At 71.3% G+C, this 461373-nt stretch carries 441 protein-coding genes, 12 tRNA genes, 1 other RNA gene, 1 pseudogene and 2 riboswitches (2 of these 457 cut by a window edge); of the genes and pseudogenes, 147 read left to right on the top strand and 308 right to left on the bottom strand.

What is annotated here, in order from left to right:
* The 5 genes from dnaG to recO all read right to left on the bottom strand — a co-directional run.
* Positions 1-926, bottom strand: partial view of a DNA primase gene (gene dnaG, locus P0L94_04640; GenBank protein WES65362.1) — the beginning only. Its footprint begins 928 nt before the window's first position; 926 of the gene's 1854 nt are visible here — the first part of the coding sequence; the start codon lies at positions 924-926; the stop codon falls past the left edge of the window.
* Positions 926-2278, bottom strand: a complete 1353-nt coding sequence (locus P0L94_04635) for a deoxyguanosinetriphosphate triphosphohydrolase (protein ID WES65361.1) — start codon at positions 2276-2278, stop codon at positions 926-928. Before P0L94_04635 ends, dnaG begins: the two co-directional genes overlap by 1 nt.
* Positions 2268-3434, bottom strand: a complete 1167-nt coding sequence (gene dusB, locus P0L94_04630) for a tRNA dihydrouridine synthase DusB (protein ID WES65360.1) — start codon at positions 3432-3434, stop codon at positions 2268-2270. The genes P0L94_04635 and dusB overlap by 11 nt, the downstream gene beginning before the upstream one ends.
* Before the next feature lie 229 nt (positions 3435-3663).
* Complete coding sequence (locus tag P0L94_04625) at positions 3664-4479, bottom strand: isoprenyl transferase (protein WES65359.1); 816 nt, start codon at positions 4477-4479, stop codon at positions 3664-3666.
* The gene (recO, locus tag P0L94_04620; protein ID WES65358.1) at positions 4476-5210 is read right to left on the bottom strand and encodes a DNA repair protein RecO; all 735 of its coding nucleotides are present in this window, start codon (positions 5208-5210) and stop codon (positions 4476-4478) included. Before recO ends, P0L94_04625 begins: the two co-directional genes overlap by 4 nt.
* Before the next feature lie 96 nt (positions 5211-5306).
* On the opposite strand from recO, the gene P0L94_04615 reads away from it, so the two are divergent.
* Positions 5307-6542, top strand: coding sequence for a molybdopterin-dependent oxidoreductase (locus tag P0L94_04615; protein WES65357.1), 1236 nt, complete (start codon positions 5307-5309; stop codon positions 6540-6542).
* On the top strand, positions 6539-7000 hold the full coding sequence (locus tag P0L94_04610; GenBank protein WES65356.1) for a hypothetical protein: 462 nt from the start codon (positions 6539-6541) through the stop codon (positions 6998-7000). The genes P0L94_04615 and P0L94_04610 overlap by 4 nt, the downstream gene beginning before the upstream one ends.
* Here P0L94_04610 and P0L94_04605 read toward each other — a convergent pair.
* Genes P0L94_04605 through P0L94_04595 form a run of 3 tightly spaced genes read right to left on the bottom strand, consistent with a single transcriptional unit; the run spans position 6898 to position 8944 of the window.
* A complete protein-coding gene (locus P0L94_04605) occupies positions 6898-7647 on the bottom strand; it encodes a methyltransferase domain-containing protein (protein ID WES65355.1) in 750 nt (249 codons plus the stop codon). The genes P0L94_04610 and P0L94_04605 overlap by 103 nt on opposite strands.
* Entirely contained in the window at positions 7644-8285 is a 642-nt protein-coding gene (locus tag P0L94_04600; GenBank protein ID WES65354.1) for a DUF2064 domain-containing protein, read from the bottom strand. Before P0L94_04600 ends, P0L94_04605 begins: the two co-directional genes overlap by 4 nt.
* Positions 8282-8944 (bottom strand): glycosyltransferase family 2 protein, encoded by a 663-nt coding sequence (locus tag P0L94_04595; protein WES65353.1) that lies wholly within the window; start codon positions 8942-8944, stop codon positions 8282-8284. The genes P0L94_04600 and P0L94_04595 overlap by 4 nt, the downstream gene beginning before the upstream one ends.
* A 123-nt stretch (positions 8945-9067) precedes the next feature.
* Between P0L94_04595 and P0L94_04590 the strand changes: the two genes are divergently transcribed.
* Positions 9068-9823, top strand: coding sequence for a response regulator transcription factor (locus P0L94_04590; GenBank protein WES65352.1), 756 nt, complete (start codon positions 9068-9070; stop codon positions 9821-9823).
* Positions 9820-10965 (top strand): HAMP domain-containing sensor histidine kinase, encoded by a 1146-nt coding sequence (locus P0L94_04585; GenBank protein WES65351.1) that lies wholly within the window; start codon positions 9820-9822, stop codon positions 10963-10965. The genes P0L94_04590 and P0L94_04585 overlap by 4 nt, the downstream gene beginning before the upstream one ends.
* A gap of 5 nt (positions 10966-10970) precedes the next feature.
* On the opposite strand, the gene P0L94_04580 is transcribed toward P0L94_04585, so the two are convergent.
* The 3 genes from P0L94_04580 to leuA form a co-directional block, all read right to left on the bottom strand.
* Positions 10971-12020: an NAD-dependent epimerase/dehydratase family protein gene (locus P0L94_04580; protein ID WES65350.1), complete on the bottom strand. Its 1050-nt coding sequence runs from the start codon at positions 12018-12020 to the stop codon at positions 10971-10973.
* Positions 12017-12874 (bottom strand): MTAP family purine nucleoside phosphorylase, encoded by an 858-nt coding sequence (locus tag P0L94_04575; protein WES65349.1) that lies wholly within the window; start codon positions 12872-12874, stop codon positions 12017-12019. The genes P0L94_04580 and P0L94_04575 overlap by 4 nt, the downstream gene beginning before the upstream one ends.
* A 165-nt stretch (positions 12875-13039) precedes the next feature.
* Positions 13040-14800, bottom strand: a complete 1761-nt coding sequence (gene leuA / locus P0L94_04570; GenBank protein WES65348.1) for a 2-isopropylmalate synthase — start codon at positions 14798-14800, stop codon at positions 13040-13042.
* 214 nt (positions 14801-15014) lie between these two features.
* Here leuA and P0L94_04565 point away from each other — a divergent pair, with 214 nt between their 5' ends.
* Positions 15015-15650, top strand: a complete 636-nt coding sequence (locus tag P0L94_04565) for a hypothetical protein (protein WES65347.1) — start codon at positions 15015-15017, stop codon at positions 15648-15650.
* A 7-nt stretch (positions 15651-15657) separates the two neighbouring features.
* Here the strand turns inward: P0L94_04565 and era are convergent, their stop codons facing one another.
* From era to lepA, 11 genes are all read right to left on the bottom strand, one after another.
* The gene (era, locus tag P0L94_04560; GenBank protein WES65346.1) at positions 15658-16578 is read right to left on the bottom strand and encodes a GTPase Era; all 921 of its coding nucleotides are present in this window, start codon (positions 16576-16578) and stop codon (positions 15658-15660) included.
* Entirely contained in the window at positions 16575-17957 is a 1383-nt protein-coding gene (locus P0L94_04555) for a hemolysin family protein (GenBank protein ID WES65345.1), read from the bottom strand. The genes era and P0L94_04555 overlap by 4 nt, the downstream gene beginning before the upstream one ends.
* Positions 17954-18424: an rRNA maturation RNase YbeY gene (gene ybeY / locus P0L94_04550; GenBank protein ID WES65344.1), complete on the bottom strand. Its 471-nt coding sequence runs from the start codon at positions 18422-18424 to the stop codon at positions 17954-17956. Before ybeY ends, P0L94_04555 begins: the two co-directional genes overlap by 4 nt.
* Positions 18421-19500, bottom strand: a complete 1080-nt coding sequence (locus tag P0L94_04545) for a PhoH family protein (GenBank protein ID WES65343.1) — start codon at positions 19498-19500, stop codon at positions 18421-18423. The genes ybeY and P0L94_04545 overlap by 4 nt, the downstream gene beginning before the upstream one ends.
* On the bottom strand, positions 19493-19840 hold the full coding sequence (locus P0L94_04540; GenBank protein WES65342.1) for an HIT domain-containing protein: 348 nt from the start codon (positions 19838-19840) through the stop codon (positions 19493-19495). The genes P0L94_04545 and P0L94_04540 overlap by 8 nt, the downstream gene beginning before the upstream one ends.
* Before the next feature lie 23 nt (positions 19841-19863).
* Entirely contained in the window at positions 19864-20595 is a 732-nt protein-coding gene (locus tag P0L94_04535; protein ID WES65341.1) for a 16S rRNA (uracil(1498)-N(3))-methyltransferase, read from the bottom strand.
* 1 nt (position 20596) lies between these two features.
* Complete coding sequence (dnaJ, locus tag P0L94_04530; GenBank protein ID WES65340.1) at positions 20597-21712, bottom strand: molecular chaperone DnaJ; 1116 nt, start codon at positions 21710-21712, stop codon at positions 20597-20599.
* Between the two features lie 51 nt (positions 21713-21763).
* Entirely contained in the window at positions 21764-22804 is a 1041-nt protein-coding gene (gene hrcA / locus P0L94_04525) for a heat-inducible transcriptional repressor HrcA (protein ID WES65339.1), read from the bottom strand.
* A gap of 94 nt (positions 22805-22898) precedes the next feature.
* A complete protein-coding gene (hemW, locus tag P0L94_04520; GenBank protein ID WES65338.1) occupies positions 22899-24116 on the bottom strand; it encodes a radical SAM family heme chaperone HemW in 1218 nt (405 codons plus the stop codon).
* Positions 24117-24118: 2 nt separating this feature from the next.
* Positions 24119-24769: a DUF1990 family protein gene (locus P0L94_04515; GenBank protein ID WES65337.1), complete on the bottom strand. Its 651-nt coding sequence runs from the start codon at positions 24767-24769 to the stop codon at positions 24119-24121.
* A 58-nt stretch (positions 24770-24827) separates the two neighbouring features.
* Complete coding sequence (gene lepA, locus P0L94_04510; GenBank protein ID WES65336.1) at positions 24828-26678, bottom strand: translation elongation factor 4; 1851 nt, start codon at positions 26676-26678, stop codon at positions 24828-24830.
* A gap of 107 nt (positions 26679-26785) precedes the next feature.
* Between lepA and P0L94_04505 the strand changes: the two genes are divergently transcribed.
* Positions 26786-27505 carry an alpha/beta hydrolase gene (locus tag P0L94_04505; GenBank protein ID WES65335.1) on the top strand — a complete coding sequence of 240 codons (720 nt, stop codon included), beginning with the start codon at positions 26786-26788 and terminating at the stop codon, positions 27503-27505.
* A gap of 114 nt (positions 27506-27619) precedes the next feature.
* A complete protein-coding gene (gene rpsT / locus P0L94_04500) occupies positions 27620-27880 on the top strand; it encodes a 30S ribosomal protein S20 (GenBank protein WES65334.1) in 261 nt (86 codons plus the stop codon).
* Positions 27881-27953: 73 nt separating this feature from the next.
* Here rpsT and P0L94_04495 read toward each other — a convergent pair whose 3' ends face one another.
* The 5 genes from P0L94_04495 to P0L94_04475 all read right to left on the bottom strand — a co-directional run bounded on the left by P0L94_04495 (position 27954) and on the right by P0L94_04475 (position 36016).
* Positions 27954-28994: a hypothetical protein gene (locus P0L94_04495; protein WES65333.1), complete on the bottom strand. Its 1041-nt coding sequence runs from the start codon at positions 28992-28994 to the stop codon at positions 27954-27956.
* Between the two features lie 9 nt (positions 28995-29003).
* Positions 29004-31337: a ComEC/Rec2 family competence protein gene (locus P0L94_04490; protein ID WES65332.1), complete on the bottom strand. Its 2334-nt coding sequence runs from the start codon at positions 31335-31337 to the stop codon at positions 29004-29006.
* 7 nt (positions 31338-31344) lie between these two features.
* Entirely contained in the window at positions 31345-31947 is a 603-nt protein-coding gene (locus P0L94_04485; protein ID WES65331.1) for a ComEA family DNA-binding protein, read from the bottom strand.
* A gap of 91 nt (positions 31948-32038) precedes the next feature.
* Complete coding sequence (leuS, locus tag P0L94_04480) at positions 32039-34612, bottom strand: leucine--tRNA ligase (GenBank protein ID WES65330.1); 2574 nt, start codon at positions 34610-34612, stop codon at positions 32039-32041.
* 66 nt (positions 34613-34678) lie between these two features.
* On the bottom strand, positions 34679-36016 hold the full coding sequence (locus P0L94_04475) for an anthranilate synthase component I family protein (GenBank protein ID WES65329.1): 1338 nt from the start codon (positions 36014-36016) through the stop codon (positions 34679-34681).
* 42 nt (positions 36017-36058) lie between these two features.
* Between P0L94_04475 and P0L94_04470 the strand changes: the two genes are divergently transcribed.
* From P0L94_04470 to P0L94_04455, 4 genes are read left to right on the top strand one after another with little or no spacing between them, the layout of a single operon-like run.
* Positions 36059-36739 (top strand): DedA family protein, encoded by a 681-nt coding sequence (locus tag P0L94_04470; GenBank protein WES65328.1) that lies wholly within the window; start codon positions 36059-36061, stop codon positions 36737-36739.
* A gap of 5 nt (positions 36740-36744) precedes the next feature.
* On the top strand, positions 36745-37779 hold the full coding sequence (locus P0L94_04465) for a DUF2183 domain-containing protein (GenBank protein ID WES65327.1): 1035 nt from the start codon (positions 36745-36747) through the stop codon (positions 37777-37779).
* Positions 37780-37825: 46 nt separating this feature from the next.
* Positions 37826-38524 (top strand): SOS response-associated peptidase, encoded by a 699-nt coding sequence (locus tag P0L94_04460; GenBank protein ID WES65326.1) that lies wholly within the window; start codon positions 37826-37828, stop codon positions 38522-38524.
* Between the two features lie 34 nt (positions 38525-38558).
* Positions 38559-39434 (top strand): hypothetical protein, encoded by an 876-nt coding sequence (locus tag P0L94_04455; GenBank protein WES65325.1) that lies wholly within the window; start codon positions 38559-38561, stop codon positions 39432-39434.
* Here the strand turns inward: P0L94_04455 and P0L94_04450 are convergent, their stop codons facing one another.
* Positions 39435-40643, bottom strand: a complete 1209-nt coding sequence (locus P0L94_04450) for a glycoside hydrolase family 3 N-terminal domain-containing protein (protein WES65324.1) — start codon at positions 40641-40643, stop codon at positions 39435-39437.
* A 90-nt stretch (positions 40644-40733) separates the two neighbouring features.
* Here P0L94_04450 and P0L94_04445 point away from each other — a divergent pair, with 90 nt between their 5' ends.
* Positions 40734-41192, top strand: a complete 459-nt coding sequence (locus P0L94_04445; GenBank protein ID WES65323.1) for a hypothetical protein — start codon at positions 40734-40736, stop codon at positions 41190-41192.
* Positions 41193-41259: 67 nt separating this feature from the next.
* On the opposite strand, the gene P0L94_04440 is transcribed toward P0L94_04445, so the two are convergent.
* From P0L94_04440 to rplU, 10 genes are all read right to left on the bottom strand, one after another.
* A tRNA-Ala gene (locus P0L94_04440) sits at positions 41260-41332 on the bottom strand.
* Positions 41333-41420: 88 nt separating this feature from the next.
* Positions 41421-41798 carry a ribosome silencing factor gene (rsfS, locus tag P0L94_04435; protein ID WES65322.1) on the bottom strand — a complete coding sequence of 126 codons (378 nt, stop codon included), beginning with the start codon at positions 41796-41798 and terminating at the stop codon, positions 41421-41423.
* Positions 41795-42886 carry a hypothetical protein gene (locus P0L94_04430; GenBank protein ID WES65321.1) on the bottom strand — a complete coding sequence of 364 codons (1092 nt, stop codon included), beginning with the start codon at positions 42884-42886 and terminating at the stop codon, positions 41795-41797. The genes rsfS and P0L94_04430 overlap by 4 nt, the downstream gene beginning before the upstream one ends.
* On the bottom strand, positions 42883-43479 hold the full coding sequence (nadD, locus tag P0L94_04425) for a nicotinate-nucleotide adenylyltransferase (GenBank protein WES65320.1): 597 nt from the start codon (positions 43477-43479) through the stop codon (positions 42883-42885). The genes P0L94_04430 and nadD overlap by 4 nt, the downstream gene beginning before the upstream one ends.
* Positions 43480-43487: 8 nt before the next feature.
* Entirely contained in the window at positions 43488-43712 is a 225-nt protein-coding gene (locus P0L94_04420) for a hypothetical protein (protein ID WES65319.1), read from the bottom strand.
* A gap of 54 nt (positions 43713-43766) precedes the next feature.
* Entirely contained in the window at positions 43767-45026 is a 1260-nt protein-coding gene (locus P0L94_04415) for a glutamate-5-semialdehyde dehydrogenase (protein ID WES65318.1), read from the bottom strand.
* Positions 45023-45865 carry a glutamate 5-kinase gene (gene proB, locus P0L94_04410; protein WES65317.1) on the bottom strand — a complete coding sequence of 281 codons (843 nt, stop codon included), beginning with the start codon at positions 45863-45865 and terminating at the stop codon, positions 45023-45025. The genes P0L94_04415 and proB overlap by 4 nt, the downstream gene beginning before the upstream one ends.
* Positions 45862-47367: a GTPase ObgE gene (obgE, locus tag P0L94_04405; protein WES65316.1), complete on the bottom strand. Its 1506-nt coding sequence runs from the start codon at positions 47365-47367 to the stop codon at positions 45862-45864. The genes proB and obgE overlap by 4 nt, the downstream gene beginning before the upstream one ends.
* A 93-nt stretch (positions 47368-47460) precedes the next feature.
* Positions 47461-47718: a 50S ribosomal protein L27 gene (gene rpmA, locus P0L94_04400; protein ID WES65315.1), complete on the bottom strand. Its 258-nt coding sequence runs from the start codon at positions 47716-47718 to the stop codon at positions 47461-47463.
* Between the two features lie 18 nt (positions 47719-47736).
* Positions 47737-48045: a 50S ribosomal protein L21 gene (gene rplU, locus P0L94_04395; GenBank protein ID WES65314.1), complete on the bottom strand. Its 309-nt coding sequence runs from the start codon at positions 48043-48045 to the stop codon at positions 47737-47739.
* A gap of 234 nt (positions 48046-48279) precedes the next feature.
* Between rplU and P0L94_04390 the strand changes: the two genes are divergently transcribed.
* Positions 48280-48564, top strand: a complete 285-nt coding sequence (locus P0L94_04390; GenBank protein ID WES65313.1) for a DUF4031 domain-containing protein — start codon at positions 48280-48282, stop codon at positions 48562-48564.
* A gap of 5 nt (positions 48565-48569) precedes the next feature.
* Here P0L94_04390 and P0L94_04385 read toward each other — a convergent pair whose 3' ends face one another.
* A complete protein-coding gene (locus P0L94_04385) occupies positions 48570-51107 on the bottom strand; it encodes an Rne/Rng family ribonuclease (protein ID WES65312.1) in 2538 nt (845 codons plus the stop codon).
* A gap of 302 nt (positions 51108-51409) precedes the next feature.
* On the opposite strand from P0L94_04385, the gene P0L94_04380 reads away from it, so the two are divergent.
* Positions 51410-52027, top strand: a complete 618-nt coding sequence (locus P0L94_04380; protein WES65311.1) for a vitamin K epoxide reductase family protein — start codon at positions 51410-51412, stop codon at positions 52025-52027.
* Between the two features lie 63 nt (positions 52028-52090).
* Here the strand turns inward: P0L94_04380 and ndk are convergent, their stop codons facing one another.
* Genes ndk through ileS form a run of 4 tightly spaced genes read right to left on the bottom strand, consistent with a single transcriptional unit; the run spans position 52091 to position 57645 of the window.
* The gene (ndk, locus tag P0L94_04375) at positions 52091-52507 is read right to left on the bottom strand and encodes a nucleoside-diphosphate kinase (GenBank protein ID WES65310.1); all 417 of its coding nucleotides are present in this window, start codon (positions 52505-52507) and stop codon (positions 52091-52093) included.
* Position 52508: 1 nt separating this feature from the next.
* Positions 52509-52907 (bottom strand): DUF4233 domain-containing protein, encoded by a 399-nt coding sequence (locus P0L94_04370; GenBank protein WES65309.1) that lies wholly within the window; start codon positions 52905-52907, stop codon positions 52509-52511.
* Positions 52904-54262: a bifunctional folylpolyglutamate synthase/dihydrofolate synthase gene (locus P0L94_04365; GenBank protein WES65308.1), complete on the bottom strand. Its 1359-nt coding sequence runs from the start codon at positions 54260-54262 to the stop codon at positions 52904-52906. The genes P0L94_04370 and P0L94_04365 overlap by 4 nt, the downstream gene beginning before the upstream one ends.
* Positions 54259-57645 carry an isoleucine--tRNA ligase gene (gene ileS, locus P0L94_04360; protein ID WES65307.1) on the bottom strand — a complete coding sequence of 1129 codons (3387 nt, stop codon included), beginning with the start codon at positions 57643-57645 and terminating at the stop codon, positions 54259-54261. Before ileS ends, P0L94_04365 begins: the two co-directional genes overlap by 4 nt.
* Before the next feature lie 286 nt (positions 57646-57931).
* Between ileS and P0L94_04355 the strand changes: the two genes are divergently transcribed.
* The 4 genes from P0L94_04355 (at position 57932) to P0L94_04340 (ending at position 62873) form a co-directional block, all read left to right on the top strand.
* On the top strand, positions 57932-59257 hold the full coding sequence (locus P0L94_04355) for an MFS transporter (protein ID WES65306.1): 1326 nt from the start codon (positions 57932-57934) through the stop codon (positions 59255-59257).
* A 10-nt stretch (positions 59258-59267) separates the two neighbouring features.
* Entirely contained in the window at positions 59268-59927 is a 660-nt protein-coding gene (locus P0L94_04350) for a hypothetical protein (GenBank protein ID WES65305.1), read from the top strand.
* 119 nt (positions 59928-60046) lie between these two features.
* The gene (valS, locus tag P0L94_04345) at positions 60047-62623 is read left to right on the top strand and encodes a valine--tRNA ligase (protein ID WES65304.1); all 2577 of its coding nucleotides are present in this window, start codon (positions 60047-60049) and stop codon (positions 62621-62623) included.
* A 1-nt stretch (position 62624) separates the two neighbouring features.
* Entirely contained in the window at positions 62625-62873 is a 249-nt protein-coding gene (locus tag P0L94_04340; protein ID WES65303.1) for a hypothetical protein, read from the top strand.
* 3 nt (positions 62874-62876) lie between these two features.
* Here P0L94_04340 and P0L94_04335 read toward each other — a convergent pair whose 3' ends face one another.
* Genes P0L94_04335 through P0L94_04325 form a run of 3 tightly spaced genes read right to left on the bottom strand, consistent with a single transcriptional unit; the run spans position 62877 to position 65046 of the window.
* Positions 62877-64208, bottom strand: a complete 1332-nt coding sequence (locus tag P0L94_04335; protein WES65302.1) for an MFS transporter — start codon at positions 64206-64208, stop codon at positions 62877-62879.
* On the bottom strand, positions 64205-64414 hold the full coding sequence (locus tag P0L94_04330; protein WES65301.1) for a hypothetical protein: 210 nt from the start codon (positions 64412-64414) through the stop codon (positions 64205-64207). Before P0L94_04330 ends, P0L94_04335 begins: the two co-directional genes overlap by 4 nt.
* The gene (locus P0L94_04325; GenBank protein ID WES65300.1) at positions 64411-65046 is read right to left on the bottom strand and encodes a helix-turn-helix domain-containing protein; all 636 of its coding nucleotides are present in this window, start codon (positions 65044-65046) and stop codon (positions 64411-64413) included. The genes P0L94_04330 and P0L94_04325 overlap by 4 nt, the downstream gene beginning before the upstream one ends.
* Positions 65047-65153: 107 nt before the next feature.
* Between P0L94_04325 and P0L94_04320 the strand changes: the two genes are divergently transcribed.
* Both P0L94_04320 and P0L94_04315 read left to right on the top strand, forming a co-directional pair.
* Entirely contained in the window at positions 65154-67205 is a 2052-nt protein-coding gene (locus P0L94_04320; GenBank protein WES65299.1) for a M3 family metallopeptidase, read from the top strand.
* Positions 67206-67261: 56 nt separating this feature from the next.
* Positions 67262-67744 carry a GyrI-like domain-containing protein gene (locus P0L94_04315; protein WES65298.1) on the top strand — a complete coding sequence of 161 codons (483 nt, stop codon included), beginning with the start codon at positions 67262-67264 and terminating at the stop codon, positions 67742-67744.
* 7 nt (positions 67745-67751) lie between these two features.
* Here the strand turns inward: P0L94_04315 and clpX are convergent, their stop codons facing one another.
* The 5 genes from clpX to P0L94_04290 form a co-directional block, all read right to left on the bottom strand.
* Complete coding sequence (gene clpX / locus P0L94_04310; GenBank protein WES65297.1) at positions 67752-69020, bottom strand: ATP-dependent Clp protease ATP-binding subunit ClpX; 1269 nt, start codon at positions 69018-69020, stop codon at positions 67752-67754.
* A 176-nt stretch (positions 69021-69196) separates the two neighbouring features.
* Positions 69197-69868: an ATP-dependent Clp protease proteolytic subunit gene (locus P0L94_04305; protein ID WES65296.1), complete on the bottom strand. Its 672-nt coding sequence runs from the start codon at positions 69866-69868 to the stop codon at positions 69197-69199.
* 31 nt (positions 69869-69899) lie between these two features.
* On the bottom strand, positions 69900-70487 hold the full coding sequence (locus tag P0L94_04300) for an ATP-dependent Clp protease proteolytic subunit (GenBank protein ID WES65295.1): 588 nt from the start codon (positions 70485-70487) through the stop codon (positions 69900-69902).
* Positions 70488-70643: 156 nt separating this feature from the next.
* Positions 70644-72182: a trigger factor gene (gene tig, locus P0L94_04295; protein WES65294.1), complete on the bottom strand. Its 1539-nt coding sequence runs from the start codon at positions 72180-72182 to the stop codon at positions 70644-70646.
* Between the two features lie 80 nt (positions 72183-72262).
* A tRNA-Pro gene (locus tag P0L94_04290) sits at positions 72263-72336 on the bottom strand.
* 136 nt (positions 72337-72472) lie between these two features.
* Between P0L94_04290 and P0L94_04285 the strand changes: the two genes are divergently transcribed.
* A tRNA-Gly gene (locus P0L94_04285) sits at positions 72473-72546 on the top strand.
* Between the two features lie 47 nt (positions 72547-72593).
* Here the strand turns inward: P0L94_04285 and P0L94_04280 are convergent.
* The 10 genes from P0L94_04280 to P0L94_04235 are packed head-to-tail and all read right to left on the bottom strand — an operon-like array spanning position 72594 to position 80640.
* Positions 72594-73016, bottom strand: a complete 423-nt coding sequence (locus tag P0L94_04280) for a universal stress protein (GenBank protein ID WES65293.1) — start codon at positions 73014-73016, stop codon at positions 72594-72596.
* Complete coding sequence (locus P0L94_04275; protein ID WES65292.1) at positions 73013-73624, bottom strand: V-type ATP synthase subunit D; 612 nt, start codon at positions 73622-73624, stop codon at positions 73013-73015. The genes P0L94_04280 and P0L94_04275 overlap by 4 nt, the downstream gene beginning before the upstream one ends.
* Positions 73621-75051 (bottom strand): V-type ATP synthase subunit B, encoded by a 1431-nt coding sequence (locus P0L94_04270; GenBank protein WES65291.1) that lies wholly within the window; start codon positions 75049-75051, stop codon positions 73621-73623. The genes P0L94_04275 and P0L94_04270 overlap by 4 nt, the downstream gene beginning before the upstream one ends.
* A complete protein-coding gene (locus P0L94_04265; GenBank protein ID WES65290.1) occupies positions 75048-76781 on the bottom strand; it encodes a V-type ATP synthase subunit A in 1734 nt (577 codons plus the stop codon). The genes P0L94_04270 and P0L94_04265 overlap by 4 nt, the downstream gene beginning before the upstream one ends.
* Entirely contained in the window at positions 76769-77305 is a 537-nt protein-coding gene (locus P0L94_04260) for a hypothetical protein (protein WES65289.1), read from the bottom strand. The genes P0L94_04265 and P0L94_04260 overlap by 13 nt, the downstream gene beginning before the upstream one ends.
* On the bottom strand, positions 77302-77529 hold the full coding sequence (locus P0L94_04255; protein ID WES65288.1) for a V-type ATP synthase subunit F: 228 nt from the start codon (positions 77527-77529) through the stop codon (positions 77302-77304). The genes P0L94_04260 and P0L94_04255 overlap by 4 nt, the downstream gene beginning before the upstream one ends.
* A gap of 1 nt (position 77530) precedes the next feature.
* Positions 77531-77971, bottom strand: coding sequence for an ATP synthase subunit C (locus P0L94_04250; protein WES65287.1), 441 nt, complete (start codon positions 77969-77971; stop codon positions 77531-77533).
* Positions 77968-79293, bottom strand: coding sequence for a V-type ATPase 116kDa subunit family protein (locus P0L94_04245; protein ID WES65286.1), 1326 nt, complete (start codon positions 79291-79293; stop codon positions 77968-77970). The genes P0L94_04250 and P0L94_04245 overlap by 4 nt, the downstream gene beginning before the upstream one ends.
* Complete coding sequence (locus P0L94_04240) at positions 79280-80197, bottom strand: hypothetical protein (protein ID WES65285.1); 918 nt, start codon at positions 80195-80197, stop codon at positions 79280-79282. Before P0L94_04240 ends, P0L94_04245 begins: the two co-directional genes overlap by 14 nt.
* Positions 80194-80640: a hypothetical protein gene (locus P0L94_04235; GenBank protein ID WES65284.1), complete on the bottom strand. Its 447-nt coding sequence runs from the start codon at positions 80638-80640 to the stop codon at positions 80194-80196. The genes P0L94_04240 and P0L94_04235 overlap by 4 nt, the downstream gene beginning before the upstream one ends.
* Positions 80641-80832: 192 nt before the next feature.
* On the opposite strand from P0L94_04235, the gene P0L94_04230 reads away from it, so the two are divergent.
* The gene (locus tag P0L94_04230) at positions 80833-81561 is read left to right on the top strand and encodes a hypothetical protein (protein WES65283.1); all 729 of its coding nucleotides are present in this window, start codon (positions 80833-80835) and stop codon (positions 81559-81561) included.
* A gap of 19 nt (positions 81562-81580) precedes the next feature.
* Here P0L94_04230 and P0L94_04225 read toward each other — a convergent pair whose 3' ends face one another.
* The 7 genes from P0L94_04225 to P0L94_04195 all read right to left on the bottom strand — a co-directional run bounded on the left by P0L94_04225 (position 81581) and on the right by P0L94_04195 (position 89223).
* Positions 81581-82123: a gamma carbonic anhydrase family protein gene (locus P0L94_04225; GenBank protein WES65282.1), complete on the bottom strand. Its 543-nt coding sequence runs from the start codon at positions 82121-82123 to the stop codon at positions 81581-81583.
* Between the two features lie 10 nt (positions 82124-82133).
* A complete protein-coding gene (locus P0L94_04220) occupies positions 82134-84275 on the bottom strand; it encodes an acyltransferase family protein (protein WES65281.1) in 2142 nt (713 codons plus the stop codon).
* Between the two features lie 68 nt (positions 84276-84343).
* On the bottom strand, positions 84344-85849 hold the full coding sequence (locus tag P0L94_04215) for an amidohydrolase family protein (protein WES65280.1): 1506 nt from the start codon (positions 85847-85849) through the stop codon (positions 84344-84346).
* A complete protein-coding gene (locus P0L94_04210) occupies positions 85846-86487 on the bottom strand; it encodes an FMN-binding negative transcriptional regulator (GenBank protein WES65279.1) in 642 nt (213 codons plus the stop codon). Before P0L94_04210 ends, P0L94_04215 begins: the two co-directional genes overlap by 4 nt.
* Before the next feature lie 3 nt (positions 86488-86490).
* The gene (locus tag P0L94_04205) at positions 86491-87495 is read right to left on the bottom strand and encodes a DNA-formamidopyrimidine glycosylase family protein (protein ID WES65278.1); all 1005 of its coding nucleotides are present in this window, start codon (positions 87493-87495) and stop codon (positions 86491-86493) included.
* Positions 87495-88040 carry a ribose-5-phosphate isomerase gene (locus tag P0L94_04200; GenBank protein WES65277.1) on the bottom strand — a complete coding sequence of 182 codons (546 nt, stop codon included), beginning with the start codon at positions 88038-88040 and terminating at the stop codon, positions 87495-87497. Before P0L94_04200 ends, P0L94_04205 begins: the two co-directional genes overlap by 1 nt.
* Before the next feature lie 10 nt (positions 88041-88050).
* Positions 88051-89223: a ferrochelatase gene (locus tag P0L94_04195; GenBank protein ID WES65276.1), complete on the bottom strand. Its 1173-nt coding sequence runs from the start codon at positions 89221-89223 to the stop codon at positions 88051-88053.
* 122 nt (positions 89224-89345) lie between these two features.
* Here P0L94_04195 and pepN point away from each other — a divergent pair, with 122 nt between their 5' ends.
* The 4 genes from pepN to P0L94_04175 all read left to right on the top strand — a co-directional run bounded on the left by pepN (position 89346) and on the right by P0L94_04175 (position 95231).
* A complete protein-coding gene (gene pepN, locus P0L94_04190; GenBank protein ID WES65275.1) occupies positions 89346-91889 on the top strand; it encodes an aminopeptidase N in 2544 nt (847 codons plus the stop codon).
* A gap of 72 nt (positions 91890-91961) precedes the next feature.
* Positions 91962-93050, top strand: coding sequence for a mechanosensitive ion channel (locus P0L94_04185; GenBank protein WES65274.1), 1089 nt, complete (start codon positions 91962-91964; stop codon positions 93048-93050).
* Positions 93047-93526, top strand: a complete 480-nt coding sequence (locus tag P0L94_04180; protein WES65273.1) for a globin — start codon at positions 93047-93049, stop codon at positions 93524-93526. The genes P0L94_04185 and P0L94_04180 overlap by 4 nt, the downstream gene beginning before the upstream one ends.
* 34 nt (positions 93527-93560) lie before the next feature.
* Complete coding sequence (locus P0L94_04175) at positions 93561-95231, top strand: FAD-binding dehydrogenase (GenBank protein WES65272.1); 1671 nt, start codon at positions 93561-93563, stop codon at positions 95229-95231.
* 34 nt (positions 95232-95265) lie between these two features.
* On the opposite strand, the gene P0L94_04170 is transcribed toward P0L94_04175, so the two are convergent.
* A complete protein-coding gene (locus P0L94_04170; GenBank protein ID WES65271.1) occupies positions 95266-95943 on the bottom strand; it encodes a hypothetical protein in 678 nt (225 codons plus the stop codon).
* A gap of 65 nt (positions 95944-96008) precedes the next feature.
* On the opposite strand from P0L94_04170, the gene P0L94_04165 reads away from it, so the two are divergent.
* Positions 96009-96929, top strand: a complete 921-nt coding sequence (locus P0L94_04165) for an acyl-CoA thioesterase II (GenBank protein ID WES65270.1) — start codon at positions 96009-96011, stop codon at positions 96927-96929.
* A gap of 15 nt (positions 96930-96944) precedes the next feature.
* Here the strand turns inward: P0L94_04165 and P0L94_04160 are convergent, their stop codons facing one another.
* From P0L94_04160 to P0L94_04135, 6 genes are all read right to left on the bottom strand, one after another.
* A complete protein-coding gene (locus tag P0L94_04160; GenBank protein WES65269.1) occupies positions 96945-97154 on the bottom strand; it encodes a hypothetical protein in 210 nt (69 codons plus the stop codon).
* Positions 97155-97257: 103 nt separating this feature from the next.
* A complete protein-coding gene (locus P0L94_04155) occupies positions 97258-97749 on the bottom strand; it encodes a thioesterase family protein (GenBank protein WES65268.1) in 492 nt (163 codons plus the stop codon).
* Positions 97742-99421, bottom strand: coding sequence for an energy-dependent translational throttle protein EttA (gene ettA, locus P0L94_04150; GenBank protein WES65267.1), 1680 nt, complete (start codon positions 99419-99421; stop codon positions 97742-97744). Before ettA ends, P0L94_04155 begins: the two co-directional genes overlap by 8 nt.
* A 148-nt stretch (positions 99422-99569) precedes the next feature.
* The gene (locus P0L94_04145) at positions 99570-100772 is read right to left on the bottom strand and encodes a Fic family protein (protein ID WES65266.1); all 1203 of its coding nucleotides are present in this window, start codon (positions 100770-100772) and stop codon (positions 99570-99572) included.
* A gap of 136 nt (positions 100773-100908) precedes the next feature.
* Complete coding sequence (locus P0L94_04140; GenBank protein ID WES65265.1) at positions 100909-101466, bottom strand: hypothetical protein; 558 nt, start codon at positions 101464-101466, stop codon at positions 100909-100911.
* A gap of 37 nt (positions 101467-101503) precedes the next feature.
* On the bottom strand, positions 101504-102046 hold the full coding sequence (locus P0L94_04135; protein WES65264.1) for a single-stranded DNA-binding protein: 543 nt from the start codon (positions 102044-102046) through the stop codon (positions 101504-101506).
* Between the two features lie 240 nt (positions 102047-102286).
* On the opposite strand from P0L94_04135, the gene P0L94_04130 reads away from it, so the two are divergent.
* On the top strand, positions 102287-102550 hold the full coding sequence (locus P0L94_04130; GenBank protein ID WES65263.1) for a hypothetical protein: 264 nt from the start codon (positions 102287-102289) through the stop codon (positions 102548-102550).
* A 6-nt stretch (positions 102551-102556) separates the two neighbouring features.
* On the opposite strand, the gene P0L94_04125 is transcribed toward P0L94_04130, so the two are convergent.
* Complete coding sequence (locus P0L94_04125) at positions 102557-103978, bottom strand: PLP-dependent aminotransferase family protein (protein ID WES65262.1); 1422 nt, start codon at positions 103976-103978, stop codon at positions 102557-102559.
* Between the two features lie 130 nt (positions 103979-104108).
* Positions 104109-104321 (bottom strand): hypothetical protein, encoded by a 213-nt coding sequence (locus P0L94_04120; protein WES65261.1) that lies wholly within the window; start codon positions 104319-104321, stop codon positions 104109-104111.
* A gap of 102 nt (positions 104322-104423) precedes the next feature.
* Between P0L94_04120 and P0L94_04115 the strand changes: the two genes are divergently transcribed.
* The 6 genes from P0L94_04115 to P0L94_04090 all read left to right on the top strand — a co-directional run bounded on the left by P0L94_04115 (position 104424) and on the right by P0L94_04090 (position 106425).
* Positions 104424-104496: transfer RNA gene (locus P0L94_04115), tRNA-Arg, on the top strand.
* A 48-nt stretch (positions 104497-104544) separates the two neighbouring features.
* On the top strand, positions 104545-105171 hold the full coding sequence (gene orn / locus P0L94_04110; GenBank protein ID WES65260.1) for an oligoribonuclease: 627 nt from the start codon (positions 104545-104547) through the stop codon (positions 105169-105171).
* A gap of 37 nt (positions 105172-105208) precedes the next feature.
* A tRNA-His gene (locus P0L94_04105) sits at positions 105209-105284 on the top strand.
* Positions 105285-105638: a metallopeptidase family protein gene (locus P0L94_04100; GenBank protein ID WES65259.1), complete on the top strand. Its 354-nt coding sequence runs from the start codon at positions 105285-105287 to the stop codon at positions 105636-105638.
* A complete protein-coding gene (clpS, locus tag P0L94_04095; protein ID WES65258.1) occupies positions 105635-105931 on the top strand; it encodes an ATP-dependent Clp protease adapter ClpS in 297 nt (98 codons plus the stop codon). Before P0L94_04100 ends, clpS begins: the two co-directional genes overlap by 4 nt.
* On the top strand, positions 105928-106425 hold the full coding sequence (locus P0L94_04090) for a DUF2017 family protein (GenBank protein ID WES65257.1): 498 nt from the start codon (positions 105928-105930) through the stop codon (positions 106423-106425). The genes clpS and P0L94_04090 overlap by 4 nt, the downstream gene beginning before the upstream one ends.
* Positions 106426-106440: 15 nt before the next feature.
* On the opposite strand, the gene P0L94_04085 is transcribed toward P0L94_04090, so the two are convergent.
* From P0L94_04085 to gatC, 6 genes are all read right to left on the bottom strand, one after another.
* Complete coding sequence (locus tag P0L94_04085) at positions 106441-107034, bottom strand: hypothetical protein (GenBank protein WES65256.1); 594 nt, start codon at positions 107032-107034, stop codon at positions 106441-106443.
* On the bottom strand, positions 107009-107329 hold the full coding sequence (locus tag P0L94_04080; GenBank protein WES65255.1) for a hypothetical protein: 321 nt from the start codon (positions 107327-107329) through the stop codon (positions 107009-107011). Before P0L94_04080 ends, P0L94_04085 begins: the two co-directional genes overlap by 26 nt.
* Positions 107330-107372: 43 nt before the next feature.
* Entirely contained in the window at positions 107373-108632 is a 1260-nt protein-coding gene (gene dinB, locus P0L94_04075; GenBank protein ID WES65254.1) for a DNA polymerase IV, read from the bottom strand.
* Positions 108633-108694: 62 nt separating this feature from the next.
* Positions 108695-110224: an Asp-tRNA(Asn)/Glu-tRNA(Gln) amidotransferase subunit GatB gene (gene gatB, locus P0L94_04070; GenBank protein ID WES65253.1), complete on the bottom strand. Its 1530-nt coding sequence runs from the start codon at positions 110222-110224 to the stop codon at positions 108695-108697.
* Positions 110224-111735: an Asp-tRNA(Asn)/Glu-tRNA(Gln) amidotransferase subunit GatA gene (gene gatA, locus P0L94_04065; protein ID WES65252.1), complete on the bottom strand. Its 1512-nt coding sequence runs from the start codon at positions 111733-111735 to the stop codon at positions 110224-110226. The genes gatB and gatA overlap by 1 nt, the downstream gene beginning before the upstream one ends.
* 10 nt (positions 111736-111745) lie before the next feature.
* Positions 111746-112045 (bottom strand): Asp-tRNA(Asn)/Glu-tRNA(Gln) amidotransferase subunit GatC, encoded by a 300-nt coding sequence (gatC, locus tag P0L94_04060; protein ID WES65251.1) that lies wholly within the window; start codon positions 112043-112045, stop codon positions 111746-111748.
* Between the two features lie 81 nt (positions 112046-112126).
* On the opposite strand from gatC, the gene P0L94_04055 reads away from it, so the two are divergent.
* On the top strand, positions 112127-113827 hold the full coding sequence (locus P0L94_04055) for a long-chain-fatty-acid--CoA ligase (GenBank protein WES65250.1): 1701 nt from the start codon (positions 112127-112129) through the stop codon (positions 113825-113827).
* Here the strand turns inward: P0L94_04055 and P0L94_04050 are convergent, their stop codons facing one another.
* From P0L94_04050 to P0L94_04035, 4 genes are read right to left on the bottom strand one after another with little or no spacing between them, the layout of a single operon-like run.
* Positions 113828-114160 (bottom strand): YciI family protein, encoded by a 333-nt coding sequence (locus tag P0L94_04050; GenBank protein WES65249.1) that lies wholly within the window; start codon positions 114158-114160, stop codon positions 113828-113830.
* Between the two features lie 25 nt (positions 114161-114185).
* Positions 114186-116546, bottom strand: a complete 2361-nt coding sequence (ligA, locus tag P0L94_04045; GenBank protein WES65248.1) for an NAD-dependent DNA ligase LigA — start codon at positions 116544-116546, stop codon at positions 114186-114188.
* Between the two features lie 37 nt (positions 116547-116583).
* Positions 116584-117684, bottom strand: coding sequence for a tRNA 2-thiouridine(34) synthase MnmA (gene mnmA / locus P0L94_04040; protein WES65247.1), 1101 nt, complete (start codon positions 117682-117684; stop codon positions 116584-116586).
* 9 nt (positions 117685-117693) lie between these two features.
* Positions 117694-118878 (bottom strand): cysteine desulfurase family protein, encoded by a 1185-nt coding sequence (locus P0L94_04035; protein WES65246.1) that lies wholly within the window; start codon positions 118876-118878, stop codon positions 117694-117696.
* A gap of 58 nt (positions 118879-118936) precedes the next feature.
* Between P0L94_04035 and glgX (P0L94_04030) the strand changes: the two genes are divergently transcribed.
* The 3 genes from glgX (P0L94_04030) (at position 118937) to glgB (ending at position 125327) form a co-directional block, all read left to right on the top strand.
* A complete protein-coding gene (gene glgX / locus P0L94_04030) occupies positions 118937-121018 on the top strand; it encodes a glycogen debranching protein GlgX (GenBank protein WES65245.1) in 2082 nt (693 codons plus the stop codon).
* Between the two features lie 170 nt (positions 121019-121188).
* Positions 121189-123159 carry a DUF3416 domain-containing protein gene (locus tag P0L94_04025; GenBank protein WES65244.1) on the top strand — a complete coding sequence of 657 codons (1971 nt, stop codon included), beginning with the start codon at positions 121189-121191 and terminating at the stop codon, positions 123157-123159.
* On the top strand, positions 123159-125327 hold the full coding sequence (glgB, locus tag P0L94_04020) for a 1,4-alpha-glucan branching protein GlgB (protein ID WES65243.1): 2169 nt from the start codon (positions 123159-123161) through the stop codon (positions 125325-125327). The genes P0L94_04025 and glgB overlap by 1 nt, the downstream gene beginning before the upstream one ends.
* Before the next feature lie 72 nt (positions 125328-125399).
* Here the strand turns inward: glgB and P0L94_04015 are convergent, their stop codons facing one another.
* Complete coding sequence (locus P0L94_04015) at positions 125400-126332, bottom strand: tetratricopeptide repeat protein (GenBank protein ID WES65242.1); 933 nt, start codon at positions 126330-126332, stop codon at positions 125400-125402.
* The gene (locus P0L94_04010) at positions 126329-128158 is read right to left on the bottom strand and encodes a hypothetical protein (protein WES65241.1); all 1830 of its coding nucleotides are present in this window, start codon (positions 128156-128158) and stop codon (positions 126329-126331) included. Before P0L94_04010 ends, P0L94_04015 begins: the two co-directional genes overlap by 4 nt.
* A gap of 178 nt (positions 128159-128336) precedes the next feature.
* Between P0L94_04010 and P0L94_04005 the strand changes: the two genes are divergently transcribed.
* A complete protein-coding gene (locus P0L94_04005; GenBank protein ID WES65240.1) occupies positions 128337-129407 on the top strand; it encodes an AI-2E family transporter in 1071 nt (356 codons plus the stop codon).
* A gap of 1 nt (position 129408) precedes the next feature.
* Here P0L94_04005 and P0L94_04000 read toward each other — a convergent pair whose 3' ends face one another.
* From P0L94_04000 to rpsB, 9 genes are all read right to left on the bottom strand, one after another.
* Positions 129409-130137, bottom strand: a complete 729-nt coding sequence (locus tag P0L94_04000) for an alpha/beta fold hydrolase (protein WES65239.1) — start codon at positions 130135-130137, stop codon at positions 129409-129411.
* Between the two features lies 1 nt (position 130138).
* The gene (locus P0L94_03995; GenBank protein WES65238.1) at positions 130139-130423 is read right to left on the bottom strand and encodes a hypothetical protein; all 285 of its coding nucleotides are present in this window, start codon (positions 130421-130423) and stop codon (positions 130139-130141) included.
* Between the two features lie 4 nt (positions 130424-130427).
* The gene (locus tag P0L94_03990) at positions 130428-131204 is read right to left on the bottom strand and encodes a hypothetical protein (GenBank protein WES65237.1); all 777 of its coding nucleotides are present in this window, start codon (positions 131202-131204) and stop codon (positions 130428-130430) included.
* 49 nt (positions 131205-131253) lie between these two features.
* Positions 131254-131820: a DivIVA domain-containing protein gene (locus tag P0L94_03985; GenBank protein ID WES65236.1), complete on the bottom strand. Its 567-nt coding sequence runs from the start codon at positions 131818-131820 to the stop codon at positions 131254-131256.
* A complete protein-coding gene (locus tag P0L94_03980; protein WES65235.1) occupies positions 131817-132857 on the bottom strand; it encodes a phosphatidate cytidylyltransferase in 1041 nt (346 codons plus the stop codon). The genes P0L94_03985 and P0L94_03980 overlap by 4 nt, the downstream gene beginning before the upstream one ends.
* Positions 132858-132867: 10 nt before the next feature.
* On the bottom strand, positions 132868-133422 hold the full coding sequence (gene frr, locus P0L94_03975; GenBank protein ID WES65234.1) for a ribosome recycling factor: 555 nt from the start codon (positions 133420-133422) through the stop codon (positions 132868-132870).
* Between the two features lie 51 nt (positions 133423-133473).
* Positions 133474-134193: a UMP kinase gene (gene pyrH / locus P0L94_03970; protein ID WES65233.1), complete on the bottom strand. Its 720-nt coding sequence runs from the start codon at positions 134191-134193 to the stop codon at positions 133474-133476.
* Positions 134194-134276: 83 nt separating this feature from the next.
* Positions 134277-135104, bottom strand: coding sequence for a translation elongation factor Ts (gene tsf / locus P0L94_03965; GenBank protein WES65232.1), 828 nt, complete (start codon positions 135102-135104; stop codon positions 134277-134279).
* A 100-nt stretch (positions 135105-135204) separates the two neighbouring features.
* Positions 135205-136122: a 30S ribosomal protein S2 gene (gene rpsB / locus P0L94_03960; GenBank protein WES65231.1), complete on the bottom strand. Its 918-nt coding sequence runs from the start codon at positions 136120-136122 to the stop codon at positions 135205-135207.
* Positions 136123-136432: 310 nt separating this feature from the next.
* Between rpsB and P0L94_03955 the strand changes: the two genes are divergently transcribed.
* Complete coding sequence (locus P0L94_03955; GenBank protein ID WES65230.1) at positions 136433-136990, top strand: M23 family metallopeptidase; 558 nt, start codon at positions 136433-136435, stop codon at positions 136988-136990.
* A 22-nt stretch (positions 136991-137012) separates the two neighbouring features.
* Here the strand turns inward: P0L94_03955 and P0L94_03950 are convergent, their stop codons facing one another.
* The 9 genes from P0L94_03950 to P0L94_03910 all read right to left on the bottom strand — a co-directional run bounded on the left by P0L94_03950 (position 137013) and on the right by P0L94_03910 (position 144136).
* Complete coding sequence (locus P0L94_03950) at positions 137013-137915, bottom strand: tyrosine recombinase XerC (protein ID WES65229.1); 903 nt, start codon at positions 137913-137915, stop codon at positions 137013-137015.
* Positions 137916-137973: 58 nt separating this feature from the next.
* Entirely contained in the window at positions 137974-139173 is a 1200-nt protein-coding gene (gene dprA / locus P0L94_03945; GenBank protein ID WES65228.1) for a DNA-processing protein DprA, read from the bottom strand.
* Complete coding sequence (locus P0L94_03940; protein ID WES65227.1) at positions 139170-140696, bottom strand: YifB family Mg chelatase-like AAA ATPase; 1527 nt, start codon at positions 140694-140696, stop codon at positions 139170-139172. The genes dprA and P0L94_03940 overlap by 4 nt, the downstream gene beginning before the upstream one ends.
* Positions 140693-141061 (bottom strand): YraN family protein, encoded by a 369-nt coding sequence (locus P0L94_03935; protein WES65226.1) that lies wholly within the window; start codon positions 141059-141061, stop codon positions 140693-140695. The genes P0L94_03940 and P0L94_03935 overlap by 4 nt, the downstream gene beginning before the upstream one ends.
* A gap of 126 nt (positions 141062-141187) precedes the next feature.
* On the bottom strand, positions 141188-141511 hold the full coding sequence (locus P0L94_03930) for a DUF2469 family protein (protein ID WES65225.1): 324 nt from the start codon (positions 141509-141511) through the stop codon (positions 141188-141190).
* A 23-nt stretch (positions 141512-141534) separates the two neighbouring features.
* Entirely contained in the window at positions 141535-142194 is a 660-nt protein-coding gene (locus P0L94_03925; protein WES65224.1) for a ribonuclease HII, read from the bottom strand.
* Positions 142191-142982, bottom strand: coding sequence for a signal peptidase I (lepB, locus tag P0L94_03920; GenBank protein ID WES65223.1), 792 nt, complete (start codon positions 142980-142982; stop codon positions 142191-142193). Before lepB ends, P0L94_03925 begins: the two co-directional genes overlap by 4 nt.
* 142 nt (positions 142983-143124) lie before the next feature.
* Positions 143125-143472 (bottom strand): 50S ribosomal protein L19, encoded by a 348-nt coding sequence (gene rplS, locus P0L94_03915; protein WES65222.1) that lies wholly within the window; start codon positions 143470-143472, stop codon positions 143125-143127.
* A gap of 166 nt (positions 143473-143638) precedes the next feature.
* A complete protein-coding gene (locus P0L94_03910) occupies positions 143639-144136 on the bottom strand; it encodes a hypothetical protein (protein WES65221.1) in 498 nt (165 codons plus the stop codon).
* A gap of 120 nt (positions 144137-144256) precedes the next feature.
* On the opposite strand from P0L94_03910, the gene map reads away from it, so the two are divergent.
* Positions 144257-145039: a type I methionyl aminopeptidase gene (gene map, locus P0L94_03905; GenBank protein ID WES65220.1), complete on the top strand. Its 783-nt coding sequence runs from the start codon at positions 144257-144259 to the stop codon at positions 145037-145039.
* Here the strand turns inward: map and treZ are convergent.
* The 8 genes from treZ to rpsP form a co-directional block, all read right to left on the bottom strand.
* The gene (treZ, locus tag P0L94_03900; protein WES65219.1) at positions 145036-146772 is read right to left on the bottom strand and encodes a malto-oligosyltrehalose trehalohydrolase; all 1737 of its coding nucleotides are present in this window, start codon (positions 146770-146772) and stop codon (positions 145036-145038) included. The two genes, map and treZ, sit on opposite strands and share 4 nt — an antisense overlap.
* Before the next feature lie 10 nt (positions 146773-146782).
* The gene (treY, locus tag P0L94_03895; GenBank protein WES65218.1) at positions 146783-149113 is read right to left on the bottom strand and encodes a malto-oligosyltrehalose synthase; all 2331 of its coding nucleotides are present in this window, start codon (positions 149111-149113) and stop codon (positions 146783-146785) included.
* Positions 149110-151332 (bottom strand): glycogen debranching protein GlgX, encoded by a 2223-nt coding sequence (gene glgX, locus P0L94_03890; GenBank protein WES65217.1) that lies wholly within the window; start codon positions 151330-151332, stop codon positions 149110-149112. The genes treY and glgX (P0L94_03890) overlap by 4 nt, the downstream gene beginning before the upstream one ends.
* Positions 151333-151421: 89 nt before the next feature.
* On the bottom strand, positions 151422-152852 hold the full coding sequence (gene pyk / locus P0L94_03885) for a pyruvate kinase (GenBank protein ID WES65216.1): 1431 nt from the start codon (positions 152850-152852) through the stop codon (positions 151422-151424).
* 133 nt (positions 152853-152985) lie between these two features.
* Positions 152986-153663, bottom strand: a complete 678-nt coding sequence (gene trmD, locus P0L94_03880) for a tRNA (guanosine(37)-N1)-methyltransferase TrmD (GenBank protein ID WES65215.1) — start codon at positions 153661-153663, stop codon at positions 152986-152988.
* A gap of 32 nt (positions 153664-153695) precedes the next feature.
* On the bottom strand, positions 153696-154364 hold the full coding sequence (rimM, locus tag P0L94_03875; protein WES65214.1) for a ribosome maturation factor RimM: 669 nt from the start codon (positions 154362-154364) through the stop codon (positions 153696-153698).
* Position 154365: 1 nt separating this feature from the next.
* Complete coding sequence (locus tag P0L94_03870) at positions 154366-154596, bottom strand: RNA-binding protein (protein WES65213.1); 231 nt, start codon at positions 154594-154596, stop codon at positions 154366-154368.
* Positions 154596-155009: a 30S ribosomal protein S16 gene (gene rpsP / locus P0L94_03865; GenBank protein WES65212.1), complete on the bottom strand. Its 414-nt coding sequence runs from the start codon at positions 155007-155009 to the stop codon at positions 154596-154598. Before rpsP ends, P0L94_03870 begins: the two co-directional genes overlap by 1 nt.
* Before the next feature lie 205 nt (positions 155010-155214).
* On the opposite strand from rpsP, the gene P0L94_03860 reads away from it, so the two are divergent.
* Together P0L94_03860 and P0L94_03855 are read left to right on the top strand one after the other, a co-directional pair.
* Positions 155215-156378 carry a glutamate--cysteine ligase gene (locus tag P0L94_03860; GenBank protein WES65211.1) on the top strand — a complete coding sequence of 388 codons (1164 nt, stop codon included), beginning with the start codon at positions 155215-155217 and terminating at the stop codon, positions 156376-156378.
* Entirely contained in the window at positions 156375-156845 is a 471-nt protein-coding gene (locus P0L94_03855) for a methyltransferase (protein ID WES65210.1), read from the top strand. Before P0L94_03860 ends, P0L94_03855 begins: the two co-directional genes overlap by 4 nt.
* A 264-nt stretch (positions 156846-157109) precedes the next feature.
* On the opposite strand, the pseudogene ffh reads toward P0L94_03855, so the two are convergent.
* Positions 157110-158420, bottom strand: a pseudogene (ffh, locus tag P0L94_03850) (signal recognition particle protein).
* Between the two features lie 61 nt (positions 158421-158481).
* Positions 158482-159477 carry a TetR family transcriptional regulator gene (locus P0L94_03845; protein ID WES65209.1) on the bottom strand — a complete coding sequence of 332 codons (996 nt, stop codon included), beginning with the start codon at positions 159475-159477 and terminating at the stop codon, positions 158482-158484.
* 115 nt (positions 159478-159592) lie between these two features.
* Between P0L94_03845 and lipB the strand changes: the two genes are divergently transcribed.
* Together lipB and lipA are read left to right on the top strand one after the other, a co-directional pair.
* Positions 159593-160231: a lipoyl(octanoyl) transferase LipB gene (lipB, locus tag P0L94_03840; GenBank protein WES65208.1), complete on the top strand. Its 639-nt coding sequence runs from the start codon at positions 159593-159595 to the stop codon at positions 160229-160231.
* Positions 160228-161253 (top strand): lipoyl synthase, encoded by a 1026-nt coding sequence (gene lipA / locus P0L94_03835; protein ID WES65207.1) that lies wholly within the window; start codon positions 160228-160230, stop codon positions 161251-161253. The genes lipB and lipA overlap by 4 nt, the downstream gene beginning before the upstream one ends.
* A 19-nt stretch (positions 161254-161272) precedes the next feature.
* On the opposite strand, the gene P0L94_03830 is transcribed toward lipA, so the two are convergent.
* Genes P0L94_03830 through smc form a run of 3 tightly spaced genes read right to left on the bottom strand, consistent with a single transcriptional unit; the run spans position 161273 to position 166250 of the window.
* The gene (locus P0L94_03830) at positions 161273-161773 is read right to left on the bottom strand and encodes a DUF2004 domain-containing protein (GenBank protein WES65206.1); all 501 of its coding nucleotides are present in this window, start codon (positions 161771-161773) and stop codon (positions 161273-161275) included.
* 52 nt (positions 161774-161825) lie between these two features.
* The gene (gene ftsY / locus P0L94_03825; protein WES65205.1) at positions 161826-162698 is read right to left on the bottom strand and encodes a signal recognition particle-docking protein FtsY; all 873 of its coding nucleotides are present in this window, start codon (positions 162696-162698) and stop codon (positions 161826-161828) included.
* A gap of 15 nt (positions 162699-162713) precedes the next feature.
* Entirely contained in the window at positions 162714-166250 is a 3537-nt protein-coding gene (smc, locus tag P0L94_03820; GenBank protein ID WES65204.1) for a chromosome segregation protein SMC, read from the bottom strand.
* Between the two features lie 471 nt (positions 166251-166721).
* Here smc and P0L94_03815 point away from each other — a divergent pair, with 471 nt between their 5' ends.
* From P0L94_03815 to P0L94_03805, 3 genes are all read left to right on the top strand, one after another.
* The gene (locus P0L94_03815; GenBank protein WES65203.1) at positions 166722-166973 is read left to right on the top strand and encodes a hypothetical protein; all 252 of its coding nucleotides are present in this window, start codon (positions 166722-166724) and stop codon (positions 166971-166973) included.
* 81 nt (positions 166974-167054) lie between these two features.
* Complete coding sequence (locus P0L94_03810) at positions 167055-168137, top strand: GNAT family N-acetyltransferase (GenBank protein WES65202.1); 1083 nt, start codon at positions 167055-167057, stop codon at positions 168135-168137.
* Positions 168137-169234, top strand: coding sequence for a GNAT family N-acetyltransferase (locus P0L94_03805; GenBank protein ID WES66292.1), 1098 nt, complete (start codon positions 168137-168139; stop codon positions 169232-169234). Before P0L94_03810 ends, P0L94_03805 begins: the two co-directional genes overlap by 1 nt.
* A 1-nt stretch (position 169235) precedes the next feature.
* Here the strand turns inward: P0L94_03805 and P0L94_03800 are convergent, their stop codons facing one another.
* Genes P0L94_03800 through P0L94_03770 form a run of 7 tightly spaced genes read right to left on the bottom strand, consistent with a single transcriptional unit; the run spans position 169236 to position 174964 of the window.
* Positions 169236-169766 carry a hypothetical protein gene (locus P0L94_03800; protein ID WES65201.1) on the bottom strand — a complete coding sequence of 177 codons (531 nt, stop codon included), beginning with the start codon at positions 169764-169766 and terminating at the stop codon, positions 169236-169238.
* A gap of 53 nt (positions 169767-169819) precedes the next feature.
* The gene (mutM, locus tag P0L94_03795; protein ID WES65200.1) at positions 169820-170728 is read right to left on the bottom strand and encodes a bifunctional DNA-formamidopyrimidine glycosylase/DNA-(apurinic or apyrimidinic site) lyase; all 909 of its coding nucleotides are present in this window, start codon (positions 170726-170728) and stop codon (positions 169820-169822) included.
* Positions 170721-171440 carry a ribonuclease III gene (rnc, locus tag P0L94_03790; protein ID WES65199.1) on the bottom strand — a complete coding sequence of 240 codons (720 nt, stop codon included), beginning with the start codon at positions 171438-171440 and terminating at the stop codon, positions 170721-170723. Before rnc ends, mutM begins: the two co-directional genes overlap by 8 nt.
* Before the next feature lie 19 nt (positions 171441-171459).
* Positions 171460-171669: a 50S ribosomal protein L32 gene (gene rpmF, locus P0L94_03785; GenBank protein ID WES65198.1), complete on the bottom strand. Its 210-nt coding sequence runs from the start codon at positions 171667-171669 to the stop codon at positions 171460-171462.
* 2 nt (positions 171670-171671) lie between these two features.
* Positions 171672-172241 carry a YceD family protein gene (locus P0L94_03780; GenBank protein WES65197.1) on the bottom strand — a complete coding sequence of 190 codons (570 nt, stop codon included), beginning with the start codon at positions 172239-172241 and terminating at the stop codon, positions 171672-171674.
* Positions 172242-172276: 35 nt separating this feature from the next.
* On the bottom strand, positions 172277-172774 hold the full coding sequence (gene coaD / locus P0L94_03775; GenBank protein WES65196.1) for a pantetheine-phosphate adenylyltransferase: 498 nt from the start codon (positions 172772-172774) through the stop codon (positions 172277-172279).
* Between the two features lie 33 nt (positions 172775-172807).
* A complete protein-coding gene (locus tag P0L94_03770) occupies positions 172808-174964 on the bottom strand; it encodes an ATP-dependent DNA helicase RecG (protein WES65195.1) in 2157 nt (718 codons plus the stop codon).
* Between the two features lie 74 nt (positions 174965-175038).
* Between P0L94_03770 and P0L94_03765 the strand changes: the two genes are divergently transcribed.
* Both P0L94_03765 and rsmD read left to right on the top strand, forming a co-directional pair.
* Positions 175039-175632 (top strand): 1-acyl-sn-glycerol-3-phosphate acyltransferase, encoded by a 594-nt coding sequence (locus tag P0L94_03765; GenBank protein WES65194.1) that lies wholly within the window; start codon positions 175039-175041, stop codon positions 175630-175632.
* Positions 175633-175636: 4 nt separating this feature from the next.
* Positions 175637-176191, top strand: coding sequence for a 16S rRNA (guanine(966)-N(2))-methyltransferase RsmD (gene rsmD / locus P0L94_03760; protein WES65193.1), 555 nt, complete (start codon positions 175637-175639; stop codon positions 176189-176191).
* Between the two features lie 3 nt (positions 176192-176194).
* Here rsmD and thiL read toward each other — a convergent pair whose 3' ends face one another.
* Entirely contained in the window at positions 176195-177190 is a 996-nt protein-coding gene (gene thiL, locus P0L94_03755; protein ID WES65192.1) for a thiamine-phosphate kinase, read from the bottom strand.
* 54 nt (positions 177191-177244) lie between these two features.
* Here thiL and P0L94_03750 point away from each other — a divergent pair, with 54 nt between their 5' ends.
* Positions 177245-177736, top strand: a complete 492-nt coding sequence (locus P0L94_03750; protein ID WES65191.1) for a DUF3515 family protein — start codon at positions 177245-177247, stop codon at positions 177734-177736.
* Here the strand turns inward: P0L94_03750 and P0L94_03745 are convergent.
* The 7 genes from P0L94_03745 to P0L94_03715 all read right to left on the bottom strand — a co-directional run bounded on the left by P0L94_03745 (position 177733) and on the right by P0L94_03715 (position 185415).
* Positions 177733-178824 (bottom strand): D-alanine--D-alanine ligase, encoded by a 1092-nt coding sequence (locus P0L94_03745; GenBank protein WES65190.1) that lies wholly within the window; start codon positions 178822-178824, stop codon positions 177733-177735. The two genes, P0L94_03750 and P0L94_03745, sit on opposite strands and share 4 nt — an antisense overlap.
* Positions 178724-179854: an NAD(P)-dependent glycerol-3-phosphate dehydrogenase gene (locus P0L94_03740; GenBank protein WES65189.1), complete on the bottom strand. Its 1131-nt coding sequence runs from the start codon at positions 179852-179854 to the stop codon at positions 178724-178726. The genes P0L94_03745 and P0L94_03740 overlap by 101 nt, the downstream gene beginning before the upstream one ends.
* Positions 179838-180608, bottom strand: coding sequence for a lysophospholipid acyltransferase family protein (locus P0L94_03735; protein ID WES65188.1), 771 nt, complete (start codon positions 180606-180608; stop codon positions 179838-179840). Before P0L94_03735 ends, P0L94_03740 begins: the two co-directional genes overlap by 17 nt.
* Positions 180609-180613: 5 nt before the next feature.
* The gene (gene murA, locus P0L94_03730; GenBank protein WES65187.1) at positions 180614-182083 is read right to left on the bottom strand and encodes a UDP-N-acetylglucosamine 1-carboxyvinyltransferase; all 1470 of its coding nucleotides are present in this window, start codon (positions 182081-182083) and stop codon (positions 180614-180616) included.
* Positions 182053-182649 carry a 3-isopropylmalate dehydratase small subunit gene (gene leuD, locus P0L94_03725; GenBank protein WES65186.1) on the bottom strand — a complete coding sequence of 199 codons (597 nt, stop codon included), beginning with the start codon at positions 182647-182649 and terminating at the stop codon, positions 182053-182055. Before leuD ends, murA begins: the two co-directional genes overlap by 31 nt.
* Before the next feature lies 1 nt (position 182650).
* Complete coding sequence (leuC, locus tag P0L94_03720; GenBank protein ID WES65185.1) at positions 182651-184132, bottom strand: 3-isopropylmalate dehydratase large subunit; 1482 nt, start codon at positions 184130-184132, stop codon at positions 182651-182653.
* A gap of 167 nt (positions 184133-184299) precedes the next feature.
* Positions 184300-185415: a TerC family protein gene (locus tag P0L94_03715; GenBank protein WES65184.1), complete on the bottom strand. Its 1116-nt coding sequence runs from the start codon at positions 185413-185415 to the stop codon at positions 184300-184302.
* Positions 185416-185684: 269 nt separating this feature from the next.
* Here P0L94_03715 and P0L94_03710 point away from each other — a divergent pair, with 269 nt between their 5' ends.
* From P0L94_03710 to P0L94_03700, 3 genes are read left to right on the top strand one after another with little or no spacing between them, the layout of a single operon-like run.
* Complete coding sequence (locus P0L94_03710; protein WES65183.1) at positions 185685-186239, top strand: sigma-70 family RNA polymerase sigma factor; 555 nt, start codon at positions 185685-185687, stop codon at positions 186237-186239.
* Entirely contained in the window at positions 186236-187351 is a 1116-nt protein-coding gene (locus P0L94_03705) for a DUF4349 domain-containing protein (GenBank protein ID WES65182.1), read from the top strand. Before P0L94_03710 ends, P0L94_03705 begins: the two co-directional genes overlap by 4 nt.
* A gap of 37 nt (positions 187352-187388) precedes the next feature.
* Complete coding sequence (locus P0L94_03700) at positions 187389-188123, top strand: hypothetical protein (GenBank protein ID WES65181.1); 735 nt, start codon at positions 187389-187391, stop codon at positions 188121-188123.
* Between the two features lie 57 nt (positions 188124-188180).
* On the opposite strand, the gene P0L94_03695 is transcribed toward P0L94_03700, so the two are convergent.
* Both P0L94_03695 and P0L94_03690 read right to left on the bottom strand, forming a co-directional pair.
* Positions 188181-188256, bottom strand: a tRNA-Glu gene (locus P0L94_03695).
* Positions 188257-188303: 47 nt separating this feature from the next.
* Positions 188304-188379 (bottom strand) — tRNA-Glu (locus tag P0L94_03690).
* A 107-nt stretch (positions 188380-188486) separates the two neighbouring features.
* Here P0L94_03690 and P0L94_03685 point away from each other — a divergent pair.
* On the top strand, positions 188487-189125 hold the full coding sequence (locus tag P0L94_03685; GenBank protein WES65180.1) for an MBL fold metallo-hydrolase: 639 nt from the start codon (positions 188487-188489) through the stop codon (positions 189123-189125).
* Between the two features lie 66 nt (positions 189126-189191).
* Here P0L94_03685 and P0L94_03680 read toward each other — a convergent pair whose 3' ends face one another.
* Genes P0L94_03680 through P0L94_03665 form a run of 4 tightly spaced genes read right to left on the bottom strand, consistent with a single transcriptional unit; the run spans position 189192 to position 193276 of the window.
* Entirely contained in the window at positions 189192-189461 is a 270-nt protein-coding gene (locus tag P0L94_03680) for an HPr family phosphocarrier protein (protein ID WES65179.1), read from the bottom strand.
* Between the two features lie 41 nt (positions 189462-189502).
* Positions 189503-191527 (bottom strand): fructose-specific PTS transporter subunit EIIC, encoded by a 2025-nt coding sequence (locus P0L94_03675; protein WES65178.1) that lies wholly within the window; start codon positions 191525-191527, stop codon positions 189503-189505.
* Between the two features lie 25 nt (positions 191528-191552).
* Complete coding sequence (locus tag P0L94_03670) at positions 191553-192500, bottom strand: 1-phosphofructokinase family hexose kinase (GenBank protein WES65177.1); 948 nt, start codon at positions 192498-192500, stop codon at positions 191553-191555.
* Complete coding sequence (locus P0L94_03665; GenBank protein WES65176.1) at positions 192497-193276, bottom strand: DeoR/GlpR family DNA-binding transcription regulator; 780 nt, start codon at positions 193274-193276, stop codon at positions 192497-192499. Before P0L94_03665 ends, P0L94_03670 begins: the two co-directional genes overlap by 4 nt.
* A 111-nt stretch (positions 193277-193387) precedes the next feature.
* On the opposite strand from P0L94_03665, the gene P0L94_03660 reads away from it, so the two are divergent.
* Entirely contained in the window at positions 193388-194293 is a 906-nt protein-coding gene (locus P0L94_03660; GenBank protein WES65175.1) for an aminoglycoside phosphotransferase family protein, read from the top strand.
* Between the two features lie 75 nt (positions 194294-194368).
* On the opposite strand, the gene P0L94_03655 is transcribed toward P0L94_03660, so the two are convergent.
* The 8 genes from P0L94_03655 to P0L94_03620 all read right to left on the bottom strand — a co-directional run bounded on the left by P0L94_03655 (position 194369) and on the right by P0L94_03620 (position 203017).
* Positions 194369-195235 (bottom strand): hypothetical protein, encoded by an 867-nt coding sequence (locus tag P0L94_03655; GenBank protein ID WES65174.1) that lies wholly within the window; start codon positions 195233-195235, stop codon positions 194369-194371.
* A 166-nt stretch (positions 195236-195401) separates the two neighbouring features.
* Positions 195402-195473 (bottom strand) — tRNA-Gln (locus tag P0L94_03650).
* A 70-nt stretch (positions 195474-195543) separates the two neighbouring features.
* The gene (gltX, locus tag P0L94_03645; protein ID WES65173.1) at positions 195544-197058 is read right to left on the bottom strand and encodes a glutamate--tRNA ligase; all 1515 of its coding nucleotides are present in this window, start codon (positions 197056-197058) and stop codon (positions 195544-195546) included.
* Positions 197059-197069: 11 nt separating this feature from the next.
* Positions 197070-198359 carry an MFS transporter gene (locus P0L94_03640; protein ID WES65172.1) on the bottom strand — a complete coding sequence of 430 codons (1290 nt, stop codon included), beginning with the start codon at positions 198357-198359 and terminating at the stop codon, positions 197070-197072.
* Positions 198352-199119, bottom strand: coding sequence for a fumarylacetoacetate hydrolase family protein (locus P0L94_03635; protein ID WES65171.1), 768 nt, complete (start codon positions 199117-199119; stop codon positions 198352-198354). The genes P0L94_03640 and P0L94_03635 overlap by 8 nt, the downstream gene beginning before the upstream one ends.
* Positions 199120-199216: 97 nt before the next feature.
* The gene (locus P0L94_03630; protein ID WES65170.1) at positions 199217-200317 is read right to left on the bottom strand and encodes a branched-chain amino acid aminotransferase; all 1101 of its coding nucleotides are present in this window, start codon (positions 200315-200317) and stop codon (positions 199217-199219) included.
* Between the two features lie 49 nt (positions 200318-200366).
* Positions 200367-201419 carry a 3-isopropylmalate dehydrogenase gene (locus tag P0L94_03625; protein ID WES65169.1) on the bottom strand — a complete coding sequence of 351 codons (1053 nt, stop codon included), beginning with the start codon at positions 201417-201419 and terminating at the stop codon, positions 200367-200369.
* Between the two features lie 44 nt (positions 201420-201463).
* Positions 201464-203017, bottom strand: coding sequence for an MFS transporter (locus tag P0L94_03620; protein WES65168.1), 1554 nt, complete (start codon positions 203015-203017; stop codon positions 201464-201466).
* A 53-nt stretch (positions 203018-203070) separates the two neighbouring features.
* Between P0L94_03620 and P0L94_03615 the strand changes: the two genes are divergently transcribed.
* The gene (locus tag P0L94_03615) at positions 203071-203634 is read left to right on the top strand and encodes a TetR/AcrR family transcriptional regulator (protein ID WES65167.1); all 564 of its coding nucleotides are present in this window, start codon (positions 203071-203073) and stop codon (positions 203632-203634) included.
* Positions 203635-203702: 68 nt separating this feature from the next.
* Here P0L94_03615 and serA read toward each other — a convergent pair whose 3' ends face one another.
* The 6 genes from serA to P0L94_03585 all read right to left on the bottom strand — a co-directional run bounded on the left by serA (position 203703) and on the right by P0L94_03585 (position 208684).
* On the bottom strand, positions 203703-205307 hold the full coding sequence (gene serA / locus P0L94_03610) for a phosphoglycerate dehydrogenase (protein WES65166.1): 1605 nt from the start codon (positions 205305-205307) through the stop codon (positions 203703-203705).
* Positions 205308-205438: 131 nt separating this feature from the next.
* Positions 205439-205783 (bottom strand): hypothetical protein, encoded by a 345-nt coding sequence (locus P0L94_03605; GenBank protein WES65165.1) that lies wholly within the window; start codon positions 205781-205783, stop codon positions 205439-205441.
* Positions 205780-206349: a hypothetical protein gene (locus tag P0L94_03600; protein WES65164.1), complete on the bottom strand. Its 570-nt coding sequence runs from the start codon at positions 206347-206349 to the stop codon at positions 205780-205782. The genes P0L94_03605 and P0L94_03600 overlap by 4 nt, the downstream gene beginning before the upstream one ends.
* 106 nt (positions 206350-206455) lie before the next feature.
* Positions 206456-207313, bottom strand: a complete 858-nt coding sequence (locus P0L94_03595) for a peptidoglycan-binding protein (protein WES65163.1) — start codon at positions 207311-207313, stop codon at positions 206456-206458.
* A gap of 88 nt (positions 207314-207401) precedes the next feature.
* A complete protein-coding gene (locus tag P0L94_03590) occupies positions 207402-208241 on the bottom strand; it encodes a peptidoglycan-binding protein (protein ID WES65162.1) in 840 nt (279 codons plus the stop codon).
* A 104-nt stretch (positions 208242-208345) separates the two neighbouring features.
* Positions 208346-208684 carry a hypothetical protein gene (locus P0L94_03585; protein WES65161.1) on the bottom strand — a complete coding sequence of 113 codons (339 nt, stop codon included), beginning with the start codon at positions 208682-208684 and terminating at the stop codon, positions 208346-208348.
* A gap of 145 nt (positions 208685-208829) precedes the next feature.
* Here P0L94_03585 and P0L94_03580 point away from each other — a divergent pair, with 145 nt between their 5' ends.
* The 5 genes from P0L94_03580 (at position 208830) to P0L94_03560 (ending at position 222080) form a co-directional block, all read left to right on the top strand.
* Complete coding sequence (locus P0L94_03580; GenBank protein ID WES65160.1) at positions 208830-213080, top strand: BTAD domain-containing putative transcriptional regulator; 4251 nt, start codon at positions 208830-208832, stop codon at positions 213078-213080.
* A gap of 64 nt (positions 213081-213144) precedes the next feature.
* On the top strand, positions 213145-214527 hold the full coding sequence (locus P0L94_03575) for an NAD(P)-binding protein (GenBank protein WES65159.1): 1383 nt from the start codon (positions 213145-213147) through the stop codon (positions 214525-214527).
* Positions 214528-214677: 150 nt separating this feature from the next.
* Positions 214678-215163, top strand: a complete 486-nt coding sequence (locus P0L94_03570) for a hypothetical protein (GenBank protein WES65158.1) — start codon at positions 214678-214680, stop codon at positions 215161-215163.
* Between the two features lie 42 nt (positions 215164-215205).
* Positions 215206-218598, top strand: coding sequence for a BTAD domain-containing putative transcriptional regulator (locus tag P0L94_03565; protein ID WES65157.1), 3393 nt, complete (start codon positions 215206-215208; stop codon positions 218596-218598).
* A 146-nt stretch (positions 218599-218744) separates the two neighbouring features.
* Positions 218745-222080: an AfsR/SARP family transcriptional regulator gene (locus P0L94_03560; GenBank protein WES65156.1), complete on the top strand. Its 3336-nt coding sequence runs from the start codon at positions 218745-218747 to the stop codon at positions 222078-222080.
* A gap of 79 nt (positions 222081-222159) precedes the next feature.
* Here P0L94_03560 and P0L94_03555 read toward each other — a convergent pair whose 3' ends face one another.
* From P0L94_03555 to otsA, 9 genes are all read right to left on the bottom strand, one after another.
* The gene (locus P0L94_03555; protein WES65155.1) at positions 222160-222315 is read right to left on the bottom strand and encodes a hypothetical protein; all 156 of its coding nucleotides are present in this window, start codon (positions 222313-222315) and stop codon (positions 222160-222162) included.
* A 128-nt stretch (positions 222316-222443) separates the two neighbouring features.
* Entirely contained in the window at positions 222444-222770 is a 327-nt protein-coding gene (locus P0L94_03550) for a hypothetical protein (GenBank protein ID WES65154.1), read from the bottom strand.
* A gap of 105 nt (positions 222771-222875) precedes the next feature.
* On the bottom strand, positions 222876-223232 hold the full coding sequence (locus tag P0L94_03545; protein ID WES65153.1) for a hypothetical protein: 357 nt from the start codon (positions 223230-223232) through the stop codon (positions 222876-222878).
* A gap of 242 nt (positions 223233-223474) precedes the next feature.
* Positions 223475-224500 (bottom strand): ketol-acid reductoisomerase, encoded by a 1026-nt coding sequence (gene ilvC / locus P0L94_03540; protein ID WES65152.1) that lies wholly within the window; start codon positions 224498-224500, stop codon positions 223475-223477.
* 71 nt (positions 224501-224571) lie between these two features.
* Positions 224572-225081, bottom strand: a complete 510-nt coding sequence (gene ilvN, locus P0L94_03535; protein ID WES65151.1) for an acetolactate synthase small subunit — start codon at positions 225079-225081, stop codon at positions 224572-224574.
* 3 nt (positions 225082-225084) lie between these two features.
* Complete coding sequence (locus P0L94_03530; GenBank protein ID WES65150.1) at positions 225085-226890, bottom strand: acetolactate synthase large subunit; 1806 nt, start codon at positions 226888-226890, stop codon at positions 225085-225087.
* Between the two features lie 47 nt (positions 226891-226937).
* Positions 226938-228644: a dihydroxy-acid dehydratase gene (gene ilvD, locus P0L94_03525; protein WES65149.1), complete on the bottom strand. Its 1707-nt coding sequence runs from the start codon at positions 228642-228644 to the stop codon at positions 226938-226940.
* Positions 228645-228662: 18 nt separating this feature from the next.
* Positions 228663-229460, bottom strand: a complete 798-nt coding sequence (gene otsB / locus P0L94_03520) for a trehalose-phosphatase (protein WES65148.1) — start codon at positions 229458-229460, stop codon at positions 228663-228665.
* Complete coding sequence (gene otsA, locus P0L94_03515) at positions 229457-230887, bottom strand: alpha,alpha-trehalose-phosphate synthase (UDP-forming) (GenBank protein WES65147.1); 1431 nt, start codon at positions 230885-230887, stop codon at positions 229457-229459. The genes otsB and otsA overlap by 4 nt, the downstream gene beginning before the upstream one ends.
* An 83-nt stretch (positions 230888-230970) precedes the next feature.
* Here otsA and P0L94_03510 point away from each other — a divergent pair, with 83 nt between their 5' ends.
* The gene (locus tag P0L94_03510; protein ID WES65146.1) at positions 230971-231222 is read left to right on the top strand and encodes a hypothetical protein; all 252 of its coding nucleotides are present in this window, start codon (positions 230971-230973) and stop codon (positions 231220-231222) included.
* On the opposite strand, the gene P0L94_03505 is transcribed toward P0L94_03510, so the two are convergent.
* From P0L94_03505 to P0L94_03495, 3 genes are read right to left on the bottom strand one after another with little or no spacing between them, the layout of a single operon-like run.
* Positions 231223-232410, bottom strand: coding sequence for an acetyl-CoA C-acetyltransferase (locus P0L94_03505; GenBank protein WES65145.1), 1188 nt, complete (start codon positions 232408-232410; stop codon positions 231223-231225).
* Positions 232407-233063, bottom strand: a complete 657-nt coding sequence (locus P0L94_03500; GenBank protein ID WES65144.1) for a 3-oxoacid CoA-transferase subunit B — start codon at positions 233061-233063, stop codon at positions 232407-232409. Before P0L94_03500 ends, P0L94_03505 begins: the two co-directional genes overlap by 4 nt.
* A gap of 1 nt (position 233064) precedes the next feature.
* Positions 233065-233847 carry a CoA transferase subunit A gene (locus P0L94_03495; GenBank protein WES65143.1) on the bottom strand — a complete coding sequence of 261 codons (783 nt, stop codon included), beginning with the start codon at positions 233845-233847 and terminating at the stop codon, positions 233065-233067.
* A gap of 115 nt (positions 233848-233962) precedes the next feature.
* Between P0L94_03495 and P0L94_03490 the strand changes: the two genes are divergently transcribed.
* Positions 233963-234754 carry an IclR family transcriptional regulator gene (locus P0L94_03490; protein ID WES65142.1) on the top strand — a complete coding sequence of 264 codons (792 nt, stop codon included), beginning with the start codon at positions 233963-233965 and terminating at the stop codon, positions 234752-234754.
* 30 nt (positions 234755-234784) lie between these two features.
* Here P0L94_03490 and P0L94_03485 read toward each other — a convergent pair whose 3' ends face one another.
* The 10 genes from P0L94_03485 to P0L94_03440 all read right to left on the bottom strand — a co-directional run bounded on the left by P0L94_03485 (position 234785) and on the right by P0L94_03440 (position 243661).
* Positions 234785-235708: an alpha/beta hydrolase gene (locus P0L94_03485; protein WES65141.1), complete on the bottom strand. Its 924-nt coding sequence runs from the start codon at positions 235706-235708 to the stop codon at positions 234785-234787.
* Positions 235705-236457: a 3-hydroxybutyrate dehydrogenase gene (locus P0L94_03480; GenBank protein WES65140.1), complete on the bottom strand. Its 753-nt coding sequence runs from the start codon at positions 236455-236457 to the stop codon at positions 235705-235707. The genes P0L94_03485 and P0L94_03480 overlap by 4 nt, the downstream gene beginning before the upstream one ends.
* Positions 236457-237137, bottom strand: a complete 681-nt coding sequence (locus tag P0L94_03475) for a TetR/AcrR family transcriptional regulator (protein WES65139.1) — start codon at positions 237135-237137, stop codon at positions 236457-236459. Before P0L94_03475 ends, P0L94_03480 begins: the two co-directional genes overlap by 1 nt.
* Positions 237121-238686: an AMP-binding protein gene (locus P0L94_03470; GenBank protein ID WES65138.1), complete on the bottom strand. Its 1566-nt coding sequence runs from the start codon at positions 238684-238686 to the stop codon at positions 237121-237123. Before P0L94_03470 ends, P0L94_03475 begins: the two co-directional genes overlap by 17 nt.
* Positions 238683-239825, bottom strand: a complete 1143-nt coding sequence (locus P0L94_03465) for a branched-chain amino acid ABC transporter permease (protein ID WES65137.1) — start codon at positions 239823-239825, stop codon at positions 238683-238685. The genes P0L94_03470 and P0L94_03465 overlap by 4 nt, the downstream gene beginning before the upstream one ends.
* Entirely contained in the window at positions 239822-240697 is an 876-nt protein-coding gene (locus P0L94_03460; protein WES65136.1) for a branched-chain amino acid ABC transporter permease, read from the bottom strand. The genes P0L94_03465 and P0L94_03460 overlap by 4 nt, the downstream gene beginning before the upstream one ends.
* Positions 240694-241407 (bottom strand): ABC transporter ATP-binding protein, encoded by a 714-nt coding sequence (locus P0L94_03455; GenBank protein WES65135.1) that lies wholly within the window; start codon positions 241405-241407, stop codon positions 240694-240696. The genes P0L94_03460 and P0L94_03455 overlap by 4 nt, the downstream gene beginning before the upstream one ends.
* Positions 241404-242168 (bottom strand): ABC transporter ATP-binding protein, encoded by a 765-nt coding sequence (locus tag P0L94_03450; protein WES65134.1) that lies wholly within the window; start codon positions 242166-242168, stop codon positions 241404-241406. Before P0L94_03450 ends, P0L94_03455 begins: the two co-directional genes overlap by 4 nt.
* Before the next feature lie 20 nt (positions 242169-242188).
* Positions 242189-243385 carry a substrate-binding domain-containing protein gene (locus P0L94_03445; protein WES65133.1) on the bottom strand — a complete coding sequence of 399 codons (1197 nt, stop codon included), beginning with the start codon at positions 243383-243385 and terminating at the stop codon, positions 242189-242191.
* Positions 243386-243585: 200 nt separating this feature from the next.
* Positions 243586-243661: transfer RNA gene (locus tag P0L94_03440), tRNA-Lys, on the bottom strand.
* 94 nt (positions 243662-243755) lie between these two features.
* Between P0L94_03440 and P0L94_03435 the strand changes: the two genes are divergently transcribed.
* Both P0L94_03435 and P0L94_03430 read left to right on the top strand, forming a co-directional pair.
* The gene (locus P0L94_03435) at positions 243756-244586 is read left to right on the top strand and encodes an inositol monophosphatase family protein (GenBank protein ID WES65132.1); all 831 of its coding nucleotides are present in this window, start codon (positions 243756-243758) and stop codon (positions 244584-244586) included.
* A 36-nt stretch (positions 244587-244622) separates the two neighbouring features.
* Complete coding sequence (locus tag P0L94_03430; GenBank protein ID WES65131.1) at positions 244623-245198, top strand: hypothetical protein; 576 nt, start codon at positions 244623-244625, stop codon at positions 245196-245198.
* Between the two features lie 14 nt (positions 245199-245212).
* Here the strand turns inward: P0L94_03430 and P0L94_03425 are convergent, their stop codons facing one another.
* Both P0L94_03425 and P0L94_03420 read right to left on the bottom strand, forming a co-directional pair.
* Positions 245213-245767 (bottom strand): NUDIX domain-containing protein, encoded by a 555-nt coding sequence (locus P0L94_03425; GenBank protein WES65130.1) that lies wholly within the window; start codon positions 245765-245767, stop codon positions 245213-245215.
* A gap of 4 nt (positions 245768-245771) precedes the next feature.
* Entirely contained in the window at positions 245772-246125 is a 354-nt protein-coding gene (locus P0L94_03420) for a DUF2200 domain-containing protein (protein ID WES65129.1), read from the bottom strand.
* A 185-nt stretch (positions 246126-246310) separates the two neighbouring features.
* On the opposite strand from P0L94_03420, the gene P0L94_03415 reads away from it, so the two are divergent.
* Genes P0L94_03415 through P0L94_03405 form a run of 3 tightly spaced genes read left to right on the top strand, consistent with a single transcriptional unit; the run spans position 246311 to position 248662 of the window.
* Entirely contained in the window at positions 246311-246718 is a 408-nt protein-coding gene (locus P0L94_03415; GenBank protein ID WES65128.1) for a hypothetical protein, read from the top strand.
* A gap of 53 nt (positions 246719-246771) precedes the next feature.
* Positions 246772-247311: a YaeQ family protein gene (locus P0L94_03410; protein WES65127.1), complete on the top strand. Its 540-nt coding sequence runs from the start codon at positions 246772-246774 to the stop codon at positions 247309-247311.
* A 22-nt stretch (positions 247312-247333) separates the two neighbouring features.
* Positions 247334-248662 carry an NAD(P)/FAD-dependent oxidoreductase gene (locus P0L94_03405; protein WES65126.1) on the top strand — a complete coding sequence of 443 codons (1329 nt, stop codon included), beginning with the start codon at positions 247334-247336 and terminating at the stop codon, positions 248660-248662.
* Between the two features lie 4 nt (positions 248663-248666).
* Here the strand turns inward: P0L94_03405 and P0L94_03400 are convergent, their stop codons facing one another.
* The 3 genes from P0L94_03400 to ssrA form a co-directional block, all read right to left on the bottom strand.
* On the bottom strand, positions 248667-249524 hold the full coding sequence (locus P0L94_03400; protein ID WES65125.1) for an aldo/keto reductase: 858 nt from the start codon (positions 249522-249524) through the stop codon (positions 248667-248669).
* A gap of 109 nt (positions 249525-249633) precedes the next feature.
* Positions 249634-249864, bottom strand: coding sequence for a phage baseplate assembly protein V (locus tag P0L94_03395; protein WES65124.1), 231 nt, complete (start codon positions 249862-249864; stop codon positions 249634-249636).
* A gap of 133 nt (positions 249865-249997) precedes the next feature.
* Positions 249998-250367: a transfer-messenger RNA gene (gene ssrA / locus P0L94_03390) on the bottom strand.
* 136 nt (positions 250368-250503) lie between these two features.
* Here ssrA and P0L94_03385 point away from each other — a divergent pair.
* Positions 250504-251145 carry a hypothetical protein gene (locus tag P0L94_03385; protein ID WES65123.1) on the top strand — a complete coding sequence of 214 codons (642 nt, stop codon included), beginning with the start codon at positions 250504-250506 and terminating at the stop codon, positions 251143-251145.
* A gap of 16 nt (positions 251146-251161) precedes the next feature.
* Here P0L94_03385 and P0L94_03380 read toward each other — a convergent pair whose 3' ends face one another.
* Genes P0L94_03380 through P0L94_03365 form a run of 4 tightly spaced genes read right to left on the bottom strand, consistent with a single transcriptional unit; the run spans position 251162 to position 253989 of the window.
* Positions 251162-251944, bottom strand: a complete 783-nt coding sequence (locus P0L94_03380) for an anti-sigma factor (protein ID WES65122.1) — start codon at positions 251942-251944, stop codon at positions 251162-251164.
* The gene (locus tag P0L94_03375) at positions 251931-252482 is read right to left on the bottom strand and encodes a sigma-70 family RNA polymerase sigma factor (GenBank protein ID WES65121.1); all 552 of its coding nucleotides are present in this window, start codon (positions 252480-252482) and stop codon (positions 251931-251933) included. Before P0L94_03375 ends, P0L94_03380 begins: the two co-directional genes overlap by 14 nt.
* 35 nt (positions 252483-252517) lie before the next feature.
* Entirely contained in the window at positions 252518-253165 is a 648-nt protein-coding gene (locus P0L94_03370) for a sortase (GenBank protein WES65120.1), read from the bottom strand.
* A 5-nt stretch (positions 253166-253170) separates the two neighbouring features.
* Positions 253171-253989, bottom strand: coding sequence for a DUF4397 domain-containing protein (locus P0L94_03365; GenBank protein WES65119.1), 819 nt, complete (start codon positions 253987-253989; stop codon positions 253171-253173).
* 130 nt (positions 253990-254119) lie between these two features.
* On the opposite strand from P0L94_03365, the gene P0L94_03360 reads away from it, so the two are divergent.
* On the top strand, positions 254120-254785 hold the full coding sequence (locus tag P0L94_03360) for an SIMPL domain-containing protein (GenBank protein ID WES65118.1): 666 nt from the start codon (positions 254120-254122) through the stop codon (positions 254783-254785).
* A 62-nt stretch (positions 254786-254847) separates the two neighbouring features.
* Here P0L94_03360 and smpB read toward each other — a convergent pair whose 3' ends face one another.
* From smpB to prfB, 4 genes are all read right to left on the bottom strand, one after another.
* Positions 254848-255324: an SsrA-binding protein SmpB gene (smpB, locus tag P0L94_03355; GenBank protein WES65117.1), complete on the bottom strand. Its 477-nt coding sequence runs from the start codon at positions 255322-255324 to the stop codon at positions 254848-254850.
* Between the two features lie 92 nt (positions 255325-255416).
* Entirely contained in the window at positions 255417-256331 is a 915-nt protein-coding gene (gene ftsX, locus P0L94_03350) for a permease-like cell division protein FtsX (GenBank protein ID WES65116.1), read from the bottom strand.
* A complete protein-coding gene (gene ftsE / locus P0L94_03345; protein ID WES65115.1) occupies positions 256328-257365 on the bottom strand; it encodes a cell division ATP-binding protein FtsE in 1038 nt (345 codons plus the stop codon). Before ftsE ends, ftsX begins: the two co-directional genes overlap by 4 nt.
* A 69-nt stretch (positions 257366-257434) precedes the next feature.
* The gene (prfB, locus tag P0L94_03340) at positions 257435-258547 is read right to left on the bottom strand and encodes a peptide chain release factor 2 (GenBank protein WES65114.1); all 1113 of its coding nucleotides are present in this window, start codon (positions 258545-258547) and stop codon (positions 257435-257437) included.
* Positions 258548-258573: 26 nt separating this feature from the next.
* On the opposite strand from prfB, the gene P0L94_03335 reads away from it, so the two are divergent.
* Entirely contained in the window at positions 258574-259872 is a 1299-nt protein-coding gene (locus tag P0L94_03335) for an MFS transporter (protein WES65113.1), read from the top strand.
* Positions 259869-260204, top strand: coding sequence for a hypothetical protein (locus P0L94_03330; GenBank protein WES65112.1), 336 nt, complete (start codon positions 259869-259871; stop codon positions 260202-260204). Before P0L94_03335 ends, P0L94_03330 begins: the two co-directional genes overlap by 4 nt.
* A 79-nt stretch (positions 260205-260283) precedes the next feature.
* Here P0L94_03330 and P0L94_03325 read toward each other — a convergent pair whose 3' ends face one another.
* Positions 260284-262113 (bottom strand): hypothetical protein, encoded by a 1830-nt coding sequence (locus tag P0L94_03325; GenBank protein WES65111.1) that lies wholly within the window; start codon positions 262111-262113, stop codon positions 260284-260286.
* Between the two features lie 226 nt (positions 262114-262339).
* On the opposite strand from P0L94_03325, the gene P0L94_03320 reads away from it, so the two are divergent.
* Positions 262340-263071 carry a response regulator transcription factor gene (locus tag P0L94_03320; GenBank protein WES65110.1) on the top strand — a complete coding sequence of 244 codons (732 nt, stop codon included), beginning with the start codon at positions 262340-262342 and terminating at the stop codon, positions 263069-263071.
* Here P0L94_03320 and P0L94_03315 read toward each other — a convergent pair.
* Positions 263061-263429, bottom strand: a complete 369-nt coding sequence (locus P0L94_03315; GenBank protein WES65109.1) for a rhodanese-like domain-containing protein — start codon at positions 263427-263429, stop codon at positions 263061-263063. The two genes, P0L94_03320 and P0L94_03315, sit on opposite strands and share 11 nt — an antisense overlap.
* Positions 263430-263496: 67 nt before the next feature.
* On the opposite strand from P0L94_03315, the gene trxA reads away from it, so the two are divergent.
* Both trxA and P0L94_03305 read left to right on the top strand, forming a co-directional pair.
* Positions 263497-263889 (top strand): thioredoxin, encoded by a 393-nt coding sequence (gene trxA, locus P0L94_03310; GenBank protein ID WES65108.1) that lies wholly within the window; start codon positions 263497-263499, stop codon positions 263887-263889.
* On the top strand, positions 263886-264164 hold the full coding sequence (locus P0L94_03305; protein ID WES65107.1) for a DUF2892 domain-containing protein: 279 nt from the start codon (positions 263886-263888) through the stop codon (positions 264162-264164). The genes trxA and P0L94_03305 overlap by 4 nt, the downstream gene beginning before the upstream one ends.
* Here P0L94_03305 and P0L94_03300 read toward each other — a convergent pair.
* The 8 genes from P0L94_03300 to P0L94_03265 all read right to left on the bottom strand — a co-directional run bounded on the left by P0L94_03300 (position 264146) and on the right by P0L94_03265 (position 269050).
* Entirely contained in the window at positions 264146-264487 is a 342-nt protein-coding gene (locus tag P0L94_03300) for a hypothetical protein (GenBank protein WES65106.1), read from the bottom strand. The two genes, P0L94_03305 and P0L94_03300, sit on opposite strands and share 19 nt — an antisense overlap.
* A gap of 106 nt (positions 264488-264593) precedes the next feature.
* Positions 264594-264974, bottom strand: coding sequence for a pilus assembly protein TadG-related protein (locus P0L94_03295; GenBank protein ID WES65105.1), 381 nt, complete (start codon positions 264972-264974; stop codon positions 264594-264596).
* Between the two features lie 47 nt (positions 264975-265021).
* Positions 265022-265483: a hypothetical protein gene (locus tag P0L94_03290; GenBank protein ID WES65104.1), complete on the bottom strand. Its 462-nt coding sequence runs from the start codon at positions 265481-265483 to the stop codon at positions 265022-265024.
* Positions 265458-265868 carry a TadE/TadG family type IV pilus assembly protein gene (locus tag P0L94_03285; protein WES65103.1) on the bottom strand — a complete coding sequence of 137 codons (411 nt, stop codon included), beginning with the start codon at positions 265866-265868 and terminating at the stop codon, positions 265458-265460. Before P0L94_03285 ends, P0L94_03290 begins: the two co-directional genes overlap by 26 nt.
* Positions 265869-265871: 3 nt before the next feature.
* Entirely contained in the window at positions 265872-266081 is a 210-nt protein-coding gene (locus P0L94_03280) for a hypothetical protein (GenBank protein ID WES65102.1), read from the bottom strand.
* A gap of 22 nt (positions 266082-266103) precedes the next feature.
* A complete protein-coding gene (locus P0L94_03275) occupies positions 266104-267039 on the bottom strand; it encodes a type II secretion system F family protein (GenBank protein WES65101.1) in 936 nt (311 codons plus the stop codon).
* Complete coding sequence (locus P0L94_03270) at positions 267036-267893, bottom strand: type II secretion system F family protein (protein ID WES65100.1); 858 nt, start codon at positions 267891-267893, stop codon at positions 267036-267038. The genes P0L94_03275 and P0L94_03270 overlap by 4 nt, the downstream gene beginning before the upstream one ends.
* Positions 267890-269050: an ATPase, T2SS/T4P/T4SS family gene (locus tag P0L94_03265; GenBank protein ID WES65099.1), complete on the bottom strand. Its 1161-nt coding sequence runs from the start codon at positions 269048-269050 to the stop codon at positions 267890-267892. Before P0L94_03265 ends, P0L94_03270 begins: the two co-directional genes overlap by 4 nt.
* 101 nt (positions 269051-269151) lie before the next feature.
* Here P0L94_03265 and P0L94_03260 point away from each other — a divergent pair, with 101 nt between their 5' ends.
* Together P0L94_03260 and P0L94_03255 are read left to right on the top strand one after the other, a co-directional pair.
* The gene (locus P0L94_03260; GenBank protein ID WES65098.1) at positions 269152-269412 is read left to right on the top strand and encodes a PLDc N-terminal domain-containing protein; all 261 of its coding nucleotides are present in this window, start codon (positions 269152-269154) and stop codon (positions 269410-269412) included.
* Between the two features lie 274 nt (positions 269413-269686).
* Positions 269687-270517 (top strand): hypothetical protein, encoded by an 831-nt coding sequence (locus P0L94_03255; protein ID WES65097.1) that lies wholly within the window; start codon positions 269687-269689, stop codon positions 270515-270517.
* A gap of 102 nt (positions 270518-270619) precedes the next feature.
* On the opposite strand, the gene P0L94_03250 is transcribed toward P0L94_03255, so the two are convergent.
* Positions 270620-272146: a M28 family peptidase gene (locus P0L94_03250; GenBank protein WES65096.1), complete on the bottom strand. Its 1527-nt coding sequence runs from the start codon at positions 272144-272146 to the stop codon at positions 270620-270622.
* A gap of 252 nt (positions 272147-272398) precedes the next feature.
* Between P0L94_03250 and P0L94_03245 the strand changes: the two genes are divergently transcribed.
* Together P0L94_03245 and P0L94_03240 are read left to right on the top strand one after the other, a co-directional pair.
* Positions 272399-272480 (top strand) — tRNA-Leu (locus tag P0L94_03245).
* Between the two features lie 60 nt (positions 272481-272540).
* Positions 272541-273311 (top strand): VTT domain-containing protein, encoded by a 771-nt coding sequence (locus P0L94_03240; protein WES65095.1) that lies wholly within the window; start codon positions 272541-272543, stop codon positions 273309-273311.
* A 114-nt stretch (positions 273312-273425) separates the two neighbouring features.
* On the opposite strand, the gene P0L94_03235 is transcribed toward P0L94_03240, so the two are convergent.
* The 3 genes from P0L94_03235 to P0L94_03225 form a co-directional block, all read right to left on the bottom strand.
* Positions 273426-273800 carry a VOC family protein gene (locus P0L94_03235; protein ID WES65094.1) on the bottom strand — a complete coding sequence of 125 codons (375 nt, stop codon included), beginning with the start codon at positions 273798-273800 and terminating at the stop codon, positions 273426-273428.
* A gap of 10 nt (positions 273801-273810) precedes the next feature.
* Positions 273811-274701: a Ku protein gene (locus tag P0L94_03230; GenBank protein ID WES65093.1), complete on the bottom strand. Its 891-nt coding sequence runs from the start codon at positions 274699-274701 to the stop codon at positions 273811-273813.
* Between the two features lie 70 nt (positions 274702-274771).
* Entirely contained in the window at positions 274772-276157 is a 1386-nt protein-coding gene (locus P0L94_03225; GenBank protein ID WES65092.1) for a TIR domain-containing protein, read from the bottom strand.
* 143 nt (positions 276158-276300) lie between these two features.
* Between P0L94_03225 and P0L94_03220 the strand changes: the two genes are divergently transcribed.
* A complete protein-coding gene (locus tag P0L94_03220; protein WES65091.1) occupies positions 276301-278916 on the top strand; it encodes an ATP-dependent DNA ligase in 2616 nt (871 codons plus the stop codon).
* Between the two features lie 7 nt (positions 278917-278923).
* Here the strand turns inward: P0L94_03220 and P0L94_03215 are convergent, their stop codons facing one another.
* The 5 genes from P0L94_03215 to murI all read right to left on the bottom strand — a co-directional run bounded on the left by P0L94_03215 (position 278924) and on the right by murI (position 282899).
* Positions 278924-279220 (bottom strand): DUF4287 domain-containing protein, encoded by a 297-nt coding sequence (locus tag P0L94_03215; protein WES65090.1) that lies wholly within the window; start codon positions 279218-279220, stop codon positions 278924-278926.
* A gap of 21 nt (positions 279221-279241) precedes the next feature.
* Positions 279242-280153 (bottom strand): cation diffusion facilitator family transporter, encoded by a 912-nt coding sequence (locus tag P0L94_03210; protein WES65089.1) that lies wholly within the window; start codon positions 280151-280153, stop codon positions 279242-279244.
* Positions 280154-280235: 82 nt separating this feature from the next.
* The gene (gene rdgB / locus P0L94_03205; protein WES65088.1) at positions 280236-280841 is read right to left on the bottom strand and encodes an RdgB/HAM1 family non-canonical purine NTP pyrophosphatase; all 606 of its coding nucleotides are present in this window, start codon (positions 280839-280841) and stop codon (positions 280236-280238) included.
* Between the two features lie 5 nt (positions 280842-280846).
* Positions 280847-281593: a ribonuclease PH gene (gene rph, locus P0L94_03200; protein WES65087.1), complete on the bottom strand. Its 747-nt coding sequence runs from the start codon at positions 281591-281593 to the stop codon at positions 280847-280849.
* 436 nt (positions 281594-282029) lie between these two features.
* A complete protein-coding gene (gene murI / locus P0L94_03195; GenBank protein WES65086.1) occupies positions 282030-282899 on the bottom strand; it encodes a glutamate racemase in 870 nt (289 codons plus the stop codon).
* 40 nt (positions 282900-282939) lie between these two features.
* On the opposite strand from murI, the gene P0L94_03190 reads away from it, so the two are divergent.
* Positions 282940-284298: a nicotinate phosphoribosyltransferase gene (locus P0L94_03190; GenBank protein ID WES65085.1), complete on the top strand. Its 1359-nt coding sequence runs from the start codon at positions 282940-282942 to the stop codon at positions 284296-284298.
* Between the two features lie 15 nt (positions 284299-284313).
* Here the strand turns inward: P0L94_03190 and P0L94_03185 are convergent, their stop codons facing one another.
* The 3 genes from P0L94_03185 to P0L94_03175 are packed head-to-tail and all read right to left on the bottom strand — an operon-like array spanning position 284314 to position 287559.
* Positions 284314-284580: a DUF3039 domain-containing protein gene (locus P0L94_03185; protein WES65084.1), complete on the bottom strand. Its 267-nt coding sequence runs from the start codon at positions 284578-284580 to the stop codon at positions 284314-284316.
* 37 nt (positions 284581-284617) lie between these two features.
* Complete coding sequence (locus tag P0L94_03180; GenBank protein WES65083.1) at positions 284618-286153, bottom strand: hypothetical protein; 1536 nt, start codon at positions 286151-286153, stop codon at positions 284618-284620.
* Positions 286154-286161: 8 nt separating this feature from the next.
* The gene (locus P0L94_03175) at positions 286162-287559 is read right to left on the bottom strand and encodes an ATP-binding cassette domain-containing protein (protein WES65082.1); all 1398 of its coding nucleotides are present in this window, start codon (positions 287557-287559) and stop codon (positions 286162-286164) included.
* 200 nt (positions 287560-287759) lie between these two features.
* Here P0L94_03175 and P0L94_03170 point away from each other — a divergent pair, with 200 nt between their 5' ends.
* Both P0L94_03170 and P0L94_03165 read left to right on the top strand, forming a co-directional pair.
* Positions 287760-288452, top strand: coding sequence for an NTP transferase domain-containing protein (locus P0L94_03170; GenBank protein ID WES65081.1), 693 nt, complete (start codon positions 287760-287762; stop codon positions 288450-288452).
* Positions 288453-288503: 51 nt separating this feature from the next.
* Positions 288504-289427, top strand: a complete 924-nt coding sequence (locus P0L94_03165) for a hypothetical protein (protein WES65080.1) — start codon at positions 288504-288506, stop codon at positions 289425-289427.
* On the opposite strand, the gene P0L94_03160 is transcribed toward P0L94_03165, so the two are convergent.
* On the bottom strand, positions 289428-290708 hold the full coding sequence (locus tag P0L94_03160; protein WES65079.1) for a CDP-glycerol glycerophosphotransferase family protein: 1281 nt from the start codon (positions 290706-290708) through the stop codon (positions 289428-289430).
* A 44-nt stretch (positions 290709-290752) separates the two neighbouring features.
* On the opposite strand from P0L94_03160, the gene P0L94_03155 reads away from it, so the two are divergent.
* On the top strand, positions 290753-291847 hold the full coding sequence (locus P0L94_03155; GenBank protein WES65078.1) for a glycosyltransferase family 2 protein: 1095 nt from the start codon (positions 290753-290755) through the stop codon (positions 291845-291847).
* Positions 291848-291859: 12 nt separating this feature from the next.
* Here the strand turns inward: P0L94_03155 and P0L94_03150 are convergent, their stop codons facing one another.
* Genes P0L94_03150 through P0L94_03140 form a run of 3 tightly spaced genes read right to left on the bottom strand, consistent with a single transcriptional unit; the run spans position 291860 to position 296213 of the window.
* Positions 291860-293311, bottom strand: coding sequence for a CDP-glycerol glycerophosphotransferase family protein (locus tag P0L94_03150; GenBank protein WES65077.1), 1452 nt, complete (start codon positions 293309-293311; stop codon positions 291860-291862).
* The gene (locus P0L94_03145) at positions 293308-294576 is read right to left on the bottom strand and encodes a CDP-glycerol glycerophosphotransferase family protein (protein WES65076.1); all 1269 of its coding nucleotides are present in this window, start codon (positions 294574-294576) and stop codon (positions 293308-293310) included. The genes P0L94_03150 and P0L94_03145 overlap by 4 nt, the downstream gene beginning before the upstream one ends.
* A gap of 41 nt (positions 294577-294617) precedes the next feature.
* Complete coding sequence (locus P0L94_03140) at positions 294618-296213, bottom strand: trypsin-like peptidase domain-containing protein (GenBank protein ID WES65075.1); 1596 nt, start codon at positions 296211-296213, stop codon at positions 294618-294620.
* 127 nt (positions 296214-296340) lie between these two features.
* On the opposite strand from P0L94_03140, the gene P0L94_03135 reads away from it, so the two are divergent.
* Positions 296341-297540, top strand: coding sequence for an aminotransferase class I/II-fold pyridoxal phosphate-dependent enzyme (locus P0L94_03135; protein WES65074.1), 1200 nt, complete (start codon positions 296341-296343; stop codon positions 297538-297540).
* Position 297541: 1 nt separating this feature from the next.
* Here P0L94_03135 and P0L94_03130 read toward each other — a convergent pair whose 3' ends face one another.
* A complete protein-coding gene (locus P0L94_03130; GenBank protein ID WES65073.1) occupies positions 297542-298354 on the bottom strand; it encodes a carbon-nitrogen hydrolase family protein in 813 nt (270 codons plus the stop codon).
* A gap of 102 nt (positions 298355-298456) precedes the next feature.
* Here P0L94_03130 and P0L94_03125 point away from each other — a divergent pair.
* A tRNA-Met gene (locus P0L94_03125) sits at positions 298457-298530 on the top strand.
* 108 nt (positions 298531-298638) lie between these two features.
* Here the strand turns inward: P0L94_03125 and P0L94_03120 are convergent.
* Complete coding sequence (locus P0L94_03120) at positions 298639-299118, bottom strand: MarR family transcriptional regulator (protein ID WES66291.1); 480 nt, start codon at positions 299116-299118, stop codon at positions 298639-298641.
* Positions 299119-299196: 78 nt separating this feature from the next.
* Between P0L94_03120 and idi the strand changes: the two genes are divergently transcribed.
* The 7 genes from idi to P0L94_03085 are packed head-to-tail and all read left to right on the top strand — an operon-like array spanning position 299197 to position 304810.
* A complete protein-coding gene (gene idi, locus P0L94_03115; protein WES65072.1) occupies positions 299197-299748 on the top strand; it encodes an isopentenyl-diphosphate Delta-isomerase in 552 nt (183 codons plus the stop codon).
* Positions 299745-300797 (top strand): polyprenyl synthetase family protein, encoded by a 1053-nt coding sequence (locus tag P0L94_03110; GenBank protein WES65071.1) that lies wholly within the window; start codon positions 299745-299747, stop codon positions 300795-300797. The genes idi and P0L94_03110 overlap by 4 nt, the downstream gene beginning before the upstream one ends.
* Complete coding sequence (locus P0L94_03105; protein ID WES65070.1) at positions 300794-301681, top strand: squalene/phytoene synthase family protein; 888 nt, start codon at positions 300794-300796, stop codon at positions 301679-301681. The genes P0L94_03110 and P0L94_03105 overlap by 4 nt, the downstream gene beginning before the upstream one ends.
* Positions 301678-303252, top strand: a complete 1575-nt coding sequence (gene crtI, locus P0L94_03100; GenBank protein WES65069.1) for a phytoene desaturase family protein — start codon at positions 301678-301680, stop codon at positions 303250-303252. The genes P0L94_03105 and crtI overlap by 4 nt, the downstream gene beginning before the upstream one ends.
* 3 nt (positions 303253-303255) lie before the next feature.
* On the top strand, positions 303256-303609 hold the full coding sequence (locus P0L94_03095) for a lycopene cyclase domain-containing protein (protein ID WES65068.1): 354 nt from the start codon (positions 303256-303258) through the stop codon (positions 303607-303609).
* Positions 303606-303923 (top strand): lycopene cyclase domain-containing protein, encoded by a 318-nt coding sequence (locus P0L94_03090; GenBank protein WES65067.1) that lies wholly within the window; start codon positions 303606-303608, stop codon positions 303921-303923. Before P0L94_03095 ends, P0L94_03090 begins: the two co-directional genes overlap by 4 nt.
* Positions 303920-304810 (top strand): prenyltransferase, encoded by an 891-nt coding sequence (locus P0L94_03085; protein ID WES65066.1) that lies wholly within the window; start codon positions 303920-303922, stop codon positions 304808-304810. The genes P0L94_03090 and P0L94_03085 overlap by 4 nt, the downstream gene beginning before the upstream one ends.
* A 93-nt stretch (positions 304811-304903) precedes the next feature.
* Here the strand turns inward: P0L94_03085 and P0L94_03080 are convergent, their stop codons facing one another.
* Together P0L94_03080 and P0L94_03075 are read right to left on the bottom strand one after the other, a co-directional pair.
* On the bottom strand, positions 304904-307831 hold the full coding sequence (locus tag P0L94_03080) for a UPF0182 family protein (GenBank protein WES65065.1): 2928 nt from the start codon (positions 307829-307831) through the stop codon (positions 304904-304906).
* 62 nt (positions 307832-307893) lie between these two features.
* A complete protein-coding gene (locus tag P0L94_03075) occupies positions 307894-309018 on the bottom strand; it encodes a hypothetical protein (protein WES65064.1) in 1125 nt (374 codons plus the stop codon).
* Between the two features lie 125 nt (positions 309019-309143).
* Here P0L94_03075 and P0L94_03070 point away from each other — a divergent pair, with 125 nt between their 5' ends.
* Positions 309144-310565 carry a zinc-dependent metalloprotease gene (locus tag P0L94_03070; protein ID WES65063.1) on the top strand — a complete coding sequence of 474 codons (1422 nt, stop codon included), beginning with the start codon at positions 309144-309146 and terminating at the stop codon, positions 310563-310565.
* A gap of 782 nt (positions 310566-311347) precedes the next feature.
* On the opposite strand, the gene P0L94_03065 is transcribed toward P0L94_03070, so the two are convergent.
* Positions 311348-313090 carry an ATP-dependent helicase gene (locus P0L94_03065; protein WES65062.1) on the bottom strand — a complete coding sequence of 581 codons (1743 nt, stop codon included), beginning with the start codon at positions 313088-313090 and terminating at the stop codon, positions 311348-311350.
* Positions 313087-313992: an NAD(+) diphosphatase gene (nudC, locus tag P0L94_03060; protein ID WES65061.1), complete on the bottom strand. Its 906-nt coding sequence runs from the start codon at positions 313990-313992 to the stop codon at positions 313087-313089. Before nudC ends, P0L94_03065 begins: the two co-directional genes overlap by 4 nt.
* Before the next feature lie 96 nt (positions 313993-314088).
* On the opposite strand from nudC, the gene P0L94_03055 reads away from it, so the two are divergent.
* On the top strand, positions 314089-315399 hold the full coding sequence (locus tag P0L94_03055) for a hypothetical protein (protein WES65060.1): 1311 nt from the start codon (positions 314089-314091) through the stop codon (positions 315397-315399).
* On the opposite strand, the gene P0L94_03050 is transcribed toward P0L94_03055, so the two are convergent.
* Complete coding sequence (locus P0L94_03050) at positions 315321-318731, bottom strand: ATP-dependent DNA helicase (protein ID WES66290.1); 3411 nt, start codon at positions 318729-318731, stop codon at positions 315321-315323. The two genes, P0L94_03055 and P0L94_03050, sit on opposite strands and share 79 nt — an antisense overlap.
* Positions 318732-318736: 5 nt before the next feature.
* Positions 318737-321955 carry an ATP-dependent DNA helicase gene (locus P0L94_03045; GenBank protein ID WES65059.1) on the bottom strand — a complete coding sequence of 1073 codons (3219 nt, stop codon included), beginning with the start codon at positions 321953-321955 and terminating at the stop codon, positions 318737-318739.
* Between the two features lie 141 nt (positions 321956-322096).
* On the opposite strand from P0L94_03045, the gene P0L94_03040 reads away from it, so the two are divergent.
* Complete coding sequence (locus tag P0L94_03040) at positions 322097-322321, top strand: DUF3107 domain-containing protein (GenBank protein WES65058.1); 225 nt, start codon at positions 322097-322099, stop codon at positions 322319-322321.
* 10 nt (positions 322322-322331) lie between these two features.
* Positions 322332-322622 carry a hypothetical protein gene (locus P0L94_03035; GenBank protein ID WES65057.1) on the top strand — a complete coding sequence of 97 codons (291 nt, stop codon included), beginning with the start codon at positions 322332-322334 and terminating at the stop codon, positions 322620-322622.
* Between the two features lie 15 nt (positions 322623-322637).
* Here the strand turns inward: P0L94_03035 and P0L94_03030 are convergent, their stop codons facing one another.
* Positions 322638-323354, bottom strand: coding sequence for a ferritin-like fold-containing protein (locus P0L94_03030; protein WES65056.1), 717 nt, complete (start codon positions 323352-323354; stop codon positions 322638-322640).
* A 133-nt stretch (positions 323355-323487) separates the two neighbouring features.
* Here P0L94_03030 and P0L94_03025 point away from each other — a divergent pair, with 133 nt between their 5' ends.
* Positions 323488-324978 carry a DEAD/DEAH box helicase gene (locus tag P0L94_03025; protein WES65055.1) on the top strand — a complete coding sequence of 497 codons (1491 nt, stop codon included), beginning with the start codon at positions 323488-323490 and terminating at the stop codon, positions 324976-324978.
* 68 nt (positions 324979-325046) lie between these two features.
* Entirely contained in the window at positions 325047-325466 is a 420-nt protein-coding gene (locus tag P0L94_03020) for an SHOCT domain-containing protein (protein ID WES65054.1), read from the top strand.
* 28 nt (positions 325467-325494) lie between these two features.
* On the opposite strand, the gene P0L94_03015 is transcribed toward P0L94_03020, so the two are convergent.
* Entirely contained in the window at positions 325495-326358 is an 864-nt protein-coding gene (locus tag P0L94_03015; GenBank protein ID WES65053.1) for a PHP domain-containing protein, read from the bottom strand.
* Positions 326359-326467: 109 nt separating this feature from the next.
* Here P0L94_03015 and P0L94_03010 point away from each other — a divergent pair, with 109 nt between their 5' ends.
* The 4 genes from P0L94_03010 (at position 326468) to P0L94_02995 (ending at position 332127) form a co-directional block, all read left to right on the top strand.
* Positions 326468-327478, top strand: coding sequence for an endonuclease/exonuclease/phosphatase family protein (locus tag P0L94_03010; protein ID WES65052.1), 1011 nt, complete (start codon positions 326468-326470; stop codon positions 327476-327478).
* Between the two features lie 45 nt (positions 327479-327523).
* Positions 327524-328945: an aminopeptidase P family protein gene (locus P0L94_03005; protein ID WES65051.1), complete on the top strand. Its 1422-nt coding sequence runs from the start codon at positions 327524-327526 to the stop codon at positions 328943-328945.
* Positions 328942-330732, top strand: coding sequence for a gamma-glutamyltransferase (locus P0L94_03000; protein WES65050.1), 1791 nt, complete (start codon positions 328942-328944; stop codon positions 330730-330732). Before P0L94_03005 ends, P0L94_03000 begins: the two co-directional genes overlap by 4 nt.
* Positions 330733-331017: 285 nt before the next feature.
* Positions 331018-332127 (top strand): hypothetical protein, encoded by a 1110-nt coding sequence (locus P0L94_02995; GenBank protein ID WES65049.1) that lies wholly within the window; start codon positions 331018-331020, stop codon positions 332125-332127.
* A gap of 25 nt (positions 332128-332152) precedes the next feature.
* Here the strand turns inward: P0L94_02995 and P0L94_02990 are convergent, their stop codons facing one another.
* Positions 332153-332797, bottom strand: a complete 645-nt coding sequence (locus P0L94_02990; protein WES65048.1) for a hypothetical protein — start codon at positions 332795-332797, stop codon at positions 332153-332155.
* Between the two features lie 231 nt (positions 332798-333028).
* Between P0L94_02990 and P0L94_02985 the strand changes: the two genes are divergently transcribed.
* Together P0L94_02985 and P0L94_02980 are read left to right on the top strand one after the other, a co-directional pair.
* Positions 333029-333391 carry a YciI family protein gene (locus P0L94_02985; GenBank protein ID WES65047.1) on the top strand — a complete coding sequence of 121 codons (363 nt, stop codon included), beginning with the start codon at positions 333029-333031 and terminating at the stop codon, positions 333389-333391.
* A gap of 2 nt (positions 333392-333393) precedes the next feature.
* Entirely contained in the window at positions 333394-334614 is a 1221-nt protein-coding gene (locus P0L94_02980; protein ID WES65046.1) for a sigma factor-like helix-turn-helix DNA-binding protein, read from the top strand.
* Here P0L94_02980 and P0L94_02975 read toward each other — a convergent pair.
* From P0L94_02975 to P0L94_02965, 3 genes are all read right to left on the bottom strand, one after another.
* Complete coding sequence (locus tag P0L94_02975) at positions 334611-335216, bottom strand: hypothetical protein (protein ID WES65045.1); 606 nt, start codon at positions 335214-335216, stop codon at positions 334611-334613. The two genes, P0L94_02980 and P0L94_02975, sit on opposite strands and share 4 nt — an antisense overlap.
* A 118-nt stretch (positions 335217-335334) precedes the next feature.
* Entirely contained in the window at positions 335335-336006 is a 672-nt protein-coding gene (locus P0L94_02970; protein WES65044.1) for a hypothetical protein, read from the bottom strand.
* Entirely contained in the window at positions 336003-336680 is a 678-nt protein-coding gene (locus P0L94_02965) for a hypothetical protein (GenBank protein ID WES65043.1), read from the bottom strand. Before P0L94_02965 ends, P0L94_02970 begins: the two co-directional genes overlap by 4 nt.
* Before the next feature lie 40 nt (positions 336681-336720).
* Between P0L94_02965 and P0L94_02960 the strand changes: the two genes are divergently transcribed.
* The 3 genes from P0L94_02960 to P0L94_02950 are packed head-to-tail and all read left to right on the top strand — an operon-like array spanning position 336721 to position 339682.
* Entirely contained in the window at positions 336721-338001 is a 1281-nt protein-coding gene (locus P0L94_02960; protein ID WES65042.1) for a CBS domain-containing protein, read from the top strand.
* Positions 338001-338537, top strand: a complete 537-nt coding sequence (locus P0L94_02955) for a DUF1003 domain-containing protein (protein ID WES65041.1) — start codon at positions 338001-338003, stop codon at positions 338535-338537. The genes P0L94_02960 and P0L94_02955 overlap by 1 nt, the downstream gene beginning before the upstream one ends.
* Positions 338534-339682 (top strand): Mrp/NBP35 family ATP-binding protein, encoded by a 1149-nt coding sequence (locus P0L94_02950; GenBank protein ID WES65040.1) that lies wholly within the window; start codon positions 338534-338536, stop codon positions 339680-339682. Before P0L94_02955 ends, P0L94_02950 begins: the two co-directional genes overlap by 4 nt.
* Positions 339683-339701: 19 nt before the next feature.
* On the opposite strand, the gene P0L94_02945 is transcribed toward P0L94_02950, so the two are convergent.
* Positions 339702-340106, bottom strand: a complete 405-nt coding sequence (locus tag P0L94_02945) for a hypothetical protein (protein WES65039.1) — start codon at positions 340104-340106, stop codon at positions 339702-339704.
* Positions 340107-340175: 69 nt separating this feature from the next.
* On the opposite strand from P0L94_02945, the gene P0L94_02940 reads away from it, so the two are divergent.
* Positions 340176-340811 carry a class I SAM-dependent methyltransferase gene (locus tag P0L94_02940; protein WES65038.1) on the top strand — a complete coding sequence of 212 codons (636 nt, stop codon included), beginning with the start codon at positions 340176-340178 and terminating at the stop codon, positions 340809-340811.
* Between the two features lie 73 nt (positions 340812-340884).
* Here the strand turns inward: P0L94_02940 and P0L94_02935 are convergent, their stop codons facing one another.
* The 3 genes from P0L94_02935 to dapE all read right to left on the bottom strand — a co-directional run bounded on the left by P0L94_02935 (position 340885) and on the right by dapE (position 343436).
* The gene (locus tag P0L94_02935) at positions 340885-341058 is read right to left on the bottom strand and encodes a DUF3117 domain-containing protein (protein ID WES65037.1); all 174 of its coding nucleotides are present in this window, start codon (positions 341056-341058) and stop codon (positions 340885-340887) included.
* 99 nt (positions 341059-341157) lie between these two features.
* On the bottom strand, positions 341158-342378 hold the full coding sequence (locus tag P0L94_02930) for a hypothetical protein (protein WES65036.1): 1221 nt from the start codon (positions 342376-342378) through the stop codon (positions 341158-341160).
* Positions 342366-343436 carry a succinyl-diaminopimelate desuccinylase gene (gene dapE, locus P0L94_02925; protein ID WES65035.1) on the bottom strand — a complete coding sequence of 357 codons (1071 nt, stop codon included), beginning with the start codon at positions 343434-343436 and terminating at the stop codon, positions 342366-342368. Before dapE ends, P0L94_02930 begins: the two co-directional genes overlap by 13 nt.
* 66 nt (positions 343437-343502) lie before the next feature.
* Here dapE and dapD point away from each other — a divergent pair, with 66 nt between their 5' ends.
* Together dapD and ppk2 are read left to right on the top strand one after the other, a co-directional pair.
* The gene (gene dapD / locus P0L94_02920; protein ID WES65034.1) at positions 343503-344459 is read left to right on the top strand and encodes a 2,3,4,5-tetrahydropyridine-2,6-dicarboxylate N-succinyltransferase; all 957 of its coding nucleotides are present in this window, start codon (positions 343503-343505) and stop codon (positions 344457-344459) included.
* Between the two features lie 30 nt (positions 344460-344489).
* Positions 344490-345317: a polyphosphate kinase 2 gene (gene ppk2, locus P0L94_02915; GenBank protein ID WES65033.1), complete on the top strand. Its 828-nt coding sequence runs from the start codon at positions 344490-344492 to the stop codon at positions 345315-345317.
* Between the two features lie 30 nt (positions 345318-345347).
* Here the strand turns inward: ppk2 and P0L94_02910 are convergent, their stop codons facing one another.
* From P0L94_02910 to P0L94_02855, 12 genes are all read right to left on the bottom strand, one after another.
* On the bottom strand, positions 345348-346646 hold the full coding sequence (locus tag P0L94_02910) for a citrate synthase (GenBank protein ID WES65032.1): 1299 nt from the start codon (positions 346644-346646) through the stop codon (positions 345348-345350).
* A gap of 183 nt (positions 346647-346829) precedes the next feature.
* Positions 346830-347936, bottom strand: a complete 1107-nt coding sequence (gene dapC / locus P0L94_02905) for a succinyldiaminopimelate transaminase (protein ID WES65031.1) — start codon at positions 347934-347936, stop codon at positions 346830-346832.
* Positions 347937-347961: 25 nt separating this feature from the next.
* Positions 347962-348282 (bottom strand): ferredoxin family protein, encoded by a 321-nt coding sequence (locus P0L94_02900; GenBank protein ID WES65030.1) that lies wholly within the window; start codon positions 348280-348282, stop codon positions 347962-347964.
* Positions 348283-348292: 10 nt separating this feature from the next.
* The gene (locus P0L94_02895) at positions 348293-348661 is read right to left on the bottom strand and encodes a DUF6113 family protein (GenBank protein WES65029.1); all 369 of its coding nucleotides are present in this window, start codon (positions 348659-348661) and stop codon (positions 348293-348295) included.
* Between the two features lie 36 nt (positions 348662-348697).
* Positions 348698-349012: a hypothetical protein gene (locus P0L94_02890; GenBank protein ID WES65028.1), complete on the bottom strand. Its 315-nt coding sequence runs from the start codon at positions 349010-349012 to the stop codon at positions 348698-348700.
* Entirely contained in the window at positions 349009-349767 is a 759-nt protein-coding gene (locus P0L94_02885) for an AzlC family ABC transporter permease (GenBank protein WES65027.1), read from the bottom strand. Before P0L94_02885 ends, P0L94_02890 begins: the two co-directional genes overlap by 4 nt.
* Positions 349768-349976: 209 nt before the next feature.
* Entirely contained in the window at positions 349977-351890 is a 1914-nt protein-coding gene (gene typA, locus P0L94_02880; protein ID WES65026.1) for a translational GTPase TypA, read from the bottom strand.
* A gap of 105 nt (positions 351891-351995) precedes the next feature.
* Positions 351996-352682: an ABC transporter ATP-binding protein gene (locus tag P0L94_02875; GenBank protein WES65025.1), complete on the bottom strand. Its 687-nt coding sequence runs from the start codon at positions 352680-352682 to the stop codon at positions 351996-351998.
* Positions 352672-353616 (bottom strand): ABC transporter ATP-binding protein, encoded by a 945-nt coding sequence (locus tag P0L94_02870; protein ID WES65024.1) that lies wholly within the window; start codon positions 353614-353616, stop codon positions 352672-352674. Before P0L94_02870 ends, P0L94_02875 begins: the two co-directional genes overlap by 11 nt.
* On the bottom strand, positions 353616-356336 hold the full coding sequence (locus P0L94_02865; GenBank protein WES65023.1) for a hypothetical protein: 2721 nt from the start codon (positions 356334-356336) through the stop codon (positions 353616-353618). Before P0L94_02865 ends, P0L94_02870 begins: the two co-directional genes overlap by 1 nt.
* Positions 356333-359029, bottom strand: coding sequence for a hypothetical protein (locus tag P0L94_02860; protein ID WES65022.1), 2697 nt, complete (start codon positions 359027-359029; stop codon positions 356333-356335). The genes P0L94_02865 and P0L94_02860 overlap by 4 nt, the downstream gene beginning before the upstream one ends.
* Before the next feature lie 58 nt (positions 359030-359087).
* Complete coding sequence (locus P0L94_02855; GenBank protein ID WES65021.1) at positions 359088-360761, bottom strand: ABC transporter ATP-binding protein; 1674 nt, start codon at positions 360759-360761, stop codon at positions 359088-359090.
* Between the two features lie 51 nt (positions 360762-360812).
* Between P0L94_02855 and P0L94_02850 the strand changes: the two genes are divergently transcribed.
* Positions 360813-361409 carry a PH domain-containing protein gene (locus P0L94_02850; GenBank protein WES65020.1) on the top strand — a complete coding sequence of 199 codons (597 nt, stop codon included), beginning with the start codon at positions 360813-360815 and terminating at the stop codon, positions 361407-361409.
* Between the two features lie 11 nt (positions 361410-361420).
* Here P0L94_02850 and P0L94_02845 read toward each other — a convergent pair whose 3' ends face one another.
* From P0L94_02845 to P0L94_02835, 3 genes are all read right to left on the bottom strand, one after another.
* A complete protein-coding gene (locus P0L94_02845; GenBank protein ID WES65019.1) occupies positions 361421-362635 on the bottom strand; it encodes an ABC transporter permease in 1215 nt (404 codons plus the stop codon).
* Position 362636: 1 nt separating this feature from the next.
* Positions 362637-364184 carry an ABC transporter permease gene (locus P0L94_02840; protein ID WES65018.1) on the bottom strand — a complete coding sequence of 516 codons (1548 nt, stop codon included), beginning with the start codon at positions 364182-364184 and terminating at the stop codon, positions 362637-362639.
* An 88-nt stretch (positions 364185-364272) separates the two neighbouring features.
* Entirely contained in the window at positions 364273-366054 is a 1782-nt protein-coding gene (locus tag P0L94_02835; GenBank protein ID WES65017.1) for an ABC transporter family substrate-binding protein, read from the bottom strand.
* A 210-nt stretch (positions 366055-366264) separates the two neighbouring features.
* Here P0L94_02835 and P0L94_02830 point away from each other — a divergent pair, with 210 nt between their 5' ends.
* Complete coding sequence (locus P0L94_02830) at positions 366265-367110, top strand: CPBP family intramembrane metalloprotease (protein WES65016.1); 846 nt, start codon at positions 366265-366267, stop codon at positions 367108-367110.
* 18 nt (positions 367111-367128) lie between these two features.
* Here P0L94_02830 and P0L94_02825 read toward each other — a convergent pair whose 3' ends face one another.
* The 9 genes from P0L94_02825 to P0L94_02785 form a co-directional block, all read right to left on the bottom strand.
* Positions 367129-368787, bottom strand: a complete 1659-nt coding sequence (locus P0L94_02825) for an ABC transporter ATP-binding protein (GenBank protein WES65015.1) — start codon at positions 368785-368787, stop codon at positions 367129-367131.
* Positions 368784-369731 (bottom strand): ABC transporter permease, encoded by a 948-nt coding sequence (locus P0L94_02820; protein WES65014.1) that lies wholly within the window; start codon positions 369729-369731, stop codon positions 368784-368786. The genes P0L94_02825 and P0L94_02820 overlap by 4 nt, the downstream gene beginning before the upstream one ends.
* On the bottom strand, positions 369721-370650 hold the full coding sequence (locus tag P0L94_02815; protein ID WES65013.1) for an ABC transporter permease: 930 nt from the start codon (positions 370648-370650) through the stop codon (positions 369721-369723). Before P0L94_02815 ends, P0L94_02820 begins: the two co-directional genes overlap by 11 nt.
* A gap of 33 nt (positions 370651-370683) precedes the next feature.
* Positions 370684-372303: an ABC transporter substrate-binding protein gene (locus P0L94_02810; protein WES66289.1), complete on the bottom strand. Its 1620-nt coding sequence runs from the start codon at positions 372301-372303 to the stop codon at positions 370684-370686.
* 261 nt (positions 372304-372564) lie between these two features.
* Positions 372565-375459: an aminomethyl-transferring glycine dehydrogenase gene (gene gcvP, locus P0L94_02805; GenBank protein ID WES65012.1), complete on the bottom strand. Its 2895-nt coding sequence runs from the start codon at positions 375457-375459 to the stop codon at positions 372565-372567.
* The gene (gene gcvH, locus P0L94_02800; protein ID WES65011.1) at positions 375456-375839 is read right to left on the bottom strand and encodes a glycine cleavage system protein GcvH; all 384 of its coding nucleotides are present in this window, start codon (positions 375837-375839) and stop codon (positions 375456-375458) included. Before gcvH ends, gcvP begins: the two co-directional genes overlap by 4 nt.
* Entirely contained in the window at positions 375836-377056 is a 1221-nt protein-coding gene (locus P0L94_02795) for a glycine cleavage system protein T (protein ID WES65010.1), read from the bottom strand. The genes gcvH and P0L94_02795 overlap by 4 nt, the downstream gene beginning before the upstream one ends.
* A gap of 10 nt (positions 377057-377066) precedes the next feature.
* A complete protein-coding gene (locus P0L94_02790) occupies positions 377067-378449 on the bottom strand; it encodes an L-serine ammonia-lyase (GenBank protein ID WES65009.1) in 1383 nt (460 codons plus the stop codon).
* A 100-nt stretch (positions 378450-378549) separates the two neighbouring features.
* A riboswitch (glycine riboswitch) is annotated at positions 378550-378642 on the bottom strand.
* Positions 378643-378730, bottom strand: a riboswitch (glycine riboswitch).
* Positions 378731-378826: 96 nt separating this feature from the next.
* On the bottom strand, positions 378827-380002 hold the full coding sequence (locus P0L94_02785) for a MarP family serine protease (GenBank protein WES65008.1): 1176 nt from the start codon (positions 380000-380002) through the stop codon (positions 378827-378829).
* Positions 380003-380123: 121 nt separating this feature from the next.
* Here P0L94_02785 and P0L94_02780 point away from each other — a divergent pair, with 121 nt between their 5' ends.
* Genes P0L94_02780 through P0L94_02755 form a run of 6 tightly spaced genes read left to right on the top strand, consistent with a single transcriptional unit; the run spans position 380124 to position 386873 of the window.
* Positions 380124-380843 carry an NUDIX domain-containing protein gene (locus tag P0L94_02780; protein ID WES65007.1) on the top strand — a complete coding sequence of 240 codons (720 nt, stop codon included), beginning with the start codon at positions 380124-380126 and terminating at the stop codon, positions 380841-380843.
* A gap of 13 nt (positions 380844-380856) precedes the next feature.
* A complete protein-coding gene (gene nadA, locus P0L94_02775) occupies positions 380857-382209 on the top strand; it encodes a quinolinate synthase NadA (GenBank protein WES65006.1) in 1353 nt (450 codons plus the stop codon).
* On the top strand, positions 382206-383915 hold the full coding sequence (gene nadB, locus P0L94_02770; GenBank protein ID WES65005.1) for an L-aspartate oxidase: 1710 nt from the start codon (positions 382206-382208) through the stop codon (positions 383913-383915). The genes nadA and nadB overlap by 4 nt, the downstream gene beginning before the upstream one ends.
* Positions 383909-384766 carry a carboxylating nicotinate-nucleotide diphosphorylase gene (nadC, locus tag P0L94_02765; GenBank protein ID WES65004.1) on the top strand — a complete coding sequence of 286 codons (858 nt, stop codon included), beginning with the start codon at positions 383909-383911 and terminating at the stop codon, positions 384764-384766. Before nadB ends, nadC begins: the two co-directional genes overlap by 7 nt.
* A 5-nt stretch (positions 384767-384771) precedes the next feature.
* Positions 384772-385917 carry a cysteine desulfurase family protein gene (locus tag P0L94_02760; protein WES65003.1) on the top strand — a complete coding sequence of 382 codons (1146 nt, stop codon included), beginning with the start codon at positions 384772-384774 and terminating at the stop codon, positions 385915-385917.
* Entirely contained in the window at positions 385914-386873 is a 960-nt protein-coding gene (locus P0L94_02755) for a glycosyltransferase family 2 protein (GenBank protein WES65002.1), read from the top strand. Before P0L94_02760 ends, P0L94_02755 begins: the two co-directional genes overlap by 4 nt.
* 16 nt (positions 386874-386889) lie before the next feature.
* On the opposite strand, the gene P0L94_02750 is transcribed toward P0L94_02755, so the two are convergent.
* Complete coding sequence (locus tag P0L94_02750; protein WES65001.1) at positions 386890-388818, bottom strand: ABC transporter ATP-binding protein; 1929 nt, start codon at positions 388816-388818, stop codon at positions 386890-386892.
* Between the two features lie 44 nt (positions 388819-388862).
* Between P0L94_02750 and P0L94_02745 the strand changes: the two genes are divergently transcribed.
* Both P0L94_02745 and P0L94_02740 read left to right on the top strand, forming a co-directional pair.
* Positions 388863-389054 (top strand): hypothetical protein, encoded by a 192-nt coding sequence (locus tag P0L94_02745; protein WES65000.1) that lies wholly within the window; start codon positions 388863-388865, stop codon positions 389052-389054.
* A 90-nt stretch (positions 389055-389144) separates the two neighbouring features.
* The gene (locus P0L94_02740) at positions 389145-390719 is read left to right on the top strand and encodes an MDR family MFS transporter (GenBank protein ID WES64999.1); all 1575 of its coding nucleotides are present in this window, start codon (positions 389145-389147) and stop codon (positions 390717-390719) included.
* Positions 390720-390911: 192 nt separating this feature from the next.
* On the opposite strand, the gene P0L94_02735 is transcribed toward P0L94_02740, so the two are convergent.
* The 5 genes from P0L94_02735 to P0L94_02715 form a co-directional block, all read right to left on the bottom strand.
* Positions 390912-391748 carry a DNA-formamidopyrimidine glycosylase family protein gene (locus tag P0L94_02735; protein ID WES64998.1) on the bottom strand — a complete coding sequence of 279 codons (837 nt, stop codon included), beginning with the start codon at positions 391746-391748 and terminating at the stop codon, positions 390912-390914.
* Between the two features lie 44 nt (positions 391749-391792).
* On the bottom strand, positions 391793-393025 hold the full coding sequence (locus P0L94_02730) for a Dyp-type peroxidase (protein ID WES64997.1): 1233 nt from the start codon (positions 393023-393025) through the stop codon (positions 391793-391795).
* Positions 393022-393552, bottom strand: coding sequence for a copper chaperone PCu(A)C (locus P0L94_02725; GenBank protein WES64996.1), 531 nt, complete (start codon positions 393550-393552; stop codon positions 393022-393024). Before P0L94_02725 ends, P0L94_02730 begins: the two co-directional genes overlap by 4 nt.
* Positions 393549-394190, bottom strand: coding sequence for a copper resistance protein CopC (locus tag P0L94_02720; GenBank protein WES64995.1), 642 nt, complete (start codon positions 394188-394190; stop codon positions 393549-393551). Before P0L94_02720 ends, P0L94_02725 begins: the two co-directional genes overlap by 4 nt.
* Before the next feature lie 91 nt (positions 394191-394281).
* Complete coding sequence (locus P0L94_02715; protein ID WES64994.1) at positions 394282-394890, bottom strand: hypothetical protein; 609 nt, start codon at positions 394888-394890, stop codon at positions 394282-394284.
* A gap of 207 nt (positions 394891-395097) precedes the next feature.
* Between P0L94_02715 and P0L94_02710 the strand changes: the two genes are divergently transcribed.
* The 5 genes from P0L94_02710 to P0L94_02690 all read left to right on the top strand — a co-directional run bounded on the left by P0L94_02710 (position 395098) and on the right by P0L94_02690 (position 402104).
* On the top strand, positions 395098-395742 hold the full coding sequence (locus P0L94_02710) for a hypothetical protein (protein WES64993.1): 645 nt from the start codon (positions 395098-395100) through the stop codon (positions 395740-395742).
* A gap of 71 nt (positions 395743-395813) precedes the next feature.
* Positions 395814-397868, top strand: a complete 2055-nt coding sequence (locus P0L94_02705) for a hypothetical protein (GenBank protein WES64992.1) — start codon at positions 395814-395816, stop codon at positions 397866-397868.
* Positions 397865-399163, top strand: a complete 1299-nt coding sequence (locus tag P0L94_02700; protein ID WES64991.1) for an MBL fold metallo-hydrolase — start codon at positions 397865-397867, stop codon at positions 399161-399163. The genes P0L94_02705 and P0L94_02700 overlap by 4 nt, the downstream gene beginning before the upstream one ends.
* Positions 399164-399349: 186 nt before the next feature.
* Positions 399350-399712: a TraR/DksA family transcriptional regulator gene (locus P0L94_02695; GenBank protein ID WES64990.1), complete on the top strand. Its 363-nt coding sequence runs from the start codon at positions 399350-399352 to the stop codon at positions 399710-399712.
* Positions 399713-399812: 100 nt separating this feature from the next.
* The gene (locus P0L94_02690) at positions 399813-402104 is read left to right on the top strand and encodes a copper chaperone PCu(A)C (protein WES64989.1); all 2292 of its coding nucleotides are present in this window, start codon (positions 399813-399815) and stop codon (positions 402102-402104) included.
* Positions 402105-402244: 140 nt separating this feature from the next.
* On the opposite strand, the gene P0L94_02685 is transcribed toward P0L94_02690, so the two are convergent.
* The 5 genes from P0L94_02685 to P0L94_02665 all read right to left on the bottom strand — a co-directional run bounded on the left by P0L94_02685 (position 402245) and on the right by P0L94_02665 (position 406045).
* Positions 402245-402916: an alpha/beta hydrolase gene (locus tag P0L94_02685; protein ID WES64988.1), complete on the bottom strand. Its 672-nt coding sequence runs from the start codon at positions 402914-402916 to the stop codon at positions 402245-402247.
* Positions 402917-403044: 128 nt separating this feature from the next.
* Positions 403045-403299 (bottom strand): hypothetical protein, encoded by a 255-nt coding sequence (locus tag P0L94_02680; protein ID WES64987.1) that lies wholly within the window; start codon positions 403297-403299, stop codon positions 403045-403047.
* A 96-nt stretch (positions 403300-403395) separates the two neighbouring features.
* Positions 403396-404469 carry a redox-regulated ATPase YchF gene (gene ychF / locus P0L94_02675; GenBank protein WES64986.1) on the bottom strand — a complete coding sequence of 358 codons (1074 nt, stop codon included), beginning with the start codon at positions 404467-404469 and terminating at the stop codon, positions 403396-403398.
* A gap of 72 nt (positions 404470-404541) precedes the next feature.
* On the bottom strand, positions 404542-405258 hold the full coding sequence (locus P0L94_02670) for an HAD family hydrolase (protein WES64985.1): 717 nt from the start codon (positions 405256-405258) through the stop codon (positions 404542-404544).
* Positions 405259-405295: 37 nt separating this feature from the next.
* Positions 405296-406045, bottom strand: coding sequence for a class I SAM-dependent methyltransferase (locus P0L94_02665; GenBank protein WES64984.1), 750 nt, complete (start codon positions 406043-406045; stop codon positions 405296-405298).
* A gap of 109 nt (positions 406046-406154) precedes the next feature.
* Between P0L94_02665 and P0L94_02660 the strand changes: the two genes are divergently transcribed.
* Positions 406155-406766, top strand: a complete 612-nt coding sequence (locus P0L94_02660; GenBank protein WES64983.1) for an exonuclease domain-containing protein — start codon at positions 406155-406157, stop codon at positions 406764-406766.
* A gap of 70 nt (positions 406767-406836) precedes the next feature.
* Positions 406837-408204 (top strand): DNA recombination protein RmuC, encoded by a 1368-nt coding sequence (gene rmuC / locus P0L94_02655; protein ID WES64982.1) that lies wholly within the window; start codon positions 406837-406839, stop codon positions 408202-408204.
* Between the two features lie 16 nt (positions 408205-408220).
* Here rmuC and P0L94_02650 read toward each other — a convergent pair whose 3' ends face one another.
* Both P0L94_02650 and glpX read right to left on the bottom strand, forming a co-directional pair.
* Entirely contained in the window at positions 408221-408427 is a 207-nt protein-coding gene (locus P0L94_02650) for a hypothetical protein (protein WES64981.1), read from the bottom strand.
* Positions 408428-408616: 189 nt separating this feature from the next.
* Positions 408617-409606: a class II fructose-bisphosphatase gene (glpX, locus tag P0L94_02645; GenBank protein WES64980.1), complete on the bottom strand. Its 990-nt coding sequence runs from the start codon at positions 409604-409606 to the stop codon at positions 408617-408619.
* Between the two features lie 190 nt (positions 409607-409796).
* Here glpX and fbaA point away from each other — a divergent pair, with 190 nt between their 5' ends.
* Positions 409797-410828, top strand: coding sequence for a class II fructose-bisphosphate aldolase (gene fbaA, locus P0L94_02640; protein ID WES64979.1), 1032 nt, complete (start codon positions 409797-409799; stop codon positions 410826-410828).
* Between the two features lie 61 nt (positions 410829-410889).
* On the opposite strand, the gene P0L94_02635 is transcribed toward fbaA, so the two are convergent.
* The 3 genes from P0L94_02635 to P0L94_02625 form a co-directional block, all read right to left on the bottom strand.
* Entirely contained in the window at positions 410890-411384 is a 495-nt protein-coding gene (locus P0L94_02635) for a hypothetical protein (protein WES64978.1), read from the bottom strand.
* Between the two features lie 73 nt (positions 411385-411457).
* Positions 411458-412150: a zf-HC2 domain-containing protein gene (locus tag P0L94_02630; GenBank protein WES64977.1), complete on the bottom strand. Its 693-nt coding sequence runs from the start codon at positions 412148-412150 to the stop codon at positions 411458-411460.
* Positions 412147-412653, bottom strand: coding sequence for a sigma-70 family RNA polymerase sigma factor (locus tag P0L94_02625; protein ID WES64976.1), 507 nt, complete (start codon positions 412651-412653; stop codon positions 412147-412149). Before P0L94_02625 ends, P0L94_02630 begins: the two co-directional genes overlap by 4 nt.
* A gap of 84 nt (positions 412654-412737) precedes the next feature.
* Between P0L94_02625 and P0L94_02620 the strand changes: the two genes are divergently transcribed.
* The gene (locus P0L94_02620) at positions 412738-413238 is read left to right on the top strand and encodes a hypothetical protein (GenBank protein WES64975.1); all 501 of its coding nucleotides are present in this window, start codon (positions 412738-412740) and stop codon (positions 413236-413238) included.
* Between the two features lie 34 nt (positions 413239-413272).
* Here P0L94_02620 and P0L94_02615 read toward each other — a convergent pair whose 3' ends face one another.
* Genes P0L94_02615 through P0L94_02605 form a run of 3 tightly spaced genes read right to left on the bottom strand, consistent with a single transcriptional unit; the run spans position 413273 to position 415386 of the window.
* Positions 413273-413833 (bottom strand): MOSC domain-containing protein, encoded by a 561-nt coding sequence (locus P0L94_02615; protein WES64974.1) that lies wholly within the window; start codon positions 413831-413833, stop codon positions 413273-413275.
* Positions 413834-413845: 12 nt separating this feature from the next.
* Positions 413846-414403 carry a DUF6264 family protein gene (locus P0L94_02610; GenBank protein ID WES64973.1) on the bottom strand — a complete coding sequence of 186 codons (558 nt, stop codon included), beginning with the start codon at positions 414401-414403 and terminating at the stop codon, positions 413846-413848.
* Positions 414400-415386 (bottom strand): 4-hydroxy-3-methylbut-2-enyl diphosphate reductase, encoded by a 987-nt coding sequence (locus P0L94_02605; GenBank protein WES64972.1) that lies wholly within the window; start codon positions 415384-415386, stop codon positions 414400-414402. Before P0L94_02605 ends, P0L94_02610 begins: the two co-directional genes overlap by 4 nt.
* Positions 415387-415538: 152 nt before the next feature.
* Between P0L94_02605 and xseA the strand changes: the two genes are divergently transcribed.
* The 7 genes from xseA to P0L94_02570 are packed head-to-tail and all read left to right on the top strand — an operon-like array spanning position 415539 to position 422005.
* Positions 415539-416855 carry an exodeoxyribonuclease VII large subunit gene (gene xseA, locus P0L94_02600; protein ID WES64971.1) on the top strand — a complete coding sequence of 439 codons (1317 nt, stop codon included), beginning with the start codon at positions 415539-415541 and terminating at the stop codon, positions 416853-416855.
* A gap of 9 nt (positions 416856-416864) precedes the next feature.
* On the top strand, positions 416865-417098 hold the full coding sequence (locus P0L94_02595) for an exodeoxyribonuclease VII small subunit (GenBank protein ID WES64970.1): 234 nt from the start codon (positions 416865-416867) through the stop codon (positions 417096-417098).
* A complete protein-coding gene (locus P0L94_02590; GenBank protein WES64969.1) occupies positions 417098-417733 on the top strand; it encodes a DUF4245 family protein in 636 nt (211 codons plus the stop codon). The genes P0L94_02595 and P0L94_02590 overlap by 1 nt, the downstream gene beginning before the upstream one ends.
* Positions 417730-418374, top strand: coding sequence for a carbonic anhydrase (locus P0L94_02585; GenBank protein ID WES64968.1), 645 nt, complete (start codon positions 417730-417732; stop codon positions 418372-418374). Before P0L94_02590 ends, P0L94_02585 begins: the two co-directional genes overlap by 4 nt.
* A gap of 28 nt (positions 418375-418402) precedes the next feature.
* Positions 418403-419797 carry a class II fumarate hydratase gene (locus P0L94_02580; protein ID WES64967.1) on the top strand — a complete coding sequence of 465 codons (1395 nt, stop codon included), beginning with the start codon at positions 418403-418405 and terminating at the stop codon, positions 419795-419797.
* A 13-nt stretch (positions 419798-419810) separates the two neighbouring features.
* Positions 419811-421358: a HAMP domain-containing sensor histidine kinase gene (locus P0L94_02575; GenBank protein WES64966.1), complete on the top strand. Its 1548-nt coding sequence runs from the start codon at positions 419811-419813 to the stop codon at positions 421356-421358.
* Positions 421355-422005: a response regulator transcription factor gene (locus P0L94_02570; protein WES64965.1), complete on the top strand. Its 651-nt coding sequence runs from the start codon at positions 421355-421357 to the stop codon at positions 422003-422005. The genes P0L94_02575 and P0L94_02570 overlap by 4 nt, the downstream gene beginning before the upstream one ends.
* 67 nt (positions 422006-422072) lie before the next feature.
* Here P0L94_02570 and P0L94_02565 read toward each other — a convergent pair whose 3' ends face one another.
* The 4 genes from P0L94_02565 to P0L94_02550 form a co-directional block, all read right to left on the bottom strand.
* Positions 422073-422699: a hypothetical protein gene (locus tag P0L94_02565; GenBank protein ID WES64964.1), complete on the bottom strand. Its 627-nt coding sequence runs from the start codon at positions 422697-422699 to the stop codon at positions 422073-422075.
* Between the two features lie 97 nt (positions 422700-422796).
* Positions 422797-424104: a PhoH family protein gene (locus P0L94_02560; GenBank protein ID WES64963.1), complete on the bottom strand. Its 1308-nt coding sequence runs from the start codon at positions 424102-424104 to the stop codon at positions 422797-422799.
* Between the two features lie 249 nt (positions 424105-424353).
* Positions 424354-425466, bottom strand: coding sequence for an aminotransferase class V-fold PLP-dependent enzyme (locus tag P0L94_02555; GenBank protein WES66288.1), 1113 nt, complete (start codon positions 425464-425466; stop codon positions 424354-424356).
* A gap of 77 nt (positions 425467-425543) precedes the next feature.
* Positions 425544-426329: an isoprenyl transferase gene (locus P0L94_02550; protein ID WES64962.1), complete on the bottom strand. Its 786-nt coding sequence runs from the start codon at positions 426327-426329 to the stop codon at positions 425544-425546.
* Between the two features lie 113 nt (positions 426330-426442).
* Here P0L94_02550 and P0L94_02545 point away from each other — a divergent pair, with 113 nt between their 5' ends.
* The gene (locus P0L94_02545) at positions 426443-427171 is read left to right on the top strand and encodes a hemolysin III family protein (GenBank protein ID WES64961.1); all 729 of its coding nucleotides are present in this window, start codon (positions 426443-426445) and stop codon (positions 427169-427171) included.
* Positions 427172-427207: 36 nt separating this feature from the next.
* Here P0L94_02545 and P0L94_02540 read toward each other — a convergent pair whose 3' ends face one another.
* Positions 427208-427492, bottom strand: coding sequence for a hypothetical protein (locus tag P0L94_02540; GenBank protein WES64960.1), 285 nt, complete (start codon positions 427490-427492; stop codon positions 427208-427210).
* A 92-nt stretch (positions 427493-427584) separates the two neighbouring features.
* On the opposite strand from P0L94_02540, the gene P0L94_02535 reads away from it, so the two are divergent.
* Both P0L94_02535 and greA read left to right on the top strand, forming a co-directional pair.
* The gene (locus tag P0L94_02535) at positions 427585-427977 is read left to right on the top strand and encodes a DUF4307 domain-containing protein (protein WES64959.1); all 393 of its coding nucleotides are present in this window, start codon (positions 427585-427587) and stop codon (positions 427975-427977) included.
* 105 nt (positions 427978-428082) lie between these two features.
* On the top strand, positions 428083-428574 hold the full coding sequence (gene greA / locus P0L94_02530; GenBank protein ID WES64958.1) for a transcription elongation factor GreA: 492 nt from the start codon (positions 428083-428085) through the stop codon (positions 428572-428574).
* Positions 428575-428609: 35 nt separating this feature from the next.
* Here greA and ilvA read toward each other — a convergent pair whose 3' ends face one another.
* Both ilvA and P0L94_02520 read right to left on the bottom strand, forming a co-directional pair.
* Positions 428610-429866, bottom strand: a complete 1257-nt coding sequence (gene ilvA / locus P0L94_02525; protein ID WES64957.1) for a threonine ammonia-lyase — start codon at positions 429864-429866, stop codon at positions 428610-428612.
* Positions 429856-431055, bottom strand: a complete 1200-nt coding sequence (locus P0L94_02520; protein ID WES64956.1) for an AI-2E family transporter — start codon at positions 431053-431055, stop codon at positions 429856-429858. The genes ilvA and P0L94_02520 overlap by 11 nt, the downstream gene beginning before the upstream one ends.
* An 80-nt stretch (positions 431056-431135) precedes the next feature.
* On the opposite strand from P0L94_02520, the gene P0L94_02515 reads away from it, so the two are divergent.
* Together P0L94_02515 and P0L94_02510 are read left to right on the top strand one after the other, a co-directional pair.
* Positions 431136-432413, top strand: a complete 1278-nt coding sequence (locus P0L94_02515) for a crosslink repair DNA glycosylase YcaQ family protein (GenBank protein WES64955.1) — start codon at positions 431136-431138, stop codon at positions 432411-432413.
* A 9-nt stretch (positions 432414-432422) separates the two neighbouring features.
* Positions 432423-433334 (top strand): hypothetical protein, encoded by a 912-nt coding sequence (locus P0L94_02510; protein ID WES64954.1) that lies wholly within the window; start codon positions 432423-432425, stop codon positions 433332-433334.
* Between the two features lie 24 nt (positions 433335-433358).
* Here the strand turns inward: P0L94_02510 and P0L94_02505 are convergent, their stop codons facing one another.
* The 16 genes from P0L94_02505 to P0L94_02430 form a co-directional block, all read right to left on the bottom strand.
* Positions 433359-434447: a crosslink repair DNA glycosylase YcaQ family protein gene (locus P0L94_02505; GenBank protein ID WES64953.1), complete on the bottom strand. Its 1089-nt coding sequence runs from the start codon at positions 434445-434447 to the stop codon at positions 433359-433361.
* A gap of 31 nt (positions 434448-434478) precedes the next feature.
* A complete protein-coding gene (locus tag P0L94_02500; GenBank protein WES64952.1) occupies positions 434479-435360 on the bottom strand; it encodes a M48 family metalloprotease in 882 nt (293 codons plus the stop codon).
* Positions 435361-435377: 17 nt separating this feature from the next.
* Entirely contained in the window at positions 435378-435944 is a 567-nt protein-coding gene (locus P0L94_02495; GenBank protein WES64951.1) for a LemA family protein, read from the bottom strand.
* 84 nt (positions 435945-436028) lie between these two features.
* Positions 436029-437342, bottom strand: a complete 1314-nt coding sequence (locus tag P0L94_02490; protein WES64950.1) for a D-arabinono-1,4-lactone oxidase — start codon at positions 437340-437342, stop codon at positions 436029-436031.
* Positions 437339-438565: an alanine racemase gene (locus P0L94_02485; protein ID WES64949.1), complete on the bottom strand. Its 1227-nt coding sequence runs from the start codon at positions 438563-438565 to the stop codon at positions 437339-437341. Before P0L94_02485 ends, P0L94_02490 begins: the two co-directional genes overlap by 4 nt.
* Positions 438566-438673: 108 nt before the next feature.
* Positions 438674-438747, bottom strand: a tRNA-Leu gene (locus P0L94_02480).
* Positions 438748-438777: 30 nt separating this feature from the next.
* Positions 438778-440178: an FAD-dependent oxidoreductase gene (locus P0L94_02475; GenBank protein ID WES64948.1), complete on the bottom strand. Its 1401-nt coding sequence runs from the start codon at positions 440176-440178 to the stop codon at positions 438778-438780.
* Positions 440175-441482 carry a S8 family serine peptidase gene (locus P0L94_02470; protein WES64947.1) on the bottom strand — a complete coding sequence of 436 codons (1308 nt, stop codon included), beginning with the start codon at positions 441480-441482 and terminating at the stop codon, positions 440175-440177. Before P0L94_02470 ends, P0L94_02475 begins: the two co-directional genes overlap by 4 nt.
* Positions 441479-441997: a DUF501 domain-containing protein gene (locus P0L94_02465; GenBank protein WES64946.1), complete on the bottom strand. Its 519-nt coding sequence runs from the start codon at positions 441995-441997 to the stop codon at positions 441479-441481. The genes P0L94_02470 and P0L94_02465 overlap by 4 nt, the downstream gene beginning before the upstream one ends.
* Positions 441998-442047: 50 nt before the next feature.
* Positions 442048-442599 carry a septum formation initiator family protein gene (locus tag P0L94_02460; protein WES64945.1) on the bottom strand — a complete coding sequence of 184 codons (552 nt, stop codon included), beginning with the start codon at positions 442597-442599 and terminating at the stop codon, positions 442048-442050.
* Between the two features lie 62 nt (positions 442600-442661).
* Positions 442662-443942: a phosphopyruvate hydratase gene (gene eno / locus P0L94_02455; GenBank protein WES64944.1), complete on the bottom strand. Its 1281-nt coding sequence runs from the start codon at positions 443940-443942 to the stop codon at positions 442662-442664.
* 94 nt (positions 443943-444036) lie between these two features.
* Positions 444037-444711, bottom strand: a complete 675-nt coding sequence (locus P0L94_02450; GenBank protein WES64943.1) for an O-methyltransferase — start codon at positions 444709-444711, stop codon at positions 444037-444039.
* A gap of 31 nt (positions 444712-444742) precedes the next feature.
* Complete coding sequence (locus P0L94_02445) at positions 444743-445117, bottom strand: hypothetical protein (GenBank protein ID WES64942.1); 375 nt, start codon at positions 445115-445117, stop codon at positions 444743-444745.
* Between the two features lie 20 nt (positions 445118-445137).
* The gene (locus P0L94_02440) at positions 445138-445749 is read right to left on the bottom strand and encodes a DUF1648 domain-containing protein (GenBank protein ID WES64941.1); all 612 of its coding nucleotides are present in this window, start codon (positions 445747-445749) and stop codon (positions 445138-445140) included.
* Positions 445746-446732, bottom strand: a complete 987-nt coding sequence (locus P0L94_02435; GenBank protein WES64940.1) for a type II CAAX endopeptidase family protein — start codon at positions 446730-446732, stop codon at positions 445746-445748. The genes P0L94_02440 and P0L94_02435 overlap by 4 nt, the downstream gene beginning before the upstream one ends.
* Positions 446722-447078, bottom strand: coding sequence for a GntR family transcriptional regulator (locus tag P0L94_02430; protein ID WES64939.1), 357 nt, complete (start codon positions 447076-447078; stop codon positions 446722-446724). The genes P0L94_02435 and P0L94_02430 overlap by 11 nt, the downstream gene beginning before the upstream one ends.
* 81 nt (positions 447079-447159) lie before the next feature.
* On the opposite strand from P0L94_02430, the gene P0L94_02425 reads away from it, so the two are divergent.
* The gene (locus tag P0L94_02425; GenBank protein ID WES64938.1) at positions 447160-447729 is read left to right on the top strand and encodes a DUF4442 domain-containing protein; all 570 of its coding nucleotides are present in this window, start codon (positions 447160-447162) and stop codon (positions 447727-447729) included.
* Here the strand turns inward: P0L94_02425 and P0L94_02420 are convergent.
* Positions 447611-448450, bottom strand: a complete 840-nt coding sequence (locus P0L94_02420; GenBank protein WES64937.1) for an SGNH/GDSL hydrolase family protein — start codon at positions 448448-448450, stop codon at positions 447611-447613. The two genes, P0L94_02425 and P0L94_02420, sit on opposite strands and share 119 nt — an antisense overlap.
* A gap of 88 nt (positions 448451-448538) precedes the next feature.
* Between P0L94_02420 and P0L94_02415 the strand changes: the two genes are divergently transcribed.
* Positions 448539-449792: an APC family permease gene (locus P0L94_02415; protein ID WES64936.1), complete on the top strand. Its 1254-nt coding sequence runs from the start codon at positions 448539-448541 to the stop codon at positions 449790-449792.
* Here the strand turns inward: P0L94_02415 and hisS are convergent.
* The 3 genes from hisS to nhaA are packed head-to-tail and all read right to left on the bottom strand — an operon-like array spanning position 449776 to position 452928.
* Complete coding sequence (hisS, locus tag P0L94_02410) at positions 449776-451065, bottom strand: histidine--tRNA ligase (protein ID WES64935.1); 1290 nt, start codon at positions 451063-451065, stop codon at positions 449776-449778. The genes P0L94_02415 and hisS overlap by 17 nt on opposite strands.
* A 4-nt stretch (positions 451066-451069) precedes the next feature.
* Positions 451070-451810: a MazG family protein gene (locus tag P0L94_02405; GenBank protein WES64934.1), complete on the bottom strand. Its 741-nt coding sequence runs from the start codon at positions 451808-451810 to the stop codon at positions 451070-451072.
* Positions 451774-452928, bottom strand: coding sequence for a Na+/H+ antiporter NhaA (gene nhaA / locus P0L94_02400; protein ID WES64933.1), 1155 nt, complete (start codon positions 452926-452928; stop codon positions 451774-451776). Before nhaA ends, P0L94_02405 begins: the two co-directional genes overlap by 37 nt.
* A gap of 153 nt (positions 452929-453081) precedes the next feature.
* On the opposite strand from nhaA, the gene P0L94_02395 reads away from it, so the two are divergent.
* The gene (locus tag P0L94_02395; protein ID WES64932.1) at positions 453082-455757 is read left to right on the top strand and encodes a phosphoenolpyruvate carboxylase; all 2676 of its coding nucleotides are present in this window, start codon (positions 453082-453084) and stop codon (positions 455755-455757) included.
* 6 nt (positions 455758-455763) lie between these two features.
* On the opposite strand, the gene P0L94_02390 is transcribed toward P0L94_02395, so the two are convergent.
* From P0L94_02390 to P0L94_02380, 3 genes are all read right to left on the bottom strand, one after another.
* Positions 455764-456381, bottom strand: coding sequence for a YitT family protein (locus P0L94_02390; GenBank protein ID WES64931.1), 618 nt, complete (start codon positions 456379-456381; stop codon positions 455764-455766).
* Positions 456382-456423: 42 nt separating this feature from the next.
* Positions 456424-457023, bottom strand: coding sequence for a gamma carbonic anhydrase family protein (locus P0L94_02385; GenBank protein ID WES64930.1), 600 nt, complete (start codon positions 457021-457023; stop codon positions 456424-456426).
* 68 nt (positions 457024-457091) lie between these two features.
* Entirely contained in the window at positions 457092-458081 is a 990-nt protein-coding gene (locus tag P0L94_02380; GenBank protein ID WES64929.1) for a zinc-dependent alcohol dehydrogenase family protein, read from the bottom strand.
* Positions 458082-458450: 369 nt separating this feature from the next.
* On the opposite strand from P0L94_02380, the gene P0L94_02375 reads away from it, so the two are divergent.
* Positions 458451-459815: a DUF222 domain-containing protein gene (locus tag P0L94_02375; protein ID WES64928.1), complete on the top strand. Its 1365-nt coding sequence runs from the start codon at positions 458451-458453 to the stop codon at positions 459813-459815.
* Between the two features lie 7 nt (positions 459816-459822).
* On the opposite strand, the gene mfd is transcribed toward P0L94_02375, so the two are convergent.
* Positions 459823-461373: the 3' portion of a transcription-repair coupling factor gene (mfd, locus tag P0L94_02370; protein ID WES64927.1), read on the bottom strand. Its footprint extends 2088 nt past the window's final position; 1551 of the gene's 3639 nt are visible here — the last part of the coding sequence; its start codon lies off the right edge, out of view — the gene reads right to left on this strand; it ends in the stop codon at positions 459823-459825.

Here is a 461373-nt window from a genome sequence, read left to right as displayed (position 1 = left end):
TCGCCCGCGGCGGAATCGTCCCCCATGACGCGGCGCAGCACAGTGATGTGGTCGGACCCGAACGCCGTGCCGCACGTCGCGATGGCGGTGGTCACGCCGGCCAGGTGGCAGGCCATGACATCGGTGTAGCCTTCGACGACCACGACGCGGTGCTCCCGTGAGACCGCGCGCTTGGCGAGATCGAGCCCGTACAGCACCTGGGCCTTGCGGTAGATCGTGGTCTCGGGGGTGTTGAGGTACTTCGGACCCTTGTCGTCGTCGTACAGACGCCGAGCGCCGAAGCCGATCACCTGACCCGTCACGTCGCGGATCGGCCAGATCACACGACCGCGGAAGCGGTCGTACACGCCGCGCTGACCCTGCGACACGAGCCCGGCCGCGCTGAGCTCCTCGTCGGAGAACCCCTGGCCGCGCAGCGCCGTGTGGAGGGCCGACCAGCCCTTGGGCGCGTAGCCGACGCCGAAATGCGCGGCCGCGCCGGCGTCGAAGCCGCGTTCGCCCAGGAACCGGCGCGCGGTCTCGGCCTCGGGCGACGACAGCTGACCGCGGTAGAACTCCGCCGCGGCGGAGTTCGCCGCGTACAGACGGGCGCGACCGGTGCCGTCCGGGGCCGCTCCCCCGTCCTCGTAGTTGAGCGTGTAGCCGATGCGCCCGGCGAGCCTCTCGACGGCCTCGGTGAAGGTCACGTGGTCCATCGCCCGCAGGAACGAGTAGACGTCGCCGGATTCACCGCAGCCGAAGCAGTGGTAGAAGCCGGCCTGCGGACGGACGTTGAAGCTCGGGCTGCGCTCGTCGTGGAACGGGCACAGTCCCTTCATCGACCCGACGCCGGCGGGCTTGAGCGCGACACGCTCGCCGATGATGTCGGCGATGTCGGTGCGGGCCTTGACCTCTTCGACATCGGCCTGGCGTATCCGGCCCGGCATCAGCCGACCTCGGCGCGCACGGAGGGGCCGGGTCTGGCTCCCGGCGCCCAGATGCCGAGGGAGGCCGCATCGACATCGCCCACGAGACGACCGTGCCATGAGATGGCGAGCTGATCGGTCAGGCTCGCCACCTGGTCGACGACGACACGCCGCCGGTCACGATCGGACTCGGCCGCCCGGAAGTCCGCGCCGTGGATGGCATCGAGCTCTCCGGGCCGCTCCCACAGGGCCGTCGCCAGCCGCTTGAGGACGCGCCGCTGCTCCTTGTAGAGCTCCTTGCGGCCGTCGATCGAGACGACCACCGCGCCGATGATCCCCTTGAGCACGGCCATCTCGGCCTCGATGACGCGCGGGACGACCACATGGGCACGGTAGCGCGTGAGCGACGGAGTCGCGTACGACTCACGGGTCGCGTGTGTCGCGGCCCGCGCGAAGCGCCCGATGAGGTCGCTGGTGAGGTTCTTGAGGCCGGCCAGCGCCGGCCGAGAGCCGTCGAACCGGTCGATCCACACTGGCATCCGCATCAGACGGTAGAGCGAGTCGGCGAGCTCGTCGCGGGCGAAGTCGAATCCGACCCAGGACTGGATGGCGTCGAGCAGCGCCTCGTGCTCGGCGGGGTCGGCCAGAAGCGCCGGATCGAGATAGCCGTTCATGATGGCGTCCTCGAAGTCGTGCACCGAGTACGCGATGTCGTCCGAGAGGTCCATGACCTCGGCTTCGATGCAGCGCACACGACCGGGTGCGTCCTGGCGCATCCACCGGAAGACAGCCTCGTCGTCGGGGTACACGCCGTACTTGAGCCGGCCGCCGGGATCGGGGAGCGGATGCTCGCTCGTCCACGGATACTTGCACGTGGCGTCGAGGCTGGCGCGGGTGAGGTTGAGTCCCAGGCTCGTGCCGTCCTCGCCGATCACTTTCGGCTCGAGCCGCGACACGATCCGCAAGGTCTGCGCATTCCCCTCGAAGCCGCCGATGTCCTCGGCCCAGTCGTTGAGAGCGCGCTCGCCGTTGTGGCCGAAGGGCGGATGCCCGAGGTCATGGCTGAGGCACGCGGTGTCGACGACGTCCGCCGCGAGATCGAGCGCGGTGGCCAGTTCACGGCCGACCTGCGCGACCTCGAGCGAGTGCGTGAGGCGGTTGCGTGCGAAGTCCGCCGGGGAGGCGGGGCTGAGCACCTGCGTCTTGGCGGCGAGCCGCCGCAGCGCCGCGGAGTGCAGCACCCGAGCGCGATCGCGCGCGAAGTCGTCCCGCTGTGAGCGATGCCGCTCGGCGCCGAAGCGCTCGGCATCCCGGTCGTCGTAGCCGTCGGGTCGCCACGTCGCCGCCCCCGACGAGCGGGACTCACCCGCCACTGTGGTCGAGCTCCGCCTCGCACATGGCCGTCGACGCCTCCGCGCCCAGGTCGCGCGACTCCAGCCACCCGTGCGGGAGCGCCGGGCGCTTGGGCGTGCCGGCGCGTCCGCGCTGGCCTTCGGCCGCAGCACCGGGGTACGGCGCGTCGAGGTCGAGCGTGGCCAGGATCTCGTCGATCTCGGCCAGGCTCGATGCGGTCGCCAGACGCGCTCGCGTGTCGCCGCCGACGGGGTAGCCCTTGAAGTACCACGCGACGTGCTTGCGGATGTCGCGGCAGCCGCGGCCCTCGTCGTCGAAGAACTCCACCAGCAGCTCGGCGTGGCGCCGGAACGCGCGGGCGACGAAGCCCAGCGTCGCGTCGACGGGCTCGCCCGGGGCGGCACCGAGGGCACCGAGGGTGCGGGCGAGGTCGCCGAACAGCCACGGGCGGCCGAGGCACCCGCGCCCGACGACGACGCCGTCGCAGCCGGTCTCGGCCATCATCCGCTCGGCGTCGGCCGCGGACCAGATGTCGCCGTTGCCGAGCACCGGGATGCTCGTGACGGCCTGCTTGAGGGTCGCGATCGCCGACCAGTCCGCCTGGCCCGAGTAGAACTCCGCCGCCGTCCGCGCATGCAGCGCGACGGCGGCGACCCCGGCGTCCTCGGCGATGCGCCCGGCATCGAGGTACGTCAGGTGGTCGGCGTCGATGCCCTTGCGCATCTTGACCGTCAGCGGGATGTCGCCGGCCGCGCGCGCGGCGCGGGTCACGATGTCGCGGAACAGCTCGAGCTTCCACGGCAGGGCAGCACCGCCGCCCTTGCGGGTGACCTTGGGCACGGGGCAGCCGAAGTTCAGGTCGATGTGATCGGCACGGTCCTCCTCGACCAGCACGCGCACCGCGGACTCGACGGTCGCAGGGTCGACGCCGTACAGCTGGATCGAGCGGGGCGTCTCGGACTCGTGATGCGTGATCAGCCGCATCGTCGTGGCGTTGCGCTCGACGAGCGCACGCGACGTGATCATCTCGCTGACGTACAGCCCGGCCCCGTACTCGCGGCACAGGCGCCGGAAGGCGGTGTTCGTGATGCCCGCCATCGGCGCGAGCACGACGGGCGCATCGAGCTCGATCGGGCCGATGCGCAGGGTGCGGGCGGGTGCGAGGGCAGTGGACATCGCCCCATTGTCCCAGAACCCGCCTGGGCGGGAGCCCGATGTGGAGAGAGGTCGGGGCAGAAGGGTGCGTCGCCGGCGTCCGAGGGCCGGAACACCGGGGCGCGTCGTTCGGATGCGACCACGCACGGTCTGCCGGAGGGGAGGTCTGTTCGATCGTCCCGCCGCCGCCCGGACCTGTCGTATCCGTCGCCCGCCGTGGTGCCCGATCGTCGGGACACGGCCGCCGGGGTCAGCTGCCGGCGGGGCTGTCCGGGGTGTCGACGGCGCCGCCGAAGCGCCGGTCCCGATCGAGGTAGAGCGCTATCGCCTGCCACAGGTCGGTGCGCGAGAAGTCGGGCCACAGCGTGTCGAGGAAGACGAACTCGGCGTACGCCGACTCCCACAGCAGGAAGTTCGAGGTCCGCTGCTCGCCGCTGGAGCGGATGAACAGATCGACGTCGGGCATGTCCGGCTGATAGAGGTTCCGACGGATCAGCTTCTCGGTCACCGCCGAGGGCTTGAGGCTCCCGGCGGCGATCTGCTGTCCGATCGAGCGCATCGCGTCGACGAGCTCGACGCGACCGCCGTAGTTGATGCACATCGTGAGGGTCATCACGTCGTTGTCGCGCGTGAGCTGCTCGGCGAACTGCAGCTCCTTGATCACCGAGCCCCACAGCCGGGGCTTGCGGCCGGCCCAGCGCACGCGGACCCCCCACTCGTTCAGCTGATCGCGTCGCCGGTGCAGGACGTCCCGGTTGTAGCCCATCAGGAACCGGACCTCGTCGGGGGAACGGGCCCAGTTCTCCGTCGAGAAGGCGTAGACGCTCAGGTGCTTGACGCCGGCCTGGATCGCTCCGGCGACGACGTCCAGCAGCACCTCCTCGCCGGCCTTATGCCCCTCGACCCGCGTGAGGCCGCGCCGGTTCGCCCAGCGGCCGTTGCCGTCCATGACGATCGCGATGTGATTCGGAACGCCTCCGCGCGGAAAGGCGGGCGGATGCACGCCGGTCCAGTCGATGGGCCGGTACGGCACGGCGTCGCGGTGGGTGTAGGGCTTGGGGGTCATCGCGATGGCTCCGATGAGACGTGGGAGAGCGAGCGGATGCCGCGCTCGAGGTGCCACTGCGCGTACGCGGCGATGAGGCCCGACGCGGCGGCGGTCGCGCGCGGCGACGCGCCGTCGACGATATCCCACTCCCCCGCCATGAGCGCGGTGAGCAGGCCCGCCGTGGCATCGTCGACGCGTGCCGATCCGGCCGGTGCGCAGTCCGCGCACACCATGCCGCCCAGCTGGGCGACGAACGAGGTGTGGGCTCCCGTCGCGCCGCACCGCGCACAGCCGGTCAGCGCGGGAGCCCAGCCCGACAGCGCCATGGCGCGCAGCAGGTAGGAGTCCAGGATGCTGCGGGCGCCGTGCTCGCCCCGCGAAAGCGATCTCAGTCCGCCCACGAGCAGCAGGTACTGCTGGGGAGTCGCCTCGGCCTCGTTGAGCCGATCGGCGGTCTCGACCATGGCGCTCGCCGCGGTGTACCGGTCGTAGTCCACGACGATGTCCGCGCCGTACGCGCCCAGCGAGTCGGCCTGCTGGACGATGTCGAGGCTGCGGCCCTCGTACAGCAGCACGTCCGCGACCATGAACGGCTCGAGGCGGGAGCCGAACCGCGAGCCGGTGCGCCGAACGCCCTTGGCGACCGCGCGGACCTTGCCGTGGCGGCGCGAGAGCATGGTGACGATGCGGTCCGCCTCGCCCAGCTTGTGGGTGCGCAGGACCACGGCTTCGTCACGGTAGGTGGGCACCCCTCGATTATCGCCGCCCCGGTCGCGAACGGGCGGACGCCACGGCATCCGCGGACTGTAAGGATCTGCGGCCCCGATCGGGTGTTGCCTGGAGTCATGGCCAGTCTCACCGCACGTGCCTCCGATCGGCTGGAGCGCGCGTTCGGCGCCGCCCGGGCACGCACCCGCACACCGGGGCGCCGAACCCGCACGACGGTCGTGCTCGGCCGGGTGCTGGGTGTGATGCTGATCGTGTGCTTCGCCACCGGCCTCTACAGCCACGTGCTGCAGAACCCGCTGGACTGGCTGCCGCTTCTCCCGCGCCCGGTCCACCTGTATCGCGTGACCCAGGGACTGCACGTCATCACGGGCCTCGCGCTCATCCCCGTGCTGCTGGGAAAGCTCTGGAGCGTGTATCCGCGCCTGTTCGCGTGGCCGCCCGTCTCGGGGCCGGTCACGCTGCTCGAGCGGGGCTCGATCGCCCTGCTCGTCGGTGCCGCCGTGCTCGAGGTGGCGCTCGGGGTGATGAACATCGCCCAGTGGTATCCGTTCCCCTTCTCGTTCCGCGCTGTGCACTTCGTGCTCGCGTGGGTGCTGGTGGGGGCGATGATCCTCCACATCGGAATCAAGCTCCCGCTCATTCAGGCGTACTGGCGTCGTCGCCCGGACGGATCCTCCGAGGACGAACCGACCGAGCCGCGGACGTGGCCCGACGCGCCCGATCCCGACACCGAGCGGCAGCCGACCGTCGCCGAGGGCGTGTCGCGGCGCGGCGCGCTCATCGCCGTCGGCTCCGCGGCGGGCGTCGTCGCGCTCGCCACGGCCGGGCAGACCGTCGCCCCGCTCGCCCCGCTCGCCGTGCTCGCTCCGCGCCGTCCGGGCATCGGCCCGCAGGGGCTTCCGGTCAACCGGACCGCCGCGGAGGCCGGCGTCATCGCCTCCGCCCGCTCGCCGGAATGGCGTCTGACGGTCGTGGGCCCCGACGGTTCCGCCGACCTGTCGCTGATGGATCTGCGGTCGATGCCGCAGCACACCGTGGAGCTTCCGATCGCGTGTGTGGAGGGGTGGAGTCAGAACGCCGTATGGACCGGCGTCCGCGTGCAGGACGTCATCGCGCTCGTCGGAGCAGGCCCGGACAGCGATGTGCGCTTCACGAGCCTGCAGACGCGCGGCGCGTTCGCGACGTCGCGCATGCGCCACGAGTACGTCTCCGATCCCCTGTCACTGATCGCGCTGCGGCTGGGCGGCGAGACGCTCGACATCGAGCACGGCTATCCCGCACGCGTCATCGCGCCGGGCAGACCGGGCGTTCGCCAGACCAAATGGCTGAGCGCCGTCGAGGTGACGACATGATCATCGTCGACCCTCCGCTGCGGCGCACCGACATCGCGCGCATCGTCCTCGGCGCGTGCGGTGTCGCCCTCATCATCGCCGCGATCGTCATGGCGCTCGTCTCCATTCCTCCGGCCGACTACGTCGGCGTGCTCACGTGGGCGCTCGCCGCCATCGTCCTCCACGACGGCCTCCTGGCGCCGCTCGTGGTCGCGATCGCGCTCACCGGCCGTCGGGTCACCTCACGCATCGGACCCGCAGCGTCAGCCGTCGCGCGAAGTGCGCTCGTGACGGCCGCATGCTGCTCCCTCATCGCCGTGCCCGGGATCGTCGTGCGGTTCCTCGGACCCCGCAACGACACGGTCCACACCGTCGACTACGTGATGGTGCTGGCCGTCGGCTGGCTGGTCGCCATCGGCGTCGCCGTCGTGGCCGTGGTCGTCGGGTCCGTGCGCGGGCGGCAGGCGCGCACGATGTGACGCTCGGCCACGACCGAGTGCTCGCACCGGTCGAACCCGGCCGCGGCCAGGCACCGCTCCGCGGTCGCCCAGCCGATCCGCGCCCACGCGAACGGCGCGCTGACGCGACCGTGGTCGTCGTGCACCGTGAACACCGCCCGGTCGTCCAGGTCCGCCGACCCAGCGGTCTCGATCACCACGAACCCGTCGGGGGCGAGCAGGTCGCGACAGCGGCGCAGCAGCGCGTCGGGGTCTCCGCCGATCCCGATGTTCCCGTCCAGCAGCAGCACCGTGCGCCACCGCCCCTCCAGGGGCAGGCGCTCGAAGATCGAGCGGACGAGCGCCGGCGTTCCGGCCGCGCGCGCCCGCCACACCGCATCGGCCGACACGTCGATCCCGAGCGCCGCCGAGGACTTCGCAGCCGCGGCGCGCACCATGCGACCGGGACCGCAGCCGACGTCCAGCAGCGGCCCCTCGGCGGCGCCGAGGATGGACAGATCCGCCGCGTCGGCCGGCCCGCACAGCGCGTCGACCCACCACACCTCCTCGACGGCGTCGCCCGCCACGCGTCGCAGATGCAGCCGCCCGCCGCCCTCGCCCTGGAGCGCGAAGCCCCACGGTTCGCCGCCCCCGGCGGCGAACGTGGTCTCTCCGGGCCGCCCGGTCACTGCTCACCCTCCGGCATCGCCGACCGCCATGCCCGCGCGAAGCGCGAATGCGGCGCCTGATCCGCGACGCGGGCCGCCGCCCGCGCGTCGTCGACATCGGTGAGCTCGGCCAGGAACCGCACCCGGAGCCCCGCCGACAGCAGGCGCGACAGCTGCGCTGCCCCCGTGTCGGGCCGCGACATCGTCACGCCTCGCACGACGGTCCCGTCGGGCTCCCGCATGGCCAGCGCCCAGAAGCCGCCGTCGGCGGCGGGGCCGAGCCACGCGTCCACCTCCTCGGGCCAGACGCTGAGCGGTCCGTCGAGCAGCGGGGACGCGATCTGCGGGGTGTCCATGCCCACGAGGAGGGTCGGCCCGGCCATGTGGTCGAACAGGAAACCGAGTCGCTCGTCGAGCGTGCCGTCCGGCTGGCGGATCATCTCCCACCCGGCGACGTCGGCGTTCCTCCGAGGCGCTCCGTCCCAGAACAGGACGCGGCGCGCGGCGGGCATGGCCCCGAGAGCCGTCAGCGTGTCCTCCAGCGCCGCCTCGGCGACCGTCGCTGCCTGCTCGGGAGACAGCGGCGGCGTCAGTCGCGTCTTCACACGGCCCGGACGGCACTCCTTGGCGACGACGACGATCGTGGGAGGCTCACTCATCGCGACGCCTCCGACAGGATGCGGGACATGTCGCCGACCGCCGTCAGGGTTCCCCGCACCGTGCCGGTCACCTTCGACGCCCCCACGCGGGGACGGTAGGACACGTCCCGCTCGGCGATGCGCCATCCGGCCGCTGCGGCCCGCAGCACCATCTCGAGCGGATAGCCGCTCCGCCGGTCCCGCAGCTGCAGGGCGACGAGCGCCTCGCGGCGTGCCACCCGCATCGGCCCCAGGTCGTGGAGCCGGATGCCGGCGACCTTTCCGATGCGAGCACCCAGAACGCGATTCGCCGCGCGGGCATGCCACGGCCAGGCACCACGCGACGTGGGGCGCCGACGACCGAGCACCAGGTCCGCCTCGCCGGCCTCCACGACGGCGGCAAGGCGTGCGATCTCGGCCGGGTCGAGCGACGCGTCGGCGTCGCAGAACGCCACGAGCGGCGCGGTCGCCGCCAGCAGTCCGGCGTGGGCGGCCGCTCCGAACCCGCGACGAGGCTCGGTCACGACGATCGCGCCGTGGGCGCGCGCGATGTCGGCCGATCCGTCGGTGGAGCCGTTGTCGACCACGATCGCCCGGCACCCCTCCGGGACGCGCTGCAGCACCCAGGGCAGCGCCGCGGCCTCGTCCAGGCACGGAAGCACGATGTCCAGGGACTCCATGATCCGACCGTAGAGCGCGCGAGGCCCGCCGTCAGCAGGGCAACCATTACGGAACACGGAAGCGTCGCGTCGCCGGCGGGCGTTCACCCGACCGACTCGCCGCCGCGGTCGTAGGGTGAGAGCGTGAGCATCGCCGATTCGGTCGCACCCGCGGGAGACCTTGCGGGTCGCTGCGTGCTCGTGGTCGAGGACGACGACACGGTCGCCGAGGTGGCCACGACCTACCTTCGTGCGGCGGGCTTCATCGTCGACCGAGCCGCGGACGGCCGCGAAGCGCTCGAGAAGGTGGCGGCGCTGTCGCCCGACCTGGTGGTGCTCGACCTGATGCTGCCCGACGTCGATGGCATCGAGACCTGCCGCCGCATCCGCGAGCAGCGGGACACGCCCGTGCTCATGCTGACGGCGCGAACCTCGGCCGACGACCGCATCACCGGTCTCGAGGCCGGCGCGGACGACTACGTCACCAAGCCGTTCTCGCCGCGGGAGCTCGTGCTGCGGGTGCAGTCCGTGATGCGCCGCGCGCTCGCGGAGCCGGCATCCGAGGAGCCGGTCTCGGTCGGGCGCTTCTTCGTCGACCCGGCCGCGCGCATCGCACGCATGGACGGACAGGATCTCGCGCTCACGGTCCGCGAGTTCGATCTGCTGGCCTTCCTCGCGCGCCGACCGCATCAGGCGTTCGACCGCGAGACCCTGCTGCAGTCGGTCTGGGGGTGGACGTACGGGGATCTGTCGACCGTCACGGTCCACGTGAGGCGCCTGCGCGAGAAGATCGAGCCCGACACGGCGAACCCGCGGCATCTCGTGACCGTGTGGGGCGTCGGCTACCGGTTCCAGCCGGCGGGCGAACCCCCGCGCGAACAGGATCGTCCGGACTCGTGAACCTGCCCGACCTGCTCTCGGTCACCGCCGTCACCTCCATCGTGAGCCTGGCGGTCGGAGGCGCGTGCGTCCTCGTGCTGCTGATGCTGCGGCACGTTCGTCTGTTCGTCCAGCTGATCGTCGCGCTGCTGGCCGGGGTAGCCTCCGTCGTGATCAGCATGATCACCGTCGCGAACCTGATGTACCTGTCGGGTCACGACCTGGTCGTCGCGATCGCCGTCTCGATCACCGCAGGCCTGAGCTCTGCACTGGTCGGCGCGGCGGTGTGCTGGTGGATCGTCCGCAACTCCCGCGCGCTGTCGCGCGCCGTCGAGCGCATCGCGCAGGGCGAGGTCGTCACCGCGTCGCCGCTCACCGTCGGGACCGAGCTCTCGCGCCTCGAGGCGGCACTGGCCCAGACGAGCGCCCAGCTGAAGGACTCCCGCGAGCGGGAGGCGCGTCTGGAGGCGGCGCGGCGCGAGCTGGTGGCCTGGATCTCGCACGATCTGCGCACGCCGCTCGGCGGGATCCGCGCCATGGCCGAGGCACTCGAGGACGGCATGGCCGACGACCCCGACCGCTACCTGCGCCAGATGCGGGCGCAGGTGGATCTGCTGGCGGGGATGGTCGACGACCTCTTCGAGCTGTCGCGGCTCGAGTCGGGCTCCCGGCCGCTGACGCTCATGGACGTCTCCCTGCTCGACGTCGTCAGCGACGCCGTCGCCGCTGTACGTCCGGCGATCCGCGACCGTCAGGTCGTGGTGGACAGCACCCTCGACCATGACCTCGTCGTCTCGGTCGACCCGGCGGAGATGTCGCGGGCGATCGGGAACCTCGTCATGAACGCCGCCCAGCACACGCCGCGAGACAGCGTCGTCACCGTCCGGACCGAGGTCGTCGACGGGCGACCGACCGTCTCGGTCATCGACGAGGGCGACGGCATTCCCGACGCCGACCTCCCGCGGGTGTTCGACGCGGGCTGGCGAGGCTCCGCCGCCCGCACCCCGCACGCCGGTGACGGCGCACCGCCCGGTGCGGGTCTGGGGCTCGCGATCGTGCGGGGAATCGTGCAGGCGCACCGCGGCGATGTCGCCGTGCGGAATCTGGCGGCAGGCTGCCGCTTCGACATCCGTCTGCCCGCAGCGGGCGCGCCCGCCGTCTGACGCGCTCAGGCGCCCGGCATCGCGGCGAAGGACCTCAGGCCCTCCTCCAGCCCGATGGCGGCGGACCAGTCCAGTTCGCGCCGCGCCCGCGCCGCCGAGGCGGTGATGTGGCGAACGTCGCCGGCCCGGTACTCGCCGGTGACGACGGGGGCAGGGCCGCCCATGACCTGTGCGAGCGCGCGAGCGAGATCGTGCACGGTCGTGACCTGCCCGGTGGCGATGTTGAAGGGCCGCGCCGCACCACCGGCGCCCGCCGTCCAGTCCGCGGCCGCCAGGCCGGCGGCGGCGACGTCGTCGACGTGGATGAAGTCCCGGCGCTGCCCCCCGTCCTCGAACACCCTCGGCGCCTCGCCGCGCGCGAGCGCGGATCGGAAGATGGCCGCGACACCCGCGTAGGGGGTGTCACGCGGCATGCCCGCCCCGTAGACGTTGTGATAGCGCAGCATCGCCGCGCTGCCGCCCGTCTCGCGCGCCCAGCTGGCGGCGAGGTGCTCCTGAGCGAGCTTCGTCAGCGCGTAGACGTTCCGCGGATCGGTCGCGCCGGTCTCGTCGATCGACGCCGGCTCCAGCACCGCGCCGGTGCCGGGATCGCGCGGGTCGAAGACGCCCGCCTCGAGGTCGGCGATCAGGCGCGGCGCGGGACGGACGAAAGCCGTGCCGCCCGGCAGGCGGTACGCACCTTCGCCGTAGACGACCATCGAGGATGCGAGCACCAGGCGCCCGACGCCGCAGGCCCGCATCGCCGCCAGCACGACCGCGGTGCCGACGACGTTGACGGCGGCGTAGTCCGGCGCATCGTCGAAGTCCACCCCGAGACCCACCTTCGCGGCCTGATGGCTGACGACGTCGATCCCCTCGAGGGCCCGCTCGACCGCATCGCGGTCGCGCACGTCGGCGCGGATCAGCTGCACGTCGTCGCCGAGGTCAGGAGGGGCGGCGTGGACATCGGCGCGCAGCGCATCCAGCACGCGCACGCGCCACCCGCGCGCCCGCGCGGCCCGCACGACACGGGATCCGATGAACCCCGCGCCGCCGGTGACCAGCAGCGCCGTCATCGGCCGAGTCGCGGGTCGGCGTCCCGCGCGGGGCGGTCGAGCACATCCGGACGCGCGCGATCATCCAGCAGCATCCGGCCCGCGTAGTCGTGCGGGATCGCATCGACGGCGCGCTCGATCCCGGCGACGACGCGCGGCAGCGCCTCGGCGAAGCGCGCGTAGACGATGTCGGCGCTCACGCGTTCGGCGTCGTCGGCATCGACGCCCGCATCCATGTCCGTCACCACGCACACGGTGGCCACGCCGATGCCGAGCTCGCAGGCCAGGGCCACCTCGGGGAGCAGCGTCATGTTGACCAGATCGGCGCCCGCCGCCCGCAGGGCACGGGACTCCGCCCTCGTCGAGAAGCGGGGACCGGGGATCACCGCCACCGTCGCGCCGTCGGCGGCATCGGGCAGACCCGCCCGCACCGCCTCGCGGACGACCGGGCAGAACGGGTCAGCGAACGGCAGATGCCGAACCGGTCCGACGTCCATTCCGGGCTCGCCGTCGAAGTACGAGTCCGCCCGTCCGTGGGTGCGGTCCAGCAGCTGGTCGGGCACCGCGAGCGACCCGGGGGCGAAGGACGCGTCCAGCGACCCGACCGCCGCGGACGACACGATCGCCCGCACACCCAACCGTGCCAGCGCCCACAGATTCGCGCGTGCCGGCACCGCACCGGGCGGCAGCGCGTGCCCGGCGCCGTGGCGCGGCAGAAAGGCCACCGAGCGGCCCGCGAGCGTCCCGAGCGCGACCGGCGCCGACGTCGGCCCGTAGGGCGTCGGGATCGTCTCGTGCCGGTCGAGGGAGGCGAACGCCTCCTCGAGACCGGTGCCGCCGATGACGGCCATGGATGCATCGTGGGTCTCGGGCATGCGCTGGTCCTCCGATCGTCGGGAGTCGTCGCCTCACGATAGAACGGAGAAGCCGACGACCACGGTCGCGGAGCCGACGTTTCCTCGGTTCGTCACCACCCGACCCCGAACGCGCCGCTCCGCTCGCGGCGGCTCGAGAGCCTGCGCGAGCGGAGCGGCGATGGATCAGACGGCGGCGAGCTCGGCCGAGCGCTCCCGAGTGCGGATCGCCCGGTTGACACCCGAGACGATCGCCTTGAGCGACGCCGTCGAGATGTCGCCGTCGATGCCCACGCCCCACAGGCGCTCGCCGTCGACCTGGAGCTCGACGTAGGCGGCCGCCTGGGCGTCGCCGCCGGCGCTGAGAGCGTGCTCGACGTAGTCGTACACGGTCACGTCGAAGCCGTGGGCACGCAGCACCTCGAGGAACGCCGCGACCGGCCCGTTCCCGTGCCCGGACGCCGAGACGCGGTCGTCGCCGTCGCGCATGGTGACGTCGAGGCCGACATCGCCCGACATGTCGCTCTGTGTGCGCGTCGACAGCAGCTCGAAGCGACCCCAGCGGTCGTCGGCGACCGCCGAGGGCAGGTACTCGTCGGTGAAGACCGACCAGATCTGGTCGCTCGTGACCTCGCCGCCGTCGGCATCCGTCTTGGCCTGCACGACACCCGAGAACTCGATCTGGAGCTTCCGAGGCAGATCCAGCGCGTGATCGGTCTTGAGCAGGTAGGCGACCCCGCCCTTGCCCGACTGCGAGTTGACGCGGATGACCGCCTCGTACGAGCGCCCCAGGTCCTTGGGATCGATCGGCAGGTACGGCACGGCCCACTCCAGCTCGTCCACCGACACGCCCTCGACGACGGCGCGGGCCTCCATCGCCTCGAAGCCCTTCTTGATCGCGTCCTGGTGCGATCCGCTGAAGGCCGTGAAGACCAGGTCGCCCGCCCACGGGCTGCGCTCGTGCACGGGCAGCTGGTTGCAGTATTCGACGGTTCGCTTGACCTGGTCGATGTCGCTGAAGTCGATCTGCGGGTCGATCCCCTGCGTCAGCAGGTTGATGCCCAACGCCACCAGGTCGACGTTGCCGGTGCGCTCGCCGTTGCCGAACAGGCAGCCCTCGATGCGGTCGGCGCCGGCCATGTAGCCCAATTCGGCGGCCGCGATGGCGGTGCCGCGGTCGTTGTGGGGGTGCAGCGACAGGATGACGTTCTCGCGGTGGTTCAGATGCCGGTTCATCCACTCGATGGAGTCGGCGTACACATTGGGCGTGGCCATCTCGACCGTCGCGGGCAGGTTGATGATCACCTTGCGCTCGGGCGTGGGTTCGAGCACGTCCAGGACCTGGTTGCACACGTCCACCGCGAACTCCAGCTCGGTGCCGGTGTAGCTCTCGGGCGAGTACTCGTAGAAGACCTTCGTCTCGGGCACGCGCTTCTCGAACTCGCGGCACAGGCGCGCGCCTTCCAGCGCGATGTCGATGATGCCCTGGCGGTCGGTGCGGAACACCACGTCGCGCTGCAGGATGCTCGTGGAGTTGTAGAGGTGGACGATCGCGCGCTTGGCGCCGCGGATCGACTCGTACGTCCGCTCGATCAGGTGCGCACGGGACTGCGTCAGCACCTGGATCGTGACGTCGTCGGGGATCAGGCCGTCCTCGATCAGCTGGCGCACGAAGTCGAAGTCGGTCTGGCTCGCCGACGGGAACCCGACCTCGATCTCCTTGTAGCCCATGCGCACGAGCAGGTCGAACATGACCCGCTTGCGCTCTGGGCTCATCGGGTCGATGAGCGCCTGGTTGCCGTCGCGCAGGTCGACGGCGCACCACCGCGGCGCCTGCGTGATGCGGCGTGCCGGCCAGGTGCGGTCGGGCAGCTCGACCGAGATCTGCTCGTGATACGGCCGATACTTGTGGATCGGCATGCCCGAAGGCTGCTGGAAGTTCTCCATGATGTCGCTTCTACTCTCGTCTTCGAAGATGGGGGCCGACGACAAGCTCCGCGACGAGGAAGGCCCTAGATCGAGGCCCCGTCGCGGCGGCTAAGGAGAAGCAGCGAGTCGACACGCATAGCGCAAGAGTACACCCGGCAGCGACCCCGTGGCGAACGCGCTGCCGTTGCCGGTCCGCGCGAGACGATCGTCGCGCGCCCGACACTGTCGGAGTATGAGCCCTCTGAGTCGCCGCCGTCATGCCGCACCCCTCGCCGTCGCGTCGGCCATCGCCGTCCTCGCCCTGACCGGGTGCGCCACGCCCGGAACCGGGACATCGGGCGGCGCACCCACCGGGGGCTCCGCGCCGCCGCCGCCCGCGGGCGAGGTCATCGCGCAGGGAACGGTCATGGACGTCGGCGGGGATGTCGAACTGTGCCTCGGGGCGATCGCCGAGTCGTACCCTCCCCAGTGCTCGGGCATCCCGCTCGCCGGCTGGAGCTGGCAGGGCGTCGACGGCTTCGAGTCCGCGGGAGACGTGACGTGGGGCGCGTACGCGGTGCAGGGGACCTACGACGGAGAGCGGTTCACGTCGACCGCGCCCCCGATGCTGCTGGCGCTCTACGACCCGATGGCCCCCGAGGACCCCACCGGCGGCGAGCCGGGCGCCGGGACCGAGGACGAGCTGCTGACGATCCAGGAAGAACTGCCGGAACTGCTCGGCGACGCCTACCTGTCGTCGTTCCCCGACGACGGGCGGCTCCGGGTCCAGGTCGTCTGGGACGACGGGACGTGGCAGCGCGCGGCCGACGAGCGCTGGGGGCCCGACCGCGTCGCGGTGTTCTCGGCCCTGCGTCCCGTGGCCGGGTGAGCCGGGCCTAGAACCCCAGGCGCCCGAGCTGCTTGGGATCGCGCTGCCATTCCTTGGCCACGCGCACGTGCAGCGACAGGTAGATCCTCCCGCCCACGAGCGGCTCGATCTGGGCCCGCGCCCGCGCGCCCACGTCCTTGAGCCGGCTGCCTTTGCGGCCGATGATGATGGCCTTCTGGCTGTCCCGCTCGACGACGATGTCTGCGTAGACGTCGGTGAGGTCGGAGTCCTCGCGAGGCGCGATCTCCTGCACGACGACCGCGATCGAATGGGGAAGCTCGTCGCGCACGCCTTCGAGCGCAGCCTCGCGGATGATCTCGGCGATGCGGTCGTCCTCGGACTCGTCGGTCACGACCCCTTCGGGGTACAGCGCCGGCCCCGGGGGCATCAGTGCCAGCACCTCGTCGGTGAGCACGTCGAGCTGGTCGCGCGTGAGCGATGAGATCGGGATGACGGCCGCCCAGTCCTCGCGCAGCGCGTCGACCTCCATGAGCCGCTCGGTGACCTGATCGCGCGTGGCCGAATCCGTCTTGGTCACGATCGCGACCTTCTTCGCGCGGGCGTACCCGTCGAGCGACTCCGCGATGCGCCTGTCCCCCGGCCCGACCTTCTCGGTCGCCGGGACGCAGAACCCGATGACGTCCACGTCGCCGAGCACCTGCTCGACGAGGTCGTTCAATCGCTGGCCGAGCAGCGTGCGCGGCCGGTGCAGGCCCGGCGTGTCGACCACGACGAGCTGTCCCGCCGGACGGTTCAGGATTCCGCGGATCGCCCTGCGCGTCGTCTGCGGCTTGTCGCTGGTGATGGCGATCTTCTCGCCCACCAGAGCGTTGGTGAGCGTGGACTTGCCGACGTTCGGCCGTCCCACGAACGTCACGAAGCCCGAGTGGAAGTCTCCGGCCTCCGCCGGTGCATCCTGGTCGCTCACGCTGCGCCGCCCTTCTGCTTGGCCTTGCCACGGTCCTTCGCCGCCTTGACGACGCGGATCTCGGCCGTCCGGGGACGCACGGGTTCGGCGTCGCCGGCGCGGGGATCGGCATCCTGGTCGTCCTCGGCATCCGGTGCGCGCTCCACGATCACCGTGGCCAGGCGCCCCCGCCCGCGCGACGCGCCGCCGGTCATGATCAGTCCGGACAGCTCACCGGTCGCGCCCGGCTGCGGGATCCGGCCGAGCGCCTTGCCCAGCAGGCCGCCGACCGAGTCGACGTCCTCGTCCTCGAGCTCCAGGCCGAAGAGGTCTCCGACCTCGTCGAGACTCATGCGCGCGCTCACGCGGTAGCGGCCGGCGGCCAGTTCGACCACCTCGTCGCCGCGCGGGTCGTACTCGTCGACGATCTCGCCGACGATCTCCTCGATCAGATCCTCGAGCGTGACCAGGCCCGACACGGCGCCGTATTCGTCGATCACCATGCACACGTGCACGGCGTCGCGCTTCATCTGCTGCAGGAGCGTCTCGGCCTTCATCGATTCGGGCACGAACACCGCCGACCGCGCGATCCGCAGGATCGGCTCGTCGCGCCACCCCGCTTCGCCCTGGAACCCGAACTGAACGAGGTCCTTCAGATACAGCAGCCCCACGATGTCGTCGGCGTCGGCGTCCACGATCGGCATGCGCGACACGCCCTTCTCGAGGAAGATCGCCATCGCGTCGCGGGTGGTGGCCGTCGCGTCGACGGTCACCATGTCCGTGCGCGGCACCATGAGCTCGCGCACGAACGCGTCGGTGAAGTCGAACACCGAGTGGATCAGCTCCCGGTCGTCCTCCTCGATCAGCTCGTTCTCCGCGGCGTCGTCGATGATGCTGAGCAGCTGCTCCTCGGACGCGAACGCGCCGCTGCGGGAGACCCCGGGCGTCAGCGTCGTGCCGACCGCGGCCAGACCGTGCGCGAGGGGACCGAGCAGCACGCGCGTGCCCCGCACGATCGGGGCCCCCGCGCGCAGCAGACCGCGCGCGTGCTGCCGCCCGACGTTGCGCGGGCTCACGCCCACGACGACGTACGACACCGCGGTCATGATGAGCGCCGCGGCGAGCATCGCCCACCAGATGTTGTCGAAGATGAGCGTGAACGCGACGGTGACCAGCACCGCCGCCGTCGTCTCGGCGAGCACGCGGATGAAGGCGACGGCGTTGGTGTGCGCGTCGGGATCGTGCGCGATCCGCCGCAGGCTGACGGCGTTGCGACCCGACGCGCCGAGGTCGGCGAGGTCGGCGCGGGACGTCACCGACAGTGCGGCGTCGAGCGCGACCATGAGGGCGCCGAAGGCGAGCAGGACAGCTGCGACGATGAGCAGGAGTGCTGCGGTCATGAACGGCCGCGCCGCCTTTCCGAAAGGGTGAACGAGGCGATCAGGTCGCGCTGCAGGGCGAACATCTCGCGCTCCTCGTCAGGCTCGGCGTGGTCGAAGCCGAGCAGGTGCAGCAGGCCGTGCGTGGTCAGCATGATCAGCTCGTCCAGGGTCGAGTGCTTCGCGGCGACCGCCTGGGTCTCGGCCACCTGCGGGCACAGCACGATGTCTCCCAGGAGGCCGGGCGGAGCAGGCTGGTCCTCGGTGCCCGGACGCAGCTCGTCCATGGGGAAGCTCAGCACATCGGTGGGGCCGGGCTCGTCCATCCACTGGACGTGGAGCGCCTCCATCGCACCCTCGTCGACGGCGAGGATCGCGACGTCCGCGTCGGGGCTGACGTGCAGCTCAGCGAGGTTGTGCTCCATGAGGCGCAGCAGCACGGCCTCGTCGACCGGCGCGCCGGACTCGTTGCTGATCTCGATCGTCATGAGCGTCCTCGCTTCGGAAGATGATCGCGCGGCCCGCTCGGCCGCATGTGGCCGCGACGCTCCGCCCGGTTCGCCAGCTCCGACGCCTCGTCGCGCTCGCGCCGGGCGGCCAGTCGCCGCTCGTCGTACTCGCTGTACGCGTCGACGATGCGTCCCACGAGCGTGTGGCGGACGACGTCGTCGCTGGTCAGGTAGGAGAAGTGGATGTCGTCGATGTCGCTCAGCACGCGCGTCACCAGCCGCAGTCCGGATGCCCCCTGAGGCAGGTCGACCTGGGTGATGTCGCCGGTGACGACCATGCGGGTGCCGAAGCCGAGGCGCGTCAGGAACATCTTCATCTGCTCGGGCGTGGTGTTCTGAGCCTCGTCGAGGACGACGAACGAGTCGTTGAGGGTCCGGCCGCGCATGTACGCCAGCGGAGCGACCTCGATCGTTCCGGTCGCGATCAGCTTGGGGACGAGCTCGGGATCCATCATCTCGTTCAGCGCGTCGTACAGCGGCCGCAGGTACGGGTCGATCTTGTCGGTCAGCGTGCCCGGGAGGAACCCGAGCCGCTCCCCCGCCTCGACGGCGGGACGCGTCAGGATGATGCGGCTGACCTCCTTGCGCTGGAGGGCCTGCACGGCCTTCGCCATCGCCAGGTACGTCTTGCCGGTGCCGGCGGGGCCGATGCCGAACACGATGGTGCTCTCGTCGATGGCGTCGACGTAGCCCTTCTGGCCGAGCGTCTTGGGGCGGATCACCTTGCCGCGCGAGGACAGGATCGCCTCGCCGAGGACCTCGGACGGCCGCGGACCGCCCTCGGCGCGCAGGATGCGGCTGGAGCTGGCGACGTCGGTCGGCTCGAGTCCGTGGCCCGAGCGCGTCATCGCGAGCAGTTCGTCGACGAGCTCGCGGGCGGCGCTGACGGCGCGGTGCTCACCGGTCAGCGTGATCTCGTTGCCGCGCACGTGGACGTCGACATCGGGATGCTCGCGCTCGATGACGCGCAGCAGGCGGTCCTGGGGCCCGAGCAGCTGGACCATGGCGACCCCGTCCGCGTAGATGCGTTCGACGGCAGGCGTGTCGTCAGCCACCGAGGGTCTTCTCCTCGAGCGAGCCCGCGAGCACATGGGCGTGCACGTGGTACACGGTCTGCCCGGCATTCGGTCCGGTGTTGAACACGAGGCGGAAGTCCCCGTCGGAGTGCTCCGCCGCCAGCGTGTCCGCCAGCGAGATCATCTCGGTCAGCAGCCCGGGATCGCCGGCGGCGAGCTCGACGACGTCGCGATACTGCCCGGACTTCGGGATCACCAGAAGGTGGACCGGCGCCTTCGGCGCGATGTCGCGGATCGCGAACACGTTGTCGGTCTGCGCGATGATCTCGGACGGGACCTCGCCCGTGAGGATGCGCGTGAAGATCGAAGGTTCGCTCATGCCCATCAGTCTACCGACGGGGGTCACCAGCGTCCGAGGCGGGCGCTCATCACGGCGATCGCGGCGGGCCCCGCCGTCGACGTGCGCAGGACCGTGTCGCCCAGGCGCACCGAGCGGGCGCCCGCAGCGGCGAGGGCGGCGAGCTCTTCGGGGGCGATGCCGCCCTCGGGACCGACGACGAGCAGCGTCTCGGCCCGATCGCCCGCGTCGATTCGCGTGAGCGGCTCGTCGGCGGTCGGCTCCAGCACCAGCACACGGGACTGCGCGGCCCGCTTCACGATGTCGGCGGTGCCCGCGATCGGCTCCACCTCCGGCAGCCAGGCGCGGTGCGCCTGCTTGCCGGCCTCGCGTGCGATCGTGCGCCAGCGCGCCAGACCCTTCTCCCGCTTGGGGCCCTCCCACCGCGAGATGCTGCGCGCCGCCTGCCACGGCACGATGCCGTCGACGCCCAGCTCCGTCGCCGCCTGGATCGCGAGTTCGTCGCGGTCGCCCTTCGCCAGTGCCTGCACGAGCACGAGCCGCGACGTCGGCGCCGGCACGTCGCGCCGCTGCCGGACGGCCACGACCACTTCGCGCGCGGCGGCGGCCTCGCAGACCCCCTCGAGCCACGCGCCGCGGCCGTCGCCGACCGTCACGTGCTCCCCCGCCCGGAGTCGGCGGACCGTGGCGGCATGATGCGCCTCCGAGCCCGCGAGCACGAGCGTGTCACCGGGCTGCGCGGAGGCGGCCTCCTCGGCGACGAAGTGCAGGACCATGTCAGCTGTGGCGGAACCGGTCGCGGAGCTTGGCGAACAGACCCTGCTGGAACTCGCCCAGTCGCGGCGCCGGTGCCTTGGTGCGCCGGGCGAAGTCCTCGATGAGGGCGCGCTCCTTGGCGTCCAGCCGCGTCGGAGTCACCACGTGGACGCCCACGCGCAGATCACCGCGCTGCGTCGAGCGCAGGGGCGTGATCCCCCGTCCCTTGATCGTGAGCACGTCGCCGGACTGGACGCCGGGACGCACCTCGAGGTCGACGGGGCCGTCGAGCGATTCGATCGTGGTCGAGGTGCCCAGGATCGCGTCGGGCATCGAGACCTCGAGCGTCGCGAGCAGGTCGTCGCCGTCGCGGCTGAAGACGTCGTGGGGCGAGACGGTGACCTCGACGTACAGGTCGCCGTTGGGGCCGCCCGCCGGGCCGACCTCACCCGACCCCGGCAGCTGCAGGCGGAGTCCGCTCTCGACGCCGGCCGGGATGTCGAGGGACACGGTGCGGCGCGCGCGCACGCGCCCCTGACCCTGGCACGTCGCGCAGGGGTACGGGATCGTCGTTCCGTAGCCCTGGCAGACGCCGCAGGGCTGCGACGTGACCACGTTCCCCAGGAGACTGCGTACCTGCCGCTGGACGTGACCGGAGCCGTGGCAGATGTCGCACGTGACGGGCGACGTGCCCGGCTGGCAGCACGAGCCCTCGCAGGTCTCGCACAGCACGGCCGTGTCGACCTCGATGTCGCGGTGGACTCCGAACACGACGTCGCCGAGGTCGAGCGTGACGCGCACGAGGGCATCCTGGCCACGCTCGCGCCGCGATCGCGGGCGACCCGCGCGACCGCCGCCGGCGGCGGCGCCGAAGAAGGTCTCGAAGATGTCGCTGAATCCGCCGAATCCCGCGGCACCGCCGCCGAACGCGGTGTCGCCGCCCATGTCGTAGCGGGCGCGCTGGTCGGGGTCGCTCAGGACGTCGTACGCGTGCGTGACCAGCTTGAACCGCTCGGCGGCCTCCTCACCCGGATTGACGTCCGGGTGGAGCTGGCGTGCGAGCCGTCGGTACGCCTTCTTGATCTCGTCCGGGCTCGCATCGCGCGAGACCCCGAGCACTTCGTAGTGGTCAGCCACTGTCGCCTTCCCGGCCGCCCGCAGGCGGCATCCGTGTCGTCGGCCCGCCCGTCACCGGGCGGCCTCGTCCTCGTCGAGCAGACGGCTCAGGTAGCGCGCCACCGCGCGCACCGAAGCCAGATTGCTCGGATAGTCCATGCGTGTGGGCCCCAGCACGCCGATGCGGGCACGGGCCACCGTCGAGTCGTAGTCGCTGGCGAGGACCGACGCCTCGGTGAGCCCGAACGCCTGGTTCTCACGCCCGATGCTCGCCGCGAGGCCCTGCTCGTCGGCGACCATCTCGCCCATGAGCCGCAGCAGCGTGACCTGCTCCTCGATGGCTTCCAGCAGCGGCGAGATGCTGCCGCGGAAGTCGGCCTCGCGCCGGGCCAGGTTCGCGCTGCCCGCCATCACCAGCCGATCCTGGCGGAACTCCTCGAGCTCTTCGCCGACCACGCGCAACACGGCCGCCGTCGCCTCCTCGAGCGGCGCCGGAAGGCTGGCCGTCGACGAGAGGTGGTCCCCGATACGCTGCAGTCCGTCGCGCACCGATCGACCCACGAGCATCGTCCCGAGCTCGGCGCGGATGCGCCCGAGCTCGGCCTCGTCGAACTCGTCGCGCACGAACGCCAGCCGCTGCGAGACGCGGCCGGTGTCGGTGACGACGATCACCAGCATCCGCCCGCCCCCGAGCTGCACGAGTTCGACGTGGGTTACCGTCGCGCGCGCGAACGACGGGTACTGCACGAGAGCGACCTGCCCGGTCAGCTGCGACAGCACGCGCACCGTGCGGGCGAGCGTGTCGTCGAGATCCCCCGGCGCTTCGAGGAACGAGGCGATCGCCTGCCGCTGCGCGGTGGTCAGCGGCCGGATCTCGGCCAGGTGGTCGACGAAGACGCGGTAGCCCTTGTCGGTGGGCACGCGCCCCGACGAGGTGTGCGGAGCCTCGATGAGCTCCTCCTCCTCGAGCAGGGCCATGTCGTTGCGGATCGTCGCGGCGGACACGCCGAAGGCGTGCCGGTCGACGATCGACTTGCTGCCCACCGGCTCGCGGGTGTCCACGTAGTCCTGGACGATCGCCCGCAGCACCTGGAGTCCCCGTTCGCTGACCATCATCCCCCTCGCTGGCACTCGTTGGTCGTGAGTGCCAATCTTACCGGTACCGTGCCGGGCGGGTCCTCCCGGGCCCGCGGCGATTCGGCAGGCCTCACGACGTGAGGGTGCGCGCGATCACATCGGCCAGGAGTCTTCCGCGCAGGGTCGGGACGATGCGCCCCCGCATCGCCGCCGGGCCCTCGACGAGGCCGTCGGCGATCAGACCCGCCACGCCCCGGCGCGCCGTCGCGCTCAGCGCCGCGATCGGATACCCCTCGCGGATGCGCGTTCCCAGCAGCACGCGCTCGAGCGCACGCGCGTCGTCGTCCGGGCGCTCCCTGCCGGCGGCCGGGGTCTCTCCGGCCGCGAGGCGCTGGGCGTAGGCGGCGGGATGCTTGACGTTCCAGAAGCGGACGCCGCCGATGTGGCTGTGCGCGCCGGGTCCGAAGCCCCACCAGTCCGTTCCCCGCCAGTACGCGAGATTGTGACGCGACCGCGCGTCGTCGGACCGCGCCCAGTTCGAGATCTCGTACCAGGAGTACCCGGCGTCAGCGAGCATCCCGTCCGCCAGCTCGTACATGTCGGCCTGCAGATCGTCGTCCGGCGCGGGCACCTCGCCCCGGCGGATCCGCCGGGCGAGACCCGTACCGTCCTCGATGATGAGGGCATAGGCCGACACGTGATCGGGGTCGTGCGCGAGCGCCGCCGTGAGCGAGGTCCGCCAGTCGTCGAGGGACTCGCCCGGCGCGCCGTAGATCAGGTCGAGGCTCACGTGGAGCCCCGCCGCCCGCGCAGCCGCCACCGCCGTCCCGATGGACTCGGGGCGATGCGTGCGATCCAGGGTCCGCAGGACGTGCGGCACGGCGGACTGCATGCCGATGGACAGGCGCGTCACGCCGGCGTCGGCGAGGACCTGCGCCACCTCATCGGTCACGGTGTCGGGGTTGGCCTCGACGGTCACCTCGGCGCCCGGGTCGATGCCGAAGGCGTCGCGGACGCCGTCCAGCATGCGCGCGAGATCGCCCGGCGCCAGCAGCGTCGGGGTGCCGCCGCCGAAGAAGACCGTCGACGCGGGGCGGATGTCCCCCGCGTGCTCGAGCACCCCGCGCGCCAGCGCGATCTCGCGGAGCACCTCGTGGGCGTAGTCCTCCTGCCGAGCGCCCCGCAGCTCCTGCGACGTGTACGTGTTGAAGTCGCAGTACCCGCAGCGCACGCGGCAGAACGGGACATGGAGGTACACGCCGAAGGGCGAGGCCGGGTCGACGCGCGTGCCCGCCGGCAGCGAGCCGTCGGGCGGGACCGGCTCGCCGAGCGGAAGTGCCGAGCCCACGGTCAGGACGGAGTCGCGTACAGCGGCGAGATCGCGCGCAGGTACCCGGTGAACAGCTCGCGGCGACGTCGCCGGACGAGCGCGGGCAGCATCCGGTACAGCAGACCGGTGGGCGCGTCGAAGGCGCGCACGGTGAACCAGACCTCGTCGTTGTCGCGCCAGTCGAGCATGAACGACTCCTCGCCGCTGACGACCGAACCCGAGACCGTGCCGAGGGCGAAGCCGACCCGACGCGGCTCCTCGACGGCGAGGATCACGCGCAGGTCGGCGTCTGCGCGGTAACCGCGCACGCGTCCTGCGAGCGAGACCGTCGCGCCGGCGGCGACGTAGGGGGTGCCGTTCTCGTCGTAGCGGAGATCCGCCTCGCTGCGGCTCGGGGCGATCGGGGTGCCGTCGTCGGCGAAGCTCACGCCGGAGTACATGGGTCCGGATGCGGGACGGACGTCGAGGACCGTCAGGCCCGCGCCGCGCTGGGCGCCCCACGACAGCAGAGACTCCGATGCCGTGTGGAAGCGTGCCTCGCCGCTGCCGATCCGCCAGGATTCCTGCGCGGGGATGCTTCGCTCGGGCGGGTAGTGCATGAGGTCGGGCGCCTGAGTGGCGCCGACCGCTGCATAGTCGACCGTCTCGTCCTTGAAGGTCCCGCGACGCATGATGTCCACCCTAGTGGCGGCCCCTGCACGCTCGGTGTGAGGCGCCGGCCGCCGCCTGCTACTTCTTGTCCTTGCCCTCGACGTCCCCCGACAGCGCCGCGATGAACGCCTCCTGGGGGACCTCGACGCGACCCACCATCTTCATGCGCTTCTTGCCCTCCTTCTGCTTCTCGAGGAGCTTGCGCTTGCGGGTGATGTCACCGCCGTAGCACTTGGCCAGCACGTCCTTGCGGATGGCGCGGATGTTCTCGCGGGCGATGATGCGCGCGCCGATCGCCGCCTGGATGGGGACTTCGAACTGCTGACGGGGAATGAGCTTGCGCAGCCGCTCGGTCATCAGCGTGCCGTACGCGTAGGCCTTCTCGCGGTGCACGATCGAGCTGAAGGCGTCCACCTTCTCGCCCTGGAGCAGGATGTCGACCTTGACCAGGTCGGCCGTCTGCGAACCGGACGGCTCGTAGTCGAGGCTGGCGTAGCCCTGCGTCTTGGACTTCAGCTGGTCGAAGAAGTCGAAGACGATCTCGCCGAGGGGCATGCTGTAGCGCAGCTCGACCCGGTCCTCGCTGAGGTAGTCCATGCCCTGGAGCGACCCGCGCCGCGACTGGCACAGCTCCATCACGGTGCCGACGTAGTCCTTGGGGAGCAGGATCCCCACCTTGACGACGGGCTCGGACACCTCGGCGACCCGGCCGTCGGGGTACTCGCTCGGGTTGGTGACCGTGACTGTCTCGCCCGTGTCGGTCGTGACCTCGTACGTCACAGACGGGGCCGTGGTGATGAGGTCGAGGCCGAACTCCCGCGACAGGCGCTCGGTGATGATCTCGAGGTGCAGCAGTCCCAGGAAGCCGCAGCGGAAGCCGAACCCCAGCGCGACCGAGGTCTCGGGCTCGTACTGGAGCGAGGCGTCCGAGAGCTTCAGCTTGTCGAGGGCCTCGCGCAGGTCGGCGTAGTCGCTCCCGTCGATCGGGTAGATGCCCGAGAAGACCATCGGCTTGGGGTCGGTGTAGCCCGGAAGCGGGTCCTGGGCGGGCTTGCGGTGGGTCGTGATGGTGTCGCCGACCTTGGACTGGCGCACGTCCTTCACACCGGTGATGAGATAGCCGACCTCGCCGACGCCCAGTCCCCTGGTGGGGATCGGCTCGGGGCTGGAGACGCCGATCTCGAGGAGGTCGTGCGTGGCCTTCGTCGACATCATCTGGATGCGCTCGCGCGGCTCGAGCTTGCCGTCGACCATGCGCACGTACGTCACCACGCCGCGGTACGAGTCGTAGACGGAGTCGAAGATCATCGCGCGGGCGGGGGCGGTCGCATCGCCGACGGGCGCCGGGATGCGGTCGACGATGCGATCGAGCAGGTCCTCGACACCGAGTCCCGTCTTGCCGCTGACGCGGAGGACGTCCTCGGGCTCGCCTCCGATGAGGTTCGCCAGCTCGGCGGCGTACTTCTCGGGGTCGGCCGCGGGCAGGTCGATCTTGTTCAGCACCGGGATGATCTGCAGATCGTTCTCGAGCGCGAGATAGAGGTTCGCGAGCGTCTGCGCTTCGATGCCCTGTGCGGCGTCGACGAGGAGGATCGCTCCCTCGCACGCGGCGAGCGACCTGCTGACCTCGTAGGTGAAGTCGACGTGGCCGGGCGTGTCGATCATGTTCAGTGCGAAGGTGCCCTCAACGGTGGCCCAGGGCATGCGCACGGCCTGCGACTTGATCGTGATGCCGCGCTCGCGCTCGATGTCCATGCGGTCGAGGTACTGCGCGCGCATGTCACGATCGGAGACCACGCCGGTGATCTGCAGCATGCGGTCGGCCAGGGTCGACTTCCCGTGGTCGATGTGGGCGATGATGCAGAAATTGCGGATGCGCTCGGCGGGCGTGGCAGCGGGCTCGAGCGAAGTGAGGGCGCGCGGTGACATGTCCGCAGAAGTCTACCGGTGCCCGCCTGTGACCCCGCCGTCCCGCCCGGCTCACCGAGGCGGGGCCGTCCGCGCCGCCCGCGGCGCCTCGGACGTACGGTGGAGGTGTGAGCGTGCAGGTGGTCCTCGTCCACGGCATCCGCACGTCCGCCACGATGTGGCGCTCGCAGGTCGCCCACCTGCACGAGCAGGGAACGGCGGTCGCGGCGGTCGATCTGCCCGGCCACGGCCGGCGGCGCGACGAGCTCTTCACGCTCGAGGGCGCGTTCGCGACGATCGACGCGGCGGTGCGCGATGCCGCTCGTCGCGGACCGGTCCTGCTGGCGGGCCATTCGATGGGCGGCCTGCTCTCGATCGAGTACGTCGGCGCCTCCGATCCGCCGCCGGTCGCCGCCTTCATCGCCGCGTCGTGCACGGCGATCCCCCGCGGCGCGGGCCTGGCCGCCTACCGGCTGCTGGCGCGCGGATTCGACGCGCTCCCCGGACGCGGGCAGTGGATGACCGATCGGGTGCTCGATCGGACCCTCCCGGCGGAGACGCGCAGTGACTTCGGCGCGGGCGGCTACGCGTACGACGCCCAGGACGACGCCCTGCGCAGCCTGTCGGTGCTCGACCTCCTGACGGCGCTGCGCCGGATCGATGTTCCGCTGTGGTTCATCAACGGCCAATACGATCAGCTGCGCGTGAACGAGCGGCTCTTCGCCCGCGAGGCGCCGCAGGCCGAGCTCATCGTCGTCCCGCGCACGACGCACCTCGTCACGGCGATGCGACCACGCGTGTTCAACGCGCTCCTCGACCTCGCGATCGCAACGGTTCGACAGACCTGATAGAATCCTTGTTTGGCTTGCGTGTGGGTTCTCCCTCACGACCGCCGTGCGGCATCCCTCTCCTGCCACCCGGCACCTTCCATCGATCACCTCAGAACGAAAGAACGTCGACACGTGGCGAACATCAAGTCGCAGATCAAGCGCAACAAGACCAACGAGAAGGCCCACGAGCGCAACAAGGCCGTCAAGAGCGAGCTGAAGACCGCGGTGCGTCGCACCCGCGCGGCCGTGGCAGCCGGCGACAAGGCCGCCGCCGAGAAGGCCCTCACCTCGGCCGCCAAGAAGCTCGACAAGGCCGTGAGCAAGGGCGTCATCCACAAGAACCAGGCCGCGAACCGCAAGTCGGCGATCGCGAAGCAGGTCTCGGGCCTCTGAGCCCCACTTCTCTGACGAAGGCCCGTCCCGCAGGGGGCGGGCCTTCGTCGTCTCTGTGCGCCGAAGCGGCCCGTCAGCCCGCTGCGTAGGCGGATCTGGTCGCGACGACGGTGACGAGGCGCTCGAGCGAGAAGACCGCATCGCGGGAGCCGCCCTTCACCTCGGCATCGGCCCGTGCCGCCGCCTGGATCGCCATCCCGAGCGTCGCATCCGACCAGCCGGCGAGATCGCGCCGCGCGCGGTCGACCTGCCAGTCCTTGAGCCCGAGGCGGGCCGCGAGGGCGCGCGACGGCTCGCGGCTGCCGGCGACGCGCGCCATGGTGCGCAGCTTGGACGCGATCGCCGCCACCATCGGAACGGGATCCGCGCCCGACGCGAGGGCGTGGCGCAGGGCCACCAGCGCGTCGCCGTAGCGACCGGCGATGGCGGTGTCGGCGACGGTGAACGCCGAGATCTCGACGCGGCCGCCGTAGTAGCGCTGGACGATCTGCTCGCCGATGTCGCCCGGGACGTCTGCGATCAGCTGCTGGCAGGCTGCGGCGAGCTCGGTGAGGTCGTCCGAGAACGCCGAGACCAGCGCCCGCAGGGCGGCCGGGGCGATGCGTCGTCCGACCGAGGTGAACTCCTCGGCGGCGAAGTCGTACCGATCGCTGTCGCGCTTGAGCGCCGGGCACGGCACCTCGACGCCGCCGCCGGTGCCGGCGCGCACCGCCTCGAGGAGCTTCTTGCCGCGCACGCTCGCACCCGTGTGGCGGAGCACGACCGTCGCGCCCTCCTGCGGCGTATCGAGGTAGGCGATCGCCTCGGTCAGGAACGCGTCCGAGCACTTCTCGACGCCCGTGATCCGCACGAGCCGTGGCTCGCCGAACAGGCTCGGCGACGTCAGTGCGAGCAGCGACCCCGGCTCGTAGTCGTCGGCTCGCAGATCCGACACCTCGAGACTCGCGTCCTCGGCGCGCAGGTAGTCGCGGATGCCGGTCATGGCGCGCTCAGCGCACACCTCTTCTGGTCCGGACACCAGCACGACGGGAGCCGGCTGCGGCGACCGCCACGACAGCTGCGGGATCGCGGAGCGGGACGCGGCCGGCGTGCGTCGACGCGGGGAGGGTGCCATATGACCAGCCTAGCCAGGGGCACCGACCTCGCCGCGCTCGCTCCAGACGCGAACGCGTCCGCCCTCCTCCCACAGGGCGAGGGCGCCGAGCCGGTCGGTGCGGAGCACGCGCACCCCGAGCTCCTCGAGCAGGTCGAGCGCAGCGGCCCGCGGGTGACCGTGGGGGTTGCCCGCACCGACCGACACGACGCCGACCGGTGCGCCGATCAGCTCGTAGAGGGCGGCATCCTGATCGGCGCTGCCGTGGTGCGCCACCTTCACGACCACGGCGGGGCCGCCGAGCGCGCCCGAGCGGGCGAGCGCGCCCTGCGGTGCGGCGGACAGATCGCCCAGGAGCACGGCCGGCGGCAGCCCGCCGCCCCGGACGTCGAGGACGACGCTCGCGTCGTTGCCCGCGCCGAACACCCGCGAACCGGCCCGTGGCCACAGCACGCGCCAATGCGCGGCTCCCAGGCGACCGCTCATGCCGGCGGCGGCCTCGCTGTGCCGCGCTCCCCCGGCGGCCAGGGCCGCGAGTGTCCTGCGGCCGCGGTCGTCGACCGGGCCGTGCAGCACGAACCCGACCCGCCCTGCCAGCGACTCCGCCGCCCCGGCGTGGTCGGCGTCGAAGTGCGTCAGGACGAGCATGTCGATCGCTGTGACACCGGCCAGCCGCAGACAGGTCCCGAGAGCCCGGGGATCCTCTCCGGTGTCGACGAGGGCGACGGCACCCTCCGAACGCAGCAGCAGGGCGTCCCCCTGGCCGACATCGCACACGAACATGCGCCACGCGGCCGGCACACCCGCTCGAGCGCCCCAGGCCGCCAGCGCCGAGGCCCCGGCCACGGCCCCCAGGCCGCCCAGCACGGCGACGACCGCCGCCGCCCGGATCGCACGCGCCGCACGCGCGCGCCCGAGGGGAACGGCGGCCACGACCACGATCGCCCCCGCCAGGGCGAGCCCCAGTGCGCCGGGTATCCCGCTCAACCACGCCAAGGTGCTCCCCGGAAGGCCCGCGAAGGTCTGAGCCGTCACGGCGACCCACGTCGCCGGCACCCACGCCAGCGCCGCCAGACCGTCGGCCAGAAGCGGCAGCGGGGCGGCCAGGCAGGCCAGGAGCCCCAGCACGGTGGCAGCGGGCGCGGCGGGGGCGGCCAGCAGATTCGCCACGATCCCGTAGGCCGAGACGTTGGGGTCGATCAGCACGATGAGCGGGCCGCACGCGATCTGCGCCGCCGCCGGCACCGCCAGCAGCCACGCGAGGACTCGCGGGAGACTCCGCTCGAGCGAGTGCCCCAGCGGTCGCGCGAGGACGAGGAGCGCCGCCGTCGCGGCGACCGAGAGGGCGAACCCGAGCGACGCGGCCAGCCAGGGATCGACCGCCAGCACGAGCGCGACCGCGAGCGACAGGATCGATACCCCCGCCGCGCCGCGGCCGGTGAGCGCGGACAGCATCGCGATGGCCGCCATCGTCGCGGCCCGCACGACGCTCGGCTCCGGGGTGACCAGGCACACGAACCCCGCGAGGGCCAGCGCCCCGCCGGCGACCCGGCCCCAGCGCGGCGCGGAGACGGCGGACAGCAGCGCGTACGCGAGCCCCACCACGAGTGCGCAGTTGGCGCCCGACACGGCGGTCAGGTGCGACAGCGACGACGTCTTCATCGCGCGGTCCAGGTCCGCGCTCACCGCCCCGGTGTCGCCGACCGCAAGCCCGGGGATGAGCTCCGCCCCCGCCCCCGGCAGCGCCGCCGCGCGTGCCGTCAGTCCGCTGCGCAGGCCCGACAGGACGGCGAGGAAACCCCGCGGCGCGCGCACGACGGTGATCGTCTCGTCGCCGGCGACCTCCAGCACGGCCCGGTCGGGCCCCGAGAGCGGCCTCAGGGTGCCCGGGACGCGCACCACGGCGCCGACGTCCAGCGAGGTCGCGGCATCCGCGGCGCCCCGGCTCACCGTCACGACCGCGCGGGCGCCCACGGCGAACGACCGCTCGCCGGAGTCGACGCGGGAGACGACGGCGTCGAAGGCACGGGAGTCCTCGCCCCACGGCTCGACCTTGCCCGCGACCGTCGCCGTGACCACGACCGGGCGCCCGCCGTAGACCGGCAGGTCGCCGATGGCGTCGCGCCCGGGAGCGACGGCGGCGACCTGCGTCGCCGCGGCCGCCGCCAGCGCAAGCGAAAGCGCGGCGATCGCCCACGCGCGACGAGGGCCCGCGCGCGCCGCGAGCACCGCGGCGCCCGCGGCGCCCCCTGCGGCGCACCACCCGCCGATCGCCACGGGGAGCGCCCACGCCGTCCAGGCGGTGCAGATCGCGGCGGCGACCCACGCCAGCGCGGCCGCCGGGATCAGACGATGGACGCGCACGCGCGGATCACACCGTGACGAGGTCACGCAGCGACGCGACCATCTTCTCCCCGAACCCCGAGACCGCCAGCAGGTCGTCGACGCTCGTGAAGCCGCCGTTGGCCTCGCGCCACTCGATGATCCGCTGGGCGAGCGCGGGCCCGACACGCGGCAGGGTCTCGAGCGCGGCGACGTCCGCCGTGTTCAGGTCGACCCGGCCGTCGGGGTCCACCCCGGCGTGCCCCGACCCCGTGTCGGCTTCGCCCTCGCGCGGCACGCGCAGCTGCTCGCCGTCGGAGACCGATCGCGCCAGATTCACACCGTCGGGGTCGGCGTCGGCGGCGAGCCCGCCCGCTGCGGCGACGGCGTCGACGACGCGGGATCCGGAGTCCAGGACGTACAGTCCCGGCTGGGCGACGGCGCCGGAGACATGCACGTAGACGCCCACGGGAGCGACCGCGTCCCCCGGCGTCGCCTCGGGGGCGTCGAACTCGGCCACCGGGACGAACGCCGAGCGGACGACGCCGACGACCACCGTCACGGTCAGCGCCGCGAGCACCAGCGCCACGGCGGCGCCGACGCCCAGGCGACGACGTGCGTGCGGAGGCGCGGCCCCGGAATCGTTGTCCACGCCCGCACGCTACGGCGGGCGCCTACCCCCGCCGGTCCCGCCGCAGGCGATCGGTGGATCGCCCTCGGCGAGATGCGGTTGGGGAGGAGACTCAGCGGGTGCTGAAGCTGACGACCTTCGGGGCCCGGACGATCGCACGCACGATCGGCCGATCGCCGAGCGAGCGGAGCACGCGCTCATCGGCGCGCGCGAGGCGCTCCAGCTCGTCGGAGTCGATGCGCGCCGGAACCTGCATCGTCGCGCGGACCTTGCCGTCGATCTGGACCACCGCAGTCACCGACTCCTCGACCAGGAGGGTCGGGTCGGGGTTGCGCCACGGCACGAGTCCCACGAAGGGCGGGTAGCCGAGCATCTCCCACATCTCCTCCGCCGTGTGCGGCGCGACGAGATCCAGGATCATGGCGGTCGCCTCGGCGGCCTCGCGCACGGCGGGGTCCGCGGCGCCGGCGCCGGAGTCGATCGCCTTGCGCGTCGCGTTGACCAGCTCCATGAGGCGTGCGACGACGACGTTGAACTTCGTCTGGTCGATGAGTCCTGCGACGTCGGCCAGCAGACGGTGCGTGACGCGCCGAAGCGACGCGTCGCCCTCGGCCCACACCGCGTCGGGACCGCTCGTGACATCCGCCGCGACGCGCAGCGCACGCGCCAGGAACTTCTGCGCGCCGGTCGTCGAGACGTCGTTCCAGTCCTTGTCGTCCTCGACGGGGCCCGCGAACGCGAGGGCGACGCGCAGCGCGTCGGCGCCGTGAGCGTCCAGCTCCTCCTGGAACAGCACCAGGTTGCCCTTGCTCTTGGACATCTTGGCGCCGCCGAGGATCACCATGCCCTGGTTGATGAGGTTCGTGAAGGGCTCGGTGAAGTCCACCAGGCCCATGTCGCACAGGACCTTCGTGACGAATCGGGCGTACAGCAGGTGCAGGATCGCGTGCTCGACGCCGCCGATGTAGAAGTCCACGGGAGCCCACTTGGCAGCCTCGCGGACCGGGAACGGCTCGGTGGCGCTGCCCGGCGCCAGGAAGCGCAGGAAGTACCACGAGCTGTCGACGAACGTGTCCATCGTGTCGGGGTCGCGCAGCGCCGGCTCGCCGGTCTCGGGGTCGACGGTGGCCATCCACTCCCCCGCGCCCCCGAGGGGCGACGTGCCCTTGGGCGTGAGGTCCAGGCCCTTGGCGTCGGGCAGGACCAGCGGCAGCTGCTCGTCCGGGACGGGCACGATGCGCCCGTCCTCGGTGTGCACCATGGGAATGGGCGTTCCCCAGAAGCGCTGGCGCGAGATCAGCCAGTCGCGCAGCCGGTACGTCTTGGCCGCACGCCCGGCCCCGGCCGTCTCGAGGATGTCGATCATGCGAGCGATCGCGTTGCGCTTGGACAGGCCGTCCAGGGCGCCCGAGTTGACCATGCGCCCTTCACCCGTCAGGGCGACGCCGGTGCGCGACGGGTCGATGTCGTCCAGACCGTCGCCGCCGAGTGCCGGATCGATGGGGTCGCCGTTGTCGTCGAGCTCGATGACCGGGATCGCACCGGTGATCGGCGCGGTCGTGTCCACGACGACCTTCACCGGCAGGTCGAACGCGCGCGCGAAGTCAAGATCGCGCTGATCGTGAGCGGGCACCGCCATGACGGCGCCGTGACCGTACTCGGCGAGGACGTAGTCGGCCGCCCAGATCGGCAGGCGCTCGCCGTTGACGGGGTTCACGGCCCAGCGCTCCAGGAACACGCCGGTCTTGGGGCGATCGGTGCTCTGGCGCTCGATGTCGGTCTCGCGCTGCACGGAGTCCAGGTAGGTGCGGAACCGCTCCTGCACCTCGGCGGAGCCGCCGGCCACCAGCTCGGCGGCCAGGTCGCTGTCGGGCGCGACGACGAAGAACGTCGCACCGTGCAGCGTGTCGGGGCGCGTGGAGAAGACCGTGACCTTCTCGTCGCGTCCCTCGATCTCGAAGTCGATGTCGGCGCCGACCGAGCGGCCGATCCAGTTGCGCTGCATCTGGATGACCTTCTGCGGCCAGAACCCCTCGAGCTGGTTCAGGTCGTCGAGCAGACGGTCGGCGTAGTCGGTGATCTTGAAGTACCACTGCGTGAGCTTCTTCTTCACGACCTCGGCGCCGCAGCGCTCGCAGTGCCCATCGACGACCTGCTCATTGGCGAGCACGGTCTGGTCGTTGGTGCACCAGTTGACCGGGCTCTCCTTGCGGTAGGCCAGTCCGCGCTCGGCCATCCGCTGGAACAGCCACTGATTCCACCGGTAGTACTCGGGGTCGCTCGTGCGCAGCACGCGGCTCCAGTCGAACGACACGCCGTAGGCGCGGAAGCCCTCGGCCTGCTGTGCGATGTTGGCGTAGGTCCACTCGCGGGGGTCCGCGCCGCGCTTGATCGCCGCGTTCTCGGCGGGCAGGCCGAACGAGTCCCAACCGATCGGGTTCAGGACGTTGTAGCCGCGGTGACGCCACGCACGCGCGACGATGTCGGAGTAGAGATAGTTCTCGGCGTGCCCCATGTGGAGGTCACCCGACGGGTAGGGGAACATCGCGAGGACGTACTTGCGCGGGCGCGCATCGTCATCCCCTCCGGCGCGGAAGGGATCGGCCTGTTCCCAGCGCTCCTGCCACTTCGCCTGCAGGGCGTGGGGATCGAAGGCGGCGTCGGCGGGCGCAGAGGTGTCGGGCATGGTCTGGCTCACGGGTGGGGTACCAATCGTGGGGTGCGGGGAACACGCGAAGGCGCACCTTCCAGGTTACCCGACACCCACCTCCAGCCAGGCGTCCGGAAGCCGCGCTCCGAGGGCGGCGAGCGGCCCCCGGGCCTTCAGCGCGACCTCGGCGACCTCGGCGCGGGCCACCGACCGCCACGTGATCCCGCCGCCCGCCCCCACCGAGGCCCCGTCCGCGCCGAAGACGATCGAGCGGATCACCATCCCGAGATCGACCGAGCCGTCGCGGCCCACCCAGCCGAAGCAGCCCGAGTACACGCCGCGCGGGGCCTGTTCGAGGCCGCGGAGCAGGTTCATCGCCGCCAGCTTCGGCGTGCCGGTCATGCTGCCCGCAGGGAACGCCGCGTCCAGCAGTCCGCCGACCGTGGTCCCCGGCTCCAGCGCGCCCGCGACGACGCTGACGAGCTGGTGGACGGCGGGATGCGTCTCGACCTCGAACAGCCTCTCGACGGCGACGGTGCCGGCGAGGCAGACGCGCGACAGGTCGTTGCGCATGAGATCGACGATCATGACGTTCTCGGCCCGCTCCTTCGGGTCCGACACGAGCTCCTCGACGAGGCGCGCATCCTCGGCGTCGGTCGCCCCGCGGCGCCGGGTGCCCTTGATCGGCGACGTCGAGACCCTGCCGCTGCGCACGCGCAGGAAGCTCTCGGGGCTGGCACTGACCAGCGCGTCCCCGTCGGAGCGGATGAGCGCGCCGAAGGGCGCGGGGTGCGCCGTCCTCAGGCGTGCGAAGACCTCGTCCGGGTCGTGCGCGCCGGGCACCGAGAACCGCGTGGTCAGGCACAGCTGATACGCGTCGCCCTCGCGGATGGCGTCTCGGCACGCCTCGATGAGCGCGGCGTACTCGTCCGGCCGGTGACGGGCCGACGTCGCCGGCTGCGGCGCGACGCCGTGCCGCGGTGCCGCGGCGCCGTCGCGGGCGGGCAGTCCCGCCGCCTCTTCTGCCAGCCCGCGCGCCCGGCCCGCGGATGCGACGGCCCACACGCGCCCGCCCGCATGATCGAACGCGAGCCACTCCTCGGCGCGGATCCACCGCTCGCCCACGCCGCCGGCGGGGGCCGCGAGGACCTGCGCCCCCGCCGCGGCGGCACCCTCCTCGTAGGGGATCCAGCCGACCCATCCGCCGCGGAAGGGACCGGCCGGCCACGGCGCGGCACCGGCGGCGTCGGCGAGCACGACCGAGCGCACAGCCTCGTTGTCCGACTCCGCCGTCCCCGTGCCCAGGTAGCTCCATCCGCGTGCCGCCGAGGGCCCGGCGTCGAGCCAGAAGACGTCCGTCCGCCGTGCGAACAGGCGTCCGTGCGCGACCGCGGGCTCGACCCATGCCGGCAGCGCCACTGCCACCACTGCGTCCGCCATCTTCCCAGGCTACGATCTGGCGGCTCGATCTAGGCTCGTGACGTGAACGAGTTCCTCACCTGGCTGCTCGACGGGGTGCAGAGCGTCGACCCCGTGCTGCGGACGGTTCTCGCGGGGATCGCGATGATGCTGGAGACCAGCGTCCTGATCGGGCTCATCGTGCCGGGCGACACGATCGTCATCGTGGCGGGTACCGCGGTGGCATCCCCCCTCGAGGGCGTCGTCCTCGGCGTGGTCGTGGTGCTGGGTGCGCTCGCGGGCGAATCGATCGGCTTCTGGCTCGGGCGCCTCCTCGGCCCGACCATCAAGCGCTCCGCGCTCGGCCGGCGCATCGGCGAGCCGATGTGGCAGCGCGCCGAGCGGTATCTGGAGCGGCGAGGCGGCATCGCGATCTTCCTCTCGCGGTTCCTGCCGGTGCTGCACTCGCTCGTGCCGCTCACGGTCGGCATGAGCCGCTACGGCTACCGCCGATTCCTGGCCTGGACGCTTCCCGCATGCGTGCTGTGGGCGGTCGTCTACGTCTCGGTCGCCGCTGCCGCCGCCGAGACCTATCGCGAGCTCTCCGACCGCCTCCACTTCGCCGGCTACATCTTCGTCGGCATCATCGTCCTGTTCCTGGTCCTGGTCTGGCTCGCCAAGAAGGCGATCGAGCGCGTCGAGCGCAAGCACTTCGAGGCGCACGAGCTTCCGATCCAGGAGCGCCCGGACGACGTGAAAGACTGAAGGGGATGCCCGAAACCGACATCTCCGAGCCCCCGAAGGTACTGTGGCTGGCGCGCCTGGAGCGCCAGTTCCACGCGTGGCGAGAGCGCGGCGCGCGCACCCGCGGACTCGTCCCCACGATCACGCCCTTCGCCGGATACGCCGGCGCCGACTGGGTCCGCGTCCTGGGACGCGTGCTCATCGTGCCGCCGCGCCGGCGCAACGGCTCCGGCGAGTACGCGGGCGTCCGCGGCTGGCGGAGCTTCGCCGCGATCCCGATCGGCTATGCGCAGGTCTCGGTGACGATCGCCGGGGTCACGCACGAAGTGGTGGCCGATCGCGGCGGCGTGATCGACGCGGTGCTGCCCGCGAAGCTCGAGCCGGGCTGGCAGACGTTCACGATGTCGGTCGAGGACGGCGACGAGGTCGAGTCGCGCACCTTCGTCGTGCCACCGGGCAAGCGTCTGGGGGTCGTGTCGGATGTCGACGACACGGTGATGGTCACCGCGCTGCCGCGCCCGCTCCTGGCGGCGTGGAACTCGTTCGTGGTCAACGAGCACGCCAGGCAGCCGGTACCCGGCATGGCGGTTCTGCTCGAGCGGATCGTCCGCGAGAACCCGGGGTGCCCCGTCGTCTATCTGTCGACCGGCGCGTGGAACGTCGCCCCGACCCTGGTGCGCTTCCTGCGGCGGCATCTGTTCCCGCCGGGGGCGATGCTCCTGACCGACTGGGGGCCCACGCACGAGCGCTGGTTCCGGAGCGGACGCATCCACAAGGCGACGAACCTGCGGCGCCTCGCACGCGAGTTCCCCGACGTGACGTGGCTGCTCATCGGCGACGACGGCCAGCACGACGACGACCTGTACACGACTTTCGCCAGGGAGCACCCCGCCAACGTCGCCGGCGTCGCCATCCGCCGCCTCTCCCCCGCCGAAGCGGTGCTCGCAGGAGGCCGCACCGCCGTCGACGACCACACGGCGGCGACGGTGCCGTGGGTGACCGAGTCGGACGGTGCGGGTCTGGTGGACCGGCTCGAGGACGTCGGCATCCTGACGTCCTGACGCTGTCGGAGCCACCGCCTATGCTGGCGGCGTGTGCGGACGATTCGTGGTTGCCGAAGTCGGAAACGAACTCGTGGGCGTCCTGCGGGTCGACGTCGAGGGCGACGATCTGCCCGCCCCGTCGTTCAACATCGCCCCCACCGATCGCGCGGCGATCGTCCTGGACTCCGCCAAGTCCGAGCCCCCCACGCGGCGTCTCGAGGCCGCCCGCTGGGGCCTCGTCCCGCCGTGGGCGAAGGACGTCAAGATCGGCGCGCGCGCCTTCAACGCCCGTTCCGAGGAGCTCGAGGACAAGCCCATGTTCCGCTCGGCACTCCACAAGCGGCGTGCCATCGTGCCCGCGTCGGGCTACTACGAATGGTCCGCGGTCGCCGGGCAGAAGATCCCCCACTACATCCACCCCGCCGACGGGTCCCCGCTGCTGTTCGGCGGCCTGTACGAGTGGTGGCGCGATCCGGAGCGCGGCGACGACGATCCGGAACGCTGGCTGCTGAGTTTCACGATCCTCACGCGGGACGCGATCGGCCCCCTGGGATCCATCCACGATCGCATGCCGCTGTTCATGGATCCCGACCACGCCGATGCGTGGCTGGACCCGACGACGGACAACGTCCGCGACGTCCTCGACGCGGCGATCGACGCGGCGCCGGCCGTGGCCGAGACCCTCGCGCACCACGAGGTATCGCGTGCGGTCGGCAACGTGCGCAACAACGATCCGTCGCTCATCGAGCCGGTCGCCGGCTGAACCGGCTCCCAGCCCCCCGTCGTATCCTCGACCGGTGCACGCAGCATCCGGATCCCCCGTCGCCCTCGACGAGGATCAGTGGCGCGACGCCGAGGCGGTCCATCGCGGAAGGGCGGATGTGCTGACGGCCGGTCACCGCAAGCGCGCGGCGCGCGGGGAGAAGCATCCGGTCGAGGACTTCCTGTTCACGTACTACTCGTACAAGCCTGCGCTGCTTCGGCGCTGGCACCCGGGCGCCGACGTGGTGCTCCGCGGTGCCGCGAACTCGGAGCGTGCCGGCTGGAGGTGGTACCGGCCCGGGCCCGGCGACGGCACCCTCGTCGTCGACGCGGCCGGGTTCGTTCGCGAGAGGCCGATGCTGGTCGACGCCGTCGCGCGACTGCTGGGTGCGACCGCGTCGCGGCCGGCCGGATTCGGCTGCTTCGGGCTGCACGAATGGGCGATGGTGTATCGCGAGGGCGTGCCTCGACACGACGTGCCGCTGCGCCTCGGCCGCGACGGGACGGATGCCGTCGTGCGAGCGAACGAGCTGCGGTGCACGCACTTCGACGCCTTCCGGTTCTTCACTCCCGCCGCCGTGCCGCTCAATCGCACTCCTCTCACACGCGCGGACCAGCCCCGCACGGAGCAGCCCGGGTGCCTGCACGCCGGCATGGACCTGTACAAGTGGGCGGTCAAGCTCGGCCCGCTCGTGCCGGGGGCGCTTCTGCTGGATGCCTTCGAGCTCGCGCGCGACATCCGCGAGCTCGACATGCGCGCCTCGCCGTACGATCTCCGCGGCTGGGGGTACGAGCCGATCCGGATCGAGACCCCCGAGGGGAAGGCCGAGTACGTGCGGCGCCAGCGAGCCTTCAGCGTGCGGGCCCAGCCCGTGCGCGCCGCGCTGCTGGCCGCTGCGGCGCCGGCGTGATCATCCGACCGCGGCGCAGTCCGTGCAGGGCAGGAGCGCCTCGCCGGCAGCCGCCAGCGCGAGCCTCAGGGTGGTGACGCGTCGGGCAGCCTCGTCGAGACGCTCGACGGGGAGCGAACCGTCGTCGACCGCGGCCACGATCCCGTCGACGATCCGCGGCGCCGTCGAGGCGTCGGAGTAGAGCACGGTGAGCACCATGTCGCTGCCCGCCGCGAGGGCCTCGACGGCGTTGGCGACCGGGTCGCGGTACTCCGGGATCCCCGATGCCTCGAGCATCCCGAGATCGTCGGTGATCGCGACGCCGTCGAACCCGAGATCCTCGCGGACGATGCGATGCCACGTTTCCGACAGCGATGCCGGTGCCGCGTCCACCTCCGTGTAGGCGAGATGGCCGAACATCACCAGCGGTGCCCCCGCCTCGATGCCGGCCCGGAACGGCGCCGCCTCTGCGCCGGCCCATGCGGACTCCGGCATCGACGTCGAGGGGATGCCGACGTGCGAGTCGCCCGGCGCCGCACCGTGTCCCGGGAAGTGCTTGAGTGTGGACAGCGCCGAGCCGGATTCGGCGTCGACCGCCGCCGAGACGCGCTCGGCACCGGTTTCCGGGCTCGTTCCGAGGGCGCGACGGTAGATGAACGATCCCGGATCCGCGGTGACGTCGGCGACGATGCCGAAGTTCACGCCGATCCCAGCCCGCAGGACGAGCGCCGCGCGACCCGCGAATGCCGAGCGCGTCGCAGAGGCCGGCTCGGACTTCAGCGTCGTCGCGGCTTCGAAGTCGTCCCACGGCAGCCGTGAGACGTCGCCGCCCTCCTGGTCGATCGCGAGGAGCGGTGGCAGTGCGTCATCCGGCGTCAGGGCGCGCGTCACGGCGCGCAGCGCTGATTCGTCGCGCGGGACGTTCGCACCCATCAGGATGAAGCCGCCGATCCCCGTGTCGCTCATGTACGCGCGCAGCGCGCCGGGATCCGTCGTGGGGAGGTGCCCCATGACCACGGCCGCCGCCTTCTGGCGCGTGCTGAGCGACGCCACGAGATCGGACGCCGAGGCCGCCGGAGCGTCCGGCGGCGCGGCCACCACGCCGACGGAGGGCATCGCGGGCGTCGCCGCCTCAGCGGTCGTCGCCCACGCGGCGCCGTCGCCCACGGCGACCGCCGCGACCGCGGTCAGGACACCGCAGACGACGATCTCTCTCAGGCGACGCTTCACGCTCCCACCCTAGGCGGCGTCGGCGGACGCGGCTCCGGCGGGCGACGACCGCGGTGGGATCGGCGCGCCCCGCGGTGCCATACTGGCGGCGTGTCGTTGGCGATGATCATCTTCCTGTCCGGCTTCTTCTTCGGTGCGTTCGTGATCCCTTTCGGCATCCAGGCCGGAATGGCCTCCTGGCTGATCTTCCTCGTCGTCACCGTCGCGCAGCTCGTGCGGACGTACATCATGTACGGGGTGGGCGTGGCGGCTTCGGGCACGCTCCAGCGCAGAGCGGCCCGCCGAGGCCGGCAGTATCCGCCCGCCGCCGTCAACCGGGTGGCCGACATCGCCAAGGACCGCGGCCTGCGAACGGCCGGTCTGGTCGCCCCCTGGATCCTCGCCTCGACCGCGGGACTCCTCATCGCGGTGGCGGCCCCGGCGGACCGCAGCAGGTACATCGGATGGATCATGATCGGCACGGCCGCGAAGTTCGCGGTGTTCACCGCGGCCTGGGTCGTCGCGATCGTGGTGGGCGGTGCCCTCGCCGAGCAGTACGTGTCGCGGTGACCAGGGCCGCACGGACCCTCCAGAGCACGAAGAAGCGCCCCGACGGATCGGGGCGCTTCTCGATGAGTGGACCTGAGGGGACTCGAACCCCTGACCCCCTGCATGCCATGCAGGTGCGCTACCAGCTGCGCCACAGGCCCTTGTTCTGTTCTCTCCCCTCGCGGGGCAACCCCATCAGCTTACTACATTCCGGGGCGCGCTCCGAATCGACGGCGCCCTCCGCGCGTGTCAGTCCGCCGACGAGTGGGCGGGCAGTTCGAAGGGCACGAGCGGGCAGTCCTTCCAGAGCCGTTCGAGCCCGTAGTACATGCGCTCCTGCTCGTGGAAGACGTGCACCACGAGGTCGCCGAAGTCCAGCAGGATCCAGCGCGACTCCTCGCGGCCCTCTCGGCGCAGCCGACGGTGTCCGGCCGCCAGCAGCCGGTCCTCGACCTCGTCGGCGATCGCCGCGACGTTCCGCTCGCTGCGCCCCGTGACGACCAGGAAGACATCGACGAGCGGAAGCGGCTCGGACACGTCGAGGGCGACGAGGTCCTCGCCGCCCTTCGCGTCCGCGGCGGCGACGGCGATCTGCAGCATCTCGAGTCCCAGCGGGCTCGCGGTCACGAGAAGACCCCCGTGACGAACGCGAGGATCAGCACGCCGACCAGCGCCAGCGCCAGCACGCCGGCGGTGATGGCCAGCACCATCATCAGGCGGCTGCCCTGTTCCGGAGTCGGCGGGCTGATGACCTCGCCGGCCGACTTGGACGTGCTCACCGCGGCGCTGGCCGCGATCGGCGTCGGAGACGAGTGCGCGGGAAGCTCACCGTCGACGAGCACCGCGTCGACCTCCTTGCCGTCGGCGGTGCCGGTGGCGTGGCCCGTGGAGCCCAGTCCGTCGGGCAGGTTGAACGTGCCCGTGAGGATGACGTCTCCGGCCGCCGTCACCGGTGCCACCAGCGGGGCCGCGCTGGGGGTCTGCGACAGGATCAGCGCGTTCGGCGTGCTCGACGAGCCCGAGGAGGACGGCGACAGCAGCTGATCGAACGACGGTGGGACGTCGGCGCCGCCGCCGGTCGCCAGCGCCGCTCCGAGGCGCGGGTTCACGACGCGCTCCTCGGCGGGCGCGGCAGGCTGCGCGTCGGCGACGGCGTCCGGCTGCTCGTCCTCGGTCGCCGGATACGCGAACGCCGGCGTGTGGGACTCGTATGCAGGCGCCTGCTCCTCGTGCGCGGGAGCCTGCTCCTCGTGGGCGGGAGCCTGCTCCTCGTGGGCGGGAGCCTGCTCCTCGTCCGCGGGAGCCTGCTCCCCGACCCCGGCCTCCGCCTCGGCCACGGGCGGCGCGGCGTTGGCGGCCGTGTGGGCCGCCGCGACCTCGGGCGTGATCACGGGCACCGACGCAGTGCGGATCCGCTCCTGCTGGCGCGCCTGACGGCGGGTGAGGGGTGCGACGCCCAGATCCACCGAGGAGTCCGGTGCCGGCGGCTCCGAGACCGGGGCGGGCGCGGCGGCACGCGGAAGCGGCGCCGGGTTCGCGGGTGGTGCCACGGGCGGCCCGGACGGCGGCGCGGGCTGAGAGGCGTTGGGGTCTTCTTCTTCGGCGGGTTCCTCGGTGGCGACCGCCGGCACGATGGGGGTCGCCCCCGTGTTGCGCAGCTCACGAAGTTGTTTGCGCGTGAGCGGAGGGCTCGCCGGCTGCTCGGGTGTGTTCATTCCTTGCTCCGGTAGAGGTGATGCTTCGCAATGTATTGCACGACCCCATCGGGAACCAGGTACCACACCGGGTGGCCACGTTCCACACGGTCACGACAGTCCGTCGAAGAGATCGCGAGTGCGGGAATCTCGAGCTGGCTCACATCCTCCGTCGGAAGACCTTCGGTGGTGAGCACGTGACCCGGGCGTGAGACGGCCACGAAGTGGGCGAGACCCCATAGTTCATCATGGTCTCTCCAACTGAGAATTTGCGCTATGGCGTCTGCGCCGGTGATGAAGAAGAGCTCCGCGTCGGGCCGCTGGCGCTTCAGGTCACGCAGCGTGTCGATCGTGTAGGTGTCGCCGGCGCGGTCGATGTCCACGCGGCTCACGGTGAATCGAGGGTTCGACGCCGTCGCGATCACCGTCATGAGGTAGCGGTCCTCACTCGGCGAGACATCCGTCTTCTGCCACGGGATCCCGGTGGGGACGAAGACCACCTCGTCGAGATCGAAGGACTGGGCCACTTCGCTGGCCGCGACGAGGTGCCCGTGATGGATCGGATCGAACGTCCCACCCATCACCCCGACTCTCGGGGCGCGTGCCGCGGCCATGCACCGGCCTAGTGGCCGTGCCCCGCCTTCTCGATGTCGCCCGCGTGCGCACGGGCGTAGGCCTCGGCCTTGTGCGCGTGACGATTGGCCACGTTCCGGTAGGACAGCGTCACGAGCGCGAGGGCCGCGAACGCGACGATCGCCACGATGCCGTACCCGACGGTCTCGAGGGCGACGTTGCCGTGGTGCTCGGACTCAGCCGCTGCGACGGTGATGATCGTGGCGAGGGTCATTCCAACTCCGTTTCGGTTCTCCCCCGGATGGAGGCGCGCGTCCAGTCTATGGGGTCAGGTGCGGACCTGCCCCGCGCCGCGGGCGAGCCACTTCGCACTGGTGAGCTCGGCGAGGCCCATGGGTCCGCGCGCGTGCAGTTTCTGCGTGGAGATCCCGACCTCCGCACCGAAGCCGAACTCGCCGCCGTCGGTGAAGCGCGTGGACGCGTTCGCCATCACCACTGCCGAATCGACCTCGGCGAGGAAGCGCTCGGCCTCGGCGTCGTCCTCGGTGATGATCGACTCGGTGTGGTGCGTGGAGTAGCGGCGGATGTGATCGAGCGCCTCGTCGAGGTCGTCCACCACGTGCATCGCGATGTCGAGGCTGAGGTACTCCTTCGCCCAGTCGTCCTCGGTGGCCGGGACGATCTCGTCGGCCAGCGACGCGACCTCGGCATCGCCGTGCACGGTGACGCCTTCCGCCTGCAACGCAGCCACGACGGGGCTCACGAGTCGCTCGGCCGCCGACCGCACGACCAGCACGGTCTCGACGGCGTTGCAGACGCTGGGCCTCTGGGCCTTCGCGTTGGCGACGATCGCCGTCGCCCGATCGACCGGAGCGGTGTCCGCCAGGACGATGTGCACGACGCCGGCGCCCGTCTCGATCACGGGGACGAGGGATTCGGTCACGACCGTCTCGATCAGCTGTGCGCTGCCGCGCGGAACGAGGACGTCGACGAGACCGCGGGCCTGCATCAGCTCCCGCGCACCGTCGCGGCCGAAGTCGTCGACGGTCTGGATCGCCTCGGGGTCGAGGCCGCACGAGCGCAGCGCGGCGCGCATGGCGGCGATGAGCGCCGCGTTGGTGCGCTCCGCGGCCGAGCCGCCCCGCAGCACCACGGCGTTGCCCGAACGCAGCGCGAGCGCCGCGATGTCCACCGTCACGTTGGGCCGGGCCTCGTAGATCGAGCCCACGACGCCGAACGGGACGGCGACCTTCGTCAGCCGCAGCCCGTTGTCGAGAGTCCGCTCGTCCAGGACCCGTCCGACCGGGTCGGGCAGATCGGCGACGTCGCGCACGGCGGCGGCCAGGCCCGACACGCGCGGCCCGTCCAGGCGCAGTCGATCCAGCAGTGCGTCCGAGAGGCCGGATCCGCGGCCGCGCTCGAGATCCTCGGCGTTGGCGGAGACGATGTCGGGCGCGGCCTCGGCGATCGCGTCGGCGATCGCCAGCAGTGCGCTGCGCTTGTCGTCGTCGCCGAGCAGGCCGATGCTGCGGGAGGCGTCCTTCGCGAGCTGCATGCGCTCGCGCGCGGTCGTCGCCGTCGTGATCATCCGCCCAGTGTACCGGCGGCCGTGCGCACGGGACCGGTCGCCGGCGGAGCTGCCGGCTCGGGGTTCGGCGCGAACCACGTGCCGACATCAGCGCCCGCGAGCGCCCGGTGGACGAGGTCGGCGCTGGTGACCAGCACGCCCGTTCCGGCGGCGGCGGCCAGGCGCGCCGCCGACACCTTGGTCGCGGCGCCGCCCGTGCCGACAGAGTTGACCACGACGGACCCGAACTCGAAGCCGTGCAGATCGTCGCCATAGGCGACGTGCGGGATCGGCACGGCGCCCGGCTCGTCGGGCGGGCGGGTGTAGAGGCACTCGATGTCGCTCAGCAGGACGAGGGCGTCGGCGCCGATGAGCGTCGCCACCAGCGCGGCGAGCCGGTCGTTGTCCCCGAACCGGATCTCGTGCGTCGCCACGGTGTCGTTCTCATTGACGATCGGCAGGATGCGCAGGCCGAGCAGCCGCTCCATCGCCCGGCGGGCGTTGGAGCGGTGCGTGGCGTTCTCGAGGTCGCCGGCGGTCAGCAGCACCTGGCCGGCGACGATCTCGAAGGCGCGCAGCGCCTGCTGATAGCGGTAGACCAGGACGTTCTGCCCCACGGCCGCAGCCGCCTGCTGCGTGGCCAGATCACTCGGGCGCTCGTCGAGCGACAGGAACGGCATCCCCGTGGCGATCGCCCCGGAGGACACGAGCACGATCTCGGTGCCGCGCGCGTGCGCGGCCGCGAGCGCCTCCACCAGCGTCTGGATCCGCGAGGCGTTCCCGCCGCTGATCGACGAGGATCCGATCTTGACCACGACGCGGCGCGCGATCGGGATGTCGGCGCGCGCGTTCGCCGTCATTCGGCACCCTCGGCGTCGTCGTGCTCGGCGATGCGCTCGGCCTCGAGCTCGGCGCGCACCTGCGCCTTGGCATCCATGCGCTCGTGATAGCGCTCGCGTCGCTCCGCGGTGGTGCGACGCCCACTCTGGTCCAGCCGCGCGTCCGTCCCGCGCGGAGCGGTGATCAGCTCGGCGGCGGACGTGAGCGCCGGCTGCCAGTCGAACACGATGCCGTCGCCCTCGCCGATGACCACCGTCGCCCCCGGAGTGGCACCGGCACGGAACAGCTCGTCCTCGACTCCCAGTCGCTCCAGCCGATCCGCGAGGAACCCGACGGCCTCGTCGTTCTGGAAGTCGGTCTGCTGAACCCAGCGCAGCGGCTTGTCGCCGATGATCCGGTAGATGTTCCCGTAGGTGCCGCCTTCGACGCGCACGTGGAACTCCCGGTCCGCGCCCTTGGGCCGGATCACGATGCGCTCGGGCTCTGCGGCCTCGACCGTCGCCGTCCGATGGGTCTGGACGATGTCGCCGAGGGCGAAGGTCAATTCGCGCAGACCCTCATGGCTGACCGTCGAGATCTCGAGCACGCGGAACCCGCGCGCCTCGAGGTCGGGACGCACCAGCTCGGCAAGATCGCGCGCCTCGGGGACGTCGATCTTGTTCAGCACCACCAGCTGCGGGCGCTCGGTGAGCGGGATCTGGCCCTCGGGCACCGGATACGCCGCGAGCTCGGCGAGGATCACGTCCAGATCAGACAGCGGGTCGCGACCCGGCTCCAGCGTCGCGCAGTCCAGAACGTGCACGAGGGCCGTGCAGCGCTCGACGTGCCGCAGGAACTGGAGCCCGAGGCCCTTGCCCTCGCTCGCGCCTTCGATGAGGCCGGGCACGTCCGCGATCGTGAAGCGCACGTCGCCGGCCTGCACGACACCGAGATTCGGATGCAGCGTCGTGAACGGGTAGTCGGCGATCTTCGGGCGCGCCGCCGAGACCGCGGCGATGAGGCTGGACTTGCCGGCCGAGGGGTACCCGACCAGCGCGACATCCGCCACCGTCTTGAGTTCGAGCTGGACGTCGCCTTCCCAGCCGGGTGTGCCCAGCAGGGCGAAGCCCGGCGCCTTGCGCTTGGGCGAGGCCAGAGCTGCGTTGCCCAGTCCCCCCTGTCCGCCCGGGGCCGCGACGAATCGCATGCCGGGTCGGATCATGTCGACGAGCACGTCGCCCGAGCCGTCCTTCACGACGGTGCCGACGGGCACGGGCAGCTCCACGGGCTCACCCGCGGCCCCCGACCGGTTGTCGCCCATCCCGAACCCGCCGTTGCCGGCGTTCCGGTGCGGCGAGTGGTGGTAGGACAGCAGCGTCGTGACCTGGGGGTCGGCGACGAGCACGATGTCGCCGCCGTTGCCGCCGTTGCCGCCGTCGGGGCCGGCGAGCGGCTTGAACTTCTCGCGACGAACCGACACGCAGCCGTTGCCGCCCTTGCCGGCGCGCAGGTGAAGCGTCACGCGATCGACGAACGTGACCATCCGGTCCCCCTCAGGTCTGGGTGCTCCCCAGGGTAAAGGGAGGGGGCGGGCCGAAGCCCGCCCCCTCCTGAAGACTCATGTGCGTGCGGTGGATTACTCCGCGGCCGCCACGATGTTGACGACCTTGCGGCCGCCCTTGCTGCCGAACTCCACCGAGCCCGCCGCGAGGGCGAACAGGGTGTCGTCGCCACCGCGGCCGACGTTGGCGCCGGGGTGGAAGTGCGTGCCGCGCTGGCGGACGATGATCTCGCCGGCGTTCACGACCTCGCCACCGAAGCGCTTGACGCCGAGGCGCTGCGCGTTGGAGTCACGACCGTTGCGGGTGGAGCTTGCGCCCTTCTTGTGTGCCATCTCTGCGTCTCTCCTGGCTTACTTGATGCCGGTGACCTTGACGCGCGTGAGGTCCTGACGGTGGCCCTGGCGCTTCTTGTAGCCGGTCTTGTTCTTGAACTTCTGGATCACGATCTTCGGGCCGCGCTCCTCGCCGAGCACCTCGGCGGTCACGGTGACCTTGGCGAGCTTGTCCGCGTCGGTCGTCACCTTGTCGCCGTCGACGAACAGCACCGCGGGAAGCTCGATCTTGTCGCCGATCTTCGCCTGCTGACGATCGAGGACGACGATCGTGCCGACCTGGACCTTCTCCTGACGGCCGCCGGCGCGCACAACTGCGTAAACCACTTCACACCTGTTTCTACTGGGGAGGAGCGCACGGCTCCGTTTGTCTTTGCGAGACTCTGCTCTTGCGAGACGAGGAAGTCTGTGGTGCGGAAGCGCCCGCCGGCTGCGGGGCTTGCCGGTTCGCAGTTCACGTCTGCGACACTGACGCACCAAAGGTCGAGTTTACCGGATGCCGGCACCAGAGGCAAAAGCATCGAGGCCGCGTGTCGCTCGGCGCGCTCTAGGATCGTCGTCGTGACGATCCTGATCGACGAACCGCGCTGGCCGGCGCACGGCAGGCTGTGGTCCCATCTCGTCAGCGACTCCGACCTCGCCGAGCTCCACGCCTTCGCCGAAGCCAACGGGATCCCCCGCCGCGGGTTCGACCTCGACCACTACGACGTGCCGGACTCGGCGCACGACCGGCTCATCGCCGCCGGCGCCCAGCCCGTGTCCGGACACGAGCTGGTGCGCCGCCTGCTGGCCTCGGGCCTGCGGGTCACCGCGCGCGAGCGACGCGAGCGCCGCGCGGACGGCTGATCCGCTCAGTCCCCGTCGGTCGTCGGCGGCACGGGGGTGCCGGTGAGCGCGGCCGTGGTCACGCGACGGCGCGACCGACCCTGGCCGGGCGCCTTCGGCTCCGGGAGGGAGCTCAGCACGGAGTCCAGCAGCATGTCCGTCTCGGTCTTGGGCGCCTTCTGCGCGCTGTCCTGACGCTTCTTGCGCTTCTTGGGACGATCGGACTTGCGCGGCTCCGCGGCCGGCTCCTCCACGACGGGTTCGGACGCAGGCTCGCCCTCCGCCGCCTCGTCGTGGTGATGGATCGTCGAGGCCGCGATCTGAGCCAGCGCCGACTTCACGCCCTCGGTGATCACGTGCGTGCCGCCGCCGTTGCCCGTCGCCGGAGCAGGTGCCGGATTCGACGATGCGCGGCTGCGGCGCGAGGACTGCCCGCCGGCGGGCCGGTGCTTGACCACGGGGTCGTGGTGGACGATGATGCCGCGCCCGGCGCACACCTCGCACGGCTCGCTGAAGGTCTCGAGCAGGCCGAGGCCGAGCTTCTTGCGCGTCATCTGGACCAGGCCCAGCGACGTCACCTCGGCGACCTGGTGCTTGGTGCGATCCCTGCTCAGGCATTCCACGAGGCGTCGCAGCACCAGGTCGCGGTTGGATTCGAGCACCATGTCGATGAAGTCCACGACGATGATGCCCCCGATGTCGCGCAGGCGCAGCTGGCGGACGATCTCCTCGGCTGCCTCGAGGTTGTTCTTGGTGACGGTCTCCTCGAGGTTGCCGCCGGACCCGACGAACTTGCCGGTGTTGACGTCGATCACGGTCATCGCCTCGGTCCGGTCGATGACGAGCGATCCGCCCGACGGGAGCCAGACCTTGCGATCGAGGGCCTTCTCGATCTGCTCCGTGATGCGGAACTCGTCGAAGGGATCGTGATCGCCCTCGTAGGCCTCGACGCGGTCCAGCAGGTCGGGAGCGACCGACTCGACGTACTTCGTGATCGTGTGGTGCGCGTCCTCACCCTGGATGAGCATCTTGGTGAAGTCCTCGTTGAAGACGTCGCGGACGATCTTCACCAGGAGGTCGGGCTCGGCGTGCAGCAGCGCCGGCGCCTGCACCGACTGGACCTGCTTGCCGATGTGCTCCCACTGGGTCGTGAGGCGCTGCACGTCGCGCGTGAGCTGCTCCTCGGTGGCGCCCTCGGCCGCCGTGCGCACGATCACACCGCTGGATTCCGGGAGGACTTCCTTCAGGATCTTCTTCAGGCGCGCGCGCTCGGTATCGGGGAGCTTGCGCGAGATGCCGTTCATCGAACCGCCGGGAACGTACACGAGGTAGCGCCCCGGCAGCGAGATCTGACTCGTCAGACGCGCACCCTTGTGCCCTACGGGGTCCTTGGTGACCTGCACGAGCACCTTGTCGCCGCTCTTGAGGGCGAGTTCGATCCGTCGCGGCTGGTTGCCGGTCTCGACGGCATCCCAGTCCACCTCGCCCGAGTACAGCACGGCGTTGCGTCCGCGTCCGATGTCGACGAAGGCCGCCTCCATGCTCGGGAGAACATTCTGCACGCGCCCGAGGTAGACGTTGCCGATGAGCGAGGCCTCCTGGCTGCGGGCGACGTAGTGCTCGACCAGCACGTTGTCCTCGAGGACGGCGATCTGGATGCGGCCGTTCTTCGAGCGCACGACCATGACACGGTCGACGGCCTCACGACGGGCCAGGAACTCGGCCTCGGTCACGACGGTGCGTCGCCTGCCTGCCTCGCGGCCGTCGCGGCGACGCTGCTTCTTGGCCTCCAGACGCGTGGAGCCCTTGATGCGCTGCGGCTCGTTGACGACCTCGACCGCTCGCTGGCGCGGCTGGCTCTCGCCCTGGTCGCCCTGGTCGCCGCCGTTCGAGCCGCCCCGGCGACGTCCGCGCCGACGCGATCCGGACCCGGGCCCGGACGCGTTGGCGCTCGCGCTCGAGGACTGCTCGGAGTCGCCGCGCTCGGCACCCGGGCGGGGCGGGAGCAGCGTGATCTCGGGGGCGTAGAAGTGCAGACTCGTCGTCACCTGCGAGACGAAGACCTCGGGGATCAGCCCCAGGCCGGCGGCCGTGAGCGGCTCGGGCTCCTGCTCGGGGGCGACGTCGCCTGACGCGGCCTCGTCGCCTGCGGTGGGTTCCGCGCCGCCGTCCGCCGACGGTGCCTGCTCGTCCGGAGCGGGCTCCGCGTCGGCCTGCGAAGCGGATGCCGCCTCCGGGGCGGGAGCGCCGGGCTCCGGCACAGCGTCGGCCTCGGGAGCGCGCGAAGAGTCGCTCGCCGCTTCGGGCTCCGGCACAGCGTCGGAGGCGGGCGCGGCCTCGGGATCGGTCGCCTCGGTCTCCGAAGGAGCCGCATCGGCGACGTCGGAGACCGGCGTCTCGTCCCCCGACGCGACCGCGTCTCCGGCCGATGCCTCCGGGGCGGTGTCCGCCGCTTCCGGGTTCTCCGGCGCGATCTCGTCGGCGGAGGCCTGCTCCGCTACTGCGGGAGCCTCGTGCGCAGTCGCGTTGTCGGGGTGGTCGTGTTCATTGTGCTCATCGGCCATCACTGGCTTACTCCCTGCGGGCGCACCGCGCGTCGCCCGGCGAAATCTCGTGCGGCGCCGCACCTGCGGTGCCGCGAACTCACTCGGTTTGCAGGCGGTCCCGGCTCATGCGGCGGGGTCCCGACCTGCGCGGGCGCTCGTCGCCCGAAAGTCTTGGGTGGTCGGCGACGGCGCGGCCGTCATCGATCAGCGACCATTATCGCACTTTCGCGAGGCGTTTGCCCGTGGCGCTCCGATCGGCCCCCGCGCGGGCCTGATGGAGGGCACTCGGATTCGCCGCCGGCGGTGGAAGAATCGGACGCATGCCCCCCACCCGGTCACACACCCGACCCATCGCGCTCGCCGTCTGGCTCATCGTCGCGGGGGTGATCGGCTGGATCGCCGCATTCGAGCTCACCGTCGAGAAGTTCGTGCTGCTCGCCGACCCCACCGCGACAGCCTCCTGCGACTTCAGCGTTCTGGTCCAGTGCGGCAAGAACCTGGAGTCGTGGCAGGGCAGCGTGTTCGGGTTCCCGAACCCGGTGATCGGCCTCGCCGCATGGATCGCACCGATCGTCGTCGGCTTCGCGATTCTCGCGCGAGCACGGTTCGCGCCGTGGTTCTGGTGGTTCTTCTGGGGCGGGTTCCTCTTCGCGTTCGGCTTCGTGTGCTGGCTGATCTACCAGAGCATCTTCAACCTCGGCACCCTCTGCCCGTGGTGCATGGTCACGTGGGCGGTCACGATCCCGTCGTTCTACGCCGTGACCCTGCACGTGCTGCGCAGCGGTCAGGTCCCCGTCCCGAACGCCGTGCGCTCGGCGGCCGATCGGCTCATGGCCTGGGTGCCCCTCATGGCCATCCTGAGCTACGCCGTGATCATCCTGATCGCCCAGGTCAAGCTCGACGCCATCGTCAACATCTGGAACAGCATCGCGGGCTGACCGTCCCGTCATGCCAGAGGGCCCGGGACGCGATCGCATCCCGGGCCCTGAAGACGTCGTCGTTCAGCCGAACCAGATCTCGAGTTCGCGGCCGGCGGACTCCACGCTGTCGGAGCCGTGGACGAGGTTCTGCTGCACCTTCAGGCCCCAGTCCCGGCCGAGGTCGCCGCGGATGGTCCCGGGGGCAGCGGTGGTCGGGTCGGTGGTCCCGGCGAGCGAGCGGAAGCCCTCGATCACGCGGTTGCCGGCGAGGCGGATCGCCACCGACGGGCCCGACATCATGAACTCCAGCAGGGGCTCGTAGAAGGGCTTGCCCTCGTGCTCGGCGTAGTGACGCTCGAGCCGCTCGCGGTCGGGCTCGACCAGCCGCAGGTCCACGAGCGAATACCCCTTCGCCTCGATGCGGGCCAGGATCGCGCCGGTCAGTCCGCGCGCGACGCCGTCCGGCTTCACCAGGACGAGGGTCTCTTCGATGGCCATGTCATTCTCCATTCGGGTTGTCCGGCGCGAGCTGCGCGTTCCGTCGGTCGAGCGAAGCCCCCTTGATCGTCGCATACGCGTACATGCCGCCGAACACGGCGGCGACCAGGAAGAGGGCGGGCACGAAGAAGCCGCCGACGGCGACCACGCCCTGCAGCACCCATCCCAGCGCGATGCCCCAGGTGTGGCGCACGAGGCCGCTGACGACGATCATGGCGGCGCCCACGACGGCGCCGCCGACGATGCCCCACCACGGCTCGATCGGCTCGGGAAGCGCGCGCAGCCCGTACACCGTGAGACCGCCGAGGAACGCGATGACCGATTCGAAGGCGAGGACGATCGACGCCAGCGACTCGCGCGCGCCGCGCCGCCGCCGGGGCCGGGGCGCTTCGGCGCTCACTGCTCCCACCCCGCCTTCCAGTCCTCCGCCTCGGCGAGCACGACCGCTTCGCCGGCGAGCACGACGGAGCCGGCCACGACCACCGCTCGGCGATCGGATGCGGCAGCCCATTCGCGAGCGGCTTCGGCGGCGGAGGGGAGGTCGTCGTGGACGGTCACGCGCCCGCCGCGATGTTCGACGAGATCCGCGATCGCCTCGGCGTCGGCGGCGCGGTCCGAATCGGGGGACGTCGCGAACACGTGCGCCGCGAAGGGTACGAGTTCGTCGACGATGCCCGCGGCGTCCTTGTCGCCGAGGATCCCGAGCACCACTCCCCACTCGTCGAAGTCGAAGGACGCCCGCAGCGCGGCCACGAGCGCGTGGGCGCCGTGCGGATTGTGCGCCGCGTCGACGATGACCGTCGGCGATGCGCCGATCAGCTGCATGCGCCCGGGCGAGGTGACCTGCCCGAAGCCCTCGGTGAGGATCTCGCCCGTGATCGGCTGCGACGCGCCGCCGAGCAGCGACTCCACCGCCGCGATCGCGAGAGCGGCGTTGAAGCCCTGATGCTCGCCGTAGAGCGGCAGATACTCGTCCGAGTACGTGCCCGCCAGGCCTGCGATCGACACCAGCTGGCCTCCCACGGCCAGGCGCTGCTCGGCCAGGCGGAACGCATCGCCCTCGAAGGCGACCGTCGCGCCCCGGCGCTGCGCCGCCGCACGCAGCACCGCCTCTGCGGCGGGATCCTGCCGTGCGGAGACGACCGCGGCGCCGTCTTTGATGATGCCCGCCTTCACCGAAGCGATCTCGGCCAGGGTGTTCCCCAGACGGTCGCGGTGGTCGAGGGCGATCGGGGCGAAGACCGCGACGTCGCCGTCCGCGGTGTTGGTCGAGTCCCACGATCCGCCCATGCCCACCTCGAGCACGAGGACGTCGATCGGCGCGTCCGCGAACGCCACGAACGCGAGCACGGTGAGCAGCTCGAAGAACGTCAGGGCGGCATCGCCCGCCGCCGCCAGTTCGGCGTCGACGATCTCGACGAAGGGCGCGATCTCGTCCCACGCGTCGGCCACGGCCGCATCCGACACCGGCTCGCCGTCGATCATGATCCGCTCGGTGAACCGCTCGAGATGCGGGCTCGTGAACAGACCCGTCCGCAGTCCGTGCGCCCGCACGAGGCTCTCGATGATGCGGCTGGTCGAGGTCTTTCCGTTCGTGCCCGTGACATGGATCACCCGGTACGTGCGCTGTGGGTCGTCGAGGAACTCCAGCACGCGCGCGGTGCGCTCCACGCGCGGCTGCACCCACTGCTCGCCCTGGCGCTGCAGCAGCGCGTCGTAGACGGCGTCGGCCCGCGCGCGGTCGCGATCGCTCATGCCTCCACCTCGATCCTGGCCACGGCGACGGTGAAGTCGCCGGCGTTCGCATAGGTCTTCTCCGCCACCATCGCAGTGTGCTCCGCCCCGTCGACGTCGGCGCCGAGCAGGACGCCCCGCGGCCCGGCGACGCAGAACTCGCGCGCGAGGGTCTCGCCGGCGACGTCGGCGACCCCGAACGCCGCAGCGACCGCCGCCGCGTCGTCGGCGTCCGCGAACGTCAGCGAGAGGCGGATGCGGTCGCTGACGTCGAATCCGGCGGCCTTGCGGGTGTCCTGCACGGCACGGATGACGTCGCGGGCCAGTCCCTCGGCCTCGAGCTCGGCCGTGGTCGCGGTGTCGAGCAGGACGAATCCGCCCGCGGGCAGGAGCGCGAGCGCCTCGCCCTCAGGGCGTCCCGAGGTCTCGAGCACGAGCTCGTACTCGCCCGGCTCGAGAGCGACGCCTCCCGCCGTCACCCGTCCCGCCTGCTCGGCCCAGTCGCCCTCCTTGGCGGCGCGGATCACCTGCTGCACCTGCTTGCCCAGGCGCGGGCCCGCGGCGCGGGCGTTGACCGACAGGCGATGCGTGATGCCGTACTCGGCGGCCGTGGTCTCGCCGAGCTCCACGAGTTCGACCGCCTTGACATTGAGCTCGTCGCGGACGATGTCGTCGAACTGCGCCAGCGACGTCGCCTCGGGCAGCACGACGGTGAGCCGTGCGAGCGGCAGTCGCACCCGCTTGCCCTCCTTCTTGCGGAGGGCGTTCGCGACCGACGACACCTCGCGCACCGCGTCCATCGCGACGCGGATGTCCGCGGCCGCCGGGAAGGCGGCGGCGTCCGGCCAGTCGGTCAGGTGCACGCTCCGGCCGCCCGTCAGGCCCTGCCACACGCGCTCCGAGATCAGCGGGATGAGGGGCGCGGCGACACGGCACAGCGTCTCGAGCACCGTGTACAGGGTGTCGAACGCCTCGGTCGACGACGGATCGGCCGGATCGACCCCGAGCCAGAACCGGTCTCGCGAGCGGCGGATGTACCAGTTGGTCAGCGCTTCCGCGAAGTCGCGGAGCTTCTCGGCGGCCGACGTCGAGTCCAGCCCCTCGAGGTCGGCGGCGACGCCCTGGACCAGGTCGCCGGTGAGGGCGAGGATGTAGCGATCGAGCACGTCGGACGAGTCCGTCCGCCACGTCGCCTCGTACCCCCCGCTCTCGGGGCCGCCGGCCGCGTTGGCGTACGTGGCGAAGAAGTACCACGCGTTCCACAGCGGCAGCAGGAACTCGCGCACCCCCGCGCGGATGCCCTCCTCGGTCACGACGAGGTTGCCGCCGCGCAGCACCGGGCTCGACATGAGGAACCAGCGCATCGCGTCCGAGCCGTCGCGGTCGAACACCTCACTGACGTCGGGGTAGTTCCGCAGCGACTTCGACATCTTCTGGCCGTCGCTGCCGAGCACGATGCCGTGGCAGGACACGCCCGTGAACGCCGGGCGGTCGAACAGCGCGGTCGACAGCACGTGCATGACGTAGAACCAGCCGCGCGTCTGCCCGATGTACTCGACGATGAAGTCGGCGGGCGCGTGCTCGTCGAACCACTCCTGGTTCTCGAACGGGTAGTGCACCTGCGCGTAGGGCATCGAACCCGAGTCGAACCAGACGTCGAAGACGTCCTCGATGCGGCGCATCGTGCTTCTGCCGCTCGGGTCGTCGGGGTTGGGCCGCGTCAGCTCGTCGATGTAGGGGCGGTGCAGATCGACCTCGCCCTGCTCGTTGCGCGGCAGAGTGCCGAAGTCCCGCTCGAGGTCTTCGAGCGAGCCGTACACGTCGACGCGCGGGTGCTCGGGGTCATCGCTCTTCCACACCGGGATCGGCGAGCCCCAGTAGCGGTTGCGGCTGATCGACCAGTCGCGGGCGCCTTCGAGCCACTTGCCGAACTGGCCGTGCTTGACGTTGTCGGGCACCCACGTGATCTGATCGTTGTTCGCCAGCATCCGGTCCTTGATGTCGGTCACGCGGATGAACCAGCTCGAGACGGCCTTGTAGATCAGGGGGTTCCGGCACCGCCAGCAATGCGGGTACGAGTGCTCGTAGCTGGCAAGTCGCAGCAGGCGCCCGTTCTGGCGCAGCAGGCGCACCAGCGGGGTGTTCGCGTCCATCCACAGCTGGCCCGCGACATCCGCCACCTGCGGCAGGAAGCGGCCGCCCTCGTCCAGCGAGAGGATCGTCGGGATGCCGGCGGCGTCGCTGAGGCGCTTGTCGTCCTCGCCGTAGGCGGGCGCCTGGTGGACGATGCCGGTGCCGTCGCCGGTCGAGACGTAGTCGTCCACCAGGATGCGCCACGCCTCCTGCGTGCCCCACGTCTCGGCATCCGCGTAGTAGTCGAAGAGCCGGTCGTAGGCGACGTCGGCGAGCTCGGCGCCGACCACCGTGCGCTCGACGGCTTCGCGCGCCTCCTCTGCGGAGGCGTATCCGAGGTCCTTGGCGTACCCGGCGAGCAGATCCTCGGCCAGGAGGTAGCGGTGCGACGCCGCCTCGACCGGGTCGTCGGATGTGCCGTCGGGGGCGTGGTGGACGTCGGCGGCGCCCGCGGGCCCGCCGGGCAGCACGACGTACCGGATGTCGGGCCCGACCGCGAGGGCCAGGTTCGTCGGGAGCGTCCACGGCGTCGTCGTCCACGCCAGCGCCCGAACGCCGGTGAGGCCGAGCGCCTCGGCCTTGACGCCGACCAGCGGGAAGGTGACGGTCACCGACGGGTCCTGCCGCATCTTGTAGACGTCGTCGTCCATGCGCAGCTCGTGGCTGGACAGCGGCGTCTCGTCCCGCCAGCAGTAGGGCAGCACGCGGTGGCCCTCGTAGGCGAGGTCCTTGTCCCACAGGGTCTTGAAGGCCCACAGCACCGACTCCATGTAGCCCAGGTCCAGGGTCTTGTAGCCGTTGTCGAAGTCGACCCATCGGGCCTGCCGCGTGACGTAGTCGACCCACTCGCGCGTGTACGCGAGCACGGACTCGCGGGCCTTCGCGTTGAACGCCGACAGCCCCATCTGCTCGATCTCGCCCTTCTCGGTGATCCCGAGCTGCTTCATCGCCTCGAGCTCGGCCGGGAGCCCGTGGGTGTCCCACCCGAAGACGCGGTCGACCTTCTTCCCGAGCATCGTCTGGAAGCGGGGGAAGACGTCCTTGGCGTAGCCGGTGAGCAGGTGCCCGTAGTGCGGCAGGCCGTTGGCGAAGGGGGGACCGTCGTAGAAGACCCACTCGTCGGCGCCGTCGCGGTTCGCGATCGACGCGCGGAAGGTGTCGTCGTCGGCCCAGAACGCGAGCGTGTCCTGCTCGATCTCGGGGAAGCGCGGGCTCGGAACGACGGCGGCCGCGCCGAAGGACGCTCCGGCGGAGGGGCGGGGATAGGTCATGTCGTCTCGCAGATGCTCGATTGTGCTGTTCTGCCGGGACGACCCTCGCGGATCGCGGTACCACCCTGCTTGCGGCGCCCGGTCCGGGCGTCGCCTCTCTCACTGCGGCTGTGACGGGCCTGACCCGCTCGGTTCTAGTGACCGTACGGCGGGCCGCGCGGCGTTCTTCCGAGTGCTCCCCGGTGATGGCCGGATCGATGCGTGTCCGTCGATTCTACCGGGCGTCGCGCACCTTCAGCCGTCCGGATTCGCCGGACTTTCTGGACTCGTGCCAGGATTGTCCCTCGTGTCTGCTGCGATCCCCACCACACGACCGAAGTCCCTCGCCCCGCGCGTCGCGTGGGCGTCCATGGTCGGAACGTCCCTGGAGTCCTTCGACTTCTACGTCTTCGCCTACTTCTCGGCGTACTTCGTCGGACCGCTGTTCTTCGAGCCCCTCGGCGCGGTCGGCGGCACGCTGCTGGCCTTCTCGACCATCGCGGTGGCGTTCGTGGTGCGGCCCATCGGCGCCGTGCTGTTCGGACACATGGGCGACCGGCTCGGCCGGCGCGCGACGCTGCTGTGGACGATCGCGATCATGGGCATCGCCACGGGTCTCATCGGCCTGCTGCCCACGTACGCACAGGCGGGCTGGCTCGGCGCCGTGCTGCTGGTGACCCTGCGCATCGTGCAGGGCCTGTCTTTGGGCGGCGAGTGGGGAGGCTCGATCCTCATCGCGACCGAGCACGCCGGTCCCGTCAAGCGCGCGTTCTACGCCGCGATCCCCCAGCTGGGCTCGCCGGTCGGCTCGATCCTGTCGGCGACGCTGTTCATCGTGATGACGCTCACGCTCCCCGCCGCGGAACTGGCGGCTTGGGGCTGGCGCATTCCCTTCCTCCTGGCGCTGCCGCTGCTCGCCGTCTCGCTGTACCTGCGGTGGTCGATCACCGAGACCCCGGTGTTCGAGAACGTCGTCGCGCAGCGTCGCCGGGACCGCATCCCCTTCGTGGCGCTCTTCCGGCAGCGTCCGGTCGCGGTGGCGGTCGCCATCGGTGCGGCACTGCTGGGCATCGGCTCGTACTCGCTCATGAACACCTACACCGTCAACTACGGCGTGGCGCAGCTGGGCTTCAGCTTCCAGGACCTGCTGGTGGCGACCACCATCGGCGGCCTGCTGCAGCTGATCACCGTGCCGCTGTTCGGCGCGTGGGCGACGCGCATCGGATCGGCGCGGGTCGTGCTGTGGGGTGCCGCCGGCACCCTCGCGATCGCGTTCCCGATGTACTACCTGCTGCAGTTCGCGACGTTCCCGATCCTCGTGGGCACGATGATCGTCGGCGGCATCCTGCCGACGATGTCGTGGGCGGCCCTCGGCGGCCTCATGAACGATCTGTTCCCCGATCACGTGCGCTACTCGGCGCTGTCGATCTCGTACGCGGTCGCCGCCACCGTCAGCGGCTTCGTGCCCCTGGCGACCGCTCTGCTGGGAACGGCCACCGACTTCGCGTGGTGGCATCCGGGCATCGTCCTCGCGATGCTGTCGGGGATCACCCTGGTCGCGTCGTGGGCCGCTGTGCGCCTCGCCGCGGCGACGGCGTCCCCGGAGGCCGAACCGGAACGCGCCACCGCGTAGGCTCGGCCGCATGGCCCGCGCGCGCACGTCTCCGGCACCGCCCCGCGTGTCGGCTCCCGATCTGCCGTCGGTGCTCGGCGAAGGAGAGGTTCCCACCGCGGGAGCCGATGCCCACGAAGTGCGCTGGACCGGATCGGCCGGCGTGATCGACGCACCGCGCGCGACGATCGAGGCGTGCGCGTTCGACGAGATCGCCGCCGACGAACTGGTGCTGACGGATGCGACGCTGCTCGACGTGGCCGTGCGGGGCGCGCGGGTGCCCGCCGTCCGCGCCCGCGGCACGAGGTGGCGACGCGTGCTCGTCGAGGGGGGCCGGATCGGGACCCTCGACCTCTCGGATGCCGAGCTGGACGAGGTCGAGCTGCGCGGGATCCGCATCGACTATCTCTCCCTCGCGGGTGCACGGGTCGACGACCTCGTGATCGCGGACTGCACGATCGGCGCGCTCGATCTGCCCGCCGCGCGTCTGGCGCGGGTCGCCTTCGCATCGTCGCGCGCCGACGAGGTCGACACCCGCGGTCTGCGCAGTACGGATCTGGACCTGCGCGGCCTCGACGCGCTCGCGTACCTGGACGTGACGAGCCTGCGCGACGCGACGATGTCGGGCGACCAGGTCGAGCGGATCGCGCCCACCCTGGCCGCGGGGCTCGGCATCCGCATCCAGGACTGAGCCGGCGGGCGGTCACCGTCCGTTCACCGGGCTCCGAGGTCTCGGCCGGTACAATCGATCGGCATCCCACACTCAGGCACGCTCACACGGTGCCGCACATATCGACGGAGGAGACCCCCATGTCAGACGCGCACATTCCCGACAAGCCCGCCCTCGAGGGTCTCGAAGACAAGTGGGATGCGCGCTGGAGCGAGCAGGGGACGTACCTGTTCGACCGCGCCCGGGCAGCCGAGGTCGGTCGCGCCGGCGTCTACTCCGTCGACACTCCCCCGCCGACGGCCTCGGGGAGCCTCCACATCGGCCATGTGTTCAGCTACACCCACACCGATGTGAAGGTGCGCTTCGAGCGCATGCGCGGCAAGACGGTCTTCTACCCGATGGGCTGGGACGACAACGGTCTGCCCACCGAGCGCCGCGTCCAGAACTACTACGGCGTGCGGTGCGACCCGTCGCTGCCGTACGACGCCGACTTCACGCCGCCGTTCGAAGGCACGACGAAGAACCTCAAGCCCGCGGACCAGGTGCCGATCAGCCGCCGCAACTTCATCGAGCTGTGCGAGAGCCTCACGGAGGAGGACGAGAAGCACTTCGAGGCGCTGTTCCGCCAGCTGGGTCTCAGCGTCGACTGGACGCAGACCTACCGCACGATCTCGGATGACACGATCCGCACGTCGCAGCTGGCGTTCCTGCGCAACATCGAGCGCGGCGAGGCGTTCCAGGACCTCGCGCCCACCCTGTGGGACATCGACTTCCGCACCGCGGTCGCGCAGGCCGAGCTCGAGGACCGCGATCAGCCGGCGTCCTATCACCGCATCGCCTTCCACAAGAGCGACGGCTCGGGCGACATCCACATCGAGACGACCCGGCCGGAGCTCCTCCCCGCCTGCGTGGCGCTGGTCGCCCACCCCGACGACGAGCGGTACCAGCCCCTGTTCGGCTCGACCGTGCGCACGCCGCTGTTCGACGTCGAGGTGCCCGTGCTCGCCCACCCGCTCGCGCAGCAGGACAAGGGCTCGGGCATCGCCATGATCTGCACCTTCGGCGACGTGACCGACGTGGTGTGGTGGCGCGAGCTGCAGCTGCCCAACCGCACGATCCTCGGGATGGACGGCCGCGTGATGGCCGAGGCGCCCGACGTGATCGTGACGGACGCCGCGAGGGCCGCGTACGCGGAGCTGGCGGGCAAGACCGTGTTCAGCGCCAAGAAGGCCGTGGTGGAGCTGCTGCGCGCCTCGGGCGAGATGGAGGGCGACCCCAGGCCCTTCACGCACCCGGTGAAGTTCTACGAGAAGGGCGACCGGCCCCTCGAGATCGTCTCGACCCGCCAGTGGTACATCCGCAACGGCGCGCGCGACGAGCAGCTGCGCGACCGGCTCGTCTCGCTCGGTGCCGGCATGGACTGGCACCCCGACTTCATGCGCGTCCGCTACGAGAACTGGGTCGGCGGCCTCACCGGCGACTGGCTGGTGTCGCGTCAGCGCTTCTTCGGCGTGCCGATCCCGGTCTGGTACGGGCTCGACGAGAACGGTGAGCGCGACTACGACCGCGTCATCACCCCGGACCTCGCGGCGCTTCCGATCGACCCGACGATCGACGTGCCCCCGGGGTACACCGAGGATCAGCGCGGCGCGCCGAGCGGCTTCGACGCCGAGAAGGACATCTTCGACACGTGGGCGACGTCGTCGCTGACGCCGCAGCTCGCGGGCGGCTGGGAGCGCGATCCCGAGCTGTGGCAGACCGTCGCCCCGTTCGACCTGCGGCCGCAGGGGCAGGACATCATCCGCACGTGGCTGTTCTCGACGATGCTGCGCAGTGCGCTCGAGGACGGACGCGCGCCGTGGACGGATGCCGCCATCTCGGGCTTCATCGTCGACCCCGACCGCAAGAAGATGTCCAAGTCCAAGGGCAATGTGGTCACCCCGGCGGACATCCTGTCCCAGCACGGCACGGATGCCGTGCGCTACTGGTCGGCCTCGAGCCGCCTGGGCGCCGACGCCGCCTTCGACCCGCAGAACCCGACGCAGGTCAAGATCGGCCGACGCCTGGCCATCAAGGTCCTCAACGCCGCCAAGTTCGTGCTGTCCTTCCCCGTGCCCGAGGGCGCCGAGGTCACCCACGCGCTCGACGCGTCCATGCTGGCCACACTCGACGGTGTCGTCCGCGACGCCACGAAGGCGTTCGAGGCCTACGACCACGCGCGCGCCCTCGAGCTGACGGAGTCGTTCTTCTGGACGTTCTGCGATGACTACCTCGAGCTGGTGAAGGAGCGCGCCTACGACCGCACCGATGTCGGCCAGGCATCCGCGGCGCTCGCGCTTCGCATCGCCCTGTCGACGCAGCTGCGTCTGCTCGCGCCCGTGCTCGCGTTCGCGGCGGAGGAGGCGTGGTCGTGGTTCAACGACGGCTCGATCCACGCCGCGTCGTGGCCCGACCCGCTCGGCATCGAGGGCGACCCCGCGGTGCTGTCGGCCGTCGGGCAGGCGCTCGTGGGCATCCGCCGCTCCAAGACCGAGGCGAAGGCCTCGCAGAAGACGCCGGTGGCGCACGCCACGATCGCCGCTCCGGCCGCGGCCATCACCGCGTTGCGTCTCGCCGAGGGCGATCTGAAGGCCGTGGGCCGGATCGCCGAGATCGTGTTCGTCGAGGGCGACGCCATCGGCGTCGCCCAGATCGATCTGGCCGCACAGGAGGTCTGACATGCAGCTCGGAACACGCTGGACGTCCGGAGACGAGCCGCCGCGCTCGGTGCCCGCGGCGCTCGCCGACGGCATCCGCGATGTGGACGCCGCGATCCCCGGCGATCTGCTCGGTCAGCCCCGGCCCCGCTGGACGCTCACGTGGCTCGAGGGGCGTCCGATCGCGGAGCTCGACAACGGCGTCATCGTGTCGTTGAGCGACGAGGGCTCGGCCGTCGTGTCGCACGACGGCGAGCCCGGCCTCGCCTGACGATCAGTCCCCGTCGCCCTCGGGCGCGGTGTGCTGCGTCGCCGACAGCAGGAGCGGCGCTGCCACCAGCGCTGCCGCGGCGGTGATCCCGGCGGCGATCAGATACGGCAGCCGCAGATCGATGCGCGCGACCAGTCCGCCGATCATCGTGGCGAAGGGGAAGATCCCCCACGTGAGCGTGCGCATGATGCCCAGCACGCGACCGAACAGGTCGTTCGGGACGATCGCCTGGCGCAGCGCTCCCCACGGGACGTTCCAGCAGGAGACCGCCGCGGCCAGGAGCGCGTAGGCGACGATGCCCGAGATCAGCTCGGGCGCAGCCCACACGCCGACGAGTCCCGCAGCGGCGACGAGGTTCGCGCCGAGCATCACGGCCCCGCGCCCGAACCGCTCCACCAAGGCGGGAGCCACGATCGATCCGACGAGGGCTCCCAGCCCGATGCCCGCCGTCACGACGCCGATCGCGGCGGGCACGACGTCGAGCTCGTCGAGGAAGTAGAGGATCGTGGGCGCTTGCGCGAAGGCGAACGCCGAGCCCACGATCGACGTGAACACGAGCATCGCCCGCAGGAACCGGTGCCGCCACAGATAGCGAGCGGCCTCACCCGCCGATGTCCGCGGCGCGGCGACCGGTGCGGGGGCGTCGATGTTGCCCGCAGGCTCGCCCACCGCGCCGGCGGCCGACGGGGACGACGCGGCATCCAGCGCACGATCGCGCAGCGGACGCGCAGCGGCCAGCGGCAGAAGCACCGCGAGGCCGATCGGGATGAGGTAGCCGGCCGCCCCCACCCACAGCGGCAGCGCGAGCGCGACGGCGAAGAGCACGCCGCCGATCGGCGTGGCGACGAAGTTGTCGATCGTCACCTGAGCGGCCTGCAGGCGTCCGTTCGCGCGGTCGAGCGCGCGCCGGTCGACGATCGCCGGCACGATCGCATTCGTGGCGTTGTCGAACAGCGTCTCGCCGATGCCGAACACCACGACGGCGGCGAACAGCCACCAGATCGTCAGGGCGTCGAGGACCGTGAGCGTCGCCAGCACCAGGGCGACCCCCGCCCGGAGCGCGTTGGCCACGGCCATGAGCTTGCGTCGATCGAGGCGGTCGACGAGCATGCCGGCGGGAAGGCCGAACACGAGCCACGGCACGAACGCCAGCGCCCCGATCGCCGCGATCGCCAGCGGGTCGCGCGTGAGCGTCGCCGCGATCAGCGGGACGGCGGTCCGCCCGACGCCGTCGGCGAGATTGCTGAAGGCCGCGGCGGTCCACAGCCGGCCGAAGTCGCGGCCGAGCACCGGCCGCTTCGCCGTCGCCTCCGGCTGCTTCACGGTGTCGGTCATCGCGGCAGAACCCCGAACGCGCCGAGCGCCTCCGCGGACCGCCGTGCGTCCGCGGCGTGCTCGCGCGCGCGTGTGCGCCGCGCGAGAGCGTCGTGCCGTGCGAGGCGCAGCGCGACATGGCGATCGGCCGCCGCCGCTGCGCGCAGCAGCATGCGTTCGAACGATGTCGGGCGCGGACGCGCCTCGAAGAGGGGCAGCGTGGTCATCGCTTGTCTCCGATTTCGGGCAGTGGGAAGACGTCGGCGCGGATTGTCACGGGCCGCACGTCGTCGCCGGACTGGTTGCGGTAGCGGTCGACCGTCTCGTCGATGACCGCCATGATGCGGGCCGAGAGCTCGCGGCTCTGCTCCGGGGTGAGGCGAGCGGTCGCCGTGGAGACGACCGAGCCTTCCTGCCACGCGTCGGACTCCCGTCCCGCGGCGGTCTCGATGAACGTCATGAGCTGCGCCTGGCGGTTGCGGAAGAACTCGCTCATCACGAGCTGGGTGGCAGCACGTCCCGCGGGCGTCTTCATCGCCGCGGGGCTGGCGAAGCTCACGCCGCCGACCGGCCGCTCCCACCACCGCTCGCGGGCGGTGCCCCGCCCCTCGACCTCGCGGATGAGGTCGTGCTTGGCGAGCGCCCGCAAGTGATAGCTGGTGGAGCCCGACGACTCCCCCAGCCGCTCGGCGAGAGAGCTGGCGGTCTGCGGGCCGTACTGGCTGAGGATGTCGTAGATGCGGATGCGCAGCGGATGCGCGAGAGCACGCAATGCACCGGTGTCGAGGACGCGGTCACCGCTGTGGCGCTTCTCGACCTGGGCGATCGTCTCGCTGAGGTCGTCCTTCTGCTCGTCCATGGTGCCGAAGCTACTACCGCAAAGATCTCTTTGCAAGTACTTCTTTGCAAGAAGTGCTTTGCAAATGATGTTCGGCATCTCTCCCGCCCGCGGATAGGCTGGAGCGCATGTCGAGCGACAACCCTCTCCTCGGTCCGCGCACGCTCCCCTACGGACTCCCCGACTACACGCGGATCCGGCCCGAGCACTACCTCCCCGCTTTCGAGCAGGCCTTCAGCGAGCACCGCCGCGAGATCGCCGACATCACGGCGGCGGACTCCGCGCCCACGTTCGAGAACACGCTCCTCCCCCTCGAGCGCAGCGGCGAGCTGCTCGGCCACGTCACGCGGACGTTCTACACCGTGTCCTCGGCCGATGCGACGCCGGTGATCCAGCAGATCGACGAGGAGCTCGCACCGCTGATGTCGGCGCACCACGACGCCATCCAGCTCGACCCGGCTCTCTACGCCCGCGTGTCGGCGGTGCACGACGCGCTGCCCGACCTCGATCTGGCTCCCGAACAGCGGTACCTCGTGCAGCGCCACCATCTCGAGATGACCCACGCGGGAGCGGCGCTCGGCGCCGAGGCCAAGCGCCGGCTCACGGCGATCAACCAGCGCCTGTCGACCCTGACGACCACGTTCGAGAAGAACCTGCTGGCAGACACCAACGACCTGGCGGTCGTGTTCGACGATGCCGCCGACCTCGACGGTCTGAGCGAGGGCGAGCTGTCGGCGGCCGCCCAGGCGGCATCCGATCGCGGCCTCGAGGGCGCGTGGGTCGTGACGCTGACCCTCTTCACCGGTCACCCCTATCTCGCCTCGCTGACGCGGAGCGAGAGCCGCAAGCGCATCCTCGACGCCTCGCGTGCCCGCGGTTCGCGTGGCAACGCGAACGACAACAGCGCCGTCATCGGCGAGATCGTCCGGCTGCGCGCCGAGCGCGCAGCACTGCTCGGATACGCATCCCACGCGGCCTATGTCACGTCGGACCAGACGGCGGGCTCGCCCCAGGCGGTCGAGGACATGCTCCGCCGCCTCGCGGCCCCTGCCGCGCGCAACGCCCGACGCGAGCAGGAGGAGCTGCAGCTCGTCGCCGACGATGACGGCCTGACCCGTCCGCTCGAGGCGCACGACTGGGCGTTCTACACCGAGAAGGTGCGTGCGAAGCAGTACGACCTCGACCGCGGCGCGCTGCGGCCCTGGTTCGAGGCCGAGCGGGTCCTCCGCGACGGCGTGTTCCGCGCCGCCACCGAGCTGTACGGCATCACGTTCACGGAACGCCCCGACATCCCCGCGTACCACCCCGACGCGCGCGTGTTCGAGCTCCACAACGCCGACGGCGGCGCCCTGGGCCTGTTCATCCTCGACCTGTACACGCGCGACACAAAGCGCGGCGGCGCGTGGATGAACTCGATCGTCCTGCAGTCCGAGCTGCGCGGGACGCAGCCGGTCGTGGTCAACAATCTCAACGTCCCGAAGCCGGCTGCGGGAAGCCCCACGCTGCTGAGCCTGGATGAGGTCACGACGCTGTTCCACGAGTTCGGTCACGCGCTGCACGGACTGTTCGCGACCGTGACATATCCGCACTTCGCCGGCACGAACGTGTTCCGCGACTTCGTGGAGTTCCCCAGCCAGGTCAACGAGATGTGGATCTTCTGGCCCGAGATCCTCGCCTCATACGCACGTCACATCGCGACCGACGAGCCCCTCCCCGCCGCAGTCGTCGAGCGACTGCACGCGTCGGAGTCCTTCGATCAGGGGTTCGCGACCAGCGAGTACCTCGCCGCAGCGTGGCTGGATCAGGCGTGGCATTCGCTGTCGCCCGAGCAGGCCGCCGGGGACATCGACGTCGCGTCGTTCGAGGCGGCCGCCCTGGCCGACATCGGGCTGGACAACCCGCTCGTGCCGACCCGGTACTCGTCGACCTACTTCGCCCATGTCTTCTCGGGCGGGTACAGCGCGGGCTACTACTCGTACATCTGGAGCGAGGTGCTCGACGCCGACACCGTCGAGTGGTTCCGCGAGAACGGCGGCCTGACACGGCAGAACGGCGACCGGTTCCGCGACAGGCTGCTCGGCGTCGGCGGCTCGAAGGATCCGCTCGCGGCCTACCGCGACTTCCGCGGACGGGACGCCGAGATCGCGCCGCTGCTGGCTCGCCGCGGGCTCGCCGACTGAGCACCGCCGCCCTGGCGCGGCGAGCCGGATCGCGGCATGCTCGTCACGGAGGTGCGATGATGCTCGATCCCGAGAACCCCTACTCCGACCTCACGTTCGTGGATCTCCCGCAGCTGACCCTCGCCGTGGTCCGCTACCGCCAGGTCACGCTCGACGAGCTGCGTCCGCTCTTCCACCGCGCCATGGGGCCGCTCGGGGCGGCGATGGAGGACGGCGGATTCATCCCAGCCGGCCCGTTCCTGGCCGTGTACTCCGGCGACATCGAGACCGCCTTCGACGTCGCGATCGGATTCCCCGCCGAGCAGGTCGATGTGGCGGATGGCCCGGTCGAGGCGATGACTTTCCCGCCCTCGCAGGCCGCCGCGCTGTCCCACATCGGGTCCTACGAGGACCTCGGCGCGTCATGGGGCCGCGTCCTGGCCGGTGTCACCGAAGCGGGCCGAACGGCCAAGGACAGCCTCATCGAGGTCTACGTGTCCGACCCGCAGTCGACACCGCCGGACCGGGTGCGCACCGACCTCGTCGCGATCCTGGAGTGATCAGGCGTCAGGCGCTCTTGCGCTTCTGACGGAACACGAGCGTCGGCGGCGCCGACTCTTCGACCGCAGCGCGGGTGATGACGACCTTGTCGACGTCGTCGGTCGAGGGGATCTCGAACATGATCGGACCGAGGACCTCTTCGAGGATCGCCCGCAGTCCGCGCGCGCCCGTCTTGCGCGAAACCGCGAGGTCGGCGATCGCCTCGAGCGCCTCGACATCGAACTCGAGTCCGACGTCGTCGAGCTCGAACATGCGCCGGTACTGCTTGACGAGGGCGTTCTTGGGCTCGGTCAGGATCTCCATCAGCGCCGAACGATCCAGCGGAGTCACCGAGGCGACCACGGGCAGGCGCCCGATGAACTCGGGGATCAGGCCGAACTTGTGCAGGTCTTCGGGACGCACTTCGCTGAACAGGTTCAGATCGTCGCCCCGGGTGTGCAGCGGAGCCCCGAAGCCGATCCCGTGCTTGCCGACGCGGGCGGAGATGATGTCCTCGAGCCCGGCGAAGGCTCCGGCCACGATGAACAGCACGTTCGTCGTGTCGATCTGGATGAACTCCTGATGCGGATGCTTGCGTCCGCCCTGGGGCGGCACCGAGGCCACCGTGCCCTCGAGAATCTTCAGCAGCGCCTGCTGCACACCCTCGCCGGAGACATCGCGTGTGATCGAGGGGTTCTCGGCCTTGCGGGCGATCTTGTCGACCTCGTCGATGTAGATGATCCCCGTCTCGGCGCGCTTGGTGTCGAAGTCCGCCGCCTGCAGCAGCTTCAGGAGGATGTTCTCGACGTCCTCGCCGACGTAGCCCGCTTCGGTCAGTGCGGTCGCGTCCGCGACGGCGAAGGGCACATTGAGGCGCTTCGCGAGCGTCTGCGCCAGGTACGTCTTGCCGCAGCCGGTCGGACCCAGCAGCAGGATGTTGCTCTTGGCGACTTCCACGTCGTCGGCGCGCTGATCGGCGGACTGCAGCGTGCCGTGCGCGCGGATGCGCTTGTAGTGGTTGTAGACCGCCACGGACAGGGCTCGCTTGGCGTCGTCCTGTCCGACGACGTACTCCTCGAGGAAGGCGAAGATCTCGCGGGGCTTGGGCAGATCGAAGTCCGCGACCTCGCCCGAGGCGGACTCGGCCATCCGCTCCTCGATGATCTCGTTGCACAGCTCGACGCACTCGTCGCAGATGTAGACCCCGGGACCCGCGATGAGCTGCTGGACCTGCTTCTGGCTCTTGCCGCAGAAAGAGCACTTGAACAGATCGGCGCTCTCACCGATGCGTGCCATCGGATCCCCTCCTTCTCGCACCCCGGGGAGCTGCTCCCCAGCCGTTCTCCGAGCCTAACCCGTGCAGGCGACATGCGGTGGATTGCGACCCCGCATGTGACGATGCGCACGATCCGCATCGCGCGGGCACGGCGAGACCCCGGGGCCCGATCCGGCACCCGGGGTCTCGATCGTCGTCAGGAGGTCAGCGCGGCTGGCGTCCGCTTGCGGGTCGTGAGGACCTGGTCGACGAGTCCGTACTCGACGGCCTCGGCGGCCGAGAGGATCTTGTCGCGGTCGATGTCCTTGTTGACCTCTGCCTGGGTCTTGTGGGAGTGCTTGCCCAGCGTCTCCTCGAGCCACGTGCGCATGCGCAGGATCTCCGCCGCCTGGATCTCGATGTCCGAGGCCTGGCCGTGACCGGCCTCGCCCATCGCCGGCTGGTGGATGAGGATGCGCGCGTTCGGCAGCGCCAGCCGCTTGCCGGGCGCGCCCGCCGCCAGCAGCACCGCGGCGGCCGAAGCGGCCTGACCGAGCACCACGGTCTGGATCTGCGGCGAGATGTACTGCATCGTGTCGTAGATCGCCGTCATCGCCGTGAACGATCCGCCCGGCGAGTTGATGTACATGATGATGTCGCGGTCGGGATCCTGGCTCTCGAGCACGAGGAGCTGGGCCATGACGTCGTCCGCCGACGCGTCGTCGACCTGGACGCCCAGGAAGATGACGCGGTCCTCGAACAGCTTGTTGTAGGGGTCCTGCCGCTTGTAGCCGTAGGCCGTGCGCTCCTCGAACTGCGGGAGGACGTAGCGGCTGCCCGGCATCTGCAGGCCCTGGGGCGCCGCGGCGCCGAAGGTGGGGGTGTGCATCGCGATTCTCTCTCTTTCGCCCTGGGTGCCGTCAGTCTGCGGTTCCGCCGCCGCCGGACACGTCCACGGCGTGCTCGCGGATGTGGTCGACGAAGCCGTACTCGAGTGCCTCCTCGGCCCCGAACCAGCGGTCGCGGTCGCCGTCGGCGTTGATCTGCTCGACCGTCTTGCCGGTCTGCGCCGCGGTGATCTCGGCGAGGCGCTTCTTCATGTCGAGGATGAGCTGCGCCTGCGTCTGGATGTCGCTCGCCGTGCCGCCGAAGCCGCCGTGCGGCTGGTGCAGCAGCACACGGGCGTTCGGGGTGATGTAGCGCTTGCCCTTCGTGCCGCTGGTCAGCAGCAGCTGGCCCATCGACGCGGCCATGCCGATGCCGACGGTCACGATGTCGTTCGGGACGAACTGCATCGTGTCGTAGATCGCCATGCCCGCCGTGATCGAGCCGCCGGGCGAGTTGATGTAGAGGTAGATGTCCTTCTGCGAGTCCTCGGCGGCGAGGAGGAGGATCTTCGCGCAGATCTCGTTCGCGTTCTCGTCGCGCACCTCCGAGCCGAGCCAGATGATGCGGTCTCTCAGCAGCTTGTCGAAGACGCTCGTCGCGACAAGGGGTTCAGCGGCCATGTGTGCTCCTGATTCCTCGGGTCTCGCCATCGAATCTACCGGCGCGTCGCGCCGCATCCGGCCGTGTTCGCCCTGGGCAGATCGCGCGTCGCGCAGAGACGACGAAGGGGACGGATGCACGGGCATCCGTCCCCTTCGCTCAGGGTCGCGGGGAGATCACTCGGCCGCGGGGGTCTCCTCGGCCGGCGCGTCGGTCTTCTTCTTGGCGGGCGCACGCTTCTTGGCCGGGGCCTTCTTCGGGGCCTCCTCGGCGGCGGCCTCGTCCTTCTTCGCGGGGGCGCGCTTCTTGGCCGGGGCCTTCTTCGGGGCCTCCTCGGCGGCGGCCTCCTCGGCGGCGATGATCGTGTCGGCCTCGGCGGCGGCGTCCGCGATCTCCTCGGCCTCCTCGACGACCTCCTCGGCGGCCTCCTCCTCGTCCTCGACGGCGACGAAGCCGGTCAGGTCGACCGCCTTGCCGTCGGTGTCGACGACCGTCACCTTGCCGAGCGCGACGGCCAGGGCCTTGTTGCGCGCGACCTCGCCGACCATCGCGGGCAGCTGGTTGTTCTGCTGCAGCGCGTTGACGAAGTCCTGCGGCGGCATGCCGTACTGGGCCGACGCCTGGATCAGGTACTGGGTGAGCTCGTCCTGCGAGACCTGGACGTTGGTCTGCTCGGCGATCGCGTCGAGCAGCATCTGGGTCTTGAACTGCTTCTCGCTGGCCTCGGTCACCTCGGCGCGGTGCACGTCGTCCTCGAGACGACCCTCGCCCTCGAGGTGGCTGTGGACTTCGTCCTCGATCAGCTGCGGCGGGACGGGGATCTCGACCTGCTCCAGGAGCGTCTCGATGAGCTTGTCGCGCGCGGCCGAGCCCTGCGTGGCGACCGACTGCTGTCCGACGCGCTCGACGAGGCTCTCGCGCAGTTCGCCGATCGTGTCGAACTCGCTCGCCATCTGGGCGAAGTCGTCGTCGGCCTCGGGAAGCTCGCGCTCCTTGACGGCCTTGACCGTGACCGACACCTCGGCCTCGGCGCCGGCGTTGTCGCCGCCGACCAGCTTGGAGCGGAAGGTGGTGTCCTCACCGGCGGTGAGCGAGTCGATGGCCTCGTCGATGCCCTCGAGCAGCTCGCCCGAGCCGACCTCGTACGACACGCCCTCGGCACGGTCCACCTCGGCGCCCTCGATGACGGCGACCAGGTCGAGCTCCACGAAGTCGCCGGTCGCGGCGGGACGGTCCACGGTCACGAGCGTGCCGAAGCGACCGCGCAGGCGGTCGAGCTCGGCGTCGACGGCGGCGTCGTCGGTCTCGGCGGCGTCGACCTCGATGGTGATGCCGTCGAAGGCGGGCAGCTCGAACTCGGGGCGGACGTCGACCTCGACGGCGACGGCGAGGTCACCGGTGAAGTCCTTCTCGTCGGGCCACTCGAGGACCTCGGCGCTGGGGCGGCCGAGCACGCGCAGCTCGTTGGCCTCGACGGCCTCGCGGTAGAAGCCGTCCAGGCCGTCGCTGACCGCGTGCTCGAGGACGGCGCCGCGACCGATGCGCTGGTCGATGATCGGGGCGGGCACCTTGCCCTTGCGGAAGCCGGGGATCTGGACGTCCTTGGCGATGTGCTCGTAGGCGTGCGCGATGCTCGGCTTGAGCTCGTCGGGGGTGACCGTGATGTGCAGCTTCACCCGGGTCGGGGTCAGCTTCTCGACGGTGCTCGTGACCATGACTTGTACATCTCCTCGTCTGGACCGCGCGCATGCGCGGCGGGTCTAAGGTCTGGGGTGGAATTCTCCGGGCCGTGATGTCGGGGCGACAGGATTTGAACCTGCGACTTCCCGCTCCCAAAGCGGGCGCTCTACCAAGCTGAGCTACGCCCCGGGCGGGGTGCGCACGCGGACATGCGCCGAACGGCCCCAGCAAGTCTAGCCGACGGGCCGGGAATTGCTCTCAGCGGCGAACCGCGGTCCGGAGCGGTGCCGGGATGCGGCTAGACTGTCGGAGGTCCCGCGCCAGCGGGGGCGTAGCTCAATGGTAGAGTCCCAGTCTTCCAAACTGGTTGTGCGGGTTCGATTCCCGTCGCCCCCTCCACGCCACGAAGCCCTCGAGAGATCGGGGGCTTCGCGCTTTCCGATCGATCAGATCCGCGGCGGCACGACGACCACCGGCACCTCCGCATGCTCGAGCACGCGGAGCGTATGGCTGCCGACGCGCGGGATCGCGTGGCCCGGGCGGTCGACGACGGCCATGACGACGAGGTCCGCCGAGCATTCGCGCGCCTCGGCGAGGATCTCGCGCGCGATGCGCCCGTGCCGCCGCGTGGTCGTCGCCGGCACGCTCGCCTCGTCGGCCACGCGCACCACATGGCGCAGCGCCGCGTCCGCGCCGTCTTCGAGATGCACGAGAGCCGTCGTGGGATGCGGCCCGCCCGTCACCGGCTCGGGGTCGACCACGGCGACCGCGCGCAGGCGCGCACCCAGGCGCGCCGCCAGTGCGATGGCGGCATCGGCCGCCTCGAACGCGGCGGTGGAGTCGTGCACCGCGACCAGGATCACGGTCATGATGGGCTCCTCTCTTCGGCGCTGAGATCGGCCGCCCAGCGCAGACGAAGCGTCTCTTCGAGGTCCTGCTGCTCGAGCTGGTCGCGCATGCGGCGCAGATCCTGCTCGAGACGCGGCACCCACCGGCGCTCGATCGCCCGACGGCGGACCTGCGTCGCCTGCAGCTCCGCGGCCAGACGCGCCCGGGCGTGGTCGATGACGGCGTGTCGGACGCCGGCGACGAGCGCGTCGCGATGGGCGGCCGCGGCCAGGGCCAGCGCCGAGCTCCCGCCGACCGCCCGCTTCGGCGGCAGCTCGCACGCGATCTCGTCCGGGCGCAGCGCCCCCATCGCGGAGCTCCACGTCACCGTCGCGGCAGCCTCCTCGAGCGGCGCGGCCTCGTGAATGCGCTCGCGGCCATCGAGTGCGGTCGCACGCCGGAGCCATACGGCCGCGTCGCGGGCCAGGCGCTCCCACTCGGCACGGCTGCGATCGGCCTGCAACTCGAGCCGCTCGACCTCGTCGGCCATGATGCGCTGTCGGCGCTCGAGCAGCTCCGCGGCGTGCCGGGCGACCGCGAGGCGCCGCTCCAGCCGCGCCCGTGCCGGTCGGCTCGCCGGGGTGTTCACTGCTCCTCCTCGTGACGCGCGCGGTGACGTTCGATCATCGCCGTCGGGATCATCGTCAGCTCACGCTCGGGAAGTGCTCCCAGCGCGTCCCAGATCCGGTCGAGCGTCTGATCGAACGACCGGTCCTCGTTCTCTCGCTGCGTGAGCACGCTGCGTTCGAAGCGGTCCCGGTAGCGCAGGTAGGCTTGATCGGTCTCCCCCAGCGAATCGGATCCCATCAGCTCCGCCAGCTCGGCAGCGCGCATCGAGCGCGACAGCGACGCGAGGGCCTGCGCCGACACCGGCAGGTGATCCTCGCGCGTACGGCCTTCGCCTGCTCCCGCCCGCATGAGCCGCGACAGCGACGAACCCGTGTCGACCGGCGGGTGGACCCCTCGCGCCGCGACGTCGGCGGCGAGCACGACCTGGCCCTCGGTGATGTAGCCGGTGAGGTCGGGCACGGGATGCGTGATGTCGCCGCCGGGCATCGTGAGCACCGGGACGATCGTCACCGACCCGTCGTGACCGCGCACGCGTCCGCACCGTTCGTAGATCGAGGCGAGATCGCTGTACAGGTAGCCCGGATAGCCGCGGCGGGCGGGGATCTCGCGCCGCGCCGCCGACACCTCGCGCACGGCCTCGGCGTAGCTGGTCATGTCCGACATGATCACGAGCACGTCGTCCCCTTCCTCGTACGCCAGGTGCTCCGCGATCGTGAGCCCCACACGAGGGGCGAGGATGCGCTCGATGACGGGATCGTCGGCGGCGTTCAGCAGCAGCACGAGTTCGCCCGAGGCGGCGCGCTCCTCGAGACGGTCGCGCACCATGTCGATGTCGGCGTGCGTGAGGCCCATCGCCACGAAGACGACGCGGAAGCCCGCGCCCGCGGAGCGGGCCTGCGCGGCGATCTGGGTCGCCAGTGCCAGGTGGGACAGACCCGGGACGGAGAAGATCGGGAGCTTCTGCCCGCGGACCAGCGTGGTCAGGCCGTCGATCGCCGAGATGCCCGTGCGGATGGGGTCGGCCGGAGGCTCGCGGTGGACCGGGTTCAGCGGCATCCCGTTCACCGGCACCGTCGCCTCGCCGACCACCGGGGGCCCGCCGTCGAGCGGATCGCCCCGGCCGTTGCACACCCGCCCGAGCCAGCCCGGGCCGACCGGGATCGCGAACGGGTCGCCGGTGAACCGGACGCCGACCGATCCCGGTTCGATGCCCGCCGTCCCCTCGAGCACCTGCAGCGTCACCAGATCACGCTCGACCTCGAGCACGACGCCGTGACGAACCGACCCGTCGTCCAGTTCGACGACGGCGGATTCGTCCCAGCCGACGTCGGAGGTTTCGCCGAGCACGAGGAGCGGACCCCGCAGCGCGTGGACATCGCGGAACTCGATGCGCTGCGCCTCGGCCGTGCGCCGGCGGGGCTCGTGCGATCCGGTCGAGGTCGTCACCGCAGCGCCTCCAGCCGCCGGAGCATCGGCTCACGGCGGGCCTCGACGCCGGCGGCGTCGTCGGGACCGGTCTCGTCCCGCGCTCGCAGCACATCGCCGAAGTCGATGCGTTCGATCGCGGCCGCCGGCACGCCCTCGGAGGCCAGCAGTGCGCAGCGGTCGGCGACATCCAGCACGAGGTCGAGGATCGCGGCCGCCTTCTCCGCGGAGCAGTAGACGTCGTTCGGGCTCAGAGCGCTCTGCATGAGCACGCCGTCGCGCACCAGTCGACCGCCGAGCAGGATCATGCGCTCATGACCGGGCAGCGAGGCCTGGCCGAGGAGCTCTGCGAGAGAGGCCAGCCGGTCGGACTCGGCCAGCATCGTGATCGCGCGAGCGCGGCGGGCGGCCCACGCCGCATCGCCGTTCTCGGCGTACCACCTGCCGATCGCATCGTCGTCGCGCGCGAAGGAGGCCGTCCAGCTGACCGCGGGGTAATGGCGGGCGTAGGCGAGGTCGCGATCGAGCTGCCACAGCGTGCGCGCGAACCGCTGCGTGGCCGTCGTCACCGGTTCGGTCATGTCACCGCCTGGAGGCGACACGGCGCCGATCACGGTGACCGAGGCGACCGTGCCGCCGATCGTGTCGACACGCCCCGCCCGCTCGTAGAACGCCGCGAGCTCGCTGGCGAGGCTCGCCGGATACCCCTCCTCGGCGGGCAGCTGCCCGTTGCGGTTCGCGAACTCGCGCAGCGCCTCGGCCCAGCGCGACGTCGAGTCCGCGATGACCACGACGTCGTAGCCCATGTCGCGGTAGTACTCCGCGACGGTGACGCCGGTGTGGATCCCCGCCTCGCGCGCCATCATGGGCATGTTCGACGTGTTGGCGATGATCACCGTGCGGTCGATGAGCCGCCCGCCGGTCCGCTCGTCCGAGAGCTCGGTGAGGGTCCCGAGCACGTCGGCCATCTCGTTCCCGCGCTCGCCGCACCCCACGTAGACGATGACGTCGGCATCGCTCCACTTCGCGATCTGCTGCAGCAGCAGGGTCTTGCCCGCCCCGAAGCCGCCGGGGACCGCCGCGGTCGCGCCCTGAGCCACGGGGAACAGCAGGTCCAGCACGCGCTGTCCCGTCCGCAGCGGCACGGCCTCGGAGCGCCGCTGCCGGAACGGGCGCGGCCGCCGGATCGGCCACGGCACGGTCAGTCCCACGTCGCGGTCCCCGACCCGGGCGATGACGGCGTCGGCGGCGACCGGTTCGGCACCGGCGACCCACGTGAGGGTCCCGTCCGAACCGGCGGGCACGAGCACGCGATGCTCGACCGATCCGGCATCCGCCACCGTTCCGATCACCTCTCCCGCGGCGACGTGGTCGCCGACGCGAGCGGACGCGGTGAACCGCCACGACCTGGCCTGCCCGGGGGCCTCCGCCGTGCGCGCCGCGCCGAGCCACAGTCCGGCGCCGGTGAGCGGACGCAGGAGTCCGTCGAACGCCTGGCCCAGCAGCCCCGGACCGAGCGGGACCGACAGCTGGGCTCCGGTCGACTCGGCGAGGTCGCCGCTGCGCAGACCGCCGGTGTACTCGTACGCCTGCAGGACGGCTCGGTCGCCCTCGCGCTCGACGGTCTCGGCGCTCATCCGATCCGGTCCGAGCGCCACCACATCGGCCATCGCCAGGTCGCCGACGCCCTCGACCTCGACGAGCGGCCCGCTCACGCGGACGACGGAGCCCCGCGTGCTCACCCGCTCCATACGTCCCGCATCTCCTTCGGCATCCGCTCCGACGCCGCATCGGCGAGAGCCGGAAGCGACAGGTCCAGCCGCCGCGACCCCGCGTCCACGATCACACCGCCGTCGGGATGCTCGGTCACGACGGCGTGGGGTCCGAGAAGCGCCCTCCCCCGCGCTTCGAGACCGCGTCGCATGTCCGGATACCGCTCGTCGCTCACGAGATCGCGCACGCGGGCCCTGACCTCGTCGCGCAGACGTCCTCTCGCGGCTTCGCGGTGTGCGAGCACGTGCTCGGAGGCCGTGCGGCGTGCGCGCGCCGAGCCGTCGCGGGCCACGATCTCGCCCGCCGCCCGGCCGTCGGCGACCGCCGCGGCGATGATGCGGGCCGCCTCGTCCTCCGCTTTGTGCACGATCGCGGCGCGCTCGTCATCGGCCTCCCGCCGCATCCGGTCGGCCTGCCGCTCGGCAGCCGCGGCGATCGCGCGCCGCACCGGCTCCAGCGCCTCCTCCGCCCCGTCGGGGAGCCCCGCCCGGCGGGCGCTCATACGGGCATCACCGCCACCATGCGGCGCCCCTCCCCGACGTCCTCGCCGAGCGACGCCGCCGCCTGCGCGGTGAGCACGACGACGCCGGCGTCCTCGGGGAGCGCCTGCCACGCGCGCCTGACCGCCTCGGCGTCGGCGGCGACCAGCACCGTCGCACCCGCGAGCCGGTACCCGTCGACCAGGTGCTCCTCGCCGATGACCGCGATGCGGAGGAGATCCGGCATGTCAGGCGTTCCCGATGATGATGATGGCGATGATCAGGCCGTAGATCGCGATGCCCTCGGCCAGTCCGACGATGACCATGGCGCGCCCGAACATCTCGGGGCGCTCGCTCATGGCGGCAAGCGCCGCCGCGCCGGTGTAGGCGACCGCGATGGCCGCACCGATGGACGAGCCCGCGACGGCGATCGCCGCGGCGATCAGCGCGGTTCCTCCGGCGCCGGTGGCCGTCGTGGGATCGGTCGTGGCCGCCTCGACCGCACCGGCCGCGACCGCGGGGGGCGAGGCGGTGAGCGCCTGGACGAAGACGACGCCGGCGGCGATCGCCACTCCGGCGTTGACCACCACCAGAGCCTTCATACCGGCGCTGCGGGTGCGTCGGAGCAGCACGAGGGCGGCGGCGAAGGCCACAGCGAAGACGGGAAGGGCCATGACCCAGACGGTCATGCGGGTCTCCTCTCAGGAACGGGCCGGTCGCCGGCGGCGACCTCGCCCTCGTCGGTGGACGGGATCGAAGCGGGGGTCCAGGGGCGGAACGGACGCCCCTCGGACTCGAAGACGCGGGAGAACAGCTCGTAGTACGACAGACGCAGGGCCTGGATGGCCGCGACGAGGGCCTCCAGTCCGAACGTCAGCACGTTTCCCACGACGAACAGGACGACGGCGGCGATCATGCCGAGGGGGCCGAGCGCCCACAGCGCGGTCGTGCCCTGCCAGACCACCAGGAGCAGTGCCGCGTGGGTCAATCCGAATGCCGCGAGGCGTGCGAACGACACCACGTTGGACCCGAGGCGGATGACGGTGTCGCCCACCTCGATGACGGTCTGCAGGACCCCCGCGAACTTCCCGCCCGATGCCACGTAGAGGCCGATGGAAAGGAACACGACGGCCAGGACGGCCAGTGCGGCGGCGACCATGACGAGCCAGGTCAGGCTCCACACGAGGCCCCCGGCCAGCGCCGCGGCGGCGAGGAAGAGCAGTGATCCGGCGACGCCGCTGCGGGCGTACAGCGCGTATCCCCATCCGCCCTCGCGCACGCGGTTGACCGTGCCGATCGCGTAGGCGGCGGCCAGCAGCACCGACCCGAGCACGATGGCCGCGATGAGGAACGGCACGGGCTCCTCGAGGGGCGCCAGCCACAGCACCGGCACGAGACCGGTGGGGCCGAACGCCTCGCCGTAGAGGAACCCGAATGCCATCGCCGCGGCGCCCGCCGCCGACACGAATGCCCACGCGCGCCGCAGGCCGGCGAAGCGGCGCGGGCGTCCCGTGCGCAGCAGCAGTCCGATGGCGAGCAGGATGGCGCCGTGACCGACATCGCCGAACATCATGCCGAACATGACGATGTACGCGAACGCCGCCGCACGCGCCGGGTCGACATCGCGGTAGGGCACCGTGCCGTAGGTGTCGACGAGCGTGCGGGACATGCCCGCGCCTCCGCTCTCGCCCGACAGCATCGTCGGCGGCTCGACGCCGCGCGGGCGGCGGATCGGGACGGCGGCGGCACCGGCCGGCGCCAGCCGCTCGGCCAGCCGCGGCAGCGCCCTCGCCGGCGTCCACCCGACGTAGCCGGCCAGACCGTCGCGCACGACCGCCGCGTCGCACACGCGGTCGAACTCGTCCGGGCCGGCGTCGGCGTGGCGCGGGAGGTCGAGTTCGACGCTCCCGCTCGCGGCGATCTCGGCGAGCATCGGACGGACCCCCGACGCGGGTGCCACGAAGGCGACCCGCTCCATGCGCACCGGCGTCAGCGCCTCACGCCACGACATCGAGGAGCTCCCCTCCCCCGGCATCGGCCGCCGCGAGGGCCTCGGCCACGCGCAGCGCATCGCTCCACAGCACGGCGAACGCGCCGACCGCCGTCTCGGGGCCGAGACCGCGGTCGCGCAGCAGACGGAACCCGTCGCTCTCGGCGCGAGACCGCCACCCCTGCTCGGCACGCCACAGCTGCGCAGGGTCGTCGACACCGGTCAGCGGCGCGGCGCCCGACGGCGGGAGCGCCGCCCGGAGACCTGCCAGCTCGCGGCGCGCGACCCACGCCTCGCCGAGCACCGCCCGGGAGAGCGCGACGAATCGATCCGGCGGCTGCCGACCCTCCACGACGCGGATGCGGGCGGCCCGCAGCGCGAGCGCACCCGTCGCCCAGGACGCGGTCGCGGGAGCCGCGGATGCGATCCTGCGCAGGAGGCTCGCCGCGAGCACATCGGCCATCGCCGACGGCTCGGCTCCCGGATCGCCCCACACGCCGTGCCGCAGGTCCGCGCGGATGGCCGCGGGAGACGCGGCCTCCCACACCCCCGCGGACACCGTCGCCAGCGCGCCGAGATCGTAGCGCGGCGGAGCCTGGACGCCGCGCTCGAGCGCATCCACGACGGCCACGAGGTCCTCGTACTCGAACACGGCCGCGAGTGCCCGAGCGAGCCGTGTGCCCGCGGGCGGCATCCATCCCGCGAGCACCCGCAGCTCCCACAGGACCGCGCGCTTCACGTCGCGCTGGGCGGCCGCGAGGTCGTCGGACGTCGCCACGCGCGAGGCGTAGAGGCTCGTTCCGAGCGCCTCGATCGCCGAAGCGAGATCCGACCGGCGGGCGACGGCGTCGGCACCGCCCGTCCCCAGCCGCCGCGCGCTCGTCGAACGCGCACGCACCGCCGCCGCGGTCCAGTCGCCGATCACGAGACGGTCTCCGCCTTCTCTGGTCGCTCCAGGAGCTCCTCGCGCAGGCGTCCCACCACGCGGTCGACGGCGGCGGGAAGCGCCCGCCGCGCCGCATCGTCGATGCGGTCGGCCTCGGCGCGGGCCGCGTCGACGATGTCCCGATCGGCCGCCGCGGCGGCGCTCTCGACCTGCAGCGCGGCTTCCGCGCGCGCCGCCGCGGCATCCGCGTGGGCCCGTTCGACGATCGACGCCGCGGACGCCCGCGCCTCCTCGCGCGCGTCCGCCGCGGACCTCTGCGCTGCCGCGACCGCTTCCTCGGCGGCACGCACGTCCGGAGCGAGCGCTGCGAAGACGGGCGCGAGCTCTTCCTCGGGTCCGCGCCGGTCCGCGGCCGGAACGGCCGTCGCGGCCGCACCCGGGGCTCCGACCGGACGGAAGCGATCGAGGAAGCTCAAGCGCACCGCGCACGCACCTCCCTGTCGATGTGATGCGGCACCGAGCCCGTCGCGCCCGTCATGGCGACGGGCGTGGCGGCTCCGATGCCGACGGTCCGATTCTGCCTCCGGCGCGCGGGGCCGCACCAGGGCCCCGGGCACCGTCGCGGGACCTTGGGCCCATGACGATCGGGGCTCGACCGCCGGACACTGGGCGGCATGAGCACGGGCGCGCGCGCATCGGATGCCACGACCGCGGCCATCCGGACGGCCGCGCGCCGTCGCGTGCTCGCGACCTGGGTCCCGGCCGCGACGATCGCCGAGGCGATCGGCTTCGTCGTCCCGGCGGGCGCGGGCGTCGCCACGGCCGCGTCGTCCCCCGGCGTGCAGCTGGCCGTCGTGCTCGCGGCCGGAGCGGTCGAGGGCGCGCTGCTGGGCGCCGGGCAGGCGTGGGCGCTGCGGCGGCTCGAGGTCCCCGTCCGGGCCGCGCGGTGGGTGCTGCTGACCGCCGCCGGCGCGGTGCTCGCGTATCTGTGCGGCATGGCGCCGTCGACATGGGCGGCGAGCGTCTTCGCGGGACCACCGTGGGCGCAGGTCGTGTTCGGCCTGGTGGCGGGCGCCGTGCTGCTGGTCTCGATCGGCGGCGCGCAGTGGTTCGAGCTGCGCCGGCGCGTCGCGCGGGCCGGTCATTGGGTGTGGATCACCGCCGTGGCCTGGATCGCGGCCCTCGGGGTGTTCCTCGCCGTGGCGATGCCCCTGTGGACGGACGGCCAGCCGTTCTGGCTCACGCTGGCCATCGGGATCGGCGCCGGGCTGATCATGGCCGCCGTCGCGGCGGCCGTGACCGGGGCCGGACTGGCGCGCCTGCTGCGCCCGCGCCGGGGGTCCGGCCGAAGCGCCCCGCGCGCGGCCTCGGGCCCTGCGCTCGGCGCTGCGCGCCACGTCTGACCGACGGGCGCCGGCGTCCTCAGCCGCGCATCGGCTCCGCCGCCACGTGGGTCGCGGTGTGCGCACGGTACGTCTCGGCGTTGTGCAGGAGCTTCTCCCGCTCCTGGGGGGTGAGCTCACGCCGCACCTTCGCGGGGACGCCGGCGACGAGCGAGCCGTCGGGGATCTCCGTGCCCTCGAGCACGACCGCTCCTCCGGCGATGAGGCATCCTGCGCCGATGACCGCGCCGCTGAGGATCACCGACCCCATGCCGATCAGCGAGCCGTCCCCGATGGTGCAGCCGTGCACGACGGCGTTGTGGCCGACCGATACGTTCTCGCCGATGACGACCGGGCTGCCCGAATCGACGTGGACCGAGACGTTGTCCTGGATGTTGCTGCCGGCGCCGAGCGTGATGCTGTCGCCGTCACCGCGCAGCACCGCGTTGTACCAGACGCTCGCGCCCTCGCCGAGGCGCACGTCGCCGATGACGCGTGCGCCGGCGGCCACGAACGACCCCTCGGCCAGCTGCGGGATCGAGCCCGCGACGGACAGGACGGAGGCACCCTCGGCGATCGTCATGGCTCCGACCTTACGGGGCGCGCGCGGCGAGTGCGTCCTCGAGGGCGGCGGCGTACCACGGGCCCAGGCTGTCGGCGAACGTCACCGTGATGTGGTCCTGGTCGCGGTAGACGTTCGCGCCGCCCACGACCGGGGAGCAGACCTCGGCGCCGCAGAACACGTCGGTGAAGTCGAGGAGCGTGACGCCCTCGACGCCGGCTGCCGCGTCCCGCAGGGGATCGTCGGCGACGAGGACGTCGCCGCGCGCGCCGTCGCACTCCGCGGCATCGCGCGTGCGCAGGCACTTGTTCGGGTCGGTCGCCCACACCGGGTTGTCGACGACGGTCACCACCGGGATGCCGCGGTCGAGGACCTCGCCCCACGCCTGGCGATAGCCGGCGACGGCGGCGTCGTGCGCCGAGTCGAATCCGTCCGCGGAGTAGGGCGTCGTCGCCAGCGCCGAGGTGAACACGACGTCGACGTCGGATTCGGCCAGCGCCTCTCGCACGCTGTCGCGCCACTGCGCGCATGCCTGCCCGAACGCGCCCGGCGTCGACAGGGGCGTGGTGTTCCACGGGCACGCGCCCTTGAACCACGTCACCAGGCGCCAGCCTTCCTTCTGCGCGAGACGATCGAAGGTCGACAGCAGCTGGTACGCGTGGCTGTCGCCGATGAGCGCAACGGTCGGCGCGTCCGGATCGTCGACGCCGAACGCGCACGTGACCGGCCGCGCATCGTTGAGCTGGACGAAGCACTCGGGGTGCTCGGGCCGGTCGATGCCCGCGAATCCGGGATCGGGCCGGATGTCGGCGAACTCGACTCCCTCGCAGGAAGGATCGAGCACGGATGCCGCACCGAAGCACTCCGGCGGATCGGCGCGCAGCTGCTCGATCTCGGTCACTCCGGCGCGATACGCGGGCGCGTTTACCGCCCACGCCCCGCCCGCGACGCCCGCGACGAGCGCCATCGCGGCGAGCGAAGACCACAGCGTCACTCGCGCCCGGCGGGTCGTCAGGACCTTCCAGCCGCGCACGGGGTCCTCGACGAAGCGCTTGGTGAGCCACGCGAGCACGAAGCAGATGACCAGCAGCGACAGCCGATGCCAGATGGTGAGGCCCCAGAACGGCACCGAGGGCGCGATGATGATCAGCGGCCAGTGCCACAGGTACAGCGAGTAGGAGATGTCGCCGGTGAACTGCGCCGGACGGATCGCGAGCACGCGCGTCGGGTACCACCAGCGGTCGGTGTTCGACGCGGCGATCACCGCCGCGGCCCCGAGCGTCGGCACGAGCGCCATGTAGCCGGGGAACGGCGTCTGGCCGTCGAACCGGAGCGCCGCGAACAGCAGCGCCGCGATGCCCGTCCAGCCGAGCACGAAGCTGCCCACCGCGTGGCGCACGCGCAGCATCGGCACCAGTGCGATCATGGCGCCCACCCCGAACTGCCACATTCGCCCGAAGGTGACGAAGTAGGCAGGCGCCGGATCGGTGATCGTGAAGGCGACGCAGAAGACGAAGGACGCGACCGTCACGATCCCCAGAGCGACCAGGACGGCGCGGCGGCGTGCTCCCCGGGCGTAGCGGACCCCGATCCAGGCCGCCAGCAGCATGATGAGCGGCCACATGACGTAGAACTGCTCTTCGAGCGAGAGCGACCAGTAGTGCTGCACCGTCGTGGGATCGCCGGCGTGGTTGAGGTAGTCCGCCGAGTTCAGCGCGAGGTACCAGTTCTCGACGTAGAAAGTGGACGCGATGATCTCGCGGACCTCGTTCTGCAGCGCCGAGATCGGCATGAGGTAGGGGCTCCCGGCGACGATGGCGCTGAACAGCAGGACCAGGAGCGACGCCGGCAGCAGTCGCCGCGCGCGCCGGGCCCAGAACTGCGACAGCCGCACGGTGCCGGTCGCGGTCAGCTCGCGCATCAGGTGCGACGTGATCAGGAAGCCCGAGATCACGAAGAAGACGTCGACGCCGACGTAGCCGCCCGTGAGCCGGCCGGGCCAGAAGTGGTAGAGCACGACGAACAGCACCGCGATCGCGCGCAGGCCCTGCACGTGCGGCAGGAACCGCGACGGCTCGGCGTGCTCGGGCGAGCGGTCGCGCGGCTGGCGGGTCACCGTCTGGGTCGGGTGCCCCAGATTCTGCGGCCCGAAGTCGTGGTCAGCGGATGGCACCTCTCGACGTTAGTCGGTGACGGGGCCCGCTCCGCGCATCAGCGGCCCGTTTCGCCGCGGGGACCCGGTCAGGCCGCATGCGTGACGCGGCCGGCCACCAGTGTCGCCGCGACCCTCATTCCGCGCAGCTGCGCCTCCGTGACGGCCAGCGGATCGTGCTCGCACAGTGCCAGGTCCGCGACGAGCCCGGGCTCGAGGATCGCGGCATCCCGGGAGCCGCCGTGCGTCGACGCCGCCAGTGCGGTCGCGGCGTCGACGCCCTCGTGGGGCTGCCACGGCTCGCGGTCGTCCCGCGTCCGGTGCACGGCCGCCGCGATGGCCGCCCAGGGGTCCAGCGCCGACACCGGCGCGTCGGAGCCGAACAGCAGGTTCGCTCCCCCGTCGGCGAGAGCGCGGAGCGGATACGGCTGCGCGGTCTGCGCGGCCCAGATCGAGTCGGTGAGATCGCGGTCGTCGAGCGCGTGCTCCGGCTGGACGCTCGCGCCGACGCCGAGGCGTCCGAACCGCGGGATGTCGGCGTGGGCGACGAGCTGAGCGTGCTCGATCGTGCCCCATGCCCCGGTCGCCGCGAAGGCGTCCAGCGCGTTGCTGTTCGCGACGTCGCCGATGGCGTGCACCGCCGCCGAGAGCCCGCCCGCCGCGGCGCGGCTCAGCAGCTCGTGCAGTGTCGAGGGGTCGACGGTGAGCATCCCGAGGTCATGCGGATCGTCCGGGTAGGGGTGCGAGCACGCGGCCGTGCGCGTGCCCAGCGACCCGTCCGTGATCACCTTGAGCGGGCCGACGCGGAAGAGATCGGATGCCGTCCCGCGCGCGGTGTCGCCGGAGCGCAGTCCCTCGCCGATCGCGCGGTCGAGATGCTCGGGGTAGAGACCGAACTCCACCCGCAGCGTGTCGAAGCCGGCGGCGGCCCGACGCGTCCACGCCTCCTCGTTCCAGGCCATGTCGAGGTCGACGATCCCGACGATCCCGCGCGCCGCCGCATCCCGCGCCATGCGCGCGACCAGCCGATCGGACGTGGCCGGGTCGACGTCGTTGAGTCGGCGCGAGATCTCGAACGCCGGGCCTTCGCGAAGGACGCCGACCCCGTCGGGCGCGTGGCCCTCGCGCCGCAGCGCCGCCGAGTTCAGCCATACGCTGTGCACATCGGCGTTGACGAGGTACGTGGGCACGTCGCCGGTCGCGGCGTCCAGCACCGCGAGGCTGGGAGGATCGGCCCAGAAGGCGTCGCGGAAGCCCGACCCGATGCGGCGCCCGCCCGGCAGGATCGGCGCATCCCGCATGAGCGCGGCCGCGTGCGTCGCGCTCGTCGCGCCGCCGAGTTCGACGCGCTGGGCGGCGAGGGCCCACTGCACGACGTGGACGTGGTGGTCCCACAGTCCGGGGATCAGCCACGCGCCGTCCCCGGCGAGCACGCGACCGCGACGGGGCAGGGCCCGGGCCGGGGCGATGTCGGCGATGCGGCCGGCCGCGATGTGGACGTCGACGAGCTCGTCCTCGAACGGGTCCAGGCGCTCGCCGCCGGTGAGCCGGACATCGGCGATGACGGCGATCCGCTCGCCGACGCCGACGCTCATCGAGCGGCCCTCCGCGTCCGAAGATCGCGAATCATCTCGTCCGCCAGCCGCGGGTCGGCGTACGCCGCGCCGCCGGCGCGCAGCTCGCCGATGATCGTCTCGACGACCTCATCCGGCTTGTTCTGGCTGAGCTTGCGCTTGGCCACGACCTTCGTCGGGGTCAGCCGGAACCCGGTCGTGCCGCGCGCCAGCCGGTCGACGTACGCTTCGTCGTTCGGCGGCGCCCACATCCCGCGCGGCTGCGGCATCCCGCTCTCGAAGTTCTCCACGAGCCGCTCGAGCACGCGCACGTTCTCGTCGGCGTCGAGGACCTCGGGAACCCCCGTGAGGTGCGCCGAGACGAAGTTCCACGTCGGAACCGCGGCGACCTCGCCGTACCAGCCCGGCGAGATGTAGCCGTGGGGTCCCTGCACGACGATCATGAGCTCGCGCTCGCCGAGACCGTGGATCAGATCGTCGGGCCGGTCGACGTGGCCGACGACGGTGAGGTCATCGTGGGCGTCGTCCAGCAGCACGGCGTAGTGCGACGCGACCAGGCCGTCGTCGGTCGCGCTGACGAGCGTCACCCACGGGTTCAGCTCGATCAGGCGCCGCAGCTCCCGCACGTCGGTCATCGCGAAACTCGGGTTCTGACGCATCCGTCACCCCTTCTGACAGCTCGGGCACCAGTAGAGCTTCCGACCGGCCGCCTCCTCGACGACGATCGACGTCCCGCACACGCGGCACGGCAGGCCCGCGCGGTGGTACACCCAGTGGCGGTCATCGCGGCTGGCCATCGCCTTGCGATAGTCCTCGTCGGACAGGTCGTCCATGGTCATCATCTGGCCGGTCTCGACGCCGATCCGAAGCAACTCGACCCAGTCGCGCCACAGCGCGCGCACGACCTCCTCGGGAACGTCGCGGCCCGGCGTGTGCGGGTTCTGGCGGGCACGGAAGAGCATCTCGGCGCGGTACACGTTGCCGATTCCGCTGACCACCGCCTGATCCATCAGCAGCAGGCCGATCGCCGTCGGCTTGCGGCGCACGACCCGCGTGAAGCGCTCCTCGCCCTCGGCGGCGTCGTCCACCAGCGGATCGGGCCCGAGCTTGTCGATCGTCGCCTGCACCTGCTCGGGATCCTGCAGCTCGCACGCGGTCGGCCCCCGCAGATCTGCGCACGTCACGTCGGTCATGAGACGCAGGCGCACCTGGCCCACGACCGGCGGAGGCCACTGGTCGCCCTCGTCGGCGAGCCCGGTGGTCTGCTCCGACATGCGCACGTGCACGCGCGCGCGACGCGGAGCGCCGATCGAGGTCAGCGAGTTCTCGCCCGCGTCGTCCAGGATCGGCGCGCCCTCGAGATCCGTGCCGCGCTGATTGGTCTGGCCCATGCGCCCGTTGGCCGACGCGATCGTGGGGTCGACGAGGATCTCGCCGGCGAAGTCCCACGCGCCGTACATGCCCAGATGCACGCGCAGCCACAGGTCGCCGTCGAACTCCAGGAACATCTGCTTGCCGACGGCGCGAACCGACACGACGGTCCGCCCGTCGATCACCGACGCCCCTTCGGCGAACCGTCCCTGCGGGCTCGAGGCGCGCACGGCGCTCCCGACGTAGTTCCGGTCGAACTGGCGGGCGATGCGATGGACGGAATGCCCCTCCGGCATCAGCCGGCTTCGGGATCGAACGAGCTGTCGTCGGCGGCGAGGACGTCCGGGTCGCCGATGCGGGCCCGGGGATCGGGCTCGAGGGTGCCGTCGGCCTCGTAGGCGGCGAGCTGGCCGATGCGCCGAGCATGGCGCTCTTCGCCGCTGAACGGCGTCGCGACGAAGCGGTCGATGAAGGTCACCGCCTCCTCGAAGGTGTGCTGTCGCGCGCCGATCGCGATCACGTTGGCGTCGTTGTGCTCGCGCGCGAGCTCGGCCGTGGCGACGCTCCACACCAGGGCGGCGCGGATGCCGCGCACCTTGTTCGCCGCGATCTGCTCGCCGTTGCCCGAGCCCCCGAACACGATCCCGAGCGCTTCGACGCCGCTCTCCTGGTCGCGCACGACCGCCTGTGCGGCGCGGATGCAGAACGCCGGGTAGTCGTCGAGCGGGTCGTACTCGATCGGCCCGTGGTCGACGACCTCGTGACCGGCCTCGGCGAGGTGGTGCTGCAGCTGGGTGGAGAACTCGAGGCCGGCGTGATCGGTCGCGATGTGGATGCGCATGAGGTCAATCCTAGGGAGCGAAACCGGCGGCGGCGGGCTTGAATCCAGCCCGCACGTTCTCGCAGCAGGCGGGGCGGCAGACGTCGAACCAGGGGCCCAGGTCCGTCAGGTGCGGACGCTGCGCCGCCGAGGTGCCGGCGAGCCGCTCCTCGACGAGATCGACGAGGCCGGCGACGTACGCCGGGTCGACGCCGGGCGTGGGTGTGCGCACCGCGCGGACGCCCGCTTCGGCCGCGGCCTCCATCGCCTCGGTGTCGAGATCCCACATGACCTCCATGTGGTCGCTGACGAAGCCGAGCGGCACGATCGCGACCGCGTGGATCCCGGCTGCCGGCAGCTCGGCGATCGCGTCGTTGATGTCGGGCTCGAGCCACGGCTGGGTCGGGGGCCCCGAACGCGACTGATAGACCAGATCCCAGCCGATCCCGCCCGCGTCCGCGATCTCACCGGCGACGGCCGCCATGACGACCTCGGCGACCGCGCGGTGCTGCGCAGCGTAGGCGCCGCCCTCGCCGAAGTCGACGTCGCGGGGGCCCGAGCGATCGGCATCCGCGGTGGGCACCGAGTGGGTCGAGAACAGCACGTGGATCGCATCCGGGGCCACGCCCTCGGCGATGAAGCCCGCCACGGCGTCGCGCACGCCGTCGATGAAGGGCTGGACGAAGCCGGGGTGGTCGAAGAACTGCCGCACCTTGTCGATCGTGACGGTGCCGGCCAGCCCGGTCTCCTCGAGGGCGCGCGCGAAGTCCTCGCGGTACTGACGGCAGCTCGAGAACGACGAGTAGGCGCTCGTCGCGAGCCCCAGAAGGGTGGTGTGCCCGGCGTCGGCCGCCTCCCGGACGGCGTCCTGCAGGTAGGGGCCCCAGTTGCGGTTGCCCCAGTACACCGGCAGATCCAGACCCCGGCGTGCGAGCTCGGCCTCGAGTGCGACCTTGAGGGCGCGGTTCTGAGCGTTGATCGGGCTCACGCCGCCGAAGTGGCGGTAATGATGCGCGACCTCCTCGAGACGTTCGTCCGGGATGCCGCGTCCGCGCGTGACATTGCGCAGGAACGGGATGACGTCGTCCTGGCCCTCGGGTCCGCCGAAGCCGGCGAGCAGGATGGCGTCGTAGGGAACGGGCGTCTCGACGTGCGCCGAACCGGAGGCGGCCGCACCGGAGGCGTAGGGAACGGATGTGCTCACGCCTCCATCCTCGCATCCGGCGATCCATGGGTTCCCGCGGGTCCTGACGTAGGGTGGAGAGGTTGCCGTCCGCGCCAGGAGCGCCGCGCAGCCCACGACCCTGAACCAACGGGAGCATTGCAGTGCCTGGAGAGAACCTCACCCGCATCGAAGCGCAGGAACGCCGCGCCGTCGTCGACTCGCAGTCCTACGAGGTGCAGCTCGATCTGACGAAGGGGGCCGAGGTCTTCGGGTCGCGCACCACCGCGCGGTTCGCGGCGACCCCGGGAGCGGACGCCTTCATCGACCTCATCGCCCGCGACGTGCGCTCGATCATCCTCAACGGCCGCGAGATCGACCCGGCGGTCGCCTTCGCCGACTCGCGCATCGCGCTGACCGACCTCGCCGCCGAGAACGAGCTGGTCATCGACGCCGACTGCCTCTACACCAACACCGGTGAGGGCCTGCACCGCTTCGTCGACCCGGTCGACGGCGAGGTCTACCTGTACTCGCAGTTCGAGGTGCCCGACTCGCGCCGCATGTACGCGGTGTTCGAGCAGCCCGACCTCAAGGCGACCTTCCAGTTCACGGTGACCGCCCCGTCCGCGTGGAAGGTCGTGTCCAACTCCGCCACGCCCGAGCCCACCGACCACGGCGACGGAACCGCCACGTGGACGTTCGCGCCCACCCCGCGCATCTCGTCGTACATCACGGCGCTCATCGCCGGCCCGTATGAGGCGACCTTCTCGGAGCTGACCAGCGCGTCGGGCCGTGTCGTCCCGCTGGGCGTCTACGGCCGCAAGAGCCTGTGGCAGTTCCTCGACGCCGACTACATCTTCGACAAGACACGCGAAGGCTTCGCGTACTTCGAGTCTAAGTTCGACGTGCCCTACCCGTTCGAGAAGTACGACCAGCTCTTCGTGCCGGAGTTCAACGCCGGCGCCATGGAGAACGCCGGCGCGGTGACGTTCACCGAGACCTATGTCTTCCGCTCGAAGGTGACCGACGCCGTCAAGGAGCGTCGCGTCGTGACGATCCTCCACGAGCTCGCCCACATGTGGTTCGGCGACCTCGTGACGATGAAGTGGTGGAACGACCTGTGGCTCAACGAGTCGTTCGCCGAGTGGGCGTCGACGATCGCGACCGCCGAGGCGACCGAGTGGACCGCCGCATGGACGACCTTCAACGCGATGGAGAAGACCTGGGCGTACCGACAGGACCAGCTGCCCTCGACGCATCCGATCGTCGCCGAGATCAGCGACCTCCACGACGTCGAGGTCAACTTCGACGGGATCACGTACGCCAAGGGCGGCTCCGTCCTCAAGCAGCTGTCGAGCTGGGTCGGAATCGACGCGTTCTTCGCGGGCGTCTCTGCGTATTTCAAGAAGAACGCATGGGGCAACACCGAGCTGTCGGACTTCCTCGCCGAGCTCGAGGCGACCAGTGGCCGCGACCTGTCGGCCTGGTCGAAGAAGTGGCTCGAGACAGCGGGCGTGAACACGCTCACGCCCGCCGTCGACGAGCGTGACGGCAGGATCACGAAGTTCTCGATCCTTCAGACCGCTCCGGCCGACTATCCGACGATCCGCCCGCACCGCCTGGGCGTCGGCTTCTACTCGCTGCAGGACGGCGCCCTCGTGCGCGTGCACCACATCGAGCTCGACGTCGACGGCGACCGCACCGACGTCCCCGAGCTCGTCGGCCTGGAGCGCCCCGACCTCGTGCTGCTCAACGACGACGACCTCGCGTACGCCAAGATCCGGCTGGACGAGCGCTCGTTGGCGACCGCGATCGAGCACCTCGGCGACATCGCCGACCCGCTCGCGCGCTCGCTCGTGTGGGGCGCCGCGTGGGACATGACGCGCGACGCCGAGGCCTCGCCCAGCGACTACGTCGACCTCGTGCTGCGCAACATCGCACGCGAGACCGAGTCGACGACCGTGCGGACGACGCTCGCGCAGCTTCAGCTCACCGCGAACGCGTACGTCGCCCCCGCCGAGCGCGCGTCCGCGCGCATCAAGGTCGCGGACGGCCTCTGGGCGCTCGCCCGGGCGGCCGAGGCCGGCACCGACAGCCAGCTGCAGTTCGTGACCGCGTTCGCCTCGGCGGCCGCGACCGCGCCTCAGTGGCAGACGGTCCGCGAGCTGCGCGACGGCGACATCGCGCTGGACGGGCTCACGATCGACACCGACCTGTCGTGGGCGCTGCTGGTCTCCCTCGCCGCGGGCGGACTCGTCACGGCCGAGGAGATCGACCAGGCCCGCGCGGCCGACAACACGGCCAAGGGCGGCGAGTTCGCCGCGCAGGCGAAGGCGGCGCTCCCGAGCCCCGCGGCCAAGCAGGCGGCGTGGGACGGCCTCGTCTCGCGCGCCGAGCTGCCCAACACCATCGTGCGCTCGACCGCTCTGGGCTTCACGCACCCGGCGGGTCGCGACCTCCTGGCCGAGTTCATCCCGGCGTACTTCGACATGCTCGTCCCGGTGTGGGAGTCGCGCACGTACCACATCGCCGAGTACCTGATCTTCGGCCTGTACCCCGCGCCGCTCGCCTCCGCCGAGCTGCGCGATGCGACGCGCGCGTGGCTGACCGAGCACACCGAGGTCTCGCCCGCCCTGCGTCGCCTCGTGTCAGAGAACCTCGCCGGCGTCGAGCGGGCCCTGGCCGCTCAGGAGCGGGACGCGCAGTAGCAGCGCGACACCTTCGGATGCCTCGGCCCGCACACAGGTGCGGCCGAGGCATCCGTCATTAGGATTCAAGCGATGCCGACCATGCCCGCAGACACCGGCGAGGCGCCCGCCGCGCCCGAATGGTGGTCGAGCGTGCTCGCGTGGCTGCCGACCGCGGGGACCACACTGCTGGTGATCGCCTCGATCGTCGTGGGCGCGATCCTCCTGAGCTGGCTGCTCCGGCTGGTCATCCGTCACGTCGTCAACCGGGTCGTCCACGGAGCGAAGTCGAAGGCGAACGTCCTCGACACGCAGGCCCTCGAACGCTCGCCCCTCGCCTCGGTGCGCCTCGTCCAGCGCACGCGCACGCTCGGGTCGATCCTGCAGAACATCGTCAACGTGGCGATCGTCCTCGTCGCGACGCTGCTGATCGTGTCGATCCTCATGCCCGACGCCCTGACGAGCCTGACGCTGCTGACCGCGGCGATCGGCGCCGGTCTGGGCTTCGGCGCCCAGAACATCGTCAAGGACGTCCTGAACGGGATCTTCATCGTCGCCGAGGACCAGATCGGGATCGGCGACGTGGTGGACCTGGGGCTCGCCGCGGGCATCGTCGAGTACGTCAGCGTGCGCGTCACCCATGTGCGCGACGTCAACGGCACCCTCTGGTACGTGCGCAACGGCGAGATCACCCGCATCGGGAACATGTCCCAGGGCTGGTCGCGCGTCATCATCGACCTCGGGGTGCCGGTGGAGTCCGAGCTCGAGGAGATCGAGGCTGCGCTGCTGCGCACCGCCGAGGATCTCGCGCAGGACCCCAAGTGGCGCACGCGCGTGCTCGAGCATCCCGAGGTGTGGGGGCTGGAGTCCGTCAGCGGCGAGCATCTGATGATCCGGGTCGTCATCAAGACCCGCCCGGCGGCACGCGACGACGTCGCCCGCGAGCTGCGTGTGCGGATCCGCCGCACGATGGCGGACGCCGGCGTCGAGCTTCCGCAGCTGTCCGCCGTGACCCTCACCGGCACCGACGCCGCCCGCCGTGTGCGCGGCGCCAACCCGCCCAAGACCAAGCCCACGCCGCTGACACCCGCCACCGACGAGGTCGAGGTGCGCCCGCTGTGGCGCCCCAAGCGACCGCGGCGACGTCCGGCCGGCGAAGACACCCCCGAGGAGACCCCATGACCGAGGCAGCCGAGCCGCTGTCGTTCTACGACGAGGTCGGCGGGCACGCCACCTTCGAGCGTCTTGTCGCGTCGTTCTACCGCGGCGTCGCCGGCGACGAGGTGCTGCGTCCCATGTACCCCGAGGAGGACCTCGGCCCCGCCGAGGAGCGCCTGCTGATGTTCCTCGAGCAGTACTGGGGCGGCCCGACGACGTACAGTCAGCAGCGCGGCCATCCGCGTCTGCGCATGCGTCACGCGCCGTTCCACGTCAACCCCGAGGCTCGCGACCGGTGGCTCGCGCACATGCGCGCCGCCGTCGACGAGCTCAAGCTCCCCCCGCTGCACGAGCAGACCCTGTGGGACTATCTGCAGCGCGCCGCCCATGCCATGGTCAACACCTTCGAGCCGACCGGTATCGGTCCCAGCGCCGCCGGGCGCACCGCCCCGGGGCCGGGCCTGTCGATCCGGGCCGACCCCGGAGCACCTCGAGCCTGAACCGTCCGCGCAGCATCCCGACGAAGGAGTCCTCATGCCCGCACCCGGCACACCCCACCGGACCGACATCCTCATCATCGGGTGGGGGCTGGCGGGTCTCGTCGCCGCCGCCGAGGCGGCGGAGGCGGGCCGCAGCGTCACCCTCATCGACCAGGAGCCCCGCACGAACCTCGGCGGGCAGGCCTTCTGGTCGTTCGGGGGGCTGTTCTTCGTGGACTCCCCCGAACAGCGGCGCATGGGCATTTCGGACTCCCTCGAACTCGCGCGTCAGGACTGGCTGGGAACGGCAGGCTTCGATCGCGATGAGGACGCGTGGCCGCGCAGATGGGCCGAGGCCTACCTGGACTTCGCGGCGGGCGAGAAGCGCGCCTGGCTGCGCGCGAAGGGCGTGGGCTTCTTCCCCGTCGTGGGCTGGGCCGAGCGCGGCGGCTACAACGCCCTCGGACCCGGGAACTCGGTCCCCCGCTTCCACATCACGTGGGGAACCGGGCCCGGCCTCGTCGAACCGTTCCGCGCGGCGCTCGAACGCGCCGAGGCCACAGGGCTCGTCACGATCCTGCCCCGGCACCGCGTCACCGCCCTGACCACCCGCGACGGCCGCGTCGTCGGCGCCACCGGCGATGTGCTGGCGCCGTCCGCGGCGGACCGCGGTGTCGCGACGTCACGCGAGGTCGTCGGCGACTTCGACATCGCGGCATCCGCCACGATCGTCGCCTCAGGCGGCATCGGGGGCAACCACGACCTCGTCCGACGCAACTGGCCGGCTCGGCTGGGGACGCCGCCGGAGCACATGGTCACCGGTGTCCCGGCCTATGTCGACGGCTCGATGCTCGAGGTCGCAGGCGCCGCGGGAGCGCGTCTGATCAACGGCGACCGCATGTGGCACTACGTGGAGGGTCTGCACAATTGGGATCCGATCTGGCCTGAACACGGCATCCGCATCCTGCCGGGTCCGTCGTCGCTGTGGCTCGACGCCACCGGTGTGCGCCTGCCACCGCCGCTGTACCCGGGGTTCGACACCCTCGGCACGCTGGAGCACCTGCGCGGCACGGGCCACGACCACTCCTGGTTCGTGCTGTCGCAGCGCATCGTCGAGAAGGAGTTCACGCTCTCGGGCTCCGAGCAGAACCCCGACCTCACGGGGCGAGACGTCGCCCTGCTCATGCGGTCCCGCCTCGGCAAGGGAGCCGCGGCGCCCGTGCAGGCCTTCCTCGACCGCGGCGAGGACTTCGTCGTGCGCGACACGCTCGACGACCTGATCGCCGGAATGCGCGCGGTCCCCGGCGGCGAGACCCTCGACCCCGAGCAGGTCCGCCGCGAGATCGAGGCGCGGGATCGCGAGATCGACAACGACTTCACCAAGGACGCCCAGATCGCCATGCTGCGCTCCGCGCGCGCCTACCGCGGAGACCGTCTGATCCGGACGGCGGCGCCGCACCGTCTGCTCGATCCCGACGCCGGTCCGCTCATCGCGGTCAAGCTGCACGTGCTCACCCGCAAGTCGCTCGGCGGGATCGAGACCGACCTGCAGTCCCGCGCGCTCGGCGCCGACGGCGCCCCGGTCCCCGGCCTCTACGCGGCGGGCGAGGCGAGCGGCTTCGGCGGTGGCGGCGTGCACGGCTACCGGGCGCTCGAGGGAACGTTCCTGGGGGGATGTCTGTTCTCCGGCCGCAATGCCGGCCGGGCGGCGGCCGCGGCCGTGTGATGCACGCCGGCCCCGCGTGCGCCGGCAGCGTCGGTCAGACCGCGCCGCGCCCGGTCTCGCGCACGGCGGTCAGGCCGGATGCCGCGGGGCGGCGCACGAGCACATGCCCTCGCTGCAGCGTGATTCGGGTCCACGACGCGGCGGTCAGCACGCGCGCGGATTCGTCTCCCGCGAGGAATCCGAGGGCGTACGCGGCGAAGGCCGCGCCGAGCGGCAGATCGTCCAGCGCCGCGTCGGGCGCGCCCCAGATCGAGGCGCGCACCTGTCGCACGACGTCTTCGCCGGGACTGTCGGGCATGGCCTCGGCGACCGCCGAGACTCCGTGCTGCGCCCGCTCGGCCAGCAGCGACGAGGCGACCATGCCCGCGGGCTCCCAGCCCGCCTTCGGCGGCGCCACGCCGGCCCAGCCAGCCGACACCGACGCCTCGGGCAGCACCACCGCGGCCGGATCGTCGTCCGCGCGCACGAGGGTCGAGGCATCCACCACGAGGTCGCACTCGAGCTCAGGGTCCACCGCGAGCACCCGCATGCCGATCACCGTCGGCGTCTGGTCCAGCAGCCCGCGCGGTGCCAGCGGTGCCGATGTCATGACCATGACGCCCCCGCTCGCGCGCAGCCGGACCGCGCCGTCCCCGAGAGGGGCCGTCCGCGAGCTGTAGGTGAGGGCGTCGGCGGCGGCGGCCGAATCGGAGAAGAGAAGGCGCTGGGACATCCGCCCTAGACTACCGAGTGAGGACCCGGCGCCCGATTCCGGGCGCCCCGACCGACGGGAGCTCCGTGACCGACGCCCTCAACACCGACGCGGCAGACGAGCAGACCGAGATCGATCCGGTCGCGTCGATGCTGGCGGTTCTCGACATCGTCGGCCACAACGCCCGCACGAGCGAGGACATCTTCACCGGACACTCGCAGTCCATGCCGCTCGGGCGCGTCTTCGGCGGCCAGGTCCTCGCCCAGTCGCTCGTCGCCGCCACGCGGACGATCCCCGACGACCGCGCGATCCACTCGATGCACGGCTACTTCCTCCGCCCGGGCGACTCGGCCCAGGACATCACGTTCGCCGTCGATCGCATCCACGACGGCCGCTCGTTCTCGACACGCCGCACCCAGGCGTTCCAGGACGGCGTGCCCATCTTCTCGATGATCGCCTCGTTCCAGGACGAGGACCCGGGACTCGACCACCAGGTGCCGATGCCCGCGGACATCCCCGCCCCGGAGGATCTGCCCGACCTCGAATCGCATCTTCACGGACTGCATCCGATGTCCAAGCGCCTCTTCACCGACCGGCCCGCCGATCTCCTGCACGTTCCCTCGCCCATCTACACCACGGTCGACGGGGAGCGCCGCGCGAATCAGGCGGTGTGGATGCGGCTGCGGCACCGCATCACCGACGACCGCGCCGTCCACCGCGCCGCTCTGGCGTACCTGAGCGACCTGACGATCCAGGAGCCGGTGCTGCGCGTGCACGGCGTGCCGTGGGCCACGCGCGGGCTCAAGGTCGCGAGCCTCGACCATGCGATGTGGTTCCACCGCTTCGGCCGTGTGGACGACTGGATCCTCTACGTGCAGGAATCGCCGAGTTCCCGGGGCGGTCGCGGGCTGTCGACGGGACGCGTCTACACCCGCGAGGGGGCGCTGCTGGCCACCGTCGCGCAGGAGATCATGGTCCGGGTGCCGGAGGGCGTCGAGGGCGACTGATCGCCGGCGGCGGCCTCACGCCCGGGTGGTCCGAATCTCGCCGGGAGCGCGGCCGCCCGCCCGCGGCTCGGCCGACAGCCCGCGCCGTCCGACGGCGTCCAGGACGACCCCGAGCACAAGCATGACGGCGACGGCGACGAGCGAGGCCCACAGCGCGTCGCCGGTCCAGGTGGCCGACACCGCCGCGACGAGCAGGCACACCGCGGCCCACGCGAGCCCGGCCACCGCCGAGAGCGGGAGGAACCGCCGGTACGGCAGGCCGGTCGCGCCGGCCGTCGGTGCGAGCCGCCGGATCCGCGGGGGTTATCCCCCGCATCCCTGCGGCCGGTCAGCGCCGGTGCGCGTACGCGATCGGCGCACCCAGATACGGGCTCCACGCCTCGCGCATCTCGGCGCTCAGGCGCGAGGGCCGGCCGGATTCGGCGCTCACCACGACGACGGCGCTGGTCGCGCGCGCGTAGAGGGTCTGAGGATCGTCGCCCACGGGGCTGAAGACCTCGTAGCACACGTCGATGCTCGATCCGCCCATGTGCCCGATCCACAGTTGCACGTCGAGCGGACGCTGCCCGTAGGGCACCGGCGCGAGGTACTCGATCTCCTGGCGGGCGATGAGCATCACCGCGTCGGAGGACGTGTGCAGTCCGTTCTCGAGAATGGCCGTCGGCGGCCCCTGCTCGCCGCCCTCCGGCCGCCAGAACGCGCGCAGCCGCGCCTCCTCGAGGAGCTTGAGCATCGAGGTGTTGTTGACGTGGTTGAGCGCGTCCAGGTCCCCCCACCGCAGGTGGATGGGGACGTGGACGCGCGGGGCCGCGTCAGTCACGCGTGAGCTTGCGGTAGGTCGTGCGATGCGGGCGGGCAGCTTCCGCACCCAGGCGATCGATCTTGTTCGCCTCGTACGCCTCGAAGTTGCCCTCGAACCAGTACCACCGGTCGGGGTTCTCGTCGGTGCCCTCGTACGCGAGGATGTGCGTGGCGATGCGGTCGAGGAACCACCGGTCGTGCGTGATGACCACGGCGCAGCCGGGGAACTCCAGCAGCGCGTTCTCGAGCGACTGCAGGGTCTCGACGTCGAGGTCGTTCGTCGGCTCGTCGAGGAGCAGCAGGTTGCCGCCCTCCTTGAGCGTCAGCGCCAGGTTCAGGCGGTTGCGCTCGCCGCCGGAGAGCACCCCGGCCTTCTTCTGCTGGTCGGGGCCCTTGAAGCCGAACTTCGACACGTATGCGCGCGAGGGGATCTCGGTCTTGCCGACCGTGATGATGTCCAGGCCGTCCGACACCACCTCCCACAGCGTCTTGTTGGGGTCGATGTTCCCGCGCGTCTGGTCGACGTAGCTGATCTGGACGGTCTCGCCGATCTTGAGGTCGCCGCCGTCGAGGGACTCCAGGCCGACGATCGTCTTGAACAGCGTCGTCTTGCCGACGCCGTTGGGGCCGATGACGCCGACGATGCCGTTCGGCGGCAGCGAGAAGCTCAGGCCGTCGATGAGCGAGCGTCCGTCGAAGCCCTTCTGCAGCTTCTTCGCCTCGATCACGACGCTGCCCAGGCGCGGCCCCGGCGGGATCTGGATCTCCTCGAAGTCGAGCTTGCGGGTGCGCTCGGCCTCGGCCGCCATCTCCTCGTAGCGGGCCAGGCGCGCCTTGGACTTGGCCTGGCGTCCCTTCGCGTTGGAGCGGACCCACTCCAGCTCGTCGGCGAGGCGCTTGGCGAGCTTGGCGTCCTTCTTGCCCTGGACCTCGAGGCGCTCGCGCTTCTTCTCGAGGTACGTCGAGTAGTTGCCCTCGTAGCCGATGAGGCGACCGCGATCGACTTCGGCGATCCACTCCGCGACGTTGTCGAGGAAGTACCGGTCGTGCGTGATGGCGATGACGGCCCCGGGGTACTTCTGCAGGTGCTGCTCGAGCCACAGCACGCTCTCGGCGTCGAGGTGGTTCGTGGGCTCGTCCAGCAGCAGCAGGTCGGGCTTCTGCAGCAGCAGCTTGGCGAGGGCCACGCGCCGCTTCTCACCACCGGAGAGGTGCTTGACCGAGGCGTCGCCCGGGGGCGTGCGCAGAGCGTCCATCGCCTGCTCGAGCTGCGAGTCGAGGTCCCACGCGTCGGCGGCGTCGATCTCCTCCTGCAGCGTGCCCATCTCGGCGAGCAGGGTGTCGAAGTCGGCGTCCGGGTCGCTCATGAGCGCCGAGATCTCGTTGAAGCGGTCGAGCTTGGCCTTGATGGCCACGCCGGACTGGATGTTCTCCAGGACGGTCCTGTCCTCGTCGAGCTCGGGCTCCTGCATGAGGATGCCGACGGTGAAGCCCGGACTGAGCTTGGCCTCGCCGTTGGAGGGCTGGTCGAGCCCGGCCATGATCTTGAGGATCGTCGACTTTCCGGCACCGTTGGGGCCGACCATGCCGATCTTCGCCCCCGGCAGGAACGCCATCGTGACGTCGTCGAGGATCAGCTTCTCGCCGACCGCCTTGCGGGCGCGGACCATCGAATAGATGTACTCAGCCACCGGGGGTCTCCCTTATCTCGCAGTGGTCGCACCGAGAACCAGCCCGGGTGCGTCGTCGTGATCGCGGCCGGGGTCTCCGACACGCGCAGGTCTGCCCTCAAGCCTAGTTGGACCGGCGGCGTGCCTCTCACGTTCGACAGACCACGTCTCATCGGTGCGCCTCTCGGCGTCCCGCGCGTTCGGCGAACCGGTCGATGGCGCCGAGGACCTCGTCCGAGCGCCAGAACGGGCCGAGTCGATGCTCGGCCTTGGACTTCAGGATGCCGGCGTCGACGAGCGCGGTCAGGGGCGGGTAGACGTTCGGCTGCTTGACCCCGAGTTCGGCTGCCGCCGCCGACGACGTGAGGACGGGGCGACGCAGGAGGACGTCCAGCAGCTTCCACGCGTTGCTCGAGCGGCGCACGGTCAGTCGCTCGTTCCACGCGGCGCGTATGCCGTCGAGTTCGGCGATGAGCTCGCGGGTGTTCCCGACCGCCCGCATCGCGGCATCCGCGAACGCCCGCACGATCGGCGACACGTCGCCGGCGCGATAGGCCGTGAGCGCGCCGTGGTAGCCGTCGACGTCCGCGAGAAGACCCGCCGACACCGGCACGGCGACGTTCACCGTGACGCCGCGATGCCGCAGGAGGGACTGCCCGAGGGCGCGGCCCGTGCGCCCGTTGCCGTCGGTGAAGGGGTGGATCGTCTCGAACTGGGCATGCGCCACGGCGACCTGGATCAGCGGGGCGATGTCCGCGCGCCTGGCGAAGGCGGTCACGTCCTCGACGAGCGCTTCGATGCGGGAATGGTGGGGTGCGACGAACTCGGCGCCGATCGGGCTGTCGCTGCGCGTGCCGATCCAGACCGCTTCGTCCCTCCAGCGGCCCGGGGCGTGGCGTGACTGGCCGGCCATCAGGACTTCGTGCATCCGCGCGATCGCGTCCGGCGTGACGTCGTCGGCGAGCTCGATCGCGGCCGCCATCGCCCGCGTGTTCGCGGTCACCGCCTCGGCATTGCGACTCGTCTTCGCGCCGAGCTCCGCGCTGAAGATCGCGCGCGCGGATGCCGTGATGTTCTCGATCTGCGACGACGACGCGGCCTCGGAGCGCAGGAGCACCGGGGCGAATGCCGCGACGCGCACGCCGAGCTCGGCATCGAGCCGACTCAGCTGGCGGGCGGCGTCGTCGGCCGCCGACGCGGCATCGGCCGACGGGACCGGAGTCCGCAGCGCGATCTCGGCAGGCACGGCCGACCGGTAGCGCACCCCGCTCGCCACTCGTTCGGCATCCGCTCCCCAGACGGTGCTCGGGACCCACGTCTGATCCTCCCAGCCGAGAGCAGGCCAGGAATCCTCACGCCGTGTCGTCGTCATAGCCTCTCCCGCCGCTATTATGAGAAACCAACTTACTCATAATCCTATCCCCTGTCGTTATGGGCGGCCTCGACGTCGATGCCGCCTGACCGACCGTCGGCGACGACAGGCATCCGCCCGCACGGCCCCCTCGAGGTCACCAGTCGATGGGTCGCGTGTCCCCCACGAGGCACCGGCCTTCGGCCAGCGCGGGCACCGAGACGGCGACCGGCTCGCCCGTCGCCGGACCGACCTGGCCGATCAGGCACTGCTCCCGCCACAGCACCGCCACCTGGATCGTCTCGGCGGCGTTGCCGATCGTCGTGGTGTCGGCTGTGACCTCCATGGCCGCCTTCGAGAAGCCTGCGGCGACGAGCGCGTCGACGTACGCGCGGCCCTGGGTCCGTCCGTCGCCCGCCCACACGTCCTCGACGACGGACCGGAACACCGCGAGGTTGTGCTCGACGTCGGCATCGGCGTCGAAGGCGGTCGGATCGGCTGTGGGCGTGGGCGTGGGCGACGGCGTCGCGTCGGTCGCCGCCGTCGGCGCGATCACCGACGCCGACGGGGTGGCGTCGGTCGCCGCCCCGCCCGCGGCCGCGCACCCGCTCACGGCGACGGCCAGCGCCAGCACGGCGCCGAGGCGTCCCCGGCGGGACGTCACGGCACTCCCCCGCGTGGGCGCGCTCAGCGGTCGCGGATGCAGTGGGGGCACGCGGCGAGTCTACGGGCGTCACGCCGACGCCCCGCCCTCAGAACGGCGCCTCGGTCATCGACGCGGCCCCTCCCGAGCGCTCCCCGTCCGGGGTCGGGATGCCGGCCGTCGCCCATGTGTCCGCCGGCGGCGTGTCCTCGCCGGGACGGGCCCACTGCTGATCGTCGGGCGCGGGCGGCGGCTGCCGCTCAGACTCCCGTGCCCCGGTCGACGCGTCGGCTCGGTCGGGCTTGACGAACGCGCTCGTCCCCCAGTTCAGGTCGTGGCCGATGGCATCCGCGTCGACATCGACCGCGATCCCCTTCGCGCTCGCGTTCTCCCATTGCCTGATCTTCAGCCGCCCCGTCACCAGGACCGGTTCGCCCGTGCGCAGCGACGCGGCCGCGAACTCGCCGAGCCGCCGGTATGCCGACACCGTGTACCAGCTGGTCCCGTCGTCGCTCCACTGGCCGGTCTGCGCATCGCGCTTGCCCCGGGAGCAGCCGACACGGAATGTCGTCACGGTGATTCCGCCGGCGATCACCCGCTGCGTCGGCGTCGTGCCGATGCGGCCGGTGAACGTGATCATCTCTGTTGTCATCGTGCGTCCTCTCTCGACGTGGCGGAGGCGCCCCCCGCCGCGTCGGTGCCCGCGTGCCCGGCGGACACCGACGCACGCCCAGGCTGGCCGGACGGCGGCGCGCGCAGCCTCCCCGCAACCTCAACTGTGAACGGATCGTCCGGGTCTGCCGCTGGGGAGGAGACCACGCACTCCTCGCGGAGCGGGCGGGGCGCGGCGATGTCGGAGGGGGTGCGTAGCTTCGAGTGCGAGGAGGATCCCGTGGTCGCAACGCTTGACGCAACGCCCGAGGCCGAGCCGCAGCTCACGCGTGCGCACGGTGTGCAGCTGACGCCGGCCGGCCGACGTCAGTGGCGCGTGACCGACCGCGCCGGTCTCGTCGTCGGTCATCTGATGCGGGTGGACGGCGACGCCGACCGGCCGTTCCGAGCGCGCCGATTCCGCCCGTCGACGCGAGCCTTCGTCGAGGTCGGCGCGTTCTGGTCGGCCGACGACGCCGTCGACGCGCTGCGGTTCAGCCGCTGAACGCCGTCAGATCACCGGCTCGAGCATCTGGAGCGACGAGGTCGGCACTCCCTCACGGACCCGGGTCCAGGACTCGGCCAGGATGTCCACCGCGCGCACGAGGTCCGGCACGGGCGCCGTGAAGGGCACCCGCAGGTGGCGCTCGTGACCTCCGTCGACCGCGAAGCGGGGGCCGGCCGACAGCAGAAGCCCGTGGCCGCGCGCATCCATCACGAGTGCGGGGCTGAGGGCCGCACCGAGCTCGATCCACAGCGAGAGACCGCCGTCCACGGTCGGCACGTGCCAGGACGGCAGCCGATCGCGAACCGCGGCGACCAGCGCGTCGCGCCCGGCGCCGAGCAGCGAAGCGCGCTGCGCGAGGACGTCCTCGAAGCGGTCGAGCACACGGACGGCGACCTCCTGCTCGAACTCCGGCGTCCCGAGGTCGTGAGCGGGGCGCGCCGCCGCGAGGCGTCGGACGACGTCTTCTCGGGCCCGCACCCAGCCGACCCGCAACCCGCCCCACACCGTCTTGCCGAGGGAGCCGATGCGGATCACCGACGCCTCGCCGCGACCGCGCAACGGTGGCGCGGACGTCCCGTCGATGTCGAGATCGGCGGTCGTCTCGTCGAGGACGGTCAGCGCACCCACCCGCTCCGCCGATGACGCGAGCACATCGCGCTCGTGGGGGGTCATCGTGCGACCGGTCGGGTTCTGGAAGCCGGGCATGAGGTACGCGAGGGCCGGCAGCGTGCGAGCGAACGCCTGCTGCGCGCGGTCGAGGTCCCACCCGTCATCGGTCGTCACGGGGACCCCGACCAGACGTCCGCCGGCCCGGCGCAGCGCCTCGGCCGCGTGGGGGTAGGTGGGCGTCTCGATGAGGACACGATCGCCCCGGGCCAGCAATGCGGCGGCGACCAGATGGATCGCGCTCTGCGCCCCGGTGGTCACCAGCACCTCGTCTGGCCTCGTCGGCACGCCGCGCCGGTTGTAGCGCTGCGCGATCGCCTCCCGCAGACGCCGACTCCCGTGCGTGTCGTATCCGCTGCGGGCCACGATGGCGGCCGCGTCCTGAGCGGTCTCGGCGACGATGCCCGCGAGCCCCGGCCAGGCCGGCGGACTCGCCTGCTGCAGATCGATCGCATCGGCACCCGTCACGATGTCGGCGGCGGAATGCCGCCGCAGTGCCAGGGTCACCGTGCCCGAGCCGCGAAGGCTCGACACGTGGCCGCTCGTGCGCAGGCTCGCGTAGGCCGATGAGACGGTGCTGCGGCTCACCCGCAGCGCAGCGGCGAGCTCACGCTCCGCCGGCAGCGTCGTCTTGGGGGCGAGACGGTTGTCCAGGCACAGCAGTCGGATGCCGTCCGCTAGCGCCTCGTACGCGGGCTGCCGCGTGCGCCAACCGCCGAGCGCGCTCGCGAGCGCTCGCGCCGAGACCCGGGAATCCATGCGGTCACTGTAGCGACCTTTGGCCCGGTCCGACCGGTCCAATTCACGTCACGTGGCTCGCGCACCGGTCCCCGTGCGCGCGACAGACGGCGGACCGGAGGGGGGCCCGGCCCGCCGCGGCTGTCGCGGCTCAGTGCTCGCGGAACTGCGGCCAGTCGCTGCCCGGCGCCATGTGGGCGTGCAGGGAGCTCTTGGCGATGTCCATCGTGGGGTAGGTGCCGGTCGGCGCATCGGCCCCGGCCATCGTGACCGTGTAGCCGTCGGCATCCTTGCGGATCGACCCGACGACGCCGCCGGCGCCGTAGGCGACCCAGAGTGCATGGTGCGTTTCGGTCGTGCTCATGAGCGATCCTCCTTCGAATGCCCGTGCAACTCCCACGCTACGCCGCCCGGACCATGGCGGGAAGAGCGTCCGCGGCGGGTCGACCCGGTAGCCTGGAAGCGACCCCCAGTAGCTCAGTGGATAGAGCAGCGGCCTTCTAATCCGCCGGTCACACGTTCGAATCGTGTCTGGGGGACGGGAAGGGTGCCGTCGGTTCCGGACCGGCGCGACTAGGATGGATTCCATGGTGGGGTCCTCCGACAATGATCGTCTGGTGTGGATCGACTGCGAGATGACGGGTCTCGATCTGGAGATCGATGAACTCGTCGAGATCGCGGTCGTGGTGACGGATTTCGAGCTGCGACCGCTCGACCCCGGATTCCACATCGTGATCAAGCCCGACGCGTCGGCGCTGGCGAACATGAACGACTTCGTCACGAAGATGCACGAGTCCTCGGGACTCCTCGACGAGATCCCGCACGGCGTGACGGTTGCGGATGCCGAGTTCCAGGCGCTCGAGTACATCCAGCGCTTCGTGCCCCTCGAGGGCAAGGCGCCGCTGGCCGGGAACACCATCGGGACCGACCGCATGTTCCTGGCGAAGTACATGCCCCGCGTGGACCGGTGGCTCCATTACCGCAACGTCGACGTGTCGAGCATCAAGGAGCTCTCGCGCCGCTGGTACCCCCGCGCCTACATCCACGCGCCGGCCAAGGACGGCGGCCACCGCGCACTCGCCGACATCCTGGAATCCATCCGCGAGCTGTCGTACTACCGACAGGCGGTCTTCGTCCCCGAGCCCGGCCCGACCAGTGACGGCGCGCGCACCCTCGCTGCGTCCGTCGTGTCGTCATTCGCCTCGGAGATGTGAGAGAATCTTCTGGTTGCCCGCGCGAGCGAGGCGCATGGTGGGTATAGCTCAGTCGGTAGAGCACCTGGTTGTGGTCCAGGGGGCCGCGGGTTCAAGTCCCGTTACTCACCCCAATGCTTGAGATGGATGCCGACGCGTTCGAACAGCTCGTCGTCGACGAGCTCGACGCTCTGCCCGACGACATGATCGACGGTCTCGAGAACGTCGTCTTCGTCGTCGAGGACCGCTCCGAGGACGGCAGCACGGATCTGCTCGGCCTCTACGACGGCTGGGCGCTGACCGAGCGCGATCGGTACGGCGCCGCGGCCGAGCTGCCCGATCGGATCATCGTGTATCGCGAGGCCCACCTCGAGCGGTGCGGCGACATCGACGAACTCCGCGACGAGGTGCACACGACCCTCGTCCACGAGATCGCCCACTTCTACGGCATCGACGACGACCGCCTTCACGAGCTGGGCTGGGCATGAGCACCGCCGCACCGCGCACCGGCGAACGGACGGACGAGGCCGCGCTCCAGCAGCGCGAGCGTCCGTGGCAGACGGTGGTGTGGGACGATCCGGTCAACCTCATGAGCTACGTCACGCACGTCTTCCAGACCTACTTCGGGTTTCCGCGCACCGTTGCTGAACGCCTCATGCTCGCCGTGCACCACGACGGCCACGCGGTTGTGGCCGAGGGCGCGCGCGAGCAGATGGAATTGCACACCCAGGCCATGCACGACTACGGTCTGTGGGCGACCGTGAGGCAGGCACCCGAATGACCGCACCCGAAACCGTCGTCGTCGAGATCACGCGGCTCGAGGCCGCGCACCTGACAGGTCTCATCGGCCAGTTCCAGGACATCCTGAACGCGTCTGACGCCACCGCCGATCCCGCCGTGCGCCGCCTCACCCCCGACGCCTACCGCGACGACGACGAAGCGTCGCGCGAGTTCCGCTCGCTCACGCAGGACGATCTGCTGGAGCGGCGGCGCGACGACGCGACGATCGTCCTGGCGGGTCTCGCGCCCGCGGCCGAGATCTCCGACGACCCCGCAGACCCCGCTCTGCGTGAGTCCGTGCCGCTCGCGCTGACCATCGAGCAGGCCCACGCATGGCTTCGGACACTGGCCGCGGTGCGTCTCGTGCTCGCCACCCGGCTGGGGATCACGGATGCCGACAGCCACGTCGACGGGGATCCGCGCTTCGGCATCTACGACTGGCTCGGCTACCGCCTCGACGGGCTCGTCACCGCCGTCACCGGCGACCGGGACTGAGGCGGGCGCGGAGCCTCACGGCACCGGCAGCACGTGGTCGGCCAGCGACGCGGGCGAATGGCGCTCGACGTGCTCGTCCTCCTGCGCCGCCCACCGCTCCCAGTGCGGCCGGTAGGCGTCGCCGTCGCGATCCAGCGCCCGGCGCCGACGCGACGTCGGCGGGGAGTCCAGCCACACCCGCACGTCCGCCAGCCCCGAGGTGGACGGCTGGAGCGCGCCGGCGCCCTCGACGATGAGCGGAAGCGAGGGGTCGACCGCGTGCGCTTCGCTGTACCGGTCCGCTTCCCAGTCCCATCGCTGCCACACGCCGACCTCGCCGCGCGCGTGCGGCACGAGGATGAGGTCGCGCGCGGTCTCGGCACCGGCCTGCAGTCCGTCCCAGCCGGGGTACAGCGAATCCAGCGCGACGGTCTGGACCCGCCCGCCGCCGGGCCAGCGGGCGACGAGCGCGCGCACGAGCGAGGTCTTGCCGGCGCCGCTGCGCCCGTCGATGATGACGACCGGGTTCGCGGCGGCGAGGGCCGAGACGGATGCCGTCACGACATCGGCGGCACGGCCGAGCGCCGCAGCGACGGCATCCGGCCTACTTCTTGAGGTACTTGATGACACGGGAGAGCGCGCGACCGGCCACCCACACGAACGGGATCGCCACGGCGACCAGCGACACCAGGTTCGGCTCGAAGCGGAGGTCGTCGCCGCGACGGATGTAGGCGCCGACGGGGATGGTCACGCCGCCGCCGCCACCGCCGCCGTTGCCGGCCTCGTCCTCGCCGCCGCCGAACCCCGACCAGGTCAGCGCGACGGGGACGATGCGGACGCCGTCGACGTCCTGCTGCTCTCCGTAGGCGCTCGTGACGCCGAGAGTCGCGGACTGCTTGCCGAGTTCGAGTGCGATGTTGGGCATGAGCCCACGCTACCGGTGCGCTCATCGCCTGCACAGTCCCGCGTCACTCGGTTCGCGGCGGGCGCGGGTTCGACGGCAGCGATCCGCCGCCGCGCTCCGACCCGAGCAGTGCGGCGCGCGTCACGGCGGCGCCGCCGAAGCGCGCGCGGGCGTCGTCGAGCGCGCCCTCCACACGCCGCCAGTCCTCGTCGTCGTCCCACAGGGAGACCGGGGTCGAGCCGGCGGGTGCGAGCTTCTCCGCGCGAACGCCCACCAGACGCACGGGCAGGGGCCGTTCGAGCGCGTCGAACAGCTCGCGCGCCGCATCGCCGATCCGCTGGCCGACGTCGGTCGCCTCTCCGAGCGTCTGCGACCGGCTGACGGTCGTGAAGTCCGCGTAGCGGACCTTGATCGCGACGGTGCGGGCCTCCCATCCGCCTTCGCGCAGCCGGGTGCCGACCCGGTCGGCCAGACGACGCAGCTCGGCGCGCAGCACCGATGCGTCCGCGATGTCGGTGTGGAAGGTCTCCTCGTGCCCGACGCTCTTCTCGACATGCGTCGGCGTCACGCGCCGTGCGTCGACCCCGCGCACGAGCTGCTGGATGCGCTCGCTCATCGCCGGCCCGAGCATGCGGTCCAGGGTCGCCGCCGGAGTCTCCAGCACGTCCGAGACGGTGCGCACGCCCCGGCTCTCGAGCGCCTCGGCGGCCTTCGGCCCGATCCCCCACAGCGCCCGCACCGACAGCGGGGCGAGGAAGCCCGCGGTGGCCGCCTCGGGTACGATCAGCAGCCCATCCGGCTTGCTCATGGTCGAGGCGATCTTGGCGACGTGCTTGGTCGCCGCGGCACCCACGCTGCACGTGAGCCCGGTCTCGCGTCGGACGCGCTCGCGCAGTGCCCGGGCGATGGCTCCCGGGCTCCCCCACAGCCGGCGCGCGCCGCGGACGTCCAGGAAGGCCTCGTCGATCGACAGCGGCTCCACCAGCGGCGTGACATCGCGGAAGATGTCCATCACCTGCCGCGAGACCTCGACATAGCGCGGGAAGTTCGGGGGCACCACGATCGCGTGGGGGCACAGCCGCAGCGCCTGGCCGACGGGCATGGCCGAGCGGACCCCGTATCGCCGCGCCGGGTAGGAGGCGCTGGAGACGACGGAGCGTCCGTCCTCGCCTCCGACGATGATCGCGCGTCCGCGCAGCGACGGGTCGTCGAGCTCCTCGACCGCCGCGTAGAAGGCATCCATGTCGACGTGCAGGATGCCGGCGCCGGTGTCGTCCGCCCCCTCGGGCGAGACGACCCGGCCCGATCCGTCACCGCGCCCCATGTTCCGATTCTCCCCGACCACGCCGACATCCCGCAGGCACGATCGACCCGGCCGGACGGCGGCTACTGCGAAGCCCGCTCCAGGATGAGCTCGCGCACACGGGCGGCGTCGGCTTGTCCGCGCATCGCCTTCATGACGGCGCCGATGACCGCGCCGGCGGCCTGCACCTTGCCATCGCGGATCTTCGCGAGCACGTCGGGCTGGGCCGCCAGGGCCTCGTCGATCGCCGCGAGCAGCGCGCCGTCGTCCGACACGACCGCGAGCCCCCGCGCGTCGACGACCTCCTGCGGCGATCCCTCACCGGCGACGACACCCTCGAGCACCTGCCGCGCCAGCTTGTCGGTGAGCGTGCCGGCGTCGACGAGCGCCTGCAGCGCCGCCACGTCCGCCGGCGAGACCAGTTCCACGGGCTCGCGCTCGGACGCGTTGGCGATGCGGGTGATCTCACCGGTCCACCACTTGCGCGCCGCGGCGGGTGTCGCTCCGGCCGCGATCGTCGCCTCGACCTCGGCCAGCACGCCGCCGTTCACGACGCCCTGGAAATCGATGTCGCCGAACCCCCAGTCCGCCTTGAGGCGGCGCCGGTGCGCGGCGGGCGGCTCGGGCAGCGCCGCCCGCAGCTCCTCGATCAGCTCGGCCGCCGGCTCCACCGGGAGAAGATCCGGCTCCGGGAAGTACCGGTAGTCGTCGGCATCCGACTTCGGACGCCCCGGGCTCGTCGTGCCCGTGTCCTCGTGCCAGTGGCGCGTCTCCTGCGTGATCGTGCCACCGGCGGCGAGGATCGCCGCCTGGCGCTGGATCTCGTAGCGCACCGCCCGCTCGACCGAGCGCATCGAGTTCACGTTCTTCGTCTCGGTGCGGATGCCCAGCGGCGCCGGCGTCTCACCCGGCGCGACCCGCGGGCGCAGCGACACGTTCGCGTCGCAGCGGAGGTTGCCGCGCTCCATGCGCGCCTCGGAGATGCCGAGGGAGATCACCATGTCGCGGATGGTCTGCACGTATGCCTTCGCGAGCTCGGGTGCGCGCCCCTCCGCCCCGAAGATGGTCTTCGTGACGATCTCGACGAGAGGGACGCCGGCGCGGTTGTAGTCCACGAGGGAGTACTCGGCGCCCTGGATGCGGCCGGCGGCGCCGCCCATGTGCGTGAGCTTGCCGGCGTCCTCCTCCATGTGGGCTCGCTCGATCGGCACCGTCACGATCTCGCCATCGGGCATCTCGACCTCCACGGAGCCCTCGAACGCGATCGGCTCGTCGTACTGCGAGATCTGGTAGTTCTTCCCGAGGTCGGGGTAGAAGTAGTTCTTCCGCGCGAAGCGGCTCGACGGAGCGATCGAGCATCCCAGGGCCAGGCCCAGGCTGATCGAGGAGCGCACCGCCTCGCCGTTGACGACGGGCAGCGAACCGGGCAGGCCCATGTCGACGGGCGCGACGAGCGTGTTCGGCTCGGCGCCGTGGTGGCCGGCGTGTGCCGGATTCGGCGCCGCCGAGAACATCTTCGTCACGGTGTTCAGCTCGACGTGGATCTCGAAGCCGAGCACCGGCTCGAACAGCTCGAGGGCCTTGTCGTAGTCCATCAGGTCGGCCTTGGCCATCAGCGGGCACCTCCCAGCGCCGGAGCGCGGTCGAGCAGACCGCCGCCCCATGAATCCACGAGCAGAGCCTCCAGCGCCGCTCCGACGCGGTAGAGGCGGGCGTCCGCGCGCGCCGGCGCGAGGAACTGGATGCCGACCGGCAGACCGTCCTCGTCGGCGAGCCCGGACGGGATCGAGATCCCCGGGACGCCCGCGAGGTTGGCGGGGATGGTCGTGACGTCGTTCAGGTACATCTGCATCGGGTCGTCCAGCTGCTCGCCGAGGCGGAACGCCGTCGTCGGGGCGCTGGGCGTGGCGATGACGTCGACCGAGGCGAACGCCTGGTCGAAGTCGCGCTGGATGAGCGTGCGCACCTTCTGCGCGGAGCCGTAGTACGCGTCGTAGTACCCGGCGCTGAGCGCATAGGTCCCGAGGATGATGCGGCGCTTGACCTCGTCGCCGAACCCGGCGTCGCGGGTCACCGACATGACGTCCTCGACCGTGCCGCCGGGCACGTCGATCCGCATGCCGAAGCGCACCGAGTCGAATTTCGCGAGGTTGCTCGAGGCCTCCGCCGGAAGGATGAGGTAGTACGCCGCGACGCCGTACTCGAAGTGGGGGGCGCTGATCTCGACGATCTCGGCGCCCTGGGCCTCCATCGCCGCCAGGGCGGCACGGAACGACGACGACACTCCGGGTTGGAAGCCCGCGTCGGGCAGCTCCTTGATGACGCCGATCCTGAGGCCCTTCAGGACGTCGCCCCGCGCGCCCTCGCGGGCCGCCTGGGCGAACGACGGCCATTCGTCAGCGAGCGACGTCGAGTCGTGCGGGTCGTACCCGCCGATGACATCGTGCAGCAGGCCGGAGTCCAGGACGGTGCGCGTCACGGGTCCGACCTGATCCAGGCTCGAGGCCAGCGCGATCGCGCCGTAGCGGCTCACGCCGCCGTACGTGGGCTTGAGGCCGACGGTGCCGGTGACGTGCGCGGGCTGGCGGATCGAACCGCCGGTGTCGGATCCGAGGGCGAGGGGCGCCTGGAAGGCCGCCACCGCGGCCGCCGAGCCGCCGCCGGAGCCGCCGGGGATGCGGTCGAGGTCCCACGGGTTGCGCGTCGGTCCGTACGCGGAGTGCTCCGTCGAGGATCCCATCGCGAACTCGTCCATGTTGGTCTTGCCCAGCGGCACCAGGCCGGCCGCGCGGGATCGCGCCACGACCGTCGCGTCGAACGGCGACATGTAGCCCTCGAGGATCTTCGACCCGCTGGTGGACGGCATGTCGGTGGTGACCAGGACGTCCTTGATCGCCAGTGGCACGCCCGCGACCGGACCGAGCTCCTCGCCCGCGGCGCGTCGGCGGTCGATGTCCGCCGCGACGTCCAGAGCGTGGTCGCTGACGTGGAGGAACGCCCCGACGGCGCCGTCCACATCGGCGATCCGGTCGAGGTGCGCCCGCGTCGCCTCGACGCTGGAGACCTCGCCGGCGGCGAGCTTGTCGGCGAGCTCCGCCGCACTGAGCTTCGTCAGATCCGTCATGTCGTCGCCCCTACTGCTCTTCGCCGAGGATCGCGGTCACCCGGAACCGCCCGTCGGCGGCATCGGGGGCGTTCTGCAGCACCTCGGCGGGCGTCAGCTGGACGCCGACCTCGTCGGACCGGAAGACGTTGCTCATCGCGATCGGGTGGCTGGTCGCCTCGACGTCGGGCGTGGCGACCTCCGAGACCTTCGCGATGTTGTCGACGATCACGTCGAGCTGACCGGTGAGGCGCTCGACCTCCTCGTCGCTCAGCTGAATCCGGGCGAGCACGCCGAGATGGCGCACGAGTTCAGGGGTGATTTCAGACACCCCCCCATCCTACGAGCGCTGTGCCCCGAGCCCGCACACGCGGGGTGGGAACCGGTGCACCGCATCAGTACGCTATGGGCCATGACGGCCTACGACCCGCCCCGCCCCTGGATCGCCAGCTACGCCCCCGGGGTGCCGGAGGACCTCGAACCGGTGACCGGATCGCTGGTCGACATCGTCGACGACTCGGCCCGGCAGTACCCCGAGCTCACCGCGCTGCAGTTCTTCGGCCGCGAGACGTCGTACCGGGACATGCGCGAGCAGATCGCGCGCGCGGCGGCGGGGCTCCACGCCCTGGGCGTCCGCGCCGGCGATCGCGTCGCGATCGTCCTGCCGAACTGCCCGCAGCACATCATCGCGTTCTACGCGGTCCTGCGCCTGGGAGCCGTGGTCGTCGAGCACAACCCGCTGTACACGCCGCGCGAGCTGCGCAAGCAGTACGAGGACCACGGCGCGACGGTCTCCATCGTGTGGTCGAAGGTCGTCGACGCGGTGCAGACGTTCCCGGGCGATCTGCGGCAGTCCGCGATCGTGTCGGTCGATCTGATCAAGGCGATGCCGTTCGCGACGCGGCTCGCCCTCAAGCTCCCCATCAAGAAGGCGCGCGAGGCGCGCGAGGCGCTGTACTCCCCGGTGCACGGCACCGTCACGTGGGAGAAGCTGCTCTCGCACGAACCGCTGCCCACGACGCATCCGCGGCCCGACGTCGACGACCTCGCCCTCATCCAGTACACCAGCGGCACCACGGGCACGCCCAAGGGGGCCTCGCTGAGCCACCGGAACATCAAATCCAACGCCGCCCAGGCACGCGCGTGGATTCCCCAGATCGAGCGGGGCGAGGGGTGCGTCGTGTACGCGGTCCTGCCGATGTTCCACGCCTACGGGCTGACGCTGTGCCTGACCTTCGCGATGTCGATGGGCGCACGCCTGGTGCTGTTCCCGCGGTTCGACGCCGATATGACGCTGGACGCGATCAAGAAGCATCCGCCGACCTTCCTCCCCGCGGTGCCGCCGATCGCGGAGCGGCTGCTCAAGCGCGCCCGGGAGAAGGGCGTTTCGCTGCAGGGCATCCAGGTCGCGATCTCGGGTGCGATGGCGCTCCCCCACGAGCTCGTGGTCCCCTTCGAGGAAGCGTCCGGCGGCTATCTCGTCGAAGGCTACGGCCTGAGCGAGTGCTCGCCCGTGCTGATGGCGAACCCTGTCAGCGACAACCGCGTCCCCGGAACGGTCGGGCTTCCGCTGCCGGGAACCGAGTGCCGCGTCGTCGACCCCGACGATCCCACGCATGACGTCCCGCCCGGTGAGCCGGGCGAGCTCATCGTCCGCGGCCCGCAGGTCTTCTCGGGCTACTACGGCAGGCCCGAGGCGACGGCCGCCGTCTTCGTCGACGACTGGTTCCGCACCGGCGACATCGTCGCGATCGACGACAAGGGCTTCGTGCGGATCGTCGACCGCATCAAGGAGCTGATCATCACGGGCGGGTTCAATGTCGCGCCCACCGAGGTCGAGAACGCGCTGCGCCAGCATCCCGCGGTCGACGATGCGGCCGTCGTGGGGCTTCCCAGCGCCAAGTCCGGCGAGGAGGTCGTGGCCGCCGTCGTGCTCGACGAGTCCGTCGACGACGTCGACGTGGACGCGATCCGCGAGTTCGTCCGCGGAATCCTCACCCCGTACAAGGTCCCGCGACGCGTGTTCGTCGTCGACGAGCTGCCCAAGTCGCTCATCGGCAAGGTGCTGCGACGGCAGGTGCGCGAGAAGCTGCTGGATCTGACGAAGAGCTGATCACCCCGGCGTCCGCGCCGCGGTCATATCGAGCCCGTCACGGGCGACGGCGACGGCGTAGCGATGGAGCGTGGCGGCGAACACGCCCGCCGCCACGGCCGGGTCGGCGTCCATGACCGCGCGGGCCGCCGCTTCGTCATCGGCCTCGAAGACGGTCAGGCCGAGCGTCTCGGCACCCTCGCCCTGCGTGCGTCCGGCGAGGATCAGGATGCCGCGATCGCGCAGCTGCACGAGGTAGCGGAAGTGATCGCCGACGACCGCCGCCTCATCGTCGGTCGCCGCGTCGACCATGTCGGGCCGCGTGGGGACGATCCGGTAGAGCCATTGCACCATGGGTGAGATCCTCGCGTTCGGTCGGTCAGCTGTCCAGCGCCCCCGGGCCCTGCTCGACCAGAACGCGGAACTGGGCGGCGTCGAGGATGCGGATGCCCAGCTGCTCGGCCTTGGCGAGCTTCGAGCCGGCTCCCGGACCCGCCGCGACGAAGTCGGTCTTCTTCGACACGCTCGATGCGGCCTTGCCGCCGGCACGGATGATCGCCTCCTGCGCGCCCTCGCGCGTGTAGCCCTCGAGCGATCCGGTCGCGACAACCGTCAACCCCTCGAGCACTCCTCCGTCCGCAGAAGCGGCGCCGGGCCCCGGGTGACCGGGCGTCGCCAGCTGCGCGCCGGCGGCCTGCCACCGCTCGACGATCTCGCGGTGCCAGTCGACCTCGAACCAGTCGATCAGCGAGTCGGCGATGATGCCTCCGACGCCGTCGACGGCGGCGAGCTCGTCGCGGGTGGCCTCGCGGATGGCGGCGACCGAGCCGAACCACTGCGCGAGTGCGCGGGCTGCCACCGGGCCGACGTGCCGGATGTTCAGCGCCACCAGGAAGCGCCACAGATCCTTCGTCTTGGCCTTCTCGATCTCGTCCAGGAGAGTGAGGGCCTGTGCCGAGGGGTGGAGCACCACGTGGTCCTTGCGGATGCCGGCGGCACGGCGCTCGGCGGGCGTGGCGTCCTCCCATCCGGGAGGGTAGGTCTTCTCGGAGCGCTGGAACGGTGAGCGGCGCACGATGGCGCCGGTCTGCTCGTCGATGCGCGGTTCGCCGGTCTCGGCGTCGCGCACGACGACCTCGATCGGGACGAGCTGGTCCAGACGCAGGTCGAACAGGCCCGCTTCGGTCTCGAGGGGCGGCGTGCGCGGCTCAGAGGGCTGAGTCAGGGCGGCGGCTGTCACTTCGCCCAGCGCCTCGATGTCGAGAGCGCCGCGCGAGCCGATGTGCTCGACGCGGCCGCGCACCTGCGCCGGGCAGGCGCGGGTGTTCGGGCAGCGCAGGTCGATGTCGCCCTCCTTGGCGGGGGCGAGCGGCGATCCGCATTCGGGGCAGTTCTCGGGCATCACGAAGGTCCGCTCGGTGCCGTCGCGCAGCTCGACGACGGGCCCGAGCACTTCGGGGATCACGTCGCCGGCCTTGCGCAGCACCACGGTGTCGCCGATCAGCACGCCCTTGGCCTTCACGACGTCCTGGTTGTGCAGGGTCGCCTGCCGCACGACGCTGCCCGACACGCGAGCGGGCGCCATGACGGCGTACGGCGTCGCGCGGCCGGTGCGCCCCACCGACACCACGATGTCGAGGAGCCGGGTGTTCACCTGCTCGGGCGGGTACTTGTACGCGATCGCCCATCGCGGCGCGCGGCTGGTCGCCCCCAGCTCATCGTGCAGCGCGAGCTCGTCGACCTTGACGACGACACCGTCGATCTCGTGCTCGACGTCGTGGCGGTGCTCGCCGTAGTGCGCGACGAAGTCCATGACGCCCTCGACGTCGTCACACGTTCGGAAGTACGGGCTGGCGGGCAGCCCCCACGACGCGAGCAGGTCGTACACCTCGCTCTGCGCGGCCACGGGCGGCTCGCTCCACGCCCCGATGCCGTGGACGAAAAGGCGCAGCGACGCCAGGCGCGCGCGCCTGGCCTCGAGCTCGAGGCCGTCCTTCTTGTCGAGCTGCTGCCGCAGGCCGCCGCTGGCGGCGTTGCGCGGGTTGGCGAAGGCGGGGAAGCGCCGCTCGGCGCTGAGCCGCGCGCGCTCCTCGTCGAACGACCGCGCTCGCGAGCGCGCTTCGTCCACCGCGCGATCGCGCATCGTCGCCTGCAGCGCGTTGAGCCGCTCGAACTCGGCGACCGGGATGAAGACCTCGCCGCGCACCTCCACGATCGGCGGGTGCCCGTCGCCCGACAGCCGCTGAGGGATGCCGGCCACGCGCAGCGCGTTGACGGTGACGTCCTCGCCCACGCGGCCGTCGCCGCGCGTGGCCGCCGACGTGAGCATGCCGTCCTCGTAGCGCAGGCTGATGGCGAGGCCGTCGATCTTGAGCTCGGTCAGCCAGCGCACGGCCCGGCCGGCCGCCGCCGCGGTCTTCGCGCACCATTCGCGCAGCTCGTCGGCCGAGAAGACGTTGTCGAGGCTCAGCATGCGCTCGGCGTGCTCGACGGGTGCCAGCATCGTCGTCTCGGCCGCGCCCACGGTCTGGGTCGGCGAGTCCTGGCCCTGCAGCTCGGGGTGCATGCGCTCGAGCTCTTCGAGCCGCCGCATCCACGCGTCGTAGGTCGCGTCGTCGACGAGCTCGGCATCGGCGCCGTAGTACGCCTCGCGAGCCGAGAGGATGCGGTCGGTCAGCGCCCGGGCCTCATCGCGGGCGTCGGCGAGGCTCAGATCGTCGGAGAATGCGGCATCCGTCACTCCGTCAGTCTAGGAGCGGGGTGCGACACCGCCGGGGTCAGGCTGCGTCGACGGGCACGGCCGACTCGGTGCGGTCGATCGTGAACTGTCCGATCACGCGCGTGCCGTCGTAGAGGACCGCCGTCTGGCCCGGGGCGACGCCGTCCAGCGGGGTCTCGGGCCGCACCGCGAGCTCGCCGTCCACGAGTCGCGCGTGCGCCGGCACGGGGTCGGCGTGCGCCCGGATCTGCACATGGCAGTCGAACTCCTCCGCCTGCACGGGACGGCCCGCCCACGTGTAGCGGGAGCCTGCGATCCCGGCGGTCGCGAGCGCCTCCTTGGGACCGACGACCACCGTGTTCGAAACCGGTCGCACCTCGAGGACGAACCGCGGCTTGCCGTCCGGCGCCGGTACGCCCAGCCGGAGCCCGCGACGCTGGCCCACGGTGAACGCGTGCGCACCCTCGTGGGTTCCGACCACGGCGCCCGACCGGTCGACGACGTCGCCGGTGGCGGTGCCGACCTTCTCGGCCAGCCAGCCCTTCGTGTCGCCGTCGGGGATGAAGCAGATGTCGTGGGAGTCCGGCTTCTGCGCGACCGACAGTCCGCGCTCCGCGGCCTCGGCGCGGACGACGGCCTTGGAGGGCGTGGAGCCCAGGGGGAAGAGCGTGTGGGCGAGCTGCTCGGCCGTGAGCACGCCGAGGACGTACGACTGGTCCTTCGCCGCGTCGGACGCGCGATGAAGCTCGAGCCCGTCGGGGCCGTCCACGAGCGTCGCGTAGTGACCCGTGCAGACGGCGTCGAAGCCCAGTTCCAGGCCCCGCTCGAGGAGCGCGGCGAACTTGATCTTCTCGTTGCAGCGCATGCAGGGATTGGGCGTGCGGCCGGCCCGGTACTCGGCGACGAAGTCGTCGATGACGTCGTCGCGGAACCGCTCCGAGAAGTCCCACACGTAGAACGGGATGCCGAGGCGGTCGGCCGCGCGCCGCGCGTCCATCGCGTCCTCGATCGTGCAGCAGCCGCGGCTGCCGGTGCGGAGCGTCCCGCCGGCGCGCGAGAGCGCGAGGTGCACGCCGACCACGTCATGACCCGCCTCGACGGCCCGAGCGGCCGCCACGGCGGAGTCGACGCCGCCGCTCATCGCCGCCAGGATCCTCATGCGCCCAGTCTACGAGCGGGCGCCTGGGCGGCGGCCGGATGCCGCCCGCGCGCGGTCGACGGCCCCCGGGAGGGCGGCCAGCACCGCGTCGACGTCCGCGTCGGTGCTGGTCCGGCCCAGCGTCAGCCGCAGCACCTGGCGAGCCTCGGCATCCGTGCGGCCCAGCGCCAGCACGACGTGCGAGGGCTCGGGCACGCCCGCCTGGCATGCCGATCCCGTCGACACGCAGATCCCCGCCTGATCCAGCAGGAACAGCAGGGACTCGCCGATCGCGCCGCGGAACAGCAGATGCGCATTGCCGGGCACCCGCTGCTCGGGATCCCCCAGCAGCTCGACGCCGTCGATGTTCGCCACAGCGCCCGCGACGAGGCGTCGCCGCAGCGCCGTCAGGCGGACCCGCTCGCTCTCGCGCTCCGCCTCGGCCAGCTCGGCCGCGACCGCGAAGGCGACCGCTCCCGCCACGTCCTGCGTGCCGGCCCGCAGGCCGCGCTGCTGGCCCCCGCCGCGCAGCATCGGCACGAGGTCGGCGGTGCGCGCCGCCACGAGCGCACCCACACCCACCGGTCCCCCGATCTTGTGCGCAGCCACGCTCATCGCGATCAGTCCCGTGCCGCCCGCGGCATCTCCCCGCCACGAGCGCCAGTCCACCGGGACATGTCCGAACGCGGCCACCGCGTCGACGTGCAGCGGCACTGCGGCGCCGGTGGCCGCGCGGGCGAGCGCCGCGACGTCGTTGACGGTCCCGACCTCGTTGTTCGCCGCGATCGCGGTCGCCGCGGCGGCGCCGGCGAGCGCGTCGGCGAAGCGCGCGACGTCGATGCGCCCGAGGGCGTCCAGCGGCACCGCCCGGATCGTCGCGCCCTCGCGGGCCTCGAGGGCCGCCACGGCGTCGAGGGCGGCGTGGTGCTCGCCGTCCGGCAGCACGAAGCCGACCGCCTCGCCGGACCGTGCCCGCCACATGCCGGTGACGGCGAGATTGACCGCCTCGGTGCCGCCGGAGGTGAACACGACCTCGATCGGCTCGCACCCGAGCACGCTCGCGAGGCGCTCGCGCGCGTCTTCGAGAGTGCGCCGCGCAGCCTGGCCGGCGGCGTGGATCGACGACGCGTTCCCGGTGAGGGCGGTGGTCCGCGCCCAGGCCTCCGCGGCCTCGGGACGCACCGGGGTGGTCGCCGCATGATCGAGATAGACCATGTCCCACCCCCGTTCGCGCGTTACATCCGCGACTCACGCGGTCACTACTCTAGATCCCATGTCCATGCAGCAGTCCCCGGTCGCGACTCCTCCGGGGCTGCTCAGCACCGAGCTGGACGACCTCGGGGTCACGTTCGGGCCCGAAGGGGGCACGCTCCGCGTGTGGTCGGGGGCGGCCGACAGTGTCGAGCTGGTGATCTTCGACCGCCACGACCTGGACTGGGCGACCGACACGATCCCGATGCGGCCCCAGCCCGGCGGCGTGTGGAGCGCCACGTCCCACCTTCTCGAGGCGGGGACGGCATACGCCATCCGCGTCGACGGGCCGCACTCAGCGGGGTCCACGTTCAATGCCGGAACCCTGCTCGTCGAGCCGTATGCGCGAGGGCTCGTCAGCGGCGGCTACGGAGACTGGCGCTCGGTCGCCGTGGACGGCGCGTTCGACTGGGCGGGCGTCGCCAAGCCCGCCACGCCGATGGACCGCACGGTGATCTACGAGGGTCACCTCAAGGGCATGTCGAAGCGGCATCCGCTCGTCCCGCCGGCCCTCCACGGCACGTATGCGGGCCTGGCGCACCCCGCCATGATCGACCACTTCCTGTCGCTCGGTGTCACCGCGATCGAGCTGCTGCCGGTGCACGCGTTCATCACCGAACCGCGTCTTCTGGAGCACGGCCTGTCCAACTACTGGGGCTACAACACCCTGAACTTCTTCACGCCCCACGCGCCGTACGCGACCGACGAGGCGCGGCGGCAGGGCCCGGAAGCGGTGCTCCGCGAGTTCAAGGGCATGGTCAAGCTGCTGCACGAGGCCGGGCTCGAGGTGATCCTCGACGTCGTGTACAACCACACCTCCGAAGCCGGCATCGGCGGCCCCCGCTCGAGCCTGCGCGGCATCGACAACGGCGCGTACTACCGCCAGCACGACGACGGCGCCTACATCGACGTGACGGGCTGCGGCAATGCCGTCGACACGTCCACGGACGCCGCCTCGAGGCTCGTGCTGGATTCGCTGCGCTACTGGGCGAACGACGTGCAGGTCGACGGCTTCCGCTTCGACCTGGCCGTCACGCTCGGCCGCGATGAGATCCACCACTTCACACCGGACCATCCGCTGCTCACGGCGATCGCGGACGATCCCGCGCTCGAGGGCGTCAAGAAGATCGCCGAGCCGTGGGACGTCGGCATGGGCGGCTGGCAGACGGGCAACTTCGGCCCCGGCTGGCACGAGTGGAACGACCGGTATCGCGATCGCGTGCGCAACTTCTGGCTCAGCGACGTCGACTACGCGCGACGCGCCTCGACCGCGCCGGTGGGCATCGGCGGGTTCGCGACGCGCCTCGCGGGGTCGTCGAACACCTTCAGCGCAGAGCGTGGGCCGGTCGCGAGCATCAACTTCGTGACGGCCCACGACGGGTTCACCCTCAATGACCTGGTGTCGTACGACGTCAAGCACAACCTCGGCAACGGCGAGCAGAACCGCGACGGCGCCGACACCAACCGTTCGTTCAACCACGGCGCCGAGGGACGCACGGACGACGAGCGGATCCTCGCCACCCGGCGCAAGGCCATGCGCAACCTCATGGGAACGCTGCTGCTCTCGGCGGGCGTCCCCATGATCACCGCCGGCGACGAATTCGGCCGCACGCAGCGCGGCAACAACAACGCCTACTGCCACGACTCCCCGCTGACGTGGCTGTCGTGGGACCACGCGCCGTGGCAGCGCGACCTCCTCGAGCACGTGCAGCGGCTCATCGCCATCCGGCACGACAATCCCGCGCTCAGACCGGTGCGATTCGCCCGCCTCGACGAGCACACGCCGTCGGCATCGGTGATGGACTGGTACGACCGTCACGGCGAGATGATGTCGAGCGAGCGGTGGACCAATCCCGACCATCGCACGCTGCAGTACGTCGCGACGTCGACCCCCGAGGACGAGACGCACAACCGCGTGCTGCTGATGATCCACGGCAACGAGTCGCCGGTCGAGGTCACCCTCCCCGGGATCGAGGGCGTCACCCGCTTCGTGTCGCTGTGGTCCAGCGCGCACGAGCGCCCGACCGATAGGCACGACGCGTACGCCCCGGGCGATTCGGTGGAGCTGCCGGGAACCTCGATGCACCTGTTCCGCGTGGAGTGATCCTCCACAGTCCGCGCGAGAAGGTGTCGACAGGGCGACGAGCGCGATAGGTTCGGAACGTGGTCAGCTCGTCCCGTAGCCCCAAGTCCCGCCCCTGGAGGAGCGCAGACTCCATCCCTGTCCGCGAAGCCCGCGAGTGGCAGTCCGAACGGACGACCGTCTCGCGTCGCGTGCCGCTGGTCAAACCCCGGCCCGCAGTCCCCTGGGGGAGCTTCACGCCGACGGCGTTCGACGGCGAGTTGGTGCCGTTCCAGGTGACCGCGTTCCGCGAGGGACACGATCGCATCGGCGTGCAGGTCCGGCTCACGTCGCCGTCCGGCGACGTGTCGCTGCACCGCCTGACGGCGCTCGAAGACGGCTTCGACACGTGGCGGACCCAGGTCGCGCTCCTCGAGCAGGGCCTGTGGAGCTTCCGGTTCGAAGGCTTCACCGACGACTTCGCCACGTGGCACCACGCCGCGTCGGTGAAGATCGCCGCCGGTGTCGACACCGCCCTCATGCGCGAGATGGGCGCCGGTCTGTTCGAGCGCGCCGCCCGCGAGCGCAACCGACCCGTCGGCCAGCGTTCCGCGCTGCGCGAGGCCGCCGGGCGGCTGCGCAGCGGCGCCGTCAGCGACGGCCAGTCCCTCGAGGTCGTCGAGGACGAGCGCATCGCGGCATACTTCCACGACCGGCCGCTCATGTCGCTGTCGACCCTCGGCGACGACCTGAAGCTGCTGGTCGAGCGCGAGCGCGCCGGGGTCGGAGCGTGGTACGAGTTCTTCCCACGGTCCGAGGGCGCCAAACGGCTCAAGGACGGCACCATCCGGTCGGGGACGTTCCGCACCGCCGCGCGCCGGCTGCCCGCCGTCGCCAAGATGGGCTTCCAGGTGCTCTACCTGCCGCCGATCCACCCGATCGGGGAGATCAACCGCAAGGGCCGCAACAACACCCTCGAGACCGAGCCGGGCGACCCCGGCTCGCCGTGGGCGATCGGCTCCGAGGCCGGCGGCCACGACGCCGTCCACCCCGATCTGGGCCGGCTCGCGGACTTCCGCGCCTTCGTGCGGGCGGCGCGCGCCGAGGGCATCGAGGTGGCGCTCGATCTCGCTCTTCAGGCCGCCCCCGACCACCCGTGGGTCCAGGAGCACCCCGAATGGTTCACGACGCTGCCGGACGGATCGATCGCGTACGCCGAGAACCCGCCCAAGAAGTACCAGGACATCTATCCCGTCAACTTCGACAACGACCCCGACGGCATCCGCGCCGAGGTGCTGCGCGTGGTGCGCCACTGGATCGCCCAGGGGGTGCGCATATTCCGCGTCGACAATCCCCACACCAAGCCGCTGCAGTTCTGGGAGTGGCTGATCGGCACGGTGTGCGCCGATTTCCCGGACGTGGTGTTCCTGGCCGAGGCGTTCACGCGCCCCGCGCCGATGCAGAGTCTGGCCGCGGCCGGCTTCCAGCAGAGCTACACGTACTTCACGTGGCGCAACGGCAAGGCCGAGCTCGAGGAGTTCCTCAGCGGGCTCGCCCACGAGACCGACGACTTCCTGCGGCCGAACCTGTTCGTCAACACGCCCGACATCCTCACCGAGTACCTGCAGTACGGCGGCCGCCCCGCGTACCGCATCCGCGCCGCCATCGCGGCCACCGCGGCACCGACCTACGGTGTGTACGCCGGCTATGAGCTGTACGAGAACGTCGCGCGGCCCGGTTCCGAGGAGAACATCGACAACGAGAAGTACGAGTACAAGCTGCGCGACTGGGCGGGCGCCGAAGCGCGCGGTGACTCGCTGGCCCCCTACCTGACGCGGCTGAACGAGATCCGCGCCGAGCACCCCGCCCTGCAGCAGCTGCGCAACCTGACCATCCACTGGAGCGACGACGACGCGATCCTCGTGTACGTCAAGCACCTCGACGCCGCACTGTCCCCGACCGGCAGGGCCGACACGATCATCGTGGTCGTCAACGTCGACCCGCACTCGGTGCGTCAGACGCTCGTGCACCTCGACACGCGCGTCTGGGGCGTCACCCCCGGTGAGCCCTTCGAGGTCGAGGACCTCGTCACCGGCGAAGCGTGGACCTGGACGGACCACAACTTCGTGCGGCTCGACGCGTTCCGCGAGCCCGTCCACATCCTGCACGTGAAGGAGTCCTGATGCACATCTCCCCCGAACTTCTCGACGAGGTCGCCGGAGGTGCGCATCACGACCCGCACTCCGTTCTCGGCATCCACGCCGGCGATGCGCCGGGCACGTGGGTGATCCGCACGCGACGTCCGCTGGCCGAGAGCGTCACGGCCGTCTTCGACGACGGCCGGCGGGTCCCGCTCGAGCACATCCGGTCAGGTATCTGGCAGGGTGCGGTCGACGGCCGTGCGGGACGCTACGAGATCGTGGCGACGTACAGCGACGCCCCCGACTACACCGCCGACGATCCCTACCGGCACGCGCCGCTCCTCGGCGAGGTGGATCTGCACCTGATCGCCGAGGGCCGCCATGAGCAGCTGTGGACCGTCCTGGGCGCGCACGTCGTCGAGCACGACGGTTCTCTGGGCACGGCCTTCGCGGTCTGGGCGCCGAACGCCCGCTCGGTGCGCGTCGTCGGGGACTTCAACAGCTGGGACGGCACCGGGCACGCGATGCGCTCGATGGGCGCCAGCGGCGTGTGGGAGCTGTTCGTCCCCGGGCTCGGACCGGGCACCAACTACAAGTTCGAGCTGCGCACGCGCTGGAGCACGTGGGTCACCAAGGCCGACCCCATGGCGCGCTTCGCCGAGGTGCCGCCCGCGACCGCGTCCGTCGTCACGGAGTCGTCGTACTCGTGGGCCGACGACGACTGGATGCACACGCGCTCGCAGACGACCCCGCTGTCCAAGCCGATGTCGGTCTACGAGCTGCACCTCGGGTCGTGGCGTGCCGGCCTGTCGTACCGCGACGCCGCCGACGCGCTGGTCGACTACGTCACGTCGCTCGGATTCACCCACGTGGAGTTCCTTCCGCTGGCGGAGCACCCGTTCGGCGGATCCTGGGGCTATCAGGTCACCGGCTACTACGCCCCCACGAGCCGGTTCGGCCACCCCGACGACCTGCGCTACCTCATCGACCGGCTGCATCAGGCCGGCATCGGCGTCATCATGGACTGGGTCCCCGGCCACTTCCCCAAGGACGACTTCGCCCTGGCGCGCTTCGACGGCGAGACCCTCTACGAGCACGGCGACCCGACCCGCGGTGAGCACAAGGACTGGGGAACGCTCATCTTCGACTACGGCAGGCGCGAGGTGCGCAACTTCCTCGTCGCCAACGCGCTGTACTGGCTCGAGGAGTTCCACGTCGACGGCCTGCGCGTCGACGCCGTCGCGTCGATGCTGTACCTCGACTACTCCCGCGAGGACGGCGAGTGGACGCCCAACATCCACGGCGGGCGTGAGAACCTCGAGGCGATCTCCTTCCTGCAGGAGGTCACCGCGACCGCCTACAAGCGCTACCCCGGCATCGCCATGATCGCCGAGGAGTCCACGAGCTTCCCCGGCGTCACCAAGCCCACGGAGCACGCCGGTCTCGGGTTCGGCTTCAAGTGGAACATGGGCTGGATGAACGACAGCCTCACGTACATCTCGCGTGACCCGATCTATCGCTCCCACCACGAGGGCGAGCTGTCGTTCTCGTACGTCTACGCCTTCAGCGAGAACTTCATCCTTCCGATCAGCCACGACGAGGTCGTGCACGGCAAGGGCAGCCTCATCGGACGGATGCCGGGCGACCACTGGCAGCAGCTGGCCAACATGCGCGCGTTCCTGGCGTACATGTGGGGGCACCCGGGCAAGCAGCTGCTGTTCATGGGCCAGGAGTTCGGCCAGTTCTCCGAGTGGTCCGAGGCGCGCGAGCTCGACTGGTGGCTGCTCGACCAGCCTGCGCACGCGCAGCTGCAGAGCTTCGTGCGCAGTCTCAACAACGCCTATCGCCACGAATCGGCGCTGTGGTCGCGGGATGCCGACGGCTCGGCGTTCACGCGGCTGGGAGGGCCGTCCTGGAACCCGAACGTGCAGGCGTTCGCCCGGCGCGACTGGCACGGGAACACGATCGCCGTCATCTGCAACTTCGCCGGCAACCCCGTGTACGACTACGAGCTCGAGCTTCCCGAGAAGGGCGTGTGGCAGGAGATCCTGAACTCCGACGCCGAGGCGTTCGGCGGATCGGGCGTGGGCAACCTCGGCATGGTCACCGCCGGGGAGGACCACCGCGCGCGCATGATCCTCCCGCCGCTGGGCGTGCTGTGGCTCAAGCACGCGCCGCAGGCGCACATCCCCTCGCCCACGCAGGGCTGAGCGCGAGACGACGAGGGCGCGGCTCCGGCTCAGGCCGGGGCCGCGCCCTCGTCATGCGGGTCCGCGCAGACCTCAGAACAGCAGCGACGCCAGGCGCGCGCGAGCCCGCCCGACGCGAGGGTCGGCGTCGCCGACGACGCCGAACAGCTCCAGCAGCCGCTCGCGGACCGGGGCGCGCTCATCCGCCGGGAGCTCCTGGAAGAGGTCGAGCAGACGGCCGAAGCCGTCGTCGATGTGGCCACCGGCGACGTCGAGATCGGCGACCGCCAGCTGCGCGGCGACATCGCGCGCGTCCGCGGCGGCGGCGGCACGCGCCGCCTCGAGATCGGCGCCCTGCACACGGTCGAGCAGGCGGACCTGTCCGAGTCCCGCCCGCGCATCGGCGTCACGCGGGTTCTCGGCGATCGCCCTCTCGTACGCGGTGATCGCACGCGCGTAGTCCCCCGCCTCGATCGCATCGTGCGCCTCGGCGTGCAGCGGCGGCAGCGGCGGCTCCGCGGGCTCCGCGCCCTCTTCCGCCGGCTCGCCGACCGATCCGGTCACGCCGTGCTGGGCCGCCAGCTGCAGCAGCTGGGCGAACACCTCGCGCACCTGCTGCTCGGGGACCGCGCCCGTGAACAGCGGCACCGGCTGGCCGGCGACGAGCGCGACGACCATGGGGATGGACTGCGCGCGGAACGCCTGCGAGATCTGGGGGTTGGCGTCGACGTCCACCTTGGCGAGGACGAGACGGCCGCTGTGCTCCGTGACGACCTTCTCGAGCACAGGGCTCAGCTGCTTGCACGGCCCGCACCATTCCGCCCACAGATCCACCACGACCGGGACGGTCCGCGAGAGCTCCATGGCCTGACCGAACGTGGCATCGGTGACGTCCATCACGAGCGGGACGTCACCGCCCCCCGCCGCGGGCGTCGCCGGCGCCGCGGCACCTGGTGCCGGCTTGTTGCGCAGGGAGGAGAGGTCGACGGCGCCGCGCACAGCGGCACCCAGAGAAGCATCGGTCACTGGATCACCTTCGCGTTGAGAATGTCCGAAGCGTATCCCAGGAGCTGGATCTTCTCGCTCGATCCCTGTCCTGGCACGTAGAAGAAGAGCTGGTCGAGGAAGGTCGTCGTGAAGCCGCTCGCCGACTGCTCCACACCCGCGAGGGTCTCGACCGTGGGGTTGTTCTCGAGCTTGATCACCGCGTCGTCGTTCGTGGGTCGCACCCGGTCGGATTCCTCGACCGTGACGGCGACGATCGCCCCGCTCTCGAGGGTGGCGATCGCGAAGGGCTCCTGGCTGCCCGCCTCGGACGAGAACGTGAGCTGTCCGGTCTGCGACGCGGTCTCGTTGAACTCCTCGAGCCGGCGGTCGCGGTCACTGGCGACCTTCACGCGGAACTGATCGGTCTCCGCGTCGAACAGCCCGGCGTATTCGCTTTCGTCGCCGTTGTTGATGATGTCGGCGTAGGCGGTGGCGACCTGGTCGGGCGGCAGGATCAGGAACGGCGAGTCCGGCGCGACCTGCGTCGCCCCGATGTACGACGGCGCGAGGTCCGGCATCGGAGTGTCGGCCTCCAGGCTCGCCTGGTAGCTCAGCTGGTACGGCGACCACGGGTCCTGCTGCGTGATGACCATGATGCTGGACGTCTTCGTCTCCTCGTCGTCGACCACGGCGAGCACGGAGCGCGGCCACCCGTCGTACGCCTGCGGGAGCACGATCGACAGCGGCTTGGCGAGGATCGCCGAGGGCGTGCGGTAGTCGCTGATCGCGTCGCGGAGCGTGTAGTTCGTCTTGCGCGTCTCGAGCATCGCGCCCTCGAGGCGCGTGTCGGCGTCGCCCACCGAGCGATCCTCGTCGGCCTGCGCGACGGTCTCGGCGATGCGCGTGAGGATCCTCTCGGCCTGGGCCTTCGTGACCGCGGGCGACTGCTGTCCCTCCGGCACGATCACGGTCGCGCTGGGACTCGGCGTCGGCGTCGCGGCCAGCTGGGGCCACGCATCGGCGTCACAGCCGGCGAACAGGAGCGCCGACACGGCCAGCGCGGGGATCACCACGAGCGTGCGCCGGCTGCTGCCGAGCGACCGCCGTGTCGGGCCGGACGCACTGATGACGCCCTTCTCCTCGCCCGCGGTGGCGACGTCGATCGGCTCGGTCGGCGGCAGGGGCAGACCCTTGCGCCGCGGTCCGCGCGCGCGCCGCGCATGACGGAAGCCGAGGATGTACAGCAGCACTCCGACGGCCATCAGGATCGCGCCCCCGACGATGAGAGGACCGGCCCAGGGCGTCGCGTTGGGGATCGGCCACGAGACCGTGACGGTGCTCGGCGCGGGCGCGGTTCCGTCGGTGGCGATCAGCACGCTCATGTCGGCCGGAAGCTGCAGCGGGGCGATCATGAGATCGGTCTGGGTGAACTCGTCGAGCCACAGGTCCGACCCGGCGGGATTGCGGCCGGCGGGCTCCTCGGCATCCGACTCCTCGGAATCGGCGGCGCCCTCGGCATCCGCCTCGGACTCGGGCTCGGGCTCGGGCTCGACTGTCGCGGCGACCATCTCGCCCTCGTCGCCGAGCGTGACCGAGGTGTAGGTCGCGTCCGAGAGCCACGCGGTCATGTCGGACGTGCGCCCGTAGGCGGCGAAGATCTCGCCGTCGGCCTGCGCCCGCAGCGTCTGCGCGCCCGGCAGCGCGTTCAGCACGGCTCCGTCGATCACGAGATACGCGGTCGCGTCGTGCGCGGGCACCGCCACCGTCTCGGTGTCGGGTCCCTCGAAGACGGTGCGCTGAGCGATTCCGGCACCGATCATCACTGCCGCGAGGACGAAGGCCGCCACGGCCCATACGAATCGCACTCAGAACACCTCTCACGGGCATCTCCATACCGGATGAGCCCTGGACTCGACTGATCAGCGTAGCGAAAGAGACCTGAAAGCGCCGTGGGAGCACGGCGCAGCCGGGAATCCGAGGGCGTCGTGCGTATTCTGATCACGTGGCGGCGCGGTTTCGCCGGGAGAGGGCGTGAAGGCCGGGATGAAGTTCCACAATCCGTTCCGGGTGGCGTTCGTCGCGACCCTCGGGGTCGGCCTCGGACTGCTGCTGATCGGCAGCGTCCAGACGCTCTCGACGATCCTGCTTTACGTCGGAACGGCGCTCTTCCTCTCTCTCGGCCTGGATCCCGTCGTCGCGTGGCTGGAGCGACGCCGACTCCCCCGGTGGGCTGCGGTGCTCGCCACCGTCCTGGCGGTGCTGGCGATGTTCGCGGGCATCGTGCTGATGGTCGTCCCGATCATCGTGGGGCAGATCACCCAGCTGATCTCGACGGTGCAGCGCCTCATCGAGCAGGGCACGTGGGATCCCGTGAGCGAACTGCGCGACTGGATGACGACGACCTTCCCGCTCCTCGAAGTCGACCAGGTCTTCCTGTACATCCAGGAATGGGTCGACTCACTGGACCTGAACGCCCTCGGGAGCCAGGTCGGCGGCGGCCTGATCGCGTTCGCCGGCAGCATCCTCGCGGGTCTCGCGGGTGCGTTCATCGTGCTGATCCTCACGATCTACTTCACCGCTTCGACGCCGAGCCTGAAGCGCTCGGTGTATCAGCTGGTCCCCGCCTCCAAGCGCGCGCGCTTCATCGACCTCGGCGAGCAGATCACCGACTCGGTCGGCTTCTACGTCATCGGGCAGCTGAGCCTCGGCGTGATCAACGGCGTCCTGAGCGCGATCTTCCTGTCGATCATCGGGGCGCCGTTCCCCGCCGTCCTCGCCGTGGTCGCGTTCTTCTTCTCGCTGATCCCCCTGGTGGGGACCCTCACCGGGTCGACGATCATCGTGCTGACCTGCCTCATTCCCGGTCTCGGGTCGCCGACGACCGCGCTGATCGCCGCGATCTACTACCTCGTGTACATGCAGATCGAGGCGTACGTGATCTCGCCGCGCATCATGAGCCGCGCGGTGTCGGTGCCAGGAGCGGTCGTGGTGATCGCCGCCCTCGCGGGCGGCTCGCTGCTCGGTCTGCTCGGCGCGCTGATCGCGATCCCGGTCGCGGCGAGCATCCTCATCCTCTACCGGCAGGTCGTCATCCCGCGCCAGAACGAGCGCTGACTCAGGCCCCGTCGACGACGGCGCCGTGCCACTCGGTGGGCAGGGGCAGTGCGTCGGGATTCACCGCAGCGACGATCTCGGTGAGCACACGGCGCGTCTGCGTCTCGCCGACCCACAGGTGCTTCGCGCCGTCGACGCCGATCACGTTGGCATGGGGAACGGACGCGAACCGGTCTGCGGCGGCGTCCGGGCGGAGGAAGTCGTCGTGCTCCGGCACGAGCACGACCATGGGTCGCGGGTCCGATGCCCACGCCGCGACCTCCTCGGCGGACGTGCGATGAAGCGGCGGCGAGAGCAGGATCATGCCCTCCACGGCATGATCGCGGCCGTACTTCAGCGCGAGCTCGGTGCCGAACGACCAGCCGACGATCCACAGATTCGGCAGCCCCCGCTCGCGTGCGAAGTCGACGGCGGCGGCCACGTCGAACGCCTCGGCCCGTCCCCCGTCGAAGTGTCCGCCGCTCGTTCCCCGCGGCGACGACGTCCCCCGCGTGTTGAACCGGAGGACCGCGAGGTCCGCAAGCGCCGGCAGCCGTGCCGCGGCCTTGCGGATGATGTGGGAGTCCATGAACCCGCCGGCGGTGGGCAGCGGATGCAGCGTGACGAGCGTCGCGACCGGGTCGCGCTCGAGCGGAAGCGCCAGCTCGCCCACGAGCTCCACGCCGTCGAGCGTCTCGAGCGTGATGTCCTCTCGCCGCCCGGGCAGCATCATCGGTCCGCGAATCTCCATGTCAGCCGATCCTCCAGCAGTGCGTGTGCCAATGCCTCCGCGCGGCCAGGTCCGCGCTGTCGCCGAGCACGCCGTCCGCGCGCCACACGACCACGTGCGCGGCGCCGACGCCGATCATGCGTCCGCAGCCGGGGCAGCTGTACTCCTTCTGCGACCGTCCCTCGCCGACGGGCTGAACCGTCCATTCCGCGCCGCGCCGCGTCTCTGTCCGCTTCCATCCCGCCAGCAGGCGGTCGAAGGAGTCGTCGCCCGCCCCGTCGGGGCGGCGGCGGTTCGATCGGGGCATGGGCTCAATACCAGCCGTACGCCTCGGAGTGGCCCCAGGCGCCGCACGGCGATCCGTACCGGCCGCCGATGTAGCCGAGTCCCCACGTGATCTGCGTGGCGGGGTTGGTCTCCCAGTCCGCGCCCGCGGTGGCCATCTTCGACCCCGGGAGCGACTGCGGGATGCCGTACGCGCCGCTGTACGGGTTGTAGGCGTTCACGCGCCAGCCCGACTCGCGGTTCCACAGCGCCACGAGGCACGCGAACTGGTCATCGCCCCAGCCGCGGGCCTTGACCATGTCGTAGGCGATGGCCTGCGCCGTTCCCGGGTCGGGCACGACGAACGGCGGGCTCCATACGCCGGACGAATCGGAGGCGGCCTCGGCGACCGGCTCGGGTTCGGGCTTCGGCGTGACATAGACGGTGTAGCCGCCGCGGTCCAGATCGGGCGCCTCCGGCACCTCGGCGTCGGGGTCGATCGGACGCGTCTGCACGTCGCCCACGGCGCTCGCGTAGAGCGTGACCGGAACGGTGATGTCGGCGTGGGCCGGGGGCAGCGTGCTCGCGAGCGGGCCGACATAGGCGACGGCGAAGCCGAGCACGGCGAAGACCGAGAACGCCGCGAGGACGCCGCGCCGTCGGGACCACCGCTGCGGCGGCGCAGGCGGCACGACGCGCGCGGGACGAACCGCGACCGGCGCCGCGGCCGGGGCCGAGGCGGGCGCCAGATGGGACGCTTCCGCCGCGGCGCGGCGCGCTCGCGCCTCGCGTCGCGTCGGGTGGTTCACGTCGCCGGTTGTCACAGTCCCCCGAGTTTAGTCATTCGCGTCCGCACGTGCCATCCGCACGCGGTCAGCGGATGGCGAGCATCACCTCGACGACGGCGTCGAGCACCGCGTCGACCTGGAGCTCCCGGTAGCCGCCCCGCTGCATCCGGAACGCGACGGAGCGCACCTGCTCGACGGTGACCGCGTCGCCCCGTTCGAGGTAGCGCGCGATCTTCTCGGCCACGACGTCCACCTCGTCGACGCGGTAGCCGTAGTGGAGGAATCCGACGCGGTCGAACCTCTGCCCGGCGGGACGCGCCAGCCGGTCCAGGATCTCCTGCGCCGCCTGCTTGGTGCGTCCGACCCATTCGCGCGTCCCGACGTGCGACACCGCGCTCTCGCGCTCGCGCGCGGCGAAGGCGTCCTCGATGCGGCCGAGGGCGTGATCGACCGAGGCGACGTCGTAGCCGCGGCGGACCAGCGGGAAGGCGGCGCTGCGCACATCCGCCGCCGTCACCGCCTCGCCCGATCCCTCGAACGCGCGCCGGGCGCGCTGGAGGAAGTCGTCGACGGCCTCCTTGTCGTAGCCCTTGGTCCGGCCGGAGGTGCGGGGGAAGGATGCGGCCGCGGCCGCGGTCTCAGAGGTCGTCATACTGCCTGGAGGGGTGAGAGGAGGATGTACAGGGCGAGCGCCGCCGTCGCCGACGGCAGGATCGAGTCGAGGCGGTCGAGGACTCCCCCGTGACCGGGGAGCCACGAGCTCATGTCCTTGATGCCCAGATCGCGCTTGATCATCGATTCTCCCAGGTCGCCGATGGTCGCGGTGCCGAGCACCACGAGACCGAAGACGACGCCGGCCCACCACGGCAGGAAGAGCATGAAGTTCGCCAGGAGCAGGCCGGCGATCACGACCGCGACGACCGCTCCGCTGAAGCCCTCCCACGTCTTGTTGGGGCTGATGCGCGGCGCCATCTTGTGGCGGCCCAGCGTGATGCCGGCGATGTATGCACCGGTGTCCGCGGCGACGGCGATGATGATGAACGACAGCACCCACCATTCGCCGCGGTCCTGCTCGAGCAGCACGACGCACGTCGCGCCCATGAACGCCACGTAGAGCTGGACGAAGCCCGCGATCACGACGTCGCCCAGGACGTCGCCGTAGCGGCGCCCGTCTCGCGCCACCATCTGCGCGAACATGCGCCACACCAGCACGAAGGCCACGACCACGAACAGCGCGACCCACAGCATCCGGATGTCGAGGAGGTAGGCGCCGGTCATCAGCGCGGCCGCGCCGATGAGCTGCGGCACGAGGTCGACGCGGTGCCCCGCGCCGACGAGGGCCCGCGAGAATTCGAAGACGCCCAGCAGGACGGCGGCGAGGGCGAACAGGGCGAAGAGGTCCTTCACCCACAGCAGAGACCCCAGCACGAGGGCACCGATCCCCAGCCCGATGAGGATGGCGACGATCAGGTCACGGCCGGTGCGCGCCTTGATCCGCTCGTTGCGCTCTTCGAACTCCGCACGCGCATGGGCGACGTGCTGCTCGAACTCCTCGCGAGCGGACCGCACGTGAGCCTGGAACGCCGCCCCCGGGTCCTCGGTCCCGGCGTGCGCGCCGGCACCGCCCGCGGGCGGTGTCTGCTGTTCGGCAGCCCGATCGTCGGGCGATGCCCCGGACGCGTCGGACATGACCAGGGCCTCAGACCTCGAGCAGTTCTGCTTCTTTGCGCTTGAGCGCCTCGTCGATCGCGTCGACGTGCGCACGCGTGAGCGCGTCCAGCTCCTTCTCGGCGCGGACGAGTTCGTCCTCGCCGACTTCGCCCTTGAGGGCGTCGAGCTCGTCCTTGGACTTGCGGCGGATGCCCCGGATGTGGACCTTGGCGTCCTCGCCCTTGGTGCGCACGAGCTTGACGAACTCCTTGCGGCGCTCCTCGGTCAGCTCGGGCATCGTGACGCGCACGATGTTGCCGTCGTTCGTCGGGTTCGCCCCCAGGTTCGGCATGTCGCGGATCGCCTGCTCGATCGCCTTGAGCGCCGTCTTGTCGTACGGGGTGATGACGAGCGAGCGCGCCTCGGGCGCGTTGAGCGACGCGAGCTGGGCGAGCGGGGTCGGTGAGCCGTAGTAGTCCACCAGCACCTTCTGGAACAGCTGCGGGTTCGCCCGTCCGGTGCGCACGGTCGCGAAGTCGTCCTTCGCGCCCTCCACGGCGCGGTCCATGCGCGTTCCGGCTTCGTCCAAGACGTCCGCGATCACTGTGTCTCCTTCGCTTTGTTGAGCCTGTTCAGTCTACTCAGAGGCGATGCGTCACGCCGTGACCAGCGTGCCGATGGCCTCGCCCAGAAGCGCCCGCGTGACGTTCCCCTCCGGCTCCATGCCGAACACGCGCATGTCCATGCTGTTGTCCATGCACAGGCTGAAGGCGGTCGAATCCACGACCTTCAGCCCCCGCTGGAGCGCGTCGGTGTATGTCAGGCGGTCGATCCGGGTCGCCGAGGCGTCCTTCTTGGGATCGGCCGTGTAGACGCCGTCGACGCCGTTCTTGGCCACGAGGACCTCGTGCGCGCCGATCTCGAGCGCTCTCTGCGCGGCGACGGTGTCCGTCGAGAAGTACGGCAGACCCGACCCGGCGCCGAAGATCACGACGCGGCCTTTCTCCATATGCCGCGTGGCGCGTCGGGGGATGTACGGCTCGGCGACCTGGGTCATGGAGATCGCGGACTGGACCCGCGTGGCGGCGCCCGCCTGCTCCAGGAAGTCCTGGAGAGCGAGCGCGTTCATGACCGTCCCCAGCATCCCCATGTAGTCCGCGCGTCCGCGGTCCATGCCGCGCTGGCTCAGCTCGGCGCCTCGGAAGAAGTTGCCGCCGCCGACGACGACGCCGATCTCCACCCGATCCACGGCCGCGGCGATCTCGCGTGCGATCTGGCTGACGACGTCGGGGTTGACTCCGAGCTGCCCCCCGCCGAACGCCTCACCCGACAGCTTCAGAAGGACGCGACGGCGCCCGGTCGACTCACTGCTCACGGTTTTCCTCTCGTCGTGACGAATGTATCCAAAAGGGCATGAGAAAGGCCCGCATCGCGGGCGATGCGGGCCTTTCGAGCGTGTTACGCGCCGACCTTGAAGCGGGCGAAGCCGGTCAGGGTGAGTCCGGCATCCTGCGCGACCTTGGCCACGGACTGCTTGTTGTCCTTGGCGTAGTCCTGGTCGAGCAGCGAGACCTGCTTGAAGAAGGCGTTGACGCGTCCCTCGACGATCTTCGGCAGCGCGGCCTCGGGCTTGCCCTCGGCACGCGAGATCTCGGTGACGATCTCGCGCTCCTTCTCGACGTCGGCCTCGGGGACCTCGTCGCGGCTGAGGAAGGAGGGGTTGGCGAACGAGATGTGCTGAGCGATGCTGCGCGCGGTCTCGGCGTCGTCGCCCGAGTAGGCCAGCACGACGCCGACCTGCGGGGGAAGGTCCTTGCTGGTCTTGTGGAGGTAGACCTCGAACTTGTCGCCCGTGAGCGTGCGCGCGCGACGGAGTTCGACCTTCTCGCCGATGATGGCCGCCTCGTCCTGGATGAGCTGGTCGACGGTCTTGCCGCCGGCGTCGGCGGCGAGGGCGGTCTCGACCGAGTCGGCCGAAGCGGCGGCGACGGCGTCGGCCACCTTGTCGGCCAGGGCGATGAAGCGGTCGTTCTTCGCGACGAAGTCGGTCTCGCAGGCGAGCTCGACCAGCGTGACCTGGCCGGCGACCTCGCGAGCGGCCACGAGGCCCTCGCTCGTCGAGCGGTCGGCGCGCTTGGCGTTGCCCTTCGCGCCCTTCAGGCGCAGGATCTCGACGGCCTTCTCGACGTCGCCGTCGGCCTCCTCGAGCGCCTTCTTGGTGTCGACCATGCCCGTGCCCAGCTGCTCGCGCAGCGCCTTGATGTCCGCGATCGTGAAGTTTGCCATGGGTGGCGGCTCCTTGTTGTTCTCAGTTCTCTTGGGTGCCTCGGCGGGGCGCGCCGGCTGACGCGCCCCGCCGAGACGGAAACGGTGTCGTTTCCCCTGGTTACTTCGCGGCGGCCGCGGCGCCGGCGGCGTCGTCGTCCGACTCGGTCGCGGCCTGCTCCTCGGCGGCCTGCGCCTCGGCCACGATCTCCTCGGCCTCGGCCTTGGCCTCGGCCTCGTCGGCGACCTTCTCGGTCTCGGCCGACGACTGCTCCGGCGCAGGCTGCTCGAGGAGCTCGCGCTCCCACTCGGCGAGCGGCTCGGCGGCCTCGGCCTCGTCGGCGGGCTGGTGACGCTGGATGAGGCCCTCGGCCGCGGCGTCCGCGACGATGCGCGTGAGCAGCGAGACCGAGCGGATCGCGTCGTCGTTGCCGGGGATCGGGTACTGGAACTCGTCGGGGTCGGCGTTGGTGTCGAGGATGCCGATCACGGGGATGCCGAGCTTCTTGGCCTCGTCGATGGCGAGGTGCTCGCGCTTGGCGTCGACGACCCAGATCGCCGACGGCGTCTTCGACATGTTGCGGATGCCGCCGAGCGACTTGTGCAGCTTGTCGAGCTCGCGCTTCTTGATCAGAAGCTCCTTCTTGGTGAAGCCGCTCGCCGCCGGGTCGTCGTAGTCGAGCTCCTCGAGCTCCTTCATGCGCGCCAGGCGCTTGCTCACCGTGGCGAAGTTGGTGAGGAGGCCACCGAGCCAGCGCTCGTTGACGAAGGGCTGGCCGACGCGGGTCGCCTGCTCGGCGATGATCTCCTGGGCCTGCTTCTTCGTGCCGACGAAGAGGATGGTGCCGCCGTGGGCGACGGTCTCCTTGACGTACTCGTACGCCTTGTCGATGTAGGACAGCGACTGCTGCAGGTCGATGATGTGGATGCCGCTGCGCTCCGTGAGGATGAAGCGCTTGACCTTCGGGTTCCACCGGCGGGTCTGGTGTCCGAAGTGGACGCCGCTGTCGAGCAGCTGGCGAATGGTGACGACGGCCATGGCCGTTCTCCTGTTCCGGCGCGATGCGCCTTTTTGCGGTTGCGTTCGTATCGCACGCGAGTGCGACGTTCCTGGTGCCCGGCACACGCCCGCCCCGAGATCGCTCGGGGACCGGTGGGAGTGGATGCCGCGCGGCGGGATCCTCACGGATCACTGCCGCGCTCTGGGCACGCGTAGTCATCCCGACGAGCGGGATGCGACCTCAAGTGTACCAGCCGGCGTCCCCTCCCCCGTCGCCGGATCGGGCGGGCTGTCCACCGACCGCGCGACCGCCGGCCCGCGCGGCGGCGGGCCCGCGCAGGATGGCCCCATGCGACCCCGGACCATCAGCGCACGACGCGTTCCCGCGCACCTTCGGCGAGCCGCGGCCCTGGCCCTGATCCTGGCCGGCGCCGCTTCCACCGGCGTCCCCGCCGCGGCCGCCTCCGCGCGTGCAGCGCCGGACGCCGGCACGTTCGCCGCCGTCGCGTGGTCATGGCCGGTCGAGGCGTTCCGTCTCGAACGCGGCTACGTCGCGCCCGCCCATCGCTACGGCGCCGGCCATCGCGGCGTGGACGTCCGGCCTGCGCCCGGCTCCGTCGTCCGCGCGCCCGCCGACGGCATCATCGCGTTCTCGGGCCGCGTCGGGGATCGGCCGCTCGTGACGATCCGGCATGGCGGCGGCCTGGTCACCACTCTCGAGCCGGTCGATGCCGCCGTCGCTCCCGGTGAGCGCGTGCGAGCGGGCACTCCGGTGGGTGCGGTCGCCGTGGGCGGGCACGCCGATCCGGGCACACTGCACGTCGGCATCCGCCTGGACGACGAGTATCTCAATCCGCTGAGTCTCCTCGGCGGCGTGCCCCGCGCCGTCCTGCTGCCGTGCTGCTGAACCGCTCGGGGCCCGCGGGGCGTCAGGCGCGCGGATGCGCGAGCCGGTAGGTCGCGGCAAGACGCTCCCCCGAGACATGGGTGTAGATCTGCGTCGTGCCCAGACTCGCGTGTCCGAGCAGCTCCTGCACGCTGCGCAGATCCGCGCCGCCGTCGAGCAGATGCGTCGCCGCCGAGTGCCGGAGCGAGTGGGGTCCGGCGGCGCCCCCGACGATCGGCCCGAGCGCCCGCGAGACCGTGTCGTACACCGCGCGCGGTCCGAGCCGGCCCCCGCGCACGCCCACGAAGAGCGCGCGTCCGGCCTCGCCGTCCCGCCGCGCGACGAGTGCGGGTCGGCCGCGTACGAGATACGCGTCGACGGCCTCGAGGGCGGGCAGGCCGAAGGGCACGACGCGCTCCTTCGCGCCCTTTCCCATGACGCGCACGGTGCGGCGGGAACGGTCGAGGTCGTCGACGTCGAGTCCGCACAGCTCGCTCACGCGGATGCCTGCTCCGTACAGCAGCTCGAGGGCCGCGTGGTCGCGCAAGGCGGAGGGATCGCCGTCGGCCGCGCGCGCGGCGAGGGCATCGAGGAGCGCGCCGATCTGCTCGGCCGGCGCGACCTTGGGAAGGGTGCGTCCTCGCTTCGGCGCGACGAGCCGCAGGCTGGGGTCGGCGTCCAGGCGCCCCTGCTCGACCGCCCACGCGAAGAATCCCCGGGCAGAGGCGGTCCGCCGCGCGAGCGTCGAGCGGGCGTCGCCGCGCTGCGTCGCGACCCACAGCCACTCGCGCAGATCCTCCAGGCCCATCCGGTCCAGCTCCGGGTCGCCCGTGGACCGGGCGAGATCGGCGAGATCGGACCGGTAGGCGCGGACCGTCGCCGCGGACAGCCGTCGCACCCGGGTCACGTACTCGGCGTAGTCCTCTGCCGCGGCGGAGATGCGCATGCCCCCAGCATGCCTGCCCGTCCCGTCGTCGCCGCGAGCGACGCACCGGCCGCGGCGGTCACCGGTGCCGCCGCACGGCAGAACGCCATCCGTGGACCGTGCGCACTGCGGCACCGTCGAGCTCGAGCACCCCGAGTGCCGACTCGACGTCCGCCGGCGACATCCCGCTGCGCGCCGCGATGTCCTCGGTCGAGCGCGGAGACCTCGTCGCCAGCGCATCGAGGACGCGCGTCGCCTCGGGCGAGCGCTGCCCGCCGGCCCCGGAACGATCCATCGACGATCTCCAGCCCAGCAGCTCCCGCACGTCGTCGGCCCCGGTGATGCATTCGGCACCGTACTCGCGCAGCAGGCGATGCGTGCCGACGGACGCCGCGCTCGTGACGGGCCCCGGCACCGCGCCCAGCGGCCGTCCCAGGGCTGCGGCGTGGCCGGCCGTGTTCAGCGAGCCGCTGCGCGACCCGGCCTCGACGACCACGGTCGCGCTCGCCAGGGCGGCGATCGTTCGGTTCCGCTGCAGGAATCGCCATTTGGTCGGGGCGGCGCCGCACGGGACCTCCGCGACGACCGCGCCGTTCGCCGCGATGCGGTCGAAGAGGGCGGCGTGACCCGCCGGGTAGGGCCGGTCCACGCCGCCCGCCGACAGGGCGATGGTCGTTCCGCGCGCGCTCAGCGCGGCTCGATGCGCGGCGCCGTCGATGCCGTAGGCGCCGCCCGAGACCACCCCGATGCCGCCTGCCGCCAGGTCGGCGGCGAGCTCCATCGCGACGTGCTCGCCGTACGAGGTGGCGGCGCGTGCTCCGACCAGCGCGACACCGGGGTCCGCGAGCAGCGCACGCGGGTCGCCGCGCACCCACAGGCACAGGGGCGCGTGCGCGCCCAGATCGAGCACGCGCCGCGGCCACACCGGATCCGAACGGGTCACCAGCGCGACACCCGCCAGCGCGGCGGCCCGCAGCGCCGCCCGCACGGCGTCCGCCGACAGCCGGGGCGTCCACCGCCCGAGCGCGCGGGACAGTTCGCTCGCATCGATCTCGGCCGACGACGGCGCAGCCCGATCGCCCCGCACGACCACCCCGAGCGCCGCTTCGGCTCCGACCGCGCCGATCAGGCGGCCGGCGACGCCGTCCCCGGGCTCGGCGAGCACCGACCAGACGGCCCATGCGTACGCATCCGTGACCTCGTCATCGCCGAGTGCGCCCATCCGCACGCCCTGCACGGCCGCGCGCACCTCGCTCGGCGACAGCAGCAGCCCGCTCACGACGCGATGCCCTTCTTGAGGAACAGAGCACGGCCGACGTGGTGCGGGCCCAGCTGCGACGCTCCGTCGAGGTCGGCCACCGACCACGCGATGCGCAGCACCCTGTCATAGCCGCGCAGTGTCAGGGCCCCGCGCTGAAGCGCCGCATCCAGCGGCCGCCGGACCACGGGCGAAGGCGCATACGGGCCGTCGCGCAGCCACGCGCCCGGCACGTCGGCGTTCCTGCGGAAGGGCGTCGCGGCCAGCCGCTCCGCCGCACGCTCCCGCGCGCCCAGGACCCGCGCTCGCGCCCGCGCCGTGCTGATCGGTGGCGTGCCACCGCCGGCGTGGGCGGATGTGACGCGGGTCAGCGTCAGCTCCACGTCCATGCGGTCACGCATGGGCCCCGACAGTCTGCCGAGGTACCGACGGATGGCCGCGGGCGGGCACACGCATTCGGATCCGCGGATGCCGTGGTTGCCGCACGGGCACGGGTTCGTCGCGAGCAGCAGCTGCACGCGGGCGGGGAACGTGGCCGTGACGCCCGCGCGATCGATGCGGATCTCCCCCGTCTCGAGCGGCTGGCGCAGCGCGTCGAGAGCCGGGGCCGCGAACTCACCCGCCTCGTCGAGGAACAGCACGCCCTCTGACGCGCGCGCGATCGCGCCCGGGCGGATCACCCGCGATCCGCCGCCCACGAGCGCAGCGACGCTCGCGCTGTGGTGGGGCGCCTCGAAGGGCGGCACGCGCGAGATCTCGGTGACCGTCGCCCCGGCCAGGGACCGGACGGAGGCCACCGCCAGCGCGGCGTCGTCGTCGAGATCGGGCAGCAGCCCGGGCAGGCGCCGGGCGAGCATCGTCTTCCCCGCCCCGGGCGGACCGCACATGAGCATGTTGTGCCCACCCGCCGCCGCAACCACGAGGGCGTCCACCGCCTCCCGCTGCCCGATGACGTCGGCGAGGTCCGGAGGCGGCGCCGGTGCGTCGTCCGCCCGCGCCGCGGGGATCGGTTCGGCGGCCGGGACCTCGACATCGGCGCCGTGCCACGCCGCGACCTCGGCCAGCGTCGTCGCACCGAGAACGTCCACGCCGTCCACGAGCGCCGCTTCATGTCGATTGCCGCTCGGCACCACGGCACGGCGGATACCGGCGCGCGCGGCCGCGTGGACAGCGGGAAGCACGCCGGCGACCGGCCGCAGCCGGCCGTCGAGTCCGAGCTCCCCCAGGTGCAGCGTCGAGCCGATCGACGCGCGATCCACCGGCGTCTCGGTCGCGAGCGCCGCCACCGCGACCGCGACGTCGAAGCCCGCACCGTGTTTGGGCAGACTGGCGGGAGACAGGTTGACCGTGACGCGGCGTCGCGGCAGGCTCAGGCCGCTGTTCGCGCACGCGCTGCGCACCCGCTGCGCCGCCTCTCCGATCGCCCGGTCGGCGAGGCCGATGATGTGGAAGCCGGGGGTCTGGTTCGACAGATCGGCTTCGACCGCCACGATGCCGACATCGAGGCCGGACAGCGCCGCCGCCCACGTGCGCGCGACGGTCACAGCGGGTCGATCCCGGCCAGATGCTCCACGGGAGCCGTGCGCGGGTCCCGCCCGACGATGCCGATCGCGTCCAGTCGCAGCCGACGCCCTCGCGCTCGCTCCGGGTGCGCCGCCGCCCATGCCGCGGCCAGGCGCCACAGGCGTGCCTGCTTGCGCGCGTCGACGGCGGACCACGGATGTCCGAACGCCTGCCCGCGCCGCGTCTTGACCTCGACGACCACGAGGTCGGCGCCGACCGCGGCCACGAGGTCGATCTCACCGTGCCGGCATCGCCAGTTCCGATCGAGGATCGTGTACCCGCGTTCGATCAGGTACTGCGCCGCGCGCTCTTCGCCCGCCCGCCCGAGGTGGTCCTTGTCTGCCATGCCGAGAGCATCGCGCGTCCACAGGCACGCGAACGGGCGGACGGGCGCGCCTGTGGACGGACGGGTGCCTGGTCCGGGATGGGGAGGAGATGCGGGCGAACCGGCGGCGGGACGGACGGTCGCCGCTCAGCTGTCGAGCGACAGCTCCTCGGGCAGCTGGAAGTCCCGTCGCTGCAGCTCTTCGATGTTGACGTCCTTGAACGTCAGCACCCGCACCGACTTCACGAAGCGGTCCGCGCGGTAGATGTCCCACACCCACACGTCGTTCATCGCGATCTCGAAATAGAAGTCGTGCTCGGTGTCCTTGCGGACGACGTTCACCTCGTTGGCGAGGTAGAACCGGCGCTCTGTCTCGATCACGTACTGGAACTGCGAGACGACGTCGCGGTACTCCTTGTACAGGGCCAGCTCGAGCTCGCGATCGTAGTCTTCGAAGACGTCGTCATCCATGGTCTCTCCATCCTAGGACTCCGTCAGAAGAGCGTCGGTGCGTCGGCGATCGCCCACGACGAACGATGATGCGGACTCAGCCCGTGCTCCCGGATGGCCGCGCGGTGGTCGGCGCTCGCGTAGCCCTTGTTCCGCGCCCAGCCGTACACCGGCAGCTCCTGGTCGAGCTCGACCATGACGCGGTCGCGCGCGACCTTCGCCAGGACGGATGCCGCGGCGGCGCTCGCGCAGTCTCGGTCGGCCTTGATGACCGGATGCACCTGCAGAGCGCGCCCTCCGGCCGGGCTGATGTAGTCGTAGTTCCCGTCGAGGAGGACGATGCCGTCCTCGGCGACGATCCCCTGGCCGCGCAGCTCCTCGATCGCGCGCAGGCATGCGATCCCGAGCGCCCGCATGATCCCGACCTCGTCGATCTCGCTCGAACTGGCCCAGCCCACGGCGCTGGCCGCAACCCACCTGCCTGCCCGCTCGGCGACATCGGCTCGCCGGGCCTCGGGGACGAGCTTGGAGTCCCGCAGCCCCTGCGGGACGCGCTTGCGCGCCCGTGGCGCGTCGAGCGCGACCGCGCCGACCGCGACCGGACCCGCCAGCGCCCCGCGCCCGACCTCGTCGCAGGCGATCACGACGGCGTTGTCGGCCAGCAGCCGGCGTTCCAGCGTGAGGCGGGGCTGCGCGACCGTCACGGCGCCGCTTCGGTGTCCGGCTGGGCAGCGGCGTCGGGGACGCCCGAGAAGTCCTCGTGGTGGAAGTCGACGAGCCCGAAGCGATCGAACGGCCACGTGATCAGGAAGACGCGGCCCACGACGTTCTCGATCGGGACGAACCCCTTGCCCGGCTGGTCGGTGTTGTAGCGCGAGTCCTTCGACCGGTAGCGGTTGTCGCCGAGCACCCACAGGCTGTCGGCCGGAACCACGACGTCGAAGTCGTCGGCGGATGCCGCGGACTCGGCGGTCGGGAGCTTGAGATAGTCGGTCTCGTCGATCGGAGTGCCGTTGACCGTGATCTGCCCCAGGGCGTTGCAGCACACGACGTGGTCGCCGGGCAGGCCGATGACGCGCTTGACCAGGTGATCGTCGCTGTCGGGCGCCGACAGCCCCACGAGCGACAGCACCCAGTCGATCGCCTCCACGGCCGGGGGCCGCGGCGGCTCCACGCTGACCGGGAGCCAGCCCCCGGGATCGCGGAAGACCACGACGTCGCCGCGGTCGTAGGCCCCGAAGCGGGGCGTCACCTCGTCGACGAGGATCCGGTCGCGGATCTCGAGGGTGTCCTCCATCGATCCCGACGGGATGTAGAAGGACCGCACGACGAACGTCTTCACCAGGAACGACACGAGCAGCGCGATGAGGACGATCACCAGGACGTCGCGCGCGAATCCCAGCCATCCCCGTCGTCGCGATGTGCGGGCGCCGCTCCCGGCGGCATCCGTCCCGGTCTGCGCCGACGACACCGCGGCCTTCTCGCTGGTCATCCCGTTCCTTCCGCGAGCCGGCCGCGCACACGACCGCCTCTCAAGGGTGCCACACGCGATCGCGGAACCGACCGCGCCGGCCCTGTCGCCCGACGAGGAAGAGCCCCGGTCCGAGGGGACCGGGGCTCTTCGAGGACGAGATTCAGTTCTCGCGCTTCTCCTTGATCTTGGCCTTCTTGCCACGGAGGTTGCGCAGGTAGTACAGCTTGGCGCGGCGGACGTCGCCACGGGTCACGATCTCGATGTGGTCGATCGACGGGCTGTGCACCGGGAAGGTGCGCTCGACGCCCACCTGGAAGCTGATCTTGCGGACCGTGAAGGTCTCGCGAATGCCGTCGCCCGAACGGCCGATGACGACACCCTGGAAGACCTGGATGCGCGAGCGGTTGCCCTCGGTGATGTTCACGTGCACCTTGACGGTGTCACCGGGAGCGAACGCGGGGATGTCCGAACGCAGCGATGCTGCGTCGACGGAGTCGAGGATCTGCATGATCGTGTCTCTCTGCGACCGCCACAGGTCGATCGCGGAACGTGTTGGAAAGGAAGTGGTGTACCCGAGGCCGGCGGACGGACCGCTCGACGGCTCCCCTGAGGCAGAGCCTGGTCAGGGCACAAGAGTCCATTCTGCCACGGACACGCGCCGCCGCCAAACCGGATCAGGCCGCGGGATCGTGCTTCTCGTTGACGATGATCACCTGCGGCTCGCGCTGCGGCTCGGCCCGGGTCCGATCGTCGGCCGAGAGGTAGGTCATCCCCTCGGACACGCGGACGAACGCGCCGGTCGGTCGCGCCTCGCGCCAGAGCTGCCACAGCGACAGCCAGAACAGCCCGACGCCGACCACGATCGCGACGACGAAGGCCGCACCCCACCACGCGGGGTCGAAGAAGCCGAGCGCGATGACGAGGGCATGCCACACGGCGAATCCGAGCACGTCCCACCACGAGACGGCCCGGTGGGCGCGCACCGTGCCGCGGGCGCGCACCAGAAGCGTCAGGAGGAGCTGCCACACGAACACCCCCGGAATGGCGAGGAACAGCACCCACAGGAAGGCCCACGCTCCGGCTCCCGTGACGGCCCACCCGATGAGCAGCCACAGCGGCAGCACGAACGCGGCCGGGATCATCCAGACGAAGAACGCGCGACGCAGCCACATGCCTCCGATCGTACGCTCGTCGCGGCGGCCTGTCGCCGGGTCCTGCGACGACACCGGGCAACCTCACAGTTCCGGACGGGCGCGTCCGACAGAATGAAGAGGACGAGAGGACACCACCCCATGATCGAATTGCGCACCCCGGCGGAGATCGATGCGATGCGCCCGGCCGGACGCTTCGTCGCCGAGACCCTGGCCACCCTGCGCGATGAGACGAAGGTGGGCACCAACCTCCTCGCGATCGACCGCCGCGCCCACGACCTGATCCGCCGCGCGGGCGCCACGTCGTGCTACATCGACTACCACCCGTCGTTCGGCGCGAGCCCCTTCGGGAAGGTCATCTGCACGTCGGTCAACGATGCCGTGCTGCACGGGCTGCCGCACGACTACGACCTCGAGGACGGCGATCTGGTGTCGCTCGACTTCGCCGTCTCCATCGACGGCTGGGTCGCCGATTCGGCCATCTCGTTCGTCGTCGGCACCGCCCGCGACGAGGATCTCGCCCTCATCGACACCACCGAGCGCGCCCTGGGCGCCGCCATCGACGCCGCCGTGGTCGGCAACCGCATCGGCGACATCTCGCATGCCATCGCGCAGATCGCGCACGCCGACGGCTACTCGATCAACACCGACTTCGGCGGCCACGGCGTCGGGCGCGTCATGCACGGCGACCCGCACGTCCCCAACGACGGCAAGCCGGCACGCGGCTATCCGCTGCGTGCGGGACTCGTGGTCGCCCTCGAGCCGTGGTTCCTGGCGACCACCGACGAACTGATCACGGATGCCGACGGCTGGACGCTGCGCAGCGCCGACGGCTCCCGCGGCGCCCACTCCGAGCACACCGTCGCGATCACCGACGACGGGCCGATCGTGCTGACGGACCGTTCGTTCCTCGGCGTCGACTAGCGCACCGACTCGACCACCGCCGCCGAATCGGGCGGGAGCGACAGCGACGCGCCCTCCCTCGGCGTCGTCGTCCGGGTCTGCAGGAGCACCGCGCCGACGCCGTCGAAGGTCACGACGTCGTCGGTGAGGTTGACCAGCACCGCCAGGCCGCCGCGCGCCAGGCGCACGGCCCGGTGGGACGCATCCGTCCACGCCACGTCCTCGGCGCCGAGCGATGACGTCGACGGGTCGGTGAGCTCGGGCCGCTCGCGGCGCAGCCGCGCCAGGTCCCGGTAGAGCCCCAGCAGCCGCGCGTGGTCGCCGCCGCCCGCCTCGCCCCACCGCAGGACGGACCGCCGGAACGTCTCCGGGTCCTGCGGATCGGGCACCTGCGATTCATCCCACCCCATGCGCGCGAACTCGGCGATGCGCCCGCGCGCGGTCGCCTCGCCGAGTTCGGGTTCGGGGTGGGAGGTGAAGAACTGCCACGGGGTGGACGCACCCCATTCCTCGCCCATGAACAGCATGGGGGTGCCCGGCGCCGTGAGAGTGAGCACCGCCGCCACGGCGAGTCGGTCGGGCGGCAGTGACTGCGAGAGCCGGTCGCCGGTCGCGCGGTTGCCGATCTGGTCGTGGTCCTGCGCGAAGGTCACCAGACGCCAGGCCGGGACGTCAGGGGGGACGGGACGTCCGTGGCCGCGGCCGCGGAACGATGAGAACGTGCCGTCGTGGAAGAACCCCCGCGTCCAGACCTTCGCCAGGGCACCGGGATCGGCGAAGTCCTCGTAGTAGCCGGCGGTCTCGCCGGTCAGCAGCACGTGCACCGCGTGGTGCCAGTCGTCGCTCCACTGCGCGGTCAGGCCGTACCCCCCGGCCTCGCGCGGAAGGATCAGCGTCGGATCGTTCATGTCGGATTCGGCGATGAGCGTGAGGGGCCGCTGCAGGTGGGCGGAGAGGGCGTCGGCGGTCTCGGCCATCTCCCGGAGGATGTGGACCGGTCCGGTGTCCGCGAGCGCGTGGACGGCGTCCAGGCGCAGCGCATCGACGTGGTACTCCTCGAACCACATCCGGACGTTGTCGAGGATGTACGACCGGACTTCGGGTTCGTCGAGGTCGATGCTCTCGCCCCAGCTCGTCATGCCCTGCCGGCGCAGGTACGGTCCGAACTCGGGCAGGTAGTTCCCGCTGGGGCCCAGGTGGTTGTACACGACGTCCTGCACCACGGCGATGCCCGCCGCGTGTGCGGCGTCCACGAACCGCCGGTAGCCGTCGGGGCCGCCGTACGGCTCGTGGACGGCGTACCAGAGCACGCCGTCGTAGCCCCAGTTCCACACGCCGTTGACGGCGTTCACCGGCAGCAGCTCCACGTGCGTCACCCCGAGCGCGAGCAGGTGGTCGAGCCGGCCTGCGGCGGCATCGAGCGTCCCCTCGGGCGTGAACGTCCCGACGTGCATCTCGTAGACGACACCGCCCGCGAGCGGGCGCCCCGTCCACGCGGCATCCGTCCACGCGAAGCGGTCCGGCCGGACATGGGCGGACAGGTCGTGCACGCCGCGCGGCTGGCGCCGCGAGCGCGGATCCGGCCGCGCCGCGTCGGATCCGTCGAGCACGAAGCCGTACTCGTCGCCGTCCGCGAGCAGGACGTCGCACCGCCATGCTCCGGGCCGTGACGGATGCCGCGCCATGTCGACGTCGGCGTGCCCCGGCCGTCGCAAGCGGACGCTCGCCGTGCGCGGTGCCCAGACCTCGATCATCGTCATCTCCTCACGCCGGAAGCAGCAGCGCCACCGGATACGTCGCGAGCACGTCCGCGACCGCCACCGCCGAGCCCTCGAAGCGGCGTCCGGTGAAGGCGTCGACCGTCGGACCGGAGTGCCGGAGGAGCGTCGTGTCGCCCCAGCCGCCGCGCGCCGCCAGCCCCGCCGGCAGGCGCGTGGCCAGCGCCAGGGCGCCACCGCGGTCGAAAGCCACGGCGTGTCCGGCGGCGTCGCCCACGACCTCCATCGGCGTGTACCGCCGGAAGAGGTCGGGCCGGTCTCGGCGCGCCCGGAGCACGCGGGACGTGACGAGCAGCTTCGCGGCGCCGCCGTCGTCCACGGGCGGCAGCCATCCGGCGTCGAGTCCGGCCAGCAGCTCGCGCCGGCGCGCGAAGTCCACGGGACGACGGTTGTCCGGATCCACGAGCGACAGGTCCCACAGCTCCGTGCCCTGGTAGACGTCCGGGACCCCGGGGCCGGCCAGCTGGATCGTCTTGGCGGCGAGCGAGTTCGACCAGCCGTGATCCCGGATCGCGAGCACGAACTCCTCGACGACGCTCCGAGCGGGGCCGAACGCGGCATCCACGACGGCGTGCACGCGCTCCTCGAACGCCGGGTCGGGCGACAGCCAGTCGGTGTGGGCGCCCGACTCGCGCGCCGCTTTCTCGACGTAGGCGTGCAGCCGCTCCGGCGTGGCCGGCCACGTGCCGATGACGGCCTGCCACACCAACGCGTCGAAGGCGCCGTCGCCGCAGGACGCGATCGAGCGCAGGCGATCGAGCGCCAGGGCCCACTGCTGCGGGAGCTCGGCGATCACCGACAGCCGCGCGCGGACGTCTTCACTGCGCTTGGTGTCGTGCGTCGTCAGCGCCGTCAGCGCGTTCGGCCACGCGGACTGGCGGCGGGCGAGCGCCCGGTGCAGGCCGTCGACGGACAGCGAGAACACCGACGGGTCTCCCCCGACCTCGGTCAGCGTCCCGAGGCGGGTCCAGCGGTAGAACGCCGTGTCCTCCACACCCTTGGCCATCACCGGGCCGGTCGTCTGCTGGAAGCGACGGGCGATCTCGCGGTCCGGGTCCGCCAGCAGCGGGACGAGTCGCGCGATCACGTCCGTGAGATCCGGGCGCCGCCGCGCCGCCTCCGCTGCCGCCGTCGCGAGACGCTCTCGGCCCGCCGGAAGGTACGAGCGGTACACCGGATAGCACGCGAGGAGCTCGGCGAGCGCGTCCTGGGCTCCCGCGATCGGATCGTCGAGGCAGCGCACGAGTCGCAGCACCTCGGCATGCTGCTCGGTGTCGGCGATCGTGCGCTTGGTGCCGTGGATGAGGTCGTCCCACGTCTGCGCTGCGCCCCCCGAAAGGCGTGCGTCGAGGTCGGCGAGAGCCCCTTCTCCCGCGGGATCGACGAGCACGCGGTCGACCTCGGCCATCGCGTCGTAGCCGGTCGTGCCATCGGTCTCCCACCACGGCGGAAGCGGCTCGGGGTGCTCGGTCGCGGCGTGCTCGAGGATCTTCTCGACCACCACGTACGCGCCGCCGGTCGCCGAGGCGAGCCTTTCGAGATACCCGCCCGGGTCGGCCAGCCCGTCCGGGTGGTCGATGCGCAGTCCATCGACGAGGCCCTCGCGCATCCACCGCAGGATCTCGCCGTGCGCCTCATCGAACACCCACGGCACCTCGACCCGCAGGCCCGCCAGACCCGTCACGGTGAAGAACCGACGGTAGTTCAGCGCGGTCTCGGCGTCGCGCCAGTACACGAGCTCCCAATGCTGGCGGGAGAGCACCGCCCGCACGCGCCCGGGCTCCGCCGTCGCGTCCGACGGGACGTCGTCGAACGTGCCGGCAGCCAGCGGGAACTCCTGGTCGAAGTAGCGGGCCACGCCGGCGCCGACGTCGATGCGGATGTCCTCGAGCACCTCGTCCAGGGGCGCGCCGAGGATCGGGAGCCGGATCCTCCCGTCGCCGTGGTCCCAGTCGATGTCGAAGGCCTCGGCGAACCGGGACGCCCGGCCGCGTGCGAGGACATCCCACCACCACCGGTTCTCGCTCGGTCGCGCGATGCCCATGTGGTTGGGGACGATGTCGACGAGGATGCCCAGTCCCGCCGCGCGCGCCGCGGCCGAGAACCGGCCGAGACCTTCCGGTCCGCCGCGCGCGGCGTCCACCCGGGTGGGGTCGACGACGTCGTATCCGTGGTCGCTGCCCGACGCGGAGGAGAGCAGCGGCGAGGTGTAGGCCCATCCCGCGCCCAGGTCGCGGAGGTACCCGGCGACGTCGGCCGCCGCATCCAGATCGAATCCCGACCGGATCTGCAGACGATACGTCGACGAGGGTGTCACGACGAGCGATCGACCTCCATCTTCGGGGCGTGACCGGGAACGACCTCGATCGCACCCGTGAGCGCGTGGGCCAGAGATGCGGCCACCGAGTGGTCGGTCTCGACGTCGCCCTGCTCATCATGCTCGCACAGAACCACCAGCGCCTTGGCGTGGAGTTTCACGGTGCCGCCCTGCTCGATCGGGCCGACGCCGGCCAGCTCGCCGGCCGTGTCGACGAGCACGTCCCACCGCGGGCTGAACTCGACCTCGGGGACGTGGAACGAGACGTCCTCCTCGCCGGCGTTGAACAGGACCACGAAGTGCTCGTCCTCGATCTCATCGCCCCGGCGGTCGCGCTCGCGGATGCCGTCGCCGTTGAGGAAGACGCCGATCGCGCGTCCGAAGCCGGAGTCCCAGTCCTCGGGCTGCATGATGGTGCCGTCGGGCCGGAGCCAGACGATGTCGGGCACCGGCTCGCCCTCCTCGCGCCGCACGGGGCGGCCGTTGAAGAAGCGCCGCCGGCGGAAGGTCGGATGCTCCCGCCGCAGTCGCGCGAGGGCGGCGGTGAACTCGATGAGCGGCTGATCGGCGCTGTCCCAGTCGATCCACGTCAGCTCGTTGTCCTGCGCGTAGCCGTTGTTGTTGCCCTGCTGCGTGCGCCCCAGCTCGTCGCCGTGGAGCAGCATCGGAACCCCCTGGCTCAGCAGCAGCGTCGCGATGAAGTTGCGCTGCTGCCGCGCGCGCAGCGTGAGGATCCGGGGATCGTCGGTGGGGCCCTCGACGCCGTGGTTCCACGACCGGTTGTGGTCTTCGCCGTCCCGGCCGTCCTCGCCGTTGGCCTTGTTGTGCTTGCGGTTGTACGAGACCAGGTCGCGCAGCGTGAAGCCGTCGTGGGCCGTGACGAAGTTGATGGACGCCACCGGCCAGCGCCCCGAATGCGCGTACAGGTCGGCGGAGCCGGTCAGCCGCGAGGCGAACTCGCCGAGCGCCTGGGGCTCGCCTCGCCAGAAGTCGCGGACGGTGTCACGGTACTTGCCGTTCCACTCCGTCCACTGCGGCGGGAAGTTGCCGACCTGGTACCCGCCGGGCCCGACGTCCCACGGCTCGGCGATGAGCTTGACCTGCGAGACCACCGGGTCCTGCTGCACGAGCTCGAAGAAGGTCGCCAGCCGGTCGACGTCGTAGAACTCGCGGGCGAGGGCCGAGGCCAGGTCGAATCGGAAGCCGTCGACGTGCATCTCGAGCACCCAGTACCGCAGCGAGTCCATGATCAGCTGCAGCGCGTGCGGGTTGCCGACGTTGAGGCTGTTCCCCGTCCCGGTGTAGTCGGTGTAGTACCGCTTGTCGTTCTGCTCGAGGCGGTAGTACGCCTCGTTGTCGATCCCGCGCATCGACAGCATGGGGCCGAGATGGTTCCCCTCGGCGGTGTGGTTGTAGACGACGTCGAGGATGACCTCGATGCCCGCGCTGTGCAGCGCGCGGACCATGCCCTTGAACTCCTGGACCTGATTGCCGCGCTGGCCGGTGGCGGCGTACGTGTTCTGCGGCGCGAAGAAGGCGACGGTGTTGTAGCCCCAGTAGTTCGACAGGCCCTTCTCCTGCAGCGTCGAGTCGTTGACGAACTGGTGCACCGGCATGAGCTCGATCGCCGTCACGCCCAGTCGCAGCAGGTGGTCGATGATCGCCGGGTGGGCGATGGCGCTGTACGTCCCGCGGATCTCGTGGGGGATGTCGGGATGCAGCTGCGTGAGCCCCCTGACGTGCGCCTCGTAGATGAACGACTCGGCGTACGGCGTCTTCGGGTGGCGGTCGCCCGCCCAGTCGAAGAACGGGTTGACGACCACGCCCTTCATCATCGACGTCGCCGAGTCGGAGTCGTTGCGCGAGTCGGGCGCACCGAAGTCGTAGCCGAACACCGGCTGGCCCCATGCCACCTGACCGTCGACCGCCTTGGCGTACGGGTCGAGCAGCAGCTTGTTGGGGTTGAAGCGCTGGCCGTTCGGCGGGTCGTACGGCCCGTGCACGCGATAGCCGTATCGCTGCCCCGGTCCGACGTTGGGCAGGTAGGCATGCCACACGAACGCGTCCACCTCGACCAGCGGAACGCGGGTCTCCTTGCCGCGGTCGCCGAACAGGCACAGTTCGACGCGCTCGGCGCCCTCGCTGAACAGGGCGAAGTTCGTTCCGTTGCCGTCGAACGTCGCACCCAGCGGATAAGCCGATCCTGGCCAGGTCTCCACACAGTCTCCTCTCGGCACTCCACACTACCCATGCGCGCGCGTCGCCTTCACGCACCGCCCTCGCGGGGCGGCGCGGACGGGCGGCGGCGTCAGCGGAGGACTTCGGCGGATCCCGCTCCGACCGTGTGCACACGGACGTCGTTGGTCGAACCCGCGATCCCGGGAGGGGCGCCGGCGGTCATGATGACGCGGTCGCCGACCTGTGCGCGGCCGCTCGACAGCAGCGTCTCGTCCAGGATGCCGAGCAGCTCGTCCGTGGTCTTGCCGCGCCGGACCAGGTACGTCTCGACCCCCCAGATCACGGCGCTGCGGGAACGGGTCCCGGGCAGGTCCGTGAAGGCCAGGATCGGCACCTCGTGCCGCAGCCGCGACATGCGGCGCGCCGAGTCGCCCGACTGGCTGAAGACGCACACGTAGCGCGCGCCGACGAAATCGGCGATGCTGATCGCCGCGAGCGTGATCGCACCCCCCTGCGTGCGCGGCTTGGTGCCGAGCTCGGGAATGCGCGAGAGTCCCTCGCGCTCGGTGGAGGACACGATCCGCGCCATCGTCTCCACGACGGTGACCGGGTGCGCTCCCACACTCGTCTCGCCCGACAGCATGACCGCGTCGGCGCCGTCGAGCACCGCGTTGGCGACGTCCGAGGTCTCGGCGCGCGTGGGGACGGGGTTGTCGATCATGGACTCGAGCATCTGGGTCGCCACGATGACGGGCTTGGCCCAGCGGCGGGCGAGATCGATCGCCCGCTTCTGCACGAGCGGGACCATCTCCAGGGGGAGCTCCACGCCCAGGTCGCCGCGGGCGACCATGACGCCGTCGAAGGCGTCGATGATCTCCTGCAGGTGGTCGACGGCCTCGGGCTTCTCGATCTTGGCGAAGAGCGGGACGTCCCGTCCCTCCTCCGCCATGATCACCCGCGCGCGGATCGCATCCTTGGCGCTGCGCACGAACGACAGGGCGACGATGTCGGCGCCGAGGCGAAGCGCCCAGCGCAGGTCCGCCTCGTCCTTCTCGCTCAGCGCGGGCGCGCTCACGGCCACACCGGGCAGGTTGATCCCCTTGTTGTTCGACACCGGGCCGCCGACGACGACTTCCGTGCGCACGCGCACGCCGTCCGTGTCGAGGACGCGCAGGCGGACCTTGCCGTCGTCGATGAGCAGCGTGTCACCGGGCTCGACGTCCTTCGCGAGATCCGGGTACGTGGTGCCGCAGATCTCCTTGGTGCCCGGAACGTCCTCCGCGGTGATCGTGAACTCGTCGCCGGGCGCCAGCTGATGCGGGCCGTCGACGAATCGTGCGAGACGGATCTTGGGGCCCTGCAGGTCGACGAGGATGCCCACCGCCCTGCCGGTGGTGTCGCTGGCGCGCCGGACGTAGGCGTAGGCCTGCTCGTGGTCGGCGTAGTCGCCGTGGCTCCGGTTGATGCGGGCGACGTCGAGGCCCGCCCTCACCAGCTGTTCGACGGTGTCGTAGCTGGCTGTCGCAGGCCCCAGCGTGGCGACGATCTTGGCACGGCGCATAGCCATCGTCCTTTCGCAGATGATCAGGACCACTCTTGCGCGAACGGACATCGCGCGGGTTTCCCCCCGGTAACGAGCACGTGTCGCACGGGACGGGTCCTCAATGGAGTATGTCGGGACGCGACCGTCGGCGCTACTCGAGCAGGTCCGGGCGGTGACGCCGCGTGCGCTCGAGACTCTGCTCTCGGCGCCAGCGCTCGATGGCGCCGTGGTTGCCGCTCAGGAGCACGGAGGGGACCTCGAGTCCGCGCCAGACGGCCGGCTTGGTGTAGCTGGGGTATTCCAGCAGTCCGTCCTCATGGGATTCCTCGACGAGACTGTCGGGATTGCCGACGACGCCGGGCACGAGGCGCGAGGTCGCCTCGATGACGGCCATCGCGGCGACTTCGCCGCCGTTGAGCACGTAGTCGCCGAGACTGATCAGCCGCACGCGGCCGCGCGCGGCGTAGTGATCGACGACACGCTGGTCGATGCCCTCGTAGCGTCCGCACGCGAAGACCAGCTGCTGCTCCCCCGCGAGCTCGCGCGCCATGGCCTGCGTGAACCGCTCGCCGGCGGGCGACGGGACCAGCAGGAGGGCGTCGGGCGAGAGGACGGCGTCCAGCGCCTCGCCCCACGGCTCGGGCTTCATGACCATGCCGGCACCGCCCCCGTAGGGCGTGTCGTCGACGGTCCGGTGGCGATCGTGCGTCCATGCCCGCAGGTCGTGGATGTGCAGGTCCAGGATGCCGCGGTCGCGCGCCTTGCCGATCAGCGAGACGTCCAGCACATCGAAGAACGCCGGGAAGATCGTGACGATGTCGATGCGCATGGGGGAAGTCTAGGGATGCCTTGCGCGCCGGATCAGCGCGAAGGATCGGCGCTGGGCGCGTCGTTCCCGGTCGCGGCCTCGTCCGGCCGATCGGGTCCGGTGTCCTCGTCGGCGACGTCCTCGAACAGTCCCGTCGGAGGCGTCACGATCACGCGCCCGGCGGCGATGTCGACGTCGGGGACGATGGCCTTCACGAAGGGGACCAGCACTTCGCGATCGGCGTCGACGCGCACGACCAGCAGATCCTGTGCGGGCATGTGGTCCACGCGCATCACGCGCCCCACGGTCGCACCGTCGCGGATGACGTCCAGTCCCACGAGCTGGTGGTCGTACCAGGCGTCGTCCTCGGCCGGCGAGGCTGCGGCGTCCTCGTCGATCCAGAGGATGGCGCGCACGAGCTCCTCGGCGGCATTGCGGTCGTCGACGCCGTCGAAGAAGGCCACGGGATGGGAGTTCATCCACTTGAACTCTCGCACCGTCAGCGGCTTGCCGTGCCACGGCGACGACTCCGGGACCTGCAGCGTGAAGACGGCGCCGGGGACGAAGCGCCCTTCGGGGTCGTCGGTGTACAGCTCCAGCTTGAGGGCGCCCTTGAGGCCATGGGCCTTGACGAGCCGCCCGACGCGCAGCTGGGTCTTGCCGGCCGGCGGGGTCGCGCGGGCGCGACCGCTCGCGGCCTTTCCGGCCTCGTTGTCCGTCACGTCAGTCGTCCGCGACGTCGACGCGCACGCGGCGGCCATCGGCCAGAGCGGAGATGAGCGTGCGCAGCGCCTTGGCCGTGCGGCCGCCGCGCCCGATGACCCGTCCACGGTCGTCGGCGTGGACGTGCACCTCGAGCACGTCCCCGCGCGGCGACGAGGAGGACTGGATGCTGACGTCGTCCGGGTGATCCACGATCCCCTTGACGACGTGCTCGAGCGCGGCGGCGAGCACTACTCTGCGGTCTCGTCGGCGGCGGGCGCCTCGGCCTCGGCGGCCGGCTCGTCGGCCTTCTTCTCGGCCTTCGGCTTGATGACCGACTTCTTGTCGGCGTCGACCTCGAAGGCGGCCTTGGCCTCGGCGGTCTTGAGGGTGGACTTCGCGTCCTTGTCACCCGTGAAGGTGCCCCAGTCGCCGGTGATCTTGAGGATGGCGCGGACCTGCTCGGTCGGCTGCGCGCCGACGCTCAGCCAGTACTGCGCACGGTCGGAGTCGACCTCGATGAACGAGGGTTCCTCGGTGGGGTGGTACTTGCCGATCTCCTCGATCACGCGACCGTCGCGCTTGGTGCGCGAGTCGGCGACGACGATGCGGTAGTACGGGGCACGGATCTTGCCGAGCCGCTTGAGACGAATCTTGACAGCCACGATTCTCCTGAAAAGTGTGGAAAGCGGATTGAACCGGACGTCCGGGAGCGTGGGGTGCACACCCGGCGGAAGCTCTGGGATGGACATCGGCGCTGGATAGAGGGTCGAGCGCCACGTCCGACCCTCTATTCTGCCAGATCCCGAGGGATGCCGCGAACCGGCGTGCACGCGGACGATGCGATGCCCGCCGTGCGAGACTGACCCCGTGATCGTGCCGTTCGCTGCGTCCGAACGTTCGTCGGTCGGACTCGAGTGGGAGTTGATGCTCGCGGACGAGAAGACCGGCGACCTGGTCCCTCGCGCGCCCGAGGTGCTGGAGTCCGTGGCCGCGGGGACGCAGAGCGCGCGCTACACCGTCACCGGTGAACTGCTGACCAACACCGTCGAGGTCACCAGCGGTGTCGGCGCGTCGGTGGCCGCGGCCGTCGACGACATCGCCGAGGCGATCACCGCGGTGCGCGCGAGCACCGATCCGCGCGGGATCGCGCTCTTGTGCGCCGGGAGCCATCCGTTCGCGCAGTGGTACGACCAGAGCGTCAGCGACAAGACGCGCTATCACACGCTGATCGAGCGGACCCAGTGGTGGGGCCGCAACATGATGATCTGGGGCATCCACGTCCACGTCGGCGTCGAGGACGTCACCAAGGTCCTCCCTCTGATCGGAGCGCTGTCGACCTACCTGCCCCACCTGCAGGCGCTGTCGGCATCGAGTCCCTTCTGGGCGGGCGAGCGCACCGGCTACGCCTCGAACCGCTCCCTGGTCTTCCAGCAGCTCCCCACCGCGGGGCTGCCCTGGCCGCTCGCCGACTGGGCGCAGTTCGAGTCCTACCTCGACGACATGGTGCGCACGGGGGTCATGGAGGACGCCACCGAGGTGCGATGGGACATCCGCCCCGCGCCCCGCTGGGGCACCATCGAGGTGCGCGCGTGCGACGGGATGTCGACGCTCGCCGAGCTCGCCGCGGTCGCCGCCCTCGTGCAGTCGCTCGTCGAGCACTTCTCCCGCGAGATGGACGCCGGCCGCGATCTGCCGTCGCTGCCGCCGTGGTTCGTGCGCGAGAACAAGTGGCGCGCCGCGCGCTATGGGCTCGATGCGCGCGTCATCGTCGACCGCGCCGGCCGGCAGGTGCCGGTGCGCGAGCATCTGGCCGGCACGCTCGATCGGCTGGCGGGCGTCGCGGACGACCTCGCGTGCGGCGCGGAGTTCGCCGACGTGGAATCGATTCTGCGCGACGGCGCGAGCTACGAGCGGCAGCTCGCCGTCGCCGACGCCTCCGGCGGCGACCTGCGCACGGTCGTGCACCACCTCATCCGCGAGTTCCGCGACGGGCCCTCGCCCCGCCCGGACACCGGGCGGAGTGCGCGATGAGCGCGGCGAACGGCGGTCTCACGCGCGGCGACTGGCTGGTCGCGGCGCAGTTCCTGCTGCTGGCCGCGCTCCTCGTGCCGGGCGAACCCGTGTGGCGCTCGGCGTGGCTGACGGTCCTGGCGGCGATGCTGGCGGCGGTCGGGGCCGCCCTCGCGGTCGCCGGGCTGCTGGCCATCGGCCGCGACATCGTGCCGTGGGTGGCGCCGCGCCCCGGTGCCCCGCTGCGAACGGGCGGGGTGTATCGCCTCACCCGCAATCCGATCTACCTCGGGATCCTCGTCGGCACCGCCGGCTGGGTACTGTGGCGGGCCCGCATCGAGCTCATCGTCGTGTGGGTGCTGCTCGTCGTCGTCCTCGCGACGAAGGCGCACATCGAGCAGCGGCACCTGGTGGCCGCCTACGGCGACGCGTACCGCGCGTACGCGGATCGGACGCCTCTCATCCTGTGGGGCCGCGGCATCCGCTGAACCCGGACGGGATCAGCCCTTGCCGAGCAGCTTCTGCAGTTCGGCGAGATCCGCTTCGCTCGGGGAGCCCTGACCCCCGCCCAGGCCGAAGCCCGAGCCGGTCGGGGTGGTCGGCGCCTGCGATGCCAGCTGCGCGTTCTCGGCGGCGCGCTTGGCGGGATTGCCCGAACGCGAACCGCCGCCGCTCTTCTTCTTGTTTCCGCGCTTCGACGAGCCGCCGGGCTTGCCCGCGCCGGGAACGGGACCCATGCCGGGGATGTTCGGCACGCCGCCCCTGGCGACGGTCTTCATCATCTTCGCCGCCTGGTCGAAGCGCTGGACGAGCTGGTTGACGTCGGTGACGGTCATGCCCGATCCGCGCGCGATGCGCAGGCGCCGCGAGCCGTTGAGGACTTTGGGATTGCGGCGCTCCCCCGGCGTCATCGAGCGGATGATGGCCTCGGTGCGGTCGATCTCGCGCTCGTCGAAGTCGTCGATCTGCTGCTTCATCGACCCCATGCCCGGGAGCATCCCGAGCATCTTCTTCATCGAGCCCATCTTCTTGATCTGCTGCATCTGCTCGAGGAAGTCCTCGAGCGTGAAGGTCTCGGTCGCGAGCTTCTCGGCGACCTTCATTGCCTCGGCCTCGTCGAACGCCTGCTGGGCCTGCTCGATGAGGGTCAGGATGTCGCCGAGATCGAGGATGCGGCTCGCCATGCGGTCGGGGTGGAACGCCTCGAGCTCGTCGAGGCCCTCACCGGTTGACGCGTAGATGATGGGGCGCCCGGTCACGCTCGCGACGGACAGCGCGGCACCGCCGCGCGCGTCTCCGTCGAGCTTCGTGAGCACGACACCCGAGAAGTCGACGCCGTCCTGGAACGCCTTGGCCGTGTTGACGGCATCCTGACCGATCATCGCGTCGATGACGAAGAGGACTTCGTCCGGGTTCGTCGCCGTGCGGATGTCGGAGGCCTGCTTCATCAGCTCTTCGTCGATGCCGAGGCGACCGGCGGTGTCGATGATGACGGTGTCGTGCTGCTGGCGGCGCGCGACCTCGACGCCGTCGCGCGCGACCTTCACGGGGTCGCCCACGCCGTTGCCGGGTTCGGGAGCATAGATCGCCGCTCCGGCGCGCTCCGCGACGACCTGCAGCTGGTTCACGGCATTGGGGCGCTGGAGGTCGCACGCGACCAGCAGCGGCGTGTGGCCGTCCTTCTCCAGCTGCTTGGCGAGCTTGCCGGCGAAGGTCGTCTTGCCCGACCCCTGGAGGCCCGCGAGCATGATGACCGTCGGCGGGTTCTTCGCGAACCGCAGCCGGCGCTGCTCACCGCCGAGGATCGCGACGAGCTCCTCGTTGACGATCTGCACGACCTGCTGCGCCGGGTTCAGCGCGCGGTTGACCTCGTCACCCAGGGCGCGCTCGCGGACCTTCGCGGTGAAGTCCTTGACGACCGGGAGCGCGACGTCCGCATCGAGCAGGGCGCGCCGGATCTCGCGCACCGTGCCGTCGACGTCCGCGGGCGTGAGCTTGCCCTTGGTGCGGAGGTTGCGGAAGGTCTCGGTGAGCCGGTCGGAGAGGGTGCCGAAAGTCGCCATGATCCACCGATTCTACGCGAGGCGGCGAGGCCGCCCTCGCCCGCGTCGCGAGCGGCGCCCGTCAGCCGTCGCCGAGCTCCTCGAACAGTGTGAGCTGCAGATCGGCGGGGCCGCGCAGGCGGGCGTTGAGCGACCGCCACGGCGTCACGCGCGCCTCGGCCTCGACGCGGGCGCCGGCCTGCTCGAGCCGTCGTGCGGCCCCAGCGGCGTCGTCGACCTCGAGCGCGACGCGGAGCCGGTCGCTGGGCGCACCGCCGTCGGTCTCGACGCTGTCGATGTAGGACACCTGGGCCGGATTGGACAGCTCGAGCGTGGCGCGGCCGGCGTCCAGGATCACCACGCGCGCACCGCCCTCGGCCTCGTACGCCTCGGCCTGGGGCATCCCGGCCGCGTCGCGGTAGAAGCTCACGGCGTCGTCCAGCTCGGGGGCGGTCACGACGAGCCGCAGCTGACGGACGGACCCCGTGGGCGCGGTCGCCACGGTCCCGGCCGAACGAGCGGCGCGCTCGAGGAAGCGGCCGAGCTCGGTGCGCCCGGCGCCGTCGCGCGCCCATGCATCGATGGCGGCGAGCACCGCGCCGCCCCACGCGGCGCCGGCGACATCGGCGCCCAGCCGGTCGGCGCCGGCGCGCGTGAAGCGGTCGGCGACGGCTCGCGCGATGCGGTTGCGCCGCAGCGATGCCTCGCGTTCGAGCTCGTCCTCGAGTCCCATCGCCGCGGCGTTGACGATCCCGAGCGCCAGGGAGTCCGGAACGAAGCGGTCGGCGATCGCCACGACCGCCGCGCGGACCGCCGCCGCCGCGTCGCCCGCGCCACTCCCCGTGGCCGCGAGGCGCCGGGCCATGACCTCGACGCGCTCGTCGAAGCCCGCCCAGAGGATGTCGGACTTCGACGCGAAGTAGTTGAAGAAGCTCGACCGGCTCACGCCGGCCCGCGACGTGATGTCGGCGATCGACGTCGCTTCGAAGCCCCGCTCGAGGAACAGCTCGCACGCCGCCTCCGCCAGGGTCTCGCGCGACGACGCCTTCGGTCTTCCCACACGGCCGGCGCTGCTCACCCCTCCACGGTATCGGCACACGGCCCAGACCGCGGGACGCCGGGGCGGCGTCCGACACCGCGCTCCGGTGGCGTATTGTTGGACGCGTTCCAGAAATCCACCCGGAGGAGATCGGATGCTCGCGATCGAGACCGTCGGCCTGTCCCCCGCCTACGTCCCCTACCGGGACGGGTGGGAGCTCCAGCGCCGCGTCCACGCCGAGGTCGTCGCGGGCGATCGCCCCGACACGCTCCTGCTGCTCGAGCATGAGGCGGTGTACACGGCGGGCAAGCGCACCGAGCCGCACGAACGCCCGACCGACGGCACGCCCGTGATCGATGTGGACCGCGGCGGCAAGATCACGTGGCACGGCCCGGGCCAGCTCGTCGGCTACCCGATCGTCCGCCTGGCGGAGCCCGTCGATGTCGTCGCGCACGTGCGCCGCATCGAGCGTCTCCTCATCGCCGCCCTGCGCGAGCACGGGGTCGAGGGCTACCAGGTCGAGGGCCGCAGCGGCGTGTGGGTGCGCCGACCTCTCTCGGAGGACAAGGTTGCCGCGATCGGTGTCCGGGTCGAGAAGGGCGTGACCATGCACGGGTTCGCGGTCAACTGCGACAACACGCTGGCCGGCTTCCGCGGCATCGTGCCGTGCGGCATCACCGACGCCGGCGTCACCACCATCAGCGAGATCATCGGCGCCGACATCGCGCCGCGCGACATCGTCGCGACGATCTCCCGCGTGTTCGACACGGAGTACGCGGGGGTCGCGGCATGACCGGCTGCGCCACGCCCGGACAGTCGCCGGCCACCGGACCCGACGGGCGGCGGCTGCTGCGCCTCGAGGTCCGCAACGCCCAGACGCCCATCGAGCGCAAGCCCGAGTGGATCAAGACGCGCGCGAAGATGGGCCCCGAGTATCAGGCGCTCCACTCGCTGGTGAAGACCGAAGAGCTCCACACGGTCTGCCAGGAGGCCGGCTGTCCGAACATCTACGAGTGCTGGGAGGACCGCGAGGCGACGTTCCTCATCGGCGGCTCGCAGTGCACGCGCCGCTGCGACTTCTGCCAGATCGACACCGGCAAACCCGCCGACTACGACACCGACGAGCCGCGCCGCGTCGCCGAGAGCGTGCAGCGGATGCAGCTGCGCTACGCGACCATCACGTGCGTGGCCCGAGACGACCTCCCCGACGGCGGCGCATGGCTCAACGGCGAGACCGTGCGTCGCGTTCACGCGCTCAATCCCGGCACCGGGGTCGAGCTGCTGGCCACCGACTTCAACGGCGATCCGGCGCTGCTGGACGTCGTGTTCGAGAGCCGGCCCGAAGTGTTCGCGCACAACGTCGAGACCGTGCCGCGGATCTTCAAGCGGATCCGCCCCGCGTTCCGCTACGACCGTTCGCTCGGCGTGCTCACCCGCGCCCGCGACGCGGGACTCATCACGAAGTCGAACCTCATCCTCGGCATGGGCGAGGAGCCCGAAGAGGTCGTCCAGGCGCTGCACGATCTGCATGATGCCGGCACCGACATCATCACCATCACGCAGTACCTGCGCCCGACGCCTCGCCACCTGCCCGTCGCCCGCTGGGTGAAGCCGGACGAGTTCGTGGCCTTCAAAGAAGAGGCGGAGCGTATCGGCTTCCTCGGCGTGCTGGCGGGACCGCTCGTGCGGTCGTCCTACCGCGCGGGGCGCCTGTGGGCGCAGTCGATGCTCGCCAAGGGCCGCGAGATCCCGCCGCACCTCGCGCACATCGCCGAGGACGTGCACGTCGAGCGGGGGTTCGCGCAGGCTGTGTGACCGGGCTCCTCCGAGGGGCTCAGTCGGCGCTCGTGACCGAGAGCACCGCACCGTCGGAGTCGAGGTTCACCAGCAGCACGTCGTCCGTGGCATCCGGATCCAGCGCGTACTCGAGGACCGCGAACGGATCGGCCCCGCCGTGCTCGTCGGCGAGGATCGTCATGCTCATGAGCTGAAGCGAGCGGATGACGTCGATGTGCACGTCGCCGGAGATGTCGACGAGCAGATCCTCGAGCTCCTCGCCGAGCTGCTCCTGCTGCTGCAGGATGTACTCGGTCACCTCACTGGTGCGGTCGCTCAGCTCGGAGACCATGGCGTTGCGGGCGCTGCGGTCGATCGCCTCGAGCGCCGAGATGAGACCTGCGGCGACGTCGAGCGCGGCCTCGGACACGTCGTCCTGGTCGGGCGCGGTGAGGTCCACCGTCACGGTCTGGTCTCCCAGCTCCACGTTCTCGGACCAGAAGATCGATCCGTCGGGCCCCGACTCGAGGAGTCCGAAGAAGTCGTGCTCGATCGCCATGCCCCCATGAAACCAGGAGCGGCCGCGCGAGCATAACCCCGACTCGCCGTCGTCAGTCGACGAGGGACGCGGCGAAGACGTGCGGAGTGAAGCCGGTGAGATCGCCGATGCCTTCGCCCTGCCCGAGGAGCTTGACGGGGATCCCCGTCTTCTCCTGCACCGCGAGGACGAATCCGCCCTTCGCCGACCCGTCGAGCTTGGTGATGACCAGTCCGGTCACGCCCGCGTGCTCGAGGAACGCCTGGGCCTGCATGACGCCGTTCTGCCCGGTGGTCGCATCGAGCACGAGCAGCACCTCGCTGATCGGCGCCTGCTTCTCGATGACGCGCCTGATCTTGGTCAGCTCGTCCATCAGCCCGCCCTTGGTGTGCAGGCGTCCCGCCGTGTCCACGAGCACGATCTCGGTGCCGGTGCGCTTGGCGTGGTCGATGGTCTGGAACGCGACCGACGCCGGATCCTGACCCTCCTGCTGGGGGCGGACGATGTCGGCTCCCCCGCGCTGGGCCCACGTCGCGAGCTGATCGACGGCGGCGGCGCGGAACGTGTCCGCCGCGCCGACGACGACCGAGCGACCGTACCGCTGCAGGAACTTCGCGAACTTGCCGATCGTGGTCGTCTTGCCGACGCCGTTGACGCCGACGACCAGCACCACCGCCGGGCGCTCGGTGAGCTTGAGCGTCGTGTCGAACTTCGCGAAGTGCTCCTCGAGGGTCTCCTTGAGCATGCGCTGCAGATCCCGGGGATCGGTCGTACGGAAGCGGTCGACCTTCTCGCGGAGCTCGTCGACGATGCGCTCGGCGATGTCGGGGCCGAAGTCTGCGGTCAGCAGAGCGGTCTCGAGGTCGTCCCACGTGGTCTCGTCGATCGTGGGCTTGACGAACATGCCGCGCAGCGCGCGCCCCAGGGACCAGGAGTTCTCGGCCATGTCTCCAGCCTACGGTCACGCGCTCGCGTGCTCGCGCACGCGCTGCCCGACGACGGCCGAGACGCCGTCCTGCCGCATCGACACGCCGTAGAGCGCGTCGGCGATCTCCATCGTCCGCTTCTGGTGGGTGATGACGATGAGCTGACTGCTCTCCCGAAGCTGCTCGAACACGCCGAGCAGCCGCCCGAGGTTCGCATCGTCGAGTGCGGCCTCGACCTCGTCGAGGATGTAGAACGGGCTCGGGCGGGCCTTGAAGATCGCCGTCAGCAGGGCGACGGCGGCCAGTGACCGCTCGCCGCCCGACAGCAGCGACAGCCGCTCGATCTTCTTGCCCACCGGGCGCACCGCCACCTCGATGCCGGTCGTCAGCGGGTTCTCGGGATCGGTCAGCGAGATGCTGCCCGAGCCGCCCGGGAACAGGATCGGGAACACTTCGCCGAACGCCACGCGGGTGTCTTCGAACGCCGCCAGGAAGATCGACTGCATGCGCTCGTCGAGCTCGCCGATGATCGTCAGGAGATCCTTGCGCGTCTGCGTGAGGTCGGACAGCTGCTCGGTGAGGAAGCTGTGCCGCTGCTCGAGCGCTGCGAACTCCTCGAGCGCGAGCGGGTTCACGCGCCCGAGCCGGCCGAGCTTGCGTTCGGCCTCCTGCAGTCGCCTGCGCTGTTCGGCGCGGTCGTACGGCACCGTCGCCGGCTCGTCCGCGAGCGCCCCGTCCTCGCGGGCCGGCGCATCATCGCGGGGAACCGGCTGGTCAGGTCCATATTCCGAAATGAGAATGTCCTCGTCGAGCCCGAGCTCCGACCGCGACCGCTCGAGGAGCCCGTTCACATGCAGACGCTTCTCGTGGATCTGCAGCTCGAGCCCGTGGACGCTCTCGGTGAGCGCGGCGAGGCGCTCTCGGACTCCGCTCTCCTGCCCACGCAGTGCGGCGAGTTCGGCCGTCACCGCGGTGCGCGTCGATTCGGCCTCGGCGAGCTCCAGCCGCGCCTGAGAGACGGAGCGGTCGGCCGAATCGAGCACCGCCGGCAGCTGGGCCACGACGCCCTCGGCGATCTCGCGCTGGGCCCTCCGGATCACGGCGCGGCGTGCGGCCTCCGCGGCCGCCTCGCGCTCGCGGTCGCGCTGCCGCTCGAGCTGCGCCACGCGGGCCTCCTCGGCGCGGATGCGCTCGCGCAGCGTCTCGACGTCCAGGCGCGTGCGCATCTCACCGTCGCGGGCCGCTTCGAGTGATTCGAGCAGACCGTCGCGCGCGGAGGCATCGAGGATCGGCCGCGGCGCCTCGAGCGCCGAGGCCAGCTGATCCTCCGCCGACCGCGCCGCCGCTTCCGCTTCCTCGACCGCGGTCTGCGCCTGCGCGAGACCGGCCGCCAGTCGCTCGCACTCCGCGACGGCGGCTTCGTGGCGCACGGTGGCGCGATTGACCTTCTCGGCATGCGCCGCCAGGGCCGCGTCGTGCTCGCGCAGCGTCGCCAAGGTCGCCGCGGTCCTCTGCCGCGCCTCCTTCAGCGCCGCGGTGCGCTCCTCGAGGGCCGCCCGCAGACTGTCGGCCACGACCGCGATCTCGTCACGCCGCTCGGCCGCCGCGTCGCGCTCCGCGACGAGTTCGAGTCGGGAGCGCGACGATCCGGTCCCTGCCCGCAGGCCGTAGGGCGTCCACAGCTCGCCGCCGCGAGTGACGATCGTGATGCCCGCGTCGGCCAGTCCGTCGTCCGCGGCCCGTGCCCCCTCGAGGTCCTCGGCGACGAAGACGTCGCGCAGGACCCGCAGGACGCCCTCGGGGCCCGTCACGACGTCGACGGCCGGGACCAGACCGCGCGGCGTCTCCGTGCGCCGGCCCTCCCCGCCCGCGTGCGCGACCACGACGTCCACGACGCCGAGGTCGCCGTCCCGCGCAGCATCCGCCAGGGCGACCGCATCGTCCCACTCGTCGACGAGAACGCCCTCGGCCAGCGACCCCAGGACGGCCGCGACGGCCGGCTCGTACCCGGCCCTGATCTGAACGGCATCCGACACGATGCCGCGCACTCCCGGCGCGCCGTCGGCGATGAGCGCGGAAGCCGCGCTCTTGACGTCGAGGGCGCGCCCGAGCGCCGCAGTCTGGGCCGTGAGCGCTTCGACCTCGCGCTCTGCGGCGTGCAGACGCTCGCGCAGGTCGCCCACCGCCGTCTCGGCATCGGTCGCGTCGCGCTGGGCGCGCTCGTAGGCTGCGGCGTGCTCGGCCGACGAGTTCTCGGGAACGAGGTCGGGGTCCACGCCCGCGAGCGTCTCCTCCGCTTCGGCTCGGCGCGCCAGAGCCGCGTCGAGGGCGCGCTGCTGCCGCTCGACGGCCGAGTGCACGGCGGCCTTCGCGGAGGCCGCCGCCTCGGCGCTGCCGCGGAGCGCGGTGATCTTCATGTCGTGCTCGGACACGAGCGCGCTCTGCTCGGCGATGTCCACATCGAGCGCGTCGAGCTCGGCGCGCGCGCGGATCACTTCGCGCGCCGCGGCCGCGGCCGCGTCCTGCGCGCTGCCCAGACCCTCGGAGAGCGTGTCGATCTCACCGCGCGCGTCGTCGATCATGGCCTGCGAAACCGTGACCCGCCGCGACTCGTCCTCATCGGCCGCCGACTCGCCCAGCAGCGCCAGCCGCTGGCCGGCCAGCGTGTACAGCGCACGCAGCCGCTCCTGCACCCGCTCGAGGCCGAAGGCGACGCGACGTGCCTCGTCCACCGCCTCGGATCGCTGCTCGGCCTCGAGGCGCTGGACGTTCGCGCGAACCTGCTCGAGCTGATCCTCGAGCACGATGCGCTCGGCGTGGCGCTCATGTTCGGTGCGGGTGAAGTCGGCGAGCTGAGCGCGCATCGCGACGAGCTCGTCGGCGAACAGGCGCGCCTTCGCGTCGCGCACGACGGCGGCGATCGTGGCGGCCTCGCGTGCGATCTCGGCCTGCCGACCCAGCGGCTTGAGCTGTCGCCGGATCTCGCCGGCGAGATCGCTGAGGCGGGTCAGGTTGGCCTCCATCGCCTCGAGCTTGCGGAGGGTCTTCTCCTTGCGCCGTCGGTGCTTGAGGATCCCGGCGGCCTCCTCGATGAAGCCCCGCCGGTCCTCGGGGGTGGCCTGCAGCACCGCGTCGAGGCGACCCTGGCCGACGATCACGTGCATCTCGCGCCCCAGCCCGGAATCGCTCAGCAGCTCCTGGACGTCGAGCAGGCGGCACCCCTCGCCGTTGATCGCGTACTCGCTGGCCCCGTTGCGGAACAGAGTGCGGCTGATCGTGACCTCGGTGTACTCGATCGGCAGCGCGCCGTCGGAGTTGTCGATCGTGAGCTGCACCTCGGCGCGGCCGAGCGGCCCGCGCGTCGCGGTGCCCGCGAAGATGACGTCCTCCATCTTGCCGCCGCGCAGGGTCTTGGCCCCCTGCTCGCCCATCACCCATGCGAGCGCGTCGACGACGTTGGACTTGCCCGATCCGTTCGGTCCGACGATGCAGGTCACGCCCGGCTCCAGCGCGAACGTGGTCGGCTGGGCGAACGATTTGAACCCTTTGAGCGTCACGCTCTTCAGGTGCATATCCGCGCCCCCCGCCCGATCGATTACCGCACTACGCTACCCGAGTGTTCCGCGGTCGCCGTCACGGCGGGCCGACACTCGGGCGCATCGGGCGACACGCCCGTCCGCTGCCGAATCTGAGAAAAGGCTTGACGCCCGGTCATCCGCGCGGATATTGTTCATTCCCGCAACCGAAGTCGAGAAAGGAGGCCTCCGAATGTTCATTCACACTGCGCACAAGCTCGTTCCCACGATGCTCGAGTTCGTCACGTCGACGGGGGCCGTCTCCTTCGGAGTGCGTCAGAACGGCCGCGTTCACACCGCCATCTGACCTGCGCACAGGAGGACTCTGCCCGCACCCGGGCGTGACGTCCCCGTGCCCCCGCTGAGAAGCGCCCCTCGGGCTGCTCTCGCACCTCTCTCCGTGCTGCGGCACGGTCTCACCGCCCGGCATGTGCTCCGGGCACCCACCTCCCACAAGGAAGCGACATCATGAACATCCTGATCGCGCCGCAGCGCAGCCCGGCACTGCCGAGCGAGCTGCCCGACCGACCGTCCCGCCGCCGTCCGTCCGCGCTGGACCGCTTCGCCTTCGCGATCGGTCTGCGCCTGCTGCTGTGGAGCGCCCGGTCGCGGCCCGAGCCCGACCGCGCACGCCATCGGCTCAGCCGCGAGCAGCACGACGCCCGAGCAGCACGCGAGCAGCACTGGCAGTCGCTCGCACTGCGCGCACCGCTGCACTGAGACGGGGCCCGCCGCCGGCGGGCCCCGATCCCAGGCCTGACCCTCCCCCATCGACCACACGAACGAATCGGACTTCAGGACATGCCTGACACCCTCACCGACGTGGAGCTTCGTCCCCTCGTCCTCCCCGCAACCGTCGATGCCGCCGACGCGGGCGACTACCTCGAGATGGTGCGCGTGCGCAACGCCGTGTACCGCGAGATCTCCGGCCACGACGATCACGCCATCGCGGCCGACGAGCTGCTTCCGTACCTGCCGTCGACGCCCGACACCGAGCGCCGCATGTGGATCGTGCTCGATCGCGGAGACGTCGTCGGCCGCATCGGCCTCGACTTTCCGCTCGAGCACGACTCGACCGTCGCCTTCTGGCTCATCGAGCTGCTCAGCGCGGCCGGAGGGCGCGGCATCGGCTCGGCGGCCTACGACCTGGTCGAGCGCACCGCGCGCGATCGCGGGCGGACCGTTCTGCAGTCGTGGGCCGAGCACCCGGCCGCGCCCGGTCCGCAGCTGAGCGCGCCCACGGGCTTCGGCCACATCCCGCACGACCACGCGGCGCGGTTCTACCTTCGGCACGGCTACGCCCTCGAACAGATCGAGCGCAACAGCGCGTTCGATCTGCAGGGCTCCTTCGACACCGTCGAGCGGCTGCTCGACGACGCGCAGACGCTGGCATCCGGCTACCGCATCGTGCAGTGGTCGCCCCCGACCCCGGCCGAGCACGTGCGCTCGTACGGGTGGATGAAGTCGCGCATGGTCACCGATGCGCCCGCCGCCGGTCTGGACTTCGACGAGGAGGACTGGGACGCTGCGCGCGTCGCACGGCACGACGCCGTCTACCTCGACGGCGGACGTCTGCTGCAGGTCACCGCGGCTCAGCACATCGCGACGGGCGAGCTCGTCGCCTTCAACGAACTGGTCATCGGAAAGGACCGCGCGCGCGCCTCGCACCAGGAGGACACGCTCGTGCTGAAGGAGCACCGCGGACACCGCCTGGGGATGCTCGTGAAGTGCGCGGGCCTGATCAGCTGGCGTGACATCGCGCCGGAGTCGCCCCGTGTGCTCACCTGGAACGCCGAGGAGAACCGCCCGATGCTCGCCATCAACGAGGCGATCGGATTCGCTCCCATCGCGTACAACGGAGCCTGGAAGAAGGTGCTGTCGTGATGCTCGACACCGCGACCGGCATCACGATCGCCCCGATCCCGGTCCCCGCCGCGTTCGAGACGGCGGACCTGCAGGCCTTCGGAGAGCTGGCCCGCCTCTGGAACGCCGCATGCCGGCACGATTCGGGGCACTCCCACTTCGACACGACGGCGCACGAGATCGTCCCCGCCTGGACCGACCGGACGAACCGCCTCACCGTCGGCTTCCTGGCTCTCGACGGCCCGCAGGCCATCGGCGCGGCCACGGCCACGGTGCCGCTCGAGGAGGGCGCGGACACGGTGGAGTTCGATCTGTTCGTCGACCCCGCCCGATGGGACGAGAACGTCGCGGGCCGCCTGCTGGCGGCAGTCGAGCGGGTCGCCGCGGAACACGGCCGCACGACGCTCCAGATCTACACGCTGCATCGCCCGGACACCGCCGGCGCCCGGCTGCCGGCGCCCACCGGCAGCGGATCGATCCCCGCCGGGGACCGGCAGACCCGGCTGATGCTCGACCACGGCTACGGCCTGCAGCAGGTCGAGCGCAACAGCACCCTCGATCTCGCCGCGGATGCCGGACGACTCTCCGTGCTGCGGGATCGCGCGGCGGCAGCCTCGGCCCCGTCCTACCGCACCGTGAGCTGGACGGGCCCGACCCCGGCCGAGCTCAAGGGCGGATTCGCGTACGCCCTGTCGAGGATGTCGACCGATGTGCCGATGGGCGGGCTCGACATCACCGAGGAGGTCTGGGACGCCGCGCGCGTGGATCGCCGGGAAGCCCGGCTCGCGGCCGCGCGTCTCACCGTGGGCGTCACGTGCGCGATCCACGTCCCCACCGGGGACGTCGCCGCGTACACCGAGCTCGCCATCGGGGAGGACCCGGGCGCGGCGACGCAGCAACTCGGGACCCTCGTCCTGCGCGAGCACCGCGGACACCGCCTCGGCATGCTCGTCAAGTGCGAGAACCTGCTGCGCTGGCGCTCGGTCGCGCCCCGATCGCCGCGCGTGTCGACGTTCAACGCCGAGGAGAACCGCTACATGCTCGACGTCAACGAAGCGATCGGGTTCGTGCCGGCCTCCTACGCCGGGGCGTGGCAGAAGCGGATCGACGAGGGGTGAATCAGCCGGCCGAGCACTGGTTGTAGTTGCTGCTGTTGCCGTCGCGGCGCTTCGTGATGTACCCCGTCAGGTCGCCGACGACGGAATACGGCGCCACCGCGGCCACGGTGGCGTTCACGGTGCCCTGCTGGTTCGTGCCGAGGGTGAAGTGGACCGAGATCACGCCCACGAACGGACCACCGGGGGCGGCGACGATGTACGGGTCGGCCACGGTGCCGCTGCCGCTCTCGACCGGGAAGCCCGGGGTCGCGGTGAACGAGCCGCCGCCGGAGTGGGTGAGCGTGATCGCCACCTTGGCTGTGAGAGGGAAGGGGCCGATGCTGACGGTGATTGTGCCGGTGACGCCCGAGCCGTTGCACGAGCCCTGAACCGAGACGTTGCCGGTCGCGCCCGCTCCGCCCTCGGGCGGGACGCTCGCCGCCGCCTCGGGCACGGCCGCGGCCACGGCGATGACGGGAACCGCCCACGCTGCTGCCTTCGCCACCGTGCGTCGGCCGACGACGCGGTCGGCACCGTGCTTCTCGGAATCCATGGAGCCCCCTCAAGACGACGGCGACGACGGTCGCGCCGTCGCCTCCGGACAATTTACCGGATCCTCTGGCACCGCGCGCAGAAGTGACTCGAACGGTTGGTGAACGACACGCGCACGATCGGCCGGCCGCAGCGGGGGCAGGGACTGCCCGTGCGACCGTACGCGTTGAGCGAGTGCGCGAAGTACCCCGCCTGCCCGTTGACGTTGACGTACTGGGCGTCGAAACTCGTGCCGCCCTCGGCGAGGGCCTTCTCGAGCACGGCGCGCACCTCCGCGAGCAGACGGTTCGCCGCGCGGGTCGAGAGCGAACGCGAGACGGTCTCGGGATGGATGCGCGCCGCCCACAGCGCCTCGTCGGCGTAGATGTTGCCGACGCCGCTGACGACCGTCTGGTCGAGCAGCACGCGCTTGATCGCCGACTCCTTGCGGGCGAGCGTCGCGCGGAACGCGCGTTCCGAGAAGGCGGGGTCGAGCGGATCGCGGGCGATGTGGGCGACCTGCGTGGGCACGCGCGGCTCGGGGGATCCGAATCCCCCCGCCGCGTCATCGGGCGTCGGCACGAGCGCGTCCAGCGCCAGCGAGCCGAAGGTCCGCTGGTCGGCGAACACGACCGCGAGCTCGCCGTGAACGGGATGTTCGATGCCGATCCGCACCCGCTCGTGACGCTCACGATCCGCACCGGGCTCGCGCAGCAGCAGCTGACCGCTCATCCCGAGGTGCGCCACGACCGCCGCCTCATCCCACCGATCGTCCTGCGCGACGAGGGGGAGCCACAGGAACTTGCCGCGGCGCACCGCGGCCGAGATCGACCGTCCGCGAAGTGCCGCCTCGAAGTCGGCGCCTGACCCGGTGTGCCGGGTCAGCGCGCGCTCGTCGAGGACCTCGACATCGGACACCCGTGCACCCGCGACCGCCGGTTCGAGGCCGACGCGGACGACCTCGACCTCGGGAAGCTCAGGCACGCCCGCTGAGCTCGCGCCAGGCGGCCAATGCCGCGGCCATCTCGGCCTGCTTCTTGCTCGTCCCCGTACCCGTGGTCCTCACATCCGCCGCCGCGACGGTGGCCGTGAACACGCGGTCGTGGTCGGGCCCGGCCGCCGTCACCTCGTAGTGGGGCGGCGGCGCGCCCAGATGCGCGACGAGCTCCTGGAGCGTGGTCTTGGGGTCCACCGCGGCGCCGACGCGCTCGGGGTCGTCCAGCAGCGGCTGGACCAGGCGCAGCACGAGCGCCGTGGCGGCATCCGGTCCGGCGGACAGGAACGTCGCGCCGAAGACGGCCTCCATCGTGTCGGCGAGGATCGAGTCCTTGCCCCGGCCGCCCGTGAGCTCTTCGCCACGACCGAGGCGGACATAGTCGCCCAGGCCGATGCCGCGGGCGATCTCGGCGAGAGCCACCGTCGACACGACGCCTGCTCGGCGCTTGGCCAGCACGCCCTCATCGAGGTCGGGATACTCCCGGTAGAGCCGCACGGTGACGGCCTGACCGAGCACGGAGTCGCCGAGGAACTCGAGGCGCTCGTTGTGGGGCGCCTGACCGTGCTCGTACGCCCAGGACCGGTGCGTGAGCGCGAGCTGCAGAAGCTCGGGGTCGATGTCGACCCCGAGCTTCTGTGAAAGGTGAAGCACGGTCGCGGGCGTGACGCCGGCGCGATCCGCTGATGTGACCTCGGTCACGATCCGCCGTTTCCGGGGATCAGACGTCGGCGACCTTGCGGCCCTTGTACTCGAGGAACAGCTCGGTGCCCTGCGAGTCGGTGACGACCTTCGCCTGGTGCGGACGGCTGTAGACGGTCTTGCCGTTCTCGACGGTCTTGACGAGCGCGGGGGCCTCGGCCTTCCACTGCGCACGGCGCGAACGCGTGTTGGAACGGGAGACCTTGCGCTTCGGGGGGTTACCTGCCATGGCTAGCTCTCTTCTGTGTTCTCGACGTCGGTGCGCGGCGCATCGTCGTCGTGGTCTGGGGTGTAGTCCTGGAGCGCGGCCCAGCGCGGATCGATGGGCGAGCCCTTCTGCGTGTCGGTGCTCTCGGTCAGTCTTTCGCCCGTGGCCGGATCGAGGCCGAGGCAATCCGGCTGACACACCGGCTGAAACGGAAGCGACAGGACGATCGCATCCCTGACGGGAGTTTCAAGATCCACGTGGTCGTCTTGAACCTCGAAGTCAGTTGCTTCCGAACCAGGATACGCGAAAAGCTCCTGAAACTCGACTTCGACGGGCCGGGCGATGTCCGTCAGGCACCGCCCGCACACGCCGCGGTAGGTCGTGTCGATCTCGGCCGTGACGAGGATCCCCTCGTGGACGTACTCGAGCCGGGCGTCCACCGACACCGGCTCGCCCTCTTCCACGACGACGAGACCCTCACCCCATTTCGCGGGCGCCGGGACCTCGAGGGTCACCTCGCGGGAGTCGCCGGGGCGGCCTTCGATGTCTCGGACGGAGAGGACGAACGGACCCGTCATGTGCTTCCTGACCACGGTCCCCCATCGTACCGGCGTAGCGCCGCGACGGCTCAGCCGGCAGTGGAACCGGAGTCGAGGAAGCGCGCGACGGCGGGCGGCACGAACGCCGACACGTCACCGCCGAGCGCGGCGACCTGGCGCACGAGCGAGCTCGAGACCATCGCGTGGGCCGGATCGGGCAGCAGGAACACCGTCTCGATCCCGGCGAGGTGCCGGTTCACGATCGCCATCGGCGTCTCGTACGCGACATCGACCTGGGATCGGATGCCCTTGACGAGCACCCCGGCGTCGACGTCCACCGCGTAGTCGACCAGCAGCCCCATGCTCCACGACGCGACCACGACGTTGCCGTCGATGCCGGCGTCGGCGACCGACTGCTCGAGCAGCGACAGACGCTGGGCGATCGGCAGCATCGCCTCCTTGTCGGGATTGTGCACGACCAGCACGTGCAGCTCGTCGTAGAGCGATGCAGCGCGCTGGATGACGTCCAGGTGCCCGAGGGTCGGCGGGTCGAAGGATCCGGGGACGACGGCGATCCGTGGGTTCACCCGGCCAGCCTATCGGTACTCCCGCGGACCGATTCAGGTCTTGGCCAGGGCCGCGCGCTCCTGCATGCCGACGCGCCTCTCGAGCGCGGCGGCGAGCGCGGTGTGTCGCATCAGCGCGGGATCTTCCCCGAGCACCGACTCGGCCGCGACGCGGGCCCGGGCGATGATGTCGGCGTCCGTGACGACCCGCAGCAGACGCAGCGAGGAGCGCGCGCCCGACTGCGCGTCGCCGAGGACGTCGCCTTCGCCGCGCAGCTCGAGGTCGCGCTCGGCCAGCGCGAAGCCGTCGGCGGTCTCGGCCACGGCGTCCACGCGCGCTCGGGCGAGCGAGCCGGCTTCGGCCTCGGTGACGAGCAGGCACAGTCCGGCGAAGGATCCCCGCCCGACGCGCCCGCGCAGCTGATGCAGCTGGGACACTCCGAACCGGTCGGCCTCGAGGATCACCATCGTGGACGCGTTCGGCACATCGACGCCGACCTCGATCACCGTCGTCGCCACCAGCACATCCACATCGCCGCGCGAGAAGGCCTGCATCACGGCGTCCTTCTGCTCGCCCGGCATCTTGCCGTGCAGGATCTCGACGCGGATGCCGTCGAACGCCGGATGGCGCGACAGCAGGTCGGCCACCTGCACGACACCCCAGCGCGTGCGCCGGCCGTCGCCGGGCTCGACGAGATCGTCGTCGGTGTCGTCGCGGCTGAGCGCCTCGGAGTCGATGGCGGGACAGACCACGAAGGCCTGTCGGCCGTCGGCGATCTCTTCGGCGATGCGATCCCACACGCGCGCGAACCAGGCCGGCTTCTCGGCGAGAGGCGCCACATGCGTCTGGATCCCCGCTCGGCCGGCGGGGAGGGTGCGGATCGTCGAGACGTCGAGATCGCCGAAGACGGTCATCGCCACCGTGCGCGGGATGGGCGTCGCGGTCAGCACGAGCGCGTGCGGCGACGCCCCCTTGGACCGCAGCTGTTCGCGCTGCTCGACCCCGAACCGGTGCTGCTCGTCGACGACGACGAGACCGAGGTCTGCGAACGTCGTCGACTCGCTGAGGAGGGCATGGGTTCCGATCACGATGCGCGATTGCCCGGACGCCGCACGCAGGGCCGATCGACGTCTCTCGGCCGCAGGGAGCTGCCCGGTCAGCAGCGTCGGCATGAGCTCGGGTGCCAGCTCGGGCCCGAGCATGCGCACGATGGAGCGCAGATGCTGCGCCGCGAGCACCTCGGTCGGCGCGATGAGTGCGGACTGGCCACCGCTCTGCGCGACCTGGAGCATCGCCCGCAGCGCGACGAGGGTCTTCCCCGAGCCGACCTCGCCCTGCACGAGGCGGTTCATCGGCCAATCGCCCTGCAGGTCGCGTTCGATCTGGTCGCCCACCGATCGCTGATCGGGGGTGCGCGAGAACGGCAGCGCGGCGTCGAAGCGCTCGAGAAGCCCGCCGGGCGGACGCGAGGTCGCCGAGAGCGCACGCACGAATGCGCGCTGCTGCAGAAGCGCCGTCTGGAGGAGGAACGCCTCGTGCATGCGGAGCGTCGCCCGCGCCGGCTCGACCTGATCGAGCCCCTCGGGCCGATGGATGCGCTCGATCGCGGTGCGTGCGTCGAGCAGTCCCTCTCGTGCCCGCAGGTCGTCGGGAAGCGGGTCGGGCACCTCCCCCAGGCCGTCGAGCACGAGATCGACGATCTTGGCGATCTGCCAGCTCGCGATCGTCGACGTCGCCGGGTAGATCGGGATGGGCACCGTCGCGTAGCTCGCCGCGTTCACCTGCGCCTCGAGCTCGTCGTCGAACAGCTCGTAGTCGGGGTGCGCGAGCTGCTTCGCACCGCGGTACTCCCCCACCTTGCCGGCGAAGATCCCCCGACGCCCCGGGCGCAGATCCTTGGCGCGCCACGACTGGTTGAAGAAGGTGAGCGACAGCTCTCCGTGACCGTCGCCGATGAGCACCTCGAGGAGGGTCCCCTTGCGGTTCTGCATCCGGCGCTCGTTGACGCGTCGCACATCGGCGACGATGGTGACAGCCTCCCCTACCGGCAGCGACACGATGGAGGTCAGTTCACCGCGGCGCGCATAGCGACGCGGGTAGTGGGAGAGCAGCTCCCCCACCGTCCGCAGGCCGAACGCACGCTCGAGAGCGGCCGCCGTCTTGCCGCCGACCGCGCCGTCGAGGCGGGAATCGAGGGTGAACGACGCCATGACACGAGTCTAGGCATCGCCGCGGACGCGGGGCCGTGGGGCGGACGCACAGCGGGCCCGCCTACGGTGGAGGGGTGATCCGATCCCTCCTCGCCCGCGTCTACTGGATGTTCAGCCGCTGGACCCTGACGACCGAGCCCGCCCCCACGCGCCCGACCGTCCTCATCGGCGCGCCGCACACCTCGAACTGGGACTTCGTGCTCATGCTCGCCATCGCGTGGCGGCTGGGGATCGACGTTCGCTGGCTGGGCAAGGATTCTCTGTTCCGCGGCTGGCGGGGCCCCGTGATGCGCGCTCTGGGCGGCATCCCGGTCGACCGACGCGACCCGCGCGGGGTCGTGGCGGACGTCGTCGGGCGCGTCCACGACGGCGAGGTCTTCGGGCTGGTGGTCACGCCCGAGGGCACGCGCGGCAGCGGCAGCCACTGGAAGTCGGGGTTCTACCGGATCGCGCGGGACACCGGGATGCCGGTCACGCTGGGCTACGTCGACCGCACCACCATGACCACCGGCCTCGGCCCCACGATCGAGCTGACGGGCGACGTCGCGGCGGACATGGATCGCATCCGCGCGTTCTACGCCGACAAGTCCGGCCTGCGCCCGCACCTGCGCACCGAGCCGCGCCTGCGCGACGAGGCGCCGGATGCGACGTCGGCCGGACTATCGTGAGCGTGTGACGCGCATCATCGGCGGCTCCGCAGGCTCGCTCACCCTCGACGTTCCCGGCAGCGGCACGCGTCCCACGAGCGACCGGGTCCGCGAATCCCTGTTCGGTTCGCTCGAGTCGGCCGATGCCATCGCGGACGCCGCCGTCCTCGACCTCTACGCGGGCTCGGGCGCCCTGGGGCTCGAGGCGCTCAGCCGCGGCGCGGCCAGTGCGGACCTCGTCGAGAAAGCCCCGCGAGCGGCCTCGGTCGCCGAGCGCAACGCCCGCAAGGTCGGTGCCGCCGCGGGTCGACCCGCACGCGTGCACCGCACGGCGGCCGACGCCTTCCTGCGCACCGCTGCGGGTCCGTTCGACCTGGTGTTCCTCGATCCTCCCTACGACGTCGGCGAGACCGAGCTCGCCGCGACGCTGTCGCTGCTCGCTCCGCACCTGGCCGCCGCCGCCCTCGTCGTCATCGAGCGCGGCGCGCGGTCGCCGGAGCCGGCCCTCCCGGCGGGCCTGACGCCGCTCCGCTCCAAGCGCTACGGCGACACGACGCTGTGGTGGGCCGAGGCCGACTGAGGGTCAGCCGCGTCCGGCGTCCCAGTCCCGGTACGGGTCCCAGCCGGCCCGGCCCAGGACCGGCTCGCCGTCCACCGTGACCGGCGCCTGCGCGCGAGGGCGGACGCGCCCGATCTCGCGGAAGCCGTGGGGCAGCGCGCGCGAGGCCGGGAACGTCGCCAGCAGCCCGTGGTCCTCACCGCCGCCGAGCGCGAGCGCGGTGTCGTCGCCCAGGGCATCCCGGTCGATGTCGATCGTGACCTCCGAGGCGTCGGCCATCCTGGTGGCGTCCAGCGCGAGCCCGTCCGAGACGTCCATCATGGCGGTCGCTCCCGCCTCGGCCGCCGCGGGCCCCAGGGCCAGGGGCGGATGCGGGCGCAGCTGTGTCGCGACGGCTGCCGCATCCGTCTCCGAGAGCTGCCCGTGCGCGATCGCGACGGGACGGCCGGCGTCATCCGTGAAGCGGTCGAAGAGCACGGCGAGCCCCCGGGCCGCCCGCCCGAGATCGCCGGCGAGCGCGACGACGTCCCCGGTCCGCGCCCCGGAGCGCAGCACGGGTGCGCGCCCGTCCAGAGACCCCAGCGCGGTCACCGCGATGGTGAGGGTGTCCGAGACCGTGAGGTCGCCGCCCTCGACGGTGCATCCCGGAGCGAGCGCCGTGCACGCGTCGCGCAGCCCGTCGGCGAGGCCCTCCACGAAGGACAGCCGTGTGTCGTCGGGCATCGCCAGTGCCACCAGCAGTGCCACCGGCCGGGCCCCCATCGCGGCGATGTCGGCGAGGTTCACCGCGGCGGACTTCCAGCCCAGGTCGTAGGCGCTGGACCATGACAGCCGGAAGTCCGGCCCGTGCACGAGCGTGTCGGTGGTGGCGACGACGCGCCCGTCCGCGACCGAGAGCACGGCGGCGTCGTCACCCGGGCCCACCGGTGCCGACGACGGCCCGAGCACCTCGAGGATCCTGCGCAGGATCGTCCCCTCCGAGAGGGAGCCGACGGTGGGATCTGGATCGGAACCGGTCACGCTCTCCACGGTAGTGCGACCGAGTCGTCCCGCCGCGCGGGTTAGCCTGGAGGAGTGCCCCGTCTGCTCCGCCGCCTGATCGCGATCGCATCCGCCGGAGCGCTGACCGCCGGCCTCGCCGCATGCTCGTCGACGGTTCCCATGGAGCCTGCCTCGAACGCGAACGACCCGGCGTGCGCCGACGTGATCGTCCGCCTGCCGGATGCCGTGGACGGCCAACCGCGTCGCTGGACCGATGCCCAGGCGACGGGAGCGTGGGGCGACCCCGCCTCGGTGCTGCTGACGTGCGGACTCGAACCGCCCGCGCCGTCGACGCTGCGCTGCATCACGCTCGGCGGCGTCGACTGGCTCGTCGACGAATCCGAGTCCCCCCGCTTCCGGCTCACGACCTACGGGCGATCGCCCGCGGTCGAGGTGTACCTCGACAACGAGGTCGTGTCGCCGAACGTGGTCCTGGACACCCTGAGCGTCTCTGTCGGGACGCTGCCCGAGATCGGCGCGTGCACCGATCCGGAGGGACTGCCCGAGGACGGCGGAGAGGGCTAGGCCCCGGCGCGCTCCAGCGCCATGTCGATCAGCTCGGTCACCAGCTCCGGGTACGTCATGCCGCTCGCGATCCAGCACGTCGGAAACATCGAGATCGGTGTGAATCCGGGCATCGTGTTGACCTCGTTGACGAAGAACTCCGTGCCGGTGAAGAAGAAGTCCACTCGTGCCAGCCCCTCACCGCCGACCGCCTCGAAGGCGCGTGCCGCGATCCGCTGCATCTCACCGAGCTCGCCGTCGCCGAGCTCGGCGGGGCACACCAGATCGATGCCGTCCGCGCCGAGGTACTTCGCCTCGAAGTCGTAGAAGTCGCGTCCCGAGACCACGATCTCGCCGGCGAGGCTGACCCGCGGGAGCCCGCCGTCCCGTGACTGCAGCACGCCGCACTCGAGCTCCCGGCCGACGACCGACTGCTCGACCAGAACCGCGGAGTCCTCCGCGAACGCGACTTCGAGCGCGACATCCAGCTCGCTCCAGTCGGCGACCTTCGACACGCCGACGCTCGACCCGGCGCGCGCGGGCTTGACGAACACGGGCAGGCCCAGGGCGCGGATGCGCTGCTCCCACAGAGCGCGATTGCGCTCGAGACCGGCGCGCGTGACCGTGACCCAGGGGACGACCGGCACGTCCGCCGCCTTCAGCACGCTCTTGGTGGTGTGCTTGTCCATGCCGATCGCCGACATGAGCACGCCGGCCCCCGCGTAGGGGATGCCGAGCAGTTCGAGGAAGCCCTGGATCGTGCCGTCCTCGCCGAACCGCCCGTGCAGGATCGGCAGCACCACGTCGACATCGCCCAGCGAGCGCTCGCCCGACGCGTCGACGACCTTCAGCTCACGCGTGAGCGTCGACTCGGGCCAGACCACTCGCGTGCCGTTGTCGACGACCTCGGGCAGCCGGTCGGGGTTCAGCGCGAACTTCTCGGGATCGTCGTCCTCGAGGACGTAGGCGCCGTCGCGGGTGATGCCGACGGGGATGACGCGGAACCGGTCACGGTCGATCGCCCGCAGCACCCCGCCCGCGGTTGCGGAGCTGATCGAATGCTCGCTCGAGCGACCGCCAAAGAGCACCGCCACCGCCGGCTTGTTCATTCTGCGTCCTCTCCCCCTTCGGGGTGTCGTCGTCGGTTGTCAGGTGGGGCGCGATGTCCCGCGGGTCCATCGTGCCGTCGAGCACCATCTTCACCTGCTCGACGATCGGCATCTCGACGCCGACCTCTCGGGCCAGCTGGAGCACGGGCGCGACGGACGCGAGCCCCTCGGCGGTCTGCTGCATCTGCTTCACGACGTCCTGGAAGCCGTAGCCCTGCCCCAGCAGGCGCCCGGCCGTGTTGTTGCGGCTCAGCGGCGACTGGCACGTCGCGATGAGGTCGCCGAGGCCCGCCAGCCCCTGGAGCGTCTCGGACTGCGCACCCTGCGCGACGGCGAAGTCGGTCATCTCCACCAGGCCGCGCGTGATGATCGAAGCCTTCGTGTTCTCGCCGTAGCCGACGCCGTCGACGATGCCGATGGCCACGGCGATCAGGTTCTTCAGCACGCCGCCGAACTCGGTGCCGATGACGTCGGTGTTCACGAAGGTGCGGAAGTAGCGGTTGCGGGCTCGGCGTGCGACGGCATCCGCCGTCTCCTCGCTCGTCGATGAGATGACCGCGGCCGTCGGCTGCTCGCGCGCGATCTCGAGGGCGAGGTTGGGGCCGGACGCCACGGCGATGCGCGCGGGGTCGCAGTGCAGCTCCTGCTCGATCACCTGACTCATGCGCAGCCCCGTGCGTCGCTCGACGCCCTTCATGAGCGACACGATCGGAACGTCCGTCGTGGCCACGAGCGCGCGCACGGCCTTGAGGTTCTGGCGCACGGCCTGGCTCGGAATCGACAGGTAGACCTGCTCGGCGCCCTCGACGGCCTCGGCGAGGTGATGCGTGGCCGTGATCGCCCGCGGCAGGTTGATGCCCGGCAGGTACTGGCTGTTGCGCTTGGCCTCGCCGATCTCGTGCGCGAGTTCGGGACGTCGCGCCCACATCACGACGTTGGCGCCCCCGTCGGCGAGGATCTTGCCGAACGTGGTTCCCCAGCTCCCGGCGCCGAGCACGGCGACGCGCGGACGGTCACTTCTCCGACTCAAGGCGCCCCGTCTCCTTCTGCCCGTGCTCGGACGGGTTCCAGCGCGTCCGGGGCGCGGGTTCGCCGCGCAGCTTCTCGAGCTCGCTCGTGATCGCCGTCATGACGCGCTCGGTCGCTTCCGCGAGGGCCGCGGGCTGCGTCCTGCGGTCGGCGAACTCGCTCAGGTCGACCGGTTCGCCCACGCTGATGCGCACCCGCTTGCGCGGCGGCCACAGGCTGAGCTTGCCGTAGCGCGGCAGGATCTGCTGGACTCCCCAGTGCGCGAGAGGCACCACCGGGATGTCGCCGGCCAGAGCCAGTCGGACGGCTCCCGTCTTGCCGCGCATGGGCCACAGCTCCGGGTCGCGCGTGAGCGAGCCCTCCGGGTAGACGATGACGCCCCGCCCGTGCTCGGTGAGCTCGGTGGCCGCGGCCATGGTCTGCTTCGCCGCGCTCGCCGAACTCGCGCGGGCCACGGGGATCATGCCGGACGCCCGCAGCACCCATCCCAGGACCGGGATGCGGAACAGGCTCTCCTTCGCCATGAATCGCGGAGCGCGGCCCATGCGCCACACCGCCCACGCGACGAGGACAGGGTCCAGCTCGCTGGCGTGGTTGGGAGCGAGGACGAACGCACCCTCGCGGGGGAGCTTCTCCGCGCCGCTGATCTCGAGCTTGGCCACGATGCTCATCAGCGGGATGACGATGACCGCGAGCGGCCAGAAGATGCTGGGGCGCGTCTTCTCGCGAGACGCGCGCAGGCGGGGTGTCGCCACAGGACTCACCCGATGACGTCGAAGTCGGCGCCGAGCGCGTCGAGCTTCGTGAAGAACTTCTCGTACCCGCGGCGGATGATCCCGACGTTGCTGACGATCGACTCGCCCTCGGCCGCGAGGGCCGCGATGACGTAGCTGTATCCGCCGCGCAGGTCGGGCACCTCGACGTCGGCCCCGTGGAGCGGGGTCGGACCGTTGATGACCGCGGCCTGCTCGAGCGCGCGCCGGGGCACTCGACGATCCGGACTGTCGATGCCGTCGGGGTGCACGACGATGTCGGCGCCCATCTGCACCAGCGCCCGGGTGAAGCCCAGCCGGTTCTCGTACACCGTCTCGTGCACGACGGACGTGCCCTCGGCCTGCGTGAGCGCGACGATGAGCGGCTGCTGCCAGTCGGTCATGAAGCCGGGGTGCACATCGGTCTCGACCACGACCGGCTTCAGCGGCCCGCCGCGGCGGAACTGGATGCCGTCCTCACGGACGTCGAACCAGCCGCCGGCCTTGCGGAAGACGTTGAGGAAGGTCAGCATCTCCTGCTGGCGGGCGCCGCCGACGAAGATGTCGCCGTCGGTGGCCAGCGCCGCGCACGCCCACGACGCGGCCTCGTTGCGGTCGAAGATGCAGCGGTGGTCGTAGCCGCGCAGCTCGTCGACGCCCTCGATGAGGATGACGCGATTCGGCTCGTAGGAGATGATCGCGCCCATCTTCTGCAGGAGGGCGATCAGGTCCATGATCTCGGGCTCGATCGCGGCGTTGCGCAGCTCGGTGACGCCCTTGGCCTTGACCGCCGTGAGCAGGACCTGCTCGGTGGCCCCGACGCTCGGGTAGGGAAGCTCGATGTCCGCACCGGTCAGCCCATCGGGTGCCGTGATGCGGATGCCCTCGTAGCTCTTGTCGACGATCGCGCCGAAGGCGCGCAGCGCATCCATGTGGAAGTTGATGGGACGGTCCCCGATGCGGCATCCGCCGAGATCCGGGATCAGCGCCTCGCCGAGCAGGTGCAGCAGCGGACCGCAGAACAGGATCGGGATGCGCGAGGCGCCCGCGTGCGCGTCGATCTCCTCGAAGTGGGCGGTGACGGCGCCGCTGGGATCCAGCCGCAGCGAGCCGGGCTCGTCGCCGTCCTCGACCGTCACGCCGTGGACGTCCAGCAGCGAGCGGACGACGTTGACGTCGCTGATGCCGGGGACATCGCGCAGGATGCTGGGCGTCTCGCCCAGGAGGGCGGCGACCATCGCCTTGGTGGCGAGGTTCTTCGCGCCCTTGACCTCGACGCGGCCGGTCAGCGGCCGTCCGCCGCGGATGCGGAGCGTCTCAGCGGACATGTCCGGCTCTGCCTTGTCGTCGGTGCTGGCGCTGAGAAGCGACTTCATCCGGTGGACCTCACTTGTGTCATCGAGGGTGGCGAACACCGCCCGGCCGGGGTTGTGGCCGGACTGCTGGCTTAGCGGACGGGTGTCGTCCGCGGCCGCCATGCCTCGCGGCGAGCCTCGAACTGCGCGATCTTGTCTTCGTTGCGCAGCGTGAGCCCGATGTCGTCGAGCCCTTCGAGAAGCCGCCACCTAGTGTAATCGTCGATCTCGAAACCCACCCGGATATCGCCGACGGCGGCGGTGCGCGACTCGAGGTCGACCGTCATCAGGGTGCCGGGCTCGGCGTCCAGCGCCGCCCAGATCTTCTCGAGGTCGGCCTGACCGATCACGCCCGTGACGAGGCCCTGCTTGCCGGCGTTCCCGCGGAAGATGTCGGCGAACCGCGTGCTCAGCACGACCTTGAAGCCGTAGTCGCGCAGCGCCCACACGGCGTGCTCGCGGCTGGAGCCCGTGCCGAAGTCCGGGCCCGCGACGAGGATGCTCGCCTTCTCGTAGGCCGGCTGGTTGAGGACGAAGTCGGGATCCTGGCGCCAGTTGTCGAACAGGGCGTCGTGGAATCCCGTCTTCGTGACGCGCTTGAGGTGCACGGCGGGGATGATCTGGTCGGTGTCGACCGCCGAGCGCTTCAGCGGCGCCGCGATTCCGGTGTGCGTGGTGAACTTCTCCATGTCAGGCCTCCGCCCCGGTCGTCGCGGCCGGCTCGGGCGCCGGCTCCAGGTCGCTCGGGCTCGACAGCGTGCCGCGGACCGCCGTGGCCGCCGCCACCAGCGGCGACACCAGGTGCGTGCGCCCGCCCTTGCCCTGACGCCCCTCGAAGTTGCGGTTCGACGTCGAGGCGCACCGCTCGCCCGGTGCGAGCTGATCGGGGTTCATGCCCAGGCACATCGAGCATCCCGCGAAGCGCCACTCGGCGCCGAAGGCCTCGATGATCTTGTCGAGGCCCTCGGCCTCGGCCTCCAGCCGAACGCGCGCGGACCCCGGGACCACCATGACGCGCACGCCGTCGGCCTTCGTCCGGCCGCGGATGACCGACGCGAATGCGCGCAGGTCCTCGATGCGGCTGTTCGTGCACGAGCCCATGAACACGGCGTCGACGGGGACCTCCTTCAGCGGCGTTCCCGCCTCGAGGTCCATGTACTCCAGAGCCCGCTCGGCGGCGGCACGCTCGTTGGGGTCGGCGAAGTCCTCCGGCGAGGGCACGACGTCGCTCAGCGACACGCCCTGGCCGGGGTTCGTGCCCCACGTCACGAAAGGCTCCAGGTCGCCGGCGTCGATGAACACCTCGGCGTCGTAGACGGCACCCTCGTCGCTGGGCAGCGTCCGCCAGTAGGCGACGGCCTCGTCCCAGTCGTCGCCCTTCGGCGCGTGATCGCGGCCCTCGAGATAGGCGAAGGTCGTCTCGTCGGGCGCCACCATCCCGGCACGGGCGCCCGCCTCGATCGACATGTTGCACATCGTCATGCGCCCCTCCATCGAGAGGGCGCGGATGGCGCTGCCGCGGTATTCGAGCACGTAGCCCTGCCCGCCGTTCGTGCCGATCTCGGCGATGACGGCCAGGATGACGTCCTTCGCCGTCACGCCCGGCTTCAGCTCGCCCTCGACCGTGATGGCCATGGTCTTGAAGGGCTTCAGCGGCAGCGTCTGGGTCGCCAGCACGTGCTCGACCTCGCTCGTTCCGATGCCGAAGGCCATCGCGCCGAAGGCTCCGTGGGTCGAGGTGTGCGAGTCGCCGCACACGACGGTGATCCCGGGCATCGTGAGGCCCAGCTGCGGGCCCACGACGTGGACGATCCCCTGCTCCTTGTCCCCGAGCGAGTGCAGCCGGACGCCGAACTCCTCGGCGTTGCGCCGCAGCGTGTCGATCTGGGTCCGGCTGGTCGGATCCGCGATCGGCAGGTGGATGTCCAGCGTCGGGGTGTTGTGGTCCTCGGTGGCGATGGTGTGCTCGAGGCGCCGCACCTGACGACCGTCCGCCCGCAGCCCGTCGAACGCCTGGGGGCTGGTGACCTCGTGCACGAGGTGCAGGTCGATGTAGATCAGGTCGGGCTGGCCGTCCTCGCCCTTGACCACCAGGTGGTCGTCCCACACCTTCTCGGCGAGGGTGCGCGGGCGGTCGGGGATGACGGATGCGTCGTTGGACGTGCTGTTCATACTCGGTCGTTTCTCCTGGGAAGGGGGATCAAGCCCGCGACGATCTCCGCGACGAGTGAGGCCTGGGAACTAGGACTCGTCGCGGCCGCTAAGGAGAAGGCGAGCGATCCGCACGTCGTTAGGGTATCACCCGCCCGGCGGCCCCCATCCGGGCATGACGTCGCGCGTCAGCGCTCGTCGCCGCCCGCGCCGGGGTCGACCGTGGGCGGAGTGCCCTTGCGGTCGGCGACCTCCGCCGCTGCGCGCTCGGCCTCGGTGCCCCCCGACCCGTCGGGCAGCGAGCCCGCGTCGGGGCCCGCCGACAGGTGCGGGCGCCGGGTCGAGGCGAGGCTGGCGACGGTCGCCACGAGCATCGCCGCCACGATCACGCCGAGCGACACCCACGTGCTGATCTCGGGCGCCCAGTCGACGTGCTCGCCGCCGTTGATGAAGGGAAGCTCGTTGACATGCAGGGCATGGAGGAACAGCTTCACGCCGATGAAGGCGAGGATGAACGCGATGCCGTAGTGCAGGTACTTGAGCTTGTCGAGGAGCCCCCCGAGCAGGAAGTACAGCTGGCGCAGGCCCATGAGGGCGAACAGGTTCGCGGTGAAGACGATGAACGGGCTCTGCGTGATGCCGAAGATGGCCGGGATCGAGTCGATCGCGAAGATGAGATCGGTGAATCCGATGGCGATGAACACCAGGATCATCGGGGTGAAGATCCTCTTGCCGTTCACGACGGTGCGCAGCTTCGCCCCGTCGTACTCGTCGCTGATGTCGATGAAGCGGCGGAGGAACCGGACGATGCCGGTCTCCTTCTGCGCGTCGTCCTCGTGCGAGCCGGGGAACGCCTGGCGCCACGCGGTGTAGACCAGGAACAGCCCGAAGATGTAGAAGATCCAGCTGAAGTTCTCGATGAGCGCGGCACCCAGCAGGATGAAGATGGCGCGCAGGATGAGCGCGATGATGATGCCCACCATCAGCACCTCCTGCTGGTAGCGCCGAGGCACGGCGAACTGGCTCATGAGCAGGACGAAGACGAAGAGGTTGTCCACCGAGAGGCTGTACTCGGTGAGCCAGCCGGCGATGAACTGCCCCATCGCGTCGTGGCTTCCCGTCACCATCAGCATGACGACCGCGAACACCAGCGCGAGCCCGACGTAGAAGACGACCCACAGGCTCGCCTCCTTCATCGACGGGATGTGCGGGCGCTTCAGGATCAGGAGCAGATCGGCGATGAGGACGAGGCTCAGCACGACCAGCGCGCTGATCTCGAACCAGACGGGGATCTCGAAGCCCATGTGAGCCTTTCGAAGGGAGGACGGACGCCGAAAGTCTCTCCCCCGCTCGGATGCGGCGCGCGCCCGGAGCCGCTTCGACGCTGCTCGTGGTGACGGACGCGCGAGGTCGGGATACTCCCTCTCGCGGTGATCAGGATACCCCGCCGACGTGTGCCGGCCGATTCGCCGGCGATGTGAGACGATCCGCCGCGCGGCGACACTGGCAGGGTGAGAGACAATGGGCCGGACGGCGACCCGCCGACGGGCGCGCACGTGAGCCGGGGACGAGGATGACCGACGAACCGATCGACGACAGGGAGCTCGCGGCCCTCGCCGCCGGCGGGAGCGAGCACGCCTTCCGCTCGCTGTACCGGGCCTACGCCCGGCCGGTGTACTGGCTGGCGCACGGCCTGGTGGGCACCCCCGCCGATGCCGAGGACGTGACCCAGGAGACGTTCCTGGCCGCGTGGCGCAAGCTGCCGGACCTGACGCTGGAGGGGGATTCGCTGCTGCCGTGGCTGGTCACGATCTGCCGGTTCCAGGCGGCGAACCGCATCCGCCGGCAACGGCGCGATCGCGAGAACACCGCCGGCGAGGCCGACGAGTCGGTCCCGGCGACGGTCGACGTCGAGAGCCAGGTCGTGGACCGTCTGCTCGTGGAGCGCATCCTCGAGGAGGTCGGACGGATGACGCCGCTGGATCGCGACATCTTCCGTCTGTGCGCGGCAGAGGGCTACGCCTACGGCGCGGCGGCCGAGCAGCTCGGCGTCCCGCACGGGACCGTCCGCAACCGTCTCTCGCGCATCCGCACGCGTCTGCGGACCACCGCCAAGGAGACGACATGAGCACCGACCCGCACACCGGCGCCGAACGGGACCTGCCCGAGCTGGGTGAGGACCGCATCGAGGCGATGGAGGGCGAGATCTTCGCCGGGATCGCCCGCGAGCGGGCGACCGGCCGCGCACGCACCGCGCGCCGTCGCACGTACTGGATCGCCGGCGGCGCTGCCGCGGCGGTCATCGCGGTCGCCGCGATCATCGCACCGGGCGTGGGCACGATCGTCGGGTCGTCCGGGTCGAGCATCGACGCGGCGACGGCTCCCGACAGCGCCGTGGTCGAGGACGCCGACATGGGCGGCATGAGCCAGGAGTCCGCGATCGCCGCGGACGAGGCCGCTCCCGAGACGATCGCAGGGGATGGCGCGACAGCCGACCGGGCGATCATCACGTCCGCCGCGGCGACGGTCGTCGTCGACGACATCGCCGTCGCGGCGCGCGAGATCGGAGACTCCGCGACGGCCCACGGCGGCTACGTCGAGTCGATGAACGTCGACACCGCGCAGCAGCGCTCGTCGGGCGCGATCGACGAGGGCATCGCCGAGGACGCGTACACGTCGTACGAGTACATGCCCTACGGCGCATGGGTGACCGTTCGCGTCCCCTCGGACGAGCTCTCGGCCGTGATCGACGAGCTCGGCGACGTCGGCGAGGTGACGGCGTCGAGCATCAGCCGTCAGGACGTCACCGACCAGACGATCGATCTGCAGGCCCGCATCGAGGCCGCCCAGGCCTCGGTGGATCGGCTCACCGAGCTGATGAGCCAGGCCGGCGACCTCAGCGACCTCATCGCCGCCGAGAGCGCGCTGTCGGAGCGCCAGGCGACGCTGGAGTCCTACCAGCAGCAGCTGGAGATGATCGAGAGCCGAGTGTCGATGTCGAGCCTGAGCGTCTCGCTCACGCAGGCGTTCGAGCCCGTCGAAGCCGACCCGGCCGGATTCACCGACGGCATCGCCGCCGGGTGGAACGGACTGGTCGCGACCCTCAACGGCATCGTCATCGCAGTCGGCTTCCTGCTGCCGTGGCTGGCCGTGGCGGTGGTCGTCGGCGGGCTCGTGTGGGCGGTCGTGCTGCTCGTTCGACGCCGCCGCGACCGCCGGACGGGACCGATCGAGGACTGACGCTCCCATCCGATCCGTCCCCGGCTCCGAAGAACCGATGGCGCACATCGCATCGACGACCGTCGTCGACGCGGCGCCGAGAGAATCGGAGCAGATCATGATGAAGACCTCCACCCGGCTCGCAGCCACCGGCGCGGCGACGCTCGCGCTGGTCCTCGGCTCGGCAGGTGCGGCCTCGGCTGCGCACGACGACAACCCCTCGCCGCGGGTCGCGAGCTACAGCTACAGCCTCGACGCGGTGCAGCCGGGCAGCGTGCCGATGAGCGATGCGACGGGCACCACGAGAGTCAAGGCGCTCCCCAACGGGAAGCTGCAGGTCACCGTGGAGGCCTGGGGCCTGTCCCCCGACCTGCCGCACGCGATGCACCTGCACGGTGTCCCCGGCGACGCGCTCGACGCCGGCTGCCCCGGTCCCGCCCAGGCCGGTGACGACGGCGTCGTGACCGTCGTGGACGGCATCCCGTTCTACGGGGGCATCCTCACGTCGCTCACGACCACCGGAGACGTGTCCGCCGCGAGCGCACTGGCTCTGGACCGCTTCGCGATGGCGGACGGCGACGGCCACCTCTTCTATCAGCGCACGTTCGACAGCGCCGCCGGGTACGCCGACGCCGGCACGGTGCAGGTCGTCGTCCACGGCATCGACGTCGACGGGAACGGCGCCTACGCCTTCAACGCGGCGGACCCGTTCGCGGCCCGCGCGTCGTCGCTGGGCGCCGGGATCCCGCTGGAGGCCACCGTCCCGGTGCTGTGCGGAGGGGTCGCGAACTGACGCTGCGCGCCCGCGAAGACGGCGAGAGCCGGTCCGTTCGGACCGGCTCTCGCTCTGTGGTGACCCCAGCGGGATTCGAACCCGCGTTACCGCCGTGAGAGGGCGGCGTACTAGGCCGCTATACGATGGGGCCGTCGTCAGCCGTCGGATCCGCGGAACTGCTTCCGCAGAATCTTCCGGTGGTGACCCCAGCGGGATTCGAACCCGCGTTACCGCCGTGAGAGGGCGGCGTACTAGGCCGCTATACGATGGGGCCGGAAGACAACCGTTCGATTATGCCACGGCGCACGCGCGCCGGCCAAATCGACCCCGGAGATGCCCTGGCGCTTGCCGCGGCGAAGGCCGAGCCGGTTGACTCATCCCATGCGAGTCACGAAGTTCGAGCACGCCACGTTGACCCTCGTCGAAGCCGGGAAGACCCTCGTCATCGACCCCGGGAACTTCACCGCGCCTCTGGGCGACCTCGAGAACGTCGTGGGGATCGTGCTGACCCACGAGCATCCCGATCATTGGACGCCCGAGCATCTCGACCGCATCCTCCGGGCATTCCCCCGCGCTCCGATCTTCGGACCGCACGGTGTCGTCGTCGCTGCCGACCGCTTCGCGGTCACGGAGGTCGGCGCCGGCGACACGGTGCAGGTCGGCCCCTTCCGGCTGTCGTTCCACGGCGGCCGCCACAACGAGATCCACTCGTCCGTGCCGATCGTCGACAACGTCGGGGTGCTCGTCAACGACGAGTTCTACTATCCCGGCGACTCCTACGCCGTTCCCGAGGACGCGTCGGTCCGCCTCCTCGCGGCACCCCTGGGGGCGCCGTGGCTCAAGATCGGCGAGGCCATGGACTTCGTCCTCGCCGTCGCGCCGCAGCAGGCGTTCGGCACGCACGACATGACGCTCTCGGTGGCCGGCCGCGGCATGCACCGCTCCCGGCTGAAGTGGGCGGTCGAGCAGGGCGGCGGAGAGTTCCTCGAGCTCGACCCGGGCGATTCCACCGACCTGTGAACACGACCGGGAAAGACGGATGCCGCGACCCTCAGGCCGCGGCATCCGTCTGGTGACCTCAATCGGTCATTCGGCGTCGAGATCCGTCTCGAGCAGGACCACGAGTTCGTCGAGTGCCTGCTCGGCACCGTCGCCCTCGGCCTTCAGCGTGACCACGGACCCCTGCGAGGCACCCAGACCCATGAGCGAGAGGATGCTCCCGGCGTTGAGGTCTGCGCCGCCCTCGACGGCGATCGTCACGGGCACCGGCTTGGATTGCACGGCCTGCACGAAGAGCTTCGCGGGACGGGCGTGCAGCCCCGAGCTGCTCGCGATGGTGGCCTTGCGTTCTGCCATGTTCTCTCCTTGATCGTCGTCGGTTGTTCACGCGCCGCCGGTCAGGCGGCGACGGCCGCCTGCATCGGCGCCTCGGCCTGCTCGAGCTCCTTGCGACCGACGAAGCGCTTGAGAGCCACCACGACCAGGGCGGTCACGACGGTACCTGCTGCGAGGGCCACGAGGAAGCCCCAGATCGGCTCGATCGCGAAGAAGACGAAGATACCGCCGTGGGGTGCGAGCGAACCGACGCCGAACGCCATGCTCAGGGCGCCGGTCACGGCGCCGCCCGCCATCGTGGCGGGGATGACGCGGAGCGGGTCGGCCGCCGCGAACGGGATCGCACCCTCCGAGATGAACGCCGCACCCAGCAGCCAGGCCGCTTTGCCGTTCTCGCGCTCGACCGGAGTGAAGACGTTGCGGGCGAGCACCGTCGAGGCGAGCGCCATTCCCAGCGGCGGCACCATGCCGGCGGCCATCACCGTCGCCATGATCTGCGTGTTGATGTCGCCCTGCACGGCGCCGCCGAGGCCGGCGACCGCGAAGGCGTACGCGACCTTGTTGACCGGACCACCCAGGTCGAAGCACATCATGAGGCCGAGCACGATGCCCAGCAGCACGGCGTACGTGCCCGAGAGACCGTTCAGCCAGTCGGTGAGCCACTGCATGAGCGTTGCGATCGGGCGGCCCAGGATCAGGATCATCAGACCGGACGCGACGATGGACCCGACCAGCGGGATGATCACCACCGGCATGAGGCCGCGCAGCCAGCGCGGTGCCGAGAGGTTTCCGAGCCACCAGGCCACGAACCCGGCGAGCAGACCACCGATGATGCCGCCGATGAAGCCGGCGTTCATGAGCACCGCCACGGCGCCGGCGACGAAGCCGGGGGCGATGCCCGGGCGGTCGGCGATCGCGAAGGCGATGTAGCCGGCGAGCGCCGAGACGAGGAAGCCCATCGACGTCGCACCGATCATGAACGCGACGGAGCCGAGGTACTGGCCGATGCCCCCTGCGGGCAGATCCCACAGCGAGTTCTGGACGATGACGCTGCCGGCCTCGTCGGTGACGTTGTAGCCGCCGAGCAGGAACCCGAGGGCGATGAGCAGACCGCCGCCGGCGACGAACGGGATCATGTAGCTCACACCGGTGAGCAGGATGCGCTGGATGCGCGCACCCCATCCGATCTTCTCGTTCGAGGTCGCGGCCGCCGCGGCGGCCGCCGCGGTGACGCGCGTGGCCGACGGGTTGTTCGCCGCGGCGACCGCCTCGTCGATGAGCTCTCCGGGCTGCTCGATGCCGCGCTTGACACCCGAGCGCACGACGGGCTTGCCGGCGAAGCGGCCGACCTCGCGCACGTCGACGTCGGTGGCGAAGATGACGGCGTCGGCGGCCTCGATGACGTCGCCGGGCAGCGCCTTGTAGCCGCTGGATCCCTGCGGCTCGACGGCGAAGTCGATGCCCGCCTTCTTGCCTGCGGCGGTGAGCGCGTCGGCGGCCATGAACGTGTGGGCGATGCCGGTGGCGCACGAGGTGACGGCGACGATGCGCGCGGGGCGACCGTCGACGGTGAGCGAGCCGCCCGCGGCGTCCGCGGCCGCCGACGCGGCCGGAGTAGCAGCGGCGGGCGCGGCCTCCTCCTCGCCGATGGCCTGGCGGACGATCGAGACCACGTCGTCGTCGCTCGTCGCGGCACGCAGGCCGCCGGTGAAGTCCTCCTGCATGAGGCTGCGCGCGAGCTTGGACAGCACGGCCAGGTGCTCCTCCGCCGCGCCCTCCGGAGCGGCGATGAGGAATACGAGGTCCGCCGGCCCGTCGGCCGCGCCGAAGTCGACTCCCGGCTTCAGTCGGGCGAACGCGAGCGACGCCTCGGTGACGGCCGCGCTCTTCGCGTGCGGGATCGCGATGCCGCCGGGCAGACCGGTCTCATCCTTCTCCTCGCGCGCCCAGGCGTCGGCGAACAGGCCGTCGGCGTCGGTCGCGCGGCCTTCGGCGACGACGCGCTGGGCGAGCGCCTTGATGACAGCGGCTTTGTCGCCGCCGAGCGGTGTGTCGAGGCTGACGAGCCCCGGCGTGATGGTGGACATTGGATACCTCCGTTGGTGTTGCGGTTCAGACGAGACGGGTGAGGGGAACGGGACCGGTGGGCAGATCCTCCGGATGCGGGGGCTGGGTCCCCGGCAGCGAGGCGGCGGCGGCTCCGTAGCGGATGCTGCGCTCCAGGCGCTGCGGTGCGGCGAGGCGCTCGGCGTCCCCGATGAGGAATCCTGCGAGCGAGCTGTCGCCGGCGCCCACGGTGCTCGCGACGCTGATCGGCGGCGGCGTGCCGAGCCAGGCGCCCTCGGCGTCGACGTAGACGGCGCCGTGCGCTCCCAGGGTGATCAGCGCCGACGCGGAACGCTGCGGGACGATGTGGCCGGCGATCCGCAGGACGTCCTCGGCGAGTCCGGCCTCGGGGTCGAGCGCGATGCCCGCCAGCTCGCTGAGCTCGTCCTCGTTCGGCTTGATGAGATCGGGACGCGCACGCTCGACGACCGCTCGCAGGGCCTCGCCCGAGGTGTCCACGGCGATGCGGGGCGCCGACGACCCGTGCGCGGACCGCACGGCCTCCACGACGGCGACGTAGAAGTCGTCCGGGGCGCCGGGCGGCAGGGATCCCGCGAGCACGAGCCAGTCGGCTCCGTCACCGGCCGCGACGGTCGCCGAGATGAGCGCGTCCTGCTCGGCCGCCGAGAGGGCTGCACCCGGAAGGTTCAGCTTCGTGGTCGTCCCCTGCGCATCCGCGAGCGTCAGATTCGCCCGCACGTGCCCGCGGACCGGAACCGTGACGGCGTCGAGGCCGGTCGCAGCCAGCACGGCGCCGAACGGATCGTCGGCGGCGAGCGGGAGCACGGCGCGGACCGGGATGCCGGCGGCGCGGATGACGCCTGCGACGTTGATCCCCTTGCCGCCGGCATCCTCGCGCGACGCCGTCGCGGACTGCACCTCGCCGGGTCGCAGCGCGTCCGGCAGGCTCACCGTCCGATCCAGGGACGGGTTCGCGGTCAGTGTCACGATCATGCGCGCCATACCTCCACACCTGCGTCGTCGAGGGCCGCCGCCAGGTCGGCGTCCGGCTCGGTGTCCGTCACGAGCACATCGATGTCCGAGAGCGCGGCGAAGCCGACCAGCAGCTCCTCGCCGAGCTTGTCCGCCGCGGCGACCACGACCACGCGCCGGGCCGAGCGCACGATCGCGTGCTTGACGGCCGCTTCATCGGGATCGGGCGTGCTCAGCCCGAAGGCGGCCGACACGCCGTTCGTGCCCACGAAGGCGATGTCGGGCCGCAGGCTCTCGATGGTCCGGACGGTGCGGGCGCCGACCGCAGCGCCGGTGACGCCGCGCACCCTCCCGCCGATGACGGTGAGGGCGGCGCCGGGAGCCGAGGCGATGTCGGCGGCGATCGAGATCGAGTGGGTCACGACCTCGATCGATCCGTCGCGCAGCCGGGGGGCGAGCAGCTGTGCGACCGCCGCGGTCGTGGTTCCGGCGTCGAAGAACACCGAGCCGTGGAATCCCTCGATCACGGCTTCGGCCGCGCGGCCGGCGATCGACTCCTTGGCCGCACCGTGGGCGACGCGCCTCTCCGCGAGGGTCGGCTCGGCGGTGCTGGCCCGCTCGGCGGTCACGGCGCCGCCGTGAACGCGCCGCAGGACGCCACTGGTCTCGAGGACGCCGAGATCGCGACGGATCGTCTCGGTTGTGACATCGAGCCGCTGCGCCAGATCGATGACGCTCACCCGGCCCGAATCGCGCAGCAGTGCCTCGATGTGCTGCTGGCGCTCCGTCGCGTACATGGCATCCCTCCTCGGATTTCCCACACAGTACAACAGATAGCAACACACAACAAGACCCGAATCCACATTCCTGAATAAATGCCGAAAGTACGGGCGAGTATGGTCGCTGTCGTGCCCGACGCGCCCGCCGCCGAGATCCCCGCAGACCGCTCGCTCGTGCGCCGGCTGCTCGCCCACCAGGCGTCGGCGATCCCCGGCGCCGCCCGTCTGCCGCTGCGCCTGGTGGACGAAGGCTGGGACAACCGGATCTGGCGGCTCGGAACCGCGTGGACGGTGCGGCTCCCCCGGCGCGCGATCGCGGCGCCTCTCATCGAGGGCGAGCAGAGGTGGCTGCCGACGCTCGGCCCGCGGATCGCGGCGGCCTCGGGCCTCGCCGTCCCGGTTCCCGTCGTCGCGGGCCGCCCCTCGGCCGACTTCCCGTGGCCGTGGTCGGTCGCGGCGTGGACCGCGGGGGCGTCGGGGCTCGCGGTGCCGCGGACCGGCCGCCGGACCTGGGCCGTCCCCCTCGCCCGCGCTCTGGGCGCGCTTCACCGGATCGCGCCCGCAGACCACCCCGTCAACCCCTTCCGCGGCGTGCCTCTGGCGATGCGGGATGCCGGCGTTCGCGAGAACCTCGATCGTCTCGCCGGCGGACGCCTGGACCCGGCGCTCGTCCGCGCCGCCGGCGAGGCGTGGACCGCTGCGCTCGCCCAGCCCGAGTGGAGCGGAGCGCCGGTCTGGATCCATGGCGACCTGCATCCCGGGAACGTGATCGCACGCGATGAGGGGCTCGCCGCGATCATCGACTTCGGCGATCTCACGGCGGGCGACCCCGCCTACGACCTCGCCGCCGCATGGCTCGCGTTCGACCGTGGCGGTCGCGCAGACTTCGTCTCCGCGACGGGGATCACCGACGACGCGCTGTGGGCGCGCGCACGCGGCTGGGCCGCCGCCGTCGCGTCGATGCTCGCGGTGCGCAGCGACGACCGCGCGGACTACGCCGCGCTCGCCGAGGGAACGCTCCGCCAGCTCGGATAGCCGCCGGCGGCGGCCGACGGTGCGCACTCGCCGGACTCGGCGGAGGCGTCGATCCGCGCTAGCCGGCCGTCGGCCTCACGCGCCCGCGACGCGCTCCTGGGCCCCCGGCGGAAGCACCCGGACGTCCACCGCGTCCTCGCGCGCTTCCAGGCGCAGCGTCGTGCCCACGGCGTACGCGCCGTCGAGCACGCCGCGCAGCTGTGCCGTGACGATGAGATCGAAGGTCGGGTAGCGGTCGCGCGCTGTGCACGTCTCGACGGTGATGCGCAGTGTGGGCTCGTGCCCGACGAGCAGACAGCGGTCGCCGTAGACGCCGTCGGCGGTCCACACCATGAGCACCTCGAAGAGCCGGTCGTACCCCTGCATCGTCTCGGGGACGATCTCGTAGTTCGTGAGGTAGCTCTCCCACTGCGGAGCCCACTCCTCGTCGGTCGTCGCCAGGGAGATGTCGGGGCTCGACCAGGTCGGCGACGGCAGCACCATGCCCAGCACGACGCCGACGACGATGCCGACCGCAACCCCGAGCGCGAGCTGCGCCGTCGTACGGGGGCGCTTGAGCCACGCGAACGGGACATCGCCCGTCGAGTGCGGCGTCGATGCGGAATGGGACTCCGACTCCGCGGGCGGGGCCGAGAGCACGGCGGAACCCGCCCGGCCGTCGGTCGCCACGTCCGTCGACACGGCAGGATCGTTCCGCACGGATGCCGCAGCCACCGCGGCGGGTTCGCTGGGGACGTCCACCCGGTCGTCGTCCACCCGGTCGTCGTCCACCCGGTCGTCGTCCCCGCGTGACGAGGCGTGTGCGCGCACGAGGTCTTCGAGTTCCACGAGCCGGCTGCTCTCGCGTGCATCGAGACCGGACTCGGATGCGCCGCCGTACGCACGGCGGCGCAATTCGTCCAGTTCTCGCGACTGCTCCGCCGTCAGCTTCGGCGCATCCATGGGCCCGATCCTCGAGGGTTCCGGAGCGGTCACGGCGCTCGACGTCACCCTGCCCGCGCCTTCGCTCCGACGTGCCAGAAGCTACCACCCGCCCACACGGCGGACAACCGTCCGACAACGCGCGCCAAAAGAGAAAACCCCCGCTGAGCGGGGGTTTCTTCTCTTGCTGGGGTACCTGGACTCGAACCAAGAACAACTGAACCAGAATCAGCCGTGTTGCCAATTACACCATACCCCATGGTGTTCGACCGAAGTCGTGCCGAGGATCAAGCTTAGACGACGTCGGCCGATCGGCCAAACCGAGACGCTCAGGCGTGTCGCGCCACGAGCGCGCCCAGCCGGCGGAGGGTCTCGGGCTTGCCGAGCAGCTCCATCGACTCGAACAGCGGCGGCGACACGCGGCGACCGCTCACAGCAACCCGCAGCGGACCGTAGGCCACGCGCGGCTTGAGCCCCAGCCCGTCGATGAGGGCGCCGGTGAGCGCCTCCTGCACCGCCGCCGCGGTGAACTCGGACTCGGGGACGAGCTCCAGGGCGGCGACGGATGCGACCAGAACCTCGTCGGCATTCGCAGGGAGCGACTTCAGCGCGTCCTCGGCGTAGTCGATCTCGTTGGTGAACAGGAAGCCGAGCAGCCCCGGCACATCGCCCAGCATCTGGACGCGCTCCTGCACGAGCGGCGCCGCGGCGGCGATGATCGCCGTCTGCTCCGGAGTCGGGTCGCCGTCGATGACGCCTGCGGCGGTCAGGTACGGGACGATGCGCGCCTCGAAGTCGGCGGGAGTCAGCATCCGGATGTGGTCGCCGTTGATCGACTCGGCCTTCTTCTGGTCGAACCGCGCCGGATTCGGGTTGACGTCGGCGATGTCGAACGCCGACACGAGCTCGTCGAGCGAGAAGACGTCGCGGTCGGGGGCGATCGACCAGCCGAGCAGGGCGAGGTAGTTCAGCAGGCCCTCGTGGATGAATCCCTTCTCGCGCTGCAGGAAGAGGTCGGCCTTGGGGTCGCGCTTGGAGAGCTTCTTGTTGCCCGTCTCACCGAGCACGAGCGGCATGTGCGCGAAGCGCGGGATGAAATCGGTGACGCCGGCGTCCACGAGTGCGCGGTAGAGCGTGAGCTGGCGCGCGGTGGAGGGCATGAGGTCCTCGCCCCGGATGACGTGCGTGATGCCCATGAGTGCGTCGTCCACCGGGTTGGTGAACGGGTAGAGCGGCACGCCCCCGGCCCGCACGAGCACGAAGTCCGGGAACGACCCCGCCGGGAATGTGACCTCGCCGCGGATCATGTCGACGTAGGTGATGTCCTCGTCGGGGACCTTCAGGCGCCACGCGGGCTCGCGGCCCTCGGCGCGGAAGGCGGCCTTCTGCTCCTCGGTGAGCGTGCGGTCGAAGTTGTCGTAGCCGAGCTGCTTGGCGCGGCCCGCCGCCTCGTTGCGCGCGTCGATCTCCTCGGCGGTCGAGTAGCTCTCGTAGACGGCCCCGGACTCCACGAGCTTCGCGAGGACGTCGCGGTAGACGTCGTGCCGCTGCGACTGGCGGTACGGGCCGTGCGGGCCGCCGACCTCGACGCCCTCGTCCCAGTCGATCTCGAGCCAGCGCAGGGCGTCGAGCAGCTGGTGGTAGCTCTCCTCGCTGTCGCGAGCGGCGTCGGTGTCCTCGATGCGGAACACCAGCTTGCCGCCGTGGTGCCGTGCATACGCCCAGTTGAACAGCGCGGTGCGGATCAGGCCGACGTGCGGAAGTCCCGTCGGAGACGGGCAGAAGCGGACGCGGACGTCGGCTCCGGTGGCGGTGGTGGTGCGAGGGTCAGGCGTGGAAGACATCGCCTTCCAGTCTACGGGCGGGCCGCCGGCTCCTCGGGCCCGGCGACGGCCTCCGCCGGCACCTCGGTGCGCCGATCGCGGCCCCACGGGGCGAACGCGACGACGGCGACGACGAGGATGCCGACCACGAGGGCGAGACCCCCGTACCCGATCCATCCGAGCACGACTCCGGCGAGGATCGCCCCGGCGGCGCCCACCATGCTCATGGTGAAGTCGCTCAGTCCCTGCCGGCGCGTGCGGAGCCGCTCGCTCGAGGCCTCGGTCAGCAGCGTGGATCCCGCGACCGTCGAAGCGCTCCAGCCCAGCCCCAGGAGGACGAGGCCGACCGTGACGGCGACCGTGGAGTCGGCTCCGAACGAAGCGGTCAGCAGCGACAGCGCGAGGATCGCCTGGCCGACGAGGATCGTGCGCAGCCTCCCGATGCGGTCGGCGAGGATGCCGAACACGGGGGCGAGCGCGAACATGCCCGCGATGTGCAGGCTGATCGTCACGCCGATGATGGTCAGGGTCGCACCGTGGTGGAGCAGGTGCACGGGCGTCATCGCCATGACCGCGACCATGGTCCCGTGCGCCGCCGCGATCGCGAAGATCGCAAAGCGTGCGACGCTCGGGCGATCGGGCTTGGCGATCGTCGCCGCCTGATGGTGTTCGGCAGCCCGCGCGACCTCCTGCTGGGCCAGGAGCAGTGGGTCGGGCCGGAGTGCGACGAGGTACAGCGTCACGCCGAACAGCTGCGCGACGATCGTGAACACATAGGGCCCGGTGAGCGGCGGCATCCCGATGGCCTGCCCGATCGCCTCGCCGGGGCCGGTGAGATTCGGACCGAGCACCGCCCCGATCGTCGTCGCCCACACGACGATGGACAGATCGCGGCCGCGTGAGCGGTCCGTCGCCAGGTCGGCGGCTGCGAAGCGCGACTGAAGATTCGCCGCCTGGCCGCCGCCGATCAGACCGAAGCCGAGCAGCAGCAGCACGAAGGACCCGAGTGCCACGGCGACGACGACCAGCCCCACGCCCAGCAGCGCGATCAGCATTCCCGCGGTCAGCGCGAGGCGCCTGCCGCGCCCGCGGGCGAGGGCCGCGAGCGGAATCGCGATGAGCGCGGTGCCGAGGGTCACCCCGGCCGCCGCAAGGCCCGACAGCGCCTCGTCACCGGAGATGTCGGCCGCGAGCACCGCCCCCAGCGAGACGGTCGCGCCGAACGCGAGCCCGCCCAGCACCTGGCCTGCCGCGAGCACCGCCACGGTGCGCCGCTGGATGCGGGCGAGGTCGACGGTGGAGCCGGTGTCCTCGTCAGGCATGACGTGCCGGATTGCGCAGGATGCCGAGCCCCGTGATCTCGACCTCGACGACGTCGCCGGCGACGAAGGGGCCGACGCCCGCGGGCGTCCCCGTGAGGATGACGTCGCCTGGCAGCAGCGTGAACGCCGCCGACGCATAGGCGATGATGTCGGCCAGCGAGAAGATCATGTCGCTGATCGGACCCTGCTGACGGACCTCGCCGTTCACGCGCGTGGTGACGACGGCATCCCCCGCCGGGTCGAAGTCCGTCTCGATGGCGGGGCCCAGCGGGCAGAACGTGTCGAACCCCTTGGCGCGCGCCCACTGCCCGTCGGTCTTCTGGAGGTCGCGCGCGGTGACGTCGTTGCCGATCGTGTACCCGAACACGTAGTCGAGCGCGCGCTCGGCCGGCACGTTCTTCGCGATCTTGCCGATGACGGCCGCCAGTTCGCCCTCGAAGTCCACGCGCTGGGACTGCGGCGGGAGCGAGATGGCATCGCCGGGGCCGATCACGGATGTGTTCGGCTTGAGGAAGAGCATCGGCTCGGCGGGCACGTCGTTTCCGAGCTCGGCGGCGTGGTCACGGTAGTTCCGGCCCACGCACACCACCTTCGACCGCGGGATCACCGGGGCCAGCAGCGCGACGTCGCTGATCGGCACACGCTCGCCCGTCGTCTCGAAACCCGCGAACATCGGGTCGCCCGAGAGGACGACCAGATCGCCTTCGTCGACGATTCCGTAGGTGATGGCTCCGTTGTGGCTGAAACGCGCGATCCTCACCCGCACAGCCTACCCACGCGAACCGTGTCCCACTTTTCGCCGCCTCGCGCGAGGGCGGGCGGCGAAAAGTGGGACACGGTCTGCGGGCGTGTGGCGGCTACGCGTCGAGGCGCACGAGCCAGCCGTGCTTGTCCTCGCGGCGGCCGTACTGGATGTCGGTGAGCTCCTCGCGCAGCGACAGAGCCAGCTGGCCGAGAGGCTGCTCGTCGGAGAAGTCGCGCCCCTTGAGCGTGCCGATCGGGGCGACGACAGCCGCCGTGCCGCATGCGAACACCTCGACGATGTCGCCGGATGCCACGCCCTCGCGCCACTCCTCGAGCGAGACGCTCCGCCGCTCGATCGTGTGGCCGCGGTCGGCGGCCAGCTGAAGGAGCGAATCGCGCGTGATGCCCGGCAGGATCGAGTCGGACTGGGGCGTGACGAGCGTGCCGTCCTTGTGCACGAACACGACGTTCATACCGCCGAGCTCCTCGACGTTGCGGTCCTGGTCGAGGAAGACGACCTGGTCGCAGCCGTTCTCGTTCGCCTCCGCCTGCGGCAGCAGGCTCGCGGCGTAGTTGCCGCCGGTCTTGGCCGCGCCCGTGCCGCCCTTGCCCGCGCGGGCGTAGTCCTCGCTGAGCCAGATCGTGACCGGCTTCGCGCCGCCCTTGAAGTAGGCGCCGACGGGGCTGGCGATCACGTAGTAGGCGACCTTGTGCGCGGGGCGCACCCCGAGGAACGCCTCCTTGGCGAACATGAACGGCCGCAGGTACAGGCTCTGGTCCTCGCCCGACGGCACCCAGTCGGCGTCGACGGCGATCAACTCGCGCAGGGACTGGATGAAGTACTCCACCGGCAGCTCCGGCAGCGCGAGGCGACGCGCGCTGCGCTGCAGGCGCAGGCCGTTCTGGTCGGGGCGGAAGGTGTGGATCGATCCGTCGGCGTGGCGGTAGGCCTTGATCCCCTCGAAGATCTCCTGTCCGTAGTGCAGGACCGCAGCGGCCGGGTCGAGCGAGATGGGCCCGTACGGCTGCACGCGCGGGCGGTGCCAGCCGCCGCGCGCCGACCAGCAGATGTCGACCATGTGGTCCGTGAAGACGGTTCCGAAGGCCGGGGACGCGAGGATCTCCTCGCGCTGGGCGGGGCTCTTGGCCGCGAGGTTCTTCGTGACGGCGAACTCGAGCGGGGCGAGGCCGGGGTCTGCGTCGGTGAGGGTCATGTGTTCACGTCCTGGCTGGTGAGGTGTGGCGGCGACGGCCGGATCCAGGTTACGCCCGGAGACGGGCGAGGATCGCGTCGCCGACCTGTGCGGTGGAGCGAGGCTCGCTCCCGCGCTCCGCGACGTCCGCCTCGACGGCGCGCGTGATGCGCTGCGCCTCGCCCGTGAGCCCGAGGTGATCGAGCATGAGGGCGACCGAGAGGATCGCGGCCGTGGGATCGGCCTTCTGCTGGCCCGCGATGTCGGGCGCCGAACCGTGCACGGGCTCGAACATCGACGGGAACGCGCCGTCGGGGTTGATGTTGCCCGAAGCAGCGAGGCCGATGCCACCGGTGACGGCGCCGGCCAGGTCGGTGAGGATGTCTCCGAAGAGGTTGTCGGTGACGATCACGTCGAATCGGCCCGGGTTCGTGACCAGGAAGATGGTTGCCGCGTCGACGTGCAGATAGTCTACGGCCACGGCGGGGTGCTCCATCGCCACCTCGTCGACGATGCGCTTCCACATTCCGCCCGCGTGCACGAGGACATTCGTCTTGTGGACCAGCGTGAGCTTCTTGCGGCGACGCTCCGCTGCGGCGAAGGCGTAGCGCACGACGCGCTCGATGCCGAACGCCGTGTTGACGCTCGTCTCGTTGGCGACCTCGTGCGCGGTCCCGGTGCGGATCGATCCGCCGTTGCCGACGTAGGGGCCTTCGGTCCCCTCGCGGACGACGACGAAGTCGATGTCGCCCGGGTCGGCGAGCGGCCCCGGAGCACCCGCGTAGAGCTTCGACGGCCGCAGGTTGACGTAGTGGTCCAGCGAGAACCGCAGCTTCAGCAGAAGGCCGCGCTCGATGTTCGCGTCCTTCAGACGCGGGTCGCCCGGCACGCCGCCGACCGCGCCGAGAAGGATCGCGTCGTGCCGGGCGATCGCCTCGAGGTCGGCGTCCGTCAGCGTGTCGCCGGTCTCGAGGAACCGCGCCGCGCCGAGCGAGAAGCGCGACTTCTCGAACGACACGCCGCTGTCGGCGGTGACGACGTCGAGCACCTTCTCCGCCTCAGCGACGACCTCCGGTCCGATGCCGTCACCGGGGATGACGGCGAGCTTCACGACGCGCGACATTGCTCTCCTTGCTCACAGGGTGCCGGCGCGCTCCCCGCCCGCGCTCAGCGCGGGCTGTCCGCGCGGCCGGCGCGGTATGTTCCCAGCGTAGTGGCCGCGATCGCACCGGCGACGACGACCAGAGCCGCGCCGATCAGCGCCGTGACGGCGACGCCGCCGTCGAACGCGGCGCCGGCGGCCTCCCGCAGCGCCTGAGCCGCAGCGTCGGGCAGGGTCTCGGCCGCCGCCATGGCACCGGCCAGCGTCTCGCGCGCCGCATCGGCGGCGTAGGCGGGGATGTCCGCCGGAGGCTGCATGCCCGCGCGGTACAGGGCGGTCAGGATGCCGCCGAGGACCGCTGTGCCCAGCACCGCGCCCAGTTCGTACGCGGTCTCGGACACCGCGCTGGCCGCACCGGCCTTCGCCGGCGGAGCACTCGAGAGGATGAGGTCGTTGGACATGGTCTCGGCCGCGCCGATCCCGATCCCCAGCAGCACGAACGCGCCGACGATGACGGCCGGCGATCCGCTCTGAGCCCCGAGCGCGACGATCCCGTACCCGGCGGCCGAGAACGCCAGGCCCGCGGGCACCACCACGACGGCAGGGAAGCGCCGCGAGACGGGCACGACGGTCAGGCCCGCCAGGACCATCGCCGCCAGGCCCGGCACCAGCGCGAGTCCGGCGTCAAGCGGACTCATGCCCGCCACGAGCTGCAGGTGCTGCGTGACGAAGAACAGGAAGCCCACGAGGGCGATGACACTGAGGAAGTTGACCAGGAGCGCCCCGCTGAACGTCGCGTTCGCGAACAGCCGCATGTCGAGCATCGGGACAGGAGCGCGCAGCTGGCGCCGGACGAAGATCGCACCGAAGGCGATGCCGACCGCCATGACCGCCAGCGCCGTCGCGCCCACCCCGTGCACGGCCAGGTCCTTGATCGCCCACACCACCGCCAGCATCGCCGCGAGCGACAGCACGATGCTCACCGGGTCCGTTCGGCCGGCCGCGGGGTTGCGGCTCTCGGGGACCAGCAGCGGCGCCGCCACCAGCAGCGGCAGAAGCATGGGCACCGCCAGCAGGAAGACCGAACCCCACGCGAAGTGCTCCAGCAGCAGGCCGCCCGCGACGGGGCCGAGGGCGGCTCCGGCCGAGAACGCGGCCGCCCAGACGGCGACGGCGAGACGGCGCTGGCCGCGATCGGTGAAGATGCTGCGCAGCAGTGCGAGGGTCGCGGGCATCAGCATGGCGCCGAAGACGCCCATCGCCGCGCGCGCGCCGATGAGCATGCCCGCGCTCGGCGCGAACGCGGCGACGACGGAGATCGCCGCGAAGCCGGTGGCGCCGATCATCAGCATCCGTCGCCGCCCGAAGCGATCGCCCAGGGCGCCCATCGTCACCAGCAGCCCCGCGAGCACGAGGGGGTACGCGTCGATGATCCACAGCTGCTGCGCACTCGTCGGTCGGAGGTCGCGCGCGATCTCGGGCAGGGCGAAGCCGAGCACGGTGTTGTCCACCGAGACCAGGAGCACGGGGAGCATCAGCACGACCAGCGCGGCCCATGCGCGCGGTCCGGCGCGCCGGGCTCCCCGGTCCGCCAGTGCGATCTCCTGTGTGAGTGTCATCATCATTACTATACCGTCCAGCCGGTATAGTAACACGCGGATTAGAGACACCGATGAGTACGATCGAGAACATGGCCCGTCCCCCGCGTGCACGAGAGAGCGTGCTCGACGCATTCGAGTCGCTGCTCGTCGCCGACGGCGAGCGCGCCGCCACCATGGACGCCACCGCGCGCGTCGCGGGCGTCTCCAAGGGCGGGCTCCTCTACCACTTCGCCACCAAGGACGCCCTCGAAGCGGCGATCGTGGAGCGGCTCGACGCTCTCGTGGACGAGGACGTCGCGGCGCTGGAGGCCGCCGAGGAAGGACCCGTCGCCTTCTATCTGCGCACGTCCGTCATGGCCGACGACCCGCTCGACCGGGCGATCATCGCGACCTCACGGCTCGCTCAGGGCGGCAGCCACCGCGCCGCCGACGCCCTGCGCCGCATGCGGAGCAGGTGGGCCGAGGCCCTGCGCCCTCACGTCCTCGACGAAGCGGCACTGGATCTCGTCCTGCTGCTGAGCGATGGCCTCTACTACAACAACGCCCTCGCCTCGGAAGGCGTGGCGGGGCCCGTGCCCGGCGGCGATGCGCTCACGGCGCTGATCGCGCGCGTCGAGGCATCCGTCCGGCGCTGAAGCGATGCCCGGGCCCGGTCACGGCCGGGCCGCGCCGCGGTCATGACGGGACCGCGACGCCGACCGGGTCAGGGCTCGGTGATCTCGATCTGCTGGAACAGATCCGCGTTGGTCGCGGCCTGCATCGCGTCGAGGATCTCGTCGGGCACGGCGGAGTCCACCGTCAGCACCGACAGCGCACGCCCGCTCGCGTCCGGCTGTGCGACCTGCAGCGCCTCGATGTTGATGTTCGCGTCACCGAGGTACTTGCCGTAGATCGCGACGATGCCCGGACGGTCGGCGTACCGCATCACGACGTGGTGACGCGCGATCGCGACCTCGATCTCGTAGCCGTTGATGCTCACGACCTTCGGCACCATGCGGGTGCCGGCGAGCGTGCCCGCGATCGTGAGCACGGTCCCGTCGGCGAGCGTGCCCCGCAGCACCGTGAGGTTGCGGTACTCGGGGCTGTCGGCCTCGACGATCATGCGCGTCTCGATGCCGCGCTGCTCGGCGAAGACCGGCGCGTTCACGTACGAGACGTTCTCGCTGACGATGTTCGTGAAGATGCCCTTGAGCGCCGCCAGCCGGTAAACGCTGACGTCGTACGCCGCCAGCTCGCCGCGCACCTCGATGTCGAGGCTCGTCAGCGCACCGTGTGCGATGCCGGCGAAGAACTGCCCGAGCATCTCGACCAGCGCGATGCCCGGACGCACGAACGGGTCGATGACGCCGCCGGCGACGTTCACGGCGTCGGGGACCAGGTCGCCCTCGAGGGCGAGCTTGACCGACTTCGCCACCGAGATGCCGGCCTTCTCCTGCGCCTCGTCGGTCGAGGCGCCCAGGTGCGGCGTGACGACGACGTTGGGAAGGCTCAGCAGCTCGACCGCCGTACCGCCCTCCTTGGGGGGCTCGCTGGTGAAGACGTCGAGTCCCGCGCCCGCGATCTCGCCCGTCTCGAGCGCGACCTTCAGGGCGGCTTCGTCGATGAGGCCGCCGCGCGCGACGTTGACGACGTAGGCCGTCGACTTCATCGCGCGGAACTGCTCGGCGCCGATCATGCCGGTCGTCTCGGCGGTCTTGGGCATGTGCACGGAGACGAAGTCGCTCTGGGCCAGCACCTCGTCGAGTGAGAGCAGCTCGACGCCCAGCTGCTGCGCACGGGCGGGCGTGACATACGGGTCGTACCCGACGACGCGCACGCCGAAGGCGCGCAGGCGCTCGGCGATGAGACCTCCGATGCGTCCGACGCCGACGATGCCGACCGTCTTCTCGAACAGCTCGGTCCCGGTGAACGAGCTGCGCTTCCACTCGCCCTTCGCCAGCGACGCGTGGGCGGCGGGGATGTGCCGGGCGAGGTTGAGGATGTGACCGACGGTCAGCTCGGCGGCCGAGATGATGTTCGACGTCGGCGCGTTCACGACCATGACGCCGGCGGTGGTGGCGGCCTTGATGTCGACGTTGTCGAGGCCGACACCGGCGCGGGCGATGACCTTCAGGACGGGCGCCGCGGCGATCGCCTCGGTGTCCATCTTGGTGGCCGAGCGGATGAGCACCGCGTTGGCCTCGGCCAGGGCGGCCAGCAGCGCCGGCCGATCTGCGCCGTCGACGTGGCGGACGTCGAAGTCGGGTCCGAGTGCATCGATCGTGGCGGGAGAGAGCTGTTCGGCGATCAGAACGACGGGCTTCGTCACGGGAGTTCCTTCGAGGCGTGGCGCGACGGCGCGGTGCAGTGCGGGATGCCGCGCCCGCACGTGTTCGGGGGCGCGGCCTCAGCCAGCCTATCGCGGCGCGCGCGACCCGCCGGACCGTGTGACGACGCGCGTCAGCCGAGCATGCCGGCGCCGAACACGGCCGCGTAGGCGACGATGTCCAGCCAGAACACGGCCGTGAGGGCGAGGCCGGCCAGCAGCGAGACGCCGAGCTCCCAGGCCCGACGACGCAGGCCGATCGCGAAGGCCCCTGCGAAGGCGAGGACCGGGAACACGACGGCCGCCAGCAGGACGAACCAGCCGTAGCCGTTGATGCCCAGGGCCCCGGTCGCCTGGCTGATGAGGAACGCCAGCGCGTTCCAGACGAAGTAGGCGTAGAGCAGCCCGAATCCGCCGGCGACCGTGGCGACCAGCCACGTCGGGGTGCGGGACACCGATCCGGTCGTCGTCTCGCTCATGAGCCCACCGTCCCCGTCATCACGAAGGGCCACGGGATGAGCAGCACGACTCCGGCGACCAGCCACGACACGCGCACCCAGGCCTTCGACCGGCGCGTCAGCGCCCACACGGCGCCGAACCAGAGCGCGGGTGCCAGCGCCGCCAGCCACAGACTCGGGATGTAGGCGGCAGGCGAGACGAGGAACTCGGCCGTTCCCTGAAGACGCAGGCCGCCGATGACCCATCCGATCGTCCACATCGCCGCGATGCCGGCCAGGACGCCGACCGTGACGAGCATGGCGCTGCCGGTGTGTTCCGGCTGCGCATCGGCACCCTCCGCGGATTCGCCCTCGACGTCCGGCGCCTCGGCGTCCGGCGCCTCGGCGTCCGATTCCCCGTCCGCGCGCTCGGTCCCGGGCTCGTCGCCCGCGGGCGCTGCCGCATCGTCGTCCTCGTCGACCTCGGCCGCACCCTTGCCCACCGGCGTGAATCCCCGGGGCAGCTTCGCGCGCGGGGCGGGGGCGTCGAGAGTGGGGTCCGTGTCGCCGTCCCACCGGAAGGCGTCGTCATCCCTGTCGCTGGTCACGTCGCCAGCGTAGCGGGAGACGCACCGCGAACGCCGGGCGCACGCCGGCCCGCCCGCCCGCGGGTGCGTGGGCGGGCGGATGGCTGGCTGCACAACCGGCCGGTCGTCAGTCGAACGGCTGGAGGGTGAGACTGTGCCACGTGTTCGGGCCGACCACACCGTCCACGGCGAGCCCGAAGCTCGCCTGATACGCGCGCACCGCGGCATCCGTGGCGGGTCCGAAAGCGCCGTCGGCGGTGATCGCCTGACCGTTCGCGATCAACAGGTGCTGCACCGCCGCCACGGCGTCTCCCGAGACGCCCAGGTGCACGGTCGTGATCAGTGCGGGCCAGTCGAGCTGGCCGACGGTGGTGCTGATGTAGAGGGCGCGCAGCGTCTGCTGGAAGGTCCTGATCGCCTCGCCGCTGAGCGGGCCGAAGATCCCGTCTGCGGCGATGGCGGCGCCGTGCTCGCGCAGCAGGTGCTGGGCGGCGACCACCCGCCAGTTGTGCGCCTGCGTCGCGCCGACCTTCACCAGCGGCCATGGGCGCTGCGGACTCGGGAACAGCGTGCTCAGGAACGACCATGTCTCGGGCCCTGCGATGCCGTCCACGGTCAGGCCCCACGCCCGCTGGAACATGCGCACGCACTCGGCGGTGATCGGCCCGTAGATGCCGTCGACGACCAGCGGATCCGCTCCCGGAATCCCGCGCAGCCCGAACTGCTGGACCGCCCTGACCGCGTCTCCGCTGCTCCCCTGACGGGTCGTGACCACCAGTTGCGACCAGGTGGCCGGGCCGCACACGCCGTCCGGCGCGACGCCGACCGATGACTGGAAGGCCGTGAGAGCCGCGACGGCCGCCGGATCCAGCATGATCGGATTCACCGACAGCGCGTGGCCGCGGGCCTTCAGCAGGTACTGGATGCCGGCGCCGACGGTCCACGCGTGGCCGCCGTGCACCGTGCTCCAAGGCATGACGTTCATGGGTGCGTTCCTCTTCTCTCGCCTTTCTCAGGTCCCTCGGCACGAGGGACCGGGACCCGGCGGGCGCCGGGAGGATGGGATCCGTCGCTCACTCGTACAGGCGCAGCGTGAGCACGTGCCACGTGACCGGGCCCACGATGCCGTCGACGGTCAGCCCGAGCATCTGCTGGTAGTCGCGAACGGCCGCGTCCGTCTGGGGCCCGAAGACGCCGTCGACGGCGAGCGACCCGAACATGGTCTGCACCGCACGCACCGCCTCGCCGTTGTCGCCGGCCTTGACGGTGACGATCAGATGCGGCCAGTCGAGCTGGCCGATCGTGGTGCTGATCTCATCGGTGCGCAGCGTCTGCTGGAAGGCCGAGACCGCTGCACCGCTGAGCGGGCCGAAGATGCCGTCGGCGACGATGCCCGAGCCGTGTTCGCGCAGCAGGTGCTGGGCGGCGAGCACGCGCCAGTTGGTGGCCTGCGTGGCACCCACCTTGACGAGCGGCCACGTCGTGCTGCCGGGGGTCGCGGCGCTGAGGAACGACCACGTCTCCTGCCCGGCGATGCCGTCCTGCGTGAGCCCCCACGACTCCTGATAGAAGCGCACGTGCCCGGCGGTGGTCGGCCCGTAGATGCCGTCGACCACGAGCGGCGGAACGCCCGGCGAAGGCGACAGACCGAACGCCTGGACGGCGCGGACGGCATCGCCCGTGCTTCCCTGCTTGGTCGTGACGACCAGCTTGGACCAGGTCTGCGGCCCGACGATCCCGTCGACGGCGATCCCGGCCGACGACTGGAAGGCCTTGACGGCGGCCTCCGTCGCGGGTCCGAAGAGCCCGTCGACGAGCACCGGGTGCCCGTGCTCCTTCAGCAGGTACTGGAATCCCGTGACCGGGAACCAGTCGTGGCCCGGTGAGATCGTGCTCCATGGCTTTACGTTCATCGCATGCTCCTCAGCATCGTGTTCCTGTCAGTGTGAGAGCACCCTGACAGACCGCTGATACATCCGCACGCGATCGCGGATGCGGAGATCCGCGACGAACCGTCTCACTCCCCCGGTGCGCCGATCTCGCGCTCGAGGCGGTCGGCGGTCATCCCCCGCAGATCCGCCGCGACCTGACGGCGCCGCTCCAGCTCGGTGCGGATGATCCGCTCCGCGCGGTCCGCCGGCGCCTGCGGGTCGACGTAGACGGGCCGCTGGAGGATCGTCACCGATTCCGACTCGTCCACCTGCAGCCACCGCGATCCGCTGACCGATGCCGCGCCGCCCGCCTGGCCGATCGCCGCGGCGGCCGCGGGGGCGGCGAATCCCACGACCGTCGCGAGCGCCAGGACGAGGAGGGTCCCACCCCGTCGGCCCGACGGTGTCGTGCTCTGCGTGTCCATGATCTGCTCCTTCTCGGCGACGCTCTGCCGCCCTGTTCACAGCGTCACGACCGGCGATATCCAGACGGGATCGGGGCATATCCGTCCGATATCCGTCGTCGCCCGCACGGTTGACCCGCCGCGTGGGGTCGATGAGACTGCCACCATGACCGTGCGGATCCTGGGGCCGCTGGACATCGGCGGGCCCGAGCTGAGCCCTCGCGAGCGCACCGTGCTCGCGACCCTCATCGTGCGGCGCGGAAGCGTGGTCACCAGCGCCGAACTCGCCGATGCCCTGTGGCACGACGAGTTCCCCGCGACATGGCCTCAGCAGGTGCGCAACGCCGTCGCGCGCATCCGCTCGCGCTTGGGTGCCGAGGCGATCACGACCGTCGGCGACGGCTATGTGCTCGGCATCGACGCGGACGCGATCGACGCGGTGGTCTTCGAGCGGCTGGTGGCGGAGGGCCGCCGCTTCGGTCTCGAGGGATCGCACGAGCGCGCGGTCGCGTCATTCCGGCGGGCTCTGGCGCTGTGGCGGGGCACACCCCTCCCCGACGTCGCATCGTGGCCACCGGGCGAGATCGAGGCCCTTCGCCTGAGCGAGGTGCGCGCGAGCGTCGAGGACGAGCTGCTCGATGCGCGGCTGCGCAGTGGCGAGCAGGCGAGCGTCATCGCGGACGCGGAGCGGCTCGTGCGCGAGGACCCCCTGCGTGAACGGCGGTGGGGGCTGCTGGCGCTGGCGAACTACCGCGCCGACCGTCAGGCGGAGGCCATGGCCGTCCTCCGCGCCGCGAGGACACGTCTCGCCGAGGACCTCGGCGTCGACCCGAGCCGCGGACTCGTCGAGCTGGAGACCGCGATCCTGCGCCACGACGCCTCGCTCGACGCCCCCGCCCACGATCTGACCTCGCAGACGGATGCCGCGGCTGCAGCGTGTCCGTGGCGCGGACTCGCCGCCTACGACGAGACGGACGACTCCCTGTTCTTCGGGCGGGATGAGGACGTCCGGGCCGTTCTCGCGCGGTGCCGTCCGCGCTCGATCGTCACGATCGTGGGCCCCAGCGGCTCGGGGAAGTCGTCACTGATGCGCGCCGGCGTGGTTCCCCGGCTTCGTGAGCAGGGTCGCGGTGTGAAGATGGTCGCTCCCGACGGCGCGTCCTCCGCTGTCTTCGACGATCGGGCATCGGTCATCGGGATCGACCAGGCGGAGGAGCTGCTCGCCCTCCCGCCGGAGAACATGCGCGAGCTCAGCGCGCGCGCCGCGACGTGGGTGGAGCGGGGCGGATGCCTCATCCTGACGCTGCGGTCCGACGTGCTCGACCGAGCGACCGCGCTCCCCGACGTCGGCGCCGAGCTGGGACGGGGCGTGTACGCCCTCTCGCCCCTCGACACCGCGATGCTCCACGAAGCGGTCACCGGGCCGGCCGCGGCGACCGGCCTGCGGCTGGAGCCCGGACTGCTCGAGGTCGTCCTTCGCGACGCCGGCGAGCGTGCCGGGATCCTGCCCGCCCTGTCGCATGCGCTCACCGCGACGTGGGCGCGGCGCGAGGGTTCCACGCTGACGCTGGACGGCTACGAGGCCGCCGGCGGCATCGCCGGCGCGATCGCCCAGTCGGCTGAGCACGTTTACGCCAGCTTTTCCGCTCAGGGGCGCGACGTCTGCCGCTCTCTCATGATGCGCCTGATAGAGCGAACGCCCGAGGGCGTGACGGTCCGGCGGCGGGTGCCGCTGTCGACGCTGACGGCGGATCCGCTGCGCAGGTCTGTGGTCGAGCGCCTCGTGACGGCGCGCCTGGTCACGGTCGACGGCGACGCGGCCATGATCGCGCACGAGGCGGTCGGTCGCACGTGGCCTCGGCTGGACGGCTGGCTCACCGAGGACGCCGCCAATGCGCGGATCCTGCGGGGCATCGAACAAGCCGCGGCCGCCTGGAACGCGGCGGGAGGACCCGAGGAGGATCTGCTGCGAGGCGGTCGCCTGCATGCCGCCCTGGAGTGGCGGGAGGACTCGTCGCCCGATCTGACCGAGGTCGAGGCGGCGTTCCTCGACGCCGCCGCCGAGCGGCAGCAGAACGAAGTGCGGGAGCTCGCCGCCCGCGCGACACGCGAGCGCGCGAACAACCGGCGCCTTCGACTGTCGCTGGCGGCCGCTGCTGTGCTCCTGGTCGCCGCCCTCGTGGCGACCGGGATCGCTGCGCTCCGGGGCGCGGAGGCACAGGCCTCGGCGTCGGATGCGCGTATCGAGGCGCTCGCGGCGACGTCCCTGAGCATCCGCGACAGCGACCGCGATGTCGCGGCGCTCCTGGCCGCAGAGCTGTATCGCCGCCACCCCGACGACCCCCGCGCGCGCTCGGCGCTGCTGGGGAGCCTCACCGGCGGCGGTGGGCTGATGCGGACGATCCGGTTCGACGCGGGATCCCTCGCGAGCGCACGTCTGATACCGGGCACCGACACGGCACTCGTGGTGACCGACGCGCCCCCAGGATCGCGGGACGGCGGCGACACAATGACCGCGGTCGTCGACCTCGACACCGGCGCCGTGATCGAGGAGCTGGATGTTCCCCTTCCCGCGGCGGACTTCCAGATCTGGCGAGACATCGTCATCAGCGAGGACGCCTCCACGGCCTTCATCCAGACGGGCGCCCTCCGGCCGGAGGGAACCTGCTGCGCGAACCACATGACGGCGATCGACCTGGCCTCCGGCACGCTCAACTTCGACACGGTCCTCGTCGACGCCCGCACAGGACAGAAGCCGGCGATCTCGCCGGACGGGTCGCGCGCGTACGTCGCGCACTGGATCACGGGCGCTCCTTCTCTGATCGATCTGACCACCGGAGAGGTCTTCGCGTCGCGAGAGCACGATCCGGAGGAGTTCGAGAACATCCCGGGCCGCTACAACGGACTCGCGCTGATCGACGGGCGGCTCTACGTCGGCATGGACGACCACATCGCCGTCTACGACCCGGACTCGCTGCGGCCGGTCGACACGATCGAGCTGCCGGGCGAATCGCTGACCGAGATCCTGATCATGGACGACGCTTCGGGGGGGCTCATCGCCGTCGGGGACTCGGGTGCCGTGCGCGTGGACCTCGCGACGTCAGAGGTGCTGTGGCGTCAGGGGGCCGCGCTCCGCTGCGTCAGCGGCGTCGCCGTTCCTCCCTCGAGCTTCCTCTGCGCCACCGGCATCGGACTCGTCAAGGAGCACGACCTGGAGACCGGACAGGAGACGGGCCGCAACTTCGACACACTGTCAGAGGACAACTACACCGTCGACGTCCTTCCGGGCGGCGATGAGTTCGTCACGGTGGTCCCCTTCAACCCTCCATCGCTGCAGCGGTGGCGGATCGACGGCGCCCCCGCGATCACGCGGCCGGTGGCTGAGGGATTCGACCTCACGGATGGCTTCGGGGCGTCCGGTTCGATGGCCATCATCCGTCCCCGCGCCGACGTCGTGATGGGTCTCCTGCCCAGCGGCACCGTTCTCGATACCGATCCGGAACTGGAGTACATGAGGCTGTGGGACCTCGAGGCGGACGCGCCGGTCGGCGAGCCGGCGTTCGGGATGATCTGGCTGAGCGACACGGTCGTCGCCCGGCTCGACCGCGGTGTCACCTGGACTCTCGAAGACGTCGCTTCGGGCGATCGCCATCCGGTGACCGCGATCGCCGAATCCGACGAGGCGTGGCTGTTGCCGGGCGGACCGGGCGGTCACGCGTGGGCGATCACGTCGGACAGCCTGATCGCCTTCGATCCCGAGACCGGCGAGGCGTCCGCCGACCCGATCGCGCTCCCCTTCGACGGTGCGCGCGAGCATCTCGCGGTCAGTGAGATCCCCGGCACCGGACGCGTTCTGGTGACGTGGCGCAGCAGGACGGAGGGCGTCGACCGGACGGCCGTCTTCGACATCGGGACCGGCGAGGAGCTCGCCCGCGGACTCGAGCACGACAGCATCGCCATCGCCCTGCCCGATGGCACGATTCTGAGCGCGAACGCCGAGCGCATGCTGCGCAGCGATGCGGACCTCTCGCCGCTGGAGGCGCTCGCCAAAGCAGGGACGGCACCCATGCACATGACCGTGAGCGGCGACGGCAGGCTGCTGCTGACCGCGAGCTTCGACCAGCGCATGGCCCTGTACGACCTCACCGACGGACGGCGGCTCGGCGACGAGATCATCGGAGCGTTCGACCCCGACAACTTCTGGCCGGTCGGCTTCCTGCGCGACGACGGGCAGGCGATGGTGACGTCGTCCGACGACGGTGTGCTCGTGTGGGACCTCAGGCCCGATGCGCTGCGGGATGCCGTGTGCACGATGGTCAGTCGCGAACTCACGGATCTCGAGTGGCGCACCTATCTCGGCGACGAACGCGACGCGCAGACGTGTCCCGCCCAGGCGACGTCCGTCGCCGCCGGGTGATGCGGTCGCGCGGGGCGCCGTGCGGTGTCTTGACGCGCCTGCGCGGCAGGAGTGTGATGGGCCCATGGCGAGAGCCGAAGAGGTCGACGTCGACTATCTGGTCGTGGGTGCCGGCGCCATGGGGATGGCGTTCGCCGACGCGCTGGTCGATCACGCCGACGTGACCGTCGCGATCGTCGATCGGCGGCACGCAGCGGGCGGGCACTGGCTCGACGCGTACCCGTTCGTGCGGCTGCATCAGGCATCCGCCTTCTACGGGGTGGCGTCCACGCTGCTCGGCGGCGGCCGGCTGCAGACCCGCGGCCCCGAGAAGGGCCTGCAGGAGCGCGCGACCGCACCCGAGGTGTGCGCGTACTACGGACGCATCATGGACAAGCTCGAGGCGACCGGCCGTGTGACGTTCTTCCCCGGCTGCGAATACGACGGCGACGGGATGTTCCACTCGCGCATCAGCGGTGTGCGCTATGCGGCACCGCGAGCGCGGATCGTCGACGCGGCCTACCTGTCGGGCGAGATCCCGGCCACCTCTCCTCCGCCGTTCGTCGTCGAAGACCTCGCCGATGTGATCGCGGTGAACGACCTGGTGCACCTGGTGGAGGGGCCGGAGCAGTTCGTCATCGTGGGAGCGGGCAAGACCGCCATGGATGCCTGCGTGTGGCTCCAGCAGCAGGGAGTCGACCCCGCGGCGATCTGCTGGGTGCGTCCCCGCGACCCCTGGATCCTCAACCGCGCCGTCGTGCAGCCCGACCCGGCGATCTTCCTCGGGATGGCGGCCGACACGATGGAGGCCGTGCGCGACGCGGACTCGGCCGACGACATCTTCGCCCGGCTGGAAGATCGCGACATCATGCTGCGCATCGATCGCTCGGTGACGCCGAGGATGGCCAAGACACCCACCATCGCGACGTGGGAGCTCGACCTGCTGCGTCGCGTCGACGACGTCGTGCGGCGCGGGCATGTGCGGTCGGTGGGGCGCGGCCGACTCACCTTCGACGACGGAGACGTCGCGATCTCGGAGGATGCGGTGATCGTGCACTGCGCCGCCGCCGGTCTGCCGTCACAGCCGCTCGTGCCCATCTGGGAACCCGACGCGATCCGGCCGCGCACCGTGCGTGTGGGCTTCCCGTGCTTCGGCGCGGCGCTGACCGGGTACGTGGAGGCCACGCGGTCGACCGATGAGGAGCGCAACGACGTCTGCCGCCCGTCGCCGTACTCCGACACGCCCGAGGATTGGGTGACGATGCAGATCGTCGGCGGCGATGCGTCGCAGGGGATGTCACGCCAAGCGGACATCCGGGCTTGGGCGAACACGACGACGCTCAATCCCGCGCGCATCCCCGAGGACCGGACCGACGATCCCGCCGTGCACGACGCCGTCGCCCGCCTCAAGGCCAGCATCGGGGCCGGCCGCGCGAGGCTGGGCGAACTCGCCATGTCCCTCGGCTGAGCCGCGCCGCCCGGAGAGGGGCCGGGCAGCGCACCGGATACCGGATCTCCGCGACGGATAGCGGACGGATAGCGGCCCGCGTCAGCCTCTGGACATCAGAGGGGGACGACGTCACACCTCCTCCTCCAGGACACAGAGAGGAAAGATGTCATGTACGCGACCACCGTCCATCCCCGCGGCGCGGCGCGTCTGCGTCTCGCCAGCCTCGCCGCGACCCTGCTCCTGCTCACCGGCTGCACCGCGGAGGCGTCGAGCCCCGATCCGGAGATCACGACGTGGCAGGAGGCGTTCGACGAGGCATGGGGCGAGGACTGGGAGAACCTCACCGAGATCGACGGCGTCGCCGAGGACTTCCCCGCGGAGATCCCGCTTCCGGAGGGAGAGCTGGTTCACTCGATGGCGGGACCCGGCGTCTGGGACATGATCTTCGAGACCGACCAGTCCGAGGAGCAGGCGCAGCAGCTTCTCGAGGCGCTTGGACGGATCGCGGGTCCGGCTGAAGAACAGCCCCCTGACCCCGAGGCGCAAGGCGGGTCGCTGTGGACCTTCTTCGACGACAGCTACGCGATCATCGTTCAGATGCAGCCCGGGCCGTGGCCCCCGCCCATGGTGGCCATCGGCGTCGTCCAGCGATGACGTGCCCTTGACGCGTCTGCGCCCCCGACCCACACTGCCACCATGACCGTGCGCGTCCTCGGTCCGCTCCAGAATGACGGGCCGGCACTCAGCCCCAGGGAGCGAACGATCCTGTCCGCGCTCGTCCTCCGGCGAGCGCGATCCGTGTCACCGGGCGAATTGGCGGATGCATGCTGGGGAGAGAACCGGCCGCAGACGTGGGCGCAGCAGATCCAGAACTCGATCGCCAAGATCAGGTCATCTCTCGGCAGGGAAGCCGTGCGCACCGTCGGCTCGGGGTACTGCCTCGGCATCCCTGACGACGCTGTCGACGCGGTGCAGTTCGAGCGGGAGCTGTCGCGTGCCCGCCACCACGGGCTGACAGGCTCCCACGACCGTGCCGTCGCTGCGTACCGCCACGCACTCGACCTGTGGCGCGGCGATCCCTACGCGGACGTCTCCGACTGGTCGCCCGCGCAGACCGAGGCGATGCGACTGGGCGAGCTCCGCGCGGACGCGGAGGAAGAGCTCCTCGACGCGCGGCTCCGGCTGGGCGAGGATGCGACGGTCGTTCCGGACGCGGAGCGGATGGTGCGCGAAGCCCCGCTGCGCGAGCATCGGTGGGCGTCCCTCGCCCTCGCGAACTACCGTGCCGGGCGCCAGGCGGAGGCGATCGCCGTCGTGAGGTCCGCGCGCGGCCGGATCGCAGATGAGCTCGGGCTGGACCTCGGGCGGGAGCTGCGCGACCTCGAGGTCGGCATCCTCCGCCAGGACCCGGCGCTCGATCCTCCTGCGCCGCCGTCCGGCGCGCAGGCGCGCGGAGGCGTCTCGGAGTGCCCGTACCGTGGGCTCGCCGCCTACGACGTCGAGGACTCGGCGATGTTCTTCGGTCGTGATGCCGACGTCCGAGCCCTCCTCCCCCGTACCGGAGCCCGATCGGTCGTGACGATCGTCGGGCCGAGCGGGTCGGGCAAGTCATCGGTGCTGCGCGCCGGTCTCGTTCCCCGCCTGCGCGAGCACGGACGTCGTGTGGCGGTGATCACCCCGGACGCGGAGGGTGTGGTCGAACTGCGGGAAGCGCTGGCCGACGGCACCGCGACGATCGCGGTGGACCAGGCCGAGGAGCTCCTGTCCCTGCCCGGCGATGAGCTGAGCGAGCTGGGCGAGCTCGTCCGGTCGTGGCTGGATCGCGACGGAACCCTCATCCTCGCCCTTCGCTCCGACTTCCTCGATCGGGCGACGGCGTTCCCGGCGATCGGAACCGCGATCGGACAGAACGTATACGCCCTCTCCCCCATGGACGACGACCGCCTCAGCCGTGTCATCGTCGGCCCGGCGGAGACCGCCGGCCTTGCACTCGAGACCGGCTTGGTCGAGATCATGCTCCGTGACGCGGGCGAGCGGACAGCGATCCTTCCGGCGCTGTCCCACGCGCTGGCGACCACCTGGTCGCACCGGGAGGGTGCGACCTTGACTCTGGCCGGATACGAAGCCACGGGAGGGATCGCGGGCGCGATCGCCCAGTCCGCCGAACGGGTGTATCAGGCGCTCAGTGAGCACGGCCAGGAGGTGTGCCGGGCGTTGATGATGAGACTCGTCGAGCGGACGCCTGATGGCGCGAACGTGCGCCGCCGCGTCCCGCTGGAAGCGCTGATCGCCGGGGCGACTCGCCGCGACGTCCTCGAGTCGCTGGTGGCCGCCCGGCTGGTGACGATCGATCGCGATTCGGCGACGATCGCGCACGAGGCGGTCGGCCGGACCTGGCCGCGGCTGGACGCATGGCTGGCCGATGACGCGGGAGACGCCGAGACCCTCCACCGGACCGAAGCATCCGCTGCCGCCTGGGACGCCGCCGGGCGCCCCGACGATGATCTGATGCGCGGCGCCCGGCTCCAGACGGTCGTCGAGTGGCGGGAGCGGACTGCGCCCATGCTCACGGACACGGAGTCCGACTATCTCGAGGCATCGACGGCCGCGCATCGAGACGAGTTGCGGGAACTGGAGGCGCGCGCCGCACATGAGCGGGCGGACAACCGCCGGCTGCGCGTCGCGCTCACCGCCGCTGCGAGTCTGCTGGTCGCCGCGATCCTCGCCTCGGGCCTGGCGATCCTGCGAAGCGCGGACGCGCAGGCGGCTGCCGAGGATGCCCGCATCGAAGCACTGACGACGGCGGTTCTGAGCACGGCGACCGGCCGGGAGACGGCCGCGCTGCTCGCGGCCGAGGTCTACCGCCGCTGGCCCGAGGACCCACGGGCCCTCACCGCCCTGGAAGGCGCCCTCGCCCAGGCAGCGGGCTTGGTGCGCACCGTGAGGTTCCCCGAGGACGCGGTCGTGGCGGGCGCGATGATTCCCGGACGACGCAGTGTGCTCGTCGTCGTCGACACCCCCGAGTCCCGGACAGCCGGCCCATCCGGATACGCCGTTCAGATGATCGACCTCACCAGCGGCAAGGTCGTCCGTGAACTGGACGTCGATCTGCCGTCGCTCATCATCGATCCCGACCGCAACATCCGGGCCGAGGCGCCGCATCGCGAGGTGATCGTCAGCGGGGACGGGGCGACCGCCCTCATCCTCACCGAGGTCTCCTCGTCGGCGGACCCCGGCACCTGCTGTGAGCGCCGGCTCACGGCGGTGCCGCTGCAGCCCGGCGGCGCCTCCCTCGCCACCATCCCCCTCGACGGGGAGCTCGCCGATCGGCCTGCGCTTTCTGCGGACGGCAGCACCGCGTACGTGGTCTACAGATATGCTGCCTCGCCGGTCATGATCGACCTTCGCACCGGCCGCATCGTCGTCTCCCCCGACCACCTTGCGACGGGCGATGACAGCGACGCGCAGCGATTGGCTTTCCTCGACACCGGACTCCAGCAGTCCGCCCTCATCGAGGACCACCTTTACGTCGGCGCCCGCGACCACATTCGCGTCTACGATGCCTCGACGCTCGCCCTCGTCGACCGGCTCGATCTGCCGACCCGCCGGGCTGTCTCGTTGACGTCGCTGCACGTCGGCCCCGATGGCGACGGCGGGCTGCTGTCGATCTCGACCGTCAAGGGAGTTCGCCTCGGCCTCCCCGATGGTGAGGTGATCTGGGAGGTGAAGGACTTGGACTGTGCATCGGCCCTGGCCGTGTCCCCGTCGATGTTCCTCTGCGCACGCGAGGACGGCGTGTGGTCGCACAGTCTCGACACGGGCGAAGCCCTCCGTCGCATCCTCGAACCCCTGCCCAGCGACAGCACGACGATGGAGTGGTTCAGGGGCGTGTCCGAGATCGCAGCGATGACGACCGAGAGCCCCGCCGTGCTGCAGCGGTGGCGGCCGAGCGGCGAGTTCTCAGTCCGGAACGCCGATCAGATGCGCGATGCCGCGTGCGCCGTCGCGTCACGTCAGTTGACGCGGGAGGAATGGGACCGGTTCTTCTCCGGTGAGCCCTACCAGCGCACCTGTCCGGATGTTGCATGAGTCGGCGTCTCGCCTTCCAGAACTCGTCGGCTTGGTCGAGGTGATCGTCGCCCGGCGGCACGTCCGCCGCTCAGCGGCTCCCACGGCTTGGTCGGCCTGTCGCCGGTCTCATTGATTCGCCGCGGAAGACGCGGAACACTGGCGCCATGACCATGCGGGTTCTGGGGCCGCTGGACACCGGCGGCGGGTCGCTCAGCCCGAGAGAGCGAACGATCCTCGAGGCACTCATCGTCCGGCGCGGCAGCGCCGTCACGCCGGACGAGCTCGCCGCCGCCTGCTGGGGCGAAGCTCCTCCGCAGACCTGGCCCCAGCAGATCCGGAATGCGGTCGCGAAGATCCGTGCACAGTTGGGCGCCGATGTCATCCGGACCGTCGGCGAGAACTACCGTCTGGCGGTCGCGGATTCGTCGCTGGATTCGGTCGAGTTCGAGACGCGCATCGCCGAGGCCCGTCACCGGGACCTCGAGGGCGCGCACGACCGGGCTGTCGCCGCATATCGACGGGCTCTGGACCTGTGGCGGGGCGACCCGCTGGCGGATGTCGCATCCTGGCCACCCGGCGCGAGCGAGGCGATGCGCCTGCTCGAGCTGCGCAAGACTGCCGAGGAGGAACTCGAGGACTGTCGCCTCCGTGCCGGCGAATCCACGGCGGTCATCCCGGATGCCGAGCAGCTCGTTCGCGCCGAGCCGCTGCGTGAGCGCCGGTGGGCGACGCTCGCCCTGGCGAACTACCGCGCCGATCGCCAGGCCGAGGCCATCGCCGTCCTCCGCTCTGCTCGCAGCCGCCTGGTCGAGGAGCTCGGGATCGACCCCAGCAGATCCCTCGTCGACCTCGAAGCAGCCATCCTGCGCCAGGACCCGACGCTCGCCGCGCCGACTGACGACTCGTCCTCACCACTGGTGTCGGGCGAGTGCCCCTACCGCGGTCTCGCGGCATTCGGCGTCGAGGACCGCGATCTGTTCTTCGGACGCGACTCAGACGCATCGGCCCTGGCCGCACGGTGTGTGCGTCGCGCCGTCGTCGCGGTCGTCGGCCCCAGCGGGTCGGGCAAGTCCTCGCTCGTGCGCGCGGGCCTGGTGCCGCTTCTCCAAGACCGCGGCGCTCGGGTGACGGTTGTCACCCCGAGCGAGCTCGGCGCTTCGCTCGACCGGAGTGTGTTCGACTCTGAGACCGGCGTGGTCGTCCTCGACCAGGCGGAAGAGCTGCTCGGAGCCTCACGGGACGCCGTCGACGCACTCGCGTCCGAGGCCGACTCCTGGCTCCAGGCCGGCGGCTGTCTCGTGCTGACCCTCCGGTCGGACTTCCTCGACCGCGCCACGGCCCTGCCCCGCATCGGGGTGGCGATCGGGCGCGGCACCTACGCACTCTCGCCGCTCGACGAAGCGGGAATCCGACGGGCGATCACCGGCCCCGCAGAAGATGCGGGCCTGAAGGTCGAACCCGGTCTCGAGGAAGTCATCCTGCACGACGCCGGCGACCGACCAGGGATCCTCCCCGCGCTGTCGCACGCGCTCGTCGCGACGTGGACGCATCGCGAGGGCAACACGCTCACCATCGCCGGATATGAATCGAGCGGCGGCATCGCAGGCGCGATCGCACAGTCCGCCGACCAGGTGTACCGCGACCTGCCTCCCGAAGCCCAGGAAGCGTGCCGATCGGTGATGATGCGCATGGTCGAGCGCTCCGCCGAGGCCTCGACACTGCGCCGAAGGGTCGCACTGGGAACACTCACCGAGGACGCGACCCGTCGCTCGGTGGTCGAGAGGCTGGTGGCTGCCCGTCTGGTCACGATCGACGGCGACTCCGCTGTGATCGCGCATGAGGCCGTGGCGCACACGTGGCCGCGACTGGACGCCTGGCTCACCGAGGACGAGGAGAACGCGCGCATGCTGCGCCAGATCGAGGCCGCCGCCGCGGCATGGGACTCCGCAGGGCGGCCCGATGACGATCTGCTCCGCGGCGGTCGGCTCCACGCGGCGCTCGAATGGCGTGAGAGCACGTCACCGGACGTGACCGCCACCGAGGCGGCGTTCCTCGAAGCCGCGGCGGAACGTCATGCGCACGAGATTCGCAGCCTCGAGCAGCGCGCCGCGCACGAGAAGCGTCGCAACCGCACCCTGCGTATCGCGCTGGCCGCCGCGGGCGTCCTGCTCGTGACCGCGGTCGCGGCGACCGGCATCGCGGTCCTCCGCAGTGCCGAAGCGCTCGCCGCGGCCGACCTGGCACGTCTCGACGCGCTGGTGGCGACATCCGCGAACCTGCGCGATGACAACGTCACGGTTGCCGCGCTCTTGGCCGCCGAGGCGGGACATCGCTGGCCGGATGACACACGTGTCCACGACGCGATGACGTCCGTCATCGCGGGCACCGGCCTGGTCGACACCATTGTGTTTCCCCACGACGCGCGCATCTCGGGAGCGCTGATTCCCGGCACGCGGACCGCGCTCGTGGCCGTCGGGACGCTCGTTGATGATGTCGTCACCGATTCAGCGCTCCACGTGGTCGACCTGGAGACCAAGGACCTCGGGGAACCGCTCGATGCCGACCTGCCCGACGGGTACTGGGGGCACTATCTCGAGGTCAGTCCCGACGGATCGACCGCGTACATCCAGACCTCTGCGGGTCGCGAGACGAGCGACGGCGGCCTGGACTGCTGCGTCAATTTCTTCACCATCGTCGACCTGGTCACCGGGCGCAAGACGACCGACACGGTCCTCGTCGACGCGCGGACGAGCGCGGCCATGGCGGTGACCGACGACGGCAGCCGAGCGTACTTCATCCACTCCGTCACCGCTTCGCCGTCGTGGATCGAGCGGGACACGGGCACCGTCATGTCCCTGCGTGCGCATGAGCCCGAGGACTTCGTGGGCGAACCGGGGATCCTCGATGGTGTCGTGCTGGTGGGCGACGATCTGTATGTGAGCGCGGATGATCGCATCCTCGTGCACGATGCCGAATCGCTCGAAGTGACACGGACCATTCCACTGTCGGCATCGGGGCTGAGCTTTGCCCTCGCCTCCGACGGGGCGGGCGGCCTCCTCTCGTTCGGCGGCAACGGAAGCGTTCGTGTGGACCTCACCACGACCGAGGAAACATGGCGCCAGCCGCGCGAAGTCGTGGAATGCCCGTACCCCCTCGCGATGACCCCGGACGGGTTCATGTGCGGCAGCAGTCTTTCTGTGTTCTCAGAACACGAGGTGCTCACCGGGGAGCACACCGGTGTCACCTTCACCGGACTCCCTCCTGCGGCCTTCGTGGTCGACGCGCTCCCCGGGGGTGACGAGGTTGTGATCTTCGTCGACCAGATTGAGCCGGCCATCACGCGATGGCGGCTCGGGGCGACCGACAACATCTACATCCTGCCCACGGCGGAGCTGCATGACCGGCTCTGCGCCATGGCGGGACGTCAGCTGACCGAGGACGAATGGAGGACGTATCTCGGCGACGAACCCTATGAGCCCACGTGCCCCGAGTCGCCGTGATCTCATCGAGGAGGCCGACCGGTTCAACTGCCGTGACGGCTCCTGGCCTCCGGACGGTCGCGGTCCGCGCTGTGCCGACCTACGGCCAGAACTCGTCGAGCTCGTCGAGGTGATCATCACCAGGCGGCAGGTCTGCTGCCGGTGGAATCCCCAGCCATGGCGGTCGCACCGAAAGCATCCCGATGACGGCCACCATGACGGCGACGGCGATCGCCGTGCCTGCGACGTCTTCCATGTGCACCCCCTCGGTCTGGGACTCCCCGATCGTGCACCACAGCGTGACAGACGCAGGTATCAGCCGGGTGTCCGAGCCGTTACGGCCGCGGTACGGCCGGAGCCACTCCTGTGGAGCCACCACACCGATCAGCGGATCTCCATGTGCCAGGTGCGCGACTCACGCTGCTGGAAGTACCGCGCGCGGGTCTGCGAGAGACCGGCCTGCTGCTCGCCCTCGCCGCTCTCGGACCGATCGCGTTCGGCCATCGCCTCGAGACGGTCCGCGGGCGGATGCGGTGGGCCCTCGCCCGTCGACGCGGTGTCCTGCGCATCGGTCATGCAGACCGCAGCGACCGCCCTTTCACCCACGGGTGCTTCCGGGTAGGCATCCACCGGGAGCACCAGCGCGACCGAGAGAACGGCCGCACCACCTCCCAGGACCGATCCCCACGCGGACGCGATTCGCGTTCTCATGGTCCACCTCGTTTCCCATTCCGGCGCCGCCGGGATCCGCGCCGACAGCGGACACCGGCACGTCGGGGGCGTCCGCACGGACCTGGCGCGGGCGCGTCGACACGCTCATGTCAGCGGCGGCCAGAGCCCCTGCTCGTCGGTGCAGCTGAGAATCGACTTGCCATCCCAGAGCACGATCCGCGCGCACTCCTCCTCGACCGATCCGTGGGGCGACGGGCGCGCATCGGCTGCGGCGGCCCCGGCGACCACGCCGAGGCCGATGAGGGCGGTCACGCCCACCGTCCGCAGCAACCCGCGCACCACGTCGGTGCCATGGTGTGTTCTCGACATCGGAATCTCCCTTCGATCTGCCATGACCGTCACACCGCCCGGTATCAGCCCGGTATCCGTTCGTTGCAGCCCGCGCGGGCGGCAGCCGTCATGCCGGTGCGGGAAGCACCCGCGCACCGTGACGGTGCTCACACTCGGAAAGGCCGGAAGGGGTGCCGGCTCGTCCGCGAGGGACGGCGATGGGACGGCGACCGTCGTCGGTCGGATCGGGACGCCTCGGCGACCTCTGCCATGGCGGTGGGGAGTTCCGCCTCGCTCTCGTGACGGCGACCGCCCGGCGACTTCGGGATACGAAAAAGGCCCCCGCCCCCTTGGTGCGGGGGGCGGGAGCCGGTGAAGCCGAGCGTTATGGGCCGGCGGTCAGTGGGGAGGGGTCAGCGCGCGGCCGAGCCCTCGGTGTAGTCGGAGTCCTGCTGCTTCCAGGCGAACAGGCCGCGCAGCTCCTTGCCGGTCTTCTCGATCGGGTGCTGCGCCTCCTTCTCGCGGAGGGCCTGGAACTCGGGGGCACCGGCATCCTGGTCGGCGATGAAGCGCTGCGCGAACGCGCCCGACTGGATGTCGGCGAGCACGCCCTGCATGTTCTCCTTGACGCTGGGGTCGATGACCCGCGGGCCCGACACGTAATCGCCGTACTCGGCGGTGTCAGAGATCGACCAGCGCTGCTTGGCGATGCCGCCCTCCCACATGAGGTCGACGATGAGCTTCAGCTCGTGGAGCACCTCGAAGTAGGCGATCTCGGGCTGGTAGCCCGCCTCGGTCAGCGTCTCGAAGCCGTACTGCACCAGGTGCGACATGCCACCGCACAGGACGGCCTGCTCGCCGAACAGGTCGGTCTCGGTCTCTTCGGTGAAGGTCGTCTTGATGACGCCGGCGCGCGTGCCTCCGATCGCCTTGGCGTAAGACTTCGCGACGTCCCAGGCCTCGCCCGACGCGTCCTTCTCGACGGCGATGATGTCGGGGATGCCGCGGCCGGCGACGTACTCGCGGCGCACGGTGTGGCCGGGGGCCTTGGGGGCGACGAGGATGACGTCGACGCCTTCGGGAGCCTCGATGTAGCCGAAGCGGATGTTGAACCCGTGCGCGAAGGCGAGGGTCTTGCCCGGCTTCAGCTTGTCCTTGATGCTGTCGCTGAAGATGGAGCGCTGGTGCTGGTCGGGCGCGAGGATCATGATCAGGTCGGCCCACTCGGCGGCATCCGCCACGTTCTTGACCTCGAAGCCGTCTTCCTGAGCCTTCGCGGTGGACTTCGAACCGTCCTTGAGCGCGATGACGACCTCGACGCCCGAGTCGCGCAGGTTCTGGGCGTGGGCGTGGCCCTGCGAGCCGTAGCCGACGATGGCGACCTTCTTGCCCTGGATGAGCGAGAGGTCGGCGTCCTCGTCGTAGAACATCTCTGCCATGGTGTTTCTCCTTGTTGTGGTCGTTGTCGTTCCGGTGCGGCCGCGCACGATCGGCGGCCGGTGATCTGGTGTCAGCCGCGCAGCACGCGCTCGGTGATGCTCTTGCCGCCACGGCCGATGGCGAGGAGGCCGGACTGAGCGAGCTCCTTGATGCCGAACGGCTCGATGGCTCGCAGGAACGCGTCCACCTTGCCCTTGTCGCCGGTGATCTCGACGACCAGCGCGTCGGTGGCGTAGTCGACGACCGACGCGCGGAAGAGGTTCACCACTTCGAGCACGTTCGACCGGCTCTGGTTGTCGGCGCGCACCTTCACCAGCATGTGCTCACGCTGGACGGAGGCTGCGGGCTCGAGCTCGACGATCTTGATGACGTTCACGAGCTTGTTCAGCTGCTTGGTCACCTGCTCGAGGGGCAGTCCCTCGACGTCGACGACGACGGTGATGCGCGACAGGCCCGGGACCTCGGTGACGCCCACCGCGAGCGACTCGATGTTGAAGCCGCGACGGGCGAAGAGACCGGCGACACGGGTCAGCAGACCCGGCTTGTCCTCGACGAGGAGGCTCAGCACGTGGCTCGACATGGCTCAGTCTCCCTGCTCGTTGAAGGCGGGCGAGTGGTCGCGCGCGTACTGGACGTAGCTGTTGCTGACGCCCTGGGGAACCATCGGCCACACCATCGCGTCGGCACTCACGACGAAGTCGATCACCACGGGGCGGTCGTTCGTCTCGAGCGCGGTCTTGATCGCGGCGTCCACGTCCTCCTCCTTCTCGACGCGCAGCGCGAGGCAGCCGTAGGCCTCGGCGAGCTTGACGAAGTCGGGGATGCGGACCGTGCCGTGCCCGGTGTTCAGGTCGGTGTTCGAGTGCCGCCCCTCGAGGAACAGCGTCTGCCACTGACGGACCATGCCCAGCGACGAGTTGTTGATGATCGCGACCTTGATCGGGATGTTGTTGATGACGCAGGTCGCGAGCTCCTGGTTCGTCATCTGGAAGCATCCGTCGCCGTCGATCGCCCACACCACGCGGTCGGGATCGGCCACCTTCGCGCCCATCGCGGCGGGGACCGCGTAGCCCATCGTGCCGGCGCCGCCGGAGTTGAGCCACGCGTTGGGGCGCTCGTACGAGATGAACTGCGCCGCCCACATCTGGTGCTGCCCGACACCGGCCGCGTAGATCGCGTCCGGTCCGGTCAGCTCGCCGATGCGCTTGATGACGTACTGCGGAGCGAGCAGGCCGTCCTCGGTCGGGGAGTATCCGAGCGGGAACTCGTTGCGCAGTCCGTCGAGGAACGCCCACCACCCATCGAGGTCGGCACGGCCCTGTTCGGCCGCACTGGAGAACGCGGTGGCGAGGTCCACCAGGACGTCCTTCAGGTCGCCCACGATCGGCACGTCGGCGGAGCGGATCTTCGAGATCTCCGCCGGGTCGATGTCGACGTGCACGACCTTCGCGTTCGGCGCGAAGTGCTCGGACTTGCCGGTCACGCGGTCGTCGAAGCGCGCGCCGAGGGCGACGATGAGGTCGGACTCCTGCAGCGCCAGCACGGCCGGGACGGTCCCGTGCATGCCGGGCATGCCCAGATGCTGGGTGTGGGAGTCGGGGAACGCGCCACGCGCCATGAGCGTGGTCACGACCGGTGCACCCGTCGCTTCGGCGAGGGCGCGCAACTCGTCCGAGGCGTTCGCGCGGATGACGCCGCCGCCGACGTAGAGCACCGGCTTCTGCGCCGAGGCGAGCAGCTGCGCGGCCGCGTGGATCTGCTTGCCGTGCGCCTTCGTGACCGGCCGGTAGCCCGGGAGGTCGATCTTCGGGGGCCACACGAAGGGGCTCGACGCCTGCTGGGCGTCCTTGGTGATGTCGACCAGCACCGGGCCGGGGCGCCCCGTGCTCGCGATCTCGAAGGCGGCGGCGATCGCGCCCGGGATCTCGTCGGCGGTCTTGACCAGGAACGAGTGCTTGGTCACGGGCATCGTGATGCCGACGATGTCGGCCTCCTGGAAGGCGTCCGTGCCCATCAGGTGACTGAAGACCTGACCGGTGATGCACACCAGGGGCACGGAGTCCATGTACGCGTCGGCGATCGCGGTGACGAGGTTGGTCGCGCCCGGGCCCGACGTCGCGATCGCGACGCCGGTGCGCCCGGTCGCCGCGGCGTAGCCCTCGGCGGCGTGGCCGGCGCCCTGCTCGTGTCGCACGAGGATGTGGCGCACCGCCGGGTCGTCCAGCAGCGGATCGTAGACGGGCATGATGGCGCCGCCGGGGATGCCGAACACGTCGGTCACCCCCAGCAGCTCGAGCGAGCGGACGACCGCCTGGGCTCCCGTGAGCACGGGCGCGGACGCGGTGCGAGCGGGAGGCCGGGGCACGGCCGTCATCGGTTCGGCAGGCATGGTGAGGATCCTCGAGATAGGTCGCAGGTGTGTTTCGGGGAAGGCCGTCAGCCCGTGACGGCGCCCTGGGCTGCAGAGCGCACGAGACGGGAGTACTTGGCCAGGACGCCACGGGTATAGCGCGGAGGAAGGGGCTCCCAGCCGTCCCGGCGGGAGCTCAGCTCTGCGTCGTCGACGAGTAGGTCGAGAGTGCGAGCCGCGATATCGACCCGTATCAGATCACCATCGCGCACGAAGGCGATCGGACCTGCGTCCACCGCTTCGGGTGCTATGTGGCCGATGCACAGGCCGGTTGTGCCGCCTGAGAATCTGCCGTCCGTCAAGAGTAGTACATCTTTTCCGAGACCAGCGCCCTTGATGGCGGCCGTGATCGCGAGCATCTCGCGCATGCCCGGGCCGCCCTTGGGCCCCTCGTACCGGATGACGACGACGCTGCCGGCCTCGATCTCACCGGCGGCGAGGGCGTCGAGGGCGCCACGCTCGCGCTCGAAGACGCGCGCAGGACCCTCGAAGACGCTGGCGTCGAAGCCCGCGGTCTTCACGACGGCGCCCTCGGGGGCGAGCGAGCCGTGAAGGATCGTCAGGCCGCCGGTGGCGTGGATCGGGTCGTCGAGCGTGTGGACGACCTCTCCGTCGATCGGATCCGGGTCGAGCTCGGCCAGGTTCTCGGCGAGCGTCTTGCCGGTGACCGTCAGCGCATCACCGTGCAGCAGCCCCTCGTCGAGCATCGCCTTCATGATGACCGGGATGCCGCCGTGACGGTCGACGTCGTTCATGACGTACTTTCCGAAGGGCTTCATGTCGGCGATGTGGGGAACCTTGTCGCCGATGCGGTTGAAGTCGTGCAGGCTCAGCTCGACGTCGGCCTCGTGCGCGATGGCGAGGAGGTGCAGCACGACGTTCGTCGACCCGCCGAGCGCCATGGCCAGCGCAATGGCGTTCTCGAACGCCTCCTTGGTGAGGATGTCGCGCGTCGTGATCCCCTGGCGCAGCAGGTTGACGACCGCTTCGCCCGAGCGGTGCGCGAAGTAGTCGCGGCGGCGATCCGCCGAGGGCGGAGCCGCAGAGCCCGGAAGGCTGAGCCCGAGCGCCTCGGCGACGGAGGCCATCGTGTTCGCGGTGTACATGCCGCCGCAGGCACCCTCGCCGGGCGCGAACGAGCATTCGATGCGCTTGAGGTCCTCTTCGCTCATGCGACCGGCCAGGCACGCGCCGACGCCCTCGAAGGAGTCGATGATCGTGATGTCCTTCTCGGTTCCGTCCGACAGCTTGACGAAACCGGGCGCGATGGAGCCGGCGTAGAGGAACACGCTCGACAGGTCCAGGCGCGCCGAGGCCATCAGCATGCCGGGGATCGACTTGTCGCAGCCGGCCAGCAGCACCGTGCCGTCCAGACGCTCGGCCATGACGACGGTCTCGACGGAGTCGGCGATGACCTCGCGCGAGACCAGCGAGAAGTGCATGCCCTCGTGCCCCATCGAGATGCCGTCGGAGACCGAGACGGTGCCGAACTGCAGCGGATAGCCGCCGCCGGAGTGGACGCCCTCCTTCGCGCCCTGCGCCAGGCGGTCCAGGCTCAGGTTGCAGGGGGTGATCTCGTTCCAGCTGGACGCGATGCCGATCTGGGGCTTGTCCCAGTCCTCGTCGCCCATGCCGACCGCGCGGAGCATTCCGCGGGACGTGGTCGCCTCGATCCCGTCGGTGACGACGCGACTGCGGGGCTTGATGTCGATGGTGCTGTCGGACTCAGGCATTCTCGAAGTCTATTCCCGTCACGCGTCCGAGACCTGCTGTGTGACCCGCGCGCGCGCAAGTGCGGACAGCATGTCCGCGAACGCCGGGATGTCGGGCACCGTGACGGTGGCCGCGGTGTCGGCGCGCGAGCCGACGTGCACGCCCACGTCGCCGGGGCCGAGGCTGCGCAGCGCATCCTCGTCGGTCACGTCGTCGCCGGCGAAGAGCGCCGCGTCGGCATCGGTCATGCCGCGCAGGTCCGCCACCGCAGAGTCCTTGCCCTCGTGGCGGAACGCGTACTCGACGATGTTGTGCCCGGTGCGCCGGCGCCAGTGGGGCGCCTCGTCGGCGATGATCGCATCGACCGCCTCACCCGCCGCGCGGGCCGTCGCGGCATCCGCCAAGCGCATGTGGACGCCGAAGCCGAACGACTTGGGCTCGATCCACACCCCGTCCATCGCCGACGTGACCTCTTCGGCGTGGGTGCGCAGCGCGTCGCGGAGCCGCACGTGCTCGTCGTCGTCGAGCACGCCGACGGGCCCCTCGCCCGGCACCCACAGCTCGGCCCCGTGGGAGCCGGCCAGATAGATGCCCGAATCGTCGCGGTGCTCGGCGATGACGCGAAGATCGTGCAGGCTGCGACCCGACACGAGCGCGACGACCGTGCCCGGCGCCTCGACGAGGGCGTCGACGGCACGCCGGGACTCCGGAAGCATGCGCGCCGTCATCGGCTCGTCCACGAGCGGCGACAGGGTGCCGTCGAAATCGAGTGCGACCAGCAGCCTGGGCACGGCGGCGAGAAGGGCCACGGCGCCCGCGGGGGTGTCGGCGCTCATGCCGTCCCACGCTCCCGCAGCTTCGCCTCGCGCGCCTGGTGCAAGGCGTCCAGGAAGTCCCGCGACCAGCGGGCGACGTCGTTCTCGAGCACCTTCTTGCGCATCGCCCGCATTCGCCGGCCCTGTTCGCCGGCCGGCATCTCGAGGGCGCGGACGATGGCGTCCTTCATGCCGTCGATGTCGTGCGGGTTGATGCGCACCGCGCTGGCGAGCTCGTCGGCGGCTCCGGCGAACTCGCTCAGGACGAGGACGCCCCGGTTGTCCAGGCGCGCCGCGACATACTCCTTGGCGACGAGGTTCATGCCGTCTCGCAGCGCCGTGACGAGCATCACGTCGGCAGCCAGGAACAGGGCGACCATCTCTTCGCGGGGATACGACTGATGCAGATATCGGATCGCGGTGTGGTTCATCGTGTCGTACTGGCCGTTGATGCGCCCCACCGTCAGCTCGATCTCGTCGCGGAGGTGGGCGTAGGACTCCACCCGCTCGCGGCTGGGGCTCGCCACCTGCACGAGCGTGACGTCCCCCACCTCGACGCGTCCGTCCTCGAGGAGTTCGCCGAAGGCCTTCATGCGGTGGCGGATGCCCTTGGTGTAGTCGAGCCGGTCGACGCCCAGCAGGATCTTCTTGGGGTTCCCCAGGCTCTCGCGGATCTCGGACGCGCGCGCCTGGATGTCGGGACGCTGGGCCAGTTCGATGTAGCCCTCGGAGTCGATCGAGATCGGGAACGCCTTGGCGAGCGCGACGCGGTGCCCGCCGCCCTCGAGCGGCACCGAGATCCCCGACGCCTTGGTCGTGTAGTGATGGATGCGGCGCACCGCGCGCGCGAAGTTGCCCGCGTCCGCCACCCGCTGGAAGCCGATGACGTCGGCGCCCAGGAGGCCGTCGATCACCTGGCGCCGCCAGGGCAGCTGCGAATAGAGGCCGTATGCGGGGAACGGAATGTGGTGGAAGTAGCCGATCGTGAGGTCGGGGCGCATCTCGCGCAGCATCCGCGGCACCAGCTGCAGCTGGTAGTCCTGGACCCACACCGTCGCACCGTCGCCCGCGGCGGCAGCGGCAGCCTCCGCGAAGCGGCGGTTCACGCGCACGTAGCTGTCCCACCACACGCGCCGATAGCGGGGGGCGGCGATGACGTCGTGGTAGAGCGGCCAGATCGTGTCGTTCGAGAAGCCCTCGTAGTACATCTCGATGTCGTCGGCCGTCAGCGACACCGGCACGAGGAGCGTGCCGTCGAAATCGAAGGGTTCCACCTCGAGGTCGGCGCGCCCCGGCCAGCCGACCCACGCACCGTCCACCTTCTTCATCACCTGCTCGAGGGCGGTGACGAGCCCTCCCGGCGAACGGCGCCAGCCCTCGCCTCCGGGTCCGGTCACGCGATCGACGGGCAGTCGATTGGCGACGACGACGAAATCTGCTGTGGTCACGGGACCTCCCGGATCGAGCTTTCCGTCTGCCAGGCTAACAGCGCGCCGCGGCCGGACGGCGCCGAGTTCGGTAGCGTTGGGTCATGCGCAACTACCTCTTCTCGACAGGCCTGTTCAGCGCCATCACCAGCGGCAGGACCTTGCTGCACGGTCTGCGTGAGGAGGAGTTCACCTGGCGCTCGGCGCTGGCGTGGATCAGCTGGGGCATCACCGTGGCGCTCGTCGTCGGCGCCGTCGTCGACGTCCGGCGGGCGCGCCGGGGCGAGCTCGTGCCCGCGGACTCACCCATCCACGGGCACGAGGCGAAGATCTTCCGCCAGGCGCAGAAGCGCTGATCAGCGTGTGAGGATGAGCGCGTCGCCCTGGCCGCCGCCGCCGCACAGCGAGACCGCGGCCGTGCCGCCGCCGCGCCGCACGAGTTCGTGAACGGCGTGGACGACGAGACGGTTGCCCGACGCGCCGATCGGGTGTCCGATCGCGATGCCGCCGCCGTGCGGGTTGACCACGTCGTCCGACAGGCCGAGCTCCCGCTGCGAGCGAGCCACGACCGCTCCGAACGCCTCGTTGATCTCGACGTGGTCGAGATCCGCCGGCGCGATCCCCTGCTTGGCGCAGGCCTTCTCGATGGCGCGCGCGGGCTGGGCGTGCAGCGAGTTGTCCGGGCCGGCCACCTGGCCGGAGGCTCCGACGACCGCGAGGACGTCCCAGCCGTTCTCGTCGGCGTGCGATCGCGTCGTGAGAACGACGGCTGAGGCGCCGTCCGAGATCTGCGACGAATTGCCCGCCGTGATCGAGCCGTTCCCGGCGAACGCCGGGCGCAGCCCCGCGAGCGTCTCGACCGTGGTCGACGGGCGGATCCCCTCGTCCCGCGTCACGAGGAGCGGATCGCCCTTGCGCTGCGGGATCTCCACCGGCACGATCTCGGCCTCGAACACGCCGGCCTCGGTGGCCGCGGCGGCGCGCTGGTGCGACCGGGCGGCGACGGCGTCCTGATCGGCGCGCGTGACCTCGAGCCGCTCGTTGTGGCGCTCGGTCGACGCGCCCATGCTCTCGCAGTCATACGCATCCGTGAGCCCGTCGTACGCCATGTGGTCGAGGACCTCGACCGTTCCGTAGGACCAGCCCTCGCGCGATCCCATGAGCAGGTGTGGGGCGCGGGTCATCGACTCCATGCCCGCAGCGACGACCACCGTCGCGTCGCCCACCGCGAGCATGCGCGCGGCGTCGATGACGGCGGTGAGCCCGGACAGGCACACCTTGTTGACCGAGCCGGCGTGGACGTTCCAGCCGATGCCCGCACCGATCGCAGCCTGCCTCGCCGGGTTCTGGCCGGCACCTGCCGGGAGGACCTGCCCGACGAGCACCGCGTCGACCGCGTCGGCCGGGATGCCGCCCTTCTCGAGCGCACCGCGGATGGCGGCGCTGCCGAGCTGCACCGAGGTGAGTGACGCCAGTTGGCCCTTCAGCCGCCCCTGGGGCGTGCGGGCCGCGGCGACGATGACGATGTCGTCGGTGATGTTCATGATGCCTCCACCTTGAGTGCGTCCGAGACGGTCAGCTCGGGCTCGGTCGCGGCGATGACGTCGTCCACCGAGACGCCCGGGGCGACCTCGACGAGCACGAGGCCGTCCGTCGTGACGTCGATGACCGCGAGATCGGTGATGATGCGGTCGACGACGCCGCGGCCGGTCAGCGGCAGCGAGCATGTGTCCACGATCTTGGCCGAGCCGTCCTTGGCGACGTGCTCCATCAGCACGATGACCTTTCCGGCGCCGTGGACGAGGTCCATCGCGCCGCCGGGTCCCTTGACCATCTTCCCGGGGATCATCCAGTTCGCGAGGTCTCCCGTCGCCGACACCTGCATGGCGCCGAGGATGGCCGCGTCGATCTTGCCGCCGCGGATCATGCCGAAGCTCGTGGCCGAATCGAAGTAGGCGGCGCCCGGGAGAACGGTCACCGTCTCCTTGCCGGCGTTGATGAGGTCGGGGTCGACGTTCTCCTCGGTGGGGTACGGGCCGACGCCGAGGATGCCGTTCTCGGACTGCAGCACGACCGTGACGCCCGGGGGCACGTGGTTCGGTACGAGCGTGGGCAGGCCGATGCCGAGGTTCACATACGCTCCGTCGGCGAGCTCGGCCGCCGCGCGCGCTGCCATCTCGTTGCGGGTGAGTGCCATGTCAGGCTCCTTCCGGGCGCGCGGCCGAGACCGTGCGGCGCTCGATGCGCTTCTCGATGCCGGTGCCGACCTCGACGACGCGGTGGACGTAGATGCCGGGCAGGTGGATGGTGTCGGGGTCGAGCTCTCCCGGCTCGACGAGTTCCTCGACCTGGGCGATGCACACGCGGCCGGCCATCGCCGCGAGAGGGTTGAAGTTGCGGGCCGCCTTGTTGAACACGAGGTTGCCGTGACGGTCGCCGCGCAGGGCGTGCACGAGGGCGAAGTCGGTCACGATCGCCTCTTCGAGCACGTAGTCGCGGTCGCGCCCGCTCACGCCGAACGTGCGGACGTCCTTGACCGGAGATGCGACGGCGATGCCGCCGTCGGGGCTGTAGCGGCGCGGAAGGCCGCCCTCTGCCACCTGTGTCCCGACACCGGTCTGGGTGTAGAACGCCGCGATGCCCGAGCCGCCCGCACGGAGCTTCTCGGCGAGCGTGCCCTGGGGGGTCAGTTCGAGTTCGAGCTCGCCCGAGAGGAACTGGCGCTCGAACTCCTTGTTCTCGCCGACATAGGACGAGGTCATCTTGCGGATCCGCTTGGCGTTCAGCAGCACGCCCAGTCCCCAGTCGTCCACACCGCAGTTGTTGCTGACGATGCTGAGGTCGCTCGTGCCCTGCGCGAGCAGCGCCTCGATGAGGGCGATGGGATTGCCGGACAGTCCGAACCCGCCGACGGCGAGCGAGGCTCCGTCGGGGATGTCCGCGACGGCGTCCGCCGCCGAGGCCCAGGTCTTGTCGATCACGTGTGCTCCTTTGCTCAAACGCGCGCGGTGATTCAGGTCCCATCCTCACCTTCTCCCCCACGCACCGCATCCCGGCGTTTGCCATGTGGAGGATCTGATCGCTAGTGTCCATATCGTGGACACCACGGATGCGACACGCTCGGTTCCCGGCGCCCAGTCGGTGGCGCGGGCCGCGCGCCTGCTGCGGCTGGTGACCGCTGCCGGAGACGCCGGCAGCAGCGTGGCCGAACTCGCCCGCCAGGCGGACCTGACACGGCCGACCGCGCACCGCCTGCTCTCGGCCCTGCGCAACGAGGGCCTCGTCGACCAGGACGAGGCGAGCGGCCGGTGGATGCCGGGGCCCGAGCTGTACCTCATGGGAAGCGTCGCCGCATCCCGCTACGACATCACGGGCGTGGCGCGCGACATCGTGCGCTCGCTCGCCGTGCGCACCGAAGAGAGCGCGTTCCTCTCGGTGCGGCGGGGCGACGAGACGGTGTGCCTGGTGCGCGAGGAGGGCAGCTTTCCGATCCGTTCCTTCGTGCTCTCGGAGGGCGTGCGGTTCCCGCTCGGTGTCGCCTCGGCGGGCCTGGCCATCCTCGCGTTCCTACCGCCTCACGATGTGGACAGCTACTTCGCGCGGCACCCCGAGCTCAGCGACGCGTACGGCACGGCGCACAGCGAGACGCGGCTCCGCGCGCGCCTGCGCGAGACGCAGTCGCGCGGCTTCGCCGTGAACCCCGGCCTCATCGTCGAGGGCAGCTGGGGCATGGGTGCCGCCGTCTTCACCCGCGAGGGCCACCCGCAGTGGGCGCTGAGCCTCACCGGCGCCGAGTTCCGCTTCCCGCCCGAGCGCGTGGCCGAGCTCGGGCGGACGCTCCTCGCGCACGCGCACCAGCTGACCACGCGCGTGGCCTCGGCGCGCTGACGCCGCGGCCGCACCGCTCCCGCGTTCGGGTCAGGCGGTCGCGACGGCGGCGGCGTGCGCGATCTCGTCGAGGATGGCCGGAGCGACCACGGCGGCTCCCGCCTCCGAGATCACGATCGTGTAGTGGTTCAGGCCCTCGTCCACGCGCTCGTGACGGATGGACGGGAACGCTGCCAGCATCCGCTCCAGATGCTCCGGGGCGTACAGACCGGGGGGCTCGTTCTGAAGACCACGCGGCACGGTGATGAGGCGGACCGGGTGAGCGATGCCGGCGAGGGCGTCGGGCAGCGCAGAGCCGGTGTTCATGTCCACGGTGTCGTCCGCGGTCGTCTGATAGCTCGTGGCCGGGCGGTACGCCCCTTCGCCGTCGTCGACGAGGTCGTACGCGAAGTAGCGCTCGAGGTCCTCCGACCAGGCGTCGCCGAAGGCGGGGTGGACGCGCCAGAAGTCGAGGTACTCCCCCAGGTCGGCGAATCGCATCGACAGCCGCTTGGCGGTGGGGCCGAGGATGCCGGCCACCATCGTGTCGGTGTCCAGACCCTCGGGCACGTCCAACGGCAGACCGCCGTCGACCAGCAGGACCCGCGAGACGCGCTCGGGATGCCGATGCGCGAACACCAGCGAGACGAACCCGCCCATCGAGTGTCCGACGACGACGGTCCGGTCGATGCCGGTCGCGTCCAGAAGCGCCGCGAGGTCATCCGCGTGCGCCGCCATGCCCGCTGCACCCTCGACGGCGTTGCTGCGGCCGCGACCGCGCAGGTCGGGTGCGATCACCCGGACTCCGGGAAGGCTGCGGACCACGTGGCTCCAGGCCAGGTGGGACGAGGTGATGCCATGGACCAGGAGCACGGTCGGCGTGCCCTGCGCGGGCGACACCGGCTCCCAGACGCCGGCGCGCAGAAGCCCGCCGTCGACCGGAACCTCGATCTCGCGATACTCGTGGGCCGTCATCGCGCCGTCCACCCGCCGTCCATCGTGTAGGACGCACCGGTCACCATGCCGGCCTTGTCCGACACCAGCCAGCCGGCGAGCGAGGCGACCTCGTCGGCCTCGACGAGGCGCTTGACGGCGGTCTCGGTGAGCATGATCTTCTCGACGACCTCGCTCTCGGGGATGCCGTGCACCTTGGCCTGATCCGCGATCTGCTTCTCGACGAGCGGAGTGCGCACGTACGCCGGGTTGATGCAGTTGCTCGTGACACCGTGCGCGCCGCCCTCGAGCGCCGTGACCTTCGACAGCCCCTCGAGCCCGTGCTTCGCCGACACGTAGGCGGACTTGTATGCCGAGGCCCGCAGCCCGTGGGCACTCGAGATGTTGATCACGCGACCCCAGCCGCGCTCGTACATCGTCGGCAGGGCCGCGCGGATGAGCAGGAAGGGCGATTCGAGCATCAGTCGCAGAATGAGGCGGAAGGCCTCGGGGTCGAACTCCTCGATCGGGCTCACGCGCTGGATGCCGGCGTTGTTGACCAGGATGTCGACGTCGAGCTCGAGGCTGTCCAGCGACGCCGTGTCGGACAGGTCCGCCACCCACGCCTCGCCGCCGACCTGGGCGGCGACTGCCGTGGCGGCTTCCTCGTTGAAGTCCGCGATGATCACGTGGGCGCCGCGGGCGGCGAACTCCTCGGCGCACGCGAGGCCGATGCCGCTCGCGCCTCCGGTGACGAGTGCCCGCTTGCCGGCGAGATCCTGTTCGGTCATCACTGATCCTCCTGTGGTGCTCGCGGAGCGAGTGCGTTGTCGATGAAGCGGGAGACGGCGTCGAAGACGGCCGGATCGAGTTCGGCGGGCGGGCGGCCCTGCGCGTCGCGCTCCCACAGCAGGAAGCGCATCCCGATGAGCTCGCCCATGCCCATGAGAGCCCACGCGGTCGTCGTCGGGTCGAGCCCCGGATCGACGTCGCCGACCTCCTGGGCGTCGCGCAGTCCGGCTTCGTATCCCTCGACGATGCGCGTGTAGTGCAGGCGCAGCACCTCGGGCGAGACGAACTCGGCCTCGCGCACCACGCGGTACAGCGCAGGGTGCTCGGCGGTGAAGCGGAAGAAGCCGGCGAATCCCGCGCGTTCGGCCTCGACGCGCGACGTCGCGCCGTCCATCGCCTCGGACATCGAATGGCGCACGCGTCTGTTGAGGTCGATCACGAGGGCCTCGAAGATCGACTGCTTGGAGTCGAAGTAGAGGTAGAAGGTTCCCAGGCCGATCCCGGCGCGCTCGGTGATCTTGACGATCGAGGCCTCGTGGTAGCCCTGCTCGGCGAAGACGATCTCGGCGGCCTCGAGCAGACGCCGCCGCGTGGCCTCGCCGCGTTTGGTGAGCGGGCGGCCGGTCGCCGGCGAGATCAGCGCTTCGGCGTCTTCGGCGATGTCATCGGGACGGCTCATGCGGGGCCCCCTCCATCAGTCGGCGCGCGGCGTCGCGCAGCCGGGATCTCGCGATCTTCTCGATCGATGAACGCGGCAGGTCGGTGACGAACTCCACGCGCACCGGAACCTTGAACGCGGCGAGGTTCCGCCGCGCATGGGCGATCACCTCGTCCGACGAGAGCACGGCCGAGGATGCCGGCACCACGAAGGCGACGCCTCGCTCACCCCACACCGGGTCGGGGACGCCGACGACGGCGGCCTGGTCGATGAGCGGATGCAGGCGCAGTGCGTGCTCGACCTCGGCGGGTGCGACGTTCTCGCCGCCCGAGATGAAGATGTCCTTGAGCCGGTCGACGATGCGGTATGTGCCCGTCGCGTCGCGGTGGACGAGGTCACCCGTGCGCAGCCAGCCGTCGGCGAAGGCGGCGGCTGTCGCGTCGGGATCGCCGAGATACTCGGCGAAGACACTGGGGCCGCGCACCCACAGCTCACCGGTCGCCTCGCCGTCGAGCACGAGTCCGGTCTCGGGGTCCGCCAGCACGGTCGACACATGGGCGTAGGGTCGCCCGACCGCCCCCGGGTGATCGGCGGCCTCGCCCGCGGGCAGGTGCAGCACGTTGGGCGCGGCCTCGGTGAGTCCGTAGCCCTGGGTCAGCGCGACACCCCTGTCCGCCCATTCCTGCCGAACGGCTTCCGACATCGTCGATCCGCCGACGAGCGCCGTGCGCAGCGACGACACGTCGGCGCTCTCCCAGCTCGCGTCGCGGCCGAGCAGCGTGTACTGCGTCGGGACCCCCATCATCGAGGTCACGCCGCGGTCGGCGATCAGGCGCAGGGCGCGCTCCGGCTGGAAGGAGCGCTCGAGCACGACGGTCGCCCCGACCCACCATGCCAGCAGCGGCTGGCAGTTCCAGGCGGCGACGTGGAACTGCGGCAGCATGGCCAGGACGACGTCGTCCTGCGTGAGCGGCAGCGCCTGAGCGAGAGCCAGATTGGTCCAGAAGCAGTTGGCGTGGGTGAGGACGACGCCCTTGGGCGCCGCTTCGCTGCCGGAGGTGAAGATGATCAGCAGCGGATCGTCGTCTCGCACGGGCCGAAGGATCGCCCGCTCGGCCGCGTCGGGCACGGATGCCTCGACACCGGTTGTTCCGAGCGCCACCATGAGCGGCGGCTCGGACATCGCCCGCAGCGACGCATCCGCAAGCGAACGGTACTCTTCCTCGACCAGCAGCAGCGCGGGGTCGGTGCGCCCGATCACGTCGGCGAGCTCGCGGGGCGTGAGGCGCCATGACAGCGGCACGAAGGCGACACCCGCCAGGGCGCATGCGAAGAACACGACGACGTGGTCGCTGGAGTTGCCCGACAGCGTCGCGAACCGGTCTCCGGGACCGTATCCGGCGGCGCGCAGGCGATCGGCCAGCCCGGTGGCGCGGCCGGCGAGCGTGGCGTAGTCCATCGACACGCCCCGGTCGTCGATCGCCACGTGCCGGGGCGAGGCGGCGGCGCGGTCGATCAGCCAGCGGCCGATCGTGTGCGCACCGTCGTCCAGGCCGTCCACCCACGTCATACGCGGGCCTCCTCCCGCATGAACTCCTCTTCGGCGTCGTCGAGCGTGTGCAGGGTCGACCGGGTGCGCTCGCCGCGGCGACGCCGCGCGAGCTTGTCGACCGTGCCGGCGATGCCGCCGGGGAGGAACATGACGACGAGGATGAACAGCGTCCCCAGCAGGAAGAGGGGCTCCGACAGCGGGATGCGCAGGATCTCGGGCAGCGACTCGATCGCCTCGGATCCCGCCAGCACGGTCAGGCGCTGGTCGAGCAGCGTGTACAGCACGCCTCCCACGATGGCACCCCAACGGAAGCCCACGCCACCGAGGACGACCATCACGAGGATCGTGATCGTCAGGTCCGCCGACACCGAGCGGGGAACGGTCCCGGACTGCAGCAGCATGTACGCCACGCCCGCGAGGCTCGCCATCAGCGCCGCGATCACGAAGACGACCAGTCGCACGCCGTAGGGGCGCAGCCCGAGCACGCGCACGCGCTGCTCGTTCTCGCGTGTGGCCCGCACGAGGTGGCCGAGGCGCGAGGTGTCGACCCACACGGCGACGAGGTAGACGATCACGAGCACCGCGAGGGTCAGCCAGTAGAGATTGCGCGTGTTGATGACGCCGACCAGCATGTCGGGCACGCCGTCGGTGTTCAGGCTCAGGCCCTCTTCACCGCCCGTGACGTCGGAGTTGCGGCGGACCAGCACGGATCCTGCCTGGGCGAACGCGAGCGTGACCATGGCGAACGGGATGCCCGAGACCCGCATCGAGACGGCACCGGTGGCCAGGGCGATGACCATGCCGCCCAGCAGAGCGATGAACACTCCCGGCCACAGCGGCACTCCGAAGTGCTCGAGGGCGATGCCGAGGCCATATGCTCCGGCACCGAAGTACAGGGCGTGTCCGAAGGACAGCATGCCGGCCGACCCCAGGAGCAGGTTGTACGACAGCGCGAGGGCTGCGAACACCATGCACAGCGACAGCAGGGCCAGCGCGCCGGGCTGGTACGTCGGGGTCGGCAGGATGCCGGGGAGCGAGAGGTTCAGCAGCGGGAGCACCGCCATGAACGTCACGAGGACGATGCCGACCGCGACGGGGATGTACCGGCGCCATCCCTCGGCGGTGCGAGGGATCACGATGGAGCTGGTGGTGGTCATGCCTTCCTCCCGAGAAGTCCGGTCGGGCGTGCCAGCAGCACGACCGCCAGCAGGATCACGACGATGAAGTCACCGGTCCCGCCCAGATACGTGTTCGCCACCTGCTGGAGCACTGCGACCAGCACCGACGCGATCGCCGCGCCGGTGAGCGAACCGAGCCCGCCGACGACGGTGACGATGAACGCGAAGATCAGCAGCGTCGCCCCCATATGGGCCGAGACGTAGCTCGTGTAGTGCATCGCCAGGACCCCGCCGATGCCGGCGGCCGCGCCGCCGATCGCGAACACGAGGGTGAAGGACTTGCGCACGTCGATGCCGAGGGCGGTCACCATCGAGCGGTTCTCGACGCCGGCGCGGATGATCATGCCGTAGCGGGTCTTCTGCAGGAAGATCACCAGCGCTGCCAGCACGATGACCGCCGCGAGGATCAGGATCCAGTACTTGTTCGGGATGCGGGCGCCGAGGATCGAGGTCGTCTGCGTGAGCCACGGGGGTCCCGCGATGTTGATGGCGTCCGAGCCCCACAGCCCTTCGAACAGGGCCACGGCCGCAAGTGAGAGCCCGACCGTGACGAGCACCTGTTCGATATGCCGTTCGTACAGCGGCCGGATCAGAACGAGTTCGGTGAGAGTCGCGAACACCGCTCCGACGACCGCGCCGACGAGGATCGACAGCAGGAACGAGCCCCACGATGCGGTGCCGAGGGCCTGGGCCACGAACCAGCCCATGAATGCGCTCAGGGTGAGGAACGCGCCGTGGGCGAAGTTCAGCACGTGCATGAGGCCGTAGATCAGGCTCAGGCCGCTCGCGACGAGGAAGTAGAGGGCGCCGAGGCCGACGCCGGTGACGAGGGTGAGGACGAGGGTGCTCATGCGTGGCTCTCCGCGTGGACGCCCAGCAGCCGCTGGGTGAGCTCGGGGTCGTCGAGGATCTCGAGGGCGGGCGCGGTGTGCACAACGCGGCCGCCGCTGATGACGATCGCGTCGGTGGCGAGGCGCCGCACGACCTCGAGGTTCTGCTCGACGAGGAGGATGGGGACGGTCTTGGCCGCTTCGGCGAGGGCGTCGGCGACCTCCGTGACGATCTTCGGCGCGAGGCCCTTCGTGGGCTCGTCGACGAGCAGCAGCTTGTTGTCGTTCATGAGCGCTCGCGCCACAGAGACCATCTGCTGCTGTCCGCCCGAGAGCGTGCCGGCGGGCTGGTCCTTGCGGCCGACCAGGTCGGGGAACAGCTCGGCGACGAACTCGCGGCGCGGGTTGCGCTGCCGCTCGGCGAGCGCGAGGTTCTCGGCGACGCTGAGCTTGGCGAACACCTCGCGGTCCTCGGGCACGTAGCCGACGCCGCGCTGGACGATCTTGTGGGTGGGGAGGCCGTCGATGCGCTCGCCGGCGAGCCGCACTTCGCCGCGCCGGTGGATGAGGCCGAGGATGCCGCGCAGCGTCGAGGTCTTCCCGACGCCGTTGCGGCCGAGGACCGCGGTGATGCCGGTGGCCGGGACCGAGAAGGTGACCTTCTCGACGACCTGCTGTCCGGCGATCGAGCACTTGAGGTCGGTGACCTCCAGGATGCTGCCGGCGCTCATGCCGCCGACCCCAGGTAGGCGCTCTGCACGATCGGATCCTCCATGATCTTCTCCGGCGTGTCGAAGGCGATGATGCTGCCGAAGTACATCACCGCGACCTTGTCGACGAGGCCCATGAGCACGTCGATGTGGTGTTCGACCATGAGCACGGTGCAGTTCTTCTCACGCTGCATGTCGCGGATGTTCTCGACGAGGCCGGGGACGTCGCCGGAGCCGACGCCGGCCATCGGCTCGTCGAGGAGCACGAGCGACGAGTCGGTCACCAGCAGCACGGCGATCTCGAGCTTGCGCTTGTCGCCGTGCGAGATGTCTCCCGAGTAGGCATCAGCCTTGTGCGCGAGCCCGACGGTCTCGAGCGTGTCGAGGGCGCGCTGCGACGCGGCGTCCGACCGTCGCGGGAATCGGAAGAGGGAGCCTGAGCCGCCCAGCGAGACCTGTGCGGCCAGCCGCACGTTCTCGAGGACGGTCAGGCGGGGGAACAGACTCGAGGTCTGGAATGTGCGCCCCAGTCCCGCCCGCGACCGCGCCGCGACGGACTGCGAGGTGACGTCATGGCCGTTCATCAGGATGCGGCCGGCCGTGGGGGTCATCAGGCCCGAGACCACGTTGAAGAGCGTGGTCTTGCCTGCGCCGTTGGGGCCGATGACGCCCACGAGCGAACCCGCGGGGACGTCGAGGTCGACATCCTTCAGGATGGTCGCACCGCCGATCTGGAGGCCGAGGCCTTCGACGCGGAGTGCGGACGGGACTGAGGTGCTCATTGCTGTGGTGCCTGCCTTGCTTACTCGGCCTCGGCCGGGGCGACCTCGTCGGCCGGGACCGTCGCGATCAGCTCGGCGGCGTAGCCGTCGCCGTCCGCGACGAGGCTGACCTGGTACATGTCCTGGATCAGCGCGTGGTCACCGGCGCGGATCGTCATGGTGCCCTTCGGGCCCTCGAACTCCCAGCCCTCGAGCGAGGCGATCATCGCGTCGACGTCGCCCTGGCCCTCTTCGATCGCGTGGACGATCATGAGCGCGGCGTTGAAGCCGTCGGGGCTGAAGAGGTCGGGGGTGCCGCCCTCGGCCTCGATGAACTCGACCATGGCGTCGTTCACGTCGTTGCTCGGGGCGCCCGGGAAGTAGTGGTTCAGGAACGAGATCTGCTCCGAGGCCTCGCCGTACGCGCCGAAGGTCGCGGAGTCGCCGAGACCGGTGACGACCGGGATCTCCTCGAAGACGCCCTGCTGGGTCATCGCCTGCCACATCGCCGTCGAGGTCGCACCGGCCCACGCCACGAACACGAGGTCGGGCGAGGCATCGAGCACCTGCTGCGCGAACGGCGTGAACTCGGTGATGTCCTCGGCGACGAGGATCGAGTCGACCTCGGCGCCCTTGGCTCCGAGGATCGCCTGGACCGCGGCGAGGTTGCCCTGGCCGAACGCGGTGTCCTGCGCGAAGACCGTGATCTTCTTGCCCTCGATGTCGTCGAGGAACGTACCGGCCGTGGCGACGTCCTGAGCGCTCTGGCGTCCCGAGCGGAAGGTGTACTCGTTGATGCCCGTGATCGCGTCGGCTGCCGCCGGACCCGAGATGTAGAGCACCTGGTTCTGGTCGGCCTGCTCGGCGACCGCGAGCGCGACGCCCGACGACACCGTGCCGCCGATGATGTTGACGCCGGAGCCGATGAGCTCCTTGACGGCCGTGACGGCCTTGTCCGCGTCGCCGCCGTCGTCGCGATACTCGACGTTGATCGTCGTGCCGTTGATCTCGCCCGTACCGTCGGTGGCGTAGTCGAGACCGGCCTTGAAGCCGTCGAGGTACTGCTCGCCGTAGCTGGCCAGTGCACCCGACTCGCTCGTGACGATGCCGACCGTGACCTCGGCCATGGCGTCGTCAGTGGTTTCGGAGCCCGGGTCGGCCGACGGCGCGCACGCCGCAAGGACGAGCGCTGTCGCGGCAACCGCGGAGCCCAGGAGGAACTTCTTCGTAACCCGCATGTGCGTGCCTTTCACCATTGGAAGGGGTTCAACCTGAAATCCGATTCAGGTTGTGGCAAATGTAGACAGAAACGCGCCGACCGGTCAAGCCGAGACCCCGCTCGGCGTGTCTGTCGTTACCGATTCGCGACCTTTCGTCCCCGCTGCCGACGACGAAAGACCCCCGCTGGATCGAGCGATCCGGCGGGGGTCTTTCGGTGTGGTGCGCCCCCAGGGACTTGAACCCTGAACCCACTGATTAAGAGTCAGTTGCTCTGCCGATTGAGCTAGAGGCGCGTCGTCCGCCTCGCGGCGAACCGAGGAATTACATTACCAGTCCGCCGTCCGCATGTGAAATCGAGACGACCCTCACCCAGGTATCCTTGAGCTTGTGCCCCCAGCGCCTTCCTCCGCAGACTTCGACGCGCCGTTCGACGGCGATCTCTCCGGCGATCTCGAACTGGCGCTGCGCCTGGCCGACGCGGCGGATGCGGCTTCCATGGCCCGGTTCGACGCAAGCGACCTCGACGTCAGCCTGAAGGCCGACGCGACCCATGTCAGCGAGGCCGACCTCGCCACCGAGCGCGCGATCCGTGCGCTGCTGGCCGCCGAGCGTCCCGCAGACGGCGTGTTCGGAGAAGAGTTCGGCATCTCGGGCGACTCGAGCAGGCAGTGGATCATCGATCCGATCGACGGCACCGCCAACTACGTCAAGGGCATTCCCATGTGGGCGACGCTGATCGCCCTCGTGATCGACGGCGTCCCCCGCGTCGGCGTCGTGAGCCAGCCGTCCATCACGCGACGCTGGTGGGCGGCGACCGGCCTCGGCGCCTGGACCCGCTCGGCGGGCGGGGATGTGCGCCGCATCCACGTCTCGGACGTCGACACCCTCGCCGACGCGAGCGTGAGCTTCCAGAGCATCGAGCAGTGGGACGACGCCGGTCACCTCGACGCCCTCGTCCGACTGTCGCGGTCGGTGTGGCGAGACCGCGGGTACGGCGACGCGTGGCCCTACATGCTGCTGGCCGAAGGCCGCCTGGAGTTCGTCGCGGAGTTCGGCGTCAAGGAGTATGACATCGCCGCGCTCGTGCCGGTCGTGCACGAGGCCGGCGGTCGCTTCACGTCGTTCGACGGCGATGACACCCTGGCCGCCCGCTCGTCGTTCGCCACCAACCGCGTGCTGCACCAGACCATCCTCGACCTCGTCCACTCACCAGACTGACCGCTGCTCTCCCGACCCCCCTCCCGGAGCCCATCGATGTCCTTCCCCCTCCGCCGCTACGGCGCTGCCGTCCTCGTCATCGGCACCATGCTCGCCGTGACCGCCTGCACCGCCGCCGACGACCCCCAAGCCGAGCCGACGGTCGAGGCGTCCGAGACGCCGATCGCCGTCGCCGACGAGCCCGAAGCCTCGCCCGAGCCCGCACCCGCCGGTGAGACCGAAGACGTCACGTGCGAGACGATGATCCCCGCGTCCACCGTCGAGGACTTCGCCAGCATCGGCTGGTCCTACCAGGAGCAGCCGTTCTACGCCGGCGACGTCGAGCTCGCCGACGGCCTGCGGTGCGTGTGGGCGGACTACGAGGCGCAGGCGGGCGACCACCTGCAGATGTTCGGCTGGTCGCCCATCGACCCGGGCACCGCCACGGTCGCCCAGGACAGCCTGGTCACGCAGGGCTGGCTCCGCGAGGACGCCGCCGAGGGCGTGTACATCACCGAGAACCCGCAGACGGCCATCGTCACGGACGACGAGGGGTACGGCATGACCTACCTGTTCGGCGACGGATGGGTGAAGATGGCCGACACCAAGCAGGGTCTGGTCCTCATCGACTGATCGGACCTTCGCGCTCACGCGCCCGGCCGCGCCGCCTTCCCGGCGGGCGCGGCCGCGACGGCGTGGACCAGATCGGTCCAGAACAGATCGAGTCGGTGGATCCACGGCCGCGCGAAGAGCTTCTCACGGCGGCGTCGATCGACCTCGTCGAGGCTGACCCACTCGGCGAAAGCCACCTCCTCGGGCTGAGGGACGGGCTCGACGGGCGCGTCGAGGTGGACGACGTAGATGTCGACGAGTTCGATGCGCTCGCGCGAACGGCCCACCGGCACGAGACGGCCGGGATGAATCCTGATGCCGGCCTCCTCCCCGAGTTCCCGAGCGGCGGCCACGCGGCTCGACTCCCCCGCGAGCGCGCTACCGGCGGGGAACTCCCACTGCAGGGGGTACGTCTTGTTCGCCGCTCGCTGTGCGACCAGGACCGCGCCGTCGGGGCGCACGGCCCACGTCGCCGCGACGACGTGGAAGGCGCCTGCGGGCAGGTTCGGATCGGAGCGCGCGTGGGTCATTCCCAGGCGATTGCCCTCGGCGTCCGTGAGATCCCAGAACTCCCCCGACTCCGCGGACATCGCGTCACCCGCCGCGAAGGATCGAGGTCATCTTCTTGCCGCGGGCGACTTCGTCGACGAGCTTGTCCATGTAGCGGATCTTCTGCATGAGCGGATCGTCGATCTCTTCCACGCGCATGCCGCAGATCACGCCGGTGATCTGCTCCGCGTTCGGATTCATGCCCGGAGCCTGCGCGAAGAAGGTCCGAAGATCCACCTCGCTGTCGATCGCCTCGCGCAATCCCTCGTCGTCGTAGCCCGTGAGCCACGTGATCACCTGGTCGACCTCGTCCCGGGTGTGCGCCTTGCGCTCGACCTTGTTGACGTAGAGCGGATAGATGCTCGCGAAGCTCATTCCGAAGATGCGATGCTCGGCCACGGTGCTCCGTTCCCTCCTGCTGTGCGGAATCGACCCTTTCAGCGTACGAGACGGGTCGGACGAGATCGCATGGTCGGATGCTCCGCGGATCTGGCGTCATGCGGGACCTCGCCGCGCTGCCCGCGGTCTTCGACGCACCGGCGCCGTGCAGCTCGCGCGACTAGCATGGCACCGCGAGGAGGACGATGAGACGGATTCAGGCGGCCCTCGGAGCGCTCGTCCTCGCGCTCGGGCTGAGCGCGTGTGCACAGGGAGCGACGATGCCCGATCCTTCCGCGACCCCCGGCTCGACCGGTCGTCCGCAGCCGGCCGCGTCCGCAGGCGCGGTGCCCACCGGATACCCGGTGGCGCTGCCCGCCGCCTATCGGGACGCGCTGGAGGCGGATCTGGCCGCGCGCGGCATCGAGGGAACTCTTGTGATCGTCTCGTCCGAGGCCGTGACATGGGGCGACGGATCGCTCGGCTGCCCCGAACCGGGGATGGCCTACACCCAGGCGCTCGAAGAGGGGATGCGGGTGATCGTCGAGGTGAACGGCGTCTCCTACGACTACCGGTTCGGCTCGCGGCCCGTCCCGCGGCTCTGCGAGAGCTGACCGCCGGCATCCCTGGCGGGAGTGCGCCCGAATCCCGCGTAGGCTCGGAAGCTATGGCCGCCGGCGCAACGATGCACACCTTCGCGATCCAATTGGCCGACGTGGACCGCGGTGTGTACGAGGATCTCTCGCTGCGCGTCGCGAGGCATCCGTCCGAGACCGACGCGTTCATGCTCACGCGCGTCCTCGCCTACTGCCTCGAGTACGAGGACGGCATCGAGTTCAGCGACGGCATCTCCGCGACGGACGAGCCGGCCGTGCGGGTCCGCGATCTGACCGGAAAGCTCATGGCGTGGATCGAGGTCGGGGCGCCGGACGCCGAGAAGCTGCACTCGGGCAGCATGCAGTCCGAGCGGGTTGCGATCTACACCCACCGCGACCCCGCGAAGGTCGTCCTGCCGTGGGAGGGCAAGCGGATCCACCGGGCGGCGGACATCCCACTGTACAGCTTCGACCGCGGCTTCATCGCCGACGCGGCCGCGCACATCGAACGGCGCAGCTCCCTCACCCTCTCGATCACGGAGCGCCGGATCTACATCGAGCTGAACGGCACGTCGCTCGAGTCCGAGATCCACGAGCAGCGCGTCGGCTGAGCCGGACGCGAGAGGCCAGAGCATGGAACGGTTCGACACCATCATCATCGGCGCCGGCGTGGCCGGGCTGACCGCCGCACGGCTCCTGAGCGCCGCCGGCAGCCGCGTGGTCGTGCTCGAAGCACGCGACCGCGTCGGAGGACGCGTGTGGACCGATCGCACCGGCGGGCACGTCACCGACCGCGGGGCCTCCTGGATCCACGGCGTCACCGGCTGCCCCGTCGCGGCGGCCGTCGACGAGCTCGGCATGCCCACCGTCGAGTTCACCGTCGGCGCCTACCAGCCCGACAGCCGTCCGATCGCCTACTACGGGCCCGACGGCCGGCGCCTGTCGGATGCCGCCGCGCGCGCGTTCGCGGCCGACGTCCACGCTCTCGACACCGACCTCGTGCCGGTGATCGCCGCCTCTGAAGCGGATGCCTCGTACCGCGACGTGACCGAGGCGGCCCTGGCCGCCCGGGGATGGGATGCCGACCGCACGCAGCGCGTGCGCGAGTTCCTGGAGCACCGGACCGAGGAGCAGTACGGCGCGTGGATCGACGATCTCGCGGCGCACGCCCTGGACGACGATCTCGTCGAGGGCGACGAGGTCGTGTTCCCCGATGGATACGACCGGCTCCCCGCCCACCTCGCCGAGGGGATCGACGTCCGGCTCGAACACGTCGTCTCGCGCGTGCAGTGGGCCTCGGGCGGGGCGACGGTCACGAGCGACCGCGGAGTGTTCTCGGCCGGCACGGTGGTGGTGACGGTTCCCGTCGGCATCCTGAAGTCCGACGACTTCGTGATCGAGCCGACCCTCCCCGAGCCCGTGTCGGGTGCCCTTGCGCGCATGGAGATGAACGCCTTCGAGAAGGTGTTCCTGTCCTTCCCGACGAAGTTCTGGGACGACGGCGTCTACGCCGTCCGGCAGCAGGGGCCCGAAAGCCGCTGGTGGCACTCCTGGTACGACCTGACCACACTCGACGGCACGCCGACACTGCTGACCTTCGCCGCCGGGCCCGCCGCACGCGGGACGCGCGAATGGACTGAGGAACGCGTCGTGGACTCCGTGATGGCGCAGCTGCGCCGGCTCTTCGGGGAGGACGTGCCGCGGCCCACCCGCGTCCTCATGACCGCATGGCAGGACGACCCCTTCGCACGCGGATCGTACGCGTACACGACGGTGGGCGGCGCGACCGCAGACCACGACGCCCTCGCGACGCCGGTGGGCGGTGTGCTCCACATCGCCGGTGAGGCGACCTGGACCGACGATCCGGCGACGGTTCCGGCGGCGATGCACTCCGGTCACCGAGCCGCGGAGAACATCCTGGGTGGCCCGATCGCGATCGAGAGGGCGTGGCGCGGCCGCTGAGCCCTCAGGGCAGCTGCGGAACGCGGAAGCGCGGCATCACCGCCGACATCACCCAGCGCGGCATGCGGACCATCGGTCGGTTCCGGCCGAGCGCGTCGATGGCCGACATCTGAAGATCGGTGAGGGCGAAGTCGTCGATGTCGATGTTCGAGGCGATGTGGGCGGGGTTGGTCGACTTGGGGATCGCGACGAAGCCCCGCTGCCGGTGCCAGCGGAGGATGACCTGGACGGGCGACCTGCCGTGCGCAGCGGCCGCCGCGCGGATCGCCGGCTCGCTCAGAAGCTTCTTCGACCCGTGCCCCAGCGGGTACCAGGCCTGAGGAACGATCTCGTGCTCGGCGAGATAGGGAAGCAGCGCCGGCGCCTGCCAGTACGGATGCAGCTCGATCTGGTCGACGACCGGCCGGATGCGCGCAGACGCGAGCAGCCGCTCGAGGTCGGCGATCTCGAAGTTGCTCACGCCGATCGAGCGCACCGCGCCGCTCTCCACCGCGTCCTCCATGGCCTTCCAGGCCCCGAGCACGTCGCCGACCGGCTGGTGCAGCAGCAGAAGATCGATGTGACCGCTGTCGAGGCGTTCGACCGCTCCACGGATCGCGTCGCGCGACGCGCGGACGCCGTAGTCGCCGGGCCAGAGCTTGGTGGTGAGGAAGATCTGCTCCCGGTCGACGCCGGATTCGCGGATGGCGCGCCCGACCGCACGCTCGTTGCGGTATGCGTTGGCGGTGTCGATCAGCCGGTACCCGGCATCCAGCGCCGCCGCCACGCTGGACTCGCACTCGGCGACATCCGTCACCAGGAAGACCCCGAGTCCGATCCTCGGGATCTCGGCGCCGTTGTTCAGGACGATGTTCGGTGTCATCGACAGCCCTCCCGGCGGCTCGACCGCCCGATCGTGGATCGCCTCGCCACACTACGCGGCTCCGCTCGCGCTCGCGCACGGTCGGCCGCGCCGCCGCACGCCCCGTCGATCACTCGGGTGTCGGGATCGTGCCCAGCACCACCGGCCGCGACACGTCGCCTTCCTCGAAATCGACCCACACTGCGGTGCCGGGCTCGGGCGGGCGATGGCGCCGCGCACCGAAGGGGATGACGGGGAGGGCCCAGACCGAGGTGATCCCGACACTCGGCACGTCGACCGACAGGCGGCCGAGGCCGAGAGGATCCACGGAGTCTGCGACGGTGGCGCGATGCACTGGCATGCCCTCAGTATCGCCACGCGGTGTGCCGGGGCGCGAGCCCGGGCACGGAGGATCGTCGCCGCCTGCCGACATGACGAAGGCCCCGGGACCGTGGATCTCCACGGCTCGGGGCCTTCACTCCTGTGACAGCGGCTGGTGGAGATGGGGGGAATCGAACCCCCGTCCATCGTCGAGTCTCTGCGGTTTCTCCGGGCGCAGTCTGTAGAGGCGTTCTGCTCGGCTCCGACCTTTGTCACAGACACCTAAGTCGACGAGCCCAGCCTGGGAAGAGTCCCGCGCGGCGTCCAGGCGCCACCGCGCAGCAAGATCCCTAGATGACGCCAGGAGCCGTGTCGGGATCACCCACGGTCTGACGGACTATCGGGCTCGCTTACGCAGCGAGGGCGAAGTCGTTCTGCTTGGATTCGGCAGATATTGGTTTGCAGGGAGCGTTCACGAGATAACCCTGCATCCTCGGCCCGCTGCACGCAGATCGGCAAACGATGTCGAAACCGATCATCCCCGTGCTCCTCCGAATGGCGGTGGGCCGCTGTCACACTGTGGAGTTGTCAAGCCGGATGCCGAGGCACCCGAGCATCCCAGACTACAACGGATGGGACGATTGGGGAATTCCAAGACGCGCGGCATAGTGTCGAGCGCATGTCGACCTGGCGCCTCTGGATGGTCAGCGCGGGAGCCGTCGGCGTCGTCGGAGTCATCGTGCTGGTGCTGCTCCTGACGACCGACTCCGGCGCACCCGAGGCGTCCGCCGAGCCGTCGGCGACGCCGACCGCGACCGTGCCCGGCCCTGCTCCCACACCGACCCCGAGCCCCGTCCCCACACCCTCGCCCACCGCGCATCCCCTCGTGGACGCCACGTGCCAGGACGTGCTCACGGAGGACTACCTCGCCGAGGTCGCCGCGAGCGGCCGACAGGTGTGGGACTCGAGCGTCCTGACGATCGGCGTGAGGCCCTTCGACAACTTCCCCGCGGGCGCGCCGCTCCTCCAGCTGGTCTGCCGGGCCGGCGCGGACCCCGACCTGGCGACCGATGACGTCCAGGATCATGCGTGGGCCCGCATCCACTCCGAGTCCGCGGTGGCCGCCATGCAGCAGCTGGAGGCGGACGGCTACCGACGGTCCGACACGACGGAGGGCGTGTACCTGTCTCGGGTCGCAGAGGCGGGGCGCGGCGACGCCGACGGCTGGGGCGAGACCTACCTCTTCACGCCGACGGACGTCCGGTGGGCGCACACTCGAGCGGACCTGTCGGCGATCCGGCCGGCCGACGAGCTGCTCTGAAGCCCCGCCGGACGTCTCACGCGAAGTCGAGCTCGCCCCGCACGATCGAGTCGCCCGAATGGGCGGGATCACCGTCCAGCGGCTCCTGCGACACGTCCACGAGCACGTACTCGTGGATGTCGATGCCGTCGGGCACGACGAACTCGCCTTCGCGACCTTCGAGGACGCCGAGGCTGACCAGCGCGGACGCGTCGGCGGTGATGAGCCACACCTCGCGGAACCCGTCGTCGGCCTCGTCGGTGTCGAGTTCGACCCGCACGAGCTGCTCGCCGTCGTTCTCCTCGATGACGATCGCCGAGCCTTCGGCGTCCGGGTGATCGGGGAACGCCGCGAGCGTCGCGGCGGCGACCTCGACGACCTGCGCCGGGCGGACGAGCGACCACACGCCGACGAGCGCCAGGATCACCGCGGTGCCCGCGGCGAGGCCGAACAGAGCCCGCGTCAGCACGCGTCCACGCCCCCGAGCCTGTTCCGGTGCGGGAGCCGCCGTCGCGGGTTCCGCCACGGAGCCGTCCGACGGCGACGTCGCGGCGTCCAGCGGCTCTGCTTCCTCAGCGTCCGATTCCTCGGTGGCCTCGGGAAGTCCGGCGATCTCGGCGGCGATGCGGTCCCACACGCGGTCGGGCGGCGACTCGAGGTCGTCCATGTCGATCGTGGAGCGACCGACGATCACGGTGCGTCGCAGCTCGAACAGGTCGATGGTGCAGTCGTCGCACTGCTCGACGTGCGTCGACTCGTCGACGCTCATCGGCTCGCCGAGGGCGACCAGGGCGATGCGGTCGGGGTCAATGTGCGACATGGCTCACCTCCAATCGGCTGCGCAGTCTCGACAGACTTCGTCTGATGTGGCTCTTCACGGTTCCCAGCGGCATCGCGAGCCGCTCCGCGATCTGCTGGTGGGTCAGGTCGTCGTAGAACGCCAAGCGCACGACGTCCAGCGCGTCGGGCTCGAGTCGTTCGAGTTCGTCCGCGAGCAGCAGCCGGTCGGCGAGGTCGACTTCGGACTGCACCATCTCGTCGGGATCCGAGAACCGCACGAGTTCGTCCTGCAGCTTGCGAACCCTGGCGCGAGCCTCGTGCATGTCCGCGATCCGGCGCCGGGCGATGCTGACGAGCCACGTCGCCAGCTTCGCCTTGGCCGGATCGTACGAGGCCCGCGATGTCCACGCCGAGACGAACGTCTTCTGCGTCACGTCCTCGGCATCGCCCCGGTCTCCGAGCGAGCGGAGAGCGAGGGTGAACACCAGCGCCGACCAGCGACGGTACACGGCCTCGAGAGCGCGATCGTCGCCGCGGCGGAACCGCTCGACGAGCTCCTGCTCATCCAGGTCTTCCACGCGGGTTCCTCTCGTCGCGAGTGTCGTCGCCATCGTCACGCTACCGGAGTCGCGACCGCGACGACATTGTCGGCATACCGGCCGGTCGTTCGGTCGAAGTCTCCCCCGCACGTGATCACGACCAGCGAGTCGCTGCCTTCGCGAGCGAACAGCCCGTCGACCGGAAGATCCTGCTTGGGGTAGTACGTGACGCTCTCGACGCGATACGTGTGCGAGACGCCCTCGGCGTCCGCCACCGTGATGGTCTCGCCGCCGCTCAGGTCGCGAAGCCTGCTGAGCGGGCCGATGGGGCGGTCCGGCGCGTCCACGTGTGCCGAGACGACGATGTTGCCGTCGTCGCTCTGCGGATCGGACCCGAAACGGTACCAGCCGGCGACGGCCGGGTCTGCGGGCAGCTCCATGAATCCTCCCGGCTCCACGCCCACCGGCTCGACCGGCATGTCGACGCCGATCGCCTCGATGGTCAGGCGCACCGGCGGCACGCTCACACGCGCGGGCGCGGGGGTCGCCGCGGTGACGGGCACATCCACGACCGGCGTGGGGCGCGGCGCCGACACGGCCGCCTCGACGGTGGGCGCGGCCGTCCGGGCGGCGTCCTCGCTCGGCGGGCCCGAGCACGCGGACAGGGCGAGGACGACCAGCCCGGCGGCAAGCGCCCGGATGATCGTCCTCGCCGTAGCCATGAGGGTCAGCGCTCCGCCCGGCTGCGAGCCACGACCACGCCGGTCACGGACGCTGCGGCGACCGCGAAGACGCCGATCATGAGGAGCGCCTGCATCAGCGCGTCGCGCTCGGCGAGCTGGCCGCCGGTGCCGGAGTTGACGCCGTGCGGAGCCGAGTGCAGTCCGTCGATGGTCTGCGTCGCGAGCGCGAGGTTGCCGTCCTCGAGGCTGCCCCACGCGTACACGATCGTGAGGACGCCCTCCTGGACCTCGACGTCTGCAGGGCCGAGGACCGGGTCGGTCGTTCCCGCGGCGGCCACGGAGGCCGAGACGGTGCCGGCCGCGAGGTCGAGCGTCGCCTCGTCGGGGTTCGCGAGACCCTCGATCACGGCGGTGTCGCCGGCGAGCACGTCGACGGCGGGCGCGGCGGCGGTGTGGCGGACCGTCAGGCGGCCCTCGCCGGCGGCGGTCTCGGAGATGTCGTTGACGAACGCGGTCACGGTCGGCGCGCCGCCCTCGTCGAGGTGGGCGACGGCGGTGTAGCTCGTGGCGGCCTCGAGCGTCAGGGTGATCGGGCCGAGGATCGGCGAGCTCGCGTCAGCCGCGTCGGAGGCGGTGATCGCGACCTCGTAGTCACCAGCCGGCAGGTCCAGCGGACCGGCGAGATCGCTCGGTGCGAAGTCGTCGAGGGTCAGATCGCCGTTGACGTAGACGTCGACAGTGGTGTCGGGGATGCCGTGCAGCACCGACAGGTCGGCGCTCGAGTCGGAGATGGCGTGGGCGGGGGCGATCGCGCCCAGAGCCAGCACGGCTCCGGCGGCGGCGCCCATGAGGGTCTTACGCATGAGAGTCCTCTCGGTTCTGGGCGACCGTTTGTCGCCCGTCGATATGTGTGTTCCGGGAGCACTCTCGATTCGGATGCACGTGAATGGAAATTTTCTTTTCGCGTCGCTGCCGCGGCGTAGAGTCGCAGTCATGGCAGACGTCGTGATCACTGTCCGCGGTAGACACGAGACGCGCATCGCACCCGAGCGCGCCAGCGCGCACCTCAGCGTGCGGGCCGAGAGCCGCGACCGCGGAGCGGTCGTCGAGCGGATCGCGGCGCTGGCCGAGCCGGTCCGGGCGGACCTCGGCGCCCGCAAGGAGGCCGGTTCCGTCGTGGAATGGGCCAGTCAGCGGGTGTCACTGTGGACCGACCGCCCGTGGGGGCCCGACGGCAAGCGGCAGGCACCCGTCCACCACGCCTCGGTCGACGTCGTCGCGACGTTCTCGGACTTCGCCGCGATGTCATGGTGGGTCGGCGACGTGCTCGATCGCGACGGCGTCGAGCTGAGCCGCATCGACTGGCAGCTGACGCCCGCCACGCGCGCCCGCGTCGAGCAGGAGGTCGCCACAGAGGCCGTCGGCGTCGCCGTCGCCCGCGCCACGGCCTACGCCACGGCGCTCGGCCTGGCATCCGTCGTTCCCGTGGAGATCGCCGATCTGGGCCTCCTCGCCGATCATCCCCCCGAGGGCCCGCAGCCCGCCATGGCCCGCGCCGTCGCCCTGGCCGCGGCGCCCGGAGGCGGCCCGGTGACCGCGTTCGAGCCCGAGGACATCGTCGTGGAGGCCGGCGTCGAGGCGCGTTTCACGGCGCACTGACGCACTGCGGTCGGACAGGGCGCCGGCATCGGAACCGGCGGATGCCGGGCATCCGCCGGCTGCTACTCCCCGAGCCGGTTGCGCGTGCGCATGGCGCGCTCGGCCTCGCGCTTGTCCTGGCGCTCGCGCAGCGCCTGTCGCTTGTCGTACTCGGCCTTGCCCTTGGCCACGCCGATCTCGACCTTCGCGCGGCCGTCCGAGAAGTAGAGCTTCAGCGGGATGAGCGTGTACCCACCGGCCGAGATCGCGTGGCTGAGCTTGATGATCTCGTCCTTGTGCAGGAGCAGCTTGCGCGTGCGCTTGGCGGAGTGGTTCGTCCAGTGCCCCTGCGAGTACTCGGGGATGTGCACGGCGTCGAGGAACGCCTCGCCGCCGTCGATGTACGCGTAGCCGTCCGACAGGTTCGCGCGGCCTTGACGCAGCGACTTCACCTCGGTGCCGGTGAGCACCAGACCCGCTTCGTAGGTCTTCTCGATGCTGTACTCGTGGCGCGCGCGACGGTTGGTCGCGATGACCGTCTCACCGCGTTCCCTGGGCATGGCGAACTCCTCGGACTCTCGCCGTGCGGGCGCACGGCAGCCTGTCAGTCTAGCAACGCCGGGACGGATGCCGCCCGACGCGGCGCGGTGCGCTACTCGCGCAGCCAGCGGCGGATCGCGAACCCGGCCGAGAACGCCGCCAGCACCACACCGATGCCGACCAGGATCGGCACGACGATCCAGGCGTCCCCCACCCCCACCCAGGTCGTGACGAAGTCGACGCGGCGGCGCAGGTACCCCTCGACGCCGAACTGCACACCCGCGAGGACGGCGCCGCTCGCCAGGGCGGCCCCCAGCAGGGCCGCGAAGACGCCCTCGAGGATGAACGGCGTCTGGATGAACGGGTTCGACGCGCCCACCAGACGCATGATCCGCAGTTCGCGGCGGCGCGCATAGGCCGACAATCGGATCGTGGTGGCGATGAGGAGCACCGCGGCGATCAGCATGAGCACCGCTATGCCGACGGCGATGTACGTCGCCACCGTCAGGGCCTGGAACAGCGGCTCGAGGTACTGCAGCTGATCCTCGACGCCCTCGACGCCGTCGAGCGATGTGAACGCCTCGATGATGACGTCCGACTGGCGCTGATCGACGAGATTGATCCAGAACGTCTGATTCAGCTGCTCGGGTGTGATGACGCTGGCGTATTCCTCGCCGAGCAGATCGATGATGTTCTGGTAGGCCTGGTCCTGGTCCTCGAACCGCACGTCGCGGATGAGCGGAGACAGCGCCGGCCCATCGAGCCTGTCCTGCACGTCGGCGATCTGATCGGGCGTCGCGGCGCCGTCGAGACACGTCGGCTCCTGCGAGATGTCGGTGCACATGAAGACGGCGACCTGCGCGCGGTCCACCCAGTAGTCGCGCATGGTCCCGATCTGCATCTGCATGAGGATCGCGGCGCCCACGAACGTCAGCGACACGAACGTGACGAGCACGACCGAGATCACCATGGAGAGGTTGCGCCGCAGGCCGGTGAACGCCTCGGACAGGACCAGCCCCGCCCTCACGACGTGGGCCCCACTTCGTCCTCGTCGTCGGCCAGTCCCAAGCGGTCGGCGAGGCCCAGCTCCTCGACCTCGACCTCGGGGCGGTCGGCCACCGGGATCGGCTGGGTCGTCTTCGCGGTGACCGGCACGGCAGGCTCGGCATCCGTCTGCTCGGCCTCGACTGCGGGAGGCGGCTCGTCGGCCTGCGGAGCCGGTGACCCGGCGGCGGGCGCGGCGGATGCGTCGTCGGACTCGGCGGCCCGGCCGGATGCGGCGAGCGCCGCTTCGCGCTGAACCTCGAGCACGGCGCTCAGGGCCGCCACGGCGGCGGCTCCGCGCTGCGGCTGGGGCGCGAGGCTCGGCAGCTGCGACGTGTCGCCGTAGCCGCCGTGCCGCTCGTCGCGGATCAGCTCGCCCTCGCGCAGCTCGATGACGCGGCGCTGCATCTGGTCGACGAAGCCCTTCTCGTGGGTCGCCATCACGACGGTCGTGCCGCCGGCGTTGATCCGCGCCAGCAGCTGCATGATGTCCACCGACGTCGCGGGGTCGAGGTTGCCCGTGGGCTCGTCGGCCAGGAGCACCTGCGGACGGTTGACCAGGGCGCGCGCGATCGCGACGCGCTGCTGCTCACCGCCCGAGAGTTCGTGCGGCAGGCGCTTCTCCTTGCCGTTCAGGCCCACCAGGGCGAGCACCTCGGGCACGGCCTGCTTGACGAAGCCGCGTGAGGACCCGATCACCTGCAGCGTGAAGGCCACGTTCTGGAAGACGGTCTTGTCGGGCAGCAGCCGGAAGTCCTGGAAGACCGCGCCGATGTGGCGTCGGAAGTAGGGGATCTTGCGGCTCGCGAGCGTGCGCAGATCGCGGCCCAGGACGACGACACGGCCTTCGCTCGGCGTGTCCTCGCGCAGGATCAACCGCAGGCACGAGGACTTTCCCGAGCCGGATGCGCCGACGAGGAAGACGAACTCGCCGCGGAGCACCTCGAAATCGACGTTGCTCAGCGCCGGGTTCGCGGTGCCGCGGAAGCGCTTCGTGACGTTCTCGAACCGGATCATGGCGCATCGAGCCTAAGCGCCATCACGGGCGGCGCCGAGAGCGACACCCGCGCCACGGGCATCCGCGGTTCAGTCGTCGTCGTCCTTGCGCTTGCGCCAGCGGATGCCGGCCGAGATGAGACCGTCGAGATCGCCGTCGAAAACCGTGGCGGGGTTGCCGACCTCGTAGCCGGTGCGGAGGTCCTTGACCAACTGCTGGCCGTAGAGGAAGTACGAGCGCATCTGGTCACCCCAGCTGGCGGTGATGACGCCGGCGAGCTCCTTCTTCTTCGCGGCCTCTTCTTCCTTCTTCAGCAGCAGGAGGCGGGTCTGGAGCACGCGCATGGCTGCGGCGCGGTTCTGGATCTGCGACTTCTCGTTCTGCATCGAGACCACGATGCCGGTCGGGAGGTGCGTGATGCGCACGGCGGAGTCCGTCGTGTTGACCGACTGACCGCCGGGCCCCGACGAGCGGAACACGTCCACGCGGATGTCGCCCTCGGGGATGTCGACCTCGACGGCCTCTTCCATCACCGGGATGACCTCGACGGCGGCGAAGCTCGTCTGCCGCTTGTCGGCGGACCCGAACGGGCTGATGCGGGCGAGGCGGTGGGTGCCGGCTTCGACCGACAGCGTGCCGTAGGCGTACGGGGCGTCGACCTGGAACGTCGCGGACTTGATGCCCGCGCCCTCGGCGTAGGAGGTGTCCATGACCTTGACCGGGTACTTGTGGCGCTCGGCCCAGCGCAGGTACATGCGCATCAGCATCTCGGCGAAGTCGGTGGCGTCGTCGCCGCCCGCACCCGAGCGGATCGTCACGACCGCGGAGCGCTCGTCGTACTCGCCGTCCAGCAGCGTCTGCACCTCGAGTTGGCCGATGACGTCCTCGAGCTCGGCGAGCTCGTGGCGGGCCTCTTCGGCGGAGTCCTCGTCGTCCATCTCCTGCGCGAGCTCGACGAGGACCTCGAGGTCGTCGAGGCGCTGGCCGACGTCGGAGACGCGCTTGAGCTCCGCCTGACGGTGGCTGAGGGCGCTGGTGACCTTCTGCGCCTTCTCGACGTCGTCCCAGAGGTCGGGGGCGGCGGCCTCGTCGCTCAGCCGGGCGATCTCAGCGGTGAGCGCGTCGACGTCCACCACCGCCTGGATGTCGGCGTAGGTGGAGCGGAGGGCCTGGATATCGGCGGAGAGATCGAGCTCGAGCATGACACTCCAGACTAACGTGGTTGAACGTGTCAGACCGCGCAGATTCCGTCGGAGCACGGGATGTCCTGTTGCGGTTCGGCCCGATGGTCTATCTGCCGACGCTGCTGTTCGCGCTCGGCGAGGGCGCGGTCATCCCCCTCATCCCCGTCATCGCTGCGCAGCTCGGAGCGGATGTGGCGACAGCGGCGCTGGCGGCATCTGCTCTGGTCGTCGGACAGCTCTCGGGCAACATCCCGGCGGGATGGGCGGTCGCGCGCATCGGCGAGCGCCGCACGATGGCCGCCGCCGGCACCATCTCGCTCGCCGGCGTGGCGGGCATGGTGTTCGCTCCGGTGCTGGGTCTGTTCGCCCTGTCGGTGTTCCTCATCGGGTTCTGCGCTGCCGCGTTCGGGCTCGCGCGGCATTCGTTCATGACGACGCGCGTTCCACTGGCGTTCCGCGCGCGAGCGCTGTCGCTGCTGGGCGGCTCATTCCGACTCGGCATGTTCGTCGGCCCGTTCGTGGCGGCGGCTCTGCTGGCCGTCTTCAGCGATGAGCGCGCGGCCATCTGGTTCTTCGGCGTGTGCCTGGCGGCGACCGTACTGCTGGTGCTGCTGGGGCCCGACCCCGAGGAGGAGTTCGCGCCCGCCGTCACGCGCGTCTCCCCCGCCGAGACGGTCGCCGAGCAGGTGGCCGACGACTCCGGCGAGGCCGTCACCGGGTCGATCGCGGTACCCAGGCGCGCCGGGGTCTTCCCCACGATGTGGCGCAACCGGTCAGTGCTGGCACGGCTCGGGCTCGCGGCGTCGTCGCTGTCGGCGGTTCGTTCGGCTCGGCAGGTCGTGCTGCCGCTGTGGGGTGTGTCGATCGGGCTGGACGCGCAGACCATCGCCCTCGTGGTCGGGGTCTCGGGAGCCATCGACTTCGCGCTGTTCTACGCCAGCGGGCAGGTCATGGACCGGTTCGGCAGGCTGTGGGCGGCGCTGCCGGCGATGCTGCTGATGGGCACGGGATTCATCGCGCTGGCGTTCACGCACGATCTGCCGGACGCCGCGATGTGGTTCGCGCTGTTCGCGGCGGTGCTCGGCGTCGGCAACGGGCTCTCGAGCGGCATCCTGCTCACCCTCGGCGCCGACGTCGCCCCCAAGGACGACCCGGCGCCGTTCCTCGGCTCGTGGCGGACGCTCACGGATGCGGGCGGCGCGGCGTCCCCGCTGCTGGTGTCGGCGATCGCCGCCGTGTCGTCGCTGTCGATCGCGACCGGCGCGGTCGGCGCGGTGGGACTGCTCGGTGCGATGGCCTTCCTGCGCTTCGTGCCGCGGTTCGTGCCGCGGAGCCGACCGTGACGTCGGACGTCGTGCGCTTCTGCCGCAGCCGCAATGAGGGCAGGCGCTGCACCCGGACTCTTGATCACGCGGGACTGCATCGTCACCGCACGATCATGTGGACGGATGCCGGGGCCGACCCGGCGCGTTGCCCGGGGTCGGGAGCGTCAGGCGCCCCCGCAGCGCCCCTCGCCGACGGGTGGCCGCACGGTCGCGCGCTGTGCGGCGTCTGCCATCGGTTCGTCGAGCTCGACGCGGGCGGCGCGGTGACGGAGCATGACACGTTCGACCCGGGTGAGCCGGCGGACGCGGACGCGCGCCGCCGGGAGTGGCTCAACACGTTCGGGTGGTGAGGGCTCGGCCCACGTCGTCCGCAAGCGCACCGAGGACCCCGGCTCTCGCCGGGGTCCTCGGGGTGGCTGACGCCTCAGGTCAGTCCGTGTTGTCGTTGTCGATCGTCAGAGTCGACACCTCCACGCACGTGGCGCTGATGGGATCCTGCGCCGCGTTCGTGCTGGCGTAGCTGGTCTCCCACGAGAACGAACCGCTGGCCGTCTGGGCCGTGGTGTTCGACGTGGAGACCTGCTGCGGCGATGCACCCGAGACCGCAACGGTCTCTTCGTAGATCGCCGTGCCTGTGCACGTGCTGTTGTCGAACAGCTTGAACGTCACCGAACCGGCGAGGTCACCGCCCGCGCTGGCCGAGACCGTCGCGGTGTCGTTCGGCACCCAGCTCTGCGCCGTCGTCATCGTGGACGGCACGGTGCTGACCACAACGGTCTCGTTCGAGTCGTTGCACGAAGTGTTGTGGTCGGTGCTGTTGTTGTTCGGCGAGTTCCCGCTGTACTCGGCCACCCAGTGGTAGGTGCCGGCCGAGGTCGGCTCGTACTGGGGGTCCGGCGTGCCGTAGTCGCCGTTGCCGCTGACCGTGACCGCCGACGAGGTGTACACGAGGTTGCCCGCGTCGCAGGTGCCCTTGTACAGCTTGAAGGTGATGGTGCCGCCTGCTGCCGCACCGGCGGTGCCGTCGTCGTTGATCACGGGTGAGGCCGGCTGCGTCGCCAGGCCACTGATCGACGCGGTGTCGCTCACGGTGTTGCCGAGAAGGACATCACTGCTCGCAGTGGTGCTCAGGCTCGGTGTCACCGGGCTCACCGTGAAGCACTCGGACGCCGACGAGTCGCTGGATCCCGGGATCCCGTTCGCCGAGTCCCCGCTGAACACGGCGCGCCAGCAGTACCGGCCCGCCGAGGTCACGTAGGCGCTCGGTGAGAGAACGGTGTCGGGGTAGGACCCGCCGCTCAGGCCCGTCGAGCCGACGCTCGTCCCGCCGCTGGTGCAGAGGTCCGGAGCATCCAGCTTGCAGAGGTAGAACGCGACCGAGCCGGCCGGGGTGGATGTGCCGCCCTGGATGTCGACCACCGCCGAGTCCTTCACCTCGACCACGCCGGAACCGATCGAGAGCGCGCCGGTGATGGCGCTGCCGTCGCCCTTCTTGGGCGTCGTCACCGTCGTCGACGTGCAGTTGCTGATCGGGGGTGCCGTCTGCAGGATGGTGTCCTTGTAGTCAGCCGTGTCGGAGTTGCCCGTCACCGTGCTGGGGATGGTGTTCGCGAACGACAGGCACGCAGTCGAACCGCCGAAGATGGTGTCGGTCAGATTCACCGCGGCCTCGCCGAAGAATCCGTCGGCGCTGTACGCCGCCGCCGAGACAGTGGCGTCCAGCTGCGTCGCGGCGCCGAGGATGAGCCCACCAGCCCCGTCGTCCTCCCAGATCCTCAGGAACAGATCCAGGCTGCCGCCCTGCTGGTCCCACAGGATCATGAAGTCGTCGGCCTGGCGGTTCGCCCACGGGTTGCAGCTCGCCTCGAGCTCCTCGATGGTCGCCGTGTCGTAGTCGCACGCCGCCGGCACCGGGTCCTGCATGAATTCGTAGGCGATGAATCCGCTGCCGGTGTTCTTGTCGCGCTCCCACGCGAAATAGAGCCAGTCGTCGCCGTCGGTGTCCTGGTCGGTGTCGAGCCACGCGCGACGCAGGTCGACCTGCGCGTTGGGGTTGGTCTCGTTGAGGGTCGGCGGGGCATCGTCGTGGATGTAGATGACCTTGGTGGTGTTGTTGTTGAGCGGGCCGAGCTCCTTGACGTTGCCGTACAGGTCGTCGAGAACGGCGAAGTTCGCGTCGTCCGGCACGATCCCGTCGATCGTGTACGGACCGTCGTCGGCCGCAGCGGTCGGCGCCGTCAGCGCGGCGGCCGCCAGCACGAGAGCCGATACCGCGGCTATTCGCGGGACATTCCTCCTGCGAGGCTTCTCCTCCGGAGGACACTCCGGGGAGGCGTGGTCGTACATGGTGTGCCCCTTCCTCTTGCACAGGTCGAGGCATACGCTAGAAGTGGCGCGACGAAGCGACCATCGGGTCTCTCCCCTGGGAAATGGGAGAACCTCCCTAGGGCGTTTCAGAACCCGCGCGCCTCAGCGGGGAGGACCCGTGGAGACCGATGACCTTTATGTCCTGCTGGTCGCCGGAGACCACATCAGGAACGACTACCTAGACCTGCTGCGCCGTCTGGAGTTGCCGATCTCGGCGTGGGCGGACTGCAGCGATGCCGTGCGGAACATGCCTCCCTCTCCCCCGGTGGTCGCGGTGCTCGAGGTGGAGCACGGCGGATGCAGCCTGCTGCGCGACCTGCGCGACCACTACAGCCAGGAGGTGCCGGTCGTGCTCGTCTCGGCGAATCGCACGATGCCCGCCGACGTCGTCGCCGGACTGCTGCTCGGTGCCGACGACTACGCCGCCGAGACGATGGATTCCGAGGAGTTCCTGGCACGTGTCCGGCGGCTGATGGACCGCGTCCACACGACGGAGGTCGCGACGCCCGATCTGCTGCGCCTTGCGTCGCTGACCGCGCGGGAGCGGGAGATCCTCGCCCTCACCTCGGAAGGACTCACTCAGAAGCAGGTCGCCTCGGCTCTCGGCATCAGCATCAAGACCGTCGGCGCACACATCCAGTCGCTGCTGCAGAAGCTGGGCGTCCACTCGCGCGTCGAGGCGGTCGCCCTCGCCGTGCGCGCGGGCGAGGTCGGTGGCGTCGAGCCCGAGAAGGCGACGCATCGGGAGCCGTCACGCGTGTCGCGGCCCATGCCGTCGCGCCCGGCCGGCGCGTCAGGCGGTGACGGAGTGCCGGCTCGTCGACCGGCACCCCGGACGACTAGTCGGTGACGATGTCGAGACCGGTCGCCTTGGACGCGTTCGAGACGCCACCGGCATCCGTCACGTCTTCGAACCCGGCCTGGTCCATGTAGGACACCGCCTGCGACGAGCGGTTGCCCGACTGGCAGTAGACGACGTACTCGCCGTCGAGCGAGTACTCCAGGATGTCCTCCTGGAACGTCGGCGACTGCAGGTTGACGTTGACGGCGCCCTCGAGGTGACCCGAGGCGTACTCGCCCGGCGTGCGGACGTCGATCACGACGGTCTCGTCCGTCACCTCGATCGAGGGCGAGCTGGAACAGGCGGTCAGAGCGGCCGCAGCGGCGGCGAGCGCGACGGTGAACGTCACGGCGCGACGAAAGCGCATGGGTGATTCCTTTCGGTGATTGCGACTCGATTATACCCCCAGGGGTATCTTGCGCTAGACTCTACCCATGAGCACACGTGAGATCACCATGGAGAACATCACGCAGACCATCGAGGACAGCGACATCGTCCTCCTCGACTTCTGGGCTGCGTGGTGCGGTCCGTGCCGCATGTTCGCTCCCGTCTTCGAGAAGGCGTCCGAGGAGCACCCCGACATCGTCTTCGGCAAGGTCGACACCGAGGCCGAGCAGCAGCTGGCCGGCGGCTTCCGCATCACCAGCATCCCGACCCTCATGGCCTTCCGCGAGGGCATCCTCGTCTTCGCGCAGCCCGGCGCCCTCGCGGCCCCGCAGCTGCAGCAGGTCATCGACGCCGTGAAGGGCCTCGACATGAACGAGGTTCGCGCGCAGGTCGAGGCCGCCAAGGCCGAGCAGGCGCAGACCGAGGCCGCACAGGCGTGACCGCGCCGCGCTCTCGCCGACGGTGGCTCCGCGTGTGCGCGGTGACACCCGGCGAGCGCGTCGTGCGCGCAGTGCTGGCGGTCTTCATGGTCGCCCTCGCGTTCAGCTTCGGCGACAACCTGATCATCGCCGTTCCGGCGGGCGCGGTGGCGGCCTACTTCGTCGTCGTGGCGATCACCGGATGGTGCCCGTCGATGCCGACGTTCACGCGCGAGCCCGAACCCGAGCAGAACTCGCTCGGCATCCCCGAGGCGCGTCAGCACATCGACGCGTAGTCCGTCACTTCGGATTCGGATCGCGGCTCCGGCCGGCGGTCGGCACCGGCCTCACGCCGGCGCTTGCGCTCCCCCGCGCGCAGGAACAGCGTGAGCATGATCGCCGCGGTCACGAGATAGAACATGTGCAGGATCCAGATCGGCCCCATCGGCAGGCTCAGCACGTACAGCGTGTAGGTCGCGTTCCCGACGTTGACCAGCACGAGGTTGCCCAGGCTGTACGAGTGCACGTCGCGCGTGCGCATGGCCTTGACGAGCATCGGCATGTGACTGGCCGCGAACAGCAAGGTCGCTGCCAGCCCGGCGAGATCCGTGATGCCCATGATGCTCCGATGATCTGATCTCGAGAGACCCGTTCGGGCCCTCTCACCAGGGAGGAGACCGAGCGCGCTCCCCCGATACATCGGCCCCCCGCCCGCCGACCCGGCATCACCGCAGTGCTGTGCGGCTCGTCGCCGTGGCCTCGAGCGCGACGCCGTCCGGGACGACGATGGTCAGGATCGGCGGACGCCACACCCCCGCCACCGTCACGCGTGCGGACACGCCGTCCGGCGTGCTCGCGCGCACCAGCGACGCCGACGGATCCGCCGCTTGCACCAGAGCGCCCGCGTGCACCTTGACGTCGTCGGCCTCGAGACGCGCCACCGGTGCGCCGTTCTCGACCGTCAGCGTGAAGGCATCCGCTGCGGCGAGCGCCGCCGCATCCGCAATCGCATCCAGACGGCGCTGCGCCAGATACAGGCTCGTCGCATCGACGCAGACCAGGATCACGGCGAGCGCGAGCATCGCATAGCCGATCGTGAGGATCATGGTGCTCCCGACGTCATCGTGCCCGGCCGGCGCTCGGCGCGCGGCGATCACGGGCGTCCCCAGAAACGCGAGACCGTCTGCACGGCGGTCGCCTCGACAGGGATCGATGCGAGCCGTTCCAGGCCGAGCACGGGCGGCACCAGCGGGAGCATCACACGTCCCGTGACGGTCACCACGAGCGTCCTGCCCGCGGACGGGCACACGGCCGCCGCCGGTCGGCAGTCCATCTCGACGACGACGTGCTCGGCATCGATGCCGTACTCCCGCGCCACCGCGCCGAGCACGGCAGCCGCCCGCGCACGCGCGTCATCCGCATCCGCCGACGTCGCGATCGCGCGCGCCATGTGTCGCGCCCCGGTCTCCACCCCGAGCGCCTGTCCCTGGATCGCGCCGAGGGTGACCATCAGGTACACCAGCGGGACGAGCATCACCAGCCCCGCGAAGATGAACTCGATCGGCGCGGACCCGCGGTCGCGGGCGGTATCAGTCGAGCGACTCTTGCGGCGCATGAGCCGTCACCTCCATCGCACGGGGCGCCCCCAGCAGTCCCGCCACCGGCAGCGGCGCACGCACGATCACCACGACGAACGCGCCTCGAGCGTCCACCGCGGTCTGCGCCGACACGTCCGCGGCGTACGCGGCGCCGACCGTCCTCGCGATGATCTCCCGCGTCCGCTCGGCGCCCTCCTGTGGGGTGGTGTCGGCGAGCGCGCCGTGGAACGCGCCCTCGACCGCGGCATCGTGCACGATGTTGCGGACGTAGATCGCGAGACCGAGCTGCAGGACTCCGAGCGTGAGGACGGTCAGCATGAGCCCCACCAGCACGAACTCGACGGGGCTCGACCCGCGGTCGTCACCGATCTCGCGCGTCCACCGCAGGCACGGCGCGCGCACCGCTCAGAATCCCGACACGCGACTGATCGCCTGCTCGAACAGTGTCGCGAGGGCCGGGCCCGCCAGTGCCCAGATCACGACGACGAGTCCCGCGGTCATGAGCGTGATCAGCACCCAGCCCGGAACGTCGCCGCGCTCATCGTCCGTCAGATCGCGCAGGGACCTCCGCCAGCGCTCCCGTGCCCGTCGCGGGCGTTCACGTGTCAGCCGCATCCGTTCTCCTTTTGTGTGTGGATCATCCGAGGCCGAGGCGGAGCATGAAGATCCCGGGGTAGATCGCGAACAGCACGCTCAGCGGCAGAATCGCGAAGACCAGAGGCAGGAGCATCCAGATCTCCTTGCGGCCGGCACGCTCGATGAGCGCCTGCTTCGCGCCTTCCCGCGCGTCGGCGGCATGGCTGTGGAGCACCTGAGCGAGCGGCGCTCCGCGCTCCAGCGCCGACACCAGCTGCTCGGTCGCGCGTGAGAGTGCAGGGACCTCGAGGTCCGCGGCCAGCCGGCGGAGCGCGCTCGGCAGCGGAATGCCCGTGCCGACATCCACGACGAGTCCGCGCAGCTCGTCCGTGAGCGCGCCGGAGCCGACCGCGCTCACGCGCCGCAGGGCGTCGAGGATCCCCTCGCCGGCCGACAGGCACAGTGCCAGGAACTCCAGCACCGTGGGCAGCTCCTCTTCGATGCGGTTCACGCGCTCCGACGCAGCCCGGGCGAGACGCATGTCGCACAGGAACACGCCACCTGCGGCGCCGAGGGCCGGCAGCACCCACACCGCGGGAGCCACCGCCCCGATGAGGGCGAACAGGACCGTCAGGAGACCGCCCGAGATGAATCCGGCAAGGCCCCACCCGATCTGCCGGGCACGGAACTGCGCGGGCTCCAGAACGCTTCCGGCCTGTCGCAGGCGCCGCGCCACGGCATGCGATCCCGACAGCATCCCGCCGGCCCGCGTCAGCACGGCGCGCACCGTGGCGCGCACGTCGACGCCGCCGAACCCGACGGCCTGGTCGATGCCGGTGCCGTGCGGATCCGTGACGTCCCGGATGTAGGGTGCGATCCGGCGGGACAGCGACGGCGCTCCCCACCGTGGCACGCGCGACACGACGAGCACGATGCCCGAAGCCAGAGCCGCCCCCAGGACCACCGACGCGAGCCACGCGTCGATCACCGGATTCATCCGAAGCACCTCCGCGGCTCGGGAAGCCGCCCCATGCGCAGCATCAGCCGGTAGGCGACCACCGACACGACCGCACCGCTCAGCACAAGGACGATGCCTTCGGGGCTCGCGTAGGCGCGCGCTCCTTCGGGTCGCAGCGACAGCAGGATGAGGATCACCCAGGGCGCACTCACTCCGAGCACCGCCGCCGCTCGCGTCCAGGACTGCCGCGATTCCACGTCGCCCCGCAGGACGGCATCGGCGCGCACCGAATCCGACAGGGCACGCAGCACCGTGGTGAGTTCGGTGCCGCCCACCTGGCGGGCCATCCGCAGTGTCTCGATGATGCGGTCGGCGGTCGGATCGGCCAGGCGCTGCTTGAGCATGCGGACGGCGGAGTCGAAGTGCCCGGAGGCTGCGAGATCGCTGCGGAAGGCGCGGAAGGCCGGGCGCAGCGAGTCCGGCGCTGAGTCGGCGAGCGCCGCGACGGCATCGGGCAATGACATTCCCGCTCGAACAGAGCCGATCAGGAGGTCGCAGACATCCGGCCACAGCGTGCGTCTCGTGCGCCGCAGACGAGAGGCCCGGGCACGCAGCCAGACGAACGGCGATGTCGCCGCAGACACGGCCGCGATGACGACGAGAACCGGGATCCCGATCACGAGCCACGCGGCGAGGGCTGCCACGGCGCCCGCGCCGATCGCCGACATCAGCAGGGAGTTCGGCTGCGCGCCTGCCAGGCCGGCCTCGGCGAGCATCGTCGCGAGCGCTCTGTTCCGGACAGGCCGCTCCCCCGGCGCCCGTCGGGGCCATAGCCACGGTGAGACGGCGAGCAGCAGCCCGGCGCCCAGCACAGCTCCCCAGACCAGCGTCATGCCGCCTCCGCGCGGTACAGCGTGCGTGCAGTCACGGCGGAGTCCACGACCCCCTGAGGCTCGACGATCTCAGCGACGCGCCTCCTACCGTCTCCACGGCGCTCGCAGTGGACGACGAGGTCCACGGACGCCGCGACCGCGGGCAGCACGAAGCCGGCGTCGATGTTGCGGCCCGCCAGGAGCGGCAGCGCCGCGAGCTTCCCGAGCGCCTCGCGCGCCGAGTTGGCGTGGACGGTGGCAGCGCCGGGCACCCCGGTGTTGAGGGCGAGGAGGAGGTCCAGGGCCTCGGCATCGCGCACTTCGCCGACGACGAGGCGATCGGGTCGCATGCGCAGCGCCTCCTTGACGAGTCGGCGCAGCGTCACCTCCCCCGTCCCCTCCAAGCTCGGCTGGCGCCCCTGCAGAGCCACCAGATCGGGTGCGCGCACGGCGAGCTCGAACGTCTCCTCGACCGTGACGATCCGCTGCTCGGGCGGGCATGAGGCGATCAAGGCGGCGAGCAGTGTGGTCTTGCCCGCGTGAGTGGCTCCTGAGACCAGGATGCTGCGCCCGTCCGCCATCGCGTTCGCGAGCAGCTGCGCGACCGCGGGCGTCAGCGAGCCCGCCTCGACGAGCCTGTCGAGGTCCCGGTACGCGGGCAGGAACTTGCGGACGTTCACGGCCCAGTGGCGGCGCGTGATGTCGGGGATCACCACGTGCAGGCGGCTCCCGTCCGGCAGCGAGGCGTCGACGAACGGCTGGCTCATGTCGACGCGGCGGCCGGTGGCGTGCAGCATCCGCTCCACCAGGTCCCGGACCGCAGACTCGGTCAGCGACAGCGGAACGCGCTCGGGGATCCCGTCTCGCGCGACGAAGATGCGGTCCGGGGCGTTGATCCACAGCTCTTCGACACTCGGGTCGTCCAGATACACCTGGAGCGGCCCGTAGCCGCCGAGCGCGGCGAGCACCTCGCGGATGCAGGCGGCCTCGTCGTCGATGGTCGCGGCTCCGCGTGCCAGGGCGAAGTCGTTGTGCCGCCGAACCTCGCTGCGCGCCATGTGCGCCGCCAGTTCCGGATCACTCGTCGGATCGGCACGCTCGGCGCGCAGACGATCGCGCACGCGCTCGACGATCGCGCGCACCGGATCGGCGGCGGCGGGAACGGCGGCGAGGCTCACGCGATGATCCTCGCAAGATCGCTTCGGAGGCCGACGGACTTATCCACAGGTGACGAACGCGCGCGACTGGGGCAGGATGGGCGGAGGCGGAAGGAGCCGCGATGACCGACGTGGACGAGCAGCAGCCGAGCCCCGAAGAGCAGGCCGGGACGAAGACCAAGAAGAAGCAGAAGAGCGTCGCGGCGAGCATCCTGTCGATCCCGTTCGCGATCCTGCAGTTCGCCTACATGTTCCTGGCGTTCTGGGACCTCTACAACCGTCCCGCCGAGGACGTGAAGGGCCCGAAGCCGGTGTGGATCCCGGTGATCCTGATGAACTGGGTGGGTCCGACCAGCTACTTCATGTTCGGCATCCGCCGCTGATCCGCCCGGTCGCGCGATTGGCGACCGTCCGCAGCGCCCAGCCGGGCCGCACTCGACGGCCCTGACCGGAGGCCTGCGCGGTGGTCGCCGTGCCGTGTAGGCCGTCCACGCGGTCTCCCCGCTTTGGTCAGGCCGCTGACCACGCACGCGGCGGCCGGCGCCGGTGTTCAACCCACGCGCTGGTCCGCGTCACGTATCACGCGCCGCACGGCCCCGCTCTTCTCCGTCACAGGTCGCGACCGGCGGCTTGGTGACCGGACAGCGAGGTGACGTCATGAGCGAGAACACAACCACCACCCAGTCGGGTGCGAAGCAGCAGCATGAGCGCAGGAAGGGGCGCGCCGTCGTCAAGTTCGTGGGGCGACCGCGGGTCACCGTGGATGAGAACGGAGCGCACGTGACGTTCGACCTCGTCAATCGCGGGCCGGTTTCGCTCGACGTCGGCTTCGACGTCAAGATCGACGGCCAGACCGTGGTCGTCCAGGATCCGAGCCTCTCGCTGGGCGTTGGCTCGGGGAACCAGTCGGTGACGCTCGATCTGCCGGTCGGCGCCGAGTTCGGGCAGAGCCCGCAGGTGGCGGTGTCGGTGACGGGAGCGTCGGGTCAGACTCTCGCCGTCGGCTCGAGCGGACTGGCCATCGTCTCGGCACCGGTGATCATCGGGGGCGTCGTCGCGGTCGGCGCGGTCGCCGGGATCGGCTGGGCGGTCACGCAGCCGAGCGGGCCCGCGCTGGGAACCGGCGACGTGCAGGTGACGCTCGAGTGGACGTCGCCGGCCGACCTCGATCTGCACGTGATCGACCCGTCGGGCGAGCACATCTCCTTCGAGAATCTGAGTTCGGCCAGCGGCGGAGAACTGGACGTCGATGCGTGCTTCGAGGGCTGCGCCGGCCCGGGGCAGCACGTCGAGAACGTCTACTGGCCGGACGGCGAGGCGCCGGACGGCGAGTACGAGGTCGTCGTGCACCACTACGACCATGGCGTCGTCGATGTGGAACCCGCATCGTTCGAGGTCGTCATCCGCGTCGACGGGCAGCCCGATCAGCAGTACACCGGCGCGCTGGGGCCGGGTGACTTGTCTGACACGTACCTCTTCGAGCGCTGAGCCCGGCGTTCGACCGCTTCACCGAGGCGGACACCTCCGGAGCCGACGTGAAGGGGGCCCCGCGCTGTGAACTGGCGCGGGGCCCCCTTGCCGGATGCGGGGTCAGCGCACCGCGCTGCTGCCGCGGAACTCGGCGTCGAGCTTGTCGTGGCCGTTCGCCTTGCCCTTGCCGGTGCCGTTGACGGCCGAGGTCGTCTCGGCGAACGTCAGGGTCGCGTGGGCGATGGCGTCAGACATGAGGTCGAGCGTGTCGTCGCTGTTGTTGTCGTACGTGTCGCACGCCAGGTGGTAGCACGGGTCGTACTGCTCCCCCGCGACACCGCCGAACAGCGCCGCCTGCTCCTCGGACTTGATGCCCTCGGCTCCGGTGAACAGCCCGCCGGCGGGAATTCCGGCGTCGATGAAGCCGAGGTAGTCGCTGCGGCCGTCGAAAGCCGTCGCCTCGGTCGGAACGCCCTGCTCGTCGAAGTAGTCCAGGAAGACGTCCTCGATCACGTTCGAGCCGTTCGGGCCCGTGAACCCGAACGCGCTGCCGTCGCCGTCGTAGACGAAGTTCACCGCGTTCGGCGAGCCCACCATGTCGAAGTTGAGGTTCAGGGCGATCTGCTTGAGCTCGGACTTCGACAGGTTCGCCACGTAGTACGACGAGCCGAGCAGGCCGTCCTCCTCGCCGCTCCAGAACGCGAAGCGCACGCGGTTCTCGAGGTCCATGTCCGCCATCTGAACCGCGGTCTCGAGAATGGCCGCGGTGCCCGAGCCGTTGTCGTTGATGCCGGGGCCCTCGCCGACCGAGTCGAGGTGACCGCCCACGACCACCGTGCGGTCGGCACGGCCGGTGGGCGAATCGGCGAGCAGGTTCATCGTCTCGACCGGGTCGATGGTCATCTCGACGCCCAGGCGCACCGTGGTGGTGGCGGCCGCGAGCGAGGCGCCGATGTCGAAGGTCGTGCTCACCACGGGGATGCCCGCGAACGTGTCTCCGAGTGTGCCGTAGAACATGCCGGAGCGGTCCTCCGTGGGGGCATCGCCCTGGTTGAAGATGATGACACCGCTCGCACCGGCATCCATCGCATTGATCGTCTTCTGTTCGAAGGAGCAGGCGCCGCGCTGGATCAGAGCGATGTCGCCGGAGGGAAACCCGTCGAAGTCCTCCGCCTCGCATCCGCTGGTGGAGAGGGTCGGGTCGCCGAGAGCGAGGTCGACGCCCGCGAGCGAGGCATCGACGACGGCGGCGTTGCTCTCCATCGGGTAGTACTCGTCGAAGAGGGCGTAGGACGTCGGCGCCGGGCTGAGCTGCTCGAAGACGGAGCTGACGAGGGTCTCGCGATCGTACGTGAACGGCTGGATCGTCGTCGCGTAGCCGGCATCCTCCAGCACCGTCTGAACGTACTCGACCGAGTCGGCGTGGCCCGGGGTCCCCGCCTGGCGGGTGCCGCCGTTGGCGTCGGCGATCGCCTGGAATGCCGCCTGGTGCGCGCGGACGCCGTCGAGCGTGACGGCGTCGCGCAGCTCCTCGGTGTCGATCGCGACAGCGGCCTGCGCAGGCGCGGCCAGGGCGAACGAGGCGCACACCGCGGCGGTGGCCGCGAATGCACCTGCTCGGATTCGGACTCTGGATCGGTCGTTCACAGTGCGTCCCTTCGTCGGGCGGATGAGGAGCACCCCGGGGTTCGGGGGCTCGCCGGTTGCGGCTGACAGTAGTGGCGTCCGTATACCCCGACCAGACCCTTGCGCGAATGGGTCCAGCACGGGCAGAATCAGGCTCGATCGTCGCCTCCCGGTCGTCGAGGTCTGCAGGAGGTCGCCTCGGATCACCCCCAGCAGATCCGGAGGACTCCCCGGAGATACCGTCCTCGCGCGTCAGTAGACTGAGTCGGACTCGCGGGAGTGGTGAAATCGGCAGACACGCAGGATTTAGGTTCCTGTGCCTTCGGGCGTGTGGGTTCAAGTCCCACCTTCCGCACGTTGCGGCCCAGGCCGCGACCGGCCCAGCCGAAACCATGCCACCGACGGGAATCCCGCCTTGCAGCCCATAGCGCTCATCCCCTGGCTCGACCCCGAGACGATCATCGCGGCCGCCGGACCCTGGGCGCTGGTGGTCGTGTGCTTCATCGTGTTCGCGGAGACCGGCCTGCTCGTCGGCTTCCTCCTCCCCGGCGACACCCTGCTCATCATCGCCGGACTCCTCTCGCACGCGCAGCCGTTCGCCCCCCAGGGGGTGTTCGGCATCAACGTGTGGTGGGTGGCGCTGCTCATCGGGGTGTCGGCGTTCCTCGGAGGCGAGGTCGGCTACCTCATCGGGCACAAGGGCGGGCCGGCGGTGTTCGAGCGCAAGGAGTCGGGCCTGTTCAGCCGGCGCAACGTCGAGCGCACGAACGCGTTCTTCGAGCGGTACGGCGGGCTGACGATCATCCTGGCGCGGTTCGTACCCATCGTGCGCACCTTCGCCCCCGTCGCCGCGGGCGTCGGGCACATGCACAAGGGCAAGTACACGCTCTACAACCTCATCGGCGCGGTGCTGTGGGGCTTCGGCCTGACGATGTTCGGCTACCTCATCGGGTTCATCCCGCCCGTGGCCTGGTTCGTGCGTGAGTACATCGACCTCATCCTGCTGGTCGCGGTCGGCGGCACGGCCGTGTTCGTCGCGTGGCACTACTTCGCCGAGAAGCGCAAGATCGCGCAGGAGCAGAGCGCCGGACACGAGCCGGAGCCCGACGCGCCCCCCGCCTCGCCGGGTCGGGTGTTCGAGGACGCCCCCGAGTCCGGTCGCGGCGGCGACGACGAGATGGGCTGACCCCGGCCGGCACATCGGCACAGGAGATCCCGCCGGAACAGGAACGGCGACGCCGAATCTCCTGCATCCGTGAGATCTCCTGTCGCGGTGCGCCCGACGCAGGCGCGAGCAGGATCAGCGATGCTGATCGATGAGGATGCTGTTGCCGTCGGGATCGATCAGCGTGATGTGGCCCGGGCCGGTCGCGCTCTCGTCGATCGGCTCGATCGGCTCGAGGCCCTGCGACAGCAGGCGCGCCTGAATCGCGCGCACATCGTCGAAGGAACCCGGCAGATCCCGTCCGCGTGCATCCCACCCGGGGTTGAAAGTGAGGATGTTCCCCTCGAACATGCCCTGGAACAGCCCGACGACCGCGTCGCCGGCGCGCATCATGAGCCAATTCTGGGCGGCATCGCCTGCGAAGGCGGTGAAGCCGAGCTTCTCGTAGAACTCCCGGGACGCCTCCAGGTCCCGCACCGCGAGGCTGATCGAGAACGCTCCGAGTTCCATGTCTCCCCCGTCAGGACGCCTTGGCGGACTTCTTCTTCTTCGGCTTCTCGGGCTCCGGCGCGGCGTCGTCGCCCCGGGGCTCGGCCGCTTGGTCGCCCGCCCCACCCTCGCGTGCCGCACGCGAACGCTCGACGCTGGCCCGCAGCGCCGCCATCAGGTCGATGACCTCGCCGCCGGACTCCTCCTCACCGCGCTCACCGAACGTCTCGGAGGTGTCGAGCGCGTCACCCTTGTCGAGCTTCGCCTCGATCAGCGTGCGCAGCTCGTCCTGGTACTCATCGGAGTACTCGGACGCGTCGAAGTCGCCCGAGAAGCTCTCGACCAGCGACGCCGACAGCTCCAGCTCCTTCGCCGAGATCTTCACCGGCTCGTCCAGCGACGGGAATGCCGCCTCGCGGACCTCGTCGCCCCACAGCAGCGTCTGGAGTACGAGGACGTCTCCGCGCACCCGGAGAGCCGCCAGCCGCGTCTTCTGCCGCAGCGAGAAGCGCACGATCGCGGTGCGGTCGGTCTGCTCGAGCGTCTTGCGCAGCAGCACGTACGCCTTGGGCGACTGCGAATCGGGTTCGAGGTAGTACGGCTTGTCGAGCGTCAGCAGATCCACCTGCTCGCTCGGCACGAACTGCACGACGTCGATCTCGCGACTGCGCTCGGCCGGCAGCGACGCGAAGTCCTCCTTCGTGAGGATCACCGTGCGCTCGCCGTCGTCGTACGCGCGGTCGATGTCGGCGTACGGGACGACCTCGCCGTCGATCTCGCAGATGCGCTGGTAGCGGATGCGGCCGCCGTCGGCGTTGTGCACCTGATGCAGGGGCACGTCGTGGTCCTCGGTCGCGGAGTACACCTTGACCGGGACGTTCACGAGCCCGAACGTCAGCGCACCCTTCCAGATCGCTCTCACCACACCAGTACACACCCGTCACACCCGTCGCGGCTACCGTCTCTTGGGCGGTCGCCGACGGGTGGCGCCGCTACGGCGCGGCGTAGGCGATCACCATGAGGATGACGAACCCGAGGATGCAGCCGAGGATCGCGACGACCAGCGACACCACCCACAGGCGCTCCTTGCGGACCCCGGCGACGATCGCGAACGCGAGCGCCGCGACCCACGTCACCCAGCCGATGATCGGGATGAGGGTGATCGCGCCGAACACGATCCCGAGCACCGACCACAGGTTGCTGTCGGACTTCTTCGCGGGCTGCGCCGTCGCCGGGCGCACCGGCGGCGATGCCGGATGCGCTGACGCCGCGGTGCCCGGCGGCGGGCCCGTCGGCGCGTCGGCATGCGTGTGCTCGGTCCAATGCGTGCCATCCCAGTAGCGCTTCTGACCGGCCGGGCCGCGGGGGTCGGCGAACCATCCGGGCGGCGTGCTCCGCGAGCCGGACGGCGGCGGCGAGGTCGGTGCGCCCGACGGCGGCGGCGAGGTCCGCGAGCCCGACGCCGGCGGCGACGTCGGATGCGGTGTCGTCGGCGTATGCGGTGCCGTCGTGGCTCCGGCGGCTGAGGCGTCTCCGGTCCTCGACCCCGCAGCCGTCGGCGCCGCCGCGACGGGCGGCTTCCGCGCGGCGGTCCCGGCCGGGGCCTTGGTCGGCGGCGACGTCGGGTTCGGCTCGCGGCGCACCGGCGGCTCGGTCGGTGTCGGCACGATCACCGGCGCGGACGGCGGCGTCACCGCAGCGTCGCGGGACGTCGGTGCGGTAGCGGCCTTCGCGATGAGCTCCTCGATCTCGGCGGTGACGCTGCGACTGGTCTCGGGTCGGTCGCCGAGCGCCCGCAGCAGGCTGAACGCGCTCTCGCGCACCGACTCGTTCCGCTCGCGATCCAGCGCCTCACGGAACTGGCGGATCAGGTCGCGCTGCTCGGCATACGGGATCGGCTCCTTCGCGCGGATGACCGCGCTCAGGCGCAGCAGGTACTCGTACGGGATCGGCGGCGCCTCGGGAAGCGGGTCCGGCAGCGGCCGTCGCGTGCCTTCGAGCTCGCTGATCGCCCGCACCAGCTGGATCGCCGTCTCGGCCGTCGGGTTGCGGTAGTCGATGAGCTGCTCGCGGTAGATGGCGTGGTTGCGTCGCTCCGCGGGCGGCACGTCGCCGATCTCGACCGGAAGGATCGGCAGCCCCAGGGCGCGCGCGTACTCGTACTCGTACTGGCACGGGTCGGATTCGAGCGAGTTCGGCGACAGCGCGAAGACGAAGACCTCGCACCCGCGGATCTGCTCGAGGATCGCCGCCCACCAGACTTCGCCGCCGAGGATCTCGTCGTCGCGCCACACGCTCTTGCCGAACGACTCGAGGTTGCGCTCGAGCGCGCCCACGGCCGCCGTATCGACGCTCGAGTACGAGATGAACAGCGACATCGCATCTCCCGGCAATCCGCTTCATGCCTCTTCGGATGGCCGTGAGCCTAGCCGATCCGCCGGGCGGCGTCACCGGGCCACGCGGCACCGACGCGCCCGAGCGCATCGTGGCAGCCCGGCGCGTGTCGCGCGAGGATGGGCCCATGACCCAGGATTCGCGGCCGCCGGCCGCGCCCGGTCCCCAGACCGTGCGCATCGACGGTCGTCGGCTGCGCCTGACGAACCTCGACAAGGTGCTGTACCCGCAGACCGGGACGACCAAGGGCGAGGTCATCGACTACGTCACGCGTGCCGCGTCCGCGATGATCCCGCACCTGATCGGGCGTCCGGTCACACGCAAGCGCTGGCCGGACGGGGTCGAGGCGCCGTCCTTCTTCGCCAAGGATCTCGAGGCGGGCGCCCCGTCATGGGTGAGGCGGATGCCGATCCCCCACTCGACCGGCACCAAGGAGTACCCGCTCGTCGGCGATGCGCCCACGCTCGTCTACCTCGCCCAGGTGGCGAGCCTCGAGCTGCATGTTCCGCAGTGGCGTTTCACTGCCGACGGGACTCCGGGGCGTCCCGACCGGCTCGTGCTCGATCTCGACCCGGGCCCGGGCACGGGCCTCGCCGAGTGCGCCGAGGTCGCCCGCTGGGCCCGCGAGATCCTGCAGGGCATGGGGCTGGAGCCGCTGCCGGTGACCAGCGGCAGCAAGGGCATCCACCTGTATGCGGCGCTTCCGGGATCGCAGACCGCTGACGAGGTCTCCCTGGTCGCCCGCGAGCTCGCCCGGGCCATCGAGGCCGATCACCCGGATCTCACCGTCAGCCAGATGGCCAGGTCCGAACGGCCAGGCAAGGTCTTCATCGACTGGAGCCAGAACAACGCCGCCAAGACGACCATCGCCCCGTACTCGCTGCGCGGGCGGGCGCAGCCGTGGGTCGCCGCCCCCCGGACGTGGGACGAGCTGGCCGATCCCGGGCTTCGCCATCTGCTCTTCGACGAGGTCCTCGAGCGTCTCGCGTCGATCGGGGACCCGCTCGCACGGCTGGGCTTCCATGCCGGGGCGCGGGACGCGCCGCACGGACCGCTCGCGGCCTACATCGCCAAACGCGATGGGGCGCGCACGCCCGAGCCCGTACCGGTGAACGCCCTGGGCGCGACGACGTCGGTCGGCGACAGACCGCGCTTCGTGATCCAGGAGCACCACGCCTCGCGCCTGCACTGGGACCTGAGGCTCGAGCGGGACGGCGTCATGGTCAGCTGGGCGGTGCCGCGCGGCATCCCGTCCTCCACGGCGCGCAACAACCTCGCCGTGCAGACCGAGGATCACCCGATGGAGTACGCCGAGTTCGAGGGCACCATCCCGCGCGGGCAGTACGGCGCGGGCACGATGACGATCTGGGACGACGGGCGATACGACCTCGAGAAATGGCGCGACGACGAGATCATCTTCACGCTCGAGGGACGGCCCGGCGGGCCTCTCGGCCGCGTGCGGCTGGTCCTGATCCGCACCGACGGCGCCGGCGAGAAGTCGACGTGGCTGCTCCATCGCATGAAGACGGATGCCGCCGGCCGCCCGCAGCCCGAGGGCGACACCGTCGCCGCGAGCGAGCAGGCGGATGAGCACGACGGGTTCCACGTCTCCCCCGCGCAGGCGGCGGAGGCATCGTCGACCCGATCGTCCGCGGAGCGCCGAGACTCGCGGCCCGACGCCGGCACGGGAATCGACGTCCCCCCGGCGGCCCTCCCTCAGCCCGGGAGCGCGGACACCGCCGGCACGATGCCGCCCCCGCCGTCCGAGCTTCGGCCCATGCTCGCCACAGCGGCGACGCCGGGCATCGCGCGCGCGACGGCCCGGCGGTGGGGCGAGCGCGGCGGTCACGCGTGGGCCGAGGTCAAGTGGGACGGCGTGCGCGCGGTCGGCATATGGGACGGCAAGCGGCTCCGCCTGCGGGCCCGCAGCGGCAGCGACATCACCGCCAAGTACCCCGAGCTCACCGAGCACGACCCGGGCTGGGGCTCGACCCCTGCCGTCGTCGACGGCGAGATCGTGGCGCTCGACGAGCGCGGCCGCCCCAGCTTCCCGCTGCTGCAGAACCGCATGAACCTGTCGCGCCCCGAAGAGATCCGGCGAGAGGCGCCGCGCACCCCGGTGCGCTACCACCTGTTCGACCTCCTCGCCCTCGACGGGCGGGATGCGGCGCCGCTCCCGCTCGCGCAGCGCCGTGAGCTGCTCGAAGCGGTCGCCGCGGCGTCCGAGGGCCCGATCGACGTGCCGCCGGTGTTCGATGACACCGACGAGGCCCTGGCGATGAGCGAGCGCTTCGGGCTCGAGGGCATCGTCGTGAAGGACCCGGCCTCGACCTACCGCCGCGGCGAACGCTCCGACCGCTGGCTCAAGGTCAAGCTGACCCGCACGCAGGAGGTCGTGATCGGCGGCATCCGCCCCGGCAGGGGCGGGCGCACCGGGTCGATCGGCTCGCTGCTGGTGGGCATCCCGTCACCGGACGGACTGCGCTACGCCGGCCGCGTGGGCTCCGGTTTCAGCGATGCGACGCTCGCGCGCCTCGAGACGCTCCTCATGCCGCTCCGCACGGACGATCAGCCGTTCACCGACGTGCCCGCAGCCGACGCATCGGATGCGCTGTGGGTGCGGCCCGAGACCGTCGGCGAGGTGGAGTTCGCCGAGTTCACCCCGGGTGGGATCCTTCGCCAGGCACGCTGGCGCGGCCTCCGCACGGACAAGTCGCCGGCCGACGTCCGACGGGAGCCATGACGGCCCGTCAGCCCGTGCGCGCGGGATTCGTCGCCTTGCCGTCGAGCCACAGCACATCGGACGCGTCGCCGTGCGCGCCGCCGCTGCCGACATGCTTCGCACTGATCTGCGGGCCCTTCGTGATCACGTGCACGAGCGCCATGGCGTGCCCGCGACCCAGACCGTAGTCGGCCGCGAGCCACTGCACGATGGGCGTCGCCTTCGTGGATTCGTCGAAGCCGCGTTCGCGGGCGAGCCCGACGAACTGACGCGGCGTCAGGCCGGTCTTGTCCTCAATGGTGTCGAGATATGCCTGGAACGACATGCGCGCCTCGTTTCGGGAACGTCAGGAGTGGGGTTCGTGCTCGACGTGGTCTGCGGGCTCGAGCTGGAAGGTCGAGTGCTCGACATCGAAGTGCTCCGACAGGCATCCTTGCAGCTTCGCGAGGATCCCGGCAGCGCGCCCGTCGCGGAACGCCTCGTCCGAGATCACGACGTGCGCCGTGAAGACCGGCGCGCCGCGAGTGAGCTGCCACACATGGATGTCGTGGACGTCGACGACGCCCGGGCTGTCGAGGATGTGCCGTCGGATCTCCGTGACATGCGTGCCCGCGGGTGCGGACTCGCCGAGCACCGACACGACCTCTCGCAGGAGCGCTATCGCGCGCGGGATGATCATCGCCGCGATCGCCAGAGAGGCCAGCGCGTCCGCCTGGATCCAGCCGGTGAGCGAGATGATGATCGCCGCGATGATGACCATGGCCGATCCGATGAGGTCGCCGAGCACCTCGAGGTAGGCGCCGCGCACGTTGATGCTGCGCCGCTGCGCGGCGCCGAGCAACCACATCGCGACGGCATTGGCCACCAGGCCCACGATCGCCACGCCCAGCATCAGACCGCCGGCCACCTCGGCGTCGCCGGGGTCGATGAGCCGCTGCACGCCCTCGATCGCCACCCAGACCGACAGGGCGATGAGGATGATCGCGTTGACCACGGCGCCGAGCACCTCGGCTCGCTGATAGCCGAAGGTGTTCCGCTCGTTCGCCGGGCGCGCGGCGACCATGCTCGCGATCAGCGCGATCACGAGGGCCGCGGCATCCGTGAACATGTGCGCCGCGTCGGCGAGCAGCGCGAGCGACCCCGACAGGACCGCGCCGACGACCTGCACGACCATCACGACGGTGGTGATCGCGAGCGACATCCCCAGCAGAAGCCGGTTGTCGGCGCCGCGGATGCCGGCGGGGGCGTGGTCGTGCATGCCTCCAGGCTAGGCCCGTCGCCCCCTCCGGCACGGACGATCGGCGCAGTCGGGAATGAGACTGATTCTCAGTCGCGGCCGGTCACAGCGTCGCGAGCAGCGGGACGAGCTCCGTGAACGCGCGGGAACGGTGCGACGCGCCGTTCTTCTCCTCGGCCGACCACTCGCCGACCGTGCGCTCGGCGCCTGCCGGCTGGCCGTCGGGGATGAAGATCGGGTCGTAGCCGAACCCGCCGCCCCCCGACGCCGCGCGCGCGAGGCGGCCGCGCCAGCGTCCCTCGACGACGTGCTCGGCGTCGCCCTCACCCGGCACGACGAGAGCGATGGTGGAGACGAACTGCGCGCCGCGGTGAGGGTCGCCGATGTCCGAGAGCTGATCCAGCAGAAGGTCCAGATTCGCCGCGGCGTCCTTCGCGTGGCCGGCCCAGTACGCCGAGAAGACACCCGGCGCACCGCCGAGCACGTCGACGCAGATGCCCGAGTCGTCGGCCAGCGCCGGCAGCCCGGTGTGCGCTGCCGCTGTCCGCGCCTTCAGCAGCGCGTTGGCGGCGAACGTCACGCCGTCCTCGACCGGTTCGGGTCCGTCGTAGCCGATGACCGTCAGGTCCGGGCGCGCCTGCGCGACGATCGCCTGGAACTCCTCGACCTTGTGCGGATTGTGCGTGGCCAGGACGATCTGCTGAGCCATCGCCGTCACTCTCCCGCGGTCTCGGCCAGCGTGGCGGCCTGAAGGTCGCGCAGCTCGCCGCATCCGTTCACGCCGAGCTCGAGCAGCGCGTCGAGCTCGCGCTTGTCGAACGGCGCCCCCTCGGCGGTGCCCTGCACCTCGACGAACAGACCGCGTCCGGTGACGACGACGTTCATGTCGGTCTCGGCGCGCACGTCCTCGACGTAGGCGAGGTCGAGCATCGGCTCGCCATCGATGATCCCGACCGACACGGCCGCGACGGAGTCGAACAGCACCGTGGACTTCTGGCCGATGAACTTCTTCTTCCGTCCCCACTCGATCGCGTCGGCGAGGGCGACGTAGGCGCCCGTGATCGCCGCGGTGCGGGTTCCGCCGTCGGCCTGCAGCACGTCGCAGTCGATGACGATGGTGTTCTCGCCGAGCGCCTTGGTGTCGACGACGGCGCGCAGGGCCCGGCCGATCAGACGCGAGATCTCGTGCGTGCGCCCGCCGATCTTCCCCTTGACGCTCTCGCGATCGCCGCGGGTGTTGGTGGCCCGGGGAAGCATGGCGTACTCGGCGGTGACCCAGCCCTTGCCCTTGCCGGTGAGCCAGCGCGGCACGCCGTTGGTGAACGAGGCGGTGCACAGCACCTTGGTGCCGCCGAACGAGATGAGAGCCGATCCCTCGGCCTGGCTGCTCCAACCGCGCTCGATCGTGATCGGCCGAAGCTGGTCGACCGCGCGTCCGTCTGCTCGGGTGATGTCGCTCATTGCTCTCCTCAGTGCTTCAGTACTGGTCGTCGTGGGGCCGTGTCCCGATTCTGGCCGCCTGATCGCGCTACAGGCGGCAGAAAGTGGGACATGGATGCTTCAGTGGGTGGGGCGGTTCGATGCCGTGTCCCGATTCTGGCCGCCTGATCGCGCTACAAGCGGCAGAAAGTGGGACACGGATGCTTCAGTGGTGGGGCGGTTCGATGCCGTGTCCCGATTCTGGCCGCCTGATCGCGCTACAGGCGGCAGAAAGTGGGACACGGATGCTTCAGTGGTGGGGCGGTTCGATGCCGTGTCCCGATTCTGGCCGCCTGATCGCGCTACAGGCGGCAGAAAGTGGGACACGGATGCTTCAGTGGTGGGGCGGTTCGATGCCGTGTCCCGATTCTGGCCGCGTGATCGCGCTACAGGCGGCAGAAAGTGGGACATGGATGGATCAGGGGTGGGGCAGCTCGATCGCGCCGGTCTGCACCAGACGGACCGAGGAGACCTCCCGGCCCATGAGCCGGTGCGCGAGGTCGAGGAACTCGTCGGCCGAGGCGCCCGTGGCCTCGTAGACGTGGGTGGGCACGGCATCGGGGCCCGCCAGCAGGTCGCGCGAGACGAGCTGACGGTAGACGTCCTTCGCCGTCTCGGTGTCGCTCGAGACGAGGCTGACGTCAGGGCCCATGACGTAGCTGATGGCGCCCTCGAGGAAGGGGTAGTGCGTGCAGCCGAGCACGAGCGTGTCGACCCCGGCGTGCCGCAGCGGCGCCAGGTACTCCTCGGCGACCGCCAGCACCTCCGGCGTGCCGGTGACCCCGCGCTCGACGAACTCGACGAACCGCGGGCACGCCTCGGCGAACACCGTCAGGCGCTCGTTCACGCCGAGCATGTCCTGGTAGGCGCCCGAGCCGATCGTCCCGCTCGTGCCGATGACGCCGACCCGGCCGCTGCGCGTCGTCGACATCGCGGTGCGCACGGCCGGCGCGATGACCTCGACCACAGGGACGTCGTACCGCTCGCGCGCGTCGCGCAGCACAGCGGCGGATGCCGTGTTGCACGCGATGACGAGCATCTTCACGCCCTCGGCGACGAGGCCGTCGAGCACCTCGATCGCGTAGCGGCGCACGTCGGCGATCGGCTTCGGGCCGTAGGGCGATCGTGCCGTGTCGCCGACGTAGAGGATGGACTCGCGCGGCAGCATGGCCGAGACGGCACGGGCCACCGTGAGGCCGCCCACGCCCGAGTCGAAGATGCCGATCGGCGCGTCGGCACCGCCCGCAGCCTGACGCACGTGGTCGTCATGGGGCTGCCGAAGGGTCACGGTCGTCCAGCCTACGCCAGCGGCTCAGTAGGCTGACCGCATGACCACGCCTCGGCAGTCTCTGAGCGGCGGCGCGCCCAGCACGGCCCTTCACACCGACCGCTACGAGCTGACGATGCTCGATGCCGCCCTGCGGGACGGGACCGCCGCGCGGCGGTGCGTCTTCGAGCTGTTCGGGCGCAGACTCCCCGGCGGGCGGCGGTTCGGCGTCGTCGCCGGCACCGGCCGCCTGCTGTCGCTGCTGCGTGACTTCCGCTTCGGCGACGACGAGCTGCGCTACCTGCGGGACGAGCGCGTCGTGGATGCCGAGACCATCGCCTTCCTCGAGGGGTACCGGTTCTCGGGAACGGTCACCGGCTACCGCGAGGGCGAGCTGTATTTCCCCGGTTCGCCCGTGCTGACGGTCGAGAGCACGTTCGCCGAAGCCGTCGTGCTCGAGACCCTCGCGCTGAGCGTGCTCAACCACGACTCCGCGATCGCGACCGCGGCGGCACGCATGAGCATCGCCGCCGGAGACCGCCCGCTGGCCGAGATGGGCTCGCGCCGCGCGGCCGAGCACGCCGCCGTCGCGGCCGCGCGCGCGGCGTACATCGCCGGGTTCTCGGCGACGAGCAACCTCGAGGCCGGCCGCACGTGGGGCATCCCGACGATGGGAACCGCCGCGCACGCGTGGACGCTGCTGCACGACACCGAGGAGGACGCCTTCCGCGCCCAGATCGCGACGCTCGGCACCGACACAACCCTGCTGATCGACACCTACGACATCCCCACGGGCGTGGCGACGGCCGTGCGCGTCGGCGGCACCGCGCTCGGGGGCGTTCGCATCGACTCGGGCGACCTGCCCACGGTGGCGGCGGCCGTGCGCGCGCAGCTGGACTCCCTCGGCGCGCGGTCCACCCGCATCACCGTCACGAGCGACCTCGACGAGTACGCGATCGCCGCTCTCGCGGCCTCGCCCGTCGACGCCTACGGGGTGGGCACCCAGCTGGTCACCGGGTCGGGCACGCCCACGGCGGGCATGGTCTACAAGCTCGTCGCACGCCAGGATTCCGCCGGCGGATGGGTCGGGGTCGCCAAGTCGTCGGCCGACAAGGGATCGCGGGGCGGACGGAAGGCCGCCTTCCGAACCCTGGCGGACGGCACGGCGACGAGCGAGCTGATCGCCGTCTCGGACGGCTTCGAGGACCTCGACACGCCGGACGGGCATGCGGGCGCCCGTGCGCTGCAGGTGCCGCTGGTCGTCGGCGGCGACGTGGAGGACGCCTTCGAGGGCCACGCGGGCGTCGAAGCGGCGCGTGCGCATCATGCCGCCGTCCGCGCGGAGCTGCCCGTGCAGGCGCTCGGACTCAGCCGGTCGGAGCCGGCGATCCCGACGGTCTACGCGGACGCCGCGGGCTGACGCGACGTCTCGGCGTCACTGCTGCAGGGACTGGTAGATCTCCTTGCAGGTGGGGCACACCGGGAACTTCTCGGGGTCCCGCCCCGGAGTCCACTTCTTGCCGCACAGCGCCCGCACCGGCTTGCCGGTGATCGCGGACTCGAGGATCTTGTCCTTCTTGACGTAGTGCGAGAAGCGCTCGTGGTCGCCCGGCTCGATGTTCTCCTCGCGGATGAGCTCTTCGAGTTCGCGGTCGAGGGTGGCGAGGCCGCCCTGATCGGGGCTGTCGAGGGGAGTGCTCATGGTCTGACAGTGTAGCCGGGCCGGCGCGATCGCGCCCTCAGGTCGACTCCGCGAACTCCATGAGTCGATCGCCCCGCCGTTCGAAGACGGCCCAGCCGATCGCGACGCCGAGAACGAACACGGCCCCGCCCACGAGCACGCCGGCCCACAGCGCCGACGAGGCCAGTTCGATGTCCTCGGTGAGCGCCCGCCAGCTGAGCCACAGCGCCGGCACGCTGAACAGGACGGCTCCCGCGAACACCAGCCCCTGAGCGAAGACGCCGGTCGGCCCGGTGCGCTGGGGCTGCTGGAAGGGGCTCTCACCGGGTCGCGACACGGCGTACGGAGCCACGACCGACGAGATGCTCGACAGCCCGAGCGCCGAGAAGAACAGTGCGACGCTCAGCCCCGTCAGTGCGGGCAGGAAGGCCCAGCGGCCGTGGAACGACACGGCCAGCGGGATCGCGATGGCCAGCAGCGGCACGCCGATCAGCAGGATCGGGACGAGACGGCCGAGCCGGTCCGAGACCCCGCGCACACCCGCAGAGATGTGCATCCACAGCGCGGTCGAGTCATAGGCGAGGTCGTTGTGCGGAAGCCAGCCCAGGAACAGCGCCGCGAAGGGGACCGGGATCAGCACGGCGTACTCGAACGGGACGCCCGCCACCAGCAGCGGGATCATCGTGACCGCCGCCGCGAGCGGAATGATGAGGATGTTCGCCACATAGCGCCGGTCGCCGAACCAGTACATCAGGCTGCGGGCCGAGATCGCGCCGCCCGCCGTCCCGGGGGCGACGGCGAACCAGCCGAGGCCGGCACGCTCGCGGGTCGTGGCCGGGCGCTCGGTCGTCGTCAGCGCGCGATGAACCAGCCACACCCACACGGCGCCGAGCGCCGCGACGCTCACGAGGGCGATCAGCAGGGAGCGCGCGGCGTCGGGCGAGCCGGCGGCGACGAGGCCGGCGTACGCCCACGGAGCGCCGAGCGGCGTGACGGCGAGCGCGTCCGCGGCGGCGGCGAGCTGCGTCGGGACGGCGCCGCCCCATTCCAGCGACGCCAGGAACACGCCCACCGGGACCACGACGACGACGATGGCGAGGACGAAGAGGCCCGACAGCTCGCGCGAGCGGCGTTCGCTGAGGAACGCCGACGCCAGCGACATGCACACGCGGGCCAGCAGGACGCACGTCAGCACACCGAGGAAGCCCCCCGCGAACACCGCCATCCCACCCGCGCCGAACGACGACCACACGGTGCCGACGCTGACGGCGAGCGTCGACAGCGCGGCGATCGGGATGCTGATGAAGCCGGCGACCACGAGCATGAACGACAGACTGCGGAAGGGCATGCCCAGAAGGACGAACCGGCGCGGATCGAGCGGATCGGATGCGCCGAGGATGAGCGGCGCGAGTGCGAACCCGAGCGTCACCGCCGACCCTCCCAGGACGATGACCGACATGGCGACGGCGGGCGCCGCATCGCGCAGCGACAGCAGTGCCCAGCATCCGCCGATGACGCCCATCACCAGCAGCGTCATCGCGATCGTCATGCGCGTGGCATGCGAGGCGCCCCCGCGGAGGGCGCCGACCAGCATGGCGAACCTCAGTCGGAGAATGTATGCAGCCACTCGAGGCCTTCCACGTCGCTGAGGCCGCCGGCGAGCTCGACGAAGCGCTGCTCGAGAGTGAGCTCGCCGCGCACCTCGTCGACCGTGCCCTCCGCCAGCACCTGTCCTGCCACGATCACCGCGACGCGCGAGCACACGCGCTCGACGAGGTCCATGCCGTGGCTCGAGAGGATCACGGTCCCGCCGTGGGCGACGTACGCCGACAGGATCTCGAGGATCACGGCGCTGGAGACCGGGTCGACGGCTTCGAACGGCTCGTCCAGCACGAGCAGGCGCGGCGCATGGATCATGGCGCCCGCCAGCATGACCTTCTTGAGCATGCCCGCCGAGTAGTCCGACACGACGCGGCCGAGCGCGTCTGAGAGGTCGAACGCGCGGGCCAGGTCGGCGGTGCGCGATTCGATGATCGCCGGCTTCATCCCCCGCAGGGCGCCGTAGTAGAACAGCAGCTGGCGACCGGTGAGCCGGTCGAACGTGCGCAGGCGATCGGGCAGCACGCCCATGAGGCTCTTGGCGGCGCGTGGACGCTCCCCGGCATCGACCCCCGCGACGCTGATCGTGCCGGAATCCGGCCGGAGCAGTCCGGCGATCATCGACAGGGTCGTCGTCTTGCCGGCGCCGTTGGGACCGACCAGGCCGTAGAAGGTGCCGGCCGGCACGCTCAGGTCGATCGCCTCGACCGCCCGCACGCCGCCGAACGTCTTGGTCACCGCGCGGAGCTCGAGCACCGTCTTCGCGTCGTCCGGGACGACGGGTGTGAAGCCCTCGGGCAGTTCGACGGCCGCCGGGCCCTCCTCGACCGGTGCCGAGGAGTCGGCCTCGTCCTCGACGGCCGCGATCGCGGCGGCGCCGTCGGTCTCCACGGCCTCCTCTTCCTCCTCCTCCGCGATGTCGTCGTGCACGGGGGCATCGGTCGTGCCGACGTCGTCCGCGGTCGTCGTGACGTCGTCCGCGGTCGTCGTGACGTCGTCGACGTCTTCCGGGGCCGTCGCGACGTCCTCCGCGGTGTCCGCGGTCGTCGCGACGTCGTCGATCACCTCGTCCGGCGCATCCACTTCGGTATCGATCTCGTCCTCCACCTCGTCAGCGACGTCGTCGGCGTTCGACGCGTCTTCGCTCTCAGGCTCGACCGGCGCCGGAGCGTCGGAGGGGGCGAGCACCGTGTCAGCAGGGGCCTCGTCCGCGGTTGCGCCGCGATCGGTCGCCGGCAGAGGCGGACGCGGGGGCACGTCCACATCGGGGAGGGCGAGATCGGGAGGCAGCGGAGGAGGCGGACCCGGGTGCGCCGGCAGCCGGACCACGCGAGGGCGCGAGGGACGGCCGCCCGGCTCGTCCGGATCGGCCTCGTGGGGCATCGGAAGCGACGCTGTCACCGATCCAAGGTATCAAGCACCCTCGCCGACGCGGCACTCCCCCGCCGTACACGCGTCGCGCACGCAACGAAATGTCACGAATCGGCATCGGACCCGCCACACTCTGCGTGCTCGCAGGTGGGCTTCGGTACCTTGGACCCACACAAAGAGGTGGCCATCAGGTGAATACACCGTGAAACCTCAGCCTCGGGAGCGCCCCTTTGACCATCAACATCGTCATTCTTGCAGCCGGCATGGGATCGCGACTCGGTCGCAGCCTGCCCAAGCCCCTCACGATCCTCGGCGACGGCCGCAGCATCATGAGGCAGCAGCATGACAACATCCGCGCCGCTTTCGGCAGCGCCGCGCGGATCACGACCGTCGTCGGCTACCGCGCCGAGACGATCGTCGAAGCCTTCCCGGACGTCGCCTACGTCCACAACGACCGCTACGACCAGACGAACACGTCCAAGAGCCTGCTGAGCGCCCTGACGCGCACCGGCCGGGGCGGCGTGCTGTGGATGAACGGCGACGTCGTGTTCGACCCCCGCGTTCTCGGTCGCGCGATCGACCTCGTCGAGCGCGACCAGTCGTTCGTGACCGTCAACACCGCGCGAGTCGGCGATGAAGAGGTCAAGTACACCACCACGGCGGCCGGCCACATCGCCGAGCTGTCGAAGACGGTCGTCGGCGGCATCGGCGAGGCCGTCGGCATCAACTACATCTCCGGCGGCGACAAGCGCGCCTTCGTGCGCCAGCTCGCCCGCGTCGACGACCAGGACTACTTCGAGCGCGGCCTCGAGCTCGCCATCGCCGAGGACGGCCTGCGGGTGCAGCCGCTGGACATCTCGGACCTGTACGCCGTCGAGGTCGACTTCGCCGAGGATCTCGAGCGCGCGAACCTCTTCGTGTGAGCCCGGCGGGCCCTCAGGCCCCGCACAGAGCTCCTGCGTAGGATCGGCCCGATGGCCGACACGGTGCACCGCATCCACTCGCTGCCCGACGACTCGCCGTGGCAGGGCGGACTGCCGCCGGCGGGATCGCCCGAGCATCCCGCCGCGATCCGCGTGCTCGACCGCGTCCTGTCGATCCAGCGCCCCGCGGTGCTCGCGCATCTGCGAAGCCTGCGGCTGCGGCATCCCGCCGCCGATTCCGAGGCGCTCGTCCGCATGCTCGAGCGACGATATCTCGCCGCCGTGACGACCGGCGGAGCCGCGGTGGGGGCGACGGCTGTCGTCCCGGGCGTCGGCACGGGCGTCACGCTGGCCCTCAGCGGCGTCGAGACGGTCGGGTTCCTCGAGGCCACGACGCTGTTCGCGCAGTCGGTGGCGGAGGTCCACGGCATCGCCGTCGCCGACCCCGACCGTGCCCGCGCCCTCGTGCTCACGCTGATGCTCGGCCAGGAGGGTGTCGATCTCGTCGCCCAGCTGGCGCGCCAGGCTTCCGGACAGGGCGTCGCACGAGATCGCTACTGGGGCGAGCTGGTCACCAAGACGCTGCCGCGCGCGGCCGTCGGACCTCTCGTGGATCGGCTGAAGTCGGCGTTCGTGCGTCAATTCGCCGCCCGCGGCGGTGCGTCATGGATCGGCAAGGCGCTGCCGTTCGGCATCGGGGCGGCCATCGGCGGAGCCGGCAACCACGTGCTGGGTCGGCGCGTGCTCGTGGCGTCCCGGCGGGCGTTCGGACCGCCGCCGCCCACGGTCCCGGCGGACATCGAGCCGCGTCCGGGCTCGGTCCGGATCGAGGCTGCCGCGACGCGCGCGGTCCGCTCGGCGTCGGGGGCGATCGCCGGAGCCGTCGCGCGCGGCGCCCAGGCCGCAGGAGACGCGACGCGACGGCTGAGCCGCCGACGAGCCGCCGAACCGCCCGCACCGCCGCTGGAGTCCTGACTAGACGCTCTCGTCGAGGTCCGCCTCGGCCTCCGCAGGCTCGGCCTCGGACGGGCCGGCCGTGCGGACGTGCCAGTCGTCCCACTCGGCCATCAGCCGCGCGATCGCCGCTTCGAAGCGGGCGCTGGCGGCCCCGGGAGCGGTGTCGCCGAAGTAGTGCCGCACCCACTGCTCCAGGCGGGCGACGGCGTTCGGGTCCGACAGCACACGGTCGACCTCGTCGACGATGGCGTCCGCCCGCGACGCGTCGAGCCATTCGCACGCCGAGAGGTAGCCGTGCTCGTCGATGGCCGCGGCCGGATCGACCGGCCGCGTGATCAGGAGCGGCCGGTCTGCAGCCAGACGGTCGTAGACCATCGCCGAGATGTCGACGATCGCGACATCCGCCGCGGCGAGCTGCCAGCCCAGGTCGGGACGCGTGTCGTGGACGTGCTGGGCGGCGGGATCCGCCGCGTTCGCCGCCGCGATCGCCGCGGCGATGCGGCGGTTCGCCGCGCCGTATTCCGCGTTCACGACGCCCGAGCGGGGGTGGGGCCGGTAGATGACGCGGTGCCGGCCGCTCGCGAGCAGAGCCGAGACGAGCTCCTCGCCGTGGGTCGAGATCGATCCGTAGTGCGCGCTCGGGCGATCGCCCTCCCACGTCGGGGCGTACAGCACCACGGTGCGATCGTCCGGGGTGTACGGCAGGTCGCCCGAATAGTGATCGGCCTGCGGGCGGCCGATCTCGATCGTCCGGCGATCGATGTCGTAGTCCCACAGCACCCGTGACAGCCGCTCGCGGGCGGCGTCGCCGGCGACCAGGGCGTAGTCGTACGCCTTGAACTGGTTCGTGGTCATGTACATCTTGTCGGACTCACCGTGGTTGATGAAGACGTGCCAGCGGCGTCCGTAGCGGAACATCTGGAAGTTGCGGGTGTTCTGGTTGACGTACAGCACGACACGGATGTCCTGGCGGGCGACGAAGCGCTCGAGGTCGCGCACCGTGGGAACGAACGCCACCGGCAGAGCGTCGTCCGCCAGCAGCGCCCGCGCGCCGGTCGCCGAACGGCTGAGGACGACGACGGGCCACCTCTTCGCGATGGCGGCGAGCGGCTTGTACCACTGGCGCATCTGGTACATGTTCACGGCGCCGTCGGCGAAGTAGACCGCGACGCGGAAATGCACCGGAGGATGCTGCGGTCGCCCGGCGAGCCGATGCCTCACGTCGATGACGGCCGAACGCTGCGCGAGCGCACGACGCAGAAGGGCGACGGCCTTGCGGGCATCCGTCAACAGCTTCACCGCTTCAGCCTAGCGACCGTGCGCTTCATGACATGATCGGACGCGTGCACACCCCCGATCGGCCGCGACGGAACGCGCCGCCGGTCCCGACCGGCGCGGGCGTGACGTTCGTCATGCCGGTGCTGAACGAGCGCGAGCACCTGGTCCCCGCCGTCGAGTCGGTGCTCGCCCAGGACCTCGCGGTGCCCTTCGAGCTCGTGCTCGCGCTCGGCCCGTCGACCGACGGCACGACCGAGATCGCCCAGCGACTCGCCGCCGGCGACGAGCGCATCGTCCTCGTGGACAACCCCGGCGCCGACATCCCGAAGGGCCTGAACCTCGCGATCCGGGCGGGAGTGCATCCGACGGTCGTCCGCGTCGACGCGCACTCGGAGCTGGAGCCCGGATACACGCGCCGTGCGCTGGCGACCCTCGAGCGCACCGGCGCGGCGAACGTGGGCGGGCTCATGCGCGCCGAAGGCCGCACGGCCTTCCAGCGGGCCGTCGCGAGGGCGTACAACTCCCCCATCGGGCTCGGCGGCGGCGCCTACCACGGCAGCGACGACGAGGGCGAGGCCGAATCGGCCTACCTCGGCGTCATGCGGCGTGCGGTGCTGGAGGAGGTGGGCCTGTTCGATGAGTCGATCCGTCGCGGGGAGGACTGGGAGCTCAACCTGCGGATCCAGCGCGCCGGCTACCGCGTGTGGTTCGACCCCGGCCTGGCGGTGACGTACTGGCCGCGCGACAGCTGGCCGCGCCTGGCTCGCCAGTTCTTCGCCACCGGCCGCTGGCGCGGCGAGCTGGTCCGTCGATTCGGTCGCGGCAACTCGCTGCGCTTCTTCGCGCCGCCCATGCTGGTGATCGACGCCGTGCTGAGCGTCGTCGTCGGAGCGCTTCAGCTGTCGGGGGTGCTCACGGGCGCGTGGGCGGTCGCGGCATCCGTGGTCTATGTGCCGCTGGCCGCGTATGCGGTCCTGATCCTCGTCATGGCCGCCGGGCCCGGCGGCGGACGCGGGTGGCGCGATCGGCTCTGGACGGCCGCGGTGCTTCCCACGATGCATCTGGCATGGGGCGCCGGCCTCGTGATCGGTGTCGTCAGCGGAGCCGACGACACCGTCGACACATCTCGACTGGGCGAACGCAACACGCCCCTGCCATGAGGTGCCCCGGCGTCAGCCGCGTGGCACGAATCCCTGGTCGAGCATGCGCGCCACGACCCGCTCCGCCGAGCGGCCGTCCTCGCGCGCGTTGAACCGCGCACGCCACGACGCGTAGGCCTCGGCGTGCCGGGCGGGATCCGCCGCGAGCGCGTCGACCAGCTCCTCCTGCGTCCGCACCAGCGGACCGGGCGCACGCGCAGCGAGGTCGAAGTAGAAGCCCCGCAGCTCGCCGCGGTACCGCTCGAGATCGGGCACGAGGAAGTACATCGGCTTGCCCGTGACCGAGAAGTCGAACATGACGGACGAGTAGTCGGTGACCAGCGCGTCCGCGGCCAGCAGCAGCCGCGAGGTGTCGGGATAGCCGGTGACGTCGATGACGCGGGGCCCCACGGCATCCCGCCCCGGCTGCAGCGTGCGCGAGTGCCCCCGCACCAGGACGACCGCGTCGGCCTCGGCGGCCAGCGTCGCCGGATCGATGTAGTCGACGATCTCGCGGCGATCGTCACGCCATGTCGGGGCGTACAGCAGCGTGCGCTCCCCGGGCCGGATGCCGAGAGACCGGCGCACGTCGGCGCCGTCGCCGCGCACCAGCACGTCGTTGCGCGGGTAGCCCTCGACCCACACCGGTCGCCGCCCGAACGCGTAGGCCTTCGAGAGGATGCCGGCCGCGTACGGGTTCTGGGCCAGCAGCACGTCCCAGCGCCGCGACTCCCGCAGCACCGCGACGGCACGACGCGGGTCGAAGCCGGGGCGGTGGAGGGCCAGCCGCTTCAGCGGCGTGCCATGCCAGGTCTGCAGCACGACCTGCCCCCGGCGCCGGACGAATCTCCGGCGGAGCCAGTCGTTGACCACGAGCAGGCGCGACACCGCCCGTGCCCGCCACCACTCGGGACTCCCCTCGACGACCGCCACGGCCCCCTCGGGGACCTCGACCGAGCGATCGACGACGCTCCAGTAGCGCACGGCCCCGGGCACGCGGTCGGCGAGCTCGCGATCGATGGCCAGCGGATTGCAGCTGGCGTTGCGTCCGTAGAAGCTCTCGAAGAACACGGCGTCCTCGAGGACTCCGGTGCGCAGCGCGTAGCGCCGCTCGAGGGCGTCCTGTCCCTCGCCCGAGTCGTAGACGGGATCGATCGGCGGGCCGACCGTCACGCGACCGTCCTGGACCTGGGCACGCAGACCGCCGAGCTGGGCGAGCGGAACGTCTGCGATCTCCAGCTCCCGCTCCGGCTGCTCGCCGCCCGCGACCGAGACCTCGTAGTCGCCGGACGGCAGCGGCAGCTCGGGCCCCCCGAAGCGCGCGGCCCGCAGCGGCAGTGCCGCCGTCCACCGCTGGCCCTCCACCGTCGGGCGGGCGGACACCCGCGCGCGGGCGCCCGTCAGCTCGAGCGATCCGGGCGCCGGCCCGATTCCGGTGAGCACCAGGGCCGCCTCGCCCCCGGTCGTGAACCGGGCATCCGTCATGTGTCCCCCATCCGGCGGCCCGTGGACAGGCGGGCCTGGATCGCACCGTACACCCTGCGCGCCGAACCGCCGTCGCGGTAGGCGTGCACGCGGGCGCTGAGCCTCCGGGCGCGCTCGATGCGGCGCGCGTGCTCGTCGGCGTCGCCGAGCACGGCGTCGAGCTGGGCACACGTGTCGGTCCACGTCGTCGCGACCTGTTCGGCGACGTCGCCGTAGGCGCCGTAGAACCCCCGGGTGCGGGCGTACTCGGCTTCATCGGGCGCGAGGAACACCGCCGGAACCGGTACGAGGGCGGCGTCGAACACGATCGAGGAGTAGTCGGTCACGAGCGCGTCCAGCGCGGGCAGCAGCGGCGTGATGTCGGGCACGGCGTCGCTGCCGATCTCGCGGATGCGCCCCGTCGGCGCGGGCGGACGGTAGTCGCCCGCACCGAGCGGGTGCGACCGCACGAGCAGCACGGCGTCCCGACGCTCGAGCATCTCCTCGATCTCGCGCCACTCCCCGGCGTGCGGCACGGCGGGATCCGCGTCGCCGTCGCGCCACGTCGGCGCGTACAGCACGACCCGTGTGCCCTCCCCGAGCGGACCGACCGCGGCTTCGACGCCAGCGCGCGCTTCGTCGCGCCGCTCGGCTGCTCCGCCCTGCGACAGCACGTCCACGCGCGGCTCGCCGGTGACGGGCACGCGGGAGTCGGCGAGGCCGAAGGCGGATTCGAGTCTTCCCCGCACCAGGTGGGACGCAGCGGGCAGCAGACGGATGCGCCGCGCGGAGGACCGGTACATCACGCGCACCAGCGCCGCCGCCCGCTCGGGCCCCAGCATCCGCTGGAGCGCGGCCGGCAGTCGCAGCGTCGCCGGGGAGTCCAGTCCGATGCGCTTGAGGGGGATGCCGTGCCAGAGCTGGACCACGAACGCGCCCCACACGCCGTAGCGGTTCGCGTCGCCGAAGCCGTGCGTGACGACCACGACGCGTGCACGTGCCGTGCGCCACCACCCGCGGAGAGAGTCGCGGGCGACGGCGGGGATGCCCAGGCGCTCGGCCTCGGCGCGCTCACGCACGGACGCGACCAGCCACACCGCGGGCACGCCTTCGCCGTCCGCGACGCGCCACAGGGCGAGGGCGCCGTCGGCGATGCCCACCGCGCAGCCGAACACCCACTGGTCGCGGGAACGCGGGATGAGCGCGGTCGCGAGGCGCCCCGCGAGCTGGAGCGGGAGTGCGGCGAGCTGGCGCGCGTTGCCCGCGCCGAAGGAGAAGGACGCCACCCCGCGAGCCTATCGCGGGGTGGCGTCCGGAGCCCGAGGCGCTACTGCGTCAGCGAGCCGAGGGTCACATCGACCGTGAACGACTGGTCGCCGCGGACGTAGGTGACGGTCGCGTCGCTTCCCGCCGCCGCCGCGCGCACCTGCGCGGTGAGGTCGACCGAGTCGGTGATCGGCACACCGTTGAACCCGGTGACGATGTCGCCGGCCTGGATGCCCGCGGCAGCTGCGGCTCCATCGGCGGTGACGTCCGCCACGTAGGCGCCGGTGATGGTCACTCCGTCCACGTACGCCGCCGACTGCACGCTCGCCCCGAGCAGACCGTGCGACGCCGTGCCGTCGGCGATGATGTCGTCGGTGATGCGCTGGACGATGTCGGACGGGATCGAGAAGCCGACGCCGATCGACCCGGCCGTTCCCGACGACCCGCCGGCCGACGCGATGGCCACGTTGATGCCGATCAGGTCACCCGACGAATCGACGAGCGCACCGCCGGAATTGCCGGGGTTGATCGCCGCATCCGTCTGGATGACGGCGATCTTGATCGACTCGTTCGCCGAGCCGGAACCCGACCCCTGCCCGAAGTCGAAGAAGAAGGGCGTCTCGCCATCCTGACCGCCGGAGTCCGATCCGTCCCCGGAATCGGGCGCGGCCGACGAGGCGATCTCGATCGAGCGGTTCAGCGCGCTCACGATGCCGGTCGTCACCGTGTTCGGCAGCCCCAGGGGCGCCCCGACGGCGACCGTCTCATCGCCGACGTTGAGCGCCGACGAGTCGCCGAAGTCGATGGGCGTGAGGTCGGTGGCGTCGGTGAGCTTGATGACGGCGAGGTCGTAGGTCGGGTCGGTGCCGACGACCGTCGCGTCGTACACGCGGCCGTCGCTGGTGGTGACCCGGATCGCCGCGTCGCCGGTGGCCCCGTCGAGCGTGACGACGTGCGTGTTGGTCACGACGTAGCCGTCGCTCGAGAGCACGACGCCCGACCCGGTGCCGCTGCCGCTCGCGCCGGTCGCGTAGATCGTCACGACGCTCGGCACGACCTTGGCCGCGATGCCCGCGGTCTGGTTGACGGACTCGGTGTCGTTGACGGTCACCGTCACCGGGCCGGCCGCGGGCGCAGCCGAGTTGGTCGAGAACAGGTTCACGCCGGCGTACGCACCGCCGAGTCCGGCGGCGCCGCCGACCAGCGCGGCTGCGACGATGAGAGCGGCGACCTTGCCGGCGCCCGACTTCTGCTTCTGCGGCGCCTCTTCCGTCGGCGCCGCCGCGCCGCCGTCGATCGGCGTGGTGGCCTGCGCGTCCGCAGTCGCGGTCGCCGGGCCGAACGCGCCGGTGAAGGCGGCCCCTGTGTAGCCGGGAGCCGGCGCCGGGTGCGCGGAGGGTGCCGCGCCGGTCCCCGCCGGAGGAGCGTAGCCCTGCGGGTGGGCGTACGCGGCACCGGGCGCGTAGCCCGCCGGCGGCGGGGGCGGCGGCGTGGGTGCGGCCCAACCGCCCTGCGGGGCGGGCGGCACGGGCGGGACAGGCGGCACGGTCCGGGTCTCGGACGCACCGACGCCGGCATCCGCCGCGCCGGCCTCGGGGGTCGCCGCGGGCGTCTGGGGGGTCTGATCTTCGGGGCGCTCGCCCTGGTCGTCGCTCATGGGATGCTCCTTCTGCCAACCGGTGTCCACTGTGGCTCCGGATTCTGTGCGTTGCCTATGCCCTGCATTGGACTCGCATAGCAATCCGCGCCCCGTTCCCTGCGCACGGGCGAGTAGCCTCGACCCGATGCGACACATACCCGGTGCGTGGCGCCGCGCCGCCGCCGGCGCCGGCCTCGTCGGCGCGGACGGCACGATCCACCCCACCATCTTCGCCGAGATGTCGGCCCTGGCGGCCCGAACCGGAGCGATCAATCTCGGGCAGGGCTTCCCCGACGAGGACGGTCCTGCGATCGTCCTCGAGACGGCTCGCGAGGCGATAGCCGCGGGGCTCAACCAGTATCCGCCCGGCCGGGGCATCCCCGACCTGCGGCTGGCGATCGCCGAGCACCAGCGGCGCTTCTACGGCATCGCGCTCGATCCGGAGCGCGAGGTCCTCGTCACGGCGGGGGCGACCGAGGCGATCGCCGCGGCGCTGCTCGCGCTCGTCGAGGGCCCCGACGACGAGATCGTCGTGTTCGAGCCGTACTACGACGCGTATGCGGCCCTCGCGGGTCTCGCGGGCGCCCGCCTGGTGACGGTGCCGCTGCGCTGGCCGGACTTCCAGCCCGACCTGGACGAGCTCGCGGCGGCGGTCACCGATCGCACGCGCGTGATCCTGGTCAACGATCCGCACAACCCGACCGGCACCGTGCTCGACGCGGCTGTCCGCGCCGAGGTGGTGCGGCTCGCCGAGCGCCACGACGCGCTGATCGTGACCGACGAGGTGTACGAGCATCTCGTGTTCGACACCCCTCACACCCCCATCGCGACTCTGCCGGGTGCCGCCGAGCGCACACTCACCATCTCGTCGGGCGGCAAGACGTTCTCGACCACCGGCTGGAAGATCGGCTGGATATCCGGCCCCGACGACCTGATCGACGCCGTACTGGCCGTCAAGCAGTTCCTCACCTACGTCAACGGCAGTCCCTTCCAGCCGGCGATCGCGGCGGGGCTGCGCCTTCCCGACGAGGTGTTCGCCGAGGCCGCCGACACGCTCCGTCGCAAGCGCGACGTCCTGGGCGCGGGACTGCGCGAGGCCGGGTTCGACGTGTCGACGCCGGCGGGCTCGTACTTCACGGTGGCGGATGCCGCGGCGCTGGGCGCCGCCGACGCGCACGCGTTCTGCCGTGCCCTGCCCGATCGCGCGGGCGTCGTCGCCGTCCCCATGACGGCGTTCGTCGGGGCCGGACGCCGGGACGAGTACGCCTCACTGGTGCGGTTCGCGGCCTGCAAGCGCTTCGACGTGCTCGAGGAGGCGGCGGCCCGGCTCGCGGCCCTCTCCTGACCTAGCCGATCGGCTCGACGCCGAATCGACGCAGCGCGAGCGCCGGATTCACGCGCCGGACCCGGGGCACCGCCCCGACGTCGAGGTGCGCCACCGCGACGTCCGTGACCGTGCCGACGGCGGCGATCTCGACCCCCTGCGGATCCACGACCATCGAATTGCCGACGCCGAGGGGCGGCGGATGGTCGGCGGCGGCGACGAAGAGCGTGTTCTCGATCGCACGGGCGTGCAGCAGCGTGCGCCAGTGGTGCTCCTTCAGAGCGCCCCGCACCCACTCGGCGGGCACGAGGATGACGTCGGCCCCGGCATCCGCGAGCGTTCGGGCCACTTCGGGGAAGCGCAGGTCGTAGCACGTCATGAGGCCGAACCGCAGGCCGCCCAGGTCGAACACCTGGGGCGCCTCGATCTCGCCGGCCTCGACCCAGTCGCTCTCGCGCTGGCCGAACGCGTCGTACAGGTGCATCTTGCGGTACCGCGCCAGCAGGCCGTCCGCGCCGACGGCGACCGCCGTGTTGCGGACGCGCCGTTCGTCGCTGCCGCGCTCGACGACGCCGGCGGCGACGACGACCCCGTGCTCGGCGGCGAGTGCCCGCAGGTGCGACACGAACGGTCCGTCCAGCGCCTGCGCGTGCTCCACGAGCGAGCGGTCGAAGGGGTCGATGAAGTAGCTGGAGTACTCCGGCAGCACCACCAGACGAGCGCCGCGACCGGCAGCGGTCGCGACCAGCCCCCCGATCGCGTCGAGGTTCGCGGCCGGGTCGGCGGAGGGCGAGAACTGGGCGATCCCGAGCGCGAGGGACGCGGAGGTCGTCATGTCCTCATCCTGGCCGCGGGCTGCCGCGCGGAGCAAGCGGAGCGGCGGTCGCGGCCCCGATTGGACGATGCTCCGGAGCCGTGCTAGGCTTTTCTCTTGTGCCGCGGGGTGGAGCAGTTCGGTAGCTCGCTGGGCTCATAACCCAGAGGTCGCAGGTTCAAATCCTGTCCCCGCAACGGAAATACAGTGAAGAAGGCGTCCCGGAAGGGGCGCCTTCTTCGCGTTCGAGGGGGCTTCGGAGACTCGCCCGGCTCGCGCCGCACCGTCGGCGAATCCGGATCGGATCAGGCTTTCTCCTCGGAGATCGCGTCGCCCATCTCGCCGAGGAATCGCACGATGAGCCCGAGTTCGGCCTCGTCGTAGCGATCGGCGATCGCACGCATGGCTGCCATGCGATCGCCGAAGTGACGGTAGAACGTCCGACGCGACTCCTGCGTGAGCTTGATGACCCGCGCGCGCCGATCCGTCGGATGCGGCAGCCGCTCGACGTGGCCGGCGTGGGTGAGCCGGTCGAGCAGCTTCGTCGTCGAGGCTGTCGAGATGCGCAGGTGTCGGGCGACGTCGTGCGGGCTCACGGGCTCGCCCCGCTGCTCCCGCATGATCAGCATCCGCAGCGCGGCGAGGTCGGAGGCGTTCATGTCCATGTCGTCCTTCATGCCGCCGTTCATGCGATCCAGCGCGTCGCTGAACGCGCGCACGGCGACCAGCATGTCCATCACGGCGCGATCGTGATCGGTCTGCGCCTTGGGCGCCTGTGGATTCATGGACACCACCCCCCTTCCCTTGTAGCATCGACCGCACAGCTATTGCTAGCTTAGCTAGCGAATACTCAGGGAGGCACCATGACCGATACCGACCACGTCGTCCTGCTGGACGAGGACGGCCGCGCGATCGGCACCGCGCCGAAGAGCAGCGTCCACGGCACCGACACCGCTCTGCACCTGGCGTTCTCATGCCACGTCGTAGGCCCCGACGGCCGGGTGCTGGTGACACGCCGCGCCCTCGACAAGAAGACGTGGCCCGGTGTGTGGAGCAACTCGTTCTGCGGTCACCCGCGACCGGCCGAGCCCGTGATCGCCGCGGTGCGCCGACGCGCCGAGTTCGAGCTCGGACTCACCCTCACCGACATCGAGCTGGCGCTCCCCCTGTTCCGCTACCGCGCCGTCGACGCCACCGGCATGGTGGAGCACGAGGTGTGCCCGGTGTACACCGCGCGCACGACGCAGGAGCCCACCCTCAATCCGCTCGAGGTGGTCGACGCCCGCTGGGTCGATCCCGCCGAGCTCGCCGCGTCGCTCCGGTCGACGCCGTGGGCGTTCAGCCCGTGGCTGGTGCTGCAGGCGCAGCAGCTGAACCTGTTCGAGCCGGCCGCACTGCAGCGACGAGCCTCATGACCCTGAGATCCGACCGCCCCGAGCTCGACCTCGCGATCGAGACCGCGCTCGAGCGGGTGCGCACGCGGGCGCTGCCGCTGGGCGACTCCTTCGTCGCGCTGAGCGAGGCGCTCGGCCGCGCCGCGCGGGGCGGCAAGCGGTTCCGGCCCGCACTCGTGTGCGACGCCTTCGACGCGTTCGGCGGCGACGTGCAGGCCGTTCCCGGCCTGCACCAGGTCGCGGCCTCGTTCGAGCTGCTGCACGCCGCCTTCGTCGTCCACGACGACGTGATCGACCACGACACCGTGCGGCGCGGCGTGCCGAACGTCGCCGGCGAGTTCCGCGTCCGCGCCCGCACGCGCGGTGCGGACGCCGCGGGCACGCGACTGCTCGGCGAGGCCGCGGCGATCCTCGCCGGCGACCTGCTGCTGCACGAGGCGCTGCGCATGGCGGCCACGGCCGATGTCGCACCCGACGCGCGGACCCGCATCCTCGACCTCCTCGACGACGCCGTGCTGGTGTCGGCCGCCGGCGAGCTCACCGACGTCGAGCACAGTGTCGTCCCGGCCGAAGCCGACGCCGACGCGCTCCTGGCGACCGCGTTCCGCAAGACCGCCGTCTACTCGTTCCGAGCCCCCCTCGTCGCCGGCGCGACGCTCGCCGGCGCGACGGACACGGCCCTCGCCCGTCTCGAGCACGACGCCGACCGACTCGGCCTGGCGTTCCAGCTGGTCGACGACCTGATCGGGGCGTTCGGCACAGAGGAGCAGGCGGGGCGCGAATCCGGGGGCGACCTGCGGGAGTCCAAGCGCACCGCGCTCGTCGCGCTCGCCCGCGAGAGCGGATCCTGGCCCCAGGTGGACTCGGCGCTCCAGGTGGCCCGGACCGGTCCGATCGCCGTGCGCGCCGCGCAGCGCGCGCTCGAGGCGAGCGGTGCCGGCGCGCGACTGCGGGGCCTCATCGACGATACGCTCGACGGCGTGCGCACCGATGACGACGACGAGCTCCCGCCGCGCGCGCGGCGGCTGGTGCACAGCCTCGCCGACCGCATCCAGGAGCGTATGCCGTGAACGGACCCGTCCACCGCGACGGAGAGGCGACCGGTCTGGCCCTCTACGACGCGACCGCCCAGGACGCAGCCGACCGCGTGATCGCGCGCTACTCGACGTCGTTCAATCTCGCATGCCGCCTGCTCGGCCCGCGCCCGCGGCCGCACGTGCGCGCCGTCTACGCTCTCGTGCGCGTCGCCGATGAGATCGTCGACGGGCCCGGCGCCGCGGCCGGCCTCCCGCCCGAGGCTCTGCACACCGTGCTCGACGACCTCGAGACCGAGACGCTCGCCGCGATCGATCGCGGGTTCAGCTCGAACCTGATCGTGCACGCGTTCGCACGCACGGCACGTGAATGCGGCATCGGCGAGGACCTCGTGCGCCCGTTCTTCGCCTCCATGCGGACGGATCTGTCGACGGCGACGCACGATGACGCTTCGCACGACGAGTACGTCTACGGCTCGGCCGAGGTGGTCGGCCTCATGTGCCTGCAGGTGTTCGTCGGCGCCGGCTCCACGGTCCCGCCCCGCCCCGACCCCGCCGTCGTCGAGGGCGCCCGGCGCCTGGGGGCAGCCTTCCAGGACGTGAACTTCCTGCGCGACCTCGACCACGACGCGTCCGATCTCGGACGCGACTACCTCGGCGTGACAGACGGCCGAACGACGCGCGAGGAGGTGCTCGACCGCATCGACGCGGATCTCGCGGCGGCCGCCGCGGTCGTCCCGCAGCTCCCCGCGGACTGCCGCCGCGCCGTCACGGCCGCCCACGACCTGTTCGCCGCGCTCTCGACGCGCCTGCGCCGCGGCGGTGACGAGGGCGTGCGCGTGCGCGTGCCCGACCCCGTCAAGGCGGGTCTGGCCGCGCGCGCCGCGCTCGGCTTCTCTCCGAGGGAGGTACGGACATGACCGTGCGCGCACAGAAGCCCGGATCCGCCGCCGTCGTCGGCGGCGGGATCGCGGGACTGGCCACGGCGGCGCTGCTGGCCGAAGAGGGCTGGACCGTGACCGTTTTCGAGGCCCGCGACGACGTCGGCGGACGCGCCGGCTCGTGGGAGCAGGACGGCTTCCGGTTCGACACCGGACCCAGCTGGTACCTGATGCCCGAGGTGTTCGAGCACTTCTTCCGACTGCTGGGCACGACGGCCGCGGACGAGCTGGACCTCGTCACGCTCGACCCGGCGTACCGCGTGTACACCGAGCCCGCCTCGGATCCCGCGCACGCCCCGGTCGACGTCCGCTCGGGTCGCGAAGAGGCCACCGCCCTGTTCGAGAGCATCGAGCCCGGCGCCGGCGCGCGACTGGCGGCCTACCTGGACTCCGCCGCCGACGCCTACGATCTCGCCGTCACGCGGTTCCTCTACGACACCTACGAGACGACGGCGGGGCTGCGCGATCCCGCGCTGCTGCGACGCATGCCGCAGCTGGCGCCGCTGCTGACCCGCACGCTCGCGTCGCACGTCGACAAGCGCTTCGTCGATCAGCGGCTGCGTCAGATCCTCGGCTATCCCGCGGTTTTCCTCGGCGGCTCGCCCTACGGCGTTCCGAGCCTGTACCACCTGATGAGCCACCTCGACCTCGACGAGGGCGTGCTGTATCCGCGCGGCGGCTTCACCGAGGTCATCCGCGCGATCGAGCGGCTCGCCCGCGCCCGAGGCGTGCAGATCGTCACCGGCGCTCCCGTCGAGCAGATCACCACGACGGATGCCGTCGCCACCGGCGTGCGCCTCGCCGGCGGCGCGGTCCACGAGGCCGACCTGGTCGTCTCGACCGCCGACCTGCACCATACCGAGACCGCCCTGCTGCCCGAGCACCTGCAGACGTACCCCGAGAAGTGGTGGGCCTCGCGCACGCCGTCACCCGGAGCGCTCCTGCTGCTCCTGGGGGTCGAGGGAGAGCTGCCGCAGCTGGCCCACCACACGCTGCTGTTCACCGAGGACTGGCGCGCGAACTTCGAGGACATCTTCGGCGCGAGTCCGCGCATCCCCTCCCCCGCGTCGCTGTACGTGTGTCGGCCGAGTGCGACCGACGACACCGTGGCGCCCGCGGGGCACGAGAACCTGTTCGTGCTCGTGCCGGTGCCGGCGGACCCGGGTCTCGGCCACGGCGGCACCGACGGGGACGGCGATGCGGCCGTCGAGGCGGCCGCCGACCGCGTCATCGAGCAGATCGCCGGCTGGTGCGGCATCCCGGACCTCGCCGACCGCATCACGGTGCGCCGCACGATCGCGCCGGGGGATTTCGCCTCGGATCTGAACGCGTGGCGCGGCAACGCGCTCGGGCTCGCCCATACGCTCGGTCAGAGCGCGGTCTTCCGGCCGCGCAACGCCTCGCGCAAGGTCGAGCAGCTCGCCTACGCGGGCACCTCGGCGCTCCCCGGGATCGGACTGCCGATGTGCCTCATCTCCGCCGAGCTCGTCGTCAAGCGGCTGCGCGGAGACCGCTCGCCGGGTCCGATCGCGGAACCCGCGAGGGTCTGACGCGTGCCCGGACTCTACCTCGCGGCGATCCTGGTCTCGACGGCGGGCATCGGCACGATCGATGCCCGCTATCGTCTCGCGGCCTTCGCCGCGCCCGTCCGCACGGCCGTGGCGGTGATGGCGGGCACGCTCTTCTTCCTGGCGTGGGATCTCGTCGGCATCGCCACGGGGGTGTTCGTCAAGGGCGACTCGTCGCTCTACGTCGGCGTCGACCTCGCTCCGCAGCTCCCGCTCGAGGAGCCGGTGTTCCTGGCGTTCCTGTGCTACCTGGCCCTCGTCGTCCACGGTGCCGCGCGCAGGGTCGCGGACGCGCGCGAAGCCTCCCGCGTCGCCCGGTCCGGGGAGGAGGCCGGATGACCTACCCGCTCATCGTCGTGCCGTTCACGCTCGTGACGCTCGCCGTGACGCTCGCCACGGTGCGGCGGCCGCGGTTCGGGCGGCGCATGGCGGCATCCGGCGTCGCCGCGGTCGTCCTCGTCGGCCTCACGGCGGTCTTCGACAACGCCATGATCGCCGCGGGACTGTTCACCTATCCGGCCGAGCACCTCAGCGGCCTTCGGATCGGTCTCGCCCCGCTCGAGGACTTCTCGTACCCCGTGTGCGCGGCGTTCCTCGTCCCCGCCGTGTTCTCGCTGCTGCCCGCCCACGAACGCGCCCAGGAGGCGACATGACGACAGGGGCTCTCACGCCCGCTCGCGTGGCACGAGAGCTCCTCGTGTCGTCACGACCGGTGAGCTGGATCAACACCGCCTATCCGTTCGCGGCGGCCTACCTGCTCACAACGCGCGCGATCGATCCGACCCTCGTGATCGGAACGCTGTTCTTCCTCGTCCCGTACAACCTCGCCATGTACGGCATCAACGACGTGTTCGACTACGAGTCCGACATGCGCAACCCCCGCAAGGGGGGCGCGCACGGCGCTGTCCTCGACCGGCGCATGCATCGCATCACGCTGTGGGCGGCCGGCATCTCGTGCGCGCCGTTCGTGGTCTTCCTCGCCCTCGTCGGGTCCCCCGCCTCGTGGGCCGTGCTCGCGGCGAGTCTCTTCTTCGTCGTGTTCTACAGCGCACCGCCCCTGCGGCTGAAGGAGGTGCCGTTCGCCGACTCGGTCACCAGCAGCATCCACTTCTTCTCTCCGGCGGTCTACGGGCTCGTCCTCGCCGGCGCCGTCTGGACCTGGCAGCTCGCGATCGTCATCGTCGCGTTCGCCCTGTGGGGCGTCGCATCGCACGCGTTCGGCGCGGTTCAGGACGTCGTCGCCGACCGCGAAGCGGGGATCTCGTCGATCGCCACCGCGCGCGGTGCGCGCTGGACGGTGTGGTTCGCGCTGGCCTGCTACGCCGCCGCGGGCGCGACGATGCTCGCGACGACCTGGCCCGGCCCCCTGGCCGCCGTCGTCGCCGTGCCGTATCTCGTCGCCGTGTGGCCCTACCGCCGCATCACCGACGACACCGCGCACGAGGCCACGGCCGGATGGCGCCGGTTCCTGTGGATCAATCAGCTCGCGGGCTTCCTGGTGACCCTCCTGCTGATCTGGTACGCCATCCTCACGGCCTGACCCGGTCGCGATGCCCCGCCGGCGCTGCGGCCGTCGTCCCCAGAACGTGAAGAGCCCCGGCCCTGAGGCCGGGGCTCTCTCACGCGGTGCGGGTCACTCGCCGCTGAGCTCGATGAGCGTCTCGACGGCAGCCGTGAGTCGAGCGTCGGCCTCGCCATAGGCGGTCCAGTCGCCGGCCGCGAGAGCGGCGTCGCGGTCCAGCATGGCCTGCCGGGCCTCCTCCAGCGCCGCCTGGTACTCGTCGGCGGGAACCGCAGGCTCGGTCGGCGACGGGCTGGGGGACGGCGTGGCGTCGGGCGACGGCGTGGCGTCCGGCGACGGCGTGGGCGACACGCCCTCGTCACCGGTCGTGGCGCCCGACTCGCCGCCGAACAGCGCGTTGAGAGCCTCGTCGAGGGTGTCCTCGAACGCGATCTCGTCGCCGAAGGCCACCAGGATCTTCCGGATCGTCGGCAGCTGCGTGCCCTGCGAGGCCTGGACGAACACCGGCTGGACGTACAGGAGCCCGCCGCCCACCGGAAGCGTCAGCAGATTGCCGTTGAGCACCTCGGACTGGCCCTGCTGCAGGATGTTGATCTGCGAGGACACCTCGGTGTCGGAGTCGAACCGGTTCTGCACCTGGCCGGGACCGGGCACCGTCGTCTCGGCGGAGATCTCGAGCAGCCGCAGCTTGCCGTAGTCGTCGCTCTTCTCGCCCGCGGTGTCACCCGCGTTCGCGTCGACGGCGAGATATCCCATCAGCACGTTGCGGCTGGCCGTGCCGGCCTCGGACGACGGGATGAAGGTCGTGAACATCGAGTAGCTCGGGTCGTCCTGACCCGGCATCTGCATCGTCAGGTAGTACGGCGGCTGGAGACGCGCGTCGGTCTGCGGGTCGTTCGGCGTCGCCCACGCGTTGTCGCGCTGGAAGAACGCTCGCGCGTCGTCGACGTGGTAGACGCCGAGCAGCGCCCGCTGGATCTTGAACAGGTCCGTGGGGTACCGCACGTGGCTCATCAGCTCGCCCGACATCTCGTCCACGGACTTCAGCGTCGACGGGTACACGTTCTGCCACGCCTGGAGGAGCGGGTCCTCCTCATCCCACGCGTACAGGGTGACCGATCCGTCGTACGCGTCGACGGTCGCCTTCACGGAGTTGCGGACGTAGTTGATGTCGTCCAGCGCGAACCGCGGCGCGGTGTTGTTGGAGTCCTCGATCGCCTGCTGCAGGCTCACCGTCGTGGAGTACGGGTAGTTCGCACTCAGGGTGTAGCCGTCGATGATCCACACGACGCGGCCGTCGACGACGCTGGGGTACGGGTCGCTGTCGAGCGTGAGGTAGGGCGCGACCTTCTGCACGCGCAGGCTCGGATCGCGGTCGTAGAGGATCTGGGAGTCCTCGTTGACGGAGTCCGAGAACAGGATCTGCTCGGACTGGAACTTCAGCGCGTACAGCAGACGGCTGAAGACGCTGCTCAGGCTGGGGCCGCCGTCGCCGTCGAACGTCGTGCGCGTCTCGCTGTTCGAGCCCTCGGTGCCGGAGGGGTAGTCGAGCTCGATCGGGTCGGTGCCCTCGGGCGCGCCGACGATCGAGTACTCGGGCGAGGTCTCGCCGAAGTACACCCGCGGCTGGAAGTCCTCCTGGTCCGACAGGAAGCCCTGCGCAGGGATGCCGCGCTCGAGGAAGACGGGGTTGCCGTCCGCGGTGCGCTCATTGCCCGCGGCTGCGACGATGCCGTAGCCGTGGGTGTACACCAGGACGTTGTTCTGCCAGTTCGACGCCGCGCCGAGCTGATCCGTGTTCAGCTCCCGCACCGAGACGATGGTGTCCTGCGACTGCCCGTCGATCTCGTAGCGGTCGACGTCCAGCGGCTCGGCGAACTGGTAGTACGCGCGGTACTGCTCGAGCTGCCGCACCGTGGGTCCGATGATCGCGGGATCCATGATGCGGATCGACGCCGTCGTGTCGGCGTCCTCGCGCAGCTGTCCCGCCTCGGTCGTGACCTCTGCGGTGTAGTCGATCTTGTCGAGTTCGTCGATGCCGTACGCGGACTTGGTCATCTCGAGGTTGCGCTCGTAGTACTGGCTCTCGAGCGAGAGCTGGTTCGGCTGCACCTGGAAGGTCCGGACGACCCAGGGGTAGCCGACCCCCACCACGATCGCGGAGACGACCAGCAGTGCGGTCGCGATGAGCGGGTAGCGCCAGCGGCCGATGATCGCCGTGACGAAGAACAGGATCGCCACGACCACGGCGATGATGGCGAGCACGGTCTGACCGGGGATGACGGCGTTGGCCTCGGTGTAGCCGGGGCCGGTGATGCGCCCCATGCCGCCGGGCTCGACGAGGGTGCGGTACCGGTCGAGCCACAGGCTCACACCCTGCACGAGCAGGTAGAGGCCGGCGAGCACCGCGAGCTGGATGCGCGCCGACTTCGAGATGCGCAGCTCGCGCTGGCCGATCCGCACGGCGCCGTACAGGTAGGCGACCGCGGCCGTCACGAGCAGACACACCAGCAGCACCGCCGAGACGAACCCGATCAGCGAGGTGTAGAACGGCATGGCGAACAGGTAGAAGCCGGTGTCCAGCCCGAACTCGGGGTCCGTCTGGTTGGTGGCCGCGCCGTTGAACCACAGCCACGTGGTCTCCCACTGGGCCGACGCGGCGAATCCGGCGAAGAAGCCGAAGAACACCGGGATGCCCCACATCGCCAGCCGCCGCAGCGGCTCGACGACCTCCTGATAGCGGTCCAGCTGCGAGCTCAGCCGCGCGTAGACGGGCCGCAGGCGATACGCCAGCTGGATCGCGAGCCATACCGGCACCGCCATGCCCAGGAACCCGATCGCGAACATCACCACCCTGGCGATCCACTGTGTCACGAGCACCGATTCGAAGCCCAGCTGCGCATACCACAGCCAGTCGGTGAAGAGGTTGGCGAAGATGAAGAAGGCCACCACGAGGGCGGCGATCACCGCCAGCGAAATCGCGATGACGCGTCGGGAACGGGAGGGTGTGGCCGCATTCGGCGCCGAGGTCGTGGTCACCCTTCCATCCTAGGCGGCGCGGCGCGCAGGTCTCTCCGCCCGCCTGACAGAACGCCGGGGATTCAGCCTGCCGTGCAGGTCGGCAGCGTGCCGGTGTCGCCGTCCGCCGAGATCGTCTCGAGCACGGCGAGAGCGTCGTCGAGCGTCTCGACCGAGAACACCTCGAGATCTCCCGGGACGTGGCCGACGACCTCGTCGCAGTTGCCCGCGGGCGCGAGGAACCACGCCGCGCCGGCGTCGCTGGCTCCCCACATCTTCTGCCGGATACCGCCGATGGGGCCGACGATCCCGTCGCCGCTGATCGTGCCCGTGCCCGCGATCTGCTCGCCGCCGTTGAGCTCGCCGGGCGTGAGGACGTCCATGATGCCGAGCGCGAACATCATGCCCGCGCTCGGCCCGCCGACGTTGTCGAGCTGGATCGTGACGTCGAACGGGAAGTCGTAGTCGGTGATGAGCGAGATGCCCAGCAGCAGTGTGTCCTCGCCGTCGATCTCGGTCGCCTTGGGCGTGACCGAGACGTCCGTCTGCTCGCCCTCGCGCACGATCGTGAGTTCGATCGCCGCCCCGCCGCCGTCGTTGACGACGCCGCGCAAGGTGTCGACGTCGGTCACCTCGACGCCCTCTGCGGCGATGATCCGGTCGCCGACCTCGAGGATGCCTTCGGCGGCGGAGTCTTCGACGAACGAGTACACGCTGAACTCGGGCTGCACGTCGTAGCCGAGCTCGGACAGGGCCGCCGCCGTGGCCTCCTTCTGCGAATCGACCATCAGCGCGGCGCTCTGCTCGTTGCGCTCGTCGCTGGTCTGGCCCTCCGGGAACACCGACGCGAGGGGCACCACCGCGCGGCTCGGATCGAACCAGGCGGTCGCCAGCTCGAACCACGACGGCGTCCGCTCGCGGTTGCCCACGACCTGCACCGTGAGCAGATCCAGCGATCCCTCCGTGGGGTACGTGTCAGCGCCGTCCACCGAGATGAGGGGCACCTCGGTGCCGTCGGAGGCCCGCGCCGTGCCCAGCGTGTTGTAGACCGGTCCCGGTCGCTCGATGACGTACGAGGTCGGCAGGAACGTCAGCACGACCATGACCACGAGCGCGACCGCGAGCGCCCACGTGCCCGCGACCGCCCCCCGCGACAGCCGACGCTCGGGGGCGGGCGGAGGGACGGGATTCTCGTCGAACAGCGCCACGTCAGCCTTTCCAGCGGGGTCGTTCGCGACCGGCGTACGGGAATCGGGTTCCACCCGGGGCGGTGCGAGGATCTTCGCGACTAGCGTAGAACGAGACGCCCCGACCCGGCTGAAAGGCGGCTGAAGTGGCTGACGACGATCGCTCTCCCGAAGAGGAGTTCGAGGAACTGCTGCGCAATCTGCTCGGCGGCGCCCCGGGCGAACTCGATGCCGAGCAGCTGTCAAAGCTGTCGGGCATGCAGATCGACCCGGCGATGATGCAGACGGTGATGCGCCACCTGCAGGGGGCCTTCGCCTCCGGCGACGACGGGATCTCATGGGACATGGCCGAGCGCCAGGCCCTGCACATCGCAAATCAGGACGGCCTCGGCGTGACGAGCGGACAGGCGTCCGACATGGATCAGGCGTTCTCCCTGGCCAACCTGTGGCTGAGCGAGGCGACCGCCATCTCGCAGCTGGCCTCGGCTCCGAGCGCCATAACGCGCGGCGGCTGGGTCGAGTCGACCCTGCCGGTCTGGCAGGAGCTGGCCGAGCCGGTCGCAGGCAGCATCGCCGACGCGCTCACCGCGGCGCTGGCGTCGCAGACGCCCGAGGAGATGCAGGGTCTGGTCCAGGGAGCGGGACGCCTCATGCGGACCGTCGGCGGCTCGCTGTTCGCCTCCCAGCTCGGACAGGTCGTCGGCGAGCTGTCGAAGGAGGTCGTCAGCGGCGGCGACGTCGGCATCCCGCTCATGCCCGACGGCACCGCGGCGGTGCTCCCCCAGAACTTCGCGATGCTCGGCTCCGAGCTGGAGATCCCGGATGACCAGCTCGCGCTGTACATCGCGGCCCGCGAGCTCGCCCACGCGCGCCTGTTCCGGCACGCGCGATGGCTGCGTCTGCACGTGATCTCGCAGGTCACCGAGTTCGCGCGCGGGATCCACGTCGACACGGATGCGCTCGAGGATCTCGCCTCGCGGTTCGATCCGTCGGAGCCCGAGGAACTGCGTCGCGCCATCGAGAGCGGCGCGCTGCTGCCGACCCGCTCGGAGGCGCAGGACGCGGCGCTCGAGCGGCTCGAGAACCTGCTTGCCACGATCGAGGGGTGGGTCGACGTCGTCACGGCCGACGCGACCGCGCGCATTCCGTCCGCGGAGCGCATCGCCGAGATGGTCCGCCGGCGACGCGCCGTGGGCGGACCGGCGGAGCGCGCGCTCGGCTCGCTCGTCGGCCTCGAGCTGCGACCGCGCCGCATGCGCGAGGCGGCGGCGATGTGGCGCGCGGTCACCGACGCCGTGGGTGTCGCGGCACGCGATGCGCTGTGGGACTACCCCGACCTGATGCCCGGGGCCGAGGACATCGACGATCCGTCGTCGCTGGTCGCCCGTCTCGAGGCCCGGGCTCGCGGCGAGGAACCGGCCACCGACGAGATGGACGACGCGCTCGCCCGGCTGCTGGCGGGCGAGGAGCCCTCGGCCGACGCACCCGGCGAGGACGACGGAGACGAGTCCGGCGAGGACGACGGAGACGAGTCCGGCGAGCAGCCGGACGACCACAGGCCGGTCTGACCCGCTTCCTCTCCTCCCCAGGCGCTTCCCTGCGGCCGGCATCACCCCGAGCTGTGGACAGGCCGCCCGGCGCGTCACCGCGCCGGTGATGATCGATCGCATGCCGCGCCTGGATCCGTCCCACCCGCCCGTGTGGCGCTCCCCCGACACGCTGCAGTTCGGCCAGGATGCGCGCGTGGTCGTGCCGGCCGCGCTTCCGTGGCACGAACGCGTCGTCGCGGCTCTCGAGGCGGGAGCCAGCGACGCCGAGCTGGCCGCGATCGCCGACGCGATCGGCATCGCACCGGGTGAGCTGCGCGCGTTCCTCACACGGCTGAGCCCGGTGCTGCGCTCCGACACCGAAGCGGTGCGTCGGCCTCTGACCGTGCTCGACCAGACGCGTCTGACGGGTCCCGCGCGGGAGGGTCTCATCCAGGCCCTCGCCGACGGCGGGTTCACCGTCGTCGATCCGAGCGGGCCGGGATCGGTCGCCGCCGAGCGCCTGCCGGTCGTCGTGCTCGCGGCGCATGTGGTCGACCCCCGGCTCGTGGCTCATCTGATGTCCGCCGATGTGGCCCATGTGCCGATCGTCCTGGCCGACGGGCGCCTGGACATCGGCCCCGTGGTCCTGCCGGGGCGCACGGCGTGTCTGACCTGCGTCCAGATCGCGCGCCGAGATCGCGACCCCGAATGGCCCGTCGTGGCGGCGCAGCTCCTGGGAAGGCCGGCGCCTGCGATCGCGCCCACGAGGGCGGCCGAGGCGGGCGCCGTCGCGGCCCGGCTGCTGCGAGACGCCGTCGAGGTCAGCGGGCGCGCGCGGATGCGGTCGCTGACCCTCCACGACGGCGCGCTGCACCGGCGGAGCCGCTGGCACCGACCGCACGCAGAGTGCGGTTGCCGATCTCTCGCAGGAATCGCGACGGCTGACGCTCGCGCGGACCGCGCGCCCATGTCAGCGACAGCGACCGCGCCGCACGCGTGATCCCGACGTACAGCAGACGACGCTCCTCGTCGACGGCGGCGAGCGTGTCGGCGTAGGCGATCGGGAGCAGTCCCTCGGCGAGGCCCGCGAGATGAACGTGGTCCCACTCCAGACCCTTCGCGGCGTGGAGCGTCGCGAGGGTCACGGTGCGCATCGCCGGCTCATGCTGGGCCTTCGCGCGGGCCACGAGTTCGTCCGTGAACGTCCGAAGCGTCGCCGTCTCGGGGGCCTCCTGCGCGAGCCGCAGGATCGCAGCGCGGGCCTCCCACGCATCGCGCAGGGCGCCTCCGGCCTGCGGCGGCTCGTCGGTGAGCCCGAGAGAGCGCAGGACGTCGCGGACGGCGTCGACGAACCCCGACGGGATCGGGGCGACGGAGGCGCCGCGAAGCGCCATGATCGCCTGCCGCACCTCGGGCAGGTCGAAGAAGCGCTTCCCGCCCAGGACCGTCGTCGCGATGCCGTGCGCTGCGAGCGCGGTGGCGATCTCGGCCGATTGGGCATGGGCGCGGTAGAGCACGGCGATCTGGGTGGGCTCGGCGCCGGCCCGGATCTGGGCCGCGACCGCGTCGGCGATCGCTCGCGCCTCGGCCGCGTCGTCCGCGAACGCATCCACGGTCGGCAGCGGAGCACCGGACTCCTCGCGGGCGACCAGGTGAAGGGCGCCGGGCCGGTCGCGCATCAGTTCGTTGGCCACGTCGAGGATGACCGCGTCCGACCGGTAGCTCGTCTCCAGCCGCACGACGCGGGCGTCCTCGTACCGGCGCGCGAAGTCGAGCAGGAACCCGGCATCGGCGCCGGCGAACGAGTAGATCGTCTGGCTGGCGTCGCCGACCACGCACAGGTCGCGCCGGTCCCCGACCCACAGGTCGAGGAGGCGATGCTGCAGCGGCGAGACGTCCTGGAACTCGTCCACCGTGAAATGGCGATACTGCTCGCGCACCGCGCGCGACACCTTCGGCTCGGCCTCGAGCATGCCCGCGCACGCGAGCAGCACGTCCTCGAAGTCGATCTGGCGGCGCTCGTCCTTGAGCTTCTCGTAGGCTCGCTGCAGGTCCACGACCCGCTCGACCGGCATCCGCCCGACCCCGCGAGGGCGCTCGGCGGCGTACTGCTCTATCGAGCGCATGCTGACTTTGCGCCATTCGATCTCCGAGGCCACGTCCCGGAGGGTCGCGACGTCGGGGTCGAGTCCGATGCCGTCCGCGGCGTGCGCGAGCACGCGCACCTTGTTGTCGACGAGCCGCGGGGCGCTGTCGCCCGCGACGGTCGGCCAGAAGTAATTCAGCTGGGCCAGCGCGGCGGCGTGGAACGTCCGCGCGGCGACGCCCTCGACACCGAGCCCGTGCAGCCGCCCGCGCATCTCGCCCGCCGCCTTCGCGGTGAACGTCACCGCCATGACGCGACCCGGAGAGAACGCTCCGGTGTCGACGCCGTGGGCGATGCGGTGGGTGATCACACGTGTCTTGCCGGTGCCCGCACCGGCGAGCACCGCCACGGGGCCGCGCAGTGCGGCCGCCGCTTCTCGCTGCCGCTCATCGAGACCGTCCAGTGCGCCGCCGCTCATGCGCGACCCGCGTACCACTGGGCGATCAGGCCGTGCGCGATCGAGGCGGGCCCGGGGAGCCCGACCGGACCCTCGCCGCGCAGCCCCGCTCCGATCTCATCCCGCGTGAACCACCGGACGTCGAGGATCTCCTCGCCGTCCGGTCGGGCCGCGGCGTCGTCCTCGGCGCGGGCCAGGAAGCCGACCATGAGCGAGCGCGGATACGGCCAAGCCTGCGATCCGCGATAGTCCAGGCCCGCGACCTCGACGCCGGCCTCCTCCTCCACCTCGCGGTGGACCGCCTGCTCGAGCGACTCGCCCGCCTCGACGAACCCCGCGAAGCACGAATACCGGCTGCCGCCCCACATGGCGTTCGAGCCGAGCAGGAGGCGATCGGGGTCGACCGCGCTGGTGACGGCCACGATGACGGCCGGATCCGTCCGCGGGAAGTGCTGCCGTCCGCAGGAGGGGCAGCGCCGCGACCAACCCGCCTGCTCGATCACCGTGCGCTCGCCGCACGCTGGGCAGTGCGGTGCGTCGCGCAGCCAGCGCCCGAGCGCGACCGCTGTCACGAACGCCCCGGCGTCCTCGGCCGACAGGTCGGCCCCGACCGTTCGCAATCCCGCCCACTCCGCGTCGGCCACGGGCGGCGGATCGCCGGCGATGACGGCGGCGACCAGCGCGGCCCCGTCGCCCGCACGCCCCAGCAGAGCCCATTCGGCGTCGGCGGGCGCATCATCAGGCGTCGTCCACGCCGGCCCGCCGGACCGCGCGATGGGCGCCTGATCGCGCGACACCAGCAGCACGCGCGTCGACGGGTCCGCACGCAGTCGATCCAGCAGTCCCGGGTCCTCGCGCTCGGCCGCCGACCGGTCGATCTCTGCTCGGGCCAGCGCCGGCGGCGCGCTGTCGGGCGACGACATCGGGTCCCCTCTCGCGTGTTCGGACGATTCCGGCGGTGCTCCGCAGACAGGGCGTGGCGCGACGGCACACGCGCGCACCCGACCTACCCTGAGCACATGGCACGCTCACCCCTCACTCTAGCCGCGGCAGTCACGTCGGCTCTCCCCCGCGTCGGGGTGGTCGGAGCCGGCGCACTCTCCGAGGGCACGACCGGGCGGTACGACTCCGCCCTCGCGCGCCTCGACGACGGCCGGACCGTCGTCGTGCGCACGCCCGCGGATCCCGCCGCCGCAGCCGAGCTCACCGCTCAGGCACGCGCGCTGCGCGCCCTGACGCCGGGAGTGCGGGGACTGCTTCCGTTCCGCGCCCCGGAGCTGCTCGGCGAGACGGGCGTGGACGGCGCCCCCGCCATCGTCGTGGACTTCCTCCCCGGCTATCGTGTCGACCCCGCTCATCTGCCCGCGGGTCGCGGCGCCGCCAGCTCGCTCGGCGCCGCCCTCGCGGCCCTGCACGCGCTTCCGCTGTCCATCGTCCGCAGCGAGGGGCTTCCGGCCCGGACGCCGTCGCAGGTCCGCGGCGATGCGCTGAGGCTGGTCGACCGCGCGGAGGCGACGGGCGCTCTTCCCCCCGCGCTGCGCGAACGCTGGCGGGTTGCGCTCGAGGACGACGCTCTCTGGCGGTTCGAGTCCACCATCGTCCTGGGCGGCACGGGAGCGGCGTCGTTCCTGTTCGAGGACCTCGAGGGCGTCCCGCACGTGACGGGGCTGCTCGAGTGGCACGGCCTGTCGGCGGGCGACCCGGCCGGCGACCTCGAATGGCTCGCATCAGCGCCGGATGCCGCGGACGACGTGTTCGCGGCGTACACATCGCACAGCGACCGCGCGCCCGACGCCCACGTCCGCGATCGGTCGCGCATGTACGCGGAACTGCAGTTCGCGAAGTGGCTCGTGCACGGCCACGATGCCGGCAGCGATGACATCGTCGCCGATGCACGGGCGCTGCTGACGTCGCTGGCCGAGGGGGTCCGCGGGCAGCCGCTCGTCGACGACACCGCTCGCGGAGTCGACGACGCCATCGCGATGATCGGGCACTTCCCGGGGAGCGCGGCGCCGAGCGTCGACACGTCGATGCACACCGACGCCTACGACATGGCCGAGCTCGCTCTGTGGGTGAGCGCCGACGAGCCCGCGGCCGACGAGACGGCCCATCGCGGCGACCCCGCCATCACGGACGCGGACACGCAGCCGGTGTCCCCGCTGGCCGAACGCCCCTCGGCCGCGCCCGCGGCCGCGGCGCACGTGGAGGACGTCGCGACGGCCCCCGTCGATATCGGGGCCTTCGTCGAGGATCACTCCGAGGCCGAGCGCGAGACCGAACGCGCCTCGCGGGCCGCGTTCCAGCGCTGGACGAGCTCCGCCTCCGAGTAGACCCGGTCCGACCGGATCACCAGGTCGTCCGCGACGTAGTAGAGCGCGACGTCGATCTGCGACAGGGGCACGTCGTGCCGCTTGTGGTAGGCCACGCGGTAGAGCGCGAGCTGAAGCATCCGCTCATCGCGCTCGGCTTCGCCGGCCGGCGGCCGGCCGGTCTTCCAGTCCACGATCTCGATGCGCCCCCCGCGGTCGTCGCGTCGGTAGACCGCGTCGAGCTTGCAGATCACGTTCACCAGGCCGTCGGCGCCCGCGAGCGTGACGTCGATCTCGGTTTCGACCTCGATGGGCTGCAGCGGCGCCCACTCCGATGCCAGGAAGGTCGACGTGAGCTCGCCGAGCTGGGAGGCGTCGGCGAGCGACGCCTCGGTCTGCTGGTCGTCGTCGACCTCCCACAGCCCCGCGTCGAGCGACGTCCCCCGTCCGACGAGCCCGGACCTCTGCTCCACCCACGCGTGGAACAGCGTGCCGATCCGGGTCTGGCGGTAGGGCCGTTCCGGAACGGGGCGCGCGATGGACGAGACAGTGCCCGAGAAGTCCTCGACGAAGTCCTTGAAGCGCGATGCCGCCACGCGCGGCGGCGCCTCGATGGGCGGCGGCACGGCGCGGGCCGCGCGCTCGCGAAGCAGTCGGTCGAGTTCGTCGGATGCCGGTGGACGCGGCGCCGCGAGCGCGGCGCGCACGGCGGCGGCGGCCGCCCGGACCCGATCCCCGCGCTCCCCGAGGGGGTCGAGCGGCCACCGCAGCGTCGCCCCCTGACGGCCCTCGTACGGGTTCTCGTCGTCCTCGGGTTCGTCGATCGCGTCCAGTGTCAGCGCCTCGACGATCTCGACCAGGTACGGGCTCGGGCGGCGGGCCTGCACCTGTCCGCCCCAGCGGGAGCCGGTCAGGAGCAGGTCCTGGCGGGCGCGCGTCACGGCGACATAGGCCAGACGCCGCTCCTCGGCCTCCTGATGGTCGCGGTTGGCGTTCTTGAACTCGCGGATCGCCTTCTGCAGAGCGCTGCGCCCCCCGCCGTCCGCCGGATCCCAGTCGAGGCGCGGAAGCGCATCGACGTCCCCGCGGAATCCATAGGGCAGCACCCCGAAGCCGAGCCATCCCATGGTCGAGCGCGGCCGCTTGGGCAGCTCGTCCTTCACCATCCGGACGACCGCCACGGCGTCCCACTCGAGCCCCTTGGCACCGTGGATCGTGAGCAGCTGGACGACGCCGGGCTCGGGCGGCTCTGGCCGCGGCATGAGCTCGTCGGTCTCCTCGGCGTGGTCGAGCCACGCCAGGAGGCTCCCGATCGAGCCGCGCTCGTCCGCGGCGAGGAAGCCGCGGATCTCGTCGACGAACGAGCGCAGCTGCGCCGAGGCCAGACGCGCGGGGCCACGGCTCTCGTTCGCCGCGAGCTCGACGTCCAGGAGCAGTTCGAGCTCGATCTGGCGGATGAGATCCGGGATCGGCAGCGTCGCCGACGCGCGCAGGCGCTCGAAGACCGTCCCCGCATCCTTGATCCGCCGCCGTCCCTCCGGCGTGAAGCGCGACAGGAGCGCGTAGTCGCCCGGAAGCGCGCGGACGACGTCGACCGCGTCCACGATCGACACCTGCTCGTCGACACCGACCGACGCGCGCAGCCGCTGCACGAGCGCGTCGGGCAGGCGCGCGAAGGACGCGTCGCGCTGGGCGAGGGTCCGCGCCAGCTCGTGCAGCGCAGCCATGTCCGCCACGCCGACGCCGAACCGCGGACCGACCAGGAGGCGGATGAGGCTCGACCCCTGCGACGGGTCGCTGAGCACGCGCAGCGCCGCGACGACGTCGACGACCTCGGGGGTGGACAGCAGGCCGCCGAGTCCGAGGATGCGGTGCGGGATCCCGCGCGCCGCGAGCGCATCGGCGAACGTCGACATGTGCCGCTTGGCGCGGAACAGGATCGCTCCCGAGTGCGCGCGGTCGCTCGTGGCCTCGTGCGCGGCCCGGGCCTGCGCGAACCACTCCGCGACGGCGGCGGCCTCGTCCTCGATGGTGTCCGCGAACTCGCGCGTCACCGCGCCGACGCCGGCGCCGGGTCGCGCCTCGAGCGGGGGGACGTCGCCCACCGCCGAGGCGATGACCGCGTTGGCGGCATCCAGGATCGCCCGGTCGTTGCGCCAGCTGATCATGAGGGCGAAGCGCGCGCACGGCGTGTCGACGGCGAAGGAGCGGTCGAACGCGCGCAGATTGTCGGCGCTCGCGCCGCGCCAGCCGTAGATGGACTGGTGCGGGTCGCCGACCGCCATGACCGCGGTGTCGCGGAAGACACCGCTGAGCAGCTCGGTCTGCAGCACGGATGTGTCCTGGTACTCGTCGAGCAGCACGACGCGGTACTGCTCCCGGAGTTCGCGAGCCACCTCGGGGGCGCTGCGCACGATCTCGAGCGCACCGGCGACCTGATCGGCGAAGTCCAGGGCGCCGCGCGCGTGCTTGGCGCGGTCGTAGTCGCGCACCAGGTCGGCGAGCACACCGAGGCCGCCCATCGCCGCATGCAGCTTCTCGACGTCGCCGGGACCGGCCAGATCCGGGTTGACGAGCGGCGCCACGGCACGCTCCATGTCGGCGCCGAACCGGGCCAGGTCGTCGAGGTCGACGCGGTTGTCGAGCACTTCGCCGGACAGCCGCTGGACGGCGTCCACGACCGTGCCGAACCGGTCCTCGCGCGTGGCGAGGCGTTCGTCGAGCGAGTCGATCACGACGCGACGCGCTGTCAGCCATGAGCCGGACTGGCTCAGCAGCGCCGCCTCGGCGTCGCGCCCGATCCGCGCCGCGTGCTCTCGCACGATGGCGTCCGCGAACGCGTTGTAGGTCGACACGCGCGCGCGCAGCAGGACGTCCTCACCCACCGGCGCCGCCTCGCCGCCGACGACGGCGCCGTGCTCGCGGGCGAGGCGGTCGAGCTGCTCGCCGAGCGCCGCGGCACGCCGCCGCTCGGGTTCGCGGCCGACGCGCTCCCACACGTCGGCGAGCGCTCCCGACGCCGCCAGCGCGGGCACGTGCGGGACGAGACCGCGGCGCGCGTACTCGTCGACCCTCGACAGGCGGGCCGCGATGCGCTCCCCCAGTTCGCCCGCGGCCTTGCGCGTGAACGTCAGCCCGAGCACTTCGTCACGGCGGACGTGACCGTTGGCGACGAGCCACACGACCCGCCCGGCCATCGTCTCGGTCTTGCCGCTGCCGGCTCCCGCGATCACGAGGGCGGGTGTGGCGGGCGCCTCGATGACCGCGCGCTGATCCGGTGTCGGCTCGGGGAGCCCGAGGGCCGCGGCGATGACGGATGCCGACAGGCCCCCGCCGCCCGGCCAAGCTCCCATCGCCGTCACGAGGAGCTCACCGCCTTGACGGTGTGCAGGCGGCACACCGCGAACCGGTCGTCGGTGCAGTGCGCATCGACGTTGGCGATGAACTCGGCTGCCGCCATCCCGCGCGCGTTGACGGCGATCCGCCGCAGGAACGCCGCACGCGCTTCGTCGTCCATCGGCGCCTGGTGGGCGATGCGGTAGTGGGTTCCCTTGAGGGTCCTCGACAGCACGAGCAGGCGCGCGCCGGCGTTGACGGCACCGTCGACGCCGTCGACGAGTCCCTCGGCGACGGCGAGCTGGTAGGCCGCGAGCTGCGCGTCGTCGGTGACCTTGTCGGCGGAGACGCGCGATTCGCTGCGCCCCGTCTTCAGGTCGAGCACCACCACACGGGGCGGGCCGCCGGGGTCCGCGATCGGCACGTCCTCGCCGCGTCCGGCCGGGTACAGCTCGACACGGTCGATGGATCCCGACAGCACCGCCGCCGGGCCGGCCGCATCGGCATCGGCCGCGCGCACGGCCGGTTCGCCGTCGCCATCGGGCAGGTCGACCGCGAGGCGGAACCGGGACTCCGCGCCGACGGCGACACCGCCCTCCGACCCGACGCGGCGCAGGTAGACGTGCAGCCGCCGCACGAGCACCTCGGCCCACGCGCGCTCCTGCCGCTCGAGCCACTCGGCCTCGAAAGGCAGCTCGCCCCAGCGGTCTTCGACGGCGGCGCGCAGCGCCTCGAGATCGCCGTCGGGAGCATGCTCCATCGCCGCGTGGAGGATCGTGCCGAGACCGGACGAGAACGAGCTCGTGTCGCCGCCGAGCGAGCGGACGGCCCAGTCGAGACCGCATCTCTCGAAGCCCTCCAGGCGCGACGGGGAGATGCGCACGGGAGAGTCGGCCAGATCGTGCAGCGGCGCGGTGCTCGAGGGCCCCGTGACGCCGAACCACTCGTCCGGGTGGGCTCCGGGCACCCCGGCGTCGGCGAGGAGCGCCAGCTGGCCTGCCGCGTGGGCGCGCTCGGTCTCATCGCGGGCCGTCGTCAGCGTCCGGCGGTGGCGGGCGACGAGCCCTCGCAGGGTCAGGGGATGCGCCGCCGCCTCCGCGGCGTCCGCCACCGGGTCGGGAAGATAGGAGAACAGAGAGCTCGGGCCGAGATCGTCGTCGTCGACCGCGGTGACCACGATGCGCGAGCGCGCGCGCGACACGGCCCGCGCGAACAGGCGGAGCTCCTCGTGCAGGACCGAGCGCCGGCGGTCGAGGACCGCCGGCTCGACGACCCCCGCGCCCTGACGCCAGGCCGCGACGGCGTCGGCGAGACGCCACGTGTCCAGCAGCCCGCCCCGCAGCCGCGTGTTGGGCCAGATGCCGTCCTGCACGCCCGCGACGACCACCGCCTCGAACTCGGTACCGAGCGCCGACGCCGGGGTCAGCAGCGCGACCGTGCCGGCTCGTTCGGGCGCCGTCAGCATGTCCTCGGGAACGTCGCTGTCGAGGATCTCGCGGATGAATCCGGCCGGTCCCTCCTCGGGCGCGCGCTCCACGGCGCGCTTGGCCGCGCCGAAGAGCGCCACCAGCGCGTCCAGCGAACGCGTGGCCTCGTCGGCGCCGGCGCCGCCGGACGCGGCACGGCGCAGCCAGGTCTGCTCGAGCCCCGAGCGCTCCCAGACCGTCCACAGCAGCTCGTGGATCGTCGCGCCGCGCGACGCCTGCTCATGGACCTTCGCGAGGGTGACCGCGAGGCGCTCGGCCCGCCGCCCTTCGGCGGAGTCGATCAGGGCCAGCCACGCCGGCTCGCGCATCGCCTCGGCGAGCAGCTCCCGGGCGGGCCGCACCCCGTCGTCGGCGAGCTCGGCGATGCGCAGCCGCGCGCGCAGTCGCCGCAGCCCGACGGCATCGAGACCGCCGAACGCGGTGAGCAGGGCGTCGGCGATCGCGTCGGGGTCACGCTCGCCGGCCTCCTGCATGCCGAGGCGGACGATGCCCACGAGGTCCCGCACGACGTCCTCGCGCCCGAGCGGGCGGGGCACGCTCGCCGCGCGCGTGGGCACCTCGCGCGCGGCGAGCTCGACGTCCAGCTGCGCCACCTGGCGCGTGTCGTGGGCGATGACGGCCATCTCGTCCCACGGGATGCCGTCCATCACGTGCCAGGTCCGCAGCGTCCGGGCGATGCGGTCCGACTCGGCGAAGGGGGACTCGCTCACCAGGGCCGTCACGGAGTCGTCGGCGACGTCGGGGCCGGGAGCGCGGCGGTGGTCGACGCGACCGCTCGCGCCGATCGAGGCCGTGACCGACCGCGTCAGCCGCGTGAGCCCCGGCGCGGCGCGGTGCGGTCCGTCGAGGACGTGCACGTCGGAGCCGAGGATGCGCACGAGCCGGTCGAAGAGTTCGGCGCTGGCTCCGCGGAAGGCTCCCGAGGCGATGTCGGGGTCGCCGAAGGCGAGCACGGCCACACCGCGCAGACGAGCGGCCTCGACGAGGGCCACGCCGCCGCGCGTGAGCTCCTGCGCGTCGTCGATGAGGATCGCGCGGAGCCGGGCGGCCGGGCCGATGCGCGCGGCGTCCGCCTCGGCGAGCAGACCCGCGGCCTCGTGCACCAGCTGCGCGGGGTCGCGGTGGTCTGCCCGCATCCGTCCCAGCGTGTAGGCGTACTCGGCGGCGAAGCCCGCCGCAGCCTGCCAGGCCTCGTGGTCCTGCGAACGCGCGAGCGCGCCGAGCTCGGCCGGCGACAGTCCGAGCTCGGCGCATTCGGCCAACAGCGCACGCAGCTCGGATCGGAACGCACGCGAGCGCCGCACGGACGGCGACAGAGCGGCGGGCCAGCGGTCGCTGCCCTCGGCGACGGCGTCCTCCTCGTCGCCGGCGAGAAGCTCGGCGATGATGCGGTCCTGATCCCCCGCGGCCAGCAGCAGGGGCGGCGTGGCGTCGGCGGCGACCGCCGCGGCGCGCACGAGCTGGAACGCGAACGACGACGTCGAGCGGGCGAGGGGTCCGGGGGTCGCCACGTCCAGCCCCGCGGCCAGCCGGTCGCGCAGTGCCGTGGCGGTCTGGCGGGTCGGGGTGAGGACCATCAGTTCGTCGGGCGCGAGGCCGGCGTCGGTGAGCAGACGCGCGACGCGACGCACCAGGGCCGTCGTCTTGCCGGTCCCGGGGGCGCCGAGCACGACCCCCGAGGCGTCGGGGTCGAGATCGACGACGAGCCGCTGATCGGCGTCCAGACGTTCGGGCGCGTCGACGGGGCGGGACATCACCCCTCGACGGTAGCGCGCGGCCGCGACACCGCCGTTCGCCCACAGCGTGCGGCGCGCGGGCGGGCACGCACCGGCGGTGTCGTAGAGTGGCCATGCAGCCCGGGCACCGGGTCGCGCACGCTCGAGAAAGGCAGTCACGTGGAGATCCGCATCGGCATCGCGAACACCGGCCGTGAGCTCAGCTTCGAGACGGACGAGCCCGCCGCCGCGGTCAAGAAGTCCGTCGCGACCGCGCTCGACGCCGGGGCGACCCACCTGACCTTCGCCGACGTCAAGGGCAACGCCTACATCGTCCCGACGGTGGGCCTGGCCTACATCGAGCTCGGCACCGAGGAATCCCGCCGCGTCGGCTTCGTCGCCTGACGGACCGCGCGTGCAGATCCTCCTGGCCTTCATCGCGGGCGCCGTCATCGGCATCGGCGTGCACTTCCACATCGGTGCGCGGGGCACGCGCGGCGCGGCGCTGGCGCCCATGATCGGCGCCGTGAGCGCCGGTGCGGCGTGGGCCGCCCTCACGTGGGCGGGCATCGGCATCGACACGCCGTGGCCGTGGCTGGCGGCGCTCGTCGTGCCCGTGGTCGTGACCTACCCGGCGGTCATCGCGCTCGCCCGGATGCGGACGGCACGCGACGAGGCAGCCCGCGAGCGGCTCGGCATCGGCTGAGCGGGAGCTCCGGCCTCAGGCGGCGAGCCCCATCGCATCCATCCGCCGAGAGTGCGCGGACATGAGCTCGGTGAAGACCGGCTCGACCTTCTCCTCGTCGGCGAGGTCGAGCTGGCGGGGTCGCAGCGCGGCGCGCGCGATCAGCAGCGTGTCCCCGACCAGGCGCCTCCCCCACATCGCCAGCAGGGACTTCATCTCGACGTCCCCGTCGATCGCGGCGTGGATCAGGTCCACGATCGCCTCCCGGTCGCTGTCCGCGCCGAGGATGCGCACGACGCGCCGGCCCGTGTCGCCGTAGCTGGATGCCAGCGCGAGGTAGAAGTCGTCGAGCATGCCGGCCGTGATGTGCACCGCGAGCATCGTCTCCTGCGGCCGGACGCCGTGGGTCGCGCCGCGGAACGCGTCCAGCGGCTCGCGGAACGGCAGCATGAGCGCTGTCGGGTCGTCGCCGCGCTCTCGGATGAGCGCCACGAGCTCCTCGTGCTTGGTCAGCGCCGCGCCGGCGGCGCGCGAGAGCGCCTCCTTGTGCGCGAGCTCGGGCGTGGCCGCGATCAGCTCGCTGAGGGTCTCGAAGAACCCCAGCTGCAGATACGCCGCCTGCCCCAGGAACGTATCGACGTCGGGGGCGAGCTCTTCGAAATCCACGCGGACCGTGTCGCCGAAATCGCCTCGGGACCGCAGTGTCAGATTGCGTTCGCCCGGGACGCGCCGCTGCCAGAACCACCTCACCACGGGTCCTAGCCTATGGCCGGGTATCCTGGAACGCGTCCCGGCGTCGGATCGGGGCCCCGCGCCTGCGGCTGAATGAGGGCGTGGATCCATCTCGCGGCACCCGCGCCGCCCTCATCGAACAGGCATACATATCGTGACGACCTTCGCCGACCTCGGCGTGGACCAGGACATCGTCGAGGCCCTGGCCTCGCGCGGCATCGTGGACGCGTTCCCCATCCAGGAGCAGACCATCCCGCTCGGCCTTCCCGGCCAGGACATCATCGGCCAGGCCAAGACCGGCACCGGCAAGACCTTCGGCTTCGGCATCCCCGTCGTCCAGCGGCTCGGCCAGGATCCCGCGCCCGGAGTCAAGGCGCTGATCGTCGTGCCGACGCGCGAGCTCGCCGTCCAGGTGTACGAGGACATCGACATGCTCACCGAGAACCGCTCGACCAGCGTCGTGGCGATCTACGGCGGCAAGGCCTACGAAGGCCAGATCGAGCAGCTCAAGGCGGGCGCGCAGATCGTCGTCGGAACGCCCGGGCGTCTCATCGACCTGTCGAACCAGCGCCTGCTGGACCTCTCGAACGCGGCCGAGGTCGTGCTCGACGAGGCCGACAAGATGCTCGATCTCGGATTCCTCCCCGACATCGAGAAGATCTTCTCGAAGGTGCCTGCGGTACGTCACACACAGCTGTTCTCGGCGACGATGCCCGGCCCGATCGTCGCCCTGGCGCGCCGGTTCATGTCGAACCCGATCCACATGCGCGCCAACGACCCCGACGAGGGTCTGACCCAGGCCAACATCAAGCACATGGTCTACCGGGCGCACGCGCTCGACAAGGACGAGGTCATCGCCCGCATCCTGCAGGCCGAGGGGCGCGGCAAGTCGGTGATCTTCACGCGCACCAAGCGCGCCGCGCAGAAGCTCGTGGACGAGCTCGGCGATCGCGGCTTCAACGCCGCCGCCGTTCACGGCGACATGAGCCAGGAGGCGCGCGAGCGCTCGATGGCCGCGTTCAAGGCCGGGAAGAAGGACGTCCTGATCGCCACCGACGTCGCCGCGCGCGGCATCGACGTCAACGACGTCACGCACGTGATCAACCACACGATCCCCGACGACGAGAAGACCTATCTTCACCGTGCCGGGCGCACCGGGCGAGCGGGCAAGACGGGCATCGCGGTGACGTTCGTGGACTGGGAGGACCTGCACAAGTGGGCCCTCATCAACCGCGCGCTCGAGTTCGGCCAGCCCGAGCCGGTCGAGACGTACTCGTCGAGCCCCCACCTGTACGCCGACCTCGACATCCCCGAGGGCACCAAGGGCCGCATCCGGACGGCGCCGAAGACCGCATCGATCCCCACGGCCAAGGGGCAGCAGTCCGACGGCGGCGACGGATCCTCGAACCAGCGCCGCCGCCGTCGCCGCCGCTCCGGATCGTCGGGTGAGGGCTCGCAGGGCTCCGCGGCCGCGGCGCCGGAGGTGCCGGCCGAGCACGGCGCAGCCCCCGCCGCGGCCGCGCCCGCCGAGGGCTCGGGCACCCACGACGGCAGTGGCAGGGAGCACCACGACGGAAAGCCCGCGGCGCGGCGCCGTCGGCGGCGGCGCGGTCCCCGCACGCCGGGAACCCCCGCGCAGGCGTGAGGCGCTAGGGTGAGCGACGGGCGCGCCCGCGCCCGTCCCTCGCTCAAGAAAGGCGCATCATCGTGCGTGTGATCGAAGCAGTCACGACCGGCTACGAATACCAGGGATTCTGGGGATCGTTCTGGGACCTCATCTGGTGGTTCCTCGCGGTCTTCGTGTTCTTCGCCTACCTGTTCGCCCTGTTCGCGATCATCGGCGATCTGTTCCGCGACGACAAGCTGAACGGCTGGGGGAAGGCGGTGTGGATCCTCTTCCTGATCTTCGTGCCGTTCGTCACGGCCCTGATCTACCTCATCGCCCGCGGAGGCGGCATGGCCGAGCGCAGCGCGAAGGCGGCGCGTCAGATGCAGGACGCCCAGGACGCCTACATCAAGCAGGTGGCGAGCTCGAGCCCCAGCGAGGAGATCGCGAAGGCGAAGGCCCTGCTGGACGCCGGCACCATCACCGCCGACGAGTACGAGGCCATCAAGGCCAAGGCCCTCGGCTGACATCCACGCGAGCCGCGCCCTCGTCCGCCTACGGGTAGACGGGGGCGCTGCCGTTCGCGGCGTCGATGATGCGCGCCACCATCTGGTCGGACGTGGTGTTCTCGCCCGGACGATTGGGCTTGCCCAGTCCGTGATAGTCGCTCGAGCCGGTGACGATGAGGTCGCGCTCGCGCACCAGCCGGCGCAGCGTTCGCACGCCGGCGGCGTGGTTGTCGCGATGGTCGAGCTCGAACCCGGCGAGACCCGCATCGAGCATCCGCGACAGCAGCGACGCCGGCGGCACGCCCACGCGGCCGGCGGGATGGGCGACGATCGCGACGCCGCCTGCGCCGACGACCGCCTCGACCGCGGTGACCGGATCCGGGGCGTAGAGCTCGACGTAGTACCGGCCGCGCGGATGGAGGATGCCCGCGAACGCGTCGGCGCGATCGCGCGCGAATCCGCGTGCGACCAGGGCGTCGGCGATGTGCGGCCGGCCCACCGTGGCGCCGTCGACGGTATGGGCGACGATGTCCTCCCACGCGAGGTCGAAGTCGAGCGAGATGCGGTCCGCGATCAGTCGCGCGCGATCCAGGCGCGAGGACCGGATGCGGCCCGTCATCCGCCGCAATGCCGGGTCGTCGGGGTCGAAGAGGTACGCGAGCAGATGCACGCTGCGCCACTCCTGCCGCGACGACAGCTCCATGCCCGGCAGCAGGGTCATCCCGAGCGACCCGGCGGCCTCGGCCGCCTCGGCCCATCCGGCGGTCGTGTCGTGGTCGGTCAGCGACACCGTCCGAAGGCCATGGCGGTGCGCCGCGGCCATCACCTGCGCGGGCGGCTCGGTGCCGTCGGACTGCGTCGAATGCAGGTGAAGGTCGCTCGGACCCTGGAACCGATGCGTTGCCGACACGGCACGAGCGTAGCGCCCGATCCCACGCGCAGATCCGTGTCCGGCCGACATGCCCCGACCGGCATGTCCGCTGACGGATCTCCCAGCCACCTGACATAGAGTCGCGGTCGTGCTTCGCCTCGTGGGTGTCCTCCTCGCCGTGCTGTGGGCGATCGGCGCAGCCGTGCTGACGTGGCCGGGGTTCTTCCGTGTGGAGCGTCTGTGGCCGGTCGCGCAGATCGTCTCGTTCCGCGGGCTCCTGGTCGCCGCATTCGCCGCGGTCGCCGTCGTCGCGCTCCTGCTGGCGGTCGTGCGGCCCCTGCGCCGCTTCGCACTGTCGGTGGCGGCCGTGTCGGTCATCGCCGCCGTCGCCGGCACCGCGATCATGGCCGACCGGGGAATCGGAACGGACACACTGCCTGCCAAGACCGACGACAGCATCCGTGTCATGACATGGAACACGGCGGGCGAGGCCACGGCACCCGAGACGGTGGCCAAGATCGCCGTGGCCATGGATGCCGACATCGTCGCGCTTCCCGAGACGACGATCGAGAGCGGCGAGCAGGTCGCGATCGAGATGCGCGAGCTCGGGCAGCCGATGTGGGCGCACTACGCCGACTATCCCGACACCGAGTGGGATGCCGGCTCCACGACGCTGCTGATCGCGCCGGAGCTCGGCAACTACGCGGTCATCGAGGCCAGCCAGGCCGGGACGACGACCGTCCCCAGCGCGATCGCGATGCCGACCGACGGGAACGGGCCGATCGTCGTGGCCGCCCATGCCGTCGCGCCGCGGCGCAGCTACATGGCGGACTGGCGCGAGGATCTGCAGTGGCTCGCCGATCAGTGCGGCGACGCCAACGTGATCATGGCGGGCGACTTCAACGCCACCGTCGACCACATGGCAGGGCTGGGCGTGGACGGCGGCGCCCTGGGCCGCTGCCACGACGCCGCCGCCGAGACCGGCAACGGGTCGGTGGGGACGTGGTCGACCGAGGTGCCGTCGCTCGTGGGCGTGCCGATCGACCACATCATGGCGTCGCACCACTGGATCGCGACCGGATCGATCGTCCTGCGCTCGCACGACGACGCGGGCTCGGATCACCGCCCGCTGATCGTGCAGCTCGAGCCCGCCGCCTGAGCGTCCTCCCCGGCTCGCGCGACGCCGACGTGGGAGACTGGACAGATGAGCACGACAGGCGACAGCGACACGATCGCTTCCACCGACTCCGAGCGACCCTCGACGAGCACCAACCGCCGCCAGCCGTACGGCCAGGGCTTCCTCGACACCATCTCGACGGGGTGGGCCGACCGGCCCGACAGCGTCCCGGCCCAGCGCGAGCAGGCCTCGTTCGCCGCGGCGCGTCGTGACGCCGTGTCCGCCGCCTTCCCGGGCCACCGCCTCGTGATCCCGGCGGGCTCGCTCAAGCAGCGCAGCAACGACACCGACTACCCCTTCCGCGCCCACTCGGCCTTCGCCCATCTGACGGGCTGGGCATCCGACGCCGAGCCGGACTCGGTCCTCGTCTTCGACCCCCGCGACGACGCGGGCCACGACGTCACCCTCTACTTCCGCGAGCGCGCCGACCGCACGACCGCGGAGTTCTACTCCAACGCGGCGATCGGCGAGTTCTGGATCGGCCCCCGTCCCGCGCTGTCGGGCGTGGCATCCGATCTCGGCATCGCCACCGCGCACGTGGAGGACTTCGCCGCCGGCGAGCACGACCTGGTCGTGGACGAGGACCCCGACCTGACGCGGTTCGTGTCGGAGCTCCGACTGATCAAGGACGCCTACGAGATCGAGCAGATGCGCCTGGCCGTCGACGTCACGGCGCGCGGCTTCGACGACATCATCGCGAGCCTCGATCGCACCGTCGAGCACCCGCGCGGCGAGCGCATCGTCGAGGGCGTCTTCCATCTGCGCGCCCGCAGCGACGGCAATTCCGTCGGCTACGACACCATCGCCGCCTCCGGTCCGCACGCGTGCTACCTGCACTGGACGCGCAACGACGGCGCCGTGATGCCCGGCGACCTCATGCTCATCGACGCCGGCGTCGAGGTCGACAGCCTGTACACCGCCGACATCACGCGCACGCTTCCCGTCAGCGGCACGTTCACCGAAGTCCAGCGCAAGGTCTACGAGGCGGTGCGCGAGGCCGCCGACCACGCGTTCGCCGTTGCGAAGCCCGGCGTGCCGTTCCGCGCGGTGCACGCCGCGGCGATGGACGTCATCGCCGCGCGTGTGGCCGAGTGGGGTCTGCTGCCGGTCACGGCGGAGGAGGCCCTCGAAGCGGATGCCGGCGGACACCACCGCCGTTACATGGTGCACGGCACGAGCCACCACCTCGGCATCGACGTGCACGACTGCGCGCAGGCCCGGCGCGACATGTACTACGACGCCCCGCTCGAGCCGGGCATGGTGTTCACGATCGAGCCGGGGCTGTATTTCCAGATCGACGACCTCACCGTCCCCGAGGAGTACCGCGGCATCGGCGTGCGCATCGAGGACGACATCCTCATGACCGAGGACGGCCCGGTGAACCTCTCCGCAGACATCCCGCGCACGGCCGACGAGGTCGAGGCGTGGATCGCCCGACTGAAGAAGTGAGCTTCACCCCACCCGAGTCCTTCACGACGCGCCCGACGCTGACGGGCACGTTCGGCATGTCGGCGTCGACGCACTGGCTGGCGACGGCGAGCGCGCAGGCGATGCTCGAGCGCGGCGGCAACGCTTTCGACGCCGCCGTCGCGGGCGCGTTCGTGCTGCATGTCGTCGAGCCCCATCTGAACGGTCCTGGCGGCGACCTGGTGGGCCTGTTCGCGACCGCCGACGCCCCGGGCCGCCCTGTCGTGCTGATGGGCCAGGGCCCCGCCCCGGCGGGCGCGACGATCGAGCACTTCCGCCGTGAGGGTCTCGACCTCGTGCCGGGCGCCGGAGGCCTCGCCGCCGCGATCCCCGGTGCCGTCGACGCGTGGCTGCTGATGCTTCGGGACCACGGCTCGATGGAGCTCGCCGACGTGCTCGCCCCCGCGATCGGGTACGCGCGGGACGGCGCTCCCCTGCTGCCGACGACCGTCGCGACGATCACACGCGTCGCGGAGCTGTTCCGTGCGCACTGGCCGACGTCCGCAGACCTGTGGCTGCCTGACGGCGAGATCCCGAAGGCGGGCGACCTGCACCGCAACCCCGCCTACGCGGCCGTTCTCGATCGGCTGGTGGCGGCGGGAGCGGATGCCGACGACCGCTCTGCCCGCGTCGATGCGGCCCGCACCGAGTGGGCGACCGGGCTCGTGGCGCAGGCGGCATCCGCCTTCCTGGCACGACCGCACCGGCATTCCACCGGCGGCGATCACGCGGCCGTCATCTCCGCCGACGACTTCGCCGGCTTCCGCGCCGGCTACGAAGAGGCGGTGACGGCGACCTTCCGCGGCCACACCGTCGCGAAGGCGGGCGCGTGGTGCCAGGGGCCGTCGCTGCTGCAGGCGCTGCGGATCCTCGATCCGCTCCCGGACGAGCAGCTGGACGTGTCGACCGAGAACGGTGCCCACACGGTGCTCGAGACCATCAAGCTGGTGCTCGCCGATCGCGACGCGTACTTCGGCGACGGCGTGGATCTGCGTCCGCTCCTCGACGACGCGTATCTCGACGCGCGGCGGGCGCAGATCGGCGACAGCGCGTCGCGCGCGTGGCGGCCGGGATCGGTGCCGGGGCTCGACCCGTTCCGCCCGCCGCTGCGCCGCTCGGCCGACGAGGCCGTCTCGTTCGCGGGTGCAGGCGAGCCCACGGTCTCGCGCGAGGGTCACACGCGCGGCGACACGTGCCACATCGACGTCGTGGACCGCTGGGGCAACATCGTCTCGGTGACGCCGTCGGGCGGCTGGCTGCAGTCGAGCCCGACGATCCCCGAGCTCGGCTTCTGCCTCGGCACGCGGCTGCAGATGGCGTGGCTCGACGAGGCATCGCCGTCGGCGCTGCGTCCCGGCGCGCGCCCCCGCACGACGCTCACGCCGACGCTCGTGCTGCGCGACGACGCGGCGGTCATGGCCCTCGGGTCGCCGGGCGGCGACCAGCAGGACCAGTGGCAGCTGCCGATGCTGCTGCGGGTGCTCGCAGGCGGCTACACGGCGCAGGAGGCCATCGACGCCCCGACGCTGCACACCGTCGCCCTCGTCGACTCGTTCTGGCCGCGCACGTGGGAGCCCGCCGGCGCCGTCGTCGAGGACCGCCTCGGTGACGAGGTCGTCGAGGGGCTGAAGCGCCGCGGCCACGAGGTGGTGCGCGCGGGCGACTGGCGCCTGGGCCGGCTCTCCGCGGTCGGCATCGACCGCGAACGCGGCACGGTGTGGGCCGCCGCGAACCCGCGTGGCATGCAGGGGTACGCGGCCGGGCGGTAGACGGCCACCCGATCCGGGCGTATCAGGCGCCGTACGTCGCCCTCGCAGCAGACGAGCGGCGCGCGTCCGGTGCATTCACGGCGGGACCACGACATCGTCGAGGCGCTCCGCGCCCACGGCTCGTTCGCGCGCGAGCGGGACAAGGCGTCCGGCGGCGGCCTTCGCCCCGCCGCCGGAGGGAAGCGCATCTCGCGCCGCAGGCGCGTGCGAACGCGGATGTGTATTCGACAGGCTCTTCCTCGCTCTCCAGTGGTGAGACCCGGTGACTCCGGAGGTGTTCGGACCGTGAGCGAGAAGACGAAAGACGACATGACCGCGGGCGACCGCATCCGCGGCAATCCCCTCGTGAGCACGCTGCTCGCCGTCGGGGCGATCGTGAGCGTCGTGCTCGGCTTCTTCCAGCTGCGCGCGTGGATCTGGCCCGACGACGACGGCGATGTGGCGATCTTCGCCGCCGCCGAAGTCGGAGGATTCGTGTCGCTCGAGGAGTTCAACGCCTGGCAGGCCGGCGACACCGGCGACGATCCGCAGAGCGAGGGCGACGAGAGCCCGGCCATCGCCTCGGCCTCGTTCCATCTCGCGAGCGCGGTGACGACGGCGGCATCGGCCGGCGTCGAGCGCAGCGCCGTCATCGAGTGGGACGACGGCGATCCCGCCCCGTATACGAGCGAGATCACGGTGCCGGTGCCGGTGCCGGTGCCGCTGCCAGAACCGGAACCCGAACCGGAACCGACACCCGAGCCCGACGGTGAGGTTCCCCCGGCCGCGTCAGGCGGCTTCACCGTGATGGAGTTCGGCAACACGCTCAACGTGCGGTCGCTGCCGCAGTCGGGCGCGCCGATCAACGATCGGCTCTCCGGCGGCACCGCGCTTTCGGTGGTGTGCGTCGCCGTCGGCGCCGAGGTGGCGACGGCGGACGGCGACTCGAATGCGCACTGGTACCGCATCAGCGAGCCCGGCGGATACGTGTCGGCGGCCTTCGTCGACGTCTCGGCGGATGCCGCACCACCGGAGGAGTGCACGGAGATCAGGGAGATCGCGAAACCATCGACGCATCCGAACCCGAATCCGAACCCGAACCCGCCTGCGCCCGGCCCGACGGCCACCGGCGAGGAGATGGGCCGAGAAGTCACGATCAAGGCGGAGCTCGTGGGCCTGCGCGGCCGGCAGGTGGATCTGCAGTGGGAGATCGTCCGCATTGAAGACGCGCTCAACGGCACCGGCGTCTACGTGCTGGAGCCGGCGACCGAGAACGATCGCGTCAGCCTGACGCTGTGGTTCCCGCTGCTGGACGACCACCCCTCCTACGAGGTGCGGTTCTGGCTCCAGGACGGCGCGGACGGCTCCGGACTCCCCTACGACGAGACGCGGGTGACCGTCGAGGCCGACGGGTAGGGGTCGCCCTGCCGCCGGCCGGACGTCAGACTCCGACCGCCTCCGCCTCGGCTTCCGCCTCGCGTCGCATGGCCCACTCGTAGCGGTCGAGGCGGAAGCGGATGGAGAAGATCAGGAAGAAGATCAGCACGCCCATCGCCATCCACGGGCCGATCGTGCGCATCACCAGGAACTCGGATGCCGACGAGATCGACAGATGCCAGGCCTCCCAGCCGGCGATCACGAGTTCTGCGAGCGCCCACACGATCGTGACCTGGGCGGCGACGCGCCGGTACACGGGGTGCTCGACCGTCAGGTGCCGATAGGGCGTCACGAGCGGCATCAGGTACGACGCGACCGGCCGCCGCGTGAAGGCGGTCGCACCGACACCCAGCGCGATGACGGCGCTGAGGGCGATGCCGGCGCCGAAGTACACCACGTGCGACTGCGTGAGGACCCCCGCGATCGCCTTCACCACGACGTAGCCGAGGGTGACCGGCAGCAGGATCCCGATCCCCTGGCCGCGCAGCCGGCGGACGACGATGAGCGCGATCGTGACGGCGCTCGCGGCGACCATCGCAGGGATCAGTCCCAGCCGGCCGTCGACGAGGAGGAACACCGCCGTCGGGATCAGCGAGGTCAGCGCCGTGGCGAGACCGGGGCGGCGGATCGTGAGGGCGGGGCGCGACATGATGTCTTCTTCCGTGGATCGATGGGATGCCTCAGAGTCTCGTCCGGCGCATCGCGCCTGGCATCCACCGATCGGTGGACCGGGCATCCGACTTCCGTGCGAGCCGCGGGTTCCCCCGGTTCGCGAGATTCGTCCGAATCCGTGCGCTCGGGGTGTCCATCTGATCGACTGTTGTTCGTCACTTCGGTGAGGGGTCGCAGGGGGCGGCTCCCGTGACGAGAGGACACTCCCATGCAGTACATGCTTCTGCTCACCAGCGCTCCGGACGCGGGCCCGCAGCCCGGCAGCCCCGAGGAGGCCGCCGAGATGGGCGAATGGTTCGCATACGACGACATGCTCAAGGAGGCGGGGGTGTTCGTGTCGGGCGAGGCGCTGCATCCCGTCGACACCGCGACGACCGTACGCGTCCGGGACGGCGGCACGGTCGTCACCGACGGCCCGTTCGCCGAGACGAAGGAGTACCTGGGCGGCTACTACGTGATCGACGTCCCCGACCTGGACACCGCGATCTCGTATGCCGAGAAGGTGCCGAACATCGGCTACGGCTCGGTCGAGATCCGCGCCGTCCTGGACGTCTCGGCGATGGCCGGATAGGGATGCCGGACGCGGAGGTCGCCGAGGTCTTCGCCGCGCAGTGGCCACGCGTGGTCGCGACGCTGCGCGCCGATCTCGGCGACCTCGATCTCGCCGAGGATGCCGCGCAGCACGCGTTCGCGGCGGCATCCGAGCGATGGCCGGACGAGGGACCCCCGGACGTCCCGGGCGCCTGGCTGATCACGGTCGCACGCCGCTGGGCGATCGACCAGGCCCGCCGCGACATTCGCTGGGCGCAGCGCGAGGACGACGTGCGGACCGCGCTCGAGCTGCCGCAGCGCGAGCGCGGCGCGATCGCCGACGACCTGCTGGCGATGATCTTCGGATGCTGCCACCGCGCGCTCGACGAGTCCGCGCGCGTCGCACTCACGCTCCGCTACGCGGTCGGCCTACCGACGGCTGCCATCGCGAGATCCTTTCTGGTGCCGGAGGCGACGATGGCGAAGCGGCTCGTGCGGGCCAAGAAGAAGATCGCCGCGACGAACATCCCGTTCCAGGTGCCGGACCGCCCCCACCTGGCCGGATCGCTCCACGAGGTTCTGAGGATCGTCTACGTCATCTTCACGCAGGGTCACGCCGCACCCACCGGCGAGCTCATCAGAGGCGACCTGTGCGACGAGGCGCGCTGGCTGGCCGGCTGCCTGTGCGAGCTGCTGCCGGACGAACCCGAGACGTGGGGGCTCGCGGCCCTGCTCGCCTTCACCGACGCGCGACGTCCGGCGCGCCTGGACGCCGACGGCGAGGTGGTTCTCCTCTCGGAGCAGGACCGGTCGCTGTGGGACGCCGACGCGATCGCCGACGGGCGGCGGCTGCTGCGGCGGGCGCTGAGTCATCGCCGCATCGGGCCGTACCAGCTCCAGGCGGCGATCGCCGGCGCTCACGACGACGCACCGACGTTCGACGAGACCGACTGGGCGACGATAAGACGCCTGTACGCCGTGCTCGCGAAACTCGAGCCGTCGCCTGTCATCCGGCTCAACGAAGCCGTCGCCGCGTCGCTCGCCGAAGGCGGCGAAGCCGGGCTGGCGCTGCTCGAGCCGCTCGCGGAGCCCCTGGACGGCTATCACTACTTCCATCTCGCGCGCGGCGACATGCTCGCTCAGACCGGTGACCGCGATGCTGCACGGCGGGCGTTCGACCGCGCCCTCGACAGCTGCGACAGCGACGCCGAGCGCCGCGCGATCCGCCGGGTCGCCGCCGAGCGGCTCGGAGTCCAGCGCTAGTCGCTCGAGAAGTCGATGATCGGCGTCCCCGCGCCCTCGATCGCGTCGATGACGTACTGGTCGGGGTACGGGTAGATCACGTAGGAGTGCGTGAGGAGCCCGTCGTCGTCGTGGTCGTCGATCTGCACCCCGATGAGCTGGAAGTCGTTGCCGGCCGCGTTGGTGCCGTACCAGATCCACAGTCCCCCGCTCTGCGCCCCGTCGGGAGAGACCCAGTCGTGGATCACGTCGATGCGGGAGTCCATCTCTCCGCTGTACAGCGTCTGGTACCACGCCTGCTGCATCCCCACGCCGTCGTGGTAAGCGTCGTCGTACATCTGCGCATTCGACGTCGCCAGCTCTCCCAGCATCGCCACGACCTCGTCCTCCGTCCCGAACGCCTCGGGATCGTCGAGGATCGCCCGCACCTGCGCGGTGACCTCCACGCTCTTGTCGTATCTGACGGCATCCGCATCGATCTGCGCCTGCAGCGCATCCCGCTCCGCCGTGACCTGCTCCAGCTGCGCCGCGAGCTCGGAGTCGCCCGCCGCGCAGCCGGTGACGCCGCCGGCCAGTGCGAGCGCCGAGACCAGGGCGACGATGGCGCGTGACCTGCCGGACATGGCGCCTCACCCCTTCCGCTTCTTCGCTATCCGGATACCACTGTCCTCTTCGAGAGCGCGCGGAACAGAGTCGAAGGTCACGTCGTGACAGAGCGACGCGAGACCGCGGAAGCGGACGTCAGCGCGCGCGCATCCAGTCTGCGACCAGCGGCGCGAGCTCCTCCGCCACGACGTCCGCCGGGCGCTTGCGACCCGCGACCTCGAAGGAGTGGCCGCCGCCATCGATCCAGGCGATCGATGCGTCCTGGCACGCTGCCACGGCCTCGATCAGCTGCTCGTGCGGATCGACGAACGGATCGCGCGTGCCCTCGACGAACAGCTGCCGCGGCGTCACCGAGGGCAGGTGCTCGAGGCGCGGCTTCTCGGGCTTGCCCGGCGGATGCAGCGGATAGCCGAGGTAGATCAGCCCGCGGGGCTCGATCAGGCCCTCGGCGGCGGCCATCGACGCCATGCGCCCGCCGTAGGACTTGCCCGCGGCCCACATCGGCTCCGGTGACAGACCCGCGGCGGCTTCGGCCGCCGCCGCCCATGTGCGCATCGCATGGGCCGCGGGACCCGGCATGCGCCTGCCCGACTCGACGTACGGGAAGTTGAAGCGCAGCGTCGACACCCCGGCCGACCGCATGCCGCGGGCGAAGCCGACCATGAACGCGTGGTCGAACCCGGCGCCGGCGCCATGCGCGATCGCGAGCGTCGCCCAGGCATCCTCAGCGGGCTCGAACGCCGCCGAGACCTCGGCCCGGCCGTTCGGCAGGTCGACGCCCAGCCGAAGGGCGTCGCTTTCGCTCATCGGGAGCCGGTCTCGCCGTCGCGCGGCTCGGTGACGGGAGCCTCGCCCGAACCCTCGGAACCGGACTCGGGTGCGGGCTGCGCGGGTGCGATGCGCTCGCCGTACTTGGGCGGCTCAGCCGGCGCGGGCGGCGATGCCGCGGTCTGGGGCGGAGCGACGGGCTGCGCCTGCGCGGGCGCCGCCTGCGGACGGGCCGGGGGTGCACCGGTCACGCCGAGCACCTGGCGGGCCTTGTGGTAGCTGTCGGCGGTGACCGTGACGTCGTAGTGGTCGGCGATGACCTGCGTCACCGAAGCGAAGTCGCGGCGGCGGCGCACCAGGGCGTACGTGATGATGCTCATGAGCATGCCGATCGCGATGCCGACGAACAGCACGCCGACGAATGCCTGAATGGGCACCGACGGGCTCCCGATCACCAGGATCGCCGAGAAGAACAGCCCCAGCAGCAGACCGTTGATGGCTCCCGAGCGCGCGGCCGAGGCGTAGCCCAGACGCCCGGTGATGCGTTCGACCGACCGCAGGCCCATCCCCACGATCGCGATGTGGCGAGCCGGGACCTCGGCGGCGATGAGCGCCGACACCGCCTTCTGCGCGCCCTCGTAGCTCGGGTAGTTGGCGACGGTCTCGCCGACCTCGCCCTTGCCCTGCGGAAAGCGTCCGCCCATCATGGTCATCTCCCCATCCTCGCACGCTCCACCCGGCTACTCTGTGAGTGTGAGCACGCAGAGGGTTTTCGTCGCGCGCCTGACCGGTACCACGGTCTTCGATCCCTCGGGCGATCGGGTGGGGAAGGTGCGCGACGTCGTCGTCATCTACCGACGAGATGATCCGCCGCGCGTCGTCGGGCTCGTCGTCGAGATCCCCGGCAGGCGCAACGTGTTCCTCTCCATCGGCCGCGTGACCTCGATCGCCACAGGACAGGTCATCACGACGGGACTGATCAACGTGCGCCGCTTCGAGCAGCGCGGCGGCGAGGTGCGCGTGATCGCCGAGCTGCTCGGCCGCAAGGTGTTCCTGCGCGACGGCTCCGGCGAAGCCGTCATCGAAGACGTCGCCATCGAGCGCAGCCGGCTCGGCGAATGGGACATCGGGCAGCTCTTCCTGCGGCGCCCGAAGACCAGCCCGTCGCCGTTCGCGAAGGGCCCCACGACCTTCGCCGGCTGGAACGACGTGCGCGAGGACCAGTCGTCGGGAGAGGCGCAGTCCGCCGAGCAGCTGGTCGCCACGTACTCCGAGCTCAAGGCCGCCGACCTCGCCAACACCCTGCTCGACCTCCCCGAGGACCGGCTGCTCGAGGTCGCCGAGGAGCTTCCCGACGATCGCCTCGCCGATGCGCTCGAAGAGATGCCCGAGGACGAGCAGATCCACATCCTTGAGCAGCTGGGCGACGAGCGCGCCGCCGACATCCTCGACGCGATGGAGCCCGACGACGCCGCCGACCTGCTGGGGCAGCTGCCCGAGGGCCGCCTGGAGCAGCTCCTCGAGCTCATGGAGCCCGAAGAGGCCGAGGACGTGCGCGAGCTGCTGAAGTACGAGCCCGACACCGCGGGCGGTCTCATGACGAGCGAGCCGATCATCCTGCCCGCCGACGCGACCGTGGCCGAGGCCCTCGCGCTCATCCGGCGCCATGAGATGCACCCCGCGCTGGCGGCATCCGTGTTCATCACCCTGCCGCCCTACGAGACCCCCACCGGACGGTTCCTCGGCACGGTGCACTTCCAGCGGATGCTGCGCTACCCGCCCCATGAGCGGATCGGCGCGATCATCGACGAGACGCTCGAGCCCGTGGCCGCGACCGCGAGCGCCGCCGAGGTCGCCCGGCGCCTGGCCAGCTACGATCTCGTGCTGCTCCCCGTCGTCGACACCGGGCACCGGCTCGTCGGCGCCGTCTCGGTGGACGACGTGCTCGACTACCTGCTGCCCGAGGACTGGCGCTCGCATGACGCGCATCGCGACGCCTCGCCGGCCACGACGGTCAACCCGGTGGTGCGCTGATGGCACGACAGCCCCGACAGCCCTCGCTCGACGCGCCCCGCGGGCGCAGCGGCGTGCTGGGTCCGCGCCCGCCGCGCCGATCGCGCGACCGCTTTGGACGGTTCACCGAGTGGATCGCCCGCAACATGGGGACGCCGGCGTTCCTTCTCGCGCTGACGGTGTTCTGCGCATCGTGGATCGCCTGGAACACGCTGGCGCCGGAGGCATGGCGCTTCGACTCCGCGGCGTTCGGTTTCACAGCGCTCACGCTCGTGCTGTCGCTGCAGGCGTCGTACGCCGCGCCGCTCATCCTGCTCGCGCAGAACCGGCAGGACGACCGCGACCGCGTTCAGATCGAGCAGGACCGCCAGCGCGCCGAGCGCAACCTCGCCGACACCGAATACCTGGCGCGCGAGGTCGTGGCGCTGCGCATGGCGGTCACCGAGTACCAGAGCGAGGCGATCACTCGCGACGTGCTGCGCGCCGAACTGTCGCGCATGCTCGACCGCCTCGACGAGTCCCCGGGCGAGGACGGCGAACGGACATCGGCCTCGTGAGCACGGCCGACGCCGTGCGCCGCGCCGTGGGCGCGGTCGCGGACCCCGAACTGCGGCGTCCCCTCGCCGACCTCGACATGCTGCGCGACATCACGGTGTCGGGCTCGGTCGCCCACGTCGGCGTCGCCTTGACGATCGTCGGGTGCCCGGCATCGGACCGCATCAGTCGTGACGTGCGCGAGGCGGCGCTTTCGGTTCAGGGCGTCGACGAGGTCGACCTCGAGCTCAGCGTGATGACGCCCGCCGAGCGCGCCGCGCTCACCGAGAAGCTGCGCGATGGCCGGGCGCCTCGCCAGATGCCCTTCGGGCCCGACAGCCTGACGCGCGTCATCGCGGTGACCAGCGGCAAGGGCGGCGTCGGCAAGTCGACCGTCACCGCCAACCTCGCCGTCGCGCTCGCCGAGCGGGGCCTGGCGGTGGGCCTCATCGATGCCGACGTCCACGGCTTCTCGATCCCCGCGCTGCTGGGCCTTACCGACGAAGACGGCGCAGCGCCGCAGCCCACGCGCATCGACGACCTCATGCTTCCGCCGGTGGCACACGGCGTGAAGACCATCTCGATCGGGATGTTCCTGCGCCGCGGCGACGCCGACGGCCCCCTCGGGGCGGTCGCATGGCGCGGCCCGATGCTGCACCGCACGGTGCAGCAGTTCCTCACCGACGTGTTCTTCGGCGACCTCGACGTGCTGCTGCTCGACATGCCGCCGGGGACCGGCGACGTCGCGATCTCGGTCGGACAGCTGCTGCCCCACGCCGACGTTCTCGTGGTGACGACGCCGCAGACCGCGGCCTCGGACGTCGCGGTGCGCTCTGGCCTGGTCGCGCGCCAGACGGGCCAGCGGGTCGTGGGTGTCGTCGAGAACATGGCCGCGATGACCATGCCCGACGGCACCGTGCTCGACCTTTTCGGCGCGGGCGGCGGCCAGGCGGTGGCCGAGGCGCTGAGCACCGACGACGAGGACGTCCCGCTCGTCGCGTCGATCCCGCTCAGCCCCGCGCTCCGGCAGGACGCCGACGCCGGGGTGCCGGCGGTCGGCGCGCATCCCGACGACGCCGCCTCCGTGGCGATCGGGCAGATCGCCGACCACATCGTGCGCACGCGACGCGGGCTCACCGGTCGCCCGCTGCCGATGCGGCCCGCGTGAACGCCGGCCGCAGCGGAGGTCAGGTCGCTTCGGAGTCGAAGGGCGGGTACTTCTCGGCCGTGGGCTCCTCGGCGACCGGCGGTCCCGCGAACGGCGACGCGACCGGTGCCGACAGCGCGGTCGTGGTCACGGCGGCCGCCTGCGCGGCACGGACGGTCGGAGTCGGGGCGTCGTCGAGGAGCGCCTCGCGGATGATCCGCCGCGGGTCGTACTGTCGCGGGTCGAGCGTGCGCCAATCGACGTCGTCGAAGTCCTCGCCCATCTCATCCTTGACCCGGGTCTTGGCGGAGTTGACCCAGTCGCGCACCTGCTTCGTGAAGCGCGCCAGCGACTCTGCGGCACGCGGCAGGCGCTCGGGACCGATGACGAACGCTGCGACGAGGGCGATCAGCAGCAGCTTCTCGATCGTGAGGCCGAAGAACATGTGTTCAGGTTACCGCCGCGCCGGACCGGTTCCGACACGCGGGCGTCGTAGGCTGACGGCGGAGGAATGATGTCCGAGCACGATGCCAACCGACGATTCGCCGCCGAGGCGACCGTCGAGCCCGAGCACATCGCCCGCGCGCGGGCGCACGCTCTCGAGCTGGGCGCGGCGCCGATCAGCGCCGAGGTCGGTGCGCAGTGCGCCCTGATCGCGGCGGTCGGACGCTCGCTCCACATCGTCGAGATCGGCACCGGCGCCGGCGTCTCGGGCCTGTGGCTCATGCGCGGGTCGCCGCGGGCGACGCTGACGACGATCGACAGCGAACCCGAGCACCTCGCAGCCGCGCGCCGGGCCTTCGCCGAGGCCAAGGTGCCACCGGCGCGGGCGCGGTTCATCACCGGCCGCGCCGCGGACGTCCTGCCGCGCATGAATGAGGCGTCGTACGACATCGTCCTGGTCGACGCCGACCCCGCCGGCGTCATCGAGTACGTCGAGCACGGCCTGCGCCTCGTGCGCCCCGGCGGCACCGTGCTGGTGCCGCGGGTGCTCGCCGGCGGCGCCGTCGCCGATCCGGTCAAGCGCGACCCGGTGGTCAGCGCCTACCGCTCGCTCATCCAGGAGACGCAGGCCTCCCCCGCCGTCATCGGCGCGCTGTCGATCGTCGGCGAGGGTCTGCTGCAGCTGACGACCGTCGAGGGCGACTGACACACGCCACGGCCGCCCGCGCAAAAGGAGAGCGGCCGGTCGAACGACCGGCCGCTTCAGAATGCGATGCGACTCACGCGGGGGTGACCACGCCGCCGAGTACGTCGTAGAGCTCCTTGGCCTCAGCGTCGTTCACCGAGACGACGAGGCGGCCGCCGCCTTCCAGCGGCACACGCACGATGATGAGGCGCCCCTCCTTCACTGCCTCCATCGGCCCGTCTCCGGTTCGCGGCTTCATGGCTGCCATTGCGGCTCCTTTACATCGGGTGTCAGCCTGACAAGTTTATAGCGCGTCCGGGACCAGGGATAATCCTCCCTCGCTCCTGGGGATGAGCCCGCTCCCCGATCAGGGGATCTGCCAGTACATGCTGGCGAGCGCATACATGTTGTAGATCCACCACCACTGACCGATCAGGCACGCGGCCAGGACCCCGGCGCGCCACCACGGCGACCTCGGCACCGCCGCCGCTCCCCACAGCGGCGACAGCGGCACCAGGAGCCGGAAGACGCTGGACTGCGGGAAGAAGACCGCAAGCAGGTACACGATGTAGCTCGCGCTCCACAGTCTCACTTCGGGGCCGAGCGCCCTGACGGCCGGAACGACCAACAGCAGCGCAGCGATCGCCACGACGCCGATGCCGAGCGCCGCGTAGGCGGTCGCCTCGGGCAGGCCCCACAGGCGGAACCACATGGCCGCCCCCTCGACGAAGCCGCTGAACGGCACGAAGTGGTCGCTCGAGTCGATCCAGCCGCGGCGCCACGCCAGCTCGGTGTCGAGGTAGGCCCCCGCATCGCCGGTCGCCACCGCCGCGATCACCTGCCAGGAGAACCCCACGATCGTCGCCAGCGCGCCGAGGGCCACGATGTGCACGATCTGGCGCGGCGGGAGCGGATCGCGCCGACGCGTGAACCAGCGATGGATGCCGTACAGCCCCAGGAACAGCGCGAAGGCGAGGATTCCGGGCCGGGTGTAGCCCATCACGACGATGAGGGGGTACACCCACGCGAAACGACGTCGCATGACGGCCCACAGGGCGAGGAACAGCAGCAGCAGGAACAGCGACTCGGCATAGCCGACGTGGAAGAGGGCCGCCAGCGGCCCCGCCGAGAAGAACACGACGGCCCACAGCGCAGCGGTGTCGCCGATGCGCCGGCGCAGCAGGGCGAAGAGCACGAGGCACGCACCGTACCCGGCTGCGAGCGAGACCACGACGGCGCCGACCAGCCACGAGCCGAACGGCGCGCCGACGGCCGAAGACAGGTACGGGTAGACGGGCATGAACGCCCACTGATTGGTCGCGACGAACCCGTCCTCGGTGAGCGGCAGCTCGGCGGGGTAGCCGACGGCCGCGATGTAGGCGTACCACGCCGCATCCCATCCGCCCAGGAGCGCACCCAGATCGGCGTCCTCGCCGAACCGCGACGACGCCGTCGACAGGTTCGCCGCCAGCAGCAGGAAGCCGGTCGTGATCAGGCGCGCGACGAGGTAGATCGCTGCGACGCGCGCCCACGTCGGCACTCGATGGTGCTCGCCGACCGGGACCGCGTCGGAGGTCAGGTCAGCCACGCGCGGAGTCCGCGCTCGACGGCCTCGATCTGCGAGAGCGGAACGCGCTCCTCATCGTGGTGGGCCAGGTGCGGGTCGCCGGGGCCGTAGTTGACCGCCGGGACGCCCAGAGCGCTGAACCGGGCGACGTCGGTCCAGCCGTACTTCGGCTGGGGCACGGCCCCCACGGCCGCGACGAAGTCCTGCGCGAGCGGCGCGTCCATGCCCGGCCGCGCCCCGGGCGACAGGTCGGTGATCTCGACGTCGAAGCCCGCGAACACGTCCCGCACGTGGGCGGTCGCCTCGTCGCCGTCACGACTGGGCGCGAAGCGGTAGTTCACCTCCACCTCGCACGCGTCGGGGATGACATTCCCCGCGACGCCGCCCGAGATGCGCACCGCGTTGAGCCCCTCCCGGTAGACGAGCCCCTCGACCTCGACGTCGCGCGGCCGGTACTCCGACAGTCGCGCCAGGATCGGCGCGGCCTTGTGGATGGCGTTCTCGCCGATCCACGCGCGGGCGCTGTGGGCACGGATGCCGTCGGTGCGCACGACCGCGCGCAGCGTGCCGTTGCAGCCGCCCTCGACCTGGCCGTTCGAGGGCTCGCCGAGAATCGCGAAGTCCGCGTCGAAGAGGTCGGGCCGCGCGGCCGCCACCCGACCCAGGCCGTTCTTCGCCGCTTCGACCTCCTCATGGTCGTACCACATCCACGTGATGTCGACACGGGGGTCGGCGAGCTCGGCGGCGAGCTTGAGCTGCACGGCCACCCCCGCCTTCATGTCGACGGTGCCCCGGCCCCACAGGAAGGGCTCGCCCTCCACCTCGATGTCGCGGGTCGGGACGTTCCCGTTGATCGGCACGGTGTCGATGTGACCCGCGATCACGACGCGCTGGGCACGGCCCAGCATCGTGCGCGCGACGATCGTGTCGCCGTCGCGGTGCACGTCCAGATGGGGCAGATCGGCGAGGGCCTCGGCGATGGCATCCGCGAGCGCGGTCTCGTCATCCGAGACGCTCGGGATGTCGCAGATCGCGCGGGTGAGATCGACGGACGATGCGGACAGGTCGAGCTGCGGCATCCCCCGAGTCTACCGACGCCTGTCGCACAGCCCGTTCGGCGCCGACGGGGCGGCTATCGTGGACGGGTGAACGAAGAGCGATGGATCTGGGGCGTGGGCCTGGCCACGACGACCGCAGACGGAACGGTCCTGGACACGTGGTACCCCGAGGTCGGTGCAGGCCGCGTACCGCTCGGGTTCGACCAGTCGAAGCCGCCCGCCGACCTCGAACGCCTCGCTGTGGCCGATCCCCGGCGCGGGGTCGAGGTTCAGGTCGTCACCGTCGAGGCCGATCTGGAAGCAGCGCCGGCGTCGACGCCCGACGCCTATTTGCGCCTGCACGCTCTGTCGCACCGCGTCGTCGAGCCGAACGGCCTCAACCTGGACGGCATCTTCGGGCACCTCCCCAACGTCGCCTGGACGAACGCCGGTCCGGTCCACCCGGATGATCTGACGCGCCTGCGCCCGATGCTGCAGCGCGAGGGGATCCAGGTGCAGGGTCTGGACAAGTTCCCGCGACTGCTGGACTACGTCACGCCCGCGGGAGTGCGCATCGCCGACGCGTCGCGCGTCCGGCTCGGCGCCTATCTCTCCCCCGGCACGACCGTGATGCACGAGGGCTTCGTGAACTTCAACGCCGGCACGCTGGGCGCATCGATGGTCGAGGGCCGCATCTCGCAGGGCGTCGTCGTCGGCGACGGCAGCGACATCGGCGGCGGAGCGTCCATCATGGGCACGCTCTCCGGCGGCGGCACGCACAAGGTCGCGATCGGCGCGCGCACGCTGCTGGGCGCGAACGCCGGCGTCGGCATCTCGCTCGGCGACGACTGCGTCGTCGAGGCAGGCCTGTACGTCACGGCGGGGTCCAAGATCGTGCTCGCCGGCGAGCCGCCGGCGGCGGACGGCACCCGTCCGACCGTCAAGGGAGCCGAGCTGTCGGGCCTGAACGGCATCCTGTTCCGCCGCAACTCGATCACGGGCGCGATCGAGGCCGTTCCTCGCGCCGGCGTGGGGGTCACCCTGAACGAGGCCCTGCACGCCTAGAGTCGAGTCATCCACGGCGAGGGAGCGATCATGACGCAGGAGTCGAAGCGGAAGCGGGTCCCCAAGCAGCTGTACAAGAAGGAGATCAAGCGCCTGCAGGCCGAGCTGGTCGACCTGCAGGCGTGGGTGCAGCACACGGGCGCGCGCATCGTGGTCATCTTCGAGGGCCGGGATGCCGCCGGCAAGGGCTCGACGATCAAGCGGGTGTCCGCCTACATGAACCCGCGCGTCACGCGCATCGTCGCCCTCCCCGCACCCACCGAGCGCGAGCGCACGCAGTGGTACTTCCAGCGCTACATCCCGCATCTCCCGGCCGCCGGCGAGATCGTGCTGATGGACCGCTCGTGGTACAACCGAGCCGGTGTGGAGCACGTCATGGGCTTCTGCACCAACGCCGAGTACCACCGGTTCCTGCATCAGGCCCCCATCTTCGAGCGGATGCTCGTCGAGGACGGAGTGCTGCTGCTGAAGTACTGGTTCAGCGTCTCGGATGTGGAGCAGGAGGCGCGGTTCCTCTCGCGCGCCCAGGACCCCATGCGCCGGTGGAAGCTGAGCCCGAACGACGTCATGTCGATCACGAAGTGGGAGGACTACTCCCGTGCGAAGGACACGATGTTCGTGCACACCGACATCCCCGAGGCGCCCTGGTTCGAGGTCGACAACGAGGACAAGCGGCGCGGCCGGATCAACATGATGTCCCATCTGGTCGCGCAGGTCCCGTGGAAGCGGATCGAGCGCGACGAGGTCGTCATCCCGCCGCGGCCGCCGGGCGGCGGCTACGAGCGGCCGCCGCGCGACCTCACCACGCAGGTGCCCGACGTGGCCGCGGAGCTGGAGCAGCAGGCCGCCGAGGACTGAGGCGCGCCCGGCACGGCCCGTCGCGCCGGCTCAGGCGACGCCGGGGTAGTTGCGCTCCGGCGCTCCCGTGTACAGCTGCTGAGGACGGCCGATCTTCGTCTGCGGGTCATGCTGCATCTCGCGCCAGTGGGCGAGCCAGCCCGGGAGGCGGCCGATCGCGAACAGGACGGTGAACATGCGGGTCGGGAAGCCCATCGCCTTGTAGATGACGCCGGTGTAGAAGTCGACGTTCGGGTACAGGCGACGCTCCTTGAAGTAGTCGTCGTTGAGTGCGATCTCCTCGAGCTCCTTGGCAAGCTCCAGCAGGGGATCGTGGACGCCCAGCTCGGAGAGGATCTCGTCGGCCGACTCCTTGACCAGGCGCGCACGCGGGTCGTAGTTCTTGTAGACCCGGTGTCCGAAGCCCATGAGCTTCACGCCGTCTTCCTTGTTCTTCACGCGCTCGACGAAGCGCTGGACGCTCTCGCCGGAGTCGCGGATGCGGGCCAGCATGTCGAGCACGGCCTCGTTGGCGCCGCCGTGCAGCGGACCGTACAGCGCGTTGATGCCGGCCGAGATGGACGAGAACTGGTTGGCCCCGGTCGAGCCGACCAGCCGCACCGTGGAGGTCGAGGCGTTCTGCTCATGGTCCTCGTGGAGGATCAGCAGGCGCTCGAGGGCACGCGACATCACGGGGTTGATGTCGTAGGGCTCGCTGAGTACGCCGAAGTTCAGCTTGAGGAAGTTGTCGACGAAGCTGAGGCCGTTGTCGGGGTACAGGAACGCCTGGCCGACGCTCTTCTTGTGGGCGTAGGCGGCGATCACCGGGAGCTTGGCGAGCATGCGGATCGTGTTCAGCTCGACCTGCTCGGGGTTGGCGGGGTCCGACTCGTGCTCGTAGTAGGTCGAGAGTGCCGCCGTGGCCGACGACAGCACCGACATCGGGTGGGCGGTGTGGGGCAGGCCCGAGAAGAACTGCTTGAGGTCCTCGTGCAGCAGCGTGTGGCGGCGCACGCGGTGGTCGAACTCGGCGAGCTGGTCGACGGTGGGCAGCTCGCCGTAGATGAGCAGCCACGCGACCTCGAGGTAGCTCGAGTGCTTCGCGAGCTGCTCGATCGGGTAACCGCGATAGCGCAGGATGCCCTTGTCGCCGTCGATGAACGTCACGGCCGACTTCGTCGCCGACGTGTTCACGAAGCCGTAGTCCAGCGTGGTGTAGCCGGTCTGGCGGGTCAGGGTCGCGATGTCGATGCTCGGGATACCGTCCACGCCGCGCAGCACCGGGAATTCGGCTGTCTTCCCTCCGACGTCGAGGGTGGCCTTCTCCTGCTGGGTGCCCGCTTCGCTCACGGCGCCTCCTCGCGATGTCTGGTCGTCCAGGGTCTTCGTCCGCCCGCTGCCGCAGGGTCACCGCGACCGGGGGGATCGGCACGGGAAGCCCGTCGCCGCTTTACAGCCTAGTGCGCGTCCAGACCAACTGCCGACACGACCAAGGCATCTGTGGATCGACTGGAGGATTCCTCCGACATCCGCTCAGCGGGCGCGAAGGCGGCGTGCGGCGGTGTCGATGCGCTCGTCGGTCGCCGTCAGCGACAGCCGGATGTGCTCGGTGAAGTGCGCGCCGTAGAAGTGACCCGGACCGGCGAGGATCCCGAGGTCGGCGAGCCGCCCGAGCGACTCCCACGCATCCCGCCCCTCGGTCGCCCACAGGTACAGCCCGCCCTCGCTGCAGTCGATGCGGAACCCCGCCGCCTCCACCGCGGGACGCAGGACCTCGCGTCGGCGCCGGTAGAGCTCCTTCTGCGCCGCGACGTGGTCGTCGTCGCCGAGGGCGACGGTCATGGCGTGCTGGACCGGCGCCGGCAGCATGAGCCCGAGATGCTTGCGGCCGGTGAGCAGCCGCGTCACGAGCGCGGCGTCGCCGGCGAGGAAGGCCGCCCGGTACCCGGCCAGATTCGACTGCTTGCTCAGGGAGTACACCGACAGCAGGCCGGAGTGGTCGTCGCCGCTGGCCCGGGTGTCGAGCACCGACGGCACCGGCTCGGAGTCCCACGGCGCATCCCAGCCGAGCTCGGCGTAGCACTCGTCGGAGGCGAGCACGGCGCCGATCTCGCGGGCGCGGGCCGCCGCCGCCGCGAGGCTCTCGGCATCCCACACCCGTCCGTCGGGGTTGCCGGGCGAGTTGATCCAGACGAGTCGGGCGGTCTCGGGCCACTCGGCCGGATCGTCGGCGGCCAGCGGGATCGCACCGACCAGTCGCGCCCCCACCTCGTACGTCGGGTAGGCCGCGCGCGGATGCACGACGACATCGCCCGGGCGAAGGTCCAGCAGCAGGGGAAGCAGCGCGACGAGCTCCTTCGAGCCGACCGTCGGCAGCACCTGCGCCGGCGTCAGGCCCGTCACGCCGCGCCGCCGCGCATACCAGTCGACGATGGCCTGGCGCAGGGCCGGCGTGCCCATCGTCTGCGGATACGCGTGCGCGTCAGTGGCCGCCCGAAGGGCCTCGGCCACGACCGCGGGCGTGGGATCGACCGGCGACCCGATCGACAGGTCGACGATGCCGTCCGGATGCGAGCGGGCGCGCTGCGCGTACGGTGCGACGGCATCCCACGGGTAGTCGGCGAGGTCCGCGACGCCCATCAGGCCACCCCGCTCGAGAGCTGTGTCACGCGTCCTGCGGGGGCAGCGCGTCGATCACCGGGTGATCCTTGTGGATCACGCCGACCTTGGCCGCACCGCCGGGCGAGCCGACCTCTTCGAAGAACTCGACGTTGGCCTTGTAGTAGTCCTGCCACTCGTCGGGGAGGTCGTCCTCGTAGTAGATCGCCTCGACCGGGCAGACCGGTTCGCAGGCGCCGCAGTCCACGCACTCGTCGGGGTGGATGTACAGCATCCGATCCCCTTCGTAGATGCAGTCCACCGGGCATTCGTCGATGCAGGCACGGTCTTTGACATCCACACAGGGGAGAGCGATCACGTACGTCACGGGAGTCAGTCTAGTTGCCCTGACGGGCCGGGATGCGCTCGGGCCACGCTACTGTTACGGCGACGAGTAACGGAACGGCCAGCGTCCACACCAGCGCGAGCGTGTTCTGCGGCACCACCACGGAGCCGCCCGGGCCCTCGCCCGAAAACAGCAGCGTGGTGCCCATCATTCCCAGTCCCGCGGCCAGCGCGGCCCACCGGTCGGCGGCGAGCAGCCGCACCGCGAGCAGCAGCGCGGCGGATCCGATCACGGCGAGGACGAGGCCCAGCGGGAACCAGCCGATCAGGTACGAGTGCGCGATGGTTCCGGCGACGCCGTACACGGCGCCCACGATCAGCGAGACGGCCCAGGTCGCATAGCGGGCCCACGAGGTTGTCACCGCGACAGTCTAGGCCGCCGAAGCGCGCCGTCCGCCTCAGGCGGCCCAGCCCCACAGCCGCAGCAGCGCGGCGACGATGGCCGCCGCGGCGACGACGACGAGGAACGGGGCGCGGGCGACGAGCAGCCCCGCGGCGACCAGGACGGCCGGGATCCGCGCGTCCAGCACGACGGACTGTCCCGCGCCGAGCGTCTGCACCGCCACGAGGGCGGCCAGAAGCGCCACGGTGAGCAGATCGGCGGTGCGCGCCGGCCGGGGCGCCTCGAGCACGCGCGGCGGCACGAGGTACCCCAGCGTCTTGAGCGCGACCGCGAGGATCGAGGCGATCAGCACGGCGTTCCACTGCGTCACGGCAGTCCCTCCCGCTCGGGCACATCCTCGGGCTCGGGCGGAGGCCGCTCGTCCCGTCCGAGCCAGTTCGTCCAGCCCACGACGATCGCGACCACCGCGGCGACGAGAACGGGGATGCCGGGCATCATGACCGGCGTGAGGACGGTCGCCACGACGGCGGCCGCCGCCCCGACGACGATCGGCTGACGCTGCCGCAGCCGCGGCCACAGCAGCGCGAGGAAGGCCGCGGCCGCCGCGGCGTCGAGTCCGTAGGCCCGCGGGTCGCCGAGCACGTCGCCCAGCAGCGCGCCCGCCAGCGTGGAGATGTTCCAGCCGACGTAGATGCCGATGCCGGTCACCCAGAACCCGATGAGGCGGGCCCGCCGCGAAGTCTGCGCCAGCGAGACCGCGGTGGACTCGTCGATCGTGAAGTGCGCTGCCGCCGCTCGACGCCACAGCCCCGTGCCGATCACGGGCGACATGCGCATGCCGTAGGCGATGTTGCGCACGCCGAGCAGCGTCGCCGAGGCGATCGCCGCCGGGATCGCCGCGATGCCGCCCGCGCCGATGACACCGGCGAACGCGAACTGCGAGCCGCCGGTGAACATCAGCAGGCTCAGCACGCATGTCTGCCATACGTCCAGGCCCGCCGCGACCGCGAGCGCTCCGAACGACACGCCGTACGCGCTCGTGGCCAGCGCCACGCCCAGCCCGTCGCGCCACGCGCGCCGCCGATGGGCGGCATCCGCGTCGTCGAAGTCGGGCACGGCGGTCACCCGCCGAGCCTACTGCGACGGCATCCCACGGCAGTCATGTCCCACTTCTGGCCGCCCGCGGCTGGGCCGCGCGGCCGAAATCGGGACATTGCGCCCGGCCGGCAGTCGCCCGGGCGGGTGACAGAACAGGCATGTCCCACTTCTGGTCGCCTGCGGCTGGGCCGCGCGACCAGAAGTGGGACATCATCCTCACCGGTCGAGCGGGAGGATCAGGCGTTGGCGTCCTGGCGCTTGAGGCGCGATGCCGCGCGACCGCGCTCGGTCTGGTCGAGGATCACCTTGCGGATGCGGACCTTCTCGGGCGTCACTTCGACACACTCGTCCTCGCGCGCGAACTCGAGGCTCTCCTCAAGCGACAGCTGGCGCGGCGGAGTGAGCTTCTCGAGCTCGTCGGCGGTCGACGAGCGCATGTTGGTGAGCTTCTTCTCCTTGGTGATGTTGACGTCCATGTCGTCGGAGCGCGTGTTCTCGCCGACGACCATGCCCTCGTACACCTCTTCGGTGGGCTGGACGAAGAAGCTCATGCGCTCCTGCAGCGCCATCATCGCGAACGGCGTCACCACACCGGCGCGGTCGGCGACGATCGAGCCGTTCTGGCGAGCGACGATGTGGCCGGCCCAGTCGTCGTAGCCGTGCGAGATCGCGTTGGCGATGCCGGTTCCGCGGGTGACCGAGAGGAACTCGGTGCGGAAGCCGATGAGGCCGCGCGAGGGCACGATGAACTCCATGCGCACCCAGCCGGTGCCGTGGTTGACCATCGTCTCCATGCGGCCCTTGCGTGCGGCCAGCAGCTGGGTGATGGCCCCGAGGTACTCCTCCGGCGCGTCGACGGTCAGGTGCTCGAACGGCTCCTGGACCTTGCCGTCCTCGCCCTTGCGCGTGACGACCTGCGGCTTGCCGACGGTGAGCTCGAAGCCCTCGCGGCGCATGTTCTCGACGAGGATCGCCAGCGCCAGCTCGCCGCGGCCCTGCACCTCCCACGCGTCGGGACGCCCGATGTCGACGACCTTGAGCGAGACGTTGCCGATGAGCTCGCGATCGAGGCGGTCCTTGACCATGCGGGCGGTGACCTTGTGGCCCTTGACCTTGCCGACCAGCGGCGACGTGTTCGTGCCGATCGTCATCGAGATCGCGGGGTCGTCGACCGTGATCGCCTTGAGCGGACGCACGTCCTCGGGGTCTGCGATGGTCTCGCCGATCGTGATGTCCTCGATGCCGGCGATCGCGACGATGTCGCCGGGGCCGGCCGACTCGGCCGGGTAGCGCTCGAGCGCGCGGGTCTTCAGCAGCTCGGTGATGCGGGCGTTCGTGTGCGTGCCGTCGTGGCGCACCCACGCCACCGTCTGCCCCTTCTTGAGCGTGCCGTTGAACACGCGCAGCAGCGCGAGACGGCCGAGGAACGGGCTCGAGTCGAGGTTGGTCACCCACGCCTGAAGCGGCGCCTCGTCGTCGTAGGTCGGGGCCGGGACGTGCTCGAGGATCGCCTGGAACAGCGGCTCGAGGTCGTCGTTGTCGGGCAGCTCGCCGTTCGCGGGACGCGTGCGGGAAGCCGCGCCGGCACGACCCGACGCGTACACGACGGGCACGTCGAGCAGGGCGTCGATGTCGAGGTCGGGCACGTCCTCGTGCAGGTCGGACGCGAGGCCCAGCAGCAGGTCGTGCGCCTCCTCCTCGACCTCGGCGATGCGTGCGTCGGGGCGATCGGTCTTATTGACCAGGAGGATCACGGGGAGCTTGGCCTCGAGCGCCTTGCGCAGCACGAAGCGGGTCTGCGGCAGGGGGCCCTCGCTGGCGTCGACGAGCAGCACGACGCCGTCGACCATCGACAGGCCGCGCTCGACCTCGCCGCCGAAGTCGGCGTGGCCCGGGGTGTCGATGACGTTGATCGTCACCGGGATGTCGGTGTGGGCGCCGTCGTAGGTGATCGCGGTGTTCTTCGCGAGGATCGTGATGCCCTTCTCGCGCTCGAGGTCGTTCGAGTCCATGGCGCGCTCGTCGACGTGGGCGTGCTCGCCGAACGAGCCGGTCTGCCGGAGCATGGCGTCGACGAGCGTCGTCTTGCCGTGGTCGACGTGCGCGACGATCGCGACGTTGCGGAGGTCAGGGCGGAGGGCGCGCGCCATGTGAGGGTCCTTGCGGTTGGGGTGACGCCCGGATTCGGGCGCCGACCAGTCTATCGGGCCCAGCCTGGGCGATCCGTGCAGGGCGCGATCAGGGCGCCGGGGACCTCACGCGCGGGCGCGCAGCACGCCGTCGTGGATCTCGAGGACACGGTCGGCGCGCTCGACGATGCCCGGGTCGTGCGTCGACAGCAGCACGGCCACGCCGTCGTCGTGCGCGATGGAGCCGATGAGCTCGATCATCGCCTCGGCGGTGTGCGAGTCGAGCTGGCCGGTCGGCTCGTCGGCGAGCAGCACGGTGGGCCGCCCGGCGAGCGCGCGGGCGATTCCCACGCGCTGCTGCTGACCGCCGGAGAGCTCGCCCGGGCGCTGCTGCGCATGCGCGGTGAGCCCCACCCGCTCGAGCAGGTCGCCGACGATGCGGCCGCGCTCGGCGGGATCGGCGCCCTGGATCCGCAGCGGCAGCTCGACGTTCTCCTGCGCCGACAGCGCGCCGATGAGACCGAACGACTGGAACACGTAGCCGACCTCGTCGCGGCGGATGCGGTCGACCTCGCTCTCCTTGGCCGCCCCGAGGTCGACGCCGCCGACCGTCACGACACCGGTGGACGGCTGCTGGATGCCGCCGAGGACGTGCAGCAGCGTCGTCTTGCCCGCACCCGACGGACCGATCAGCACGGTGAACTCGCCGCGGCGCAGCGTCAGCGACGCGTCGGCGAGCGCCGTGACGTCGCCGGCGGGCGTGCGGTGGACGACCGACAGTCCGGATGCCTCGAGCACGGTCTCACTCATCATCGGGCTCCTCGCTCCGCTCGGGGGCGTCCGCACCATCGCCCGCCTGCGCCTGCCGGTCCCCCGGCCAGACGCCTACGTGGTCGGCCTCCAGGCGCAGCCGCACCCTGTCGCGCAGCGACAGGCGGTCCATGTAGTCGGCGGGAAGCTGCATCCGGCCGACCCGGTCCAGCACCGCGAACTCCTCGGCCATCGCGTGCTCGCGTCCCTCGTCGTCGGTGTGCGTCCAGCGCAGCACCTCGGTGGACATGCGGCCGTCGCGGATCTGGATGGTCCGCTGCACGTGCTCGGACACCGTCGGATCGTGCGTGACGATCAGGGCGGTGGTGCCGAGCTCCCGGTTGACGTCCTCGAAGGTGCGCAGCACGTCGACGGACGTGTGCTCGTCGAGGTCGCCGGTCGGCTCGTCGGCGAGCAGCACGCGCGGGTCGTTCGCGAGCGCCACCGCGATCGCCACGCGCTGCTGCTGTCCGCCCGAGAGCTCGGCCGGCCGCTTGCCGGCGTGCTCGGCGACGCCGACGAGCTCGAGCAGCTCGCCCGCGCGCTCGGGGTGCCGGCGGTCGCCGCCGATCGCGCGCGCGAGCTGGACGTTCTCGAGCGCGGACAGGTACGGCAGCAGATTCCGGGCGGTCTGCTGCCACACGAAGCCGACGACCTCGCGCCGGTACCGCACACGGTCGCGGGCCGACAGCGACGGCAGGTCGCGGCCGGCGACGGTCGCCTTCCCGGCGGTGGGGGCGTCGAGCGCCGACAGGATCGTCAGAAGCGTCGACTTGCCGGAGCCGGACGCGCCCACGAGCGCGACGAGCTCGCCGCGCCGCACGAGCAGATCCAGACCCTGCAGGGCCTGCACCTCGATGTCGGCGACGGTGAAGATGCGCACGAGCCCCTCGCAGACGATCTCGGGCGGCACATCCGCTGTCGTGGATTCGGTCATCAGTCCTCCTCGGTCCGCAGCACGGTGGAGATGGAAGCGGTACGGGCACTCACGACGCCGACGACGACCGCCATCACGAGCGCGGCGACGACCGCCAGCAGCAACGAGCCGGTCAGCGCGGGGTCGACGGCCAGCGCCGGCTGGGTCGCCGAGCCGGTGAACGGGCGCAGGTCGACCGCGGCGAGCACCAGCAGCGGCAGCACGGCGCCGAGCACGACGCCGCCGATCAGCGCGGTGACGCCGAGCGGGGCGAACTCCCACGCGACGATGCCCCGCCCCTGGCGCCGCGACAGGCCCATCGTCCGCAGCAGGGCGATCGTCCGAGAGCGCGAGTCCCGTGCGACGCCGGCGACCAGCAGGACCGCGACGACCGACAGCGCGACGGCGAGCCCGAGCGCTGCGAGCAGCGCGACCCGCAGCGCGGTGATGGCCGGCGACGCCTGGATCGCCGCGGTGCGGTCGGCGAGCACCTCGACGCTGTGGGGTCCCCCGATCACCGTGGCGATGCCGGCCGACACCGCCGTCGCATCGGCGTCGGCGTCGAGTCCGATGAGCACGGCGCGCGGGAAGAACCCGAGGCCGGTCACGGTGCGGTAGTCGGCGGCGTCGACGATGACGAAGTCGCCGGGAAGGGCCGCGCCGAGAAGGCGCGGTACGCTACCCGCGACATCCAGCGGCGTCTGCGACGTGGTGAGCCCGGTGCCGCCGAGTTCGGCGACCAGCGACGTCGAGGCGACCACTTCGACGGGAGTCCGCCCCGGCGCCGGCGCGCCGGGCGGAAGCGCACCGTCGAGACCGCTCTGGACCGCCGCGAGGTCTTCGGTCTCGACGGCGACGACGACGGTCGTGACCGAACCGCTCGCGCCTTCGACGCTCACACGATCGCCGACCAGGACACCCGACGCGGCGGAGACGCCGTCGACGTCGCGGATCGCGTCGAGCTGATCGATGCTCAGGAACGGGCCCGAGACCTTCATGTCGGCGCCCACCTGACGTTCCGCGGCGGTCTGGGCGCCGCTGTCGACCGTGGCGAGCACGACCGAGGAGAACATCGCGATCGCGACCGCGACGAGCATGGCCAGCACCGCCGTCGAGCCGGCCGCGGCATCGCGGAGGTTGCGCGCCGCGCCTACGAGCCCGACGACGCCGCGACCGCGCGACGCCACGCGCAGCGCCGCCGCGATCGGGAGCGGATGCAGCCGCACGACCGCCAGCGCCAGCGCCACGGTCGCCAGCAGCGGCGCGGCGATCACGAGCGGGTCGACGGCGTCCTCGGCCGGCGCGATGCCGCGGACGACCAGCAGGGTCACGGCGGTGATCGCCAGGAGCACAACCAGCCCCTCGACGATGCGCGCCACGCGGCCGGCGCGCACGGCGTCGAGGTCGCCCCGCTCGGTCGTGAGCGTGGCCGCGCGCAGCGACAGCGCGAGGGCCAGGGCCGGGATCACGCCGATGAGCATGCCCAGGATCGTCGGCACGGGACCTGCGTCGAAGGCCGTCAGCGCGATACCCGCGACGACGCCGACGGCGGCCGCAGGAACCCCCAGCACCAGGCCCTCGCCCGCGAGCAGCCCGCGCAGTCGCGCCAGCGGCGCCCCGCGGGCCGACATCAGAGTCAGGTCGGTGCGCCGGCGGCGGATGATGAGCACCGAGGCCAGCACGACCAGGGCCACACTCACCGCCAGCGGTCCCACCGCCGCGACCGCCAGGATCGCACTCGCCGAATTCGACCGAGCGAGCGAGTCGCCCAGGACATCGACGATGTCGGAAGAGAAGCGCATGCGCGCGGAGCCGCCCTCGTTGAGAGGGACGGACTCCGATGTCGCCTGGCGCAGCGCCGCGTGCAGGGCGGCCGGGTCGCTCTGCTGCGCACCGGCGCCGTCGACGGGGTACCACGCCGTCGTCTCGGTCTGCCCGTGCCGGACGACGTTCACGACCTCGGGCCAGCCCGCGGCGTCGACGTAGGCGACGGCCGTCGCCTCGGGCCGGCGGTTGCCATCGTCGAAGATCGTGGCGGTCAGCGCGGCCGGCGGCATGTGCTGCCACCGCTCGGCATCCGGGTCGACGGCGTCGACGGTGCCCACCAGCACGGCGGAGACATCCGCACCCGCTTCGAGGACGAACTGTCCCGACAGCTCGCGCTCCTGACCGAGCGTCCACTGCATCCGCTCGGCCGCTTCGCTCGCGAGCGCGATCTCGAGGGGACCGCTGCCCTCCCAGCGCTCCGGCCACATGCCATCGCCGAGCGCGAGCTCGCTGCGCATGACCGGGTCCGCGAGCAGCTGCACGTTGCCGTTGGGCGCGTCGGCAGGAAGCGTCTCGGGCGTCGCGACGAGCGCCGCCGTGCGCAGTGCGAACTCCGCATCGTCGGTGACGGGCACGAGCACGTCCTCGAAGCCGTCGCGGTTGTCGGCCAGCCGCTGGGCGAGATCACCCAGCACGTCGGCGGCGCCGGCATCCCATTCCTCGACGAGCTCGCCGTCGCGAGCCGGCGCGAAGTCGGGCGGGAGGAGCATGGTGCCCGACAGATCGCGCAGCGCCGCCGGCACTTCGCCGATCTGATACGCCACCTCGGCGCGGATCACGCCGACGAGGGCGCGCGGGGCGCCGGCGACGATGAGGGCGGCGAGGGTCGCGAGGGCGATCACGACGAGCGCCGCGCTGCGCGGTGTCGCGAAGCGCCGGCGGGTGAGGGCGACGAGCCCGGGCGACCTGCTCACTCGTCCTCCCGCACCAGGGGCGAGAGCTGGGACGGAGGGCGCACCGAGCCCACGACGAGCGCGAACACCGAGACCGTGACCGCGACGGCCGCGATGAGGGTCACCGGCTCGGCCTGCAGGGCGATCGGGAAGCCGTCGGGCACCGACACGTACGCGGCGCGCACCAGGGCCGGCACGACCAGCCACGCCGTCGCAGCTCCCGCGGCCAGCCCCCCGACGACGCCCGTCGCGAGGGCGAAGAGGTCCTCGCTCGTGCGCATCCGACGGGCCCCCGCGCGCCCCGCGCCCAGCAGTGCGAGCAGCGCGAACTCGCGCGCGTCCGCTCGGCTCCGGGCCCGGCGCAGCAGCAGCACCACGAGGGCGAGCAGGGCCGCCCCGGCTGCGGCAAGGACGAAGGCCCACGCGGTGTCGGCCGCGGCGGCCGCCGAGCGGTGGTCGGCGGCATCCGTGCGGGCCCCGGGGAGCCGGGCGGACACCTCGTCGATGACGAGCGCGGGACCATCGGTGGACACCCAGACCTCCGTCGCGGTCAGCGGCTGTCCGACGACGAGCGACGCGGCGGTACGGTCGACGAGGACGCCCTCCCCCGACGCCGACCCGGGCAGCACGGGGATGATCGCGGCGACCTCGAGGTCGAGCGGTCCGCCGACGTCGGGAACCTGCAGCGAGGTCGCGTCGCCGACCTCGAGGGCGAGGGATGCGGCGAGGTCGGCCGTCACGGCCGCCGGCGCGGCGGAGGGGGCGTCGCCGGGCGCGGCGTAGGGGACGTCGGGGTCTGAGGCATCCGGTGCGGGCAGGTCGAAGCGCAGCCCCGTCCCGGCCGGGTCGAGCACGGCGCCGTCGCCGCGAAGCCGGTATGGCGAGATGTCGAGCGGGCCCGCCGAGGTCGACAGCTCGATCGTGGCCTCGGTCTCCAGTCCCCAGTCCGGGTTCACGACGCCCACGAGCGAGACGCGCCACGGACCGCCCTCGGGCACGTCGAGGACTTCGGTGCGTTCGGCGAACGTCGTGCGATCGACGAACTCTCCGGTCTCGTCGCTCGACGAGGCGGTGATCTCGGCGTTCGAGGCGTGCAGTTCGGCCGTGGCTCCGGTGGGATCGGTCAGGACGACCGACGCGACGACGAACGGCGTGCCCGGCTCCCACTCCTGGCCGTCGTGGTCGACGAAGGGCGGGGGCTCGGCGACGACGAGGCGGATGCCGATGGCATCGGCGCCCTCCGGCACGATCACCCCCGTCTCAGGGATCTGCAGCGCGGCCGCCAGGGCTGCCGGATCGATGGCGCCGCCGGCGTCGAGCATGACATCGCCGAGGTCGGGCGCATCCGCTGCGAGCACCGGAATGCGCCCGTCCGCGCCGCGCGCGTCGGCCGCGTGCACGCCCATCGTCGCGTCGACACCCGCGAACTCCGCGACGGTCGCGGGGCCGGCGTCCTCGGGCACCGACGTCACCCGCACGTCGGCTCCCACACGGAGTGCCTCCGGCGCATCGCCGACCGCGGTGACCGTGCCCTGGTAGGAGGCGGCCAGCGTGATCGCGCCCACCGCGAACGCGACGACGGCCGTGGTGAGGGCGTGACGGCCGGGGCGACGAGACACCAGGCGCAGCGGCAGCACCGGCGACAGCCCGCGTGAGCGTTCGGACAGCCGCGCCGCGGCGCCGGCGAGCGGCGTGACGATCAGCACGGCCAGAAGCGCCGCGAAGGCGAGCGTCAGCGCCGGCGCCAGCGCGACGACGGGGTCCAGTGCGGCCGCCCCGCCGGACCGCTCCACGACCGGCGTGCCGACGGTCGAGAACTGCCACAGCGCGACGCCGGTGAGCGCCGCGGCCAGCACGGCGGCGCCGATTCCCGCCGTCGCATCGGCGCGGGTGCTCGCACGGCCGAGCCGGCGGGCGGTCGCGATGAGCGCGGAACCCAGCGCCACGAGCGCGACGCCGGCCGCGGAGGCGGCGCCGATCCAGGGCTCGAGGATCACGCCGGTCGCCGCCGAGACCGCGACCGTTCCGATCACGGCGCCGGCCGCTGCGCCCGCGCCCGCGCACAGCACCGTCTCGCCTGCCGTGAGGCCCAGAAGCGTGCGTGCACGTGCGCCGCGGGCGCGCAGCAGGCGCGTCTCACCCGATCGTGCGAGGACCGGCTCGAGCGCGACGGTCGCGACGACGACCGCGGCCAGCAGGGCATAGACCGCGAGCCCGACGACGATCGGTCCCCGGCGGGCCTCGAGCCCCTCGCGCACGCCGAGGAGGGTCGACCGGAGCCCGCCCGACACCTGCACGTCGAGCGCGATGCGCTCCTCGATCCCGTCGGCCAGATCCGGCAGCCCCGCCACGAGCGCGATCGCAGCATCCGCCGTGAAGCGCGAGGGGTCGACGGTGTACTCGAGGATTCCGTCGGCCGGATCCGACGCGGTGCGCAGCGCACCCGCGGCCCCGAGCCCCGACAGCGCCCCGGCGACCGCTTCGGGCATTCCGCCGGCCGCGGGATCCACGCCGTCGAAACGCACGACGACACGATCGCGGTCTCCCGACGAGTCCTCCACGGCGCTGACGACGACCGCGGCCTCCACCGCCCGCATGGCACCCACGACCGCGGCCGCTAGGCCCGCCGCCAGCGCCGCCACGACAGTCAGCGCGACCAGCGGCGCCAAACCGGCACGCGCGCGTGCGCGCACGAAGCCGCCGATCACGCGCACTCGACTCTCATCGGCGGGTGCGGTCTCCTCTGACGGTGCGGGCGGGTGGCGGCGCGGGCTACTTGCCGCGAGCGGCGTTGCGCGCCTCGCGGCGCTGGCGCTGCTCCTCGGGGTCCGGCACAGGCACGGCCGAGATGAGCTTCTGCGTGTAAGGGTCCTGCGGGTTGCGCAGGATCTGGTCGCGCGTGCCGACCTCGACGAGCTTGCCGTGGTTCATCACCGCGATGCGGTCGGCGAGCTGGTCGACGACGGCGAGGTCGTGAGTGACGAAGAGGCAGCCGAAGCCGAGTCCGCGCTGCAGCTCCTGGAACAGGTCCAGCACACGCGCCTGAACCGACACGTCGAGCGCGCTGGTGGGCTCGTCGGCCACGAGGAACTTCGGCTTGAGGGCCAGGGCACGGGCGATGCCGATGCGCTGACGCTGACCGCCGGAAAGCTCGTGCGGGTACCGGTTGCGCATGGCACGCGGCAGCTCGACGGCGTCGAGGAGCTCGGTGACGCGCTCGGTCATCTCTGCCTTGGTGTAACCGCCCGACAGCAGCAGCGGTTCGGCGATCGACTCGCCGACCGGGATGCGCGGGTTCAGCGACGAACCGGGGTCCTGGAAGACGATGCCGATCTCACGGCGCGTCTTCAGCAGCTCGCCCTTGCCGATGCCGGCCATGTTGTGGCCGGCGACCTCCAGCTCGCCGGAGTGCACCGGGAGCAGGCCGATCGCCGCGCGCCCGATCGTGGTCTTGCCAGATCCCGACTCGCCCACGAGGCCGACGACCTCGCCGCGGCGGATGTCGAGGTCGACGCCGTCCACCGCGCGGAACGCAGGCACCCGACCGCGCTTGGGGTACTCGATGACGAGGTCCTTCATGTGCAGGACGTTCTCGCCTTCGATGCGCTCCTGGACCTCGGTGGTGTCGGTGACCGTGGTCCCCAGATGCGGGACGGCGGCGAGCAGCGCCTGCGTGTACGGGTGCTTCGGTGCCTTGAAGATGTCGATGATGCTGCCGTGCTCGACGACGGCGCCGTCCTTCATGACGATCACCTGGTCGGCGAGGTCGGCCACAACGCCCATATCGTGCGTGATCAGCACGATCGCCGAGTCGAGCTCGGTGTGCAGGCGACGCATGAGGTCGAGGATCTCGGCCTGCACCGTCACGTCGAGGGCCGTCGTCGGCTCGTCGGCGATGAGGAGCTTCGGGTCGTTCGACATGGACTGCGCGATCATCGCGCGCTGACGCTGTCCGCCCGACAGCTGGTGCGGGAACGAATCGAAGGCCTTCTGCGGGTCGGGCATCTCGACCTGCTTGAGCAGCTCGAGCGCCCGCTTGGTGGCCTCGACCTTGTGCATGTTCGGGTTGTGGATCTGCAGCGCCTCCACGATCTGGTACCCGATCGTGTAGACGGGGTTCAGGGCCGTCATCGGCTCCTGGAAGATCACCGAGATGCCCTTGCCGCGGATCTTGCGCAGCTTCGCCGGTGATGCCCCGATGAGCTCCTCGCCCGCGAGCTTCGCCGAGCCGGTCGCCCGGCCGTTGCCCGGGAGCAGCCCCAGGACGCCCATCGAGCTCGTCGACTTGCCCGAGCCCGACTCGCCGACGATGGCGAGGACGTCGCCCGGGTTGAGCGTGTAGTCGATGCCGCGAGCGGCCGAGACCCATTCCCCGTCGACCCAGAAGTCGATGCCGAGGTCGCGCACCTCCAGCACCGGTGCGGTGCCGTTCTGCGTGTGGTTCACGTGCTGATGCCTTTCAGAGTTTCGTCACGCCGCTTCTGCGACGATAGGGGGATGCCCGAAGCCCACGTGCTCCGTCCCCGATTCGGCCGTTTCCTCGCGGGTGCGGTGATGATCGTCTGCGGGGCCGCCGCGATCACCCTTCTGGTGCAGTCGCCCGTCAACGGCGTCGCGGCGCTCCCGATGCTCGGTCTGCTCGCGTTCGTCGCGTGGGCGGCCTACTGGCGCCCCTCGGTGCGCGTCGACGACGACGTCGTCGTCGTCGAGAACGTCTTCCGCACGCTCCGCGTGCCGTACGGGCAGATCCAGCGGATCGACACGCGCTACGCGCTGACGCTCTTCACTCCGGAGCGCCGCATCACCGCGTGGGCCGCGCCCGCGCCCGGCCGTCACAAGCTGATGACCATCCGGCGCGACCAGGCGGAGCACCTCCCCGAGTCCAGCTACGTCGCGGGCACCGTGCGCCCGGGCGACCTCACCGGCTCGGATTCGGGCGTCGCCGCCTACATCGTGCGCCGCCGCTGGGAGCAGCTGCGGGATGCGGGAGCCCTCGACGCGCATGCCGGCGCGGTGGAGGTTCAGCTCCACATCGTCACGATCGCGGTCGGTGCGACCCTGGTGGCCGCCCTCACGCTCTCGCTGCTTGTCTAGCGACATCCGCGTCACCGCTTCTCGGTACCGGATGCGGACCCGTCGTCCGCCATACCCGCGCCGACCATCGCGCCGGTGCGGTCGGCGCTGCGCGCCGCCCACCAGCGCTTGATCTCGGCGCGCGGGCCGTTGAAGTTCGGCACGCGCTTCTGGCGCGGGTCGAACGCGTCGCGCAGGCCGTCGCCGACGAAGTTGATGCACAGCGCGATCGCGATGATGAACACACCCGGCCACCAGAACAGCCACGGGCGAGTGTTGAACGCGCCCTGGTACTCGTTGATGAGCTGACCGAGCGAGATGTCGGGCGTCTGGATGCCGAAGCCCAGGAAGCTCAGCGACACCTCGATCAGGATCGCCGCGCTCATCAGCAGCGTCGAGTTGACCACGATGACGCCGACGGTGTTCGGCAGGATGTGCTTGAAGATGATGCGGGCGTCGCTCGCTCCCGCGACGCGGGCGGCATCGACGAACTCGCGTTCTCGCAGAGCGAGGAACTCCGCACGCACGAGTCGCGCGAGACCGGTCCATGCGAGCACGCCGATCACGACGCCGATCGTGACGGCGTTGCCGCCGACCGTGCGTGCGAGGACCGCCGCCAGGACGAGGATCGGGATGATGATGATGACGTCGGTGAAGCGCATCAGCAGCGAGTCGGTGAATCCGCGGTAGAAGCCCGAAACGGCTCCGATCACGGTGCCGACGACGGTCGCGAGGATGCCCGTGATGAACACGACCACCAGCGACTGCTGCGTGCCGCGCATGACGCGGGCGAACATGTCCTTGCCCAGGTCGTCCTGCCCGAAGGGGTGCTCGCCGAGCTGGAACGGCCACAGCTGGATCGTGGGCTGGCCGCCGTTGACGATGTCGTAGCGGGTCCACCAGTCCTTGCCCCACCAGCCGGTGATGCGGAAGCCGTCGATCACGAGCGTTCCGGTGGTCGGGTCGATCTTGTAGTTGCCGGTGCCGCCGATGACCGTGCCGACCGACGAGTAGGCCAGGATGACGATGAGCCCGAACACGACCAGCGAGATGATGGCGCCGCGGTGCTGGAAGAACCGGCGGCGGACGATCGCTCCCTGACTGAGGCCGGCGACCTCGCGCTGCTCGATCGACATCTCGCTGCCGCGGTCATCGCGGTGCTGCGATTCGAAGTCGTCCTCGTTGGGGAGCAGGTCGTTCGGGTTCGCTTCCTGCGGGATGTTCTCGGAGTTGTACTTGTCAGACATGTCAGCTCACTCGGATTCGCGGGTCGAGAGCCGAGTACAGAAGGTCGGCGACGATGTTGAAGAGGACGGCCAGGATTCCCGTGACGAGGAAGAAGCCCATCATGAGATTCACGTCGGTCGTGCGCAGCGCGTCGGAGAAGACGGCGCCCATTCCCTTCCACGCGAAGACCGTCTCGGTGATGACGGCACCGCCGATCAGACCGCCGAAGTCGAACGCGATGATGGTCGCGATCGGGATCATGGCGTTGCGGAACGCGTGGCGCATGACCACGACGCGCTCGGACAGGCCCTTGGCCCGCGCGGTGCGCACGTAGTCCTGGTTCATGACCTCGAGCAGGCTCGCACGCGAGTAGCGGGTGTACGCCGCGAGCGAGATCAGCATCAGCGTCATGGTCGGCAGGATCATGTGCGTGAGCGAGTCGAGCATCTGCAGCCAGTAGTCGTCCTGGCGGTCGATGGCCGGCGTCGACGCGCCGATGGTCGAGATCACGCCGCTGGAGAGCGGGATGATCGACTGGTACGTCGCCCACCGCTGGAACATCTGGTCGAACACCAGCGGCACGGTGCCGAGCACGGCGGCGAGGCCGACGATGCGTGCCATGTACGCCTTGCGATCGCCTCCGAAGAGGAACCCCACGACGGCGCCGATGCCGGCGAGCGCGGCAGCGGCGATCGCGATGGTCCACCATGCGTTGCCGTAGAAGAACAGGTATTGGAAGGGGTAGTACAGGGCCACGGGGCCGACGACCGCGGCCAGGCCGATCGCGATGAGCGCCGTGCGGTCGCGCAGTCCGGTCGTCAGGCTCGCCACGATCAGGGCGTTGCCGAGCGTGAACAGGATGACGCCGACGAGTCCGATCGAGGGCTGCTCGAACCAGTTCGTCACGTCGAGGACGGTCAGGAATCCGCCGGCGGCGATGCCGGTGAAGATGAACGTCTTTATCCGGGTGCTGAGGCTGCCGCCGACGATGGCCATGAATATGAAGCCGGCGACCAAGCCGAAGATGACGAGGAACCACCACGGGATCACGGGATCACCGAGGAACTGGTTGAAGGCGATGCCGCCGTACTGCTTGAGGATCACAGCGACCCAGAAGACCGGGAGCGAGTAGAAGACGAAGGTGGCGAAGGTCACCGTGTAGTCGTAGCCGCTGTACTGGCGGAGCGCGGTGGTCATGCCGATGGCGACACCGAAGAGGATCGACAGCACTGTCGCGACGGTGACGAGCTGGAGGGTGGAGCCCATGGCGGTCACGATGACCTCGCTGACGGGCAGTTCACCGCGGGCGACGGAGATGCCGAGGTCGCACTGACCGATCAGGCATCCGGCGGCGCCGGGAAGCCACGTGAAGTAGCGCAGCGCAGGCGGGACATCGAGCTGAAGCTTCTCAGAGAGGTCCGCGATCTTGAACTGAGCATCGGGGTCGTTGCTGCCGCGCAGCTCGAGCAGCGGATCCCCGGAGATCGCGGTCAGCACATAGACGACGTACGACGCGACGAGAAGAACGAGAAGGGTGGCGACGAGACGCCGGGAGACGAAGGAGAGCACCGACAAGGGTCCTTTTGAGGGTAGATCGACATGGCCGGTGGGCCGGATGCTATCGCATCCGGCCCACCGGGGGCGATGCAGCTACTGCTTACTCAGCGGTGGCTGCGTCCGAAGGCGCCCACTCCCAGAAGTTCCAGAAGTAGTACGGGGCCAGCGGAGCCGGAGCGATGCCGGTCACGCCCTTGTCCCATGCGGTCAGACCCGGGAACTGGAAGATGGTGACGCCGTAGCCTTCACCCCAGAGCTCGGTCTCGACGTCGATGAGGATCTGCTGCTGCGCGGCCTCATCCAGCTCGGTCTCGAGGTCCGCCAGACGCGTGTCCACGACCTCGTTCGAGTAGCCACCGAAGTTCGAGGGCTGACCCGTGCCGAGGTACTGGTCCGAACCGGTGAGCGCGAGGCTCGTGGAGGCCCAGGCGAAGATCACCGCGTCGTGCGGGTTGATCGGCAGGGCGGTGGTGTCGGTGAACTCCCAGTTGGGCTCGGAGTCGTCGATCACGTTGAAGCCGGCGAGGGCGGCCGACGTGGCGATGAGCTCGAACTCAGCGGCACGGCGGGTGTTGCCCTCGGGGTACCAGAACTTCACGTCGACCGGCGTGTCGACACCGGCCTCCTCGAGCAGCGCCTTGGCGCCGTCGATGTCGACCTCGGCGAACTCGGCCGAACCGTTGGCCTCGACGATCGCGTCGTAGAACGGCGAGCCGGGGATGGTCAGCGTGGAGTTGCGGACCTGGGCGTTCGGGTTCAGCGGACGGATCAGCTTCTCGAGGATCTCCTCGCGCGGGATCGTCTTGAGGAACGCGATGCGGACGGCCTTGGCAGCCTCCTCGTCGCCACCGTAGGTAGCCGGGTCGAACGGACCGCCGTTGTTGAAGGTCAGGTCGATGTGCTCGTAGGTGGCCTCGTCACCGGTGTAGTACTCAGCGGTGTCGGTCTCCTGGACGAGCTGCAGCACGTCGGGCGTCGGCTGGCCCGAGGCCACCTGGACGTCCTGGTTCTGCAGCGACTGCACCTGCGCGGTCGGGTCGGCGATCTGGCGGACCGTGATGCGCTGGTACTTGGGCGAGGGGCCCCACGCGAAGCTCTCGTTGGCGACGAGGGTGACGTAGTCCTCCTCGACGAGCTCCTCGACGACGTACGGGCCGTACGAGAGGTACTTCAGCTCGTCATCGGGGGTGTTCGCCGACTGGAAGTCCGAGTTCCAGACGTCGGCGACCGGGGTGAGCCAGTCGACGTCGCCGCTCTGGACGGCCTCGACGAACTGGTCCTTGGCCTCCTGCGGGTCCTCGATCTCGGGGTAGGCCAGCATGACGGCGGCGTGCGCGGCAACCTGGCCGACACCGTACTGGACCTCCCAGTCCACGTACTGCTTGTCGTAGACCAGCGTCAGCTTGTGGTCGTCGATCTCCGGAAGAGTCGAAGCCAGGTCCGGGCGCGGGTTGGCGTAGTTGAACAGCGGGTCGCCGTCCTCGTTCTGGAACGCCTCGAAGATCGTGACGTAGGCCAGCAGCAGGTCCGCCTCGTCGAGCGGCGTGCCGTCCGACCACACGACGTTGTCGTTGACCGTGTACTCGACGGTCAGCGGGTCGTCGCTGGTCTTCTCGTAGGTACCGAAGTCGGTGTTCTGAACGAGCTCGGGCGAGTCGTTGTAGTAGTTGAACGACGCCGACGTCATGTACTCGATGTTCGAGTTGGCGATGTTGTTGCCCGCCGTGCTGTCGGTGTTGAAGTTGTCGACGATGTCATTCCAGGAAACGGTGATCTCCGTGTCCTCGATGACCTCCGACTCGTACGGGACCGAGCATCCGGCGAGCGCGAGCGCACCCACCGTGACGATGCCCAGGCCTGCACCCAGACGTGTGATCTTCACTCTGATTTCCTCCTGTGCAAGGGATACATGCATCCGATGAGCGTGCTGCACGCCATCGGACACGAACGGATAAACGATAGGCACGCTTGCATCGTTGATCAAAACCTGAGCCCAAAACGTTACATGCCCTTTACTCGAGCGGCATTCGATGTGGCATTGTGACAACACGCCGCATCCTGGCGCCTACACCCCTGAGAGGAAGTGCACAAGGTGCAGTTCACCGCCTCCACACCGGGCGATCAGGCCGTTCCCAGCCGCGTGAGGCAGTGGTGGGAGATCGGGATCGTCCTCGCGCTGACGCTCGGGCAGCAGGCCGTCTACTCGAGCCTGACCCTGATACGCCGTCTCACGATCGAGGTTCCGCTGTCTCAGCAGTCGGCGCAGCTGAACCCTGTTCGCGCCGATCAGGCGGTGTGGGATGCGATCTACCGCGTGCTCGACATCGCGTTCGATCTGGCGCTGGTGGCCCTGGTGGTCTACCTGCTGTGGGAGCCGGGTTCGAACGCGCTCCGCCGCATCGGCCTGGACTTCTCGCGCTTCGGCGGCGATCTGGGACGCGGCGTCGCGCTGTTCGCGGTGATCGGCATCCCCGGCCTCGGCCTCTACGCGCTCGCCCGCGTGCTCGGGCTGAACGTGGCCGTGGCGGCATCCACCCTCGACGCCGCGTGGTGGACGATTCCGCTGCTGGTGCTCTCGGCGCTGCGCGCCTCGCTGTTGGAAGAGGTGATCGGCGTCGCGTGGCTCTACGACCGACTGCGACGACTGGGCTGGGGATGGTGGACGATCATCCTGTCGACCGCCGCGATGCGCGGGGCGTACCACGCCTATCAGGGGTTCGGCGCGATCGTCGGCAACTTCGCGATGGGCGTCGTGTTCGGGTGGTGCTACCGCCGGTGGGGACGGATCATGCCGCTGGTGATCGCCCACGCACTGCTCGACATCGTCGCCTTCGTCGGCTACCCGCTCGCCGCCGCGCTGTGGCCCGACGTCTTCGCTCCGGCGCCCTCCCCCACGCCGTCGCCCACGCCGACGCCGTCCGCGACGCCGTCCGCCTGACGCGCGCCCGGTCGGCGCTCACGGGCCGCCCATCGGTATCGTTCGGCCGGGAATGGCGTCCAGCAGTCGCTCGGTGTAGGCCTCGGACGGGTTCGCGAAGATCTCGTCGACCGTGCCCTGCTCGACGATCCGGCCCTTCTCCATCACGGCGACCAGGTCGGCCACGACGCGGACGACGGCGAGGTCGTGGGTGATGAACAGATAGGTCAGACCGAGCTCGCTCTGCAGCTGGGCGAGCAGGTTCAGGATCTGGTCCTGCACCAGCACGTCGAGCGCCGACACGGCCTCGTCGAGCACCACGATGTCGGGCTTGAGAGCCAGGGCGCGGGCGACCGCGACGCGCTGGCGCTGGCCGCCCGACAGCTCGCTGGGGTATCGCGTGCTCATCTCCTGCGGCAGCGACACCTCGTCGAGCAGCTCGCGGACGCGGGCGCGGCGCTCGGCCGCGGTGCCGACCCTGTGGACCTCGAGCGGCTCGGCGATGGCGTTGCCGATGTTGCGCTGAGGGTCGAGCGATCCGTAGGGATCCTGGAAGACCGGCTGCAGCCGGCGCCGGAGGCCGAACACCTCGCGCCCCGAGAGCGTGGCTATGTCGATTCCGTCGATCTCGATCGAGCCGCTCGTGGGGTCCTCGAGCTTGAGCAGCAGCCGGGCGACCGTGGACTTGCCCGAGCCCGACTCCCCCACAAGGGCGAGCGTCTTGCCCTTCGGGATGTCGAAGGAGACCGCATCGACCGCTCGGAAGGGCTCGGAGCGGAAAGACCCGGTGCGAATGCGGTAGTCCTTGATCAGGTCGCGGATGCGGACGGCCGGCGCGGCCTCTGCGAGCTCCATCGACTCCCGCACGCCTTCCCGCTCGTGTGCGATCTGGATGCGCGTCGAGGCGATCGAGGGAGCCGCCGCGACAAGGCGCTTGGTGTACGGATGCACCGGGTTCTGCAGCAGTTCGCGGCTGGGACCGGCTTCGACGATCGAGCCGCTCTGCATCACGACGATGCGCTCTGCACGCTCGGCCGCGAGCCCGAGGTCGTGGGTGATCAGGAGCACCGACGTGCCCTTCTCGCGCGTGAGGCCCGCCATGTGGTCGAGGATCGTCCGCTGCACGGTCACATCGAGCGCCGAGGTGGGTTCGTCGGCGATCAGCAGCATCGGATCCGCAGCCAGACCGATGCCGATGAGCGCACGCTGGCGCATGCCGCCGGAGAACTGATGCGGGTACTGCCCCAGCCGTCTCTCGGCGTCGGCGAGGCCCGCCTGCCTGAGCACTTCGACGGCGCGGTCGTGCGCCTGCTGACGGCCGACCGCGGTGCCGTTGGCGCGCACCGCCTCCTTGACCTGGAAGCCGATGCTCCACACCGGGTTCAGGTTCGACATCGGATCCTGCGGCACATAGCCGATGTCGCGGCCGCGCACACGCTCCATCTGGCGCGCGCTCAACGATGTGAGCTCCCGTCCCTGGAGCGTCACCGAACCGTTGCTGACGAATCCGGTGCCCGGGAGCAGGTTGACCACCGCGGATGCCGTCGTGGACTTTCCCGACCCCGACTCGCCCACGATCGCGACGGTCTCACCGGGGTACACGTCCAGGTCGACGCCGTGGAGCACTTCCCGCGTGCCGGACTGCGTCGCGAACGCGACCGTGAGATCGCGGATGCTGAGGAGCGGCTCGTCCGTCATCGCCGGGCCCTCGCTCTCGGGTCGAGTGCGTCTCGGATCAGCTCGCCGAGCATGATGAACGCCAGCACGGTGATCGTCAGTGCGAGGGATGGCCAGATGAGCGCCATCGGCGCCACGCGCAGCGAGGTCTGCGCCTGGCTGATGTCGGCGCCCCACGACATGACCGTCGGTCCGAGGCCGACGCCGAGGAAGGACAGCGTCGCCTCCGCGACGATCGCCGCCGCGAGCGACAGGGTCGAGACCACGAGCAGCGGCGCGATGGCGTTGGGCACGACGTGCGACACGAGAGTGCTGAAGCGGGTGCGCCCGAGCGCGCGCGCAGCGGTGACGAAGTCCGCCTGACGCACGCGGAGCACTTCGGCACGGACCACACGCGCCGTCGCCGCCCACGCGAAGCCGCCGATCGCGAGCGCCAGGAGAGGCACGCTGGTGTACTGCGAGAAGACGCTCATCACGACGACGGCGGCGAGGATGTAGGGGATCGAGAAGAAGATGTCGCCGATGCGCGAGAGCAGCGAGTCGAGCCAGCCGCCGTAGAAGCCGGCGAAGGCGCCCATCACCAATCCGATGGTCGACCCGATCAGCGTGGCGAGCAGGCCGACCGCCAGTGATGTGCGGGCGCCCCACACGATGCGGGCCCAGATGTCGCAGCCCTGGAACGTGAAGCCGAGCGGGTGCCCCGGCGCCGGCCCCGCGTTGCTGTTGGCCAGGGTGCAGCCTGTGTTGGGAGAGGTCTGGGTGAACAGCGTCGGCCACAGGGCCATGAGGAGCACCATCGCCACGACCAGCAGCGAGATCCAGAACGTGGGGCGCTTGCGCAGATCGCGCCAGGCGTCCTGCCACAGGCTCGAGGGCTTCGCGTCGACCCGCACGGCGTCGACGGCGACCTCCTCGTCGAGGATGGGCGCGACGTAGTGCTCGTCGCGGGCGGCGTCACGAGACATATCGGATCCTCGGATCGAGCAGGCCGTAGAACAGGTCGACGACGAGGTTGACCAGCACGTAGATGATGACGAACACCGTCACGAACGACACGATCGTGGGGCCCTCATGGCGCAGCGTCGCCTGGAACAGGGTGTTCCCGACGCCGGGGATGTTGAAGATGGCCTCGGTCACGGTCGCGCCGACCAGCAGCACGCCGAAGTTGGTGGCCGAGTTCGTGATGACGGGGAGCAGCGAGTTGCGCAGCACGTGCACGGGGATGACACGGCGGCGCGGCAGTCCCTTGCTGTAGGCCGTGCGCACCCAGTCCTGGTTGAGCGTGTCGATGACCGAGCTGCGCATGAGGCGCATGCTGGTGGCATAGAGGCTGAAGCCCAGCACCAGTGCCGGCAGCCACAGGTCGTTCCAGTCGTTCTCGGCTCCGACGGTCGGCCGGAACCAGCCGAGCTGGATCGCGAGGAAGTACTGGGCGACGAAGCACAGGACGAAGATCGGAACAGCGACGAAGACGAGGGCGACGATGAGCGAGACGTTGTCGAAGACCTTGCCCTTCCGCAGCGCCGAGACTGTCCCGATAATGATCGAGAGGAAGAACTCGATCGCGATGGCCATGACCGCCAGGCGGGCGGTGACCGGGAGCGTCCGGGCGAGCACGTCGCCTACCGACTGGCCCGAGAAGGTCACGCCCATGTCGCCCTGGAAGATCCCGGCCATGTAGTAGAAGTACTGGACCAGGAAAGGCTGGTCGAGGTGGTACTGCGCCTCGAGCTCGGCCACGAGCTGCGGGCTGGGAGTGCGATCGCCGAACAGCGCGAGGATCGGGTTTCCCGGCATGGCGAAGACCAGGAAGTAGATCAGCAGAGTGGAACCGATGAAGACCGGAATCACCTGGAGCACGCGCCGCAGGATGTAGCTGAGCACTCCTCACCGCCTCGCGGGACCGCTGCCCGAGGGCTACTCGGCCTTGGTGATCTGGTCGTAGAGTGGAACCGAATCCCAGCCGAACGCGACGTTCTCGACCGTGTCGGCGTAGCCGCCTACCACGTTCTGGTACCACAGGGGAATGGCGGGCAGATCCTCCAGCAGGACCTCCTGGGCCTGTTGGAACAGGGCGTTCTGCTCATCGAGGTCGCCGTTCGAGATGCCCTCCGAAAGGAACGCGTCGAACTCGGCGCTGGAGTAGTCGCCGTCGTTCGAACCCGCGTTGGTCGCGTACAGCGGCCCGAGGAAGTTGTACAGACCGGGGTAGTCGGCCTGCCAGCCGGTGCGGAACGCCGTCTCGATGGTGCCGGCGTTGACCTCGGTGCGCAGCGTCGCGAAGTCGACGTACGGATCGCCGTACGCCTCGATGCCCAGCACGTTGCTGATCGAGTTCGCCGTCGCGTCGACCCATGCCTGGTGCGGCCCGTCCGAGTTGTAGGCCAGCTCGAATGTGCCCGACCACGGCGAGATCTCATCGGCCTGCGCCCACAGATCCTGCGCCGCCTGCTCGTCGTAGACGAGGACGTCGGCACCCTCGAGCGAGTCCGACCAGCCGGCGATGACCGGCGAGGTGAAGTCGCTCGCGGGCGTGCGCGTGCTCTGGAAGATCGTCTCGGTGATCGCCTCGCGGTCGATGGCCATCGAGATCGCCTGGCGCCGCAGCTGACCCTCTTCGCCCGAGAAGTGCTCGAGGCGCTCCGGGATCGTGAACGACTGGAAGATCGCGGCGGGCTGATTGACCGCACGGTCGCCGAGGTCCGACTCGAAGGTCGCCAGCGCCGACTGCGGCATGAGGTCGATCACGTCGACCACACCGCCCAGAAGATCGGCATACGCCGCGTCGGGCGTGGCGTAGAAGACGATGCTCAAGCCCCCATTGGCCGGCTGCCGCCCACCCTGGTAGTCCTCGTTCACGACCAGGTCGATCTGCACATCGTGCTGCCACGCATCCTCGGACGCGAGCTTGTACGGACCGTTGCCGACCGGGTTCTGGCCGAATGCGTCGATGTCCTCGAAGGCGACGTCGGGCAGCGGAGAGAAGGCCGGGTATCCCAGGCGCAGCGCGAAGTCCGATGCCGGCTTGTTGAGGGCGATCGTGAACGTGTAGTCGTCGACCTGCTCGAGCCCGGTCAGCTCGGAGTCCTCGTCCCAGCTGAAGCCCTCGATGTCTTCGAAGAAGTAGCTGTTGAGCTGAGCGTTCGACAGCAGCGCGCCGTAGTTCCAGGCATTGATGAAGTTGTCGGCCGTGACCTCTTCGCCGTCGGTGAAGGTCTGTCCCTGCTTGAGGGTGACGGTCAGGTGCTGAGGGTCATCGACGGTGATGTCCTCGGCCATGTCGTTGACCGGGTTGCCGTCGACGTCGTAGTAGATCAGTCCCGCGAAGATCGAGGTGAGGATCTTGGCGCCGCCGGTCTCGTTGGTGTTGGTCGGGATCAGCGGGTTCTCGGGTTCGCTGCCGTTGGTCACGATGACGGCGGACGAATCACCGGTCGCATCCTCGTCGCCGCCCGAGTCGCCGGAGCAACCCGCGAGCGCGAGTGAACCCACGGCCATGAGGGCTGCCGTGCCGAGTGCGCGCTTGCGCCATTGCATTTTGGTCACGATTCCTCCTGAGGCAGGCATGACGATGCCCCGAAGGACGTGCACTTCCCCAGAGGCGCGTTTCGCTTGCGTCGACCATGGCACGCCCGGGACGATCTGGCAATACCCATGGCGCCCGACGCGTAGCGCTCCGCCCGACGGCTCTCCGAAACAGGAGAAATCGCGAGAGCAGGAGACCCCGGTGGGAATCGTCCTGTTCTCGCGATTTCTCCTCCGCTCGCGTGACCCGAACGGTGCGGGTGCGACGTGCTGCTACGCGAACGCCTCGATCGGCGGGCAGGCGCACACGAGGTTGCGATCGCCGTAGGCCTGGTCGATGCGGCGCACCGGGGGCCAGTACTTGTTCCGCACGAGCGTGTGCACGGGGTACACGGCGGTCTCGCGCGAGTAGGCGTGCGCCCACTCCCCCGCCACAACCGACTCGGCGGTGTGGGGGGCGTTCACGAGCGGGTTGTCGTCGGCCGGCCACACGCCCGCCGCGACGGCATCCGCCTCGGCCTTGATGGCGATCATGGCGTCGATGAAGCGCTCGATCTCCCCGAGGTCCTCGGACTCGGTCGGCTCGACCATGAGCGTTCCGGCGACGGGGAACGACATCGTCGGCGCGTGGAAGCCGTAGTCGATGAGACGCTTGGCCACGTCGTCGACCGTGACCCCGGTCGCTTCGCGCAGCGGCCGCAGGTCGAGGATGCACTCGTGCGCGACCAGGCCCCCCTCCCCGGCGTACAGCACCGGGTAGTGGTCCTTCAGCCGATGAGCGATGTAGTTGGCCGACAGCACCGCGGCGGCCGTGGCCTGCTTGAGCCCCTCGAGCCCCATCATGCGCACGTAGGCCCACGAGATCGGGAGGATCGATGCCGAACCGTACGCCGCGGACGACACCGGACCCCCATCGAAGACGTGGCCGCCGGCGTGGTCCTTGCGCTGCGCGAGCGGATGCGACGGCAGATGGGGCGCCAGGTGGGCCTTGGCCGCGACCGGCCCGACGCCGGGTCCGCCACCGCCGTGCGGAATCGCGAACGTCTTGTGCAGGTTCAGGTGCGACACGTCGCCGCCGAGGTCGCCGAATCGCGCGTAGCCGAGCAGCGCATTGAGGTTCGCGCCGTCGACGTACACCTGACCGCCGGCGTCGTGGACGGCCTGCGTGATCTCGAGCACTTCGTGCTCGTAGACGCCGTGCGTGGACGGGTAGGTGATCATGAGGGCCGAGAGCTCGTCGGCGTTGGCCGCGATCTTGGCGCGCAGATCGTCGAGGTCGACGTTTCCGGCCTCGTCGCACGCGACGACGACGACCTTCATGCCCGCCAGCACGGCGGAGGCGGCATTGGTGCCGTGCGCCGACGACGGGATGAGGCACACGGTGCGCTGGGTGTCGCCGTTGGCGTGGTGGTAGCCGCGGATCGCCAGGAGCCCCGCGAGCTCGCCCTGCGATCCGGCGTTCGGCTGGAGTGACACCGCGTCGTAGCCGGTGACCTCGGCCAGCCACACCTCGAGCTGCTCGATCATCGCGAGGTAGCCGTGCACGTCGGCCTCGGGCGCGTACGGGTGCACGCGCGAGAACTCCGGCCACGACACCGCCGCCATCTCGGTCGCCGCGTTGAGCTTCATGGTGCACGAACCCAGCGGGATCATGCCGCGGTCCAGCGCATAGTCGCGGTCGGCGAGGGTCTTGAGGTACCGCATCATGGCGGTCTCGGAGCGGTGGGTGTTGAACACCGGATGCTCGAGGAACGGGTCGTCGCGGCGCAGCTGCGACGGGACGCCCGCGAGCGGCGTGGCGCTGTCGAAGGGCAGCGCGCGCTCGCCCTGGTCGCCTGCGCCGACGAACTCGCCCTCGGGCAGGCCGAAAGCCCACGCCACGGCGGCGAGGTCGTCGGCCGTGGTGGTCTCGTCGACCGACACGCCGACGGTGGCGTCGTCCGCCCAGAACAGCTGGTAGCCGCGGTCCCGCGCGCGGTCGACGACCCGCTTCGCGGGTCCGGGCGTGGTGACGCGGATCGTGTCGAAGAACGCCTCGTGCGCCACCGACAGGCCGTACTCGCGCAGACGTCCCGCGAGCGCCTCGGCCTTGCGTGCGACGTCGGTGGCGATCGCGGTCAGACCCGACGGGCCGTGGTAGACCGCGTACATCGCGGCCATGACCGCCAGCAGAACCTGCGCCGTGCAGATGTTCGACGTCGCCTTCTCGCGGCGGATGTGCTGCTCGCGCGTCTGCAGCGACAGCCGGTAGGCGGGGTGGCCTGCGGCGTCCTGCGACACGCCCACGAGGCGACCGGGCAGCTGGCGCTCGAGGCCCGAGCGGACGGCCATGTAGCCGGCGTGGGGCCCGCCGAAGCCGAGCGGCACGCCGAAGCGCTGGGTCGTGCCCACCGCGACGTCGGCGCCCATGGCTCCCGGCGAACGCAGCAGGGTCAGCGCGAGCAGGTCCGCCGCGACGACCGCGAGGCCTCCCCGGTCCTTGACCGCGGCGATGGCCTCGGACGGATCCCACACGCGGCCGGAGGCGCCCGGGTACTGGATGAACGCGCCGAACGCCTCGTCGTCCCCCGCGTGCGCGGTGTAGAACGACGTGTAGCGGATGCGGATGCCGAGCGCCGCAGCCCGGTGCTCGAGCAGGGCCTTGGTCTGCGGCATCGCATCGGCGTCGACGAGGAAGACGTCCGATCGCACCTTGGAGGCGCGCCGCGCGACGAGCATGCCCTCGACGACCGCGGTCGACTCGTCGAGCATCGACGCGTTCGCGGTCGCGAGGCCGGTGAGGTCGGTCACCATCGTCTGGAAGTTGATGAGCGCCTCGAGGCGACCCTGCGAGATCTCGGGCTGATAGGGCGTGTACGCGGTGTACCAGGACGGGTTCTCGAACACGTTGCGGGCGATGACCGACGGCGTCAGCGTGTCGTGGTAGCCGAGACCGATCATGGGGCGGGCGGTGCGGTTCTGCGACGCCAGCAGGCGCAGTTCGGCCAGCGCCTCGGCCTCGGTCGCAGGGGCGGGGATGTCGCTCGTCGCGCGCGGGGCGACCTGGATGGACGCCGGCACCGCCGTGGTCACCAGGTCGTCGACGTCGGCGTAGCCGAGCGCGTCGAGCATGACGCGCTGCGCATCGGCATCCGTCCCGATGTGCCGTTCGGTGAAGGCGCCGGTCACGCCTCGCCGCCCGTGAGTTCGAGATAGGCGGCGCGGTCCATGAGGTCCGCCACCGCGGCCGGGTCGACCGTGATCTTGATGAGCCAGCCCGCGCCGAACGGGTCGGAGTTGACCAGCGACGGGTCCGCGTCCGCGGCGTCGTTGGCCTCGACCACCTCGCCGGTCAGGGGCGCGTAGAGCTCGCCGACGGACTTGGTCGACTCGATCTCGCCGCACACCTCGCCCGCCGTGACGGCCGTGCCGGCGGCGGGGAGGTCGACGAAGACGACGTCGCCGAGCTTGTCGGCGGCGTAGTCGGTGATCCCGACGGTGGCGGTGTCGCCGTCGAGGGCGATCCACTCGTGCTCGCCGGTGTACTTGAGGCTGTTGAGGTCGGTCATTTCTTCCTCCGGTAGAAGGGCAGGGCGGTCACGGTCGCGGGGATGCGGTTCCCCCGCACGTCGATGAAGAGGCGGGTGCCGGCGGCGGCGGTCGCCGGCGTGACGTAGGCCATCGCGATGGGGTGGCCGAGGGTCGGGCTGAGCGCGCCGCTGGTGATCTCGCCGACGCGGGCGGCGTCGGCGTCCGCGCCGTCGAACACGCCGTAGCCGGCACGGCCGGCGCGTCGGCCCTCGGCTTCGAGGCCCACGAGGACGGGCGCGTCGGCGGGCGCCGCGGGTCCGGCCTTGCCGACGAAGTCGTCCTTGTCGGCTGCGACCGCGCGGCCCAGGCCCGCCTGCGCGGGCAGCACGTCGAGCGAGAGCTCATGTCCGTACAGCGGCATGCCCGCCTCCAGCCGCAGCGTGTCGCGCGCGGCGAGGCCCGCGGGCACCAGGCCGCGCGGCTCGCCGGCGACCAGCAGCGCGTTCCACAGGCCAGTTGCCGCGGCGTGCGAAACCAGCAGCTCGAACCCGTCTTCGCCGGTGTAGCCCGTGCGGGCCACGAACAGCGGCGAACCGTCGAAGGTGCCCGCCGCCCACGCGTAGTAACCGAGCTCCTCGACGGGGGGCGTGATTCCCGCGATGCCGGCGGTCGCTTCGATCACCGAGCGGGCCGCGGGGCCCTGGACGGCGATGAGCGCGAACTCGTCCGACGCGTCCTCGACGGTCGCGAACTGCGGATCGGTCCCGCCGATGCGCAGGAACCCGTCGGCGGCGTCCCCCGAGACCCGCTCGCGCCGGTACGCCGCGGCCACCGGGGCACGGCCCGCACGGTCGGCGAGCGCGGCCGCGACGGCATCGCGGTTGCCGGCGTTGGCGATGACGAGGAACCGGTCGTCGGCCAGGCGGTAGACGATGACGTCGTCGACGATGCCGCCCGACTCGGCGAGCACCAGCGAGTACTTCGCCTTGCCCACCCGCATCGTCGAGATCCGGCCGGCGAGCGCGAAGTCGAGGAACGCCCCGGCGGGCTCGCCCTGGACGACGAACTCGGCCATGTGCGAGATGTCGAACAGCCCCGCGGCTTCGCGGACTGCGCGGTGCTCGGCGAGGTCGGAACTGTAGCGGACCGGCATCATCCACCCGCCGAAGTCCGTGAAGGCGGCGCCGAGCGCCTCGTGGACACCGCGCAGCGAGGTGTACCTCGCCGGCGACCGGTCGTCTTGCGTCTCGCTCATGCGGACCCCCTCAGCATTCCACCACGTTGACGGCGAGCCCGCCCAGTGCGGTCTCCTTGTATCTGTCGTTCATGTCGCGCCCGGTCTGGCGCATCGTCTCGATGACGGCGTCCAGCGACACGCGGTGCCGGCCGTCGCCCCACATCGCCATGCGGGCGGCGTTGATCGCCTTGCCCGCCGCGATGGCGTTGCGCTCGATGCACGGGATCTGCACGAGGCCGGCGACGGGATCGCACGTGAGCCCCAGATTGTGCTCCATGCCGATCTCGGCGGCGTTCTCGACCTGCTCGGGCGTTCCGCCGAGAACGGCCGCGAGGGCGCCGGCGGCCATGGAGCACGCGGAACCCACCTCGCCCTGGCAGCCGACCTCGGCGCCCGAGATCGACGCGCGGGTCTTGTACAGCGCGCCGATGGCGGTGGCGGTCAGCAGGAACTCCACCGCGATGTCGTCGCGGTCGCGCCCGGCCCGCGCCGCGGGAGAGTAGTGCGCGGCGTAGTGCAGCACGGCAGGGATGATGCCGGCGGCGCCGTTCGTGGGCGCCGTGACGACGCGCCCGCCGGCGGCGTTCTCCTCGTTGACGGCGAGGGCGACGAGGTTCACCCACTCCTGCGCGAACGCCTCGGAGCGGTCGGGGTCCTCGCGCTCGAGCCGCGCGTGCCAGGCCGGGGCGCGACGCGCGACACCCAGTCCGCCCGGGAGGATGCCGTCCGACGCGATGCCTGCGGCGACGCACTCCTCCATGACGTCGCGGATGCGCAGGATGTCCGCGCGCACCTCATCGCGGCTGCGGCGGGCCGACTCGTTGCGCCACGCGATCTCGGCGATGCCGACGCCTTCCGCCGCGCACAGCGCCAGCAGCTCCGCGGCGCTGGCGTAGTCGTGCGCGGCGGCCGGACGATCGTGGGCGGCCGGCGTCTCGCCCTCGCGCACCACGAAGCCGCCGCCGACCGAGAAATACACCGCCTCGTCCACCACGGAGCCGTCGGCGGCCGCCGCGCGCAGGCGCATGCCGTTCGTGTGGGTCGGGAGGACGGTCCGCGGGGACAGGCGGATGTCCGAGGTGCGCAGCGCGACATCACGACGGCCTCCCACCCGCACGATGCCGTCCCGCTCGATGCGCTCGGCGCGCGCGACGACCTCGTCGCCCGAGACGAGTTCGGGGCGGCATCCCTCCAGGCCGAGAAGGACGGCCGTGAGCGTGCCGTGACCGGCTCCGGTCGCCGCGAGCGACCCGTACAGCTCGACGTCGACGTGTGCGACGACCTCGAGCGCGTCCGGAGTGAGTCGGGACACGAAGTCGTGACTCGCCCGCATCGGCCCCACGGTGTGGGAGCTGGACGGGCCGATGCCGATCGAGAACAGATCGGCGACGCCGAGGGCGGTGGCGCTCATCCGCCGACCTGCGCGCCGAACGATGTCGTGTGCAGGTGCGGTGGTGCGGTGACGTGCATGAGGAACTCCTTGTCGAGGACATCCGACGGATGGTGAGAGTTCCTCCCGCTCTGTCATCGGCCTGAGAGTTTCCGCGCATCGTCGTGCGCTTGCCCCGTCGGCGGGAGCCATGCGGCTCCGCTTTCCAGAGTGACCTGTCGCCACGGTACGTGGGCCTGAGAGATTCCGGGAGGAGTTGCTCCTACGGCAGCCGCTGTGCGGCGTTCTCCCGTGGCGGGTTGTCGGTCGGTTGAAGTTGTGCGTCCACTCTACCGGGATCGGCGCGGCCTCGACGACCCCGGGTCCGCGGACGGTCGGGGGTTGCGCCGGCTCGCGGGTCAGGTCGTGCAGGACCCGGTCGACACGGGCTGCTCGAGGTCGTCGGCCTGCGCGAGGACCGGCAGCAGCTCGGTCGTCGTCATGGCGTAGCCGATGTCGCGGCCGTCGTCGGCACGGGCGAACACGACGCCCACGACGTCGCCGGTCGTGCTCAGCAGCGGTCCGCCGGAGTTGCCGGGAACGATCGTCGCCTGCAGCGCGTAGATGTCGCGCGGGGCGCTGGAGCCCTGGTAGATGTCGGGCACCGGGGTGCTGGCGACCGACAGGACGCGCGCCGAGCCCATCTCGAACGGTCCGCCGTAGGGGTAGCCCTGGACGACGGCGGGATCGCCGATCGCGAGCGGCGCCGTCACGGACAGCACGGCGCCGTCGAGACCGTCGACCTCGATGACGGCGATGTCGTCGACCGGGTCGAAGTAGACCACGCGCCCCTCGCGCGCGGCCCGGCCCGGCAGTTCGACCACGGGCGTCTCGACCCCGGCGACCACGTGCGCGTTGGTGACGACGAGGTCGGTCGCGGCGACGAATCCGCTGCCGGTCGAGCTCGTGCCGCACGCGTACGCGACGCCCGAGATGCGGGCGACCGAGGCCGCGGCGGACTCGAGCTCGGGAGAGTCCAGCGCGATCGCCGGCAGCGGCTCGCCGCCGGTGTCGGGCACGACGAGGATGCCCAGGCGCGGGATGCCCTCGTCGAGCACGGCCGCGCGCAGCTGGGCGAGGGTGGTCTGCACGGGCGGCGGTGTGAGGTCGTCGATGGTGCGCAGCACCACGGAGGATCCGAGCGCCTGCGCGACGACGGGCATGCCCGTCGCGGCGATCCCCTGACCGACGAAGGATGCCGCGAGCGCGGCCACGACGACGCCCGCGACACCGCCGAAGAAGCGGTCGGCGCCCCGGAGCGGAGTCTTGTCGACGCCGCTGCGCAGCGCCTCGCCGACGGCGCCGCCGATCGCGGCCCCCGCGACGAGCAGCACGATGGTGCCGCCGATGACGACGATGCCGCGCCAGGCCTGGCTGGGCAGCGCGTCGTTGACGAGCGGGATCACCCACAGAGCGCCGAAGGCGCCCGCGACCAGTCCGATCAGCGACCCGAGGCTGGCCAGCAGTCCTCGCTGGAGGCCCACGGCGAGCGCGATGACGAGCACCCCGATGAGGATGATGTCGATCACCTGCACGCGTGCTCCTTTCGGGGATGGCCAGGCTACAGACCGAGGCTGGGAGAACGTCGGCGTTCGGGACGCTTTGCACTTCTGGTCACGATGACACTAAGATCGCATCAGACAAGTTAGGGTCACCATGACACAAACCGACGCCGCGCCTCTCCAGGCCGTCGCGCCCGCGCCCGCGGACGCGACGCGCGTGGCCGTGTCCACCGTGATCTTCACGATCCGCCGCGATCCGCGCACCGAGCGCATGGAGCTCGCGCTGCCCCTGGTGCGTCGCACACGCGATCCGCACGAGGGGCTGTGGGCGCTCCCGGGCGGCTGGCTCGACGTCCGCGAGAGCCTCGAGGCGGCGGCCTCCCGCACCCTCGCCGAGACGACGGGCCTCGAGCCCAGCTACCTCGAGCAGCTGTACGCCTTCGGGGCCGTCGACCGCTCCCCCACGCGCACCGTGTCGATCGTGTACTGGGCCCTCATCCGCGCCGACGAGATCCCGGATGCCGGGATCGAGAACACCGCGTGGTTCGACGCGGCGTCCCTCCCCCGTCTCGCGTTCGACCACAGCGAGATCGTCGACTACGCGCTGTGGCGTCTGAGCAACAAGGTCGGCTACAGCCGTATCGCACACGGCCTGCTGGCCGACGAGTTCACGCTGGCCGAGCTGCGCGAGGTGTACGAATCGATCCTCGGACGTCGTCTGGACCCCGCGAACTTCCGCCGCCAGGCCGAGAACTCCGGAACCCTCATCCCCACCGACCGCTTCCGCACCGGAGCGCATCGCCCGGCGCGGCTGTATCGGTATGACCAGGACCTCGAGCTCGCCGAACGCGGGCCGCTGTCCATCCGCCAGTGAATCGAGTACTGCCATGCCCGCTGTCAACCTCAACCTGATGCCGCGCACCGAGATCGACCCGTCCGTCGATCACGAGATCCAGGCCATCGTCTCGGGCGCCGAAGTGGGCGAGACCTGCAACACCGACCTCGCCGCCGGCCCCTGGAACTTCGACACCCGTCCCGGCTACGGCCCGGGATCGTCGATGGGAGACGTCATCCCCACCGGCGCACCCCGCCAGGGAGAGCTGCCGCTGGAGTACCGCGAAGCGACCGAAAAGGAGCTCGACGAGCGCATCCGCGCCGCCAAGCAGACCCTCGGCGACCGGCTCGTGGTCCTCGGGCACTTCTACCAGCGCGAAGAGGTCGTACGTCACGCCGACTACGTCGGAGACTCGTTCCAGCTCGCGAACGCGGCGCTCGAACACCCGGATGCCGAGGCCATCGTTTTCTGCGGCGTGCACTTCATGGCCGAGACCGCCGACATGCTGTCGCGCCCCGAGCAGTCGGTGATCCTGCCGAACCTCGCCGCCGGCTGCTCGATGGCCGACATGGCCGACATCGACCAGGTCGAGGAGGCCTGGGAGCAGCTCGAAGAGATCTACGGCGACATGGACGCGAAGGACGCCGACGGCCTGGTGCCGGTGATCCCGGTGACGTACATGAACTCCTCCGCGGCCATCAAGGGCTTCGTCGGCCGTCACGGCGGCATCGTATGCACGTCGTCCAACGCGCGGACGGTGCTGGAGTGGGCCTTCGAGCGCGGCCGCCGCGTGCTGTTCTTCCCCGACCAGCACCTGGGCCGCAACACGGCGAAGGCGATGGGCGTGCCGCTCGAGCACATGCCGATGTGGAACCCGCGCCGGCCCTTCGGCGGCTCCACCGAGGAGCAGCTCCAGGACGCACGCGTGATCCTGTGGCACGGCTTCTGCTCGGTGCACCGACGGTTCAGCGTCGACCAGATCGACAAGGCCCGTGCCGAGCACCCCGGCGTGCGCGTCATCGTGCACCCGGAGTGCCCCATGGAGGTCGTCGACGCCGCCGACGAGGCCGGCTCCACCGACTACATCCGCCGCGCGATCGAGGACGCCGCCGAGCCGACCACCTTCGCGATCGGCACCGAGGTGAACCTCGTCCAACGCCTCGCGGCCCAGAACCCGCAGCACGAGATCTTCTGCCTCGACCCGGTGGTGTGCCCGTGCTCGACGATGTACCGCATCCACCCCGGATATCTGGCGTGGGTGCTCGAGCGACTCGTCGGCGGCGAGGTCGTCAACCGCATCGAGGTGGCCCCCGATGTCGCCGAGCCCGCCCGCGTGGCGCTCGAGCGCATGCTCGCCGCCAAGCCCCCCGCAGGCCGCGTCGAGAAGTCCGGAACCCCCGCATGACGACCCCGCACGTCATCGTCGTCGGATCGGGCATCGCCGGTCTGACCGTGGCCCTTCACGCCGTCGAGCGCGGGTGCACCGCGACGCTGGTGACCAAGGACGTGCTCGAGCACGCCAACACCCGCTACGCCCAGGGCGGCATCGCCGGGGTCATGTTCGACGACGACCGCGCCGAGGACCACGTGCGCGACACCATCACCGCCGGGACCGGCCTGAACGATCCGGAGGCCGTGCGGGTTCTCGTCGACGAGGGCCCCGACCGCATCCGCGAGCTCGTCGCCCTCGGCGTCGCGTTCGATCGCGGCGACGACGGCGCGTTCGTGAAGGGGCTCGAGGCCGCCCACTCCTACCCCCGCATCCTGCACGCCGGCGGCGACGCCACCGGCACCGTCATCGAGAAGGCGCTCGTGGCCCGGCTGCGCGCGAGCCGCGTCGAGGTGATCGAGCACGCGTTCCTGGTCGACCTCGTGCGCGACGGCGGCCGGGTCGCCGGCGTCGACCTGCTCGTCGGCGAGCGCGAGGCGGCGGATGCCTCCGCCCCCGTCCCCGGGCGTCCGGTGCACATCGCGGCCGACGCCGTGGTGCTCGCCACGGGCGGCGCGGGTGAGCTCTACGCGCACTCGACGAATCCCGCCGTGGCGACCGGCGACGGCATCGCGGCGGCCATCCGCGCCGGTGCCGCGGTGGCCGACCTGGAGTTCTTCCAGTTCCACCCCACGATCCTCGCCGTGGGCGAGGCGTTCCTGGTCTCGGAGGCCGTGCGCGGCGAGGGGGCGGTGCTGCGGGACGAGGGCGGCCGCCGGTTCGCCCTCGACGCCCACCCGGACGGCGAACTCGCACCGCGCGACGTCGTCGCCCGCGCGATCGCGACGGCGATGGACCGCCAGGGCGGACGCCCCGTGGTTCTGGACGCGACGGCGCTGCACTCGGAGGACATCGACGAGCGCGCGGCATTCCTCGCCCGCCGCTTCCCCACCATCGACCGCGCCGTCCGCGAGCGCGGACTCGACTGGGCCCGCGAGCCGATCCCGGTGACACCCGCAGCCCACTACCTGATGGGCGGCGTCGTGACCGATCTCGACGGACGCACCTCGGTGCCCGGGCTCTACGCCGTCGGCGAGGTCGCCCGCACCGGCGTCCACGGCGCGAACCGCCTCGCGTCGAACTCGCTGCTGGAGGGCGCCGTGTTCGGCGCGCGCGCGGGCGACGCGATCGCGGCCGATGCGGCGGCGGGCTCGTGGCCCGACGCGTCGCGCTTCGCCTCGCCCCGGCCGCCCGCGGCCGCGGAGTCGGGCGCACCCGAGACGGTGGCCGTCGATCGGATGCCCGACGAGCCCGGCGACATCCCGGTCTTCGACCGCCGCGCCCTGCAGGAGCTGATGTGGGAGGCCGCGGGGCTCGTTCGCGACGAGGCCGGCCTCGCGCACGCCGCCGACGTGATCGCCCGCTGGCGCCGGGTGACCCGGGCTCCGCGCAGCGAGCGCGAGTTCGAGGACGAGAACCTGCTGCTGGTCGCCGAGCACCTGGTCGACGCCGCCCGCGCCCGCCGGGAGTCCGCCGGCGCGCACTTCCGCTCCGACGCCGCTGACCGAACTCCACGGATCCCGGCGCCCTCCGCCGCTCCGGCCCTCGTCGACGGCCCCGCTGACGCGAATCCGTGGAGTTCTGCACCGCGGCCCGAGAAGCTCGGGAGCATCGCATGCTGACCCGCACCGTCATCGACCGCACCGTGGCCGCCGCGCTCGACGAGGACGCCCCGTGGGGCGACGTCACGTGCGAAGCGCTCATCCCCGAAACCGCGCACGCGCAGGCCGACCTCGTCGCGCGCGAAGCGGGCATGTTCAGCGGCGGCGAGGTGTTCGCGGCGGCGTTCGCGCTGACCGACCCGGCGATCGACGTGCGACTCGTCGTGCGCGACGGGGAGAGCTTCGAATCCGGCGCGCTGCTGGCGACCGTGGCCGGCCCCGCCCGCGCCGTGCTCACCGCCGAGCGGGTGGGCCTGAACTTCGTCCAGCGCATGTCGGGCATCGCGACCCTCACCGCGCGCTACGTGGCCGAGGTCGCCGACACCGGCGCGCGCATCGCCGACACGCGCAAGACCACCCCCGGCCTGCGCGCGTTCGAGCGCCACGCCGTCGTCAGCGGCGGCGGCCACAATCATCGCCATTCGCTGTCGGACGCCGTCATGGCCAAGGACAACCATCTGGCCGTGCTCGCCCAGCGGGGCCTGTCGGTGACGGCCGCGCTGCAGGGCGCCATCGCCCGGCTGCCGCACACGACGCACGTCGAGGTCGAGGTCGACCGGCTCGATCAGATCGACGCGGTGCTCGCGGCCGGCGTCGGCACGATCATGCTCGACAACTTCTCGCTCGCCGACATGCGCGCAGGCGTCGCGCAGATCGCCGGCCGCGCGATGGTGGAGGCGTCCGGCGGCGTCTCGCTCGACACGGTCCGCGCGATCGCCGAGACCGGCGTCGACATCATCTCGGTGGGCGCGCTGACGCACTCGGCGCCAGCACTGGATCTCGGCCTCGACGTCCGGGTCTCCGACTCCTGACCGGCATGCTCTACCTCGACAACGCCGCGACCACGCCGATCCGACGCGAGGTGCTCGAGGCGATGACGCCGTACCTGACACAGGTCTTCGGCAACCCCTCGAGTCATCACACCGTCGGCGAGCAGGCCGCGGCGGCACTCGACGACGCGAGACGGCGCGTCGCGCGGGTGCTCGGCATGCGCCCGGGCGACGTCGTGTTCACCTCGGGCGGCACCGAGGCGAACAACCTCGCGATCAAGGGCATCGCGCTGGCCGCGTGGCAGCACCGCGGGGCCCGGCACGTGGTCACGTCGCCGATCGAGCACGAGTCGGTGCTCGAGTCCGCCGCCTACCTGCAGCGGTTCCACGGGTTCGAGATCACCTACGTTCCGGTGGATGCCCGCGGGCGCGTGGATCCGGATGCCGTCGCCGACGCGCTGCGGGCCGACACCGCCCTGGTGAGCCTCGGCTACGCGAACAACGAGATCGGCACGGTGCAGGACGTGCCCGCGATCGCCGCCGTCTCGCGGGCCCGCGGCGTGCCGCTCCACATCGATGCCGTGCAGGCGGCCGGGTGGCTGCCTCTCGCGGCCGACGAATTGGGCTACGCCGCGATCGCGGTGGCCGGCCACAAGATCGGCGCCCCCAAGGGGACCGGGGTGCTCGGCATCCGGGGACGCGTGCCCCTCGAGCCGCTCATCCACGGCGGCGGCCAGCAGCGCGAGCGCCGCAGCGGCACGGAGGACGTCGCGGGAGCCGTCGGGCTCGCGGTCGCCCTCGAGCTCGCCGAGGCCGAGCGCGCCGACGCCGCCGCCCGCGTCGCGCCGCTGCGCGACGCGTTCATCGCCCGCGTGCTGGCGGACATCCCCTCGGCGCGCCTCACCGGTGATCCGCTCGACAGGCTGCCGGGGACGGCGAGCTTCACGTTCGAGGGGACGAGCGGGGAGGCCGTGCTGCTCGAGCTCGAGCGGCGCGGCATCGTCTCCTCGAGCGGCTCGGCGTGTGCGGCGGGCAGCGACGAGCCGTCGCACGTGCTCGTCGCGCTGGGGATCGCCCCGGACATCGCGCGCACCTCGGTGCGGTTCACCTTCCCTCGGTCGCTCCAGGCATCGCTCGATCAGGTCGCCGACGCGCTCGAGGCCTCGGTGACGGCCGTACAATCGGGCGCGTGACCGCGCCACACGACCCGATCGTCACGGTGGTCGTCCCCGGATTCGACGTCGAGGAGTACGCGGGCGAGGCGATCGCATCGCTCGAGGCTCAGACGTTCCGGGCGTGGACCGCGATCCTCGTCGACGACGCATCGTCCGACGCGACCGGAGCCGTCTTCGACGACGCCGCGGCGCGCGACCCGCGGTTCCGTGTCGTGCACCTGGACCGGCGCCTCGGGCTCGGCGCGGCACGCAACGCGGGTCTCGATCTCGTCACGACGAGCCTCGTGGGCTTCCTCGACGCCGACGACCGGCTGCGGCCCGACGCGCTCGACGCGCTCGTGCGAACCATCACCGCGAGCGGCAGCGAAGTCGCGGTGGGCGCGTACGTCCGGCTGCGTCCGTCCGGCGCGGGCGCCTACGAGCCGGGCGACGTCCAGCCGTGGGTGGCCGCCGCGACCCACCCCGGCCGCACCGGCACCTCGCTGGCCGAGCACCCCGACCTCGCCGGGAACATCGTCGCGTGGTCCAAGCTCAGCCGCATCGACCTGTGGCGACGTGAGGGTGTCCGCTTTCCCGAGGGCCGGGCGTACGAGGACCAGGTCGTTGCCCAGCTGCTCTACACGCGCGCCCGCGGCATCGACGTCGTGCCCGACGTGGTGGTCGAGTGGCGCGAGCGCGCCGACGGGTCCTCGATCACCCAGCGCACCGCGGACCCGGCGATCCTGACGGACTACCTCGATGCGCTGCGTGGCGGCATCGCGGTTCTCGAGTCCGCCGGCCTCGACGCCGCCGTGCAGTCGCGCGTCGCCCTGATCCAGCACCTCGACCTTCCGCCGCTGCTGACGATCGCGCGGGATCACCCCGACGACCGGTACCGGCGGATCCTCGGGTCCTTCGTGCGCGACCTGCTCGCCCGCGATGCGGACCCCGTGACCGACCTCACGCAGCCGACGGCCGCCGCCACCCTCTGGTGAGAGCGAGCCGACGCGGTCAGCCCGACCGGCCCGACTCCGCGGCCTCCTCGGCGTCGATGACGCGCGATGCCGCCAGCTGCTCGGCCGCGAGATCGGCGTAGAGTCCCCCCGCCGCCAGCAGCTCGGCGTGCGTGCCGGTCTCGACGATGCGGCCCGCCTCGACCACGTGGATCCGGTCGGCGCCCACGACGGTCGAGAGCCGGTGGGCGATGGTCAGGGTGGTGCGCCCGCGGGCGGCCGCATCGATGGCGTCCTGCACGACGCGCTCCGACACGGTGTCCAGCGCCGATGTCGCCTCGTCCAGCAGCAGGACGGGCGGATCCTTCAGGAGCACGCGCGCGATCGCGATGCGCTGCTTCTCGCCGCCCGACAGCCGGTAGCCGCGCTCGCCCACGACGGTGTCGTACCCGTCCTCGAACGCGTCGATGACGTGGTGGATGTTGGCGGCGCGGCATGCCGCCTCGATCTCGGCGTCCGAGGCGTCGGGCTTGGCGTAGCGGAGGTTCTCGCGGATGCTCGCGTGGAACAGGTACGTCTCCTGCGAGACGATGCCGACGTGGTCGATGATCGACTCCTGCCGCAGCCGGCGCACGTCGGCGCCGGCGAACATCACGCTGCCGCCCGTCGCCTCGTACAGACGCGGCGTGAGGTACAGGATCGTGGTCTTGCCGGCGCCCGACGGCCCCACGAACGCCACGTGCCGCCCCGGCTCGGCGACGAAGCTCACGCCGTCGAGCGTCGCGCGGGCGTCCTGCCCGGCATCCGGGTAGCGGAACACGACATCGCGGAACTCGATGCGCCCCACCGGCCCGGGCGCCTCGTCGACGTCGATCGCGTCCGGGGCATCGGTGATCGCCGGGACGAGGTCGAGGTACTCGAAGATGCGGGCGAACAGCGCCGACGAGGTCTGCAGGTCGAGTGCCACGCGCATGAGACCCATGAGCGGCATCAGCAGGCGCGCCTGAACCGTCGTGAAGGCGACGATCGTTCCCGCCGTGATCGTGTCGGCGCCACCGACCACGAAGTAGCCCGCGACCAGGTAGATCACCGCCGGGACGCTCGCCATCATCACCTGGACGACCGCGAAGAAGCCCTGCCCGCTCATGGCGCGGCGCACCTGCAGCCGCACCTGGTTCACGTTCTCGTCGCCGTAGCGGGCGGACTCGGTCCGCTGGCGGTTGAACGACTTCGACAGCAGGATCCCCGACACGCTGAGGGTCTCCTGCGTGATGGCGGTCAGCTCCGACAGCGATTCCTGCGTCTCGCCCGCGATGCGCGCGCGCACCTGGCCGACGCGCCGCTGCACGATCACGAGGAAGGGCATCATCACGACCGCGATGAGCGTGAGGCGCCAGTCGATGATGACCATCGCGACCAGGGAGGCGATCACGGTGACGGCGTTGCCGAGGATGCTCGTGACGGTGTTCGTGAGCACGCCCGACACTCCGCCGACGTCGTTCTGCAGCCGCGACTGGATGACACCCGTCTTGGTGCGGGTGAAGAAGCCCAGCTCCATTGCCTGCAGGTGGTCGAACAGGCGCACGCGAAGGTCGCCGGTGACGCGGTTGCCGACCGTCGAGGTCAGCCACGTCTGCACCACGCCGACGGCGGCCGACAGCAGGAACAGGCCGATCATCGCCCCGACGAGCTCCCACAGCAGCGGGATGTCGGGCGAGCCGCCGTCGAGCGGGAACAGCGCATCGTCGAAGACGCGCTGGACGATCAGCGGAGGGATCACCGCGATCGCGGCGCCGGCGATCACCAGCAGCGCCGTCACCGTGATCCGGCCGGTGTACGGGCGGAACAGCTCGACGACGCGGGCGCCGAGGCGAGGGATGCGCGGCGCCTGGGCGTTCAGCCGCTTCTGCGCCTCGATGTCGACCCCTCGGAACGCCGGCGGCCCCCCGCCGTGGCCGCCTCCGCCGCCACGCATGCCCATGCTCATGAGGGCCCAGCCTATCCGCGCCCGAAGACACTAGGCTCGGCCCTATGAGCGGCAACGGCGACATCCCCGACGGCGAGGACCTCGAGGCCCTCCGCGAAGAGATCGACGAACTGAAGAAGATCCCCGAGGAGGAGCTGATCAGCCCCCTCCCCACGGAGGCCCTCCGCGACGAGCCCACCCCCGAGCCGACCGACGCGATCGGCTCCGAGGATTGGGGCGCGCCCGACGGCGACTGACGTCGCCGAACGACCCGGTCCCCGCGTCGCGCCGCGGCGTGCGGCGGGCGCCGGGAATGTCCCACGTGCGTGCGAGGTTATCCTGAACGCTTGCCATCCTCGGGTGGCTTCGCCGGAATCGACGGGCCGTGGGGGATGGGCATGACAGCGACAGGGACGAGCGGCACGGGCAGCATCCCGGTCCCCGCGGCGTCGGGGCAGAGGCTCAGCGCCGAGCAGAGCCGCGTCATCTGGTTGCTGCTCGCCGCGGCCTTCGTCGCGATCCTCAACGAGACGACGATGGGCGTGGCGATCCCGCACCTCATCGACGACCTGGGCATCACGGCGCTCGCGGCGCAGTGGCTCACCACGGCGTTCATGCTCACGATGGCCGTGGTCATCCCCATCACCGGGTTCCTGCTCCGCCGCTTCACGACGCGCGCGATGTTCATCGCCGCGATGTCGCTGTTCTCTCTGGGAACCCTCATCGCCCTGCTGGCTCCCGGCTTCGAGGTGCTGCTGGTCGCCCGCGTCGTCCAGGCGTCGGGCACGGCGATCATGATGCCGCTGCTCATGACGACGCTCATGGAACTGGTCCCGCCCGCCTCGCGCGGTCGCATGATGGGACGTGTCAGCGTCGTGATCTCGCTCGCGCCGGCCATCGGGCCGACGCTGTCGGGATTCCTCCTGGACGCCGTGGGCTGGCGCTCGATCTTCGGCGTGGTCCTCCCGATCGCCCTCCTGGCGCTGCTCGCCGGTGCCCGCTGGGTGGTCAACCTGGGCGAGACGACGCACGCGCCCATCGACGTGCTGTCGGTGGTGCTGTCGGCGTTCGGGTTCGGCGGACTCGTCTTCGGGCTGAGTCAGATCGGCGGCGCCGCCGGGCACGGTGGCGAGACCGCGTCGGAGGCTGCGGCCGGCGCCGTCTCGGCGGTGGCGCTGTGGGTCTCGCTGTCGGTCGCCGCCGTGGCGCTCACGCTGTTCGTGCTCCGCCAGCGTCGTCTGCAGCGGATCGACGACGCGCTGCTGGATCTCCGGGTCTTCCGCTCGGCCAACTTCACGCTCGCGATCGTCCACATGCTCGTCATGTCGATAGCGTTCTTCGGGACCATCACGCTGCTGCCGCTGTTCATGCAGAGCGTGCTGGGCGTCTCGGCGCTCGAGACCGGGCTGGTCATCCTGCCGGGTGCGCTCGTCATGGGTCTCGCCGGCCCCGTCATCGGCCGGATCTACGACCGGTGGGGCACCCGCGTCCTGCTGATCCCCGGCACCGCCCTCACGAGCGCGATGCTGTGGTTCTACACGACATACGACGCATCGACGACGGTCATCACCATCGCGATCGCGCAGACCGTTCTCTCCCTCGGCCTGGCGATGTCGTTCACACCCCTCTTCACGGCCTCCCTGGCGTCGCTCGACCGCCGGTTCTACTCGTACGGATCGGCCGTGCTGGCGACCACACAGCAGGTGGGCGGCGCCGCGGGCATCGCCCTGCTGGTGACCATCTTCTCCGGCGTCACGGCGGCCGGCGTGGCCGCGGATCTCGGCGAGCAGGCCGCGGGCGTGGCCGGGACGCACGCGGCGTTCCTGCTGGCCGCGATCGTCTCGGTGCCGCTGCTGATCAGCGCGTCGCTGATCCGGAAGCCCGACGAGTCGGGCGAGGAGCTCCCCGCCGGGACGCACTGATCCGGGCGGGGCGCGCTGACGCGATGCTCAGCCGCAGCAGCCGCCGCCGCAGCACGAGGCGCCCTCGTCGGAGGCGAGCAGGTTCTTCTCGTCGGGGACGGGCTGGAGCGAAGGCGTGGGAAGCGATGACGTCGACATGCGCTCCATGCAACCACATCCCGCGGCGGGCGGGCGCGCCGGCGGCGCCGGATCTCACCCACTGAGCGGGACACCACCGGTCTGACACCCCGGGCAGTACTGGGCGGAGGCCTTCGACCCCGGGATGTCGGCGATCGCGGTGCCGCACACCGGGCAGGGCTCCCCCGTGCGCCCGTGCACGCGCATGGCTGCGACCTTGGCCGCCTTCTGCTGTGCGATCGGGATGCCGCGCCGCGCCGCGGCAGCACCCGCGAGCACCGAGCGGACCGCATCGTGGAGCCGGTCCCGCTCGGCGGCGTCGAGATCGGCGGCGTGCGCGATCGGAGACAGCCGCGCTGTGTGGAGGATCTCGTCCGAGTACGCGTTGCCGATTCCGGCGATGCTCTGCTGCTCCTGCAGCAGCGCCTTCAGCTGCTTGCGCCGCGCGCCCAGCGCGCGGTCGAAGTCCGCGCGCGTGTACGCCGGACCGAGCGGATCGGGGCCGAGCCGCGCGACGGCGTCGACCTGGGCCGCATCGTCGGCGGCGGACACGGCGATCGACAGCCACTCCCCCGCATCCGTCGCCTCGAGCGTCGTGCCGTCATCGAGGCCGAACCGCACGATGGCCGGAGAGTCGTCCTCGCCCGCAGCGTCCTCGTCCCCGGCCGGGCGCACGCGCATCCATCCGGCGCGTCCGAGACTCACCACGAGATCGCCGCGCGCGGTCAGCAGCGCGACGTGCTTGCCGAAGCGACGGACCCCCGTCACGACAGCCCCCACGAGCGACGTCGACGGCCGGTCGCGGCTCTTCCAGGCACGGAACTCCATCACGTCGATCCCGGTGATGCGGCGCCCGCGGAGGGCGGCATCGAGGAAACCGACGAGCGCGTCCACCTCGGGAGACTCCGGCATGACCTCATGGTGCCATCCGGGCGGATGCGCGGACACCCCGGAGATCAGGCCAGCAGCGTCTCGCCGACATAGCCGTCCGCCCGGCATCCGGGCGGGATGGCGAAGACCGCCGAGCCGATGGGCGTCGTCCACCGGTTCAGCAGGTCGAGCTCGTCCAGACGCCTCTGGATGGGCACGAACTGGCGGTCGACATCGGCCTGGAACGACACGAACACCAGGCCCGCGTCGGAGATCTCCCCCGTCGGCGGCGACTCGTCGTAGTTGTAGCCCCGCCGGAAGATCCGTTCGGACCCGTCCTCGCTGCGCGACCGCCGCATGTGCGAGAACTCGGGGATCACCGGGAACCCGATCGCGTCGGTCGCGGCGAAGTCGGGCTCGTCGTGCTCGTCGGTGCCGGTCAGCGGCGCGCCCGTGGCGAGCGTGCGGCCGACCGACTGCTCGCGACCCGGCCGGTCCAGCTCGTCCCAGCCTTCGAGGTCCATGGCGATGCGTCGGACGACCATGCCCGTGCCTCCGGCGAGCCAGCCGTCGGAGCTCCACACGACGCGGTCGAAGTCCGCGGTGCCGGGTGCCGGGTTCGCGGTCCCGTCGACCTGGCCGAAGAGGTTCCGCATCGTCGTGCCGGGGGCCACCGACCCGTGCGCGCGACGGAAGCCGATCTGGGTCCAGCGAACCGCGGCGAAGCTGCGGGCGTCCTTCAGAAGCATGCGCGAGGCGTGAGCGACGGTGAGGGCGTCGTCCGCGGCGATCTGCAGCAGCAGATCGCCGCCGTCGTGGGTCCCCGCCAGCCGGTCGATCGAGAAGGCGGGGAGCGGCCGCAGCCACGCGGGGCCCTCGCCGCCGGCCCGCTCGACGAAGCCGGGCCCGAATCCGAAGGTGACGGTGAGCCGCGCCGGCGCGACGGCGAGCTCCGGCTCGGAGTCGGCCAGCGCCGGCTCGCCCTGCGTGAGACGACGGGCATCGTCGGTGAGGATCCGCATGAGGCGTCTGAGACCGTCGCGGTCGACGTCGTCGTTCAGATCGAACGCGACGAACAGGCCGTGCGCCTGCGCGTCGGTGTCGATCCCGGCCTGGTGGACCCCGTGGAACGGGACCGTGACGGTGCCGTTCAGCGGCGCGGCCGCCGAGGCCGTCGCCTCGGCATCCGTTGCCGACAGCGCGTAGTCGATCCCGATCGCCGCCGCGGCACCGGCCCCGACGACAGCCCCTCCGAGGAGGAACTGCCGCCGGGTCGACGCCGCCCGACCGGGGCGCGGTGCCCGGTCGGAGCGCTTCACTCGTCCATCTCCGTGTCGTCGCCGCCGACGTAGTTCTCGTTCGCGCCGGTGTAGTCCTTCACCGGGGCGGTGAACTCCAGCGTGGACTCGTCGGCGAACGTCAGCGTGACGGTGACCTCGTCGCCGGCCACGAGCGGACCGGTGAGGCTCATCAGCATGATGTGGTCGGCACCGGGCTCGAGCGCCCGGGTGCCGCCCGCCGCGATGAGGAAGCCGCCGTCGACTTCGCTCATCGCCATCTCGCCGTCGTCGCCCATGGCCGTCTCGTGCAGCTCGACCATCGCGGCCGCGTCGGTCGATGCCGCGACGACGGTGACGTCGGCGGCGCCGTCGTTCGTCAGCGCGGCGAAGGCGCCCGTCATGCCCTCGTCGGCGGCCTTCACCCACGCGTCCGAGACGGTGACGGTGTCGGCCTCGGCCAGGGCAGGGGCGGTGTCGGCGTCGGCGGCCGAGCCGCTCGCGCAGCCGGTCAGGGCGAGAGCGGCGGCGAGGGCGAGAGCGCCGAGGCGGGTGGTGCGTGCGATCACAGGAGTTCCTTTCGGTCTTCCGACCCGGCCGCGTCGGCCGAGGGGTCGGAGCCGCCGGCGACTCTCGCGCGGCGGCGGATGAGGGTGAAGGCGGCGAATCCGGCGGCGGCCACGGCCGCCCCGGCTCCGCCGATCAGGACGACACGCGGGATGCCGCCCTCCTGTGTGATCTGAGTCGGCGTGGCGCCGGCGGCCGAGCCGTCCCCGGCTCCGGAGCCGCCCGCCGCATCCGCGGACGCATCGCGAACGAGCGGATCGGCGTCCCCCACGGTGAACGGGATGAGGCCGCTGATGGGATGCCCGTCGGCCGACACGACGCGCCAGCGCACCTCGTAGCCGGCATCCGGCATCCCGTCCGCCAGGTGCGCCACGACGGTGCCCTCGCGGACCTCGAGTTCGCCATCGACCCAATCGGCGCCCGACGCATCGGCGACGACGATCACCGCACCGATCGTGAGCACCTCGTCGGAGAACTCCAGAGTGACCTCGGCGGGCGCCGCGGCGAGCGCGGCATCCTCGGCCGGGTCGCTGCGGACGAGATCATCGTGGGCGGATGCCGGAGCGGCGGTGCCCAGCGCGAACGCCGCGGCGAGCGCGGCGCCGGCGGCCAGGCGCGACAGAAGACGGACGGCGGACATGTGGGACCTTCCCCGTGGGCGAGTGTGCGGATCGGCCGCCGGAGGGCGGCGCGACGGACCGACCCCGGGGACGGGGCCGGTGCGGCAGGACTCAGATCACAGGGAGGAGCGGTGGACCGCGGCGGCAGACGGTGCCGCCGCGCAGTCCGAGCGGAGCCGCCGGGTGGCGGACATCGACATGCAGACGCGCACCCCGCCCGATGGGGGTGAGGGGTGCCAGCGCGCGTGCCACGGCGCGCCCGAACCACGACCCCAGCCGAGCGGCGAGGCTCAGCAGCGTCGCGAGGGCATGCTCGCCGCGGTACAGGGCGGCGATGGTGATGATCGCCGCGATACCGTGCGCGATCCACATCAGCGGATCGGCGGCCAGGGGGACGCCGATCGCCTCGGCCGACAGCACGAGCGCTTCGCCGTGGTGGTGGCCGGGGGTCGCTGTCGCACCGGGCGCGACCGCTCCGAGCACGAACAGGCCGTGGAAGAGCAGCTGGCTGGCGATGACGCCCACAGCCAGCCGGACGAGCGAGAGCGCGCGCCCCGCGAGCAGCGTGCAGATCGCCACCGAGAGCACCCAGGGCACGGCGACGCCGAGCCAGCCGGGGGCGGCTCCCCCGCCGGCGACATGGGACATGAGCGCGAGGAACGTCGCCACGGATGCCGCCACCGAGCCGCGCAGGACGCGGAGGGCTCGGTTTCGACGCATGTCCCCATCCTCGCACGGCCCGTTGACCGGCATCGGCCCGGGGAGAATAATCGGCCGTGATCCCGCGGTCGCCGCGAGCTCTGGGGGCGCGGCGCATGCCGAAAGTCACGTCAGGAGCCACCATGTCTCGCCCCGTCCCGTCGGTGACGCTCGCTGCGATCTCCGCGCTCGCGGCCGCCACCACCCGATCGACCACCGGATGACTCCGTGAGTGTCGCCCGTTCGATCCGTCTCGTTCCCTCGACCGTCGTCCTCGTGCTCCTCTCGGCGATGCTCTCCGCCTGCGTCCAGCCTCCCGCGCCGACGGCATCCGCCTCACCGCCCGCCACGGCATCCCCCGCTCCGACCCCGGAGCCCGAGCCCGCCGCGCTCGAGGTGTCGGTCGACGGCGTCGACCTCGTCGACAGCGCCGGCGACGTGGTGGGGCAGGCGACGTTCGACGACGGCGCGGGGATGCTCTCGTTCCTCGGCGACGCACTCGGATCGACGCCGGCCGGCGTCCCGAATGCGCAGGGCTACCCGATCACCTTCTACGACTGGGGCGACGTCTCGGTGTCGGTGATCGACGACGGACCCGCGACCGTGTGGATCGCCTCGGCGACCGCGGGCCCGCTCGAGCTGCGCACGACCGAGGGGGTGGAGGTCGGCATGACGACCGCCGACGCGATCGCCCTCGGCGCGACCGAGGACAGCGCCCTGCCGGATTCGCTGATCGTGCAGGTGCGCGAGGCCCCGGGCACCGAGTCGCTGATGAGACCCGGCACGACCGGCGTCGACTTCATTCTTCTGGTCATCGAGGGCGACGCCGTCGCGCGGATGATCAGCCCCGCCAACGATTGGGGCGATCTGTAGGGGGCTTGTCTGGTACCCCTGGTATCAGAGGACGCCACGGGCCGCTCTCGCCCCTCGAGGAGGAGGTCACCATGGTCACCGATGTCGACGACGCACCACCCGTCGCCCCCGCGGTCCCGACGCCCAGCCGGCGCGTGCTTCGGGCGTTCGCCTTCGACCCGATGTCGACGCGGCTGACGAGCCGCTACCTGCGCGTCGACGTCCCGTTTGAGACGGACCTGCAGCCCGGGCCCGCCGGCGGCCTGGTCGACGTCGTCGACTACGACCCGGCCCGCCGCGTGTGGTACCGGCCCGTCGACCTCAACGACCCGTTCATCCTCGCCCAGCAGGGCATGCGACCTTCCGAGAGCGACCCGCGCACGCACCAGCAGATCGTGTACGCGGTGGCCATGAGCGTCATCGAGCGGTTCGAGCGATTCGGCGGGCAGCGGTTCCGGTGGATCGGGGACGAGAGGCTGCGGCTCGTCCCGCACGCCTTCGAGGGCCGCAACGCCTACTTCGATCCCTCACGAAACGCCGTGCTGTTCGGCTACTACCGCGCCTCGGCGAGCGACCCGGGGGCCAATCTGCCGGGTCAGCTGATGTTCACCTGCCTGTCGGTCGACATCATCGCCCACGAGGTCACTCACGCCATCGTGAACCGTCAGCGCCCGCTCTATCAGCACGCCACGAACCCCGACGTGTACGCGTGGCACGAGGCGTTCGCCGACCTCGTCGCGCTGTTCCACCACTTCCTGTTCCCCGAAGTGGTCACGGACGCGATCGCGACCTCGCGGGCCGAGCTCAGCCAGGCCGATGCGCTGCTGGACTTGGCGAAGGAGTTCGGCGAGTCGACGGGGCGCGGCGAAGCGCTGCGCAACGCCGTCAAGGGCAAGCGCACTCCCGACGCGTTCCTGAAGGCGACCGAGCCGCACGCGCGCGGTGCGTGCTTCGTCGCCGCCGTGTTCGACGCGTACGTCGACACCTACAAGGAGGCCATCTCGGGCCTGCGGCGTCTCGCGACCGGCGGAAGCGGCGTGCTGCCTCCGGGCGCCCTGCCGCCGGACCTCGTCGATCTCGCGTCCAAGCAGGCGGTGCGCCTGGCCGACCGGTTCCTCGGGATGGTGGTGCGCGCCTTCGAGTTCCTTCCCGTCGTCGACGTGACCCTCGGCGATGTGGTCAAGGCGATCGTGACCGCCGACCGCGCACTGTTCCCCGACGACGATAACCGCCTGCGCTCGACGCTCGTCGAGGCGCTGCGCCGCCGCGGCATCCGTCCCACCGGCGTCACGTCCCTCGCCGATGAAGCGCTCGCATGGGACAGGCCCGCCCACCCGCTCAATCTCGCGACCGGGCCCGGCCGCGCCGACCTCAGCGCGCTGATCATCGACGCCACCCGCCGGCTCGACGTCAGCGAGCGCGGCTCCGGCGACGACGGGTCGCGCGAGGCAGACGAGTCCGCCGACCGCACCGCCCACATCGCTTCGGAGCTGCACGGGTGGGCGAGCGCACACGCGGCGGCGCTGGGGCTGGACCCCGACGACGCCATCCAGGTCAAGGGCTTCCACGTCGCCTACCTCAACGCCGCAGACGGGCAGTCCCGCCCGGTCGCCGTCGTCCAGCTGGTCCAGCGCCGCGAGGATCTCGAGGATGCCGAGGCGAGCACGGCCGAGCGCGTGCCGATCCACGCCGCGACGACGGTGATCGCCCGTGTGAGCGGAACGGTCGAGCATCTGGTTCCCAAGCCCCTGCCGTTCGCGGCCGTGAGCCGGGCGGAGGCCGCTGCGAGGGCCGCGAAGGCCGCGCAGCTCGCCGCCGAGGACCCGACCCACGACGAGGCCGCCGCACTCGCCCGCGACGCCGAGAAGCGCGCGGACGAGCTCATCGCGCTGATCGCCGACATCGCCGATCGATGTCACACGAGCTCGGACGTCGTCCGGCACTTCCACGCGATGGGCGTCGAGCGGCTCCGCCGCCTCGAGGACTGGCAGGAGAAGGTCGCCGAGGACGACCCGCTGACGCCGTGGTTCACAGAGCCCGCCGTGAACCGGCTGAACTTCGCGCGCTTCCACGCAGCCGAGGCGGTGCAGGCTCAGGACGCGCCGCACGAGAAGCAGCAGGACGCGACCGAGGAGGAAGCGTCATGACCAAGACCAGGACGACCGCGACGGTGCGCATGTACAACGTGGGCTTCGGCGATGCGTTCGTCGTGACGGTCTCGCGGTCGAAGAAGGTGTGGCGGATGCTGGTGGACTGCGGTGTCTCTCGCTCGAGTCAGGCCCGCCCGATCGCCGAGTCGGTGCGGGCGATCATCGACGACCTGATCGCGGTCTCCCCCGCCGGGTCGCCGCCGCGCCTGGACGTCGTGGTCGCCACGCACCATCACGCCGACCACATCGCCGGGTTCGCCGATCCCGCGTGGGAGGAAGTCGAGGTCGGCGAAGTGTGGGTGCCGTTCATCGAGGACGCCGACGACGCCGACGCCCGGGCGCTGCGAACCGGGCAGGTGCAGACGGCCCACGCGCTGAGCGCCCTCATCGGCGATGCGTCGCAGCGGCTCGCCGCCGCCGAGGACCCGCGCGCGCGTGACGCGCTCACGCTGGCGGCGGTCTTCGCGGCCAACTCGTCGGGCAACGACATCGCCCGCGATCGTCTGCTGGGGCAGAACGGGCTGTCGTTCAAGAACACCCCGACCGTGCGGTACGTGCCGGCCGTCGATCCGGTGGAGAACGTGGTGCCGACGCCGATCCCCCGCACCGTCGTCCACCTTCTCGGTCCCTCGCGCGACCACGACGACCTCAAGCGCATGAATCCGCCCAAGGCCGTCCGGTGGCTGCAACTGACGGCCGAGGAGCGGCTCGCGGACGACGAGGACCAGCCGCCCTTCGAGCCGGCCTACGCGGTGCCGTTCGGCGCGGTGGACGACGAGGTGCCGTCAGTGCTCCAAGAGGCGCAGAAGGCGCTGAATCTCAGCCCCCTCGCGGACGAGGCCGATGAGCTGCTGGCGGCATCCTCGGTTCTCGAGCGCGCCGTGAACAACACGAGTGTCTACTTCGTGCTCGATGTCGACGGCACGCGACTGGTGTTCGTCGGCGACTCGCAGTACGGCGCGTGGAAGCATGTGCTCGACGACCCCGAGTCCCGGGCGCTCGTGACCGATCCGGCCTTCTACAAAGTCGGGCACCACGGCTCGCACAACGCCACTCCCAAGGAGTACGTCACCGAGGAGCTCCTCGGCCGCGGGCACGTCGCGATGATGCCCTTCCGGCTGGTTCCGCAGTGGCCGTCCATCCCCGAGCACAAGCTGCTCGACGAGCTGGAGGAGCTCGACACCCACGTCATCCGCGCCGACGACCCCGAGGGGCCGGACGTCACCGTCGACGAGGGCGGACTGTGGAGCGAGGTGACCTTCACGGCCTCAGCGCGGGCGAGTCGGGCCTGAGCCCTCCAAGCGCGCGAAGACCCCTGGACGGCGCGCTCAGGCCCCGTCGCCGCAGACCTCGGTCCCCGGGCGGTAGACGATCCGCCACGCGGACCCGGTGCGCCGCCAGATCGTCACGGAGGTGCGCCGACTGCCGCGCGCACGCCGCACCGCACGCGGTCGGCGGTGTCGGCTAGCCTCGTCTGCGTGTCCGACACCGGCGGGCCGTCGGCCGCCCGCATCCTCGCCGACCACCGCGCGAGCGCCGAGCGCCGCCACGCGCAGCTCGAAGACGAGATCGCCGAACTCCGCCGAGAGCGTGCGGCGGAGTCGGCCGACGACGAGCACGACCCCGAGGGCGACACCCTCTCCGCCGAATGGTCGCGCCTGGAAGGGCTTCGCACGGCCGCAGCCGCAGAGCTCTCCGACATCCAGCAGGCGCAGGAACGGCTTCGCGCCGGCGCTTACGGTGTGTGCGTCGACTGCGGCCGCGCGATCCCGGACGCTCGCCTCGAGGTGCGCCCCACCGCGCAGCGGTGCGTGGAGTGCGCCGCACGCGCGGGCGGCTGAGGTGCACCCGTTGACCTCGCGCGCGGCCGAGAGGACAATGACGCGCATCACGGGCGCACGGGGGCAAGGGTGCGCGCGACTGGGGAACCGAGGAGCCGACATGGCCTATGGAAGTGGGCGATTCGTCGCCTTCGCCGCCACCCTCTCGCTCGCCGCGCTCGTCGCGACTGCGGCGATCGCATCGCCCGCGGTCGCCGCGCCGCCCGCGGGCAAGGGCAAGCCGAGCGCATCTGCCGCGACGGTCTCGGGAGCCACTGTCGAGGCGGCGGGCTCGGCCTACGCGGTGCTCGGCGACATCTCGAACTCGTCCAAGACCGACATCAGTATCGTGTCGGCGTCGGCCGACGTCGGTGCGACGGCGCAGCTGCTGGACGGGACCACCGGCGCGGAAACTGAGTTCGTGGTCCCAGCCCGCGGCACCCTCGCCCTCGCGCTCGACGGCTACCACATCAGGCTCTCCGACCTCCCGGACCCGCTGCCCACCGACGTCACCATCACCCTGACGTTCTCAGACGACTCGACGCTCGAGTTCACCGCCCCGATGCCGGCCACCCCGCCACCGCCCCCACCCCTCGCCGAGTCCATCACGGTCTCGGGCGCCACTGTCGAGGCCGCCGGCTCGGACTACGCCGTGCTCGGCGACATCTCGAACTCGTCCACCGCACCCATCACGATCTCGTCGGCGTCCGCCGACCCCGCGACGGCCGAACTGTACGACAGCACAGGTGCGGTCAGCGGCTTCGCGATCCCGGGCGGCGACGGCACCGTTGACGGCACCCTCGCCCTCGCGCTCGACGGCTACCACATCAGGCTCTCCGGCCTCCCGGACCCGCTGCCCACCGACGTCACGATCACCCTGACGTTCTCCGACGACTCGACGCTCGAGTTCACCGCCCCGATGCCGGCCACCCCGCCACCGCCCCCACCCCTCGCCGAGTCCATCACGGTCTCGGGCGCCACTGTCGAGGCCGCCGGCTCGGACTACGCCGTGCTCGGCGACATCTCGAACTCGTCCACCGCACCCATCACGATCTCGTCGGCGTCCGCCGACCCCGCGACGGCCGAACTGTACGACAGCACAGGTGCGGTCAGCGGCTTCGCGATCCCGGGCGGCGACGGCACCGTTGACGGCACCCTCGCCCTCGCGCTCGACGGCTACCACATCAGGCTCTCCGGCCTCCCGGACCCGCTGCCCACCGACGTCACGATCACCCTGACGTTCTCCGACGACTCGACGCTCGAGTTCACCGCCCCGATGCCGGCCACCCCGCCACCGCCCCCACCCCTCGCCGAGTCCATCACGGTCTCGGGCGCCACTGTCGAGGCCGCCGGCTCGGACTACGCCGTGCTCGGCGACATCTCGAACTCGTCCACCGCACCCATCACGATCTCGTCGGCGTCCGCCGACCCCGCGACGGCCGAACTGTACGACAGCACAGGTGCGGTCAGCGGCTTCGCGATCCCGAGCGGCGACGGCACCGTTGACGGCACCCTCGCCCTCGCGCTCGACGGCTACCACATCAGGCTCTCCGGCCTCCCGGACCCGCTGCCCACCGACGTCACGATCACCCTGACGTTCTCCGACGACTCGACGCTCGAGTTCACCGCCCCGATGCCGGCCACCCCGCCACCGCCCCCACCCGCACCATCGGTGTCCATGATGGCTGCCGTCGGCGACTCCATCACGGTCGCCTACGACGCGGCCGGATACGGCTCATATCCGCAGTACAGCTGGGCGACGGGCACCTCGACCACCGTGAACTCCCACCTCCTGCGTCTGGAGGACACGTTGCAGTCGAACGTGACGGCGACGAACCTGGCCGTCGTCGGGGCATCGTCCGCTGATCTGGCGCCCCAGGTCGCCGCGGCCGTGGCCGCGGGGGCGGACTACATGACCATCGAGATCGGCGCGAACGACGCGTGCACGAGTACCGTCGCCGAGATGACGGACCCGGACATCTACGCCCAGCGCATCTACGATGCCCTCGAGACCTTCACCACCGGCGAAGATCGAGACAACGTCCAGATCTTCGTGGCGAGCGTCCCCAACCTGTACCGGATGTGGGAGGTCTCCAAGAGCAAGTGGGCAGCACGGTTCATCTGGTCGACGGCCGGCATCTGCCAGTCGATGCTCGCCAATCCCTCCAGTACGAGGCAGGCGGACATGGAGCGGAGAGGCGCGGTTCAGGATCGGGTCGACGAGTACAACTCCGCGCTCGCCACCGAGTGCGGCAAGTTCCCCACCTGCACCTACGATGACGGGCGAGTCGCGGGCTACGTCTTCGAGTCCAAGGACGTGTCGACCTCCGACTACTTCCACCCGAGCGTCGAGGGCCAACGGGTGCTCGCCGAGATCACGTGGCCGCTCTCTCCGTTCGCGAGCGGCGGGTGATTCCGGCCGTCCGCTTGCGCACACGTCGCCGCCCATTCCCCCCTGCTCTACTCGGCGCGACGCTCCTCCAGGCAGCGCCCGGCACCGAGACCCTTCGATCCCGCCGCCAGGCGTGTCGGCTTCATCCGAGGGAGGCCTGATCAGTCCCAGTCGAGGTAGTCCTCGATGGGCCATGCCGTCTCGCCGATGTGGGTGGCGGGGAACAGATGGCCGCCCCCGTCGATGCGCACGACGCTCACGCGGTCGGGCGCGGACGCCTGGAGGGCATCGCCGTTCGCGGGCGGCGTGATGGTGTCCGCCGTGCCCTGCACGACGAGCACCGGCACACCCGCTGCCAGTCCCGCCCACTCCTCCACGGGGGTGGCCTCGCGCGCCGCGAGCTGCATGGCCTCGACCTCCGTGTCGCGTGCGTTCGGCGGGAGCTCCGACAGGTCGGACTCGTGGGTGTCCGCGGCCTCGACGCCGAGCAGCAGGACCCCGCTGGCGCGACCGTCGTGGTCGAGCGAGACGGTCCGTGCGATCGCGCCGCCGAAGGCGTGGCCGCCGACCCACGCGCTTGCGAGGCCGATGTGGTCCATGACGTCGACGACGTCCTGTGCCAGATCGTGCATCGTGACGCCGGCCTGCGTCGCACCGTGGCGAGAGCCGATCCGGACGATGCGGAAGTCCTCCTCGATCAGCGCTCCGGCGAGGGGCCCGAGGTAGCGGACGTTCAGCCCCATGCCGGGCACGAGCACGATCGCGGGGCCGCTGCCCTCGTCGACGTAGGGGATGGCGCGGCCGTCGGGCTCGAAGGTGGTGGTGTCGCTCATTGCGGGTCTTTCGGGGCGGGGGTGGCGACTTCATCATCTCCCGCGTGCACGTTCCACCTCAACTTCGCCGGCCCGGAGGCGGTGGATCCGCGCGGGGCCCGCGCGCTCGCCCGGACGCGCTCCGTGCCTCAGCCCTCCGGCCCGGCGTCTCCCAGCACAGCCGCCCATACGCCGGGCTCCTCCTCGTGCGGTTCGAAGAGGGGCGCGTGGCCCTGCTCGGCGAGCAGCACCTCCGCCGCCGCCACCGCGTCGGCGGCGTCGAGCGCCTCGCGCGGCAGGTCCTCGCTCCAGAGCGGGTCGCCCGCGGCATCCTCGAGCTGGACGCGCCAGCGCCCGTCATCGTCGCGGAACACGAGCGCGAGGGCGGGATCGCCGTGGATCATGCCCCGATCCTGCCAGCGCGCGGACCGTGCCGCCAGTGCGGGCGGGCCGGGTCGTCCGTGCCGGCCGGGATCCACCGGCCGACGCTCGGCGCGGTCTCACACGTTGAAGCGGAACTCCACGACGTCGCCGTCCTGCATGACGTAGTCCTTGCCCTCGAGGCGGGCCTTGCCCTTCGCGCGGGCCTCGACGACGGAGCCCGTGGCCACGAGGTCCTCGAACGAGATGACCTCGGCCTTGATGAAGCCCTTCTCGAAGTCGGTGTGGATGACCCCGGCGGCCTGCGGCGCCTTCCAGCCCTTGCCGATCGTCCAGGCGCGCGCCTCCTTCGGGCCCGCCGTCAGGTACGTCTGCAGCCCGAGGGTGTCGAACCCGATGCGCGCGAGCTGGTCGAGCCCCGATTCCTCCTGCCCGGTGGAGGCCAGCAGCTCGGCGGCGTCCTCGGGGTCGAGATCGATGAGCTCCGACTCGATCTTCGCGTCGAGGAAGATCGCCTTCGCGGGCGCGACGAGCGCCTCGAGCTCGGCCTTGCGCGCGGCATCCGTCAGCACGCCCTCGTCGACGTTGAAGACGAAGATGAAGGGCTTGGCCGTCAGCAGCCCCAGCTCCTTGATCGGCGACAGGTCGATGCCGGATGCCGACAGCAGCACGCCCCGCTCGAGCGCGTCCTTCGCAGCCACGGCGGCGGCGAGGACGGAGGGGTCGAGCTTCTTGCCCTTCACTTCCTTCTCGTAGCGCGTGATCGCCTTCTCGAGCGTCTCGAGATCGGCCAGCTGCAGCTCGGCGTTGATCGTCTCCATGTCGCCGGCGGGGTTCACCGCGCCGTCGACGTGCACCACGTCGTCGTCGCTGAAGCCGCGTACGACCTGGGCGATCGCGTCCGCCTCGCGGATGTTGGCCAGGAACTTGTTGCCCAGGCCCTCGCCCTCGCTGGCACCGCGCACGATTCCCGCGATGTCGACGAAGGACACGGCCGCGGGGAGGATGCGCTCGCTGTGGAAGATCTCGGCGAGCGTGGCCAGGCGCGAGTCCGGCAGGTTCACGACCCCGATGTTCGGCTCGATCGTCGCGAACGGATAGTTCGCCGCGAGAACCTGGTTCTTGGTCAGGGCGTTGAAGAGGGTCGACTTGCCGACATTCGGGAGTCCGACGATTCCGATGGTGAGAGCCACGGGCACCCAGTCTACGTCGACGGATGCCGCGACCCGTGCCGATGGCGGCATCGGGGCGGGAGCCGCCGCCGGTCACTCCAGCAGCGGGAGCAGTCCGTTCAGGTCCGAGACGATCGCGTCGGCCATCGAGGCCCCCGGCACGACGTGGCGCGTGCAGCGGCGATCGACCCAGACCGCGCGCAGCCCCGCTCCCCGGGCGCCGGCCACATCCGACTCCAGGTTGTCGCCGACGTGCAGCGCCTCGGATGCCGCGACGTCCAGCCGCCGAAGGCCCTGCTGGAAGATCTCCTCGGTGGGTTTGAGCACGCCGAGCTCGCCCGACACGAGCACCGTGTCGAACGCGTCCTCGATGCCGGCCGCGCGGATCTTCGCGCGCTGGAGGTCGCTCGCGCCGTTCGTGATCAGGCCGAGCAGCAGGCCCCGCTCGCGGAGCGCGGCGAGCACGTCCGCGGACTCCTCGTACAGGGTGTGCGACTCCTCCTCGGCCGCCATGTGCATCGCGACGGCGCGCTCCACGACAGCCGGGTCGTCGACGCCCAGGGAGGCCAGGGTGCGCCGCCACACCTCGCGCGTCACGGCATCCGCGGGGATGCGGCCGAGCAGCCAGTCCTCTCCGGCCTCGTCCCAGTGCTCCTGCCAGACCTGGTGCTGCCGCGCGAGCAGCGTCCGCACCCGCAGCTGCGGATGCGTCCGCGCCAGGTCGAAGGCGACCGCCTCGATGACGGACGACATCCGGTCGTCGCGCAGCAGGGTGCCGTCGAGGTCGAAGAACACCGCGCGGATGGTCACGGGCACGCCCCGTCGACGACCGCCATCGCGCGCGGGCTCACGGCCGCACCGCGCGGTACGCGTGGGTGACGTAGGGCAACTCGACGGGGTCGTCGCCGACGGCCCCGACCTCGTCGAGCAGCAGCTCGAGACCGTCCTCGATCCGCGCCCGTTCGCTCTCGGATGCCGTGATGACGTGACTGCGCGACCGGGCCAGCGCGAACAGCTCGTCGCGGGTCATGGCGCGCCTCCAGCTCCATCGGGCGTGCTCGACGCCGTCGAACGGCGCCGCCACGGGCGGGTCGCCGGCGGCGAGCATCTGCTCGGCGCGACTGCCCTTCATGACCGCGTTGAGGCGCCGCACCCACAGTTCGCGTTCGTCGCGGACATTCCAGATCAAGCCCAGCACTCCGCCGGCGCGCAGCACACGCGCCGCCTCGGCCGACGCCGCGCCGGGCTCGACCCAATGCCACGCCTGGCCGTACAGCAGCGCGTCCAGGGAATGGTCGGGCAGCGGCATCGACTCCGCCGACCCCACGAACGTCGGCACGCCGATCACCTGCTCGCGCAGCGCGGCGAGCATCGCCGGGTCGGGGTCGACCGCGACGACCTGGGCGCCGAACTCGACCGCGACGCGCGTGAGCTTTCCGGTGCCGGCTCCGACGTCGGCCACCCGCAGCACGCGCCCCTCCCGCCGCACGGGCTCGAGCAGCCAGGCGACCGCCTCGGACGGGTACTCCGGGCGTCCGGACTCGTACACGTCGGCGACCGCTCCGAACGATCTCGAGAGCTCTTCACGACCGGCCATGCACCGAGCCTAGGCGCGATCGGCTCCCCCGTCGCCGTCTTCGGCGCCGGTCCCTGCCACGACGGCGCGCCTCGCGAGCCCGTCGCGCCGTCCGGGCGAGAGTGGAGTCGTGCCCCTGGACTTCACCGCGATCGACTTCGAGACGGCGAACTCCAGCAATGCGTCCGCGTGCGCCGTCGGCCTCGTCCGCGTCCGCGCCGGACGCGTCGTGGCCCAGACCGGCTGGCTGATCCGGCCGCCCGCCGGCTACGACCGGTTCTTCGAGCTGAACACGCGCATCCACGGCATCCGCGAAGCCGACGTGCAGGACGCCAAGGGCTGGAGCGAGCAGCTCGCCGACCTCACGGCGTTCGCGGGCGCGGATGTGCTCGTGGCCCACAACGCCGGCTTCGACATGGCGGTGCTCAAGCGCGCGTCCGAGGCGTGCGGCGACCTCGTCCCGCCGTACCGGTACGCGTGCAGCCTGCAGGCGGCGCGCCGCGTGTACGACCTGGATTCGTACCGGCTGCCGTTCGTCGCCGCCGAAGCCGGGTTCGCCGAGTTCGCGCACCACAATGCCACCGCCGACGCGCTCGCGTGCGCGCACGTCATGATCGACATCGCCGGCCGTCTCGGCGTGGACGACCTCGACGACCTCGCCGAGGCCGCGCGGATCCGCGTGTCCCGGATCGCCGTCGCCGACGCCCCCGCGACGACCGCGTTCTCGACGGCCGTCGCCTGATCGGTCCCGCGACCGGCGCCCCCGGGGCGTCTGCGCGGCGATGTCGGAGGCCTGGGGCAGGCTGGCGGACATGGATCCACTCGCCGTCGCAGGCCTCGTCATCGGCAGTCTCATCCTCGGCGCGCTCGCGGGCTGGGCGGTCGGGCTCGCGCGCGGCGCCGCTCGCGCAGCGCGCGACGATGCCGAGCTGCGCACGCGACTGGCCGCGGCCGAAGCGACCCGGCAGGGCGTCCAGGCGCAGCTCGAGCATCAGCAGCAGCTGTATCGCGAGCTCGCATCGCAGACGCGTGCCGAGCAGGCCGTGCGCGACGAACGCGAACGCCGCGAGCAGACGGTGCTGCGCGCACTCTCGCCCGTGCAGCAGACGCTCGAGTCGATGCAGGCGAAGGTCGACCGGCTCGAGCGCGATCGCACGGCCCAGTTCGGCTCGCTCGCCGAGCAGCTCCGGCGGGCGCACGAGAGCGACGAGGCGCTGCGGGCGACCACCGAATCACTGGCGGGCGCACTCCGGTCGGGGACGACGCGCGGGGTGTGGGGCGAGACGCAGCTGCGGCGCGTCGTCGAGGCTGCGGGCCTCACGCGCCACGTCGACTTCGACCTGCAGTCGTCGATCACGACGGATGCCGGTGCCGGACGTCCCGACATGGTCATCCGGCTGCCCGGAGACAAGGCGATCGCCGTCGACGCCAAGGTGCCGCTGGACGCCTACATCGAAGCCAGCGCCGTCTCCCCCACGGCGATCGGCGCCGACGCCGATCGCCGGCGCACGCTGCTCGAAAAGCACGTGCGCGCCGTCCGGTCCCATGTCGACTCTCTCGCGAAGAAGACGTACTGGAACGGCATCGGCGCGAGTCCCGAGTTCGTCATCTGCTTCGTCCCGAGCGAGTCGCTGCTCGCGGCGGCGCTCGAGGAGGACCCGACGCTCCTGGACTACGCCTTCGGCAAGCGCGTCGCGCTGGCCTCGCCGGTCAACCTGTGGGCGGTGCTGAAGACGGTGGCCTTCGCGTGGACGCAGCAGGACGTCTCGCACGAGGCGCGCACGCTGTTCGACCTCGGCAATCAGCTGTACGAGCGGCTCGGATCGCTCGCCGGCCACGCCGACGACCTGCGACGGGCGATCGAGCGCACCGTCGACGGCTACAACAAGCTCGTCGGCTCGCTGGAATCGCGCGTGCTCGTCACGGCGCGGAAGTTCCCCGGCGTCGACGACACCAAGCTCGACGCGCTCGGCGCTCCCGGCCCGATCGACAAGGCGCCGCGACGGCTCACCGCCGCCGAGCTCCTCGACGGGTTGCCGAGCGGCGAGAACGCGGACGGAGAGAACACGAACCGCCACGACATGAACGGTGCCGCCGTCGATGACGGCTCCCGGTCATTCGACGTCGTCGCACGAGCCGCCGTGGATGAGGTCCGAGCCCGGATCGACGCGGAGCCGTGACCTGAGGTCGTTCGCGTCAGGCGCCACCGGGGATGAAGCTCAGCAGCAGGATGACGGCGGCCGAGACGCCGACGAAGGCGCCGACCATCCACCACGCACTGAGCTCATGGCCCTCGTCGCGGCGCTTGCGCAGCAACACGTCGGGACGACGTGCGGGGTCGGTGGCGTCGGCGACGACGGCGATGGCGCCGGTCTGCGGTGCGGTCCCGCTCTGTGCGGACATCACGACCCCCCTGAGTATCGAAGAAAGACGAGCGTCTCCGTTGACACCGCTCACAATTGTGCCAGAGAAGCCTGAACGGCAGGTCACGACGCGGTGACGATCGCCACATCCGTCGCACCGGTCCCGTGGCGAACAGAGCGGGCGCGGCCGTCTCGCGGCCGCGCCCGCGCGTTCAGCTCGGCAGAGCGTTCAGAGCCACTTCGAGACGAGGTGCTCCGACGTGATGCGGCGCAGCGTGCCCGACGCGCTGCGCAGCACGACGCTCTCGGTGTACACGTACCCGCCTTCGCGGCGTACACCCGCGACGAGCTCGCCGTTGGTCACGCCGGTGGCCACGAAGATCGTGTTCTTGCTCTTGACCATCTCGTCGGCCTCGTACACGTGGCCGTCCATCTTCAGGCCCGCGTCCTTGCCCTTCTGCAGCTCGTCGTCGTCGCGCGGCCACAGACGCCCCTGGATGTGCCCGCCGAGCGCCTGGATCGCGCACGTGGTCACGATGCCCTCGGGGCTCCCGCCGATGCCGACGCACATGTCGGTGCGGGCATTGTGGCGCGCGGCGTTGATGCCGCCGGCGACGTCGCCGTCCGTCATGAGGCGCGTCCCGGCACCCGCCTCGCGGATGTCGGCGATCAGCTGCTCGTGACGCGGGCGGTTCAGCACCGACACCACGATCTCGTCGACGGGCTTGCCCAGCGCCTTCGCCAGGAGCCGGATGTTCTCGCCGACCGGCAGGCGGATGTCCACGACCCCGACGCCCGCGGGGCCCGTGACGAGCTTGTCCATGTAGAAGACACTCGAGGCGTCGAGCATCGTGCCGGCATCCGACACCGCGATCACCGAGAGGGCGTTGTTGCGCCCGGCGGCCGTCAGCGACGTGCCGTCGATGGGGTCGACGGCGACGTCGGCCTTGGGGCCGCGCCCGTTGCCGACGCGCTCGCCGTTGAAGAGCATGGGCGCCTCGTCCTTCTCGCCCTCGCCGATCACGATCGTGCCGTCGAAGTTCACCGTCGTGAAGAACGCGCGCATCGCGTCGACCGCAGCGCCGTCGGCGGCCTCCTTGTCCCCCCGTCCGATGAACGGCACCGCGCGAATCGAGGCGGCTTCGGTGGCACGGACGAGCTCCAGTGCGAGGTTTCGATCGGGGTGCAGCGGGCTCATATCCGCGGTGAGACTTACCATGTCGCCAGCCTATCCAGGATGCCTCCGCCGCGCCGCGGATGCGGCGCTCCTGACACGAAGGAATCGCGATTCTTTCCCGAGCGTCATGCGGAGCACGTCGGCGTCCACGTCCGGGACCGAAGTCCCGCTCGGGACGCCGACCGCCTTCGCTAGAGTGAGCCTGCAGAACCGCTACGACCAAGGAGCACTCATGCCCGTCGCCACCCCTGATCAGTACGCAGACATGCTCGATCGCGCGAAGGCCGGCGGATTCGCCTACCCCGCGATCAACGTCTCGAGCTCGCAGACCATCCACGCCGTCCTCCAGGGCCTGACCGAGGCGGGCTCGGACGGCATCATCCAGGTCACGACCGGCGGCGCCGATTACTTCGCCGGCCAGTCCGTCAAGGCCCGCGCGACCGGCGCGCTGGCGTTCGCCAAGTTCGCGACCGAGGTCGCGAAGAACTACCCCATCACGGTCGCCCTCCACACCGACCACTGCCCCAAGCCCGCGCTCGAGGACTTCGTCCTGCCGCTTCTCGCCGCGAGCGAGGAGCAGGTCAAGGCCGGCGGCGAGCCGATCTTCCAGTCGCACATGTGGGACGGATCCGCGGTGCCCCTCGATGAGAACATCGACATCGCCAAGGAACTCCTCCCCCGCATGAAGAACATCAACGCCATCCTCGAGATCGAGGTCGGCGTGGTCGGCGGCGAAGAGGACGGCGTGAAGCACGAGGGCTCGAACGAGGCGCTGTACACGACGGTCGGCGACGTGACCAAGGCCGTCGAGGCCCTGGGTCTCGGCGAGAACGGCCGATACATCTCGGCGCTCACGTTCGGCAACGTCCACGGCGTCTACAAGCCCGGCAACGTCAAGCTCCGCCCCGAGCTGCTCGGCGAGATCCAGGAGGGCATCGCGGCGAAGTTCGGCACCGGCGCCAAGCCCCTCGACCTCGTCTTCCACGGCGGAAGCGGCTCCACCGAGGAGGAGATCGCGCTCGCGGTCGCCAACGGCGTGGTGAAGATGAACATCGACACCGACACGCAGTACGCGTTCACGCGGTCGATCGCCGGCTACATGTTCGCCAACTACGACGGCGTGCTGAAGCTCGACGGCGAAGTCGGCAACAAGAAGCTCTACGACCCGCGCGCGTGGGGCAAGGTCGCCGAGAAGGCGATGGCGGCCCGCGTCGTCGAGGCCACCCAGCAGCTCGGCTCGGCCGGCAAGAGCCTCGGCGTCTGACGCACGGACAGGCAGAGGGGCTGCGTCGACCCGTCGACGCAGCCCCTCTGCCTGTGCCGGGTCATTCCGCCTGGCGTTCACCGGCGGGATTCAGCACCCACCACACGCCGTTGACCCCCTGGCCGTTGACGTCGCCGGGGGCTGCATCCCCGGCGAAGTAGTACAGCGGCCACCCGTTGAGGGTCAGCTGCGGCTGACCGTCGACGCCCGCGATGGTGCCGAGCTCCCCCGTGACGCCGTCGACGTCGGGCACGCCCTCGGCGGCGCCCACGGCGGGCCAGTTCGCCGCGCACTGCCCTTCGCACGTGCTCACGTCACCCCCCTGGCTGTCGCTGTCGAACATGTAGACGGTCATGCCGTCTCCGTCCACGACGATCTCGCCGAGATCCGAGTCGGCGACCTGCAGCACCACCTCCGAGGCGGGCGCGGGCTCCTCCGCCTGCGAGGTCTGCGCCGGCGCCGGCTCCGGATCAGCGGCGGTGGTCGACGTGCAGCCCGCGAGCGCGAGCAGGATGACGGTCGCCGAGACGACGGCCGTGGTGATGCGCGATCTCATGTGTATCTCCCTCGGTCGGACGACCGCCGGACGGCGGCCGCCGATGTGAACACGAGACGGCGCCCGGCGCGGTTCAGCCCGCGGGGATGTCGGCGCGCATGAGCACGCGTCCGGAGACGACGGCGCGGATCTCGATCGCGACGATGTCGCCGGTGTCGACGGCGGTCCCCGCGCTCACGCGCGCCGTCGCCCCGGGCAGCGCGCGCCACGTCGAGACCTCTTCTTCGGTCCCGTCGGCGGCGGTGACCACCAGTGCATACGGCCAGCCGTCCTCGGGAGCATCCGCCCCGTCCCCGTCGTAGCTGCACTCCACCTCGATCCGCGTGCCCCACGCCGCGTCCACCAGCTCCACCGTCGCGGTGACGGGCACGGCGGCGACCGGCTCGAGCGCCACGACCTGGATCCCGCGCAGCGCGGGCACGATCGCGATCGCGACGGCGAGCACGACGAACACGACCACGGCGGCGGCCGCCGCCATCACCGACGACCGGGCGAGCGCTCGCCGCCGCCGGGCCTGCTGCGCCGCGCGTGCGACGAACCGCCCGCGCGCGGACTCATCCGGTCCCGCCTCGTCCGGGATCGCCTCCGCCTGGTCGCGGGTCAGGCGCGAGAGCAGCCCCAGCGTCGGAGCGATCTCGCCGATCGATCCCCGGCACACGGCGCACTGCTCGAGGTGCGCCTCGAACAGGCGGCGATCGGCCGGGCTCAGCGCTCCGAGCACGTAGGCGGCATCCCACTGCGCGAACCGGGGGTGGTCCTCGTTCACCGCGTCACCCCTCTCTCCTGCAGCGCGAGCCGCAGCCCGCGCAGACCGTAGTGGAGGCGCGACTTGACGGTGCCCTCGGGGATGTCGAGCTCGTCGGCCATCTGCGCGACGGTCATGCCGCGATAGTAGGCGCGCACAACGACCGCCCGATGATCGGGCGTGATGGCGGCCAAGGCGTCCTGCACGAGGAGCGACTCGAACAGCGCGTCGGTGGCGTCGGCGGTTGCGCGCTCGGGCGTCTCGGCGACCGGTGTCTCGTGGCGGCGGCGCGCGCTGCGGGCGTCGTCGATGACGAGGTGCCGCGCGACGGTGAAGATCCACGCGCGGGCCGCGGCCGGCTCCTCCTCCAGGATGCGCGGTGTGCGCCAGGCCCGCAGGAGGGTCTCCTGGACGACGTCGTCGGCTCCGGACGGGTCGCCGGTCAGCGAGACGGTATACCGCCACAGCGGTGCCGCGTGCGCGTCGTAGAGCGCGCTCAGTCGCGTCTCATCGTCATCGCCCATGCGGACCTCCCCGAAGGGAACACGACGGGCGAGCCCGGAAGGTTCACCGTGAACCGCGGCGGCCGCCGCACCGTTGTCACGAGTATGACCCTTTTCGCAGACACCGGCATCTTCGAGGTGGCGGGGCTCCCGGCCCATCCGCTCCTGGTGCACGCCGTCGTGGTCCTGATCCCGCTCACGGTGCTCGCGCTGTGGCTGGGCACGGTGTGGCCCGCCGCGCGCCGGCGGCTCGGCATCGTGACCCCGGCGGCCGCGGTGGCCGTCCTGATCCTGGTCCCGATCACGGCCGCCGCCGGGCGGGCCCTGGCCGAGGTGGTCGGCCCGCTCCCGGCGGTCCAGCGCCACCAGGCCTTCGGGCAGGCGCTGCTGCCATGGACGATCGCGCTGTTCGTCGTCGCGGCCGGCCAGTGGGCGTGGTTCCGCTATGCGGACGCGCGCGTGCGAGTACGGTCGCGCCGCTGGGCGCACGGAGTCGTCATCGCGCTCGGCGCGCTCGCGTTCGCGGTCGGCGCGGGCTCCCTCGTGATGGTCGTCCTCGTGGGCGACAGCGGGGCGCGTGCGGTGTGGTCGGGCGTGGTCGGCTGATGCGGCTGGGCCGCGCGCTCCCGACCGGACCGGCTCACTCGGGGTCGACGTAGCGGTCGAGCAGACCCGGTGCATCCGGATCGGAGGCGACGACGACCACGTCGTCGCCGGCCCGGATGCGCCCGCCACGGAGAACCCGCAGGTACGGTCCGAGCCGGCGCTCGGACGAGAAGCGCTTGACCCACCCGCGCTCGTCGTCGCCGCCCACCCAGCGGGCGAAGGTCTGGCAGGGGGTGCGCGGCATCGTCACCGCGACTTCGACGCTCTCGCCGATGCGCCACACGTCGCCGATGCGCGACGCGTTGACGTCGAACCCCGTCACACGCAGGTTCTCGCCGAAGAACCCCGGCGCGAGCTCACGGCCGAGCTGCGCGGACCAGAAGTCGGCGTCGTCCTGCCCGTAGGCGTAGAGCGCCTTGTCGAAGCCGCCGTGGTGCCTGCGATCCGCCTGCACGTCGGCGTATACGCCGTAGGGCCCGACGCGCACGGGTCCGGCGACCGACGACTTGTCGATCGCGGTCACGCCGACGCTGCCGGGGTCGGCGCGCAGCTCGCGCACGACGCAGACGGCGAGCAGGGTTCCCGAGGAGGTCATGCCTCGAGTCTGTCAGCCGACGGTCGCGAGCAGCGCGTCCCACACGGCCGGATCCGACATGATCGGCACCAGCATCAGCGTCCCCGAGGCGATGTTGGACACGATGCCCCCCACGATCGGGATCCAGAAGCTCACGCGCCCGGCCCGCAGGCCGGCCCACGACAGCACCGCGGTGAGCACCCAGCCGACCGCCAGCACGATGGCCGCGGCGATCCCCCAGCCCCGTCCAGCCGCAGGATCGGCGAGCTGGGCGTCGACGCCGAGCAGATCCAGGAACGTCGCGGCGAAGGAGCCGTAGTCCGCCAGCGCCGACACCGACGACAGCACCGTGAAGAAGCCGTACCCCAGCAGCGCCCACGTCGCGATGCGGTCGGCCGTGCGGCCCGCGCCGCGCCGCGGTGCCGGGGACGCGGGCGTCGGCTCCGCCGGCGCGGCCGGCTCCGGCGATGCCACCGGCACCGGCTCCATGAGAGCCGGGTCGGGCACCTGGATGCGTGCCCGCTGCTCCTCGGGGGTGGCGTACTCGCCGTACCGGGGTCGCGGACGCGGGTCGCCGGAGGACTCGCTCACGCGGTCACCCGTCCGGCGGAGCGGCCGCCGCGGCGCGCCTCGGAGTCCTGACGCAGCTCCTTCGGCAGCGAGAACATGAGGTCCTCCTCCGCCGTGCGCACCTCCTCGACGTCGCGGAACCCGGCGTACGCGAGGTCCTCGAGCACCTGCTGGACGAGAACGTCCGGAACGGATGCGCCGCTGGTGACGCCGACGGTGGTGACGCCGTCGAGCCACGACTGCTGGATCTCGTCGGCGTAGTCGACGCGGTGCGCGGCCTTGGCGCCGTACTCCATCGCGACCTCGACCAGGCGCACGCTGTTGGACGAGTTCGACGAGCCGACCACGATGACCAGGTCGGCGTCCTTGGCGACCTTCTTGATCGCGACCTGGCGGTTCTGCGTGGCATAGCAGATGTCGTCCGACGGCGGGTCCTGGAGTTCGGGGAACCGCTCGCGCAGGCGCCGCACGGTCTCCATCGTCTCGTCGACCGAGAGCGTGGTCTGCGACAGCCACACGACCTTGGACGGGTCCTTCACCTCGACCGTCGCCGCCTCCTCGGGCGAGTTCACGACGGTGACGTGATCGGGTGCCTCGCCGGCGGTGCCCTCGACCTCCTCGTGGCCGTCGTGACCGATCAGGAGGATCTCGAAGTCGTCGCGCGCGAAGCGCACGGCCTCGCGGTGCACCTTCGTGACCAGCGGGCACGTGGCGTCGATCGCCTGCAGGCGACGGTCGGAAGCGGCGTTCACGACCGCCGGCGACACGCCGTGGGCGCTGAAGACGACGTGAGCGCCCTCGGGCACCTCGTCGACCTCCTCGACGAAGATCGCGCCCTTCTCCTCGAGTTCGGTCACGACGTGGATGTTGTGGACGATCTGTTTGCGGACGTACACGGGGGCCCCGAAGCGCTCGAGCGCCTTCTCGACCGCGATGACGGCGCGGTCCACGCCCGCGCAGTAGCCGCGGGGCGAGGCCAGCAGCACCCGCTTGCGTCCGGGCACCGGGATATCCTGAAGGCGCTCGCGCCGCTTCGGGATTCGCGGCACGGGCATGCGGACGGCCGGGTTCGCTGAGGAGGAAGTCACGCTGACGATTCTACGTGCGAGACCTCGACCCGGCCCGACGAGCACCGCCCGCACACCGCAGGAGGACGATGACCACCTTCGAGCCCGCCGCCGTGCCCGGCGAGGCGCCGCCGCCGGACTCGGTCGCCCCCCGGGCCTCCACCGCCGAGGCTCCCACGTCGGTCGCCCGGCTGAACGACACCATCCGGGGCTTCATCCAGGGCTGGGGCTCCGTGTGGGTCGAGGGAGAGATCACGTCGTGGAACGTCCGCGGCGGCAACGTCTTCGGGCGTCTCAAGGATCTCGTGACCGACTCGACGATCTCGTTCCGCATCTGGTCGTCGACGCGCCAGCGGCTGCCGGCGGACCTGAAGGTCGGCGACCACGTCATCGCGTGCGTCAAGGCCGACTACTTCATCAAGACCGGGGATCTGACGTTCGCCGTCTCGGCGATGCGGCACGTGGGCCTCGGCGATCAGCTCGAGCGTCTCGAGCGCCTGCGCGCCCAGCTGCGCGCCGAAGGGCTGTTCGATGCGGCGCGCAAGAAGCCGCTCCCCTTCCTGCCGCACCTGATCGGCCTCATCACGGGTGAGAGATCGGATGCCGAGAAGGACGTGCACCGCAACGCCGAGCTGCGCTGGCCGCACGTGCGCTTCCGCACGCGCCACGCCGCCGTGCAGGGCGAGCGGTGCGTGCCCGAGACGATCGCGGCGCTCACGGCGCTCGACGCGGACCCCGAGGTCGACGTCATCGTCATCGCGCGCGGCGGAGGCGACCCGCAGAGCCTGCTCGGGTTCAGCGACGAGCGCCTGCTGCGCGCCGTGGCGGCGGCATCCACTCCCGTGGTCAGCGCGATCGGGCACGAGAACGACCATCCGCTGCTCGACGACGTCGCCGACGTGCGCGCCTCCACACCCACGGATGCCGCGAAGCGCGTCGTCCCCGACGTCGCCGAGCAGCGCGCCCTCGTGGCGCAGCTGCGCGCACGCCTGACCACCCGGCTGACGCAGCGGGTGGTGCACGACATCGCCGGTCTCGAGCAGCTGCGGTCGCGACCGGTGCTGCGCGATCCGGCATCCATGCTCACCGCCCGTTCGCACGAGATCCATCTGCTGAGCGCTCGCGGACGCGAGCGCATGAGCCGCGATCTGGACGCGCACGGCCGTCGGGCGGCAGAGCTCACGGCCACGCTGCGCGCGCTGTCACCGGCGTCCACGCTCGCGCGCGGATACGCCATCGCCCAGCGCGAAGACGGCGCGATCGTGCGCGTGGCCGCGCAGGCCCCCGCCGGCGAGGAGCTCCTGGTGACCGTCGCCGAGGGCAGGTTCGGGGCGCGTTCGACCGGCGAGGCGGCCGCCCCCGAGGCCCCGGACCCGGCCGCAGGCGAGGGTCCCACGGGCGAATAGGATGGAGAGATGACCGACTCGCGCGAACCCGCCGTCGACGTCGCGGCGATGACGTTCGAGCAGGCGCGCGACGAGCTCGTGCGCGTCGTCGCCGAGCTCGAGCAGGGAGCGCCGACGCTCGAGCAGTCGCTGGCGCTGTGGGAGCGCGGTGAAGCGCTCGCCGCCCGCTGCGAGGCCTGGCTGGTGGGTGCCAAGCGCCGCCTGGACGAGGCCCGAGCGGGCGCCGACGGGGAGGACGCATGATGGCGCGCGGACCTCGCGTCGTCGCCGAGCTGGGCCGCCCCGAGACGCCCGATGAGACGGCTGCCCGCAAGGCCGAGTCCTCGCGGGTCTACCGGTCGAGCCAGAACGTGCGCAACCTCCTCGCCGCGCTCGTCGTCACGGTCGCCGTGGTGGCGATCGTGATCCTCGCCGTGCCTCGGGGCACGCCCCCCGAACCCGAGCCGATCGACGTCGCCGCCGTCGCCGAGGGCGTCTCGGCGGCTCAGGGCCGCACGGTGGTGGTGCCCGACGCCCCCGCCGACTGGCGCGTGAACGCCGCGTCGGTGACCGGCGACTCGGTCCGCGCGTGGACCGTCGTGTATGCGCCCGCCCGAGGATTCCTGCGCGTCGCCCAGGGCTTCGACGCCGACCCCGCCTGGCCGACGCGCGTGCTCAGCGGCGCGGACGTCGGCGAGACCGTGACGATCGACGGCATCGTGTGGGACCGGTACGACATCCGCGACCCTTCCCGCGCGGGCAATGTGTCGGGAGCGCTGGCGACGCAGGCCGGGCCCGACATCGTGATGGTGTACGGAGCCGTCTCGGACGAGACGCTCGAGACAGCGGCGGCATCGGTCGCCGAAGACGTGCGAGAGATTCGCGAGGAGGGCGAGTGAGCGTGATCCAGCCGCTGCCGGCCGAGGCCTGGCAGGAGATGATCGAGGGCAACGAGCGCTTCGTGTCGGGGCAGCCCCGGCACCCGCGCCAGGACGTCGAGCGACGCAGCGAGCTGGCGGGCGGGCAGCGTCCGCGCGCCGCCCTGTTCGGCTGCGCGGACTCGCGCCTGGCCGCCGAGATCATCTTCGATCAGGGCCTCGGCGACCTCTTCGTCGTGCGCAACGCGGGCCAGGTCATCTCGGACTCGGTGGTCGGCAGCCTGGAGTACGCCGTCGCCGTCCTCGAGGTCCCCCTGATCGTCGTGCTCGGTCACGACGCGTGCGGCGCCGTGGGCGCGGCCATCGAGAGCACTCAGCTGGACGCCCCGCCGCTGCCCGCCCACATCTGGCGCCAGATCGCGCCGATCGTCCCGGCCGTGCGCCGCGTCATCCGCAAGAACGGCTCGGGCGCGGCGGCCAACGCAGAAGAGGTCGGCCGCGAGCACCTGCGCGACACCGTCGGCGAGCTCCTGCACTCGTCAGAGCTCATCAGCGACGCGGTCGCCTCGGGGCGCCTGGCGATCGTGGGCGCGAACTATCGGCTCGCCGAGGGCACCGCCGTGCCGGACCTCGCCGTGGGCCTGCCCGACGAAGACAACTGACACACCCATCATTCGGAGGAACGACGACGTGACCGACATCGAATACCGCATCGAGCACGACACCATGGGCGAGGTGCGAGTCCCCGCCGCCGCGCTCTACAGCGCGCAGACCCAGCGCGCCGTGGAGAACTTCCCGATCTCGGGGAAGGGCCTGGAGTCCACGCAGATCGCCGCGCTGGCGCGCATCAAGAAGGCGGCCGCCCTGGCCAACAGGGACCTCGGCGTGCTGGCCGCCGACGTCGCCGACGCCATCGCCGCTGCGGCGGACGAGGTCGTCACCGGTGTCCACGATGCGCACTTCCCCGTCGACACGTACCAGACCGGCTCGGGCACGTCGTCGAACATGAACATGAACGAGGTGCTCGCCAACCTCGCCACGGCACGGCTCGGCTCGCCCGTGCACCCCAACGACCACGTCAACGCGTCGCAGTCGTCCAACGACGTCTTCCCCACGTCGGTGCACATCGCCGTCACCCAGGCCCTCATCGACGACCTCATCCCGGCGCTGGACCACCTGTCGGTCGCGCTCGAGACGAAGGCCGAGCTGTGGAAGGACGTCGTGAAGTCGGGGCGCACCCACCTCATGGACGCCACGCCCGTCACGCTCGGCCAGGAGTTCGGCGGGTACGCGCGCCAGATGCGTCTGGGCATCGAGCGCGTCCAGGCCGCCATCCCCCGCGTCGGCGAGGTCCCGCTCGGCGGCACCGCCACCGGCACCGGCATCAACACGCCGCTGGGCTTCCCGCAGAAGGTCATCGAGCTGCTGGCCGCCGAGACCGAGCTGCCGATCACCGAGGCCAAGGACCACTTCGAGGCGCAGGCGAACCGTGACGGCCTGGTCGAGACCTCGGGCGCGCTGCGCACGATCGCCGTGTCGCTCACGAAGATCAACAACGACCTGCGGTGGATGGGCTCGGGTCCGAACACCGGACTCGGCGAGCTGCACATCCCCGATCTGCAGCCCGGCTCCTCGATCATGCCCGGCAAGGTGAACCCCGTCGTCCCCGAGGCGACACTCATGGTCTGCGCCCGCGTCATCGGCAACGACGCCACGGTCGCGTGGGCCGGCGCCTCGGGATCGTTCGAGCTGAACGTGGCGATCCCGGTCATGGGGACGGCGCTCCTGGAGTCGATCCGCCTGCTGTCGAACGCCATGCGGGTTCTCGCCGACAAGACGATCGACGGTCTCGAGGCGGACGTCGAGCGTGCCGCCGCCTACGCGGGCATGTCGCCCTCGATCGTCACGCCGCTGAACAAGCTCATCGGCTACGAGGCGGCGGCGAAGATCGCGAAGCACTCCGTCGCCAAGGGCATCACGGTGCGCGAGGCGGTTCTCGACCTCGGCTACGTCGAGCGCGGTGAGCTCACGCTCGAGCAGCTCGACTCCAAGCTCGACCTGCTCTCGATGACCCACCCCGGCTGAGTCCCGCCTCCTCGTGCCGCGCATCCCGACCCGACCGAGAGGCCCGGAGAAGGCCGCGCCGGAGCGACCCCTGTCGGCGGCCGCGAAGATCCTCGCGGCGATCCTCGCGGTCGCCGGCATCGGCTTGGCGATCGTGGGAGCCATCACCTTCGTCGTCCAGTGGGGCCTCGTGCTGGACGAGGTCGATGCGCGGCTGGAGCAGCAGGTCGACCGGCTGCAGACCGTCGCCGGGATCGGCGGCGACGTCGCGCAGATCGTGGGAACCGGGACCGCGTCCGAGACCATCGCGGTCGACGATTACACCACGGTCGAGGACTACCTGCACGACGTCGTCGCGCGCCTCGTCCCGGCGCGCAACGAGGGCTCGATCGCGATCATCGACGGCGTCGCGCGCTTCCGCCCCGCAACGCTGTCGGGCTTCGTGATCCCCGACGACGATCCGATCATCGAGCGCGCCGTCCGCGAGACGGCCGAGAGAGGCGGCACGGTCCAGGGGACAGCGGCGACCGCGGCGGGCGCCCTGCGCTACATCGCCATCCCGGTGAGCGTCCCGGGCGACCTGCACAGCGGCGTGTACGTGCGCGCGGTCGATCTCGGGGGGGAGCTCGCGCCGGTGACCGCTGCGATGCGTACGTACGCGATCGCCACCGCCGTGGTGCTGCTGGCCGCCGGCGTGGTCGGCTGGTTCGTCGCTCAGCGGCTGCTGCGGCCGATCCGCCACCTGCGCGAGGCCGCGAGCGCCATCACGCTCGACGACCTCTCGCCGCGTCTGAAGGCCGACGGCGACGACGACATCGCCGACCTCTCGCGCACCGTGAACTCGATGCTCGACCGGCTCGAGGGCTCGGTGGATGATCAGCGCCGACTGCTCGACGACGTCAGGCACGAGCTGAAGACGCCCATCACGATCGTGCGCGGGCACCTCGAGCTGATGGACCCGGGCGATTCGTCCGACGTCGCCGCGACGCGCGACCTCGGCATCGCGGAGCTCGATCGCATGTCGCGTCTGGTGGCCGACATCGATCTGCTCGCGGCCGCCGAGGACGACGCGTACACGATGGGCGAGGTCGACCTGGGAGCCCTCACCGGGCGTCTGGGAGAGCTCGTGACCGTCATCCCCGGCCACACGTGGGCGATCGAGAGGACCGCAGACGGCATCGCCCGCGGCGACGCCGATCGCCTGCTGCAGGCCTGGCTGCAGCTCGCGGAGAACGCCGCGAAGTACACGCCGACCGGCGCTCCCATCGAGATCGGCAGCGAACTCGACGACACCGGCGCTCGGCTGTGGGTCCGCGACCACGGCCCCGGCATCGCCCCGGCGGCCCGCTTCAGCATCTTCCGCCGGTTCGACCGGGCCGATACGCGACGCGACGTCGGCGGCTCCGGACTGGGCCTGGCCATCGTGGACGCGATCGTGAGGACCCACGGCGGAGCATGCCGCATCACCGACACCCCCGGCGGCGGCGCGACCTTCACGATCCACCTGCCGGCCGCCGCGACGGGCGTGGCCGGTCCGGTGCGCGCCGGCGACGTCGTCCTGCAGCGGAAGGCGTCCGAGTGACACGCATCCTCATCGTCGAAGACGAACCCGGCATCGCATCCTTCGTGGCGCGCGGTCTCCAGAACGACGGCTACGACACACGCACCGTCGAGGACGGCGCCGCGGGACTCGACGCGGCCCTGTCCGGCGCCGCGGACCTCGTGCTGCTCGACGTGGGGCTGCCCACGATGGACGGCTTCGAGGTGCTGCACCGCATCCGCACCGCGGGCAGCTCCGTGCCGATCATCATGCTCACGGCGCGCACCAGCACACGCGACACCGTGGCGGGGCTCGACGCGGGCGCGAACGACTACATCCCGAAGCCCTTCACCGTCGAGGAGCTGCTCGCCCGCGTGCGCTCGCGCCTGCGCGAGCAGTCGCCCGATGTCGCCCTGTCGCACGGCGACGTCGTCCTGGACGTGCTGGCGCGGCGCGCGAACGTGGCCGGACGCGACGTCGAGCTGTCCTCGCGCGAGTTCGCGCTCGCCGAGCAGTTCCTGCGCAACGCCGGGCAGGTGCTCACACGCGACATGCTGCTCAGCCGGGTGTGGGGGCTGGACTTCGATCCGGGCTCGAACGTCGTCGATGTGTACGTGCGCTACCTGCGCGGCAAGCTCGGCGCGCACCACATCGTGACCGTGCGGGGCGCCGGCTACCGCTGGGAGTGAGAGAGGTGGCCCCCGGTGCTGGGGGACACCGGGGGCCGGGCGGCCGGCATGGGGAGATCCGGCCTCATCAATCGCGACGTTCTGGGGAAACGCGCGATTGGGTCCAATGGCCACCGTTCCCGTGGCCGGAAGACCAGCCGGACGAGTCGGTGACGAGGTTCTCTTCGGAGGCCCAGCGGGACAGCCGCTTCTCGAGGCCGCCGCGCAGGCGGTCGATGCCGGCGATCCATCGCTCGGTGCGCGCATCGCTCCAGTCGTGGTCCTCGGCCCACGCGCGGAGGGTGGCGGCGTCCCACTCGGCCAGATCGTCGACGGCGGGGACCGTCGCCACCTCGATCGGCGCCGGCGCCGGAACCGTCTCGGACGTGCCGGACGAGCGCTCGGGGGCCGCCGCCGGGGCCGCCTCGGTCGTCGCTGGGACCGGTGTCTCGGAAGCCTCGGGGGCCAGCGGATCCGCGGTCGCCCGGGGAACGACGACTCCGCCGTGCCCGACGGCCTCGCCGGAGACGTCGTCGAGTGCGACCGCGCCGCTCATCGCGACCGCGACCATCAGGCCGATACTCGCAGTGACGGTGGCCGCGGCGCCGAGGGCGAGCCTCCGTCGACCGTCCACGAGCATCCCTTCAGTGCGCCCGAGCGAGCGCAACCCCTCCATCGTCTCAGACGCCGAGCCGCGGTCCTGACGCTTTCGCATGAGAACCCTCTCATGCGCGCCGCGACCGGACGGGCACGCCGCCGGTCGCCGTCCGCGGGGGCCGGGATGCGCGATCCCGACCCCCGCGGACCTGCCATCAGGCCAGTTCTCCCGCTTCGAGCAGATCCGTCACGAGCGCGGCGATCGCAGAGCGCTCGGAGCGGGTCAGGGTCACGTGTCCGAACAGCCCCTGCCCCTTCAGCGTCTCGATGACCGAGGCGACGCCGTCGTGGCGTCCGACGCGCAGATTGTCGCGCTGTCCCACGTCATGGGTGAGCACGACCCGCGAGTTCTGGCCGATGCGGCTCAGCACGGTCAGCAGCACGTTCCGCTCGAGCGACTGCGCCTCGTCGACGATGACGAACGAGTCGTGCAGCGATCGTCCGCGGATGTGCGTGAGGGGAAGGACTTCGAGGAGTCCCCGCTCGAGCACCTCGTCGAGCACATTCGTCGACACGACGCTGCCGAGCGTGTCGTAGACCGCCTGGCCCCACGGGTTCATCTTCTCCTGCTGGTCTCCCGGCAGGTAGCCGAGCTCCTGACCTCCCACGGCGAACAGCGGCCGGAAGACGATGATCTTCTTCTGCTGCTGGCGCTCGAGGACCGCCTCGAGGCCGGCGCACAGCGCGAGCGCCGACTTGCCGGTGCCGGCGCGTCCGCCGAGCGAGACGATGCCGACGTCGGGGTCGAGCAGCAGGTCGATCGCGATGCGCTGCTCGGCCGAGCGGCCGTGCAGGCCGAACACTTCGCGGTCGCCGCGCACCAGGCGGAAGTCGCCGTCCCCCGTGACGCGGCCGAGCGCCGAACCGCGCTCGGAGTGCACGATGAGGCCGGTGTTGACGGGGAGTCCCCTGACGTCGTCGCTGGAGGCGACCTCGGTCTCGTAGAGGTCGCTGATCTCGTCGCCCGAGACGTCGATCGCGGCGATCCCGGTCCAGCCGGAGTCGACAGCCTGCTCGGCGAGGTACTCCTCGGCGGTCACGCCGATCGAGGCGGCCTTCACACGCATCGGCAGATCCTTCGACACGACGGTGACGTCCTGACCGTCGCGGGCGAGGTGCATCGCGACGGCGAGGATGCGGCTGTCGTTGTCGCCCAGGCGCATGCCGGCCGGCAGCACGCTCGCATCCGTGTTGGTCAGCTCGACGCGCAGGGTGCCGCCCGCGCCCACCGGGACCGGGAAGTCGAGGCGTCCGTGCTCGATGCGGAGTTCGTCCAGGTGGCGCAGCGCCTGCCGTGCGAAATAGCCGATCTCGGGGTCGTGCCGCTTGCCTTCGAGTTCGGTGATCACCACGACGGGGATCACGACGTTGTGTTCTGCGAACCGGAAGAACGCGCGCGGATCGCTCAGGAGGACCGACGTGTCGAGAACATAGGTCATGAGCTCGACGCCGCTCTCGTCCACCTCCTCCTCGAGGCTCCGATCGCGCTGCTCCTGTGGTGCTCCTATGGTCACAACCCACTCCCGCCCCGGGTGGTTCACCCGGTCAGTATCGAGTCGACCATGGGCCACGAGTCGCGATCCGTGAGGCCGACTCGACCGGGCGCCTTGCCCGATGCCTTGAAACTACGACGCGAACAGCCTCCGTAGGATTCCGACACGCGGCGGGTGGGTTACAGTCCGGTTAACGGGACCGGCCCCCCCGGTCCGGTGTCACCACACGCGCGCTGACGAGAAGGCGGCGAGCGCGTCGCCGAACAGACGCAGCGTGTTCGCGCCCGTGCCGACGTGCGGCGAGACGCGCACGAGGCCCGAGCGGACGGTGACGGTGAGCCCGTGGTTGCTGAGCGACGCCGCCAGCGGGGCGGCGTCCTGAGGAGCCGGGGCGAGCGTCACGATCCCGGCGCGGCGACCGGCGTCGCGCGGCGTGACGACGGGGACGTCGTACCGGTCGGCGATGTGGATGACGTCGCCGGTGCGCGCCGCGATCTCGTCCTCGATCGCCTCGACGCCGACGTCGATGATGGGCCGCAGCGCCGCCACCAGACGTGCGGCGGCCAGCGCATCGGGATTCGAGACCGTGAACGCGCGCGCCGACGGCGAGGGCTGGGGGACGACGTCGACGGGCAGGTCGCCGTCGGCGCCCGCGAAGCCGGACAGCACCGGTGCGACGCGCTCCAGAGCGCGCTCGCCGAACCAGGCGAATCCGGTGCCCCGTCCCGCGCGCACCCACTTGTAGCCGTTGCCGCACACGACGTCCGCGGCCGTCCAGTCCGCCTCGATGACGCCGAATCCCTGCATCGCGTCGACGATCAGGAGCCGGTCGCCGATGACATCGCGCAGCGCCGTCAGATCGGCGCGGTAGCCCGTGCGGAAGTCCACCAGGCTCACCGCGAGCGCTCGTGTGTCGTCGGTGAGCGCGGCACGCACGACGTCCGGGGTCACCATGCCGTCCTCGGGCTCCATCCACTGCACCTGGAGCGATCCGAGCGCGTCGGCGGCGCGCACGGCCGTGACGGTGAGGCTCGGGTACTCGCCCCGGCCGACCAGCAGACCCCCGGCGACGCCGTAGATCGCCTGCATGAGCCCATGCGTGGTCGACGGCTGCAGCACGACCTGATCGGCCTCCACGCCCATCAGCTCGGCGACGAGGCCGCGCGCCTCGCGCGCGTTGTCGGCCACCATGCCGATGCTCGTCGGGCGCCCCGATCCCAGCAGCTCGGTGTCGGCGGTCGCCTCGGTGCGCACCGCCGGCGCGAGCGGGCCGAACGCGGCCCAGTCCAGGTATCCCGGCTCACCGTCGAACGAACCGAGGAACGACTCCATATCCGTCACGGTCACATTCTGGCACGCAGGGCCGACTGCCCGAGGGGGTCGAACGGCCCGCTCGCCCCGCCGATCCGCTAGCCGCCGTAGCGGCGGTCGCGCGTGGCGTAGTCGCGGATCGCGCGCAGGAAGTCCACTTCGCGCAGATCCGGGCCCAGGGCCTCGACGAAGTAGAACTCCGAATGCGCGCTCTGCCACAGCAGGAAGTCGCTCAGCCGCTGTTCGCCGGAGGTCCGGATCACGAGGTCGGGATCGGGCAGTCCGCCGGTGTAGAGATGCTCCCCGATCTGCTCGGGCGTGAGGTTCTCGGCGAGCTCCTCGAGCGAGCCGCCCACGCCGCCGTGCTCGGCGATGATGCTGCGGACGGCGTCGACGATCTCGCCGCGGCCCCCGTAGGCCACCGCGAGGTTCACGTGGAGGCCGGTGTTGCCGCTCGTGCGCTGCTCGGCGGCCGCCAGGACCGCCGCGAGATCGGGGGGCAGCAGGTCGGCGCGGCCGACGTGCTGGATGCGCCAGTCCCGTTCCCGCGACAGCTCGTCGGCGAGGTCGGCGATGATGCCGAGCAGGTCCGACAGTTCGCGCGAGTCGCGCTTGGTGAGGTTGTCGGTGGAGAGCAGGTAGAGCGAGACGACCGGGATGCCCAGTTCGTCGCACCACCGCAGGAACTCCCGCATCTTGGCGGCACCGGCGCGGTGGCCGTGCGCCGCGGTGTCATAGCCGAGCTGCCGCGCCCAGCGACGGTTGCCGTCGATCATCATCGCGACATGGTGCGGCACGTCCACGGAGCGGAGCTCGCGACGGAGCCTGCCGATGTAGAGGCGATAGAGAGGGCCTCTCCCCTCCTTCGATGACGCGTGCGACACACGAGTACGGTACTCCTCACCGCGGGTCCTCGTGCGATGTGGTACTCAGTGTCACTTTCTGTGCGACCGAGTATGTGCGCCGCGCGGCATGCGGGAGGGCCTAGCCTGGGACCATGAGTCGACGCCGCGGCCTCCCCGCCGCCCCCGAGGTCCCCGTCCTGCCGCTGATGGACGCCGCGGCCGCGGACGCGGCCGTCGAGATCAAGCCGAGCTGGCGCGGCTGGATCCACGCGGTGACCTTCCCCGTCGCCATCGCCGCCGGCGTCGTGCTGATCGTCCTCGCACAGGGCGGACCGGCGAAGGCGGCGTCGGCCATCTTCATGGCCACGTCCCTGCTGCTGTTCGGCAACTCGGCGCTCTACCACCGCTTCAATTGGGGCCCGCGGACGAAGGCTGTGCTCAAGCGCATCGACCACGCCAACATCCTGCTGCTGATCGCCGGCACCTACACGCCGATCGCGGTGCTCGCCCTGCCCACCGAGAAGTCGGTCATCCTGCTGGCGCTCGTGTGGGGAGGTGCGATCCTGGGGATCTTCTTCCGCGTGTTCTGGATCCACGCCCCGCGGTGGCTGTACGTCGCGCTCTACCTCGTGCTCGGGTGGGCGGCCGTGATGTACCTCGTCGACCTCCTCGAGGCCAACGTCGCCATGATGGTGCTCGTGGTCGTCGGCGGCCTGCTGTACACCGCCGGAGCCGTCGTCTACGCCCTCAAGCGCCCGAACCCGTGGCCGGGCCACTTCGGCTTCCACGAGATCTTCCACGTGTGCACCGTGCTGGCGTTCCTGTGCCACTGGACGGCGTGCCTGCTGATCGCCCTCCATCCCGCCTACCACGGCGGCTGAGGGCGCGGCGGCGATCCGTTCCGGCCGGGTCGGGCGTCAGCCGCGCTCCTGCGATCCCTCCGGGTCCGCCCCGTCCGCGGCGTCGCCGTCGCGCGGGGTCTCCTCGGCGCGCGCGGCCTCCTCGGCATCGAGCTCCTCGGCGATCTCGGCCCGCACACGCCCGCGCCGGATGCGGCGCAGCATGTCCCAGATCAGAAGGATGACCGCGAGGGCGATGAAGACGATGATCGCGAAGCCCCAGACGCCCGGCGTCACCAGATCGGGATCGACCTCGGGCGTGGGTGTCATGGTGACGGAGACGGCGGAAGCGGGCAGGTGCATGGTGTCCTCGATCGGGGCCGCACGCCCGCCGGGGCGGCGCGCGGCAGCGCGTAGGCTGGTGCTCCCAGCCTAATGTTCGGATCGGACCCCGCATGACGACACCCGAGATGCTCGATGAGCGCTACGGCCGCACCCGGCCGGGCGCGACGCGCTGGATCGTCGCCGCCGTGATCGTGCTCGCGGTCGTCGGCTTCGGAGCGGTCGGGTGGTCGATCTTCACGGCGAACGTCGACGCCGTCGACGCCGACACCTCGGGCTTCGAGGTCGTCGACGAGCACTCCGTCGCCGTCAGCTTCCAGTTCTCGGGACCGGTCGGCCGTTCCATCGCCTGCGCGCTCGAGGCGCAGGACGTCGAGCACGGCATCGTCGGGTGGAAGGTCGTCGAGTACCCGGCATCCGACCTCCCCGCCCGGGCCTTCCGCGAGGTGCTCTCGACCACCGGCGTCGCCACGACCGGTTTGGTCAACTCCTGCTGGGTGACGTAAGGTATCGCCAACGACCTGACGAGACGCCCTGGCGGGAGCCGGGGCGTTTTGATATCCGGGCCCCGGCTGCGCGCCTGGGCCCATCCGCAACCGAAGGAGTCAGACGTGTCCAACGACGCTCAGGTGACGTTCCTCACCCAGGATGCCTACGACCGGCTCGCGGCCGAGCTCGAGCACCTCTCCACGACCGGGCGCGATGAGATCGCCAAGCGCATCGAAGCGGCTCGCGAGGAGGGCGACCTCAAGGAGAACGGCGGTTACCACGCCGCGAAGGACGAGCAGGGCAAGCAGGAGGCGCGCATCCGCACGCTGCAGGCGCTGCTGAAGAACGCCAGCGTGGGCGACGCGCCCGAGAGCACCGGCACCGTCGAGTCCGGCACCGTCGTGACCGCCACGATCGCCGGCGGCGAAGAGGTCTTCCTGCTGGGCAACCGCGAGATCGCCGCCGGAAGCGAGCTCGACGTCTACAGCGAGGCGAGCCCGCTGGGCTCGGCCATCATGGGCCTCAAGGAGGGCGACAAGACCTCGTACACGGCCCCCAACGGACGCTCCATCGCCGTCGAGATCATCAAGGTCGAGACCTACAACGGCCAGTGAGACCGGCCCCGGGCGCGCGCAGCGCCCGGGGGGTCTCAGTCCGGCATCACGCGCGGCACGAAGCCGGCGTTCTCGAGCACCGAGATCACGTGCGCGCGGTGCTCCTCGCCTCGCGTCTCGACACTGAGCTGCAGGATCACGTCGCTGATCTGGAGCCCCTGCCCGTGACGGGTGTGGAGGACCTCGATGACGTTGGCTCCCGCCAGAGCGAGCAGCTCGGACACGCGCGCGAGCTGTCCCGGACGATCGGGCAGCGGGATCTGCAGCGTCATGTAGCGGCCGGACGCCGCCAGACCGTGCGCGACGACCCGCTGCAGCAGCAGCGGATCGATGTTGCCGCCCGACAGCACGGCGGCCGTGGGGCCCGCCGCCGTCACCTTGCCCGCCAGGATCGCGGCCACGCCCACGGCTCCCGCGGGCTCCACGACCTGCTTGGCGCGCTCCAGCAGCATCAGGAGTGCGCGCGCGATGTCGTCGTCGGTGACCGTGACCACGTCGTCGACGAGCTCGCTGATCATGCGGAACGGCAGGTCTCCGGGGCGTGCCACGGCGATGCCGTCGGCGATCGTCGGCGACGTCTCGATCTCGACCGGATGCCCCGCCCGCAGCGACTCGGGGTAGGGAGCGGAGTTCTCGGCCTGGACGCCGATGACCCGCAGGGTGCGGCCGCGCTGGGCCGCCCGGGCCTTCGCCGCCGCCGCGACGCCCGCGAGCAGGCCGCCGCCGCCGATCCCGAGCACGAGCGTCTCGAGGTCGGGGAGGTCGTCCATCAGTTCGAGCCCGAGGGTTCCCTGTCCCGCGATGACGTCGGGGTGGTCGAACGGGTGGATGAACACCGCTCCGGTGCGCTCGGCGAACTCCGCTGCGAGCCGCAGCGGAGTCTCGACGGTCGCGCCCTCGAGCACGACGTCGGCGCCGTAGCCCCGCGTGGCCAGGAGCTTGGGCACGGGCACGCCCAGCGGCATGAAGATGGTGGCAGGGATGCCCAGCGCCTTGGCCGCCAGGGCCACGCCCTGCGCGTGATTGCCCGCCGATGCCGCCACGACTCCGCGCTGGCGCTCCTCGGGCGTCAGCCGCGACAGACGATACGTGGCGCCGCGGATCTTGAAGGAGCCCGTCCGCTGGAGGTTCTCGAGCTTGAGGTGGACCGGCACGCCGAGCACGTCCTCGAGGCTGCGCGACTCCTCGAGGGGCGTGCGGAGAATGAGGCCGGACAGAGCCGCGGCGGCGTCGTCGAAGTCGGCCGGTCCCGGCACGGGCGGGGCGGGGACGGTGGAGTGGTCAGCGGTCACGCGCGGTTCTCCTGGAGCGTGGGACGGTGGCCCATATGAGGTCCTCCGGTTCGGGGCGGGCGCCTGTCTCCCAGGCGCGCTCGCCGAGATAGACGCCGACGACGTTGACGAAGGCCGCGATGGGAACGGCGAACAGGGCCCCCGGGATCCCGGCGATGAGCGCGCCGCCGGCGACCACGAGCACCACCGCGAGCGGGTGGACCTTGACGGCCGAGCCCATCAGCAGCGGCTGGAGGATGTGGCCCTCGATCTGCTGGACGGCGAGCACGACGACGAGCATCCAGAAAGCGATCCACGGACCGTTGTAGACGAGTGCGAGGAAGACCGCCAGGGCACCGGTCACGATGGCGCCGATGAAGGGCACGAACGCGCCGAGGAACACCAGCACGCCGATCGGGATCGCCAGCGGCACACCGAGCAGGAACGCACCGAGCCCGATGCCGATGGCGTCGATCGTGGCGACGAGCAGCTGCGTGCGGGCGTAGTTCTTGACGGTCCACCATCCGGCGCGCGCCGCGCCGTCCACGGCGGGACGGGCCGCCCGCGGGAAGAGCCTCGTCGTCCAGCGCCAGATGCCGGCGCCGTCGGCCAGCAGCGTGATCAGGATGAACAGCGCCAGCAGCACGCCCGTGCCGACGTGGCCGATCGTCGTGCCGATCGCGAGCGCGCCCGTCCACAGCAGCTCGGCCTGCTGCTGCATGAAGGTCCACGCCTGGCCGAGCAGCCCGTCGATCTGATCCGCCGTCAGATGCAGCGGACCGTCGATGAGGTACTGACGCAGCCCGTCGATGGCATCCCCGGTGCGGGTCTGCACCGACTGCCATTGCTGCGTGATCTGCCACACCGCCAGCCACAGCAGTCCGGTCACGATCGCCAGCGTGCCGACGACCGAGACGATGATGGCGAGCCACCGCGGGATGCGATGACGCAGCATCCAGTCGAAGGCGGGCGACAGCAGCGCCGTGATGAGGATCGCCACCAGCAGCGGGATCACGAGCAGCTTCAGCTGGATGACGAGCCAGACGGCGACGGCGACGGCCGCGCCGATCAGCAGCAGCCGCCATGAGTAGGCGGCCCCGACGCGAAGCCCGCGCGGAATCGTCTCGCCGATCTCGGACGAGACGATGCGGCTGCGGTCGGCGAGAGCGCCGAACCACGATCCGCGAGGCTTGTCCTCCGAGCCGCTCATCCCGCCAGTCTAGGCGCGCCGCATACCGCCGCGGGAATGGTGCGGGAGCGTAGTCGGTCGTCCTGGCTAGGCTCGGGGCCGTGAGATCCAGCCTGAGCGCGCAGCAGGCGCGAGCCGTCGCCCTGGCCGCGCAGGGGTTCGCGCGCCCCCGGCCCGCCGCCCCCGGGACACGACAGCTCAACGGCGCGCTGGCGCGCATGGGCACGCTGCAGATCGACTCGGTCAACGTGTTCGCCCGCAGCCATTACATGCCGCTGTTCTCGAGGCTGGGGCCGTACGACCCCGCGGCGCTGGATCGTCTGCTGTTCGCGCGGCGGGCGCCGTACGTGGAGTACCTCGCGCACGTCGCGGCGTTCATCCCGGCACGCGACTGGGCGCTCTTCCGGTTCCGCATGGACGACAATCGCGCGAAGTACGCCGAGCAGCCGGACGGCTGGTACCGACGCCACCGCGAGATCGTCGCCTGGGTGCGCGACGAGCTGGCCGACCGGGGGCCGCTGCGCCCGGCCGAGATCGAGCACGACGCGAAGGAGGCCCGCCGCGGACCGTGGTGGGATTGGGATGTCGTCAAGCACGCCCTCGAGCTGCTGTGGATGTTCGGCGACGTCGCCATCGCGGGACGCCGCGGCTTCGAGCGACGGTATGCGCTGGCCGAGGACGTGATCCCGCGCGACGTGCTCGCAGCCCCCGTGCCCCGCGCGGACGCGATCCGCGAACTCGTCGCCCGCGCCGCCGCCGCCTACGGCGTCGCGACGGCATCGGATCTCGCCGACTACTGGCGCATCAAGGACCGCCGCGCCGTCATGACCGCCGTCTCCGAGCTCGAGGACGCGGGGGTCCTGCACCCCGTGGCCGTCGACGGCTGGACGTCGGCCGGCCGCCCCGCGCGGGCGTGGCTGCACCGCGACGCCGTCGTCCCGCGACGGGTGGATGCGACGGCCCTGCTGACGCCCTTCGACCCGATGGTCTGGTTCCGCGACCGCGCGCAGCGTCTCTTCGACTTCGACTACCGCATCGAGATCTACACGCCGGCCGCCAAGCGCCGGTTCGGCTACTACTCGCTGCCGGTCCTGGTCGGCGACGATGTCGTGGGGCGCATCGACCTGAAGGCGGATCGTGCGCGCTCGACGCTGCTCGTCCAATCGGCATGGTGGGAGCACGGCCGGCCCGCCGACGCCGCCGGGCGCATCGCCGGCGAGCTGCGGGTCGCGGCGGCGTGGCAGGGCCTGGAGCACGTCTCGGTGTCGCGGTGGGGCGACGCCGTCGACGATCTCGCACGTGCCCTGCCCGAGGCGCAGCGGCACGAGGCCTCGGCGCGCGAGCCCGTCGCGCTCGAAGACGACGAGCCGACGGGTTAGCGTGGTCCGGTGAAGCGCGCGACCATCATCGGGATCTCGGTCGGGTCGGCGGCCGTCCTCGCCGCCGCCGGCGTGGCGGCGTGGGCGCTCCTGCGGCCGGCGGGACCCGCGGATGCGGCCGAGGCGTACCTCGCGGCGCTGGAGGAGGGAGACGGGCAGGCGGCCCTCGCGCTGATCGACGACCCGCCCGCGGATGCGGAGGACCTCGCCGCGGCCTTCGACGCCGCGGACGCCCGCATCGCGTCGCCGCGTGTGCAGGAGGTCAGCGAATCGGGGGGCACCGCCTCGGCCGACATCGCGTTCGAGCTCGGCGGCGACGACCGCGTCGCGACGATCTCGCTCGTGGACTCCCCCGGCGGATGGGTCCTCTCGGCGGATGCCCTGGGAACCGTGACCGCGACGACGACGCTCGGCGACACCGTCCTCGTCGGCGGGGTGACGATGACGGCCGGTGAAGCGCATCCGCTGCTGCCGGCCGTCTACCCCGTCGCCGCGGCCCCCGCCGACATCCTCGGCGGCGACGCCACGGTCGCGGTCGTCCCCGGGCGGGATGCGCCGGCCGCCGTCGAGGCGTCCGTGCTCGATGACGCCACGACGATCGCGCAGCGGCAGCTCGACGCGTACGCGGACGCGTGCGCGTCGACGACCGACGCGGTTCCGGAGCACTGCGGCATCCGCATCCCGTGGGCCGCCGACCTCGAGAGCCTCGAGCGCGTGGCGTTCCGCATCGAAGAGTATCCGGCTCTGGAGCTGTCCGAGGACGCGGAGTCGTTCACGGCGCCGGACGGCGTGCTGGTGGCGACCGTCACCGGGCCCTCGCGGGCGGGCGGCACCGACGCGTTCACGTACCGGACGACCCGGTGGACGCTGCGCGGCGACGTGTCGTTCACGGGCGGGCAGATGGTGCTCGCGGTCCGCTGACGCCCTGCGCGGGCACACCGCACGTCAGCCGGAGCGCACCTCGAAGCCCCGCCAGCGCGCCAGGTCGGCGATCTCGGCCTCGACGGCGGTCGTCATCTCGTCGGTGAACGGCACATCCTGATGGACCGCGTGCACCGTCAGGACGCCCGCCTTGCGATCGGCCCGGGCGTCGAGCTTCCCGATGAACCGGTCGCCGTGCAGGATCGGCAGCGCGAAGTACCCCCAGCGCCGCGCGGCGGCGGGCTTGTACATCTCGAGGATGTACTCGAAGCCGAACAGATCCGCGAGCCTGCCTCGATCGAAGACGAGCCGGTCGAACGGAGACACCAGCGCCGTTCTCGGACGGAAGTCCTCCGCGGCGGCCAGTGCCGCCGGATCCACGCGCCACTGCCCCGGCACGCCCTCGACCACGGCAGGCTCCCCGACGTCGCCGACCGCGATCGGCTCGACCGGCTGCGCCGGGCCCATGGGACGCGCGATGCCGAGGGCGCCCAGGCGGCGTTCCGCGCGCTCGTGCGCGGCCTCCTCGTCGCCGAGCACGGGGACATCGAGTGGATAGACACGCTCGGCGACATCGAACCGGCGTCCTTTGGCGTCACGCGACGAGATCGCCGCGACCCCCGACATCACCAGGATCTCGAGCATCTGCTGGGCGTTGCGGTTGTTCGTCCATCCCGACGAGCGCCACGAGACCTGTGCCGTGTCGGGGATCTCGGCCGGGCGGAGCGGCCCTTCTGCCCGCAGTCGTGCGAGCACGTCGCGGCGGAAGCCGTCGTTCGCCGTCAGCCAGTCCCGCGCATGGGCGGAGCGCGGATTCCTGCGCATGTCGGGCAGCAGCAGCGCGAGATCCGCCATCGTCCGGTAGAACCCGCCCCACTCGAACACGGCGCGGTCGTGCTCCTCGAGCCGGGCGAGGTCGGCGGGCTCGTACGGCCAGCCCAGTCGCGACCACAGGATGTGGTCTGCCGAGGGGGCGATCGCCGCGGTCGGCTCGATGTTCACGACGGTCAGCGCGTCGATGGTCTCCACGATTCCGCTCGGGCGGTCCGCGGTCAGCGCCTGCGCGCTCACCGCCGCGCGCCGCGCCTGCTCGAGGCTGAGACGGATCGTCACGACTCGCGTCGCTCTCGTGCGCACGGACGGATCAGAAGCGTCCGCCCATCTCGTGGAGCCGCTCGATGCGCTCGGGGATCGGCGGATGCGTCGCGAACATGCGCGCGAGCGCATTGGGCTTGAGCGGGTCGGCGATCCACAGGTGCGCCATCGAGGTGTTCGCGCGTTTCAACGGGCGTCCCTGCCCCGCGAGCTTGCCGAGCGCCGACGCCAGGCCGTCCGGATCCCGCGTGGTCATGGCGCTCGTGGCGTCGGCCAGATACTCCCGCTGCCGGGAGATCGCGGCCTGCACCGCGCCGGCGAGCAGGGGCGCGACGATCGCCGCGACGAGCCCGAACGCCAGGAAGACGATCTGGGCCTGCCCCCCGCCGCCTCGGCGGCCGAAGAACGCCGCCCGCATGAACATGTCGGCGAGGATCCCGACCGCCACGACGAGCCCGAACACGATGAGGGAGACGCGGATGTCGTAGTTGCGGATGTGCCCGAGCTCGTGGCCGAGCACGCCCTCGAGCTCTCTGTCGGTCATGATCTCGAACAGCCCGGTCGTCACGGTGATGGCCGCCTCTTCGGGCTTGCGTCCCGTCGCGAAGGCGTTGGGAGCCGGATCGTCCACGACGTAGAGCTTGGGCATCGGCGTCCCGGTCGTGATGCACAGGTTCTCGACGAGCCGGTAGTAGCGAGGCGCGTCGGTCTTGCTCACTTCGACGGCGCCCGCGAGCGCCAGCGCCTCCTTGTCGGCGAGGAAGTACTGGAAGGTCGCGTAGCCCCCCGCGAAGATCACCACGAACGCCGTGACCCACCAGTTGCCGCTCATGAGCCAGCCGGCCAGCAGCCCGACCGCGCCGATGAACAGCACGAAGCCGATCAGGATGAACCAGGTGTTGCGCTTGTTCCGCGCGATCGCCGAGTACACGGCTCAGCCGGCGCGGGTCAGAACTGCACGCGGGGCGGCTCCGAGATCGCCGCGCCGTCGACGACCTCGAAGAACTCCCGCTCGTGGAATCCGAGATTGCGGGCGAACAGGTTGTTCGGGAACACCTTGATCTTCGTGTTCAGCTCGCGCACTCCGCCGTTGTAGAACCGACGCGACGCCTGGATCTTGTCCTCGGTGTCGACGATCGACTGCTGCAGCTGCAGGAAGTTCTGACTCGCCTGAAGCTGCGGGTATGCCTCGGCCACCGCGAACAGGGACTTCAGCGCCTGCTGCATGTGCCCCTCGGCCACACCGGCCGCACCCGGGCTCTGGGCGGTCAGGGTCTCGGCGCGCGCACGTGTGACGTTCTCGAAGACGGCCTTCTCGTGGGCGGCGTAGCCTTTGACGGTCTCGATGAGGTTCGGCAGCAGGTCGGCGCGGCGCTTGAGCTGGACGGTGATGTCACTCCAGGCCTCGTCGACGCGCACGTTCAGCTGCACCAGGGAGTTGTACGTCGCCCACAGGTAGATGCCGACGATGACGGCGAGCGCCACCACGATGAGGACGGGGATCAGCCATTCCATTGCCCAGGACTCCGTTCACGCTGTTCCCTCATCCTAGCCATCCGATGCCGCGCGCCCCGAGACGAGTCGGGCATCTCTCAGCCGTTACCCACCCAGCACGCGGGAGAGGTACTCGTTGCCGAACACGCGATCGGGGTCCAGCTCGTCGCGCAGCGCCGTGAAGTCGTCGAACCGGGGGTAGCGGCGGCGCAGGAGCTCGGCGTCCAGCGTGTGCATCTTCCCCCAGTGCGGGCGACCTCCGAGGCGCACCATGATCTCCTCGACCGCCGCGAAGTACTCGGTCGGATCCTCACGGGCGTAGCGGTGCACCGCGATGTATCCGGTCGCACGACCGTGCGCCGTGGAGAGCCAGATGTCGTCCGCGGCGGCGAAGCGGACCTCGACCGGGAACGAGATGCGCCAGCCGCCGTCGTCGATGACGCGTCGCAGCGCCGCGAACGCCGCCGGCACATCCTGGGCCGGCAGTGCGTACTCCATCTCGCGGAACCGCACCGCCCGCGTCGTGGCGAACACGCGCGCCGACGCATCGGTGAACTCGCGGTCGCCCCACAGCCGAGCCGCGAGGCGGTTGATCGGCGGAACGGTCGCCGGAACGGCGCGGGCGACGCTGCAGGCCACCTGGTGCAGCGCGGTGCCGACCAGGACGTCGTCGATCCAGCGGCCGACGGGCGGAAGCGGATGCCGCGGCGCGTTCTCGGGCAGTCGCGTGTTGGTCTTCGTCAGCGCGACGTCGGTGTGCGGGAACCAGTACATCTCGAAGTGATCGGCGCCCTCCACGCGCCGGGCGAGCGCCGCCACGACGTCGTCGAGGGGCTCGGGCGCCTCGAGAGCGTGGAGGACGAACGCCGGCACGCACTGCAGCGTGACCTCGACGATGATGCCGAGCGCCCCGAGGCCGAGGGCGACCGCGGGCAGCAGCTCGGGGTTGTGCTCGTCGTCGACGACCAGCAGCTCGCCGTCGGCGGTGACCATGGTCACCCCGACGACCTGGGTGGCGAGCCCGCCGAAGCGGTCGCCGGTGCCGTGGGTTCCCGTCGAGATGGCTCCCGAGATCGTCTGGCGGTCGATGTCGCCGAGGTTCTCCATCGCGAGCCGGTGGGGCCCCAGCAGATGCGGGATCTCGTGCAGGTGCGTGCCGCCGCGCAGCGTGGCGCGCCGCCGGTCGTGGTCCACGCGCACGAGCCCCGTGAGGTCGCGCAGGTCGATCAGCACGCCCGGGGCCGCCGCGATCGCGGTGAAGCTGTGACCGGCGCCGACGGCCTTGACGCCGAGACCGCTGCGGGTCGCGGCGATGACGGCGCGCCGGACCGCGTCGACCGTGCGCGGGAACTCGATGCGGGCCGGGCGCACCGACACCGCGCGCGACCAGTTCCGCCACGTTCCGCCCGGACGGGTCACAGGAACGCCTTCCCCTCGCCGCGGTACGTCGGCGTGTCGCCGACGACCTCGCCGCCGGAGACGAGGTGGAACCGGTCGACGTGCTCGGACAGCTCGCCGCTCTTGGCGTGGCGCAGCCACACGCGATCGCCGATGCGCAGACGTCGTGCCGCTTCGCCCTGCAGCGGGGTCTGGACCTCCCCGAACCCCTCGCGCGCGAGGGGACGCAGGCCCGGCGGCCATACCGCGACGGGCTCGCGGGAGCGGCCGGCCGGCCCCGACGCGGACCACCCCCCGCCGAGGAGCGTGACGATGTCGGGCGCCGGCTTGCGGACGACCTCGAGCGAGAACGCCGCCGCCGGCAGCGGATCGAACCGGCGGTAGCCGTCGAACAGGTGCCCGGCGAGAAGCCCGCTTCCGGCGGTCAGCTCGGTGACCGCCTCGTCGGCGGCCGTCGACTCGAGGGAGCCCGTGCCACCGCCGTTGACGAACTCCAGCGGCGCCACCTCGTGGAGCGCCGAGACGATGGCGGCGCGTCGATCGCGCAGCTCGTCCGCGGATCGGCGCTGCATCCAGCGCACGAGCGAGCCGGCGCCTGCCGCGTCGGGCTGCCCGGCGATCTGGGCCTCGTACATCATGAGGCCGACGAGGCGGAATCCACCGCGCCCGACGATCGTGCGCGCGAGGGCGGCCACCTCGGCGGGCTCGCGCAGCGGCGAGCGGCGGACGCCGATGTGACCGAGCGCCGCTGTCCGCCAGCTCGCGTCCGCGTCGATCGCCACGCGCACGGGAACGCGCCCGCTCGCCGGGGCGACGGCGTCGACCAGATCGAGGTGCGCCGGGTCGTCGACCATGAGCGTGATGCGGGCCGCCGCGCGCTCGTCCGAGACCAGCCGCGCGAGCGCCGCACGGTCGGCGGTGGGATAGCCGACCAGGACGTCGTCGAAGGTCTCGGCGAGCCACAGCGCCTCGGGGAGCGTGTAGGCCATGATGCCGTGGAAGCCCGGCAACGCGAGCGTCGCCGCGATGAGCTCGCGCACGCGCACCGACTTGCTCGCGACGCGGATGGGGACGCCGCCGGCGCGAACCACGAGGTCGAGGGCGTTCCGCCGGAGGGCGGGCAGGCTGACCGCCGCCACGGGGCCGGACAGATCGGCGATCGCGGCGGACATGACGCTCCAGTGGGCGGCGGCGTCGGCCGCGCCGTGGATCGTCGACGGGGTCTTCAGCAGGTCGAGGGTCATCGGGCTCGCTTCGGGTGCGCGCTTTCCCCACACTCTAGAGGCATCCGCGGGTCGCGCCGTGCCATCGACATGCCAGAGGGCGGTGTCCGTGGACACCGCCCTCTGGCGTACCCCCGCCGGGATTCGAACCCGGACTGGAGCGGGTTTAAGCCGCCTGCCTCTGCCGGTTGGGCTACGGGGGCGCCGGATGCCGGCGCCTCCACGCTAGCCGGTCAGCGCTTCGCGCCCACCTTCTCAGCCGGTGCGCTCTTCTTGGCCGCGGGCTTCTCGGCCGGCTGGGCCGGGCGCGGGCGCGCCGCGAACTCCTCGAAGACGTAGCGCGGGCTCTGCACCGTGGAGAGGTTGACGATGTCACGGCCCAGCCACAGGTTGTTCCACCAGCCCCACAGCACGCGCCACTTGCGCTCCCACGTGGGCATGGCGAGGCCGTGGTAGCCACGGTGCGCGAGCCACGCGATGAACCCGGTCAGGCCGATCTTGCCGGACTGGAACGCGCCGTTGTAGAGGCCGAGGCCCGCCACCGCGCCGAGGTTCTTGTGGAAGTACTCGTGCGGAAGCTCGCCGCGCAGGCTCGCCGTGATGTTCTTCGCCAGGAGCTTGCCCTGGCGCACCGCGTGCTGGGCGTTCGGGACGCAGTAGCCGCCCACGCCGGCGCCCGTGAGGTCGGGGACGGCCGACACATCGCCGGCGGCCCATGCGCCCTGAACGACCTCGTCCTCGGTGCCGACGCGCAAGTCGGGGCGCGTCAGGATGCGCCCGCGCTGCTCGACCGGCAGGTCGCTGCCGCGGACGACCGTCGGGTTGGCCATGACGCCGGCGGTCCAGATGATCAGGTCGGTCGAGATGGTCTCGCCCGTGGACAGCTCGACGTTGCCGCCGACCGCGCCGGTGACCTGCGTGTCGAGGTGGACGTTCGCTCCGCGCTTGGCGAGATCCTTCAGCACCCACTCGGCCGTCTTCATCGAGACCTCGGGCATGATGCGGCCCATCGCCTCGATGAGGTGGAAGTGCGTGTCCTCGAAGCTCAGCTGCGGGTAGTACTTCAGCAGCGCCGAGGCCACCGAGCGCAGCTCGGCGAACACCTCGATGCCGGCGAACCCGCCGCCGACGACGACGACCGTGAGCAGGCGGTCGCGCTCGGGGCCGGCCGGCAGCGTCGACGCCTTGTCGAAGTTCGACATGAGGCGATCGCGGATCGCGACGGCCTCTTCGATCGTCTTCAGCCCGATGGCGTTGTCGGCGATGCCGGGGATGGGGAAGGTGCGCGAGACCGCACCGGCGGTCACGACGATGTGGTCGTACTCGAGCTCGTAGGCCTCGCCGCCGACGGGAGTGATCGTCGCGACCTTGTCCGCGTGCGCGATGCCGGTCACCTTGCCTGCGATCACGGTCGATCGCTTCAGGTGCCGGCGCAGCGCGACGACCGAGTGGCGGGCCTCGATCGAGCCCGCGGCCACCTCGGGCAGGAACGGCTGATAGGTCATGTAGGGAAGCGGGTCGACGACCGTCACTTCCGCCTCGCCCTTGCGGAGCAGCTTCTCGAGCTTCCATGCAGTGTAGAAGCCCGCGTAGCCACCACCGACGATGAGGATCTTGGGCACGGTGTTGGTCACGATTTGGAGTACTCCTCGTGTGTTCGGGGGCTCGGCGCACGGGACGCCAATCGGACGCGTCGGACAGCAGCAGTGACGCCGAGCCCGACCAGTATAGCCGTGGCCGTGAACACGAGAAGCGGCACCGACCCGTAGACGAGCGTCTGCTGCGACGGAAGCAGCGGCGACACAGGCCGGTCGACGGTGTCGGCGGGTGGCAGCGGCGCGACCTGGACGGGTTCGACCGTGGGCTCGGGGAGCGTCGTCCCCTCGGCGCGACGGTAGATGCGGATCCAGTCCGCGAGGCTGCCCATGGGGTTCGATGAGACCAGGGCGACCGGCGCGCTCACCGCAGCGGCGGCGTCGACGAGGCCGTATCCGTACAGCGCGGCGGACCCCTCGCCGCCGGGAGGCGTGGCGGTGCGGATGATGCGGTTGATGACGTTGGACGCGTCGAGCTCGGGGTGGGCGCTGCGCACGAGCGCGGCGACCCCCGCGACGATCGGCGCGGCGCCGCTGGTGCCGCTCCACCGAACGAGCCGGCCGTCGGCCGACACGCCGATGAGCTCCTCGCTCGGCGCGGACACGCCGATGGAGATGCCCTGGGTCGACGCCTCGACGCTCGCGACGCCGTCGGGGTCGACGCCGGCGACAGTGAGCACGCCGGGGATGGTCGCGGGGGCGCCCACGCGGTCGGTCCCGCTGCCGCGATTGCCGGCGGCGACGATCACGACGACGTCGTTGTCGAAGGCGTACAGGAACGCGTCGTCCCAGCTGGTGTCCCAGTCCTGGGTGTTCGTGGTCAGCGACAGGTTGATGATGTCGGCGCCGTTGTCGACAGACCAGCGGATGGCGTCGGCGATCTGGTCGCTGAACGGCACCGCCGAGGCCGTGCCGAAGCCGACCGAGACGCTGAGCAGCTCGGCCTCGGGCGCGACGCCGATCATCCCCTCGTCGGGCCCGGTGCCGCGACCGGCCGCGAGCGACGCCACCCAGCTGCCGTGGTTGGCGTCGACGGCGCCGACCGGTGTCCGCCCGTCCTCGGACCCCACCCCCGAGACGTCCGTGCCGCCGACGACGGCCCCGGCGAACTCGGCCGGTCCCCGCCCGATGCCGGTGTCGATGATCGCGATGCGCACGCCGGCGCCGCGCGTGACGGCCCACGCGTCCTCGACGCCGTAGTCCGTGAGCCAGTACTCCGCGTCGCGCACGGGGTCCACGGCATCCGCCTCCGGCGTCGCCTCGGGCGTCGGGGCGGCGGCAGCGGGAGCGGCCGCCGTCAGCACGAGTCCGACCGCGACCGCGAGCGATGCGGCGAATCTCATCCCGCGGAGCCCGGCTCCGCGCACACGCAGCGCTCGGGCGACCAGTCGCCGCGGGTCAGCGCCCGGTCGCCGATGGGGTTGACGCCGGGGCCCGCGGCCAGGGCATGCGCGGCGAGGGCGTGCAGGCACTTGACGCGCGTGGGCATGCCGCCCGCCGAAATCCCCTCGATCTCGGGGACCTCGCCGAACTGCGCGCGATCGCGCAGGTACTGCTCGTGCGCCGCCCGGTAGGACGCCGCGAGCTCGTCGTCCTCGGCGAGCTCATCGGCGAGCTCGCGCATGACGTGCGTCGCCTCGAGCGTCGACATCGCAGCGGTCGCACCGGGGTGGGTCAGGTAGTAGAAGGTCGGGAACGGCGTGCCGTCCGACAGCCGCGGCGCCGTCGCGGCGACGGTCGGATTGCCGCACACGCAGCGGGCGGCGACGCCCACGACACCGCGCGCGGGCCGGCCGAGCTGCTGCCGCATCACGGCGAGATCAGCGTCGGTCACTTCGGCGAAAGGCGGCGTCGTCACGCGGCAACATTAGCGCCAGCGCCTGGGACGTGGCTGGAATGGACGCGGGGTCACGGCGCGGGCGTCGCGGGTGCCGTGCCGGTGCCGCTCGGCTGCGGGTCGGGCACGCCGATCGTGAGCGGCGCGGCCGCCGTGGTGGCCAGCCCCGCCTCGGTCACGGAGCGCACCAGCTGCGCCATCCAGTCGGTGCGGGTGGGCTCGACGTCCTCGCTCACGCCGTCCTGCTCGCGCGGCAGGAGCTCGTCGGGCAGGTCGTTGTCGACGAGGTAGACCACTTCGCCCGGGCGGACGTAGTAGAGCCGCTCACGGGCCTGCGTGGTGATGTACGCAGGGTCCTGCCAGCGGGCGCGCTGGGCCTCGAGATCGGCCACCTGCGCCTCGCTCACCTGCACGCTCGCCTCGAGCGCGGCAAGCTGCTGCCGCTGTGCGACGTATGTGCCGATGGTCGGCACGAGGACGAAGGCCGCCAGCACGACCAGACCCAGCATGATCACCATGAAGCCCGACAGGCGGATGCCGGCGAGCCAGCCGCGCACGTCGACGGCGCCGCGGTCGCGGCGGACACGGCGGGAACGGGAAGGGGGAGCAGGACTCTTCGCCATGCTCCCCCTCTCGGTCGTCGGTCTCGGTGCCGGGACTCCCGCCCGTCACCGGGACGTCGGGCTCAGGCGGTGTAGCGCGGGAACGCCGCGCGGCCGATGAAGGTCGCCGCGTCGCCGAGTTCCTCTTCGATGCGCAGAAGCTGATTGTATTTCGCCACGCGCTCGCTGCGGGCGGGCGCGCCGCTCTTGATCTGACCGGCGCCGGTGGCGACGACGAGATCCGCGATCGTGGTGTCCTCGGTCTCGCCCGAGCGGTGCGACAGCATCGCGGTGAAGCCGGCGCGATGCGCCATGTCGACCGCGTCGAGGGTCTCGGACAGCGTGCCGATCTGGTTCACCTTGACCAGGAGCGAGTTGCCGACGCCCATGTCGATGCCGCGCTTGAGGCGCGCGGGGTTCGTCACGAACAGGTCGTCGCCCACGAGCTGCGTCTTCGTGCCCAGGACGTCGGTGAGGGCCTTCCAGGCGTCCCAGTCGTCCTCTGCCAGCGCGTCCTCGATCGTGACGATCGGGTAGTCCGCGACCAGCTGCGCGAAGTAGTCGGTCAGCTCGGCCGCCGTCCACGGCTTGCCTTCGACGGTGTACACGCCGTCCGAGAAGAACTCGGTGGCGGCGACGTCCAGGCCCACGGCGATGTCCGCGCCCGGTGTGAAGCCGGCCTTCTCGATGGCCTTGACCAGGAAGTCCAGGCCCTCGCGGTTGCTGGGCAGGTCGGGGGCGAAGCCGCCCTCGTCGCCGAGGCCGGTCGCGAAGCCGGCGGCCTTCAGCTCGCCCTTGAGGACGTGGTAGACCTCGGTGCCCCAGCGCAGCGACTCCGAGAACGTCTCGGCGCCGATGGGCGCGAGGAAGAACTCCTGGAAGTCGATGCCGTTGTCGGCGTGCTCGCCGCCGTTGATGACGTTGAACAGCGGCACCGGCAGGATGTGGGCGTTGGGACCGCCCAGGTAGCGGAACAGGGGCAGGTCGGCGCTGTCCGCGGCGGCCTTGGCGACCGCGAGGCTCACGCCCAGGATCGCGTTCGCGCCGCAGCGCGACTTGTTCTCGGTGCCGTCCGTCTCGATGAGGATCTCGTCGATGACGCGCTGCTCGCTCGCCTCGACCCCCTCGATCGCGGGTCCGAGCTCGTCGATGACGGCGGCGACGGCCTTGAGCACGCCTTTGCCGCCGTAGCGGCCCTTGTCGCCGTCGCGCAGCTCGTACGCCTCGAATGCGCCGGTGGATGCGCCCGACGGGACGGCGGCGCGCTGGACGATCCCGTCGTCGAGCAGCACCTCCACCTCGACGGTCGGGTTTCCGCGCGAGTCCAGGATCTCTCGCGCGCCTACAGCCTCGATCTGTGCCACAGGAATCTCCTTGCTTGTGGAGGGTGGTTCTGGGGAGCGTCGTCGGTCCGCACCCGAGTCTAGTGATGCGGGATGCCCCGCCACAGGCGTCGCGTCACACGATCAGCGCGATCGCCACGCCGTCATGGCCTTTTCGGTCGAGCGTCTGCAGGGCCGTGGCGTCGAATCGCGGGTCGCGGCCGAGCATCTCCAGCCCCCGCTGAGTGCCGACGACGCCGCTGTCGGTCGCCCGCGGATCGGCGACCGCTCCCCCGCGCCCGATGTTGTCGACGACCACGACGGTGCCGGGGCGGCCCAGCCGCGCCGCCCAGTCGAGGTAGAGCGTGTTGGACTCCTTGTCGGCGTCGATGAAGACGAGGTCGAACGGCTCGGTGCCCTCGAGGGTGGGCAGCACGTCCGACGCACGGCCGATGAGGATGTCCACACCGTCGGACACGCCCGCGCGCTCCAGGTTCGCCCGCGCCACGGCCGCGTTCGCGGGCTCGGCCTCGATCGTCACCACGCGCCCGCCCTCGGGAAGGCCCCGCGCCATCCAGATCGTCGAGTACGCACCGAGCGTGCCGATCTCGAGGATCCGCTTCGCGCCCGCGATCCGGGTGAGCAGGTGCAGGAGCTTGCCGTTGACGGGCGCGACCTCGATGGGAGGCAGGCCGGCGGCGTTCTGGTCGGCGACGGCGGCCTCGAGCGCCGGGTCGTGGCCGACGAGCGTCTCGGTGAGGTAGGCGTCGACGTGACGCCACGTCTCGGGGTCGACGGGGTGGTCGGGCATGACTCCAGCCAACAAGCGGCGGGGCGCGGGGTCAAGACCGCGTCGATGCCGCCCGCTCCGCGAGCGCCTCGAGCAGGGCGGCCCCGGTGCCCGCGTCGTCGACCGTGACGACGAATCGGCGACCGTCGCGGCGGGTCACCTCGATCGCCGCTCCGGTGCGCAGCACGACGCCGAATCGGCGACCCGGCGCCCACCGCAGGCCCCAGCCCCCGAACTCCCCCATCGGCACGACATCGACCGCGGCGGCCGACGTGACATCGCCGAGGGGGACCCGGAAGCGCGGGACTCCCGCCACCGACTCGACGCTCAGCCCCCGGTCGTCGACACGCACGTGGAAGGCGACGGTGGTCGCGGCCAGCACGATGAGCAGCACCGCGACGCCCGTGACGACCCACGCGGTCGCCACCGGCGCACCGGTGGTCCACGTCAGACGGCGGCCGACGAGACCACGAGCGCCGCGAGGGTGATCGCGATCGCGCCGCCGCGGGCGATCGAGGCGGTGCGCAGCCACATCGCCCGCTCCCCCGGCGCGAGCGGGAGCGGCTCCGCCGACGCGGGAATCGCCGCGGAGCGCTCGCCCGCGGGCTGGGCGAACCACGCCGCGACTCCCGCGAGCACCGTGACGGCGAAGGCGATGACGACCGTCGGCCACAGCGGCAGCGGCGTCGACGAGCCCTCCGGGCCCGTCTGCAGGAGCAGCGTGGCCGTCGTGAGCACGGCGATCAGAACGGCGAGCGCACAAGCGACCGCCCCCATCAGCCGGTACGACGCGCCGCGGTCGCCCCGACGCAGCCCCGGCAGGGACGTCGAGGCGATCAGCGCCGGCAGTCCGAGCCCGAGCACGGCGGTCAGGACCGGCTGCAGCCACGACGGGGCGAACGAATCGGGGACGCCGGCGGCGTTCCAGTGGATCGCGATGGTGTCGGGCACGGATGGCAGCGCGACCAGCTGCACCGCGACGGCGGCGAGCACGAGGACCGCCGGCAGCACGAGCGACACGAGCAGGAAGCGCCCCACGGCGCGGTCGCCGCGGTTCATCGCGCCTCCTCCGTCGCCGCCGCGTCCGCGCGCAGCGGCTCGGCCGCCGGAGCGCCGGCGCGGAACTGGCGCAGCAGCGCGATCGCGACGACGACGACCGCGAGCACCGCCCACGCGATGAGCCCCAGGGGCCCCACGACGGCGAGGTCGGGCTGTGCTCCGGCTGCCGCGACCAGCAGCACGAGCGCCCCCACCGCGTTGAGCGAGCCGTGGGCGAGCACCGCCGGCCACAGCGACGCGCTGCGCAGGCGCAGCCAGCCGAGCAGGACCCCCCACGCGACGCAGCCGCCGACCATGAGGATCAGGCCCGTGACGTCCGGGCGCCCGAAGTTGTAGCCCAGGAGGATGACGGGCGCGTGCCACAGACCCCACACGACGCCGGTCAGCAGCAGGGCGGGCCACGTGCCGAGCGGGAGCAGAGCCTGCTGCAGCCAGCCGCGCCAGCCGAGCTCCTCGCCGAGCGCCACAACGCTGTTGAGCACCGCGCCCATCGGGATGGACGCGAGCTGGATCGCGACGAGCAGTCCGACCGGCGGCAGGGCGGTGCCCGGCGGGACCGTCGCCGCGAGCTGCTCGGCGAAGCCCGAGAACTCCACGAGGTCCAGCCGAACGAGGCCGAGAGCCGCCGCGAGGAGGATCGTGGCCGCCACGACCGCGATCGGCAGCACGAGAGCGATCGCGAGGAAGAGCACGAGCCTGCCGGCCGGCCGCAGCGGGCGGACGCCGAGGAATCGGAGGCGCTGCGAGCGCGGGACGCGCATCGCGAACATCACGATGACCGCCGCGACGGCCGGCGTCCACATCATGGCCGGCACGAGGACCGCCGCGAGCGGCGAGGCCAGGCCGTCGCCGAGCCACAGCGGCAGGACCACGAGCCACGCGAGTCCCCACGCGAGGGCGACGAACACGGCGACCGCGGCCCACGGGACGCGGCGGGGCACCGTCGGGTCGGGCGCGCGTCGGGTCATCTGCTCATCGGTCACGGGCGATCTCCTTCACGAGGGCGGCGAGCGCGTCGGGCGAGAGCCCCGCCGCGCGCGCTCGCGCGACGAGGTCGGTGACGTTCTGGTGCAGTTCGGCGAGCAGCCGGGCCTGGGCGGTCACGACGGCGCCGCGGCCGCGCCGCAGCTCCAGCAGACCCTCGTCGCGCAGGTCCTGGTAGGCGTGCAGCACCGTGTGCACGTTGACGCCGAGCCCGGCGGCGACCTCGCGCGCGGCGGGCAGGCGCTCGCCGACTCGGATGCGTCCGGCGGCGGCGTCGGCGCGCACCGCATCCGCGATCTGCGCGAACAGCGGCACGTCGCTCTCGGGGTCGATCCTCAGCAGCACACGATAACTCTATAACAACTAGAACAAGTGGGGGAACGCCCGTGTTTGAGCCGCTGCGATGCTTCCGGCATCCTGACGTGCATGCGCATGACTCCCCGACGACTCGCCCTCGGCATGAGCCTGTGGGTGCCGAACCTGTTCAGCGGCATCCGGGTGAAGGAGTTCGCCGAGGACTGGACGCACGCCGAAGTGCGGCTGCACGTGAACCCGGTGACGCGCAACTACGTCGGGACGGCGTTCGGCGGGTCGATGTCGGCGATGACCGATCCCTACTACTTCATGCTCGTGATGCACCAGCTCGGGCGCGACTACGTCGTGTGGGACACCCGCGGCGAGATCGAGTTCGTCAAGCCGGGACGCGGCACGCTGACGGCGCGCTTCGAGGTCCCGCGCGCGAAGGCCGACGAGCTGCGCGAGCGCGCACGGGGCGGGGCGAAGGTGCGCGAGTGGTTCGAGACCGAGATCACGGACGCCGACGGCGACGTCGTGGCCCGCGTCCGGCGCGAGGTCTACGTGCGCGAGAAGCGCCGCGTCACATCGACACCTCCTGCGGACCGACCCGTCCGGCCAGCGCCGCCGCGACGGCGGGGACCAGGGCATCCGCCGTCCGCCGATAGCCGAGCGCGCTCGGGTGGAAGCGGTCGAGGCTGAACATCTCGTCGGGATGCGAGATGAACACCGGGCCCACCGCACGCCGCAGCGACACCGGCGTCGCACCGGCGGCCGCGGCGGCCTGGGCCTGCGCATCGGCGAGCCGCCGCGACATGCGCGCGCCGAGCGAGCGCAGCGGCTGGGGCACGGGCCGCAGCGCTCCCAGATCCGGGCACGTGCCGACGACGACCTCTGCTCCCCGGCCGCGCAGGCGCAGGATCGCCCGCGTCAGGTGCTCGACCGATTCCGGGACCGGCACGCGGTGCGTCACGTCGTTGCCTCCGACGACGATGACCGCGACGTCCGGCCGGTACCCGGCGTCCAGCCCGTCGATCTGCGGACCCAGCCGCGAGGACTCCGCACCGACCACGGCGGCCGTCCGCAGGCGCACGGGGCGGTGCAGCCGGCGTGCGAGGAGCTTCGCCAGGCGGCCGCCGAGCGTGTCCTTGCGCCGCTCGGCGCCCAGCCCTGCCGCGATCGAGTCGCCGAGCAGCAGGAGTTCGATCGGCTTTCCCTCCAGGCGCCGGACCCATACGCGATCCGCGTCGACGGCGTCCTCGCCGAGCGGCTTGCCGATGCGCCGCCGGGCCAGGGCCGCCTGACGGCGCAGCAGCACCCTCAGCGCCAGAGCACCGGCGGCGACGGCCACCGCGACGGCCGCGACCGCCGTGGCCGCCGTGGCGGCCGTGGCCGCCGTCGCGGCCGGGTGCGATTCCCGCATGGGTCGATCCGACCCCACGCGGGTGAACGGAGCGTTTCCGACCGGTGAAGCCACCGGTTCGCGCCCCGGTGCGCGGTATCGTTCGGCCGTGACGTCGCCCGCGCTCGCCCGCCGCCTGTCGCTGGGCGACGCGGTCTTCATCGGCCTGGGCTCGATGATCGGCGCCGGCGTGTTCGCCGCCTTCGCGCCCGCCGCGGCGGCGGCCGGATCGGGGCTGCTGGTCGGGCTCGCCATCGCCGCCTTCGTCGCGTACGGCAACGCCACATCGTCGGCCCAGCTGGCAGCGTCCCACCCGACGTCGGGCGGGACGTACGCGTACGGTCGCGCCGAGCTGGGCCCGTGGTGGGGCTTCCTCGCCGGGTGGGGCTTCGTCGTCGGCAAGACCGCCTCGAGCGCGGCGATGGCGCTCACCTTCGCCGCCTATGCGGCCCCGCCCGGCTGGGAGCGCCCCGTCGCGATCGCCGCCGTCGTCGGGCTCGTCACCGTGAACCTGCTCGGAGTGAGCCGCACCGCGGCCGCGACGCGCGTCATCGTGGTCGCGGTGCTCATCGCCCTCGCGGTGGCCGTGGCCGCCATGGGCGCCGCGCCGCCCGGGGGCGGCCCGCTCGACGGGGGCGCCGTGTGGGGCGCCGGCTGGTACGGCATCCTGCAGTCCGCGGGCCTGCTCTTCTTCGCCTTCGCCGGGTATGCGCGCATCGCGACCATGGGCGAGGAGGTGCGCGACCCGGCGCGCACCATCCCCCGCGCGATCGTGATCGCGTTCGCCGGTGCGCTGATCGTGTACGCGGCCGTCGGGGTGTCGCTGCTCGCCTCCCTCGGGCCTGCGGCGACAGCCGCCTCGACCGAGCCGATCGCCGACGCCGTCGCAGCGTCGGGGTGGTCGTGGGCCGAGCCGGTGGTCCGCGTGGGAGCGGCGGCCGCCTCGCTCGGAGCCCTGCTCGCCCTCATCGCCGGCATCGGGCGCACGACGTTCGCGATGGCCCGCGAGCACGACCTGCCGCCCGTCCTGGCCGCCGTGCATCCGCGCTCGCGCGTGCCTCATCGCGCCGAGCTCGCCGTCGGCGCGCTCGTCGTCGTCCTGGTGGCGCTCGTGGACGTGCGCGGCGCGATCGGGTTCTCGTCGTTCGGCGTGCTCGTGTACTACTTCGTCGCCAACGCGGCCGCCCTGCGCCAGCGCGACGACGCGCGGCGCTACCCGCGGGCGCTCCAGGTCGCCGCGGCCGCCGGGTGCGGCATCCTGTGCCTCACTCTGCCGTGGCAGAGCGTGCTGTCAGGCATCGCGGTCTTCGCGATCGGAGCGGGCTGCCGGGCGGTGCGGCTGAGGGTCAGCCGAGCGGCTTGAGCTCGAGCGCGTCGCGCGTCTGGCCGGCCGCCACCGTGGCGAACGCGGCGTAGCCGTCCGCGGTCGCACGGTCCAGCAGCGCCTTGAGGTTCTTGGTGCGCTGCTCGAGGCGGACGCGCGATCCTTCGGCGACCAGCTCTGACTTGAGCGCGGCGAGCTGCGCGATCGGCACGTCGCGGTCGTGCACCAGGACGACGGATGCCGCCGCGGCGCCGTCGTGGTCCTCGACGAGGTCGACGATGCGCTCGAAGCCGATCGAGAAGCCGACCGCGGGCACCTCCTGGCCGAGGAACCGCCCGATCATGCCGTCGTAGCGGCCGCCGCCGCCGAGCGAGTAGCCCACGGACGGGTGGGCGAGCTCGTAGATCGTCCCCGTGTAGTACCCCATGCCGCGCACGAGGAACGGGTCGAACACGAGCGGCACCGATTCCCCCGCAGTGTGCGCGCGGGCCGCGGTGACGGCCTCGCCGATCCCGGTGAGGTGCGCCACGATCTCGTCGGGGACGCCCGCCGGGAGCGCCGCGCGCACGGCGTCCGCTCCGAACGCGCCGTCGGCGGGCGCGCTCGTCTCCAGGTGCGCCGCGAGGGCGTCGACCGCGGCGGCGTCCGCGCCGCGCTCGCGGAGTTCGGCCACCACCCCCGACCGCCCGATCTTGTCGAGCTTGTCGATCGTGATCAGCACCCCCGGCCGCTCGTCGGCGCCGAAGCCGAAGTGCTCGAGCATCCAGTCCAGCGCGCGGCGGTCGTTGATGCGCACGCTGGCCCCCGCGAGGCCCAGCGCGTCCACGGCGTCCAGCGTCGCCACGATCAGCTCGGCCTCGGCCCGCGGCGAGGCGTCGCCGATGATGTCGATGTCGCACTGCACGAACTGGCGGTAACGGCCCTTCTGCGGGCGCTCCGCGCGCCACACCGGCGCGATCTGGATCGCCCGGAAGACCGTCGGCAGCTGTGCTCGGTTCGTGGCGTAGAACCGCGCCAGCGGCACGGTGAGGTCGTAGCGCAGCCCCAGGTCGGTCAGCGCCGCGGGGTCGTCGGCGGCGGCACGGATGGCGTCGGCGTCGAGCCCGCGCTTGAGCAGGTTGTAGGCGAGCTTCTCGTTGTCGCCGCCGATGCCGGCGTGCAGGCGCCCGTACTCCTCCATGACCGGCGTCTCGATCTCGTCGAACCCGTGCGCGAGGTAGCGCTCGCGGATGACGGCGAGCACGCGCTCGCGGCGGGCCTTGTCGGCGGGGAGGAAGTCGCGCATGCCGCGCGGCGGATTCACGGTGGGCACCGCACTAGTCTTCCAGATCCGCCTCCGCGGGCTGTTCCGCCGGCGACGCCGAGGACGCCGTCCGGCCGGCTTCCGCGGACCGGATCTCGTCCTGCAGCACCCGCAATCGCTCGCGCAGCGCGCGCTCGGCATCCCACCCGCTCGCGCGGGCCGCGGCGACCAGGCCCAGGAGCGCGTCGCCGAGCTCTCGCTCCGACGCGACCCGCGCATCGTCCCGCCCGCCGGGCTCCGGATCGGGGACGAGGTCCGGGGTCACCGATCGCGCCTTCCCGACGAGCTTCTGCGCGAGCGCGAGGGTCGGCATCCGCTCGCTCACGCCGTCCAGCACGCTCGTGCGCGAGCGCTTCTCCGCGGCCTTGGCGGCGTTCCAGTGGATGAGCACCTCTTCGGGCGTCGTCGCGACCTCTCCGGCGAACACGTGCGGATGCCGGCGCACCATCTTCTCGGTCAGACCCCGGGCGACGTCGTCGATGTCGAACGGGGCTTCGGGATCGCGCGAGGCGATCTCGGCGTGGAAGAGCACCTGCCACAGGACGTCGCCGAGCTCTTCGCGCAGCTCGTCGCGCGAGCCCGCCTCGACGGCGTCGATGAGCTCGGCGGCCTCCTCCTCGAGGTACGGCACGAGAGCCCGGTGGTCGATCTGCTGCGTCCACACGCACGTCTCGCGCACGGCGCGCATGACGTCCGCGGCCTCGCGGAGCGGATCCGTCAGGTCGTCAGCGCTTCGATTCTGCGGTATCGCCATGCCCGCAAGGATACGAGCGTCGCGGCCGCCACGACCGAGATGACCGAGCCGGCGAGCACGCCCAGGGTGGCTTCGTCGCGCAATTCGGCGGCGTCGGCGAAGGCCAGCTCGCTCAGCAGCAGCGAGACGGTGAACCCGATGCCGCCGAGTGCGCCGGCGGCCAGCAGGTCCGAGAAGACCAGCGGGGGCGACGCGTCCTTGGGGCGCCCGATGCGCAGCGCGAACCAGCCCGACAGCGCGATGCCGATGGTCTTGCCGATCGGCAGGGCCACCAGCACGCCCCAGAACGCCGGGGACAGATCGCTCGGCGACACCTGGGGGATCGCCACGAGCGCGGCGGAGAAGGCGAAGAGGGGCAGCACGATGGCGTTGATCCACGGCTCCATCGTGTGACGCACGTGCAGCGCCGGGCGCTGGCTCATCGCCAGCCCGAGCGCGACGCCGGCGATCGTCGCGTGCACGCCCGACTCGTAGACGAGCACCCACACCGCCACGCCGACGACGATGAGGGCGCCCGTGATCAGGCCCTGATTGCGTGCGCTCAGGCGCCGGCTGAGGAACCCGAAGACGACCACGAGCAGGGCCGCGCCGCCGAGCATGGCGTAGTTGACGTCGGCGGTGAACAGCACCGCGATGAACACGATGCCGACGATGTCGTCGAGGATCGCCAGCGCGAGCAGGAACACCCGCAGCGCCGACGGGAGCCCGCGGCCGAACACCGCGAGGACGCCGAGCGCGAACGCGATGTCGGTCGCGGTGGGGATCGGCCAGCCGGCCGCCGACTCCGTGCCCCACGCGAAGGCGAGGTAGATGAGGATCGGCACGAGGACGCCGCCGGCGGCGGCGATCGCCGGCTGCAGGGCCTTCTTCGCCGAGTTCAGCTCGCCGTTGGTGAGCTCGAACTGCAGCTCGACGGCGACGACGAAGAAGAACAGCGCCAGCAGGCCGTCCTGGATCCAGTGTCCGACCGACATCTCGAACACGCCGGGGATGCCGATGTAGGTGTGCTTGATCTCGCTCGCGGCGTGTCCCAGCGCCGAGTTCGCCACGATGAGCCCGAGGATCGCCGCCCCGAGCAGGACCATCGCGGGGAACCGGGCCGAGCGCAGCAGAGACATGGAGTCCTTCCAGGGTCGTCGGACGGTGGGAGAACCGCCGCCGACCAGTCTTCCCGGCACACCAAAGCGCCCATTCTACCGGCGGGCCGGTCGTGCTTCGTTCCGTGACGGAGCGACACGAGAGTGAAACACCTGGACGCTACGGTTGAGCGCATGCGTGAGCTCACCCGAACCGAAGCCATCGATCTCGTGGGACGATTCGAGGCCGGACAGGAGATCCCCGAGCAGATGCGCGCCGACGTGCGCCTGCTCGGCTCGCTCCTGGGCCGGGTCCTGCGCGAGAGCGGCTCGCCCGGACTGTATGAGGACGTCGAGCGCCTGCGGGTCGCGACGATCCAGGCGTACACCGACGAGACCCCGGCCGCGTTCGAGCGCGCCACGGCGATCGCCGATGCGTTCAGCGTCCACCGCGCCGACGAGGTCGCCCGCGCCTTCACCGCCTACTTCCACCTGGTCAACCTCGCCGAGGAGCACCAGCGCGTGCGGGTGCTGCGCGAGCGCGACGGCCGGCCCGAGAAGGAGTCGGTGACCGACTCGGTCGCCGCCGCGTTCGTGCGCCTGGCGTCCGAGGTCGGCGACGACACCGCGCTGTCGCGCCTGCAGGCGCTGCGCTTCCACCCCGTCTTCACCGCCCACCCCACCGAGGCCCGCCGCCGTGCGGTGTCCTCCAGCATCCGCCGCCTCTCCACGCTGCTGGACGAGCACGACGCATCGCTGCGCAACGGCGCCGATCAGCGACGCGCCGAGCGGCGCATGGTCGAGGAGATCGACACGATGTGGCGCACCGCCCCGCTGCGCGCCGAGAAGCCCTCGCCCGTGGACGAGGTGCGCTCGGTCATGGCGGTCTTCGACGAGACGCTGTACACCGCGGTCCCGCACGTCTACCGGCGCATCGACGACGCGCTGCAGGGTCCGGCAGCCGGCAGCCGCGCACCCGTGGTCCGCCCGTTCGTCCGCGTCGGCTCGTGGGTGGGCGGCGACCGCGACGGCAATCCGTTCGTGACCGCGTCGATCACCCGCAAGGCGGCGAAGATCGCCAGCGAGCACGTGCTGCTCGGACTCGAGCGCACCGCCAACCGCATCGGCCGCACCCTGACGCTGGATGCCGCCACCACACCCCCCTCGGACGCCCTCGTCTCGCTGTGGCACGCGCTGCGCGCCGCCGACGAGGAGGCCGCCGACGAGATCGCCAAGCGCTCACCGGACGAGCCGCACCGACGCATCATGCTCCTGATCGCACGGCGGATCGAGGCGACGCGAGTGCGCGACGCCGACCGCGCCTACCGCACCCCGAGCCAGCTGCTGGCCGATCTGAAGGTGGTGCAGGACTCGCTCGTGAGCGCGGGCGCGCCCCGCCAGGCCTACGGGCACCTGCAGCAGATGCTGTGGCAGGTCGAGACGTTCGGGTTCCACCTCGCCGAGCTCGAGGTGCGTCAGCACTCCGCCGTCCACGCCAAGGTCCTGGCCGAGCTCGACGCCGGCGGCGAGCGCAGCGAGCTGACCGAAGAGGTCCTCGACGTCTTCCGCTCGATCGCGTACCTGCAGGACCGCTACGGCCCGAGCGCCGCCGGCCGCTACATCGTGTCGTTCACGCAGTCGGCGCAGGACCTGGCAAACGTCCACCGTCTCGCCGCGTACGCCGCGGGACCCGAAGGCGCGGCACCGGTGCTCGATGTCATCCCGCTGTTCGAGACCTTCGCCGACCTGCAGGCGGCCCCCGGCATCCTCGCGGAGATCGTCGAGCACCCGGAGTTCTCCGCGCGCCTGGCCGCCACCGGGCGCCGCCTCGAGGTGATGCTCGGCTACTCGGACTCGTCCAAGGACGTCGGACCCGTCGCGGCGAACCTCGCGCTGTACACCGCGCAGGAGCAGATCGCGCAGTGGGCCCGCGAGTCCGGGATCGAGCTGACGCTGTTCCACGGCCGCGGCGGCGCGCTCGGCCGCGGCGGCGGCCCCGCCAACTCGGCGATCCTCGCCCAGCCCCCGCACTCCGTGGACGGGCGCTTCAAGCTCACCGAGCAGGGCGAGGTCATCTTCGCCCGCTACGGCGATTCGTCCATCGCGATGCGGCACATCGACCAGGTCGCCGCCGCCGTGCTCCTGGCCTCGGCGCCGTCCATCGAGGAGCGCAACTCGCGCGCCGCGGAGCGCTTCGCCGCGGTCGCCGAGACCATGGACGCGGCGTCGCGCGAGCGCTTCTATGCGCTCGTGAAGGCACCCGGGTTCGCGCCGTGGTTCGCCCAGGTCACCCCCATGGAGGAGATCGGCCTGCTCGCGCTCGGCTCGCGCCCGGCGCGCCGCGGACTCTCGGTGGAGTCGCTCGAGGACCTGCGCGCGATCCCCTGGGTGTTCGCGTGGACGCAGGCGCGCATCAACCTCGCCGGCTGGTTCGGCCTCGGCACGGCGCTCGAGGCCGTCGGCGACGCCGACCTGCTGCAGGACGCGTACGACCAGTGGCCGCTGTTCCGCACGATGATCGACAACGTCGCGATGAGCCTCGCCAAGGCCGATGCGCGCATCGCGCGCCGCTACTTGGACCTCGGCGATCGGTCCGACCTGGCAGACCTGGTGATGGAGGAAATGGAGGTCACCCGCAGCTGGGTCATCCGCCTCACCGGCGGCACCGAGCTGCTGGGCAATCGTCCCGTGCTCCAGCGCGCCGTCAAGATGCGCAGCCCCTACGTCGACGCCCTGTCGCTGCTTCAGCTGCGGGCGCTGCGCGCGCTGCGGGACGCCGCGCTCGAGGGCCGCGACGCCGAACCGGACCAGCAGCGGCTTCTGCTGCTGTCGGTCAGCGGCGTGGCCGCGGGCCTGCAGAACACCGGCTGATCGTCGTCAATACCCCATGTAGCGGCCGGGGCGGTGGTTCAGCGCGATGATGCCGTTGAGCGCGACCGCCCCGGCCGCGGACATGAGCACGAGCAGCGGGTCGACGACCACGAGCGAGAGCAGCACCACGGCGCCGTCGAGCACCATCTGCACGTAGCCGGCGCGCCAGCCCAGGCGCTCCTGCGCGATGAGGGCGACGATGTTGAATCCGCCGAGACTCGCCGAGTGGCGGAAGAGGATGAGCAGGCCGACGCCGGCGAGGACGTTGCCCACCAGTGCGGCGTAGAGCGGGTCGAGCGTGCGTTCGCCCAGCACCGCGTGGTGCAGCGGGCCCAGCAGCGACACCGCCACGACGCACGCGAGACTGCGCAGGATGAAGGCCCAGCCGCGCTTGGCGACGCCCAGCGCGAAGAACGGGATGTTGACGGCGACGAACAGGACGCCGAACGGGATCGGCACCCCATAGCTCAGCAGCAGCGCCAGGCCCGCCGTACCGCCGGTGACCACGCCCCCGCTGCTGAGCAGGTACAGCCCCAGCGAGGCGACGAGCACGCCGGACGCGAGACCCGTCATGTCGTCGAGCAGGCTGTGGCGGACGCCGACGGGGGTGGGAGCGGTACTCATCCCCTCCATTCTCGCCGACGGCGGGGGCCGCCCCCGACCTCGTCAGTCGAGGCGGCTGTCGTCGGCGTGGCGCGCGAGGCTGCTGCCGTACCGCTCGGTCAGCTGCACCATCAGGTCGGGGGTGTCGCGGTCCAGCCCGAAGACGTAGCCGGGGAAGTCGAGCTCCTTCTGCGCCTCCCAGATCTCGTCGTGGCGCTCCGGCGGCAGGATGCGGACGGGGTCGCCGACGGCGACCCAGCCGATCGGCACGACGGTGGCCTCGGGCAGGTGCGTACGCAGGTGCACGACGGCGTTGATGCGCACTTCGCACCGGGAGTCGATGTGCGCGCCGTTGAACACGCGCGTCCCGGTCGCCAGGAACACCTCGTCGCCGATCACGGCGCCCGACACGCTCGCCATCGGGCCGACGAGCGTGTGATCGCCGATGTGCACCGGATTGGTGGAGCTCGCGCGGATGAGCGCGTTCTCCATCACGATGACGCTCGCGCCCAGCGTGATCGGACCGCCCTCGCTGGTGATGACGGCGCCGTGCAGGACCTGGGAATCCGGTCCGATCGTGACGTCGCCGCTGATCACCGCCGTGGGCGCGATGACGGCCGACTCGTGGATGCGGGGCCCGGCCCCCAGGTGCTCGAAGCGCATGCCCCATACGCTAGCCCTCCGGCCGCCGCGGCCGGGAGGGCGCGCGCCGATCCGTGGAGAGCCGGGATTCACTCCATCGCGATGACCAGGCTGCCGCGCGACCGGTCGGCCCGCAGATCGTCGAGGGCGAGAGCGACGTCCTCGAACCCGTACGTCGTCACCGACGGCCGCAGCCGCAGACGGTGTGCGAGCCGCAGGAACTCGTCGCCGTCGGCGCGTGTGTTCGCCGTGACGCTGCGCAGATCCCGTTCGCCGAAGAGCAGGTCGTCGTAGCTGAACTCCGGGATGGCGGACATGTGGATGCCGGCGCTGACGACGGTCCCTCCGCGCTCGGTCGCGGCCAGCGCCGTGGTCATGAGGCCGCCGACCGGCGCGAAGACGATCGCGCTGTCCAGGGGCTCGGGAGGCACGGCATCCGAACCTCCCGCGAACGCGACGCCCAGCTCGCGCGCGAGCTGCCGATTGCGCTCGCCGCGCGTCATGGCGAACACGCGCGCGCCCGAGGCCATCGCCAGCTGGGCGGCGATGTGGGCGCTCGAACCGAACCCGTAGATGCCGAGGGTGCCCCCGGGGGGCAGGTTCGCGCGCGACAGCGCCCGGTACCCGATGATGCCGGCGCACAGCAGGGGCGCGATGCTCAGCGGGTCGGCGTCGTGCGGCAGGGCGTAGGCGTAGGCGGCGTCGACGAGGGCGTGCTCGGCATAGCCGCCGTCGACGTCCCATCCGGTGAACCGGGCCCGCTCGCACAGGTTCTCGCGACCCGATCGGCAGTGCCGGCATTGACCGCACGTCGAGGCGAGCCACGCGATGCCGACGAGGTCGCCGACGGCGAAGCCGGTCGCCTCGTCCCCGGTCGCCGACACCTCGCCGACGACCTGATGCCCGGGGACGACGCGGTCGCGGTGGGGCGGGATGTCCTCGTCGACGACGTGGAGGTCGGTGCGGCACACGCCGCACGCGCGGACGCGGACGAGCAGCTGCCGCGGGCCGGGTTCGGGCTGGGGCACGGTGCGACGCACGAGGGTGCGGGAGCCGCGGTCGACGGTCCAGGCGTCCATGACGCCGACGCTACTCCCGGCACCGCGAGGGCGCACCGGGCTCCGCCGCGACCCCTCGCCGGCGGTGCGTCGCAGCGTATGAGCGCCGTCGCCCTCGATGCCGAGCCGATGTCGGGGGCCGACCGTACTCTCGAACAAATGAACGAATCAGCGCATGGCGAGCCGGCCGAGAACGTTCCGCCCCCGACATCCCCTCCAACCGCGTCACGCACGGCACCCGACGAGACCTCAGGGCCTCCGACGCCGCCCGATCCCGCGTGGACCGGCGAACCCGGGCCCGAGGAGCGGTGGCCCGAGGAGCGGTGGCCCGAGGAGCGGTGGCCCGAAGAACCCTGGCCCGACGAACCGTGGGATGTCGCCTGGGATCCCATGGTCTCCGAGGCCGATCCCTCGCCGCCGACGTTCACGCCCGAGTCGAACCACGGCGCCGCCATGCGCGAGCTCGAGGCCGCCGCGTTCCGCGCGCGGGTGGCCGCGGCGGACCAGTGGCACGTGATCGACGAGGTGCTCACGACGGCGCGCACCGATCCCGACATGTGGGTGGGACCTGATCCGACGGTCGCCCCCGAGTGGCGCGACGTGCGCGGGCGCACGAGCGCGGCGGTCCGGCGCGACCGGAGTGATCTCGCCGTGCGCGCCGCCGCCGCCGACATCGCCGTTCGCCTGCAGCTGTCCGAGACCACGGTGCAGGCCCGCGCGGCTCACGCGGCCACGCTGCGCGAGCGCACCCCGGCGGTGTGGGCGGGCTTCCTGGGAGGATCGATGCCCGAGGCCAATGCCACGGCGATCGCTCAGCTCGCCGCGACGCTCCCCCATGACGCCCCCGAGGCATGGGCGTCCTTCGAGGATCGCGTGCTGTCCGCCGCGACCCGGCTCGCGCCGGGCCGGTTCCGCACCGTCGCGCGGCGGGCCCGGGAGCGCGCCCACCCCGAGCCGATCGAGACGCGCCATCGTCGCGCGGCCGCCGACCGTGGGGTGTGGCTCACCCCCGAGCTCGACGGCATATGCACGCTGACGGCGCCGCTGCCCGCAGCCGACGCGCATGCGCTCAAGCGCCGCATCGACGGCGCCGCGCGAGAGCTGCGGCGAGCGCCCGACGAGCGGCGCACCCTCGCGCAGCTGCGGGCGGATGTGCTGACGGACCTCGCGCCCTCGACCGGCGGCGCAGAGACCGGCAGCGCCTCGAACGGCGGCACCGCGACCGGCAGCGCGACCGGCGGCACCGCGATCGGCACCGCGACCGACGGCACCGCAATCGGCACGGCGGCGAGCGCCACCGTCGCGGTGACCGTCCCGGCGCTCACCCTCCTCGGCGCGAGCGACGAGCCCGCCACGCTGGACGGCTACGGGCCGATCGATCTCGACACGGCTCGCAGGCTCGCGGGGTCCGCGACATCGTGGGTGCGCGTGCTGACCCATCCGCACACGGGAACCGTGCTGGACGTCGACCGGCGCACATACCGCGTACCCGTGGACCTCAAGCGGTGGCTGGGGGTGAAGCATCCGCTGTGCGTCTTCCCGGGGTGCCCGCGGGCCGCCGCCGACTGCGACCTCGATCACGTGCTCGACTGGCAGTACGGCGGCGCGACGGCGGAGGACAATCTCGCCCCCCTGTGCCGGCCGCATCACCGGCTCAAGCACGAGTCGGCGTGGGAACTCGAACGCGACGAGCGGTCGCTGGCCTGGACGAGCCCCACCGGTCATTCCGCGGAGGTGGACCCGACGCCGTTCTGAGTCCGGGTCAGCCCGCGCTGCCGCTCGCCGCCGCCGGCTCCTTCTTCGGCCACAGCTGGTCGAGCAGCTGCCCGACCCATGCGATGAGGTCGGCGTCGGCCACGCGCTCCCCCGCCGCGGTCGGCAGCGGCACGACGAGGGCGTCGCCGCCGGCGAGCAGCTTCGCCTTCGGGTACAGCCGCTGCAGCCGCACGCGCATGGAGTCCGGCAGGTGCGCCGGCGCGATGCGCAGATTGGGTCCCATCGCGACGACGTCCGACAGACCGGCCTGCGCGGCACGGCGCCGCAGGCGCGCCATCGCGATGAGCCCGGCGCCCTCCTCGGGGAGCTCCCCGTAGCGGTCGGCCAGCTCCTCGACGACGAGGTCGATGGCGTCGTCCTTGGCGGTGGCCGCCGCGGCTGCCGACAGCTTCTGGTAGGCCTCCAGGCGCAGCCGCTCACTGTCGATGTACGACTCGGGGATGCGCGCCTCGACGGGCAGCTCCAGCCGCAGCTCGGCCGGGCCCTCGGTCTCCTCGCCGCGGAAGGTCGCGACCGCCTCGCCGATCATGCGCAGGTACAGGTCGAATCCGACCCCCGCGATGTGGCCGGCCTGTTCGGCGCCCAGCAGGTTGCCGGCTCCGCGGATCTCGAGGTCCTTCAGCGCCACCTGCATGCCGCTGCCGAGGTCGTTGTTGACCGCGATGGTCTCGAGCCGGTCGGCGGCGGTCTCGCTCAGCGGCTTCGTCTCGTCGTAGAGGAAGTACGCGTACGCGCGCTCGCGCGCACGCCCCACGCGCCCCCGCAGCTGGTGCAGCTGACTGAGCCCGTACTTGTCGGCGCGGTCGATGATGATGGTGTTCGCGTTGGAGATGTCGAGCCCGGTCTCGACGATCGTCGTCGAGACGAGCACGTCGGCCTTGCGCTCCCAGAAGTCGTCGACGACCTGCTCGAGCTGGTGCTCGCCCATCTGACCGTGGGCGACCGCGATGCGCGCCTCGGGCACCAGCTCGGCCAGGTGCGCGGCGACCCGCTGGATCGACTGCACGCGGTTGTGGACGTAGAAGACCTGTCCCTCGCGCAGCAGTTCGCGACGGATCGCCGCGGCGATCTGTTTGTCGTTGCGGGCGCCGACGTAGGACAGGATCGGATGCCGGTCCTCGGGCGGGGTCTGCAGCGTGGACATCTCGCGGATGCCGGTGACCGCCATCTCGAGCGTGCGCGGGATGGGCGTGGCGCTCATGGCGAGGATGTCGACGTTCGTCTTGAGCTTCTTCAGCGCGTCCTTGTGCTCGACGCCGAAGCGCTGCTCCTCGTCGATGATCATGAGGCCGAGGTCCTTGAAGACCACCTTCTCGGTGAGGATGCGGTGCGTGCCGATCACCATGTCGACGGTGCCGTCCGTCAGCCCCGCGATCGTGTCCCGGGCCTGCTTGTCGGTCTGGAACCGCGACAGCGCCTTGACCTTGACCGGGAATCCCGCGAAGCGCTCGGTGAAGGTCTCGAGGTGCTGCTTGACCAGCAGGGTGGTCGGCACGAGCATCGCGACCTGCTTGCCGTCCTGGATCGCCTTGAACGC

The sequence above is a fragment of the Microbacter sp. GSS18 genome, assembly GCA_029319145.1.
In the GTDB taxonomy this organism is placed as follows: Bacteria; Actinomycetota; Actinomycetes; order Actinomycetales; family Microbacteriaceae; genus Microbacterium.
The sequence above is the reverse complement of the archived record's forward strand: the minus strand, read 5'-3'. Positions and strand labels throughout refer to the sequence as shown.

Bases quoted from the DNA above. Each gene is read 5' to 3' on its own strand.
- P0L94_02690 (WES64989.1), top strand. From the start codon at position 399,813: ATGGCCTATGGAAGTGGGCGATTCGTCGCCTTCGCCGCCACCCTCTCG.
- P0L94_03715 (WES65184.1), bottom strand. From the start codon at position 185,415: ATGGGCTTCGAGATCCCCGTCTGGTTCGAGATCAGCGCGCTGGTCGTG.
- P0L94_04055 (WES65250.1), top strand. From the start codon at position 112,127: ATGACGGCCTACGACCCGCCCCGCCCCTGGATCGCCAGCTACGCCCCC.
- P0L94_03055 (WES65060.1), top strand. From the start codon at position 314,089: ATGGCACGCTCACCCCTCACTCTAGCCGCGGCAGTCACGTCGGCTCTC.
- P0L94_03050 (WES66290.1), bottom strand. From the start codon at position 318,731: ATGGGAGCTTGGCCGGGCGGCGGGGGCCTGTCGGCATCCGTCATCGCC.
- P0L94_03475 (WES65139.1), bottom strand. From the start codon at position 237,137: ATGAGCCGTCCCGATGACATCGCCGAAGACGCCGAAGCGCTGATCTCG.
- P0L94_02955 (WES65041.1), top strand. From the start codon at position 338,001: ATGGCACGACAGCCCCGACAGCCCTCGCTCGACGCGCCCCGCGGGCGC.
- P0L94_03405 (WES65126.1), top strand. From the start codon at position 247,334: ATGGAACGGTTCGACACCATCATCATCGGCGCCGGCGTGGCCGGGCTG.
- P0L94_03815 (WES65203.1), top strand. From the start codon at position 166,722: ATGAACATCCTGATCGCGCCGCAGCGCAGCCCGGCACTGCCGAGCGAG.
- P0L94_04180 (WES65273.1), top strand. From the start codon at position 93,047: ATGACCGAGGCAGCCGAGCCGCTGTCGTTCTACGACGAGGTCGGCGGG.
- P0L94_03290 (WES65104.1), bottom strand. From the start codon at position 265,483: ATGCGCCGCAAGAGTCGCTCGACTGATACCGCCCGCGACCGCGGGTCC.
- ileS (WES65307.1), bottom strand. From the start codon at position 57,645: ATGACCTATCCCCGCCCCTCCGCCGGAGCGTCCTTCGGCGCGGCCGCC.
- P0L94_02620 (WES64975.1), top strand. From the start codon at position 412,738: ATGACCCTTTTCGCAGACACCGGCATCTTCGAGGTGGCGGGGCTCCCG.
- proB (WES65317.1), bottom strand. From the start codon at position 45,865: ATGACGGCGAACGCGCGCGCCGACATCCCGATCGCGCGCCGCGTCGTG.
- P0L94_03830 (WES65206.1), bottom strand. From the start codon at position 161,773: ATGGCGATCGAGCACGACTTCTTCGGACTCCTCGAGTCGGGGCCCGAC.
- P0L94_03370 (WES65120.1), bottom strand. From the start codon at position 253,165: ATGGCTACGGCGAGGACGATCATCCGGGCGCTTGCCGCCGGGCTGGTC.
- gltX (WES65173.1), bottom strand. From the start codon at position 197,058: ATGTCTTCCACGCCTGACCCTCGCACCACCACCGCCACCGGAGCCGAC.
- P0L94_03085 (WES65066.1), top strand. From the start codon at position 303,920: ATGACGACAGGGGCTCTCACGCCCGCTCGCGTGGCACGAGAGCTCCTC.
- P0L94_04100 (WES65259.1), top strand. From the start codon at position 105,285: ATGCTTGAGATGGATGCCGACGCGTTCGAACAGCTCGTCGTCGACGAG.
- lipA (WES65207.1), top strand. From the start codon at position 160,228: ATGACCGGCTGCGCCACGCCCGGACAGTCGCCGGCCACCGGACCCGAC.
- typA (WES65026.1), bottom strand. From the start codon at position 351,890: ATGGCGCGCGCCCTCCGCCCTGACCTCCGCAACGTCGCGATCGTCGCG.
- P0L94_03955 (WES65230.1), top strand. From the start codon at position 136,433: ATGCGACCCCGGACCATCAGCGCACGACGCGTTCCCGCGCACCTTCGG.
- P0L94_04335 (WES65302.1), bottom strand. From the start codon at position 64,208: ATGACCGACACCGTGAAGCAGCCGGAGGCGACGGCGAAGCGGCCGGTG.
- nudC (WES65061.1), bottom strand. From the start codon at position 313,992: ATGTCGTCGCCCGACAGCGCGCCGCCGGCGCTGGCCCGAGCAGAGATC.
- P0L94_04250 (WES65287.1), bottom strand. From the start codon at position 77,971: ATGACCGTCTGGGTCATGGCCCTTCCCGTCTTCGCTGTGGCCTTCGCC.
- P0L94_03685 (WES65180.1), top strand. From the start codon at position 188,487: ATGCGAGTCACGAAGTTCGAGCACGCCACGTTGACCCTCGTCGAAGCC.
- P0L94_02845 (WES65019.1), bottom strand. From the start codon at position 362,635: ATGTCTGACAAGTACAACTCCGAGAACATCCCGCAGGAAGCGAACCCG.
- P0L94_03555 (WES65155.1), bottom strand. From the start codon at position 222,315: ATGGAAGACGTCGCAGGCACGGCGATCGCCGTCGCCGTCATGGTGGCC.
- P0L94_03550 (WES65154.1), bottom strand. From the start codon at position 222,770: ATGAGAACGCGAATCGCGTCCGCGTGGGGATCGGTCCTGGGAGGTGGT.
- P0L94_04540 (WES65342.1), bottom strand. From the start codon at position 19,840: ATGAGCGAACCTTCGATCTTCACGCGCATCCTCACGGGCGAGGTCCCG.
- P0L94_02945 (WES65039.1), bottom strand. From the start codon at position 340,106: ATGTTCTTCGGCCTCACGATCGAGAAGCTGCTGCTGATCGCCCTCGTC.
- P0L94_03180 (WES65083.1), bottom strand. From the start codon at position 286,153: ATGCTGGTCGGCGCCCTCCGCGGGGGCGCCTCGCATGCCACGCGCATG.
- P0L94_04625 (WES65359.1), bottom strand. From the start codon at position 4,479: ATGACCCCCAAGCCCTACACCCACCGCGACGCCGTGCCGTACCGGCCC.
- P0L94_02870 (WES65024.1), bottom strand. From the start codon at position 353,616: ATGACCGAATCCACGACAGCGGATGTGCCGCCCGAGATCGTCTGCGAG.
- P0L94_03710 (WES65183.1), top strand. From the start codon at position 185,685: ATGACCGACGAACCGATCGACGACAGGGAGCTCGCGGCCCTCGCCGCC.
- P0L94_04320 (WES65299.1), top strand. From the start codon at position 65,154: ATGTCGAGCGACAACCCTCTCCTCGGTCCGCGCACGCTCCCCTACGGA.
- P0L94_04170 (WES65271.1), bottom strand. From the start codon at position 95,943: ATGTCCCAGCGCCTTCTCTTCTCCGATTCGGCCGCCGCCGCCGACGCC.
- nhaA (WES64933.1), bottom strand. From the start codon at position 452,928: ATGTCTCTGCTGCGCTCGGCCCGGTTCCCCGCGATGGTCCTGCTCGGG.
- crtI (WES65069.1), top strand. From the start codon at position 301,678: ATGACCGTGCGCGCACAGAAGCCCGGATCCGCCGCCGTCGTCGGCGGC.
- P0L94_03470 (WES65138.1), bottom strand. From the start codon at position 238,686: ATGACGTGGGTGGACGGCCTGGACGACGGTGCGCACACGATCGGCCGC.
- P0L94_04350 (WES65305.1), top strand. From the start codon at position 59,268: ATGGCCCGCGCGCGCACGTCTCCGGCACCGCCCCGCGTGTCGGCTCCC.
- P0L94_04175 (WES65272.1), top strand. From the start codon at position 93,561: ATGCCCGCACCCGGCACACCCCACCGGACCGACATCCTCATCATCGGG.
- P0L94_03410 (WES65127.1), top strand. From the start codon at position 246,772: ATGGCCGCCGGCGCAACGATGCACACCTTCGCGATCCAATTGGCCGAC.
- P0L94_03045 (WES65059.1), bottom strand. From the start codon at position 321,955: ATGTCCCGCCCCGTCGACGCGCCCGAACGTCTGGACGCCGATCAGCGG.
- P0L94_04430 (WES65321.1), bottom strand. From the start codon at position 42,886: ATGAACACACCCGAGCAGCCGGCGAGCCCTCCGCTCACGCGCAAACAA.
- P0L94_02685 (WES64988.1), bottom strand. From the start codon at position 402,916: ATGAGCGACACCACCACCTTCGAGCCCGACGGCCGCGCCATCCCCTAC.
- P0L94_04330 (WES65301.1), bottom strand. From the start codon at position 64,414: ATGACCACGCTGCCCCTCTTCGAGGCGCGTCCGCGCCCGACATCGTTC.
- P0L94_03680 (WES65179.1), bottom strand. From the start codon at position 189,461: ATGGCAGAACGCAAGGCCACCATCGCGAGCAGCTCGGGGCTGCACGCC.
- P0L94_02385 (WES64930.1), bottom strand. From the start codon at position 457,023: ATGCGCTTCGAGCACCTGGGGGCCGGGCCCCGCATCCACGAGTCGGCC.
- P0L94_02980 (WES65046.1), top strand. From the start codon at position 333,394: ATGCCGGACGCGGAGGTCGCCGAGGTCTTCGCCGCGCAGTGGCCACGC.
- P0L94_04050 (WES65249.1), bottom strand. From the start codon at position 114,160: ATGGTGCAATGGCTCTACCGGATCGTCCCCACGCGGCCCGACATGGTC.
- nadD (WES65320.1), bottom strand. From the start codon at position 43,479: ATGGCCGCGGCACGCGCCCCGAGAGTCGGGGTGATGGGTGGGACGTTC.
- valS (WES65304.1), top strand. From the start codon at position 60,047: ATGTCAGACGCGCACATTCCCGACAAGCCCGCCCTCGAGGGTCTCGAA.
- P0L94_03575 (WES65159.1), top strand. From the start codon at position 213,145: ATGGCGAGAGCCGAAGAGGTCGACGTCGACTATCTGGTCGTGGGTGCC.
- P0L94_03700 (WES65181.1), top strand. From the start codon at position 187,389: ATGGCGCACATCGCATCGACGACCGTCGTCGACGCGGCGCCGAGAGAA.
- P0L94_03585 (WES65161.1), bottom strand. From the start codon at position 208,684: ATGGACACGCAGAGCACGACACCGTCGGGCCGACGGGGTGGGACCCTC.
- P0L94_03235 (WES65094.1), bottom strand. From the start codon at position 273,800: ATGGAACTCGGAGCGTTCTCGATCAGCCTCGCGGTGCGGGACCTGGAG.
- P0L94_02625 (WES64976.1), bottom strand. From the start codon at position 412,653: ATGGGCGATGACGATGAGACGCGACTGAGCGCGCTCTACGACGCGCAC.
- dusB (WES65360.1), bottom strand. From the start codon at position 3,434: ATGTCCACTGCCCTCGCACCCGCCCGCACCCTGCGCATCGGCCCGATC.
- P0L94_03395 (WES65124.1), bottom strand. From the start codon at position 249,864: ATGCCAGTGCATCGCGCCACCGTCGCAGACTCCGTGGATCCTCTCGGC.
- P0L94_04200 (WES65277.1), bottom strand. From the start codon at position 88,040: ATGCGCATCCACATCGCGACCGATCACGCCGGCCTCGAGTTCTCCACC.
- treZ (WES65219.1), bottom strand. From the start codon at position 146,772: ATGATCGAGGTCTGGGCACCGCGCACGGCGAGCGTCCGCTTGCGACGG.
- P0L94_03500 (WES65144.1), bottom strand. From the start codon at position 233,063: ATGGCACTCACCCGCAACGAGATGGCAGCGCGCGCGGCGGCCGAGCTC.
- P0L94_02940 (WES65038.1), top strand. From the start codon at position 340,176: ATGTCCGAGCACGATGCCAACCGACGATTCGCCGCCGAGGCGACCGTC.
- P0L94_04145 (WES65266.1), bottom strand. From the start codon at position 100,772: ATGACGACGACACGGCGTGAGGATTCCTGGCCTGCTCTCGGCTGGGAG.
- dinB (WES65254.1), bottom strand. From the start codon at position 108,632: ATGGGGCGCGGTGACGGATCGGGCCGGGTCGTCTCGCCCGAGGGGGCG.
- P0L94_03385 (WES65123.1), top strand. From the start codon at position 250,504: ATGTCGACCTGGCGCCTCTGGATGGTCAGCGCGGGAGCCGTCGGCGTC.
- P0L94_02375 (WES64928.1), top strand. From the start codon at position 458,451: ATGGTCTCCGAGGCCGATCCCTCGCCGCCGACGTTCACGCCCGAGTCG.
- P0L94_03090 (WES65067.1), top strand. From the start codon at position 303,606: ATGACCTACCCGCTCATCGTCGTGCCGTTCACGCTCGTGACGCTCGCC.
- lepA (WES65336.1), bottom strand. From the start codon at position 26,678: ATGTCACCGCGCGCCCTCACTTCGCTCGAGCCCGCTGCCACGCCCGCC.
- glgX (WES65245.1), top strand. From the start codon at position 118,937: ATGTCCATGCAGCAGTCCCCGGTCGCGACTCCTCCGGGGCTGCTCAGC.
- P0L94_02790 (WES65009.1), bottom strand. From the start codon at position 378,449: ATGAGCGCCACCGCCCTCGGCGTCGCCGATCTGTTCTCGATCGGCATC.
- P0L94_03605 (WES65165.1), bottom strand. From the start codon at position 205,783: ATGAGCGAGACGACGACCGGATCGGTGTCCCGCACCCCGACGTGGCTG.
- P0L94_04475 (WES65329.1), bottom strand. From the start codon at position 36,016: ATGGCGGACGCAGTGGTGGCAGTGGCGCTGCCGGCATGGGTCGAGCCC.
- P0L94_04255 (WES65288.1), bottom strand. From the start codon at position 77,529: ATGCCGGATCTCCTCCGCATCGCGGTCATCGGCGAGGAGCACCTGGTC.
- P0L94_04225 (WES65282.1), bottom strand. From the start codon at position 82,123: ATGACGATCGCCGAGGGTGCCTCCGTCCTGTCCGTCGCGGGCTCGATC.
- P0L94_02590 (WES64969.1), top strand. From the start codon at position 417,098: ATGGCGCGCGGACCTCGCGTCGTCGCCGAGCTGGGCCGCCCCGAGACG.
- nadA (WES65006.1), top strand. From the start codon at position 380,857: ATGCCCGCTGTCAACCTCAACCTGATGCCGCGCACCGAGATCGACCCG.
- P0L94_03770 (WES65195.1), bottom strand. From the start codon at position 174,964: ATGGCGTCGTTCACCCTCGATTCCCGCCTCGACGGCGCGGTCGGCGGC.
- P0L94_04205 (WES65278.1), bottom strand. From the start codon at position 87,495: ATGCCGGAGGGGCATTCCGTCCATCGCATCGCCCGCCAGTTCGACCGG.
- P0L94_03260 (WES65098.1), top strand. From the start codon at position 269,152: ATGACCGACGTGGACGAGCAGCAGCCGAGCCCCGAAGAGCAGGCCGGG.
- P0L94_02795 (WES65010.1), bottom strand. From the start codon at position 377,056: ATGAGCGAGACGCAAGACGACCGGTCGCCGGCGAGGTACACCTCGCTG.
- P0L94_03675 (WES65178.1), bottom strand. From the start codon at position 191,527: ATGTCCACCATCACGCCGGGGCTCGTCAGCCTCGACACACCGCTCGGC.
- P0L94_03150 (WES65077.1), bottom strand. From the start codon at position 293,311: ATGACGGATGCCCGGTTCACGACCGGGGGCGAGGCGGCCCTGGTGCTC.
- P0L94_02750 (WES65001.1), bottom strand. From the start codon at position 388,818: ATGAGCATGGGCATGCGTGGCGGCGGAGGCGGCCACGGCGGGGGGCCG.
- P0L94_02405 (WES64934.1), bottom strand. From the start codon at position 451,810: ATGGCGATACCGCAGAATCGAAGCGCTGACGACCTGACGGATCCGCTC.
- gatA (WES65252.1), bottom strand. From the start codon at position 111,735: ATGACGGATCTGACGAAGCTCAGTGCGGCGGAGCTCGCCGACAAGCTC.
- otsB (WES65148.1), bottom strand. From the start codon at position 229,460: ATGAGCGCCGACACCCCCGCGGGCGCCGTGGCCCTTCTCGCCGCCGTG.
- tsf (WES65232.1), bottom strand. From the start codon at position 135,104: ATGGCAAACTTCACGATCGCGGACATCAAGGCGCTGCGCGAGCAGCTG.
- P0L94_02395 (WES64932.1), top strand. From the start codon at position 453,082: ATGCGTGAGCTCACCCGAACCGAAGCCATCGATCTCGTGGGACGATTC.
- dapC (WES65031.1), bottom strand. From the start codon at position 347,936: ATGGGCGTCGCGGACCTCGCCGACTACCCGTGGGATGCCGTCGCACCG.
- P0L94_03220 (WES65091.1), top strand. From the start codon at position 276,301: ATGACCCAGGATTCGCGGCCGCCGGCCGCGCCCGGTCCCCAGACCGTG.
- P0L94_03255 (WES65097.1), top strand. From the start codon at position 269,687: ATGAGCGAGAACACAACCACCACCCAGTCGGGTGCGAAGCAGCAGCAT.
- P0L94_04385 (WES65312.1), bottom strand. From the start codon at position 51,107: ATGGCCGATGAGCACAATGAACACGACCACCCCGACAACGCGACTGCG.
- P0L94_02760 (WES65003.1), top strand. From the start codon at position 384,772: ATGCTCTACCTCGACAACGCCGCGACCACGCCGATCCGACGCGAGGTG.
- P0L94_02680 (WES64987.1), bottom strand. From the start codon at position 403,299: ATGATCCACGGCGATCCCGCCCTCGCGCTCGTGTTCCGCGACGATGAC.
- P0L94_03745 (WES65190.1), bottom strand. From the start codon at position 178,824: ATGAACAAGCCGGCGGTGGCGGTGCTCTTTGGCGGTCGCTCGAGCGAG.
- P0L94_03120 (WES66291.1), bottom strand. From the start codon at position 299,118: ATGAATCCACAGGCGCCCAAGGCGCAGACCGATCACGATCGCGCCGTG.
- P0L94_03280 (WES65102.1), bottom strand. From the start codon at position 266,081: ATGCGGCTGACACGTGAACGCCCGCGACGGGCACGGGAGCGCTGGCGG.
- P0L94_04535 (WES65341.1), bottom strand. From the start codon at position 20,595: ATGGTCCTGCACTTCGTCGCCGAGGAGGCCGCCTCCGCGCAGCCCGGT.
- P0L94_03365 (WES65119.1), bottom strand. From the start codon at position 253,989: ATGCGTAAGACCCTCATGGGCGCCGCCGCCGGAGCCGTGCTGGCTCTG.
- P0L94_03855 (WES65210.1), top strand. From the start codon at position 156,375: ATGAGCGCGGCGAACGGCGGTCTCACGCGCGGCGACTGGCTGGTCGCG.
- P0L94_03930 (WES65225.1), bottom strand. From the start codon at position 141,511: ATGGATGACGACGTCTTCGAAGACTACGATCGCGAGCTCGAGCTGGCC.
- P0L94_04465 (WES65327.1), top strand. From the start codon at position 36,745: ATGCCCGAAACCGACATCTCCGAGCCCCCGAAGGTACTGTGGCTGGCG.
- P0L94_03800 (WES65201.1), bottom strand. From the start codon at position 169,766: ATGGATTCCGAGAAGCACGGTGCCGACCGCGTCGTCGGCCGACGCACG.
- leuS (WES65330.1), bottom strand. From the start codon at position 34,612: ATGCCCGACACCTCTGCGCCCGCCGACGCCGCCTTCGATCCCCACGCC.
- rpsB (WES65231.1), bottom strand. From the start codon at position 136,122: ATGGCCGTCGTCACCATTCGCCAGCTGCTCGACAGCGGCGTCCACTTC.
- P0L94_04120 (WES65261.1), bottom strand. From the start codon at position 104,321: ATGAGCACGACCGAAACGCACCATGCACTCTGGGTCGCCTACGGCGCC.
- P0L94_03665 (WES65176.1), bottom strand. From the start codon at position 193,276: ATGTACGCGACGGAGCGCCAGCAGCACATCGAGGCACTGCTGCGCGAT.
- P0L94_02985 (WES65047.1), top strand. From the start codon at position 333,029: ATGCAGTACATGCTTCTGCTCACCAGCGCTCCGGACGCGGGCCCGCAG.
- P0L94_03980 (WES65235.1), bottom strand. From the start codon at position 132,857: ATGTCCGACGCGTCCGGGGCATCGCCCGACGATCGGGCTGCCGAACAG.
- P0L94_03065 (WES65062.1), bottom strand. From the start codon at position 313,090: ATGAGCGGCGGCGCACTGGACGGTCTCGATGAGCGGCAGCGAGAAGCG.
- P0L94_03505 (WES65145.1), bottom strand. From the start codon at position 232,410: ATGAACATCACCGACGACATCGTCATCGTCGCCGCGGCCCGCACGCCC.
- ftsE (WES65115.1), bottom strand. From the start codon at position 257,365: ATGATCCGGTTCGAGAACGTCACGAAGCGCTTCCGCGGCACCGCGAAC.
- mnmA (WES65247.1), bottom strand. From the start codon at position 117,684: ATGAGGATCCTGGCGGCGATGAGCGGCGGCGTCGACTCCGCCGTGGCG.
- P0L94_02650 (WES64981.1), bottom strand. From the start codon at position 408,427: ATGTCCGCACAGAGCGGGACCGCACCGCAGACCGGCGCCATCGCCGTC.
- rph (WES65087.1), bottom strand. From the start codon at position 281,593: ATGAGCGACATCACCCGAGCAGACGGACGCGCGGTCGACCAGCTTCGG.
- P0L94_03295 (WES65105.1), bottom strand. From the start codon at position 264,974: ATGATCCTCACGATCGGCTATGCGATGCTCGCGCTCGCCGTGATCCTG.
- P0L94_04305 (WES65296.1), bottom strand. From the start codon at position 69,868: ATGCACACCCCCACCTTCGGCGCCGCGGCGCCCCAGGGCCTGCAGATG.
- P0L94_03530 (WES65150.1), bottom strand. From the start codon at position 226,890: ATGCCTGCCGAACCGATGACGGCCGTGCCCCGGCCTCCCGCTCGCACC.
- gcvH (WES65011.1), bottom strand. From the start codon at position 375,839: ATGACCGACCTCAACAGCCTCAAGTACACCGGCGAGCACGAGTGGATC.
- P0L94_02485 (WES64949.1), bottom strand. From the start codon at position 438,565: ATGACCCTCGACCTGCTGAAGACCCCGTCGACGATCCACGGCGCGGCC.
- fbaA (WES64979.1), top strand. From the start codon at position 409,797: ATGCCCGTCGCCACCCCTGATCAGTACGCAGACATGCTCGATCGCGCG.
- P0L94_03210 (WES65089.1), bottom strand. From the start codon at position 280,153: ATGCACGACCACGCCCCCGCCGGCATCCGCGGCGCCGACAACCGGCTT.
- P0L94_03215 (WES65090.1), bottom strand. From the start codon at position 279,220: ATGTCGTTCCAGGCATATCTCGACACCATTGAGGACAAGACCGGCCTG.
- P0L94_04340 (WES65303.1), top strand. From the start codon at position 62,625: ATGCAGCTCGGAACACGCTGGACGTCCGGAGACGAGCCGCCGCGCTCG.
- P0L94_02535 (WES64959.1), top strand. From the start codon at position 427,585: ATGACGACACCCGAGATGCTCGATGAGCGCTACGGCCGCACCCGGCCG.
- P0L94_03655 (WES65174.1), bottom strand. From the start codon at position 195,235: ATGGATGCGCCGAAGCTGACGGCGGAGCAGTCGCGAGAACTGGACGAA.
- P0L94_02850 (WES65020.1), top strand. From the start codon at position 360,813: ATGCCCGAAGCCCACGTGCTCCGTCCCCGATTCGGCCGTTTCCTCGCG.
- P0L94_02735 (WES64998.1), bottom strand. From the start codon at position 391,748: ATGCCGGAGTCTCCCGAGGTGGACGCGCTCGTCGGTTTCCTCGATGCC.
- smc (WES65204.1), bottom strand. From the start codon at position 166,250: ATGCACCTGAAGAGCGTGACGCTCAAAGGGTTCAAATCGTTCGCCCAG.
- P0L94_03620 (WES65168.1), bottom strand. From the start codon at position 203,017: ATGACACTCACACAGGAGATCGCACTGGCGGACCGGGGAGCCCGGCGC.
- rplS (WES65222.1), bottom strand. From the start codon at position 143,472: ATGCAGATCCTCGACTCCGTCGACGCAGCATCGCTGCGTTCGGACATC.
- idi (WES65072.1), top strand. From the start codon at position 299,197: ATGACCGATACCGACCACGTCGTCCTGCTGGACGAGGACGGCCGCGCG.
- leuA (WES65348.1), bottom strand. From the start codon at position 14,800: ATGGAGAACTTCCAGCAGCCTTCGGGCATGCCGATCCACAAGTATCGG.
- P0L94_03225 (WES65092.1), bottom strand. From the start codon at position 276,157: ATGTCGCTGTTCATCTCGTACTCGAGCGTCGATACGGCGGCCGTGGGC.
- P0L94_04265 (WES65290.1), bottom strand. From the start codon at position 76,781: ATGGAGCGGGTGAGCACGCGGGGCTCCGTCGTCCGCGTGAGCGGGCCG.
- P0L94_02635 (WES64978.1), bottom strand. From the start codon at position 411,384: ATGAGATCGCGCATCACCACGGCCGTCGTCTCGGCGACCGTCATCCTG.
- prfB (WES65114.1), bottom strand. From the start codon at position 258,547: ATGCTCGAGCTCGATCTCTCCGCCGATATCCAGGCCCTCCGCTCCACC.
- P0L94_02935 (WES65037.1), bottom strand. From the start codon at position 341,058: ATGGCAGCCATGAAGCCGCGAACCGGAGACGGGCCGATGGAGGCAGTG.
- tig (WES65294.1), bottom strand. From the start codon at position 72,182: ATGGTCACGAGCACCGTCGAGAAGCTGACCCCGACCCGGGTGAAGCTG.
- P0L94_04210 (WES65279.1), bottom strand. From the start codon at position 86,487: ATGCGTCAGAACCCGAGTTTCGCGATGACCGACGTGCGGGAGCTGCGG.
- rpmA (WES65315.1), bottom strand. From the start codon at position 47,718: ATGGCACACAAGAAGGGCGCAAGCTCCACCCGCAACGGTCGTGACTCC.
- P0L94_03995 (WES65238.1), bottom strand. From the start codon at position 130,423: ATGCCCCGATCGAACCGCCGCCGCCCCGACGGGGCGGGCGACGACTCC.
- P0L94_04300 (WES65295.1), bottom strand. From the start codon at position 70,487: ATGGCCGCTGAACCCCTTGTCGCGACGAGCGTCTTCGACAAGCTGCTG.
- P0L94_03455 (WES65135.1), bottom strand. From the start codon at position 241,407: ATGAGCGCCGGCAGCATCCTGGAGGTCACCGACCTCAAGTGCTCGATC.
- P0L94_04515 (WES65337.1), bottom strand. From the start codon at position 24,769: ATGCGTCGCGGGACCTTCAAGGACGAGACGGTCGACTATGCAGCGGTC.
- P0L94_03460 (WES65136.1), bottom strand. From the start codon at position 240,697: ATGAGCACCCTCGTCCTCACCCTCGTCACCGGCGTCGGCCTCGGCGCC.
- P0L94_02555 (WES66288.1), bottom strand. From the start codon at position 425,466: ATGGAGTCGTTCCTCGGTTCGTTCGACGGTGAGCCGGGATACCTGGAC.
- map (WES65220.1), top strand. From the start codon at position 144,257: ATGATCGAATTGCGCACCCCGGCGGAGATCGATGCGATGCGCCCGGCC.
- P0L94_02720 (WES64995.1), bottom strand. From the start codon at position 394,190: ATGTCCGCCGTCCGTCTTCTGTCGCGCCTGGCCGCCGGCGCCGCGCTC.
- rmuC (WES64982.1), top strand. From the start codon at position 406,837: ATGGATCCACTCGCCGTCGCAGGCCTCGTCATCGGCAGTCTCATCCTC.
- P0L94_02460 (WES64945.1), bottom strand. From the start codon at position 442,599: ATGGCGAAGAGTCCTGCTCCCCCTTCCCGTTCCCGCCGTGTCCGCCGC.
- xseA (WES64971.1), top strand. From the start codon at position 415,539: ATGACCACCTTCGAGCCCGCCGCCGTGCCCGGCGAGGCGCCGCCGCCG.
- P0L94_02440 (WES64941.1), bottom strand. From the start codon at position 445,749: ATGAACCGCGGCGACCGCGCCGTGGGGCGCTTCCTGCTCGTGTCGCTC.
- P0L94_04365 (WES65308.1), bottom strand. From the start codon at position 54,262: ATGAGCGATCGCGACCGCGCGCGGGCCGACGCCGTCTACGACGCGCTG.
- P0L94_02965 (WES65043.1), bottom strand. From the start codon at position 336,680: ATGACCATGATGGGCGGACGCTTTCCGCAGGGCAAGGGCGAGGTCGGC.
- glpX (WES64980.1), bottom strand. From the start codon at position 409,606: ATGGTAAGTCTCACCGCGGATATGAGCCCGCTGCACCCCGATCGAAAC.
- leuC (WES65185.1), bottom strand. From the start codon at position 184,132: ATGAACAGCACGTCCAACGACGCATCCGTCATCCCCGACCGCCCGCGC.
- gatB (WES65253.1), bottom strand. From the start codon at position 110,224: ATGGCCAAGGCCGACCTGATGGACTACGACAAGGCCCTCGAGCTGTTC.
- murA (WES65187.1), bottom strand. From the start codon at position 182,083: ATGGCGGCCGCGGACGACACCCGTCCGCTAAGCCAGCAGTCCGGCCAC.
- P0L94_04615 (WES65357.1), top strand. From the start codon at position 5,307: ATGGCCAGTCTCACCGCACGTGCCTCCGATCGGCTGGAGCGCGCGTTC.
- dapE (WES65035.1), bottom strand. From the start codon at position 343,436: ATGCCGCAGCTCGACCTGTCCGCATCGTCCGTCGATCTCACCCGCGCG.
- P0L94_03415 (WES65128.1), top strand. From the start codon at position 246,311: ATGAGACGGATTCAGGCGGCCCTCGGAGCGCTCGTCCTCGCGCTCGGG.
- P0L94_03705 (WES65182.1), top strand. From the start codon at position 186,236: ATGAGCACCGACCCGCACACCGGCGCCGAACGGGACCTGCCCGAGCTG.
- P0L94_02700 (WES64991.1), top strand. From the start codon at position 397,865: ATGACCAAGACCAGGACGACCGCGACGGTGCGCATGTACAACGTGGGC.
- P0L94_04135 (WES65264.1), bottom strand. From the start codon at position 102,046: ATGACAACAGAGATGATCACGTTCACCGGCCGCATCGGCACGACGCCG.
- P0L94_02665 (WES64984.1), bottom strand. From the start codon at position 406,045: ATGGCCGGTCGTGAAGAGCTCTCGAGATCGTTCGGAGCGGTCGCCGAC.
- P0L94_03510 (WES65146.1), top strand. From the start codon at position 230,971: ATGCGCAACTACCTCTTCTCGACAGGCCTGTTCAGCGCCATCACCAGC.
- P0L94_03465 (WES65137.1), bottom strand. From the start codon at position 239,825: ATGACCACCACCAGCTCCATCGTGATCCCTCGCACCGCCGAGGGATGG.
- ilvD (WES65149.1), bottom strand. From the start codon at position 228,644: ATGCCTGAGTCCGACAGCACCATCGACATCAAGCCCCGCAGTCGCGTC.
- P0L94_02975 (WES65045.1), bottom strand. From the start codon at position 335,216: ATGTCCGGCAGGTCACGCGCCATCGTCGCCCTGGTCTCGGCGCTCGCA.
- ndk (WES65310.1), bottom strand. From the start codon at position 52,507: ATGGCCATCGAAGAGACCCTCGTCCTGGTGAAGCCGGACGGCGTCGCG.
- obgE (WES65316.1), bottom strand. From the start codon at position 47,367: ATGGTCACGTTCGTCGATCGCGTGACGCTTCACCTGCGCGCCGGCAAG.
- clpS (WES65258.1), top strand. From the start codon at position 105,635: ATGAGCACCGCCGCACCGCGCACCGGCGAACGGACGGACGAGGCCGCG.
- P0L94_02825 (WES65015.1), bottom strand. From the start codon at position 368,787: ATGACGGACGAGCCGCTCCTCAGCATCCGCGATCTCACGGTCGCGTTC.
- P0L94_03560 (WES65156.1), top strand. From the start codon at position 218,745: ATGACCATGCGGGTTCTGGGGCCGCTGGACACCGGCGGCGGGTCGCTC.
- P0L94_03110 (WES65071.1), top strand. From the start codon at position 299,745: ATGACCCTGAGATCCGACCGCCCCGAGCTCGACCTCGCGATCGAGACC.
- lepB (WES65223.1), bottom strand. From the start codon at position 142,982: ATGACCAGCGAGAAGGCCGCGGTGTCGTCGGCGCAGACCGGGACGGAT.
- P0L94_02875 (WES65025.1), bottom strand. From the start codon at position 352,682: ATGATGAGTGAGACCGTGCTCGAGGCATCCGGACTGTCGGTCGTCCAC.
- P0L94_04280 (WES65293.1), bottom strand. From the start codon at position 73,016: ATGACCGTGATCCTGGTCGCGGTGCACGACTCCACCGCCGCGTTCGAG.
- P0L94_02615 (WES64974.1), bottom strand. From the start codon at position 413,833: ATGACCTCCTCGGGAACCCTGCTCGCCGTCTGCGTCGTGCGCGAGCTG.
- P0L94_03570 (WES65158.1), top strand. From the start codon at position 214,678: ATGTACGCGACCACCGTCCATCCCCGCGGCGCGGCGCGTCTGCGTCTC.
- P0L94_04080 (WES65255.1), bottom strand. From the start codon at position 107,329: ATGCCCAACATCGCACTCGAACTCGGCAAGCAGTCCGCGACTCTCGGC.
- P0L94_04380 (WES65311.1), top strand. From the start codon at position 51,410: ATGCCCCCCACCCGGTCACACACCCGACCCATCGCGCTCGCCGTCTGG.
- P0L94_02705 (WES64992.1), top strand. From the start codon at position 395,814: ATGGTCACCGATGTCGACGACGCACCACCCGTCGCCCCCGCGGTCCCG.
- P0L94_04420 (WES65319.1), bottom strand. From the start codon at position 43,712: ATGACCCTCGCCACGATCATCACCGTCGCAGCGGCTGAGTCCGAGCAC.
- hrcA (WES65339.1), bottom strand. From the start codon at position 22,804: ATGGTCAGCGAACGGGGACTCCAGGTGCTGCGGGCGATCGTCCAGGAC.
- clpX (WES65297.1), bottom strand. From the start codon at position 69,020: ATGGCACGCATCGGTGAGAGCGCCGATCTGTTCAAGTGCTCTTTCTGC.
- P0L94_02420 (WES64937.1), bottom strand. From the start codon at position 448,450: ATGCGGGAATCGCACCCGGCCGCGACGGCGGCCACGGCCGCCACGGCG.
- P0L94_02810 (WES66289.1), bottom strand. From the start codon at position 372,303: ATGCAATGGCGCAAGCGCGCACTCGGCACGGCAGCCCTCATGGCCGTG.
- P0L94_03640 (WES65172.1), bottom strand. From the start codon at position 198,359: ATGCCTGACGAGGACACCGGCTCCACCGTCGACCTCGCCCGCATCCAG.
- rdgB (WES65088.1), bottom strand. From the start codon at position 280,841: ATGGCTCAGCAGATCGTCCTGGCCACGCACAATCCGCACAAGGTCGAG.
- P0L94_02715 (WES64994.1), bottom strand. From the start codon at position 394,890: ATGCGTCGAAACCGAGCCCTCCGCGTCCTGCGCGGCTCGGTGGCGGCA.
- P0L94_04185 (WES65274.1), top strand. From the start codon at position 91,962: ATGCCGACCATGCCCGCAGACACCGGCGAGGCGCCCGCCGCGCCCGAA.
- P0L94_03185 (WES65084.1), bottom strand. From the start codon at position 284,580: ATGAGCACTCCCCTCGACAGCCCCGATCAGGGCGGCCTCGCCACCCTC.
- ybeY (WES65344.1), bottom strand. From the start codon at position 18,424: ATGACGATCGAGATCAGCAACGAGTCCGGCGCGCCGGTCGACGAGGCC.
- P0L94_02595 (WES64970.1), top strand. From the start codon at position 416,865: ATGACCGACTCGCGCGAACCCGCCGTCGACGTCGCGGCGATGACGTTC.
- rpmF (WES65198.1), bottom strand. From the start codon at position 171,669: ATGGCAGGTAACCCCCCGAAGCGCAAGGTCTCCCGTTCCAACACGCGT.
- P0L94_03190 (WES65085.1), top strand. From the start codon at position 282,940: ATGACCACGCCTCGGCAGTCTCTGAGCGGCGGCGCGCCCAGCACGGCC.
- P0L94_03485 (WES65141.1), bottom strand. From the start codon at position 235,708: ATGACGGCCCACGAGTATCGCGAGATCGAGGTTCCGGTCGACGGCGGG.
- P0L94_03630 (WES65170.1), bottom strand. From the start codon at position 200,317: ATGACCCTCACCGACGCAGACCCCGGCCTCGCCCCGCTCGAGTTCGCC.
- P0L94_04245 (WES65286.1), bottom strand. From the start codon at position 79,293: ATGTCGTGGCGTGAGGCGCTGACGCCGGTGCGCATGGAGCGGGTCGCC.
- P0L94_03615 (WES65167.1), top strand. From the start codon at position 203,071: ATGAGTACGATCGAGAACATGGCCCGTCCCCCGCGTGCACGAGAGAGC.
- ilvN (WES65151.1), bottom strand. From the start codon at position 225,081: ATGTCGAGCCACGTGCTGAGCCTCCTCGTCGAGGACAAGCCGGGTCTG.
- P0L94_03590 (WES65162.1), bottom strand. From the start codon at position 208,241: ATGAACGTAAAGCCATGGAGCACGATCTCACCGGGCCACGACTGGTTC.
- P0L94_03805 (WES66292.1), top strand. From the start codon at position 168,137: ATGCTCGACACCGCGACCGGCATCACGATCGCCCCGATCCCGGTCCCC.
- P0L94_04000 (WES65239.1), bottom strand. From the start codon at position 130,137: ATGGAGATTCGCGGACCGATGATGCTGCCCGGGCGGCGAGAGGACATC.
- P0L94_02450 (WES64943.1), bottom strand. From the start codon at position 444,711: ATGCCCGACCACCCCGTCGACCCCGAGACGTGGCGTCACGTCGACGCC.
- P0L94_03810 (WES65202.1), top strand. From the start codon at position 167,055: ATGCCTGACACCCTCACCGACGTGGAGCTTCGTCCCCTCGTCCTCCCC.
- P0L94_02990 (WES65048.1), bottom strand. From the start codon at position 332,797: ATGTCGCGCCCCGCCCTCACGATCCGCCGCCCCGGTCTCGCCACGGCG.
- P0L94_03935 (WES65226.1), bottom strand. From the start codon at position 141,061: ATGGCAGACAAGGACCACCTCGGGCGGGCGGGCGAAGAGCGCGCGGCG.
- P0L94_03950 (WES65229.1), bottom strand. From the start codon at position 137,915: ATGCGCATCTCCGCCGCGGCAGAGGACTACGCCGAGTACGTGACCCGG.
- ilvC (WES65152.1), bottom strand. From the start codon at position 224,500: ATGGCAGAGATGTTCTACGACGAGGACGCCGACCTCTCGCTCATCCAG.
- P0L94_04230 (WES65283.1), top strand. From the start codon at position 80,833: ATGAGCACGGGCGCGCGCGCATCGGATGCCACGACCGCGGCCATCCGG.
- P0L94_03625 (WES65169.1), bottom strand. From the start codon at position 201,419: ATGTCGCGCGTCGTGAAGCTCGCCGTCATCCCCGGTGACGGCATCGGA.
- P0L94_03565 (WES65157.1), top strand. From the start codon at position 215,206: ATGACCGTGCGCGTCCTCGGTCCGCTCCAGAATGACGGGCCGGCACTC.
- P0L94_03300 (WES65106.1), bottom strand. From the start codon at position 264,487: ATGGGCATCACGGATCTCGCCGGGCTGGCAGCGACCTTGCTGTTCGCG.
- P0L94_03140 (WES65075.1), bottom strand. From the start codon at position 296,213: ATGAGCGACGACCAGGGCGAGCGCCCCGAAGATCAGACCCCCCAGACG.
- P0L94_02520 (WES64956.1), bottom strand. From the start codon at position 431,055: ATGAGCGGCTCGGAGGACAAGCCTCGCGGATCGTGGTTCGGCGCTCTC.
- smpB (WES65117.1), bottom strand. From the start codon at position 255,324: ATGCCCAGGGAACGCGGTGAGACGGTCATCGCGACCAACCGTCGCGCG.
- P0L94_03165 (WES65080.1), top strand. From the start codon at position 288,504: ATGGCCGACACGGTGCACCGCATCCACTCGCTGCCCGACGACTCGCCG.
- P0L94_04610 (WES65356.1), top strand. From the start codon at position 6,539: ATGATCATCGTCGACCCTCCGCTGCGGCGCACCGACATCGCGCGCATC.
- P0L94_02495 (WES64951.1), bottom strand. From the start codon at position 435,944: ATGGAATGGCTGATCCCCGTCCTCATCGTGGTGGCGCTCGCCGTCATC.
- P0L94_02820 (WES65014.1), bottom strand. From the start codon at position 369,731: ATGTCTCGTGACGCCGCCCGCGACGAGCACTACGTCGCGCCCATCCTC.
- P0L94_02780 (WES65007.1), top strand. From the start codon at position 380,124: ATGACACAAACCGACGCCGCGCCTCTCCAGGCCGTCGCGCCCGCGCCC.
- P0L94_03480 (WES65140.1), bottom strand. From the start codon at position 236,457: ATGACCGAACAGGATCTCGCCGGCAAGCGGGCACTCGTCACCGGAGGC.
- P0L94_02380 (WES64929.1), bottom strand. From the start codon at position 458,081: ATGGACGCCTGGACCGTCGACCGCGGCTCCCGCACCCTCGTGCGTCGC.
- P0L94_03450 (WES65134.1), bottom strand. From the start codon at position 242,168: ATGAGCACCTCAGTCCCGTCCGCACTCCGCGTCGAAGGCCTCGGCCTC.
- ftsY (WES65205.1), bottom strand. From the start codon at position 162,698: ATGGCCGAGAACTCCTGGTCCCTGGGGCGCGCGCTGCGCGGCATGTTC.
- P0L94_03360 (WES65118.1), top strand. From the start codon at position 254,120: ATGGCAGACGTCGTGATCACTGTCCGCGGTAGACACGAGACGCGCATC.
- P0L94_03445 (WES65133.1), bottom strand. From the start codon at position 243,385: ATGCGGGTTACGAAGAAGTTCCTCCTGGGCTCCGCGGTTGCCGCGACA.
- P0L94_04090 (WES65257.1), top strand. From the start codon at position 105,928: ATGACCGCACCCGAAACCGTCGTCGTCGAGATCACGCGGCTCGAGGCC.
- P0L94_04575 (WES65349.1), bottom strand. From the start codon at position 12,874: ATGCCCGAGACCCACGATGCATCCATGGCCGTCATCGGCGGCACCGGT.
- P0L94_03400 (WES65125.1), bottom strand. From the start codon at position 249,524: ATGACACCGAACATCGTCCTGAACAACGGCGCCGAGATCCCGAGGATC.
- P0L94_02745 (WES65000.1), top strand. From the start codon at position 388,863: ATGAGCGGCAACGGCGACATCCCCGACGGCGAGGACCTCGAGGCCCTC.
- P0L94_04495 (WES65333.1), bottom strand. From the start codon at position 28,994: ATGGCACCCTCCCCGCGTCGACGCACGCCGGCCGCGTCCCGCTCCGCG.
- P0L94_03275 (WES65101.1), bottom strand. From the start codon at position 267,039: ATGAATCCGGTGATCGACGCGTGGCTCGCGTCGGTGGTCCTGGGGGCG.
- P0L94_03595 (WES65163.1), bottom strand. From the start codon at position 207,313: ATGAACGTCATGCCTTGGAGCACGGTGCACGGCGGCCACGCGTGGACC.
- P0L94_03910 (WES65221.1), bottom strand. From the start codon at position 144,136: ATGTGGCTGCGTCGCGCGTTCTTCGTCTGGATGATCCCGGCCGCGTTC.
- P0L94_04315 (WES65298.1), top strand. From the start codon at position 67,262: ATGATGCTCGATCCCGAGAACCCCTACTCCGACCTCACGTTCGTGGAT.
- P0L94_03430 (WES65131.1), top strand. From the start codon at position 244,623: ATGTCCTTCCCCCTCCGCCGCTACGGCGCTGCCGTCCTCGTCATCGGC.
- P0L94_04580 (WES65350.1), bottom strand. From the start codon at position 12,020: ATGACGGCGCTGCTGGTCACCGGCGGCGCGGGGTTCATCGGATCCCGT.
- P0L94_04565 (WES65347.1), top strand. From the start codon at position 15,015: ATGAGCCCTCTGAGTCGCCGCCGTCATGCCGCACCCCTCGCCGTCGCG.
- leuD (WES65186.1), bottom strand. From the start codon at position 182,649: ATGGAGAAGTTCACCACGCACACCGGAATCGCGGCGCCGCTGAAGCGC.
- P0L94_02565 (WES64964.1), bottom strand. From the start codon at position 422,699: ATGCGAAAGCGTCAGGACCGCGGCTCGGCGTCTGAGACGATGGAGGGG.
- P0L94_04555 (WES65345.1), bottom strand. From the start codon at position 17,957: ATGACCGCAGCACTCCTGCTCATCGTCGCAGCTGTCCTGCTCGCCTTC.
- pyk (WES65216.1), bottom strand. From the start codon at position 152,852: ATGCGCCGTGCCAAGATCGTCGCCACGCTGGGGCCTGCGACAGCCAGC.
- P0L94_02970 (WES65044.1), bottom strand. From the start codon at position 336,006: ATGAGCGAAAGCGACGCCCTTCGGCTGGGCGTCGACCTGCCGAACGGC.
- glgB (WES65243.1), top strand. From the start codon at position 123,159: ATGCACATCTCCCCCGAACTTCTCGACGAGGTCGCCGGAGGTGCGCAT.
- P0L94_03380 (WES65122.1), bottom strand. From the start codon at position 251,944: ATGTCGCACATTGACCCCGACCGCATCGCCCTGGTCGCCCTCGGCGAG.
- P0L94_02545 (WES64961.1), top strand. From the start codon at position 426,443: ATGAGTCGACGCCGCGGCCTCCCCGCCGCCCCCGAGGTCCCCGTCCTG.
- P0L94_04260 (WES65289.1), bottom strand. From the start codon at position 77,305: ATGAGCGCCCGCCGGGCGGGGCTCCCCGACGGGGCGGAGGAGGCGCTG.
- P0L94_04600 (WES65354.1), bottom strand. From the start codon at position 8,285: ATGAGTGAGCCTCCCACGATCGTCGTCGTCGCCAAGGAGTGCCGTCCG.
- P0L94_04125 (WES65262.1), bottom strand. From the start codon at position 103,978: ATGGATTCCCGGGTCTCGGCGCGAGCGCTCGCGAGCGCGCTCGGCGGT.
- ppk2 (WES65033.1), top strand. From the start codon at position 344,490: ATGACGCAGGAGTCGAAGCGGAAGCGGGTCCCCAAGCAGCTGTACAAG.
- P0L94_04415 (WES65318.1), bottom strand. From the start codon at position 45,026: ATGATCACGACGGCGACGACCGCGCGCGAGCGCATGCAGCTCGCGAAG.
- P0L94_02540 (WES64960.1), bottom strand. From the start codon at position 427,492: ATGCACCTGCCCGCTTCCGCCGTCTCCGTCACCATGACACCCACGCCC.
- trxA (WES65108.1), top strand. From the start codon at position 263,497: ATGAGCACACGTGAGATCACCATGGAGAACATCACGCAGACCATCGAG.
- nadB (WES65005.1), top strand. From the start codon at position 382,206: ATGACGACCCCGCACGTCATCGTCGTCGGATCGGGCATCGCCGGTCTG.
- P0L94_03670 (WES65177.1), bottom strand. From the start codon at position 192,500: ATGATCGTGACACTGACCGCGAACCCGTCCCTGGATCGGACGGTGAGC.
- orn (WES65260.1), top strand. From the start codon at position 104,545: ATGGTGGGGTCCTCCGACAATGATCGTCTGGTGTGGATCGACTGCGAG.
- P0L94_02390 (WES64931.1), bottom strand. From the start codon at position 456,381: ATGAGTACCGCTCCCACCCCCGTCGGCGTCCGCCACAGCCTGCTCGAC.
- P0L94_03315 (WES65109.1), bottom strand. From the start codon at position 263,429: ATGCGCTTTCGTCGCGCCGTGACGTTCACCGTCGCGCTCGCCGCCGCT.
- P0L94_03580 (WES65160.1), top strand. From the start codon at position 208,830: ATGACCGTGCGGATCCTGGGGCCGCTGGACATCGGCGGGCCCGAGCTG.
- P0L94_03135 (WES65074.1), top strand. From the start codon at position 296,341: ATGCGACACATACCCGGTGCGTGGCGCCGCGCCGCCGCCGGCGCCGGC.
- P0L94_03130 (WES65073.1), bottom strand. From the start codon at position 298,354: ATGACGACCTCCGCGTCCCTCGCGCTCGGGATCGCCCAGTTCTCGCCC.
- P0L94_04325 (WES65300.1), bottom strand. From the start codon at position 65,046: ATGGACGAGCAGAAGGACGACCTCAGCGAGACGATCGCCCAGGTCGAG.
- P0L94_04215 (WES65280.1), bottom strand. From the start codon at position 85,849: ATGAGCGTCGGCGTCGGCGAGCGGATCGCCGTCATCGCCGATGTCCGG.
- P0L94_02425 (WES64938.1), top strand. From the start codon at position 447,160: ATGCGCATGACTCCCCGACGACTCGCCCTCGGCATGAGCCTGTGGGTG.
- P0L94_03005 (WES65051.1), top strand. From the start codon at position 327,524: ATGAGCACGACAGGCGACAGCGACACGATCGCTTCCACCGACTCCGAG.
- lipB (WES65208.1), top strand. From the start codon at position 159,593: ATGCTCGCGATCGAGACCGTCGGCCTGTCCCCCGCCTACGTCCCCTAC.
- trmD (WES65215.1), bottom strand. From the start codon at position 153,663: ATGCGCATCGACATCGTCACGATCTTCCCGGCGTTCTTCGATGTGCTG.
- P0L94_04035 (WES65246.1), bottom strand. From the start codon at position 118,878: ATGGTCTATCTCGATCATGCGGCGACCACCCCGGTGCGTCCCGAGGCC.
- P0L94_04005 (WES65240.1), top strand. From the start codon at position 128,337: ATGAAGTTCCACAATCCGTTCCGGGTGGCGTTCGTCGCGACCCTCGGG.
- P0L94_03270 (WES65100.1), bottom strand. From the start codon at position 267,893: ATGACGCTGGTCTGGGGAGCTGTGCTGGGCGCCGGGCTGCTGCTCGCC.
- P0L94_03425 (WES65130.1), bottom strand. From the start codon at position 245,767: ATGTCCGCGGAGTCGGGGGAGTTCTGGGATCTCACGGACGCCGAGGGC.
- nadC (WES65004.1), top strand. From the start codon at position 383,909: ATGCTGACCCGCACCGTCATCGACCGCACCGTGGCCGCCGCGCTCGAC.
- P0L94_02470 (WES64947.1), bottom strand. From the start codon at position 441,482: ATGAGATTCGCCGCATCGCTCGCGGTCGCGGTCGGACTCGTGCTGACG.
- P0L94_04595 (WES65353.1), bottom strand. From the start codon at position 8,944: ATGGAGTCCCTGGACATCGTGCTTCCGTGCCTGGACGAGGCCGCGGCG.
- P0L94_03985 (WES65236.1), bottom strand. From the start codon at position 131,820: ATGACGACCTCTGAGACCGCGGCCGCGGCCGCATCCTTCCCCCGCACC.